The organism is Pseudoalteromonas luteoviolacea, assembly GCF_000814765.1.
In the GTDB taxonomy this organism is placed as follows: Bacteria; Pseudomonadota; Gammaproteobacteria; order Enterobacterales; family Alteromonadaceae; genus Pseudoalteromonas; species Pseudoalteromonas luteoviolacea_H.
In genome coordinates, this window is record NZ_JWIC01000010.1 from 529,044 (window position 1) to 981,705 (window position 452,662).

At 43.1% G+C, this 452,662-nt stretch carries 389 protein-coding genes, 4 tRNA genes, 5 rRNA genes and 1 other RNA gene; 177 read left to right on the forward strand and 222 right to left on the reverse strand.

All coding sequences use genetic code 11. From position 1 onward, the window contains the following. Positions 1-222 precede the first annotated feature (222 nt). The 5 genes from rrf (JF50_RS23890) to JF50_RS23910 form a co-directional block, all read right to left on the reverse strand. Positions 223-337, reverse strand: a 5S ribosomal RNA gene (rrf, locus tag JF50_RS23890). A gap of 181 nt (positions 338-518) precedes the next feature. Then, positions 519-3,401, reverse strand: a 23S ribosomal RNA gene (locus JF50_RS23895). A gap of 256 nt (positions 3,402-3,657) precedes the next feature. Beyond that, a 16S ribosomal RNA gene (locus tag JF50_RS23900) occupies positions 3,658-5,190 on the reverse strand. A gap of 532 nt (positions 5,191-5,722) precedes the next feature. Beyond that, positions 5,723-6,661, reverse strand: coding sequence for a porin (locus tag JF50_RS23905; protein ID WP_039611787.1), 939 nt, complete (start codon positions 6,659-6,661; stop codon positions 5,723-5,725). Between the two features lie 166 nt (positions 6,662-6,827). Then, positions 6,828-7,676, reverse strand: coding sequence for a LysR family transcriptional regulator (locus JF50_RS23910; RefSeq protein ID WP_039611788.1), 849 nt, complete (start codon positions 7,674-7,676; stop codon positions 6,828-6,830). Positions 7,677-7,760: 84 nt separating this feature from the next. Here JF50_RS23910 and JF50_RS23915 point away from each other — a divergent pair, with 84 nt between their 5' ends. After that, entirely contained in the window at positions 7,761-8,135 is a 375-nt protein-coding gene (locus tag JF50_RS23915; RefSeq protein WP_039611789.1) for a DUF413 domain-containing protein, read from the forward strand. 151 nt (positions 8,136-8,286) lie between these two features. Beyond that, on the forward strand, positions 8,287-9,522 hold the full coding sequence (locus tag JF50_RS23920; RefSeq protein ID WP_039611790.1) for a response regulator: 1,236 nt from the start codon (positions 8,287-8,289) through the stop codon (positions 9,520-9,522). Positions 9,523-9,558: 36 nt separating this feature from the next. On the opposite strand, the gene rarD is transcribed toward JF50_RS23920, so the two are convergent. After that, positions 9,559-10,458, reverse strand: a complete 900-nt coding sequence (rarD, locus tag JF50_RS23925; protein ID WP_039612177.1) for an EamA family transporter RarD — start codon at positions 10,456-10,458, stop codon at positions 9,559-9,561. Positions 10,459-10,716: 258 nt separating this feature from the next. Here rarD and recQ point away from each other — a divergent pair, with 258 nt between their 5' ends. The 3 genes from recQ (at position 10,717) to JF50_RS23940 (ending at position 14,617) form a co-directional block, all read left to right on the forward strand. Beyond that, a complete protein-coding gene (gene recQ / locus JF50_RS23930) occupies positions 10,717-12,540 on the forward strand; it encodes a DNA helicase RecQ (protein WP_080760340.1) in 1,824 nt (607 codons plus the stop codon). 12 nt (positions 12,541-12,552) lie between these two features. Beyond that, a complete protein-coding gene (locus JF50_RS23935) occupies positions 12,553-12,852 on the forward strand; it encodes a DUF3630 family protein (RefSeq protein WP_039611791.1) in 300 nt (99 codons plus the stop codon). A gap of 70 nt (positions 12,853-12,922) precedes the next feature. Continuing rightward, positions 12,923-14,617 carry a BamA/TamA family outer membrane protein gene (locus JF50_RS23940; protein WP_039611792.1) on the forward strand — a complete coding sequence of 565 codons (1,695 nt, stop codon included), beginning with the start codon at positions 12,923-12,925 and terminating at the stop codon, positions 14,615-14,617. Between the two features lie 30 nt (positions 14,618-14,647). Here JF50_RS23940 and JF50_RS23945 read toward each other — a convergent pair. Beyond that, positions 14,648-14,722, reverse strand: a tRNA-Arg gene (locus JF50_RS23945). A 209-nt stretch (positions 14,723-14,931) separates the two neighbouring features. Here JF50_RS23945 and JF50_RS23950 point away from each other — a divergent pair. Next, a complete protein-coding gene (locus JF50_RS23950; RefSeq protein ID WP_039611793.1) occupies positions 14,932-15,114 on the forward strand; it encodes a helix-turn-helix domain-containing protein in 183 nt (60 codons plus the stop codon). A 21-nt stretch (positions 15,115-15,135) separates the two neighbouring features. On the opposite strand, the gene JF50_RS23955 is transcribed toward JF50_RS23950, so the two are convergent. The 16 genes from JF50_RS23955 to trmJ all read right to left on the reverse strand — a co-directional run bounded on the left by JF50_RS23955 (position 15,136) and on the right by trmJ (position 29,089). Continuing rightward, positions 15,136-15,990 (reverse strand): phosphotransferase, encoded by an 855-nt coding sequence (locus JF50_RS23955; protein ID WP_080760341.1) that lies wholly within the window; start codon positions 15,988-15,990, stop codon positions 15,136-15,138. Further along, a complete protein-coding gene (gene pnuC / locus JF50_RS23960; protein ID WP_039611795.1) occupies positions 15,944-16,564 on the reverse strand; it encodes a nicotinamide riboside transporter PnuC in 621 nt (206 codons plus the stop codon). Before pnuC ends, JF50_RS23955 begins: the two co-directional genes overlap by 47 nt. Beyond that, positions 16,564-16,818 (reverse strand): YkoF family thiamine/hydroxymethylpyrimidine-binding protein, encoded by a 255-nt coding sequence (locus JF50_RS23965; protein ID WP_039611796.1) that lies wholly within the window; start codon positions 16,816-16,818, stop codon positions 16,564-16,566. Before JF50_RS23965 ends, pnuC begins: the two co-directional genes overlap by 1 nt. Before the next feature lie 73 nt (positions 16,819-16,891). Next, the gene (locus JF50_RS23970; protein WP_039612179.1) at positions 16,892-17,392 is read right to left on the reverse strand and encodes a nuclear transport factor 2 family protein; all 501 of its coding nucleotides are present in this window, start codon (positions 17,390-17,392) and stop codon (positions 16,892-16,894) included. A 70-nt stretch (positions 17,393-17,462) separates the two neighbouring features. After that, positions 17,463-18,833: a Gfo/Idh/MocA family protein gene (locus JF50_RS23975; protein ID WP_039611797.1), complete on the reverse strand. Its 1,371-nt coding sequence runs from the start codon at positions 18,831-18,833 to the stop codon at positions 17,463-17,465. Between the two features lie 346 nt (positions 18,834-19,179). After that, positions 19,180-20,247, reverse strand: coding sequence for a phosphotransferase enzyme family protein (locus JF50_RS23980; RefSeq protein WP_039612180.1), 1,068 nt, complete (start codon positions 20,245-20,247; stop codon positions 19,180-19,182). A gap of 43 nt (positions 20,248-20,290) precedes the next feature. Then, on the reverse strand, positions 20,291-21,178 hold the full coding sequence (locus tag JF50_RS23985) for a sugar phosphate nucleotidyltransferase (RefSeq protein ID WP_039611798.1): 888 nt from the start codon (positions 21,176-21,178) through the stop codon (positions 20,291-20,293). 137 nt (positions 21,179-21,315) lie between these two features. After that, entirely contained in the window at positions 21,316-22,755 is a 1,440-nt protein-coding gene (locus JF50_RS23990) for an NAD-dependent succinate-semialdehyde dehydrogenase (RefSeq protein ID WP_080760342.1), read from the reverse strand. A 63-nt stretch (positions 22,756-22,818) separates the two neighbouring features. After that, positions 22,819-23,157, reverse strand: a complete 339-nt coding sequence (gene fdx / locus JF50_RS23995) for an ISC system 2Fe-2S type ferredoxin (RefSeq protein WP_039611799.1) — start codon at positions 23,155-23,157, stop codon at positions 22,819-22,821. Between the two features lies 1 nt (position 23,158). Next, complete coding sequence (gene hscA / locus JF50_RS24000; RefSeq protein WP_039611800.1) at positions 23,159-25,021, reverse strand: Fe-S protein assembly chaperone HscA; 1,863 nt, start codon at positions 25,019-25,021, stop codon at positions 23,159-23,161. A 31-nt stretch (positions 25,022-25,052) separates the two neighbouring features. Beyond that, on the reverse strand, positions 25,053-25,577 hold the full coding sequence (gene hscB / locus JF50_RS24005; RefSeq protein ID WP_039611801.1) for a co-chaperone HscB: 525 nt from the start codon (positions 25,575-25,577) through the stop codon (positions 25,053-25,055). Positions 25,578-25,640: 63 nt separating this feature from the next. Further along, positions 25,641-25,964 (reverse strand): iron-sulfur cluster assembly protein IscA, encoded by a 324-nt coding sequence (gene iscA, locus JF50_RS24010; protein ID WP_039611802.1) that lies wholly within the window; start codon positions 25,962-25,964, stop codon positions 25,641-25,643. A gap of 10 nt (positions 25,965-25,974) precedes the next feature. Further along, positions 25,975-26,358 carry a Fe-S cluster assembly scaffold IscU gene (gene iscU, locus JF50_RS24015; RefSeq protein ID WP_039611803.1) on the reverse strand — a complete coding sequence of 128 codons (384 nt, stop codon included), beginning with the start codon at positions 26,356-26,358 and terminating at the stop codon, positions 25,975-25,977. Between the two features lie 57 nt (positions 26,359-26,415). Continuing rightward, on the reverse strand, positions 26,416-27,630 hold the full coding sequence (locus tag JF50_RS24020; RefSeq protein WP_039611804.1) for an IscS subfamily cysteine desulfurase: 1,215 nt from the start codon (positions 27,628-27,630) through the stop codon (positions 26,416-26,418). Positions 27,631-27,652: 22 nt separating this feature from the next. Continuing rightward, the gene (iscR, locus tag JF50_RS24025; RefSeq protein ID WP_039611805.1) at positions 27,653-28,144 is read right to left on the reverse strand and encodes a Fe-S cluster assembly transcriptional regulator IscR; all 492 of its coding nucleotides are present in this window, start codon (positions 28,142-28,144) and stop codon (positions 27,653-27,655) included. A 222-nt stretch (positions 28,145-28,366) separates the two neighbouring features. Then, on the reverse strand, positions 28,367-29,089 hold the full coding sequence (gene trmJ, locus JF50_RS24030; RefSeq protein ID WP_039611806.1) for a tRNA (cytosine(32)/uridine(32)-2'-O)-methyltransferase TrmJ: 723 nt from the start codon (positions 29,087-29,089) through the stop codon (positions 28,367-28,369). Positions 29,090-29,271: 182 nt separating this feature from the next. Here trmJ and suhB point away from each other — a divergent pair, with 182 nt between their 5' ends. Next, positions 29,272-30,075: an inositol-1-monophosphatase gene (gene suhB, locus JF50_RS24035; protein ID WP_039611807.1), complete on the forward strand. Its 804-nt coding sequence runs from the start codon at positions 29,272-29,274 to the stop codon at positions 30,073-30,075. Between the two features lie 69 nt (positions 30,076-30,144). Here the strand turns inward: suhB and JF50_RS24040 are convergent, their stop codons facing one another. The 4 genes from JF50_RS24040 to JF50_RS24055 form a co-directional block, all read right to left on the reverse strand. Then, positions 30,145-31,320, reverse strand: coding sequence for a mandelate racemase/muconate lactonizing enzyme family protein (locus tag JF50_RS24040; RefSeq protein WP_039611808.1), 1,176 nt, complete (start codon positions 31,318-31,320; stop codon positions 30,145-30,147). Between the two features lie 8 nt (positions 31,321-31,328). Continuing rightward, a complete protein-coding gene (locus JF50_RS24045) occupies positions 31,329-32,096 on the reverse strand; it encodes a class II aldolase/adducin family protein (RefSeq protein ID WP_039611809.1) in 768 nt (255 codons plus the stop codon). Positions 32,097-32,253: 157 nt separating this feature from the next. Beyond that, positions 32,254-32,529, reverse strand: a complete 276-nt coding sequence (locus tag JF50_RS24050) for a c-type cytochrome (protein ID WP_235423523.1) — start codon at positions 32,527-32,529, stop codon at positions 32,254-32,256. 168 nt (positions 32,530-32,697) lie between these two features. Continuing rightward, positions 32,698-33,240 (reverse strand): DUF2058 domain-containing protein, encoded by a 543-nt coding sequence (locus JF50_RS24055; protein ID WP_039611811.1) that lies wholly within the window; start codon positions 33,238-33,240, stop codon positions 32,698-32,700. A gap of 255 nt (positions 33,241-33,495) precedes the next feature. Between JF50_RS24055 and JF50_RS24060 the strand changes: the two genes are divergently transcribed. After that, positions 33,496-34,647, forward strand: coding sequence for an MFS transporter (locus tag JF50_RS24060; RefSeq protein WP_039611812.1), 1,152 nt, complete (start codon positions 33,496-33,498; stop codon positions 34,645-34,647). Here JF50_RS24060 and JF50_RS24065 read toward each other — a convergent pair. Both JF50_RS24065 and JF50_RS24070 read right to left on the reverse strand, forming a co-directional pair. After that, positions 34,611-35,111 (reverse strand): prolyl-tRNA synthetase associated domain-containing protein, encoded by a 501-nt coding sequence (locus JF50_RS24065; protein WP_039612182.1) that lies wholly within the window; start codon positions 35,109-35,111, stop codon positions 34,611-34,613. The two genes, JF50_RS24060 and JF50_RS24065, sit on opposite strands and share 37 nt — an antisense overlap. Next, the gene (locus JF50_RS24070; protein ID WP_039611813.1) at positions 35,111-35,512 is read right to left on the reverse strand and encodes a hypothetical protein; all 402 of its coding nucleotides are present in this window, start codon (positions 35,510-35,512) and stop codon (positions 35,111-35,113) included. Before JF50_RS24070 ends, JF50_RS24065 begins: the two co-directional genes overlap by 1 nt. Positions 35,513-35,621: 109 nt before the next feature. Between JF50_RS24070 and JF50_RS24075 the strand changes: the two genes are divergently transcribed. Beyond that, positions 35,622-35,697 (forward strand) — tRNA-Ala (locus tag JF50_RS24075). Positions 35,698-35,726: 29 nt separating this feature from the next. Then, positions 35,727-35,802 (forward strand) — tRNA-Ala (locus JF50_RS24080). 5 nt (positions 35,803-35,807) lie between these two features. On the opposite strand, the gene JF50_RS24085 is transcribed toward JF50_RS24080, so the two are convergent. Then, positions 35,808-37,055 carry a glutamate-5-semialdehyde dehydrogenase gene (locus JF50_RS24085; RefSeq protein ID WP_039611814.1) on the reverse strand — a complete coding sequence of 416 codons (1,248 nt, stop codon included), beginning with the start codon at positions 37,053-37,055 and terminating at the stop codon, positions 35,808-35,810. A 269-nt stretch (positions 37,056-37,324) separates the two neighbouring features. Here JF50_RS24085 and JF50_RS24090 point away from each other — a divergent pair, with 269 nt between their 5' ends. Next, the gene (locus tag JF50_RS24090) at positions 37,325-39,181 is read left to right on the forward strand and encodes a cation:proton antiporter (RefSeq protein ID WP_039611815.1); all 1,857 of its coding nucleotides are present in this window, start codon (positions 37,325-37,327) and stop codon (positions 39,179-39,181) included. A 9-nt stretch (positions 39,182-39,190) separates the two neighbouring features. Here the strand turns inward: JF50_RS24090 and JF50_RS24095 are convergent, their stop codons facing one another. From JF50_RS24095 to JF50_RS24145, 11 genes are all read right to left on the reverse strand, one after another. After that, positions 39,191-39,814, reverse strand: a complete 624-nt coding sequence (locus tag JF50_RS24095) for a tetratricopeptide repeat protein (RefSeq protein WP_039611816.1) — start codon at positions 39,812-39,814, stop codon at positions 39,191-39,193. 118 nt (positions 39,815-39,932) lie between these two features. Continuing rightward, positions 39,933-41,249 carry an adenylosuccinate synthase gene (locus JF50_RS24100; RefSeq protein WP_039611817.1) on the reverse strand — a complete coding sequence of 439 codons (1,317 nt, stop codon included), beginning with the start codon at positions 41,247-41,249 and terminating at the stop codon, positions 39,933-39,935. A 185-nt stretch (positions 41,250-41,434) separates the two neighbouring features. Then, complete coding sequence (gene hflC / locus JF50_RS24105) at positions 41,435-42,313, reverse strand: protease modulator HflC (protein ID WP_039611818.1); 879 nt, start codon at positions 42,311-42,313, stop codon at positions 41,435-41,437. Positions 42,314-42,316: 3 nt separating this feature from the next. Then, positions 42,317-43,480: an FtsH protease activity modulator HflK gene (hflK, locus tag JF50_RS24110; RefSeq protein ID WP_039611819.1), complete on the reverse strand. Its 1,164-nt coding sequence runs from the start codon at positions 43,478-43,480 to the stop codon at positions 42,317-42,319. A 91-nt stretch (positions 43,481-43,571) separates the two neighbouring features. Then, positions 43,572-44,861, reverse strand: coding sequence for a ribosome rescue GTPase HflX (gene hflX / locus JF50_RS24115; protein ID WP_039611820.1), 1,290 nt, complete (start codon positions 44,859-44,861; stop codon positions 43,572-43,574). Positions 44,862-44,882: 21 nt separating this feature from the next. Then, positions 44,883-45,146, reverse strand: coding sequence for an RNA chaperone Hfq (gene hfq / locus JF50_RS24120; protein ID WP_039611821.1), 264 nt, complete (start codon positions 45,144-45,146; stop codon positions 44,883-44,885). Between the two features lie 77 nt (positions 45,147-45,223). Continuing rightward, positions 45,224-46,114 carry a tRNA (adenosine(37)-N6)-dimethylallyltransferase MiaA gene (gene miaA / locus JF50_RS24125; RefSeq protein WP_039611822.1) on the reverse strand — a complete coding sequence of 297 codons (891 nt, stop codon included), beginning with the start codon at positions 46,112-46,114 and terminating at the stop codon, positions 45,224-45,226. A gap of 28 nt (positions 46,115-46,142) precedes the next feature. Then, complete coding sequence (gene mutL, locus JF50_RS24130; protein WP_039611823.1) at positions 46,143-48,050, reverse strand: DNA mismatch repair endonuclease MutL; 1,908 nt, start codon at positions 48,048-48,050, stop codon at positions 46,143-46,145. A 2-nt stretch (positions 48,051-48,052) separates the two neighbouring features. Then, the gene (locus JF50_RS24135) at positions 48,053-49,393 is read right to left on the reverse strand and encodes an N-acetylmuramoyl-L-alanine amidase (RefSeq protein WP_039611824.1); all 1,341 of its coding nucleotides are present in this window, start codon (positions 49,391-49,393) and stop codon (positions 48,053-48,055) included. Then, positions 49,386-49,862, reverse strand: coding sequence for a tRNA (adenosine(37)-N6)-threonylcarbamoyltransferase complex ATPase subunit type 1 TsaE (tsaE, locus tag JF50_RS24140; protein ID WP_039611825.1), 477 nt, complete (start codon positions 49,860-49,862; stop codon positions 49,386-49,388). Before tsaE ends, JF50_RS24135 begins: the two co-directional genes overlap by 8 nt. Continuing rightward, positions 49,859-51,346 (reverse strand): bifunctional ADP-dependent NAD(P)H-hydrate dehydratase/NAD(P)H-hydrate epimerase, encoded by a 1,488-nt coding sequence (locus JF50_RS24145; protein ID WP_039611826.1) that lies wholly within the window; start codon positions 51,344-51,346, stop codon positions 49,859-49,861. Before JF50_RS24145 ends, tsaE begins: the two co-directional genes overlap by 4 nt. On the opposite strand from JF50_RS24145, the gene queG reads away from it, so the two are divergent. Further along, on the forward strand, positions 51,332-52,486 hold the full coding sequence (queG, locus tag JF50_RS24150; protein ID WP_419177526.1) for a tRNA epoxyqueuosine(34) reductase QueG: 1,155 nt from the start codon (positions 51,332-51,334) through the stop codon (positions 52,484-52,486). The genes JF50_RS24145 and queG overlap by 15 nt on opposite strands. 17 nt (positions 52,487-52,503) lie before the next feature. Here the strand turns inward: queG and JF50_RS24155 are convergent, their stop codons facing one another. After that, positions 52,504-53,637, reverse strand: a complete 1,134-nt coding sequence (locus JF50_RS24155; RefSeq protein WP_039611827.1) for a response regulator — start codon at positions 53,635-53,637, stop codon at positions 52,504-52,506. A 56-nt stretch (positions 53,638-53,693) separates the two neighbouring features. After that, positions 53,694-55,646, reverse strand: a complete 1,953-nt coding sequence (locus tag JF50_RS24160) for an ATP-binding protein (protein ID WP_039611828.1) — start codon at positions 55,644-55,646, stop codon at positions 53,694-53,696. Between the two features lie 305 nt (positions 55,647-55,951). On the opposite strand from JF50_RS24160, the gene JF50_RS24165 reads away from it, so the two are divergent. The 4 genes from JF50_RS24165 (at position 55,952) to JF50_RS24180 (ending at position 57,927) form a co-directional block, all read left to right on the forward strand. After that, positions 55,952-56,485, forward strand: a complete 534-nt coding sequence (locus tag JF50_RS24165) for a glutathione peroxidase (RefSeq protein ID WP_039611829.1) — start codon at positions 55,952-55,954, stop codon at positions 56,483-56,485. A 71-nt stretch (positions 56,486-56,556) separates the two neighbouring features. Beyond that, complete coding sequence (locus tag JF50_RS24170; protein ID WP_039611830.1) at positions 56,557-56,838, forward strand: peptidylprolyl isomerase; 282 nt, start codon at positions 56,557-56,559, stop codon at positions 56,836-56,838. Between the two features lie 140 nt (positions 56,839-56,978). After that, positions 56,979-57,557 (forward strand): glutathione S-transferase family protein, encoded by a 579-nt coding sequence (locus tag JF50_RS24175; protein WP_039611831.1) that lies wholly within the window; start codon positions 56,979-56,981, stop codon positions 57,555-57,557. Between the two features lie 19 nt (positions 57,558-57,576). Continuing rightward, on the forward strand, positions 57,577-57,927 hold the full coding sequence (locus tag JF50_RS24180; protein WP_039611832.1) for a DUF2750 domain-containing protein: 351 nt from the start codon (positions 57,577-57,579) through the stop codon (positions 57,925-57,927). On the opposite strand, the gene JF50_RS24185 is transcribed toward JF50_RS24180, so the two are convergent. The 10 genes from JF50_RS24185 to ndk all read right to left on the reverse strand — a co-directional run bounded on the left by JF50_RS24185 (position 57,904) and on the right by ndk (position 68,893). Further along, complete coding sequence (locus JF50_RS24185) at positions 57,904-58,293, reverse strand: VOC family protein (RefSeq protein WP_039611833.1); 390 nt, start codon at positions 58,291-58,293, stop codon at positions 57,904-57,906. The two genes, JF50_RS24180 and JF50_RS24185, sit on opposite strands and share 24 nt — an antisense overlap. 194 nt (positions 58,294-58,487) lie before the next feature. Then, a complete protein-coding gene (gene der / locus JF50_RS24195; protein WP_039611835.1) occupies positions 58,488-59,960 on the reverse strand; it encodes a ribosome biogenesis GTPase Der in 1,473 nt (490 codons plus the stop codon). A 73-nt stretch (positions 59,961-60,033) separates the two neighbouring features. Further along, entirely contained in the window at positions 60,034-61,209 is a 1,176-nt protein-coding gene (bamB, locus tag JF50_RS24200; RefSeq protein WP_039611836.1) for an outer membrane protein assembly factor BamB, read from the reverse strand. Between the two features lie 9 nt (positions 61,210-61,218). After that, a complete protein-coding gene (locus JF50_RS24205; RefSeq protein WP_039611837.1) occupies positions 61,219-61,833 on the reverse strand; it encodes a YfgM family protein in 615 nt (204 codons plus the stop codon). 9 nt (positions 61,834-61,842) lie between these two features. Further along, a complete protein-coding gene (hisS, locus tag JF50_RS24210; protein ID WP_080760345.1) occupies positions 61,843-63,120 on the reverse strand; it encodes a histidine--tRNA ligase in 1,278 nt (425 codons plus the stop codon). A 142-nt stretch (positions 63,121-63,262) separates the two neighbouring features. Next, the gene (gene ispG, locus JF50_RS24215; RefSeq protein ID WP_039611838.1) at positions 63,263-64,384 is read right to left on the reverse strand and encodes a flavodoxin-dependent (E)-4-hydroxy-3-methylbut-2-enyl-diphosphate synthase; all 1,122 of its coding nucleotides are present in this window, start codon (positions 64,382-64,384) and stop codon (positions 63,263-63,265) included. 5 nt (positions 64,385-64,389) lie between these two features. Then, complete coding sequence (locus tag JF50_RS24220) at positions 64,390-65,385, reverse strand: RodZ domain-containing protein (protein WP_039611839.1); 996 nt, start codon at positions 65,383-65,385, stop codon at positions 64,390-64,392. Next, entirely contained in the window at positions 65,382-67,073 is a 1,692-nt protein-coding gene (gene pilW, locus JF50_RS24225; protein WP_235423510.1) for a type IV pilus biogenesis/stability protein PilW, read from the reverse strand. The genes JF50_RS24220 and pilW overlap by 4 nt, the downstream gene beginning before the upstream one ends. A gap of 67 nt (positions 67,074-67,140) precedes the next feature. Further along, positions 67,141-68,271 (reverse strand): bifunctional tRNA (adenosine(37)-C2)-methyltransferase TrmG/ribosomal RNA large subunit methyltransferase RlmN, encoded by a 1,131-nt coding sequence (locus JF50_RS24230; RefSeq protein ID WP_039611840.1) that lies wholly within the window; start codon positions 68,269-68,271, stop codon positions 67,141-67,143. Between the two features lie 190 nt (positions 68,272-68,461). Continuing rightward, positions 68,462-68,893 (reverse strand): nucleoside-diphosphate kinase, encoded by a 432-nt coding sequence (gene ndk, locus JF50_RS24235; protein WP_023399882.1) that lies wholly within the window; start codon positions 68,891-68,893, stop codon positions 68,462-68,464. A 216-nt stretch (positions 68,894-69,109) separates the two neighbouring features. Between ndk and yegQ the strand changes: the two genes are divergently transcribed. The 4 genes from yegQ to JF50_RS24255 all read left to right on the forward strand — a co-directional run bounded on the left by yegQ (position 69,110) and on the right by JF50_RS24255 (position 73,025). Further along, complete coding sequence (gene yegQ, locus JF50_RS24240) at positions 69,110-70,468, forward strand: tRNA 5-hydroxyuridine modification protein YegQ (RefSeq protein ID WP_039611841.1); 1,359 nt, start codon at positions 69,110-69,112, stop codon at positions 70,466-70,468. 2 nt (positions 70,469-70,470) lie between these two features. Then, entirely contained in the window at positions 70,471-70,728 is a 258-nt protein-coding gene (locus JF50_RS24245) for a YfhL family 4Fe-4S dicluster ferredoxin (RefSeq protein WP_039611842.1), read from the forward strand. 202 nt (positions 70,729-70,930) lie between these two features. Next, complete coding sequence (locus JF50_RS24250) at positions 70,931-72,082, forward strand: M23 family metallopeptidase (protein WP_080760346.1); 1,152 nt, start codon at positions 70,931-70,933, stop codon at positions 72,080-72,082. A 226-nt stretch (positions 72,083-72,308) separates the two neighbouring features. Continuing rightward, positions 72,309-73,025, forward strand: a complete 717-nt coding sequence (locus JF50_RS24255; RefSeq protein WP_039611843.1) for a helix-turn-helix transcriptional regulator — start codon at positions 72,309-72,311, stop codon at positions 73,023-73,025. A gap of 2 nt (positions 73,026-73,027) precedes the next feature. Here the strand turns inward: JF50_RS24255 and JF50_RS24260 are convergent, their stop codons facing one another. From JF50_RS24260 to JF50_RS24275, 4 genes are read right to left on the reverse strand one after another with little or no spacing between them, the layout of a single operon-like run. Further along, on the reverse strand, positions 73,028-73,822 hold the full coding sequence (locus tag JF50_RS24260; protein WP_039611844.1) for a CsgG/HfaB family protein: 795 nt from the start codon (positions 73,820-73,822) through the stop codon (positions 73,028-73,030). Continuing rightward, positions 73,822-74,244 carry a curli assembly protein CsgF gene (locus JF50_RS24265; RefSeq protein ID WP_039611845.1) on the reverse strand — a complete coding sequence of 141 codons (423 nt, stop codon included), beginning with the start codon at positions 74,242-74,244 and terminating at the stop codon, positions 73,822-73,824. Before JF50_RS24265 ends, JF50_RS24260 begins: the two co-directional genes overlap by 1 nt. Then, positions 74,238-74,615 (reverse strand): CsgE family curli-type amyloid fiber assembly protein, encoded by a 378-nt coding sequence (locus JF50_RS24270; RefSeq protein WP_052262815.1) that lies wholly within the window; start codon positions 74,613-74,615, stop codon positions 74,238-74,240. Before JF50_RS24270 ends, JF50_RS24265 begins: the two co-directional genes overlap by 7 nt. A 49-nt stretch (positions 74,616-74,664) precedes the next feature. Continuing rightward, positions 74,665-76,197, reverse strand: a complete 1,533-nt coding sequence (locus JF50_RS24275) for a curlin (RefSeq protein ID WP_039611847.1) — start codon at positions 76,195-76,197, stop codon at positions 74,665-74,667. A gap of 719 nt (positions 76,198-76,916) precedes the next feature. On the opposite strand from JF50_RS24275, the gene JF50_RS24280 reads away from it, so the two are divergent. Beyond that, entirely contained in the window at positions 76,917-79,415 is a 2,499-nt protein-coding gene (locus JF50_RS24280; RefSeq protein WP_039611848.1) for a S8 family serine peptidase, read from the forward strand. A gap of 44 nt (positions 79,416-79,459) precedes the next feature. Here JF50_RS24280 and JF50_RS24285 read toward each other — a convergent pair whose 3' ends face one another. The 5 genes from JF50_RS24285 to JF50_RS24305 all read right to left on the reverse strand — a co-directional run bounded on the left by JF50_RS24285 (position 79,460) and on the right by JF50_RS24305 (position 85,900). Beyond that, positions 79,460-80,074, reverse strand: a complete 615-nt coding sequence (locus JF50_RS24285; RefSeq protein WP_039611849.1) for a flavin reductase family protein — start codon at positions 80,072-80,074, stop codon at positions 79,460-79,462. A gap of 241 nt (positions 80,075-80,315) precedes the next feature. Beyond that, positions 80,316-81,503: an RNA polymerase sigma factor gene (locus JF50_RS24290; protein ID WP_052262736.1), complete on the reverse strand. Its 1,188-nt coding sequence runs from the start codon at positions 81,501-81,503 to the stop codon at positions 80,316-80,318. A gap of 108 nt (positions 81,504-81,611) precedes the next feature. Then, entirely contained in the window at positions 81,612-84,029 is a 2,418-nt protein-coding gene (locus JF50_RS24295; protein WP_160290508.1) for an ATP-binding protein, read from the reverse strand. A gap of 298 nt (positions 84,030-84,327) precedes the next feature. Then, the gene (locus tag JF50_RS24300) at positions 84,328-84,882 is read right to left on the reverse strand and encodes a hypothetical protein (protein ID WP_039611851.1); all 555 of its coding nucleotides are present in this window, start codon (positions 84,880-84,882) and stop codon (positions 84,328-84,330) included. 109 nt (positions 84,883-84,991) lie between these two features. After that, complete coding sequence (locus tag JF50_RS24305; protein WP_039611852.1) at positions 84,992-85,900, reverse strand: LysR family transcriptional regulator; 909 nt, start codon at positions 85,898-85,900, stop codon at positions 84,992-84,994. 122 nt (positions 85,901-86,022) lie between these two features. Here JF50_RS24305 and JF50_RS24310 point away from each other — a divergent pair, with 122 nt between their 5' ends. After that, positions 86,023-86,868, forward strand: a complete 846-nt coding sequence (locus tag JF50_RS24310) for a type 1 glutamine amidotransferase domain-containing protein (protein WP_039611853.1) — start codon at positions 86,023-86,025, stop codon at positions 86,866-86,868. A 280-nt stretch (positions 86,869-87,148) separates the two neighbouring features. Then, entirely contained in the window at positions 87,149-88,024 is an 876-nt protein-coding gene (locus JF50_RS24315) for an SDR family oxidoreductase (RefSeq protein WP_039611854.1), read from the forward strand. Between the two features lie 43 nt (positions 88,025-88,067). Here JF50_RS24315 and JF50_RS24320 read toward each other — a convergent pair whose 3' ends face one another. Both JF50_RS24320 and JF50_RS24325 read right to left on the reverse strand, forming a co-directional pair. Beyond that, on the reverse strand, positions 88,068-90,440 hold the full coding sequence (locus JF50_RS24320; protein ID WP_152614629.1) for a hybrid sensor histidine kinase/response regulator: 2,373 nt from the start codon (positions 90,438-90,440) through the stop codon (positions 88,068-88,070). Continuing rightward, positions 90,437-91,468, reverse strand: coding sequence for a cytochrome-c peroxidase (locus JF50_RS24325; protein ID WP_039611855.1), 1,032 nt, complete (start codon positions 91,466-91,468; stop codon positions 90,437-90,439). Before JF50_RS24325 ends, JF50_RS24320 begins: the two co-directional genes overlap by 4 nt. Before the next feature lie 454 nt (positions 91,469-91,922). On the opposite strand from JF50_RS24325, the gene JF50_RS24330 reads away from it, so the two are divergent. From JF50_RS24330 to JF50_RS24375, 9 genes are all read left to right on the forward strand, one after another. After that, a complete protein-coding gene (locus JF50_RS24330; protein ID WP_039611856.1) occupies positions 91,923-92,420 on the forward strand; it encodes a sigma-70 family RNA polymerase sigma factor in 498 nt (165 codons plus the stop codon). After that, positions 92,392-93,342, forward strand: a complete 951-nt coding sequence (locus tag JF50_RS24335) for a DUF4880 domain-containing protein (RefSeq protein WP_152614630.1) — start codon at positions 92,392-92,394, stop codon at positions 93,340-93,342. Before JF50_RS24330 ends, JF50_RS24335 begins: the two co-directional genes overlap by 29 nt. Before the next feature lie 107 nt (positions 93,343-93,449). Next, the gene (locus tag JF50_RS24340; protein WP_052262739.1) at positions 93,450-95,891 is read left to right on the forward strand and encodes a TonB-dependent siderophore receptor; all 2,442 of its coding nucleotides are present in this window, start codon (positions 93,450-93,452) and stop codon (positions 95,889-95,891) included. 30 nt (positions 95,892-95,921) lie between these two features. Further along, the gene (locus JF50_RS24345; protein ID WP_152614631.1) at positions 95,922-96,266 is read left to right on the forward strand and encodes a hypothetical protein; all 345 of its coding nucleotides are present in this window, start codon (positions 95,922-95,924) and stop codon (positions 96,264-96,266) included. Between the two features lie 251 nt (positions 96,267-96,517). Then, positions 96,518-98,047, forward strand: coding sequence for a PepSY-associated TM helix domain-containing protein (locus JF50_RS24355; RefSeq protein ID WP_039611860.1), 1,530 nt, complete (start codon positions 96,518-96,520; stop codon positions 98,045-98,047). Positions 98,048-98,162: 115 nt separating this feature from the next. Beyond that, complete coding sequence (locus JF50_RS24360) at positions 98,163-98,768, forward strand: energy transducer TonB (RefSeq protein WP_039611861.1); 606 nt, start codon at positions 98,163-98,165, stop codon at positions 98,766-98,768. Further along, positions 98,768-99,454 (forward strand): MotA/TolQ/ExbB proton channel family protein, encoded by a 687-nt coding sequence (locus JF50_RS26510; protein ID WP_052262742.1) that lies wholly within the window; start codon positions 98,768-98,770, stop codon positions 99,452-99,454. Before JF50_RS24360 ends, JF50_RS26510 begins: the two co-directional genes overlap by 1 nt. A gap of 1 nt (position 99,455) precedes the next feature. Then, on the forward strand, positions 99,456-99,863 hold the full coding sequence (locus tag JF50_RS24370; protein ID WP_052262744.1) for an ExbD/TolR family protein: 408 nt from the start codon (positions 99,456-99,458) through the stop codon (positions 99,861-99,863). A 304-nt stretch (positions 99,864-100,167) separates the two neighbouring features. After that, on the forward strand, positions 100,168-101,886 hold the full coding sequence (locus JF50_RS24375) for an alkaline phosphatase D family protein (protein ID WP_039611862.1): 1,719 nt from the start codon (positions 100,168-100,170) through the stop codon (positions 101,884-101,886). A gap of 142 nt (positions 101,887-102,028) precedes the next feature. Here the strand turns inward: JF50_RS24375 and JF50_RS24380 are convergent, their stop codons facing one another. After that, a complete protein-coding gene (locus JF50_RS24380) occupies positions 102,029-102,997 on the reverse strand; it encodes a WD40 repeat domain-containing protein (protein ID WP_052262746.1) in 969 nt (322 codons plus the stop codon). Between the two features lie 776 nt (positions 102,998-103,773). Beyond that, the gene (locus JF50_RS24385; protein ID WP_039611863.1) at positions 103,774-104,961 is read right to left on the reverse strand and encodes an NAD(P)/FAD-dependent oxidoreductase; all 1,188 of its coding nucleotides are present in this window, start codon (positions 104,959-104,961) and stop codon (positions 103,774-103,776) included. 366 nt (positions 104,962-105,327) lie between these two features. On the opposite strand from JF50_RS24385, the gene JF50_RS24390 reads away from it, so the two are divergent. Then, positions 105,328-107,460 carry a S8 family peptidase gene (locus tag JF50_RS24390; protein WP_039611864.1) on the forward strand — a complete coding sequence of 711 codons (2,133 nt, stop codon included), beginning with the start codon at positions 105,328-105,330 and terminating at the stop codon, positions 107,458-107,460. 136 nt (positions 107,461-107,596) lie between these two features. Here JF50_RS24390 and JF50_RS24395 read toward each other — a convergent pair whose 3' ends face one another. The 4 genes from JF50_RS24395 to prlC form a co-directional block, all read right to left on the reverse strand. Then, on the reverse strand, positions 107,597-109,522 hold the full coding sequence (locus JF50_RS24395; RefSeq protein ID WP_039611865.1) for a methyl-accepting chemotaxis protein: 1,926 nt from the start codon (positions 109,520-109,522) through the stop codon (positions 107,597-107,599). A 166-nt stretch (positions 109,523-109,688) separates the two neighbouring features. Beyond that, complete coding sequence (locus JF50_RS24400) at positions 109,689-110,456, reverse strand: class I SAM-dependent methyltransferase (RefSeq protein WP_039611866.1); 768 nt, start codon at positions 110,454-110,456, stop codon at positions 109,689-109,691. A gap of 86 nt (positions 110,457-110,542) precedes the next feature. Further along, the gene (locus JF50_RS24405) at positions 110,543-111,697 is read right to left on the reverse strand and encodes a response regulator (protein ID WP_039611867.1); all 1,155 of its coding nucleotides are present in this window, start codon (positions 111,695-111,697) and stop codon (positions 110,543-110,545) included. A 122-nt stretch (positions 111,698-111,819) separates the two neighbouring features. After that, positions 111,820-113,865 carry an oligopeptidase A gene (gene prlC / locus JF50_RS24410; protein ID WP_039611868.1) on the reverse strand — a complete coding sequence of 682 codons (2,046 nt, stop codon included), beginning with the start codon at positions 113,863-113,865 and terminating at the stop codon, positions 111,820-111,822. 152 nt (positions 113,866-114,017) lie between these two features. Between prlC and gorA the strand changes: the two genes are divergently transcribed. Next, positions 114,018-115,376 (forward strand): glutathione-disulfide reductase, encoded by a 1,359-nt coding sequence (gene gorA / locus JF50_RS24415; RefSeq protein WP_039611869.1) that lies wholly within the window; start codon positions 114,018-114,020, stop codon positions 115,374-115,376. 25 nt (positions 115,377-115,401) lie between these two features. On the opposite strand, the gene JF50_RS24420 is transcribed toward gorA, so the two are convergent. After that, complete coding sequence (locus JF50_RS24420) at positions 115,402-116,292, reverse strand: LysR family transcriptional regulator (RefSeq protein ID WP_039611870.1); 891 nt, start codon at positions 116,290-116,292, stop codon at positions 115,402-115,404. A gap of 157 nt (positions 116,293-116,449) precedes the next feature. Here JF50_RS24420 and JF50_RS24425 point away from each other — a divergent pair, with 157 nt between their 5' ends. From JF50_RS24425 to JF50_RS24450, 6 genes are all read left to right on the forward strand, one after another. After that, positions 116,450-116,863, forward strand: a complete 414-nt coding sequence (locus tag JF50_RS24425) for a rhodanese-like domain-containing protein (RefSeq protein ID WP_039611871.1) — start codon at positions 116,450-116,452, stop codon at positions 116,861-116,863. Positions 116,864-116,910: 47 nt separating this feature from the next. Beyond that, positions 116,911-117,357 (forward strand): GNAT family N-acetyltransferase, encoded by a 447-nt coding sequence (locus JF50_RS24430; protein WP_052262747.1) that lies wholly within the window; start codon positions 116,911-116,913, stop codon positions 117,355-117,357. 157 nt (positions 117,358-117,514) lie between these two features. Beyond that, positions 117,515-118,657, forward strand: coding sequence for a fibrinogen-like YCDxxxxGGGW domain-containing protein (locus tag JF50_RS24435; RefSeq protein WP_039611872.1), 1,143 nt, complete (start codon positions 117,515-117,517; stop codon positions 118,655-118,657). A gap of 365 nt (positions 118,658-119,022) precedes the next feature. Next, positions 119,023-119,871, forward strand: coding sequence for a transporter substrate-binding domain-containing protein (locus JF50_RS24440; protein ID WP_039611873.1), 849 nt, complete (start codon positions 119,023-119,025; stop codon positions 119,869-119,871). Between the two features lie 282 nt (positions 119,872-120,153). Beyond that, entirely contained in the window at positions 120,154-120,984 is an 831-nt protein-coding gene (locus JF50_RS24445; protein ID WP_039611874.1) for a GNAT family N-acetyltransferase, read from the forward strand. 82 nt (positions 120,985-121,066) lie between these two features. Continuing rightward, entirely contained in the window at positions 121,067-123,019 is a 1,953-nt protein-coding gene (locus JF50_RS24450; RefSeq protein ID WP_039611875.1) for a BCCT family transporter, read from the forward strand. 5 nt (positions 123,020-123,024) lie between these two features. On the opposite strand, the gene JF50_RS24455 is transcribed toward JF50_RS24450, so the two are convergent. Together JF50_RS24455 and JF50_RS24460 are read right to left on the reverse strand one after the other, a co-directional pair. After that, positions 123,025-123,510 carry a MarR family winged helix-turn-helix transcriptional regulator gene (locus JF50_RS24455; RefSeq protein ID WP_039611876.1) on the reverse strand — a complete coding sequence of 162 codons (486 nt, stop codon included), beginning with the start codon at positions 123,508-123,510 and terminating at the stop codon, positions 123,025-123,027. A 162-nt stretch (positions 123,511-123,672) separates the two neighbouring features. Beyond that, positions 123,673-124,314: an NAD(P)-dependent oxidoreductase gene (locus JF50_RS24460; RefSeq protein ID WP_039611877.1), complete on the reverse strand. Its 642-nt coding sequence runs from the start codon at positions 124,312-124,314 to the stop codon at positions 123,673-123,675. Positions 124,315-124,499: 185 nt separating this feature from the next. Between JF50_RS24460 and JF50_RS24465 the strand changes: the two genes are divergently transcribed. The 4 genes from JF50_RS24465 (at position 124,500) to purU (ending at position 127,817) form a co-directional block, all read left to right on the forward strand. Continuing rightward, positions 124,500-125,309: an arylamine N-acetyltransferase family protein gene (locus JF50_RS24465; RefSeq protein ID WP_039611878.1), complete on the forward strand. Its 810-nt coding sequence runs from the start codon at positions 124,500-124,502 to the stop codon at positions 125,307-125,309. Positions 125,310-125,340: 31 nt separating this feature from the next. Next, positions 125,341-126,207 (forward strand): DMT family transporter, encoded by an 867-nt coding sequence (locus tag JF50_RS24470; RefSeq protein ID WP_039611879.1) that lies wholly within the window; start codon positions 125,341-125,343, stop codon positions 126,205-126,207. A 37-nt stretch (positions 126,208-126,244) separates the two neighbouring features. Next, positions 126,245-126,838 (forward strand): Crp/Fnr family transcriptional regulator, encoded by a 594-nt coding sequence (locus JF50_RS24475; RefSeq protein WP_235423511.1) that lies wholly within the window; start codon positions 126,245-126,247, stop codon positions 126,836-126,838. A 148-nt stretch (positions 126,839-126,986) separates the two neighbouring features. After that, the gene (gene purU / locus JF50_RS24480; protein ID WP_039611880.1) at positions 126,987-127,817 is read left to right on the forward strand and encodes a formyltetrahydrofolate deformylase; all 831 of its coding nucleotides are present in this window, start codon (positions 126,987-126,989) and stop codon (positions 127,815-127,817) included. Positions 127,818-127,853: 36 nt separating this feature from the next. Here the strand turns inward: purU and JF50_RS24485 are convergent, their stop codons facing one another. Together JF50_RS24485 and acs are read right to left on the reverse strand one after the other, a co-directional pair. After that, positions 127,854-128,507 carry a response regulator transcription factor gene (locus JF50_RS24485; protein ID WP_039611881.1) on the reverse strand — a complete coding sequence of 218 codons (654 nt, stop codon included), beginning with the start codon at positions 128,505-128,507 and terminating at the stop codon, positions 127,854-127,856. 92 nt (positions 128,508-128,599) lie between these two features. Further along, a complete protein-coding gene (acs, locus tag JF50_RS24490) occupies positions 128,600-130,540 on the reverse strand; it encodes an acetate--CoA ligase (protein ID WP_039611882.1) in 1,941 nt (646 codons plus the stop codon). A 368-nt stretch (positions 130,541-130,908) separates the two neighbouring features. Here acs and JF50_RS24495 point away from each other — a divergent pair, with 368 nt between their 5' ends. Then, entirely contained in the window at positions 130,909-132,072 is a 1,164-nt protein-coding gene (locus tag JF50_RS24495; RefSeq protein WP_039611883.1) for a DcaP family trimeric outer membrane transporter, read from the forward strand. A gap of 54 nt (positions 132,073-132,126) precedes the next feature. Here JF50_RS24495 and gpsA read toward each other — a convergent pair whose 3' ends face one another. From gpsA to JF50_RS24515, 4 genes are all read right to left on the reverse strand, one after another. Continuing rightward, positions 132,127-133,134, reverse strand: a complete 1,008-nt coding sequence (gpsA, locus tag JF50_RS24500; RefSeq protein ID WP_039611884.1) for an NAD(P)H-dependent glycerol-3-phosphate dehydrogenase — start codon at positions 133,132-133,134, stop codon at positions 132,127-132,129. Positions 133,135-133,137: 3 nt separating this feature from the next. Continuing rightward, a complete protein-coding gene (secB, locus tag JF50_RS24505; protein WP_039611885.1) occupies positions 133,138-133,620 on the reverse strand; it encodes a protein-export chaperone SecB in 483 nt (160 codons plus the stop codon). A gap of 77 nt (positions 133,621-133,697) precedes the next feature. After that, on the reverse strand, positions 133,698-133,955 hold the full coding sequence (grxC, locus tag JF50_RS24510) for a glutaredoxin 3 (protein ID WP_039611886.1): 258 nt from the start codon (positions 133,953-133,955) through the stop codon (positions 133,698-133,700). A 12-nt stretch (positions 133,956-133,967) separates the two neighbouring features. Then, a complete protein-coding gene (locus JF50_RS24515; protein WP_039611887.1) occupies positions 133,968-134,399 on the reverse strand; it encodes a rhodanese-like domain-containing protein in 432 nt (143 codons plus the stop codon). A 290-nt stretch (positions 134,400-134,689) separates the two neighbouring features. Here JF50_RS24515 and gpmM point away from each other — a divergent pair, with 290 nt between their 5' ends. From gpmM to JF50_RS24540, 5 genes are all read left to right on the forward strand, one after another. Beyond that, a complete protein-coding gene (gene gpmM / locus JF50_RS24520) occupies positions 134,690-136,234 on the forward strand; it encodes a 2,3-bisphosphoglycerate-independent phosphoglycerate mutase (protein ID WP_039611888.1) in 1,545 nt (514 codons plus the stop codon). Positions 136,235-136,236: 2 nt separating this feature from the next. Beyond that, positions 136,237-137,382: a murein hydrolase activator EnvC family protein gene (locus JF50_RS24525; protein ID WP_052262749.1), complete on the forward strand. Its 1,146-nt coding sequence runs from the start codon at positions 136,237-136,239 to the stop codon at positions 137,380-137,382. 38 nt (positions 137,383-137,420) lie between these two features. Further along, positions 137,421-138,644, forward strand: a complete 1,224-nt coding sequence (locus JF50_RS24530; RefSeq protein WP_052262750.1) for a S41 family peptidase — start codon at positions 137,421-137,423, stop codon at positions 138,642-138,644. 146 nt (positions 138,645-138,790) lie between these two features. Then, positions 138,791-139,516, forward strand: a complete 726-nt coding sequence (locus tag JF50_RS24535; protein ID WP_039612197.1) for a divergent polysaccharide deacetylase family protein — start codon at positions 138,791-138,793, stop codon at positions 139,514-139,516. A 97-nt stretch (positions 139,517-139,613) separates the two neighbouring features. Next, on the forward strand, positions 139,614-140,033 hold the full coding sequence (locus JF50_RS24540; protein WP_039611889.1) for an HPP family protein: 420 nt from the start codon (positions 139,614-139,616) through the stop codon (positions 140,031-140,033). 50 nt (positions 140,034-140,083) lie between these two features. On the opposite strand, the gene pepB is transcribed toward JF50_RS24540, so the two are convergent. Then, on the reverse strand, positions 140,084-141,379 hold the full coding sequence (gene pepB / locus JF50_RS24545; RefSeq protein ID WP_039611890.1) for an aminopeptidase PepB: 1,296 nt from the start codon (positions 141,377-141,379) through the stop codon (positions 140,084-140,086). An 82-nt stretch (positions 141,380-141,461) separates the two neighbouring features. Between pepB and sfsA the strand changes: the two genes are divergently transcribed. From sfsA to JF50_RS24585, 8 genes are all read left to right on the forward strand, one after another. Beyond that, positions 141,462-142,169, forward strand: coding sequence for a DNA/RNA nuclease SfsA (sfsA, locus tag JF50_RS24550; RefSeq protein WP_039611891.1), 708 nt, complete (start codon positions 141,462-141,464; stop codon positions 142,167-142,169). 164 nt (positions 142,170-142,333) lie between these two features. Continuing rightward, on the forward strand, positions 142,334-142,777 hold the full coding sequence (gene dksA, locus JF50_RS24555; protein WP_039611892.1) for an RNA polymerase-binding protein DksA: 444 nt from the start codon (positions 142,334-142,336) through the stop codon (positions 142,775-142,777). A 45-nt stretch (positions 142,778-142,822) separates the two neighbouring features. Beyond that, positions 142,823-143,788, forward strand: a complete 966-nt coding sequence (gene gluQRS, locus JF50_RS24560; RefSeq protein WP_052262753.1) for a tRNA glutamyl-Q(34) synthetase GluQRS — start codon at positions 142,823-142,825, stop codon at positions 143,786-143,788. Positions 143,789-144,142: 354 nt separating this feature from the next. After that, positions 144,143-145,492, forward strand: a complete 1,350-nt coding sequence (gene pcnB / locus JF50_RS24565) for a polynucleotide adenylyltransferase PcnB (protein ID WP_080760363.1) — start codon at positions 144,143-144,145, stop codon at positions 145,490-145,492. Beyond that, positions 145,489-145,995 carry a 2-amino-4-hydroxy-6-hydroxymethyldihydropteridine diphosphokinase gene (gene folK, locus JF50_RS24570; protein WP_039611893.1) on the forward strand — a complete coding sequence of 169 codons (507 nt, stop codon included), beginning with the start codon at positions 145,489-145,491 and terminating at the stop codon, positions 145,993-145,995. The genes pcnB and folK overlap by 4 nt, the downstream gene beginning before the upstream one ends. Further along, positions 145,996-146,790 (forward strand): 3-methyl-2-oxobutanoate hydroxymethyltransferase, encoded by a 795-nt coding sequence (gene panB / locus JF50_RS24575; RefSeq protein ID WP_039611894.1) that lies wholly within the window; start codon positions 145,996-145,998, stop codon positions 146,788-146,790. Continuing rightward, positions 146,790-147,638 (forward strand): pantoate--beta-alanine ligase, encoded by an 849-nt coding sequence (gene panC / locus JF50_RS24580; protein ID WP_039611895.1) that lies wholly within the window; start codon positions 146,790-146,792, stop codon positions 147,636-147,638. The genes panB and panC overlap by 1 nt, the downstream gene beginning before the upstream one ends. Before the next feature lie 185 nt (positions 147,639-147,823). Next, the gene (locus tag JF50_RS24585; protein ID WP_039611896.1) at positions 147,824-148,060 is read left to right on the forward strand and encodes a hypothetical protein; all 237 of its coding nucleotides are present in this window, start codon (positions 147,824-147,826) and stop codon (positions 148,058-148,060) included. A gap of 81 nt (positions 148,061-148,141) precedes the next feature. Here JF50_RS24585 and JF50_RS24590 read toward each other — a convergent pair whose 3' ends face one another. The 10 genes from JF50_RS24590 to JF50_RS24635 form a co-directional block, all read right to left on the reverse strand. Beyond that, entirely contained in the window at positions 148,142-149,110 is a 969-nt protein-coding gene (locus JF50_RS24590) for a PstS family phosphate ABC transporter substrate-binding protein (protein WP_039611897.1), read from the reverse strand. A gap of 78 nt (positions 149,111-149,188) precedes the next feature. Continuing rightward, complete coding sequence (gene phoR / locus JF50_RS24595; RefSeq protein WP_039611898.1) at positions 149,189-150,517, reverse strand: phosphate regulon sensor histidine kinase PhoR; 1,329 nt, start codon at positions 150,515-150,517, stop codon at positions 149,189-149,191. Positions 150,518-150,578: 61 nt separating this feature from the next. Beyond that, positions 150,579-151,268 carry a phosphate regulon transcriptional regulator PhoB gene (gene phoB, locus JF50_RS24600; protein WP_023399796.1) on the reverse strand — a complete coding sequence of 230 codons (690 nt, stop codon included), beginning with the start codon at positions 151,266-151,268 and terminating at the stop codon, positions 150,579-150,581. Between the two features lie 616 nt (positions 151,269-151,884). Further along, the gene (gene fba / locus JF50_RS24605; protein ID WP_039611899.1) at positions 151,885-152,949 is read right to left on the reverse strand and encodes a class II fructose-bisphosphate aldolase; all 1,065 of its coding nucleotides are present in this window, start codon (positions 152,947-152,949) and stop codon (positions 151,885-151,887) included. A gap of 150 nt (positions 152,950-153,099) precedes the next feature. Then, positions 153,100-154,278, reverse strand: coding sequence for a phosphoglycerate kinase (locus JF50_RS24610; protein ID WP_039611900.1), 1,179 nt, complete (start codon positions 154,276-154,278; stop codon positions 153,100-153,102). Between the two features lie 30 nt (positions 154,279-154,308). Continuing rightward, on the reverse strand, positions 154,309-155,322 hold the full coding sequence (epd, locus tag JF50_RS24615; RefSeq protein WP_039611901.1) for an erythrose-4-phosphate dehydrogenase: 1,014 nt from the start codon (positions 155,320-155,322) through the stop codon (positions 154,309-154,311). Between the two features lie 162 nt (positions 155,323-155,484). Beyond that, the gene (locus JF50_RS24620) at positions 155,485-156,102 is read right to left on the reverse strand and encodes a 3'-5' exonuclease (RefSeq protein WP_039611902.1); all 618 of its coding nucleotides are present in this window, start codon (positions 156,100-156,102) and stop codon (positions 155,485-155,487) included. Positions 156,103-156,106: 4 nt separating this feature from the next. Then, on the reverse strand, positions 156,107-157,954 hold the full coding sequence (locus tag JF50_RS24625; RefSeq protein ID WP_039611903.1) for a DUF294 nucleotidyltransferase-like domain-containing protein: 1,848 nt from the start codon (positions 157,952-157,954) through the stop codon (positions 156,107-156,109). Between the two features lie 62 nt (positions 157,955-158,016). Next, a complete protein-coding gene (locus JF50_RS24630; RefSeq protein WP_039611904.1) occupies positions 158,017-159,741 on the reverse strand; it encodes a sodium:solute symporter family protein in 1,725 nt (574 codons plus the stop codon). An 11-nt stretch (positions 159,742-159,752) separates the two neighbouring features. After that, positions 159,753-160,016, reverse strand: coding sequence for a DUF4212 domain-containing protein (locus tag JF50_RS24635; protein ID WP_039611905.1), 264 nt, complete (start codon positions 160,014-160,016; stop codon positions 159,753-159,755). A 400-nt stretch (positions 160,017-160,416) separates the two neighbouring features. Between JF50_RS24635 and JF50_RS24640 the strand changes: the two genes are divergently transcribed. Then, positions 160,417-163,845, forward strand: a complete 3,429-nt coding sequence (locus JF50_RS24640; RefSeq protein ID WP_039611906.1) for a PAS-domain containing protein — start codon at positions 160,417-160,419, stop codon at positions 163,843-163,845. Here JF50_RS24640 and JF50_RS24645 read toward each other — a convergent pair. Together JF50_RS24645 and panP are read right to left on the reverse strand one after the other, a co-directional pair. Beyond that, complete coding sequence (locus JF50_RS24645; RefSeq protein ID WP_235423512.1) at positions 163,842-164,927, reverse strand: sensor domain-containing diguanylate cyclase; 1,086 nt, start codon at positions 164,925-164,927, stop codon at positions 163,842-163,844. The genes JF50_RS24640 and JF50_RS24645 overlap by 4 nt on opposite strands. Before the next feature lie 357 nt (positions 164,928-165,284). After that, positions 165,285-166,916 (reverse strand): pyridoxal-dependent aspartate 1-decarboxylase PanP, encoded by a 1,632-nt coding sequence (panP, locus tag JF50_RS24650; RefSeq protein WP_039611907.1) that lies wholly within the window; start codon positions 166,914-166,916, stop codon positions 165,285-165,287. A 297-nt stretch (positions 166,917-167,213) separates the two neighbouring features. Here panP and JF50_RS24655 point away from each other — a divergent pair, with 297 nt between their 5' ends. Continuing rightward, the gene (locus tag JF50_RS24655; RefSeq protein ID WP_039611908.1) at positions 167,214-169,115 is read left to right on the forward strand and encodes a GGDEF domain-containing protein; all 1,902 of its coding nucleotides are present in this window, start codon (positions 167,214-167,216) and stop codon (positions 169,113-169,115) included. Here the strand turns inward: JF50_RS24655 and trmB (JF50_RS24660) are convergent. The 8 genes from trmB (JF50_RS24660) to rph form a co-directional block, all read right to left on the reverse strand. Further along, on the reverse strand, positions 169,112-169,786 hold the full coding sequence (trmB, locus tag JF50_RS24660; RefSeq protein WP_039611909.1) for a tRNA (guanine(46)-N(7))-methyltransferase TrmB: 675 nt from the start codon (positions 169,784-169,786) through the stop codon (positions 169,112-169,114). The genes JF50_RS24655 and trmB (JF50_RS24660) overlap by 4 nt on opposite strands. A 688-nt stretch (positions 169,787-170,474) precedes the next feature. Continuing rightward, the gene (locus tag JF50_RS27825) at positions 170,475-170,600 is read right to left on the reverse strand and encodes a hypothetical protein (RefSeq protein ID WP_268747842.1); all 126 of its coding nucleotides are present in this window, start codon (positions 170,598-170,600) and stop codon (positions 170,475-170,477) included. A gap of 138 nt (positions 170,601-170,738) precedes the next feature. Then, complete coding sequence (locus JF50_RS24665; RefSeq protein ID WP_039612201.1) at positions 170,739-171,506, reverse strand: ABC transporter permease; 768 nt, start codon at positions 171,504-171,506, stop codon at positions 170,739-170,741. 2 nt (positions 171,507-171,508) lie between these two features. After that, positions 171,509-172,429: an ABC transporter ATP-binding protein gene (locus JF50_RS24670; RefSeq protein WP_039611910.1), complete on the reverse strand. Its 921-nt coding sequence runs from the start codon at positions 172,427-172,429 to the stop codon at positions 171,509-171,511. A 42-nt stretch (positions 172,430-172,471) separates the two neighbouring features. Beyond that, positions 172,472-173,089, reverse strand: coding sequence for a flavin prenyltransferase UbiX (locus tag JF50_RS24675; RefSeq protein ID WP_039611911.1), 618 nt, complete (start codon positions 173,087-173,089; stop codon positions 172,472-172,474). Between the two features lie 4 nt (positions 173,090-173,093). Beyond that, positions 173,094-174,443, reverse strand: a complete 1,350-nt coding sequence (gene mpl / locus JF50_RS24680; protein ID WP_039611912.1) for a UDP-N-acetylmuramate:L-alanyl-gamma-D-glutamyl-meso-diaminopimelate ligase — start codon at positions 174,441-174,443, stop codon at positions 173,094-173,096. Between the two features lie 146 nt (positions 174,444-174,589). Next, entirely contained in the window at positions 174,590-175,234 is a 645-nt protein-coding gene (gene pyrE / locus JF50_RS24685; RefSeq protein WP_039611913.1) for an orotate phosphoribosyltransferase, read from the reverse strand. Between the two features lie 14 nt (positions 175,235-175,248). After that, on the reverse strand, positions 175,249-175,962 hold the full coding sequence (gene rph / locus JF50_RS24690; protein WP_023399777.1) for a ribonuclease PH: 714 nt from the start codon (positions 175,960-175,962) through the stop codon (positions 175,249-175,251). Positions 175,963-176,115: 153 nt separating this feature from the next. Here rph and JF50_RS24695 point away from each other — a divergent pair, with 153 nt between their 5' ends. The 9 genes from JF50_RS24695 to JF50_RS24730 all read left to right on the forward strand — a co-directional run bounded on the left by JF50_RS24695 (position 176,116) and on the right by JF50_RS24730 (position 186,251). After that, positions 176,116-176,976, forward strand: a complete 861-nt coding sequence (locus JF50_RS24695; protein WP_039611914.1) for a YicC/YloC family endoribonuclease — start codon at positions 176,116-176,118, stop codon at positions 176,974-176,976. 75 nt (positions 176,977-177,051) lie between these two features. Then, positions 177,052-177,186 carry a hypothetical protein gene (locus JF50_RS27830; protein ID WP_268747843.1) on the forward strand — a complete coding sequence of 45 codons (135 nt, stop codon included), beginning with the start codon at positions 177,052-177,054 and terminating at the stop codon, positions 177,184-177,186. 437 nt (positions 177,187-177,623) lie between these two features. Then, positions 177,624-177,869 carry a hypothetical protein gene (locus JF50_RS24700; protein WP_039611915.1) on the forward strand — a complete coding sequence of 82 codons (246 nt, stop codon included), beginning with the start codon at positions 177,624-177,626 and terminating at the stop codon, positions 177,867-177,869. A 589-nt stretch (positions 177,870-178,458) separates the two neighbouring features. Further along, positions 178,459-180,471: a methyl-accepting chemotaxis protein gene (locus JF50_RS24705; RefSeq protein WP_039611916.1), complete on the forward strand. Its 2,013-nt coding sequence runs from the start codon at positions 178,459-178,461 to the stop codon at positions 180,469-180,471. A 96-nt stretch (positions 180,472-180,567) separates the two neighbouring features. Next, on the forward strand, positions 180,568-181,191 hold the full coding sequence (gene gmk, locus JF50_RS24710) for a guanylate kinase (protein WP_039611917.1): 624 nt from the start codon (positions 180,568-180,570) through the stop codon (positions 181,189-181,191). Between the two features lie 120 nt (positions 181,192-181,311). Then, positions 181,312-181,587 (forward strand): DNA-directed RNA polymerase subunit omega, encoded by a 276-nt coding sequence (gene rpoZ, locus JF50_RS24715; RefSeq protein ID WP_039611918.1) that lies wholly within the window; start codon positions 181,312-181,314, stop codon positions 181,585-181,587. A 183-nt stretch (positions 181,588-181,770) separates the two neighbouring features. After that, on the forward strand, positions 181,771-183,873 hold the full coding sequence (gene spoT / locus JF50_RS24720; protein WP_039611919.1) for a bifunctional GTP diphosphokinase/guanosine-3',5'-bis pyrophosphate 3'-pyrophosphohydrolase: 2,103 nt from the start codon (positions 181,771-181,773) through the stop codon (positions 183,871-183,873). 11 nt (positions 183,874-183,884) lie between these two features. Further along, on the forward strand, positions 183,885-184,277 hold the full coding sequence (locus tag JF50_RS24725) for a RidA family protein (protein WP_039611920.1): 393 nt from the start codon (positions 183,885-183,887) through the stop codon (positions 184,275-184,277). A 363-nt stretch (positions 184,278-184,640) separates the two neighbouring features. Then, positions 184,641-186,251, forward strand: a complete 1,611-nt coding sequence (locus tag JF50_RS24730; protein ID WP_039611921.1) for a DUF342 domain-containing protein — start codon at positions 184,641-184,643, stop codon at positions 186,249-186,251. A 31-nt stretch (positions 186,252-186,282) separates the two neighbouring features. On the opposite strand, the gene asnA is transcribed toward JF50_RS24730, so the two are convergent. Further along, on the reverse strand, positions 186,283-187,278 hold the full coding sequence (asnA, locus tag JF50_RS24735) for an aspartate--ammonia ligase (protein ID WP_039611922.1): 996 nt from the start codon (positions 187,276-187,278) through the stop codon (positions 186,283-186,285). A 178-nt stretch (positions 187,279-187,456) separates the two neighbouring features. Between asnA and asnC the strand changes: the two genes are divergently transcribed. From asnC to recG, 3 genes are all read left to right on the forward strand, one after another. Beyond that, positions 187,457-187,915 (forward strand): transcriptional regulator AsnC, encoded by a 459-nt coding sequence (gene asnC / locus JF50_RS24740; RefSeq protein ID WP_039611923.1) that lies wholly within the window; start codon positions 187,457-187,459, stop codon positions 187,913-187,915. Positions 187,916-188,009: 94 nt separating this feature from the next. Then, positions 188,010-188,705, forward strand: coding sequence for a tRNA (guanosine(18)-2'-O)-methyltransferase TrmH (gene trmH / locus JF50_RS24745; RefSeq protein ID WP_039611924.1), 696 nt, complete (start codon positions 188,010-188,012; stop codon positions 188,703-188,705). 8 nt (positions 188,706-188,713) lie between these two features. Then, the gene (gene recG, locus JF50_RS24750) at positions 188,714-190,798 is read left to right on the forward strand and encodes an ATP-dependent DNA helicase RecG (protein ID WP_039611925.1); all 2,085 of its coding nucleotides are present in this window, start codon (positions 188,714-188,716) and stop codon (positions 190,796-190,798) included. Here recG and JF50_RS24755 read toward each other — a convergent pair. Continuing rightward, positions 190,795-191,181: a VOC family protein gene (locus JF50_RS24755; RefSeq protein ID WP_235423524.1), complete on the reverse strand. Its 387-nt coding sequence runs from the start codon at positions 191,179-191,181 to the stop codon at positions 190,795-190,797. The genes recG and JF50_RS24755 overlap by 4 nt on opposite strands. Before the next feature lie 22 nt (positions 191,182-191,203). Here JF50_RS24755 and JF50_RS24760 point away from each other — a divergent pair, with 22 nt between their 5' ends. Then, positions 191,204-191,470 (forward strand): ribbon-helix-helix domain-containing protein, encoded by a 267-nt coding sequence (locus tag JF50_RS24760; protein WP_039611926.1) that lies wholly within the window; start codon positions 191,204-191,206, stop codon positions 191,468-191,470. A gap of 127 nt (positions 191,471-191,597) precedes the next feature. Further along, positions 191,598-192,275, forward strand: a complete 678-nt coding sequence (locus tag JF50_RS24765; protein ID WP_200890438.1) for a hypothetical protein — start codon at positions 191,598-191,600, stop codon at positions 192,273-192,275. Between the two features lie 55 nt (positions 192,276-192,330). On the opposite strand, the gene galU is transcribed toward JF50_RS24765, so the two are convergent. From galU to rplU, 7 genes are all read right to left on the reverse strand, one after another. Further along, positions 192,331-193,206, reverse strand: a complete 876-nt coding sequence (galU, locus tag JF50_RS24770) for a UTP--glucose-1-phosphate uridylyltransferase GalU (protein ID WP_039611928.1) — start codon at positions 193,204-193,206, stop codon at positions 192,331-192,333. A gap of 141 nt (positions 193,207-193,347) precedes the next feature. Beyond that, positions 193,348-193,704 carry a ribosome hibernation-promoting factor, HPF/YfiA family gene (gene hpf / locus JF50_RS24775; protein WP_039611929.1) on the reverse strand — a complete coding sequence of 119 codons (357 nt, stop codon included), beginning with the start codon at positions 193,702-193,704 and terminating at the stop codon, positions 193,348-193,350. 324 nt (positions 193,705-194,028) lie between these two features. Continuing rightward, a complete protein-coding gene (locus JF50_RS24780; protein ID WP_039611930.1) occupies positions 194,029-194,403 on the reverse strand; it encodes a DUF3718 domain-containing protein in 375 nt (124 codons plus the stop codon). Positions 194,404-194,481: 78 nt separating this feature from the next. Further along, complete coding sequence (gene folA / locus JF50_RS24785; protein ID WP_200890439.1) at positions 194,482-194,973, reverse strand: type 3 dihydrofolate reductase; 492 nt, start codon at positions 194,971-194,973, stop codon at positions 194,482-194,484. Positions 194,974-195,024: 51 nt separating this feature from the next. Next, positions 195,025-196,170, reverse strand: coding sequence for an Obg family GTPase CgtA (cgtA, locus tag JF50_RS24790; protein ID WP_039611931.1), 1,146 nt, complete (start codon positions 196,168-196,170; stop codon positions 195,025-195,027). Positions 196,171-196,299: 129 nt separating this feature from the next. Further along, positions 196,300-196,557 carry a 50S ribosomal protein L27 gene (gene rpmA / locus JF50_RS24795; RefSeq protein WP_023399740.1) on the reverse strand — a complete coding sequence of 86 codons (258 nt, stop codon included), beginning with the start codon at positions 196,555-196,557 and terminating at the stop codon, positions 196,300-196,302. A 19-nt stretch (positions 196,558-196,576) separates the two neighbouring features. Continuing rightward, entirely contained in the window at positions 196,577-196,888 is a 312-nt protein-coding gene (rplU, locus tag JF50_RS24800; protein ID WP_023399739.1) for a 50S ribosomal protein L21, read from the reverse strand. 379 nt (positions 196,889-197,267) lie between these two features. Here rplU and ispB point away from each other — a divergent pair, with 379 nt between their 5' ends. Further along, positions 197,268-198,242 carry an octaprenyl diphosphate synthase gene (gene ispB / locus JF50_RS24805; RefSeq protein ID WP_039611932.1) on the forward strand — a complete coding sequence of 325 codons (975 nt, stop codon included), beginning with the start codon at positions 197,268-197,270 and terminating at the stop codon, positions 198,240-198,242. 31 nt (positions 198,243-198,273) lie between these two features. On the opposite strand, the gene JF50_RS24810 is transcribed toward ispB, so the two are convergent. Both JF50_RS24810 and mutY read right to left on the reverse strand, forming a co-directional pair. Further along, positions 198,274-198,546 (reverse strand): oxidative damage protection protein, encoded by a 273-nt coding sequence (locus tag JF50_RS24810; RefSeq protein WP_039611933.1) that lies wholly within the window; start codon positions 198,544-198,546, stop codon positions 198,274-198,276. Between the two features lie 37 nt (positions 198,547-198,583). Beyond that, the gene (mutY, locus tag JF50_RS24815) at positions 198,584-199,642 is read right to left on the reverse strand and encodes an A/G-specific adenine glycosylase (protein WP_039611934.1); all 1,059 of its coding nucleotides are present in this window, start codon (positions 199,640-199,642) and stop codon (positions 198,584-198,586) included. A 125-nt stretch (positions 199,643-199,767) separates the two neighbouring features. On the opposite strand from mutY, the gene trmB (JF50_RS24820) reads away from it, so the two are divergent. From trmB (JF50_RS24820) to arcA, 5 genes are all read left to right on the forward strand, one after another. Further along, the gene (gene trmB / locus JF50_RS24820; RefSeq protein ID WP_039612204.1) at positions 199,768-200,493 is read left to right on the forward strand and encodes a tRNA (guanosine(46)-N7)-methyltransferase TrmB; all 726 of its coding nucleotides are present in this window, start codon (positions 199,768-199,770) and stop codon (positions 200,491-200,493) included. Positions 200,494-200,562: 69 nt separating this feature from the next. Then, positions 200,563-201,600 (forward strand): methyltransferase, encoded by a 1,038-nt coding sequence (locus JF50_RS24825; RefSeq protein WP_039612205.1) that lies wholly within the window; start codon positions 200,563-200,565, stop codon positions 201,598-201,600. A gap of 146 nt (positions 201,601-201,746) precedes the next feature. After that, positions 201,747-203,366: a sensor histidine kinase gene (locus JF50_RS24830; protein WP_039611935.1), complete on the forward strand. Its 1,620-nt coding sequence runs from the start codon at positions 201,747-201,749 to the stop codon at positions 203,364-203,366. Further along, entirely contained in the window at positions 203,366-203,893 is a 528-nt protein-coding gene (locus JF50_RS24835; protein ID WP_039611936.1) for a YfiR family protein, read from the forward strand. The genes JF50_RS24830 and JF50_RS24835 overlap by 1 nt, the downstream gene beginning before the upstream one ends. Positions 203,894-204,000: 107 nt before the next feature. Beyond that, complete coding sequence (gene arcA / locus JF50_RS24840; RefSeq protein ID WP_039611937.1) at positions 204,001-204,726, forward strand: two-component system response regulator ArcA; 726 nt, start codon at positions 204,001-204,003, stop codon at positions 204,724-204,726. 4 nt (positions 204,727-204,730) lie between these two features. On the opposite strand, the gene arcB is transcribed toward arcA, so the two are convergent. Next, positions 204,731-207,058, reverse strand: coding sequence for an aerobic respiration two-component sensor histidine kinase ArcB (arcB, locus tag JF50_RS24845; RefSeq protein ID WP_039611938.1), 2,328 nt, complete (start codon positions 207,056-207,058; stop codon positions 204,731-204,733). A 262-nt stretch (positions 207,059-207,320) separates the two neighbouring features. Between arcB and folE2 the strand changes: the two genes are divergently transcribed. From folE2 to JF50_RS24865, 4 genes are all read left to right on the forward strand, one after another. Continuing rightward, positions 207,321-208,241: a GTP cyclohydrolase FolE2 gene (folE2, locus tag JF50_RS24850; RefSeq protein ID WP_039611939.1), complete on the forward strand. Its 921-nt coding sequence runs from the start codon at positions 207,321-207,323 to the stop codon at positions 208,239-208,241. 105 nt (positions 208,242-208,346) lie between these two features. After that, positions 208,347-208,925 (forward strand): DUF2726 domain-containing protein, encoded by a 579-nt coding sequence (locus tag JF50_RS24855; RefSeq protein WP_039611940.1) that lies wholly within the window; start codon positions 208,347-208,349, stop codon positions 208,923-208,925. 120 nt (positions 208,926-209,045) lie between these two features. Continuing rightward, complete coding sequence (gene mtnN, locus JF50_RS24860) at positions 209,046-209,753, forward strand: 5'-methylthioadenosine/S-adenosylhomocysteine nucleosidase (protein WP_039611941.1); 708 nt, start codon at positions 209,046-209,048, stop codon at positions 209,751-209,753. Next, complete coding sequence (locus JF50_RS24865) at positions 209,754-210,698, forward strand: cobalamin biosynthesis protein CobD/CbiB (RefSeq protein WP_039611942.1); 945 nt, start codon at positions 209,754-209,756, stop codon at positions 210,696-210,698. A 38-nt stretch (positions 210,699-210,736) separates the two neighbouring features. Here the strand turns inward: JF50_RS24865 and tyrS are convergent, their stop codons facing one another. After that, a complete protein-coding gene (gene tyrS, locus JF50_RS24870; protein ID WP_039612206.1) occupies positions 210,737-211,936 on the reverse strand; it encodes a tyrosine--tRNA ligase in 1,200 nt (399 codons plus the stop codon). A 151-nt stretch (positions 211,937-212,087) separates the two neighbouring features. On the opposite strand from tyrS, the gene JF50_RS24875 reads away from it, so the two are divergent. After that, a complete protein-coding gene (locus tag JF50_RS24875; RefSeq protein WP_039611943.1) occupies positions 212,088-213,425 on the forward strand; it encodes a peptidoglycan DD-metalloendopeptidase family protein in 1,338 nt (445 codons plus the stop codon). A gap of 52 nt (positions 213,426-213,477) precedes the next feature. Here JF50_RS24875 and JF50_RS24880 read toward each other — a convergent pair whose 3' ends face one another. Then, positions 213,478-214,401 carry a hypothetical protein gene (locus tag JF50_RS24880; protein ID WP_039611944.1) on the reverse strand — a complete coding sequence of 308 codons (924 nt, stop codon included), beginning with the start codon at positions 214,399-214,401 and terminating at the stop codon, positions 213,478-213,480. Between the two features lie 9 nt (positions 214,402-214,410). After that, positions 214,411-215,781 (reverse strand): DNA repair protein RadA, encoded by a 1,371-nt coding sequence (radA, locus tag JF50_RS24885; protein ID WP_039611945.1) that lies wholly within the window; start codon positions 215,779-215,781, stop codon positions 214,411-214,413. Between the two features lie 139 nt (positions 215,782-215,920). Here radA and JF50_RS24890 point away from each other — a divergent pair, with 139 nt between their 5' ends. Continuing rightward, positions 215,921-218,419: a PilZ domain-containing protein gene (locus tag JF50_RS24890; protein ID WP_039611946.1), complete on the forward strand. Its 2,499-nt coding sequence runs from the start codon at positions 215,921-215,923 to the stop codon at positions 218,417-218,419. Positions 218,420-218,437: 18 nt separating this feature from the next. Here JF50_RS24890 and ampE read toward each other — a convergent pair whose 3' ends face one another. Both ampE and ampD read right to left on the reverse strand, forming a co-directional pair. Further along, positions 218,438-219,322, reverse strand: a complete 885-nt coding sequence (gene ampE / locus JF50_RS24895) for a beta-lactamase regulator AmpE (protein ID WP_039611947.1) — start codon at positions 219,320-219,322, stop codon at positions 218,438-218,440. Between the two features lie 5 nt (positions 219,323-219,327). After that, positions 219,328-219,891, reverse strand: a complete 564-nt coding sequence (gene ampD / locus JF50_RS24900) for a 1,6-anhydro-N-acetylmuramyl-L-alanine amidase AmpD (RefSeq protein ID WP_039611948.1) — start codon at positions 219,889-219,891, stop codon at positions 219,328-219,330. Positions 219,892-220,058: 167 nt separating this feature from the next. Here ampD and nadC point away from each other — a divergent pair, with 167 nt between their 5' ends. From nadC to yacG, 7 genes are all read left to right on the forward strand, one after another. Beyond that, on the forward strand, positions 220,059-220,898 hold the full coding sequence (gene nadC, locus JF50_RS24905) for a carboxylating nicotinate-nucleotide diphosphorylase (RefSeq protein ID WP_039611949.1): 840 nt from the start codon (positions 220,059-220,061) through the stop codon (positions 220,896-220,898). A 253-nt stretch (positions 220,899-221,151) separates the two neighbouring features. Continuing rightward, a complete protein-coding gene (locus JF50_RS24910; RefSeq protein WP_039611950.1) occupies positions 221,152-221,619 on the forward strand; it encodes a pilin in 468 nt (155 codons plus the stop codon). Between the two features lie 59 nt (positions 221,620-221,678). Continuing rightward, a complete protein-coding gene (locus JF50_RS24915; RefSeq protein ID WP_039611951.1) occupies positions 221,679-222,914 on the forward strand; it encodes a type II secretion system F family protein in 1,236 nt (411 codons plus the stop codon). A 36-nt stretch (positions 222,915-222,950) separates the two neighbouring features. Continuing rightward, positions 222,951-223,841: a prepilin peptidase gene (locus tag JF50_RS24920; protein ID WP_039611952.1), complete on the forward strand. Its 891-nt coding sequence runs from the start codon at positions 222,951-222,953 to the stop codon at positions 223,839-223,841. A gap of 1 nt (position 223,842) precedes the next feature. Beyond that, positions 223,843-224,448: a dephospho-CoA kinase gene (coaE, locus tag JF50_RS24925; protein ID WP_039611953.1), complete on the forward strand. Its 606-nt coding sequence runs from the start codon at positions 223,843-223,845 to the stop codon at positions 224,446-224,448. Positions 224,449-224,580: 132 nt separating this feature from the next. Continuing rightward, on the forward strand, positions 224,581-226,257 hold the full coding sequence (gene pilB, locus JF50_RS24930; protein ID WP_039611954.1) for a type IV-A pilus assembly ATPase PilB: 1,677 nt from the start codon (positions 224,581-224,583) through the stop codon (positions 226,255-226,257). A gap of 76 nt (positions 226,258-226,333) precedes the next feature. Continuing rightward, on the forward strand, positions 226,334-226,573 hold the full coding sequence (gene yacG / locus JF50_RS24935) for a DNA gyrase inhibitor YacG (RefSeq protein ID WP_039611955.1): 240 nt from the start codon (positions 226,334-226,336) through the stop codon (positions 226,571-226,573). On the opposite strand, the gene JF50_RS24940 is transcribed toward yacG, so the two are convergent. After that, entirely contained in the window at positions 226,566-227,450 is an 885-nt protein-coding gene (locus JF50_RS24940; protein WP_039611956.1) for a LysR family transcriptional regulator, read from the reverse strand. The genes yacG and JF50_RS24940 overlap by 8 nt on opposite strands. 103 nt (positions 227,451-227,553) lie before the next feature. Between JF50_RS24940 and JF50_RS26515 the strand changes: the two genes are divergently transcribed. From JF50_RS26515 to JF50_RS24970, 6 genes are all read left to right on the forward strand, one after another. Further along, positions 227,554-228,606, forward strand: coding sequence for an alpha/beta hydrolase (locus JF50_RS26515; protein WP_052262755.1), 1,053 nt, complete (start codon positions 227,554-227,556; stop codon positions 228,604-228,606). A 146-nt stretch (positions 228,607-228,752) separates the two neighbouring features. Beyond that, on the forward strand, positions 228,753-229,628 hold the full coding sequence (locus JF50_RS24950; RefSeq protein ID WP_039611957.1) for an AraC family transcriptional regulator: 876 nt from the start codon (positions 228,753-228,755) through the stop codon (positions 229,626-229,628). Positions 229,629-229,851: 223 nt separating this feature from the next. After that, positions 229,852-234,381 carry an alpha-2-macroglobulin family protein gene (locus tag JF50_RS24955; protein WP_039611958.1) on the forward strand — a complete coding sequence of 1,510 codons (4,530 nt, stop codon included), beginning with the start codon at positions 229,852-229,854 and terminating at the stop codon, positions 234,379-234,381. A gap of 45 nt (positions 234,382-234,426) precedes the next feature. Next, entirely contained in the window at positions 234,427-236,607 is a 2,181-nt protein-coding gene (gene pbpC, locus JF50_RS24960; RefSeq protein ID WP_235423513.1) for a penicillin-binding protein 1C, read from the forward strand. 159 nt (positions 236,608-236,766) lie between these two features. Further along, complete coding sequence (locus JF50_RS24965) at positions 236,767-237,396, forward strand: hypothetical protein (RefSeq protein ID WP_039611959.1); 630 nt, start codon at positions 236,767-236,769, stop codon at positions 237,394-237,396. A gap of 253 nt (positions 237,397-237,649) precedes the next feature. Continuing rightward, positions 237,650-238,006 carry a RidA family protein gene (locus tag JF50_RS24970; RefSeq protein ID WP_039611960.1) on the forward strand — a complete coding sequence of 119 codons (357 nt, stop codon included), beginning with the start codon at positions 237,650-237,652 and terminating at the stop codon, positions 238,004-238,006. 39 nt (positions 238,007-238,045) lie between these two features. On the opposite strand, the gene JF50_RS24975 is transcribed toward JF50_RS24970, so the two are convergent. Continuing rightward, complete coding sequence (locus JF50_RS24975) at positions 238,046-239,431, reverse strand: PLP-dependent aminotransferase family protein (protein WP_039611961.1); 1,386 nt, start codon at positions 239,429-239,431, stop codon at positions 238,046-238,048. 95 nt (positions 239,432-239,526) lie between these two features. On the opposite strand from JF50_RS24975, the gene JF50_RS24980 reads away from it, so the two are divergent. Both JF50_RS24980 and JF50_RS24985 read left to right on the forward strand, forming a co-directional pair. Beyond that, positions 239,527-240,147 (forward strand): LysE family translocator, encoded by a 621-nt coding sequence (locus JF50_RS24980; RefSeq protein WP_039611962.1) that lies wholly within the window; start codon positions 239,527-239,529, stop codon positions 240,145-240,147. Between the two features lie 11 nt (positions 240,148-240,158). Then, entirely contained in the window at positions 240,159-240,581 is a 423-nt protein-coding gene (locus tag JF50_RS24985; protein WP_039611963.1) for a GNAT family N-acetyltransferase, read from the forward strand. Between the two features lie 88 nt (positions 240,582-240,669). Here JF50_RS24985 and JF50_RS27290 read toward each other — a convergent pair whose 3' ends face one another. Continuing rightward, positions 240,670-240,816: a hypothetical protein gene (locus JF50_RS27290; protein WP_160290510.1), complete on the reverse strand. Its 147-nt coding sequence runs from the start codon at positions 240,814-240,816 to the stop codon at positions 240,670-240,672. A 391-nt stretch (positions 240,817-241,207) separates the two neighbouring features. Between JF50_RS27290 and JF50_RS24990 the strand changes: the two genes are divergently transcribed. Beyond that, on the forward strand, positions 241,208-243,247 hold the full coding sequence (locus tag JF50_RS24990) for a S9 family peptidase (protein WP_052262757.1): 2,040 nt from the start codon (positions 241,208-241,210) through the stop codon (positions 243,245-243,247). A 135-nt stretch (positions 243,248-243,382) separates the two neighbouring features. After that, entirely contained in the window at positions 243,383-243,952 is a 570-nt protein-coding gene (locus tag JF50_RS24995; protein ID WP_052262759.1) for a hypothetical protein, read from the forward strand. Positions 243,953-244,013: 61 nt separating this feature from the next. Here the strand turns inward: JF50_RS24995 and JF50_RS25000 are convergent, their stop codons facing one another. After that, positions 244,014-245,120, reverse strand: a complete 1,107-nt coding sequence (locus tag JF50_RS25000; protein WP_039611964.1) for a LamG-like jellyroll fold domain-containing protein — start codon at positions 245,118-245,120, stop codon at positions 244,014-244,016. A 177-nt stretch (positions 245,121-245,297) separates the two neighbouring features. Between JF50_RS25000 and JF50_RS25005 the strand changes: the two genes are divergently transcribed. Next, positions 245,298-246,521 (forward strand): right-handed parallel beta-helix repeat-containing protein, encoded by a 1,224-nt coding sequence (locus JF50_RS25005; protein ID WP_039611965.1) that lies wholly within the window; start codon positions 245,298-245,300, stop codon positions 246,519-246,521. Positions 246,522-247,009: 488 nt separating this feature from the next. Here the strand turns inward: JF50_RS25005 and JF50_RS26520 are convergent, their stop codons facing one another. Further along, on the reverse strand, positions 247,010-252,544 hold the full coding sequence (locus tag JF50_RS26520; protein ID WP_052262760.1) for a response regulator: 5,535 nt from the start codon (positions 252,542-252,544) through the stop codon (positions 247,010-247,012). Between the two features lie 243 nt (positions 252,545-252,787). Between JF50_RS26520 and JF50_RS26525 the strand changes: the two genes are divergently transcribed. Beyond that, positions 252,788-254,308 carry a response regulator gene (locus JF50_RS26525; RefSeq protein ID WP_052262762.1) on the forward strand — a complete coding sequence of 507 codons (1,521 nt, stop codon included), beginning with the start codon at positions 252,788-252,790 and terminating at the stop codon, positions 254,306-254,308. Between the two features lie 4 nt (positions 254,309-254,312). On the opposite strand, the gene JF50_RS25020 is transcribed toward JF50_RS26525, so the two are convergent. After that, entirely contained in the window at positions 254,313-256,034 is a 1,722-nt protein-coding gene (locus tag JF50_RS25020; protein WP_039611966.1) for a CocE/NonD family hydrolase, read from the reverse strand. 219 nt (positions 256,035-256,253) lie between these two features. On the opposite strand from JF50_RS25020, the gene JF50_RS25025 reads away from it, so the two are divergent. Continuing rightward, positions 256,254-258,368, forward strand: coding sequence for an alpha-amylase family glycosyl hydrolase (locus JF50_RS25025; protein WP_052262764.1), 2,115 nt, complete (start codon positions 256,254-256,256; stop codon positions 258,366-258,368). A gap of 7 nt (positions 258,369-258,375) precedes the next feature. Here JF50_RS25025 and JF50_RS25030 read toward each other — a convergent pair whose 3' ends face one another. Then, complete coding sequence (locus tag JF50_RS25030; RefSeq protein WP_039612214.1) at positions 258,376-259,245, reverse strand: LysR family transcriptional regulator; 870 nt, start codon at positions 259,243-259,245, stop codon at positions 258,376-258,378. 101 nt (positions 259,246-259,346) lie between these two features. Here JF50_RS25030 and JF50_RS25035 point away from each other — a divergent pair, with 101 nt between their 5' ends. Next, positions 259,347-259,724: a YybH family protein gene (locus JF50_RS25035; RefSeq protein ID WP_039611967.1), complete on the forward strand. Its 378-nt coding sequence runs from the start codon at positions 259,347-259,349 to the stop codon at positions 259,722-259,724. A gap of 41 nt (positions 259,725-259,765) precedes the next feature. On the opposite strand, the gene JF50_RS25040 is transcribed toward JF50_RS25035, so the two are convergent. Next, positions 259,766-260,230, reverse strand: a complete 465-nt coding sequence (locus JF50_RS25040) for a CreA family protein (RefSeq protein ID WP_039611968.1) — start codon at positions 260,228-260,230, stop codon at positions 259,766-259,768. 193 nt (positions 260,231-260,423) lie between these two features. Here JF50_RS25040 and JF50_RS25045 point away from each other — a divergent pair, with 193 nt between their 5' ends. Together JF50_RS25045 and JF50_RS25050 are read left to right on the forward strand one after the other, a co-directional pair. Then, positions 260,424-261,182 carry a hypothetical protein gene (locus JF50_RS25045; RefSeq protein WP_039611969.1) on the forward strand — a complete coding sequence of 253 codons (759 nt, stop codon included), beginning with the start codon at positions 260,424-260,426 and terminating at the stop codon, positions 261,180-261,182. A 229-nt stretch (positions 261,183-261,411) separates the two neighbouring features. Next, positions 261,412-262,176 carry a hypothetical protein gene (locus tag JF50_RS25050; RefSeq protein ID WP_039611970.1) on the forward strand — a complete coding sequence of 255 codons (765 nt, stop codon included), beginning with the start codon at positions 261,412-261,414 and terminating at the stop codon, positions 262,174-262,176. Here the strand turns inward: JF50_RS25050 and JF50_RS25055 are convergent. Beyond that, on the reverse strand, positions 262,173-263,966 hold the full coding sequence (locus JF50_RS25055; RefSeq protein ID WP_039611971.1) for an ABC transporter transmembrane domain-containing protein: 1,794 nt from the start codon (positions 263,964-263,966) through the stop codon (positions 262,173-262,175). The two genes, JF50_RS25050 and JF50_RS25055, sit on opposite strands and share 4 nt — an antisense overlap. A 261-nt stretch (positions 263,967-264,227) precedes the next feature. Between JF50_RS25055 and JF50_RS25060 the strand changes: the two genes are divergently transcribed. Further along, on the forward strand, positions 264,228-265,274 hold the full coding sequence (locus tag JF50_RS25060) for a PLP-dependent cysteine synthase family protein (RefSeq protein WP_039611972.1): 1,047 nt from the start codon (positions 264,228-264,230) through the stop codon (positions 265,272-265,274). 56 nt (positions 265,275-265,330) lie between these two features. Here JF50_RS25060 and JF50_RS25065 read toward each other — a convergent pair whose 3' ends face one another. Beyond that, positions 265,331-266,737: an alanine/glycine:cation symporter family protein gene (locus tag JF50_RS25065; RefSeq protein WP_039612215.1), complete on the reverse strand. Its 1,407-nt coding sequence runs from the start codon at positions 266,735-266,737 to the stop codon at positions 265,331-265,333. Between the two features lie 195 nt (positions 266,738-266,932). On the opposite strand from JF50_RS25065, the gene JF50_RS25070 reads away from it, so the two are divergent. Then, positions 266,933-267,883 carry a bile acid:sodium symporter family protein gene (locus tag JF50_RS25070; protein WP_039611973.1) on the forward strand — a complete coding sequence of 317 codons (951 nt, stop codon included), beginning with the start codon at positions 266,933-266,935 and terminating at the stop codon, positions 267,881-267,883. Here the strand turns inward: JF50_RS25070 and JF50_RS25075 are convergent. Continuing rightward, positions 267,876-268,310, reverse strand: a complete 435-nt coding sequence (locus JF50_RS25075) for a hypothetical protein (RefSeq protein ID WP_152614633.1) — start codon at positions 268,308-268,310, stop codon at positions 267,876-267,878. The two genes, JF50_RS25070 and JF50_RS25075, sit on opposite strands and share 8 nt — an antisense overlap. A 67-nt stretch (positions 268,311-268,377) precedes the next feature. Further along, positions 268,378-268,560, reverse strand: a complete 183-nt coding sequence (locus JF50_RS25080; protein ID WP_039611975.1) for an alternative ribosome-rescue factor A — start codon at positions 268,558-268,560, stop codon at positions 268,378-268,380. Between the two features lie 187 nt (positions 268,561-268,747). On the opposite strand from JF50_RS25080, the gene JF50_RS25085 reads away from it, so the two are divergent. The 6 genes from JF50_RS25085 to JF50_RS25110 all read left to right on the forward strand — a co-directional run bounded on the left by JF50_RS25085 (position 268,748) and on the right by JF50_RS25110 (position 274,221). Then, positions 268,748-269,704 (forward strand): alpha/beta fold hydrolase, encoded by a 957-nt coding sequence (locus JF50_RS25085; RefSeq protein WP_039611976.1) that lies wholly within the window; start codon positions 268,748-268,750, stop codon positions 269,702-269,704. 221 nt (positions 269,705-269,925) lie between these two features. Beyond that, complete coding sequence (locus tag JF50_RS25090) at positions 269,926-270,834, forward strand: LysR family transcriptional regulator (RefSeq protein ID WP_039611977.1); 909 nt, start codon at positions 269,926-269,928, stop codon at positions 270,832-270,834. A 66-nt stretch (positions 270,835-270,900) separates the two neighbouring features. Further along, on the forward strand, positions 270,901-271,671 hold the full coding sequence (locus JF50_RS25095) for a lipoate--protein ligase family protein (protein WP_052262766.1): 771 nt from the start codon (positions 270,901-270,903) through the stop codon (positions 271,669-271,671). A gap of 82 nt (positions 271,672-271,753) precedes the next feature. Further along, the gene (locus tag JF50_RS25100) at positions 271,754-272,461 is read left to right on the forward strand and encodes a hypothetical protein (RefSeq protein ID WP_039611978.1); all 708 of its coding nucleotides are present in this window, start codon (positions 271,754-271,756) and stop codon (positions 272,459-272,461) included. Positions 272,462-272,673: 212 nt separating this feature from the next. Continuing rightward, positions 272,674-273,306, forward strand: a complete 633-nt coding sequence (locus JF50_RS25105; RefSeq protein ID WP_052262767.1) for a protocatechuate 3,4-dioxygenase — start codon at positions 272,674-272,676, stop codon at positions 273,304-273,306. 129 nt (positions 273,307-273,435) lie between these two features. After that, entirely contained in the window at positions 273,436-274,221 is a 786-nt protein-coding gene (locus JF50_RS25110; protein ID WP_039611979.1) for an ABC transporter permease, read from the forward strand. Between the two features lie 33 nt (positions 274,222-274,254). On the opposite strand, the gene JF50_RS25115 is transcribed toward JF50_RS25110, so the two are convergent. Beyond that, a complete protein-coding gene (locus JF50_RS25115; RefSeq protein ID WP_052262769.1) occupies positions 274,255-276,312 on the reverse strand; it encodes a S9 family peptidase in 2,058 nt (685 codons plus the stop codon). Between the two features lie 323 nt (positions 276,313-276,635). Here JF50_RS25115 and JF50_RS25120 point away from each other — a divergent pair, with 323 nt between their 5' ends. Beyond that, the gene (locus JF50_RS25120; RefSeq protein ID WP_152614634.1) at positions 276,636-276,842 is read left to right on the forward strand and encodes a hypothetical protein; all 207 of its coding nucleotides are present in this window, start codon (positions 276,636-276,638) and stop codon (positions 276,840-276,842) included. A gap of 87 nt (positions 276,843-276,929) precedes the next feature. On the opposite strand, the gene JF50_RS25125 is transcribed toward JF50_RS25120, so the two are convergent. From JF50_RS25125 to JF50_RS25140, 4 genes are all read right to left on the reverse strand, one after another. Continuing rightward, a complete protein-coding gene (locus JF50_RS25125; RefSeq protein WP_235423514.1) occupies positions 276,930-277,931 on the reverse strand; it encodes a tetratricopeptide repeat protein in 1,002 nt (333 codons plus the stop codon). 93 nt (positions 277,932-278,024) lie between these two features. Next, positions 278,025-278,402: a DoxX-like family protein gene (locus JF50_RS25130; protein WP_039611983.1), complete on the reverse strand. Its 378-nt coding sequence runs from the start codon at positions 278,400-278,402 to the stop codon at positions 278,025-278,027. A gap of 2 nt (positions 278,403-278,404) precedes the next feature. Next, a complete protein-coding gene (locus JF50_RS25135) occupies positions 278,405-278,878 on the reverse strand; it encodes a DUF2269 family protein (protein WP_039611984.1) in 474 nt (157 codons plus the stop codon). Beyond that, entirely contained in the window at positions 278,878-279,999 is a 1,122-nt protein-coding gene (locus tag JF50_RS25140) for a saccharopine dehydrogenase family protein (protein ID WP_052262771.1), read from the reverse strand. Before JF50_RS25140 ends, JF50_RS25135 begins: the two co-directional genes overlap by 1 nt. Positions 280,000-280,242: 243 nt before the next feature. Here JF50_RS25140 and JF50_RS25145 point away from each other — a divergent pair, with 243 nt between their 5' ends. From JF50_RS25145 to JF50_RS25155, 3 genes are all read left to right on the forward strand, one after another. After that, positions 280,243-280,938 carry a LipL32 family surface lipoprotein gene (locus JF50_RS25145; protein WP_039611986.1) on the forward strand — a complete coding sequence of 232 codons (696 nt, stop codon included), beginning with the start codon at positions 280,243-280,245 and terminating at the stop codon, positions 280,936-280,938. 391 nt (positions 280,939-281,329) lie between these two features. Continuing rightward, positions 281,330-283,363, forward strand: a complete 2,034-nt coding sequence (locus JF50_RS25150) for a bifunctional 2',3'-cyclic-nucleotide 2'-phosphodiesterase/3'-nucleotidase (RefSeq protein ID WP_039611987.1) — start codon at positions 281,330-281,332, stop codon at positions 283,361-283,363. A gap of 111 nt (positions 283,364-283,474) precedes the next feature. Continuing rightward, positions 283,475-285,658, forward strand: a complete 2,184-nt coding sequence (locus JF50_RS25155; protein ID WP_039611988.1) for a DUF6359 domain-containing protein — start codon at positions 283,475-283,477, stop codon at positions 285,656-285,658. Positions 285,659-285,733: 75 nt separating this feature from the next. Here the strand turns inward: JF50_RS25155 and JF50_RS25160 are convergent, their stop codons facing one another. Beyond that, on the reverse strand, positions 285,734-287,098 hold the full coding sequence (locus tag JF50_RS25160) for a serine hydrolase domain-containing protein (RefSeq protein WP_039611989.1): 1,365 nt from the start codon (positions 287,096-287,098) through the stop codon (positions 285,734-285,736). Positions 287,099-287,268: 170 nt separating this feature from the next. Here JF50_RS25160 and JF50_RS25165 point away from each other — a divergent pair, with 170 nt between their 5' ends. Next, positions 287,269-287,703 carry a hypothetical protein gene (locus JF50_RS25165; protein ID WP_039611990.1) on the forward strand — a complete coding sequence of 145 codons (435 nt, stop codon included), beginning with the start codon at positions 287,269-287,271 and terminating at the stop codon, positions 287,701-287,703. A 105-nt stretch (positions 287,704-287,808) separates the two neighbouring features. Beyond that, positions 287,809-288,207 carry an ExbD/TolR family protein gene (locus tag JF50_RS25170; protein WP_039611991.1) on the forward strand — a complete coding sequence of 133 codons (399 nt, stop codon included), beginning with the start codon at positions 287,809-287,811 and terminating at the stop codon, positions 288,205-288,207. Positions 288,208-288,267: 60 nt separating this feature from the next. Here the strand turns inward: JF50_RS25170 and JF50_RS25175 are convergent, their stop codons facing one another. Continuing rightward, positions 288,268-288,837: a hypothetical protein gene (locus tag JF50_RS25175; protein ID WP_039611992.1), complete on the reverse strand. Its 570-nt coding sequence runs from the start codon at positions 288,835-288,837 to the stop codon at positions 288,268-288,270. A 257-nt stretch (positions 288,838-289,094) separates the two neighbouring features. On the opposite strand from JF50_RS25175, the gene JF50_RS25180 reads away from it, so the two are divergent. Together JF50_RS25180 and JF50_RS25185 are read left to right on the forward strand one after the other, a co-directional pair. Next, a complete protein-coding gene (locus JF50_RS25180; protein WP_039611993.1) occupies positions 289,095-289,325 on the forward strand; it encodes a helix-turn-helix domain-containing protein in 231 nt (76 codons plus the stop codon). Between the two features lie 90 nt (positions 289,326-289,415). Beyond that, entirely contained in the window at positions 289,416-290,108 is a 693-nt protein-coding gene (locus tag JF50_RS25185) for a tellurite resistance TerB family protein (RefSeq protein WP_039611994.1), read from the forward strand. A 74-nt stretch (positions 290,109-290,182) separates the two neighbouring features. Here JF50_RS25185 and nth read toward each other — a convergent pair whose 3' ends face one another. The 3 genes from nth to JF50_RS27065 all read right to left on the reverse strand — a co-directional run bounded on the left by nth (position 290,183) and on the right by JF50_RS27065 (position 292,112). Next, positions 290,183-290,851 carry an endonuclease III gene (gene nth, locus JF50_RS25190; protein ID WP_039611995.1) on the reverse strand — a complete coding sequence of 223 codons (669 nt, stop codon included), beginning with the start codon at positions 290,849-290,851 and terminating at the stop codon, positions 290,183-290,185. Positions 290,852-290,966: 115 nt separating this feature from the next. Further along, positions 290,967-291,896 carry a sodium-dependent bicarbonate transport family permease gene (locus JF50_RS25195; protein ID WP_039611996.1) on the reverse strand — a complete coding sequence of 310 codons (930 nt, stop codon included), beginning with the start codon at positions 291,894-291,896 and terminating at the stop codon, positions 290,967-290,969. A 3-nt stretch (positions 291,897-291,899) separates the two neighbouring features. Beyond that, positions 291,900-292,112 carry a hypothetical protein gene (locus tag JF50_RS27065; protein WP_152614635.1) on the reverse strand — a complete coding sequence of 71 codons (213 nt, stop codon included), beginning with the start codon at positions 292,110-292,112 and terminating at the stop codon, positions 291,900-291,902. A 112-nt stretch (positions 292,113-292,224) separates the two neighbouring features. Between JF50_RS27065 and JF50_RS25200 the strand changes: the two genes are divergently transcribed. Together JF50_RS25200 and JF50_RS25205 are read left to right on the forward strand one after the other, a co-directional pair. Beyond that, on the forward strand, positions 292,225-293,157 hold the full coding sequence (locus JF50_RS25200; RefSeq protein WP_039611997.1) for a LysR family transcriptional regulator: 933 nt from the start codon (positions 292,225-292,227) through the stop codon (positions 293,155-293,157). A 93-nt stretch (positions 293,158-293,250) separates the two neighbouring features. Further along, complete coding sequence (locus JF50_RS25205; protein ID WP_039611998.1) at positions 293,251-294,057, forward strand: spondin domain-containing protein; 807 nt, start codon at positions 293,251-293,253, stop codon at positions 294,055-294,057. 29 nt (positions 294,058-294,086) lie between these two features. On the opposite strand, the gene JF50_RS25210 is transcribed toward JF50_RS25205, so the two are convergent. Beyond that, entirely contained in the window at positions 294,087-295,010 is a 924-nt protein-coding gene (locus JF50_RS25210; protein ID WP_039611999.1) for a LysR family transcriptional regulator, read from the reverse strand. Between the two features lie 110 nt (positions 295,011-295,120). Here JF50_RS25210 and chrA point away from each other — a divergent pair, with 110 nt between their 5' ends. Beyond that, positions 295,121-296,266 carry a chromate efflux transporter gene (chrA, locus tag JF50_RS25215; protein WP_039612000.1) on the forward strand — a complete coding sequence of 382 codons (1,146 nt, stop codon included), beginning with the start codon at positions 295,121-295,123 and terminating at the stop codon, positions 296,264-296,266. 228 nt (positions 296,267-296,494) lie between these two features. Continuing rightward, complete coding sequence (locus tag JF50_RS25220; RefSeq protein ID WP_039612001.1) at positions 296,495-296,791, forward strand: hypothetical protein; 297 nt, start codon at positions 296,495-296,497, stop codon at positions 296,789-296,791. A gap of 9 nt (positions 296,792-296,800) precedes the next feature. On the opposite strand, the gene sdhD is transcribed toward JF50_RS25220, so the two are convergent. From sdhD to JF50_RS25240, 4 genes are all read right to left on the reverse strand, one after another. Next, positions 296,801-297,139 (reverse strand): succinate dehydrogenase, hydrophobic membrane anchor protein, encoded by a 339-nt coding sequence (gene sdhD, locus JF50_RS25225; RefSeq protein ID WP_039612002.1) that lies wholly within the window; start codon positions 297,137-297,139, stop codon positions 296,801-296,803. Beyond that, entirely contained in the window at positions 297,130-297,510 is a 381-nt protein-coding gene (gene sdhC / locus JF50_RS25230; protein WP_039612003.1) for a succinate dehydrogenase, cytochrome b556 subunit, read from the reverse strand. Before sdhC ends, sdhD begins: the two co-directional genes overlap by 10 nt. A gap of 168 nt (positions 297,511-297,678) precedes the next feature. Beyond that, on the reverse strand, positions 297,679-299,235 hold the full coding sequence (locus tag JF50_RS25235; protein ID WP_235423515.1) for an AbgT family transporter: 1,557 nt from the start codon (positions 299,233-299,235) through the stop codon (positions 297,679-297,681). Positions 299,236-299,843: 608 nt separating this feature from the next. Continuing rightward, on the reverse strand, positions 299,844-300,092 hold the full coding sequence (locus JF50_RS25240; protein ID WP_039612004.1) for a hypothetical protein: 249 nt from the start codon (positions 300,090-300,092) through the stop codon (positions 299,844-299,846). A gap of 230 nt (positions 300,093-300,322) precedes the next feature. Between JF50_RS25240 and JF50_RS25245 the strand changes: the two genes are divergently transcribed. Further along, on the forward strand, positions 300,323-301,018 hold the full coding sequence (locus JF50_RS25245; protein ID WP_039612219.1) for a VC0807 family protein: 696 nt from the start codon (positions 300,323-300,325) through the stop codon (positions 301,016-301,018). 48 nt (positions 301,019-301,066) lie between these two features. Here the strand turns inward: JF50_RS25245 and argA are convergent, their stop codons facing one another. After that, positions 301,067-302,413 (reverse strand): amino-acid N-acetyltransferase, encoded by a 1,347-nt coding sequence (gene argA, locus JF50_RS25250; RefSeq protein ID WP_039612005.1) that lies wholly within the window; start codon positions 302,411-302,413, stop codon positions 301,067-301,069. A 612-nt stretch (positions 302,414-303,025) separates the two neighbouring features. Between argA and JF50_RS25255 the strand changes: the two genes are divergently transcribed. Together JF50_RS25255 and JF50_RS25260 are read left to right on the forward strand one after the other, a co-directional pair. Further along, positions 303,026-303,253: a hypothetical protein gene (locus JF50_RS25255; protein WP_039612006.1), complete on the forward strand. Its 228-nt coding sequence runs from the start codon at positions 303,026-303,028 to the stop codon at positions 303,251-303,253. 60 nt (positions 303,254-303,313) lie between these two features. Next, positions 303,314-303,703: a glutaredoxin family protein gene (locus tag JF50_RS25260; RefSeq protein WP_052262773.1), complete on the forward strand. Its 390-nt coding sequence runs from the start codon at positions 303,314-303,316 to the stop codon at positions 303,701-303,703. Positions 303,704-303,863: 160 nt separating this feature from the next. On the opposite strand, the gene JF50_RS25265 is transcribed toward JF50_RS25260, so the two are convergent. Then, complete coding sequence (locus tag JF50_RS25265; RefSeq protein ID WP_052262775.1) at positions 303,864-305,381, reverse strand: LytR/AlgR family response regulator transcription factor; 1,518 nt, start codon at positions 305,379-305,381, stop codon at positions 303,864-303,866. Between the two features lie 146 nt (positions 305,382-305,527). Here JF50_RS25265 and JF50_RS25270 point away from each other — a divergent pair, with 146 nt between their 5' ends. After that, positions 305,528-307,000 carry an alpha/beta hydrolase gene (locus JF50_RS25270; protein ID WP_039612007.1) on the forward strand — a complete coding sequence of 491 codons (1,473 nt, stop codon included), beginning with the start codon at positions 305,528-305,530 and terminating at the stop codon, positions 306,998-307,000. Positions 307,001-307,084: 84 nt separating this feature from the next. Here JF50_RS25270 and JF50_RS25275 read toward each other — a convergent pair whose 3' ends face one another. Both JF50_RS25275 and JF50_RS25280 read right to left on the reverse strand, forming a co-directional pair. After that, positions 307,085-307,702, reverse strand: a complete 618-nt coding sequence (locus JF50_RS25275) for a response regulator (RefSeq protein ID WP_039612008.1) — start codon at positions 307,700-307,702, stop codon at positions 307,085-307,087. 11 nt (positions 307,703-307,713) lie between these two features. Beyond that, the gene (locus JF50_RS25280; RefSeq protein WP_039612009.1) at positions 307,714-308,823 is read right to left on the reverse strand and encodes a sensor histidine kinase; all 1,110 of its coding nucleotides are present in this window, start codon (positions 308,821-308,823) and stop codon (positions 307,714-307,716) included. Positions 308,824-308,977: 154 nt separating this feature from the next. On the opposite strand from JF50_RS25280, the gene JF50_RS25285 reads away from it, so the two are divergent. Further along, complete coding sequence (locus JF50_RS25285) at positions 308,978-310,138, forward strand: acyltransferase family protein (protein WP_039612010.1); 1,161 nt, start codon at positions 308,978-308,980, stop codon at positions 310,136-310,138. A gap of 40 nt (positions 310,139-310,178) precedes the next feature. Here the strand turns inward: JF50_RS25285 and JF50_RS25290 are convergent, their stop codons facing one another. Further along, a complete protein-coding gene (locus JF50_RS25290) occupies positions 310,179-311,561 on the reverse strand; it encodes an L-cystine transporter (RefSeq protein ID WP_039612011.1) in 1,383 nt (460 codons plus the stop codon). A 231-nt stretch (positions 311,562-311,792) separates the two neighbouring features. Then, complete coding sequence (locus JF50_RS25295) at positions 311,793-312,131, reverse strand: winged helix-turn-helix transcriptional regulator (protein ID WP_039612012.1); 339 nt, start codon at positions 312,129-312,131, stop codon at positions 311,793-311,795. Between the two features lie 104 nt (positions 312,132-312,235). On the opposite strand from JF50_RS25295, the gene JF50_RS25300 reads away from it, so the two are divergent. The 5 genes from JF50_RS25300 (at position 312,236) to JF50_RS25320 (ending at position 315,985) form a co-directional block, all read left to right on the forward strand. Beyond that, positions 312,236-313,003, forward strand: a complete 768-nt coding sequence (locus tag JF50_RS25300) for an SDR family NAD(P)-dependent oxidoreductase (protein ID WP_039612013.1) — start codon at positions 312,236-312,238, stop codon at positions 313,001-313,003. Between the two features lie 38 nt (positions 313,004-313,041). Continuing rightward, the gene (locus tag JF50_RS25305; RefSeq protein ID WP_039612014.1) at positions 313,042-313,695 is read left to right on the forward strand and encodes a cupin domain-containing protein; all 654 of its coding nucleotides are present in this window, start codon (positions 313,042-313,044) and stop codon (positions 313,693-313,695) included. Positions 313,696-313,784: 89 nt separating this feature from the next. Continuing rightward, positions 313,785-314,093 (forward strand): hypothetical protein, encoded by a 309-nt coding sequence (locus JF50_RS25310; protein ID WP_039612015.1) that lies wholly within the window; start codon positions 313,785-313,787, stop codon positions 314,091-314,093. Positions 314,094-314,225: 132 nt separating this feature from the next. Next, on the forward strand, positions 314,226-315,056 hold the full coding sequence (locus JF50_RS25315) for a hypothetical protein (protein ID WP_039612016.1): 831 nt from the start codon (positions 314,226-314,228) through the stop codon (positions 315,054-315,056). A 380-nt stretch (positions 315,057-315,436) separates the two neighbouring features. Further along, positions 315,437-315,985: a superoxide dismutase family protein gene (locus tag JF50_RS25320; RefSeq protein ID WP_052262778.1), complete on the forward strand. Its 549-nt coding sequence runs from the start codon at positions 315,437-315,439 to the stop codon at positions 315,983-315,985. Between the two features lie 71 nt (positions 315,986-316,056). Here JF50_RS25320 and JF50_RS25325 read toward each other — a convergent pair whose 3' ends face one another. After that, the gene (locus tag JF50_RS25325) at positions 316,057-318,351 is read right to left on the reverse strand and encodes a winged helix-turn-helix domain-containing protein (protein ID WP_039612017.1); all 2,295 of its coding nucleotides are present in this window, start codon (positions 318,349-318,351) and stop codon (positions 316,057-316,059) included. A gap of 281 nt (positions 318,352-318,632) precedes the next feature. Here JF50_RS25325 and JF50_RS25330 point away from each other — a divergent pair, with 281 nt between their 5' ends. Then, the gene (locus tag JF50_RS25330) at positions 318,633-319,493 is read left to right on the forward strand and encodes a hypothetical protein (protein ID WP_039612018.1); all 861 of its coding nucleotides are present in this window, start codon (positions 318,633-318,635) and stop codon (positions 319,491-319,493) included. Between the two features lie 109 nt (positions 319,494-319,602). On the opposite strand, the gene JF50_RS25335 is transcribed toward JF50_RS25330, so the two are convergent. From JF50_RS25335 to JF50_RS25345, 3 genes are all read right to left on the reverse strand, one after another. Beyond that, entirely contained in the window at positions 319,603-321,240 is a 1,638-nt protein-coding gene (locus JF50_RS25335; protein ID WP_039612019.1) for a methyl-accepting chemotaxis protein, read from the reverse strand. Positions 321,241-321,252: 12 nt separating this feature from the next. Beyond that, the gene (locus JF50_RS25340; protein WP_039612020.1) at positions 321,253-321,498 is read right to left on the reverse strand and encodes a hypothetical protein; all 246 of its coding nucleotides are present in this window, start codon (positions 321,496-321,498) and stop codon (positions 321,253-321,255) included. 76 nt (positions 321,499-321,574) lie between these two features. Further along, positions 321,575-323,632, reverse strand: a complete 2,058-nt coding sequence (locus JF50_RS25345; protein ID WP_039612021.1) for an NHL repeat-containing protein — start codon at positions 323,630-323,632, stop codon at positions 321,575-321,577. A gap of 619 nt (positions 323,633-324,251) precedes the next feature. Between JF50_RS25345 and JF50_RS25350 the strand changes: the two genes are divergently transcribed. Continuing rightward, positions 324,252-325,037 carry a hypothetical protein gene (locus JF50_RS25350; protein WP_039612022.1) on the forward strand — a complete coding sequence of 262 codons (786 nt, stop codon included), beginning with the start codon at positions 324,252-324,254 and terminating at the stop codon, positions 325,035-325,037. Between the two features lie 72 nt (positions 325,038-325,109). Here JF50_RS25350 and JF50_RS25355 read toward each other — a convergent pair whose 3' ends face one another. The 9 genes from JF50_RS25355 to JF50_RS25395 all read right to left on the reverse strand — a co-directional run bounded on the left by JF50_RS25355 (position 325,110) and on the right by JF50_RS25395 (position 334,564). Beyond that, positions 325,110-326,138 (reverse strand): fibrinogen-like YCDxxxxGGGW domain-containing protein, encoded by a 1,029-nt coding sequence (locus tag JF50_RS25355; RefSeq protein ID WP_039612023.1) that lies wholly within the window; start codon positions 326,136-326,138, stop codon positions 325,110-325,112. Positions 326,139-326,522: 384 nt separating this feature from the next. Next, complete coding sequence (locus JF50_RS25360; protein ID WP_039612024.1) at positions 326,523-328,394, reverse strand: S8 family serine peptidase; 1,872 nt, start codon at positions 328,392-328,394, stop codon at positions 326,523-326,525. 358 nt (positions 328,395-328,752) lie between these two features. Further along, a complete protein-coding gene (locus JF50_RS25365; RefSeq protein WP_039612025.1) occupies positions 328,753-329,061 on the reverse strand; it encodes a DUF6172 family protein in 309 nt (102 codons plus the stop codon). Between the two features lie 395 nt (positions 329,062-329,456). Next, positions 329,457-329,846 carry a hypothetical protein gene (locus JF50_RS25370; protein ID WP_039612026.1) on the reverse strand — a complete coding sequence of 130 codons (390 nt, stop codon included), beginning with the start codon at positions 329,844-329,846 and terminating at the stop codon, positions 329,457-329,459. A 493-nt stretch (positions 329,847-330,339) separates the two neighbouring features. Then, positions 330,340-331,608, reverse strand: a complete 1,269-nt coding sequence (locus JF50_RS25375) for an AAA family ATPase (protein ID WP_039612027.1) — start codon at positions 331,606-331,608, stop codon at positions 330,340-330,342. Then, a complete protein-coding gene (locus JF50_RS25380) occupies positions 331,601-332,236 on the reverse strand; it encodes an RNA ligase family protein (protein WP_039612028.1) in 636 nt (211 codons plus the stop codon). Before JF50_RS25380 ends, JF50_RS25375 begins: the two co-directional genes overlap by 8 nt. Before the next feature lie 166 nt (positions 332,237-332,402). Beyond that, positions 332,403-332,738, reverse strand: coding sequence for a low molecular weight protein tyrosine phosphatase family protein (locus JF50_RS25385; RefSeq protein ID WP_039612223.1), 336 nt, complete (start codon positions 332,736-332,738; stop codon positions 332,403-332,405). A 21-nt stretch (positions 332,739-332,759) separates the two neighbouring features. Continuing rightward, positions 332,760-333,386 (reverse strand): peptide chain release factor H, encoded by a 627-nt coding sequence (gene prfH / locus JF50_RS25390; RefSeq protein WP_039612029.1) that lies wholly within the window; start codon positions 333,384-333,386, stop codon positions 332,760-332,762. Beyond that, on the reverse strand, positions 333,383-334,564 hold the full coding sequence (locus JF50_RS25395; protein ID WP_039612030.1) for an RNA ligase RtcB family protein: 1,182 nt from the start codon (positions 334,562-334,564) through the stop codon (positions 333,383-333,385). The genes prfH and JF50_RS25395 overlap by 4 nt, the downstream gene beginning before the upstream one ends. 506 nt (positions 334,565-335,070) lie before the next feature. On the opposite strand from JF50_RS25395, the gene JF50_RS25400 reads away from it, so the two are divergent. The 5 genes from JF50_RS25400 (at position 335,071) to JF50_RS25420 (ending at position 341,248) form a co-directional block, all read left to right on the forward strand. Beyond that, on the forward strand, positions 335,071-336,405 hold the full coding sequence (locus JF50_RS25400; protein ID WP_039612031.1) for a WD40/YVTN/BNR-like repeat-containing protein: 1,335 nt from the start codon (positions 335,071-335,073) through the stop codon (positions 336,403-336,405). A gap of 424 nt (positions 336,406-336,829) precedes the next feature. Continuing rightward, on the forward strand, positions 336,830-337,267 hold the full coding sequence (gene speD / locus JF50_RS25405; protein ID WP_039612032.1) for an adenosylmethionine decarboxylase: 438 nt from the start codon (positions 336,830-336,832) through the stop codon (positions 337,265-337,267). 20 nt (positions 337,268-337,287) lie between these two features. After that, positions 337,288-338,250, forward strand: coding sequence for a polyamine aminopropyltransferase (gene speE / locus JF50_RS25410; protein ID WP_052262780.1), 963 nt, complete (start codon positions 337,288-337,290; stop codon positions 338,248-338,250). Between the two features lie 147 nt (positions 338,251-338,397). Further along, positions 338,398-340,206 carry an ABC transporter ATP-binding protein gene (locus tag JF50_RS25415; protein ID WP_039612033.1) on the forward strand — a complete coding sequence of 603 codons (1,809 nt, stop codon included), beginning with the start codon at positions 338,398-338,400 and terminating at the stop codon, positions 340,204-340,206. Positions 340,207-340,459: 253 nt separating this feature from the next. Beyond that, the gene (locus tag JF50_RS25420) at positions 340,460-341,248 is read left to right on the forward strand and encodes a hypothetical protein (RefSeq protein WP_039612034.1); all 789 of its coding nucleotides are present in this window, start codon (positions 340,460-340,462) and stop codon (positions 341,246-341,248) included. A gap of 162 nt (positions 341,249-341,410) precedes the next feature. On the opposite strand, the gene ppiC is transcribed toward JF50_RS25420, so the two are convergent. The 4 genes from ppiC to JF50_RS25435 all read right to left on the reverse strand — a co-directional run bounded on the left by ppiC (position 341,411) and on the right by JF50_RS25435 (position 346,095). Continuing rightward, the gene (gene ppiC / locus JF50_RS25425; protein WP_039612035.1) at positions 341,411-341,689 is read right to left on the reverse strand and encodes a peptidylprolyl isomerase PpiC; all 279 of its coding nucleotides are present in this window, start codon (positions 341,687-341,689) and stop codon (positions 341,411-341,413) included. A gap of 355 nt (positions 341,690-342,044) precedes the next feature. Continuing rightward, on the reverse strand, positions 342,045-342,194 hold the full coding sequence (locus JF50_RS27295; RefSeq protein ID WP_155735638.1) for a hypothetical protein: 150 nt from the start codon (positions 342,192-342,194) through the stop codon (positions 342,045-342,047). A gap of 870 nt (positions 342,195-343,064) precedes the next feature. Beyond that, positions 343,065-344,594, reverse strand: a complete 1,530-nt coding sequence (locus JF50_RS25430; RefSeq protein ID WP_039612036.1) for a DUF3369 domain-containing protein — start codon at positions 344,592-344,594, stop codon at positions 343,065-343,067. Next, positions 344,581-346,095, reverse strand: a complete 1,515-nt coding sequence (locus JF50_RS25435) for an ATP-binding protein (RefSeq protein ID WP_160290511.1) — start codon at positions 346,093-346,095, stop codon at positions 344,581-344,583. Before JF50_RS25435 ends, JF50_RS25430 begins: the two co-directional genes overlap by 14 nt. Positions 346,096-346,406: 311 nt before the next feature. On the opposite strand from JF50_RS25435, the gene JF50_RS25440 reads away from it, so the two are divergent. From JF50_RS25440 to JF50_RS25450, 3 genes are all read left to right on the forward strand, one after another. Next, positions 346,407-347,267: a hypothetical protein gene (locus tag JF50_RS25440; protein WP_039612038.1), complete on the forward strand. Its 861-nt coding sequence runs from the start codon at positions 346,407-346,409 to the stop codon at positions 347,265-347,267. A gap of 499 nt (positions 347,268-347,766) precedes the next feature. Then, positions 347,767-348,315 (forward strand): hypothetical protein, encoded by a 549-nt coding sequence (locus tag JF50_RS25445; RefSeq protein ID WP_039612039.1) that lies wholly within the window; start codon positions 347,767-347,769, stop codon positions 348,313-348,315. A gap of 250 nt (positions 348,316-348,565) precedes the next feature. Next, positions 348,566-348,880, forward strand: coding sequence for a hypothetical protein (locus JF50_RS25450; RefSeq protein WP_039612040.1), 315 nt, complete (start codon positions 348,566-348,568; stop codon positions 348,878-348,880). Between the two features lie 387 nt (positions 348,881-349,267). Here JF50_RS25450 and JF50_RS25460 read toward each other — a convergent pair whose 3' ends face one another. The 5 genes from JF50_RS25460 to JF50_RS26530 form a co-directional block, all read right to left on the reverse strand. Next, positions 349,268-349,711 (reverse strand): acyl-CoA thioesterase, encoded by a 444-nt coding sequence (locus tag JF50_RS25460; RefSeq protein ID WP_039612042.1) that lies wholly within the window; start codon positions 349,709-349,711, stop codon positions 349,268-349,270. A 308-nt stretch (positions 349,712-350,019) separates the two neighbouring features. After that, positions 350,020-351,015, reverse strand: a complete 996-nt coding sequence (locus JF50_RS25465; protein ID WP_039612225.1) for a fatty acid desaturase — start codon at positions 351,013-351,015, stop codon at positions 350,020-350,022. A 1,158-nt stretch (positions 351,016-352,173) separates the two neighbouring features. Further along, positions 352,174-352,320 (reverse strand): hypothetical protein, encoded by a 147-nt coding sequence (locus JF50_RS27300; RefSeq protein WP_160290512.1) that lies wholly within the window; start codon positions 352,318-352,320, stop codon positions 352,174-352,176. After that, positions 352,304-352,843 carry a hypothetical protein gene (locus tag JF50_RS25475; protein ID WP_039612044.1) on the reverse strand — a complete coding sequence of 180 codons (540 nt, stop codon included), beginning with the start codon at positions 352,841-352,843 and terminating at the stop codon, positions 352,304-352,306. The genes JF50_RS27300 and JF50_RS25475 overlap by 17 nt, the downstream gene beginning before the upstream one ends. Continuing rightward, positions 352,836-353,132: a helix-turn-helix transcriptional regulator gene (locus JF50_RS26530; protein ID WP_052262782.1), complete on the reverse strand. Its 297-nt coding sequence runs from the start codon at positions 353,130-353,132 to the stop codon at positions 352,836-352,838. The genes JF50_RS25475 and JF50_RS26530 overlap by 8 nt, the downstream gene beginning before the upstream one ends. 583 nt (positions 353,133-353,715) lie before the next feature. Here JF50_RS26530 and mobC point away from each other — a divergent pair. Then, positions 353,716-353,862, forward strand: coding sequence for a plasmid mobilization relaxosome protein MobC (mobC, locus tag JF50_RS27950; protein WP_419177528.1), 147 nt, complete (start codon positions 353,716-353,718; stop codon positions 353,860-353,862). After that, the gene (locus JF50_RS25490; protein ID WP_039612046.1) at positions 353,859-354,383 is read left to right on the forward strand and encodes a hypothetical protein; all 525 of its coding nucleotides are present in this window, start codon (positions 353,859-353,861) and stop codon (positions 354,381-354,383) included. The genes mobC and JF50_RS25490 overlap by 4 nt, the downstream gene beginning before the upstream one ends. A gap of 1,180 nt (positions 354,384-355,563) precedes the next feature. Here the strand turns inward: JF50_RS25490 and gcvP are convergent. The 4 genes from gcvP to JF50_RS25515 form a co-directional block, all read right to left on the reverse strand. Then, entirely contained in the window at positions 355,564-358,461 is a 2,898-nt protein-coding gene (gene gcvP / locus JF50_RS25500) for an aminomethyl-transferring glycine dehydrogenase (RefSeq protein WP_039612048.1), read from the reverse strand. A gap of 179 nt (positions 358,462-358,640) precedes the next feature. After that, positions 358,641-359,030, reverse strand: coding sequence for a glycine cleavage system protein GcvH (gcvH, locus tag JF50_RS25505; RefSeq protein ID WP_039612049.1), 390 nt, complete (start codon positions 359,028-359,030; stop codon positions 358,641-358,643). A gap of 62 nt (positions 359,031-359,092) precedes the next feature. Beyond that, positions 359,093-360,175 carry a glycine cleavage system aminomethyltransferase GcvT gene (gcvT, locus tag JF50_RS25510; RefSeq protein ID WP_039612050.1) on the reverse strand — a complete coding sequence of 361 codons (1,083 nt, stop codon included), beginning with the start codon at positions 360,173-360,175 and terminating at the stop codon, positions 359,093-359,095. A gap of 115 nt (positions 360,176-360,290) precedes the next feature. Beyond that, entirely contained in the window at positions 360,291-360,863 is a 573-nt protein-coding gene (locus JF50_RS25515; protein WP_039612051.1) for a hypothetical protein, read from the reverse strand. A 129-nt stretch (positions 360,864-360,992) separates the two neighbouring features. On the opposite strand from JF50_RS25515, the gene JF50_RS25520 reads away from it, so the two are divergent. Next, complete coding sequence (locus JF50_RS25520) at positions 360,993-361,838, forward strand: LysR family transcriptional regulator (RefSeq protein ID WP_039612052.1); 846 nt, start codon at positions 360,993-360,995, stop codon at positions 361,836-361,838. A 2-nt stretch (positions 361,839-361,840) separates the two neighbouring features. Here JF50_RS25520 and JF50_RS25525 read toward each other — a convergent pair whose 3' ends face one another. From JF50_RS25525 to JF50_RS25540, 4 genes are read right to left on the reverse strand one after another with little or no spacing between them, the layout of a single operon-like run. Beyond that, the gene (locus tag JF50_RS25525) at positions 361,841-363,007 is read right to left on the reverse strand and encodes an FAD-dependent monooxygenase (RefSeq protein WP_039612053.1); all 1,167 of its coding nucleotides are present in this window, start codon (positions 363,005-363,007) and stop codon (positions 361,841-361,843) included. 11 nt (positions 363,008-363,018) lie between these two features. Further along, positions 363,019-364,197, reverse strand: coding sequence for a 2-octaprenyl-6-methoxyphenyl hydroxylase (ubiH, locus tag JF50_RS25530; protein ID WP_039612054.1), 1,179 nt, complete (start codon positions 364,195-364,197; stop codon positions 363,019-363,021). Between the two features lie 24 nt (positions 364,198-364,221). Continuing rightward, positions 364,222-365,535: a Xaa-Pro aminopeptidase gene (gene pepP / locus JF50_RS25535; RefSeq protein ID WP_039612055.1), complete on the reverse strand. Its 1,314-nt coding sequence runs from the start codon at positions 365,533-365,535 to the stop codon at positions 364,222-364,224. A 2-nt stretch (positions 365,536-365,537) separates the two neighbouring features. Next, the gene (locus JF50_RS25540) at positions 365,538-366,101 is read right to left on the reverse strand and encodes a UPF0149 family protein (protein WP_039612056.1); all 564 of its coding nucleotides are present in this window, start codon (positions 366,099-366,101) and stop codon (positions 365,538-365,540) included. Between the two features lie 272 nt (positions 366,102-366,373). On the opposite strand from JF50_RS25540, the gene ssrS reads away from it, so the two are divergent. Next, positions 366,374-366,556, forward strand: a non-coding RNA gene (gene ssrS / locus JF50_RS26865) — 6S RNA. 98 nt (positions 366,557-366,654) lie between these two features. Here the strand turns inward: ssrS and JF50_RS25545 are convergent. The 3 genes from JF50_RS25545 to zntR all read right to left on the reverse strand — a co-directional run bounded on the left by JF50_RS25545 (position 366,655) and on the right by zntR (position 369,635). Continuing rightward, complete coding sequence (locus JF50_RS25545; RefSeq protein WP_039612057.1) at positions 366,655-367,752, reverse strand: 1-acyl-sn-glycerol-3-phosphate acyltransferase; 1,098 nt, start codon at positions 367,750-367,752, stop codon at positions 366,655-366,657. Positions 367,753-367,831: 79 nt separating this feature from the next. Further along, the gene (locus JF50_RS25550) at positions 367,832-369,235 is read right to left on the reverse strand and encodes an SO_0444 family Cu/Zn efflux transporter (RefSeq protein WP_039612058.1); all 1,404 of its coding nucleotides are present in this window, start codon (positions 369,233-369,235) and stop codon (positions 367,832-367,834) included. Further along, entirely contained in the window at positions 369,219-369,635 is a 417-nt protein-coding gene (gene zntR / locus JF50_RS25555) for a Zn(2+)-responsive transcriptional regulator (RefSeq protein WP_039612059.1), read from the reverse strand. Before zntR ends, JF50_RS25550 begins: the two co-directional genes overlap by 17 nt. Positions 369,636-369,925: 290 nt before the next feature. Between zntR and JF50_RS25560 the strand changes: the two genes are divergently transcribed. Next, positions 369,926-370,873 carry a D-2-hydroxyacid dehydrogenase gene (locus tag JF50_RS25560; RefSeq protein WP_039612060.1) on the forward strand — a complete coding sequence of 316 codons (948 nt, stop codon included), beginning with the start codon at positions 369,926-369,928 and terminating at the stop codon, positions 370,871-370,873. Positions 370,874-371,108: 235 nt separating this feature from the next. Next, the gene (locus JF50_RS25565) at positions 371,109-371,471 is read left to right on the forward strand and encodes a DUF3192 domain-containing protein (RefSeq protein ID WP_039612061.1); all 363 of its coding nucleotides are present in this window, start codon (positions 371,109-371,111) and stop codon (positions 371,469-371,471) included. 53 nt (positions 371,472-371,524) lie between these two features. Here JF50_RS25565 and JF50_RS25570 read toward each other — a convergent pair whose 3' ends face one another. The 3 genes from JF50_RS25570 to JF50_RS25580 all read right to left on the reverse strand — a co-directional run bounded on the left by JF50_RS25570 (position 371,525) and on the right by JF50_RS25580 (position 377,720). Beyond that, entirely contained in the window at positions 371,525-372,427 is a 903-nt protein-coding gene (locus JF50_RS25570; RefSeq protein WP_039612062.1) for a diguanylate cyclase domain-containing protein, read from the reverse strand. Beyond that, the gene (locus tag JF50_RS25575; protein ID WP_160290513.1) at positions 372,428-376,159 is read right to left on the reverse strand and encodes a hybrid sensor histidine kinase/response regulator; all 3,732 of its coding nucleotides are present in this window, start codon (positions 376,157-376,159) and stop codon (positions 372,428-372,430) included. Between the two features lie 160 nt (positions 376,160-376,319). Continuing rightward, positions 376,320-377,720 carry a PhoH family protein gene (locus JF50_RS25580; RefSeq protein ID WP_039612063.1) on the reverse strand — a complete coding sequence of 467 codons (1,401 nt, stop codon included), beginning with the start codon at positions 377,718-377,720 and terminating at the stop codon, positions 376,320-376,322. A 412-nt stretch (positions 377,721-378,132) separates the two neighbouring features. Here JF50_RS25580 and rapA point away from each other — a divergent pair, with 412 nt between their 5' ends. After that, on the forward strand, positions 378,133-381,030 hold the full coding sequence (gene rapA, locus JF50_RS25585) for an RNA polymerase-associated protein RapA (RefSeq protein ID WP_039612064.1): 2,898 nt from the start codon (positions 378,133-378,135) through the stop codon (positions 381,028-381,030). A gap of 172 nt (positions 381,031-381,202) precedes the next feature. After that, a complete protein-coding gene (locus JF50_RS25590) occupies positions 381,203-382,690 on the forward strand; it encodes a hypothetical protein (protein ID WP_039612065.1) in 1,488 nt (495 codons plus the stop codon). A 29-nt stretch (positions 382,691-382,719) separates the two neighbouring features. On the opposite strand, the gene JF50_RS25595 is transcribed toward JF50_RS25590, so the two are convergent. Both JF50_RS25595 and JF50_RS25600 read right to left on the reverse strand, forming a co-directional pair. Then, positions 382,720-383,007, reverse strand: coding sequence for a hypothetical protein (locus JF50_RS25595; protein WP_039612066.1), 288 nt, complete (start codon positions 383,005-383,007; stop codon positions 382,720-382,722). Continuing rightward, on the reverse strand, positions 383,001-383,606 hold the full coding sequence (locus JF50_RS25600; RefSeq protein WP_052262785.1) for an HAD-IA family hydrolase: 606 nt from the start codon (positions 383,604-383,606) through the stop codon (positions 383,001-383,003). The genes JF50_RS25595 and JF50_RS25600 overlap by 7 nt, the downstream gene beginning before the upstream one ends. 186 nt (positions 383,607-383,792) lie before the next feature. Here JF50_RS25600 and JF50_RS25605 point away from each other — a divergent pair, with 186 nt between their 5' ends. Further along, entirely contained in the window at positions 383,793-384,557 is a 765-nt protein-coding gene (locus JF50_RS25605; protein ID WP_039612067.1) for a DeoR/GlpR family DNA-binding transcription regulator, read from the forward strand. 69 nt (positions 384,558-384,626) lie between these two features. Next, entirely contained in the window at positions 384,627-385,280 is a 654-nt protein-coding gene (gene rluA / locus JF50_RS25610; protein ID WP_039612068.1) for a bifunctional tRNA pseudouridine(32) synthase/23S rRNA pseudouridine(746) synthase RluA, read from the forward strand. Between the two features lie 16 nt (positions 385,281-385,296). Here rluA and JF50_RS25615 read toward each other — a convergent pair whose 3' ends face one another. Then, positions 385,297-386,589 (reverse strand): amidohydrolase, encoded by a 1,293-nt coding sequence (locus tag JF50_RS25615; protein ID WP_419177529.1) that lies wholly within the window; start codon positions 386,587-386,589, stop codon positions 385,297-385,299. Positions 386,590-386,781: 192 nt separating this feature from the next. Here JF50_RS25615 and JF50_RS25620 point away from each other — a divergent pair, with 192 nt between their 5' ends. After that, positions 386,782-387,975: an HD-GYP domain-containing protein gene (locus tag JF50_RS25620; RefSeq protein WP_039612070.1), complete on the forward strand. Its 1,194-nt coding sequence runs from the start codon at positions 386,782-386,784 to the stop codon at positions 387,973-387,975. A gap of 33 nt (positions 387,976-388,008) precedes the next feature. Here JF50_RS25620 and JF50_RS25625 read toward each other — a convergent pair whose 3' ends face one another. Both JF50_RS25625 and JF50_RS25630 read right to left on the reverse strand, forming a co-directional pair. After that, the gene (locus JF50_RS25625; RefSeq protein WP_039612071.1) at positions 388,009-389,103 is read right to left on the reverse strand and encodes a general secretion pathway protein GspB; all 1,095 of its coding nucleotides are present in this window, start codon (positions 389,101-389,103) and stop codon (positions 388,009-388,011) included. Positions 389,104-389,112: 9 nt separating this feature from the next. Further along, a complete protein-coding gene (locus JF50_RS25630; RefSeq protein WP_039612072.1) occupies positions 389,113-390,027 on the reverse strand; it encodes an ExeA family protein in 915 nt (304 codons plus the stop codon). A gap of 172 nt (positions 390,028-390,199) precedes the next feature. On the opposite strand from JF50_RS25630, the gene JF50_RS25635 reads away from it, so the two are divergent. After that, positions 390,200-391,309, forward strand: a complete 1,110-nt coding sequence (locus tag JF50_RS25635) for a tRNA nucleotidyltransferase (RefSeq protein ID WP_039612073.1) — start codon at positions 390,200-390,202, stop codon at positions 391,307-391,309. A 211-nt stretch (positions 391,310-391,520) separates the two neighbouring features. Here the strand turns inward: JF50_RS25635 and JF50_RS25640 are convergent, their stop codons facing one another. Both JF50_RS25640 and JF50_RS27305 read right to left on the reverse strand, forming a co-directional pair. Next, on the reverse strand, positions 391,521-393,953 hold the full coding sequence (locus tag JF50_RS25640) for a hypothetical protein (RefSeq protein WP_039612074.1): 2,433 nt from the start codon (positions 393,951-393,953) through the stop codon (positions 391,521-391,523). Between the two features lie 1,156 nt (positions 393,954-395,109). Then, positions 395,110-395,271 carry a hypothetical protein gene (locus tag JF50_RS27305; RefSeq protein WP_160290514.1) on the reverse strand — a complete coding sequence of 54 codons (162 nt, stop codon included), beginning with the start codon at positions 395,269-395,271 and terminating at the stop codon, positions 395,110-395,112. A 58-nt stretch (positions 395,272-395,329) separates the two neighbouring features. Between JF50_RS27305 and JF50_RS25650 the strand changes: the two genes are divergently transcribed. Next, a complete protein-coding gene (locus tag JF50_RS25650; RefSeq protein ID WP_039612076.1) occupies positions 395,330-395,728 on the forward strand; it encodes a hypothetical protein in 399 nt (132 codons plus the stop codon). Between the two features lie 12 nt (positions 395,729-395,740). On the opposite strand, the gene JF50_RS26535 is transcribed toward JF50_RS25650, so the two are convergent. The 6 genes from JF50_RS26535 to serB all read right to left on the reverse strand — a co-directional run bounded on the left by JF50_RS26535 (position 395,741) and on the right by serB (position 405,300). Beyond that, entirely contained in the window at positions 395,741-396,340 is a 600-nt protein-coding gene (locus tag JF50_RS26535; protein WP_080760356.1) for a DUF4879 domain-containing protein, read from the reverse strand. Between the two features lie 326 nt (positions 396,341-396,666). Next, on the reverse strand, positions 396,667-398,091 hold the full coding sequence (lpdA, locus tag JF50_RS25660; RefSeq protein WP_023400801.1) for a dihydrolipoyl dehydrogenase: 1,425 nt from the start codon (positions 398,089-398,091) through the stop codon (positions 396,667-396,669). 218 nt (positions 398,092-398,309) lie between these two features. Further along, a complete protein-coding gene (gene aceF / locus JF50_RS25665) occupies positions 398,310-400,220 on the reverse strand; it encodes a pyruvate dehydrogenase complex dihydrolipoyllysine-residue acetyltransferase (protein ID WP_039612077.1) in 1,911 nt (636 codons plus the stop codon). Positions 400,221-400,231: 11 nt separating this feature from the next. Continuing rightward, positions 400,232-402,898: a pyruvate dehydrogenase (acetyl-transferring), homodimeric type gene (gene aceE, locus JF50_RS25670; protein WP_039612078.1), complete on the reverse strand. Its 2,667-nt coding sequence runs from the start codon at positions 402,896-402,898 to the stop codon at positions 400,232-400,234. Between the two features lie 102 nt (positions 402,899-403,000). Next, positions 403,001-403,750 carry a pyruvate dehydrogenase complex transcriptional repressor PdhR gene (gene pdhR / locus JF50_RS25675; RefSeq protein WP_039612079.1) on the reverse strand — a complete coding sequence of 250 codons (750 nt, stop codon included), beginning with the start codon at positions 403,748-403,750 and terminating at the stop codon, positions 403,001-403,003. 521 nt (positions 403,751-404,271) lie between these two features. Beyond that, a complete protein-coding gene (serB, locus tag JF50_RS25680) occupies positions 404,272-405,300 on the reverse strand; it encodes a phosphoserine phosphatase SerB (protein ID WP_039612230.1) in 1,029 nt (342 codons plus the stop codon). A 79-nt stretch (positions 405,301-405,379) separates the two neighbouring features. Between serB and JF50_RS25685 the strand changes: the two genes are divergently transcribed. Further along, on the forward strand, positions 405,380-406,012 hold the full coding sequence (locus JF50_RS25685) for an AhpA/YtjB family protein (RefSeq protein WP_039612080.1): 633 nt from the start codon (positions 405,380-405,382) through the stop codon (positions 406,010-406,012). A gap of 35 nt (positions 406,013-406,047) precedes the next feature. On the opposite strand, the gene JF50_RS25690 is transcribed toward JF50_RS25685, so the two are convergent. The 4 genes from JF50_RS25690 to prfC all read right to left on the reverse strand — a co-directional run bounded on the left by JF50_RS25690 (position 406,048) and on the right by prfC (position 410,965). Continuing rightward, positions 406,048-406,815: a TatD family hydrolase gene (locus JF50_RS25690; protein WP_039612081.1), complete on the reverse strand. Its 768-nt coding sequence runs from the start codon at positions 406,813-406,815 to the stop codon at positions 406,048-406,050. Next, complete coding sequence (pdxH, locus tag JF50_RS25695; protein WP_039612082.1) at positions 406,816-407,457, reverse strand: pyridoxamine 5'-phosphate oxidase; 642 nt, start codon at positions 407,455-407,457, stop codon at positions 406,816-406,818. 112 nt (positions 407,458-407,569) lie between these two features. After that, the gene (gene argS, locus JF50_RS25700) at positions 407,570-409,312 is read right to left on the reverse strand and encodes an arginine--tRNA ligase (RefSeq protein ID WP_039612083.1); all 1,743 of its coding nucleotides are present in this window, start codon (positions 409,310-409,312) and stop codon (positions 407,570-407,572) included. A 63-nt stretch (positions 409,313-409,375) separates the two neighbouring features. After that, a complete protein-coding gene (gene prfC / locus JF50_RS25705) occupies positions 409,376-410,965 on the reverse strand; it encodes a peptide chain release factor 3 (RefSeq protein WP_039612084.1) in 1,590 nt (529 codons plus the stop codon). Between the two features lie 367 nt (positions 410,966-411,332). On the opposite strand from prfC, the gene JF50_RS25710 reads away from it, so the two are divergent. Both JF50_RS25710 and JF50_RS25715 read left to right on the forward strand, forming a co-directional pair. After that, entirely contained in the window at positions 411,333-412,022 is a 690-nt protein-coding gene (locus JF50_RS25710; protein ID WP_268747847.1) for a thioesterase II family protein, read from the forward strand. Positions 412,023-412,276: 254 nt separating this feature from the next. Next, positions 412,277-413,605, forward strand: coding sequence for a tetratricopeptide repeat protein (locus JF50_RS25715; protein ID WP_039612086.1), 1,329 nt, complete (start codon positions 412,277-412,279; stop codon positions 413,603-413,605). Here JF50_RS25715 and JF50_RS25720 read toward each other — a convergent pair. Beyond that, positions 413,602-414,177: a DUF6151 family protein gene (locus tag JF50_RS25720; RefSeq protein WP_268747844.1), complete on the reverse strand. Its 576-nt coding sequence runs from the start codon at positions 414,175-414,177 to the stop codon at positions 413,602-413,604. The genes JF50_RS25715 and JF50_RS25720 overlap by 4 nt on opposite strands. A 159-nt stretch (positions 414,178-414,336) precedes the next feature. On the opposite strand from JF50_RS25720, the gene yeiP reads away from it, so the two are divergent. The 3 genes from yeiP (at position 414,337) to JF50_RS25735 (ending at position 420,740) form a co-directional block, all read left to right on the forward strand. After that, complete coding sequence (yeiP, locus tag JF50_RS25725; RefSeq protein WP_039612087.1) at positions 414,337-414,909, forward strand: elongation factor P-like protein YeiP; 573 nt, start codon at positions 414,337-414,339, stop codon at positions 414,907-414,909. A 181-nt stretch (positions 414,910-415,090) separates the two neighbouring features. Further along, complete coding sequence (locus JF50_RS26540; RefSeq protein ID WP_052262791.1) at positions 415,091-417,808, forward strand: basic secretory protein-like protein; 2,718 nt, start codon at positions 415,091-415,093, stop codon at positions 417,806-417,808. Between the two features lie 202 nt (positions 417,809-418,010). After that, positions 418,011-420,740, forward strand: coding sequence for an ATP-binding protein (locus JF50_RS25735; RefSeq protein ID WP_039612088.1), 2,730 nt, complete (start codon positions 418,011-418,013; stop codon positions 420,738-420,740). Positions 420,741-420,757: 17 nt separating this feature from the next. Here JF50_RS25735 and rimI read toward each other — a convergent pair whose 3' ends face one another. The 5 genes from rimI to guaB form a co-directional block, all read right to left on the reverse strand. After that, entirely contained in the window at positions 420,758-421,210 is a 453-nt protein-coding gene (rimI, locus tag JF50_RS25740; RefSeq protein WP_080760357.1) for a ribosomal protein S18-alanine N-acetyltransferase, read from the reverse strand. Further along, entirely contained in the window at positions 421,194-421,481 is a 288-nt protein-coding gene (locus JF50_RS25745; RefSeq protein ID WP_039612089.1) for a hypothetical protein, read from the reverse strand. The genes rimI and JF50_RS25745 overlap by 17 nt, the downstream gene beginning before the upstream one ends. Before the next feature lie 71 nt (positions 421,482-421,552). After that, a tRNA-Trp gene (locus tag JF50_RS25750) sits at positions 421,553-421,629 on the reverse strand. Positions 421,630-421,775: 146 nt separating this feature from the next. Continuing rightward, a complete protein-coding gene (guaA, locus tag JF50_RS25755) occupies positions 421,776-423,350 on the reverse strand; it encodes a glutamine-hydrolyzing GMP synthase (RefSeq protein ID WP_039612090.1) in 1,575 nt (524 codons plus the stop codon). A gap of 126 nt (positions 423,351-423,476) precedes the next feature. After that, the gene (gene guaB / locus JF50_RS25760) at positions 423,477-424,946 is read right to left on the reverse strand and encodes an IMP dehydrogenase (protein ID WP_039612234.1); all 1,470 of its coding nucleotides are present in this window, start codon (positions 424,944-424,946) and stop codon (positions 423,477-423,479) included. 133 nt (positions 424,947-425,079) lie between these two features. On the opposite strand from guaB, the gene xseA reads away from it, so the two are divergent. Then, a complete protein-coding gene (gene xseA / locus JF50_RS25765) occupies positions 425,080-426,426 on the forward strand; it encodes an exodeoxyribonuclease VII large subunit (RefSeq protein ID WP_039612091.1) in 1,347 nt (448 codons plus the stop codon). Positions 426,427-426,430: 4 nt separating this feature from the next. Here the strand turns inward: xseA and JF50_RS25770 are convergent, their stop codons facing one another. The 3 genes from JF50_RS25770 to JF50_RS25780 all read right to left on the reverse strand — a co-directional run bounded on the left by JF50_RS25770 (position 426,431) and on the right by JF50_RS25780 (position 430,963). Next, positions 426,431-427,102 (reverse strand): hypothetical protein, encoded by a 672-nt coding sequence (locus JF50_RS25770; protein WP_039612092.1) that lies wholly within the window; start codon positions 427,100-427,102, stop codon positions 426,431-426,433. 15 nt (positions 427,103-427,117) lie between these two features. Beyond that, entirely contained in the window at positions 427,118-427,939 is an 822-nt protein-coding gene (gene cysE, locus JF50_RS25775) for a serine O-acetyltransferase (RefSeq protein WP_039612093.1), read from the reverse strand. Between the two features lie 207 nt (positions 427,940-428,146). Continuing rightward, positions 428,147-430,963, reverse strand: a complete 2,817-nt coding sequence (locus tag JF50_RS25780) for a M16 family metallopeptidase (RefSeq protein ID WP_419177530.1) — start codon at positions 430,961-430,963, stop codon at positions 428,147-428,149. 356 nt (positions 430,964-431,319) lie between these two features. Between JF50_RS25780 and JF50_RS25785 the strand changes: the two genes are divergently transcribed. Next, complete coding sequence (locus JF50_RS25785; protein ID WP_039612095.1) at positions 431,320-432,276, forward strand: methylenetetrahydrofolate reductase; 957 nt, start codon at positions 431,320-431,322, stop codon at positions 432,274-432,276. Between the two features lie 69 nt (positions 432,277-432,345). Here the strand turns inward: JF50_RS25785 and JF50_RS25790 are convergent, their stop codons facing one another. After that, on the reverse strand, positions 432,346-434,772 hold the full coding sequence (locus JF50_RS25790; RefSeq protein ID WP_039612235.1) for a zinc-dependent metalloprotease: 2,427 nt from the start codon (positions 434,770-434,772) through the stop codon (positions 432,346-432,348). A gap of 161 nt (positions 434,773-434,933) precedes the next feature. On the opposite strand from JF50_RS25790, the gene JF50_RS25795 reads away from it, so the two are divergent. Then, positions 434,934-435,902 carry a class 1 fructose-bisphosphatase gene (locus JF50_RS25795; RefSeq protein WP_039612096.1) on the forward strand — a complete coding sequence of 323 codons (969 nt, stop codon included), beginning with the start codon at positions 434,934-434,936 and terminating at the stop codon, positions 435,900-435,902. Positions 435,903-435,916: 14 nt separating this feature from the next. Here the strand turns inward: JF50_RS25795 and JF50_RS25800 are convergent, their stop codons facing one another. The 4 genes from JF50_RS25800 to JF50_RS25815 are packed head-to-tail and all read right to left on the reverse strand — an operon-like array spanning position 435,917 to position 439,068. Next, positions 435,917-436,234: a hypothetical protein gene (locus JF50_RS25800; protein ID WP_039612236.1), complete on the reverse strand. Its 318-nt coding sequence runs from the start codon at positions 436,232-436,234 to the stop codon at positions 435,917-435,919. A gap of 20 nt (positions 436,235-436,254) precedes the next feature. Next, on the reverse strand, positions 436,255-437,040 hold the full coding sequence (locus JF50_RS25805) for an ATP-binding cassette domain-containing protein (RefSeq protein ID WP_039612097.1): 786 nt from the start codon (positions 437,038-437,040) through the stop codon (positions 436,255-436,257). Continuing rightward, positions 437,040-437,972: an ABC transporter permease gene (locus JF50_RS25810; protein ID WP_052262794.1), complete on the reverse strand. Its 933-nt coding sequence runs from the start codon at positions 437,970-437,972 to the stop codon at positions 437,040-437,042. The genes JF50_RS25805 and JF50_RS25810 overlap by 1 nt, the downstream gene beginning before the upstream one ends. Next, on the reverse strand, positions 437,959-439,068 hold the full coding sequence (locus JF50_RS25815; protein WP_235423518.1) for a substrate-binding domain-containing protein: 1,110 nt from the start codon (positions 439,066-439,068) through the stop codon (positions 437,959-437,961). Before JF50_RS25815 ends, JF50_RS25810 begins: the two co-directional genes overlap by 14 nt. Positions 439,069-439,262: 194 nt before the next feature. On the opposite strand from JF50_RS25815, the gene JF50_RS25820 reads away from it, so the two are divergent. Beyond that, entirely contained in the window at positions 439,263-440,456 is a 1,194-nt protein-coding gene (locus JF50_RS25820) for an ROK family transcriptional regulator (protein WP_039612099.1), read from the forward strand. 15 nt (positions 440,457-440,471) lie between these two features. On the opposite strand, the gene JF50_RS25825 is transcribed toward JF50_RS25820, so the two are convergent. Then, the gene (locus JF50_RS25825) at positions 440,472-441,308 is read right to left on the reverse strand and encodes a sulfurtransferase (protein ID WP_039612100.1); all 837 of its coding nucleotides are present in this window, start codon (positions 441,306-441,308) and stop codon (positions 440,472-440,474) included. A 90-nt stretch (positions 441,309-441,398) separates the two neighbouring features. On the opposite strand from JF50_RS25825, the gene JF50_RS25830 reads away from it, so the two are divergent. Next, a complete protein-coding gene (locus tag JF50_RS25830; protein ID WP_039612101.1) occupies positions 441,399-442,403 on the forward strand; it encodes a glycosyltransferase family 9 protein in 1,005 nt (334 codons plus the stop codon). A gap of 12 nt (positions 442,404-442,415) precedes the next feature. On the opposite strand, the gene JF50_RS25835 is transcribed toward JF50_RS25830, so the two are convergent. Together JF50_RS25835 and JF50_RS25840 are read right to left on the reverse strand one after the other, a co-directional pair. Then, the gene (locus JF50_RS25835; protein ID WP_039612102.1) at positions 442,416-444,728 is read right to left on the reverse strand and encodes an EAL domain-containing protein; all 2,313 of its coding nucleotides are present in this window, start codon (positions 444,726-444,728) and stop codon (positions 442,416-442,418) included. Positions 444,729-445,115: 387 nt separating this feature from the next. Continuing rightward, positions 445,116-446,216, reverse strand: a complete 1,101-nt coding sequence (locus tag JF50_RS25840; protein WP_039612103.1) for a phosphoribosylaminoimidazolesuccinocarboxamide synthase — start codon at positions 446,214-446,216, stop codon at positions 445,116-445,118. Positions 446,217-446,412: 196 nt separating this feature from the next. On the opposite strand from JF50_RS25840, the gene JF50_RS25845 reads away from it, so the two are divergent. From JF50_RS25845 to JF50_RS25865, 4 genes are all read left to right on the forward strand, one after another. Continuing rightward, complete coding sequence (locus JF50_RS25845) at positions 446,413-447,099, forward strand: ABC transporter ATP-binding protein (protein WP_039612104.1); 687 nt, start codon at positions 446,413-446,415, stop codon at positions 447,097-447,099. Continuing rightward, positions 447,096-448,415, forward strand: coding sequence for an ABC transporter permease (locus tag JF50_RS25850; RefSeq protein ID WP_039612105.1), 1,320 nt, complete (start codon positions 447,096-447,098; stop codon positions 448,413-448,415). The genes JF50_RS25845 and JF50_RS25850 overlap by 4 nt, the downstream gene beginning before the upstream one ends. A 60-nt stretch (positions 448,416-448,475) precedes the next feature. After that, on the forward strand, positions 448,476-448,922 hold the full coding sequence (locus JF50_RS25855) for a DUF3299 domain-containing protein (protein WP_231099606.1): 447 nt from the start codon (positions 448,476-448,478) through the stop codon (positions 448,920-448,922). A 705-nt stretch (positions 448,923-449,627) separates the two neighbouring features. Beyond that, positions 449,628-450,641: an IS110 family transposase gene (locus JF50_RS25865; RefSeq protein WP_039608907.1), complete on the forward strand. Its 1,014-nt coding sequence runs from the start codon at positions 449,628-449,630 to the stop codon at positions 450,639-450,641. 474 nt (positions 450,642-451,115) lie between these two features. Here the strand turns inward: JF50_RS25865 and rrf (JF50_RS25870) are convergent. Together rrf (JF50_RS25870) and JF50_RS25875 are read right to left on the reverse strand one after the other, a co-directional pair. Next, positions 451,116-451,230: ribosomal RNA gene (rrf, locus tag JF50_RS25870) — 5S ribosomal RNA — on the reverse strand. Between the two features lie 181 nt (positions 451,231-451,411). After that, positions 451,412-452,662: ribosomal RNA gene (locus tag JF50_RS25875) — 23S ribosomal RNA — on the reverse strand; the annotation flags it as partial.

A 452,662-nucleotide genomic window follows, 5' to 3' on the forward strand; every position in this document is an offset into this window, starting at 1 on the left:
AAATAAGCCGTTTTAGCTGTTGCTGAGGAAATCTTGAGTTTGCCTTGTCGGCGGTGAAGGATGCTCCCTTCACCTTGCGCTTATCGTGCAAAAGGCTAGCGACAACGAACGCAGTGAGTACGCTCTTTTTGCGCAAGGTGAAATAAGCTAGTTTAGCTGTTGCTGAGGGACTTAAAAGCAAAAAAGCCCGACTCTTTCGAATCGGGCTTTCTTTTATTTTGCGCTTGGCAATGTCCTACTTTCACATGGGAAACCCCACACTATCATCGGCGCTATTTCGTTTCACTACTGAGTTCGGCATGGGATCAGGTGGTTCCAAAATGCTATGGTTACCAAGCAAATTCTTGTCGTGCAAATGGCTAATGACGTCTTTTTTGTCATTTCATTTGCGCAAGGTGAATTGATTTCTCATAAGAGCTTATCTAGTCACAATGCTTAAATTCGGAGAGCGTAATTAAATTCTTATCGTCTACTTATATTCTTAACTTCTAACAAGCTTAAAACCACTTTGGCGTTGTATGGTTAAGCCTCACGGGTAATTAGTACGAGTTAGCTCAATGCCTCACAGCACTTCCACATCTCGCCTATCAACGTTGTAGTCTTCAACGGCCCTTCAGTTAACTCTAAGTTAAAGTGAGAACTCATCTCGAGGCTCGCTTCCCGCTTAGATGCTTTCAGCGGTTATCGATTCCGAACGTAGCTACCGGGCAATGCTATTGGCATAACAACCCGAACACCAGCGGTTCGTCCACTCCGGTCCTCTCGTACTAGGAGCAGCCCCTCTCAATTCTCAAACGCCCACGGCAGATAGGGACCGAACTGTCTCACGACGTTCTAAACCCAGCTCGCGTACCACTTTAAATGGCGAACAGCCATACCCTTGGGACCGACTTCAGCCCCAGGATGTGATGAGCCGACATCGAGGTGCCAAACACCGCCGTCGATATGAACTCTTGGGCGGTATCAGCCTGTTATCCCCGGAGTACCTTTTATCCGTTGAGCGATGGCCCTTCCATTCAGAACCACCGGATCACTATGACCTACTTTCGTACCTGCTCGACGTGTCTGTCTCGCAGTTAAGCTGGCTTCTACCATTACACTAACCGTACGATGTCCGACCGTACTTAGCCAACCTTCGTGCTCCTCCGTTACTCTTTGGGAGGAGACCGCCCCAGTCAAACTACCCACCAGGCACTGTCCTCAATCCCGATTAGGGACCTAAGTTAGAACATCAACACTACAAGGGTGGTATTTCAAGGACGGCTCCACACAATCTAGCGACTGTGCTTCAAAGCCTCCCACCTATCCTACACATGTAGGGTCAATGTTCAGTGCCAAGCTGTAGTAAAGGTTCACGGGGTCTTTCCGTCTAGCCGCGGGTACACAGCATCTTCACTGCGATTTCAATTTCACTGAGTCTCGGGTGGAGACAGCGTGGCCATGGTTACACCATTCGTGCAGGTCGGAACTTACCCGACAAGGAATTTCGCTACCTTAGGACCGTTATAGTTACGGCCGCCGTTTACCGGGGCTTCGATCAAGAGCTTCGACAAATGTCTAACCCCATCAATTAACCTTCCGGCACCGGGCAGGTGTCACACCGTATACGTCATCTTACGATTTTGCACAGTGCTGTGTTTTTAATAAACAGTCCCAGCCACCTGGTCACTGCGGCTCTCGTTTGCTTACGGAGTAAATCCTTCACAAACAAGAGCGTACCTTCTCCCGAAGTTACGGTACAATTTTGCCTAGTTCCTTCACCCGAGTTCTCTCAAGCGCCTTAGTATTCTCTACCTGACCACCTGTGTCGGTTTAGGGTACGATTCGATATAAACTGAAGCTTAGAGGCTTTTCCTGGAAGTAGGGCATCAACAACTTCACTACCGTAGTAGCTCGTCTCGACTCTCAGCCTTAGCGACCCGGATTTTCCTAAGTCACCAGCCTACAGCCTTTCACATGGACAACCAACGCCATGCTTGCCTAGCCTGCTCCGTCCCCCCATCGCATTTATACCAAGTACGGGAATATTAACCCGTTTCCCATCGACTACGCTCTTCAGCCTCGCCTTAGGGGTCGACTCACCCTACCCTGATTAACATGGGATAGGAACCCTTGGTCTTCCGGCGTGCGGGTTTTTCACCCGCATTATCGTTACTCATGTCAGCATTCGCACTTCTGATATGTCCAGCATGCCTCCCGGCACACCTTCAGCCACTTACAGAACGCTCCCCTACCCCGCGAACATAAGTTCGCAGCCGTAGCTTCGGTGGTATGTTTAGCCCCGTTACATCTTCCGCGCAGGCCGACTCGACTAGTGAGCTATTACGCTTTCTTTAAAGGATGGCTGCTTCTAAGCCAACCTCCTAGCTGTTTTAGCCTTCCCACATCGTTTCCCACTTAACATACACTTTGGGACCTTAGCTGACGGTCTGGGTTGTTTCCCTCTCCACGATGGACGTTAGCACCCACCGTGTGTCTCCCGGATAGTACTTTACGGTATTCGGAGTTTGCAAAGGGTTGGTAAGTCGGGATGACCCCCTAGCCTTAACAGTGCTCTACCCCCGTAAGTATTCGTCCGAGGCTCTACCTAAATAGATTTCGGGGAGAACCAGCTATCTCCCGGTTTGATTAGCCTTTCACTCCTAGCCACAGGTCATCCCCTAACTTTTCAACGTTAGTGGGTTCGGTCCTCCAGTCAGTGTTACCTGACCTTCAACCTGCCCATGGCTAGATCACCGGGTTTCGGGTCTATACCCTGCAACTTAAGCGCCCAGTTAAGACTCGCTTTCGCTACGGCTCCCCTAAATGGTTAACCTTGCTACAGAATATAAGTCGCTGACCCATTATACAAAAGGTACGCAGTCACCCTCGAAGGGCTCCTACTGCTTGTACGTACACGGTTTCAGGTTCTATTTCACTCCCCTCACAGGGGTTCTTTTCGCCTTTCCCTCACGGTACTGGTTCACTATCGGTCAGTTGGGAGTATTTAGCCTTGGAGGATGGTCCCCCCATATTCAGTCAAAGTTTCACGTGCTCCGACCTACTCGATTTCACTTCAGATAAATTTTCGTGTACGGGACTGTCACCCTGTGTCGTCCAACTTTCCAGAAGGTTCCACTAATTACACTGAAGCTTAAGGGCTAATCCGATTTCGCTCGCCGCTACTTTCGGAATCTCGGTTGATTTCTTTTCCTCGGGGTACTTAGATGTTTCAGTTCTCCCGGTTTGCCTCTTACAGCTATGTATTCACTGTAAGATACCGCTAAGCGGTGGGTTTCCCCATTCGGAAATCTAAGTCTCAAGTGCCTCTTACTGGCTTGACTTAGCTTATCGCAAGTTAGTACGTCCTTCATCGCCTCCAACTGCCAAGGCATCCACCGTGTACGCTTAGTCACTTAACCATACAACCCAAAATGGTTTGTATCGTCAAAGACAGTTTTAACTTCGCCAGAAGTTAAGTAATACTAAAGTAGACGCTAATTAATCAATTAAATGATTAATCGGCATTTTCTTTCGAAAACTCTGAATAACAATTGCTTGTTATTCGAGAATTTAATTATCAGCTTTCCAAATTTTTAAAGAGCAATATTAATTAGCTATTAAAGCTAACTAACAATCATCTGTGTGGACACTTCGAACAAATCTGTTCTAAATCGTTAAGGAGGTGATCCAGCCCCAGGTTCCCCTAGGGCTACCTTGTTACGACTTCACCCCAGTCATGAATCACTCCGTGGTAAGCGCCCCCCCGAAGGTTAAGCTACCTACTTCTGGAGCAACCCACTCCCATGGTGTGACGGGCGGTGTGTACAAGGCCCGGGAACGTATTCACCGCGGCATTCTGATCCGCGATTACTAGCGATTCCGACTTCATGGAGTCGAGTTGCAGACTCCAATCCGGACTACGACAGACTTTAAGTGATTCGCTTACTCTCGCAAGTTCGCAGCACTCTGTATCTGCCATTGTAGCACGTGTGTAGCCCTACACGTAAGGGCCATGATGACTTGACGTCGTCCCCACCTTCCTCCGGTTTATCACCGGCAGTCTCCTTAGAGTTCCCGACCGAATCGCTGGCAACTAAGGATAGGGGTTGCGCTCGTTGCGGGACTTAACCCAACATCTCACAACACGAGCTGACGACAGCCATGCAGCACCTGTATCAGAGTTCCCGAAGGCACCAAACCATCTCTGGTAAGTTCTCTGTATGTCAAGTGTAGGTAAGGTTCTTCGCGTTGCATCGAATTAAACCACATGCTCCACCGCTTGTGCGGGCCCCCGTCAATTCATTTGAGTTTTAACCTTGCGGCCGTACTCCCCAGGCGGTCTACTTAATGCGTTAGCTTTGGAAAAGTTGCCCGAAGACCCCAGCTCCTAGTAGACATCGTTTACGGCGTGGACTACCAGGGTATCTAATCCTGTTTGCTCCCCACGCTTTCGTACATGAGCGTCAGTGTTGACCCAGGTGGCTGCCTTCGCCATCGGTATTCCTTCAGATCTCTACGCATTTCACCGCTACACCTGAAATTCTACCACCCTCTATCACACTCTAGTTTGCCAGTTCGAAATGCAGTTCCCAGGTTGAGCCCGGGGCTTTCACATCTCGCTTAACAAACCGCCTGCGTACGCTTTACGCCCAGTAATTCCGATTAACGCTCGCACCCTCCGTATTACCGCGGCTGCTGGCACGGAGTTAGCCGGTGCTTCTTCTGTAAGTAACGTCACAGCTAGCAGGTATTAACTACTAACCTTTCCTCCTTACTGAAAGTGCTTTACAACCCGAAGGCCTTCTTCACACACGCGGCATGGCTGCATCAGGCTTGCGCCCATTGTGCAATATTCCCCACTGCTGCCTCCCGTAGGAGTCTGGACCGTGTCTCAGTTCCAGTGTGGCTGATCATCCTCTCAAACCAGCTAGGGATCGTCGCCTTGGTAAGCCATTACCTTACCAACTAGCTAATCCCACTTGGGCCGATCATAAGGCGAGAGCCGAAGCCCCCTTTGGTCCGTAGACATTATGCGGTATTAGCCATCGTTTCCAATGGTTGTCCCCCACCTTACGGCACGTTCCCAAGCATTACTCACCCGTCCGCCGCTCGTCATCTTCTAGCAAGCTAGAAATGTTACCGCTCGACTTGCATGTGTTAGGCCTGCCGCCAGCGTTCAATCTGAGCCATGATCAAACTCTTCAATTAAAAGTTTTTTGTTTGAAGTAAACTTCAAACCATGCTCAATGAATTCTGATTTTGTTTGTTTCTACTTTTGAAAAAGTAAAATCAAAACGAATTGACTGTTATAGTCACTCAGTTACATTTGAGACTCTAAATATTTTGTTAGAACTCAATCTGTACGAGTGCCCACACAGATGATTGCTTCATATTTTTAAAGAACAGTGTAACTAACTCTTGGTTAGTTACCGCAGCGTTGCTGCGAAGTGGAGCGCCATATTAACCGCTTCACTTTTAAAGTCAACTAGAAAATTTAATTTTTTAATTAATCTTTCAATTTAACTTTAACTTTCATTTTGGTTTGCGTTTTCTCTCGCAGCCCGCCGTGTCAGTGGGTGCGCATTATAGGGAGATTTAAGATTGGCGCAAGCGTTTTTTTAACAAAAAACGGAAAAGGCGTTCATTTGAGCAAATAGAGAACAAAGAGGTGGTTTTTTCGACTAAAATCAGCCGTACTCGTTAAAGAGTACGGCTCACATACTATTAATTTTGTACTTACTTAAAACTTGTACTCAATACCCAAACCTAAGTAATCTTCTTCTGTTCCGGCATCTTCATCAACAGATGAATAAAACGCGTATAGTTTTGCAGCTTTTGCAAGCTTATGGTCGATACCAATACTGATACCATCCACATCTTTTGAAGCAGCCGCATCAAAGTCAATCATTTGGTATTGGATCTTAACCGTATTTGCACCAAAGCTATAAGCCGCGTTTACTAAGAAACCATCCGCGGTGCCAGTACCATCTACTTTTTCTTGCTTCTGATACATAGCACCAAGCTTTAAATCATCCGTTGCTTTATATTGACCTGACAAACGTAAAGCATCATAACCTTTTACTTCACTGTCACCCGCAAGCGCTACATAAAACTTAGACTTTTTAAGTTTTGCATCACCGTATGTAACTGCACCAGAGTAGCCGTTTTCACCATCAGTCGCGTCTTCAGCAATAAATGTACCCAGTACTTTAAAACCATTATAACTTGCAGACTTAAATGATAGTGAATCGCCTAAGCGGTTTTCACCTTTCCAAATATTTTTAATATCTGCTTCTAAATCATTAAATAGATCAAGCTTACCTTGAGAAAGTTTAAATGCTGTATCATTACGACCAATAACAACTTCACCATACTTGCCTTTTAAACCAACATATTGGTTACGAGCAGTAATATTGTCATCATCGCCTTTTGAATCAGCATCTGATACATCAACTTGAAATTCTAGCTTGTAAATTACTTCCAGGCCTGAATCTAGCTTTTCAGAACCCTTAAAACCAAAACGTGAGGCATTGCTCTTCACTTCAGTAAATGAGCCGTCTCCTTCATCAGAAGATTGAACAGACAGATTTGCTTTACCGTATACATCAACATCGGCATGAGCATTCAAAGATAGACCACTAAGAATAGAGAGTAGTAATGCTGATTTGGTTAGTTTCATGTGTATTTCCTCAATATCGCAACACGTAATTTATTAGACAGGCGCAGTCTGCCAGCACTAAGTGACAGAAATATTACACGTAAAATAAAAATGACATTTTATTGAAACTGAAAATTCAGCGTTGTGTCATAAATAGGTAATGATAAGAAAATCAGACATGCTGAAATTACTCTGCAATAGAAGCTAATAGATTTACGACTGTTTCTATATGCTCTACCTGATCATTCCCTTTATGATAAGCGACATACACCTCCCGAAAACTACACTCTACAGAATCTACAAAAAACAACTGTTGTTTACGTATTAGTTCTGCTGCGAGCATTTCTGGTAAATAAGCCGAGCCACCACATTGCAAAATAAGCTCTAGGGCTATACGCCCCGTACTAGTACGAAAATAAGGTGGAATATCACTATTACACTGTTTTGCATGCCAAAGTGAAAACGCCGTCCCCCAATCTACATACACATACTGTTTGCCAAAAAAGTCATCTCTATTTGTATAATTAAATGTACTGACAGGAATTATAGACAAGTTTTTAACTTGTCTAACGATTAATTCATCAACTTTAGGGGGATCAAATAACACAGCAATGTCCAATGTGCGCTCCAACAATAGCCTTACACTCTCCTGATGCGCCTTTACTTCTGCCACCAAAGAGACACCCGGCATAGACGACACTATTTGATTGATACCAAAATGCAGATAAGCATCCCATATGTTTGGTGTGCCAGCCAACGACAATTGCTGCTGCCTATTACTCGCTAATGCGACATCAAGCCTTGCCCTTTGTATCGCTGTTAATAGCATTTTCGCATGAGGCAACAAGCGCTCTCCTGGCGCCGTCAGCTGAATATTGTTACGCTGGCGCGTAAATAAACTCACACCTAAATTTTGTTCTAGCTGCCTAATTCTGAAGCTGACAGCTGATTGAGTAATATACAAGTTTTCAGCAGCACGGCCAAAATGACGAGTTTTTGAAACTTCGACAAAAGTTTTTAATAGTTCCTTGTCCATTCCCCTACCTTTCAATAAAAAACTTTCGTTTAAAAAAGCATCACCATTGGGCCATACTCTTGCAAACAAATTGAGGAAAACATCATGGATAAGACTATAGCTGAATTAAAAGAAGCTTTTGCTGCACCTAAGCCCTTTTACGATGATAAGCATTTCCCTAGGGGGTTTTCGAGAAGTGGACATTTTACATTGCTCGAGTCTGAACTTCTGCAACAACATGGACACCTTCTTCGTCGTTTGCATAAACAAGAGACTAAACCAAGTAACCCACTGCAACAGCAGTTTTTTGATACCTTTACACAACACACACCACCTAAGAATCGCATTGAAAAAATTTGGGCTAAATACCTAGACCTAACAACACGGAAACATAAGGTTCATACATTAAGTGTTCAAAACCATATCCACCGAACTCAAAATCATATTGAACAACAGGAAGTAGAACCCAGTTTAGATTAAGATGTTTTCACATTTACCGTATTGCTCTGTCAGATTTAATGTCTACATTGCTAGTTGACGGAGTTTTAGTCTATGAATCTCATATTCTTCATTGCTTTTTTTACGCTTTCAGTTAAAACTGAAGTAAAGAAAAGCTGTTAAGGTTGTGCATGTGTTGAGAAAAGTGCTCATAATTGAAGACACACCAACTATCGCGAAAGTTCAAAAACACATTGCAAGTTCTGTAGGGTACGACGTTGATGTCGCTACAACTTTGGAAAGTGCAAAAAGGTTAATTAACGATCACAACTACTTTTGTGCCGTAGTCGACTTTGTATTGCCCGATGCAACAAATGGAGAGGCTATCCCGTACACCGTAAAAGCAAATATACCGACTATCGTAATGACTGGTAACCTTGAGTCCAGTACCCGAGATACAGTAGATAAATACCCTGTCATTGACTATATAACGAAAGAAAATAAACAAGCATATCAATATTTAAAACGCCAGTTGCAACGTTTACCTCGCAATGAACAAGTCAAAGTATTGGTTGTAGATGACTCAGCGGCGACACGACGACATATAAGCTCTTTATTGCAAAGACATAAATATCAAGTTTATGTTGCTGAAGACGGTATAAAAGCGCTTGCCACGCTTAATGACCACCCAGATATTGATGTGATTATCACCGACAACGAAATGCCTAATATGAGAGGTGAAGAGCTGTGCGCAGAGATCAGACGATTGTACAGTAATGATGACAAAGCCATCATTGGTATTTCCGGCACTGACAATGCTTATTTATCTGCTCGTTTTCTCAAAAGCGGCGCAAATGATTATTTGCGTAAACCGTTTAACCCCGAAGAGTTTTATTGTCGATTAAGTCAAAACGTTGATATGTTAGAAAACATTGCAACCATTAGACGACAAGCAAATACTGACTATTTAACCCAATTACCGAATAGACGCTACTTCTTTGAACACGCCAGCAAACAACTCACAATGAATAGTCGTCAAAGCCATAGTTGCATGCTGGCTATGATTGATATCGACTTTTTCAAAAAGATTAACGACCAACATGGACATGATGCTGGTGATAAAGTTCTACAATCAATCGGTGAATGTTTTGCGAAGTTTTTTGAACACGATCTTTATGCTAGGTTAGGTGGCGAAGAATTTGCTGTGTTATTCCGCTCATTAGATAGTAAGGAAAATGCTCAAAAATTAGAGCAATTTAGATTATTCCTAGAGAAAAGCAGTAGCTCTTTGACTCCGTACCATATTCCATTCACAGTTTCCATTGGCGTGGCAGATAAGATCATTGAGAGTATTGATCCGCTCATAAAAATAGCTGATGAGAAGCTTTACACAGCGAAAGAATCTGGACGAAATCAAATTGCCTTCTAAAGCGTTTATCGTCTAAAGAAGGCAATAGCACATGTATTAACTTTTTACCGTTTTAGACTTGCTCGCTCTCCATGAGTCCAAGCTAAACAAAATCAGCGCCCCCCAAATAAACGCAAATGTTACGGCCCTTTCTACATCAAATACTTCACCATAAAAGATGACCGCTAACATCAACATTAAACTTGGTCCAATATATTGAAAAAAGCCCAGAGTCGAGTACGGTAATCGTTTGGCTGCGGCTGTAAAACTTAATAATGGCAATGTGGTGACAACACCTGCGGCAATCAGTAACACGTTAAGCTCAATGCTGTTTGCAAACATGTCGCTTGTTGCACTTGGCGACATGACAAACCAATAAACCGCCGCGATAGGCAACAAAATAGCTGACTCAATGATTAATCCTGGCAGAGACTCCACCGCCATTTTCTTTCTTAATAAACCGTAAATAGCAAAAGAACCAGCAAGTGAAAACGCGATATAGGGAAAAGAACCAAAGCTGATTAATTGAATTACAACTCCTGTTGATGCAAGCAAAACAGCGATCTTCTGGCCTGTTCTCAGTCTTTCAGATAAAAACAGCATTCCTAGCAAGACATTCAATAAAGGATTTATATAATAACCAAGGCTCGCATCTAACATATATCCATTGTTGACCGCCCATATAAACAGGCCCCAGTTAAATCCTAATAGCAAGGCTGTAACAGCCAGCATCACCATTAATTTTGGATTTACTAAGATACTGTGCACTTTATGCCAATTATTGCGTATACCGATCACAACCATCACAAACACAACAGACCATACAACTCGATGTACTAAAATTTCGAGTGCTTCTACCTGTTCAATTGACTTAAAGTAAATGGGTGCCAACCCCCACATAATAAAAGCGAGCGTCGCATATATATAGCCCTGCGTTGTCTTTGAATCGACCTTCATTTCACACCTTTTTATCACCCATACGCGAAGAAGGCGTGCATTATACAGATATAAAGAGGCATCACCATCTTGCAACTCCAATTCTATTCCCGTACTCAGCATTGTGTTCTTTACAAGAGTGTATTGAACAGCTGCCAACATAAAGTCGTGTCCGCTGTTAACTTGCCTAGAACCTAGTTAGTTCACTTGATTAAAAGTCCTGCAACTCGACTTAAGAATAATCATTAAAGGAAGACAATTACACTAAAACACTCTAAAATGCGCGCAATGGAAACACTTGCTGCACAAAAATCATTGACCCCCCAGTCTGTACTAAAAGAATATTTTGGCTACACAACATTCCGCGCGGGGCAACAAGACGCCATAGAAGCATGCCTAACTGGGCGTGATAGCTTGGTTTTACTCCCAACAGGAGGAGGGAAATCGTTATGCTATCAGGTACCCGCATTGATGCTGCAAGGCGTAACCATTGTTATTTCTCCCCTTATCTCATTGATGCAAGATCAGGTTGCTCAATTACAAGCACAAGGTATCGCCGCAGAGTTTGTTAACAATAGCGTTGAGTGGCAACAGCAACAACAGATCTATCAACGACTTCACAATGGCGAAATTAGAATGCTCTATGTGGCACCTGAGAAAGTGTTACAAAGAGACTTTTTGGAGCGTTTATCAAATATACCTTTGGCACTATTTGCCATTGACGAAGCGCATTGTGTATCTCATTGGGGGCATGATTTTAGACCTCATTACTGCCGACTAAACGAATTAAAACAAGCGTTTCCACTTGTTCCTATAATGGCGCTTACCGCGACAGCAGATATAGCAACAAGAAATGATATCGTTTCACAGCTTAATTTGGCTGATCCTTTTGTTTATACCGGTAGCTTTGATAGACCAAATATCCGCTATACCATCGAAGAGAAATTCAAACCTCTCTCACAACTCATGCGATACCTAAAAACGCAAAAAGGTCAAAGTGGAATTATTTACTGCTCTAGCCGCAGACGCGTCGATGAGATAGCTGAAAAGTTGTCAGAAGGTGGATTTAACGCCGCAGCCTACCACGCTGGTATGGAGAATGAGCAACGCCAATTTGTGCAAAATGCATTTGCCCGTGATGATATACAAATTGTAGTAGCAACTGTCGCATTTGGAATGGGAATCAATAAACCCAATGTGCGATTTGTGCTGCACTACGATATTCCAAAGAGTATCGAGTCTTACTATCAAGAAACGGGTCGAGCTGGTCGTGATGGCCTTGAAGCTGAAGCCATTATGTATTTCGACCCTGCGGATATTGGTCGAGTCAGACGCTTTTTCGAGGATATCCCTGACGAGCAGCGTCGTAAGGTGGAGCAGCAAAGATTTAACGCGATGGCTAACTTTGCGGAAGCCCAAACTTGTCGACGACAAATTTTACTGAATTATTTTAGCGAGTATCAGAGAGAACCCTGCGGTAACTGTGACATTTGCCTAAACCCACCAAAGCATTTTGACGCAACGCTCGTTGCACAAAAAGCGCTCTCTTGCGTGTATCGTGCTGAGCAACGCTTTGGCCTCGGTTACATCGTCGATCTTTTACGAGGCGCCAATACCGCGCGTATTCGCGACAATCAACACCATAATTTGAGTACCTATGGGATTGGCAAAGATCAGAGCAATGAGTATTGGTTAAGTGTATTGAGACAACTAATTCATCATGGCTTATTATTTCAAGATATTACACAAGGCGCGACTTTAAAGCTGACAGAAGCCGCGAGAGCCGTTTTAAAAGGTGACTATGCACTGCATTTAGCAGAGCCAAGGCTGCAAGCAAGCCATGTTTATCAAGACAAACTGGCACAATTTAATTACGATAGAAAGCTCTTTGCTAAGTTACGTAGTTTACGAAAAGAGCTGGCCGATCAGGATGATGTACCTCCTTATGTCGTCTTCAATGATAAAACACTTGCTGAAATGGCTCAGAAAATGCCAACCGATGATAGTGATTTTTTGAAAGTCTCAGGGGTTGGCTTTACCAAACTCACAAAATATGGTGCACCATTTATGCAATTAATCCGCAATTATTTGGCGGCAGAATAAGCAGAGAAATACATGACAAAGATCATTAGCTTAGATGCGCAAGATACACTACAAGTTATACCTGACGAGTTTCCCGATAGTGATGAATTTCAATTATGGGGCAGCGTGTTTCTGACTGTAGACAAATTAGATACTCTAGAATTCAATGAAGGTGCAGATCGGCATCAATGGCGCTTTACTTATTTACAGCAACCATTCTCACTCAATTTTGAACACTACAGTGAAAGTATTTGGATCTGCCCTGAGGGCCAAGAAGCATCCCAACTACTCTCCAGCCTGCATGCACAAATTTGTTCGAATTTACAACAATAATATAGACTTGCAAGAGCATGTATGCCTAACATAAGCCATACTGATAGTAACAGTAGTGTTGGGCATATATATGGTGATATCTCGGGTTTGCTTCTTTTTTGTTGTTATCTACGTCTATGGCTCTCAGTTAGCGTGTGCTCAAGAGCAAAGACGTTCACTAGATAACTGCACAAATATCGCAAATACAAAGCCAACTGCAGACAACTACAGCCTAGAATTAAGCTCAGAGTACTCATTACCTAACGTTAAAAATGCCAAAATCAGTACCGTCAAGCTGCATCAACTTAATGTTTTTGATACGAGTTTACCTGAAGAAGATAATGCCTTATTTAGGTTCGCAAACAGAGCCCATGTCACAACTAAGCCTGAGGTAATAAAAAGCGTTTTGCTGTTTTCTGAACAAAGCGAATATGATCCACAGCTGCTTATAGAATCAGAAAGACTTTTACGTCAGCAATCGTATCTCTATGATGCAAGAATTTTTGCGATAGAAAACTGTGATGGAGATATTGAAGTCACCGTGGTTACTCGTGACCTATGGACTCTGTTACCCGACCTCAGTTTCAGTCGCAGTGGAGGTGAAAATTCCAGCCGAGTCGGTTTTCGAGAAAGCAATTTATTTGGTTACGGTAAGCGCTTATCTTTAACACATATAGAAGACGCTGATCGAAGTGGTTATTTATTTGTATACGATGACCCCAATATTCTCTCGTCCAGATACCAAGGGCGCATCGAGTACTCTGATAATGATGATGGTGAGCGACATCATATTGGCGTTGATTATCCGTTCTTCTCAACTCGAACGCCGCATAGTTATGGTATTTTTAACTATGCAAATAGACGTGTAGAGCCATTATATGAAAATGGGGAAACGGTTTCTGAGTTTGAACAGGATTCAAAAACAAGCCAAATCTACTACGGTATTGCCAAAACGCTAGAAGCAAACTGGACACGGCGAGTCATTATTGGCTACCGAGACCAGCAAGACTCATTCAAGAAAATCAGAGAAACCACATTACCCATAGCTAAACAGCGTCAATTGAGTTACCCCTTCATTCAAACACAATGGCTGGAAACAAAGTTTATTAAAGTTCGAAACTTTGATTCAATATATCGCACAGAGGACCTAAACCTCGGCTGGAACATCAATACGCAAATTGGTTACTCTAATGAGACTTTAAGCGACGATGATACAAGATGGGTATTTAATACGACAATTAGCAAAGCTCATTACGCTAGCGAACATGGTCTTTTTAGGTTTAACTTTACCCTCGACGGCTATTGGAATGTCGAAAGTAATGAGAGTGAAAATTTAATTACGCAATTCAACCTAGAGTACCACCTAAATACAGGCAACTATCAATCTTGGTATACTCAACTCAATATCACACATGGTAAAAACTTAACTGAAGACAAGCAATTAACTTTAGGCGGTGAAACAGGACTACGTGGCTTTCCTGCGAGATATTTACAGGGTGACAGGCGCGTGATCTTAAACATAGAGAAAAGGTACTATTGGGAATATGACCTGTTTCAATTGTTTAAAGTTGGGGGAGCTGCTTATTTTGATATTGGCCGTGTAGATGGTAAGGCCTTATTTAATCCAAATCATCAGTTCTATAAAAACCTGGGATTTGGGATCCGAATGGCGCCGAGTAGAGCGAACTCAAGGTTAGTGCTTCACTTAGATTTTGCTGCACCGATTGATAAACCACGAGGTGTCGATTCAGTACAATGGCATTTCACGGTAAAAAACCGTTTTTAATCAGAAAAGAATTCAGAGTAAGAAATTTACTGGCGCTCTCGACAGGGATCGAACCTGTAACTTAGCTTCCGGAGAGCCACGTGATATCCATTTCACCACGAGAGCACAGCATCTTAAGCTGCTCCATGATAATCACATCTCAATTGAAATACCAGTGTGGAGACGTTTGTATGTCTATTTATTAAACTAAATACGAAAAAATATTCTCAACTCCCCCAAAAGTCATATATTTAGCTATGATTAAAGTTCAAAAATAATAAATGTAATTAGATCTTAGTAGCTAAGCTACCAACATCATCTTGAGGATTTGTATTATGACCCCTATGACCACTGAGCAAGTCGCTGAATTTTTAAGTGTAAAAGTGGAGCGAGTTAGGCGACTAGCAAGAGAAAATTTATTAGTTGCTAAGGAGCATGATGAGAATGGAGAGCCCATATTTGACAAGGAAGATGTTGAGAAATATAAAGAGCTAGCAAAAAGGCTAGGTGGGATTTAACAGCTCTTGCCTCGTGATGTATCAAACCTTACGAGGCAAAGCAACATTATGGTGTTGGCACCACGCTAGAAATTGAGCTAACAAACTTTGACGTGCTTTGCACTCTCCTCGGCTTTCATACCATGCAATACTCAAAATTAAATACACCCCCACATAGAGAGTAAGCTTTTTCATAGCATAACTGGGTAACTGACTCGATTGAATTTGAAAATAATCAACCAACATGTGATATGACTGTAACGATGACAACTCAAAAGAGCAGCACAGCGCAGCTAAATCAAAAAAAAGATCATTCTTTCCTGCATACTCAAAATCGATGAAGCAAATTCCTGACGGCGTATTGAGCACATTTTCCCTGACCAAATCATTGTGACAATAGCGAATATCAGCAGTCAGGTGCTTAATTTCAGATATTAAATAATCGCCTATTTTTACAGCATGCAGCTGTTTAGCCGCTTTTCGCACTTCAGCTGCCAGATCTAGGACATGATGACATTGGCTTGGGTAATGATGGATTTTGACAAGTACTTCTAACAGCTTTTTATCTATCGCAGGGGGAACGTCAACAGTGGTTAGATATTCTAAAACCGCCAATTTTTCTGTTTTATCGATACATATGACCGCTTGAGTGATGCCTTGTACCGCTAACTTATTTTGAATAGTTAACGCTGTTTCTGGTAATTCACCATTAAACACCTTAAGCAAGTAAGGCTTGCTGCCAAGCTCAGCATAAAAATTGATATTGCTAAGCCCTGCTTCAAGCCTATTGAGTTGTTGTACACTTTGATGCGGAAACAACCTACCTAATGCTTCTAACGCATCGGTGTCATCAAAGCTGCGCAACTGTTTTTCCCTCTCGATTACTATGCTCTTCATACCACTTCATATAGCCCCAACATGCCATGAAGGTATAAAAAACATATAACGCAAGCGTTGGGTAGTAACCTTTTAAATAGTAGAGATACATAGATGCAGCATCAATAACCACCCAATATAACCAGTTCTCTAACACTTTTTTTGCAACAAGGTAAGTAGTAACAACAGCAAAGCAAGTTGTAAAACTGTCTAAATAAGGTAGATCAGCATGTGTGTAATTATCTGTGATATATCCCATTAAAATGGCGGTTATACCGGTCGCAATAATAATTTTCACATGCTTAAAGAACGACCAAGAAACAATTTTAGACTCAGTATTTTTATTGCCAGAGCGCCACATCCACCAACCGACAAATGCCATAACCAAATAATAGAAATGTAAAAAGGACTCCATCACTAAAGCCCCATTCCAATACATTATGGTGTAAATCGCGGTGCTAAAAAACGCAGCAGGCCAACACCAAATGTTCTCTTTAATGGCCAATAATAAATAGAGTATTGATAATGCGACAGCTAGGTACTCCCAACTGGACATTGCAGTAAACCCTGCAAGTGTTTCAGTGATTAACTCCATTATGCCTCAGGGGATAAATCGCCAGAAATAAACTTACAAACAAATACACTCTTACCAAATTGTTCAAAGGATGCTTTCATTTCAGCCTGAATAACTGACATCACGACATCAAACTCCCCAAAAACCTGAGTAGACATCGTATTTGTAACTACCGTTAAACCATCATGCTTATTGAGACGCTCAATAAAGGATTTTATGAAAGGAATATAGTCAGAATGAAGTGGGTACTTACTTATTTCAACGGAAAGTTGCATACAATGGTCCAAACTTTTTTGAGTTAATAAATTACCATGCAGTGTACATGCAATTGAGATATAAAAACATATCTCACCTGTCCAAGTTTAAGTTTGGTGCCTTTGTGACAAAACTTCTTGGGTAATAGTTAATCCAATCTTGCTGATAGCGGATCAACCCTTGCTCATTAAAATGTAACACCGTAGTAAAGCGCCATGGCCCCAGTTGCTTTCCATGATATAAAAAGGGGTTAAAAGTACCACGCAACACAGCTGTTCGTTCTTCGATAGACACAATTTTTTGTTCAATTGATAAGGTATGTTGAGAGTTAAGTACCAAAACGTCTTGCGACTGCCAGTTGAAAAACTCCGCTAGTTGCTGCTTACTTGTGACTTTATAGCCATATAACATGTCTTCTAAAACGACATCGTCCGCATAAAAAGATAAAAACCGTTGAAAATCAGTACGTGCTTGATACGTGCTTATGTAACGCTCAAGCGTTTGTTCAAGCTCTGTATTTTTTGTCTCAATCGGTACACTTGTACAACCAAAAAGTACTGAACTAAAGATTAAGGTAAAAATCAATTTGTACATTGTGATCATTTAATTAGTTTTTCTTAATTTGATTAAAACATAAAAAAAGCGCCTATTGGCGCTTTTTTATTTATGCTCCCACAATGCCTAACGGAGTTGCCGTTTTCCAATGGCCGCGAGTAAAGTCTGGTATAGAGACTGACTCACTTCGGTTTGCTACTGATTGCGCAGAAAGAGGCGAAATAACTGACCAAGCCGCCCCATCGTATACATCCTGATCAAGAGGTTCGCCATTTCTCAAACAGTAAATCATTCGCCAAAACATCAAGAAGTCCATACCTCCGTGACCACCGTTGCGTTCAGCCTCTTTACCCATCTTCACCCATAACGGATGATCGTACTTACCGTACCAATAATCCATGTCACCATCCCAGTCATGGAACGACCCTCTTCCCCCTTGCTCTAGTGCAATTCTATTTGGAAAACCTGCAAAAACCCCGTTTGTTCCTTGTATTAGGTTATGACGAGAATATGGACGAGGTGTTGTTGTATCATGCTGGACGACAATAGAACGACCTTTAACAGTTTTAATCATGGTGGTGTTCATGTCGCCACAAATATAATCCCATTGATTACGTTGATGCCCTTTTGGAAACTCTCTTTGAGCGTATGCTGCACGACCTAAAGCGGGAGAACTCATTGAAGTCAAGTAGTCAAATCTGTCCCCACGGTTAATATTCATGTACTGAGATACTGGCCCTAAACCATGAGTAGGGTACAAGTTGCCATCTCTTCGAGTATGCCATTCAGTGCGCCAAGAACCTGTTTTATGCTCAAGCTCTTTCATTTGCCATCGAAGCTCATGGATATAGGCTGCTTCTCCATGCAACAGCTCACCAAAAAGACCTTGGCGAACCATATTCAGAACCATCAGCTCATCACGGCCATAATTTACATTTTCCATCATCATGCAGTTTTTCTGCGTGCGTTCAGCGGTATCTACGATCTGCCACATTTCTTCCACTGTAAGTGCTAAAGGCACTTCTACAAATGCATGTTTCCCACTTTCCATGGTGTCTATGGCCATCGGCGCATGCCATTTCCAAGGCGTTGAGATAATGACAATATCAATATCGTCACGGGCTAACATATCTTTATATGCCAACTCTCCTGTACTGTATAGTGCAGGCTTTTTTAGCCCTTTATCTGTTAAAAATTTCGCAGAACGTTCCAAAACCGCTTCATGAGTATCACAAAGTGCCACAATTTCAGCGCCATCTATATGACTCATACGTTTTACATGACCATAACCACGTTGGCCGACCCCAATGAATGCAACACGCACAATATCCATTTTGGGTGTAATGAGTCCAATAACGGATTTACCTTTTGAGCCCGTTGCGACAGTTTGACCATTTGTCTGTGCGCAGCCTGCAACTACACCCGCTGCTGCTGCCACACCTGCAGCCTTTAGAAAATGTCTTCTATTTATATGCGTCATGAAGGTTCCTAGATTACAACTTGTTTTATCATTTGAGTTTTTATATTTATTTTTAGTATTACTTACAGCTAGAGCGCATGGAACATCTATTTATGTCAGTGAATGCCCTATTTATGACAACGCTATCTTATGCAGCTGAAAGAATCAAAGAGATGCGACTAATTGATGTTCAATAAACAATTATTGCACTGTGAAATAGTCACAGCAGCCCGTCAATGGCATTACGAAATAGCGCAAAGGAATTGAATATTTCTACGGTGATACTTGGATGGTTGAGCATGTGAAAGAAACCAAAAGCGCCTGCGAAGAGAGTGGACAGACGCTCAATTTAACAACCTAGATTGATTTAGTTTATTAACGCTTTCAATTGAGGTTCTTTACGTAATATATCTTGATACAACGCAAATTGATTTCGTGCTCTCTCTAAATTGTGAGCATCATGTTTTGTCGCAAAATAATGATCACCATCTAGGTAATCCGTTAAAAAGCGAATGCCTATCATCAATGGCATAACTTTTGCGCCCAGTATTAAGCTATCACGCTCTGCGTCTGTCAAGTTATCTGCAACTTCAGCAATGTAACCCTTAACAATCGCTTCAAAAATCTCAACACGTACAACTACGTTACTCAGGTTAGTTGAATCTTCCTGCTCTGGTGAGCAAAAAGTGCGCACCATATCGCCAAAGTCATATAACCAATAACCTGGCATACAAGTGTCTAAATCAATTACAGCCTTAGCTTTGTTGGTAGATGCGTCAAACAGCATATTATTGATTTTCGTGTCGTTATGACAAACTCTCAGTGGTAATAATGCCTCTGCTTTCTCAACTTCATGTGCCAATTCATATTGAGATTGGCAAAATTGAATATCTGCCAAACATCCACTTACACGACCAACAGGATCTTGTTCTATCACTTGTTTTAGCTTTTCGATTCTCATCGCCAAGTTATGAAAATCTGGTATGACTGGAAATAATTTTGTCGCATCAAAGTCGTTTAATGCTTTTGCAAAACACCCAAACGCACCAGCAGCTGTTTGCGCTTTTACGGCACAATCGACAACATCTTCACTATAACTTTTTCCAATGAACTCAAGTGCTCTCCACACTTCACCTTGATATTCGACGAGGAACCTTCCAGAGTGCGTAGGGACATGCTTGATAATACCCAACTCGTATGCACCTGCACCAGACTTACCGACTAGGTGTTGCTCTATCAAGCGTGCGTTTTCTACTAATTTTTCTGGCTCAGGAAAGACTGTTGTGTTTAATTTTTGAACTACCAACATGCGTTCGCTATCTTTTAGCAGCATAGTCGTATTAATATGACCACTGCCGATCGGTTTCATTGATATTTCTTCACCGCACAAGCCATATTGCACAGCCAAATGCTCGGCGATCGAACGATATTCCATACTTACCCTATAAACTGGCTTTTTAACTAAACTTACGGCTAATTCATCCGTGACGTAGTTCATAAATTTTTCCTGCGACACTATCTAATTCTTCTTTGTAAGTAACACCAAACCATCTATCTTTTGCTACATATACTCGGACAGAGGCTTGGTTCAAATTAATCATATGCTGAATACAATCGGGTAGATAATACTCTTTTTTGACATCGCTGTCATGAGATTCTAAGAATAGCTCAAATTGCGACTCTAATTTGTCAAAAAGTGATTGAGTAACTCCCCAACAAGTCATCGAAGCAAGGCTATTCTCTTTAATTGGTGTTTCTTGATTGTCAAAGATACCGATATAACCTTCATCGGCTTGACGTATATTTAAATACTCATGCACTTGCGTAAGGTAGTTATCAGACAAAGCACATACGCCCCTATTGACACCACCAAGTTCTGACATTGTTTGTGATAAAGGATAGGCTACTATCGCCATTTCGCTAGTATTTTGATCTATATTACAAAAATGTGCGAATAGTTGAGTGTAGGCCCCGGCACCATAATAATCGTCAGCAGTAATCACGACTGCATTGCCAGCAACAAAAGATCTTGCACATAGCAAAGCATGCCCTGTTCCCCATGGCTTCATGCGCTTATTTGCGATGTCTTCAAAGCGCGATGGCACCATACTCACCGACTGCACAGCCAAATCTACTTTCAATGGTTTTGGGAGCCGAGGTAAAATCACATTTTCTATCGCCGGTCTGACGGCTTCATTTATCACTAGAACAACATGTCGAATACCAGCTTTGTAGGCATCCTCTATGCTAAGCTCCATGATTGTCTTACCCAATATAGGTAGCTCTGCTATCTGTTTGCCACCACCAAAACGGGTACCTAATCCACCTGCCAGTACAACCAGAGTTGGTATATCTGCGCTTGTCATTAAATTTTAATTTAAAATTGAAAACTAACGCGCAGTCTACCTAGCTTTTTTACAAAGTTAAAGCAATTGCAAAAATTGCATTGTTCCAAAATGGCTTTTTTTGTCAGACTTGTGCATTTTATGATTAAAGTCATTATTTATATTCGCTGACAGAGGTACTTTGTCTCCAAATATTCATCTATGCCTTCAGCGCCACCTTCACGACCTAAACCGGACTCTTTCATACCACCAAAAGGGGCTGCTGGATTCGAAATAGCCCCCTCATTAATGCCAAGCATGGCAAAATCAAGGCCTCTCGAAACACGCGCGATTTGCTTTAGACATGACGAATAAAAATAAGCAGCCAGACCAACATTCACCTCATTAGCCATCGCCATGACTTGCAATTCTGAATCAAAGTCGATCAGTGTGATGACTGGGGCGAATATCTCATGATGATAGATATCCATGTCTGAATTAACTTTATCTAGGATCATGGGTGACATAAATGTGCCAGCTTGCTGCTTTTCACTGCTCTGAATAACCTGTGTCGCACCGTGCTCAATGGCATCCTCAACCAGCTGTTTGGCTTTAGACTTTGCGGCCTCAGTGATCAAAGGCCCTATGTCAAAGTCTGCATTTAAACCAGACCCAACTTTTAACGACGCAACACGACGTTTAAGTTGTGCAACAAATTCAGCTTTAATATCGCGATGTACGAATACACGGTTAGCTGCAATGCATGTTTGCCCTGCGTTACGAAACTTCGCAATCATTAACCCATCGACAGCAGACTCAATGTTGGCACTTTCAAAGACAATAAATGGCGCATTGCCTCCAAGCTCCAATGAAGCTCGTTTCATGGTATCCACACATTGGGTATAAAGTAACTTGCCAACTCGCGTCGACCCTGTGAACGTTAACTTTCTAATGGCTGATTTGCTATTCAGATGTTCAATTAATGTCTGTGGCTTATCGCTTACTAATACTTGAAAAGCACCTTCTTCGATACCCGCTTGTAACGCTAGTTTGGCCAGTTCAATCGCACTTATTGGCGTCAATTCTGAGGGTTTTAAAATAAAACTACACCCTGCGGCATAGGCCGGTGCCACTTTTCGCGTGATCATCGCCAAAGGAAAATTCCATGGCGTAATCCCAAGTACAATCCCGACCCCTTGCTTATGTGAAGTGACTTGGTGATTTGGCGTATGAGGCGGAATGACAGTACCATAGGATCTTTCAGCCTGCTGAGCAAACCAGCGTACATAACCTGCGGCGTAAACCACTTCGGCTTTAGACTCTTGTATCGGTTTGCCTTGCTCTAGGGTAATGATCTCTGCCAGACGAGATTGGTTATCCATAATCAGCTGATACCATCTATACAAAACGGTGCTACGCGTCTGAGCTGTGGTTGTTTTTAATTGCTCGAAGCACCCACTGGCAATCTCTACAGCAAAGTCTGCATCATCTATGTTGGCTTGTGTTACATTCGCCAACAAAGAGCCATCTGCTGGGTTATATACTGATAACAAATCACCACGGTTATGGTCTGCGCCATTGATGATTGAATGTAAAGTCTGTCCTGTGTTAAACATCATGCTACGCTCCAAACAAAAAAGGCTGTAGTGGTTAACTACAGCCTTTCAAATCGATACACTATATTAGTGTTCTTCGTTAACGATATTCAAATTATACTTTGGTATCTCAACAACTAAGTCTTCATCGCTGATCACAGCTTGACAGCCTAAACGAGATTCAGGCTCTAACCCCCATGCTTTATCCAGCATGTCATCTTCAAGCTCATCGCTTTCTTCCATTGAGTCAAAGCCTTCTCTGATCACAACGTGACATGTCGTACATGCACATGACTTTTCACATGCATGAGGAATACTGATCCCATTTTTTAACGCAACATCCAATACGGTATCGCCAGATTTCGCATCAATTGCTGCGCCCTCAGGACAAAGCTCTTCATGGGGTAAAAAGATAATTTGTGGCATATTAAACCTCGTCTACTGACTGACCTTGCAGTGCCTGTTTGATTGATACATCCATGCGGCGAGATGCAAATTCACTACTTGCTTCATCAACCACTTCAATTGCATGCTTGATTGCATCTGGATCAGACGCATTTTGGCGTTTGTCATCTAACATCGCCATCGCCTCTCTTAGGCGAATTAATTCTTGCTCATTTAATAGTGCAGACTCTGTTGCCAAAGATGCTTCTAGGGCCTCGAGTACTCTCAACGCTTCAACTTGCTGCTCTTTAAGCATACGTGCCTGCATGTCCTCTTTGGCAAAACTCATGGAATCTTTGAGCATTTGCGCAACCTGATCATCGCTTAAGCCAAAAGAAGGTTTCACTTGAATTTCAGCTTGCACACCCGTCGATTTTTCACTTGCAGATACACTTAAAAGACCATCTGCATCGACTTTAAACGTCACACGGATATGGGCAGCGCCTGCAGCCATCGCCGGAATGCCTTTGAGGCTGAATTTCGCCAGTGAGCGGCAATCATCAACCAACTCGCGCTCACCTTGCAGAACATGCAAAGACATCGCCGTTTGGCCATCCTTAAACGTCGTGAACTCCTGTGCACGCGCGACTGGAATAGTTGTATTGCGAGGAATGATCTTCTCTACCAAGCCACCCATGGTTTCCAAACCTAAAGATAGCGGTAAAACATCCAATAGCAGCATATCTGAATCAGGTTTGTTGCCCGCTAAGATATCCGCTTGAATGGCCGCGCCAATTGCAACCACACGATCAGGGTCAATTGACGTGAGTGGTTCTTTTTCAAAAAACTCACCAACCGCTTCACGAATAACTGGCATACGCGTTGAGCCGCCCACCATCACCGCTTCTAAGACTTCTTCTTTACTCACATCCGCATCTTTTAATGCTCTACGACATGCACGTAATGTCTGTTTTACAAGCGGCGCAACAAGCTCAGCAAATTGACCACGCGTAACAGACACTAAATGTTCTTCAGCGCGAAGTTCAAGCTTTACATTGACCGTTTCATACCCACTCAACGCTTCTTTACAGGCTTTGGCTTTTTGAATAAGTAAACGCAGCTCTTGTGGTGTTAATTCACTCAGTTGTAATGTTGACTTAAAATGTTCAACAAGCACTGCGTCAAAGTCATCACCGCCTAAGCTTGAATCACCACCCGTTGCCAATACTTCAAAGACACCTTGGTTTAAGCGCAGAATTGAAATATCAAAGGTACCACCGCCCAAGTCATAAACAGCAATCACACCTTCTTGACCAGAGTCCAAACCGTAAGCGACAGCGGCTGCTGTTGGTTCATTTAATAGGCGTAGCACTTTTAAACCTGCGATTTCTGCAGCATCTTTAGTGCTTTGTCTTTGCGCATCATCAAAATAAGCAGGTACCGTAATTACGCTTCCCACAATTTCTTGTCCAGCAAAGCTGTCTGTTGCTCTTTGATGTAATGATTTTAAAATTTCAGCAGATGCTTGAATTGGATTGATTGGACCAGCCACAGTGTTTACAGCCAGTGCACCTTGGTGCTCAACGAACTCATAAGGCAAGTTTTGATAACGTGAGGTTACTTCTGAAACGGATTTACCTAAAAAGCGTTTCACTGAAATAAGCGTATTTGTTGGGTCTTCTACAGCAGCTTGCTGCGCTTGTTGGCCAACAGTCACGCTGTCTGCATGATATCTAACAACAGAAGGCAACATGGCTTCGCCATTAATATCCGCTAGCGCTCTGGCTTCACCACTTTGTACTGTGGCCACCAAAGAGTTAGTAGTACCTAAGTCGATACCTATTGCCAATTTATGTTCGTGAGGTGCCGCGCTCTGCCCCGGCTCAGCAATTTGCAATAATGCCATAGTACTCTTTTACTTAAGTGGTGACGCTAGATTAATCGAAAAGGCTATCTTCTATGCGAGACAGCTCTTCACGTAGTTTATATATGAATTTTAACTTGCGAATATTATCAGCTGCAACTTCTAATACAGCAGTATCTTGGCTCACAAGCTGCTCTGCAAGTTGCGCACTATACTGTGTATCTAACTGTTTAATCTGCGCCTCGAATGCATCAATTTCATCTTCAGGGTCACTGCTATGCTGAATGTCTTCCAGCGCTTCCCTCAGCTCCATCTGCTGCATTAAAAATACAGGGTCTTGCAATGTTTGCTGCTCAGCTCGAATGTCGACACCTTGCTCACTTAGCATATACTCAGCGCGCTTAGCTGGGTGTTTTAACACAGCTAGAGCATCATTGATCTCAGATGTCTTCTGTACAGCCACTAATTTTTCACGTTCACTTTTTCCAGCAAACTTATCAGGGTGTACTGCGCGTTGTAATTCTAAATAACGCTGATTTAACAGGGTTAAATCCACGTCATAGTTCACTGGTAAATTAAATAATTCAAAATATCGCATAAGGACCTAATACAGCAAAGCCCTACCAAGGCAGGGCTTTAGCAAACTATCTATTACAGATGGTTAAACGGTGAAGCTTTCACCACAGCCACATTCGTCTTTCTGATTCGGGTTAATAAACTTAAACCCCTCGTTAAGACCTTCTTTGGTGTAATCAAGCTGAGTACCGTCAATATAAACTAAGCTTTTTGCATCAACGATGATTTTTACGCCCATTTCTTCGAACACTTCATCGCCTTCTGCAAGCTCATCAACGAATTCGAGTACATACGCAAGACCTGAGCAACCAGTCGTTTTAATACCAACTCGCAGGCCTAGACCTTTTCCTCGGTTTGCAAGGAATGTCTGCACACGATTTGCAGCTGCTTCAGTTAATGTCACTGCCATAATTTATCTCTTACTTCGCCTGCTTGGTTTTGTAATCTGCAATCGCTGCTTGAATTGCGTCTTCGGCAAGAATCGAGCAGTGAATTTTAACCGGTGGAAGTTCAAGCTCAGCAGTAATGTCTGTGTTTTTGATCTCTGCTGCTTGATCAAGTGTTTTACCTTTCACCCACTCAGTTACCAAAGAAGATGAAGCTATTGCACTACCGCAGCCATATGTTTTAAATTTTGCGTCTTCAATAACACCTTCATCAGACACTTTAATTTGTAGCTTCATCACGTCACCACAAGCTGGCGCGCCAACCATACCAGTTGCTACATTAGGGTCGTTTTTATCCAACGTACCTACGTTACGTGGGTTTTCCACGTGGTCAATTACTTTATCACTATATGCCATAACTCTTTCCTCACTAACCGCTTATATACTTGCTACAGTCCATACAAGCTGTCTTGTTTAATGGTGTGCCCATTCAACTGAATCTAAATCAATACCGTCTTTAAACATTTCCCACAGAGGAGACATTTCTCTCAAACGACCAATCGAGTCTTTGATAAGTTTGATGGTGTAATCAATTTCTTCTTCTGTAGTAAAACGGCCAATACTGAAACGAATTGAGCTGTGTGCTAACTCATCGTTACGGCCTAATGCACGAAGTACATAAGACGGTTCAAGGCTTGCAGATGTACAAGCAGAACCTGATGATACTGCAATATCTTTTACAGCCATCAGAAGTGACTCACCTTCAACATAGTTAAAGCTGATGTTTACAATACCTGGTACAGATTGGTCGACAGTGCCATTAAAGTACACTTCTTCCATATCCATGATGCCATCGATCAGACGCTGGCGAAGTGCGCTGATGTGTGCATAATCTTTTTCGAAATCTTCTTTTGCAATACGAAAAGCAGAACCCATGCCTACAATTTGGTGTGTCGCAAGAGTACCTGAACGCATACCACGCTCATGACCACCGCCGTGCATTTGTGCTTCTAAACGTGCGCGAGGCTTACGGCGAACATATAATGCGCCGATACCTTTTGGACCATACGCTTTGTGGCCTGAGAATGACATGAAATCAACTTTAAGCTGCTTCATATCAATCGCTACTTTACCTGCGCTTTGTGCACCATCAACGTGGAACATAATTTTACGTTCACGACACATCTCACCAATTGTTGCGATGTCTTGGATAACACCTAGCTCGTTGTTTACGTGCATGACACTAATAAGAATCGTATCTTCACGAATTTCATCTTCAAGCTTTTTCAGGTCTAACAGGCCGTTTTCTTCAACGTCCATATAAGTTACTTCAAAACCTTGACGCTCAAGCTCACGACACGTGTCGATAACCGCTTTGTGCTCAGTTTTTACTGTAATGATGTGCTTGCCTTTCTTCTGATAGAAGTTCGCAGCACCTTTAATTGCTAGGTTGTTTGACTCAGTCGCACCAGATGTGAATACGATTTCGCGCGGGTCAGCATTAATTAAATCAGCGATATCATTACGCGCTTGGTCAATAAGTTCTTCGGCCTGCCAACCAAAACGGTGTGAACGGGACGCAGGATTACCAAAGTTACCATCCATTGTCAGGCATTGCATCATTTCATCTGCAACACGCTGATCAACCGGCGTGGTTGCAGCATAATCTAAATATATCGGTAATTTCATTTCTTTCTCCGCTAGACGCCAATTATAATTGGCAACTCACTTGAATATTATCTAATTGCTTCATCGCATCGCTTACGTTTCTATCCTGACGTGATGCAACTGATTGCACATCAGAGTTTGAAACAAGCTCGGCAAGGGAAATACTGTTTAAAAATTCTTCTATTCGCACACTTAAATCGGACCATAGCGTGTGTGTCAGGCAACGCATACCGCTTTGGCAACCACCGCCTTCACCGTGACATCGAGTTGCATCAACAGACTCGTCCACCGCATTAATCACATCACCAACAGAAATCGTATGTGCATCGCGCCCAAGTAAATAACCACCACCTGGCCCTCTCACTGAACTCACGAGTCCATTTTTACGAAGACGTGCGAATAATTGTTCTAAATATGATAGAGATATTTCCTGACGTTCAGAAATATCTGCCAGAGGCACAGGTCCAATGTTGGCATGTAACGCAACATCTAGCATTGCAGTTACTGCATACCTGCCTTTTGAAGTCAGTTTCATACGCGCCTCTAGGTTAGCTTCATCAAATGCCGCAAATTGTAATTACCTGACTAAGATAGTCAAGTATTAACGACATCATTACTTGTAAAATAAGTTACTACTTACTCAGTATCATTGCTTTAATACCTGACTAATTTAATCAGGTATTATCGACATTGTAATTACCCGAGTAATTTAGTCAAGTATTACTGTGATGAAAGTATCTAATCTTGCTATTTTGGTTTATTTGGTCGATTTATTAATCGAGCTCAAAATACCACGTAAGATGTTCAGCTCTTGATCTTCAGGCCTTGCTCGATTGAACAAACGTTTTAGTTTTGTCATCACCATGCCTGGGTGTTGCTTTACGATAAAGCCCGTATCATTCAGTGTTGACTCTAGATGTTCATAGAACAATGCCATTTGCTCTGATGTTGGATACTTTGTATCGTCTTCTTCAGGCTTAGCATCTTGCGTATCTAAGAAGGTCATGCGCGTTTCATATGTCAGTGTTTGTACCGCCATTGCCAAATTCAATGAACTATATTCTGGGTTCGCTGGAATACAGACGTGATAATTACACAACTGTAATTCTTCATTGGTTAAGCCGCTGTTTTCTCGCCCAAACACAAGTGCAACAGGACCATCATTCGACTCTGTTACTAATTTTTGCGCACACTCTCTTGGATCAACCATTGGCCAAGATAAAGTGCGAGAACGCGCACTGGTGCCAATCACTAAGCTACAGTCTGCAATAGCATCTTCAAGCTTATCTACAGTGACAGCATCGCCAAGCACATCTGTTGCACCGGCAGCCAGTGCACTCGCGTGGCTATCCACCTCGCAAGCAGGGTCTACTAAATACAGTTTTGAAAAGCCCATGGTTTTCATTGCGCGCGCAACTGAGCCAATATTTCCCGAGTGTGAAGTGTTCACAAGTATGATTCTAATATCTTGTAATGCCATGCTATTTATCTCAGACAAAAATAATGGCGTAGTTTACCATAGGATGACAGGATCAAACCACCAAACCATTTGAACAAAAAAACACCAACATTTTTACTGCAAAGTTATTTACTTTATCGAGAAAATCGCTAGAATACGCCGGCTCAAAAAATTTAGTTCTTTTACAATTCAAAGGTAATGCTATGCATCCAATGTTAAACATTGCGGTACGCGCTGCGCGTAACGCGGGTAAAGTGATCTTACGTGCAACTGAAGATCTGTCTCAAGTCGAAGCGACTCAAAAAGGTACTAACGACTTCGTGACCAGTGTTGATACAGAAGCTGAACGTGTGATCCGTGACACTATTTTAAAATCTTACCCTGATCACGCAATCGTTGGAGAAGAACTTGGCCACACAGATGGCAAAGATAATGATTACCTTTGGGTTATCGACCCTCTTGATGGCACAACGAACTTCATCAAGGGTATCCCTCATTTCGCAATTTCAATTGCACTTAAAGTTAAAGGCCGCGTAGAGCAGGCTGTTATCTATGATCCTGTACGCAGCGAGCTATTCACAGCGTCTCGTGGTCAAGGTGCACAATTAAATAACAAGCGTATTCGTGTTACTAAAAGCAACGAATTAGCAGGTAGCGTGTTAGCAACAGGCTTCCCATTCAAGCAAAAACATCACTTAGATGCATACACAGAAGCATTCAAAGCATTATTTATCCACACAGCAGATATCCGCCGTGCAGGTTCAGCAGCACTAGATATGGCATATGTTGCAGCTGGTCGTATTGACGGCTTTTATGAAATTGGCCTTAAGCCATGGGATACAGCGGCAGGTGAGCTTTTAGTAAAAGAAGCTGGCGGCATGCTAATGGACTTTGCAGGTGGTGCAAACTACAACAACAGCGGTAACATCATCTGTGGCGCACCAAAATTGTGCCAAGCAATTGTTAAAGAGATCCGCCCTGTACTTACAGAGTCTCTGCTTAAGTAAGCAAACGCATTCTTTGAATACAAAAAACCCAGGCACAGCCTGGGTTTTTTTATTTACAAATCATACGTGTTATTTAATTTCTACACGCTGTGAGCGCATCACAACTTCATCATTCAGCTCAATACCAATACCTGGTTCTTCCGAGACTTTAAACACGCCTTTTTCTGGCTGGGGATCTTGAAGACAAAGCTCTCTATTCCACTTTTTAATCGCATAAGTATGGTGTTCATGGATTAAGAAGTTAGGAATGGCCGTTTCTAGATGCAATGAAGCTGCGGTTGCAACTGGGCCACCACATACGTGCGCTTGAATGCGGATATCAAAAATATCTGCATAGTCACATACTTTCTTCGTTTCAGTAAAACCACCACATAAACCAATATCAGGTTGTAATACATCAATACTTTGATCTTCAAAGTAAGGTCTCACATCCCAACGATTATACAAGCGCTCACCACCGGCAATCGGCACAGCCGTTTTGTTGGCAACCTTCGCATGCAATGAGTGGTTTAAGTAGTTCACCGGCTCTTCGTAGTACATGCAGTCAAACTCTTCTGCAATTTCTGCAATTTGAATTGCAGATGTTGCCCCCGGCAAGCTGTGACACTCAAAAATAATGTCCACTTCATCGCCAACCGCCTCACGAATAGCTTTCATACGTGAACGATACAGTTTCATTTCACCACGAGAAATAAGCTTAGTGCGATCATAATATGTATTACCATCCTTATCATACATGATAGGGTCAACTTTCACCGCGTCATAGCCTTCAGCCAATGCTTTATGCGCGGCTTCAGCATATTCATGTGGCTGTACAAGTGCTTTGAATTCATCATCCCAGTCAAACTGTAACTGTGATGCGTAAGTGCGCAGCTCTGGGTTTACTTTACCACCTAGCAATTGATAAACCGGTAACTTTAACGCCTTACCTTTAATATCCCAAAGCGCTGTGTCAATCGCACTCATCGCCGCATATACAACAGGTCCGCCACCCAGTCCCCAAAAACTTTCTCTCAACATACGAGACCATAAAAGCTCAGTTTGGAATGGGTCATGGCCAATCAAGAATGCTTCTGCCATCTCTTTAATCATACTAGCAGCTGCACTGTGACCTAGATCGTAAGCTAGTCCAGCTTCACCCACTCCTGAAATCCCTTCATCGGTGTGAATTCTCACAAAAACAGGTGTCCAAGCCGGTCTGTCTGGACAATGTATATCAAATACTTCGACGCGATTTACTTTCATTATGACTCCTATTGGGCAAAGCCTGGATCTAAGCGATATGCTTTTCTCAGCATTGCTGGCCAAGCGACTTGACCGCCGGTACTGCCGCTGTGCACGACTTTAGCTTGTTTGTAAATATTATCTTGAATTGGTTGTGGTACTGGTATCGCAGGGTGACCTGTCGACATAATTGCGACTTGAATTTCACACGCGCGCTGTAAATCAAAAAAGCGCATAAAAGCGTCGCCAATTGTTGGTCCCACAGTTAAACCACCATGGTTGACTAGGAGCATGTGGTTAGTGTCACCGAGATCTGATTGCAGACGAGCTCTTTCATCGTCATTCACAGCAAGTCCCTCATACCCGTGATAGGACAGAGATGGTAATGAGAACATACTGTGCTGACTGAGAGGCTGCAACCCACCTTCAAGACTCGCCACAGCTATCGTCTCTTTGGTATGCAAATGAATCACACAATGTGCATCTTCACGAACTTCATGAATCGCACTGTGAATTGTAAAGCCTGCTGGGTTAATCTCAAATGGGGTGTCATCAAGAATATTGCCTTGCAGGTCTACCTTAACAAGATTGGATGCCGTGACCTCATCAAAACTCAATCCAAATGCATTCACCAAATACTGATCTGTACCGGGTAACCTGGCTGACATATGAGTATAAATTAAATCACCCCAACGAAAATGCTCGACCAAACGATAGCAAGCTGCGAGGTCAACGCGTAACTTCCACTCTTCATCGCTTACTTTCCCTTTCAAGTTTAGTTCTGGTAGTTCGAACATTTTGGCTCCTTACACTCACCATAGTGATTTTAGATGTATAGAAGTCTAAATCACAAAAAAAAATAGTTCAATACACAGAAGAGATCCTGCGTAAATTAATTCGGTACTAAAAAGCCACCCATGGGTGGCTTTCATATTGATTCTAAATTTGAATCATTTATTTGACTGTTGATAGATACTCAGCAATTGCTTCAAGTTCTGCATCAGAGACACTTGCCACCATGGCTTTCATTGCAGCAGACATCCCATTACTGCGTTTACCAGATTTAATGTCTTTCATCTGTGCTAACGTATACTCTTTGCTTTGCCCATTGACCTTGGGATATAGCGGCATGATCGGTGCCTTTCCTTCCGCCCCATGGCAAGTTTGACACATTTTAGTGGTGTACAAAGCCTTACCATCTGCCGCAGCCACATTGCCCGATATCAACATGGTTGATGTCGTTATCGATGCGAACACAAATTGCTTTATCTTCATCATATCATTTCTCTTTTTTGACGGTTATTTGAACAGTGTAGTCGACCCAAAGCCGCTCTACACAATTACTTATTCGGATTTAGAAAGAGAACCGAGTCAATAAAGAAAAATGAGATAAACAAATTACCAGACTAAGTCGTCTGGGACTTCATAATCCGCATACGGATCATCGTCATCCTTTTTGTCATTACTATCTTCTACATGGAAAACAATATACTTTTCATCAACTTCAGCAATTTTTCTTGCTGGTTCGTCTTCTAATACATAGAACTGGCTTTCTAATACACAAATAGCCAAGCGGCCTTTAGATAAAGCTTGCTGTGTCAACTCATTAACATCCAATTCCTTCACTTTATTTTCGTATGTGAAATTGAATGTACGGTCACCTCTAATTTCTTCTTGATTATGATGCTCAAGAATTTGTTTAACACGAGCTACTTGCTCACGCTCTTTCAACTCATCTTGCTTCGCTTTATTCAGCGCTTCTGCCTTTTGCTGCTGCATAAGCTTGGTCTGCTCAATATGTTTTTGCAGATCCGTTTGGTCGCTTGTTGCGCCTTTTTTCTTTTTCTTTTTTTGCTGTTTGCGCTTTTCCGTTTTAGCAACTTTCATTTTGTGCTCAGTTGTCAAACCGGCTTTTAACAGCTGATCCTGTAAAGAACCCATCATGTCACTCCATCAATCTATACTTGCCGCCATTTTAATACCAAACTGGGTAAATCTCTAAATAATTTCTCTCAAGACGAAGCAAAACAACATGAATACATACACAAAGTAAGGCGCTACTTTTGTTCTATGCGCACTAATCTACCAAGTTAGGAAAAGAAAATTATGATATACAACAAGTTTTTACTTCTTTTTAGAGCAAAAACGTCGTCAAAGAGAGATAATGATATTGCGCCTCAACTCAGAAGTTAGAACATGTCCATATTTCATTTGTTACTGTGTTCCATTGTCATTTTTTTTGTACTTTACGCTCCTCAGCCGTTACTCGCTGTGCTTGCGGAACATTTCTCTGTCGCGCCAGCTAAAGCGGGCTTATTAATGACAGTGACCATGTTGCCACTTGCCATTGCGCCCCTATTCTACGGATTAGTTTTAGCACGCATGTGTAAGTTGACCGCCCTGAAATATACCATGCTCGCCTTGGCTGCCTGTTGTTTCGTCATTAGCCTAGTTCAACAATTTCAGTTGTTCTTAATAATGCGCTTTATTGAGGGCTTACTGCTACCGGCAGCGTTGACGTCCATGACCGGATATATTGGCCAAACTTGGCAAGGAGAAAACCTGCGAACAAAGATGACTTGGTATGTTGGCAGTACCATTGTAGGGGGGTATTTTGGGCGGGCCTTGGCTGCAAACTTCAGCACTTGGTGGGGGTTTGAGAGTTTTTACCTCTTTAATGCATTATTACTCATCATACTTGCGTTGAAAATCACTCCCTCACACAACAATATCGACTCTTACAATGAAGTAAATTCGCCCCACGCATATTTAAAACCATTAAAGTCAATCTCGCTATTGCGATTATATGGCGCGGTATTTTGTATGTTTTTCTGTTTTTCTGCCTTGCTGAATTACCTACCCTTTATATTAAGCAATGAGTATCAAATTCAAGATCCTGCGCTTATCGCATGGATATACAGTGGCTATTTAGTCGGCGCGGTGATCTCCATGAGCACCCCCTTTCTATCTCGACTTTGTCGTGATAATTGGCTCATTGTCAGTATTTTATTTATCGTATATTCATTAACATTGCTCATGATGCAATGGCACAACTTAGCCTTATTTGTTGCCATGTTTACACTTTTTTGTGCATGCATGTTTATGATACACGCCAACGCCGCCCCGTTAGCAAATGAGATAAGTACGGCTCAAAGTAGCGTGACAAATGGTGCGTACGTCTCTTTTTACTACAGTGGAGGCGCACTGGGTACATTTGTGCCCGGTTTGATTTATCAAACCTATGGTATGCACTTTTTCTTATTGAGTTTATTACTTGTATGTTCTATTGGAGGGTATTTGGCCATACTCAATCAACGTTCAGGTAAAGTGACCCAGATAGGTGTGTGACCGCTATGTGCCCAGAAGACTTTTAAGTCCTCGAGCTGTAGGACCCACGTTTTATCATTCTCAAAAGGATGGCATTGCCATTGCTTCTTATCCATCAGCTCACTATCTAACCAAAGTTGAACTTGATTACTATCATCATTAAAAGTTGCCAGCGCTGATACACAACCAGGCTTTACTTTTAGGTACTTTTCCAACCGCTCACTGGAACAAAAGCCCAACCGAGATATACCTTGTTGCTTCGAGAGCGCTTTTAAATCAAGCTGCTTTTCGGCCAACGTGATAATTAGAAAGTGTTGCTTCCCGTAATTGTCTCTTAAAAATAAGTTTTTAAGACCTGTTCCCGCTCGTTCTAACCCTATCTCTTTCGCAACAGAGCAGTTTGCTAAAGGCGCATGTTCATAGCTTAAGTAATTGATATGTAAATTAGCTAGATGGTCTGCCAGAGTTTGGACGTCAGATAAAATCACAAACAATATCCTCGTAACTGCACACTCCTCTGACGCCAATAAACGTTCTCAATGCTATAACCAGCGCGACAATATCCATCTTTTTTTAATGCTTGTTGAAGCAAGCTCACAGCTTGATCTTCAAGCGCAAGCTTTAACTCTGGAGACTCTTCCACACGCTTAAACTCGGAAAACTTTTCTAGCTCCTTTTTTGATATTGGTTTGTTCTTAGCAAGTTCCATTTGCGGTGTAGGTTTGACTGTCACGATAAACGCAAACTCTGATTTTCCTTGTGCATTCTGACGTTTGTGTAATGTTTGTTGTTCAACTTCATAGTCTGGTTTAGACGTAGTGCTACAGGCGACTAAAGTGGTTGACAGGAGCAATAAAAATAGACGACTCATAATTTTCCTATCCATAAGTTTGCCTCAGTGTATCAAAGCTGGTCTTATTTTTGAGTTTTTTAAGAAAAAAACTTGACGCGAGGCGTAAAAGTCTTTAAATTTCGCCTCGTCCAAAAGACATGTTGGGGCTATAGCTCAGCTGGGAGAGCGCCTGCCTTGCACGCAGGAGGTCAGCAGTTCGATCCTGCTTAGCTCCACCAATTTTTCTTTTGACGTTCCCAATGAAAGTGGGGCTATAGCTCAGCTGGGAGAGCGCCTGCCTTGCACGCAGGAGGTCAGCAGTTCGATCCTGCTTAGCTCCACCACTTTCTTACACTCTGATATTGCCAGAACCATTTACTAAGTACTTCTCAGTAGTTAAAGATTCAAGCCCCATCGGTCCATACGCATGTAATTTTGTTGTTGCTATGCCAATTTCTGCACCTAACCCTAACTGGCCACCGTCGCTGAACCGAGAAGACGCATTCACCATCACAACAGATGCATCAACTTGTGTCTGAAATTGCAGTGCCGCTTGCTGTGAATCAGTGCAAATCACTTCAGTGTGATGACTGCCAAACTGATCAATATGCGCCAATGCACCCGCTAAATCTTCAACGATACGAATGGCAATTTCGAGGCCTAAATATTCTTGACCAAACTCATCATCGTCTAAAACATTGGCGCAACTAAAATAAGCTGCCGAAGACTGGCAAGCATGCACCTGAACTCCTGCTTGGCTAAGTACCTCGCGTACTTTTGGTAAAAACTCCTGCGCAACAGATTGATGAACCAACAACCCTTCTAGTGCATTACATACACCTGTTCTTTGAGTCTTACCATTGAGTAAAAGCGCCACAGCCATATCAAGATCGGCGTCTTTATCAACATATAAATGACACACGCCTTTAAAGTGTTGAATCACAGGAATAGAACTATGTTCCGTTACAAACTCAATTAGTCCTTCACCACCGCGTGGTATCACCAAATCAACATACTCTTTTTGCTGCATCAATTCTAGCAACAGGGCTCTATCCGGATCTGGTACAACCGTGATCAGTTCTTTAGGTAAATGGTATTCATCAAGCACCTTATGCATTACTTGCGCAATCGCGAGAGAGCTATTTAACGCTTCTTTACCACCGCGTAAAATCACGCCATTACCCGACTTAAAACACAGAGCACCCGCATCAGCGGTCACATTTGGTCTTGCTTCATAAATCATACAAATAACGCCAAGTGGTACGCGTATTTTCTGTACTTCTATGCCGCTAGGTTGTTTACCTAGCGCTCTTCTTTCTCCCACAGGATCCGGTAAAACTGCAACCTCCTCCAATCCTGAGGCCATATCTTCAATGCGACTCTGTGTTAACGTTAGGCGGTCTATCATAGCTGCAGACAAGTTATTGTCGTTGGCCGCTTGCAAGTCTAATTCATTGGCTTGTTGAATTTCATTCTTACTCGCTCTAATGGCGGCAGCCATTGCTTTCAATATGGTATTTTTCTGTTCAGTATCCAAAATCGCGAGTTTTTTCGCAGCACTCGCAGCATTTTTTGCTAAATTTGTGATTAACGTCATTCTATCTCCCCTCATTCCTGACACTTGAGTGTAGATGTTTAAACCCCATCACACCCGTAGTGATAATACGCATGTTCAAAGCTTTGGGTAAAGTGAATATTGCTTAAATAACGGCCCACCCTGTGTTTTGGCTACTATCAAACCCATCGCAAAAAAGTGAAAAAACAACCAACTTTTAACAGCTTATTCTCTTTTTTGACTTATTTACTATGATATAACGAGGCTAACACTATACTAATATTCAATGAGCTAACTAAGCTGGAGAGTTTATGTCGGCTATCTATATTGCCGCGATTGCCATATTTTCTGTATTTGCCCAATGGCTAGCATGGGTTGCTAAAGTACCTGCAATCTTATTTTTATTATTGACAGGCTTATTACTGGGGCCGGTTTCGGGCGTATTAGACCCTGATCAGTTACTTGGAGACTTGCTCTTTCCCGTCGTCTCTTTATCTGTGGCCATCATTCTATTTGAGGGCTCCTTAACCCTGCATTTTCGTGAGCTAAAAGGGATTGGAAAGGTCGTTAGAAACCTCTGCTCAATCGGCATGCTCACCACATTTATCATCATTACAGCCAGTGCTATCTATGTATTGGAACTGGATTGGCCGGTAGCGGCTGTACTCGGTGCAGTATTAGTTGTCACAGGACCCACTGTGATTGCCCCAATGCTAAATGCTATGCGTCCAACGAAAGATATCGACAGAATTTTACGCTGGGAAGGTATCGTCATCGACCCCATTGGCGCTCTATTCGCAGTTTTGGTATTTGAAGCCGTTAGCTTAGTCGATAAAGATGGCGTATTTAGCCATACCCTAATGGCATTGCTGTCCACTCTCGGCGTAGGCCTCAGTGTCGGTATTATCGCTGGCTGGTTTACCAGTTTTATTATTCGAAAAGAGTGGCTGCCTTTTGAATTACACAAGTTTGGCATATTGGCTTTGGTACTGATGAGCTTTACACTTTCAAATCATTTAAGTCACGAATCTGGCCTACTTGCAGTCACTATTTTTGGTATATGGCTTGCCAATCAAGATGATTTAGAAATTGATGCAGTACTTGAGTTTAAAGAAGACTTATCAATGATATTGATCTCTAGCTTGTTCATTTTACTTGCGGCACGCTTACAACTTGAAGAGCTAATGATGCTCGACAGTGGCATTTTTTGGTTTTTAGCCGTGGTACTGTTTGTTGCAAGACCATTGAGTATTGCGGTATCGACATTCAATAGCGATATTCCATTTAAATCACGACTCATGTTGGCTTGGATTGCGCCTCGCGGTATCGTGGCTGCCGCAGTGGGCTCTGTCTTCGCACTCAGTATGGCACAATCAGGACATCCAGATGCAGCACAGATCGTGCCTTTAATTTTTACCGTCATCATAGTCACCGTCATTCTACAAAGTCTCACAGCAACACCACTTGCGCGTTTACTTGGCGTAAGGCAACCCAGTCCAAGTACGTTACTTATTATTGGGGCCAATCATGTAGCCAGAGCGATTGCATGTGGTTTAAAAGAGCAAAATATCGATGTCTATTTATCAGACCCAGCGTGGGAAAACTGCAAAATGGCGAGAATGGATGGCCTGCCATGCTATTACGGCAACCCGCAATCAGAGCATGCTGAGCGCTACTTGCCCCTGACTAGCCTTCACTCTGTATTGGCGTTATCACCCAACAGACACCATAACGCATTAGGCGTGCAATACTTCTCTCACCTACTTGATGAGCAGAGTGTGTACTCATTAAAATCTTCAACTAACCATGCCAAAGCCAATAAAGACAGTGCGACTTTTTTATCTCGTCAAATATTGTTCGGAGATACCGGCAACTACGCCAAACTCAGCAGTTTAATGGCAAAAGGTGGTAAAGTCAGTGCAACTCGATTGTCAGAGGAGTTTAATTGGGCGCAATATTTAGAGGTGAATAAAGAGGCTATCCCTCTTTTTATTATTTCTGAGCAGAAAAAAGAGGACGATCCACTTTCTATCAGGCCTTTTACATCAGAAGATAAAAAGCTGCCGGAACAGGGTGACAGAATTTTGGCTCTCCAACCCCCAAAAATGTCCATCTTAAAGGATACAACGAACAAAGAAACATCTATTGGAGAAAAGCTCAATAGCTAAACACATAACCTAATTCAGCATTCTTGCCCGTTTGATAACACTCTCGGGCATTTTTTGGGCCAGCTTGGCCAATGATATTTCTATTTGTTTATGTATTTCTTTATCAGCAACAACCGCATGAAATAGCCAACGATATGCATCTTCGTAATCCCTAGGACTGCCAAACCCTTGATTAAATAAACCGACTAAACGCAGCTGAGCGTTTAAGTTACCTAATGCTGCGGCTTCTCGTAAATACACAATAGCCATAGACTTATCTGCTTGCACAAGCTGACCGACATCATAATATCTGCCCAATTGCTCAAGTGCTGCGGCTAAACCTTGCTGTGCAGCTTGACGCATATAATACAAACCTAACTCAACATCACGCTCAACACATACAGCATACGCTAACATGTCACCATACAAGAATTGATAGGAAGGTAAGCCCATTATCTCCGCTCGCGCTTCAATATCTTGGACTAACTGGCAATCGTCGTCTTTTACTCGCTGTAAATGTTTATTATTGTTGATTAAAGTAATCAACTCGTCTTGCGTGTATAAAGGCACCGCTTCAATTTGCTCGTTTGCAACAAGTTGTTCAGTAAAAGAGCAGCCTAATAGCAATAAAGATAGTCGAAGAGTTTTAGTCATAATACTTGGCAATTATTTGGAATCTCATAATACGAATACAAAAAGCATACCAAATTCTCGTTCTGAGCATACGCCTGGCACAAAAAAAGCTGCCGGAGCAGCTTTTTCTTAACTTTGATTATTCGCCGAATGGGTTGCGAACAATCATCGTTTCTACGCGGTCAGGACCTGTTGAAATGATATCAATTGGTACACCGGTAATTTCTTCTAAGCGTTTAATGTAGTTGATCGCAGCTTCTGGAAGCTGTTCAACAGATGTTGCACCGAACGTATTTTCGCTCCAGCCTGGCATTTCTTCATATACAGGTGTCACTTTCTCGTAACCTTCAGCAGCCAATGGCGTCACGTTAGTCACTGTGCCATCTTCAAGCTGGTAGCCCGTACAAATCTTAATTGTCTCAACGCCATCAAGTACATCTAGCTTTGTTAAGCAGAAGCCTGTGATGCTATTGATTTGGACTGCACGACGCATAGCAACTGCATCAAACCAACCAGTACGACGCAAACGACCTGTCGTTGCACCAAACTCGTGACCTTTTTCACCTAAGTGCTTACCAACTGGATCTTGCTTATCTACACCGTCGTAAAGCTCTGTAGGGAAAGGACCTGAACCAACACGTGTTGTGTAGGCTTTTACAATACCTAGTACATAGTCTAGGTTCAGAGGACCAAAACCAGCACCTGTTGCTACACCACCTGCCGTCGTGTTCGAAGATGTAACATACGGGTAAGTACCGTGGTCGATATCAAGCAATGTACCTTGTGCGCCTTCGAATAAGATGTTGTCACCTTTTTCGCGAGTCTGGTCAAGTAGCTCAGTAACATCAACAACCATTGCCTTAAGGATCTCTGCAATTTCCATCGCATCATCATAGGTCTTCTGGAAATCAACAGGCTCAACTTTGTAATAGTGCTCTAATGAGAAGTTGTGGTATTCAATAACTTCTTTAAGCTTCGCAGCGAATTGCTCTGGATTGAATAGGTCGCCAACACGAAGGCCGCGACGTGCAACTTTATCTTCATAAGCTGGACCGATACCACGACCAGTTGTACCGATAGCTTTGTTGCCACGTGCCAGTTCACGCGCTTGGTCTAGCGCAACATGGTAAGGAAGAATTAGAGGACATGCTTCACTGATAAGTAGACGTTCACGCACAGGTACGCCACGCTCTTCAAGCATTTTCACTTCTCGCATTAACGCATCTGGTGCCAATACTACGCCGTTACCAATCACACACTTTACGTTATCACGTAAAATACCTGATGGAATTAGGTGTAATACAGTTTTCTCACCATTAATTACCAAAGTATGGCCTGCGTTGTGTCCGCCTTGATAGCGTACAACTAAAGAAGCCTTATCCGTAAGTAAGTCTACAACCTTACCTTTACCTTCGTCACCCCATTGGGTGCCTAATACAACGACGTTTTTACCCATTGCAATATCACTTAGAAAAAATTAGGCGCAGATTTTACCAGAAAAGGGAGGTGAAAATCACCCTGTTTCGAATGATTTTTCTTCAGTCATTTTGATATTAGATAAAACCGTTTGAAATAAATACAAAAAAGCCCGTCATAATGCGGGCTTTTTATTTCATTTAAATGACATGGTAAGCGAAAAGGCTACTTGCTGTCTTTTTGCTTCATGTAGTCAAAGAACTCACTGTCCGGAGAAAGTACCATCACGTCACTTTTGCTTGTGAAAGTTTTCTTATATGCTTCTAAAGAGCGCATAAAACCGAAAAACTCAGGATCTTTGTTATATGCTAGCGCATAAATATTTGCCGCTTCAGCGTCACCTTCACCTCGTACTGTACGCGCATTACGCTCAGCATCTGCAAGCATAACCGTTACACGGCGGTCAACTTCTGCACGGATTGTCTCAGCCTTCTCTTGACCTTCAGAGCGATGCTCTTTAGCCACTGCGGTACGCTCAGCACGCATACGTTGGAAAATAGAGTTACTTACTTCGTTAGGTAAGTTAATCTGCTTCACACGTACATCCAGTACTTCAATACCTAGCTCTTGTGCACTCTCAGACGCCTGAACAAGCGCTTCTGCCATCAGCTCACTACGTTCACCCGATACAATCTCTTTGATTGTGCGAGAACCAAAGTTTGTTCTTAGGCCGTTGTTTACTTTCTGCTTAAGTAGTGTTTCTGCATATTGCTTATCACCACGTGCACGCAAGTAATAGTTAGAGAAGTCACTTACGCGCCACTTTACATAAGAGTCAACGATAAGGTCTTTTTTCTCACTTGTTACAAAGCGATCCGGCGCGCCATCGAGCGTTTGAATACGCGCATCTAAGTGACGAACTTGGCTAAAGAACGGCACTTTAAGGTGTAAACCTGGTTCGTACACGACCGCATTATCTGAGCTGTCTTTTTGAACCTTACTGAATAATAATACAATCGCTCTTTGTCCTTCAGTCACGACAAAGACTGAAGAGAACCCTAACAGGGCGAGAAGTATCAAAAAGATAAAACCAAAATTTCTCATCAATTATCTCCCGCTGTTAAAACGATCTTGTGAAAATCTGTCACTGCTACTATTCACACTGCTATTTTGAGACTGACCCAGCGTTTGACGTAACTGGTTAATGTCATTTCGACTCGGCAGAGTAACAGGTGAAGACGATTGAGATTGCTGCATGATCTTATCAAGTGGCAAGTACATCATGTTATTGCCGCCTTTCACATCAACAATAACCTTAGAACTACGGCCTAAGATTTCTTCCATCGTCTCAATGTATAAACGCTCACGAGTTACTTGCTTTGCTGCTGCATATTCAGGTAATAGCTTTTCAAAACGAGCCACCTCACCTTGCGCTTCCAAGATAATACGTTCTTTATAACCTTCAGCCTCTTGAGTCATACGTGTCACTCGACCACGTGCTCTTGGTTCAATCTCTCTGGCATAAGCTTCTGCTTCACGAATAAAACGTTGCTCATCTTCTTGTGCTGCAATCGCATCATCAAACGCATCCTTAACTTCTGCAGGAGGACGAGAATCTTTAAAGTTAACGTCTGTGACGATTAAGCCAAGGTTGTACGGCTCAATGATTTCATTAAGTTCGTCCCAAGTACGTTGACGCACAAGCTCACGGCCTGTTGTCAAAACTTGGTCCATACGCGAGTGACCTACAACATAACGTAGTGCACTATCTAATGCTTGTTGCAGACTGTGATCAGCGTCAGTTACACTAAAGCGATATAAAGTCGGGTCAACGACACGGTACTGAACTTCAAACTCGACGCTAACCACGTTTTCATCTTCAGTTAGCATGAAGCCCGATGCCGATAATGAACGAACAGCTTCAATATCAATTGGGATCACACGCTCAATGAAAGTCATTTTCCAGCGTAAACCAGGCTCCGCAATACGGTCGAACTGCCCAAACTGAAGTACAATACCTCGTTCAGCTTCTTTAACCGTGTAAATACCACTGAGTGCCCACACAATTAAAGCAATGATGAAGATGAAGGTGATCCCTGCACCACCAAGCCCGTTTTTATTATTTCCTGGCTTGCCGCCAAATATCCCACCGAACTTGTTGTTAAACTTGCGGAATACTTCGTCCAGATCTGGTGGCCCTTGATCTCGTCCACCGCGATTTTTCCACGGGTCGTTATCATTGCCATTATTACCCGGTTCGTTCCAGGCCATAGCTATACTCCATTGTTATAAAATGAATTAAATTAAATCTAACAAAATTTACCGAATTCTTATAGCGAATTAGGTCGAATTAGTATTTTTTTCAATCTTGAGCAATAAACCGTTCTATTTCCGGCCCTTGTTCTTTTTTCAGGCGCTCCCAATCTGCTTGTGGTAATCGTACATCAAGCAGCCAATTACCTTGCTCATCATAACTTTCATCACACACAGCATTCAGATTGAACAATGCGCCGCGCAACTTGCCAAAAGCAGGTGGCACAACCAACTGATTGCAAAACATTTTCTTAGCAAGTAACTCAGAAATTGCCTGAGATAGCAGCTCTACACCTGTATTTGCCTGAGCAGAAAGCCATACTCTAATTGGTACGCCGTTTTCATCTCGATCGATCTTTGGCTGTATCTCTTCAACTAAATCTATCTTGTTGTAGACCAATAGTTGAGGGATCTCGTCAGCTTCAATTTCTTCTAAAACCGATTGTACCTGTTCTATGTTTTCTTTTCTTCTCTGATCTGCCACATCAACAACATGAAGCTGTAAATCGGCTTCTCGTGTTTCAGTTAATGTTGCTTTAAACGCCGCAACTAGGTCATGAGGTAAATGCCTTATAAAACCTACAGTATCAGCTAAAATAACAGGGCCAACATCGGCTATTTCGAGTTTTCGTAACGTTGGATCCAGCGTTGCGAATAGCTGATCTGCCGCATAGACGTCAGAGTTCGTAATTCGGTTGAACAGCGTGGACTTACCCGCATTGGTATAGCCAACTAACGACACTGTTGGTATTTCGTTACGGCTTCTCGCTCTGCGGCCTTGCTCTCGAACAACAGCGACTTTATCAAGCCGCTTTCGAATACTCTTAATTCTCTCTCTGAGTAATCGACGGTCTGTTTCTAGCTGTGTTTCACCGGGACCACGTAAACCAATACCACCTTTTTGCCTTTCTAAGTGTGTCCATCCTCTGATCAAACGCGTTGAAATATGCCTAAGCTGAGCTAACTCAACTTGCAACTTACCTTCATGCGTCCTCGCGCGCTGCGCGAAGATATCTAAAATCAGCGTCGTTCTATCTAGCACACGACATCGACAAATATGCTCTAAATTTCGTTCTTGAGAAGGACTTAGTTGGTGATTAAATATAATGACGTCTGCTTTATAAGTTCTGACAATCTCGGCAATTTCTTCTGCTTTACCGGTACCAACAAATAGTTTGGGGTGAGGTGCTTGACGGCTGCCTTGCACAACCGCCACGCTATTAACACCAGCAGAAGATACTAGCATTTCCAATTCTTGCAGATCTTCACGATCTCCTTCATTAGGAAACTCTATGTGCACTAAGACTGCCTGTTCGCCGGCTTCATAACGGTCAAACAAGCAATATGCTCCTAATATCTATTAAAAATTTCCATCTTCGTTTTGTTCTGCGCCTTCATTTCCTTGTGTATTTTGGAAATTTACAGCTCTAGCAGGAACAACGGTTGAGATAGCATGTTTGTAAACCATTTGGTTCACAGTATTTTCAAGTAAAATTACAAATTGGTCAAAAGACTGGATTTTGCCTTGTAATTTGATGCCGTTAACTAAAAAAATTGAAACTGGAATGCGCTCACGACGCAAGACATTCAAAAACGGGTCTTGTAACGATTGGCCTTTTGCCATTTTCTTATCCTTCGTTCTAGGTGTTATTATGTTGAGTTAGTTGAATAAATCAAAACAAATTAATGGTTCAACTACTATTAGCTTAGCGAACTTAAAATTCGTTGCAAGTTTTCTTGCTCTCCGGTCTCTAGCCAAGTTACATTTGGCCAACTACGAAGCCAGGTCAACTGTCGCTTTGCAAGTTGTCTGGTAGCGGCAATACCTCTGAATACCATTTCATCGTAATCGCATTCACCGCTCAAATGCTCCCACATTTGTCGATATCCGACACAACGGATGGACGGCAAATCAGGATGTAAATCATCTCGATTATATAAGGCCAAAACTTCGTTTTTAAACCCTTGTTCGAGCATTATTTTAAATCTTTTCTCAATTCGCTCGTGCAGTATTTTACGATCATTTGGCGCAATGGCAAATTGATGAAAGGTGTAAGGTAGCTCAGGTTGTTTTTGCTTTTGCAATAACGACATGGGCTTTCCTGTTATACGATATACTTCCAGTGCGCGATTTATCCGCTGTGAATCATTTTCCGATATTTTTGCAGCTGCATCTGGATCGATCTGAGTCAACTCAGCATGAAGGGCCTGCCACCCTTTTTCTGTCGCTTCTTTTTCAAGCTGGGCACGCACCACTTCAGAGGCTTCAGGTAAAGGAGATAACCCTTCAATGAGTCCTTTAAAGTACATCATAGTGCCACCGACCAACACAGGGACTTTCCCCTGTGCATGAAACTTATCAATGAGTTCGATGGCATCACGACGAAAATCAGCAACAGAGTAACTTTCTCGCGGGTCGATCAAATCGATTAAGTGATGTGGCGCCTGTGCAAGCTCATTAGCCTCCGGTTTAGCTGTGCCCACATCCATACCTTTGTATACTAGTGCAGAGTCCACACTGATAATTTCAGTATCTAAATGCTTACATAGCTCTATGGCCAGTGCTGTTTTTCCTGCTGCGGTTGGCCCCATTAGCGTAATGACGGGTTTATTCTGCAAACTAATACCCTTTTGGTAATAAATCTAAAATATAACTTGGCTCTATTTTAACGGCTTTTGCCATAATTGCTGCTCTGCTTTTTTGTTTTTTTAGCATTTTTTCACGTGCTTTCACGAAATGTTGTGAACCAAAGTACCCCTTTGGTGTATTTTTCAACAACCAATCAACCCAAAAATTGAGTGTATCCATATTATTGTTGTTGGTCTGACACGTCTCAACTAATCGTGAAACACATTGTCCTACATCTACACTATACAAGCTCACAGGCACCTTTTTTACCATGATATGGGTCCCTGAAAACGTTAAATCAAAGCCAAGTAAGGTCAGCCATGAGTTTACATTATTGATTGCCTCAGACTCTTGCTGAGACTGATTCACTCTCACAGGCAGCAACAGTGCTTTGCCCAACAATGTGCCATCTGTTTCGATTTGTTCTAACCATAATGTGGATAAACCGTCGCGAGTATGCCCAACCATTAAATTTTCTGCACTTTGCAATAGTACAGCCCCATCAGGCAGCGCCATCCAAGCTGCTTGTTCAACACGTTGATCCACATGCACATCAGTGTGTTCAACGCTTTGAACTTGAATCGCACCCTCAACAGGACGGTTATCAGATTCAGTTGTGAAAGCTTGATAAAGCTGATTCACATTAACTTGTTTTGTCTGACCTGTGGCTGAACCTAAACCATCATGGCGAGGCGCTGATTGGTATGAGCGACTAGCGTTGCTGCCAAAACCGTTCTCGTTTCTGGAGCTCAGTGATGTCGAGCTTGCCGAAGGCGCCGATCTTGTGGGCGCTTGTCGAAGAGGTGTTCGATAGGACTGATGCTGCTGCGCTAGCAACGGCTCAATGTCCGGTTCACTCACAGCTAGGCTCGACTCTAATTGACCCCCCTCTTCTGAATAAGGCATTACTGAATTACAGGGATCCACAACTTGTTTCACTGCTTGCACAATAAAATCATGGACCAAACGAGCTTGGTGAAATCTCACTTCATGTTTTGCAGGGTGAACATTGACATCAACTTGCCTTGGATCTAGCTCTAAATAAATCACAAACCCGGGCGTTTCTTGACTGCCTGTCGCTTCTTCAAAGGCCTGTCGAATGGCATGCAAGATCAACTTGTCACGCATCATTCGGCCATTGACATAGGTATATTGTGGTTGAGTATTACTGCCAAGCGGTAATACCCATCCGTATAGCTCTAATCCCTCATAGCCAGATTCAATAAAACTAGCTTCACGCTGAAATACTCTGCCTGCAACTTGCGCTACACGCTCAATACTGCGAGGATCTTGCTTCGCTCGATATTGACGTACAACTTTTTGATTGTGCGTCAACGTTATCGCGATATCAAAACGACTCAATGCAATGCGCTTTACCAATTCATCAATATGACTAAACTCGGTTTTCTCCGTGCGCAAAAACTTTCTGCGCGCTGGGGTATTAAAAAATAAGTCTTTAACTTCAATTGTGGTACCGTTGGGATGCGCTGTCGGCTGCACTTGCACAGCCATATCTCGCCCTTCAGCGCATGCTTGCCAAGCAGTATCTTGAGACTCCGGCTTTGAACTTAATGTCAGTCTAGACACCGAGCTAATTGAAGCCAAAGCTTCTCCCCTAAAGCCCAAAGAAGCAATGGCTTCCAAATCATCCAAGTTTTTAAGTTTACTGGTGGCATGCCGAGATAGCGCCAGCGCAAGCTCGTCCTTATAAATACCAGAACCATTATCGCGGATACGAATTAGCTTGTGTCCACCGCGCTCAATGTCGACTTGGATCCGAGTAGCGCCAGCATCAATGCTGTTTTCTACCAACTCCTTAACAACTGAAGCTGGACGCTCTACCACTTCACCTGCCGCTATTTGGTTAGCCAGCCTTGCTGGTAAAATCTCAATTGCCATCTCTATGCCTTGGGAATAGTCAACACTTGACCGACATGTAAAATATTATTTTTCAGACTGTTAGCACGTTTTAGTGCCGATACCGTAGTACCGTACCTCGCCGCGACCACACTGAGTGATTCTCCACGCTTTACTTTATGTCGTAGAGGCTTTTTCTCTTTTAAACGAGCAAATAATGAATCATCCGGCGGATTTTGTTGGTAATAGCGTTTAATTGCCACAAACACAGCATTAGCCAATCTTTGTTGATGATACCCGGACTTTAATTGCTTTTCTTCCTGAGGATTAGAAATAAACCCTGTTTCGACCAATATAGAGGGTATATCTGGCGACTTCAATACACCAAAATTTGCAGCTTGAGGACGCTTTTTGTGTAATTTTGCCACTTTTTGTAATTCATCAACCACCTTCTCAGCCACTTGAAAACCGGTTTTCATTGAATGGTCCATCGACATGTCCAGCAGTGTCTTAGCGAGGTATTTTTCATTTGCGGTGTCTTTGATCACACCCGCAGCTCCCCCCAACAATTGAGATTGCTTTTCTCTATTTTCCAACCATTTACCAATTTCTGAATTGGCGCGTCGCAATGACAGGGTCCACACAGACGCACCCCGAGGGCGAGGGCTAGAAAATGCGTCAGCATGAATTGAAACAAAAAAATCAGCCCGCTTTTTGCGTGCTTTTGCCGTACGCGTATTAAGTTTTAAAAAGTAATCACCAGAACGGGTTAATTGTGCTTTCATGCCCGGTTGTTTGTTGATTAACCTTTCCAACCGCTTCGCTATTTGCAATGTAATGTGTTTTTCATAGGTGCCGGTTGGGCCTATAGAGCCGGGATCTTGCCCCCCATGACCGGCATCAATCGCGATAATTATGTCTCTATCACGCTTCAAATTACGCTTGGTGCTGGCTTTTTTAGTTGCGGGCGGCTTTTTTTGACCATACAGATCGACCACAAGCCTATCTGAGCTTTTCCCCGTTGGCGCCAACGCAAAAATAACAGGTTTGGTAGGGCGTTCTAACTCAAATACAACCCGTGTACTGCTGCGCTTTTTCGGTGAGCTGTAACGCATCTTTTTAATAAGACGGTTTTGTTTGGGGATGGCGGGCAATTTAGGCAATCGCTTGGTATTTTCAAAATCAACCACTAATCGCAGCGGTTTTTGTAATACAAAATAGCTGAACTCTGGTTTTTTTGATAAATCAAATACCACCCGTGTACTCTCAGCTGAGGGGCTGATCCGCACATTTTTTATGGTATTTTTTGCAAATGCTTGTGCTGCAAACATCAGCAGCACGAACATTGTAACTAAATAGCTATATTTAATGATAACACTACGCATAACTACCAATAGTCAGTAATACCTGTAGCCCACGTTCATTATGCGCCTTTAAAGTCACTTTTCTTGCATCACCATCATAAGCCAGATAAATATCAATATCTGGCTCAGGAATAAAACCTTGACCCTTTTCTGGCCACTCAACGATGCATACCGCATCAGCAGCAAAGTAATCACGGATCCCCATGAACTCAAGCTCTTCAGGGTCTCCTAGGCGATATAGATCAAAATGGTAAACTGACTTTTCAGGCAATTCGTAGGGCTCTACGAGTGTATAAGTTGGACTTTTTACATTGCCCGTATGCCCAAGCCCCTGCACAATTCCTCGAGTCGTAGTCGTTTTACCAGCACCTAGATCACCGTGCATATAAAATACAGCACCACTTACGATAGAAGATGCCAGTTTTTTACCTAACTCAACGGTCGCTTCTTCATTGGCCAAAGAAAGCGTTAGAGTACTGTTTTGGCTCATCCCATAATACCTCTAATATGGACAAATAAATCACTTGCTAATGTGCCAAGCTGCCCATCACGAGCAGCCTGCTCAGCTGCAAGGCCATGAATATACACACCAAGGGTCGCCGCTTCAAATCGGCTTAAGCCCTGTGCTAATAAACCTGCGATTATACCAGATAATACATCACCCATCCCAGCGCTGGCCATGGCTGAGCACCCTGAGCGGTTAATATTTATTCTTTTTCCATCAACTATTAAACTACCAGGCCCTTTTAAAACAATACAAGCTGCATACTCTTTACTCAGCTGTTCTGCCACTTCAAACCGTTTGGACGTATTTAACGTTGAATCACCTAACAACCGCTTTGCTTCGCCAAAGTGAGGCGTCAAGATTGCGCGATGCCATGGCAAGTGCGATTGAGCAAGCAGGTTGAGGCCATCTGCGTCACAAACCACCAAACCTTTATAATTTTTGACTGCGGTATACATTTTTTTCGCCCACGCATCTTGACCGAGCCCAGGGCCTATGACCACTACATCCGCTTTATTGAGCAGAGCCTCCAGCTGTGCGGGGACCGCGACACCATGTACCATTAACTCATAGCGGCCATGCAACACAGCCGTTTGATTTTCAGGGTGCGTCGCGACACTCACCAATCCAGCTCCGGTCCGCAAACATGCCTCTGCAGCCAATCTTATGGCGCCAGCCATACCTTTTCCGCCACCAACCAACAATACGTGTCCACACTGATTTTTATAGCTGTCAGCGGCTCTCACCGGTCGCAGTGAACGTAAATACTTTCCACCGGGGTAACAACAATTGGTATGAGAAAGATCTGCAAAAGCATCTGCAATACCTAAATCAGCCAGCAACAATTCACCACATAAATTAGGCGCATTACCCGTTAACATCCCTTGTTTAAGTGCAATAAATGTCAATGTAGTGTCTGCTTGAAAAGTATCGGGAGACACTTCAGCGGTACTGCCATTGACGCCACTTGGGATGTCTACAGCCAACTTCCAAGCCTTACTGGATTTAAAGTGGTTAAATGCTTCCTTCACCTGTTCAGGCAATTCTCCTCTAAACCCAGTACCAAATACCGCATCAACGATTGCGTCATAATTACCATCAACACACGAGCGCAATGAAACGACACGACCACCGCTGCGACAAAACAGTTGATAAGCTTCTGCCGCATCCCCTTTAAGCAGAGCGGGTTCAAACAGTGCGCAAACAGTGACATGAATTTGGGCATGTAGGCAACGTTTTGCAAGCATAAAACCATCGCCTGCATTGTTCCCCTTACCAGTAAGAATCAATATATTTTTAACCGATTTATTGCGTGTTAATTCAAACAACGCATGACCTGCTCGCTGCATTAATTCGCTAAGCGTGGTGCCTGAATTTAAAGCTGCCTGCTCCTCATGCAGCTTTACTTCTTGGGCGCAATAAGCAATTTGTGGTAAATTATGGGTGTATTGACCTTGCAAAATAGACATTCCGTGAATAAAGCCATCTCTAATATTAACTATACTGAACTTGCCGAAAAAATTAAGTGTTGGGGCAAAGAATTAGGTTTTGCAGAAGTCGGGATCACTGATATCGACCTAAGCGAACACGAAAAACAACTCCAACGATGGTTAGACTTAGGCTACCACGGTGAAATGGAGTATATGGCAGCACATGGTATGAAACGAGCCCGTCCAGCAGAGTTAGTGCCTGGCACAAAAAGCATCGTGTCAGTCAAGATGAACTACCTACCACCAGACGCCAGTTTTGCCCGTGCATTAAAAAACAGCACAACGGCCTATATTAGTCGCTACGCACTTGGACGCGATTACCACAAAGTGCTGCGTAATCGACTCAAAAAGCTCGGACAGCGCATCGAGCAAGAGGTTGGGCAATACGGCTTTCGTCCATTTGTCGACTCCGCGCCTGTGCTTGAAAGGCAAATCGCAGAAAAAGCGGGTCTTGGGTGGCGTGGTAAAAATAGTCTACTGATCCATAAACAAGCTGGTTCCTGGTTTTTTCTTGGTGAGCTATTTGTCGACCTTCCCCTTCCTGCGGATGACAAAAAAGTGGAAGAAGGGTGCGGCAAATGCAACGCATGTATCAGCTTATGCCCAACGGGTGCCATCGTAGAGCCTTATGTGGTTGATGCTAGACGTTGCATTTCTTATCTTACTATTGAATTACAAGGTGCAATACCTGAAAAGTTTCGTCCATTGTTGGGTAATCGAATTTATGGATGCGACGATTGCCAACTCGTCTGCCCATGGAACCGCTTTGGTCAATTGACTGAGGAAGCGGACTTTCATCCGAGAAAAACACTAAAAGATAGGGAGTTACTTGAGTTATTTGCTTGGGATGAAGCCACTTTTTTAAAAAATACCGAAGGTAGCCCAATAAGACGCATTGGACACGAGCGCTGGCTGCGAAACCTTGCTGTCAGCCTTGGTAATGCAAATTATGATGCACAAATCGTCACGGCACTGCATGAAAAATTACCTCATGTAAGCGACTTAGTGCAAGAGCATATACACTGGGCGATAGATCAGCAACACCTCAAGCAACATGACGAACGCAAAAAAGCGCGACTTATTCGAATCGTTGAAAAAGGCTTGCCTCGAGATGCTTGATCAGCACCTCGTGTCAGCTAATTATCATCCGTGGTCAAATTACCTAGATCATGCTCTATTTCAGCAAACGCATCTTTTACCTGTGCTATCGCTTCCTCTCTCGCTACGGAGCTTTGAATTGCCTGATCAATATGCGTAAAAATAAACACTTCCTGATCTTCATCTAACCCCATAGAGGGAATACGTGCCTCAAATAACTCTTGCAACCGCTTAAAAATGGCTTCATTTTGAGAGCGATTATTGTTGAGCATTGATAATAATCCCGTAAATTTACTGTGGATGGTTTTTATCGCACTATTGAGCTCTCGTTGCTGGTTTATCAAGGTATTCTTTGTCAATATAGACAACAATTGTTGCTCTGTTACACTGACAATAAAGCAAATGTGGTCACGGATCCGTCCATGCTTATCAGGGTCATCAGACGGCATATTTAATATCAATACACTCAGTAATTCATAGTTAACTAAAATCCTGTTGGTAAACTCATGTAACCGACCCTTAGAGTGCAGGATCTCAAATAACTCAATCACTATCGGTGAACACATACCCGCTGTGGCAAAATGTAACCTTTCACTGTCAACACGCATTTCAACATTACAACTTAACCCAAAGTTTGCTAAACAGCTTATCAGCGCATTTGCCAGCTCCGGGACATCTTGAATTGTTCCGACCTGTTCTACAAAGTTTACTATTTGCCCCATTTCACTGCTGGTTGCCATTGCACTAAATGCGGTGGTCGTCGCATCTTCAATTTGCTGTTCTAAGATATCTTTTTCTAGCAGCATCTGGCCTAAATGGAGTAACTTTGCTTTAAGTTCGCTGTGACCAAAGGGTTTTACAATATAATCTTCCGCGCCCACAGAATACCCTTCCATACGCTCTTCGACTGAGCCCCTTGCGGATACAAACATCACAATAATATGGCTTAAACTAGGATTCGCTTTAATGGCTTTACAAACCTCATAACCACTCATTTGAGGCATACTCACATCGAGCAATATCACTTGAGGGTCGAAAGACTCAACAACCTCAAGGCACGCCTGACCACTGGTTGCAGTTTGAATTTCAAAATCTAAATCTTCCAAGATTTCTTCAATGATTTCGAGGTTAAACGGTTCATCATCCACTGCTAAAATACGTTGTAATGCCATAATTTAAGTTCCTTGTGCTGTTTCCATATAGTTATAGACGGGGATTTAATTTGACGCTAGTTACCCTGCGTATAAGGCAACTCAATAACAAATTCTGCACCACTACTTTCGCTGTTACGTGCATAGATACACCCTTTGTGTAACAAGACAAACTCTTTACAAATTGCTAAACCAAGGCCAGTTCCCCCTGCCCCACTATTGGTCTTACTACTTTGCGCAAATTTATCAAAAATGTGCTCCAATTCATCACTCGGGATCCCAACACCTTGATCGCAAATAGATAAGTGCAAGGCGTCTTCGTTGGCAGATAAATAAACTTGCACTTGGCTCTGTTGTGGGCTGAATTTGAGCGCATTACCAAGCAAATTTCTCACAACCTGGACCATCTGCTCTCGATCACAATAGATATCAGCGCAGGGATCTTGTGTGTGTAAATTAATCGTAATGCACTTTTCCATTGCTAAACCGGATACATCCTCAACCCCTTCCGCTAAAATCGATGCAAAGTTGTGCATGGCTGGGTTAAACGGGAAACGGCCTGCGTCTAACTTAGATAAATCGAGTAAGTTATTTAAAAGTAACAGTAACCTTTCTCCACTGGTTTCAATTCTAGATAAATACTTAGTGAGCTTTTCTATAGGTGCTTCGTGAGCAGCTAGTTTATCTAACCCAAAGCGAGCAAAACTCAGGATAGAGTGCATGGGTGTGCGTAGCTCATGGGACATGTTGGCTAAGAATTCTGACTTACTGATATTAGCTCGCTCAGCAGCGTCTTTTGCAGATTGCAGCTGTGCTGTTCGCGCTTGCACTTCCGCCTCTAAGACCTCCTTCGCTTCTTCAAGTAATTGTTGCTTACGTTTTAAATGTGCAACATTTTTAAAAATCGCTGCCAATGCAATTTCACCGTGGTGATCAATTTCAATAAACGTCCCCATAAGAGGAATAGATACGCCCTCTTGTCTTGGCAGGACTAAATCACAATCAAAGTGCCTCGCTATCAAGCTGGTTTCTATGCGACTTTTTAACGCTTCTACAGACTGGCGTTCAAATAAATTAAAAATAGAGTGAGATTCCAGTTCTTCGGCATTTAAACCAAACAAATTTAAACATGCATCATTGGCTTCAATGACAAAACCTTTAAGGTTAAAAAGCATAATAGGATCAGGGGTGTGTTTGTAGATAACACGCAACAAACTGTCTCGTTCAATTAGTGCATCTACCGTATCTTGCAAACGCTCAACTAACTCCTGGTTATGTCGCCGAAGTAGCTCGGTTTGCCAAAGTTTGTGTAACGATTGCAACAGGGCATTTTCGTCAACCGGCTTGGTCAATACATCTTCGACCCCCTGGCGAATGGCCTTTAAAGTATCCACTTGGCTTTCACGAGAGGTCATCAACAAACAACGACAGTTGATCCGATGCATGCGCACTTGTTCAAAGACATCTAGTCCGGTTTCTGCTTCCAAATTAAAGTCACAAATCAGTAGATCGAAATGGTGCTCCTTCGCTAACTTACCCGCTTCATTCGCATTAATGGCCGTTTTCACATCCAATTGAGCCCCTCTTAAACTCACGGATAATTGCTTTAGCCTGGACGGCATATGATCAACCAATAACACCTTAGGCAATAATAACTGAGCCTGCTCCCCTATCTCTAGCACTCGCTCTAACAAGCCTGTTATTTCTTTATTGCCGAAGAAGGGGTAAATTACAATGGCATTGGATAATACTCGGTTGAGTTGGCTGAAAGCACTCAGATGCTCTGAATTTTCTGGCTTTGGCGCCAGAAGAATAATTTTTTCATGCTGGCTGAGTTCGTCCAGAATCTCAAAATATTCTTGAGGAATACCATGTGCAATGGCAATAACATCGAAGTGAGAGAAACAAGTTTGACTGTCTAACGTTTCATAGTGAATGTGTTCAACGTCACTGCCCAATAATTCAAAAAGTACCTTGATACGCATGGCAAGCACGCTATTACTGTCAATGATCAATACCTTATTTGGCATAGCAATACCCTTTATCCGTGGTAACACAAAGTGTAGCCCAAATAAACAAAAGCAATGCAGATCCCACCAATCTTCACCACTTGATATAAAAAAGTACGACACACCTCAACAGATTAAAGATTTCGGCACAAATTAGAGCAATAACTCTTTACTGATTTTTATGGTAACCTCTGAAGTGAAATACGCATCAAGTCATGTGTTCAACATATTGATGAAAGCATATGGAAAACCATGTGCTTTAATTGCCAACAAAATGAACTATTTCTTTTGTCGCTCGTAAATAAAAATAAACAACGGAATTAACCATGTTAAAAAGAACGTTTATCAGCCTTGCTTTCGCCCTGAGTAGCCCATTCGCTTTTGCTAATTGTGACGACTTTACCGATGTTGATGTAAGAAAGTTGCGCTCAAAAGAAACGGTAAACTTGTGCCAATTTAAGGACAAGCCACTACTCATTGTGAACACTGCGAGTAATTGTGGATTTACTGGGCAATTTAAAGACCTGGAAGCATTACATCAAAAGTACAAAGATAAGGGACTTGTTGTTCTCGGCTTTCCATCTGATGACTTTTTCCAAGAGGAAAACGATGAAGCCGACACAGCAAAAGTATGCTTTGTAAATTACGGTGTGACCTTCACTATGCTTGCGACAAGCCCTGTACGTGGCGACGATGCAAACCCTATTTTTAAACATCTTGGCGATCAGGTTGGGTCTCCAAAGTGGAACTTTTACAAATACTTAGTGTCAGCTGACAGGAAGGAAATCCAGCGTTTTGGCAGCCGTACAAAACCCCTTTCAGAAGAGTTAACAACAGCCATCGAAAAGCAAATCAGGTAAAAGAATGCGTTTTTACCACTTATATATTAGAATAAGGTATGAATAAAAATCAGGCAAGGCATGGAGAGAAGATGACATTAGCAAGTGCAAGACATATTTTAGTAGATAGCGAAGCACAGTGCTTGGAGTTAAAGCAGCGGATCGCAGGTGGTGAAGACTTTGCAGAGTTAGCAAAAGAGTTTTCAAACTGTCCTTCTGGGCAAGATGGTGGCGCACTTGGAGAGTTTGGACCGGGTATGATGGTCCCAGAGTTCGATAAAGTGGTATTTTCAGCCCCACTTAACGAAGTTCAAGGGCCAGTACAAACGCAATTTGGATATCACCTACTTGAGGTGACTTCTCGTCAAGATTAGTTTGAGTGGGCAGCATTTTGTGCTGCCCATGCTCTTATTGGTCGCTTAATTCTACAAATTTAAGATTTCACAATTCCTCCCTCAAACTCAAACCATGTCGTGCTACACTCATAATCAAATAATAAATGAGGGAACACACCATGATTTTGTACGGCTCGAACACATCGCCTTATGTCAGAAGGTTAAGAATCTACTGTGGTATTCACAACCTTTCCATTGAATATAAAGCCATCGATATTTTTAATGAACAAGATAGAGAAATCCTCATCAAACACAACCCAGCACGAAAAATCCCCTTTTTAATCAGTGCCGAGCAAGCGATTTGTGACTCAAATGTAATCGCTAGATACCTACAAGATAAATTTTCTCTACCACATTTAAACTGGGAGCAAGAGAATTTACTTACCACCGTTAACGCATGCAATGATTCTCTGGTTGAGATGCTCTTAGGGGATCGCTCTGGCTTTGATACCCAAGCGGATGTTTTGTTTTTTAATTTACAACGCGAACGTATAACTGAAACATTGGCTTACTTAGATAAGCAATGTACAACAGATGTATTTTTGAACTGCGAGTATTTGCAGATCAGTTTATACTGCTTGTTAGATTGGATCCGATTCAGAGACCTTGCAGATATTAGCCACCTTAATGGGTTACTAAATCATCTGGAAACATGGCAACGACACACACTTGCCCAAGAAACGGATCCTCGCAGTTAATTTTTTACTGGTAAATAATATGAATGATCTTGAATTAGAATCTGAAGTGGTCAATTTTGTCACTGTGGTTAAACAAAGTGAGCAATTATGGGCATTAGGCGCAGAAGATGGCGGCTTTGTCATTGTTGAATCAAATCAATTTGAAGAGTCAGATGTTTTACTCCTGTGGGGCGATGAAGCAGCAGCGCAAGCACAGTGTAAAGATGAGTGGGATGAGTTTAAGCCCATCGCAATTGATTTAGACTCGTTTCTAGATGAGTGGGTTGAAGACTTAAGAGATGATAGCGCACTTGTCGGTATCAACTGGAATGATGACAATGTTTGCGTAGAGATCGAGCCTGTTAGCCTAGCTCGCGCACTCGCTGACTAACGCAATCAAAGTCCCTTCTATTGCGCGCACATATGCTTGTATATGGGCGCCTTTTTGACAGGGTGCTGACAAAGGCTCTGCGCCTGCTGCCACAGCCCTATCATAACAGCTCGACACATTTTCACAGCCTAACGTTAATTCAAACCCTAATGCAGGCTGCTTTGGTTGAGAGCGTATGTAGTTTTGCTTAAACTGAGATTGTGCAACTGGGTGTGTTGCAAAAGCAAGTAATACAGTGCCGGTATTTAATTCACCATAATCGCCATTTTCAGTCACTGAGTGTGCGCTCAATCCAAAAGCTTGAAAATAAAAATCTAAGACCTCTTCGACATCATCAACATAAATGACTGTTTTAAGAAAATGCATCACTACAATAAGTTAAACAAGAATATAACTAATAAAGCATAATTAATGAGCAGCGTAAAGCCCATGGCAAAATCAATCATTACAAAGCGTAACTTAGTACAGTGTACCAAATTTGACGTCAGACTAAGGTATGGAGAGGTTGGATGTGAAAAACCAATATAACTAAAATGAAAGTGGCGCATAACGCGCCACGATTAAGATTTATTTCGCTGTTCTTTGGTAAACGCTCTCAATTTGCGTTTTTGCGATAATGTCATCTTATTTGTTCTACCTGAATAAGGGTTATCACCCTCTCTGAACTCAATTTTTATCGGAGTACCCATGATGTTAAGTGCTTTACGATAATAGTTCATTAGGTAACGTTTATAGCTATCTGGTAAGTCATGCACCTGGTTACCGTGGATAACAATCCTTGGCGGGTTATATCCACCGGCATGCGCATATTTAAGCTTCACTCGACGTCCACGTACGAGCGGCGGTTGGTGATCCGCTTGCGCCATATCCATAATACGTCTCAGCATTGCTGTACTCACACGCTTGGTTGCAGACTCATATGCCTCATCAACTGACTCAAATAAATGACCAACCCCAGTCCCGTGTAATGCAGAAATAAAGTGTAGGCGAGCAAAGTCGATAAAGCCTAAACGGCGATCTAGTTCAGATTTGATACGTTCTTTGACGTAATTATCTAAGCCATCCCACTTGTTAACGGCAATTACCAATGAGCGCCCCGAATTTAAAGCAAAACCAAGAAGGCTTAAGTCTTGATCAGAAATCCCCTCTCGCGCATCTACCACCAATAGAATGACATTCGCATCTTCAATGGCTTTCAATGTTTTTATCACTGAAAACTTTTCAACTACATCACTGACTTTCTTGCGCTTACGAACACCCGCGGTATCAATTAAGACATATTCACGGTCGTTACGCGTCATTGGGATATAAATAGAGTCGCGAGTAGTACCTGGCATATCATAGACAATAACACGCTCCTCTCCCAATATACGGTTTGTAAGTGTTGACTTACCTACGTTCGGGCGACCAATTATAGCGAGCTTTACTGGTTTATCTTCAAAGCCAGTTTTTCCTTCTTCCGGTGCTTCTTCACCTTCTAGGTAAAGCTCTGCAATGCTATCATCGTCCTGTGTTATCTCATCTTCTTGCTGAGCGAGCTCTGCAATCGTAGGACCCAGCGTCGCGTCCAACAATTGTGTTACACCACGGCCATGAGCGGCTGCGATTTGATGAATATCACCTAATGCAAGTTGATAAAATTCAGCACAGCTCGAATCAGCGTCTATGCCGTCTGTTTTATTGGCAACAATGAAACTTTTCTTTTCTTGCTTCCTTAAGTGTTGTGCAATGGCTTGATCAGCCGCAGTCATACCTGCGCGAGCGTCTACCAAAAATAGCACAACATCAGCTTCTTCAATCGCCAAAAGCGACTGCTCAGCCATCTCCGTTTCAATGCCTTCTTCACTGCCATCAATACCGCCGGTATCAACAACAATAAACTCATAACCATCATAGTCAGCCTGACCATATTTGCGGTCGCGAGTTAGACCAGGAAAGTCGGCGACAAGTGCGTCACGAGTACGCGTTAAACGATTAAATAATGTGGATTTGCCCACATTTGGTCGCCCTACCAGAGCGATCACAGGAAGCATAGACTACCTCTTCATTAAACAACAAAAGGCTTCGCAGTGCGAAGCCTTACAAAAACCTTTTCGTCAGGGATGATTAAGGGATTTTTATCGCGCTGATCTCACCATCTCGGGTATACACAATCAACTTATCATCAACCACGATGGGTTCTACAAAAAAGCCTGAATCATCAAATTCTTGACGAGACACCAAGTCACCGGTTTTCTTATCGAGCCAATGCAGGTTACCTTCCTGATCACCAACGACAACGTAATTACCAGCAACAGCAGGCGCTGTTAAATACCAACCTCTCAGGCCAGCTTGACTCCAGCGCTCAGTACCTGAGTCTTTATCTAGAGCATAGAGCACACCGTCACTATCTACCAAGTAAATAGTATTGAGTTCAATCGCTAAATCACGATAACTGCTGTACTCACGATCCCAAACGACACTCCCATTGCGCACATCAATAGCGGCAAGCTTGCCATTATACGCTATCGTGTAAACATACGCACCGGATACTATTGGTTTTGTATCAACATCGACCAAACGCTCAAACTCAGATGCGCCTTCGGCGAGGGCAACATCCGTGCTCCAAGCGGTAAATCCGCTCTCAGCAATAAGTACACTTAGCTTACCACTCTCTTCACCAACCAAAACACCACCATTGGCAGAAGTAGGGGAGCTCAGACCACGTAATGTCAGTGCTGGTACTTCCTGCTCATAACTCCATCGCTCTTCACCTGTATCTGGGTGTAAAGCCAGCAATTTACCTGAGCCTAAGTTGACATATACTAGACCATCGCCAGCACTCGGAGACGACAACGCTTCACCTGGTACAGACTTGCGCCAAACCACCTCACCAGTTTCACGATCCAATGCAATCACTTCACCGTGCTCTGAACCGATGTATACCTTACCGTAAGCTTGTAAGATACCGCCAGATAGCTTAGCAGAATCATCGTCAGCCCAAGGCCAAATCGAAGTGTCTTTACGAGTATCAATTTCCCATATCTGCTCGCCACTTTCAGCATTGTAAGCAGCCACTAGGCCCTTGCGCTCCGCAGCAAAAACACGGTCTTCATGCGCTGCGGGTATCAAACGTGAGAAATAGTGTTCAACACCGTCACCAAGAGACTCTTGCCAAACTGTTTGAGGTTCAAATTGATTAACGATTTCAGGCAGTACTAACTCCTCTTCGTCATCACTCGATGAACACCCCATTAACGATGCCATACACAATGCCAGTGAGGCCATTGTCAACTTCTTCATGGCTACTCCTTAGTTTGATGCAATTGCCAAGTCATCCAGCTTTATTTGCAGTAACGCGTTGTTTTGTGCGCCTTCTGCATCGATTGCAGCTTGATATTGTTCACGCGCCTTATCTTTTTCACCTTGAGACAAATAAATATCGCCTTTTACTTCAGCAACTTGAGCAATAAAACCCGCAGGAACAGACTGAGATAGCGTACTTAATGCTGTGTCTGAGTCGCCCTGTTCAGCTTGAATGCGTGCTAAGCGGATTAAAGCCGTTGCTTTCAATTCAGGACTTTTAACAGTATCCACTACAAACTGAAGTTTTGTTGCAGCTTGCGCTAGCTCACCACCATCAACGGCTTCTTTTGCAGCCACAAATGCAGCAAGTACCGCATAGTTAGAATCTGAATTGTCCGCTAAAAACGCATCGCTTTTTGACAATACTTCACCGCTTTCAATTAAAGTATTGTAAGCTTCCGAGCTGGCTTCAGCTGATGTAATTTGATTTTGGTTATATGCCTTCCAACCGTATAAACCACCTAGAGCTAAAACAGCACCTAAAACTAATGAAGTCCCGTTTTCTCTAAAAAAATTCTTTATCGCTTCAGCTTGTTGTTCTTCTGTTGAATAAATTTCCATTCTAACCTCTTACCCTACCAATTGTGCTAAAACGGCATGCGCTTCAGCCATAGGTAAAGTCAATTGTTCTTTTTGTTCGCGTAAATACTTAATTGTCACTGCATTGTTTGCTATCTCATCTTCACCAAAGATAAGCGCTACAACCGCTCCACTATTATCTGCACGCTTTAATTGTTTCTTAAAATTACCACCGCCGGCATGTACTTGAACTCTCAATCCAGGCACACTGTCGCGAAGTTCTTCTGCAATTGCTGGCGCTTTGATACTCGCAACATCACCCATCGCTGCAACATAGACATCTACATTACGACGAATCTCACCAACACTGTTCAATTCTTCTAGTAATAAAATTAAACGCTCCATACCCATTGCAAAACCAACAGCAGGCGTACCTTTACCACCAAGTTGCTCAACCAAACCATCATAGCGACCACCTGCACATACCGTGCCCTGAGCACCAAGACTGTCAGTAACCCACTCAAAAACAGTGCGATTGTAGTAATCTAAACCGCGTACCAAGTTATCATTAACCTGGTATTCGACGCCAGCCGCGTCTAAACGTTCACATAAATTTGCAAAATGTTGAACAGATTCTTCATCCAAATGCTCTGACAGCTTAGGCGCATCTGCAACCACAGCTTGCACTTCTGGGTTCTTACTATCAAGAACACGAAGCGGGTTAGTATACATACGACGCAGTGAGTCTTCATCTAACCTGTCTTTATGCTGTTCTAGATAAGCAACTAAAATGTCTTTATATGCCGCACGCGCTTCGTTAGAACCCAATGAGTTAAGTTCCAGCCTGACATGATCTGAAATACCAAATGATTTCCAAAGTCGTGCGGTCATAATAATGAGTTCAGCGTCAATGTCAGCAGTTGCAATACCAAAAGTCTCCACACCAAATTGGTGGAATTGACGATAGCGACCTTTTTGCGGGCGCTCACGGCGGAACATTGGGCCCATATACCACAGTCTTTGTTCTTGGTTATACAGTAGTCCACCTTCCACACCCGCTCTCACACATACAGCAGTCCCCTCTGGACGCAAAGTGAGTGAATCGCCGTTGCGGTCTTCAAAGGTATACATTTCTTTCTCAACGATATCGGTTACTTCACCGATAGAGCGCTTAAACAAATCTGTTGATTCAACGGTAGGAAAACGAATTTCCTGATAACCAAATGCGCCCATTGTATCTCTTAATGTCGCTTCAACTTTTTGCCAGATCTGAGTCGTGCCCGGCAGGCAATCTTTCATGCCACGAATTGCCTTTATTTGCTTTGCCACTGAAATTCCTAATTTATATCTATTCTTTTCTTAAAAATACAAGCGCAGGATACAACAAAACCCTGAATACGGTACGATAAAATACGTCTATTATACCCAGCTCGCTTAAAACGTAAACGAATTAAATCGGCCTCAAAGAGACCTATTCTTCGATAATTTTGACATCTATGCTCGGTTGAGCTTCTTTTTTAGCAACGTAATCTCGTACTTGCTCTTCTAATTGTTCAACGATGTTGTCGTTGTCAATTCGCGTTTTTTGGCGCTCACCATTGATATATAAGCCTGAGCGACGATTCGCCCCCGCTAAACCAAGGTCACTTACCAGTGCTTCACCAGGTCCGTTGACAACACAACCAATAACAGAAACGGTAATCGGTGAAATGATGTCTTCTAACCTTTCTTCCAGCTGGTTCATGGTGTTAACTACATCAAATTCTTGTCTTGAACAGCTGGGGCAAGCGATGAAGTTAATACCGCGAGAGCGGATACGCAATGACTTTAAAATGTCAAAGCCAACTTTAATCTCTTGTACTGGATCTGCTGCCAGTGATACACGCAATGTATCACCAATCCCCTCGGCAAGTAACATCCCTAATCCCACTGCTGACTTTACAGACCCTGCTCTAAAGCCACCGGCTTCAGTGATGCCCAAGTGCAATGGTTGATCAATTTCTTTGGCCAATAGGCGATAGGCACCAACAGCCAAAAAGACATCTGATGCTTTGACTGAGACTTTGAATTGGTCGAAGTTCAATCGCTGTAGAATTTCCACATGACGCATTGCTGACTCTAGTAATGCTTCAGGTGTCGGCTCGCCATATTTCTCTTGTAAATCGCGTTCAAGTGAACCGCCATTTACCCCTATGCGAATTGGAATGTTACGTTCCTGTGCAGCGTCAACAACGGCTCTTATTCGGTCTTCACTACCGATGTTTCCCGGGTTGATTCGCAAGCAATCTACGCCATATTGCGCCACTTTTAAAGCAATACGATAATCAAAATGAATATCCGCGACAAGTGGAATATCAACTTGCTCTTTAATACTTTTAAAGGCTTCTGCAGCATCCATCGTCGGCACAGATACACGCACAATATCCGCACCGGCATCTTGAATAGCACGGATTTGCGCAACCGTTGCATCTACATCCAAAGTATCCGTATTGGTCATAGATTGCACTGCAATTGGAGCGCCATCTCCAATAGGGACATTACCAACGTTAATACGCGTGGATTTTCTTCGTTTTATGGGAGATTCTGAAAACATGACGACTACTCTGCTAACGGTAATTTAAATTTTGCTAAACGGTTTCGTGGTAACCCTGAAATATCAATTGGTTGACCATCCAATTCAATATTCACCACTTGGTGTTTTCCTAGCACAACAGAAAACGGCGCTTGCCCTGTTACGGTCATGGTATAACCTGCTTTTTTAACACCAAACGCAACACGCTCTTGGGTTGCATCAAAGATCTCTACCCAACTATCTTGTTCAAAATACATCACCACTTTACTTAAAGCCGGTGCCACGGATGCATTTTGAGGCTCAGGTTGTACAGCGACCTCCGAGTTTTGTTCTGGTACATTAACGACGTCATTTGTCAGCGTATTAACCGCGCTGCTGCTCGGCTCAGCAATCTGTTGCACATCGCTAGCTGCTGATGCTGACGTTGGGGTCTTATCAGCAGGCGAAGTCGATGTCATCGCTTCAGCTGGCTGGCTGGCTATGGTCTCTATCGCCTGCTCTGTATTTGCTTGCTCTGACACGTGTTCAGCCGAGATCTCAGAAGTCAGTGCCGCTGTCGAGTTTTGCGTTGCTATGGCTTCATTCAACCCGCTTATCTCTTCACTTGTGTCAGGTTTGCTTGCCGTTTGCCACCACCAAAATAGTGACAAACCTACGAACACGATAAGCACTAAGTAACTGACAACCATCAATCGGTTATCGTTCGCTTCTTTCTCTGTACGCCGAGAAAAGCTTTTCATATTTCGCTTTTGCTCAGGCACATCTGGAGTCTGGTACAGAGCAAGGATTTGCTCACTATCAAGCCCTAACAGAGCACTATAGCTTTTGATGTAACCCCTTACGAACGTCTCAGGCCCTAAAGTTTGATATTCATCATTCTCTAGTTTCGTTATTTGGCTATGATTTAATTTTAAACGGGTAGCGATATCCTCAAAGCTTAGACTCTGCTCTGCTCTCGCTTTCGCTAAGGTCTGACCAAGCGATAATAGCTCGGTCGTCGTTTCATTCTCTTCTAGGTTCATAAAATATAGTTATTGGGGTCTACTATTAAAATGCGTCGCCCAGGTGTTAGGGCAACATCAGGTGTTAATCTGTTCCAGCGCATCAAATCATCAATTAATAACTTGTGCTTTATGGCAATATCAAACAATGATTCACCTTTTACGATAGCATGTGTCGTATTGGGATCATTTAAAAAAACAACTTGCCCAATTGAAAGTCGATCCGATTTCTCTAGCGCATTCCATTTTAGCAACTTTTCGAGCTTAATATTATATTTTACTGACACACTGAATAGGTTTTCTCCCATTTCAAGACGATGTGTCGGCACCGTCGGAAGCAATATTTCTTCATTCAGCATGCGCCCAGAGTTATCTAACTCAAGGCGACTCACTGGTGGCGCTTCAGAAAACCTTATCTCACTCGGGTCAACTTGATGGAATACCACCTGTTCAGTAACAACTTTCTTAGGCGTCGTTGAAAAACGTACTTTGGGTTCTACTGATTGCTCAGTAAGGACGACCTTATCTTCTTTTCGATTTTCACGTAGTGGTACTGTACGTACTGCGAGTGAACCATCGGTGAACGCTACGTCCTCATTAACAGCGTGGCGTTTCACATCATCCTGCCCACTATTCTCACTCAACTCGGACGTCTTAGGTGCACTGCGTTTTGTCTTTGACAGCAAAGAACGAGAAGTGGTCTTCTCTTGGTTTTCAGCCTCTGAGAGTATTTTACGTGCGATACTGTGCTTTACTTCAGGCACTTTACGCTTAATCTTAATTTGCGGATCCGCCACCATTCTGTTGTCATCAATTTTGGTGATTTTATTAAGCTGCGCAGTGCGATATTGCTCTTTCAATTGCTCAAATTCACTCAGCTGTAGCGTGTTATTGAGTACCAAACGCGCTTCAACAGAACTTGGATAAGTTTGTAACAGTAACGTCTCTAGCTCTTGGGCATATTGCAAACGACCCATTCTGGCCGACAATAAATGCTCAAGCAGCATCCCTCTTGCTGATACAAACCCTTTATTGGCATAGACTTTTAATACATCTTCAGCACGGTGTAATTCACTTTTTGCATAAAACACGCTGGCCATCAAAATCAGCACAGATTGGCGCTGCGAGTTATAGTCTAAAGCGCGTTTCAAATAATCTAGCGCTAGGTCAAAGTTGTCTTGACGCAATGCGCACAAGGCGAGATTTTCGTAGCTCTCTGCCACACGCAAATAACTGGGAATATCGATGGCCTTAAAAAACTGTTCCGTCGCCGCATCATAATCGCCTATGCGACATAAAAAAGCGCCATAGTTGTTACGCGTATTGGGATCATTCGGGCCATATTTTAAGGCGCTCATGTACGCGCTTTGCGCTTTTTCATTTTCGCCAACTTGTTCAAAATAGTAAGCAAGCGCATAGTGGCTTTCAGGCAGTTTGGGCGCTAAATTCAAAGCCCTATCAAGGTTGTATTTCGCTTGAGTGTTATTACCCGCATTGAGGTATTGTAAGGCAAGGGCAATACGAGTTTTAGCCGCATCTTGGTTGTTGGTCTTTTTTTGCACCACTGGCTTGTTGTTATTTGCATAACGCGTTTCCGTAACACAGCCAGTTAAACTCGCTAATAATGCGACTCCACACATACCGCTCAGCAAACGCCGAGGTGTACAAAACGCTAACTGAGAGAGTAAACCATCCTTTAAAGCAGGCATTGACCACCTTTTTGCTAAGACACAGTGGCTCTATCTTACCTGAAAGCCACTGTGTTTCATCTATTTTTTAGCCTACTTTTACTGCTATCGAATTATCTTGGTTTTGCTGCTTTCTGACCACACGTTTGGTTCTATCAACAACATCACCGACTAATTGGCCGCAAGCAGCATCAATATCGTCACCGCGTGTACGTCGAACAATACAAGTTAGACCCGCAGCCTGTAACACTTTAGAGAAGCGATCGATTCTGCTATTACTCGAGCGACCGTATTCATTCCCCGGGAACGGGTTGAATGGGATCAAGTTGATTTTCGACGGTGTGCCCTTCAATACTTGTACCAACTCGTGTGCATGGTCTGTGCTGTCATTCACACCTTGTAGCATGACGTACTCAATGGTGACATCTTTGTTTGCTTTTGAACCATCGATATAACGGCGACATGCCGCTAAAAACTCTTCTATCGGATATTTCTTGTTGATCGGTACCAACTCATCACGCAGAGGGTTATTTGGCGCATGAAGGGAAATCGCCAAGGCAACATCAATCTTCTCTTTCAAGATATCTAATGCTGGTACTACCCCAGATGTACTTAGGGTGACTCGACGCTTAGATAAACCAAATGCCCAGTCATCCATCATTAATTCCATCGCAGGCACAACATTATTGATGTTTAGCAGTGGCTCACCCATGCCCATCATTACAACGTTAGTAATGGGTCGCTTAGTGCTGTCACCATCATGCAAGCCAATATCCGTTGCGACACGCCATACCTGACCGATGATTTCAGATACCTTTAAATTACGGTTAAAACCTTGCTGCGCTGTTGAGCAGAAAGTACATTCAAGCGCGCAGCCAACCTGAGATGAGACACATAAAGTGGCACGGTCTTTTTCTGGGATCCAAACGGTTTCAACCTCTTGGCCACCTTCTAGGATCATTGCATACTTAATCGTGCCATCACTTGCGACCTGCTTGACAGAAATCTCAGGTGCTTTGATTTCACATTGGCTCTGTAGTTTAGCTCGTAACTTTTTATTGATATTGCTCATATCATCAAAGTTATCGACCCCAAAGTGATACATCCACTTCATCACCTGATCGGCGCGGAATGGCTTTTCGCCAAATGAAGCAAATAACTCGCGCATCCCCTCGCGGTTTAAATCTAATAGGTTAATTTTTTTCTCAGTCGTGGCCATGAAACAACCTCAGTTCAGGTGACGGATTGAACAACATAAATAAAAGCGCGCAATTGTACAAAAATCAATCAAACATCGCAATGATGTAATCGCTTTCAAAAACACCCCAATTGCTTTTCAAAACGATCAATACGTATTAAAGGGATTAAAAAAGGGCCCGAGAGCCCTTTTTCATCTGCTCAACTCGAAATTAACGAGTGCGTGGGCAGATTTCTTCGTCGCTGAAGAAGTAAGCGATTTCGCGAGCAGCTGATTCAGTCGCGTCTGAACCGTGTACCGCGTTTTCGTCGATGCTATCAGCGTAGTCAGCACGTAAAGTACCAGCTAGTGCTTCTGCAGGGTTAGTAGCACCCATGATTTCACGGTTCTTACGAACTGCGTCTTCACCTTCAAGAACCTGAACCATTACTGGACCAGAAGTCATGAACTCAACTAGTGCACCGAAGAAAGGACGCTCTTTGTGCTCTGCGTAGAAACCTTCCGCTTTCTCTTGAGAAAGGTGAACCATTTTAGAAGCAACGATCTTAAGACCAGCAGACTCGAAACGGTTGTAGATTGCACCGATGTGGTTTTTAGCTACCGCATCAGGCTTAACGATTGAAAAAGTACGCTCTAAAGCCATCTTTTTAGCTCCAATAATAATTGTTGATATTTACGGGCGCGAATTATACGCGCTTTAGACGTAAAAGCCCACACCCTTGTTAAAATACACTGTGAGTTGCCCTGAGATAACTCTGATCTACATCAAAATCCCGCTTTACGATCTCACTTATACTGCGCCGCTTTTTAACTCCCCCAACAGCTGGCTTGTACCCAGTTCAATGTATGAGGTCTAGAAATGTTTGTACCAGAGCTATTATCACCGGCAGGCAGTTTAAAGAATATGCGTTACGCTTTTGCGTATGGCGCTGATGCGGTTTATGCCGGTCAGCCTAGATACAGTTTGCGTGTGCGCAACAATGAATTTGATTTAACGAATCTCGAAATCGGCATAAACGAAGCCCACCAGCAAAATAAAAAGCTCTATGTGGTTTCAAATATTGCGCCGCACAACAGCAAGGTAAAAACCTATTTAAGGGATATCGAACCGGTCATTGCCATGAAACCTGACGCGTTAATCATGTCAGATCCTGGCCTGATTATGCTTGTGCGTGAAAAGTGGCCAGAGATGCCTATTCACCTTTCTGTTCAAGCCAATGCTGTCAATTATGCTTCGGTTCAATTCTGGGCAAATCAAGGGATCGAGCGTGTTATCTTGTCTCGCGAACTCTCTCTCGAAGAAATCGCAGAAATTCGCTCTTTGTGCCCGCAAACGGAATTAGAGGTCTTTGTGCATGGCGCGTTATGTATGGCTTATTCTGGCCGCTGTTTACTATCCGGCTATATAAATAAACGCGACCCAAACCAAGGAACCTGCACAAATGCTTGCCGCTGGGGCTATGATGTCAAACAAGGACAAGAAACCGAATTAGGTGATGTCGTACATAAAGTTGACCCAAAAGCGGTGATCCCAACGCTAGGCGAGGGACAACCAACCGATCACGTGTTTATGCTAGAAGAGCAAGGTCGCCCGGGGGAGTATATGCCTGCATTTGAAGATGAACACGGCACATATATCATGAACTCTAAAGATCTACGCGCTGTGCAATACGTTGAACAACTCACCAAAATGGGTGTACATAGCTTAAAGATTGAAGGCAGAACAAAATCATTCTATTACGTTGCTCGAACCGCCCAAGTATATCGCAAAGCCATTGATGATGCCGTCGCAGGTAAACCATTTGATCCGAACCTGATGCGTACATTAGAAAATCTTGCTCACCGTGGCTATACCGAAGGCTTCTTGAAGCGTCATGCACATCAAGATTATCAAAACTATGAATATGGCCATTCTATTTCTGACAAACAGCAATTTGTTGGTGAAGTTTTAGGCAGAAATAATAATGGCTTAGTCGACATTGATGTGAAAAATAAGTTCTGTACTGGCCACAGCTTAGAGCTCATGACGCCACAAGGTAATATTGCCTTTAACTTAGAACATATGGAAAACCAAAAAGGTGAAGCCATTGCTGATGCCAAAGGCTCGGGACACATTGTGCAAATCCCTTTGCCAGAGAACATTAACCTAGACCACGCGATTTTAATGCGCAACTTAGGTAACAATGAAGACACCAGAAATCCATTTAAAAAGGCATAAACATGGCATTGCTCATCACCAGTAAATGCATCAACTGTGATATGTGTGACCCTGAATGCCCAAATCAAGCGATTTATATGGGCAGTAGAGTGTATGAAATTGACCCAGAAAAATGCACTGAATGCGTGGGTCATTATGACCAACCTACCTGTGTCAGCGTGTGCCCCATAGATTGTATTAAGCCAGACCCCAATCACTTAGAAAGCCTAGATACTTTGGCAGACAAGTACTTGCGCTTAACTGGGCAATTAGATCAATAACCTCTCTGAAAGCAAGCATCTTCCTATTAAGCTGCTTGCTTCTATCATCAAACGATTATTGCGACATTTTTCATGATGTCTTCTTTTTGTACTTTTTCTTGTACAAACCCTGCCCTTTAGTGCAAAAGCACTTATTTTACATTTTTATTACTTCTAGATATACAGGCAAAGGCAGTACAAAAAACAATCAAGAGGATACAACATGAAACCATACTTAACGATAATGACTACAGCGCTCCCCGCGCTATTATTTTTATCCAAAACAGCGCAAGCTGAAGGCCAGCACCTTGATATCGAACCATTTCATTTCAACCAACAACATTTGCAGCACCTGGCGCTTAACCCATTGATCCAAGTGGACGAGTCTCAGTTTATTTTAAATAACGCACTCGTAAACGAAGATTGGCAAACAGTTTTATACAACACCGCCCCTCACTTAGTTGAATTTGAAGAAGTGATTTTACACTGGGCTGGGCACACCAGTATCAACCCTCGGCTGCTACTCTCTATCATGGAACTGTCGAGTCAACTCATAAGCACCCCAAGCAAAGCGGCTCTCATTGCACCTTTTGCAGGTTTAACAGATAAAGTCGGGTTTACTGAGCAACTAAAAGATGTGGCACTGAAACTCAACCAGCGCTTTTACGCCTTTGAATATCACACAACCAATGAAAAATCGAAACAGAGCAATGCGGCAACGGCGGCTTTATCAAGCCTGCTAGGTAGCTCTACCAAGCTTGCCGAGTTGGCAAATCAATATCAGCTCTTATTCTCAATCAACTTATTCGCTCCACATGGTGTCAGCTTTAAACCATCAAATGCCGCACCACAAGTGAACTTTTCAATGAACTTACCGTGGCCTTCAGGATATGCTTGGTTTAGTGGTGGCGCGCACTCGCATACAGGTTCAGGCTACCCCTATTCGTCGTTAGATTTTAATAATGGTTCGGGTGGTTGGGGCTCAAATACACCTTGGGTACAAGCCTCCCATGGTGGCAGAGTGACACGTTACTCAGCATGTAATATACGCGTTACTCACGCTAGTGGTTACGCTACTCAGTACTATCATATGGATAACCTACAATATAGTACTGGGGATTATATCTCTGCTGGAGATTGGTTAGGGCGCTACGCCAATAATCGCAATATGGCTTTATGCCAAGGCGGTCAATCAAGCGGACCGCATGTACACTTTTCGCTTCTATATAACGGTAGGTTTGTATCATTACATAACGCCTATATTAGCGGCTATCGGATCGATGTGGGCAATTCAAATTATGACGATAACTGCTACCGTTTTTATTTTGAGAAAAATGGGTATAGAACGTGCGCATGGTCAAGGCTATATCATTAAACTCATGCATTAATTAAACTTTTTCGGGCCGCATATATATGCGGCTTTGTCATGCGTTTAACACCAAAAAACCATGCCCAGATCCTTGCCCTGACCTGTCACAATTGAATAATACTTTATAACTAACTAATGATACTATTAAAATAAATTGAAAATTAAAACTAAACTTATTGTGAAAAATATGTATATTTAAGGTAATGGGAACAATAAGAGGTCGTCGCATAATATGAAAGCGATTCAAGCTAGCAACAAGGAAGTTAGTCTATTTGTTTTAACTCACAATCAAACCGACACACAAAATATTGAATTTGTGAGATTTGTTAAAATTCTCGAGGCAACCTGCAGCCAAATCAAAATAGATACACGCTTGCCCGACATCACAACGCGTGATCAATTCAACTTATATTTGGTTGATATAAGTCACCGCGAATGCAAAGACTTACTCAGTGCAGAAGTCAGCGCATTAGCCGCTCAACAAAACGTATTACTTTTTAATGCGCAACCTAATTTAGTCAATGAACAAACAGCACTGTTAGCCCGAATAAAAGGCGTCATATATCAAAACACTTCTGCTGAAAATATTTTTAAAGGGATCCAGCGTGTACTTAATGGCGAGTTATGGTTCTGTCGTACTTCAATATCACAGGCGTTTGATGAATTAATCCAACAACTCCCCAATATTTCACGTCCTCAATCTCTGGATGTGCAAGATACAGAACTTGCATCACTCACAGCCAGAGAGAAATCAGTCATTAAACTTCTTGCCAGTGGTGCAAAAAATGACGACATTGCAGATTCTTTGAACATCAGCAGCCACACAGTTAAGACACATATTTATAGCGCCTTTAAAAAAACCAACTCAAGAAATCGTATTGAGCTGGCAAATTGGGCACAAAAACATATTCCACTTAACTCCGTGCCTGTATCTCTGCAACGACATTAAATTTAGCTTTGCTGGGCTGCTACTTGCTCTTTGGCTGCCCATACGCCCCTCTCAATACCCTGAGTAACTAACATCGTCAGTGCTTTTTCAATCGCCTGCGTGACACAAATATGCATTGGCTCATTTTCACTAAAACCAGCTTCAGCTTCAGCAAGACGCTTATAACTCACATAACGGAAAAAACCCGCTCTCATTTCCATTGACAGGACTGTTTTGGTCGTAGCCACGGACAGTAATACTTGCCCTGTACGAACATCAACCGCGCGCATATAAATTGAAATCACATCTTCTCGGTATAACTCTGATGCGCCAATGCCAAAATACTCCATGCCTAGGCCCCCTGTTTTGACATTAGAGTCATAACTGATGATCCCCCCTTCGAAGATAATTTTTGCCATGGTCAAAGGCGGCAATTTCGACGATTTCTTTTGTTCATCGCTCATTGCAGCTCGCGTAATTTTGCGCTCTGTTAATAAGTTTTGTAATCCCTCTCGCTCTACGGGAATAAACCAATCAGTCTCATGCAAAGCTTGAATTAATATAGAGTTTGCTCCCTGTGTGACCGCTGTTGAAAAAGAGCTGACATTGTCTTTTGGCTTGTATTGACCAGTTTGATCTCGAAATGAATACACGGCAACGGGGATCTTGCCAATTGGCTCTGGCAGCGCTTTTAAAGAGGAGAATTCGTGACTTTGTTCAAGTGGCTCAGGCAAACTTTGTTCTGGAGGCAGCACTGCACCAATGCGACTACACCCACTTAATAATACAAAAAACCATAATACGACGATTTTATACATTAACCAAACCTCGGTACTTCTATGATGGTAGTATCTCCATTATCAATATGTTTAATCTGTACTGTGATGGAGTCTGGTGTGCTGGTGATCACCTGAATTTCGTAGTCACCACTGGTAAATGTCGAGTCTTCATTAAAAATACTGTCCTCCACATCATCACCAAATGCCATATCGGATATTTCTCTGACCATACGGTTTAGGTAAGTGCGCTCTAATGACTCCTGAAAACGCTCTCCATATGATTTTTCAATAATTGGCGCTCGATGCTTGTTTTGTGCATTGGCTTTATTGAGCAGCATACTGGCGTTTAATGGATTACCACCAAATGAGGGATTAATGGGCTTATATACAATTTCAGTTGCTGATACGCTCAACGTGAAAAAAGATAAATAGGTTAATATTATTGTTTTCATGACTACCATCCACTTTCAGCTAAATCTGGAGATCGTTGCTGGTAACGATCGCTAGCCATGGCATCCATTACTGCAAATAATGCCGCCTCGACGCGCTCATCCATCGGACCTCCTCGACGCCCCATTGCGGTACTGTAAACCAAACGGCGGTTCATTCGCACATCCAGCCTTGTACCAGCACGAGGTAATACTGTTTCTTTGATTGTGATGTTCACACCTGAAGTATTGGGTACCTCTCGCCAAAGTTGCGAGAAATCATAATAAAATTGGTATCCAAAGCGGCTAATGCTTTGGTCCATAACAAGACCGCCTAATTCAACTTCGCCATGGTCTGGAGGGGTTTTTGCAACAGCGTGGTTGTGCAGTACCAGTAATATCATCAAACAAAATATATACTTCATTGTGATAAGGGGGCAAAGCCCCCTCCTGCTATTGCTGCGTGATAGTCGCAACGTTATTGTCACCAATCTGTGTAATATGCAAAGTTTGAGCGTTGCCAGACACACCGCCTTCAACCAAGTTGCCATTACCCGTTTGGCTGATAGAGACAACATTATCATTGCCCGCAACGATGAAGCCGCCAGACTCAATACCTGCTACAAAGTTATTATTGCCATCTTGCGCCAAGTCAATCGAGTTATTGCTGCCTTCTAGCAATAAATCAATCACGTTGAGCTCTCCAGCTTGTGCGATATCAATTTGATTATCAGAACTCGCAACCACATATCCCATTGTGACAGCCGCGCTGTTACCGATATCATTTTGAACAACTGAAATGTCATTGTTGTTTGACTCGATACTCGGATCTGGTTCAGATGTTTGTAGTAAGAATTCATTTTGAATGCCATTTTGAACCAAATCTACGTCGTTATCATCGCCGTTAAAAAATGCCACATGTGCATCATTTTCTTCACCAAGTTGCATCAAGGTAACTTCATTATTGTCACCGGCTAGACCAACATACACTGAGTTGAATCCAGAGTCTTGATTGACCGCTTGCTGTGCAATTGTGACTGCGTTATTGTCGCCTTCAAGGTCAACAGCGACTGATGAGTCATCGCCTTTTTGAGTGACGGTCACATCATTGTCATCGCCTTGAAAAAGACCGCTTTCAAACTCACTTCGGCTGCCTTCTTGGTCAACCCGCAGATCGTTATCACTGCCTACGATGCCTGCAATTTTAATGGCACTTTCACTGCCTTCGCTCATCTCTAAATCGATGTCATTATCGTCGCCAGTGACCTGTAAAACTTCGATACGGTGGTCATCACCAATTTGAGATACTTCAATATCGTTGTCATTGCCAGCAACCGTTTCCAGCGTGACCGTACTGTAGATGCCGTTTTGATCTATTGAGAATGTATTCTGATCACCAGAAACATTGTTTAGATGTACTTCATGCCACTGTCCAGATTGCGTTGCTGTCACTGTATTTTGGTTACCTTGCATATTTTTATTGTACAACCAGTGACCGCCAGTACTTTGAGAAACACGTACGTCATTTTCATCACCATTGATAGTATTTACAACTTCGTTATTGATGCCGAAGTAGCCTTCACCACTTTGTGCAATAGCGACTTGGTTACTATTACCCGCAAGCACGGTCTCTGCACCATGTGAGTCACCCTCTTGTACATAGCTTTGAATATTGTTATCACCCGTTGTAGTCACTACAATTGCGTGGCTCGTACCGGTTTGGTTGGTTGTTGTTTCGTTAAAGCTGCCTGTCGTTGTGACGTCGGCTTGGTTGCTGGTACCTTCTTGAAAACTGACTAGCGTATTGCCGCCCACTGCAGAGTTTTGAGTTACGGTTAACGAATTACCTGTCGTTAAACCTCTTTCTATTTGACTTAGGTTAGAAGTAGATTGAACTTTATTGGTCTGCTCAACCGTTTGCGCAGCAACTGATTGAGTGAAAGCTAAAGCAAGCGCACAGCTAATTAATGATTTAGAAAACTTCACACTTTTCTCCTTAGTGTTTAAGCATTTTAATTTTTGAATTAGTACCTATATATAGCTGTCACTTTATTCAAATTAACACTGAGTAAACCCATCGTTGCCAAGACAAATAAACTCAAATTTAAATAAAGAACACACAAGAAAAAAGGTACATAAAAACCGAGTTTTTATTCACAATAAAAATAAATTGAGAATAATTAATGATGCGTCCTGTTCTTATTTAGAAGTTCTTTAATTATTGTTTAGTCACTTTTTGATCTAGTGCAGTACTTACTTTTACTACACTGCGTAGACTTTGAAGCGAGTCACGTATTAACTCTAATTTGCAATTTAATGAAGATAAATGAGAAATTTTATTGAATAATTAAATTTATATTTATCATAACCTTACCACCCCACTGCTCCGTAAATTCTATTTACTTTCCATCGTATACAAAAAAAGTATGAGTAAAAAAAGCGCATAAAAAGTCAGCTCACCTCATAGATAAATACAAAAAAAGCATGAGGAAAACCAATTAAACACATCAAAAGGTCACAAAAAGATATGAAATTCATGTTATGAACTCATTTCAATTTGATGTCCCGTCTCTGTCTATACTAAGTTGATATTCGTTGCCAAAACGATGCCGTCATCAGTTCTAAAATAGAAGCTCTAATAAATTAGCAGTTGTGCGTATACGCCCAACTTCTGAAGACTTAGAACAACTAATATTGGAAGAATGATGAAAACTAAACTTACAGCTTTAACTCTGGCGCTAACGCCTTTGCTCGCCTTTTCTTCTCAAGCGGCTGTGCAAATTCAATCTACGACAAAGACTGTTGATAACAGTGTACTCGTTGTATTCAAAGACAACGCAAGCATTGCGCAACGTGCACAAGCTCGTCAGCTTGTAAAAGCACGTATCTCAGACAGCAATGCTGATGAGAAAGATGATAACTACAATAATGTTTTAAAAGGCCGCTTAGCAAAATTTGATCTCAGTGCAGTATCGCCTAAAGAAGCCATTAAGTTACTTGAAGACCACCCAGCAGTTGCTTATGTTGAACCAAACTACATGGTCAAAGCGATGGCTATCCCTGATGACAGCCTATTTGATCAACTTTGGGGTCTGAATAATACAGGTCAAACAGGTGGTACAAACGATGCGGACATCAATGCTCCTGAAGCGTGGGATATCAGTGTCGGTTCTCGTGATGTCATCGTTGGCGTTATCGATACTGGTGTTGACTATACACACCCAGATCTCACGGCAAATATGTGGATAAACCCTGGCGAAATCGCAGGTGATGGCATCGACAATGATGGAAACGGATACGTTGATGACGTTTATGGTATCAATGCCATTACTGATAGCGGCGACCCAATGGATGACCAAGGTCACGGTACACACGTATCGGGCACGATTGGTGCAACGGGCAACAATACCACTGGGGTTGTCGGTGTTAACCACGAAGTCTCTATTGTTGGTTGTAAATTCTTGAACTCTTCAGGCAGTGGCTCAACGGCTGATGCAATCAAATGTATCGACTACATGGTGGGTTTAAAAAATGCAGGCCACAATGTGAGTGTTTTAAATAACAGCTGGGGCGGCGGCAGCTTTAGCCAGGCTTTATATGACTCAATCACAGCGAGTGAACAAGCTGGTATATTGTTTGTCGCAGCAGCAGGTAACAGCGCTAGAGACAATGACGTATCACCGGGCTACCCATCAAGCTATGATCATGACAGTGTTCTTGCGGTTGCTTCGACAACTCACACCGATAACATGTCTTCGTTCTCTCAGTGGGGTCTTCAATCTGTCGATTTAGGTGCGCCGGGCAGTGATGTGCTCTCCACGGTACCTGGTGGCGGGTATTCTTCGTTTTCTGGTACGTCTATGGCAACACCGCATGTCGCAGGTGCCGCAGCCTTAGCATTAGCAGTGAACCCAAGTCTCACAACTTTAGAGCTTAAAAACCTCTTGATGCAATCTGGTAAACCGATTGCAGATTTAGAAGGCAAAACTGTATCTGGCAAACGCCTAGACGTACATCAAGCGCTTATTGACGCAGATCCGGAGCCTGGGTTCCGAGTCATTGCAACGCCTGTTTCACAACAAGTTACCGCAGGCGAAACCGCGACCTACGCGTTAACATTTAACTCTATCGCAAACTGGCAGGGTGAAATTGCACTCACGGCAACAGGTGACCTAAACGGCGTCACACTTTCAAAAACGACAGTGACACCTGGTGAAACTGCGGTACTGAGCGTGCCAACCACAGCAGAAACGCAGTGGGGCGCTTACAACTTCACAGTAAACGCTACATCAGGTCAGCTTAGCCAGCAAAAGCAAGTATCGCTATCAGTACTACCACAAGGGCTACGCGACTTTACCTATGAGAATACAACAAGCGTTGATATTCCTGACAATGCGCCAGAAGGGGCGATATCAAAAATCAATATTGTCGACCCCATCACTATCTTTGGTTCAAACACGGCATTGAATATCAACCACACCTATATCGGTGACTTATTAGTCACACTCACATCGCCAAGTGGCACGGTTGCAACACTTCACAACCTCAGCGGTGGTGGTGCAGACGATATCATCGGCAATTTCGCCTCTGATGCATTCAATGGTGAAGTCGCTACCGGTGAGTGGACTTTAAAAGTCGTGGATAATGCAGCGGTTGATACAGGTACGTTAAATAACTGGTCTGTTACTCTAACTGGTATTGGTGAAGTCTCAGAACAACCTCCTGTAGCAGGGTTTGAGTTCATTCGCGATGGACTAAATGTCACCTTCACAGACACGAGCTCAGATGTAAATGATGATATTGTGAGCACATCATGGGATTTTGGTGACGGTAGCACCAGTGACCAACAAAACCCATTACATACTTTTGCCGCCTCTGGTGATTATGATGTGACTTTAACTGTCACTGATAGCCAAGGTCACACACATAGCAGTACACAAACGGTGTCTGTGAGTTCTGATAGTCCACAGCTTGAAATCATCAGAGCGAATAAAACACGTTTAGGCTCAATTCGTGTGGAATTACGTTGGAGTGGTTCATCAGCTGAGCAAGTCTCTATTTATCGTAATGGTGAATTAATCGATACTGTGAATAACACAGGCAAGTACCGTGATTATTCTCGCGATGCAGCTGCGACAAGTTATACCTATAAGTTATGCCAAACCGGTGACCTGTGTTCTCCGGAAGTAACCGTTAACTTTTAATAGCCCCAAATTAAGGGCGACGTAGCGCCCTTCATACTGCACGGCTATTTTGGCCGTGCAGATTTAAACACTTCACCCAAACTTGCAAACTCAGCACCACCTAACCGCGCCAATGGATCTAACTTCAACGCATCGATTTTACTGCGACCTTTTTCGCCAACCTGTACAATCTTATCATCGATGAAAGCATGCTTCACTTCCACAAAGACTAACTTCATGGGCAATTCCCCCATTTCGACCACTTTATGCAGCTTACAAGCGAATGCCACTTTGGCTTTTTCTAATCTTGGCAACGCCGACCCCGGAAATTCAACTAAAGACAAATCAAGTAGATCCAGTTCAGACTCATCGTTGGGTAATGACGCCGCAGATTGTGTTACTTCGTGTGCTAATGTGCTGTCAGCAATGTGGATCACCAGTTCTTGTGTCGCCTCCACATTGACCACAGAATCCTTATATTCACCTGTGGGCTTTTGACCAACAGCATACATGAGTATGGCCGGATCTGAGCTGATCGCAGTAAAATAAGAGAAAGGCGCCAAATTGAATGTGCCCTTTGTTGTTTTCGATAATACCCATGCGATTGGTCTAGGCACCACTGTTTGAGTCAGTGTATGGTAAACATGATTTGGAGATAATTCCTTAAAATCTAAAATCATTATGATTGCCTTAATGTAAGTAGCAGATGTGCGTGAATACGAATTGTACATGAAAATAAATTGAGCTCATTGAAAAGCATAAACATATTACACAACATCGATTTTAAGCTGCCCCCTGAATCATTAAGCACTCACATTAAGTTTAAGGCCAAGCAGTGATTGGGTTTGCTAAAAAACCAAAAGCCGTATTATCGATAAAACGGCTTTTATATGCAGTGTTCAAGCTGGTCGACTCAAAATATTATATCCACTGTGCAAAACGACCACTCAATTCAAACCCCCAGAGTAACCCGGCCGTGCCCCCAAGTACGCCAAAACTCCAACCTAAAAATCCATATTTATTTTGCTTTGAGAGTTGCTTATACGCAAGGTCGTCACCTTGCGCCTGCTCGATGATACGCTGCTTATTTGCGACCGCCATGATCACTGTAAACCGAGTCACACCTATTAATAAAAATAAATAACTTAAGGTAGGAAATAGCCAGCCTGCGCTATATTGATAAGCCAGTACCATCAGCAGCGCACTGACAATGATCCATGCATTGGTTACCCTTCGGGCACGATGTAACCTTTTAACCACATCTGGGTCATCAAAGTGCTTAAGCGCTCTTTTGGCACTGATATCATTTGCAAGTAGGGCCATCGCCCCACCAGCCGCAGCCCCACCGAGCATACTTATTAACTTCCCTAACCATGATGCTTGGGATTGTGTCGCAGCACTGAGCGTCGCCGCAGCCACCGGTGAGGAGGCCACGGCAAGGGATAAGACCAGCGATGACAGCCCAACGGGAGCAGTCGCTAAAATCAGCTTGCCATAGTTTGCCATCATTTGGCTCTTCAGTTGGGAGCGGACACGCTCTAAACGCTTTCTCAGCGCGCTTTCACTTACCCCCAACAAGGCACTCACGTGCGCTGTACTTTGGCCTTCGCGATAGTAAAGTAAAACAGCCTCTTTACTCTCATCAGGTAACTTCTCTAAGAAATGGTACAACAGTGCTGATTGCTGCTTCCTAATCAGCATATCATCTAACTGACTTGCCCCATCCACCAACTGTTGTAAAACCTGTTCGGCCTGAGCTGAGCTCACCTGTTTATGTGATACTGCTCCTTGATCACGAAGGTGGTTGATGGCTGTGTAGCGCGTTAACTGCCTGATCCAAGGTAAAATACTGGCGTTACTTTTTAGCTCCTCTAGCTTATGCCATGCCTTAATGAACACCTTTTGACTCACATCCTCACTGTGTGCAACATCTTTGGTGATTGCCAATGCGATACTACTGACCACACCCGAAAGCTGCTCAACCAAATCAGAAAATGCTTGTTTGTCGCCAGCTTTTGCATTCTCCACCAATTGAATAAGCTGATTTTCAATATCCATCGTATTTTCTCCTTGAATCAAAACAGGCGCACATGCCTTTGACTTTATCATAACTTTTCCTTCCAACTGTCGTTATATATAAAGCCACTTTCAAGAAGCAGACTGTGACAAAAATCTGGGTATTTATTTTTGAATAATCAAATATTGCAGGTCAGCAGCTCATTTGACAGGACAATGGATAACAAAATGTGCGCCTGATCGTGCGTTTGTTTTCAATTCAATTTTGCCAGCAAACTCATTTTTGATGATGTTATATACTCGAGACAAGCCAAGTCCACTACTGCCTGTGCCAAGCGCTTGAGCTGCAAACGGGATAAAAATATGGCTCGCCACCGCAGGTTCAATACCACAACCATTGTCGCTGTAAGTCAGTTGCATCCGCTGTTCTTCACTTTCATGAAACTGGGCCGATATCTCAATGCAACCACCACGAGGGGCAACAAAGCCATATTTGATAGAGTTATCGATTAACTTGCTCAGTACTTCATCCATGGCTTCAGCAGGACCATATAAAGTAATTTCAGGATCTACACTCAAGCGGTATTCAATGTTGTTTGATGCAAATTGCTGAGTATATTTCTCCATAATTTGACCGCAGAGTTCAGACAATGAAAATGCAGCACGATCGGTATCCACTTCATGTCGATAACCTAAGCTCTGAAACTTTTCGCTTAATCCAAGTAATTTCTCCAAACTGGTGTGGTTTGAGTGCAAACTTTGCTCGACCACATCCAGCGTATTTATCAGCTCAGATTTTTTAAGCTGACCTGTATTTATAGCCTGCTGTAGGCCTTCTAACTTTGAGCAGATCACAGACTCTGCGGTTGCAATATTACCAAGTGGTGTATTAATTTCGTGTGCCATGCCGACAACCATGCTTGTCATTGAAGCCATTTTTTCTGCTTCCACCAGCTCATTCTGTGTCTGTTGCAATGCCTGCAATGAAGTTTGTAACTTGTCAGTTTTTTCTGTGAGCTCTAGGTTGGCTACCTGCAACTCCGCGGTTTTCAAAGCCACTTTTTCATCGAGCGTCATATTGGATATCTTTAATTTTTGCTCCGCTTCTTTCAACTCACTAATGTCGGTGATCACGCCTTCAATACTCTCTTTGTCTTCACTGTAGCCGCCTCGTTCAATCATCCAACGGATCCCATCAACACGATGGATGATTCGATAAATCACTTTAAACCGTCCCGTTGACTCGAGCTCATCTTGGATAACCTGCCATACCATCCCCTGATCATCGGGATAGATAATGTCAGCAAATGCCAGCGCTTTATTCTGAATGAAGTCCTCAGCCAAATACCCTGTCGCCGCCTCAATGGCTCCATTTAAATACATCATGGTCCAGTATTTATCGTTCTTACAGCGGTATACGATTGAGGGAATGCGATCAACCAAGGTTTCATAGCGCACCTTTTCCTGCGCTAAGCTATCTGAGATGTCTTTGAGATGTTTGACGTAAGCTTTATTTTTGCGATGAAAGTAGGCAAACAATAACGTTAAGATAATCACTTCGGCAGCAATGCTGATAAAAGCCATGGTTTGCAGTGCAGTAAACGCTTGTTCAATTTTTTGTATGGCCGGCTGCAATGGCATGGACGTCATTAAAACCCACCCCTGAGACTCTATAACTGAAATAGTAAAAAGCCGCGACTGATAGGCCATATATGATTCATCATGTGACCAAAGTTTTTGATATGCCTCATACCAAATACCTTGCTCTATAGATTTTAAATGAACTTGCTCATCAACATTATGCAAACTCGTGATGTCAGTGGCAACAATGTCACTTGTTTCATTCAGTAAAATAAACGCACTTTGAGGCGCCCCTTTTAACAGCTTGGTATTGTCCAATAAGCTTTGCAAGGTGATGTCATGACCCACGTTGCCTTGCCATTCACCGTTAAGGTACACAGGTGTAACCGCAGACAGCATCAATAACTGAGAGATCGGATCTTCAATTAAGGGCGTCCAATAAGTACCTGGTGCTGTATCAGGAACCAGCCATGGGGTATTTTTATAACTAATTCCCCCCTGTGCTTTAAATACAAAATCAGGCTCTTCAGGCCAATAAATCACAATGCCTCCGGATGGTTCCATGAACCAAGTATCCGAAAACTGATTAGATAAAGCACCTTGACCAAATGTTTCTACCGTTTGCTTAGCCGCCAACAAGTGCTCTGCTTGCGACCTTGAAAACTCTGAATCTGGTGGCAAGTAAATACCCGCCTGATATCGACCGTCAAAACCACTAGGTCGTGTTCGTAAAGATCCATCAGGGTGAGGTTGAATAAGTTCAGATAGCTGTGTTTTTGTTTTAAACTCACCTTGTTCAAGGCGAGCTTGCAGCGCTTTACCCAGCCGACCCGATGAGTCTGACGCATACTGCAGCCTTTGTTCTATTTGCTCAGCAATCACCTCAGCCTGCCACGCACGCTGCTCTTTTATTTCAAACAGTTCATTTTCTATCAATTTGGACTGCTCTAACATGCTAAAGTAGAGCAAAATGCCTAAAACCAATACTGCTGAAATGGCAGGGACAAACCAAGGAGTCGTGCGATACTTTACGCGCATGGGAACTCTTTGATACCAATGATAAACATAGCGACCCCACTCAACTGGCAACGACTCATAACCCATCAAACCACTTATGCATTTATTTAATCATTGACAAAAATGCTAAATTTTCAAATTAATCATGTCGTGCAGTGATGGGCATACCCGGTGAAAAAGGCATTTTTGCGAGGTGCTTTAGGGGCCTAATCAAATATAAAAATATGCAAACTTAGCAAAGTGAACGCCATATCTAGCCTTTCTAAACCATGGCGTCATGCAATGGAAAAAATATAAGACAACTTTTATATTTATCGCCTTATCTCAATGCAAGGTGATGAATGGTGATGGTCGCGTTGCCCCCTTCTTTATCTGTTAAGTCTGGGACAAAATACAGCGCAGATATGGAAGCACTCACAATCCCTTGGTCTTTCGACCAATTTGGGGTCCAATCGGGTCGAGCAAAATCAGATAAAGTCACTTCTCGTGTACTTGGCTGCGTCGCTTGCGGTAAGGTTACTTGGTAATGTGCATAACTCTTATCACCAGCACCGCCATACTCTTTTTGCGACAACTTGATCACCAACGGCTTATCACTTTGATAAGTCACTTCAATGTGTGATACACCGTTTAAGCTGCCTTGGGGAATATCATAAATCAGCTCTACCCATGAATTATTTTGCTTATCGACTCTAGGGACACGGTCAAACCCTATTTTGACACGTTTTTCTTGTACAAGAGGTTCATTTAAAATGACCTGACTGCCATGTGGATCAGTGGCATAACGCCAGTTTTTTGCATCGAATGAAGGGAGCGTTTGCACACTGCTACACCCCGCAAGTAATAAACCACTGAAAAAAGAAATAGCGCGCATTATGCTCTCCTTATGAATTGACGCGCTGATGATAATTCAAACAGCTTTTTTTAACAGAAAATTGCGGCTATTCCCAATGTCACGCCGTTCAATGACCAGCCTAAGTCCCTCAGTCGTCGCGCGCCACTGCAACTAATTGCTCTCGGAACCATTTAATTGCCTGTTCATCTTTATTTTTGATATGCCAATAGAGCTTCATCACATAACTGTCCATAGGGATCGGCGTTTCAAACTGTGAAATTGCAAATTGCGAGCTTATCGCATTAATGAATCTGCGTGGAGCAGTAAATATGGCATCGCTCTTTTCAACGATATAAGGGGCACTTAAAAAATTCGCAACCTTGTATTGCACCGTACGCGAAAGACCGAGTTCATTGAGCGCGTCATCCACCATACCTCGGGTATCTTTGCCAGTGCCAGCAAGCAGATGAGGGAAGCGGCAAAACTTTTGCACATCCTGGGGCGTTAACAAAATTGGGTGGTCATTTTTAACAACGGAGACAAAATCATCGCGATATAGGGTTGTCACCATCAAACTAGGATGACTCGACTCCACAACACTAATTGAAAAGTCCACCTCACCACTTTCAATTTGACTTGCCAAACCACGTTTATCTAATTTAGTAAACACCACCCGAACTTGGGGGGCCACTTGCGCTAAATGTGTGATTAAGGCTGCAGATAAAGCCTGCTCCACAAGATCACTGGTGGCGATATAAAAGGTGCGGGTTGACGTTGTGGGATCAAACTGCTCTTGAAAAAGAATATTCTTTTCAAAATCATTGAGCCAGCGATTGAGTTGTGGTTTTAAGGTCTCCGCACGGGGGGTCATAACCAGCTGATTGCCCTGGCGGATCACCAATGAATCATTAAAACTATGCCTTAGCTTTTTTAGCGTGTGACTCACCGCTGATTGCGTCAATCCTGCTCTCTCACCCGCTCGCGTTAGGTTTTTTGTTTCAAATATAATTTGCAACAATCGCAATTGGTTTAATTCGATATCTGAAATATTAGCCACGTACCCACCAAACTATTAATCATATTCATAACTATATTAAGGCAATTAATTTCATTAATGAAGCTTAACTTCTTAAGCTGTATCACAGCAAACGAATACACAGTTTAAGAATAGGATATACAATGAAATTAAATACATTACTCGCACTTGGTACATTAACTTTAAGCCCTATTGCACTGGCTGATGACATTTTGGTTGTGATGTCAGATACCGCGCAAATGACATTAAAAAATGGCACTGAATACAAAACTGGTGTGTACCTTAACGAATTAATGGAACCTGTGAAGTTGTTCTTGGAAGCCGGACATACTCTGACCTTTGCCTCCCCTACAGGCATGGCACCCAGACTAGACCCGGTGTCTGACACCCCCGACCACTTTTTAGATACCAGCAAAGCCAATTACACTGCCCACAAAGCGTTATTCAATCAGTTGATGATTGACGATAAGACACAGAGTCCCGTGATCAGTTTCGCCCGAGTAGAGCAAATGGGCATTGAGCAGTTTGATGCCGTATTTGTACCAGGAGGCCACGCGCCACTTGGCGACCTTGTCGCTAACCCACAATTAGGTGAGTTTTTAAAACACTTTAACGCCACACAGAAACCGACCGGACTGGTGTGTCATGGCCCCGTAGCACTGCTCTCTGCCCTGCCAAATGCCGCAGAATTTGAAGCACAAATGAAGCAAGGGGAAAAAGCCCAACCAGCTAAGGGCTGGATCTATGCAGATTATCAAATGACAACGTTTAGTAACTCCGAAGAGGCAGTGGCGACCCAGTACTACCTAGGTGGAGATGAGCTGCATTACTGGCCGCAAGATGCCTTAACAAAAGCAGGCGGTAATTACTCTCGCAGTGAGCAAGATTGGCACCCGCATATTGTTGTCGATCGCGAACTCATTACAGGTCAAAACAATAAGTCTTCTGTCGGTGTCGCAAAAGCGCTACTCAAACAGCTTGACCAATAAACCTGCTCTATTCTAATAAGCGTGCCTCGGCACGCTTTTTCTATTTCTGCTCCGCGATTTTCCCTCACCTTTGTCGTTACATTTTTATATCAATGACCTTTTCCGTCTATCACGTATCTCTTTTACATTTGACTCATACAGCCTGGTCACTGCATCGCTTAAAACCCAGCTTATAAATTAATTTCATTCATACCTAAATAAATGTAATTAATTTCATTAATAACCCTTAACTCGATAATCTAATCGCAATTCAATAGAGACCTAATTTTGGAGTAAAGATATGACACAATCTGTTTTAGTTACTGGTTCTAACAGTGGTTTTGGTTACCTGATCGCAAACACCCTTGTACGCCAAGGTTTTAAAGTTGTTGGCACCATGCGTGACCCACAAGGTCGCAATGCTTCGATTGCCAACGAACTCAAGTCAAATGGCGTTATTGTTATCGATATCGATGTCACCGATGATAACAGTGTCAATGAAGGCGTTGCGCTGGCTATCGAAAAAGCAGGGCACATCGACGTTGTTATCAATAACGCTGGTGTCGGCACCTTAGGCTGGCAAGAAAGCTTCGATATCGATGATTTCAAAAAGGTCTTTGACATCAATGTATTTGGCGTTCAGCGTATGACACGCGCTATTTTAGGGCATATGAAACAACGCGGCAGTGGCACCTTGATCCAAGTCTCGAGTATTTTAGGCCAATTTGTCCTCCCTTTTTTGGGCTCTTACAATGCCACCAAGCATGCCGTTGAAGGGTTAGCTGAAAACTATCGCGTTGAACTGTCGCAATTTGGTATTCAATCACTGATTGTACAGCCAGGCGGATTTGGTACTGACTTCGGCGCAAACCTGCTGCGCTCAAGTGACCAAGCAGTGACAGCAAGTTACGGCGAATTTGCAGATGCCCCCGAACAAATGTGGGCAGGTACGGAAGCAGGGCACGATGCAGACAATGCACCAAGTCCGCAAATGGTCGCAGATGCCGTGTTGAATTTACTACAAACGCCAGCATCGCAGCGCCCGTTTAGAACCACTGTTGACGGTTCTGGACTTAATCCTGTGATTGAAGCCACGAACCAAGCACGAGAAGCCGCAATGCAACATATTTACAAGCTGTATGATATGGCGCATTTGCTGAACTTAAAACAAGATTAATTGCTTTGGCCAAGTAACCTAGTGTTTAGGTTACTTGGTACCGTCATAAATTTAACTCTGTCATATGTTGCTTAAACACCGCTTCCAGCTCATCCATTTTAAATGGTTTACCAAGGTGGCCATTCATGCCAATCTCCAGATACTTGTCCACCTCAGACTGCATGACATTGGCTGTCAGCGCGACAATTTTCAACTGCTCAGCAGAGTACACTGCTCGAATTCGTTTTGTCGCTTCAACGCCATCCATAACTGGCATTTGAATATCCATAAACACAATATCAAAATCCGCGTTTTGATGCGTAATTATGTCAACCGCTGCTTTACCATCTTCCGCTACTTCCACCGACACACCTGAAATGCGGCTGAGTAATTTTAGCGCGACAATGCGATTAATTTCGTTGTCCTCCACTAATAAAACTCGCATACAGCCGCCCTGTAATATATCCGAATTGGGTGTATCCGGTTTCGTACTGCCACCTGACTGACCTGCAGCTTGAGTAGTGGCCTCTACGGACCTATGAGTCGCTATTTCAGATTGGCTGATTTGTTTAGCATCACTCAGTGCGTCGATTAAATCTCTTTTAAGTAATGGCTTGTATAGAATAGGAAAGTCAGACTCTGTTTGAATACTCTCCCGTGTATGCGCGGTGTATACCACAACACGATCAGGTAAGCTGCCACTGTCGCTCAGCTTTGCAAGTAACTCGTTGGCATGGCAGTCAGGTAAAATCCAGTCCACCAACAGTATATCAAACGCCTGACCACGTAATGCCGCTTGTGCATCCTCACCACTGCTCACTCCGCTTACTTGTAACCCTATTGAGCGTGCGATATTTTGGCTGATCTCCAAATAAATAGGATCATCTTCAACAATTAATATCGAGCCAGACAATTGAATTTGTTCAGGCTCTTCAACCTCTTCAGTTATCACACACAGCGGTAATTTAACAGTAAACTTTGATCCCTTGCCAAGCTCACTCTCTACCTCTAACACTCCACCCATAAGTTCTGTTAGCAGTTTACAAATTGTCAGTCCCAACCCCGTCCCGCCGTATTTACGGGTTGTGGAGGACTCAGCTTGAGTAAACCGCTCGAACAACATGTCGACTTTATCGGGCGCAATACCAATGCCAGTATCTGTGATAGAAATGGCTACCCAACACGTGTCTCCTTGCTGTTTTTCTTGCTGAACACTCAAAGTAATCGAACCATCTTCAGTAAACTTAACCGCATTTGATGCAAAGTTCAGCATGATTTGATTAATTCTAACTGGATCTCCGACGTACTGTTTACTCAATGTGGGGGCTAAATCGAAAACCAATTTAACCCCTTTGGTATTTGCAAGTGGTGTGATTAAAGAACGTAAATTGTCTAATAAGTCTTCAAATTGAAAAGGGACGCGCTCAATGTGCAATTTTTTCGACTCAATCTTTGAAAAGTCTAAAATATCATTGATGATGGTCGTCAGTGCATTAGCTGAAAAGCGCACTTTTTCTAAGTAATTTCGCTGTACTCCGGTCAATTCGGTGGTCAAAAGAATATCTGTCAGTCCCAAAATACCATTCATTGGAGTGCGTATTTCATGAGACATGTTTGATACAAACAGAGATTTCGTTTCGGCAGCTTGATTAGCCATCATATTGGCTTGTTTAAGGTCAATTAATAGCCTTGCTAGTGCAAGAATAATCAATAAGAAACTTACACAAAGCAGCATCAACACAGCCCGCATCATGTGCCACCTTGTTTCATTCATTGAATGCACTAAGGTATTAATATCTCGCAAGATCACCGTTGATATATTACTTTGCTGAATAGGCACCAGTAGATTGGAGGCTTTGAGTGCATTATCTAACACAAATTCGATATGTAAACGGAGTACTCTGAGGCGCGGTACATTAGATTCTAAGTTTTGAATTTGAGGCACTAATATTGACAGCTCATTGTGAACTCGATCGATTACTGGTAGTGAGTTGGTCACATGTAGGTTGGATATTAATGCGGTGCAGCGGCTTAATAAAACTTGTACATCCGCATCAAACTCAGATTTATCCAATGCCAACTTGGCGATATAACGATAGGACGTTTTCAACATCGAAGCCAATTGCATATACGTGTCGATGGTACTTTTGAACGACCCCAATGCACTCGAGAGCTCTGTATTTAACCGCTCATTGCGCTCTAGTTCATTAATCAAACGTTCAAATTCAAGTTGCTTTTGTGCATGCCTGTCAAAATGATAAACGTTACGGTCCATTGCCGAAAAGGTCTCCAACGATAATTCAGTGGCAACCCCTTGCATCTGCCGCTTAATGTGTAACTCCTGCTGCTGATGCTGCGCCATGAAATACCCTTCAATGGCTTGCGAACCAAAAAACCAAATCAACAACAGTAAACACCCTTCTATTAAATATTTCACTCCGCTAAAGACCTCGGCAAGTCACCAGAGAATGATTGCAGTAATGCCTCTATGTCTGCAACGTCCTCATCGCTTAAATCTAAACCCAGCTGACCTCTGGCCATGATCCGGATCGCATCAGACAAGTTGTCCACTGAACCATTGTGAAAATAGGGCGCAGTCAAAGCAACATTTCGTAAACTCGGTACTTTAAATACAAATTTATCCTGTGGGTTTTGTGTCACTTCAAAACGACCTACATCATCTAACAATTGCTCAGGCACTTGATCTAAGCGGCCCACTTTTTGGTATAAATTGCCACCAATATTACGGCCTTGGTGACACGTCACACAGCCATAAGACACAAACTTTTCATACCCGCGCTGCTGTTGTGAGGTGAGTGCGTCGGCTTTCCCCAATAAGAAATCATCAATTGGCGTATTTTGAGAAATAAGCGACGCTTCAAAAGCCACAATCGCTTTTATGATATTTTCTACGGTAATGCCATCATTTGAAACCGCACTGAAACTTTTTACAAAGCCTGGCTGCGCATTTAATTTTTCGATTACCGCTTGCCAATTGGTGCCCATTTCCATTGGGTTATGGATAGGCTCCGGAGTTTGAGACTCTAAATTAGGGCTGCGACCATCCCAAAATTGACGAAAATTAAGGACAGAATTGATCACCGTTGGAGAGTTGCGCTCTCCCAACTGCTGTTTAATACCGACAGACACAGAAAACCCATCATCCCCACCGTTATACAAGTCGTGGCATGATGCGCAGGAAACCGTATTATCAGAAGACAACAATGGACTTTTAAATAAGGCTTTACCTAATTGTGCCCATGCAACATCGTATTGCTTCACTATAGGTAAAGGCTGGATAGGCGCATCTACTTTGCGCTCTTGATAGACGACCTCAGTAGAATGCACTTCGACGACATCTTGTTGCCAATGATGGCGTTGCTGAGCCGATTTAAACTGAAGTGCCAGTACCAGTAATATCGCAGCGAGCATGATGGTAACAAGCACGATATATTTACTACTCATTTCAGCATCCTTGAAACACCTTAGACTGGTTGACTATTCATCCAAGTATAGACAGTCAACCATAAAGTCACTGAAAATTTTCATCCACCAAGCATTGGCTTTCTAGATACGAATAGCACCTTTTCAAATGACATAAAATACCTTCCATGACCGTCATGAAAGAAGTCGATTGTTAAAACAATCGGGTACAGACGTCATACTTTTAGATAGAGATGCTATTGCAAGCCATGCGGGGGAGTGATTGAATAATGTCTCACTGAGCATCCAATATAGCGTGCACTCACGCAACAAATTAACCCCCTATTAAATACACTTAAACCAAAAAACATAAAAAAACAGTCGGATATATAGCATTTACTGTAACCCACTGCCTCTATCACTTGCTTAAATAGCAACAAACCTTATAATTGCGAACAATTTTTATTACGAATAAAAACGAAGAAAAGGAAATACTTTGCAAATCAACTCTTTGTACCAAGATCATCACTCCTGGTTACGTCAATTTTTGTATGGCAAGCTCAACTGTCAAGCCCAAGCAGCAGATATTGCACAAGACACTTTTCTTAGGTTGCTGAATAAACAAGCTGCAAATAAATTGGAGCCTATCCACTCCCCAAGGGCTTACTTGACGACATTGGCAACAGGCCTAGTGAATAATCATTGGCGCAGACAATCTATTGAGCAAGCTTACCTCGAAACGCTAGCTCAACAGCCCGAGCATATGGCCCCGAGTCCCGAGGCACAACAGATGATTATCCACACCTTAGAGCAGCTCTCCTTGGTGTTGGAAAAATTACCACAGCGTGTCAGGCAAGTATTTATCATGGCCAGAATTGATGGTTTAGCCTATAAAGACATTGCTACGCAATTAGGTATCAGCGTCAATATGGTTCAAAAGGCCATGTGCAAGGCAATATTGGCATGTGTTGAAGTACAAAGTGAGTCAATGTAACGCCATGCCGTTAACGCAGTCAGCAATAGAACAAGCCGTTGACTGGTATGTGCAACAAGAAGCACAGTCACTGTCACTGGCTCAAAAACAAGCTTTCGTTCAATGGCTGGAAGCGGATCCTGCGCATCAGAAAGCATGGCAACAAGTCAGTCACTCACAGCAAATGTTTTCAAACCTTCCACTGTCAGGTCAACAGTCACTCGGTACACTATCTAAAGCAGATCAGAGCCGCCGTCATATCTTAAAGTCAATTGCAGCCCTTTCAATATCAAGTTGGTTCACCTGGCGTTATCAAAAAGAGTTGGGGATCAGTGCCAAATTAGCCGATCACCATGCGCAAGTTGGCGAGCAACTTCAATTAACGCATTTAGCACAAGCCAGCATTACCCTCAATACACATAGCGCCATAAACTTAGACGCAAACACACTATGGCTCAAATATGGTGAAGCGCATATTGTGTGCCAAATAGCCATGGTCATCTCTAGTCCTCATTGTCACTTCAATGCTGAGTCCGGCGATGAATTCATTCTCTTTGATGACGCTAAGCAAGTGCGTTTTAGCGCCCTAAGCAAACGTTTTGATATTGTTGCAAATGGACAAAAGTACACCGTAGACAAAAACCATACACTCATTGCCGAGCGCAGTGGTACTCATATTGTTGAAACACCAAGACATATGACAAGCTGGACCAAAGGCATGCTCAGTGTGTCTCAAATGCCGCTTAACCAATTTATTGCAGAACTGTCTCGCTATTTAAATGGCAGCATCAGAGTGGCCCCCGCTGCTGCGCAATTACATATTAGTGGCACTTTTTCGCTGGCCGATCCCAAACAAATCCTATCGCAAATACTCAGCACCTTCCCAGAACTGACACTCAATGGGGTCCCAAATGTTTGGCAAGTAATTAATAAAAAACCATAAATTTCAATACATTAAAATTATTTTTAAAAATATATTAAAAAACTTGGCAGATTTTGGCTGCTCGCGGGGCATAGAGAGTGACACATTATTTTAAACTAAGGAAAATCATGGTTGCTCAGCCCACTAAATCATTCAAACTTAGCCTACTGGCAGCAAGTCTCTCGGGAGTACTCCTTGCTTCTCCCATGGATACCCAGGCTGAGGACCAAGTGCACAGGTTGAATTTACCGGTGAACACGCTTGACCAAGCAATTTCAGATCTTGGAGAACAAACAGGTACTTCTATTTCTGTCAACAGTACACTAAGTAAAGATCTTAGAAGCAATCAGGTTTTAGGTAATTTAAACGTTCACCAAGCCATCACCAAGCTATTGGCAGGCACTGGGCTCAGTTTTGCAAAAACAGATACTGGCTACGTCATCTATGACGCCAATATTAATACGCCTGTTGCACAGCTGCCCGATATGCATGTCAAAGCAGTGGAAACCATAGAAGTACTGGGTCAACCAATTGAGCGTAGCTCCTCTCCGACAGGGCTTGATTTATCAGTTAAAGAAACCCCTCAGTCAATCTCAGTCTTAGATGCTAATTTTATTGAGTATTATGGGCTAGATGATGTTGAAGATGTACTAAACAATAGCGCAGGTGTCTATCGCTATAAATATGGCGCTTCAGACGATACGCTTTTCTCTTCTCGCGGCTTTTACGTCAATGAATATGTTAAAGATGGCATGCCAGCTGGTTTTTCTCGAGGCCAAGAATTTCGCTTAGACAGTGCCGTTTATGACTCAGTCGAAGTACTTCGCGGTGCAGCTGGTTTAATGGCGGGGGCAGGTGAGCCCTCAGCAACCGTCAACCTGATCTCTAAAAAACCCACACGCGAACGTTTACTCAACGTCTCTGCGGAGCTTGGTAGCTTCAACCACAAACGCGCCGAGCTCGATGCCAGCAGTGCATTGACCGAAGATGGTAAATATGCAGCACGCGTCGTCTTAGTGTTTGAAGATGCTAACACCTATATTGACCGAGAAGACACCCAAAAGCAGGTGCTCTATACCCAGTTTCATGGCTATTTTGGCGCACAAGAACAAACGGAAGCGACTCTGACACTCCACCACCAACAGCTAGATCACAACGGTGTACATTGGGGAGTCCCTATTTTCAATAATGATGGTAGCCGCACAGATTTGCCTGCATCGACTAACCTCGCCTCACCAAATGCGTTTCAAAATAGAGAGCATACTGGTTATACCTTTAAGATCTCTCATCAGTTAAACCTTGATTGGCAACTCAATGGTGCAATCTACTATGGAACCAATGATTTAGAGTCTATTTTCACTTACTTCTCATCATCAGCAGATCCTAAAACAGGCCTAGGCGTATTCGGTATTGATTCACTTTTTGCCGATGAAGGTGAAGTAACCACCATGACAGCCAGTGCAATCGGCCGAGTTGAGCTGTTTGACCGTGAACATCAAATCAATATCACCTACCTAAAAAACGACACTGAGTACACAAACCGTACATACGAAGAAGAGACCCCTGAAGGACGTCGTGCTTTTTACCCTATGGCGAGCCTGTTCGATACCAATCCAGCTCAAGGTATAAAAGCACCAAACATTAATCAAAAAATCATAGACAGACATGAAGTTGTCGATGAAGAAACGTTAGCACTGAGCACCAATATCGATGTCCATGACCAAATCAATGTCATCGCCGGAATCAAGTTTTATAAGTTCAAACAAAACAATCAAAATTATACATCTTGGCAAGGTCACTCAGCTTCTGCATCATCTGATGACGGTGATAGTAAGTACTTGGGCCTGGTATACAGCCCACTTGATAGTTTGAACATCTATGCAAGTTACACGGATACATACAAGCCACAACCGGGCTTGGTTGATATTAACTTAGGCCCCATTGAAGCCATTACTGGCCAAAATATTGAACTTGGATTTAAGTTCGCACTGTTTGACGATAAGTTTAATATCAACGTTGCCGCATTTGATACTTTACTGAAAAACGTTGCAGAAGCCATTCCGGAATATGCCCATGCAACTCCCATTCGATACCGCCAAGTAGACGGTGCAAACTCGACCGGTTTTGAACTCGAGATAGCAGGCAACCTCACTGAAACCTGGCAACTTAACGCCAGTTACAGCGAGTTTTCCCTCGAGGATCAACAAGGTGAGGACGTCAACAGAGAAGCACCTCGCAAGTTATTGAAATTAAACACAAGCTACCAGTACCATGATTGGCGAGTAGGCCTAGGCTTACAGTGGAACAATGACACCACAGTGAACGTGTTAGCGCCTCGTGGCGTTGATCTTGGGCTACCAGCAGGGACTCGACGCGGTTCATTGGCCGATACAAAGCAAGGTGAAACGCTGATTTCAGCTCACCTTGGCTACCAAGTCACCGAACAACTTGATGTGAAGGTACATGTGCGCAACCTACTGGATGAACCCTACTACGATACATACGGATTTGTACCTAAGAAGGCTGGTTCTCCACGTACTTGGGTTATCAGTGCCAACTACAAATTCTAATAAAAATAAGGCGGCGTAAGCCGCCAATACGTGACTATCATAATGTATTATTTACTGCCCAGTTTATGGCTATGCGGTGTGCTGTACTATGCAACCAGCACACGACAGAAGTGGCTATCACGCCCCTTATCTGGACGCCTATTGTTACACCTATTTGCATTGAGCATTTGCCTACTTGCTGTATGGGGCTTTGTGCAAATAGGTATGACAATCGGTGCCGCACTTACTTATACCCTACTATTAAGTATGTTTGCCCTCGCGGCACCGATTTTTTTAATTCACCATTTTAATCACGCTGCTTGGCCAAGCTTGGCTGTTACTGCACTGATTGCCACTGCATTGCACTTTGTTTATGGAGGCTTTTATGTGGCATAAAACGTTTGCGGGCTTCAGTTGCGGTTTAATAACTATCACTTTACTTCCCAGTAGTTTAATCCACTTTTATTATGATTTGCGCGCCCTTTCTGCCGCGCTTTTCATGACTGTAGGTTTAACTGGTTGGGCATGCATTATGACATATTGCTATGGCGCCGGCAGCCCCAAAGCAGCTTGGCTTCGCGGCCTCTATTGCGCGGCGCCCTCAGTGTTAATTTATCTGATAGCCTTTTTCACCTAATGGTTTCTCCATGTTTTCCAAAGATACTTTAAAAAACCTCACGCATGCGCACACTTGGCTCGGCTTAATCATTTCAGGCGCACTCATGATTATATTTGTCTGTGGTAGCCTCTCTTTTTATCGCGCTGAAATTCATCAATGGGACCGATTTCATAACTTTCATAAAACCTTGCCCACAGAGCAAATCCCTGTCAGCCACATCATTGATAAGTTACAAGGGCTTGGTTATGACATTCGCTTCAATGACCGAGTCAGTATTGATTTGCCCAGTGAGAATAAACCGTTTTACACCGTGTTTTTTCTCGCTACACAAGACGGTAAACGACAATATTTAAATTATAGCTTTGCCGCAGATGATGGACGTTTACTCGACCTCGATCGCAATCAATTTTTTCTCGCTGACATGCTGTATCGCATGCACTACCACTTATATATTCCAAGCATTGGATTTGAACTGGTCGGGATAATAACTTTAATCTTTTTTGTGGTGCTATTAACAGGGCTACTCATCCACCTAAAAAAAATCATTAGTCACTACTATCAATACCGGATCCACAAAGCCAAAGATAAATACCTCGATGGTCATATCTTGATAGGGGTGACCGCATTTCCCTATACCTTTATGTATGCACTGACCGGCGTCTATTTCAATCTGGCTTTGCTATTTCAAGCCAGCTTTGGGTTTGCAGCATTCAATGGCGACTTTACTGAACTGGATAAAGCACTTGGCAAACCTGGTGCAATACCGCAAACAGCCACAGGCCTGACGCTACCAACGCAACAATATGACGCCTTGTTGTCACACATCAAAACGCGTTACCCAACACATCAGCTCACCTATCTATTTTCGTATGGTATGACAGACAAAGCCGCTCATGTTGAAGTGATTTTGCGCCAAGGCGGTTCATTACATGAATATCATCGACTGCGTTTTGCATTAGATGACTTTACGCAATTGAGCGGCGACATCATCAAACATAATCCTGCGCAGGCAAGCGCGGCGACTTTTGAGGCGCTACATTACGGGACATTTGGTGGTGATCTGATGCGTTTTTTAATGTTTTTAATGGGTCTCGCGTGCTGTTATTTGATTTTAACCGGCAACCTGCTCTGGTTAGAAAAGCGAGCAAAAAATCGTCAACAAAGCAAACTGGGGTTGCGCTTTGTCAGCGCAATGACACTGGCTCTGTCTAGTGGCGTGCTCATCTCAGTCGCCATGTGCTTTGTCATAACACGCTTTTTGCCTGAGTATTTTACGATGCAAACTATTCTTGTGCCTGTGTTTCACCTCAGTTGGTTTTTTGCCATGCTTCATGCATTGGTAAAAAATGCGCCAAGAAAAGTGATGGTCCAGCAGTTAATGATGGCCGCTTTACTATTTATATTGGCCCCCGCTTATGACTTATTCAATGGCATGTTGACCATACAACCACTATTACTGGCAGATAAAGCGATATGGTGGGTCAATGGTATGCTCACTATCATGGCAATCCTATGCCTAGTCATTGCGAAACAGTACAGAAAAAGCACCACCAAATAACACCTTAATACGAGCCCGTAGTGCATACTGTTACATTGCTTTACGGGCTGATTATTGATTACCTCTAAACAATTCAATACCATAAGCACGATTTTAACTTGATAATAATTATTACATGATACGCTTTGTTGTATTACTGATGTTGGTTGTCGCCTTACATATCTTGGTATTGGGCTTAATGACTGACAGCAAAGAAGACACCACGTCTGTCAAACCGACTCCTCTGGCTATGACATTGACACAGCTCACTCCTACGCAGCTAGGCACACACCAGCAAAATAATTCAGAACACGCCAATGCTCAATCAAGTACAACCAATCAATATATTAAAGATAAAAAAGAAGAAGTAAGCACTCACATAAGCTACACTAAAAAACAAAATAATGCTGGTTCAAAACAAACACCATCACAACACAAGCAGCTTGCTAGGCCCATCAATATATCTGAGCCTACGTATCCCGCAGAAGCAAAAGACGCTGGACAGCAAGGGATTGTTACCATCAAATTTTTAGTCAATACAGAGGGGCGAGTCGAGTCTCCAAGCATTGTTAAAAGTAGTGGTTTTGATGCCCTAGATATGGCCGCGAAAAACGCCATTTTAGACTGGTCATTTTATCCCACATTACTCAATGAAAAAGCGATATCACACTGGTATCAACAACGTATAATTTTTGAAATTGAAAAAGCCCATACACATAAAAACATCGAGCTCACCCCATAATGACAAACCTATTTATCTATCTCAGCCAGTTTGACCCGATCATTCTTGCCATTTTTTTGCTGCTTTTAGCCCTGTCATGTTTAACTTGGAGCCGAGCACTTCACTTGTGCTGGTCTTTGCTATGTATCAAACGCCAGCAAAGGCATGCAAAACAACTGTGGCATAAGCAAGAAGCTTTAGTCGCTTTTCAACAAGCCCATAAATCGCCAAGCGCTCAGCTTTTTAAACGCTTCGGTCTGTATTACCACATTGCAAAAGTAGGTAACTTAGCAAAGCAGCAATATCTAAACGCCCCCAGTGAACAATTCTCATTGTCTGACTTTCTCGCCAGCCAATTGACCTTATACAGTAAACGCGCCTTACCTAAACGTGGCTTGAACTTACTTGCGACCACCGCCGCCTGCGCGCCCTTTATCGGCTTACTAGGCACAGTCTGGGGCATTCACTTATCCCTGAATGTCATTGGCGCGCAAAAGACGGCAACGCTGACCGCCCTCGCGCCAGCCATTGCTGAAGCACTGATTATCACTGGGGTGGGTATCGCAGTTGCCATCCCAGCGGTGTTGTTTTATAACTTTTTTGCCAAACAATATGAGCAGTTACAAACCGATCTCAATTATTTTGCCCAGCAGTGGCATAATTACCTATTAACTGGCCACCCGCCAGCACATTTATCAGGGGCTTGATATGGACTTTAATCAGCAGGATGTACAGACTCCCAGTATTAAAGAGCCCAATATGCTGCCTTTAATTGATGTCATGTTGGTGTTACTGGTGATTGTTCTGATCACCTCGCCTTTGCTCACCAAAGCCCTTAATGTCGATGTCAGCAATGGGCAAGCTCAAGCCGTGCAACCAGCACAGCTCACCCTATCAATTAACGACAAGGGCACATGGCGAGTAAACGGCCAAGCGCTTAACCAAGCACAAGTGAGATATTATTTAATTGAACAAGCCGAGCAGACCGATTTAAGTGTGCATTTAAATGTGGGCAGTAAAACTCAATATCAGGATGTGCATAGTTTGATGTCATTGTTGAATGAGTTAAGTATCGATAAAGTCAGCTTTGCAAAGCAAGAAGAACAAAAAAAATAGGCAGGCAGCAACCGTACTGCTTGCCTATTGGCTTCTCAAGAAAACTGTAAACCAGGTCTAAGTCACATCTCGATGTCACACATCGGTATGCACCCACTCTACCCCAGAGCCAAACCAAAAAGATATTACGGCCGATTACTACCAACACATTTTCGATAAATACGTTATGCCAAGCACAGCTAATCGACATCGTTTTCACTCCAGAAATCTCAATACCTGTTTAAAAGCGCACTATAATTTTAACTATCACAGACGTTAAACCCTACCGTCCGCTTTGATAAACCTGTCGTCCTAAGGAGTAGACATGACAAGATTACCCGACCCCAATCACTATGAGTCTGCTCTACCCAAACTCAACTCCATGTGTATTGTTGGACATACCACAGACTCCACGGCCAAAATTTGGCTACGCACCTTCACGCCCGGACAATGGTGTATCGTCCTCGTTGAAGCAGCCCACATAGACACGCTCAAAAACCACCTCAACGAATTTAGCTCTCATCCTGATGATGTCTGCTTCAATGGTGCAGGTATCATAAAGTGCCCAGTTGATACAGCAGAAAAATATGATAATTGTGCCTGTGTCACGCTAGAAAACTTAAGTCCAGATACTTGTTATCATTACTTTTTATTTGCCTATGGCGATACCCATCAGACACTGTCGAGAAAAATTGAAAAAGGCTACCTTATTGAGCACTCCTTCTGCACAGATCAGCCAGGGTCCAATTGGCGTGACTTTAGTTTTGGGTTTTACAGCTGTCACGACCCCTTTGGACAGAAATCAATTACCGATGGTTTATGGCCAGATCTATGCGAAACACTCATAAAAAGAAACACCCGCTTTGTGATAGGCGGCGGCGATCAAGTCTACTGTGATACCCATGGCAAACGGACCAAATCAAAGCGCAAACAATCTCAACCTGACATTGAAGATTTATGGGATTGGCTCAGTCGTCACAAAAACGCATTGTATGACGCTTACACAGAGCAAGGCGTACTCAACAAGGAAGGTGTCATAAATTACTTAGCCAAGCTTTATCGCATCTATTACCGTATTTATTGGAACTTCGGCTCGCAGCAGTCGGTATATCGCGCTTACCCTCAATACATGATGTGGGACGACCACGAAATCATGGACGGCTGGGGATCGCTCACCAAAGCGCAGCGAATAGACAAACTCAGTCACTTCTGGCAAGACGATGACGACCATATCAACGCGACCATTGCACGATTGGCCTACCGAGCCGCTAAGAGAGCTTATTTGGATTATCAGCATTTGCATAACCCGGATACAAATGTGTCGACCAGACACTATGATCTCGAAGATAGCCAGCAGCAATGGGACTACGGCTTTATAAAAGGCCCTATCGGTGTTTATGTACTTGATACTCGCTCGCACCATGATGTGGAAAACCAAGCAGACGGCGCGCGTTTATTAGGCCCAGAGCAAATGATGCGCTTTGCACAGTGGCTTAGCGACACGGCAACCAGCGGTGTGAAAGCCATCTTTATTGTCACCGCCGTCCCCGTCGTGCATTGGAATGACGCCGTAATGAATAACATGGATCTACTGTTAAAGATTTTTGGTGCCATGGACGATGCCATTGATGAATGGGGCAATGACACCAACATCAAAGAGCGCAATATCATGTTAGATCATGTGTTTGAGCTATCCCATGCTAATCAAGTCCCCATCACCTTTTTAAGCGGTGATGTACACTGCGCATCGGCCTTCAAGATCTCCTCCCCGAACTTCCCCAATGCCAAGGTGATGAACATCACCTCCAGTGCTATTTCTCGCAAACCGCCCCCCAAAATGGCTGCCGTTGCCATCGATAGCAGCAAAAAGATGTATCGCTCAACCCATATCGAGATAGAAAACATATTTGAAATGGCAGGTAAAAATAACTTTTTAGTGGTCGATATCTCTGAGCAAAACAATGCCTTGTCGATTATCGCCAACGTCTATTATGGCAAACCCAATGATGATGAGTTGCAGAAAGAAGAGATAAGGATTATGTAATGGTGGCTATTTTGAAATTAAAAGCTTTAGGAACGCAAAGGCAGTTTTAACGCGTTGCTTTGTATGACAATAACTCGACTAGCGAGCGATATTAAAAATGGGCAATTACAGCATTGTGTCGTTGTAACTGCCCCATTAGGAATTAAAGCAGCGTATTTATTGGCCAAGTTTCCACTACGCCGTCATTGGTTTCACTGATGACAACTTGCTTAGACTCATTTGCCGCGATGCTTAATACTGAAGCTCGATTTCGACCATCAACTTTATTCGCCATAAACTTTGCAATTAAGCCCCCATCTGCAACACGCCAGATCTGCACTTTTTGGTTTGGAGAAGCGGTGAGTAACCACTGATCATTGTTAATAAATGCCGACTGATTAAACTCTATGAAGTTACTAAATGTAGATAAGGACGAGCTTAATTCTTGTGCTTTTAAATCAATAAACTGACGTGCATCCACAGAGTCCAGCACAAACGCCTTAGTTGCGTCTGCGTTTAGAGAAACATGGTTGACTCTGGTAGAGAATTTATAAGACTGTAATTCTTTGCCTGTTTGTACATCCCACAGTTTAGCAAATTTATCACTGGAGCCTGTCATCGCGGTACGTCCATCAGCGGACAGCGCCACGGTATTTACATCTAAGTCGTGTAATTTGTATAGCGCTCGGCTATGAGTTCTGACATTGATTACTTCCGTTTTGCCGCTTCTATACCCTAACAGTAAAGTTTCACCGTCATTAGATATCGCAATATCTCTTATAATATTTTCACCACTTGACCATACACCTAACGGCTTACCAGACTTTGCAGAAAATAGGCTGACAGACAGCCTGTTAGATATATAAAACACGCTGGCGTTTTCAGCTATTCCTGATAACTCAATATTACCCTCAGCGATACAGGGAAATACTTTTTTGTCTGAGAGGTTACTCCATAGGCAAACTTCATTTTGCCTTGCAATAATAGACAAAGCACCGTCATGAGAAAGATCAGATGATTGCACTAACCCTGAGCCATGTTGCTTTTGAGAGCTTGCTGGCGCTTCAAAGTGAGAGCCCCAAAAACAGCCCGTTAATAGTAACGAGAAGGCCATAGCGGATATTTTTTTCATTTTTATATTCCTTTCAATATTAGGCGCTAAGGCCAATAATCTTGTTTCCGAATAAACGTTCACAACAGCAGATATTACTCTTGGCATAATCCAACAAATTATTTGGTTGGACAATTTGCTTTGAATCACCGTCGCAATCCACGCCCATAAAGTCGTCAAATCGAGACTCCAAATTAGAAACACATAGAGTCAGGTCCCGCATTTTGCATGGTGATATTACATTTTTCAACGGCAGATATTTTCTCATTTCTGTTGTTCAGTAATCAAAAGGGCCAGAGTCATTGTTCACACTGACAGCTCTGTAACATGGTTTCTGACTTTCGTCAGAATGACGAGGGTCAGATTATGGCTGAATTTAAAACACCAAGTAACAGAAGTCAGATTCTTTGATATGAAAGCTTCAGACAGCGCTGCAAAATGGTTTCTGACTTTCGTCAGAATGATGAGGTGCAGAGTGCACATAAACCTAGCGCCTCAACCGAATGGGTCCTGTGACCTTAGTCAGAATGACGAGTGATATGAAGGCTTTGCAGGCAACGCCACTTCCCTGATATGACGTCTGAAAATGAGTCATGTGCTGGCATTGATGCGGGCCAAAGCATGCAGGCACATGAATGCGCTCATCCGTACTTTTTAATATGTGTGTAAGTTGCTTATTTCACCTTGCACAAAAGTAACCTTGCTTCGCAACGTATATTTTGCACCTATGTGCAGATACAACAAAGGGGCGAAACGATCACCCCTTTGTGACAAACTTTATTGTCTCTACACAAAAACTAGCACACCTGCCCGCACGCCCAGCCGCTTGACCATGCGTATTGGAAATTATAGCCACCTAGCCAGCCGGTGACTTCGGTGACTTCACCGATAAAGTACAGACCTTTGGCTTTTTTCGCTTCAAAAGTTTTAGAGCTCAGCTCGTCACTATCAACACCCCCTAAGGTCACCTCTGCGGTGCGGTAACCTTCTGTACCATTCGGTTTTATTTGCCAAGCAGTTAATGTGGCAGCGATGGTATCAATCTCGCCATGGGTTAGTTGATTAGCGGGTTTATCAGGTACGCTGTTGTCGTTAATTAATGCATCAACAAAGCGCTTTGGTAGCAGTTGACCAAGCAGGTTTTTAACTGACTTTTGGCCTTGATTTTGACGCCAGTCGTGCAGCAGCTCAGCAACGTTTGTATCAGGTAATAAGTTAATACTGACCGCCTGACCCGCTCGCCAAAAAGAAGATATTTGTAAAATGGCCGGGCCCGATAAGCCGCGGTGAGTAAAGAGAATATTTTCTCTGAATTGGGTGCCATCATCACTGGTCACTAGGCTATCGACACTGATCCCAGACAAGCCTTCAAAACGTGCTTTATCGTGGTCGTGCAAGGTAAAAGGTACTAGCGCAGCAGTTGTTGGCAATAACTTTAAACCAAACTGCTCTGCAATTTTGTAACCGATTGGTGTTGCCCCCAGCTTTGGCATGGTTAGACCGCCAGACGCGACAACCAAAGAAGTACAACTAAATGTCTGCTCTGATGTGGTGACTATATATAAGCCTTGTTCGTCACGTTCCACATTGAGTACTTCATTGCGTAAAAAGATTTCAACACCGGCCCACTCGCATTCCGTCATCAAAATATCAACAATGTCTTGCGCACTATTATCACAGAATAGTTGCCCAAGTGTTTTGTGGTGATAATTTAAGCCATGACGGTCCACCAGCTCTATGAAATCATGCTGGCTATAACGGCTTAAACTGGATTTTACAAAGTGAGGATTAGCACACAGATAGTTTTCTGGACTGGCATTTTCATTGGTAAAATTGCAACGGCCACCACCACTAATGAGAATTTTTCTTCCCACTTTTTTACCCATATCAACAATAGCGACCTTTCTGCCTCTGTAACCAGATTGTGCCGCACACATTAATCCGGCAGCACCTGCGCCGATAATCACCACGTCAAATTGCAACATTGTATACTCTGAAACGAAAAACTTATGCCGTAATTATAACTTTTTTTAAGCTTAAGTGGGAGTTTATAGTTCAAAACACAACCAAAAAAGCATATTTCTATCACTTTTTAGAATATGAGATAAATCATTTACAATCTTTTACAAAGTCAAATAGTTTATTCTTTGAGCAAGAATATTTTGATAAACTTTAATAAAAACATAATGATAATGAAATAATAAAGACTTTTATCCATCCCCTTATAACCAAATGAATAGTGTAAATAACAAAACAATACTTTCACACCAATCACAACAAGTTTACGTTTGTTAACCACTTGGCTCAGAGAGGTTGCCAAGAAAAACAACAAGTAAAACAAGGGTAAAAAAATGACAACAGGAAATTTTAAATTAGCAGCAATATCAATGGCTGTTACAGGATTACTTTCAGCTAACGCAGCAATGGCAATGCCACAAAATGTTAACGTACAAGCTGAAGCATTTGCTCAAGCAGTACCAAGCCAAGCACAACTTGCTCAAAAACTAGAATCACAAAGCGGTTTTGGTACTCAGTTCATCATCAAATATAAAAATAACAACAATGACATCATGTCACTTGCAAGTGCAGATATGTCTCCAACGATGATGAATACACGTGCTCGCAGTTTCGTAAAAGGCTTCAACAGCAAACGTGCAGCAGCCAAAGCGCAGTACGTTCGTCCGATGGCGCTTTCAAACCACCACGTAATGCGTGCTGATAAAAAGCTTAGCGCTGCTGAAACACAAAGATTCATGCAGGACATGCTGGCATCAGGCAACGTTGAGCACATTGAAGTTGACCAAATGCTACAACCATTTGCGACACCAAATGATCCTAGCTACAGCTCACAGTGGCACTACTTTGAAGCTGCGGGCGGTATTAACGCACCTGCAGCATGGGATAAAGCAACAGGTAGTGGTGTAGTAGTCGCTGTACTAGATACAGGTTACCGTCCGCACGCTGACTTAAACCCAAATATCCTGCAAGGTTATGACATGATCTCTAACCTTTCGGTCGCGAACGATGGCGGTGGCCGCGATAGCGATGCACGTGACCCGGGTGATGCAGTCACAGCAAACGAATGTGGTTACACTCACAGCGCACGTAGCTCAAGCTGGCACGGTACTCACGTAGCAGGTACTGTTGCTGCAGTAACGAATAACGGTGAAGGTGTTGCCGGTGTTGCTTATGACTCTAAAGTTGTACCTGTACGTGTACTTGGTAAATGTGGTGGTTTAACGTCTGATATCGCAGATGGCATCATCTGGGCATCAGGTGGTTCAGTATCAGGTGTACCAGCAAACGCAAACCCAGCAGATGTTATCAACATGAGTTTAGGTGGCAGCGGTGCATGTAGCTCAACAACACAAAATGCGATTAACCAAGCACGTGCGAACGGCACTGTGGTTGTTATCGCGGCAGGTAACGACAACGACAACGCAAACAACTACAACCCAGGTAACTGTTCTGGCGTAGTTAACGTTGCATCTGTTGGTCGTAACGGTGGTCGTGCATACTACTCGAACTACGGTACTTCAATTGATGTTGCCGCACCGGGTGGCGCACAGAGCTTTGCTAATGACCCTGAAGGTATCCTTTCTACTTACAACTCAGGTAGCAACACACCTGTGAGCGATAGCTATAGCTACTCTCAAGGTACATCAATGGCAGCACCGCATGTTGCAGGTATCGCGGCACTTATCAAACAAGCAAAACCAACAGCGACACCAGACGAAATCGAATCCATCCTAAAAAATACGACGCGTAGCTTCCCAGCAACATGTACTAATTGTGGTACTGGTATTGTTGATGCGAGCGCGGCAGTTGATATGGCACTTGGCAACGACAACACAAACCCTGGTGACAACGTATTAGTTGATGGTGAAGCGAAAACGGGCCTAAGTGGTGCAAAAGATGCTGAAGCTTTCTTTACTTTCGAAACACCAGCTGGCGCAAGCAAAGTGACTTTCACAATGAGCGGTGGTACAGGTGATGCTGACCTTTATGTCAGAGCGGGTGCAAAGCCAACAACAGCAACTTATGACTGCCGTCCGTATGAAGGTGGTAACAACGAAGTGTGTACTATCGATAACGCATCTGGCACATATCACGTGATGATGCGCGGTTATTCGGCTTATAGCGGTGTCAGCCTTGTTGCGAATGCAGAGAGCACAGGTACACAACCAGGTGGTATCACTGAAACAAACCTATCTGCATCAACAGGTAACTGGAGTCGTCACCAAGTCACTGTTCCAGCTGGCATGTCGAGCCTAACGGTTAAAATCTCTGGTGGTTCAGGTGATGCTGACCTTTATGTAAACCCAGGTAGTGCACCTTCGACGTCTACTTACCAGTGTCGTCCATATGAAGGTGGTAACGCTGAGACCTGTACCATCACCAACCCAGCTGCTGGCGTTTGGCATATTGGTCTGCGTGCATACCGTACTTTCTCTGGTGTAACACTAGACGCACAGTACAAATAATCCCTAGTTCTTAATGTAACAACACAAAGCCGGAGTGATTCCGGCTTTTTTAAATCCCGCGTCAACGACATTAAGACAATAAAAAAGCCAAACATACGTTTGGCTTTTTGCTTACTCTCACGTTAATCAAGACACATTACGACAGCCCTAAGCTGGCTCTGATCTGTGCCATCTGCTGCTCCAAACGATGTTGGATCTCGCTGATCTGTTGGTTTGATCCATTCACCTGCGCTTTCATTGTGGCCATAGAACTACTAAAACTGTCTACCAATTCAGTTTGTTGATTACTCAGTGCCATCGCATCAGCGGCGACTTGGCTGGCACCTTGTGCACGCTCCGCAACGCCTTCTGAGTTACGCTTTAACTCTTGCGCATGTTCAGTTTGCTGCTGCGCCTCTTGCGCCAGTGCACTGATTTGATTCGACACCTTGCTAGAATTATCACTTAAAATATTAAGCTGCGCATTGATGTCTGTGAGCGAGTCCTGCGTTTGACGGGCCAGCTTTCTCACTTCATCAGCCACCACCGCAAACCCTCGGCCGTGCTCACCGGCACGCGCAGACTCAATGGCCGCATTCAGTGCCAATAAGTTAGTTTGCTCAGCAATAGTGTGGATCATCTCTATCACCTTGCCGACATCTTCAACCCCAACGAGCAATTCATTGAGACTCACCAGTCCTTGATCCACACGGCTTTGAGTACTTGAGCTGGCCTTGAGCATAGACTCTGCAAAGCCGACACTTTGCGTCATCGCATTAAATGTATCGCTGGCGTTATCAGCCACTTGCTGATTGATATTACTGGCTTCAAAGCCGATTGATTTGATCTCATCCAACTGATGCTGGTTATGCGCTACCTGCTCAGAGGTGTGCTCTGACTGCTGACTAATACTGGCGAGGTTTTGATTCATATCCTGCATAAAGTCGTTGATCACTTGCAGCATTTGCTCACGTTCTTGGGCTTCAATGCGCTGCCTTTCAATCAGTTGATTAAAGTACTGCGCGATTTCACCGACTTCAGTATTGGCACGCTTACATTTAATCTGTTTCAGTTCATTGCTTTCAATTAAAAAAGCAAAGCCATCTCGTAAGTTGCGCAGCGGCGTCAGCACTTGACTAAATTGCACCCAGTACACGCCGACAGCCAACAATACAAGTAAGCCAATGGCAGCACCAAAAATAGTAAATACCTGAGATTTAAGTTCTGTTTGACGGCGCTTTAATTGCTCGCCTGCATCTAACATCAGTGCCGATAGTTGCTTAATATCATCACGTAATGCCGTGATCCCCTGCTGTCGCTGCTGTGCCTGACGTAATGTATTTTCTAAGTCACGGCTAAAACGATTTGGCCAGCTGTTTAATTCAGATTTAATTTCTTGCGCTAAGTCTTCAGGCTCTTCACCTAAAAAGAGTTCATCCTCATCTACCTCTGTCATCACACCCAAATCATCTAGTCGACCGATTTGCGACGCTAAAGTTTGTAGTCGGCTCAGCGATGTGTGTAGGCTTTGCTGTGTTGCTTGGTCGTAGTGCAGGACTAACTGGTAGGTATATATACTTAAATTCGTGGTTTCAAAATAATAATCAGAAGCTAAGGAGTAATACTCCTCACTCAGTGCATGACCTTGCGCCTGCGCAACATAGTTCATCAATGACGACGCAGAACCCGCCATTTGACGCAATGCATTGTCGAGCAGCGCTAATTCATTCCCTGATAATTTACCAAGCGCTCGATACTTACCCTGAATATCACTATTAATGACATCAAGCTGCTTTTCCATATCCGTCATAACATCACTGGACATGGTTGCTAAGTGCTGGTTTTTAATGGTATTGATCTGCTCACTGGCCTGATTTAAGTACTGACTATCACCTGAGCTCAAGTAATCTTCCACAGTGCCAGCCAAATCAATCAAAACCGTATTTTTAAGCTGTGTATATGCGCTATCTTGCTGATCTAATTTACTAAAGACCTGGCTTGCCCACAATAAAGTCGCTGCAAGAATAAGACTGGCAATGGCTAACAACACCGCCAGCAGCCGGGTAAAAGATGAAACACGCATATGTACTACAATCCCAAAAAGTGAATTTCGGGCTCAGAGTATTAACCTTTTATGACATTTTGATGTAAGTTGTTCACCAAACAACCAATCTCACAGAAAAGCATACTTTTTTAGTATTCTTTTTGTGTACAAATCCTCAACAACATATAGGCTAACGTGCTGGTGCTTATTTCATCGCCGCATTCACATAGACATCAAAACGATTCTTTTTGGTGGTAATTTGCATGCTCGGTGTCTGAGTGTCTAAAAACGGTGCGTAGTCCGGACGTTTAACCACAACCCGTTTGGTAGCCAGTTGAGTCGCAAAAGGCAGTAAGGCATCAGCGTCGTTATCCGCGCCGACTAAGGATTGAAATACACGCATTTCTTTTTTGACCTGCGCGGACTTTTCTCGGTGTGGAAACATAGGGTCGAGATACACGACATCTGGACGACTCGACTCATCTTGCATTGCTTGCTCCAGCAGCGCATGGCTTGAGCCAAAAGCGATTTGCATATTCTCTTGCATCCAGCTACCGATTTCTGCGTCTTGATATGCGCGCTGTAAACCATCATATAAAAGCGCTGCGACCACAGGGTGTCTTTCATGCATCAAAACTTTGCACCCCAATGATGCCAATACAAATGCATCGCGACCAAGACCAGCGGTTGCATCCAACACCACAGGTGTGACCCCTTTATTCAGCCCAACCGCTTTAGCAATAGCTTGACCTTTGCCGCCACCAAACTTGCGCCGATGGGCGCTGGCCCCAGTGACAAAATCGACGCGAATAGCCCCAAGCTTTGGCTCATCTTTTTTGAATAGCGCCAACCCCGCTTCGTCATAAACCAAACGAAACTCCTCATCAAGTGCTTGGTGTTTATCTAGCTCAAAGCGTTTTGTTAACTCATCTAAATAAGAACGGTTTTCTTCAAATGGCGTGTGAATATACAACTGCAGGCTCCTGTCGGTTAAGCCTGCAGATTATATCGTTTAATTGATAAAAAAAGAATGCAATAAAAAGGCTGCGGTATCATCTGTTAAAACAATTCTATGTCGGTTTGCGCTGGTACCTCATCTTCACCCCAAGGCTTGGCCATTTGATTGAGACTTTGAATAAGCTCTTGGCGTACTTGTGTGATCTCGCCCAGCTTATATCGAATGATAGAAAACTCATCATTCACAAATAAAAAATGCTCACTCAATCTCGCCAGTGACGCTCTGTGCTCTTCTGCCAAGGTGGATGTGACAGTTTCATCTTTTACAAACTGCTCAAACTCTGTCACCTTAGTGCCATACACTTCACCAATGCCGCCAAGTTGCTCACTCAACTGCGCAAATGCTAAACCAATTTCCTCAACTTTGTTTAAGGCCACTTCGCTCACTTCCATGTCTTTTATTTTGGCATTGGTGGCTTCTAAAATATGCGGTAGCAAATCTTTAAAACGACCATAAAGCGCAGGGTCATCCGTTGGCATATTTTTAATAAGGAGGGATACTTTGGGATAATTAATGATGGTGCGTCGCCCAAAATCGACAAATCGACTACCTTCTTTATTGGTTTCCAGTAATTCTTGCTCTATCGGCTGTATTGCCCCCTCTTGAGAGAAAAACACCGCTTGATTGTGATACCAAAATGCCAATGCGACTTCTAAATTAAGTGGGGTAAAAAATTCTAAAAAGTACTCAGATAATGTCGTCAGATCATGAGCATGATAAGACTGACCGACATAACGCATGATACGACCCATATCGCCCGAGTCTGTCATGGCAATTTCAGCCGTGATTTGTGCTCGTTGCATGTCTTGCTTAAGTGCCACTGACTGACGGCGGTAATCATCTAATACTTTGATCCGCGCCAATAATTCAGACCCTTCAAACGGTTTTACAATGTAGTCAGCCGCCCCTGCATTATACCCGCGCATACGCTCGCTGATATCCGATTTAGAAGATAAGAACATCACGGGAATATCAGCGGTATGCTCACCGGTTTTTAAGCGCTCGCAGACTTCAAACCCAGACATGCCTGGCATCTCAACATCCAATAAAATAATATCTGGCTGATATTTTATTGCCAATCTTAAGCCTTGCTCGCCATTTTTAGCGTGGATCAATTTGCAATGTTGAGACAGTGACTGCTCTATAACATGGTGAATGAGCTTGTCATCGTCAATGGCAAGCACTAAATTTGTCATATGGCTTTCCCTACAAGATCAGGTCTTTACCATAGCATAGACGGAACTGTTTATTTTGCGAGTGCAAAAACAACAAAGCGCCCTTTCGGACGCTTTGATCATGTGCAAATGACAATATGCGCTTATGCAGCTTTGCCTATACCACTGTGACGCAACAATGCATCCACTTGTGGCGTACGACCTCTAAAGCGTTGGAATAACACCATAGGCTCTTCTGAACCGCCCATTTCTAGGATGTTTTCCATAAAGTCTTTACCGGTTTGCGCATTAAAGATGCCTTCTTCTTCGAAGCGAGAATAGGCATCTGCTGACAGTACCTCAGCCCACTTATACGAGTAGTAGCCTGCGCTATACCCCCCGGCAAAAATATGGCTAAAGCTATGCTGGAAGCGGTTAAACTCTGGCGCCTTAATAATGGCAACTTGCTCTCTGACTTGGTTCAGTCTCGCTTGAATTTGGCACGCTTCACCTTGCTGATAATCAGCATGAATATGGAAATCAAACAATGAAAACTCAATTTGTCTGAGCATTTGCATGGCTGATTGATAATTTTTAGCTGCCAACAACTTGTCTAATAGCTCTTTTGGTAATGGCTCGCCACTTTCGTAGTGTCCTGATATAAAGCTCAGCGCCTCTTCTTCATAACACCAGTTTTCCAAAAATTGGCTCGGTAGTTCAACTGCATCCCATGCGACACCATTAATGCCCGCAACAGCAGGTGCATCAATTTGCGTTAGCATGTGATGAATACCGTGACCAAACTCATGGAATAACGTCGTGACTTCGTTGTGTGTAAATAACGCAGGCTTATCGCCAACCGCTTTGTTAAAATTACATACCAAGTATGCGACCGGTGTTTGCAAGGTGCCATCTGACAATGTACGGCGACCCATACAGTCATCCATCCAAGCGCCGCCACGTTTGTGTTCACGCGCATATAGATCTAAATAAAAGTGACCACGCAGCACATCATTGTTGTCGTGAATAGCAAAAAAGCGCACATCTTCGTGGTAACTATCAAACTCAGTTACTTCAGTAACTTTAATGCCAAACAGGCGATTAACGGTTTCAAATAACCCATTCAACACGCGATCTGCTGGGAAGTAAGGACGTAATAATTCATCTGAGATGGCATATTTAGCTTGCTTTAGTTTTTCACCGTAATAGCCATAATCCCACGCTTCTAACTGCTCAACTTGATGCTCATCTTTGGCGAATGCTCTCAATTCATCAACCTCTTGCTGCGCTTGAGGCTTAGACTTTTTCGCCAAATCATTCAAAAAGTCAAAAACTTGTGCTGGTGTTTCAGCCATTTTAGTTGCTAGCGACTTATCTGCAAAGCTATCAAAACCTAATAACACAGCTAATTCGTGACGCAATGCTAACTCTTCAGTCATGATCGTTGAGTTATCAAACTCGCCACCATTTGGGCCCTGATCTGATGCGCGCGTCACAAATGCGCGGTACATTTGCTCACGCAAGTCGCGATTGTCTGCGTACGTCATAATCGGTAGGTAAGAAGGAATATCTAGCGTAAATACCCAGCCTTCAAGCTCTTTTGCTTGTGCCGTATGCGCAGCTAAGGCCAGCGCTGATTCTGGCAATCCGCCTAAATCAGCCTCATCAGTGACATGTAAATGCCATGCTTGAGTTGCATCCATCACATTGTTGCCAAATTTTGCACCGAGCTCAGAAAGCTTTGCACTTATCTCACCATAGCGTTTCTGTCCGGCTTCATCCAAAGCAATACCCGATAATTTAAAATCTCTTAGCGCATTTTTAATGGTTTTTTGTTGTGCTGTGCTTAAGCTTTCAAATTCGTCGCTTTGCTCAATTGACAAGTACGCTTGGTATAAACCTTGGTGCTGGCCAACATACGTTGAGTATTCCGAAATCAGTGGTAGGCACTCATCGTATGCTTTTCTTAATTCTTCGTTATTAACAACTGAGTGCATGTGAGACACTGGGGACCACATTTTAGATAACTTATCATCTGCTTCTTCAAGAGGTTGAACAAAGTTTTGCCAATTAAATTGCGTCTGCTCAAGCACTGTATCAATGGTTTTACGACAGTGTTCAATGGCTGATTTGAGTGCAGGTACAACATGCTCAGGCTTTATTTTTGAAAATGGCGGTAATCCTTCTAGGCCAATTAATGGGTTGCTCATAGTGTCTCTCTTAATTTTTTATTTCCTGAATAAACTTGAAATAAGGGCTAATAGCGCAAATACAAGTAAAACTTACTAATCTAGTTGAAAGTTATGGCGTATAAAAGCTGTCATACTAAGACTAGTTCAGCGAATTCAGAAGAGGAAACATTATGGCTCAACATTTTGACTACATTGCTATTGGTGGTGGTAGCGGTGGTATCGCATCAGCAAACCGAGCGGCAATGCGTGGCGCAAAGGTCGCCCTTGTCGAAGCAAAACACATGGGGGGCACCTGTGTGAATGTCGGGTGCGTACCTAAAAAAGTAATGTGGCACGGCGCACAAGTTGCTGAAGCCATTAAACTGTATGCTCCAGATTACGGCTTTGACGTTGAGCTAAAAAACTTTAATTGGGCCAAGCTAGTTGAAAGCCGTGAGGCTTACATTGGTCGTATTCACCAAGGTTACAACAAATATCTTGCCAGCAATGGCGTTACGGTGATCAATGGCTTTGCCAAGTTTATCGATAATAAAACCATCGAAGTAAATGGCGAACAATACACCGCAGATCATATCTGTATTGCTGTGGGCGGTCGTCCTAGCATTCCAAACATTCCAGGTGCCGAGCACGGCATAGACTCAAATGGCTTTTTTGAGTTAAACGAACAACCTCGCCGTGTTGCCGTCATTGGCGCGGGTTACATTGCGGTGGAGCTTGCTGGCGTGCTACACAGCCTAGGCACAGAAACCCACTTATTTGTCCGTAAACATGCCCCACTGCGTAACTTTGACCCGATGGTTGTTGAGACACTCACTGAAGTCATGGAAAAAGAAGGCCCAACATTACACACTAATTCAACGCCAAAAGAGCTCGTGAAAGAAGCCGACGGCTCTGTGACGCTACACCTTGAAAATGGTGAGTCACACACGGTTGACCAAGTGATTTGGGCCATTGGTCGCGAGCCAGTGACTGATAAAATCAACCTTGCTGCGACTGATGTCGACATCACGGAAAAAGGTTTTGTGAAGGTCGATGAGTGGCAAAATACCTCAGTACCTGGTATTTACGCACTTGGCGATATCATGGAAGGCGGCATCGAGCTGACACCTGTTGCAGTGAAAGCGGGCCGTATGCTGGCTGAACGCTTGTTCAACCCAGAACTGCCTAACGCAAAAATGGATTACAACCTAGTCCCAACAGTGGTGTTCAGTCACCCACCGATCGGCACCATAGGTTTAACAGAACCAGAAGCGAAAGCGCAATATGGTGAAGACAACATCAAGGTCTATAACTCTACCTTTGCAGCCATGTACACAGCGGTGACACAACACCGTCAACCATGTCGCATGAAGTTAGTATGTGCAGGCCCTGAAGAGAAAATTGTTGGCTTACACGGCATTGGCTTTGCCGTAGATGAGATGATCCAAGGCTTTGGTGTAGCAATGAAGATGGGCGCAACCAAAGCAGACTTTGATTCTGTTGTCGCTATTCACCCAACGGGCTCAGAAGAGTTTGTTACTATGCGATAACGATATTAAAAGCCAACTGACCTGCTCAGTTGGCTTCTTTATGCTTCGATATCGTTACCTGCCACACAGCACCTAACTCTTTTAATACGGCTTTTACCACTGGGTTATTTAGCGCTGACGATTTCGCCACTAAATTTAAAGGTAACTCAAAATCCAACAAAGTGAGCCGCTGTGCTTGTTTGGCTGCAACCATAACTTGCGCCACATCCAACTCTATAAAACTGACACCAACACCATGTGCAACCAAGCTTGCACGGGAAGCGTTATCTGTGCTTTGCACCTGTGATTTCACGGGCTGATTTACCTTCTTTTTCAGTGCAGCATCAAACGGACAATGCTCACCGACGCTTATCCAAGGTAACTCTGCAAGATCGTATACGCTATGAACCGTCGAGACATCAAATGAGGTAGGCACTATCGTGGTAATCGCCTGTTGCGCTAACTCGATATGACACAATGCTGGGACACCATCACCATAAACAAATCCACCATCCAACTCACCACTAACTACTTTTTCAAGGATTTGTCCTGTGTTCAGGGCATGCAATTCCAGTTCAATGCCTGGGCAGCGGTCAACCAGGGCATTGACCAGTTCAGCAACTCGTAATGTACTCGCTTCTCGGTTTAAGCCCAGTTTAAAGGTGCCGATTATTTGTTCTGCGTTTGCTACCGCAAGATTCACCATGTCTCTCGCGCTATCTAAGGTTTTTTGCGCTTGCAGACGAAGCTGCTCGCCTTTTGGCGTTAAACGCATGCCTTTGCTGGTGCGCTCAAACAAGTTCGTTTTAAGTTCATCTTCTAATGCACGAATATGTGCACTGACTGCGGGCGGTGTAGTAAATAACTGTTTTGCGGCTTTGGTTAAGTTGCCCGTTTCAGCGACCACCACAAATGACCTTAAATGATAAAACTCCATGCGCTCAACCTAATTTGATGCTGTACCACAAATATACAACATGCAGCCATCTAGGCCTATTCACAAAATACGAAGACGGCGTTCAGAAATGATGAATTTACCCACTCAAGACCGCCTTGTAGGCTTTAAATACACCAACGAAGAAGGAGAAAAGTAGATGGCCAATGTACATGTCAACAATACTGCAAAGCCAAGTGCGGCACTGGCGCACTTTAGCGCAAAATTACACTGTGAAACGGATTGTAACGATGTTTATGCCGACATCAAGCAAGGCATACAGAACTTTGTACTCGTAGATACTCGATCTGCACACGCTTATGCCAAGAGTCATGCGATCACCGCTATAAATATACCCAATAATGAAATCACCGCCGAACGTATGGCACCCTTTGCACCCGACACCCTGTTTGTCGTGTATTGCTGGGGACCAGGCTGTAACGGCGCCACAAAGGCGGGATATAAACTGGCGCAGCTAGGCTATAAAGTCAAAGAAATGATAGGCGGGATCCACTATTGGGAAGACTTTGAGCGGTATCCTGTCAATCGACATTTAGGTGATCCACAACAATAACCACTTGGGGCTTGTGATGATCACAAGCCCTACCAATAGGAAGTATAATGTCAGTCACTATCATACCAGCAACCAAAACACATCACCCGCAATTACTCAGCATGTTCGTTGCACATGCACACCATGAACAGCATACACTTCATATTGATGACCAACTACAAACCATGGGCGCGCTAGATACGCTCCCAGTCGAGCTATTTATCATTGAACTTAAACACACCACCATCGGTTATTTCAGTGTCATCCCGCAATTTTCAACCTGGGATATGAAAGAGTACCTATATCTAGATTGTTTATTTTTTCAGGACACCTATCGCGGTATGGGGATTGGGCAATCTGTGATGGGCTATATTTTCGATTTAGCAAAAAGGCGAGGATATCAACAAGTCCAGTGGCAAACGCCACACACAAATCAAAGTGCGATAAAATTTTATATCGCGCAAGGGGCAAAACCCAAGGCAAAACAGCGCTTTTTTTACGCCATAAATGAGTGAATCAGCATACCGATGCGCCGAGCATTAACTTTTTCATAAATTACGCAATGAACCCAAACACACAACCAACTTCCGATATTTTATGGCACACTAAACTTGTATTCTCAAGTTTTAAAATAAAGAAAAATCAATACCCTATAATCTCAAAGGAACTCTCATGACCATAAAACCACTCGCAGCGGCGTTGGCCTGTACTTTTATCTCAATGGGCAGTGTTGCAGCAACCAATATCGCGCAGTTTATTGACAGCCAAGGTAATGCAAACATCAATACACCTGCTCCGACACCTTATGTGTTTAACCAAGTTGATATTGATTCTGTGAAAATCACTCAGCAAGGCAGCAAGTTTTTTGTTGAAGATGCTGGTATTTATCGAGTGAACTACTCACTGAGCTGGCGTACATCAGGCGTTGGCGCATCCGCGAGACGCCAAATCAAAACGTATATTTTAACCAATGGCACTGATATTTCTGCAACCTCCTATGAATATGCACGAATAGAGAATTACGCTGAAAATGCCACCAACCAAGGTAACTTTTTACTTGAACTCAACGCAGGTGACTACATTGAGCTTATCCACTCAGCTTCATCAGAAAACCTCAATGAGGCACTCTCTAATCCAGGTGAAAGCTGGATTGCATTAGAATTTGTAAGCACCCGTGAGGACAATGGTAAATATCCAAAGTCTTGTTTAGAAATAAAGCAAAATGCACCTGCCAGCAAAAATGGCACGTATACAATAGATCCAGATGGGACAAGCGGTGAAGCGCACTTTGATGTGTACTGTGACATGGCTACGGAAGGTGGCGGCTGGACCTTGATCTCTAAATATTCTGGTATTGGTGGTCAATGTCACTATCCAGACTTTAATGCCTGCAACCTAGAAGGGATGTCACATGCAGGGTTAAGCCAAAGCGCAAAGTTAACTCACAATGCCATTATCGCACTGGTTGATGGACGCAGTGATGCACTCTTCAGAGCAAAAAGCACCTTTGATGACACAGTGATAAAAAGAGTCGACGGCGGTGACCCATTTGCCACTGTCGCGGTTGGTGACAAGTTTGCCTGTCGCGACATTGCTAAATCCAACTGGCACAACTATTCAATTGATGGCTTGGTACAATATCCAACGCGTTTAACAACTTGGACGACAAACCTAACTTATGTGGGTAAGAGTGACCAAGTGACACAGTGTGGTAATGGGATCACTTTTGAAAGTGAGCGTTTCCCTGCACTTCATGCTATTGATGCAGGTGCCACAAGTGCACCGACAGTACAAGGGGCATTTTATATCAAATAAATATCTATGAGGTCAGGCTAAACGCCTGACCAACCCACGGCATTACAAACTAGGTTCGGTTAACAACACAGTAAGATACGATTTGATACAACCACCAGCAGTATCGCTTACCCCACTATTTCCCTTGCATCAGATTCAGTTTATATCCTGTTCATTCACGGGGTATTTTCTGCCCGAGTATCAGAATAAAAACACATCAACATGGGCAAATCACAAGCAAGTTTTGCTCGGCACGCTCGGTTTTACGGTATGCGTGACCCTTATGTCACTGAGCGAAGAAATCCGCACTGAACAATTGGGGTTAAATAGACAAATAGAGGACTGACCGCAATACTTAAGGTGTTATCAAAGTGATATAAGCGACTATGAAGCAAGCTCGGTCATTATTTTTTTTACTCTCTGTCATCGCCAGCCACGCCCTGTATGGTGCCACAGTGGAACACAAGTTGATTGTATCAATGCACCCTCTTGAGCCTTTTGTCTATATTAAACATGGCAACGTCACCTCAGGATTTATCGTTGATATTTACAACCAAATTGCAAGCCGCCTCTCTCATTACCAGCCTGTACAAGTCAGTTCTTTTGCGCGTGGATTAAACATATTAAAACAGCCCCCAAAAAGGGTCATGTCACCTTCAGGTAACGTAACTTTATACCACAGAGCACACCTTATCGTCGCTAAAACCCCTGAACGGCTCCCCGCCTTTAAATGGGTGGGCCCTTTATTATTTGATGGCGCTGTTTTATACAAACGCTCAAACGATAAAAGAGCGTTTAACCAGTTTAGCGATATTCGACGCCATCAAGCAACTTGTGTATCACAGCGTAAAGTTGCGGACACTGAAATATACAAAAAATATCAGATCCCATTTCATGAAACGGACAGCCAACTTGAAGCCATCCAGTTACTACTTCAGCCCAAAAGCCGCTTTGATTGCACCATTATTTCATTGATGAATACCCGAGAAATACTCGCTTCAGCTGGCTATGCTCTCGACGCCTTGACCCCCATGTCTATTCAGTTATCTCCACATGCCGTATATATGGCCTTTTCCGCTGAGACACCGGATGCAATCGTCACAAAATGGCAATCCGCACTTGATGCATTGGACTCACAAGGTCTTCGACTCACCTATATTCAACAATACGTCCCTTTTTACACAGAAGAGCTCGAATTGATGTTACGTGATGCAGTGGATAATCACAGCCAGTAACATGTATTACTCAGTGCTTCGATTGTTTCAAACTGACCTGAAATTAATTACAACTAAAACTATTTAGCTTTCTAAATATATAAAAGTCATGACTATCTCAATACATACCTAACCAAACTAGGAAAAGATATTTACCATACAGCTCAAAAAAGCTGCCTTTTTGCTTGATTTCATAGCAATTTATAACGCAACTTTAATTATCCCCCCCAAAAAGTTACAATACAAAACATTAGAACTCTAACTAAATTGATTCCTGTATATAAAACAGGCATAGAGGGTTATATGCAAACTTATGAGGCAACACCATTATTGCCGAATGACAAGCAACATAAATTGCTTGCAATGGAAATCCAGACTCAACATCTTTGTGATAACTCGATACATCATATAGAGACCACAGCAACTCAAAACCGTAACACCAAAGTGCTGCTGCAAGTTAAAGAGTCTAACTCACTTGCGTTAATGTCGAATGGATATCAAATTGAGGCAACGATCCCCAAATTGTATAGTAATGAGGATGCAATTTTTGCTGCTAAGTATTTAGATAATCAGAGAAAAATAGAGAAAAATAGCGATTTATACGATGAAATCCTTGATCACGTAATCAGTAACACCGATAACTTTGAAACCACAAAGCACAATACCTCAATGGCACGACTAGCAAATCGCTCTGATGCAAGAGGCATTGCCAAGCTCTTCGCAAATGATGATACGCTGTATTCGCACTGGCAAGAAGATGAGCCGAAAATTAAAGCGAGTATGCAAGGCGAACATGAATACGTTGTCATTGACTACTTGGATAACATAGTTGCTGCAGTTAGCATCAAGCATGACGCCAATACAAAAAGCTGCTTTTTGCAAGATTTGTCCGTTGCCTCTTTTGTTCAAAATCAAGGTATGGCGACCACTTTAATTGACTTCGTACTTCACCGGCTACTTCGTAATGAAGTAGAAACAATACACTGCCAATGCATCGCAGATGATTATGCAATGAATAAAGTGTTAGCGCGCCATGAATTTAATTTTGGTGGACGCCTTGCTAACCAAGTTATTGTTCAAGACCAGCTACACTCAGTAAACATGTGGTCTAAGAAGTTATCAAAGGAACGTTGATTCGGTTATCTCAATGACAGATAATTTATTTTTAAACTTAGCCAAGCAAAGTAATTTGTAGTCTAATTAATAGAGTTTCACTATGAAAAAAGACAACACCTCGCTTAATCTCCCCGTTTTTTACAGCGCTTCTGCGATTGTATTGGCGTTGGTGATTTTTGCCGTGATCAGTCCTTCAACCGCCTCATCACTCTTTTCTGTCACTCAATCAGCCATCACTCAAAATGGCAGTTGGTTTTATGTCTTAACCGTCGCCATCATTTTGGGCCTAGTCGTATATTTAAGCATGTCGCGTTTTGGCGAAATTAAATTAGGACCCGATCATTCAGATCCCGATTATAGCTTTTCAACTTGGCTAGCTATGTTATTTGCCGCTGGCATGGGGATAGGTTTGATGTTTTTTGGTGTCGCGGAGCCCGTGATGCATTTTGTCTCACCGCCTTCCGCGGATACAGGCTCAGTTGAAGCCATCAAAGAAGCCATGCGGATCACTTTTTTCCACTGGGGGTTTCACGCATGGGCTATCTACGCCATTGTGGCGATGATTTTGGCTTATTTTAGTTATCGGCATAAACTGCCTCTGACATTGCGCTCAGCGCTTTACCCGATTATTGGCGACAGAATCCATGGCTGGATGGGCCACGCTGTGGATGTTTTTGCCGTTGTCGGTACAGTATTTGGTGTGGCGACCTCGTTAGGACTAGGTGCAGCACAAGTCAACTCAGGGCTAGCGTACTTGTTCTCTTTTGATGTCTCGGTGCAAAATCAAGTCGTCATTATGATCACCATTACAGCACTGGCATCCATCTCTGTTGCCACAGGATTGGACAAAGGCATTAAAATTTTATCGCAGACCAATATGATCCTTGCCGTGGTGCTATTAGCCCTGATTTTCTTTATCGGCCCAAGCGTGTTTTTACTACAAGCGTATGTACAGAATATCGGTGATTATTTATCGGATATTGTGTCTACCACGTTCAACTTATTCGCGTATGAGAAAAAAGATTGGATTGGCGGCTGGACTATTTTTTATTGGGGTTGGTGGCTTGCATGGGCACCTTTTGTTGGCCTGTTCATTGCCCGTATATCAAAAGGCCGTACCATTCGAGAGTTTGTTATTGGCGTTACCTGTATACCGACCGCATTTACTCTACTGTGGATGACTATTTTTGGTAATTCAGCCCTAGCAATGATTTTTGAGCAAGGCATGACAGGGATCTCAGACATGGTCAGCAACAACTCTGCGGTTGCCCTGTTTGTATTTCTAGAAAACTTCCCTCTGTCTGAGTTTTTAATCGGCCTATCTATCATCATGATTGTGGTGTTTTTTGTCACCTCTTGTGATTCAGGTGCCATGGTTATCGACATGCTGTGCTCAAACGGCAGCAATCACACCCCACTTTGGCAGCGCTTGTTTTGGTCTATCGGTGTAGGGGTAGTCGCCGCAGCACTGAGCTTAGCAGGCGGCCTGGATGCGCTACAAACTCTCACCATCGTCAGTGCGCTGCCCTTCTCTGTAGTCCTGCTTGTCGCCTGTTATGGGCTCATTCGTGCACTGCGTATTGACGATGCCAAGCGCAGCACACACACCATGCCGATGACGTTTGACAACCAAGTCAATGATGAGCAAACCTGGCAAGAAAGCCTCGCGCTGCTTATCGCGACGCCAGCTAAAGGCAAGGTCGACAAATTTATCTTAAAAGAGGTTAAGCCTGCACTGAAAAAAATCAGGGATGAGTTTGAAAGCAACCAAGTTGAAGCGGAAGTTAAGGTAAATAACGTCGCTGTTATCCTCACTGTCCATCATGGTGACGAGCACGACTTCATTTATGGTGTGTATAAAAGTGAAGCACTGCAGCCAGATTTTACACAAAGTGATGTCACAGACAGTGATTCATATTTTCGCGCCGAAGTGTACCTCAGTGAAGGCGGCCAGAACTATGACATCATGGGCTGGTCTGAAAGCGCCATCATCAGCGATGTCTTAGCGCAATATCAAAAGCACCTTCACTTTTTAAATGTGCTGCGCGAGTAGCACAGCTACTTTCCCGATTCGGTTTGGTTCATCGGTGCTATCTCCAGCACCGGTGCCGCATCGAGTTCATTTGCATCCATCATGGTGGCGATCCGCTGCATAGACGAGAGCAACAAAGATTGTTCCCATTCCTCTAACTCACAAAAGTTTTGTATAAAATGCTCTTGCAACGGCTGAGGTGCATCTATCAGCAAATGCTTACCTTCAGGAGACAAAAACAAACTCACGCGACGCTTATCTTGCGCACTGCGCACCCGCTCTACTAAACCTCGACTCTCCAAACGATCAAGTATGTTAGTCACTGTCGCGGCACTTAAATTAACATGCTTAGCGATTTGGCTCGCCGTGACGCCTTTTACGCGCGCAATTTCTTGCATGATCAACAGTTGAGGTCCAGTCAGCCCCGATGACTTATTAAGTTGCTTTGAGTGCAAGTCAATCGCGCGGATCACCTTTCGAATTGAGACTAATAGTTCTTCGTACTTTTCCATTTATTAGCGCTACCGAATAATACCAAGGTGGTCAGTATAATCCGATAAAAGACAGTGAACCACCAGAAATCATAGCCTGTATTCACGGTATTAGAAGCACTATGTCAGCAAAGCCTTGTTTCGCAGCAATCGAGAGCGCGTTTGCATCGTGCCAGCACTGAGTTAATAACCGGCCGTAAAGACCTTACCCACATACGATGCTGATTCAGCTTCATCTACAAGCGCAATTGCAAAGTCTTGCCACGAAATATGTGACTTACCTGTATTATCTACCAACAATTCGCCTTCACTCACTCTAAACTGCCCAGTTCGCTCTCCATCACCTATCAGTGCTGACGGGCTTGCATAGCTCCAATTTTGATTACTATGCGCTTTACAATGTTGGTATTGTTCAAAACACGCTTGAGCAATGGCTTTCCAAGCCAGAGGCACCAGCGAAGTATCATCTAACACCAAACCACCGTTCGAGCTAGGCACCGTTAAACAAGCCGCACCACCAACGAGCAATAAACGTGTGTGTGTTTCATGTAGGCCAGTTAGCAATGATTCAGCAATATCGACAAGTTGCTTTTCCTGCCCGGCTGTTGGTCTCGTTGCACTGATCACCAAATCTTGCGCTTTGCTCAAGCGGATCACATCTTGTACATTATTCACATCGCCCACTTGTGCGTGCGCTTGGGCCGGTAGCTGGGACACTTTGCGCAGGTCTCGTGTCACTGCCGTCACTTGATGTCCGCGTGAAATTGCCTCATTTACGACGGCCTGACCGATATTACCTGTTGCGCCAAATACGGTGATACGCATGTACTTCTCCTTTCAATCTATGTGCTTAAGAAACACCTCCACTTTAAAAGTATTTTCAATCGCTGGAATTAACCTAGGTTTATTTCTGTAAAAAATAAAAATGAGAAAGGAATAAACCTAGGTTCATTACAACCTGTCCGTTCACGATTAAGCTGGGCACTCAATGAAAACGAGGAGTAAACACCATGACTGACATGCAAATCGTAGACGACTATTTGGCTGACTTAGCGCTTACTGAGCATCCACTTGACGCAGATTTTTTAGCGCAGCTGCAAAGCCGCCATGTTGCTAAGCATACATTCAACAGTGTATCTGCTGTATTAAAACATCCCATGCCTTTAGAGGTCGACCACCTGTTCACTAAAATCATCCAAAAGCAATTTGGTGGGTATTGTTTCGAACATAACAAGCTGGTTTTTAACGTACTGAACAGTTTGGGCTTTGAAGTGAAGCGACTGCTCGCCAAAGTTGTCTATAACCGAGATATAGAAGTCCCCAGAACCCACAGAGCAACGCTAGTCACGTATAAAGGTACACGGTATTTACTCGATGTTGGCTTTGGGCCGCAAGGTGCCATATACCCTCTTAAACTCGAGTTAAATAAGCCACAGCAACAGGGACACATGACCTATCGTATCAGTCAAAATCAAGCACAAGAGTACTGCTTTGATGTTTTAAAAAATGGGGAATATTTCACACTCTACACTTTTGATCTTAACCACTACAGCGAAGCAGACTGTGAACTCAGTCACTTTTACTCTCACAAGCACCCCAATGCTGCTTTTGTAAATAACTTGGTTGTCAGTAAAAAAACGCTTGATGAAACACATTCTCTGAGAAATGGTGAGTATCACCATATTAAAGCCAACCACACTGACATCACCGAAATTGAGAACATCGAGCAGCTCCATCAGCTACTTACTGGCTTGTTTTCGCTCAATATTGATGAGGCAATCTCCGCCTATTTGTTTAGCAAGTTTGTAAAACCCGCATAATTAAGTTGATCCCTTAATCGAGGTGAAAATTATGAATCACGCGATAGCTCAGCCCATACTCCTGCTTGTATGGGTCGGCTTACTCTCCTCATCGTTTGTGGTGTCTGGCAAAATACTGCCTTACGCAAGTCCAATTGCAGCGACTTGCCTACGCTTTATCCTGACAAGCCTTTGCCTTGCGCCACTTGTTTGGCGCTCCTGCAATATCAAACTAACCGCAAAGCAAATCGGACAATATGCTCTGATCAGTGGGTTTTTAGTGCTGTTTTTTGTCGGCTTATTTGAATCTTTAAAAACTATTACCGCAGAAAAAACGGCGGTCATCTATACCTTACTGCCACTCATTAGTGTGTTTTTGAGTTTTATGTTTATGGGCATTAAAACCCGTGCCAGCCAATTATTCGGTTTTTTGGTTGGTACAGCCAGCGCGGTTTGGATGCTCATACAGGGACAGAGTAACTTACTGATACTAGACGATTGGCAATATGGAGACAGTGTATTTTTAATTGCCTGCTTTTGCCTTGCTATGCATGTCGTGTTGATAAAAAAGTGGGCAACCACACAGTCAGCCCTGATCAGCACATTTTATATTGCACTCCTTGGTAGCCTGCTGCTTTTACCCATTATGCTGTTTTATGATGACCTTGCACGCTTCGCTTGGCAGAATCAGACATTTTGGATATGGATCATCTACTTAACCCTGTTTACCACATTGGGTACCTTCTTCTTACAGCAACACTTATTAAAAAAAGTGAGCCCAAATGCTTTTTTAGCCATGACTTATTTGGTACCCGCATTTGTACTCTTTTTTCAAGGTGATTTATCCCAGATTTTACTTAATATGCCCGCTTTATTAATTGCATTTTTTGCACTTTACTTGATAACGCGAGCACCCTAACATGTTCCGATAAAGTCGTATCATCAAGGAATGTCGTTTGAACATACAACACAAGCTCGCGGATTTTGTCTCTTTTTTCAGTGCCGACGGAAAACCCCTTTGCGCTGAAGATTTTCAAAAATTTGGTCTACAGGGCAAGCTCAAACACTATCCAAAAAACGCTTTACTGATGAGCCAAGGCAGCCCTGCACCTAACTTATTTTTTATCACCCAAGGGGATGTACGCTACTTTAATGTCTCTGCTGAAGGAAAAGAGTTTACCCAAGCCTTTGCCAGCGCGCCTTGTATCGCCGGTTCTACCCGTGCCATGACACAAAATACGCCCGCATTATTTAGCATTGAAGTCTTAGATGATGTGATCTGTTTAGAATTTGAATGGCATACCTTCTTTAATACCATGAAACAACACCCCGGCTTTTTAGAAGCTTACACCCAATTACTGGAAAGTTTATTTATCAAAAAAGAAGAGCGAGAATATGCCTTTGTTCATCATAGTGCAGAGCAAAGATATCTGAATTTTATAGACCGCAACCCGGAGCTCAGTGAACGCGTGCCGCTGAAGATGGTGGCATCGCATATTGGTATTACACCCATTGCGCTGAGTCGTATCCGTAGGAAGTTGGCATTGTAAAAGCCGACATAAAATAGTCACGAAGACTCAAATCATGATTCTCAGTATGAAACTTATTCATTTTTGAATAAATAATTCCCCCCTGATCATTACAATTTGTTTTCACTAAGGTACTCTGAACAACCGCTAAACAAATGGAATGAGGACCATGAGTTATATCTTAACAACACAATGTAGTGATGAAATTGGATTGATCGCCAAAGTAACCAGCTTATGTCACGAACATCAATTAAATATCGTCCGTAACAATGAGTTTGTAGATAGAGAAGGTAAGCGCTTTTTTATGCGAACCGAATTAACCGGTACACCAACCGAGCAATTTATTGCTCAGTTACGGGCTAATTTACCAGGTGATGCGCAGGTAAAATTACACAACCCTAAAAAGGTAAAAGTCGTATTACTCGCCACAAAAGAAGCACATTGTCTGGGCGGTGTGTTACTAAAGCAATTTGAAAATGCGCTTAATATTGAGGTACTGGCCGTGATTGCAAATTATCGCAATTTAGAACCTTTAGCAAACGCGTTTGATGTACCTTTTCATCATATATCTCATGAAGGCTTGAGCCGTGCAGAGCACGATGTACAAGTTGGAGACTTAATTGCCAGTTACAATCCAGACTTAGTTGGCCTCGCAAAATATATGCGTATTTTAAGTCCAGAGTTTGTTGCCCGATTTGAAGGTAAGATCATCAATATTCATCATTCATTTTTGCCCGCATTCATCGGCGCAAAGCCTTACCACCAAGCATTTGAGCGCGGCGTGAAAATCATTGGTGCAACTGCCCACTTCGTCAATAACGAATTAGATGAAGGGCCCATCATTGTGCAAGATGTCACGCAAATTACACATGCAGATAATGCTGAGGCAATGGCCAAAATAGGCAGGGATATTGAAAAAACCGTTTTTTGCAAAGCGCTGCAACTGGCTTCAGAACACAAACTGTTTATTAATGGTAATAAAACCGTGGTATTTAAATAATGCGCGCAAATAAATAAGGTGCAAAAGTAGCTTAAGCTACTTTGCTGCCTCAATGGGTTCTAATTGTAGTTTAGAGGCGATCAATACGGCCTGAGTTCGGTTGTATACACCAAGTTTACGAAATATGGCCGTAATATGGGCTTTTACCGTCGCTTCTGAAATATTCAGTTCGTAGGCAATTTGTTTATTCAATAGCCCTTCGTGTAAATACTGCAACACTTTGTACTGTTGTGGTGTTAGCGAGGCGATTTGCTGTGCAAGTTGGCGATCTTCACCATCAAGGTCTTGTATTTTTTCCTTAATATCAGCAGGAAGCCAATTCTCTCCCTCTAATACTTGCTGCAGCGCACTTACAATGTCTTGTGAGGAAGATGCCTTAGGAATGAACCCCATCGCGCCATAACCCATCACCTTAGAAATCACATTCAAATCTTCGCTACCAGATACCACCACAATGGGCAGTGCGGGGTAATCTTCACGGATCCGAATAAGACCATATAAATCACCATTACCCGGCATGTGCAGATCGAGTAGCAATAAGTCTAAGTCATCATGCTGAGACAACCGCTCTAGTGTTTGCTCAAAGTTTTCTGATTCAATAACTTCAAGACCTTCAAACTGATTTTGCAAAGCCCCTTTCAACGCTTCTCTGAATAAGGGGTGATCATCCGCAATTAAAAACTGATTCATGCATAGCTCCTAAAAAATCGGCTGTCTTTAGTATAAAGACAGCCGATATAGTACGTTTAGAATTCGCTAAATTTCAAGTTTTTAACGCTCAATTAACGGTTTAAACGATTTTCAATTAATTCATCAACCACACTTGGGTCTGCAAGTGTCGACGTATCGCCAAGTTGTTGATACTCGTTGGCCGCTATTTTACGTAAAATACGACGCATAATTTTCCCAGAACGCGTTTTTGGCAGATCTGGTGACCACTGGATCATATCCGGTGAAGCAATTGGGCTCAGCTCTTTACGTACCCAGCTTCTCACTTCTTTGGTCAAATCATCCGTTACAACCACACCTTCATTTGGGGTGACATATACATAAATACCCTGACCTTTAATGTCGTGCGGATAACCAACCACAGCAGCCTCAGCGACAGCTTCATGAGCGACCAGTGCACTTTCAATTTCAGCGGTGCCTAGTCTATGGCCTGATACATTCAACACATCATCTACACGACCTGTGATCCAGTAGTAGCCATCTTCATCACGGCGACAACCGTCTCCAGTGAAATATACATTAGGGTATGCAGAGAAATAAGTTTGCTCGAAACGTTCATGATCGCCATACACAGTGCGCGCTTGAGAAGGCCAACTATCAAGAATAACTAGGTTGCCTTCGGTTGCACCTTCTAGTGTATTGCCTTCTGCGTCAAATAATGCAGGCGCAATACCAAAGAATGGACGTGTCGCCGATCCCGGCTTCATATCTGTCGCACCAGGTAGTGGCGTGATCATGATGCCACCCGTTTCTGTTTGCCACCAAGTATCCACTATAGGGCACGCACTGTTACCAATTTGCTCGTAATACCAAGCCCATGCTTCAGGGTTGATTGGCTCACCTACAGAGCCCATCACTCTTAAACTCGAGCGCTCAGAACTTGCTGTCGGCTCATCGCCTTTTGCCATAAGTGCACGAATGGCTGTCGGTGCAGTATAAAGAATAGTCACCTGATGCTTATCAACAATTTCACCAATACGACCAGAACTTGGGTATGTCGGTACGCCTTCAAAAATCACTTGTGTACAGCCATTCACTAGCGGTCCATATGCCATGTAGCTGTGACCTGTGATCCAACCCACATCAGCAGTACACCAAAAAACATCATCTTCTTTTAAGTCAAACACATACTCATGTGTCATAGATGCATAAACAAGATAACCACCTGTGGTATGAACCACGCCTTTTGGCTGCCCTGTAGAGCCTGACGTATACAAAATGAAGAGTGGATCTTCGGCATTCATTGGCTCAGGCTCACACTGCGCAGGCACATCCGCTACTAGCTCATGCCACCATACATCATGTGCATTCCACTCAACTTCGCCACCAGTTAATTGATGTACAATAACGTGTTCTATCGTCGTCACTGAATCTTGTGAAACCGCTTCATCAACATTGGCTTTCAACGGCACAGCGTTACCACCACGACGCCCTTCATCAGAAGTGATCACGACTTTAGCACCGGAGTTTTGAATACGATCGGCAATTGCAGAAGGCGAGAAACCACCAAATACCACAGAATGAACAGCACCAATACGTGCACATGCTTGCATCGCATAAATGGCTTGCGGTGTCATAGGCATATAAATCGCCACTCTGTCACCCTTTTGAACACCAAGCTTTTTCAAGCCATTTGCTAATTTTGCTACTTCATCATGTAGGGTTTGAAAAGTGATGTGCTCGCTTTGTTCTGGGTTGTCACCTTCCCAAATCATCGCCACTTTATTCGCATTTTTCTCTAAGTGACGGTCAATACAGTTATAAGAGGCATTCAACACACCATCTTCAAACCATTTAATGCTGATATGGCCTTTTTCAAAAGACGTATTTTTTACTTTATTATAAGGTGTGAACCAGTCTAGGCGTTTACCATGCTCTGCCCAAAACCCCTCAGGGTCGTCAATAGACTGCTGATACAGTGCTTGATATTGTTCATTATCTACAAGTGCAGCCTGCTTGATCGTTTCAGGTACCGGATAAATGCTCTGTGACATACTCATCTCCATATTAATTACTTGCCTATTACGGCTTCACTCAAGGATCACTTACAACCAAACGTTTAAGTATTAGACCTTAGTTGTAATTGTTGCTTTAAGTTTATCCAAACCAAGGAAAATTAACTATACATTAACGAGCATTAGCATACTGACTCTCTTCACTTAAAACCAGAGAGCAAATAACAACAGTTACAATCGAAGTGTAATTAATTATTGCCAAAGGAGTTTTCTGGGAAATATACAGTCATTAAACCTTAGTCTCATAGACCAATGGGTAATTGAGTAAATAACATCCTTCATAAACAGTGGATGACGAAATAATTCTCTGCATCGCAACGAATCGGCAGTATTATAGGAACAACCTTATGACAACTAAAACTAATATGAAGAAGAAACTTGCTGCGGTTGCAGTGTCTAGCTTACTTTCTGGCCAAGCTATGGCCGCAACCCTAAGTAATACCGACGTCAATTATGGCGGATATATCAAACTGGATGCTATTTGGAGTGATTTCTCTGATGGCACACTGGGATCTCAGCATATTGGACGAGATTTTTATGTACCAAGTACAACGCCAGTCACACCGAGTACTGGTGAAGACGCCGTTTTTGATATGCATGCGAGGCAATCTCGATTTAACTTCGGCACTGCGACAAAATTAGATGACGGTAGCACCATAAAAACCAAGATTGAATTGGACTTTATCGCGTCAGTAGGTGGTAATGAACGTGTCAGCAATTCATATTCTCCGCGTATTCGACAAGCTTTTGTGACTTATAAAGGCTGGCTATTCGGCCAAGCTTGGTCAAACTTCCAAAACGTCAGCGCATTGCCTGAGACGCTCGATTTTGTCGGCCCCGCAGAAGGCACCGTATTCGTCCGTCAAGCCATGGCCAAGTATACCGTTGGTAACTGGTCATTTTCAGCGGAAAACCCTGAAAGCACCGTTACAACCGCAGGTGGTGTGCGAGAGGTGACGGACGATGCGCAAATGCCAGACTTGACCGCGCGCTATAATTATAAAGCAGACTGGGGACATTTTACCGTTGCAGCACTTGCCAGGCAGCTTACTTATAAAACAGGCGCAGCTGATGAGACTGAAAGCTCCTTTGGTGTTAGCGCCTCAGGTCGTGTGAACTTTGGCAAAAATAACCTCAAGTTTATGCTGACCCATGGCCAAGGTTTAGGTCGTTATGTTGGTTTAAATGTCGCGCATGGTGCGGTTTATGACGGCACTGACTTACACGCAATTGACTCCACATCTGGGTTTATTGCTTATCAGCACTACTGGAATTCACAGTGGCGTTCTACTTTCTTATATTCTTATTTTAGCGCCGATAATGATACCAGCTTACTTAATGTGACTGGCGACCCTACGGATATGACAAGCAGCTACAGTGCCAATATTCTTTACTCACCAGTGAAAAAACTAACTTTTGGTGCTGAATATAAAATAGCAAATAGAGAAGTACAAAGCGGAGCTGAAGGGGATTTAGACAGACTACAGTTTTCAGTTAAATACGTTTTCTAATTTCTCCCTAGAAGACAAAACAAAAAAACCACCATTGGGTGGTTTTTTTATATCTTACTCTGATTTTTGCTCTCGGCCTAACAGCGCCATTGCAGCTTCTTTCACATCTTTGTTCTCATACAGAACTTGATAGATCTGCTCTGTGATCGGCATTTCAATGCCACTGCGTTTTGCCAGTAAAAAAACCTCTTTGGTATTGCGATAGCCCTCAACTACTTGGCCAATACTACTCATCGCATCATCGACATTCTTACCCTGCCCCAATGCCAAGCCAAAGCGTCTATTTCTAGACTGGTTATCGGTGCATGTTAAGATCAAGTCTCCGAGTCCTGCCATACCCATAAAAGTTTCAGTTTTCGCCCCGAGCGCACAGCCTAACCGACATAATTCGGCTAATCCTCGAGTAATTAACATGGTACGCGTATTAGCACCAAAGCCAAATCCATCAGACATACCTGCACCGATGGCAATCACATTTTTGACAGCACCACCGAGTTGGATACCGATAAAATCATCATTACTGTACACTCTAAATGAGCGGCTACAATGCAGTAATCTTGCAAGCTCTTCTCGAAGTGCCTCATCTCTTGCAGAAACAGAAATAGCAGTTGGTAAACCTGCCGCCATTTCTTTTGCAAAAGTGGGTCCTGACAACACCGCCAAAGGTACTGTCTCACCAAGTACTTCCTTGGCTACTTCTTCCAATAACCTGCCGGTATCAGGCTCTAGCCCTTTTGTTGCCCAAGCAATTTGAGCACCACTTTGTAAATGCGGCTGAATTTGCTTTAAGGTGTGTGCAAAAGCATGGCTTGGTACCACAACCAAAATAATTTGGCTTGCTTGCACTGCGTGAGCAAGGTCGGTTTCTAACGTCAAAGACGCGGGGAATTCAATATCAGGAAGATAGCGTTGGTTTTGACGATCAGCAGCTAACTGTTCAATATCAGCTTTCGTACGTCCCCATAAAGTAACTCGGTGACCGTTTCGAGCAAAACAAATAGCAAGGGCGGTGCCATAAGACCCCGCCCCCAATACGGTCACAGCTGACTGTGATGTATTCATAGATTATGCGTCTGCTGTTTGCTCTTGTGCTGCACGTTGCTGCATGTACTGCGCAAATAGAGCATCAAAGTTTACAGGTGCTAAGTTAAGTTGTGGGAAAGTACCACGGTTAACTAGGCTTGCAACTGCTTCACGAGCATATGGGAAAAGAATGTTAGGGCAGAAAGCACCTAGCATGTGTGCAAGTTGTAGCTCTTCTAATTCACCTACTGAGAAAATACCCGCTTGCTGAATTTCACAAAGGAACGCAGTTTCTTCACCGATAGTCGCAGTTACTGTTAATGCAAGAACAACCTCAAACACACCCTCGTCTAGCTTAGCTGAACGCGTGTCCATATCTAGCTTAACTTCAGGCGCCCATTCTTTTTGGAAAATTGCAGGAGAGTTTGGCGTCTCAAAAGATACATCTTTAGTGTAGATACGCTGGATGTTGAATTGTGGGCCTTCTTGTTGTTCTGCTGCCACGTTTTGATTTTGTTCAGTCATTATTATTCCTATAAATTTTTGTTAAACAGTACTTAAGTTAATGTACTAAAGTACTGGAAATCTTTAATTTCGCTCGACTAACCCAATAGTTGAGTTAGTTTGCCTTGAGCTTCAAGCGCCATCATATCATCACAGCCACCAATGTGCTGCCCATTGATAAAAATTTGTGGCACTGTATGTCCGCCATTTGCTTTTTCGATCATCTCATCGCGAAGTTCAGGCTGTACAGCAATATCATATTCTGTATATGTGACGCCTTTGCTATCAAGCAGTGCTTTCGCACGATGACAAAAAGGACAATAATCTTTGGTATAGATGATTACGTCGTTACTCATTTATTGCTCCAATTATTTACCCGTTGTCGTTGGTAGGCCTGCACTTTGCCATGAGCTCATGCCGCCAGAGAGTACGTGAATTTTCTCGTAACCTTGTTGGTGCATTCTTTCAGCAATGTTATTCGCAGTCATACCTGTATTACACACAAGTATAATGGGCTTTGTTTTGTACTTTTCAAGTCCACCAAAGTCATTTTGTTTTGCTTTGTCGACATTCATCATCTCAGCACCGGCAATTCGACTCGCTGTGAAGTCTTTTTTACCGCGCATATCTAAAACTTGAGCGTCTTCACGATTAATCAACAGCGTTAATTGTTGTGGATTAACCTGACGAATTGCTGAAAAACGGCTTTTGTACCAGCTATGCACTAGCATGATTGCTAGGACGACCCAGACAATACTTAATACAGGGTGATTGGTGAAAAAAGTTATATATTGTTCCATGAACCTTGCCACTTAAATTAGCAGATAAAACTTACAGTGCAGCGAGTATACGTTTTTACGTCTCTTGGTACAAACCTATTGTCTTCGCTCAACAGCATCATAAGTGGACTGCGCTTGTTTTAAGCAAGTAACCTGCTGAAGTTTGCACTCTATTGAGCTGAGCGCTTTATATCAAAGGTGTTACCATTAGATTAATCAATCTTGAACATAAATCACCAGCATAGGGCTGAATTTTCGTGCTAAACAGGGTATTCTATGCGCCATCTATCGTGCATTTTTCAGGAGCCCAAATGACTACGAAGAAAAAACCACTGGTACTTATCATTTTAGATGGCTGGGGATACAGAGAAGAAACACAAAGCAACGCTATCCTAGCAGCTAACACACCTGTACTTGATGAGCTTTGGCAATCACAACCAACGACGCTAATTTCAGGGTCAGGTCTAGATGTCGGTTTGCCTGACGGCCAAATGGGTAACTCTGAAGTAGGTCATGTAAATTTGGGAGCCGGTCGCATTGTATACCAAGATTTCACTCGCATTACTAAAGCGATTGATGACGGTGAATTTGCCCATAATCCGACTCTGGTAACAAGTATTGATAACGCCGTCGAACAAGGCAAAGCAGTCCACTTGATGGGCTTACTTAGCCCAGGTGGCGTGCATAGTCATGAAGATCACATTGTGGCCAGCATAGAACTTGCCGCACAGCGCGGTGCAAAAGACATTTACTTCCATGCTTTTCTAGACGGACGTGATACACCACCTCGCAGTGCTCAAGCCTCAATTGAGCGTGTTCAATCACTATTTAAAACACTGGGTACAGGCCGATTAGCCAGCATTGTTGGTCGCTATTATGCAATGGACCGTGATAATCGCTGGGAACGTGTTGAGCAAGCTTACAACCTCATGGTTTGCGGTGAAGCCAAGTTTGATTTTACCGATGGTGTAGCAGCGCTAGAAGCGGCATATCAGCGCGATGAAAATGATGAGTTTGTCCAAGCGACGACCATCACACCTGAAGGTCAACACGCTGCACAAATCAACGATGGTGATGCTGTGCTATTTTTAAACTTCAGAGCAGACCGCGCCAGACAAATGACCCGTGCATTTGTGGATACAGACTTTACTGGTTTTGAGAAGAAAAAAGCCCCCGTACTTAGCAGTTTTGTAATGATGACGGAATACGCAGCAGACATCGATACACCTGTCGCGTTTGCCCCTGAAAAGTTAAATAATGTGCTGGGCGAATGGCTTGCCAAACATAACAAAACACAGCTTCGTATTTCAGAAACAGAAAAGTACGCGCACGTTACGTTCTTTTTCAGTGGCGGCCGCGAAGACTTATTTGAAGGTGAAAAGCGCGAGCTCATTCCGTCACCTCAAGTCGCCACATATGACTTACAGCCTGAAATGAACTCTGAAATGCTGACCGATAAACTTATCGAAGCAATTAAAGGCGGTGAGTATGATGCCATTATCTGTAACTATCCAAATGGTGACATGGTAGGCCACTCTGGCGTATTTGACGCCGCAGTTAAAGCTTGTGAAGCCGTTGACAATTGCATCGGTCGTGTCGTCGCGGCATTGAAAGAACATGGTGGTGAAGCCCTGATCACAGCTGACCATGGTAATGCTGAACAAATGCAAGATCCCAGCACTGGTCAAGCACATACCGCGCATACGAGCGAGCCTGTACCATTTATTTACGTAGGTCGTGATGCAGAGCCACAAACCAATAAAACGCTTAGCGATGTCGCGCCAACTATGCTGCATTTGATGGGCTTAGAGCAACCAGCTGAAATGACTGGTTCGCCAATTATGCGTTTAAAATAAATATGGTAAGGGGCATACTTACCCGCTTAGTGTGTGTGATTTCATTGTTCTCGGCTTTTGCCGAGGCCAATGAATCGCAAACCAAAGCAGATCTCGTCGCCGTTCAGGCCGAATTAAAAAAAAGCCAAGCTGCATATCAAAAACAAAAAGCATCATTTAGTGCATTGAAGCAGCGCTTGCAGTCTTTTGAGCTCGAAATTGCCCGCAGTGCTAAGGCTTTGACACTCACTCAGCAGGGAATAAGTGAAAATAAACAGCAGCAGTATGCATTGGAGCAAGAAAGAACTCAGCTCAATCGCCGTAAGCAAAGGTTGCAAAAATTATTGGCTGCACAACTAAAAAGTGCTTATGTCACAGGTAGCCATGACTACTCTAAGATGCTGCTAAATCAACAAAAAACCGCTGCGCTAGAACGTACAATTAGTTACTATGACTATTTCAACAAAGCGCGGATCGCACAACTCGAAGAGCTTAAGTTAGTCTTTGTTGAACTTGAGAAAAACCAGCAAGCGCTGACTAAAACTCAGCAACAGTTAATTGCACTACTTGAGCAACAGCAGATCCGACAAAACGACTTACAACTTGCTCAAAAGCAGCGCCAAGCGCATTTGAATAAGCTCAACGATAAACTATCTGAAACTCAATCTGCCATCGCCTATTTAGAAGAAAATGAGACCACGTTAAAGACCACATTAGAGTCTTTGGCTGAAGTACAGGCTTCCTCTGAAAAAGTGTTTATTGCTCAGCTTGACGGTTTACAGCGGCTTAAAGGCAAGTTGGCATGGCCGCTCAAAGGAAAAATAAGCAAACGTTTTGGCCAACGTAAACATGCTGGAATGAGCTGGAAAGGCGTCATCATAAAAGGCCAAACAGGCACTGAAGTAAGCAGTGTTGCCCCCGGTCATGTTGTATATGCTGACTGGCTCAACGGCTTTGGCTGGGTCATCGTACTGGATCATGGAAAGGGATTTATGAGCTTATATGGACACGCACAAACCTTACTTAAAGACGTGGGGGACCATGTCAACCCCGGTGATGCAATCGCATTAGTGGGACAAAGCGGCGGACAACAAAATCCTGGGCTATACTTCGAAATACGGCATAAAGGAAGCGCTGTGAATCCAGTTAAATGGTGCAGATCAAGTTAAATGAATAACCTATGCTGCCCCGTCACTAGGAGCAGCATATGAAATATTGTGTCTCTATTTCCCCGCCCGACAACCTAAAACGCGCGCTGACCTTTCTATGCGTGTTAATAATTGCGTTATTGTTTTCCAGCGTTCAGGCTAAGCAAATTAGCCACGCACATATGGAAGAAATTCTTTACCATATTCAAACCTATTATGTCGAAGAAGTACCAACTTCACACATTAGACAACATAACTTCAATGAACTCTTTGAACAGTTAGACCCGTACTCAAAATATTTAAATGAGCATGAGTTAGAAACTTTATTCAGCGCGACAAATGGCCGATATACTGGTATTGGCATTGAAGTTGAGGAAATCGAAAACCGCATCGTCATTGTAGATACACTCCCAGGCTCCCCAGCTGAGCAAGCTGGCATTGAAGGAGGTGACAAACTTGTCGCCGTCAACACCCACGATGTCACCAATAAAAGCATCTCCGAAGTGTCTAAATTACTGCGCGAGGCAAAATTATCTATAATTCATATTACTGTGGAGCGTGAAGAGACCAATGTAACGCTGGCACTCAGACGTCAAGAAATTACCCTTGAAAGCGTCACAAGTAAATTACTCAAAGGGGACATCGGGTATATTTCTATCTCATCCTTTAATAACCACAGTTATCATGACGTCGCCAGACATATTAATATGCTGTTTGCGCACACAGGACTGTCTCTCAACGGTTTAGTGATCGATCTGAGAGATAATCCAGGCGGCACGCTTAATAGCGCAGTGGCCATTTCAGATTTATTTTTACAAAGTGGAGTCATCGTGACCACAAAAGGGCGATTTTTTGATGCCAACCAAAAGTTTTACGCGGTGCAAGGTGATATATTAAATGGCGCGCCAATATTAGTCTTGATCAATAAGCAATCGGCATCTGCCGCCGAAATTCTAGCTGGTGCATTACAAGACAATAAACGCGCCCTGATCTTAGGACAAGGATCATTTGGAAAGGGCTCAGTACAGTCTTTGATCCCAATAGGAAATGGGACCAGCGCGCTAAAATTGACGACGGCACGTTACTATACTCCATCAGGACAATCCATCGAGGGGACAGGCATACAGCCAGACATTGAATATAGTAAAAACACGCTCACAAGCCTCAATAAGACAGCTATAATGAGCAATGATAAAGTCAATAAAGACTTATATACTCGGCTTGAAAAACACTGGCACGCGGCACGTCAATTAGTTGTAAAACAACAACCTACAGTAAATTAAAAAATATTAAAGACGCTTTTAACCGTATAAAAAACATGCTAACTTAGTTGGTAAAAGCGTCGACCATAACTGTGTCGTCCCAAATATAATACTAAACTGTGATTTAACTTGTGCGCTTAAAACAATTTGCTTTGTCACTCATATTGATGATGACTTTTGCTTGTGATGCCAAGCAAATTGCCATTGTCATTGACGATATTGGAAACCACCAAAGAGACCTGGAGTTACTTAACTTACCGGGCGAAATTACGTATGCGCTACTCCCCCACACTCCCTTTTCGCAGCATTTCGCATATCAAGCCGCTTTAAAAAATAAAGAGCTTATATTACATATCCCTATGCAGTCATTGGATAACAAAGCTTTAGGGCCTGGCGGCTTAACGCTCGACATGAAAAAATGGCAGCTACAGAAGACGCTTGGCCATGCCCTGTCTAGCCTCCCCCATGTAAAAGGGGTCAATAATCATATGGGCTCCGCACTCACGCAATACGATGAACCGATGAAGTGGACAATGGAAGTACTTAAAAAGCGCTCGCTATACTTTTTAGACAGCCGTACCACGCCTTATAGCCAAGCACAGACAATCGCCAACCTCTATGGTGTAAACAATATTGCAAGGCATGTTTTTTTAGATAATGAACTTGAAAATGCGAAATTAGAAATACAGTTAGAGCAGCTCAAAACCATTGCTACTGAGCAAGGCTATGCCATAGGTATTGCTCATCCATATCCACAAACCCAGCAATTCTTAACGCATGCCTTGCGTGAGTTACAAGACCAAGGGTTTGAACTCGTGCCACTCTCAACACTCGTTGAGAGTAAGTATATTCGCCTAGCCGCATTGCAAAAACCGACACTGCACACTCGCTAGCCACAGTAATTGACAGCGACTTTATTGATCTGGACGCAGGAAAACTGCGCCATTATCAGTTATACATACTAATAAGCTTCACTGATAGGACAAAACCATGCTGCATACTGTTGAACAGCTCATGACCCCAGATCCACTGGCTGTTAAATCATCACACACTTTGCACGATGCCCACAACTTGATGCGAGAAAAAAACATTCGACATATTCCCGTCATTGACGACGATGGCCATTTAGTTGGCATGTTAACGCAGAAAATTATGATTGCTAAAGTCATGAATATTTTATCAACTTATGGCAACTTGGCATTAGAGCGAAAGGAAAAACAGGAAAAGGTCAGTGAGGTCATGGCGGAGGATTTCGCCAGTGTCACCCCACAACAAAATCTCCATGAAGTGGTGAGTTATTTTGTTGAAAATCGCCATGGCTGCATGCCCGTAGTCGACGATCATAATAAGCTGTTAGGTATTTTAACATCATCAGATTTTGTGCGTCTCGCAGCTGCACTGCTTTCATAGCGCTCAATCTAACAAAAAAGCCTCTGTATTAGAGGCTTTTTGAACTGCAATTATGCTTTGGCAATCAACGTGCGAGCCACTGTTCGCATACCCATCGTTGTTGCGCCAGACGCCCACTGAGCACCAGCATTGTTTTGGAAGCTTGCCGCAAGGTCAATATGCACCCAACCTTGCCCTTCGTTAGGTACAAAGCGAGATAAGAAACCAGCCGCATTAGAAGCACCGCCATAGCCACCGCCTTTTTGCGCACGGCTATTGGCTGTATCCGCATATGCCGAAGGACAGTTATTTTGGTGCCACTTTTCAAGTGGGAGTGGCCATGCGGCTTCGAACTCTTCACTGGCAAATTGCTGTACTTCACTTACCAGCTCTTTGTCTAGGCCAAACAGCGCATTGTACTCTTGACCAACAGCCATCAACGCAGCACCGGTGAGTGTTGCCGCATCAATGATCAATGGCGCACCCGTTTCGCCTGCTGCCATTAAACCGTCAGCAAGTACTAAACGACCTTCTGCATCTGTGTTAACAATCTCAACCGTAGTGCCATTTTTATAAGTTAAGATATCACCTAGCTTATACGCATGACCTGAGATTAAGTTTTCTGCACAACATAAGAACAACTTGATACGCTTATCGATACCACGCTCTATTGCCAACGCAAGACCTGCTGTCACCGTTGCAGCGCCGCCCATGTCACACTTCATCGTCAACATGCCTTCGCTCGGCTTGATTGAGTAACCGCCTGAGTCAAAAGTAATACCTTTACCGACAAGCGCCGCGCTCACAGGGGCATCTTCATCACCCGTTGGGTTGAAGTCTAATTCAAGTAGCACTGGCGCGCGCTCGCTACCACGACCAACTTCATGAATACCAATCCACTGATGCTCTAACAATGCATCGCCTTTGATAATTTGATAGCTGACATGCTCTGGTGCCAAAGACTGGATAAATTCAGCGGCTTTACCAGCAAGGCTCTCTGGGTAAATATCTTCTGCAGTGCCATTGATCATTTGGCGCATCCAAGTCGCCGCTTGCTTTAGTGCTTGTAATTCTTTTAAATCTGACTGTGCATTTTCAGCAAATGTAACCGGGTCAAGCTGCTTTGGGCTCACAAAGCCCTGATAAAATGCCCACTGAGACTCAGTGCACCATGCCTCACCACTTAACGCTACCGCAGGGATCCCTTGTTGTGCTAGGCTACGAGCCGCTTTTTGAATATGCTTTAGTGTTTCTTGCTCAGCTAAATGAATAATTGCACCCTGCTCGTCAAATGACAGCGATGCATTATTGCCCCAATGTGTTGCAGGCGCTTGTTCACTTAAGCGAACAATAAATTTATCAGACATATAGATTTTCACTCTTACGCTTGTTGTTGCTTGTCAGTGTACACTAGCAGCCCCATAGCCCCAAAACGAATGCGACTAAACAATGAAATTTTCATCCCAACTTCAAAATGCCACCTTGCTAAAGCGTTATAAACGATTTTTAGTCGACCTACGTAATAATGATGGTGAAGAGTTCACAGTGCACTGTGCTAATACAGGTAAAATGACTGGGTGTGCAGAGCGCGGGTTTAAGGCGTATTACTCAACCAGTGACAATGTAAAGCGAAAATACCCACACTCATTGGAGCTTACGCAAGACAACCAAGGTCACCTTATTTGTGTCAATACGGCAATGGCTAACAAGGTGGCCTATGAAGCAATTGAACAAAATTGTATTGAACAGCTGACTGAATACCAAGACATCAGCAGTGAAGTAAAGTACGGCAATGAGAACAGTCGTATTGATATTTTACTCTCTAGTGATGACAAACCTGAGTGCTATGTCGAAGTGAAGTCAGTCACACTACTCGAAGAAGGGAAAGGGTACTTCCCTGATGCTGAAACTGTACGAGGTCAAAAGCATCTAAGAGAATTGATCCATATAAAACATCAGGGTAAGCGTGCCGTGCTATTATTTATAGTTATGCATAACGGCATTGACTCAGTCCGAGCTGCTGCCCATATTGATAAAAAATATGCTCAATTGTTGACCCAAGCGAGAAGCGAAGGGGTTGAAATATATGCATATAAAGCTCAAGTGACACCCGAAGAGGTGAAAGTAATTGAACAAGTATCCGTGTTAGATACTTGAAAAAAAAAACTTCACCCTCATATCACTGCCGTTAAAAACCTCATCCCAACGGCTTGTTTTATAACAGGGACAATGCAAAAAGTGTTTGCTAAGGGTTGAAGATTTTGCTATTTATAGCCGCCGGCGTTAGCTGGGGTTGTTTATTAAGGATTTAGGAGAATGCTATGCCAGACCAGAAAAAACTAGGGTTATTGGCTCAGGCCGGTTTAGAACCTTACCAAGAAAAGCCGGGCGAAGAATACATGGGCGAGGCACAGCTAGCTCATTTTAAAAAAATATTAGAAGCGTGGCGCAACGACCTTCGTAACGAAGTCGATCGCACCATGACCCACATGCAAGATGAAGCGGCAAATTTCCCTGATCCCGTCGACCGTGCAGCGCAAGAAGAAGAGTTTTCACTTGAATTGCGTACACGTGACCGCGAGCGTAAGCTGATCAAGAAAATTGAAAAGACGCTACAATTAATTGAAGAAGACGACTTCGGTTTTTGTAATTCATGTGGTATCGAGATTGGTATCCGCCGCTTAGAAGCACGTCCAACAGCAGACTTGTGTGTGGACTGTAAGACACTGGCTGAGATCAAAGAAAAGCAACAAGGTCGAGGTTAGTCCGAGTATTTAACCTGTACAATCGATAGGTTAAACTCGTCAGTTATGCAGACCCCAAAGACACTATACCCAGAGCAAACCAAATTGTCTGCTCTGGGTACATCTTCCGTTTATCGTGGACGTTTTGCTCCTTCCCCCTCTGGTTCACTTCATTTTGGCTCTTTGATAGCGGCACTTGCCAGTTATATTGATGCAAAGGCGCACCATGGCCAATGGTTAGTCAGGATGGAAGATATTGATACACCTCGCGTTGTTAGAGGTGCCGCTGATGATATTCTTGCCACGCTTGAAGCGTATGGGTTGTATTGGGATGAAGAAGTCGTTTATCAAAGCCAAAGACACGTGCTCTATCAAGAAGTCTTAACTGGCTTAATGTCCAACTCGGATGTGTATGCATGTACCTGTACACGTAAACAAATTAAACAACGGGGCGGATTTTATGATAACCACTGCCGTGCTTCACAAAACCGATTTGATAGCAATGCGCTGCGGTTAAAGCAAAACTTTCCGGTATACCAATTTGAAGATGCGCTGCAAGGTCATGTTTCTATCCCTGAGCTCATCGCTCAAGAAGACTATATCGTGAAACGCCGTGATGGCCTTTATGCATATCAATTGGTTGTTGTGGTCGATGATATGGAACAAAAAATTAGCCATATAGTACGCGGTGCTGACTTACTCGAGCCAACCGCACGGCAGTTAAGCTTATTTCAACAATTACGACATACGCCCCCTCATTATTTACACGTGCCACTGGCCGTCGCTGAACCCGGATTTAAACTATCCAAACAAAATCATGCCCCCGCAATTGACAATAAAGCGCCCTTGCCAGCATTGAAAGCTGCATTAGCATTTTTAGGTTTTAACAGCACCGAGCTTAATCACATAGACGAGGTCGCAGATGCACTCAACTGGGCAACCCATGTTTACCAGCGAGCGAGCCTCCCTCAGCACAGAGAAATTCAAGTGAATCAACTCAGTGAGTTCGAATACCAATTCCAGCCTCTGTAACGCCTCACGCATTCTACTCTATGATCTAAATGGTGAATCTCACCGCAATTCAAGTAACTTCTCTTATTATGAGCGCTGCGATTGTTATTGCTATCAAGAAAACAAACAGCTATGGCTCATTGGCAATTCATATCATTCAATTTGGTTGAAAATTTAATCGCTATTTCACCTCTGAAACTTCAATTTTAAGGCGTTTGAGTATATGATAGCGAGCCTTATGACTTCGCCTACACTTTAGAAAAAATAAAGCAGTATGCGAGATGAAAATATCAGTATAAATGATGCTACGGGTGGGGACTCAAAGTAGTTAGGAGAGTGGTTATTATTTCTAAAATATTCAAATTGTGTAGGCAAATTGTCGGTGCCAAGCAAGCGACGGGAACAGTTGAGGCCAAGTCAACGCCTCAAATTATTCCGCGCAGTGAGCACAACATCTCACGTAAACAATTTAGCCCCAATGCAATCAAAGTATTATATCGATTAAAAGACGGCGGTTATGACGCATACCTTGTCGGTGGTTGTATTCGGGATATTTTGTTAGGGATAGAACCAAAAGATTTTGATGTTGTAACAAACGCAACACCAGAGGAAGTCAAGCGCCTGTTTAGAAATTGCCGCCTAATTGGACGGCGATTCAGGCTAGCACATATTGTGTTTGGCCGTGAAGTCATCGAAGTTGCAACTATGCGTGGCCATCATCAATCCAGCAAAGGCGATGACCCAACCAGCAAAGCCAGTGAACAGGGCCAATTACTGCGCGACAATGTTTATGGCACAATTGAAGAAGATGCGCAGCGTCGCGATTTCTCAATTAATGCTTTGTATTACTCAGTCAATGATTTTGGCGTACGTGACTTTGCCGGTGGTATCGAAGCCATTAAAGCCAGACGCATTGAGTTGATTGGCGACCCTGAAACACGTTATCGTGAAGACCCTGTCAGAATGCTGCGTGCAGTGCGCTTTGCAACTAAGCTTGATATGGAGATCGCACCGGCAACACTCAACCCCATTTCTGAGCTAGCGCCGTTACTTGGTAATATTCCGCCGGCAAGACTATTTGAGGAAACCCTTAAGTTATTTTTAGGTGGTAAAGCCGAAGCAAACTTTCTCATGCTCCGAGAGCTGGGGCTATTCAAGCAACTTTTCCCAACCCTTGAAGAGATCCTTGAGCAAGACGAAAGCGAATTTGAAAGACGCTTTGTGCAACAAATGTTCGCCAATACTGATGCACGCATTAATAACAACAAAAAAGTCACTCCCGCGTTCATCTATGCAGCGCTGCTTTGGTTCCCATTACGTAAGCGTGCTGCGCTGCTAGAGCAACAAGGTGTTACTGAATATGATGCATTTATGCAGGCAATTAGTCAGGTGCTCAGCGAAAATGCGCAAAGAGTTGCGGTACCAAAGCGCTTTACTTTAGGTGCGAGAGATATTTGGCATATTCAGCAGCGCTTAGATAGACGCAGCGGACAACGCGCATATCGATTAAGCCTGCAGCCTAAGTTTAAAGCGTCATATGATTTCTTATTATTGCGTGTTGAAAGTGGTGAGTCTGATCAACAACCATTAGCTGATTGGTGGACTGAATATCTCAAGCAAGATGTCAGCGGACAAAAAGACATGGTGAAAAACCTCGGCCAGAAAGATCGCCCAAAACGCAGATATCGTAATAAACCACGTAGAAAGCCAAAACAAGATTCATGAATATAGTGTACATCGGGCTTGGGGCAAACTTAGTTGATCCTCAAGCACAACTCGTTAAGGCGGTGAATGCCTTAAGCACACATCCAGCGATTAATACACTGGAAGTGTCTAGTTTTTACGGCTCAAAACCTATGGGCCCGCAAGATCAACCTGATTATGTAAATGCAGTTGCGAGATTTGAAACTGCATTAGAGCCAGAAGCATTGTTAGATCAATTACAGGATATTGAACTACGTCAAGGTAGAGTGCGTAAAGATGAGCGCTGGGGTCCAAGAACCCTGGATCTAGATATTTTATTGTATAACAATGAAGTTATCTCTACCCCTCGTCTAACCGTGCCACATTATGGCCTGTGCGATAGAGAGTTTGTTGTATTCCCACTATTAGAGTTAGCCCCTCAACTGGTACTCCCTAATGGTCAAATACTCAAGCAAGTTGCTGAGAGTTTACCAAAAAATGGCCTAACCACCCTACCTAAAAAAGAAACAAAGGAGACACTTTAAATGGCTAAAGTTTCGGTTTCAACCTTGGCTAAGAAAAAGCAACAAGGTGAAAAAATCACAGCGTTAACGGCTTACGATGCCAGCTTTGCGAAGCTTTTTTACGATAATGGCGTTGATGTTGTTTTAGTTGGTGACTCACTTGGCATGGTATTACAAGGCGGTGATGACACACTCGCAGTGACAACTGCTGATATTGCCTATCACACTCGTAGTGTCAGAGCAGGCGCCAAAGAACTATTTGTGATTGCTGATATGCCATTTATGAGTTATTCCAACCCTGCACAAGCTTGCGAAAATGCAGCGACTTTAATGCGCAGCGGCGCAAATATGGTCAAGCTAGAAGGCGGTACATGGCTTGTCGACTCGATTAAGCTCCTTACTCAACAGGGTATTCCTGTTTGCGGTCATCTAGGTCTCACACCGCAATCTGTACACGTATTTGGTGGATTTAAAATACAAGGCCGCGAGGAAGCGCAAGCGCAACAAATGATTGCAGATGCCCAGGCATTAGAAGCCGCAGGTGCGCAAATGCTTGTGATTGAATGCATTCCGTCCAGCCTAGCGAAACGCATTACTGACGCTGTAAATATTCCTGTTATTGGCATTGGCGCAGGGAAAGAAGTCGATGGTCAAATCTTAGTCATGCACGATTTAGTTGGCATTTCAGCAGGCTATATTCCTAAATTTTCTAAAAACTTCTTAGCCGAAACGGGTAACATGCCAGACGCGGTTAAAAAATTCTGCGACGACGTCAAAACAGGCGCGTTCCCGGGTAAAGATCACGAGTTTAACTGATGCAATCTATCACTGAAATAAAGTCATTACGTAGCCAGATAAAAGCGTGGCGTCAGCAGGACCTCAGTATTGCATTTGTGCCAACCATGGGCAATTTGCATCAGGGGCACTTTTCGCTGGTTGAAAAAGCAAAAACCCTTGCAGACAAAGTGGTCGTGAGTATCTTCGTCAACCCAATGCAATTTGGTAAAAATGAAGACTTAGACAGCTACCCCCGTACACTTGTTCAGGACAAGCAAGGGCTCGCAGAACTGGGTACCGATATTGTGTTTACGCCCAGTGTTGAAACCATTTATCCAAATGGCCTAGCCGCACAGAGCTTTGTGGATGTGCCCGGTGTTTCAGAGGGCTACTGCGGAGGCAGTCGCAGTGGCCACTTCCGCGGTGTTGCTACGGTTGTTACCAAACTGTTCAACTTAGTACAGCCTGATTTTGCTTGTTTTGGAGAGAAAGACTACCAACAACTCCAAGTCATTAAAACCATGGTTCATGACTTATCTATGCCGATTGAAATTATTGGTGTGCCCACGCAAAGAGAAGTCTCTGGACTGGCGATGAGCTCACGTAATGGATACTTATCGGAGCAAGAAAAAGGCGTTGCAAAAGTCCTGTATCAAGTATTGTCCAAAACTGCTCAAGCGCTTGAAGCGGGTGAACGAGATTTTGTAACTCTTGAAGCACACGCCAAAGCAGAACTTGAAAAAGCGGGCCTGAAGCCGGATTATTTCTCCGTCGCACACAGGTTCACACTTCAACCACCAACACCAAGTGACAGTGACTTTGTTATTTTAGCAGCTGCATTTTTAGGTAGTGTTAGGCTCATAGACAATATGCAAGTCGGTCAATAACATTACTGTGCGAAAGCGCTCATTGTGGGCGCTTTTAACAGCTCTCTCTCCAACCTGCACGCATCACCAAGCTCAATGATGAATACTTAACACAGAGCATTTTGTAAAAATATGCTAAATTTAATCTGTATAAAAGATTAAAATAAGACATCTTACTCTCTATCTGCTGACTAATAGGAACGACTATGAGATTTGCGCTGCCCCTTTTATTGCTTGGTTTAGTTGCTTGTAGTAATCAACAAAATTCACCTGAACTCACGCAATGTGCTCAACAGAATTTTCAATGTGAACAAAACTGCTCAATGAGCTCGACTGAGCAAACGATGACAAGGCAGATATGTAATGGCGAATGTGTTGAAAAATACAATGCCTGCAAAGCACAAGCGGAAGAACTGACAAAAATAAGTAATGCGCAGTATTAAATAAATGGATTCAAATCAGATGTGTCATTATCAATAAAAAAAGCCGCTCAAGGAGCGGCTTTTTACGTATATTTTTCAAACTTAAAGTAGGCCTAGCTTCTTAAGCTCACGATTTGCCATTTTGCTTGTTAATGGTACATACCCATCTTTTTCTACAATCTTTTGACCTTCTTTAGAAAGTACCATTTTCAAGAATTCAGCTTCGATTGGAGAAAGCGGTTTATTTGGGTGTTTGTTCACATAAACATATAGGAAACGTGATAGTGGGTATTTACCAGTTGCCACATTTTCTAACGTTGCGTCTACGAAGTTATCGCCTTTTTTCGCCAGTGGAACAGTACGAACACCAGACGTTTTGTAACCGATACCTGAGTAACCAATTGCGTTTACAGATGAAGAAATTGACTGTACAACAGAAGCAGAACCAGGTTGCTCGTTTACATTATTTCTGAAGTCACCTTTACACAAGGCTTTTTTCTTAAAGTAGCCATATGTACCAGATACTGAGTTACGACCATATAATTGAATATCTTTTGCAGCCCACGGACCATTTAGACCTACGTCGCTCCAACGATCAACTTGCTTATCTCCACCACACTTACGTGTTGAAGAGAAAATTGAATCTACTTGGTCAATACGCAGACCTTTAATCGGGTTATCTTTATGGACAAAAACAGCTAGCGCATCAATCGCTACACGAACCTCTGTCGGCTTGTAACCATAGCGCTTTTCGAACGCTTCAACTTCTTTTGATTTCATCTTACGACTCATTGGGCCGAAGTTTGCAGTTGCTTCTGTTAAAGCTGGCGGCGCAGTAGAAGAGCCAGCCGCTTGAATTTGAATATTCACGTTAGGGTAAATACGCTTATATTCTTCTGCCCAAAACGTCATCATGTTTGCTAACGTATCTGAACCCACAGATGAAAAGTTACCTGAAATACCGCTGGTCTTGTTGTACTCTTGTAGGTTTTTATCAAGCGCTGATACTTGCGTTGATACCAATGTTGTTACAGCCACACCCATTGCGGCAACTAAGCTTTTAAATTTCATTGGGGTCACTCCGATTGTTCGTCCCATTTGATTACCTGATGCTCATTGTGCGCTCAGTTAATGACAATAAAATTACTCTTAAATGACACTTTTATGACTTTCCGGCGGTGTCATAAAAATGCGTTTTTCTTTCGGGAAGGAGAATGAAAAACACGACCCCTCACCCAATGTACTGTTAATTTCCAGATGAGAATCATGGCGACTAAGTACATGTTTTGTGATCGCCAAACCCAATCCTGAACCACCGGTTTTCCGGCTTCTCGCTTTATCTACACGATAGAAGCGTTCAGTTAAACGGTTAATGTGCTCTGGCGCTATGCCATCACCATTATCAGTCACAGCAAAAGCAGGGCTCTCACCTTCCAAATACCACCTAACTAAAATCTTCCCATTAGGTTTAGTATAGTGGACAGCATTAAATACTAAATTTGAAAAAGCACTGCGCAACTCATCGATACATCCTTTGATATCCAAAGTGTCGTCTATATCGAATTCAATTTCATGATGCTTATCTTGGTTGAGAGAAAGCGCTTCCGTTTGGATCAATTGCAGCATATTAGGCACATTCACGGCTTTATCGTTGCCCTGATCCCTGTCCCCTTCAATGCGAGATAAAGACAGTAGTTGATTCACCAAACTGTCCATGCGTTTACACTGTTCGATCATGGTCAAATGTGCCTTCTGCCACATAGCGGGCGGCGGCATATTGTCGCCTTCCATCATCTCAAGATAACCCGTTACCACAGTCAAAGGTGTGCGAAGTTCATGGGACACATTAGCAACAAAATCTTTGCGCATTTGCTCAAGTTTTTTAAGTCTTGAAATATCACGCACAACCATCATCAGCTGCTCTGCATATGGCATGACACGAAACTCCAATACCCGCTCATCGTTGTGCCCGCTTTCAAGTTCTAGTGGATCCGTAAAATCATGATCTTGCATATACTTCACAAACTTGGGATCACGGATCAAATTATCCAAGCGCTGGCCATGATCTGTCGGCCACTGCAGCCCTAAGATCTTAAGTGCCAACTGATTACACCAGATAATACTCAGATCCTGCTGCATCACAATCACCGCATCAGGCACCGCTTCCGCGCCTTCACGGAAACGACGGATCAACGCAGCCAGTTCATTGCGCTTTTTACGATTGCGATGCTGAAGGTGATAGATCCCCTCAAAAATTTGTTCCCACGCGCCAGATCCCTCAGGCGGATTAAAACTACGTTGATTGATCAACCAATCACTCAGCTTGTACAGTTGTTTAAAATGCCAAAATAAAAGTACTGAAGCACCCAAAAACAACAATATAAATGGCGCACCAAGCAAAATTCCGATGAGGGTTAATGGCAGAAAATACAAAAACAGGCGTTTTAATAACGCCTGTTTATCAATCACTCTATACATATAAAATGATCCTAAAGATTAAGCGCTAGGATAACGCTACCACAGCGCATAAATTAATGCTTTATACTTTACTTGAAAAACGATAACCCGCACCACGAACGGTTTGGACTAACCTATCGTGACCAAGTGGTGCAATCGCTTTTCTTAGACGACGAATATGTACATCAACCGTGCGGTCTTCAACATACACATTAGTGCCCCATACATGATCTAGCAACTGTTCACGACTATAAACACGTTCAGGGTGAGTCATAAAGAAGTGTAACAGCCTAAACTCAGTCGGACCCATTTCTAACTCGTTACCTGCAGAGGTAACACGATGTGAAATCGGATCTAACCTTAAACCATGTACCTCTATCGCTTCTTCTAGCGATGTAGGAGATACACGGCGCATTACCGCCTTAATTCTCGCCATAAGCTCCTTTGGAGAAAAAGGCTTAGTCACGTAGTCATCTGCACCTACTTCTAATCCTTTAACTTTGTCTTCCTCTTCACCACGCGCTGTTAGCATGATGATGGGGATCTGACGAGTATACTCACTTTGCTTAAATTTTTTCGCAATTTGGATACCGCTACCGCCAGGTAACATCCAATCTAGGAGCACCATATCCGGGTATGGCTCTACCATGGCTGCAATCGCTGAATCATAGTCTTCCGCTTCAATTGCTTGAAAGCCATTCTGTTCTAACACAAACACCAACATTTCTCTGATTGGTGCTTCGTCATCAACTACTAGTACTCTACGTGACATTCCCATTTATCTCTTACGTTACCGAAGTCGGTTTCATTATTATGACTAAGTATGACAGTTTTATGAAAGTTTACCTGATAATATAACGTTAATGCATTTATCAGGAACATAGTTTCAATAAGTTAGATACAATTTGTTCCTATTTTATCTGCATTTAACGTCACTTAGCATCGAATAATGGTGTTTTTTTCGCAACAAATATTTAGATTAAAAAATTATGAAGATCGTGTCATTTCGCAGGGATCATTATTTTCCTAAGTCTGCCGCTATGAGATCACTTTCTTACCTAGTAGATCCTTTGAGGATCAGATCTATACGTACTGAAACGGCAAGTTCTTATATTGGGTAATACTAAGTGATTGATCTTTTGAAAATCAGCCACACACAATGCGCAAAATAGTACTCATAATTAAGATCAAGCACTGTTCAAGTTGGTAAAAAATCGATCCCGCCAAGAGATCGTTAGTAAATTAATGATCCAGACGTGCTCGGTTAGTAAAAATACGATCCCATCCCCTGATCAATCAGTTTAATGACTTCACCATTAACATAACCCATATATCCAACGCGAAAAAAAAGCCCCTTATGGGGCTTTTCTTACGTGTGATTACACGAATTACTTCACTTTAGGTGCAAGTTCACCAGAAAGGTATTTAACATGCATATCATCTAAAGAGATTGGCTTGATGTTAGCAGCTTGACCAGCTGTACCAAACGCTTCATAGCGCGCAATACAAATCTCAGTCATTGCTTTTGTCGCTTCAGCTAGATATTTACGAGGGTCAAAGTTCGCTGGGTTATGCGCCAAGTGACGACGAATTGCCCCCGTTGCAGCTAGGCGTAAATCTGTATCGATGTTGACTTTACGCACACCGTGCTTGATACCTTCAACGATTTGCTCAACTGGCACACCATAAGTTTCAGGGATCTCACCACCAAACTCGTTGATTACGGCAAGCCACTCTTGAGGTACAGATGAAGAACCATGCATAACTAAGTGCGTATCAGGAATGCGTGCGTGGATCTCTTTAATGCGGTTAATCGCAAGAATATCACCTGTAGGTGGGCGAGTGAATTTATATGCACCGTGCGATGTACCACAGGCAATCGCTAAGGCATCAACACCGGTTTTCTTAACAAAGTCAGCAGCCTCTTCTGGATCAGTAAGTAATTGGTCTTGCGTTAACTTGCCTACCGCACCAATGCCGTCTTCTTCGCCTGCTTCACCAGTCTCTAGTGAACCTAGTACACCTAGCTCACCTTCTACCGATACACCACATGCGTGCGCCATCTCCACAGTGCGACGAGTAACATCCACATTGTATTCGTAAGTCGATGGTGTTTTACCATCATCAAGCAAAGAACCATCCATCATAACCGATGAAAAGCCTAATTGAATTGAACGCTGACACACAGCAGGAGAGGTGCCGTGGTCTTGGTGCATAACAACAGGAATATGTGGCCATTCTTCAACAGCAGCTAAAATCATATGGCGAATAAAAGGGGCACCAGCATAGTTTCTAGCACCAGCTGAGCCTTGTACAATTACTGGGCTGTTTGTTTTATCAGCCGCTTCCATAATCGCACGCATTTGCTCTTGGTTATTCACATTAAAGGCAGGAACGCCGTATCCATTCTCGGCCGCATGATCGAGAAGTTGACGCATACTGATTAAAGCCATATTGCTTTTCTCCAATTTTTGATAGCACTTAGCTATCTATTTGAACGGGGTAGATTTAGTTTGGTTGCATGACAACCGCTATTAATCTAAACAAAGAGTGAGAGAGTGTTTAGATTAATAGTTGGAGGCCAAAAAAGCCTCCTTAAATTTTTATGCTTTTGCTCTTTGCTCTAGCATATCAACTGCCGGTAGCTTTTTACCTTCTAAGAATTCAAGGAAAGCACCACCACCTGTTGAGATATACGATATTTCATCACCAACGCCATACTTATCAATCGCAGCGAGTGTGTCACCACCACCAGCAATCGAAAATGCTTTAGACTTGGCAATTGCATGTGCAATGGCTTCTGTACCATTACCAAATTGATCAAACTCAAAAACACCCACTGGTCCATTCCATACCACAGTGCCCGCTTGCTCGATGATTTTAGCTAGCTCATTTGCTGTGTTAGGGCCAATATCAAAAATCATGTCATCGCTTTCAACTTCAGAAGCATCTTTAATAACGGCAACCGCTGTTTCTGAGAACTCTTTGCCCACAACAACATCAGTAGGCACTGGAATATCACCATCATTAGCTTGTGCTGCAGCACTGAGCTTTTGTGCTTCTGGAATTAGCTCCTCTTCATACAGAGACTTACCTACTGGATTACCTGAAGCTGCAATAAATGTATTTGCAATACCACCACCGGTTACCAGCTGATCAACCACTGTTGACAGTGAATCAAGGACCGTTAATTTAGTGGATACTTTAGAGCCACCAACAATTGCGACTAATGGACGAGCAGGGTTATCTAACGCTTTACCCAGTGCATCCAGCTCCGCCGCTAACAATGGACCTGCACATGCAACATCGGCATATAAGCCCACACCATGTGTTGAAGCTTGCGCTCGGTGTGCAGTACCAAATGCATCCATTACATAGATATCACACAGTGCAGCTAGCTGCTTTGAAAGTGCTTCGTCGTTTTTCTTCTCACCTTTATTAAAGCGTACATTTTCAAAAACAACCACTTCGTTATCAGCAACTTCAACGCCATCAAGGTAATCTGTAACAAGTCTTACGTTTTGATCCAGTACATCATTTAGGTAATCAACAACTGGCTGAAGTGAATACTGAGCATCGTATTCCCCTTCCGTTGGGCGACCTAGGTGCGACATCACCATTACTTTAGCGCCTTTTTCTAGGGCTAACTTAATGGTAGGCAAAGATGCTTTAATGCGTGCATCTGACGTCACTTTTGCGTCTTTCACTGGCACGTTCAAATCTTCACGTATCAGTACGCGTTTGCCGTTTAAATCTAAATCCGCCATCTTGATGACTGACATGGACATCTCCTTAAAAGAACGATACTAAAATTAAGAGGCTTTCATCATTGCCATTGCGGTGTCGAGCATACGGTTTGCAAACCCCCACTCGTTATCACACCAAACTAACACCTTTACCAAACGTTTATGGCTCACTCGGGTCTGGGTGCCATCAATAATACTGGAATGAGGATCATGATTAAAATCCACCGATACTAAGGGTTCTTCGGTGTAATCTAATATCCCATGTAGCCTGCCAGTGGCAGCCTGCCCCAATACTTGATTAACTTGTTCTAACGTCACATCGCTTTGCAAAGATACGCTTAAGTCCATTGCGGTCACGTTAATTGTAGGTACTCTGACTGCAATTGCCTCAAAGCGACCATTAAATTTAGGTAATATGCGCTCAATACCACGCGCTAATTTTGTATCAACCGGTATAATCGATTGGCTCGCTGCGCGTGTACGCCTTAAGTCTTTATGGTATGCATCAATAACTTGTTGATCATGCATCGACGCATGAATGGTTGTAATTGCACCTGACTCAATACCAAAAGCATCATCTAATACTTTAATGACAGGAACAATACAGTTTGTTGTACATGATCCGTTAGAGACTATGGTATGTGATGCTTTTAAATTATCGTCATTGATACCATACACAATGGTTTCATCAACATCCGCGTCTGCAGGATGAGAGAAAAGCACTTTTTTTGCACCCGCTGCAATGTGTGCAGCTGCGTGTTGCCGAGAGTGATAAACACCTGTACATTCTAACACGACGTCAATATCTAAGGCATGCCATGGTAGATGGCTTGGGTCTGGTTCGTTAAAAATTTGAATTTGTTGTCCGGCGACTTCTAGATAGGGTTTATTCAGGTTGACTGGGAATGCGAAACGACCATGAGAGGTGTCGTACTTCATTAAATGCGCGATCCCTTCAGGATCTGCCAACTCGTTGATAGCGACTATTTGAAATTCGTTGTGGCGCCCAGACTCAAAGAGGGCTCGGACAATATTGCGACCTATGCGACCAAAACCATTGATTGCCAGTTTGATTGTCATTAATTAGAAGACCCATTTTCTACATGCAATAAAGAAGTAACTCAGACTCCTTTGTAAAGATGGCGCTATTGTAATCGACCTTGAACAAATGTGTAAGTGATATGCAAAAATTTTTCTTCATATGAGGCAAAGTGCCAAAAAAAGAATGTGAACTACGTAAATTTAAACGAGTTTGCTCAGCTTTATGGTCTTTTGACTATCCAATTGACCCACTTGAGCCAATAAAAGCTCTGCTGTGGCCAATGCATCACTTAATGCATTGTGATTTTGATACGCAGGCAATCCATAACGAACTCTACAAGCTGGCAGCGTTAACTGGTCCTGTCTGATTACTTCCTGAGCTCGTAATAAGCGTTTCCTTTCTAATTTTAATGTATCTACAATGGCCTTGGGTTTTACCGATAGACCATGTTGAACAAAGTATTTTTGTATAAATCCCCAATCAAGTGAAGCGTTATGACACACGAGTATTCTCCTATCTAACACCCTTGCCAAAGTCGATAATATCATTTCAATATGCTCACCGCTTTGAGCGATTTCCGGTTCTGATATGCCATGATAAATAGGGCTTTGCGCTAACTTATGCACATCTTTGTTTATCTTGTATTGTGCGCTTTGAAGCGCTATTTTTCCCTGATTTATCTCAACCCAAGCCACAGACACGATTTCATGCAAATTGACATCAAGGCCTGTTAATTCTAGATCAACGACCACCAGTTCACTCTCTACCCAAAGCGGATCCTCTCGCGTTCTCATAAAGTTTGGAATGAGCCATTTCATCGTGCTATAAACTTCCTCGTGCAAACTTAAACACGCATGCTTGTTGAGCTTGCTTGATTAAATGAAAGGCTTCTTTTAACTGATGCCGCTCTAATGAACTGAGATGTTCAGGGTTAATACAATTTGGAGGCAAATCTAAATCCTCGATTTGTATTTTAAAGCGCAATTGTGTCAAAAACCGCCAGCAATCTTGTAAATTGTAAATATCCTCTTTACTTAAAACTGAAAACGCTTTAAGTGCTTCTAATCTTGACTGTGTATTGGCTTTAGTAACACCACATTTAAGGGCATAAATACGGGCAAGATCATTTACAATCGACACACCACGCGTTTTTAAATCTAAGTAACCATGCTTTCTTTTATTACGTTGTAATTTAAATTGTTGAAATAGGCCAATCGGCACACTGTTGACACTGATATCGGTCGCCATAGCCGCAAAAAAAAGATCTTGTGTCTGCATACTATTTAACTGCTTATTGAGCATGTGATAAAGTGATTGATCCCCCATAATAAAACGGCGGTCAAAGAAAATTTTACTATTGAGCATTGCCTGTGGTGTTGGCGTTTGAGTCCAATTTTCAAATCGTGCAAGCCATTCATTAACCGTACCGCGGCACAACTCATTGCTCGCCATAATATTGCCTGGGCAGGCTTTAATTCCACAACTAATTAGGTGCCCTGTTACAAACTCCCCTAAACCAGCAAAATACGCTCTTTGATGGGGCAATATAGCATTTGAAACAATCAAACCATTATCTTGATCTGAGTGCAAAGTTTGTTCTTCTCGCGCTTGGGAACCAAAACATATCCAGCAAAAACCACACGGCGGCTCCCCTTGCTGCTTAATATATAGCTCCGTTAAACGACTCGTCATTGCATCTGTTAAACCACTTAACAATGTACCAATAAAAGAAATGTCCTCAACCGTGTTTGAAAACCCTCTTAACAAAGCAGGGATTTCCTTGGCCAAATGCACCACTTCTTGGTAACTGTGGGCTTTATATATTTGCCCGATTAGCTGTACAGGATCGTGCTTTTGTTGGCGCAATAAATCCGTACTGGTCACCATGCCTAAAGGTTCCCGCGCTTCGTTGAGTACAGGCAAATGGTGGATATTATGTTTAAGCATCAAGTGTAATGCGGCGAAAGCGCGATTATTTTCAAAAATAAATTTAGGGTCGTGCGTCATCACTTTGGTCACAGGCGCTTTAGGATCAAGCTCTGCCGCCAAGACACGATTGCGTAGATCTCTGTCAGTGACAATACCTGACAACTGGCAGTTTTCAGTGATGATGACCGATGACACCCCCGCCTTTTGCATGACTTTAGCCGCGTCAACAACACTGGCTTGCGGTTCTATCGTCACCGCTTTTTTACACATTAACGTCGCTATTTTTCGCTCAGACCACCCCCGGCCACGCTCTTTATAATGACTCGATAATAAACGCTTTTTATGCGCACGAACAAAATGCTGCTCAAACTTAGGATACTCGCGGCGCAAATAGTCAAAATCAGCGTGTGCTAGCAAAAAAATAAGCCCACTTGTTTGAACTTCAAGATGATTTTGAATATCTTCTCCGGTCAGTAAAGATGGATAACCAAAATAATCCCCTTCTCCCAGTCTCGTAACAACCTCCCCTGTATTGTCTACCAAATCAAACACCCCTGTTCGCACAAGATATAAATGCTTCTGATCTGAGTTGAGCAATTCAGACTGGTTCAAAGTCGTGATGTAAACCACCTTTGTATGATTAACGAAAAAATGCGCACATGACGCAGGTAGCTCGCTAAAAGGGAGCTGCTCAGTAACAAAATTCAAAACGTCCGTTACCGCCGAATGAGAATGTGTCATTTGGTTGCCTCAAAAAGACAATAGCCCAGCAAAAGCTGGGCTATGTATTTACCTTGAATCGATTAGTGCGCGTGCGCTTCACCAGACCCTTTAGGATTGCGGATCCCATCGACCATACGCTTGACCTCTTCTGGTGTTTCAGCAGTTAATTTCATCACCACAGCAGCAACACCAAAGTTAACCACCATACCAATAATACCAATGCCTTCAGGTGAGATACCAAATAGCCAATTTGCCGGGGCGTTCAACTCAGGACTCACAAATTTAAAGTAAATAATGTACGCCGCTGTAAAACCAATACCCGAAATCATACCCGCAATGGCGCCTTCTTTGTTCATGCGTTTAGAGAAAATACCCATAATGATCGCAGGGAAGAAACTCGCTGCCGCCAAGCCAAAGGCGAACGCCACTACCGATGCCACAAATCCCGGTGGGTTTATGCCAAAATAGGCCGAGATCCCAATGGCCACCATCGCCGCGAGCCTTGCAGCCATGAGCTCTTGCTTGTCACTGATGTCCGGTTTGAGCGTGCGCTTGAGTAAATCATGCGACACCGATGTTGAGATAACCAGTAATAACCCTGCGGTTGTCGACAGTGCAGCAGCAATACCACCTGCGGCAACCAGAGCGATGACCCAAGCAGGTAAGTCTGCAATTTCTGGATTTGCCAATACCATGATATCTCTATCAATTTTAACTTCATTTGTACTTGCAGGGTCGTCAATTTTACCTGCAGAGTAGAACATTTTGCCATCACCATTTTTATCATTGAATGTGATGAGGCCTGTTCTTTCCCAATTCTTCACCCACTGCGGCGCTTCGGCATATGCTGTGCCACTGCCATCTTTACCATTAATCGTATCTATCATGTTGACTCGTGCAAACGAAGCAACGGCAGGAGCGGTTGTATAAACAATGGCGATAAATACCAAAGTCCACGCCGCAGAAATACGCGTATCTTTTACTTTTGGCACAGTGAAGAAGCGCACGATAACATGCGGTAAACCCGCAGTACCCACCATCAATGCAGCCGTAATCGCAAACACATCAATCATACTCTTAGATCCCTCGGTGTACTGGGCAAATCCCAGCTCGGTACTGAGCCCATCGAGTTTATCGAGTAAATAGGTGTTTGAGCCATCAGCAAGCGTTGCACCAAACCCGGTTTGTGGCAGTAAATGACCTGTCATCATCATAGAAATAAAGATAGCCGGTACTAAGTAAGCAAACACTAACACACAGTACTGTGCCACTTGAGTGTAAGTGATCCCTTTCATACCACCTAACACAGCGTAGAAGAAAACAATGACCATACCGATATAAACACCGGTTTCAATATCAACTTCTAAGAAACGAGAGAAAACGACACCCACACCACGCATCTGCCCTGCAATGTAGGTGAAGCAAATAAAGATGGCACACAAAATAGCCACAACCCGTGCGACCTGTGAGTAATATCTATCCCCAATGAAGTCTGGTACGGTAAATTTACCGAACTTGCGTAAATATGGTGCCAGACAGAGTGCCAGTAATACATAACCACCAGTCCACCCCATTAGGTAAACACCGCCATCATATCCTGCAAAAGAGATAATACCCGCCATAGAAATAAACGACGCAGCACTCATCCAATCCGCTGCGGTTGCCATTCCGTTTGCCACTGGAGGCACACCGCCACCGGCGACATAGAATTCATTAGTTGACCCAGCACGCGCCCAAATGGCGATACCGATATATAACGCAAAGCTCAGCCCTACGATTAAAAATGTAAACGATTGAACATCCATTATGCCGCTCCTTACTCATCTACGCCGTATTTTTTATCGAGCGCATCCATTTTTGATACGTAGACAAAAATCAAAGCAACAAATGTATAAATTGCACCTTGTTGTGAAAACCAAAAGCCCAACTTAAACCCAAAAAAACGTACTTCGTTCAATACGTCCACAAATAAAATGCCACATCCAAATGACACCACAAACCAAATTACTAGTAGCTTAAACATCAAGGCTAGATTTTCTGACCAATATGCTTTTGCTTGTTCTTCACTTTTAAAGGCCATGATTAACTCCCCGTTTAACGCATAATGTAAATACGCGTTGGTATTAATTGACCTTTTGACTGTAGCAACGGCTTGTCTAGATTGAATTGAGACCTTAGTCGTAAACATGACATTACGTTTACGTAAACTGCTAATTGAAAAAACATGAAAATATTTAATAGATATTAAAATCAGTAAGTTAACTTGTTTTTGCTTTTTGGAAAGCGCATTTTATTAACACTTCATACGGTATAAGACATTAGTCTAATTAGCACAATAAAATATCAATTGTTCTTAATATTCAGCGTATTATATTTATCAATCGGTCCACTGGCTTATTCATGCCAAGCCGGATAAGATTAACCTTCAAACCGATCATCGACTTTGATAACAGAATCAATCACATCAACTAGGACCGACGATGACAGCTGCGCTTATTTTGGTTGCCCTTAGCTATATTGGCCTATTATTTTGGCTGGCTAACTGGGGAGATAAACACACGCCATTGGCACAAAAAATAAGCCATCACCCTTTTGTCTATGCGCTCGCGCTAGGGATTTACTGTACTTCTTGGACGTATTACGGCTCAGTTGGAACAGCGGCAGCCAGTAGCTGGCATTTTTTCCCCATTCTACTTGGTCCCGCACTCTTGTTTTTGTTCGGCCATGGTTTTTTACGTAAACTGATTTTGGTGAGTAAAAAGCAAAATATCACCACCATTTCTGACTTTATCAGTGCTCGATACGGCAAACGGCAAATGACCGCCGTCATGGTCACCTTAATTGCTTTGCTGGCCACCATTCCCTACATTGCATTGCAATTGAAAGCCCTCGCCAATAGCTTCGAGTTACTGCGTCAAAACGATAATATCTCGGGTGCTATGTTGGCACTCACAGGTACCCTAATGATGGCTTTATTTGCAATATTTTTTGGCGCAAGAAAAGTCGATGTCACCGAGTACCGATCAGGCCTGATGTTAGCCATTGCATTCGAGTCCATCATTAAATTACTCGCTTTAATTGCTGTGGCCTATATCTCAGTTCAAGCACTGTTTATGCAAAGTAATACAGTATCTATTTGGTCCCATTGGCAAAACTTTAATTTTGCTGACTTTAACTTTGTCGGTCAGACGCTCATGGCTGGCGCAGCCATTATTTGCTTACCCAGGCAGTTTCATGTCACTGTAGTGGACAATCAAAATAGCACTCACTTAAATACCGCTAGATGGGCTTTCCCGTTATATTTGATGTTGATTGCGTTGATGATTATACCCATCGCCAGTGCCGCAATTCATCCCAATATTGGCCAAGATATTGCGGCAGATAGCTTTGTTTTAGGGCTGCCATTGAGTATTGACTATCCAGTCATTTCTACGTTTGTGTTTATCGGGGGGCTGTCAGCTGCAACGGCAATGATTGTGGTCGCGACACTTACACTCAGCACCATGCTATCCAATGATATTGTCTTGCCTTTGCTGCTTAAAAGGCGATTTAAAAAGAGCTTATTGACCAGCAACTATAAATCTCAAATCCTGTTAGTTCGACGCTTCATTATCGGCGCTATTTTGCTGCTCGCTTATCTATATCAACAATGGATCGGACATGGTGCAGCGCTGGCCAGTATGGGGTTGGTCGCGTTCTCTTTAGTCACCCAATTACTACCAGCCATTGTGGGCGGTTTGTACTGGCGTAAAGGTCATGCGTATGGCGTTTATGCAGGGTTGCTTGCCGGGTTAATTTGTTGGGCGCTCTTTTTATTGCTGCCAATCGTGTCTGCGCCAGAACTACTTGATTATCAGACCCAACAATCTATTGTGACACGCGGAACCTTACTCGCATTGCTCGCCAATGTGAGCTGTTATATTAGCTTTTCATTAGGTGCATATGAACGCCTTATTGATAAATTACAAGCCACCGCGTTTGTCAGGCCCAAAGAGCAAGCAGCACTGGCAAAAAAACTAAATAAAGAAGTAAAAGCGTCTGTTTATGACTTCAAAGTCCTGTTACAAACCTTTTTAGGAATTCAACGAAGTCAGCAACTGCTTGGCCACTATGCACTCAATGAAGATATAGATGAAAACAACGCAACACCCACACCTGACTTTATTAATTTTTGTGAACGAGCACTCACTGGTGTACTCGGAGCCTCATCTGCACAGGCGCTGATCCATGCCGTTTCTTCCGGCAAGCAAATGGCCTTTGAAGAAGTGGTGACCTTTTTCGATGAAACCACACAGGCACTGCAATTCAACCAAAACCTATTATTTACCTCATTGGAAAACCTCAGTCATGGTATATCGGTTGTTGATAAAGATCTCAAACTAGTCGCATGGAATAAGCGCTACAATGAAATGTTTGAATACCCTCAAGGCTACCTTCAAGTTGGTCAGGATATTGAGGAAATCATTCGATATAACGCACAGCGCGGAGAGTGTGGTCCAGGTACACTGGACAAGTTGGTTGAGAAGCGCGTGCAACACCTACGAAACGGTACGCCTCACCACTATATTAGACACAGAGAGAATGGCCAAGTATTTGAAATGACCGGAAACCCGCTGCCAGGGGGCGGTTTTGTAACGAGCTTTTCCGATATCACCATGCACATGGCAACGCAAAATGCCCTAGAAGAAATCAATATGGACTTGGAAAACCGCATTGAAGCGAGGACTTTGGAGATCCGTGCAATTAATCAAGATTTAGAAGCGCAAATAGCCACCCGAGAAAAAATAGAACAAGATCTGGTTAGTGCTAAAAAAGAAGCAGAACGTGCAAATGACAGTAAAACTCGATTTTTAGCGCTTGCAAGCCACGATATATTGCAACCACTCAACGCGGCGAGACTCTATCTTGGCGCCATCGATGAACAGAAGCTGCCTGAAAGCGAGCAAAGCAATCTGAGCAAACTTGGAGATAGTCTGGATTCGACTGTTCACCTTATGTCCTCTTTGCTCGATATTGCAAAATTAGAACAAGGTGCGATGCAGCCAACCCCTAAGCACTTTAATTTAAATGACATTATCAAACCGTTGGTGAATGAATACGTACTGCTTTGCCAAGATAAAGGACTCACACTTAAAGTGCGTAATACGGATCACACAGTGCACAGCGACATAACATACCTTCGTCGTGTCATTCAAAACCTCGTTTCTAATGCCGTAAAATATACTGACACAGGCACGGTGCTCATAGCATGTCGCAAGCGCGCACATAGTCTGCGTATTGAAGTATGGGATACTGGCCCGGGGATCTCCCCTCGTGAGCAAGAGAAAATTTTCAATGATTTTTACCGAATAGAAGCTGGCGATAACCGCGGCGTGGGATTGGGCCTCGGCGTAGTCAAGCGTCTGTGTGATTTAATGAGTATTCCACTGAACATGCATTCACAGATCTCTGCAGGCAGTCGTTTTTTTATTGAGGTTCCCTTGGGTGAACCACAGCAAATACAAACGGATAAGAGTGTCACGCCATCAAGAAGTAAACGCGATTTATCAGTCATTGCAATAGACGATGATCCAAATAACTTAGCGGCTATGTCTAGCCTATTGAATAAATGGCAGCTTCAACATTTATTATTTTCTCAGGTCGATGAGGTAATCACACATGCTCAAAGTCATCCTGCGCCGGATATTTTATTGGTGGATTATCAGCTAGGTACGGATTGCGATGGTGTGATGTTGATACAAAAACTGAGAGCGATCTGGCGTCATGACATTCCGGCAGTTTTGATAACCGCAGTACGAGAAAACGCTTTAAAGTCACAGGTAAAAGCACAGCAAATTCATTACCTAACTAAGCCCTTAAAACCAGCGAAACTCAAAGCCTTGTTGAATCACTCTCAAGGTGTTAGCTAAAGTGCCAACTTAATTTGGTCGCGACCTGCCGCTTTAGCTTGATAAACGGCTTGATCTGCGGCCTTTAAAGATTGACTAAACGGCATATTCAGGTTGACACTCGCCACACCAATACTCACGGTAAAGTGGATAATTTCGTCTTCATACTCTACCGCTAATGCAGCTGCTTTCTCTTTCAGACGCTGCGCCACATTCATGGCTAACGACACCTCAGTCTCTGGGAGCAAAATAATAAACTCTTCCCCACCTAAACGGCACACGCAGTCCTCTGTGCGCACCAACGTGTGACAGCAAGCCGCAAATTGCTTCAATACTTCATCACCACCATCATGGCCGTATTTATCATTGATGGATTTAAACCGGTCTAAGTCAATCATCAATAAACTTAATGGTCTATCCGCTCGTTGGTGACGACTCATCTCGCTTCTTGCGTAATCCATCAAATAGCGACGATTCTTAAGTCCAGTTAGGACATCTTGAAATGCCATTTCAGTCAGCTTTTGCTGCATTTGCCACAACTCATGCACGAGCAGACGTCGACTGCAACAATCAGCAATCAGCTCTGCAGCCACAACTTCCCATTGCAGCCACTCTCTCGGTTCGAAGCGCCCTTCACAACACACAACGCCAATCGCTAACCCATTTTGAAAAATCGCTGTATCCAATAATGCGCAGATCTGCTGGGGGACTAAATATCCCTCTGTGAATTCGCTGGTTCTGGCATCTGTCATCGCATCACTGGCAGAAATAGTTTCACCGTTGACAATTGCACGGAAATAATTTGGGTAATCTTGTACTTTTAGCTCAGGTAACGGGCCAGTGATCAGGCCACTCCAATCTGTATTGGCAAAATTAATAAGCTTGCCAGGTGTAGAAGCATCGTCAAACAGCCACACTGATACACGGCTTACATTTAACAACGCCTTGGCTTCAAATAATATGTCGGATAAAAACTGCTGATGGCCAACAGAAACGTCAACCTCTTTTGATAAGACCCTTCTTAGCCTCTGTGTTACATGTGTTAGTTCATTATGCCTATTATTCGGCATATCCCCTTCATACTCTTTCACATCAACAGCCAATGTCATCACCCAAATACATCTAGTTTATACACCCATTAACCTATTTTAGGTCACTTGTCATCATATGTAGCCTGGACTCCATCGACTCCAACTTGGGTTAACCACTCACTCGCTATTCAATGCCAGTATAACCGTTGGCTACTTTCACTATTAATAATACGCCGATAAGATAAAAAAGCACTCTCTATTTATCCCAATTAGGGGACTCATTCAGAGATAAAATATTATAATTTGATCTGGCATATTTATTATGCTGCTGTTGGGCAAGCGTTAATGCCTTATACACCTTCGCCTTTCTATGTAGATTCAGACGGTTATTACCCATCTAAATAAAAAAGGAGCCAGTTGGCTCCTTGTTTATTTAGATAGATATTTACTCAAATACTTTTTCAGAACAGGGTCATGCTGGGCCATGTCTCTTTGCTCTTCCAAAATATCATTCAGCATTTGATAAGACGTCAAAGGGTTTGCCAAAACAACCCGAAACACAACGGTCGGTTGATTATCATATTGCTTTGGTGTCAAACGCGTCCTTGATACAAAAGAGCGACCTGTTTCACGCTGCCGCTTTTGCATACTGGCTGTGAGGCGGTTTAATGCAGCATAAATATCCAGTTTCTCTTGCTCATCCGCGACTTGTAAAGCTTGTTTCACTTCTCTAGGCACATAACGATACGTTAGTAGACATAACTCAGGCTGAGAGATGAGCTCAAAATCATCTTGCTCAGAAATCAAATGTGCAAAATAATGGGCTTTTTCAATACTGTGGTCAATCAGCATTTCATAGCCTTTGCGACCAATTACTTGTAAACATGCATGCACTAACATCGCCATACCTGGGCGACTGCCTTCAAGTGTATGACTGCCTAAATCTTTCGACCCTTTACGCAATATATATTCAGCATGATGCTCTATCACATCTGTCGCGGTAGGGTCTTTAAACAACACGATACCTGCACCCATTGGCACATACATTTGCTTGTGTGCATCAATGGTCACTGAGTCTGCTTTTTCAATCCCTGATAGAAGATGTCTATATGTATTAGACAGCAATGTCGCACCACCCCAAGCTGCATCAACATGAAAGTGACAACCAAGCTCTTTACACAAGTCAGCCATATCATTTAAAGGATCAATACTACCGGTCTCAGTTGTGCCTGCGACACCCACAATCGCCATCACCTTAATCCCTTTGGCCTCAAGCTCAAGTGCGGTCTCACGCATGGCATGCATATCAACCTTATTGTCTTGGTTGGTGCGAACTGCGATGAAATTATCACGCCCAATACCGAGTACATCGGCTGCTTTGCCTAGAGAGTAATGACCCCGCTCTGATACCAGTACAGCTAACCCTTTATAACCATAATGCATCATTGCCGCAAACATGCCCTGAGAAGAAATTCCCTTAAAATCACCTTCTGGTTTCAGTAAGCGATTTCGTGCTATCCATAATGCGGTAATGTTGGCAATGGTACCACCAGAACAAAACGCACCGAGCGCATTCTTAGCGCTGTGCATCCACTTTTGATAAAAGCTTTCATCTTGTCCATATGTCAAATGGTGCATCATGCCCAAAACTTGACGTTCAAGTGGTGTAAATGCTTTCGACGTTTCAATTTTTACCAAGTTTTGGTTTAGCCCAACCATAAGCTTAGATAGCGGCAACAAAAAGTGCGGCAATGCCGATGTCATATGACCAATAAAGCTTGGCGACGCGGTATGAACTGAATGTGCGACTAATTGCTCCATTATATCCTGAGCATAGTCAGACACGAACGTTGGCTCTTCAGGGATCGCTGCCGACTGAAAATCTTTCTCTATCTCATGTAGGGGTTTTTCAATCGCTGCAATATTTTCGTTCAAAAAACCCGCTAGATTATGAGAGATCTCTTGTTCAATTTTACTGAGTGTAGAGCCAGGAGCTTCCGGTACGGTAAATATTCGCATCAAGCTTTCTTCAGAAGCGACTGCACAACGCTTTGGACCCATTGTTATTCCCAATCACAAATAGAGTAGATAAGTGCTGATGCGCTGACATCTAGCCTAACAGACACATCTACCTTACTAATTTATTACGAAATCACTAACTCTACTTTAAAGTTGCCAGAAAGTCTTTAAATGCGGTGTAAAAAAATAAGCTGGTCCGCTATTTTCTCCATAAACCGCCGAAATAAAAGTTTTTCGGAACAAAAAACACGCGCAGTTTACTAAAAACTTTGTAAACTCTGCATCAAAGATATAAAATTTGTAATATTATTTAACGAATAAGCAATCGGAACTGCAATAATGAATAAATGGAATTTTGCTCACCGCACCCTGTCCTTAACATGGGTGCTCGTTGGTTTTCTCACCTTTGTGATATCCCTCGCAGGCTATGTGTACTACACATACCAAAGCAGTAAAGCGGTCATCATGGATGACATTGATAATAAGCTGCGCATCGCTGCTCACAGCGCAAATTTATTCGTCGGACCAGCTTATCACGACAGCTTAACAGATTTATCAACACAAGAATTTAAGGCTCGAAGCGAACAACTCACTAAGTTGGCGCAATCAGTGGGGGTCGAATACATATATGCAATGATTTACGACTCTCCACATGTGCGTTTTACCGCCTCAAGCTATACCATTGAAGATGTTGCCAAAGGTCATTTAACTCAATTCAAAGATATATATGAAGAAGCGACAACCAGCAACAAGGGGGCTTTTCGTTCAACTACTGAAGTATTTGAGATATCTACAGATAAATGGGGACATTTTAAAACCATTTTCGTCCCACATATTACACCTAATGGTCAAATTTACCTAACAGGCGCGGATATCACGATTTCTCACATAGAAAGCCAATTGCAGGATAACGTTACCCAAGCAGTCCTATCTGCGAGCTTTTTCTTTTGTATCGCTTTGCTGGTTGCGGGAACCTATATACTCGTTTATCGCCGCACACTGACGACCGATGCACGTACAGGATTTGCAAATCGCTTAGCCTTGGAACAAGACTTAGCCAATGCGAAAAGAGCACACTTAAGCCTTGCGATTATTTCAATTTGCGAGTTAGAAGAGATTATCAGTTTTTACGGTGCTGGCGTTGGCGATAAAGTCATTCAAAACGTGATGCGCTATTTCCAAAACTTAACAACGCCTTTTAAAGTCTATCGATTGGCCACCTCTAAATTAGTTTTATTGTGTGACACGCCCAATGGAGAACACTACCTCAACAACTTAATCTCTGAGTTCCCCTTTTCAAGACCTATTCTCAATGAACCCCTGTTGTATATTCAACTCAAAGCTGGCATTGCCCGCGGCAATAAAGGCTTATTACTTGAAAATGCCTTTATCGCCTGTCGACAGGCGCAACAACTGCATCAAACAACGTATATTTATGGACAGCAAACACAAAAAACTAAACTGCTTCAGGAGTCTAATTTAGCCATCGCAAAGACTGTGCAAAGCGCCTTTGACCAACATAGGATCATTCCTTACTTCACGCCAAGAGCCAGTATTAAAGAACAAAAGGTTGTGCAATATCACTGTGCCCCAAGGGTGCTGACTGAACAGGGCGTAATATTAAAATCACAAGCATTTGGAGAAGTAATCAAGCATTCGCGACTTAACTCGCAATTGACAAAACAAATGCTCGAACTGTGTGTGGCGCAGTTTAGAAAAACAAATGTTGCTTGGAGCCTAGCACTCACCCCGCAAGATTTGCGAGACCCGCAAATGATGGAATGTATTACCCAAGCTATCAATCGTTACCCGCAACCAAACCTCATCACGTTCGAGTTAGATGAACAAGCGCTGATAAGTCAGTTTAATGATATGACCGCAATTATCAGTATACTCCGCGCTAAAGGTGTTAACATTTTAGTTAATTCGCGTAATAGCGGTCTGCTTACCATTAGTCGCGTGCTAAAAATGTCCATTAACGCAGTTAAATTAGATGAAAAACTCATAGAGCAGTTGGCAGATAACCCTCAGGTTAAAGGGCTTATTAAGCACATTGGTGAGCAGTGTAAAAACAGTCAAATCGCATTAATTGTGTCAGGAATTAAGTGCAAAGCGCAGCTAGAGCAGTTAGCCGATACACACATCACTTTATTTGAAGGGGATTACATTGGCGCCGCAGCGCCACATATCAAGGAAAGCTCCACACGTACTATGCTTAATGAAACACCACAGGCACTTTAAGCGTACGGTAAAGTGACTACTAAGCGAGTACTGGCTTGGCCACTTGCCCAGTACTTGCGTTCAAATGGCGTGATAGCCTGTTCACTTTCATATGCTTCACAATCAGCTCTAACACCTGCTAACTGCAAAGCCCTAGAAAACTCTTCAACATACGTCGACCAATTACTTCGTACTTCTAACACACCGCCCAGTTTGACAATAAATGGAAATACTGCCGCGCCATGCCAGCGCCTTTGAATATGCTTTGCTTTTGGCCATGGATTTGGATATAGCAAATAATGATGACTTGGCTGCCAATTCGCTTGATAGGCTAATCGCCAGAAGTCATTAAGATCAGCCTGCACCAAAATATACTGACCATGCTCATCTTGCTTATATTCTACGTCATGTTTATCAAGTCTATGGGATGACTTATCGATACCAATTACTAGGGCATCAGGGTGACGCTGTGCCAAGTTTGCAGTACTTTCCCCCACGCCGCAGCAAGAGTCTAATACAATCGGGCCTGAGAAAGCCTGAACTTTCTCGTTTACCTCATTAAATGCTCGTAATGTGTGTTCAGCAATGGGCTTTTTGAACTCTGCATTGAGGTGTTTTAGCACTATGTCATCTAGCTTTTCATGCAAGCCATTCTGGTTTGTGGTGATACTCCGAGAGTTTGCGTCGGCCATATTACTCGTCAAATTACTTTTGAATGGAGCAATTTTAAAAGCTTGTAGAGCAAAGTAAATAGTAAAAGATAAAAAGCCTTAGCAGGTGAACAACCTTGAATACGACTTAGATACTGTGCAAAAGGTGCGTAGTGTTATCATTAACACAAAAAAGCCGACAAACAGCGTTTGTCGGCTCGATACAACTAGGTGGGGAAGCCATCACAAAGTCCGGTAAATCCGCTCTTTGTGCGTCAGCCTAGCTATCTCATCATTGCCAATTGGATTCTACTCAATATATGGCAATTCGTGTCTATCTGTGTACGGTCATAGATCGCCACAAATATAAGGACCAGCGTTTAAGTTTTGACAGTGAACGCCGCCTGTAAATCAACGGTACCACCAGCAACGGGAACAGTCTGTTCAAAAGCAACACTCTTAGTATTTAGAGATAAAGACGTCACGTTTTTTATTGATTTTAAGTTTCATAACTTTCCTTTTTAAAACTCAAAAATGTACACATAATAGGTAAACCGTGAAAATATCAAAAAAACACACTGACCCTAAAAAAATTTAAAAAAATTATCCAGCACGCAACTTGAGCGCTCAAAGTGCACTCATAAATACTGAATAATATACAATCCAAACTATGGGAACAATGTGAGAAATCCATCTAAAAAAGTGATAGATAATATTACTAATCAGATAGTTAAAAAGCTAACTCGGAGAATAAACTTCTGTGGTAACCAGCCGTTTTGCCAGTGACCGTGCCATCATCGACAATACTTAACTGCATAACCGTTATTCTAAAATCAATAAAACACAGTAATATCATGATATAGCCTAGCCATAAAAGCTGTTGTAGAGCACTTATTGGCACAGTAAAGCAGAGTGAAAGCCACATGCACGAGTGGCATGTGATAGATGAAAAAGTAGAGCACAGCCCTATTTTGGACTGTGCCCTAGAGATAACTTAGTGTCTCAGTCCGACACCACGCTTTATCAGTGTCAGCGCTATCGTAAATAGCACCGTAATAAAACCAATAAGCACACCAAATGCAACATAGATATTGACGTCGGATACACCTAAGAAGCCATACCTGAACGCGTTAACCATATAGATGATTGGGTTGATTTGCGAAACCCCTTGCCAAAACTCAGGGAGCAACTTAATCGAGTAGAATACCCCACCCAAATACGTCAACGGCGTTAGCACAAAGGTCGGAATAATACTGATATCATCGAAACTGTTTGCATACACGGCGTTGATCAAACCGCCAAGTGCAAACACAGCGGAGGTGAGCACCACAGTGGCCACAATCACTGCGATATTGTGAATTTGAATATCCACAAAGAACAAACTGACCAAGCTGACAATTAAGCCCACCAGCATGCCACGAGCCATGCCGCCCCCCATGTAACCGAGTACAATCACATAGTTGGGTACGGGTGCAACCAGTAACTCTTCAATACTCTTTTGAAACTTTGTTGAGTAAAAGCTAGACGCCACATTTGAATAGGAGTTGGTGATCACCGACATCATAATTAGACCCGGCACAATAAACTCCATGTAACCAAAGCCGCCCATTTCACCTATGCGCGATCCAATCAAACTACCAAAAATGATAAAGTAAAGTGTCATCGTAATGGCTGGCGGGACTAAGGTTTGCACCCAAATGCGCAAAAAGCGTATGCACTCTTTGATCCAAATACTTTTCAGTGCAACACGGTATTTTAATATACTCATTGCTTACGCCCCTGCTCTAATAACCCCACAAATAGTTCCTCTAAGCGATTCGCTTTATTACGCATACTTAACACTGTATTGCCCTGCTCGCTCAATTGCGCAAAGACACCGTTAAGTCCTTGTGACTTTTCCACTTCGACTTCAAGCGTGTGGTCATCAATCCAGGTAAACTGGTACCCTGACAGTGATACAGGTTTGATGGGAGCTTGTAGGTCTAAGATAAAGGTTTCTTTATCTAGTTTCGCTAACAAGGCTTTTATCGTTGTGTGCTCAACAATGACCCCTTTGTCAATAATGGCGATATTACGACACAATAACTCAGCCTCTTCTAAATAGTGAGTCGTTAAGATAATGGTCACACCTTGGCTGTTAATTTCACGCAAGAAATCCCACATCGAGCGTCTTAGCTCTATGTCCACACCCGCAGTCGGCTCATCCAATATCAGTAGCTTTGGCTCATGCATCAGTGCACGGGCAATCATTAAGCGGCGTTTCATACCACCAGATAAGGTACGTGCTTGCTTGTCTTTTTTATCAAACAGGCCGAGCTGCTTAAGGTATTTCTCGGCGCGCTGATGTGCAACTTGGCGAGGCACACCATAGTAGCCAGCTTGATTCACCAAAATTTGGTTCAGCGTCTCAAACTGACTAAAGTTGAACTCCTGAGGGACTAAGCCGAGCTCAGATTTCGCCTCTTCTAATGCGGTATCAATTGAGTGGCCAAAAACACTGACCTCGCCTTGGGTTTTATTCACTAAAGAGGCAATAACCCCAATTGTTGTCGACTTGCCCGCCCCATTTGGGCCTAACAATGCGAAGAAATCTCCTTCTTGTACCTCTAAATCTATCCCTTTAACGGCTTCAACACCGTTTTTATAGACTTTTTTTAAGCCTTTTATACTTAATGCAGTTGTCATGTATTTCGGATCCCCAATCCCCATAATGTGTTTTCAAACAATTTAGTCGCCATATCCCCAGCGTTTTGCCAGATTATGTTCGATGTTTAGATGGTCTAAAATCCGTGCCACCATAAAATCAACCAGATCCTCGATTGACTGTGGTTGATGATAAAAGCCCGGCGCAGCAGGCATAATCGTGACGCCCAATTGACTCAGCTTGAGCATGTTTTCCAAGTGGATCGGGCTAAATGGCGTCTCTCGTGGCACCAATATTAACTGCCCACGCTCTTTGATCACCACATCCGCTGCACGCTCAAGCAAGTTATCCGATGCACCCAGTGCAATCGCTGAGACACTGCCTGCACTGCAGGGACATACCACCATTCTCTTTGGTGCGGCCGAACCGGATGCAACGGGACTAAACCAGTTGTCTTTCCCAAAGACTTGAATTTGACCTTCTTTGGCTTTACATAACGCACTGAGTTGTTCAGTGGCTTTAGCTTCATTACCAGAGAGTTTAACGTTGGACTCAGTATCCAGTACCACGCGCGCGGCGCTGGAGATAAGCACAAAGACTTGATAATCCAGTGCAACCAAAACTTCTAACAAACGTAGGCCATATGGCGCACCCGATGCGCCGCTAAATGCTAACGTAATTGGATCTTTAAATTGTGACATAGGTTTATGACATTACCTTTTTAAGCTCGGCAGTAAGGGCATCATGAATGCCATTAAACCCACCGTTACTCATAATTAAAATATGCTGATTTGGCTTGGCCTGCGAAGTGACGTACTTAATAATATCATCTGTACTCGCAAAACATTGGCGACCCGCTTTTACTGCCGCTTCTTTTAAAGACCACGAAAGGCCTTGTGGCTCATAGACTAAAGCTTCATCAGCGGCGCCAAGCGCATTCATTAACGTATCTTGGTGCACACCCATTTTCATGGTATTTGAACGCGGCTCCAAAATAGCAATGATTTCATCACTGCCCACCTTGGCACGAAGCCCTGCAAGCGTCGTTTCAATCGCAGTTGGATGATGTGCAAAGTCATCATATACACTCACCCCACCAATTTCGGCTTTGAGTTCCATGCGACGTTTTGGCGACTTGAAAGTTTGCAGTGCTTCAATGCTTACCTCAACAGGGATCCCGACATGACGGGCAGCAGCAATGGCCATAATGGCGTTTTTCACATTGTGTTCACCAATGGCAGACCAGTTTACCTCACCAACTTCTTCACCCTGCAGCAGCACGTTAAAGCGGCTGCCATCTGGCGCGATTAATTGATACGACCAATCCCCACCGAGCGATTCTTTTTGACTCCAAAAACCACGCTCAAGCACCTCGTTTATTGCACTATCTTGTGCTGGATAAATCGCTTTCCCCTGCCCAGGCAGGGTTCTGATCAAATGGTGGAACTGGGTTTGGATGGCATTTAAATCAGCAAAAATATCGGCATGGTCAAACTCAAGGTTATTCAGGATTAATGTGCGAGGTAGATAATGGACAAACTTGCTGCGCTTATCAAAAAATGCGGTGTCATATTCATCGGCTTCGATAACAAAAAATGGCGTATCGGTCACCCGAGCAGACAAGCCAAAATTTTGCACAATTCCACCGATTAAAAAGCCAGGTTTAAGGCCTGCATATTCAAGCAACCAAGCGAGCATACTGGCTGTGGTGGTTTTGCCATGTGTGCCAGCAACAGCGAGTACCCAAGCATCTTGCAACACATGCTGTTTTAACCACTCAGGTCCAGATGTATACGGCAAGCCTTTCTCTAACACATACTCTACACAAGGGTTGCCGCGACTCATTGCATTGCCTATCACAACCACGTCTGGCCTTGGCTCTAACTGAGCAGGATCATAACCTTGCGTTAATTCAATCCCCAAAGATTCAAGTTGGGTACTCATTGGCGGGTAAACGTTTTGATCTGAGCCTGTGACTTTATGGCCCAAAGATTGTGCGATGGCTGCAATGCCCCCCATAAAGGTGCCGCAGATCCCAAGAATATGAATATGCATAAGTTCAGCTAGTTATGAAAGTTGCCCCTAGAGTAACATACTCCAATGAGCCTAGGCTGACTTTGTACGCAAAACACTTTTGCACAGACAAAAAAATACCAGCCTGTTGGCTGGTATTTTTAGTCAAGACTTAATTCAGTCACAACTTAAGCAACACCGTATTGGTCACGGTACGCTTTGACTGTCGCTAGATGTTCAGACGCGCTACCTTGTTGCTCTAGGTAAGTAATGAGATCAGCAAGCTTAACAATCGACACCACTTCTGTGCCAAAGTCACGCTCTACTTCTTGAATTGCAGAAAGCTCACCTTTGCCTTTTTCCTGACGGTCAAGGGCAATCAACACACCAGCTAAGTCTGCTTCATTCGCCTTAATAATTTCCATTGACTCACGGATTGCAGTACCAGCTGTGATCACATCATCAACCAACATAATACGGCCTTTAAGCTCAGAACCAACGAGGTTTCCGCCTTCACCGTGCTGCTTTTTCTCTTTACGATTAAAGCAGTAAGGCACGTCTTTGTCATGGTGATCAGCCAGTGCAACCGCAGTTGTTGTCGCAATTGGAATGCCTTTATAGGCAGGGCCAAATAACACGTCATAAGCAATGCCCGCATCTTCTAGTGCTGCTGCATAAAAACGACCTAAACGCGCAAGGTCACGACCCGTGTTAAATAAGCCAGCATTAAAGAAGTAAGGGCTAGTACGACCTGATTTAAGCGTAAACTCACCAAACTTTAGTACCTGCTTTTCCAGCGCAAATTCAATAAAATCTTTTTGATACTGTTTCATAACTCACCTACTGTTTACGCTAATGCTTGTTTTTGAATATCGATGATCTCACGAATTGAATGCTTGGCTAATGCCAGCAACTCGTCAAGCTCTTCGAATGAGAAAGGTTCGCCTTCAGCAGTACCTTGCACTTCAATCAGCTTACCTGTTTCTGTCATGATCACGTTCATGTCAGTTTCGGCTTCTGAATCTTCAAGGTACTCTAAGTCGCTGATCGCTTCACCGTTGTATACACCAACAGAAATGGCGGCAATCATGAACTTAAGTGGGTTTGCATTGATCATGCCTTTTGCACGCATGTGCGTCAGTGCGTCAACCAAAGCCACACATGCACCGCTGATTGATGCCGTACGTGTACCACCGTCTGCTTGCAGCACATCACAGTCAATTGTAATGGTGTTCTCACCTAACGCCGATAGGTCAACCGCAGCACGAAGCGCACGTGCGATAAGGCGTTGAATTTCCATCGTACGTCCACCTTGCTTGCCTTTTGCAGCTTCGCGGCCATTACGAGTGTGAGTAGAGCGAGGAAGCATACCATACTCTGCAGTGATCCAACCTTTACCCTGTCCTTTCATAAAGCGCGGTACGCCCGCTTCCACAGTTGCTGTACACAGCACTTTTGTATTACCAAACTCTACAAGCACTGAGCCTTCAGCGTGCATTGTATAGTTACGGGTAAATGTTACAGGTCTAATCTGATTTGCAGTTCTTTCGCTTGGACGCATCCACGTTCCCCTATCATCAAAGTTTCGCAATATTATAAAGGGATCCTTTGCGCTATGCCACGCAATACCAAAAGAAATCTTAGCTTTACCTATCGAGCAGCGTTTTTCTTAGGCTATAATGGCGTCGCAAACTTAATTAAATAGGAACTTTATATGATCCATAGTATGACCGCCTACGCTCGAAAAGAGGTAAAAGGCGATTGGGGCACTGGGGTTTGGGAGATCCGCTCAGTCAATCAACGTTATCTCGAAACATTTATCCGCGCGCCGGAGCAATTCAGGGCATTAGAGCCAGTAGTACGTGAACGCCTTCGTAAGCAACTGCAACGAGGCAAAGTAGAAGTCTATTTAAAATTTGCAGCAAATCCAGCTCACGTTGGTCAGCTGTCTATTAACGAAACCCTAGCCAAACAAATTTTAGAAAATGCTAAATGGGTGCAATCTATTAGCGGTGGCGACATCAACCCGACTGAAATCCTGCGCTGGCCTGGCGTGATGGAAGCTGAAGAAGTCGATTTAGATGAAGTAAACAGTGCATTACTTGCCGGTTTTGACGAAGTCGTACAAGACTTTAAAGCAGCAAGAGCCTCTGAAGGTGCAAACCTTGAGAGCATGATCACCACGCGTCTAGACAGTATTCTTGAACAAGTCGCTGTTGTTGAAGGCCACATGCCTGAAGTAACAAAATGGCAGCGTGACAAGCTCACACAAAAACTAGAAGAGCTGCAAACGGACATCGATGAATCACGCTTAGAGCAAGAGCTGATTTACCTTGCACAAAAGCAAGACGTTGCCGAAGAGCTAGACCGCTTAAAATCTCACGTCAAAGAGACGCATAAAATCTTGAAAAAAGGTGGCGCATGCGGCCGTCGTTTAGACTTTATGATGCAAGAGTTTAACCGTGAGTCGAATACACTTGCCTCTAAGTCTATCAATGCTGAGATCACCAATGCTGCGGTAGAACTAAAAGTTCTGATTGAGCAAATGCGCGAGCAGATCCAGAATATTGAGTAATACTTTTAAAATATATTCAAGCCCTGCAAATCACGTGGGGCTTACTACTTTATCTATAAAATCAAGGAATTGAATATGAAAATAAATGAAATGGTACAATTAGAAAAAGTCACTGGCGGGGTTACTCCAATAACCTCAAATGTACCTACCAATACTCCGCCCATAACATCAGCCATGTTATTAAATGGCAAAAGATTAGCCAAAAATTAGGTCGCATTTTAGATACCATTGCCCGAAATGCGCTTAGTGTGTCAATTAAATTGAGCCTTTAAACTTTGGCCTTTATCTGTACATTTAAATGGCTCATATCATCAAAGCAATTATCCAATTGTTCTACATACAGCTTGTACATAAGCTCTAGTTTTTAAAGAGTACGCTTAAAAATTAGTCGGCACCCTAGCTGTTCGAAACTATCCCGCCTATAAACTCATAAATAATTATCTAACCTATTAAGCAATAGTTGAAATATTGAAAGACGATCGCTGCCACATACCAAACTCGCATTCTGTTTAATTTAAGCCACACAACAAAATGATTCTCTTAAATACTGGTCTGCGCAACTAATCTCTATTTTTGGTGGCTTATTTTATCATCCTGTTGCAGGAATTGAGCTACTATTTGAATTTGAAGATGGCTCAGAACTGATCATGAAAGCAGCCACTTTAAGATCGGGCACTAAACTACGCTTATCGTACACTAAACACAGTGCGATAGACTCTGATGGCAATCGTATTCCAGATGCTGGGTCATCTATTGAAGGTACGTATCAGTTTTCATCGCAGCATAAGCTAGAGCAATATATACAAAAAGCAGCAGAGTATGGTATTCGGTTAAGAGTTATACAAACAGGAGTGAGGGGAAGAGTAATCATTACCCCAATTGACAGGACTTAAATTATGTTAGAAATGCTTAGAAATGGTGAGGTACACCTCATATCAGTGGCTTTTTTTGTGCAAGTTTTCGTTTGCCTTGCCATAAACTACTTCGTCGCACACAAATTCCGATATAGCAAAGTATTAGCGATTATCACGGCAATTATGCCACTTATTAACACCTATGCGACTTGTGTATATATCGCTTTAGCGATATTTCATTCTAGGCATCCGAAAGTAACAAATAGCGAGAGCTAGTTCACCCGTGCAACCAAGCCCTCTATTGGCTTGGTTTTTTAATTCATACCCCTATTATTCATTGCCAGACTGCCCACATGACTTAACGGTTCGATCAACCTAGCCTGACAAACATTTAGAAAAACGCCATTACCCACTTCTTCACCAAGAAAAGCCACAGTGCTTAGCGAGCAAGTTAACAAATTGCACCTTTTCCCTTTGTTACACTTTTATGAACCTTTTTATGCCGATATAACAAACAATCGGTAAATTAATTCATAAATTCGCAATTTTCTTATCCTTAATTAATAATTTGAGTAGGCAAATTTGATATTCCAAGGATTCGGAGTACACAACTTTCTTGGGTAACAATATGAACTTGAGTAAAAAGCTTTATTTATCCTTTGGTTGCCTCATTGCACTGATGGTTTTTTCCAGTACAGTGGTTTGGTTTAAAGTCTCGACTGAGACTGCAAGAGCATTTGAAGTCAAAGGTGATGACCTGCCTGGTATGATCTTGTACAACCGACTACTTCATTTAGAGTATCAGCTCAATAACATAGCACTTGAATACCTTAATGGCGATGTGAGCAAAGTTGGGCAATTTAACCAGCTGTTTGAACGATTCAAGTCCACGCAAAAAGAATTATATGGATACGAGTCAGCGAAGCAATCAGACAGGGACAAAATGGCCCGTATCATGGAACTGGCTGAAAAGTTTCACCGAGATGTCAATAACGAAATTTTTGCCAAGTATGACCCTCGCTCCTACGAACAAGTCAAAAAGCGGGTAGACAAACTCGATGCAGAGATGGGACAACCTCTGGAGGATTTACTCGACTCATTAAAGGAACAGGAATTTAATGACGCTTTGAAATCGTCCGATCTGCAAGAGTCGTTAAATGACGATTTACCCGGTGTGAGATACTACCTAGAATTGGTCGATGAAGGGGGAGACATGATTGCCGCTATCATCTCCCACACAACGGGTGCACCTGCCGCTGAAGCGGACTTTAACGATGATGCACAGAGCTTTCGACATTACCTAAATTTATTAAAGCCACTTGAACAAAAGCCTAACGAATTGCGCGATATCGCGCGTATCGAAGAGATGTTTGCCACCATTCAAAGTGAAGCAAAAGAGATTTTTCGAACCTACGACTCGACTGCGTACGTTAAGGCCCAACAAAAGCTTGCCGAGCTCACCTCTAACCAAATGATAGAATTGTCTGAAATCCTTGAAGTCTCAAGCGAAGAAGAAAAAGATGACGCCACTAAAGCGCTTGATCTCTTAGTTGAAGGGCTCAACACCACTTTGGTGATCATCATCCTTATTACACTCGTTGCGGCCATCATAGCCATCGCGGTTGCTTTTGTGATCAGTCGCTCAATTGTGACCCGCTTGAGTCAGGTACTCACCATTGCTGAAGGGATCAGTGAGGGAGATATCTCAAGACCATTGCTCACACATCAGGGGAAAGATGAAATTGACAGCTTAGCTGAGGCCACCAATAAGATGTCTAATTCACTGAACTCCTTGCTGCAAGCCATCAGTAACGTGGTTAATGACGTTAAAACGTCCAGTGATGATATCGCTGAAACAAACAACCAAATAGCCTCTCGCAGCCAAGCATCAGCCGACCAATCAACGCAAGTTGCCACTGCTATTGAGCAAATGAGCGCAACCGTTTCGGAAGTTGCTTCACAAAGTCAGGTTGCAGCAAGCCATGCTGATGGCGCGAGAAATCTCGCATCAGAAGGTGGCTCTACGGTGACAGCCACGGTAGATAAAATTAAATCGGCTTCAAATGAAGTGCAAGATACCGCTGAAAATGTGACTCACCTGGGTGAGTTAAGTAGCCAAATTGGCAATGTTATTGGCGTCATTGGTAGTATTGCTGAACAAACTAACTTGTTGGCACTCAACGCCGCGATTGAAGCCGCCCGTGCAGGAGAGCAAGGGCGCGGTTTTGCAGTAGTTGCAGATGAAGTAAGAACACTCGCTGAGCGTACATCAAAAGCAACCGAAGAAGTCGTCAGTACTGTGCAATCCATTCAATCCCAGACAGAGCATGCCGTTAAATCAATGGAAAACAGCGTAGCGCAAGTAAACCACAGTGTATCTATGGCAGAAGATGCGGGGACACAGCTGGAGGGCATCGTCACCGGAGCCAGTGAAATCGCTTCAATGATCCAATCAATTGCGACGGCAACTGAAGAGCAATCCGTGGTTGCCAGCGAAATGGCGCGAGATATTTCGCAAATAGAACAGTCAAGCCAAAGCTCACTGCAAGATACACAAGTCGCAGCGCATTCAGCGCAAGAGCTAAACAAACAAGCCGAAGAGTTAGCTGTTTTAGTAAGTCGATTCAGACTACGTGGATAGCAAACTGGTAACTCGGCGCGCAAAGATTTAAAATAGAGCTTTTTACGGGAAGTAACAGGCTCTATTACTCCCTTTTGCGTACACAAAGGTTTCACTATGACAATGACTCGCGGTAATTTGTTTATTTTATCTGCACCATCAGGTGCGGGTAAATCAAGCCTGATCAAAGCTCTATTGGACAAACAAGCCAATATCAAAGTTTCAGTCTCACACACAACACGCGCTCCTCGCCCTGGCGAAAACAACGGCGAACATTATCACTTCGTTACGGTTGATGAGTTTAAAGCGCTGATCGACAAAGGTGATTTCTTTGAGTGGGCTCAGGTATTTGAAAATTACTATGGAACATCAAAGCAGGCCATTGAAGATCAGCTGAACAAGGGTATTGATGTATTCTTGGACATAGATTGGCAAGGCGCTAGACAAGTTAGAGCACTGATGCCTGAAGTCAAAACCATATTCATCTTGCCTCCTTCTCAAAGCGAGTTAGAGCAGCGCTTGAACAACCGTGGCCAAGATTCTCAAGAAGTCATTGCCGCAAGAATGGCTGAAGCAAAATCAGAAAGCAGCCATTATGATGAGTTTGACTATGCCATTGTGAATGATGACTTTGAAACGGCACTGACTGAGCTTGAACATATTGTAATTGCAGCGAGACTTCAAACGACAGCACAGCAAGCTCGTCACAAAGCATTAATTGAAGAGTTGTTAGCGGATTAATTTCCCTGAATTAAGTGATAATTGCTTAATCACGATAAATTTTAACCATTCACTTGGCGAAGTAGTCTGTTTCAAGTAAACTAGCCCTTTGCTAAATGTATAATTTTTTGGAGTGCTTCGATGGCTCGCGTAACTGTAGAAGATGCAGTAGATAAAATTGGTAACCGTTTCGATTTAATCCTTGTTGCAGCGCGTCGCGCTCGTCAGATTTCTGTTGGTGGCAAAGATCCTATGGTTGAGGCTGAAAATGATAAGCCTACCGTTATCGCGCTACGTGAAATTGAAGAAGGTCTTGTAACTACAGACTCTCTAGACATGATCGACCGTGAAGAGCAGCAAAACCAAGAGGCCGCTGAGCTTGCAGCAGTAGCAGCCATTGTTGGTGGTAACCGCTAAAATAAACTTCTAGACGGCTTTTAAAGCTCAGTCTAAAGAAAGTTTGATATAACGCCAGCGCAAAGCTGGCGTTTTTTTTCATTATATTGCAAAAGCATCGTGCCTTTGCGTTGGCTTCCGAGCCAATTCATCGTATATTCAATAATAACTATCTATTAACTTCACTGGAACATTGGAGTGTGAATGTATCTATTTGAAGGCCTCAAGAAAAAAATCTCAGAGTACCTAGCACCTGAAGATGTTGAACTGGTACAAAAAGCCTATGTCGTCGCGCGTGAAGCACATGAAGGTCAAACGCGTTCTAGCGGTGAGCCTTATATCACTCACCCTGTCGAGGTGACACAGATACTGGCCAGCATGAAGTTAGACCATGAAACGCTCATGGCTGCATTAATGCATGATGTCATCGAGGATACTGATTTTAGTCAGGCAGATCTGGCCGAAATATTTGGTGAAACCGTTGCCGAACTCGTCGCCGGCGTCAGTAAATTAGATAAACTCGACTTTAAAGATAAAAAAGAGTTTCAAGCAGAAAACTACCGTAAGATGATCATGGCAATGACGCAAGATATTCGTGTCATTCTCATTAAACTTGCAGACAGAACTCATAACATGCGTACTCTGGGCTTTTTAAGGCCTGAAAAGCGCCGCAGAATTGCCAGAGAGACGCTCGAGATATTCGCGCCCATTGCGAATCGCTTAGGTATTCATGATATCAAAAATGAGTTAGAAGACTTAGGCTTTCAAGCGCTTTACCCTATGCGTCACCGCGCACTTAAGTCAGAAGTTGCCAAAGCGCGTGGCAATCGTAAAGAAGTGATCAGTAATATTCAGACCGAGATTGAGTCTCGTTTAGAAGAAAGCGGTATAACGGCTTCCGTTAAAGGTCGAGAAAAGCACCTATATAGTATTTATAAAAAAATGCTTAATAAAGAGCTGCTATTCAACGAAGTCATGGATATTTATGCGTTCCGCATTAATGTCGATAACATAGATACCTGTTACCGAGTCCTTGGCGTTGCGCATAACCTATACAAGCCCATTGAGACTCGCTTTAAAGACTACATCGCGGTACCAAAAACCAATGGTTATCAGTCATTGCATACGTCATTAGTCGGTCCACACGGTATCCCTGTCGAAATTCAAATTAGAACACATGATATGGACCATATGGCCGATAAAGGGGTCGCAGCGCACTGGATGTACAAAAAATCTGGTGACAGTGCCGGTCATACTGCTCAGCAGCGCGCTCGCCAATGGATGCAAAGCTTATTGGAGCTGCAACAAAGTGCAGGCTCTTCTTTCGAGTTTGTAGAAAACGTCAAAACAGAACTCTTCCCAGAAGAAATTTATGTATTTACCCCTGATGGTCGAATCGTGGAACTTCCGATGGGCGCAACCGCAGTTGACTTTGCTTATGCAGTGCATACGGATGTGGGTAATACCTGTGTTGGAGCGAGAGTGAACCGCAAACCTTACCCGTTAAGTAAAGCGCTTGATACAGGGCAAACCGTTGAAGTTATCACCAGCTCTGGCGCGCATCCTAATGCCACTTGGTTAAACTTCATTGTCACCGGTAAAGCACGATTAGGTGTACGAAACTACCTCAAAAGCCAACATCAAGAAGAATCCATCCAACTTGGCAGACGTCTTTTAGATTCCGCTCTTGGAGAGCAGAAAATTGACGATATTCCAACAGAACAGATTGAACGTGTTTTAGAAGAGCACAATCTAAATACTCTGCTAGAACTACTCGTTGAGATAGGCAATGGCAACATTATGAGTGTGCTGATTGCTAAGCGACTACTCCAAGCTGATGACGGGCTTGAAAGTCTAGCCAAGCAAGCCAAAGCTGCGATTATTGGTACTGAGGGTATGCTGGTTACCTATGCTAAGTGCTGTCGACCTGTACCAGGTGATGCTATTGCAGCTTATGTCAGCCAAGGTAAAGGCTTGATGGTTCACAGGCAAGAATGTCGCAATATTAGAGGCTGGGAAGGTGAACGCGCTAAATACTGTGTTGTAAAGTGGGAAGACAACCCTGAAAAAGAGTACATCGCAGCGCTGAGGGTTGAAATCATCAACCACCAAGGTGCACTCGCTAAGCTCACCAATGTCGTTGCCAGTGCACAAGCTAATATTGTTGAAATCGCCACTGAAGAAAAAGAAAGTAATTTATATATTATTGACTTAGGCGTGACTGTCAAAGATAGAATTCACGTTGCGAATATTATGCGCAAAATACGTGTGATGCCAGATGTGCAACGCGTATATAGAAAGCGCTAAAGGAAGTTATTATGAACAAAGCGATCATTTCAACCGATCAAGCGCCAGCCGCAATCGGGACTTACAATCAAGCAATCAAAGTAGGAACTGCTGTATATCTGTCAGGCCAGATCCCATTAGTACCGAACACCATGGAAGTTATTTCCGAAGATTTTGCTGAACAAACACATCAAGTGTTTAAAAATCTCACAGCCGTGTGTGAAGCCGCTGGCGGGCAATTGCAGGATATGGTCAAAGTGAATATTTTCATGACCGATTTAAGCAATTTTGCCACGGTAAATGAAATCATGAGCCAGTATTTCAAAACCCCGTACCCTGCGCGTGCGGCGATTGGCGTCAAAGAACTGCCAAAAAATGTACAAATTGAAATTGATGGTATTATGGAACTGCCGTCAATGAATTAATGTACACCTGTTTAAAAGGCCTAATCACTAGGCCTTTTAAACTTTCTTCACGACACATTTTACTCAACTTGATAAAAATCTCTTTAAATTAGCTCTTCAACTTTGATCTTAACAGCTTGACTACATACTATTAATTAAGCAAGCTGATATCACAACACAAAAATTGACACACACTTTGACAGCCAATTTTTAGCCACTGCAATAGGGTAGTGAGTATTGGAATTTATTTGTTTTTTGGCTGTCATACTAATAACAGGAAAGAAACCGCTGATGGCAAACCTACACTGTTGTCGAAGCGTATGAAAAGGGTAAGGTTTAATGCGAGCTCTATTACAGAGTCGCTCGGTCTATAAGGAATAGTCTGTGTTTAAAGTCACAAAAAATGGCCAAGTTTTAATGGACGTTGCATCTGCTACGCCACCCAGTCAGGCGTTTATTGTCGAGGCGCTTGAGTGCTCTCCCTATGCCGATTGCGAAGTAGATCATGACTCTATTGCCGCCTATTTTCAAAGTGAAGTTGCAGAGCAGCAGCTCTTGGTCGCAAAGCAAAAACATGCACAATTACAGATCTCAATTTCTGAAGATAAAATGCAAGCTACGGCGACATTAACCACAGCACAAGGTGGTAGCCTGATAAGCCTTGATCAAGCAAAAAAAATCATCATTAAGTCAGGGGTGTGCAGGGGTTATAAACAAGCACTACTAGAAAAGCTCCTGGCAAAGCAATTTGATGAATTACCTGGCTCCCAACATACTGGTATTATCGCTCAAGGCCGACCTCCTGAAAATGGCCTCCCCGCCAAGCTTATATCGCATGTATTAACGTTGAAAGAACGCTTGAAACAGCCAAAACTAAGAGAAGATGGTACCGTAGATATGCGCGACTTTGGTGCGTTATCAAGTGTTTCACCTGGCACATTACTTATCACTCAGCGTCCAGCCTCTCCAGGAAAAGAAGGCTTTACTGTAACCGGTGACAGTATAACACCCGTGCCCGGAGAGTCGTTTCAGCTCGTGGCTGGCGAAGGCACAGAGATCTCACCAACCAATCCACTCGAACTTATCTCGACCATTGCTGGTTGTCCTTCTGACATTCAAAACGGCATGAGAGTAGATGACATTTTTACCATCGCAGATGTGAATGTGAAATCTGGTCATATTGAATTTAGCGGCAGTGTCATTGTGACCCATAACGTAGAGCCAGGTATGAAAGTAAAAGCCAGCGGCGATATTACGATAATGGGGACTGTTGAGTCCGGAGAAATCATCAGTGAAGGTAATATTGAAGTGCGCGGAGGTGTAATTGGCCACCTAGATCACAGTGATAATGACCAAAGCTTAACCTGCAAACTCATTGCCAACGGCGATATTAACATTGTGCATGGTCAATATACTTACCTCGAAGCGCGGAATATCTATATTCAAAAACAAGCGAATCACTGTGATATTAAAGCATTAAAAACAGTTAGAGTTGGATTAGAAGATAACCCTCGCGGCAAGCTCATTGGAGGAACGGTGTTCGATGCACAATCGGTGACGGCCGGAGAAATTGGTAGCCCGTCAGGTGCAACTATGTCTGTATACCTAGCCAACTCGGGGGTAGAAATAACCCACAAAACAGACCAATGTATACGAGAGCTGGGGGAGACTGATGAACAATTGGAAAACTTACAAAAGGCGGTAGAAAAAGCAGATCAACTTAAAGATATTGAAAGAAAAAAAGTGCTGATGGCAAAGATCAGTGCCACACAAACTCACTATTGCCAACAAGCTGAAGCACTTGAAAATAAACTCAGCGAATTAGATCATACTTTGCATGACTTGCTTGGGGGCACCCAGTTGCAGGCGACTTCGGCACTGCACTCAGGTGTTGAGCTTCATATCTTTGACAAAACCTATACCACCAATCGCAGTTATCCACCCTGCACTGCGAAGTTAGTTGATGGGCAAATTGAAATTGAGTTTAAGATTTAAAAGGGGGTGGCCCACCCCCCTTTAGATCGCTTTATAGCACACCTTCTATTGACTGCTTGAGCTCTTCTGGCCATACGCCTACCTGAACTTGTGCAATGTGTTGCTTTTGCAGCAATAACATAACTAAGCGTGATTGACCAATACCGCCACCAATCGTCTGTGGTAAGTCACCAGCTAACAACGCCTTATGCCAATCAAACTCAAGTCGCGCTTGTGCATCACTAATTTGCAGTTGATGAGCCAGAGATTCAGGAGATACGCGGATCCCCATTGAAGAAATCTCAAAGGCATCTTCTAGAGCTGGGTTCCAAACTATGATATCCCCATTTAAGCCCTGATACTTATCACAAGTAGCTGTAGACCAGTCATCATAGTCTGGCGCACGTACATCGTGAATCTTGCCGTCACCTAATTCACCACCAATCCCAATTAAAAATACAGCCCCGTACTCTTGTGCAATGGCCTTTTCACGTTGCTTTGCGGTAAAGTCTGGGTACATTGCACGCAGCTCTTCAGCATGAACAAAAGTGATTTGCTCAGGTAAGAATGTCTCAATATCATATTCTTGTGAAATAACCTGCTCGGTGTGCTTAATACATTTATATAAGGTTTGTACGGTTTCTTTAAGCGTCTCAAGACTTCTCTGTGTATCTGCACAAATCACTTTTTCCCAATCCCATTGGTCTACAAATACCGAATGAATTGGTGATAAACGCTCTTCATCTGGGCGCAATGCTTTCATATGCGTGTACAACCCTTCCCCGACTTCGAAGCCAAAATCGCCTAACGTTTTACGTTTCCATTTTGCTAAAGAATGGACAACTTCAAATTCACTGTCAGCGAGTGTCTTTACTTTAACTGATACCGCTTTTTCTGTACCGCTTAAGTTATCTTGAATACCGTCGCCAACCTTCGCGAGTATAGGCGCTTGCACTTCGACCAAGCCTAACTGCTCCGTTAGCTGTGCTGAGAAAACGCTTTTAACGCGTGCGATTTGATGTTGTGTTTTTAAGTATTGTGATTTCATGTTGATCCCCATTCCAAACTGTCGATGATTTTTTGTGTATTAATTACTTGATATACCCATCGTCAACAAATTTCGATAAAAATTCAATATTCAAAAACAAAAATACACATACACAACTTTAATCAATAAAAAATTGAGGTTATATTTATGGGAACAATAATTTTAGATAAAAATAAGCATGGAAAATTATCAAATCGATAATCTCGATAAATCCATCTTGCACGCACTTATGAATGATGCAAGAACACCTTATGCTGAATTAGCCAAACGTTTCTCAGTGAGCGCTGGCACAATTCACGTCAGAGTAGAAAAGATGAAACAAGCAGGGATCATAGAAGGCACTAAGGTGTGTATTAACACTAAAAAGCTTGGCTATGACGTGTGCTGCTTTATTGGTATCAACCTCAAACATGCCAGAGATTATCAAGATACCATTGCCCAATTAGAAACTTTTGAAGAGGTCGTAGAAGCTTATTACACGACAGGTAATTACAGTATATTTATCAAAGTATTGAGCAGTTCAATGGACCATTTACATGATGTGCTCGTCAATAAGATACAATCTATTGAAGCCATTCAATCAACTGAGACGCTGATTTCTCTGCAAGCACCAATAATGAGAGAAATACAGCCATAAAACATCCGACTCTATCAACTCAAATAGGTGTGTACTTATACAGTAATAATTTTGATATAATACGCCGTAATATTGTATTTAAGAGCAGTCCTTGATGAAAGAAAATCGCTTTCAGCGCGTAAAACGAATATTGGAACAACGCCAAACGGATTTGACTGTGTGCCTCGATGAAGTGCACAAACACCATAATTTATCCGCAATCGTAAGAACAGCTGACGCAGTGGGCTGTCACTATGTTCATGCTGTTTGGCCTCAAGATCAAAGACGCTTAACTAATAACACCTCCGGCGGTAGTAAAAACTGGGTTGATACTCAAATGCATGATGATATCGACCAAGCAGTTGCAAAAATTCGTGAACAAAACCCAGGGATCCAACTGCTTGCTACGAACTTGAGTGATACTGCTGTCGACTTTAGAGAAATCGATTATACCAAGCCAACAGCGGTGATAGTTGGCCAAGAGCGCTTAGGTATTTCTGATAGAGCACTTGAACATGCCGATCAACACATCGTGATCCCTATGGCAGGCATGGTGCAATCTCTGAATGTATCGGTTGCCGCAGCACTCATTCTTTATGAGGCACAGAGACAAAGAGAAGAAGCAGGTATGTACCAGCGCAAAGATATGTTAGACCCTAAAGTAAAACACACGCTGCTATTTGAAGGATGCCACCCAATTATCGCCAACCGTTGCAATGAAAAAGGCCTCCCTTACCCTGAACTAGATGATGAAGGTGAGATCATTGCAGACGAAACGTTTTGGAACACGTTGAAATTTAGTAAAAAGTAAGGATTTCTATGTCTAGCCCTAATTTAGCTAATTACCCAATTACAGACTTAAAAGGTGTTGGCCCTAAAGCCGCTGAACGATTGGCTAAATTAGGCATAGCAAGTGTTCAAGATATGCTTTTTCACTTGCCGCTGAGGTATGAAGACCGAGCGAAGACATACTCCATCGCCACATTAATGCCACACATGCACGTCAGTGTAGAGGGAGAGATAGAGCAAGCCAATATCACATTTGGTAAACGCCGTATGCTCATGTGCCAGATCAATGATGGTACTGGTAGGCTTACCTTACGATTTTTTAATTTCTCTGCGGCCCAAAAAAACGCCATGCAACCGGGCAAAATTATGCGCTGCTTTGGCGAAGCGCGCCGTGGTCGCGTCGGTCTTGAAATGGCGCACCCTGAATACAGTATCAAAGATGCGACGCAAGAAACGAGTACAATAGAAGACACACTCACCCCTGTTTACTCAACCACTGAAGGCCTCAAGCAACTCAGTATACGTGCAATTGCTGAGCAAGCCGTTCAGTTACTGCACAAATATGATATTGAAGATCATTTACCAGCTCAATTCAGGCCGAATCAACTCAGTCTAAAAGAGGCACTTTTGCTACTGCATGCACCACCGCAGGATATCGATTTGAGCCAATTAGAGTTAGGTCAGCACCCTGCGCAACAACGCCTTGCGTTTGAAGAGCTGCTCGCACAAAACTTAAGCCTTTTAAAGCTCAGACAAAAAAGTCAGGCAGTGAAAGCTGTCGCATTGCCACCAACGAACCAAATTGAAGCTGAGTTTTTAGCACAGTTACCATTTAAGCCGACCAATGCACAAAGCAGAGTTGTTAGTGAGATAAAACAAGATTTGCAAAAGCCAGAGCCCATGTTGCGTCTTGTGCAAGGAGATGTTGGTTCTGGTAAAACTCTGGTTGCCGCTCTAAGTGCTTTAACAGCAATCTCACAGGGTTATCAAGTTGCACTCATGGCACCCACAGAGATCCTGTCAGAGCAACATGCACTCAATTTTACCAACTGGTTTACAGCGTTAAATATAGAAACCTGTTGGCTGGGCGGCAAAACCAAAGGCAAAGAACGTAAAGAAACACTCGAAAAAATAGCCTCAGGACAAGCCCAAATGGTGGTCGGCACCCATGCACTCTTTCAAGAGCAAGTTAACTTTTCTAATCTCGCACTCATTATTATCGATGAACAGCATAGATTTGGCGTACACCAACGGCTATCACTCAGAGAAAAGGGAAAATTTGATGACTGCTACCCTCATCAATTAGTCATGACGGCCACCCCTATTCCGCGAACACTTGCCATGACAGCATATGCTGATTTGGAAACTTCGGTGATCGATGAACTGCCGCCAGGAAGAACCCCAATTACCACGGTAGCTGTCCCTGATACTCGCCGAGATGAGGTGATTAAACGCGTTAAAAGTGCCTGTATTGAGCAAAATAGGCAAGTTTATTGGGTATGTACACTGATCGATGAGTCTGAAGTACTACAATGCCAAGCAGCGGAAGATACTGCACAGCAGCTCACCAAGTTGTTACCTGAGCTAAAAGTCGCTCTCGTACATGGCCGCATGAAAGCCCAAGAGAAGCAGCAGATAATGGCTGATTTTAAGTCTGGTAATTACCATGTACTCGTTGCCACCACCGTTATAGAGGTCGGCGTGGACGTTCCGAATGCCAGCTTAATTATAATTGAAAACCCTGAACGTCTTGGGCTTGCTCAATTGCACCAACTCAGGGGCCGTGTTGGACGTGGCGCAATTGCATCACATTGCTTACTCTTATATCACGCACCGCTGTCTAATACGGCACAAAAACGACTTGGCGTGCTCAGAGACAGCAATGACGGTTTTATAATCGCTGAAAAAGATTTAGAGATCAGAGGACCCGGTGAAGTACTCGGTACTAAACAAACGGGATTGGTGGATTTGAAAATTGCCGATTTAACACGCGATAAGCACATGCTGCCCAGTATACGAGGTATCGCGTTTTCATTGTTAAATCAGCACCAAGCGTCTGTGGATCCTCTGATCACGCGTTGGATGGGCAACAGAAGTGAGTTTGCTATGGCTTAATTAAATAAGTCATTGCTCTCTATCACTTCAACCTGATAGCCATCGGGATCTGTTACAAAAAAGAACCTAGCAACCAGTTTATTCAGCTGTTTTAGCGTCTTAATATCCGTCGGAGCATAACCGTTTGACTGTGCTTTCTCCCAAATCGCCTTGAGATTATCAGTGCTAAATGCCAAATGCCCATAACCATCACCTAAGTGATAACCATCTGTTTTATCAAAATTATGAGTTAACTCTAATTCAAATTCACTCTCTTGATTACTTAAATAAGTTAGGGAGAAGCTTTCGAACTCTATAGACCTTTTTACCTCTAACTCAAATAATTCATGGTAGAATTTAATAGAGTGTTTCAGGTCTTTTACTCGAACCATAGAATGTATCATTTTAGCCAATGGAGCCTCCTTCATGTGCGAACTCTACGCATCTCAAACACCGGAATTATACCAAGTCACTAAAAAGTCGATTCGCGTGCAAGGCGTCGTCACGAGCTTGGCATTGGAAAACAAAGTTTGGCAAATACTTGAAGAAATAGCAGACCGAGAACAAATCAGTGTGGCTCACTTTATTTCTACTCTTTATCAAGAGTCTATTGAAAAACATGGCCATGTTAATAACTTGGCGTCTCTTCTGAGGATCTCTTGCCTTACTTATCTACAGCATTGTACTGACTGAATCACCAAAAGAGGTAGTAACCTAATACTACAAAAGGATTTGCAAAAAATTTTTGTAACTCTTTCACATTACTAGTAAAGGCTATAGACTTGTCTACCAAATATTTGACCGTTAAAGCACTTTAGCTATGAAATCTCAGTTTGGTAGGCGCGCCTTCACCCATATGGAACTATATAGCTTGTTTAATGGCTACATTTACGGTGACGAAAAGCTAAAGCGAGAACAGCCCAAACACTGGCACTTTTGGCTGCCTATTTTGGCATATTATACCGGTGCATATAGTGATGAATTAGGTAGTTTAAACTTAAATGATCTCACTAAAGTTGGCTCAGTTCACACATTTAGTTTCCATACTCATGGCAAAATTCAACATAGAATTGTACCCATCCACAATGCTCTCTGGCATGCCGGTTTAGAGCAATACATACAATTCGTTAAAGAGTCAGGCCACAGTCGCCTACTATTTGATCTACCATCTAAGTCAAACCGTTATAGCGAAAAAGTACGTATATGGTTTTCAGGAGAAGGTGAACGATTAGGTTACTTGCAAAAGTGTGGTCTACCAAATGTTGATCAGCAAGGTCTTAAAACTGCAATTAGTAGCTTAAGGTTAAACTTTGAACAGCAAATATATATCTCTGCGATTCAATTGGGAAATCGATCGGCAATGAGTTATTTACTTGGCTTAAAAGAAGGTGGGGATAGTGTTGAAGCACCAAATATTGACTTGTTAGCTCGAGTTGTAAAGCCTGTGCGAGTGATAAATAACAATATATCCTGGCAAAGGTTCACCGAACGCCACTAACCATTCAATATCGTAGTAAGCAAACTTATTCAAGTCCACTTACTACGCTAACGCTTTATAACGACTTGATGTACTGAGTAAATTCGTTACCTAATGATTCATCTTTCATGGCATACTGAACAATCGCTTTAAGATAGCCAAGCTTATCACCACAATCATGAGCTATACCACTCATATGGAATGCCTCAACTGTATCTGTTTCCATTAACATATCTATGGCATCTGTTAGCTGGATCTCACTTCCCGCACCGACAGGTGTTCTTTTCAAAAGCGGCCAAATTTTACTAGATAGGACATAACGCCCAACAACAGCTAGGTTTGATGGTGCTTCTGCTTGATTAGGCTTCTCAACCATAGATTTGATAGCCGTGCTTTGCCCTGGCGACAACTCAATGCCATTAATATCAGCGATACCATATTTACTGACATCTTCATATGGTACTGGCTCCAGCATGATTTGGCTATTGCCATTTTCTTGGAAACGTTTAACCATGGCAGCTAAGTTTTCGCTGCGCTGATCAGCGCTATATTCATCCAAAATGACATCAGGTAGCACAACGATGAAATCATCATCTCCAACGATTGGCTTAGCACACAAGACTGCATGTCCAAGACCTTTTGCTTCACCTTGTCTTACATGCATAATTGTGACGTCTTCAGGACAAATAGAGCGGATTTCATCCAATAACTTTCTCTTCACTCGCTTTTCCAATGTAGCCTCTAGCTCAAAGCTTGTGTCAAAGTGGTTTTCAATTGCATTCTTTGAAGAGTGAGTTACCAAAACAATTTCTTTTACACCAGCAGATACGCACTCCTTTACGATGTATTGAATAAGCGGCTTATCTACAACCGGTAACATTTCCTTTGGGATTGCTTTTGTTGCTGGCAACATGCGAGTACCCAAACCCGCAACAGGGATAACTGCTTTCATATGTGTTCGCTATTGAATTATATTTTCTTAAGGTAAAGTCTAATTCTATCTTACATAGCAATTGTGTGAAATGTCTAAAGTAAAATAAAAATTCGCTCAAATTGCCATTGTAAAAAAGGGGTCTTGTGACCCCTTCAAGTACTAATTTAAATTCATTTCTTGTATTATTTCATGCGCTATTTCTGGTGTTGTACTTACCGGCTTTTCATGCTTATTTGCTTTGAGTTGCCCTTTTCGATGCTTTAATGACGCATCTAATTTTTTTGCAGCATTCGCAATAGCGGGATACATAACCTCATTGTCTCCCTTAACTGATATTCTAGATCCAGCGTAGTTTGTACTTATTTCCGTATAGAATTTTTTATGCTCTTTACTAATGATAATATCGAGCGATAGCAATGAAGGAAAGTGATTGGCAATTTTTGAAAACTTTTCTTGTACATGCTGTTTCACTGCATCTGTCATGTCTACATGATGACCAGAAAGATTAATCTTCATAGGATCTTCCTTTTTTTATTTACCCTATAAATAAGTATTGGAGCATACCTTCCAATTCTCAAGGGCAAATTTAAGAAAATTGTCATGATGTGGTTATCATTTTGATTTAAGTCATATTAATATGCGACCCAAAATAAGACTGAAACTAAATAAATGGTAATTGGGTTTTACGCGAAAATACCTCTCTTTTCACAAAGAAGGCTGACAAAGTCTTAAAAACAATAAATTTTTAATACGTTATGAAATTGACTGTCTCATTGAGTAATTTGCAGGCATTAAAAAAGCCCCCATTTCGGGAGCTTTTCATCTAAGCCGACTTATAAATTATAAACCAGCTCTTTTCTTTATCTCTGCAATAAGTGGCGAGGCACCATGTCCATTGCTTTCTGCCCAAGCAATGTCTGCCCCATCTGATAGCGCACTTTTTGGTAACCCTTTGACAATTAACTTACCAGTTTCAACGGCATTACTTGCAATAGCATGGCGAAGAATATTATTACCATTACACTGGATTGAACCAAAGATATTACGAACTTTCACACGTGAACTCTTTAGCGCTTTACGAACACGCCCTTTATCATCCACTGCGATGTACTCGCATAATGTGATAGCCAACTGATCGTTTGCTTTAGTTTCCGAACTAAAAGAAAACGCGCCCAAACCAATACAAACACTTAACAAAACAGGTACAAATTTCATTGCCAATTCACCTAGCACTTTTTTATTACATAAGGACAAACACTATTGTAGCAACACACACAACTGTTAGCAACAAAGTCATAATCCTTTATTCAAAGTTACGAACTTATAACGATATTTATTTCTGTCATCTGGCTCATGAACTTCGCTTTCAACTTCTACCCAATTACCTGAAGAGGTATGGTCTGGGAACCTCGTATCCCCTTCAACATCCAAGTCAATGTATGTTAAATACAACCTTGTACATAATGGTAGAAACTGATTGTAAATATTTCCACCTCCGATGATCATAACCTCGTCTATTTTATCTACTAAAGCGAGCGCTTCTTCAGTAGACGTTGCAACCTCAATACCTTCGGCCTGATACTCTGCATTTCTTGTAATTACAATATTTCTTCTGCCGGGTAACGGACGACCAATCGATTCAAATGTTTTTCGGCCCATGATAACTGGCTTGCCTAGCGTTACTTTTTTGAAATGTTGTAGATCGGCAGGTAAGTGCCAAGGCATTTTATTATCATCCCCTATCACTCTATCCTTCGCCATCGCTGCTATCATTGATATAACCACAATTCTCTCCAATAATAATTTTGTATTAAAAAAGGGCCAAACGGCCCTTTATTATCTTTCGTAGATAACTTCTACATCGTAGTCATCTTCATCCCAGTCATCCCAATCATCATTTTCTTGAGTTGCCTGACGATGATAAGTATCCCACTTAAACTCAACCTCTTCTTGCTGTTCCTCGTCAAATTTATCTCTTGGCAAGGTATCTAACAGGCCTTGTATATCGTAACATAATTGTTGAGTATTAAATTTATTCGCCGCAGATATGCGGTACACTTCTTTTGCATCTAATTCTTGAGCAATGCGTTCACACACATCTTCTAACTCATCTTCCGCAAGCAAATCTATTTTATTTAATACCAACCAACGTGGCTTTTCCGCAAGCTTGGGACTGTATTGATGTAATTCATTGATAATGGCAAATGCGTTATCTACAGGATCTGTACCATCAACTGGCATCACATCCACAACATGCAACAACACTCTACAACGCTCTAAATGCTTCAGGAATCGGATACCTAAGCCCGCACCATCAGATGCGCCTTCAATCAAACCAGGTATATCAGCGATAACAAATGACTTGTTGGCTTCAGGTCTCACAACACCGAGGTTCGGGACAAGTGTAGTAAACGGATAATCAGCCACTTTTGGTTTTGCCGCCGATACGCTGCGAATAAAGGTCGATTTACCAGCATTAGGTAAGCCAAGCAGCCCAACATCCGCCAAAAGCATCAACTCAAGCTTTAAGTTTCTCACTTCACCTGGTGTCCCAAGTGTTTTCTGCCTCGGTGCACGGTTAGTACTGGATTTAAAACGTGTATTACCTAAACCATGGTAGCCACCTTTAGCGACAAGCAGCTTTTGTCCATGACGAGTTAAATCCCCCAAGCTCTCTTGAGTATCAACATCTGTAACACGAGTACCTACAGGCACTTTCAAAACGAGATCAACGCCTTTTTTGCCGGTGCAATTACGACCTTGACCATTTGTACCACGCTCAGCTCGATGAAATCGTTCAAACTGATAGTCAATTAAAGTATTGAGGTTTTCATCAGCCTCTAAAAATACGCTGCCGCCGTCGCCACCATCACCGCCATCTGGACCACCATCTGGGACAAACTTCTCTCGACGGAACGAAACAACACCGCTTCCCCCATCGCCGGCTTCAGCACGGATCTCTACTTCATCGACAAACTTCATGGTTACTCTCTTACTGGATTAGAATAGCAACAGCTATTATAGCAAGGTACGCTTAGCTGCTGATAAATAATATGTAGCTATAAAAACAAAAAACCCCGCCTAAGCGGGGTTTTTATCAATCTTTACCGATTACTCAGCAACGATGCTAACGTATTTACGGTTTAAAGGACCTTTAGTTTCGAAAACTACTTTACCATCTGCTTTTGCAAAGATAGTGTGGTCTTTACCGATACCTGCGTTAGAACCAGCGTGGAACTTAGTACCACGTTGACGAACAAGGATGTTACCCGCTAGAACTGATTCGCCACCGAAACGCTTAACACCTAGGCGTTTACTTTCTGAATCGCGACCGTTACGAGTACTACCAGCTGCCTTCTTATGTGCCATCTTTCTGTACCTCTAAAAATTAAGCGCTAATGCCAGTGATTTTAACTTCAGTGAACCACTGACGGTGGCCCATCTGCTTACGAGAATGCTTACGACGTCTGAACTTAACAATCTTAATTTTCTCGCCACGACCGTGAGAAACAACCTCAGCTGTTACTTTACCGCCATTTACGAATGGTGCACCGATCTCGATCTTTTCACCATCAGCAACTAGAAGTACTGAATCAAATTCAATTGATGCACCAGTCTCAACGTCTAATTTCTCTAGACGAATTGTTTGACCTTCAGTCACACGGTGCTGTTTACCACCACTTTGGAAAACCGCGTACATAATTAACTCCGTTGTGCGCCCTCAAATCGACGCAACTTAATATTCTTCAATAGGGCGCGAAGTTTACGCTAATGTCGAACTACGCGCAATACCCTAATGACAAAATAATGAATAAAAATTGGCTTGTTTGAGAGCATTAATTCATTTTTGCCTATTCTAGCTAAAAAGTTCGCATTGCTAAACTATTTTTTACTACTAAAACTTCACACCTAAATACTTGACAGATCATAACAGTACAGATACTGAACACAAAAATGACCATTATTTAATCCAATCATTATTTTTTTAACTATCTATACGTTTAAAATTCGAGTCGGCGGAAATTTTAATGTACAATCTGCGGCGTTTATCTCTAACTGGGGCTTTAGCACGGTATACTATGGATATTAAGACTATCCAATCATTGATTGAGCAAGACATGCTCTCTGTGAATCAACTTATTTTTGAACAAATGCAATCTGATGTTGCATTGGTAAATCAATTGGGTCTGTATATTGTTAATAGTGGTGGGAAGCGGGTTAGACCAATGCTAACACTGCTTGTTGCCAAGGCACTTGAAGCTGAGCAACAAAATAAACATATCACTTTAGCTACCATCATTGAGTTTATTCATACTGCAACCTTGCTACACGATGATGTCGTCGATGAGTCAAACCTAAGACGCGGAGAGCCAACGGCTAATGCTGAATTTGGTAATGCTGCAAGTGTACTTGTTGGAGATTTTATTTACACGCGTTCCTTCCAGCTGATGGTTGGGCTTAATAACATGGAAGTCATGCAGATATTGGCAGATGCCACCAATATCATTGCTGAAGGTGAAGTGCTGCAATTAATGAACTGCAACGACCCTGACACCACTGAGCAGAGTTATATGCAAGTCATCTACAGCAAGACGGCAAAACTATTCGAAGCAGCAACTTTGTTGCCAGCCGTTGTCTCAGAGCAGCCAAAAAACATTAAAGAAGCATTAAAGCTATACGGCATGCATTTGGGTACCGCATTCCAACTGGTTGACGATGTACTTGATTACAGTGCCAATGCTGAGTTATTGGGCAAAAATATCGGAGATGATTTAGCAGAGGGTAAGCCAACACTGCCCTTAATTTACGCTATGAAGTCAGGCACAGAAACGCAAGTCGCGCAAATTAGAGAGGCCATCGAGTCAGGTAACGGCATCGATAATTTGCCTGATATATTGCAAACGCTTGAAGAAACAAATGCACTGCAAAAGACCATGTTAAAAGCTCAGCAAGAATCTGAAAAAGCTATCGCACAACTTGCATGCTTAAGCGACTCAGCATTCAAAGAGGCACTAATTGCCTTAGCGAAGCTTTCAGTAGATAGAGAATACTAAAAATGAAAAAAAGCTGCCTAGGCAGCTTTTTTTACTTCTCTGGTGGCCTATAGCCTTCAATTTCAACTTCTTTATCTTCAAACAAAAAGCCAACCATTTGCTCTTCCAATAACTGTCGATGTTCAGGATCCATCATATTTAAATGCTTTTCATTGATCAGCATCGTTTGCTTATGTTGCCACTGTTGCCAAGCTTCTTTCGAAATATTATTAAATATGCGCTCACCTACTTCACCTGGATACAATTGAAAATCCAAGCCAGCAGCCTCTTTGTTTAATTTCTGACAAAAAACTGTACGTGCCATCTTCTCACCTATACTCTGTCTTTTTGATGTGACAAGTTTACCCCATTGCCTTTAATACTTTAACTAACTTTTTAGTCGGCGCTGCAAGCCCTACTTCAGGAGGGTGATTAATATCGTACCAGAGCAGCTGATTATCATGCACACAATCAGGTATTTGCTGTAATTCAACACAGACTGGCGTAATTGTGAGCTCAAAATGAGTAAAGATATGAATAAATGGATCTAACGTACGAGTTGTGACTTCTATGCCCTGCTGAACTAGGAAAGTTTCTAACTCAGCTAAGTTTGCAAACTCAAAAAAGCCGAATAAACCGCCCCAGATACCACTGTTAGGGCGCTTTTCCATCAATACCTGAGTGCCCACCTTTACCATTAGATGATAAGCAGACTTTTTAGGTTTTTCTTTTTTAGGTTTTGAATTTGGGAATTCTTTCACTCTATTATTTTTGTAAGCTAAACACTTTTCAACAAGTGGACAAGCCTCACATTGAAACCGTGAACGAGAGCACAAGCTAGCCCCCAAATCCATCATCGCTTGGTTAAACTCTCTCACATCTCCAGATGGCGTTACCGCATTGGTCAGTTCCCATAAGTGATTTTCCACTTTTTTAACGCCATACCAACCTTCAACCATAAAAAAACGTGCCAATACACGCTTCACATTACCATCTAGAATAGAGTGGTGTTGACCTAAAGCAAGTGAAAGTACAGCACCCGCTGTTGAGCGCCCAATCCCTGGTAAGTCAACAACCTGCTCAAAAGTTTCTGGGAATTTTCCGCTATATTTGTCGCGTATAATTTTGGCTGTTTTATGAAGGTTTCTTGCCCTTGCGTAATAGCCTAACCCAGTCCAATGATGCAATACCTCATCTTCATCCGCATCAGCCAAGTCAATGACTGTCGGAAATCTTGACATAAAGCGCTCAAAATAAGGGATCACAGTGACGACTTGCGTTTGCTGCAACATCACTTCAGACACCCATACTTTGTATGGAGTCTTATCTATTTGCCATGGCAGTGTTTTTCTGCCATGAAGGTGGTACCAATCCACAACTTGTGTTGCGAACCAATCTGCTGTTTGACGGTCAACGGGCATCTTTATTCTCAATCTACTAGCTACAGCCGCCAGTGTAAGAAGGTTTTTAAAAACGTCAAGCTCTTGTACTTATCGACGCGAACAGGGATAATATGCGCCCAATTTTTACACCGCAGATGATGACAATGAACGAATCGAGTAAACAAGCACTAGAGCAGGCTGAGCAAGAAGGTAAATACATCCGAAAAGTGCGCAGCTTTGTAAAACGTGAAGGTCGCCTAACTAAAGGTCAAGCAGCAGCGCTAGAAAAGTGTTGGCCAACTCTTGGACTTGAGCATAGCCAAGGCTTACTCAACTTCAATGAAATATTTGGCAACGACAACGACGTAGTTGTAGAAATTGGCTTTGGTATGGGGAAATCACTGGTTGAAATGGCCAAGAATAATCCAAACCAAAACTTTATCGGTATCGAAGTTCACCGCCCAGGTGTTGGCGCATGCCTTATGGAAGCAGATGAACATGGCCTAACAAATCTACGTGTTTTTGAACACGACGCAGTAGAAGTGTTGGCCGATTGCATCCCTGATAGCAGCTTAAGTAAATTGCAGCTATTCTTCCCAGATCCATGGCATAAAAAGCGTCATCACAAGCGCCGTATTGTGCAGCCTGAGTTTGCACAAAAGATCCGTGCCAAATTGAAGGTTGGTGGTGTTTTCCATATGGCAACTGATTGGGAAAACTATGCGGAGCATATGCTAGAAGTCATGCAACAAGCAGAAGGCTATAGCAATCAGTCTGAAAATAATGACTACGTACCTAGACCTGACTTTAGACCACTTACCAAATTTGAGCAGCGTGGGCACCGACTAGGTCACGGCGTGTGGGACCTCATGTTTGAGCGTACAGCTTAATTATCAGTAAGGGGCGCTTTCAGCCCCTTTAATTTCATGTCGACACCAGCTAACTACCTGAGATCAATAATGCAAAAACTATCAAACCCTAGCTTACTTTTACTTCGCAATGAAGAGGAACTCCACGGCGAAAAAGTACTTGTCATTAATCATAGTGATGATGGTTTCTTGCCTGAATTAACAAAAATTAATTCCACATCTCAGGTTTATGCTTTCAGTTATAATTTTGCCGACCACCTTGCAGCTTCCAAGCACCAGCACGTGACTAGCTTTGTCGGTCATAGCTTACCAAGTATCGATGATTTGGACTTAGTCATTTATTACTATCCCAAATCTAAGCCGGAAGCGAACATGATGTTATCTAACATTCGAGCGAACCTTGGTAAAGCAACTCGTTTACTGGTTGTTGGGGCAAACAAAGGCGGTGTTAAATCAGTTGAAAAACAACTCAAGCCCTATGCCCAGGCAAGCTATAAATTAGATAGTGCCAAACATTGCATACTCTATGAGTTCAATGAACTCACTGAAGAACAACACTTTGACATTACCGATTATCATCAAACATTTAGCGTCAAAGTCGCAGAACAAAACTTCACAGCGGTCAGTGTCCCAGGGGTATTTAACCATGGCAAACTCGACATCGGGACAGAGCTGCTGCTCAACAACCTCTCTATGCCTCAAAAAGGCAATGTATTAGATTTTGGTTGCGGTGCCGGTTTAATAGCAACTTACATGCTCAACGCGCAACCTAACCTATCACTATACTGCTTAGATGTCAGTGCACTTGCTCTTTACGCCAGTGAACAAACGCTGAAAATGAATGGCCATACAGGACATTTCATATTAAGTGACGGTTTAGGACAAGTGACAGAAAAATTTGACGCAATTGTGAGTAATCCACCATTTCATACCGGTTTAGATACCGATTACAGCATCGCTGAAACATTTTTAGCTAATGCCAAGCATATGATGAAAAAAGGTGCAAACTTGCAAATAGTCGCAAATAGCTTTTTAAAGTATCCACCTATTATGGAACAACATTTTAAACACTTTAAAACCGAGACAAAAAACACCAAGTTTGCTGTATACCACGCACAAAATAGTTAAATCAGTGAGCTTTACCATCAACAAAAAGTAATACTAAATGCTTGGCTGACGATAAGATAAAGGGAATTGTCCGCTTTTTTGTTAACTTACTTAACTAAGCTGCTAAACTAAGGTTAGCTGTTAAGAGGTCCACCTATGAGCGCGCAATGGGAAAACACGCAACAAAAACAAGTATAAGAAAAGTTTTGATAAGTGCTGTTATGCTAGTAACAGCTTTGTCGCTCTCTCTATCCATTTCAATTTCTACTTATCTTGACGTTAAAGAGCAGAAAAAGTTAATCGTCAACAAACTGCAAATGATTGCTGAGATCATCGCATTTAACGCACAAATCACACTCATTTTTGACGATAGAAAAACCGAAGAAAAGCGACTCAAATCGTTTAATAAAGTTGAATTGGTTAAAAATATTCATATCTATGCCATTGATGATGTCACCAATAAGCCCGTGTTTTTCACCAGCTACAACGCAAGTAAAACGCCCCCAGTCCCTCTGAAAGTCAATGATATTGAGACACTCAAAGAGCCAAAAGTATCCGCTGATTACGTCGAGCTGATCATCCCTGTTGAATACGAAGGTAAAGTTGAGGGGTATGTCTATGTGAGAGGTGGTTTAGAACGACTATCGCAGTACATTAATCAAAAAATACTGGTCGATATTGCGCTCACGTTGATCGTATTAATTTTAGTACTGTTTGTTGCGCGCGCCATTCAAAAACGAATAGCGAATCCAATCGACTCCTTATCACTCATGCTGCAAGATGTGTCCAAAAATCATAATTATTCTGCGAGAGCGACAAAAAGCGACATTGAAGAAGTCAACATGCTGGCCAATAACCTCAATATCATGCTCGCTCGCACGCAAAATCAATTGGCTCGCCATCAGGCTGATAAACTCGAAATCAAGCAGCTAAACCAAAACCTAGAGGAAAAGGTGAACCAGCGTACCATCGCATTACGTGAAGCTAACCAAGAGCTACTCAACACCTTAGAGCGAATGCACCAGTACCAGAATCAAATTGTAGAAAATGAAAAAATGGCCTCGCTGGGGCAAATGGTAGCCGGTGTTGCTCATGAGGTAAATACCCCTATTGGATTAGGTGTTACTGGTTCTACGCTGCTAAGGGATAAGTTAGCCGACATCAATGCAGCATTTGAGCAGAAAACCCTGACATCCAAGCAGTTAGAACGCTTTATCCATGATGGAATTGAAAACCTAGACCTAATATACCGAAATTTAAATCGCGCAGCAGAACTGATCTCCAGCTTTAAAAAAGTCGCAGTTAGCCAAGATGTTGAAGTTAGTTCAGAAGTCAATATCAACAAATTATTCAATGCAATTGTCAGCAGTATGCGCGCTGAAATTGACATTAAAAACGTGGTGTGGGATCTCTCGTGTCCAGAGCAATTGACGGTGAGAACCAAAGCTGGCTTATTACAACAAGTATTTGAACAGCTTTTATCTAATTCCCTCATCCATGGCTTTTTAGACCTCAAAGATAATCAAATCCATATTCATGTAGAGCAACGCAATCAAAGTCTTGAGATTATCTATCAAGACAATGGGATTGGTGTATCAAATGCCGTCAAAAAACGTATTTTTGATCCGTTCGTCACAACTAAACGTGGAGAGGGTGGCAGCGGTCTCGGCATGCACCTTGTTTACAATTTAATCACCCAAGCTTTGGGCGGCACTATAACCCTGTCTGATGATAATAAAAAAGGTACGGAATTTATTATAACTTTGCCTCTAAAAGGGGTAATTTAATGAAAATAATGTACCTAATAGCTGCATTTATTTTTATTTTTTGTAGTTTAAACGTTGACGCAAAAACACCTCATGAAATTCGTTCCGCTTTTTTATACCAAATGGCGAAGTTAATCGATTTTCCGGAGCAAAAAAATAAACAAGTAACCAGATTTTGTTTTTATGATTTAAATCATGGACCCGGTGCTATTTTAAATAAAAATAATAACTTAAAAATACGAGGTAAACCGATAGATATAATAAAGGTAAACCTTTCTGACCCTTTTAGGGAACTTTCCAAGCGCTGTGATATCACATACATTGATGAAACAATGGAAGATGATATACTATCCTCTTGGACCGATACAATTACCTTAAATATGGTGACTGTAGGCGAAAGTATCGAATTTCTGGAAGGGGGTGGGATTGCTTCCTTGGTCCAAGAAGGGAGTAAAATTCGGTTATATATTAACAGACAAGAAGTTGCACAACATAACTTTAAAGTGCTCTCCAGGCTACTCGCAGTTTCTAAGTTCTATCCTGACTGATTTTACTTGTTAACAATTGAATATACTCCTATAATCGTTAACATTCGGTTTTATTATATAACACCGAAGTTTTTGTAAATAAAACATTCCGAAAAGGTTAATTAATAATGCAAACGCCAGTCATTCTAATTGTTGAGGATGAAGACGTAACTCGACTGAACCTCGTTAGTTTATTTGAAGCCGAAGGTCATAAGGTAATTGAAGCCATTGATGGCGATGATATGCATGAAAAATTGACAGCAAACGACGATGTCAACTGTGTAATCATGGATATAAACCTTCCTGGTAGAAACGGCCTAATTTTGGCTCGTGAGTTACGCCAGAAAAAAAATGTAGGCTTAATTTTCTTAACAGGTCGTGATAACGATGTCGATAGAATCTTAGGTTTAGAGATCGGTGCAGACGACTACGTTACAAAACCGTTCAACCCTCGTGAACTAACTATCCGAGTACGTAACCTTATTTCACGTACAGGGTCAACACCTGAAGAGTCAACTATTGACAGCAACGGTGTTATCACGTTTAACGGATGGGAACTAGACGAAAATAGTCGCTGTCTAACGTCACCAACAGGTGAATCTAAGCGTCTACCAAAGGGTGAGTACAGAGCGCTACGCTTAATGCTTGACTCTCCAGGTCGTATTTTCAGCCGTGAACAACTTATTAAGCACATGACAGGCCGTGAGCTTCGCGCTAACGACCGTACTGTTGATGTGACGATCCGTCGTATTCGTAAGCACTTCGAAACCGACAACAACACACCTGAGCTTATCAGCACGATTCATGGTGAAGGTTATCGCTTCATTGGTAAGATCGATAACACTCAACCATAGTTCGCTAAGAGTTTTCAGCGAGTTTTGCAATTAATGAGTGAAGGGCTAACTGCCCTTCTCTTATTAATTCTTCCAACTCTTCTACCCACACCTTTCGCTTCTGTGCATCGACCTCAGCACACTCCGTCTCCATCACTTTCGCATGTTGCTGAACAGATTTAAGTCCCACAGAGCCAGCCGCACCTTTAAGTTTGTGTGCCACTGAGCCATATTCAGCCACATCATCCGCTAGGTTTGCTGTTTTTAATTCATCGCAATATGTTGGGTTTAGCTTAGCAAATAGCTCACAACTACGCTTGAAAGTATCCACTCCCATGGATGCTACGAAATCCGTAATCGTCTCTATATCGAGTAGCTCACGTTCAATTTCTAGTACTTCAATGTTGCTTTGTTGCTGGGCATTCACTTCTTCTTTTACACTATCAATACCAAATAACTCGGCAAGCATTTTGTCTAGCTTGGTGGTATTGATTGGCTTAGCAAGCGCACCTTGGATACTGATCCCCTGCAGCTCTTGTTCAGCACTACGTACATTTGCGGTCAGTGCGACTATAGGTAAACCGTCAAAATGGCTATCATCTCTGATCTGCCTAGCAACTTCATCACCATTTAAATCAGGTAACTGCATATCTAATAAGATCAGATCTAAATCGTCTTCTGTTTGTACAAGAGATAGCGCATCTTCGCCAGTCTCAGCCCATATTACTTCGTGACCACGTTGTTCAAGTAAGTTAGTTGCAATCTCAGCATTAAGCGGTACATCTTCTACAAGCAGAATATACAGCCCCCTACCCGCATAACTTTGCTGACTTGGCGCAGTACACAACTCCAGTGGTATTTCTACATCAAAGCGACTGCCTTGGCCAGGCATACTGCTGACCGCTATTCTGCCTTTCATCGCCAGCACAAGTGCTTTTGTCACCGCAAGACCAATGCCAGAGCCGATAGCATTGTTACCCTCAGCATCAGGCGCCTTATAATACATGTCAAAAATCTTATCTTGCTGCTCTGATGAGATCCCAACACCTGTATCTATGATACTCATTGAAAGCCAAGGGCCGTTTTCACGATTTTCTCTGCGACACTCTAACGTAACACTGCCTCTATGTGTAAACTTCACTGCGTTATTGATCAGATTCCAAAGTACCTGACGCAAACGAGTCGGATCGAGCAATGCGTATATATCTAGCACCCCAGAACGTTGAATTTTGAATTCAAGCCCTTTTTGACCCGCGATTAAATCTGAAAAATTAACCACATCATTGATAAAGTCAGAGACATTTATACTGTCCGTCGCAATATCAAGTTGCTCACGATCAATCTTATCTAGATCAATAATATCATTGAAAATATTACCCAATGTCTCAGCGCTGGAAAATACCGTATTACACCAACTTTTCTGTTGCTGTGTTAGCTCAGTATCAAGTAGCATCCGAGTTAAACCCACAATGCCATTGAGCGGCGTTCTGAGTTCATGGCTTAGTGTGGCAATAAATTTCCCTTTATCTTTATAGGCTGTCTCAAGTGCCTGTTCAGCTTCTTTTCGACTCGTGATATCACGACCAAAAGCAAGTAACCCGATATACTCGCCTTCGTTATTAATAAAGGGAAGCTTGCGCATTTCAAACCAACGGTTTTCGTCTTTTACCGAATACTCTACATCGAGAGATAAAGTTTGCTGAGTTGCACTCACTTGCGTATCAGTCTCCAATACTTTGGGTACGACTTGGTCGATGAAAATCTCATCTGCGGTTTTACCAATCAACCCTTCGCTGTCGATACCAATAACCTGCTCGAATTTTTTATTGCAACCCGCAAACACACCATGTTCGTCTCGGTAATAAAATAAATCGGGGGATGAATCGACTATCGAGCGTAACAACATGCTCTGTTGAGCGAGCTCTTGCTCAGCTTTGCGGCGCTCTGTTATTTCGTTCCGTAACTCAGCTATTGCACGATGCTTAGCATGCAATGCCATTTTACGCTCATCTATTTCATTATTAAGGCGGTTAATATTGTCTTTAAGTGTTTGGTTGAGCAGCTTTTCCTGCTGTGTTGCTGACTCTAAATACTCTTTTGAGCTTTCCAGCTGCCGGATCGCAAATACGGCCACCGATATGAGCAATGGCGAAGTCAAAGCGGCAAAAACCACTACCGAAAGTACATTGACTAATGTAACGGAGCCCAGCGCCACATAATAAAACATACAAGACAAAACCAGCGACGCAACCAATACCAACGTATAAGCAATCGCTCCGGCCTTGCGTTCACCGTATTTTCGAACCAAGTTGGAAAGAATTCGAGCCCAAGACCCAAATGAAGAATCAAGCATAATAATAGTCACCTTGTTAACGCCGCTATTATACCTCAGCTGAGCACATATGCGAGCGGCCAAGCGCTGGAACTTTGTTGAAAAATCTCAAACTTTTAAATTTATCACAATCCAAAGTAACCACATAAAAAATGTGATAATGTATCAAATATTGCACACTATATGACTTTTTCTTTATTCAATATGAGAATAACCACAGAAAAAAAACTCGATTTAGTGTAATATAAGAGCATTTCTGAGGTCGTGATTAAAGAGAGTTTAAATGCCAACTTCAATGCCAGACATTGCGCACAGTGCTGCTGCGCTGAAAACCGGAACTTTAGACTGGGTTGGAATGGGAGATATTGAATTACCATTTCAATTTGCCAGTAAAGGACTAAATGATATTCCTGTCACTGCTAAAGCTGATGCTTTCGTCAGTCTAGATAAACCGGATGCTAAAGGCATACATATGTCTAGGCTATACTTAGCATTAGACAAACTATCATGTGAACAGTCTTTATCACCAGAAACACTTACGGCATTGCTAGACCAATTCATAACCACTCACGAAGGTTTGAGTGGCTCAGCCAGAGTCATTATTAAATTTGACCTGCCTCTGCGTCGCGCATCGCTACTCAGTGGCAAGCAAGGTTGGAAAAGCTACCCAGTTACTATCACTGCCACTTTAAAAGAGCAGAAACTCAGTATCGAGCTTGCTGTTGATGTCACTTATTCATCAACCTGCCCTTGCTCTGCTGCACTGGCAAGGCAACTGATTCAAAATGCCTTTGAGGAAAAATTTGCAGGTCAACCTTTGGACCATGCAAGTGTGCACGCATGGCTTGGCACAACTGAAGGTATAGTGGCCACCCCTCACTCCCAGCGTTCTGTTGCTAATATCAAGGTGCAGCTACCACAGGGTGCCCCAGACTTTGATATTAAAGGGTTAATCGACATTGCAGAGCAAGAATTACAAACACCAGTTCAAGCAGCTGTAAAACGTGAAGACGAGCAAGAGTTTGCCAGACTGAATGGACAGAACCTGATGTTTTGTGAAGATGCGGCAAGAAAATTAAAAGCACTGTTAAACCAGCAAAACTTTGCCGACTTTTTCATCAAAATTAACCACTACGAATCTCTTCACGCTCATGATGCCGTTGCCTATGCGGTTAAAGGGATCGCTGGCGGCTATAAGGCCTAGGGGCCTGTCGGCGCTAAATAACATTTAGCGCCTACCCTAAGATCACTTTCGGCACACTCTTTGCTTATAAATTATCAAAGTCAATTTGTTGTCGTGGAGTGATTTATGGAGTTAACACTTTTAGCTATTTTAGCGCTCGTAGTTATTGCCTCTATCGTAATTTCTAAATATACCGACGTGGGTGGCAACCCTTATCCGTTTAACCGTAAAGAGTCTGTTTTTACGACTGTAGAAGCGTCCTTTTTGCAACTTCTCGAGCGAGCTGTAGGTGATAGATATAAAATTGTAAGCCGCGTAAAGTTAGTCGACGTCATTGAGTGCAAGCCAGGCTTATCAAAAAAAGCTAGACGCTCAGCCATTACCAAGGCGCAAAATAAGCAGCTCGACTATGTATTAGTAGATAAGAGTACACTCAATATTGTCGCCGCGGTAGATTTGGTTAATAACGCCAACAAGAATGGTCACAAAGCCCAAAAAGATTGGTTTGTTAGTGGTGCACTAGAGTCTGCGGGGATCCCTCATATTAGAATGAAGATAAAATCGGGTTACAAGAGTCCAGAAGTCCGTGCCGCAATCTTATTCAAGTTGGGTCAAAAACCTGACAAAACTAAGCCGATTCGCAATCGCAACAATAAACCTGCGGTGCTTTCACCATCACAAGCAAAGGCGCTTGCTGAAATCTAACATCATCCCCCTTGCTGCTTAAATTTTTAAGCAGCAAGTCCTACAGTTTTAACGACGAATTAATGCTTTCAAAATAAGAATGTATATAATGAACAATAATTAAATACAAAGAGATAAATTATGAAAATTGGCATTATCGGTGCGATGGAGCAGGAAGTTACGATTTTACGTGACACAATGCAGTCACCTAAAACCCTGACAAAAGGTGGATTCACATTCTACACAGGCGAACTTGGCGGTCATGAAGTGACGCTGGTTCAATCAGGTATAGGTAAAGTTGCAGCAACGGTTGCAACCACACTACTCATCGATAACTTTGCACCAGACTGCGTTATCAATACAGGGTCTGCTGGCGGGTTTGAGCCATCTCTCAATGTCGGTGACGTGGTTATTTCTAGTGAAGTACGTCATCATGATGTAGATGTTACTGCATTTGGATATGAAATGGGCCAAGTGCCACAAATGCCTGCGGGCTTTGAAGCACACCCAGCGCTCATTAAAGCTTCTGAAGCAAGCATTCACGCTGTCGGTGATATTCAAACTATGGTAGGACAGATTTGTACTGGTGATTCTTTCATGTGTGATCCTGTGCGCATTGAAAAGACACGTCAGGATTTTCCAAATATGTTAGCCGTTGAAATGGAAGGTGCTGCAATTGCACAAGCATGTCACGTACTAGACACCCCGTTTGTCGTGATCCGCTCACTATCAGATATCGCAGGTAAAGAATCTCCACAGTCTTTTGATGAATATTTAGAAGTTGCTTCTGTCAACTCATCAAAACTAGTGGTCGCATTGCTTGAAAACCTGCAACAGGTAACGCTGTAAGTGACACTCAATTTGTTGCAAGCCCAAGAGGGCTTGCTTATCTTTTGTTTGGCCCTGATATGTGCATTTGGCTTGAAGCTGTCAAAGCTCTATCATCCCAATACGGTCTTTGCGCTACTCACTCGCAATTTAGCCAAGCGCGTCGTAAAAAAGCATAACTCTGATGCTCAACATACCCTTTCAGGCACGCTGGCTTGCTTTTTACCAATACTGACTGTGGTTGTGTTGCTCTACACCTTATCTTATATCTCTTTCTATCCTCAGTGGTTTGGCGGTTTAATCTTATTTCTATGCTTAGATACCCATTTTGAGACACGCGCTCGACGCATTACAAAACTGATATCCCATGGTCAAAAAGGATCGGCAAAGCAGCTATTAACCAGTATTGTAAGTAGAGATACCGATAAGCTATCTGAAGTTGGGATCATCAAAGCGTGTTTAGACTCACTCGCCCTCAACACAGTTCGCCATTTTTATCTTGTTATCATTTTTTATATTATCGCAGGGCCCTACATCGCACTTACCTATAAGCTGTTATTACTTTGCGACCAAAGCTGGAGACAGCAGTTAAGCGTCAGGCACCCATTTATGCGCCCAGTTCAACGCTCGATATATTTACTTGAGTGGCTTCCACTACGAGGGTTTGCTTTTATTATGGCCCTCACACAAAACTTCTCTAAGACAAGACACTACTTTAAACATTATGCACAGCATTACGTAAATAAAAATTCAGGCTGGGTCATGGCACTGTTTTCTGCCAATTTAAATGTGCAACTTGCAGGGCCACGATTTTACAACAACGAACGTTTTGACAACATTAGGATTGGTAGCGATAGGCAGCCAGTGGTTGAAGACATTCAGCATATGCTAAAGCTGTTGAGCAGTATGAGGTTATTTTGGCTGGGGTTGACCGTTTTAATTTGGTTTGCCATTAATTTAATATAGCCAAGCAGTAATGACCACTTGGCTATCAAATCAGGCAATTAGTTTACTGTTACTTTAGCAAACTTACGCTTACCAACTTGGTAAATCTCTGTACTGCCTTTTGCTACTTCTAATTTAGTATCAGTGATTTTCTCTTCACCATTAAGTTTGACCGCACCTTGTTTAATCATGCGCATGGCTTCTGACGTACTCGCCACAAGACCCGCTTCTTTTAATAAATTTGCAATAAACGTGGTGTCGCCTTCGATGCTGATTGATACCTCAGGGATATCGTCTGGCAATGCATTCTTCTGGAAACGCTTAATGAAGTCCTGATGTGCAGCTTGTGCATCTTCTTCACTGTGGAAGCGAGCAATCATTTCTTTTGCGAAATCGATTTTGATATCACGTGGGTTACGACCAGCTGTCACTTCTTCTTTTAAGGCTTCAATATCTGACAGTGACTTAGCACTTAGTAGCTCATAGTAACGCCACATGAGATCATCAGAAATTGACATGACTTTACCAAACATTTCCGTTGGTGCATCTGTGATACCAATATAGTTACCTAAAGACTTTGACATCTTTTGCACACCGTCAGTGCCTTCAAGCAGTGGCATCATTAGCACTGTTTGCGGCTTTTGGCCTTCTTCTTTTTGTAACTCTCGGCCCATCAATAGGTTAAAGCGTTGATCCGTACCACCAAGCTCAACATCCGCTTCCAATGCAACAGAGTCCCAGCCCTGAACTAGTGGATATAAGAACTCATGGATAGCAATTGCTTGGCCGCCAGCATAACGCTTTTTAAAATCATCACGCTCTAGCATACGAGCCACAGTTTGACGTGATGCAAGCTTGATCATGTCCGCACTGCTTAATTTTTCCATCCACTGTGAATTAAACGCAACCGTAGTTTTTGCAGGGTCAAGGATTTTAAATACTTGCTCTTTATAGGTTTCTGCGTTGGCAAGTACATCTTCACGAGTAAGTGGCTTACGAGTGACATTTTTACCAGTTGGGTCACCAATCATACCGGTGAAATCACCAATTAAGAAAATGACCTCATGACCTAAATCTTGGAAAGTTTTTAATTTATTAATTAGTACTGTGTGGCCTAAATGTAAATCAGGCGCTGTTGGATCAAATCCAGCTTTAATACGCAGCTTTTTACCTGACTTTAATTTTTCTTTCAGTTCATCTTCTATCAATATGTCTTCTGCACCACGCTTAATCTCAGCAAATGCAGTTTCAATGTCCACCATTATCACTCCAACACAATATTCAGTTTATCGCTCGATTCTAGCCTATATTGCGCGGAGTTTAAATGCACAAAATACTGGTATTAACGCTTTATTACGTATATGCTGCACTATTATTCATAAAATTTCTTGACAGCGAAAAAGGCACGTTATGGTACCTGCAGTAAATAAGCTTCCCAAAAAACACAAAATGCTTATTGTCGGCTTGTTGGCTGCAATGGTTGGGATAGCCTTGCTGCCCTCTGAAAAAGCCACTGCATCTAAAGATCATAAAGATGATGCATTAGAAATTGGCAAGCGATATGAGCTTCCAATTAAAGTTGAAGAGCAAAAACCTGAGCAGCTAACAACTTTAAGCGCTGAGGTTGAAAAACAACAAGAACAAGAAAATACAGTTACTTACGATTATGCAGATCATAAAGTACGCTCAGGTGACAGTCTTGCTGTATTGTTTAAACGTGCTGGCTACTCAGCTCAAACGTTGCATAATTTAGTTAACACCAACGAAGAAACGCGCAAGCTGACAAAAATTCACCCTGGTGAAACCCTCAGTTTTGCAAGCGACGCACAAGGTAATCTCGCACAACTTAAATATGTGCTTTCCAAAACAGATACACTGTACGTCACACGTACTGAAAATGGTAACTACGCCACACAGATAACCAGTAAAGAAATCGAAACGCGTGAAAAAACCGCTGGCGGAAAGATCCGTTCAAGCTTTTGGACTGCGGGTATCTCTGCCGGTTTGACGCAACGACAGATCATGAACTTTGCCAATATTTTTGGTTGGGATGTAGACTTTGCTAACGACATTCGTGAAGGCGATACGTTCACACTAGTCTATGAATCACATTATGTTGATGGTGAAGAAATTGGTAATGGAAAAATCATTGCCGCAGAGTTTATGAACCAAGGTGACCGCTACACGGCTATCAGGCATACCAATGGCGAGTTTTATACGCCAGAGGGTCGCAGCATGAAAAAAGCCTTCCTACGCGCACCGGTAAACTTCAAATATATCAGTTCTAACTTTAACCCGCGCAGATTACACCCGGTTACGAAGCAAGTACGCCCACATAGAGGCATTGACTACGCTGCTAAAGTAGGCACACCTGTAGTGGCAGCGGGCAATGGCCGAGTAACCAAAGCAGGCTTTAACCGTCTCAATGGTAATTACGTATTCATTGAGCATGGCAGCCAGTACACGACCAAATACCTTCACTTGCATAAGCTGCATGTAAAAACAGGACAAAAAGTGAAACAGGGCCAGAAAATAGGCACTGTTGGCGCAACTGGCCGTGTTACTGGACCACACTTACACTATGAGTTTTTAGTCGACGGTACACACCGTAACCCAAGAACAGTTAAATTACCGAAGTCTCTACCTTTGCCAAAACAAGAACTTGCGAAGTTCAAACCGCTGGCAGATCAAATGTTAGTAAGGTTAGAGCGCAAACGAGAATTAATGCTTGCTTTAAACGACAAGTAGACAAAGTTCAAACACAAAAAAGGCGAGGTTTTCCTCGCCTTTTTTGTTGCTGTTAACGGCCCACTATTTTAAGTTTTAAAAACTCTTCTAATGCCTGCGGGTTCCCAGCCAAAGGCTGAATCTGTAAGCCTAGCTGCATGAAGCTCGTATTTTCAGGGAACTGCATACTGACCTCAAGTGAAGACAATCCAGCGATAAATGATTGAATAGCCTGTTTTGCCTCATCACTTGCTGGCACATTTTCCATTTGCCTCGCGATCATTGCCTTCAACTGCTCATGATCTAGCCCGTTTTTTTGTAGCTCATCTTCAACAAGGGATTTGAGCTCACCCTCATTTTTCAAAGAAAATGACATCTTAACTGGCTGTAAAGACTGCATCGTGGTGATCATTTTGCTCTGCATTTGCAACTCAGCTTCTAAAGTCATTTCGCCTTGATCGTGCATTTGCTGAATATCATGCTGCAACTCCATAAAGTCTCGGCTGTTACTCAACGCGATATCCATACCAAAACTCACTACTTTTTCAGCCGACATATCAAATTCTAATTGACTGTCACCACTAGACTCATCATAACGCATGGTAGAGTTGAGGTTATATTTAGCGTCAGATAACGCGCTTGGTATCGCTTCTACAGCGGTGCCTTTAAACTCATTCGACAATGATAAGCCTTGAACCTGAAGTACCGTTAACGGGCTTATCTTCCCTTTCTCGTACCCTTTCAAAGAAAAGCGGTCAATCTCTACTAACCCCTGTTCTGTATCTTGCTCCTTAAATGAGATATTTTCCAACACTACCGTATTACTTAATAAGCTGTAATCTACACTTTGATAGCTCACCGCTAGACCAGTTTGCTCAGAAAACTGCTGTATTTGCTGTGCTACAACTTCGCTTGCCGTTTTATTCGCATACCAGTTTGTACCTGCCACGCCACCTGCAACAGCAAGTGCTACACCTGTGAGAGCCGCTTTATTCATAATGATTCCTTAAAATAGCGCTTGTAATGCATCGTTTAAGCTGGAAACACCAATGACTTCCATCCCTTCGATATCTTCTTTCGGTTTATTAGCGACTGGTACAATAGCACGTTTAAAGCCGTGTTTGGCAGCTTCTCTGAGTCTTTCTTGACCGCTAGGTACTGGGCGGATCTCCCCTCCTAAACCTACTTCACCAAATACAACCAGCTGTTTATCCAACGCGTAGTTTTTAAAACTGGATACTAAAGCGGTGATCAACGCCAAGTCGGCACTGGTTTCATTCACTTTAACCCCACCAACCACGTTAACAAAGACATCTTGATCTGCAACCTGCAAACCGCCATGACGATGTAAGACAGCCAATAACATTGCAAGACGATTCTGCTCCAAACCAACAGTCACACGTCGCGGGTTGGCTAACTGGGAATAATCAACAAGCGCTTGAACTTCGACCAGTAGAGGCCTAGTACCTTCCCAAATCACCATAACCAGAGAACCTGGCGTTTGCTCTTCCCCTCTGTTTAAGAAAATAGCGGAGGGGTTATTTACTTCCTTAAGCCCCTGACCCGTCATGGCAAATACGCCAAGTTCATTGACGGCACCAAAGCGGTTTTTATTACCACGAAGCGTTCGAAATCGACTATCACTACTCCCTTCAAGTAAAATAGAACAATCAATACAGTGCTCTAATACCTTAGGCCCAGCAAGCGTACCATCTTTAGTCACATGGCCTACCATGATGATTGCAACTTGATTCTGTTTTGCAAAACGCGTCAGGTAAGCAGCACTTTCTCGCACTTGTGAAACACTTCCCGGCGCTGACTGGACATCCGTCATATGCATAACTTGAATAGAGTCAATCACCATAATTGCTGGTTTCTCCCTCAACGCCAGCTGACAAATCGTTTCAACATTGGTCTCTGCCAGCGTTTTTAGTTTATCTGTCGGCAACCCCAAACGCTTAGCACGCATAGCGACTTGCTGTAGTGATTCCTCACCCGTAACATATAGCGTTGGCATTGATTGCGCGAGCAAACACATCGTCTGCAACAGCAAAGTACTTTTACCCGCGCCAGGTTCACCGCCGATTAAAATGGCACTGCCAGGGACAACCCCTCCACCTAAAACGCGATCAAACTCTTTGAATCCCGTTGAAAATCTTGGCAAAGACTCTAGATTTACTTCATCTAGCGTCTGAATTTTTGCTTCGACAACACCTGCATAGCCAGTTGTGCCTGCACTGCGTGGAGCCGCTTTCACAGAAGGTACACGAAACTCTGTTACGGTGTTCCAGGCTTTACATTCAGAACATTGCCCTTGCCAACGAGCAAATTCCGCTCCACAATCACTACATACAAATGCGGTTTTCTTTTTTCCCATATATATCAAGGCATAGTTATTGCTTAAATGGAAAACCCAGTTAAGCTACAAGTTAAGAATGTAGCTATACTGACATAAAATTGGCGAAGGCTGAAATAATAACAAAGAGACATTGTCTGCGGACAAACTGCGAAAAGCTATGAGTGAAGATAAATTAGAATTACATCAAGACCTTATTAATGACCTAAAAGGAGATTTAGGCGATCCAAATTTTGATTTTATCTTCAAACAAAAGACCGCACATCTCACAAAACCTGATCAATTCTTATTAAAGATGGAAATGACGCGCCTATCTCAACCTGTTGCACGCTTTATTGATCTAAGAGGGCAGGTCTCTGGTGATGTAAAACCATACGAGCATGATGGGAAGCAACACTTTATGGATGATCTCGCCATCAGTGTTTTCGAGCGAGAAGTTGCGCAACATGGCGGTTACACCATGGCTGTTTATGAGGCCGTTATGCACACCGACAATAATTACAAGGTGATGCAAAAGCAAGCTCAAGATCAAGATGACACCGAACCTTTGGTCGTTTTTGAGCATGAAGCACAATTGATTCGATTCGCTTCATATGAGAGCCGCATAGAAGAACGGATGAACTACTCAATCAAAATTACGGTTGAGTTAAAAAGTGGAACTACTATCCCAGCGAGTACCTCAGATATCTCATTGAGTGGAGCAAAAATCAAACTTGGAAAGAGCTATCATGTCCACCCCAAGAATGTGATCACACTTCGATTAGTCGGATTAGAACAAGATTTCGAACTCGGCTTAAAAGAAGGGATTCAATACGAAGTGGTCGCTGTGGAAGAGTCAAACTCAGATTATAACTATGTCCGCTTAAAGCGTACCTTTGTAGAAAATAACTCAGGCTTTGATGAGTTTTTAGAAAGCTTCATCCACGGTAATAAAAGACGCTATAAAATTAATTTAGACAACACCATGGATGCCGTTGTTTGCAAAGGATACGAGCAATATTACCTTCCTAGAGTCAGCTCTCTTTTTGTGTTTTTCAGTCGGGTTAATAACCTGCTTCTCCCCAGTATGGTACTCACTAACGAGAACAACGCATTCATCAATTACTATTTTGAAGATGAGCGAAAAACCTCCTGTTTATATAGCGTGTTTAATAATAAACGACTGCAAAAATTACTGTTACAATCAGCGCCAGTAAAAGAAGCCTATTGCTATACATTTACGCACTCTAACGGTGGTAAAATCTATTTTTACTCTGCATTTGACTGGGAACTGGAGCAGCAGCCAGAGCTGAAGAGCTTATTTTTAGGGTTTGGTAGCGAAAAAGATAGCTGGCGAGTCTTCAAAGTGCAGCTTATGCCTAGCCATCATGAAGATGCGTTTATCCCGCTGTCATTACCAAAAAGTGCAGGAAAAAATGTTGAAAAGCTCAATAAGCGCCCTCCTCCTCGTGCACAAGGTCTTATTGAACCAGTCCATCACTTAATGCTGCTGACAGAGATCACTACCCCTGAGCTTAAGTCGCACTGTAATCAAATGTCTTATGCTCAAGAGAGTATCAATCGTCTCAAAGAATTTGGGCATGGTAAGTCGAAAAACCCGCCCCCACTGGAAAAAGTCGCTTTAGAGTATGTCAATTTAAGATCGCATAAGCGGTTTTTATACCGTACCGCAGTCACCTTAAATATTTCTGATAATCAATCAATAAATGGTAATACGCGAGATTTTTCTGTGATGGGTCTACAGATCGAAGTTGAAAACGCCATAGATGTCACCAAAGGCGATTTAGTGACGATTGATTTACCCGATCTACAAAAGATAACTAAACAGCATGCTTTATCAGGCTTAAGATATGAAATCATGGCGGTGAGTAAATCAAAGACCATTATTAATTTAAAAGTCAAACAAGTTGCAGGTGTCACACACACTGCAATGGAGTTTTTTACCGCACTCATAGAAAATAATAAAGACAAACTTCAGCCGAGCGAAGAAGCCCCTAAAATACCAGGCCTATCTACTGCGCTGAGAAATATGGTTACAAAGAGCATTTGTCAACTGCCGCTCTATCTTCACAAAAAGGCATCGCATATGGAAATTGGTGCAGTTGGTCATGGCCTATATCCCTCTCCACTGCATAATGTCCTGTTGCCGCATCTCACGACTCACAATGGCCAAGAGCTACTGTTCCCAGATAAACTCTTCCCTGTTAATTATGTTGCTGAGCCTTTAACCGACTTGATGAGAGAAAAGTCCCGACAAGATAAGCCACTTAGGTTTACGCTTTTTGTTCATTTTGACGAAAAACAAATGAACGAACAAAACCATGGCGTGAAATCTCAGTGTATACCTTTTGGAGAGCCCATTGAGCCACTCTTTTTATTTGCTAAAAAAGCACTCAAAAATGGCATCCTATTTATCTGCCACCTTTATGTATCCAAAACAGGCCGCCCAGATATGGACCACTTAGCCAACGAGCTGCGCTATGTCAGTCACTATGCTTTACATAAAGCCAAAGGCTTAGAAGAGGCGCTATGGTCAGTCAACGGGGTATGTGACGTTGTAGACGTGACAGATGTAATGATGCCTGTATTGGGACTAGAACCCCATTTAATTGAAAGAATGCAGCAGCGTAAAAAAGAGTGGCTTACTAAACATTTTTAATAAGCCTCCAAAGTTAATTTAGTTTAGGCCTGCAAACAGCGTCAGTGCAGCCACTAAAAACAGATAGAATAGTACATTGCGCTTAACTAGGCGCATCATGCAAGCTGCTTCATAAGTACAGCCGAAGTACTGCTGTTCAATTTGCTCAGCGGACAACGCGGTCTCCGTGACCACTTTGCGGTTGCAAGTTTTAAAATCCAGCAAATACTTAAGCCAGCTGCCCGTTCCTTTTGAGAAGTTACCAATGATGAGATAGCCAAAGCCAGCAAGGCGAGCAGGCAACCAGTTTAGACAGTGAAATAATACGTCGAAACGGGCACGATGAGGTGCCATTAGCTCAGCGCATTTTTGTTCTGCGTGTGACGGCTCCCCGTTAACTTCGTCTTTAAGGACTTCAACAACCGCGCGTGTTGCCGCATACATAATGGCACCGGGAGCGCCAAGCACAACAAACCAAAACATCACAGCACAGTAATGAGTGAAGTTGATCCATGCCAATGTTTGACCGAACGTTTCACCGTTTGGCTCATCCTCTGTTTTAGTTTGGCCCATTTGCATTGCATATAAGGTTGCCGCCTCATTATCATCTCTGGCCAAAGCATTGAGGTAACCTTTATACGATTTACGATATTTAGCACAGCCAAAACACACCAATAAAACAACAACATTTAATACCAGCTGCCACAGAACAAAATCAGAAAAACTATACAGAAACGCAATTAGTAGCGCGGGCAACATAAGCCACAACATAGCGCCAATACTGGTCTTAAACAGCCAGTTTACTGCGCTTTTTTGATAGCTCAGGGCTTGGTATTGCGCCAAGTAATAATCAATTTGCCAGCGAGAAGATTTGGCACCTAAGCGCTCAATTATCAATGCCACTAATATCGAAATTAATATCATGTTTTTTACTCTATTACTCTTAATTCACGTTGTAATAAACTTAAATAGTGCTGCCAATCAAATGCATCACCGGGGTCAGTCTTACGCGTTGGCGCAATATCACAATGACCCACAATGCGCTGAGGCGTTATTTTTGGAAACCGTTTAATAATGGATTTACTCACTGTCACTAAGGAGTCGTACTGCGCTTGTGTATAAGGGATTTGATCCGTTCCTTCAAGCTCAATGCCAATGCTAAAATCATTACACTTTTGTCGACCATTAAAACTGGAAACCCCAGCATGCCATGCCCGCTTTAAAAATGGTACATACTGCAATACTTCACCATCTCTGCGAATAAAACAGTGAGCAGACACACGCACACCTTCTAAAGACGCGAAACTTTCATGGGCGTGACAATCAATCTGCCCCATAAAGAGGTCATCAACAAAAGAAGTACCAAACTGACCTGCTGGCAACGAAATATTATGAATGACCAATAAATCGACCTCATGGTTATCAGGTCGCTCATCACAGTGAGGTGAATGCCTATGTTTGGCAAAACTTAGCCATTGCTGTTGATTTTCCATATAAAAAATTAGCTTTAAATTGTATCTCGCCTACCATATCAAGAATTAACTCGAAGCACTATTGCAATTTTATTTTGAGAAAGAACGCATACTTTTGTTAAAGAAAATTGTTTCATTGCGTTAATCACAGTAGAATTTAAGATAGTAAAAACAATGATGATCTACCTATGCAATCAGAACTTATTTCGCAACTTGTTAAAAATGCACTCGATGAAGACCTTAACCATCAATCCGCCGCACAAGGTGATATTACCGCAGCATTGATCCCAGAAGACCAGCAAGCCAACGCTTATGTGATTACCAGAGAAGACTGCGTATTTTGTGGTAAAGACCTTATTCTAGAAGTATTCAAGCAAGTAGATCCTAGTGTTGAAGTCACCGTTTTAGCCAATGACGGAGACAAACTGACTGCAAACTCACGTATTTTTACCGCGACAGGCTCAGCAAGAGCAATTTTAACTGCCGAGCGCACAGCCCTTAACTTTGTGCAAACTCTCTCAGGCACGGCCACCACAACAGCACATTACGTAAAAGCCCTAGCTGGCAGCCAAACACAATTACTCGATACCCGAAAAACCATTCCAGGGTTGAGAGCGTTGCAAAAGTACGCCGTCACGTGTGGTGGGGGTAAAAACCATCGCATTGGCTTATTTGATGCCTTTTTAATCAAAGAAAACCACATTGCCGCTTGCGGTGGCATTGCAAATGCGGTTGCACAGGCAAAAAGCACGCATCCAGATAAGCCTGTAGAGGTGGAAGTGGAGAATCTTGATGAGCTAGAACAAGCATTAAATGCGGGCAGCGACATCATTATGCTAGATAATTTTACCGTTGAAGACATTCAAAACGCCGTTAGACTAACCTCAGGTAGAGCAAAGCTAGAGGTCTCGGGTAATATGACATTAGATATTTTGGCACAGTATGCACAAGCTGGTGTCGATTATATATCAAGTGGTGCTTTAACCAAGCACGTACAGAGCATCGATTTATCGATGCGCTTTGAATAATATAATCGCGCTTGTAATTCAAATGTAACTAAATGTGCATTTTTTATGTTGACATTTATTTACAAAGCATTTTTAATAAAAAAGAATTAAATTAATGATTTAGGTTAATTCTTTTTAGTTACAAAAGCGCATACTAAAGTTGATCTACCGAGTCAGTAAATACACGGTGATCAGTGCCATAAGCACTAATTTAAAAAAATCCTGGTGTAAGTGAATACGGCCACCGGGTCTAACATCCCTTAGGAGACACATCATGACGCAACAACGACAGGGTGGTTTTACCCTTATCGAATTAATGATTGTGATTGCAATCATCGGTATTTTGGCAGCAGTAGCCCTTCCAGCTTACACAGATTATGTTAACCGAGCTAAAGCTTCAGAATTGCTAGCAGCTTCGGCCATGCCAAAAGCATGTATTGAAGAAAGAGCACAACTAGGCACAGCACCAACGACTTGTGCTGAAGGCTTTGCCGCTAGCCAGTATGTTAGTGCGCTAAGTGTAAGCGCTGCTGGCGCTATCACCATGACAAGTACTGGCGATATTGCAGGTATCTCAATGGTATTAACACCATCAGCAGCTGACAACGCAGCAGCTGAAGCTGGAGACTTCACAGGCGGTGCGTTCTCAATTACCGCTTGGGTTTGTACAGCCACTATATCAGGTAACGCAAAAGCGAACTGGTTACCTGGTACATGTACAGCATCAGCTGCTACACCATAATATACTATTTAAAAAAGGAACAGAGCATTGCTCTGTTCCTTTTGACGTGAATAAACTCTATGGCTCTCTCCTCTAAAGAAAGTACAACAAAAATAGATACATTTGTCTGGGTTGGCGTGAGCGCTCGAGGTAAAAAACTCGAAGGTGAAATGACCGGCACCAGTGTTGCTTTAGTCAAAGCGCAACTGCGCAAGCAAGGTATCACTCCTTCAAAGGTTAAACGCAAACCTAAACCGCTTTTTGGCTTTAAAAGCGTTCAAAAAATTACGCCCAAAGATATTTCCATCGTTACCCGACAAATCGCGACTATGTTGACTGCCGGGGTATCTCTAGTTCAGTCTCTCGACATGATTGCCTCAGGTGCAAAAAATAAAAGTGTAAGTAAGCTGATAGGTTCAATCGCTGATGAAGTGAAGGCCGGCCAACCCTTGGCAAAAAGTCTACGCTCACACCCACGATACTTCGACGATTTATATTGCGATCTGATTGAATCGGGTGAGCAATCAGGTGCATTAGACAGAATTTTTGATCGTGTTGCTTTGTACAAAGAAAAAGCCGAAGCACTCAAGTCAAAAATTAAAAAAGCCATGTTTTACCCTATCGCAGTGATCACCGTGGCACTTATTGTCACCTCTATCCTATTGATTTTTGTTGTCCCCCAGTTTGAAGATATCTTTGCAGGGTTTGGTGCAGAGCTTCCCGCTTTCACTCGACTCGTCATTTCCATATCAGAATTTATGCAAGAATACTGGTGGATAATGTTATTGATCATCGGTGGGGGCGGTTATGTCTATAAAGAGTTATTGATCCGCAATGCCAATGTGAAGCATGCCAATGATCGCTTTATTTTAAGGCTACCAGTCGTTGGCGAAATTTTAAAAAAAGCCGCTGTTGCTCGGTATGCGCGAACACTTTCCACGACCTTTGCTGCCGGCGTCCCTTTGGTTGATGCACTAGATTCTGCAGCGGGTGCATCAGGTAATATAATCTATAAAAATGCCATTTTAGACATTAAAGGGGAAGTAAGCTCAGGTAACCAGATGAACTGGGCTATGCGTAACTCTAAAATTTTTCCCGATATGGTTGTCCAAATGGTCGCCATTGGAGAAGAATCTGGTGCGCTAGATAGCATGTTAGCGAAAGTTGCCAGTATATATGAACAAGAAGTTGATGATGCTGTCGACGGTCTATCTACCCTACTTGAGCCACTCATCATGGCGATACTTGGCGTATTAGTTGGTGGATTAATTGTCGCTATGTACTTACCTATCTTTCAACTTGGTAACGTTATTTAACCTACCTCATTTTTTAACAATAATAAGAGTAGTGCAATGCAAGACGTCTGGCATTTAATGCAGCAACAACCCTGGTTTTTCTTATTGTCAGTGGGATTAACGAGCGCCTGTATCGGTAGCTTTTTAAATGTTGTGATATATCGTTTACCTAAAATGATGGAAAATGAATGGAAGTCAGAGTGTAAGGTCATACTCGGACAACACGATCAAAGCTCTGAACAGTCTGCCTCACATTCAAGCTCATTTAATTTAATCACACCGAGATCAACGTGCCCCAGCTGTGATACACAAATTAAAGCGCATCATAATATACCGATATTAAGTTGGCTTTTGCTCAAAGGTCGCTGCGCATACTGTAGTACCTCGATTTCGGTGAGATACCCTTGTATTGAAATGCTGACTGCCGCTGCTTCTTTATGGGTAGCATGGCATTTTGGCGCAACGTTTACCGCGCTGTTATACATTGTGATGACATGGGGCTTAATTGCACTCATTTTTATTGATATAGACAAGATGCTGCTCCCTGATCAGCTCACACAACCAATGCTGTGGCTAGCAATAATTAGTGCAGTACTTGGACTGACCATCACTGTAGAAGCTGCCATTTGGGGAGCTGTTGCAGGCTACCTCAGCTTATGGAGTGTTTATTGGCTATTTAAATTGCTCACAGGCAAAGAAGGCATGGGGTATGGTGATTTCAAACTGTTGGCTATTTTTGGTGCGTTACTAGGCTGGCAAGCGCTCATCACAATTATTTTACTTTCCAGTGTGGTTGGCGCTGTCATTGGCAGTATTCAACTTGCAATGCAAGGGAAAGACAAGGCCACGCCTATTCCCTTCGGCCCTTATTTGGCGATTGCTGGTTGGTTATGTCTATTTTATGGTGATGCGTTAAAGATTTGGTATTTAAATTTATTAGGGGTATAGCATGTCATCCTGGATTTTAGGCCTGACAGGAGGCATAGGCGCAGGAAAAACCGCAGCAACGCGCTATTTTGAAAGCATGGGCATTGACGTGGTCGATGCCGATATTGTTGCACGTGAAGTCGTCATGCCGGGCTCAGTGGGATTAAATAGCATCATAGCACACTTTGGCGATGAGGTTTTGACCACAGAAGGTACGCTCAATAGAGCCAAATTACGCAGCATTATTTTTGACAATGAAGCGCAAAAAGATTGGTTAAATGCATTGCTACATCCGTTGATCAGAGAGCAACTTATCACGCAACTCGAGCAGGCAACGAGTCCTTACGCTATATTGTGCGCGCCATTGCTCTTTGAAAACGGCTTACAGCGTTTCTGTCATAAAACCTTGTTAATTGATGTGCCTGTAGAGGTGCAGATTGCGCGCACCAGTGAGCGCGACAAAGTACCTCAAGAGCAGGTGAAAAATATTATTGCAGCGCAAATGAGCCGCGAAGATAAGTGCCAAAAAGCCGACCACATTATCAATAACGACAGACCATTGATTGAAGTCCAATCAGACTTAGATAAATTACATCAAAACTTTTTAAACGCAGCGAAGGCCACTTAAACACTTTATTTCTTGAATTTTATATAAATCTCTAGAATGATTATAGATGGGCTCCATCACAATGATCACAATGAGCACAATTACTGTTTATTTGCTACATTAATGTAAGCTGTTGAAGTATTAAAGGACATCATGGAACATCACTCTCCATTACTGAGAAAATTCATCACCTTAGGTCGGGTTACGCCAGATCAAATAAAGGCGAAGCAAACCGAAGCAACGACCACGGCAGAACTGATATGCCTGTGCAGTGGCATGTCTGGTCAGGAACTTGCGGAGCAATGCCTTGATTTATTTCGTGTTCCCTATTTTGATCTGAATGGCTTTGATGTTGAAAATGTGCCCAAAGACTTGATCAAAGAAAAACTGATCCGACAGCACTATTTGCTACCTCTGGTTAAAAAAGATCGCAAACTATTTATAGCGACTTCAGATCCCACGGATTACGGCGCTTTTGAAAACTTCGAGTTTAGTACCGGTCTACAATGTGAGATCGTGGTGGTTGATCACAAACTGCTCGAACAAAAAATAGATCAGCTGTTTGACTCAAGCTCCGGCTTATCCCTGAGTGAAGATGAATTCAAAGAATTTGCCAGTCTTGATGTTGAAGATGAACCTCAAACGCAACAGCAAGATGAAGAAAAAGACGATGCGCCTATCATTGTCTACATCAATAAAATCTTGATGGATGCCATTAAAAAGGGAGCGTCAGATTTACACTTTGAACCCTATGAAAAAAAATACCGTGTCCGCTTTCGTATTGATGGCATTCTACATGAGATGGCCAGCCCACCGAACACGCTAGCTAGCCGACTATCTGCGCGAATTAAAGTCATGTCTCACCTAGACATCGCTGAAAAACGTAAACCGCAAGATGGGCGTATCAAGCTCAAAATCTCTGAGCGAAAAAGCATTGATTTTCGTGTCAGTACACTCCCGACCATGTGGGGTGAAAAAATTGTAATGCGGATACTCGACTCGTCTGCAGCCAAGTTAGGCATTGATGTACTGGGCTATGAGCCAGAGCAAAAAGCACTATATTTAAGTGCGCTAGAGCAGCCACAAGGCATGATTTTAGTGACCGGCCCAACGGGTTCTGGTAAAACGGTTTCACTCTATACAGGCCTTAATATTTTGAATAAGCCTGAGCGAAATATCAGTACAGCAGAAGATCCGGTTGAAATTAACCTAGAGGGGATCAACCAAGTTCAGATCAATGCCAAGGCAGATATGACATTTGCTAATGCACTTAAGGCATTTTTACGTCAGGATCCTGATGTCGTAATGGTCGGTGAGATCAGGGACCTCGAAACCGCTGAGATCTCTATCAAAGCAGCTCAAACTGGTCACTTAGTCATGAGTACTTTGCATACTAATTCTGCGCCAGAAACACTGACACGTCTCCTGAATATGGGGGTACCCGCATACAATGTTGCAAGCTCGGTGAGTTTAATTATTGCCCAGCGCCTCGCGCGAAGGTTGTGTCCAAAATGCAAAGAACCAGAAGAGCTACCAAAAGAGGAGCTGCTCAAACAAGGATTCACTGAAGAACAAGTGAAAGACATGACCCTGTATTCACCTAAAGGGTGTGATCACTGTACAGATGGCTATAAAGGCCGCGTCGGTGTTTACGAGGTCGTTAAAATTACTCCTGAAATGTCGCATAAAATAATGGCGGGTGCGAACTCTCTAGAGATCGCCGAACTTGCCGACAAACTTGGTTTTGACAACTTACGTAAATCAGGCTTAAAAAAGGCGGCCGCTGGGGTAACTTCACTGGCCGAAATTAACCGCGTAACCAACTACTAGTCTCCCTGAAGCTCACTGGTATAGTTTGCTGCAAAGCAGTAAACTATACCACTCTATAATACAGTGAGTATCTACTATGCCAACAACGGTCCAATGCCCAACATGCCAAAAAGAGGTTATCTGGTCGGCCCAAAGCCCACACCGTCCATTTTGCTCTAAACGTTGTCAACTGATAGATTTAGGTGAGTGGTCGGAAGAAAACAACAAAATCTCAAGCCCCGTGCAAAGTACTGACTTAGCCCAACCAGACCCACAAGCATTGATTGAAGATATCGAGGCAATGCTCGCTAAAAACGAAGATGACTTTTTTAAGTAAACTCTGGCGATTTAAACACCTCATATAGGGTGTTCATTCGCTCATGCACTTGCCAGTCTTGGCAGTAAAGATAATAATCAACGCTTGGTAAGTGCTCTGTGATTTCAATAAAGTCTACTTCAGATGCATATTTGTTCATCATCGATTGCGGCACAATCGCAAAGCCCATGCCCGCAGCGACTAAAGACAGCGTCGTCGATTTTGTCTTCACCTCTTGGATCACATTCATTTGTGCTTTTGCTTGCGAGAATACCGCTTCTATTTTTTCATGCAGTTTAGGCTGTAATGCCTTAGGGTAATGAATAAATGGTTTGCCACAGAACGTTTTTATCGATGTACTTTTATCCTCTATCAGCCATTGCTTTGGACAAGCAAAAACATAATGTTCACTGGACAGGTAATGAATATCTTTAGTGGGTAACTCAGGGTCAAACAAACGAATTATCGCACCATGTAACTGTCCCGACTGACAACGTGCCACCAACTCGGCACTCGTTCCCTCTTCTAATACCACATTTAATTTAGGTGAGTGGCCAGATAATATTGCCATTTTTTTTGCCACTAACGCTTCAAACGCAAGACCAATGCAACCCAACTTTATAGGCTGCTGTATGCCAGTTTGAAAGCTCTGAACACATTCCCCTAACTCTGTGTGGGCCGCAATTACTCGCTGCGCCTTGGCAACAAATAAAACACCAAACGGAGTTAAACTCACGGATCGCGTTGAGCGCTCAAAAAGCGCCATTCCCAAATGGTTTTCAATCTGCCGGATCTGTTGACTTAATGGGGGTTGCGACATGTGTAATTTCAAGGCTGCACGGCTGAAGCTCAGCTCTTGTGCAACCGTTACCACATAGTGCAATTTTTTTATATCCATCCAATTTATATTCATTACATATAAATCAATCAGTTTTTATATTTGTTATTAATTTAGGCACATTGTAACTTAACTGCAAGCTTTATCAGCAGGAGTCATAACAATGAAAACATTACTATTTTTACTGCTTATCTTTATAAGCAGCACACTCAAAGCCGAAATCGTCAAAATACCTTTTCACTCAAAAGCGCTAGAGAACAGTTTAATCGGCACGAAAAGTACCCGAGACATACACATATATTTACCTGATGGCTACCATGATAGCGACAAACGTTATCCTGTATTGTATATGCTCGGAGCCTACAGCTGGCCTATCAAATACAGCGAACGTATTGAGCCCATGCTAGAAAACCACAAAAAAAACGGTCAAAGTATGGAAATGATCATTGTCATGCTGGAAGGTAACACACCACTGCGAGGCAGCTTTTATGTGAATTCTCAGGTCCATGGCAACTTTAGTGATTATGTGATTAAAGAAGTTTTGCCCTGGATAGACCGTACTTATCGCACCAAAGCACAGCCTGAACACCGCGGAATTACTGGGTTTTCGATGGGAGGCACTGGCGCACTTAGATTTGCAGCAAAGCATCCAAATCTATTCGGCCATGTTTATGCGCTCAGTCCGGGTATGTTTGACGAAAAGGGCATGGCAAAGTCATATTTAACTTCAAAAGACGCCATCAAACGCTTTCAAACCTTCAAACAAAAATTAGCGACGGCGAAGAACCCCAAAGCTGTCATGGACGCTGAATTTGCTTCATTCCAAGGGCGTGAAATTTGGAACAATGGCCAAGTAAATAGCTATAGTGCATACCTCATGGCCTATGCAGGTGCATTTGCCGGACAACCAGGTAAGCCCTTTGGCGTTCATTACAATGTTGACCCATCACAAAAACCACTGTGGTTCAGAGGCTTTGGGGAACTTGTTGAGCTGTATTCAACCCCCTCTGTGGTTGCACAATTGAGCTCTGTTCGAATTGATGTCGGCGATAAAGACGACTACATCTGGATCACAGAAGGGGTGCTTGCACTGAAACAGAAAGCTGAAGCAAATAAAGTCCCGATTTCTTTCGAAGTGTTCCAAGGTGGACATAGTGACAAAGCCCTTGAGCGCCTCGAACACCATATGCTGCCGTTTTTTAACGAACGATTGTAGTCCTTCCCTAGGGGCATCCATATAGGGCCCCTATTTTACTTCTCATAAATCAGCAAACATTATCAATCCACCTTGCGCTACTTTAACCTTGTCGCCACAATCAACAAGACGTGTACCAACACTGAACAGCATTGAGTAGCACAATAATGAAACATAAGTTAAGCACACAACATTACTATGAAGCCAGAATGCTGCGCGTGATAGATTATCTTTACGAGCATGCCGGCGCTGAACTTGATGTCAATACATTGGCTGATATTGCGTGTATGTCAGCGTATCACTTTCATCGTATCTATCGAGAATATGCCGGTGAAACAATCAATGTCACAGTGAGAAGAATGCGTATGTTGAAGGCGGCAACTTACTTAGTTCGCAGCGACTTAAGCCAACAACAAATTGCAAAGCAAGTTTGTTATGGCAGCGTTGAAGCATTTAACCGTGCCTTTACTAAACACTATGGCGAAACACCCAACCAATACCGCCAACAACGTGCTTATTCAGCGTCTCATGTCACTGCGTTGTACCCAACATCTTCCAAGGAGTATCACTCTATGTATCCTGTTGAACAACAAAACATTGAAACTATTGAGTTAATTGGCCTAAATCACATCGGTGATTATATGCAAATTGGCCAAGCATTCGAAAAGCTCTCATTGATGGCCGCAAAAGCAGACCTTATCGACCAAAACACACGCTTTTTTGGCATTTACTTTGACGATCCAGAGTCTGTGCCACAAGCACAACTAAAATCAATGGCCTGCATAACGGTGGATAAAAATAAACTACCTGCGAAGCATGCGTTTAAACAACTCACCATTCCCGCAGGGAACACTGTCAGTATTTTATTCAAAGGCGATTATACCGAACTTGAAAAGCCCTATAACTGGCTTTATGGTCAATGGCTACCACAAAGCCAATTTGAATTGGCCGACTTTCCGCCCTTTGAAGAGTATTTAAATGACCTCAAAGATACCGCGCCACAAGATTTACTAACACGTATTAATTTTTTAGTCGCCAGTTAGTCCCCTATGCCTATACCCAGAGCCTATATGCTCAATTAGGCCTGATTTATACCCTCGGGCACCAGTATTTTTGCTATACAGCTTGAATTTAGAGCAAATAATCAATTAACTATTTATTATTCGCTCTAATCCTTTACTCTTAATAATGATTAATAAGATAATCACGCTAAATTCATGTAAGTTGCGTAAACTTATTTAATATCAGTATCATTAGGGGAATATCATGATCGCAAGGAGTGTGCAAACCAGCTGGTTACTCATCTCTGTTTTATGGCTTTTAATTGGCTGGCATCACAGTGCGCTCGCACAATCTACAAAGCGCCAAACACCGCAAGTTGCCATCGTAGGCACTGGTCCATTAGTACCAAAAAGTGCGCATCAAGCGATCCCCATTAGTTATAAAAATACCACCGAAGTTGATATTGAAATTTTACGCTTAACAAGCCCACATGACTTTTTGCAAAAACATTATTTAAACGACAAAATTTATCCCAGCTCGCTGGACAGATTAAGTTACAGCTATGAAAGCGTCTTTGCAGACCGCTATACGCTACCCAGCAATACGAAAGATACAATTCATTCTGCTAAGTTACCCATACCAAAAAATTTGCCATCAGGGTGGTACATTGTCACACTCAAAGCCGCTGGACAGTTTGACGAACTCCAGGCAAAACATATGCTGCTTACAGAGCTTGGGATCCAAGCAAGAGTACAAAAAAACACAGCTCACTTTAGTGTTAATGACTTACAAAGTGGTCTGAGTATCGTTGATGCCAAAGTAAGTATTTATCGCGAACATGAACTCATTCGCCAAGGTAAAACAAACCCACAAGGCAATATCGACTTTGCTGTGACGTTGGAGCAAAATGATATTGTCGTTGCTGAGTTAGAAAATAATGACAAAGCGCCTCAGCTCGCCATTTTACCCCTAAAAGAAGTGCCCCTCGATCTCTCCGCTTATCAACTAGGCGGCCGCTTATTTCAAGAAACAGAAGCCTTCATCTACAGTAATAGAGACCTCGTTAGACCTGGGGATAGCTTACCAATAAACATATTATTACGAGACTTTGATGGCCATAAGACCAACATAGATAACCTCACCTTGTCGGTAAAAAACTCTCGACAAGAAGAGATAATAAAAGAAACGATACAAACACAAGAGGCAGGTTTTTTTAGTAAGTCTCTCAAAACGGCTAATGACTGGCCAACCGGTCGCTACACCGTGGCTGTAAAACTAGACCCAAGTGCCAAAAGACCCATCGCAGAAATGACATTTCAGTTAGAAGAGTTTGTTCCGGAGCGCATGGATCTCAAAATAGATACGGCGCAACCATTTGTCATTGCTGGCAATAAGAATAACCTTACCTTACATGGCAAATATTTATTTGGTAGCCCAGCCGCTGGTAATACCTTTAAAACAGATGTCAGTCACCAGCCTATCAGGCACTACCCAGGTCCCTATCAGGCATTTGTGGTGGGTCAGGATTTCTATTTATCCGGTCGTTATAAATCTCTCGGCAACCTGCAACTCTCAGAACAAGGTAGCGCACAGATTAAGATAGCCACTCCCAGTGCAACGCCACTTAAAAGCCCAGTAAAAACACAAGTATTTATTGCGCTTCAAGAGGCGGGCGGCGCTGCCGTGCAACGCACCAGTACTTTTACCAGCTGGAAAAACGAGACTATCCCGGGGATTAAACCGCTTGCAAAAGACGTCCAGTACCGTTCAGATGCGGGCTTTGAAATTGCCTTATTATCAGCCGATGGGCAAACACTCTCCAATGGCAGTATCAAGTTAGAGTTATTTTACGATCAAGGTAATTACTACTGGATGTATGAAGAGGGCATTGGTTGGCAGCGTCAAAAGCAAGACAGGTGGCGTAAGGAGCAACAAAGTGTCGTCGATGTTAAGGCGGATATCGCGCGTGTTGAATTACCTGTCAGCTGGGGAAATTACCGCCTTGAAGCCACTGATTTAAAAACGGGAAACAAAACCCGTTACGAATTCTATGCAGGCTGGTATCGTGGATATGGCCAATACGCGGTAAAACCTGAGCATTTACAAATTACGCTAGATAAAGCGGCTTACCAAGCAGGTCAGCAAGCCAAGCTCACATTAACGGCCCCGATTGATGGTGAGCTGATGGTCACTCTGGAGTCTGATCGTGTGCTTTGGTCTAACAAAGTTGCTGTGAAAAAAGGACAAAATCACGTCGAGATCCCACTCGATCACACATTAGCTCGCCATGACCTCTATGTCACTGCCACCGTATTTGGTCAACAACACAATGCCCCAAAACGCTATTTAGGCGTGATACCATTACCACTTGACAGAAGTGATCGTCAGGTCAAACTGGCTGTTAACCTGCCCAGTCACGTCGAGCCATTACAAACATTAGAGATCCCCATCACAGCAACAGAGCTTAATGGTGACAGTACCACTTGGGTCACGGTTTCGATGGTGGACAAAGGGATAATCAACCTCAGCCGCTATAAGCCTAACAATCCTTTTAACTACTTTTTCGCTCAGCGTCGTTATAGTGGAGATATTGTAGATTTATACTCTCGTCAATACGACCCGCGTCCAAATCCATTTGCCCAGTCACGTTTTGGTAGTGATAGTATTGAGAACAACACCAACCGCAATGACGACTTAGTTGAAAGTAAAACCATTCAATTAATGTCAATGCCAGTCCAAATACATGATGGTAAAGCCATCGTAAAGCTAACATTACCGGACTATAACGGGGAAGCGCAGCTCATTGTCACGGCGTTCAATGACAGTCAAGTTGGACAGCTGATACACGACCAAGTTATTCGTATGCCGCTGGTTACAGAGCTGGCTGTACCTCGATTTTTAATCCCGGGGGACAACTCTGCTGTGACTCTCGATGTACATAATCTAAGCGGCGGAGCACAAACACTGGATATTCGCCTCAGTGCGGATAACCATATCTCACTCACAGGACAAACTGAGCACTCGGTGACCCTAGATCACGCGGCACACTGGAGCTACACAATCCCGCTTCAAACTACCGAGCAAACCCGTGAAGGAACCACGGTATTAACTTTGCACGCAAAGGGAGAAAATGTCGACGTAGAGCGCAGTTGGCGAGTACCGGTCAAACATATTGAGCCGTGGGTTACTCAAGCCAAAAACAGCCAATTAAGTCCACAGCAATCTATCCAATTTGATGAAAGCAACTGGGATGGCCTAAAACGTGTAAAGGGCAAAGAAGGTAAACTACTCATTAGCCACACGCCTATTCTTAATATTGACCAATTTGCAACAGGACTACACGCTTACCCGTATGGATGCGCCGAGCAAACAACCAGTAAAGCCTGGCCCTTCATCTTACAAAACCCGAATCTCGCTCGGTTTCAGCAGCGCGCTTTGAACAATGAAGCCAAGCTCACTTCGAACAAAGCGTATATCAGTACCGCTATCAGTCGCTTGAAGACCATGCAAAAGACATCTGGCGGTTTTGGCACATGGGGCAGTTACAGCAAAGAATCACCTTGGCTCACGGTATACATTACCGACTTTCTTACCCAAGCCAATACTCAGTATCCAGGGCTGGTGCCAACAGATATGCTGCAAGAGGCACAATATCGCGTATTGCGTTATGCCAAAGGGGACTTTGTCGCTACATTAACATATAGCTCTGAGTCAGCCATTGCGGCGACAACGTATGCCGCATATGTATCGAGTCAGTTAGGCAGGATCAGCTACAGTGATCTCGAGGCGCTTCAAATCACCGCATATCCGTCACAATTGAGCTTAGTACAATTTGCAGCAGCACTTGCCAATACAGGCGCAATTGCACAGGCTTCAGCCTTACTTAATCAATTTGATACACAATCTCGAGTAGGTGCCTATATTTATGATTACGGCAGCCAAGTGCGCGACAGTGCCATGGCTGTTATCGCTTTAAATGAAATGGCTAAATTGCAAGGTTTAAAAAGCAAAGCACAACGACTCGCCAATGCACTCGCCGAAGATCTTCCTACCCTTGCCATTAACAAGCAATGGTTAAGTACACAAGAACAAGCTGCGCTGCTACGCTCAGCAGTTGCACTGGATAAGCAAAACCAAAAACCTCTCAAGGTGTTGATTGATGGTAAAGAAATCACATCTCAAGGGCGCTTAGAGCAGCCGTTGTTCCCAAGTTTAATGCTTAAAAATACCACGGAAACACCTTTGTATGTGCAACAGCTTCACACCGGTTACCTGAAAGTAAATCCGATTATAAGTAACCAAATTAATCCATTTAATACCATCAAAATGAAGCACTTTTTGAGACGTTGGTACACTCTCTCAGGCCAACCACTTGATGAACAAATCTCTCTCAAAGTTGGAGATCGTGTGTTGGTGGTACTCAATGTCGAAACAAAAGAGCGCATTCATGATGCAATGATTGTTGATAAGATCCCGGCTGGCTTTGTACTTGAAAACCCAGAGTTACTCCAAGATTTAGATATCCAGCAGTTGCTTCCAGAGGGAGTTGTATTAAGCCATGTCGAACACCAAGAGTATCGTAACGATAGATATGTGGCAGTGACCGACCTAAAGCCGCGTCGATATAGTCATCGTTATAACAGTGATAATTCAAGACAACAATTTGCATACTTACTGCGTGCCGAAGTGCCCGGCACCTATGCCAACCCACCCAGTTTTATAGAATCTATGTACAGACCACAAAAACACGTGCTCTATACACAATTCCCCTCTAAAATCACTATCGAAAGGTAGCTGAAAGTGCCCCGACAGGGGCGCTTACCACTGTGACTTGGCCAGATGACGTTAAAAAAAACCCTACTTATCGCTTTATCAGCACTGTTATTTATGGTGATGACCGCGATCGTTTGGCACACCAGTAACCCATTGCCACCGATGTACCCAGGAGGGCCTGCAACTCTTATTACTGCAAGTAATAACAAAACATTACGTTCATTTGGTGATAAACAGGGCGTGCATCGCTATCACGTCACGCCGAAAGAAGTGAACCCTTTTTATTTACAAGCCTTGTTACATTACGAAGACCGATGGTTTTACCAACACTATGGCGTGAATCCTTTTTCTTTGCTGCGCGCAGCTGGACAATGGATAAAACATGGTCGCGTGATTTCTGGTGGTTCAACAATCACTATGCAAGTTGCACGTCTCATCGACCCACACTCCAGAACAATAGGTGGCAAGCTGCATCAAATCGCCAGAGCAATTCAGCTAGAATGGTATTTTAGCAAAGAAGAAATACTCACTTTTTACCTTAATCTCGCGCCTTTTGGCGGGAATGTTGAAGGCATAGCAGCCGCCTCACATCGATACTTCGCTAAAGCGCCACACCAACTCACTAAAAACGAAGCCGCATTGCTGGTCGTGCTACCACAAAAACCTTCCCGCTATCGCCCAGACCGCTACCCCACCAGAGCAAAAGCGATGCGCAATAAAGTTTTGTCGCGCCTCTATCAAGGCGCGTTACTCAACTCAGCGCAATATCACCTGCTCATTAAAGAGCGCGTCAACCTTCACATAGGGAAGCAACCATTGCTAGCCCCTTTGCTTGCACGTTACTTAAAGCAACGCTATCCGCACCGACATAAGCTCCAAACCACGATAGACTATTCACTACAAAAACGTCTGTCGACATTACTGCATCGAACCAGTCAACGCCTACCACATAAAGCATCGGCAGCCTTGGTTATTTTACATAACCCCAGTGCACAGATCCGCGCTTACCAAGGCTCTGTTAACTTTCGCGATGCCAGTCGCTTTGCCCACGTAGATATGGTGCGAGCAACGCGTTCTCCAGGCTCAACCTTAAAGCCTTTTATTTACGCTCAAGCACTGGATTTAGGGCTCATCCATAGCAAAAGTTTGCTCAGTGATATCCCCGCAGATTTTGATGGCTATAAACCACAAAACTTAAACGGTACCTTCAGCGGGCCTGTCAGTGCACAGCATGCGCTGCAAAAATCTCTTAATGTGCCAGCGATTCAGCTACTCAATCGCATTACGCCAATGCGGTTTGAGCACAACTTAGCTCAAGCCGGTATTCATCTTACACACAAACAAGCGAATTTATCTGTTGGACTAGGTGGAACAGGCACCCAATTACTCACCCTAGCGAAACTCTATCGTTCGTTAGCAAGTAACGGGCATGTCGCGCCATTAAACGTGCTCAAAGACACTGTGAATAGTTCAGCGTCAGTACGGATATTAAGCCCACAAAGTAGCTGGATCACCTTTAAAATGCTCAGCGCACAAAGTGCCCCAGATCGCGTCGTGCCTTCGGTGCGACGTCAAATTGCATGGAAAACAGGCACAAGCTATGGCTATCGAGATTTTTGGGCAGTGGGTGTCAGCCGTGACTATACCGTCGCAGCCTGGGTTGGCCGCCCTGATGCCAGCCCAATGCTGGGTTACCTCGGCGCGACCCAAGCCGCCCCTTTGATGTTCGATGCCTTTGATTTACTACCACCAGACCAACAACTGTTAAAGAAGCCTGCCTCGGTAACCAATACGCTCATTTGCTGGCCAAGTGGATTAGCACTTGAGCACATTCCAAACAATCAATGTGAATCTCAACATCACGCACTCACAATCAACCATATGACACCACCGAGTATGGATATTCACGGCGACTTTACGACAAACATGAGTTGGCCAGAAAAGCTCGCTCACTGGCTAAACAGAAAGCAAATCAGTTATGGTTCTATCACATCACACAATACAGCTCTGTCGGTACCTGATTATTCTATTGCCATCACTTCTTTAAGAAGTGGTCAGCACTACTATCGCTCTCAGCTTAGTACCCTTGCTTTAACCTCTTCGCACCCTACGCAAGTGAGTTGGTTTATTAATCATGAACCCATTACCAAGCCGCAGATTGAACTGAGTCAATATTTAGGTGAAACCACCATCTCCGCCTGTATAAACGCACACTGCGATCAGCAAACCATCTACATACACCCATGAGCGGATTGAAGCTGTTGCTTTTTACCTAAAATAAACACACATCCATCTCCTTAGTTTAGAAAAGTAAGGTGAGTCTGCTACACTCAGCTCATGACTGTCGTCTTTATGTCATAAAATGTGACAGCCTAAACTAACAGATTGAGAAAGGTGAACTAAACCGTGTCAACAGATCCTTGGAATGTATTAGCACTGGCGCCCACTTCAGATAAACAAGTAATTGAAGCAGCGTATCAGCAAAAACTCGAAGACTTAAAAACTGAATCAGAAGAAACTCGCGCTGAGCAAGAACAAGCAATTCATGCCGCATATCAAGCCATTTTAACCGGCCTCGCTGAACCATTTTCTCCAGCCGCTGATAGCTTGGCAGATCCACTATTTAATGAGTTTGACGATGAGCTGAGTGATCTTTTAAACAATGCACACCGACATACTCAGCTTTCTGCATGGCAGCTACTTGTTGATCATCCTGCTTGCGAAAACGTCTCACTAAGAAATGATTTAGCCGCGTTGGTGTTTGATAAAGTGTTAACGCATCAAAAAACGTGTCAAGTTGACAAAGAAATGATATCCAGCGAGGTCCTTATTTTTCTGACCGAGCAACTTGAGTGGGCTTCCCGTGATGATTTAAAAGCACGATATGGAGAAGGCTTTTATTATCGAATGACACAACAAGAGATCCCTCAACAAGAAATCGTGCCTGAACCTATTGCTGATACTGGCAATCTCGCCAATATTTTCATTGGTCTCACCATTATTTGTGCCATTGGCTTACTGATGATATCAGTGTAAATACAAATTTGGCCGGTTATGTTTGACTGGCCAAATTAAACATATCGACTGTTCTTCCGATGATGCTGTTACAGCAAATTCTCGCCTCTGCGCTTTAGCAAATCATTCAGGCTTAATTAAGTGACCAACTTCCCATATAATATTGGGCATGTATACTGCTAGGCGTCCAAATTTGGTTCCAAATTGGCGATATAACCTAGTACAAACCAATAAATCAGCGCCAAATACACAGGCCTACTAACGAGGAAAAAACATGAGCATCACTCGTAAACATACTAACCAGCGTATGAGCCGCATTGTAGTACATAATGATACTATTTATCTGTGCGGGCAAGTGTGTAAAGACGCTACACAAGGCATCAAAGAGCAAACACAAACCATGCTCGACAAAGTAGATGCGTTACTTGAAGAAGCAAATAGTGATAGAAATCATATCTTAAGCGCAACAGTGTACATCAGTGATATGCAGTACTTTGCACAAATGAATGAAGTATGGGACGCATGGGTGCCTGAAGGGCATGCGCCAGCGAGAGCCTGTGTGCAAGCGGCTATGGCAAGACCAGAGTTGCTGGTTGAAGTCTCTGTTATTGCAGCTGTAAAAAAAGACTAATGACAGATTAATTAGCCGATTTTCATCGGCTAATTAAAGTTATATCACCACATCCGAGTTGACCAAAATACCCTGTAGAACCGAGTCAATGCGTGTGATGGCGAAATCGAAGGCTTCGCGGGTAGTTGGTCCACCAAGCGTAAAGCGGATCCCGTTTATATCACAAGCTTCATGGGGAGAGGCAAAGACATCAAGTGTACGTACCTCAACTAACTGCGCTTTAAATTGCCCAGCCACGTAATGCATATTTAGATTTTCAGGCAAATACCAACACACATTCAAGCCAAAAAATATGGCTTCAAACCCATATTGCCGAAGCACCCTATCTAAAGCGGCTTGTCGATAACGGATTTCCTCAGCCAACTTACTCTGAACATGCTGATATTCTTTGCTTTGTAATGTACGCATCAATAATTCAAAGTTCATCATTGATACCGACCAGCACTGTGCGTGTACTGTATTAATCACAGCCTGTTGCCAGAGCAAAGGGGTCAACATGTAACCCGCCCGCAACCCACCGCTAAAATATTTTGAAAAACTGGCCAAATAAAAAACCCGATCGGGTGCTTGCTGCCACAGTGGCAGTCGCCACTTTTCTGGCAAGCAATAATTCACATCGTCTTCGATGATAAAAAAGTGATACTTACGGCTCAATGCCAATAACGCGTGCAATGTGTCCTCACTGTAGTGCACATTAGTCGGGTTTTGACAGTTTGGTGTAATATAAATTGCTTTAACTGAGTGCTGCTGGCAAATAGACTCTAACCTTGCTAAGTCAATCCCTTGTTCATTAACAGGCACACCTTTTGAGTGCAGTTTTAAACTTTTACATGCTTTGAAAAAGCCAGGGTATGTGAGTGCCTCATGTAATACCAAATCTCCTGGGTCGCACAAAGTCGATAAACAACTGTAGATCCCCTGTTGTGCGCCTTGAGTAAAAATAACGTCATGCTGTTCACAGGCAAATCCACGTTGCAATAACCAATCTCGAAAAAACCGCTGGTGTCTTGGCAAACCATTCAGCTTGTAAGTCATTAGCTCACTTAGCACCGAATGACTTTGTGACAGCGCTTGCATCGCTTTTGCAATAATACTGTCTTGACCCATTAGAGGTTGCACACTGGCTGCTAAATCACTGATTTGCAACTCATGATGAGCGCCATTATTTTTTGACACATAAGTCCCCGCCCCTAACCTTGCACGCACATAGCCTCGCTGTTCAAGTAAAACATAAGCTCTAGTCACCGTACCATGCGTGATCTTCAATGCATCTGCCAATGACCTTTGCGCCGGTAAACGCTGATCAAATACCAGCTGTTTGTTATCTATCGACTGCTCAATCAATTCTGCCAACGCCATATATTTTGGCTTGGTTGCTGCCAGTCGCAAAAACAATGCCTCATCGGGCTGCCAAATTGTACTCATAACAATAAATAAATTGATGCCTATTTGTACTTATGACAATAATTAAATACGAAACAAATAGCAACAATTGTATTGATACAATTTAGGAGTTAACTTTGCCATTGGTTGAACTATTTACCCTTTTTCCTGCATTGGTGTTATTCAGCTTTGCCGCATCTATCACGCCTGGGCCAAATAATATTTTACTAACCTACTCAGGATCGCAATTTGGTATAAAAAAAACGCTGCCACATATTGTTGGGATCCGTGCTGGCATGACCCTCATTCATGTCGCTATGTTAATGGGGCTAGGGCATCTTGTATTGGCAAACCCACAATTGCATTTAACTTTTAAACTCTTAGCGACTGGCTATATTGTCTATCTGGCTTATAAAATTGCATTTAGCCGGACGAACTCACATAAGTTGCAACAGCAAAACCAACCACTTTCATTTATGCAAGGGGCCTTATTTCAGCTGATCAATCCCAAAACCATGGCCACCCTGCTGTCTTTAACTACCGCCTTAACACTGCCTGGCGACTATTATTGGCACTCCGCCCTACTTGGAATACTGGTATTTAATGTGGTGGCTTTGGGCAGCGGTCTAAGCTGGACTTATTTTGGAAAGGTGCTCAGTAAAAAGCTACAAAATCAAAAACACATGCGCAGATTTAACTATGTTATGGCTTGCCTACTACTCGCTTGTTTACCGCTTATCCACATCAATACTTTATAGGAGTTCATGTTATGCAGCTTGTTAATCGACTCACAAAATCTCAGTTTAACGATGCCTATCAATTTTTATCTAAAAGAAGTTATTGGAGCAAAGGGATATCACAAGAGAAGTTACACATCGCATTTGAAAACTCGCTCTGTTTTGCCCTAGTACAAAATACACAACTCATTGCATTTGCACGGGTCGTCACAGACTATGCGACCTTTGCCAATCTACTCGATGTGTTTGTTTTAGAGCCGTATAGAGGTGTCGGGCATGGTAAGCAACTCATCGATGCGGTTGTCACACACCCTCAATTGCAAGGGCTAAGGCGGTTTACACTTGCAACTCATGATGCACATACTTTGTATCGACAATTTGGCTTTAACGACGTTGAAGCCCCCCAATTTCTCATGGAACGCTACATACGGTCGGGCTACTCATCACAGCCATAACCTCTGTTATAAGCAAAGCGTATAAGCTTGCATGATTAAAAGGTGCGAAGCTTCGCACCTAACTCAACGTCTTTTGATCACAAATGGGTTATTTACCAGTCTGTGTTACTGGCTTACATGGAAAATAGCAACCCGTGATAACGGCACCACCAGCCACTTTGTCAGTCTGGTGGTGACTCACCACTTTATGAGATAAATTTGCCAACTTTTTTGTTTTAAGATCAAGTTTCATCATTATTTCCTTATTAAATTAAATATTTATACCACCAAAGTGGTGCGCATAAGATATCCATTTTAAATCGAAACTCAAGGAATAAATTACCTTTAAAATTTAAATTCAGAGAATAAAAGAATATTAATTAAACAGAAAAGTGCAATATGAGAAACAGTCTGACGAGCGGATTTATATCACCAATCTAATTGCTACCTACCCCGCAGCGTTCATTGTTCAATTCCGATATAAAGACACTACTTTAGTCTTATCAACAATGGCAGTTCAACTCAACTTGATTTCGATCAAACGAGTACCATTCGACTACATGCTTAGTCAGCCTATCTCATAACACTTGTGCATCACAGGATTCACTTTTATGTTAGAAGCAATCAAAAAATAATAGATTTTACTTATGAAACCAATCACAACTCTTGCTCTAAGCGGCGTGTTGCTCTCACTTGCCTCAACAGACAGTTTAGCGAGTGCAGCAACATTTAAATCTGACGATATCTTTGCACTAGAATACGCTGCGAGCACGCAGATAAGCCCTGACGGTAAAAAAATCGTGTATGAACGCAGTAGCTATGACATTATGCATGATGTGCCTAAGCGCACACTATGGTTATATGACATCGCGAAAAAAAGTCACTATCCTCTATTTGCCGATCACCATAGTTATGGCCAGCCCCGCTGGTCTCCTGACAGCAGTAAAATTGCCTTCACTAGTAACAGCAGTGGCTCGCGCCAGTTACATGTCTATTGGGTAGCACAAGACAAACAAGCTGTATTAACACAGCTTCCAAAAGCCATTGGAGATATCACGTGGTCGCCAGATGGGGAACATCTCGCGTTTACGATGAATGTGCCTCAAGGTAAGTCTAAATTTGCAAAATCAGTCAAATTACCAAGCAAACCAAAAGGCGCAGAGTGGTCAGAGCCCGTTAAGATCTTTGAGAAAGCAAGATATCAAGCAGATGGACGCGGCTACTTAGAGCCTGCGTTTAAACATGTTTTTGTCTTGCCAGCAAATGGAGGCACACCAAGACAATTAACCAAAGGTGACTTCCAGCATAGAGGCCCACTTGCGTGGAGCCCTAATAACCAACACATTGTTTTCTCATCTGATCAACACCCTGAGTGGGAATATCGTACAACAGAAACAGACTTATATCAGGTCAATGTCACTAACCAAACGCTCACGCAACTGACTGATCTGCCTGGTGCAGAATACAGCCCAACCTTCTCTACCAAAGGGGATAAGCTGGCATTTATTAGTCGCGGTAATGCACCCGTACCTTACATCAATAACCAGTTAACTTTAATGTCGATTAAAGACAGTAAACTTAAAACCTTAACGGATGAGCTAGATCGCTCTGTTGCCGATTATCAATGGGCTGGTAAAGGTGACTTTGTAATTCAATATGATGACCAAGGTAAACGCGTCTTAGCAACTGTTTCCTCTCGTGGCAAAGTTAAACCCATCGTTAATGATGTTTCAGGAACGACCCTTGGACGTCCTTATGTGAGTGGCAATTTTACTATGGCAAATAATGGTGCATTAGCCTATACCCAAGGTAACAGTAAAGCACCAGCCGATGTGGCATATTGGCGTAAAGGTAAAACGACCACGCTAACACAATTAAACCAAGATCTATTGGCGCATAGAACACTGGGTGAAGTACACGAGCTTAACTATAAATCGTCGTTTGATGGCGAGCAGATCCAAGGCTGGTATATCACGCCTCCGAACTTTGATAAATCCAAAAAATATCCTCTGTTAGTGGAGATCCATGGCGGACCACATTTAGCATACGGCCCACACTTTAGTGCTGAATTGCAACGTTATGCCGCTGAGGGATATGTCGTGGTTTACGTCAACTACCGCGGTTCGACCAGCTATGGCGAACGTTTTGCACTGCTTTTAGATGGAAAATATAGCTCCAAAGAAGACTTTGCTGATCACAACTCTGCTGTTGATGCCCTCATTGCAAAAGGCTTTATCGATGAGAACAACCTCTTTATCGCCGGCGGTTCAGCGGGCGGTATCGCGACAGCTTATGCGGTCGGTTTAACAGATAGATTCAATGCTGCCGCTATCACTAAGCCTGTTATTAACTGGATCAGTAAAGTGCTGACAGCCGATAGCTACCTTGGACAAATCCGAAATCAATTCCCTGGACTACCTTGGGAAAATTTGGCGCATTATTGGCAACGTTCACCATTATCACTGGTTGGTAATGTTACGACACCATCATTGATCATGACAGGTGAGCTAGACAGACGTACACCTATGTCTGAGTCTGAACAATTTTACCAAGCATTGAAACTGCGTAAAGTTGATACAGTTTTGATACGCGTTCCAGGTGCACCGCATGGTATCGCAGGACGCCCCTCCCGTATGATTTCAAAAATTGAACATACACTGGCTTGGTTCGAGCTGTATAAAAAGTAGCGCCTCAGCATAGCGTTAAATTGCCGGGTTATCCCGGCAATTTAACTATGGCAGGTATATCCCTATTAGATTCAACAAAAAGGCGGAATTGCCGATATAGAGGATCAGGCATGCAAACACTGATAAGGAATCATCATGTTATCGAAAATCCTCCAACATACACATATCACGTCACAGCAAAATCAGAGTGAAACACAAGTCGCCCCATATGGCGCTCGCCACAAAATAACAACGCCGTTACCTGATAACCTCCTCAAACCAACGCCTAAAACGCCCTCAATATATAGAGAAAATAACGACGAAAAAGAAGTAAAGCCACCCATTATTACCAAAGAGCTAGACCAAGAAGCCACTGGGTACAAAAGACGAAACCCAGTCTTCAAAGAACAGTATGAAAACTTGGAAAAAGTCGTTGAATTGTTACAAGAAAAAATACGTAACTTACAAGAAGACATTAATGAGCTCAAAAAGCCGCCACTTCAACGTACTTTAACATTCCATCAGGCTCCTACCGAAGCAGCCGAGCAGCTCACTGACAACGAACAGTTATCTGAACATGTTGGTAGTCAAGCCTATAAAAATACAAAAGAAGAAGAGCAAATAGAAATACTTGAACAGCAGTTGCAAAAGCTAAAAGGGCAAGAAGCTGAGATCCGCACAGAGATGATCAACCTCATTTTAGAGGAGCGTAAAAAATCTAAATAACCAATGCTACCTCATTGAATTGCGTGGACAGGGATGCGCAACTCTGTCCACAAGCCTTCGTTTAAATGCCGCCTTTACTTCCAGAGCCGCTACAGCCACGACTATTTCCCATGGCATACTGTTGACGAATTTCGGATGGAGTCAGTACCCGATGATATAATGCGATTTCACCAATCGCCCCTTTAAATAGCCCCGTTTTAAAAGAAGAGCGACTGCCAATCCTCAGCGGCATTTCGTTACTGAGCGAGCCTTGTCGTCCAGTTGGGTCAAACGCACTATTAAGTTGCCCATTAAGGTAAAAACGGATCCCTTTAGCGCGATCTCTATCGATACTGACAGCAACATGATGCCACTGCCCATCAGCGACAAAGGCTTCAGAATCGTAAAACGTGCACGAGGAGTCCGGCTCTTGGCAATACCAACTGCCATCTCCATCAGCAAGCTGCAATGCCAAGAATCCATCATCAACATAAAACGCGTAACCTTGTACATCAGATACTTGGTCCTCGTAGCGCTTATCTACAATAATGTGTTGGCCAATCGATGAGGTCTTTACCCACGTTGTCAATGAGAAGTCTCCTGTACTGACATCCAATTCAGAGTCAAACGCCTCAACATAATCATCAAAACCGTCAAGGCAAAATGCTAAATCCGATTTTTTATTGGCCAACGTTATGCTGTCTCCAGCATACACAGATAGTTGATATTGCTCACTTTTCAAAACTTTTGGTGTGGACAAATACAACCAGCTCAGCCACACCGCTGAAACCACTATCAATAACAAGCCACTAATAACAAATGGCCAAACATTCAATGTATTTTCGGTAGAGTCTAGCTTAACAGGTTGGGCGAGTAAGTACCCTTTACCCCGGATATTCTTAATGTGTTCTTGTTCATCCAAAGCTAAAAAGGCTTTTCTGAGAATGCTGATCCGTTGCTTAACATTTTCATTGCCTGTCACTACGCCTTGCCACACTTTATTTTGCAGCTGATCTGCAGCCAAAGGACTAGGCTGATACTCCACTAAAGTTAAAAGCAACGAAAAAGACAGTTCCGACAACGGCTGACTCAAATCATCCTTGTGTAAAGTTTTAGTGTTTAAATCTGCATAAACAGTACCAATCCATAAACCTTTACATTTTTCTAAACTTAATTTTTTTTCATCCATAAAAAATTTATCCATATATATCAAAGGGTAATACTTACCGAATTTCGGTAAAAGTAATTTTACTCTTTATTTACCCTATTTTTCTAGTGTTTTTTGTTTGTTGTTACCAATATAAACGCAAATTCTTATTCACTTTGAATCAACAATAAATTCAAACATTTGATAATGGAGTGTCCAATGACGAATACAAAAAAAACCACTAAGACAGCTGTATTGCTGATTAATATACTCATAGCTGCACCTAGTTTTGCAACCGTCACTACACAGAAAAACAAAATTGATGAGACCTCTAACTTACAATGTGATCATTACATTAGCAGTCAACAGCATTTAATAGATGGCAATACTATGTCGCTTAATCCTGGTGATACACTGTGCCTCGAATCAGGAATGCGAGGCCCGCTCAGAGTGAAAAATGTGCTTGGTTCCGCATCAGCCCCCATCATCATTCGTAATCAGAACGGTGTTGTCACATTCACACCTTACGAATACAGTATTGCAATTGAAAACAGTCAATGGCTCAGGCTCACATCCAATGCCGTTGAAGGGGAATCTGAATATGGTCTAAGGCTAGGTGGCACATTAGGTGTTGGCACGTTAAGTGAACACATCGAAATTGATCACTTAGAGATTTATCGTGCCCGATTTGCGGGTATGTTGATAAAAACAGACCCAACGTGCGATCCGCATACGTGGGCTGAAAACTTTACTATGACTGGCCTTCGTATTCACAATAACTATATTCACGACACCGAAAGTGGTGAGGGCATGTATATTGGTTATACCGGTAAATCACGCACTCTAATGTGTGACAATACCCTAACGACTGTCTACCCCCACAAAATCCAAGATGTGCATATTTTTGATAATAAACTAGAGAATATCGCGGCAGATGGCATACAGCTTAATTCTGTACAAGGTAATGCATACATTACCAACAACACAATTTATCGTACAGGTGTTAGTCCCTTCGATCCACACTGGCAAAATACCGGCATTCAAGTTGGTGGCAATAATGTCGAGGTAAGAAGTAATTTGATCTACCGCAGTGGCGGCAACGGTATGATGATTGATGGAGATGGGATTAAAGTACTGAACAACCATATTATGTACGCGGGTGAAAACGGCATCTTTGCTCGTAATGCGGCTCAGCAAGACAACAGTATAAGCAACGGTTTGGCACATGCGTACAAAGGGAATTTAATTGTCCACCCGGGCAGCTACGCACTGAAGCTATATGCGATCAACACCCAATCTGCACACCTTATCATTGAAAACAGCATAGAAAATGACGGCGCACTGGATAGCGCTGGTCGACCTAAGACTTTTTCTTACTTAAATGATGCGGTACTTCGCCACGAACTCAATAACCATCATTACGTGACCCAGTCAGCATACTAAAGGGCTCATACAAAGTAGGTTTAATGTAATCGTCTCGCTGAGCGTACCACCTTGTCAGATACTCTTTGGCAGGTACGCTCAGCATTTTTAAGAAGCTGATAGGACTTCAATAGTTTTGCTGAGCGTGCCGCTTGTCATCCTTGCCAACATACCTGACTGGCACGCTCGGCACCTCTATAACAGACATGAATATGTCTACAAAATTTGCTGGACGTGCCGCTTGTCACCTTTGCCCAACAAACCTGACTGGCACGTTCGGCATATCTATAACAGACATGAATATGTCTACAAAATTTGCTGGACGTGCCGCTTGTCACCTTTGCCCAACAAACCTGACTGGCACGTTCGGCATCTTTTACAAAAGATATAAACATATCTATAAAATTTGCTGAGCGTGCCGCTAATCATCCTTGCCAACATACCTGACTGGCGGCGCGCTTGGCACCTTTACTCAATGCCCACACCCGCTTATCCACAATAACTTAAACTTAGAACGACTCTGAAGCCTCGAGCTCTGGTTTAATTTGCGCGAGTAACTCCTTGGCAGTGTCAAAGTCATAATCATCAATTAATGTCGCCAATCGTTTAAATTTATCAACAAATTGTGTGCCGTCATACATAGGTAGCAACTCACTCACCAAATCTATTGCGTCTGTATCATAGTCCTCAAGTAATGCTGTTAATTGAATTAACTTTTCCGCGATTTGCTGATCGGATAGATGCGCATTTTTTGCCGCGCCAGAGCCGCTTGCAGTTCCCTCACTACTTAACACTTGTTGTATTGCAAAAATTAATGGCTCTAACTTTTCATGGACCTGATTTAAGGCAGCTGCATACTCGCCTTTATCAGCACATATTTGCTCTAGTTCACCAGCGGCTGACTGCACATACGTAGCACCGATGTTGCCCGCTGTACCTTTAAGTGTGTGCGCACAGCGCATCGGCGCATCTGGATCGGTATGTTGCTGTTCAAGCGCTTCTTCAAAGTGTGCATGGAAATGCTGTTGGCGATCAACAAACCGGATTAATAAACGCTTAAAGAGTGCGACATCCCCTTGAGATATCGATTTTGCGATCCCCGAATCAATACCCGCTATGTCTGGATAACCCGTTTCTGATTGCACATTTGGCTGCGCAATATCTATTTTGGCTGCTTCAGACACAACGATCCACTTGCTTAGCGTCGCAAACATTTTATCTATATTGAGTGGTTTACTAATAATGTCATTCATCCCACACGCAAGCGCAGCCTCTTGATTATCCATCATAACGCTGGCTGTCATCGCAATGACAGGCAAAGACTCAAATTGACTTTGCTCCCTGATTTTTCGTGTCGCGGTGTATCCATCCATTACTGGCATTTGGCAATCCATCAATACACCATCAAAACGGCTGTTTGCCAACATCTCAAGGGCTTGCTGACCATGTTCGGCCACCTCCACTGTAATCCCCTTGCTGGTCAACAAGGTAACCGCAAGCTCTTGGTTTAGATCGTTATCTTCAACCAAAAGCAATCGCGCGCCAGCCAATTGTTGCAACTTGTGCTCGTCTTGCTCATTACGGTGCTCAAGCTGCTGACTATTCAGGCCCAATGCGCGCTGTAGACCCAGGTACACATCTTCAGCCAAAAATGGTTTCACGACATAGCTACTGCGTTCAAACTCACGCAAGTAGGTATCTACGTTTTGCATTTCATACAACGGCATTAATATACAAGGCACATCGGGCTCTATGTGGCGTATCTGCTGTAAATAACGCCCTGTTTGCTCCAGCCGCATATCGATGAAAATGACATCTTTATCTACCAACACACTAGATAAATCAACAATATCAGCAGAAGCAAAAGCGTGCGCTTCAATATCAAAACGCGATAGACAGGAAGATAAATAACGGCTAGCACTGAAGTTGTCATCAATGATCAGCGCGTGCTTTAACTCAAGTTTGTCAATGGCTTCGGGCTCATGCAAAGCATCATCAAGCACCAGCGTGAAACTAAATGTGCTTCCTACCCCTTGTGCACTTTGGCAATGGATCTCACCATGCATCAATTCAACCAGCTTTTTACATATGGCCAGTCCGAGGCCTGTGCCACCATATTTACGTGTAGTCGAAGTATCCGCTTGCGAGAAAGAATTAAATAGCTTTGCTTGCTGCTCTTCTGACATACCGATGCCAGAGTCAACCACGGCAAACTTTAATGTCAATTCTCCCGCCAATTGCTGCTCCACACGCACATCTACCAATACCTCACCGCCTTGCTCAGTAAATTTAACGGCATTACTCCCAAGGTTAAGTAAAATTTGTGATAAACGTAACGGATCCCCTATTAGCTTGCTGGGCACGGCAGGATCAATATGAGCACAGAGCTCTAACTCTTTCTCCTTTGCTTTAACCGCAATCAAATCCAAAGCACTGCGCAATGTGTCTTCAATACAAAATTCAACTTGTTCAATATCAAGCTTACCCGCTTCAATTTTAGAAAAATCTAGTATGTCGTTAATGATGCCTAACAACGACTCTGCACTGCGATGAATCTTTTCGACATAATTGCGCTGCTTAAAATTCAAATCAGTTTCTAACGCAAGGTAACTCATACCAATAATGGCATTCATTGGTGTGCGGATTTCATGGGACATGTTGGATAAGAAATCAGACTTGGCTTGCGTGGCGCTCTCTGCACGCTCTTTTGCTTGCTTTAAGGCCGCCTCTAACCCTTTCGAGTCGGATATATCCATATGTATACCAAACATTTCCTTGCGCCGACTGTCTTGATTCACAAACACACTTTGCCCCATGCTCAAAATCCACTTCCATTGTCCGTCCGCCGTTTTCATCCGTAACTCACAGCGATATGTCTCTGTTTGTTTTGAAAGATGGGCCTGTAGCGCATGTTCGACTAGGGCGAGATCATCAGGGTGGATCAGCTCACGCCAGCGGTTAATGGTATCGCCATAACGCAGCTCAAGTTCACCTTCTTGATACCCCAGCATGGTTGACCAAATACCATTGGTGACAAGCAGATCACTTTGGCAGTCCCACTCCCACGTGCCGGCATTTGCCCCTTGCATCGCTAAATCAAGCCGTTGCTCGGCCTCTTTTAACTCACTATAAGACAATGAATTTGCCAGCGCGACGGCCACATGATTAGCCACTGAACGTAACACGTTTAAATGGACTTCTTTGTACGCTCGTTGTTTATTTGATTGTACGGTAAACACACCTATGACTTTACCATCCACAATGAGAGGGGCACAGAATACCGACTTGGTTTGTTCACCATAGAGATTGTTACAAGCTTTAAGCCCTACCTTCTGCCAATGGTCATCCGTCGCCGCATAAAACTCTTGCCCACTCGATACGCAATAGACATCAGCACTGCTCACCACTTTGGTATGACTTTCCAAGGCTTCATATAACTCACCTTGCTGCATCGCATAAATGTAATCGATATAGTGTTTTTCAGGGTAAAACACCCCTACAGCAAAAAATTCGCAATGCAATATATCAGTGAGATGAGTATAGATAGTTTCGCTTATCACGTGCATGTCATAGGTCGCGGCAACTTCTTTACCGACTTCTCCTAACACCACAATATCGCGTGTCCGGCGAGCAATTTTGCGCTCTAACTCAATACTATTTTCACGTAATTGCCTCACTCTGAGCCAAAACCCTAATAGTAAAATAAGCACCACTAGCACCGGCATTAAGACACGAAACCACATCGTTTGATACCACGCAGGGACACTGATCACCTTCAGCTCAATCCCCACCTGATTCCAAACACCATGATTATTGCTGCCTTGGACACGGAAACGATATTCACCCGGCGGTAATTCCCGATAGTTAACGATGTGCTCTGGGGTAATTGCACTCCACTTATCGTGATAACCCACCAGCCAAGTGCGGTAGCGGTTATCGTCCGTTGCTTGATAATCAAGCGCTGCGAAATGAATGGATAAGTTTTTATCTCGATGACCTAAGCGGATCTCGCCATTCCTTATCTCTATCGGTTTACCATCAATAAACGCACGTGTAAATGCGACAGGCGGGGCACTGGTGTTGACTTTTACATCTTTGGGGTTAAACCCCGTAATGCCATCAATGCTGCCAAAAAGAATTTGCTCATCATTAAAAATAAAAGAACGTGCTAAAAAGTGGTGGTTTATTAAACCGTCATTGGTGGTAAATTGATGGAAAATACCGTAGGTGGGATCAAATTTAAATACCCCACTGGCGCTGGCAAACCACAAAAAACCATCTCGGTCTTGCGCGATGGATTTTACTGCAAAGTTCACTTGTGAGGCGGTATTCTCATACTGTTTAAACTGCTGTGTCGCAATATCGAACCGCGTGATCCCCAAGTTCGTTGCCAGCCATATGTGCGCACCTTGCTGCATCACATGTGCCACATAGTTGCCATTTGGACCAACTTGCTCTCCGTGCGCTGTATACTGCACAAAGCGTGAATTGCTTGGATCAAGTCTAAACACTCCCTCTCCATCGGTGCCTGCCCAAATCATCCCTTCACTGTCATGGAAAGTAAACTCTAAGTCTTGTTCATTCAAGAAGTGTTCTACTTGATTGGTTTCAATATCAAGGCGTGTCAACCCACTTCTCCCTGACAGTACGACCCAAATGTAACCTTGCCTATCAAAGCTTATGTGCTCTACCGAGCGACGCGCGTCCTCCAACCAAGGTAATGCTACTAAGCTCAACGATTTAGCTTCCTCATCCACCCGATACAAGCCAAAACTAGTTGCAGCAAACAACATACCTGCTTGATCTCGTGCCATGCTATGAACACGTAATCGATAATTACCTTGCAATGTTTGTGCATCGGCAAATGGGGTAAACTTTGACTTACCATCAAAATGCACCAAGCCACGACCCGTCCCCAGCCACACACCGCCGTGCTTGGCACCTTCAATGGTGAGCACTTGATTAAATAACCCTGACAGCAATTGATCGTTTAAAAAATTCTGCCAAGAAATAAAAGCGGGTGGGTTAGGAAACACTTTTTGCACACCTGAATATCGTGTAGCGGCCCAAAGTAACCCACTGTCATCTACCAAAATTTGTCGCACATCGCGATTTTGTAATAATGTAAGTTCACCGCCCTCAACAACAGGGACAAATTCATTTTCGCGAGGAGAAAAACGATATACCCCTGCAAAGGTCGCTAATAAAATGTCCTCATTAAAATGATGTAAGCGCGTCACGCTCGGTAGCGTGCCTGACGTCAAGTTATATATGCGGTACTCTGCGGTTTCGGGATTAAACAAACCAAAACTGGTACGCGTCGCCACCCATACTCTGCCGAGATCATCGACTGAAACCTGACGCACCTCAGCATGATCCAATGATTGTGGCGCTACTCCATACCCTTGAAATTGACCAGTATTTCTATCCAGTCGATACAAACCGTTAGATGTACCAACCCATATCCCCCCCTTACTGCCTTCACTGATACTCCAAACCCGATCACTGCCTAAGCTATAGGGGTTATCTGGTTGTGGCATAAAGCGTTCAAAGCTTTGTAGATCTTCTTTTAGTCGGTTCAGTCCTCCGCCATTAGTACCCACCCATAAAGTCCCATCACGGCTTTCAAACAGCGTCTGTACTTTATTGGCACCGAGTGACGTTGGATCCTGCTCATCATATTTGAAGTGAACAAAATGCTGCTTTTCTCGGACAAATAAATTTAATCCCCCTCCCCAAGTGCCCGCCCACAACCTTCCTTGGTTGTCAAAAAGGAGCGTACCTACGCTGTTCGCTGACAAAGAATTAGGATCATCCGGATTATGATTAAAACTGACAAATTGATAACCATCATAACGTTTTACCCCATCCGCACTGCCAAACCACATAAATCCATCAGGGTCTTTCGAAACCGCGTAAATTTGCGGATTGGCCAATCCATTGTAGGCCGAGATAGCCTCTACTTTTACCTCATCCGTGCCTATGGCACATTCAGCGTAAACACAAAAACTAAGTAAAACTACATACAGCCGCCAAAGGCGCATATCTGACTCCTTGCATCATCTCAATGACAAACCGAAACATGTGCTTTCCTCATGCTCAGTTAGCATAGTGCGTACTTTTTAAATTGGGTAAGTGTATGCATAATTATTAGACACTTTTCGATAACATGTGCAAAATAAGAAGAGTTAATTTTTGTCTACCAATCACTCAGTTATGAAGTCGCGTGTCAAGGACAGTCAATTAGCCTGTAATTTTCATTTAGCAAATTTGGCGCGGAGAACTCTATGTCTTGGAGTGACAACCATCAATCAATTACGGTTTTAATTGTTGAACCCCACGAAACCATTCGATCTATGATAGCCAGCACAGCTAAAAAGCTTGCGCCAGAGGTTACCGTGGTTCAAAGCTCGAATGGAGTAGATGCAAGGGAGAAACTCAACTACAACGACATCCAGCTGATCATCTCTGAATGGAAGTTGCCCAAATTAGACGGGATTTCACTGCTACAATATGTTCGCAGCAACCCTCGTACAGCACAGATCCCCTTTGTAATGACTTCTGCCACCATAGATCAAGGGAATGTCATGCAAGCCATTCAAAGTGGCGTATCCGAGTACATCGTCAAACCTTTCTCTAGCCAAATCTTATTATCCCGCTTACAACGGGCATTGAGTAAGCCTGTACGGCCGATGAAAGCAGCACCTACTGAGCAATCAGAACAAAAAGAACATGTCACGCAAGTATTAGTGGTCGATGATGTTGCCGACAACATAAAAGTGATCAGCGATATATTACGTAAAGACTATAAAGTTAAAGCAGCACTCAATGGCAAAAAAGCCCTGCAAATTTGCGCTATGGAACCACAACCTGATTTGGTCCTACTGGATATTATGATGCCAGACATGGATGGTATTGAAGTCTGCAAGCGCCTTAAAGCCGATCCCACTACGCAGCATATTACGGTGATATTTTTATCCGCATTAGAGCAAACAGAACATATCGTAAAAGGCCTTGAGCTGGGTGCTGTGGACTACATCACCAAACCGGCTAATCCGTCCATAGTACGATCACGGGTAAAAGCACACTGCCGTGCCATTGACTCTAATCGCCTGATGCGTGCGCAAATAGATACCATGATGGAAAATGCCAAACTCAGGGAGCAATTTGATACCGTAAACCAACAAGAGGTGGTCACGCCCATAAAAGAAATACAAACCGCCAGCAACTCACTGTCAAACCACTTAAACGACCCCCAAAAAGCACAACAATATCTAGATTTTATCCAGCAAAATTGTCAGCAATTACAACTGCACCTAGATAATATGCAAGCGCTACAAAAAATTGAGCGCAATGAATATGACTTGAAGCCCACTGCACAGGCCATACACACCGTATTAGATAAGGTGTTGCTAGGATTAAGTCATATCATTTCTCATCAGCAAATCAACATCACCAACTCTGTGCCAGCGAACTTAAAGGTCAGTGGAGAGCAGCAACTCTTATTCGCGTTATTCACCCATTTAATACAGAACGCTTTGGAGGCCACTACAAAAAATAAAGCCGTCACTATCAACGCCCAAACTGAGAGCCAATTTCACATTATTGAAGTGCACAACTCAGACCCCATTCCGCAACAAATACGGCATCAATTTTTAGAAAAATTTGTCTCCCATGGCAAAGAAAACCGCTCAGGTCTGGGTACTTATACGGCCAAGGTACTCACAGAGCAGCAAAAAGGCTTCATTGAATATCGCAGTGATGAGCAATCTGGCACATCCGTTTATGTCAGTTTGCCCATCGCCTAATGCGCTATTGAACCAAAGGTAATGACACCGTATGCGTCACATCAACGCTAGGTTTTAACCAAGGGATGTGAACATAGCTGGGGTAATTTTCATCGTGCAACACGCTAATAGTCGCGACAGTGGCTTGCGCCATGGTTTGAAATGACACGGGTAACCCACTGTTAAAATGCTTTTGATGATGCCATTTTGCTGAGCGAAAAATAAACCTCAATTTACAGCCCTTTTCGATGTCCCTTGCCACCCAATCAAAATCGTCCAACTTAAGCTCGAAAGGCGTTTGGATGGGGGTTGAAATGGGCATAGATAAACTATCTCGATATTTAACACGCCGATATGCTTGGCTTAATAGGCGCACTGCATCATCTTTGCATACTTCAAACGCATCTAAGTAGATATCTGTATCCACAACATCCATTTTCAACCAGATTGAGGCGTTAAATTGGCCGAACAACCTGCTTGTTTTGGTCAATGAAGGGGTCTCAAAAACCACATAATCGCCCCCCTTTTGAGGCAAGTTGACTGTGCCTGTCATATCCAATTTTATTGGTAATGTCACCGCAGCTTTAGGATCATACACATAGCGACTTTTAGCCTGCTGATTGGTATCTGTGTTCACCAGCAAGTTACGCAACAAGACCCGTTCTCCTTTTGAGCCAGATTGCAGTGCTTCTTGTCCAAACCAATGCCCTGACTTTTGCACATATTGGATCACGGGTGAGTGTAAATACGCTGGTTTGCGCTCACCTTTTAGAGTCCAATCAAACCAGTCTAAATACAGCTTGGGCATATCAATCAAAGAATGGGACGAAAATTGCGCTTCATGAACCCGACTTTTTGGTTTTCTCGTCCCACTGTGATCCCAAGGTCCCATCACTAAATAATGATGTGCAAATACGCTAGGATCTCCCCATTGTTGATGAAGTTTGTAATACTTTAATGTGCCGCGTTGATCACCATCATAATGACCCGTGATGGACAATATCGGTGTAGATATGGCCGCATAATCATTGCGATTAGGCACCATATTTTGCCAATATATATCGTAATTTGGATGTGCTAGCCAAGTTTGATAAACCTCAGATAGATGATTTTTTTGCTCATCTAAATCCTTAAATGCCGTGCCGCTATTCTTTTGCCTTACATATGCATTATCCCACCCATCTCCCGAGCCATAACGCTTACTGTCCGCTTTAGATAAAACAAAGTCCAGCCAAGAGATCGTATAATCTGAGAAGATATTATTTCGCATGGGAAAATCATACCCTGGGTATACAGAAGCAATGGCAATCATTGAGTGTAATGAGGGCGGTCGATATTTCTGTATCGCCCACTGAGTAAACCCTCGATATGATCCACCTAAAGTACCCACTTTACCATTACTCAAAGGGTGTTTAGCCAAATATTCAATGACATCATAACCATCTCTTCCCTCATCTAAAAAAGGCGTGAACTGCCCCTGCGAATCGCCTAAACCGCGACTGTCTACAGCAACAAAGATATAGCCATGCGCACTAAAATACCCCCCTCTTTGCGTCGCTTCCGCACGTCCATACGGTGTAAATTGCACAATAACAGGATATTTTTCAGTATGACTTTGAGCCTGATCAGGCACATACACAGTAGCCGCCAACTTGGTAGTATCTCGAAGTGGTATGGTTACCTCTTGCACAGCAAATCCTTTAGCGGGAAACCACATGAGAAAAATCAGTAATATTGCAATATGCATAGTCCGTCCCTAAATAAACACCAATTTAATACGGTATAACATAACCAAAAAACCTCAGCAAATATAAACGATTTATCCGCCAGATAACGCATACCTCAAGCAAACATCAGTGCAATGCATAATGCATACGTATTCATGAGATAATCCGACAAAGCATGCTAGGTTTATCCTGATAGGATAAAAAACACGCTAATTTCGCTTGTGCAAGGATCTGCTTAAATGAACACACTCGATAAGTTACTGAAAGAAAAACCATATACGCTCGTACGATATGCCCTCTGTAGTGTACTACTTAGTTCAACTTCACCAGTATGCATTGCCACCAATGACGTGATGCTACAAGGCTTTTATTGGGATGTGCCTGTGGATGAAGAGAATAAAAACGGGATTTGGTGGGACCACTTAAAGCAACAAGCGCCAAGTTTATCTCAAGCAGGGTTCGCCAGTATTTGGATACCGCCTCCTTCGAAAGGGAATTGGGGGATTATCGATATGGGCTATGGCGTATACGACCACTATGACCTTGGTAGCTATTTACAAAAAGGCAGTATCGAAACGCGCTTTGGCAGCCAAAGTGAACTGACAAGCATGGTCCACTCACTCCAAAGCCATAATATCGAAGTCTATGCCGATGTTGTCCTCAATCATATATACAGCAATGAACACGACAGTGAAATCAACCCCGCAGTCAAAGCGTATGCAATGGGCAAAGCGCATCAACACCTACATGTTGCCTATCCCAGCAATGAAATTAGCTGGCAACTTAAAGATGTACAAGGGCGTGTTTTCATTAAGATCCAAGGCTATGGCGCAACCATGCCTTGGAGCCAACACATCAGTACTAGAGGATATACGCTGAGCATCACAGACGCTAACCACACTATTACGCCAGATACCATCTATGTAGAGCAAGAGCCCAATGACGGTCATTACGCAACAATACGCCCCGGTAGTAATGCTTTTTCTGGAATAAATACCTCGCTGAGAGGGCAAATTATTGATCAAGCGGATATAGACGAATATTGGTTGGATGTGCCTGAGAAGACAACGATCTATATTAAGCTCGTGGCAAAACAAGGCGACCCGAATAGTTCGACAGCTTGGGTTAATGCACCGCAAAATAATGGCTTTTTGCCAATTGAAGTATGGCAACAGCGCGTACCAAACCAAGCGAGTACCAATATTACCACCTCACATTTATTTGCCTACACCAATACACGGATCGCACCACCTCAGCGAGTACCAGATGGTAACTACCCGAGCAGCGACGATGGCTGGCGATATAATGACTTTCATCCTGTCGATGGCAACGACTGGCTGGGAGATTTGGGTAATGATGATGTGATCACCAATACCAAATTTTTTGGTAATGATACCAACACCTTTTCACCTAGAGTCCAAGAGAAATTAATTGATTGGGGGAAGTGGCTTAAAACAGAACACCACTTTGATGGCTTTAGACTCGACTTTGTACGCGGGTTTCAGCCGGAGTTCGCAGCCCAATGGGTTAACAGCCTGCCTAAGAGTAATGGTAAACAACCATTTGTCGTCGCTGAGTATTGGGGGGGAGACAGCAGTATCAAATCATGGGTGGACACGGTTCAAAGTGCTGGAGCTGACATTGATGCGTTTGATTTTCCATTAAAATCTGTGCTTACACAAATGAGCAATCAAGATCAAAACTTTGATATGCGCACACTCAATAACGCAGGGCTAGTAAGAAATGGCCGCGGTCATCAGCTGCCTGGCACGTCGGTAGTCACCTTTGTTGAAAACCATGATACCGGTAAAGAACATGATAAATGGGTGAACAAAGACCATAAACTGTCCTACGCCTATATTTTAAGTCATGAAGGTAAGCCGACCGTCTTCTACTCCCACTATTTTGGGATCAAGCAGCACGACTACCATAAGCCAAACATCACGACAGAGGCACCTACCAGTTTGCATCAAGATATCAAGCAATTGATATTTGCCAGAAATACTTATATGGATGGCGGATTAGTTGTACTTTCTCAACAAGGTGCGCCCTATGGAGACGTGCAACATGTCTATGTGGCCAGACGATTTGGTAAACACCACAAACAGGGTGCCGTTATCGTATTGAACAACCACGACACTGAGCGAAAAGGCGTATGGGTCAGTACCCACGCTACTGGGTTTAGTGATTTGGCGGGACAAACACTCGTGAATGCCTTTGACACCAGTGACAAAGTCACCATCTATGAGGATGGCAGGGGATATTTCACCGCCCCTAGCCGAGGTTACACCGTATACGTACCACAACGGGATTTTCAACCCTATACACTTGTCTCATCAGTCACTATGCATTAAATCACCACTAGCCCATACTTTGGGCTAGTTTATTTTCAATGGCTTGCAAGCACACTCGAAGGCTCAAAGGTACCTGCCTGTCAAATGTATGTAACGCAAAAACCGGATTTGGCGCCAAGCTATATCCAGGAAAAACCTCACATATTTGAGTCGTATATTCTGATACCTTAAATTCTGGTACAAGCCCTATTCCCGCACCCTGAGCTATCATGGCGAAGCACGTTTCAAAAGTATTTACTTTACAACTGGCAATGGTAGAAAACACTTTTTCGTGTCCTTTTTCAGACGTAAGAATGTGCTCTATATGTCGCGGTTGCCACCCATTAGCAATGTACCTCAAATTCTCAGGAGGTTTTCCTGTAAGCAGTATTGGTGCGGCACACAACACATCTTTAAACTCCCCTATCCAGCGCTGTTTCGCATCGCTGTTCTCTGAACGACCCACGCGGATTGCCAAATCAATACTGTGTGCCTGCAAGTCTAATTGCCGATCGTCAGCCACCAGCTCTAATTCAAGTTCAGGGTACTCTGCAATAACAGCGGCCAGTGCTGGGGCTATTAACGTCGTCATTAAAACATTCGGTGCCGTGATCTTGACTTTACCTTTAGGTATCTCATTGAATTGCGTCGCTTCCAACCAAGCTCGCTGAGCTGTTTGATTGATTAACTTGCACTGCGCATAAAAAGCTTGCCCTGCCACCGTCAAGCTTTGCTTTCTTGTCGTACGCCGCAACAGCATCACCCCAAGGTCTTGTTCAAGTGCTTTTAAATGTTGACTCAACACCGACTTAGACAATCCCAACGTATCTGCGGCAGCGGTGATAGAACCACTTTCTACAATTTGTGCAAATAAAGACATATGGCGCAATTTACTCATCAATTGTTTACCCCAATTAAACAATGCGTTCTTTTTAGCTTGTTTTTCTAATTTAATTAGCACGCTAAGCTAACACAAGTTTAATTTCACGGAGCATTCAAATGAGCATAAACACAACACAACTAGCACTATGTAAAGCCGGTATTGCTGCATGGCAAGACGCATTCAACCGTCAAGATGCGCAAGCCTGTGCACAGCAATATACTGAACACGCAACGATGAAAGCCTTGCCATTTGGCGAGTTTACAGGTCGCGCGCAAATTGCCCAATTTTGGCAAGACATCATGAACCAAGGTTTTAACCGTGTTGAATACAGTGAGGTTGATTGGCAAGTAAGCTCTGATGGCGGCTACATTTTGACGTCAAAGTGGACCATGAATAAAGCCTATGGCGTTGTGCATAAAGAGCACTGGATCGTCGAAAAAGATGGACAGGCACGCCTCATTTATGACGAGTTTGAAGTGTTAGGTGAGAAGTAACGCTTCGTCATGGCCGAACACGATTCGGCCATGAAAGCCATTTATTGCTCGCCTTCTCTTGCGACGTAAGCCTGAGTACCCCACAAAGGCACCGTTGATAAACTATGCTTAAAGCTGCCTGATGTTTCTTTAGTACTATAAGATAAATACATCAGTGTTTGGCTTTTGGCATCATAAATACGACGCACTTTCATACTTTTTAAAAAAATACTCTTGGACTTTTTAAATACCACTTCACCAGATTTAGATTTATCGATAGTGGCAATCATAGCCGATGTGATCTCACCCGTTTGACGGCATGAAATAGCGCTATCACTGGGATCAGATAAGCTCAAGTCTGCTTCAACGCTGGCAACATGACATGTCACTCCTGTCACCACAGGATCAATCATGGAGTCTAATTTAATATCTTTTAGTGTAAACAAGCCCAATGAAACATCGCCGACCTCACTGTCAGAGCAGCCTGTGAGCAATAACCCCATTGCTAATACCATGTATTTTTTCATTGCCTTTCCTTTTTTGATAAGTCACCAACAAGTTGACTCTCTGATCCCATCTTACCTCAACCTGAACTAAACGAGATGACGTTTTTTATTAAATCGCCTATTTTCATTTCTTTCTGTTGCTAATACAGGAAAAGTCGATACTATCCACAGCCGCAATAATTTCATTTAAAATCTCAATAGGGATCAGAAGTATATGAAAAAATGTACTGCAGCTTTAGGCTTCATTATCGTCCTAAGCGGTTGCCAATCGACACCACCAGAGGCCGATCCTGGTTCAGTTCGCTTAGATAGTCCGGAAGTACACAGTCAACCTTTCAATGTAAAATTGGCAGTGGGCACAGATAAAGGCCGCTCAATACCAATCGATGGTACTCCACTTGGTTCAGATGAACTGGGGTATTACGCCAGTATAGAGATGTCTCTAGGAAGCGGCTTTTCTGCTAAGTACCAAGAAGGTAAAGCGGTTAAAGGCGCAATAAAATACCAGTTTGCTGGACAGCATGCAGAAACCGCACAAGCAGGTAATATCTCTCATGCCATTACACTTGGATACTTAACTGATCATGAGTCTGGTAGAGAAAAAGGTAAGAACGACAGTTCCCACTCTACAAAGTGGGAACTTGACCATGACCTTATTGATATTGCTTGGATAACAGGTTATCGCCTATCAGAAGAGGTACTTATATACGGCAGCGCATTTTATCAATTTGGTGACATCGATGGCGCTTACTATCGTACCAACCTTAAGGGCTGCATCGAATCTCGAGTGCCAGAATGTGTCCTAAGTCACTTTTCAGATGATGGCTCTGCATATGGCCTTAGCGTAAGTGTTGAATATGCAATTACACAAAGTTTGCTCTATTCAATAGAAGTCTCACACAGTCGCACTAATTGGTTCAATCGCAACGAAAATGACACGCTCGTTAATGGAAATATTACCTACCAATTTTAAGTAACCATGTTCTCAACACTCTGTGCTTTATCAAACCTGTGATAAAGCACGGCGCTGTCAAGCCCCCTCAGTGCGTCCCCATATCAAGAATATGACCTTTATCCATACAGATGGCGTTTTTCATAAAATCGTCTATTTTCAATTAACTTTGTTGCTATTATGGGAAAATCCGATACCATCCACAACCGCAATAATTCTCATTTTTAAATTTCCCAGGGATAAGAATAATATGAAAAAATGTGCCGCAGCCTTAGCCTCTTTAGTCGTACTATCAGGCTGTACTTCAACCCCTGAAGCTGACACAGGGTCAGTTCGATTGGATAGCCCAGAAGTACACAGTCAACCTTTCCATGTAAAACTGGCAATCGGTCTAGATAAAGGTCAGCCAATTCCAATTGGAGATGCGCCGCTTAAGTCAAACGATACCGGTCTTTTCGCTAGCGGTGAAATGTCTCTTGGTGCTGGCTTGTCAGCTAAATACCAAATAGGTAAAGCTGTCAAAGCAACTTTAAAATATCAGTTTTCAGGACAGCATGCAGAAGCATCGCAGGCCGGTAACGTTTCTCATGCTATGACACTTGGTTATTTATCTGATCACGAGTCTGGTATAGAAAGTAAAGAGGAGAGCAATCTCTCTCCTGCGGCCAACAGAGCTTGGGATTTAGATCATGATCTTATTGATATTGCGTGGATAACTGGCTACCGCTTATCAGAAGATACGCTTTTATATGGCAGTGTATTTTACCAAACTGGTGAGATTGATGGCACTTATTATCGAACAACATCCGATGGCTGTGGTGAGCGGTACGCAGCAGAATGCGCACTAAACCATTTTTCAGATGATGGCTCTGCATTTGGCGTTAGTCTGAGCCTTGAATATGCGTTCACAAAAAGCTTTCTAGGTTCATTAGAGATCGTTCATAGTCGCTCAAATTGGTTCAACCGCAACGAAGATGACACACTTATTAATGGTAATTTTATCTACCAATTTTAAGTTGTCACCCCGTCAATACTCTGTGCTTTATCAAACTGTAATTCACACAGTCTTTGATACAGTACAGAGCTTTCAAGTAAGTCCTGATGTGTACCCATATCAACAATTTGACCTTTATCCATCACCACTATCACATCCGCATGGGTCACGGTTGCCAAGCGATGTGCAATAATCAGAGTCGTCCTGTTTTGCATTAATTCATTGAGTGCCGCTTGCACGTGAAATTCACTCTGCGCATCCAATGCACTGGTTGCTTCGTCCAACAACAAAACCTCAGGATCTTTTAAAATAGCGCGCGCAATGGCGATACGCTGTTTTTGACCGCCGGACAATCTCACCCCCTGCTCCCCCAAAAAGCTGCCATAACCATCGGGAAGTTGCGCTATAAAGTCATGAGCATGAGCACGCTTTGCCGCCTCTATCACTTGCTCATCTGAAGCATCAGGATTGCCATAACGAATATTATGCCAAACGTCAGAGCTAAATAAGACAGGATGCTGTGGCACCATCCCCATCGAGTGGCGCAGTGCATGAAGTGACACCTGAGTGAGTACTTCATTATTGAATTTTATATCCCCTTGTTGAGGATCATAAAAGCGTTGGAGTAGTTCAAATAAAGTCGTTTTCCCTGCGCCTGACGGCCCAACCAAAGCGACAATTTTTCCTTTCGCAATAGATAAATTAATATCTTTGAGCGCAGGGGTCTCCGGTCTTGATGGGTAGTAGAAGTCCACATTGTTAAAGGCAATACTCACTTCGCCGGTATGCTGCATTGCAACGGGCTCATCAACATCTTTGATGGCACTGTCAATTTTTAACAATTCAAGTAAACGACTGGCTGCACCTGCTGCGCGTTGTAACTCTCCATATACTTCAGCAATGGTCGCCACCGACATCGCGACCATAATGGCATAAAAGATGAAGGCACCTAACTCACCGCCCGTCATGCGCCCCTCTAACACATCCATCCCCCCCACCCACAGCATCACGCTGATGGCGCCAAAGGTCAGGAATATGACCGCCGCGATTAAAAAAGAACGCTGCTTAATGCTTTGACGAGCCACGTTAAACGCTTTTTCAACCTCACCGCCGAAAGCGTGTTTTTCTTTTTCTTCATGGGTGTAACTTTGCACTACTTTAATATGCTGAATGATCTCACCTGCATACGTGCTGATATCAGCGATAGCACTTTGGTTATTTTCAGACAACCTACGCACCCGTTTGCCAAAAATCATAATGGGGACTAAGGTGAGTGGCACACAGGCTACCACCAGCAAAGTCAGCTTAAAATTGGTCACAAGCAGCATGATTAAACCACCTAACAGCACTAATGCACTGCGCAGTGCCATCGAAAAAGAAGACCCGACGATAGATTGCAGCAAAGTCGTATCCGTGGTCAAACGAGACATCATCTCACCACTGCGATTCTCTTCAAAGTAACTCGGATGAAGGTGTACTATTTGATTAAATACCGCTTTACGAATATCCGCGCTAACGCGCTCTCCAAGCCAACTCATCAAATAAAATCGACAAAACGTCCCAACAGCCACTAAAGAGATCAAAACCACTAGTCCAGAAATAGCTTGTGTCAATTGCGCTTTGGACCCAGCAATAAAACCGCTATCAATGACAAATTTCACACCTTGACCAATGGACAAGTTGAGCCCTGCGGTAATTAATAAAACCAACAAAGCCAACATAGCAACCCATTTATAGGGTTTAATAAATGCCACAATGGGTAACAAACTGGCAATGGCTTTTTGCTGCTTTTCTGGGGTTGTATTGCTCAAACTGCTTCCTTTTCTGACCCTAGAATAGGGTTGATATCTCTATATGTGTTCAGTGTGCCATATTCACATCATGATTAAAAAGAACACCACGTCTTTGTGGCTAAGCAAATTGCTACAAAAAGTAACAAAGCAAAATACAGACAACGGAGAGTGGCTAAAAATAAAGCTTAAATTCTATCCCAATTACATATAGAATAAGTTATAACCAAAAAGAATATTAAGTTCACGATTTTAAATCACACACAATAGGAGTAGGTAAATATGAAAAGCTGGGTAAAGCAAAGTATTGCAAAAATAGAAGCCGATCAGAATCGCTCTGCTGATACGCATTTATTTAAATTTCAGTTACCTCAGTTTAATGATATTTATTTATACCTCAAAGACGAAAGTACTCATCCAACGGGTAGTTTAAAACATCGCCTTGCCCGTTCACTGTTTTTGTATGCTCTATGCAATGGCAAAATCAAAGAAAACACCACCGTCATCGAAGCCTCTTCTGGCAGTACAGCTGTGTCTGAAGCGTATTTTGCGCAAATGATAGGTGTCCCATTTATTGCGGTTATGCCTGCTTCAACGGCGCAAAGTAAGATAGATCAAATTCAATTTTATGGCGGACAATGTCACTTTGTGGAGTGTGCAACACAAATGCATGACACCGCAGTGGCGCTTGCACAACAGAGCAACGGCTACTTTATGGATCAATTTATGTATGCAGAGCGTGCAACGGACTGGCGTGGTAATAATAACATCGCCGAAAGTATTTTTAACCAAATGAAGTGTGAGCCCTATCCAGTCCCTAGCCTTGTCGTCATGGGCGCGGGAACCGGCGGGACTTCTGCCACACTCGGCCGCTACATACTTTACAAAGGCTATGAAACTGAACTCATGGTTGTAGACCCTGAATTTTCCGCTTTTTATGAAGGCTATCAAACACGCAACGAGTCACTTTGCACTGGCCGTTCTAGTCGAATCGAAGGGATAGGTCGACCCAAAGTAGAGAAGTCTTTTCAGCCCGATGTCATTGACCATATGATGCGGGTGCCGGATGCGGCCAGTATCGCAGCGATGTTATGGCTCGAACAATTCACAGGCCGTAAAGCGGGGCCATCGACAGGCACTAACCTGTGGGGGGCTTTAACGAGTGCAGAGAAAATGAAGAATCAAAATAAAGGCGGGGCCATCGTCACTTTAATTTGCGACAGTGGCGAGCGTTACTTAGACACTTATTACAATCCACAGTGGGTGAAAAATAACATCGGTGATATTACGCCCTATCAGCAACAACTCGCAGCTTGGTTTGACACTTAACAGGTGTTTGGCAGTGGCATCGCCACTGTCCAACGACTGCTAAGTGACATAATGCATCAATCCCAAATATCAGGTGCTGTTTCGCCTTGTATCACAACATCACCAGTGCGAAATGAGAGATTCTCGCCCTGTTGCTTTTTATTCAGATAGTCATGAGTCAGGCTGATTATCGTTGGGGTAAGTAACACGATCGCATAGACATTAACCAACGTCATCAAACCCAAAGACATGTCCGCCAGATTCCATACCTGTTGTAAGCTGGCATTTGCGCCCCACATCACCATTGCCAAATACATGCAGGTATAACTCAATCTGCCCACTTTATTGTCAAGTTTAAAAAAGTGCAAATTACTCTCAGCGTACGCATAATTGGCAACCACAGAGGTAAATGCAAATAGCGTAATGGCTACAGCAATAAAATCATCTCCAAACTCGCCAAAATGTACTGCCATTGCTTGCTGTGTAACACTGATCCCTGCCATTTCACCACTGCCCCCCACACCTGCAAGCAATACAATGACCGCTGTGCAGCTACACAGTACAATGGTATCTACAAATACACCCAGCATCTGAATATACCCTTGTACAACAGGGTGGTTAGGGTTGGGCGCAGCCCCTGCGGCTGCATGTGGCACACTACCCGCACCAGCTTCATTAGAATACATACCTCGTTGTATTCCGCTTTTTATTGCCGCACCTAACGCCCCCGCAGACGCCTCAGTTAATCCAAAAGCGGACAACACAATATCGCTGATAAGTCCGGGTAATTGCGTAATGTTAACAGCACTAATGATAAGCGCAGTCAGAATAAAAGTGGCTCCCATCCAAGGCACTATTAATTCAGCAAAACGGGCTATTCGCTTTAGGCCACCAAGCACAATCATACCGGCAATCACAGCGATAACGGCTCCACTCAAATAAGTGGGCACCGCAAACGTGTTGTTCAACGCTTCTGCTATGGTATTTGCCTGCATTGCACTAAAGCTTGCACCATAGCCTAAAAATAAGCACAGCGAAAACAATACCGCGAGCCAAGTTTTACCCAGCCCCGCTCGAATATAATATGCAGGACCTCCTCGAAATTCTTTGCGGTTATCTTTTACTTTGTACAACTGACCAAGCACACTTTCTGCGAAACCGGTTGCCATTCCCAGTAACGCGATGACCCACATCCAAAATACAGCCCCACTGCCACCCAAAGAAATGGCCATGGCAACGCCTGCCAAATTCCCCGTCCCCACGCGTGCACTTAAACCTGTGCACAAGGCCTGAAATGAACTGATCCCGTTAGAGTCGGCACTGGTGCTGTGCCTTGCAAGCGAAAACATGTGCTTAAAGCCTGACAATTGGATAGCGCGCAGCTTAAATGTGAACCAAGCGCCGGCAAACAGTAAAATATAGATAAGGAGCTGACCGTCACCCCATAGTAATTGATTAATAAACGCGATGATCTGCTCGAACATAGACTTCCCGATGAGTAGTGACACACCGTGCGCACCCATTAAGCTATCAAGGTGAACACAATTGACTAAAGTTTACTGATTGTTAACATAACAGTGGGGTGAAAAATATACAAACGCATAAACTTGTGTGGCAACATATTCATTCCACAATTTAGCGATTCAATTATCATACTAATCCATACTATTGAGACCATCATGTTAAATAGAGTGATCCAATTATTTCCCCTATGGGCTCTGTTATTGAGTACCGTTGCTTATTACAGCCCTGAACTTTTTACGCCGTACAAATCTGCCATCATTCCTGTCTTAACCGTGATCATGCTGAGTATGGGGTTAACACTCACTTTATCTGACTTTAATAAAGTCATGCAAACGCCGAAAGCCATTGCCTTAGGCGTACTACTGCAATACTTGGTGATGCCTTTAGTTGCCCTGACCATTGTGTATACATTTAATTTAGATGATGATCTGAGCCTTGGAGTAATCTTGGTAGGCTGTGTCGCTGGCGGGACTGCCAGTAATGTGATGTGCTTTTTAGCTAAGGGCGATGTTGCTTTGTCTATCACTATGACCGCCATCAGTACATTATTAGGCGTGTTAGTCACACCGTTTTTAATCTCATTGTATGCTCAACAACTGGTGGATATTCCGACTCAAGCCATGATCTTAAATCTGCTAAAAATCGTGCTGGCACCTGTCTTAATTGGCTTATTACTTAACACCTTTTTACAAAAGCAAGTTGCTAAAATACAGGCCATTTTGCCCCTGGTGTCTATGACAGCCATCGTTTTTATCATCGCAGTCATTGTGGCACTCAATCACGCCCATATTGCATCTGTCGGCCCAGTCATATTATGTGCAGTTATTTTACACAATGGGATTGGCTTATTAAGTGGATATTGGGCTGCGAGGTGGTGTGGGTTTCAAGAAGTGGTCTGTCGGACTATTGCCTTTGAAGTTGGACTACAAAACTCAGGCCTTGCAGTGGCTTTAGCAATGAAGTTTTTCTCACCGGCTGCGGCAATTGCGGGCACTGTATTTTCGATATGGCATAACATCAGTGGCTCTATACTGGCGAGTATCTGGAGTAAACACGCTTTACCAGCTAAGCCTTCATCAACACCTGCACAGGATCAGGTTAATTAGTCGTTTTTTCAAGCTTCAGTGCAACATGAGTCGAGACCGCAAACCCCAACGTGTGGCGGTCTTGTTTCAGCTCACAATACAATCGGTAATTGCTGGCGGATGCAAAGTTAAAAATCCCTTCCACACTGCCTTGGTGCTGCTTGTTGGCACACTTAGCTTGAATGCGATAAACACCTGGTGATATGTTCAAGCGATCAAATGTAGCACTGACATAAGGCAAACGACCACTCAGCTCCTCACCTTGCTCATTCCAAATGTATTCAATCACTGCAACATAATCATGGGCAAACTGTCGTGGGCCTTGCTCTACGGCAACTTTTGCTAGGCGGGTGTGCTCGGCACCTTCGGGGTTATAGGTAAATGGTGCTGATTGACAACCTGCTATACCGATACACAAAAATGTAAGTAAGCACTTCCTTCTCATCATATAATTCCAATCTGTTGATACAAAAATAGCCGCTTCAAAAGACTTATTTTATGGCTCACCGCTCGCTTTACGCTGCCATAAAATAAGGCTCTTGGCCTTGATGTTTTGCTTTTCGGCGAAAGCTGCCTTTTCCTTTTTTGGCTTTTTCAACCTTGCTTTTAAATACTGGACTGGTTACCAATGCCTTTAAGGCATTGTCTTTGATATCGCCTCGATGATGCTCGTGGCTGTGAGGTATTTTTTTACTCATCATTGATCCTTTTTAAGGTTAATACATACAGTAGATACTTAAGATAATACGTGTCATCTATCAACGTCATTTCCTTCAAGTCACTGTAATCAACAACGAGTATACACGTTTATAAAACAAATTAGTTCATAGGCAATTGGTCTTTTTATGCCTAAACTGCACACAGGGCTTCATTCACTAAATCACTATGAAATCAATCTCAATTAGCAATCATATTTCTATCAGTTACCAGGATGAAGGGGATAAAAATCACCCTGCCATTGTATTAATTATGGGACTGGGTGCACAGATGACACTTTGGCCCGATGCGCTATTTTATGGCTTGGTTGAGCAAGGGTTTAGAGTCGTTCGATTTGATAATCGCGATGCAGGCCTGTCAACCCAATTAGAGCAATATGGCACACCTAGCCTCTTTAAAGCTTGGTTAAGTGCACGTTTGCCTATGCGTACCAAAGCCCCCTATACGCTAGATGAAATGGCTGAAGATACATTAGCCTTAATGAAAGGGTTAAAAATAAAAAAAGCGCACCTTGTTGGCGCCTCCATGGGGGGAATGATAGCTCAGCTGATTGCCGCTAAACAAAAAAAGAAAGTGTTAAGCCTCACGTCCATTATGTCATCACCATCGGCTTTAAAGTTGACACACTCCAACCTAAAAGTGTTTTTACAACTTGCAAAAATTCGCCCAGATAAACCCAATAGAGAGGCTGCAATTCGCTACAATATCCGCCTCAATCAATTGATAGGTAGCCCTGCCTACCCACAAGATGAATGCATACTCAAAAATCAGGCGGTAGATACGGTTGAGCGAGCGCACAACCCACATGGATTTCATCGGCAATTCGCCGCGATGGCCGCAAGCGGAGATCGCCAAGATCTCATGACCAAAGTTAAAGCCCCTACCTTAGTGATCCACGGTGAATCCGACCCCATTATTCCAAGTCAAGAAGGCGTTAAAACCGCCCAACAGATCCGTAAATCAAAACTCAAAATTGTCCCCGGCATGGGCCACAATATCCCGCCAGAATTGGCGCCAAAAATGATCAAATGGATAACGAAGCACGTCCGTAAAAGTGAGCTTAAACGCGCTAAAAAGCAGGCGCAGAAAAAACAAAAAGCGCACTGGGGCTCAGCCCCTCTGTAGAAAAAAAGCCCATTCATGAAAGAATGAGCCTCACTGCTTGGGAACATATAAGTTACGCTAGGAAAAATTTACTGTCACTGAACACTGAGTCTTTATGTGTCAGCTAAGGTGGTGTAAACAAACATAAAAGCGAGGCAACCTCAGATCCTTTTTAGGCTATTTAGTGTAATATCCATAACACACAAATACATTCACAACTCATTCTACAGACAGGTGGTTCCATGCTTAAAGTAACGCTCGAACAGTGGCGTATGTTTAAAGCCGTCGTCGAGCATGGCGGATTTAATCAAGCTTCGGCTCAAATTCATAAGAGTCAATCTAGCATTCATAATGCGGTCAATAAAATTGAAACCTCTCTTGGCGTAAAGCTGTTTCGCGTTGAAGGCCGCAAAACGCGCCTAACGCCTGCGGGGGAATTAATGCTACGCCGAGTTGATTACCTGCTGGAGGAGGCCTCAAAAGTCGAAACCATCGCTGAGAACCTAGCTGAAGGCATTGAAACCAAGCTACGTATCGCAATCGATGAAATTTTCCCCGCACATTTGCTCTATAAAGTCCTCGATGAGGTTTCACAAGCGTTTCCTTTTTTACGCATAGAACTGGTCGAATCCGTTCTTAATGGCGCCAATGAGCAATTGCAAAGTGGGTTAGTTGATATTGCGGTGTCCGCTTTTACGCTTGAAGGTCTGTTTAGTGAAGAGTTATGTCAAATTGAGTTCATTGCCGTCGCCAGCCCCAAACATGCCCTGAATCAAACTGAAAACAGACTGACTTTAGAAAATTTAAAATCTCACCGTCAAATTGTGGTTAGGGATTCAGCCGTATCAAAAAGTCATGATTCAGGTTGGCTTCAAGCCTCACAGCGCTGGACGGTCAGCCACATGCGCACCTCTATTGATATGATAAAAAATGGCTTTGGTTTTGCGTGGCTACCAGTGCCTTTAATTGAACAAGAGCTGCAATGTGGTGAACTTGTGCCACTCAACCTGCAATCGGGGCAGACACGAAAAGTACAACTTCACCTTACCTTTGTCGATGGTGATAGCCTAGGCCCTGCTGCTAGAGCATTTTTAGGCGAATTGCGATATCAAAGTATGATGATGCCAACGGCAGAAACATCACACTCATAGTAAATCACCATGCCATATCGGCGTCTATACTAGAGAAGGTGTCATGATAATTAGGGACAAGTACATATGAATGAAAAAGAATTAGCAACCCAGCTGTATCGCGCCTATTCATGGACTGTCCTTAATGAGCCCATTGAAACATCTACTGAGCGCGCATTAGAGCAAGACTCAATACTACTCATGCAAGTTGCTAAAGGCATACAGCCTGCCACAATTAGGTTATGGGAGTGCCCTCAATCACTGATCGTCAGCCGCAAAGAAGCCAAGTTGCCGATGTTTAACGATGCCTGCGATACGCTTGCTCAATTAGACTGGCCGGTTTCAGTAAGGCAAAGTGGAGGGACAGCCGTGCCACACGGGCCGGGCATTTTAAATTTCTCGATTATTTTTGCACAAACTAAATCACAGCCTTTGGACCTCGATACCATTTATATCGCGTTATGTGAGCCCATTCGCAGTGCGCTGCGTAGCCTTGGCTTGCAGAGCGAATATGGTGAAACTCCTGGGGCCTATTGTGATGGTCGCTTTAATCTCAATATTGATTCACTCAAAGTGACCGGTACTGCGCAGCGAGTCGCACTGTCCCCCAACAATGAACACGGCCTTTACCGTGCCGTGTTAGCACAGGCCATGATCATGATTGAAGCTGACCCCCACGACACCACCGCTGTCGTGAATCAGTTTTATCAACTTGCAGGTGCTGACAACCGTTACGATCCACACGCCTCAACCAGCGTTGATAGACACCTTGCTGGCCACTACCCCACAGGGCACCTTACTCAAATACTCAGAAAAGAAATCCTCATCGCATTAGAGGAGTATACCGCCCCTGTATAAATAACTTAGGCATACTCGCCTCTAAACTTCACGCCTATTTCACACCTCGGCCTGCACAGTAAAACAAAAAGGAGGCCGCTTTATGTTTCACCACATCCAATACACTATCATTCTTTGCGCATATTTTTTGCTTTCAACAGCAGCTTTGGCTGCATCCAACGAACATGTCAATATGGTTGAATCCGCACTGGAGCACTTTTCTCAAACCAATAAGCAACATTGGTCTTATACCATCCACAGTGTCGAAGTCGAAGAAGGTAACAAAACCGAACTACATGCCAAACACCACCCCCATGAAGATACCAATCAACGCTGGCATCTGCTTAGGCTCAACGGTCAAACGCCATCACTAAAACAAGCCAAAGAATTCACACAAAAACGCGGCAATGAAGGATTTTCAATCAGCATTAAAGAGCTGGTCAAAACGCAATCACTGACCGTCGATAAAGAAACACCACATAGCATCACTTTTAGTTACCCTGTCGAATTGGCTGATCTTGGGAAAGATGCATTGGGGAAATTAACAGGTCGTATCCAAATAAATAAAACTAGCCATAATATTGAGTCTATTTCTGTCCACAATACGGCGTCGTTTAGCCCCGTCGCGTTAGCAGACATTCATGATTTTAAGCTCTCTATGAAATTTATAACGGTGAACGATACCATCCTTGTACAACAAACTAAAATGGACATGCGGGGTACCTTTTCTTTTTTCATCGATATAGAAGAAACCTCCACCGTCACCTTTAGTGACTACCAATACCGGCCATTCGCTAAACACAAAAAATAAGCTTAATTTTCATGACCATAATCATCTATTGAAACTCTATCATCTAAAATAATAGGTAAATGTTAAGACGCGAATCCTCTCAGCGACGCATACTCTAATTACGCCGTGCACCCGAGTGACATGTATATGCAACGATTGAAATCATGAGTCAATTGTGTGCAGATAAAAAAACGCTTTTAGGGTGCATTAACCATCTTGCATGAGGATTAATAATGACAACACGCAATCGCCGTCACTTTATTCGTAATTTAACGCTGGGCTCACTGGCTGGCTTACTTGGCACACAAGTACAAGCCCGCACGGTCACCCCAAGGGAAATGGAGGGGCCTTATTACCCAATAACACCACAAAAAGACAAAGACGCTGATTTAACTCAAGTGGCAGGTAAAATAGGCAAAGCCAAAGGCACCGTCATCGAGATATTTGGCCAAGTGTTTGACAACGATGGTAATGCACTTGAAGACGTCACTGTCGATCTGTGGCAAGCCAATAGCTTTGGTAGATACCATCACCCCCATGACCGCAGTGATGCTCCCATTGACGAACACTTTCAAGCCTGGGCAATTATACAAACAAAAGCACAGGGACACTTTCGCTTCAAAACGGTTTTTCCTGGAGCTTACCCGCTCAATGCATCACAACAAAGAACCCCGCATATTCACCTTAAAATTTCAAAAAAAGGCTATCATTCACTGCTGACACAAATGTACTTCCCAGACCATCCACTCAATCAGTCTGATGGTTTATTTAACAGCAAAACCGCTGTAGAACAAACCTTAATGACCGCTAAAAAAACCACCGCTGCCAACCAGTATCGCTACGATATTGTGTTGCAAAAAGTATAACTTCAACGCTTACCTGTACAACTAATGTGACCTTAAAGCGCTGTCAATAAAAGTGTCATAAGGTCATGTTAGCGTTAACTTATTGCCAAAAAGCATCCCGTTTTAGGCTTAGTATAAGTAGTTTGAAGTATGCAAAACGTCATAGATATTCACTGGTGGCAACTGGTGCTGTTTAGTCTCACTCTGATCATTCCCTATTATATTAATCAGCACTATCAGCTTGGTTTATTAAAAGAAACCATTATTAGCCTAACAAGAATGACATTACAGCTGATCCTAATCGGGATTTATCTCGAGCTGCTATTTGAACTCAACAGTGTTTGGATTAATTTAGCATGGATGTTTGCCATGGTATTGGTGGGAGGCAGTGCCATCATCAATAAAGTACAATTTCCAAAACGCATTGTCTTGTTGCCAATTATCCTCAGCTTGGTTGCTGGGCTCATTCCATTAATGGCCATCTTAATTTTTGGCATCATACAACCTGACCCTTTTTATCATGCCCGCTATGTGATCCCACTAGCGGGCATGCTGCTTGGCAATAGCATATCCAGTAATATCATTTGTTTACAAAGCTACTACAGTGCACTGCAAGAACGCTGGCCAGAATATCAAGCAGCTTTAGCACTGGGCGCCTCACCAAGCGATGCGACAAAGCCATTCGTACAAGATGCTCTAAACAAAGCGCTTTCACCAATACTTGCCACCATGGCCACGACAGGCTTGGTCACAATCCCAGGTATGATGACAGGACAAATACTCGGGGGTGCATCCCCTATCGTGGCAATTAAATATCAGCTTATGATTATGCTGGCCATCTTTGTCATGATGAGCATAACGATTACGGTCAGTTTATGGTTGGTTGCCAAACGCAGCATTTCTGTAGAAGGTAAGCCACAAGTGAGCCTAGCTTAAGACAGGGCAGCAAAGCGCTGCCCTAGTGTGGTGTTATTTATCCGCTTCTCGATATTTTTCAAACCAAGCAATGATGTTACCCACTTTTTGGATTAAATTACTCGGTCTTGCAGCGATACCATGCCCCGCTTTAGGAATACGTACCATGGCAGTTTCTACGTTGCGCAGCTGAAGAGCTTGATAATATTGTTCCGTTTCGCTCATCGGTGTACGGTAATCATTTTCGCCTGTCAGTAGCATGGTCGGTGTTTTTACATTACCCACTAGTGACAATGGCGAATGCTTCCATAAATGCTCGGTGGCCTCCCACGGCATGCCCGGCATCCAGTACTTCGTATAATAATTATATGCATCTGCTGTCAGTGCAAAGCTTATCCAGTTAATCACCGGCTTTGCAACCACAGCGGCCTTGAAACGATCTGTATTGCCCACGATCCAAGCGGTCAAGACGCCACCACCAGAGCCACCTGTGACAAATAAGTTATCGTCATCAACAAACTTTTTCGCCACCATACCATCTACAACATCCATCAAATCATTATAATCTTGCGATGGGTAATTATGATGAATTAGATTTGCAAACTCCTGACCATAAGATGTGCTGCCTCGTGGGTTCGCCCAAACCACAACATAACCTTTAGATGCCATAAGCTGTACTTCTGTGCTGTAATTTGGCCCATAGGCAGTGTGGGGCCCACCATGAATTTCCAAAATCATTGGGTATTTTTTAGAGGCATCAAAATTTGGCGGAAGCGCATACCAAGCTTGAATATCGCGACCATCCACGGATGATTTCACGGTGATTGGTTCAACCTGAGCGATATTTTTATGCCCCAATAAATCTGCATTTAAATCCGTTAACGACGTTACTTTCTGACGCTTATCAACCAGCGCCAGATCTGCAGGTCGCTCAGTGCTTGCCGTTGTCACAACCAAGCGGCCACTTCCGGCAACAGCAAATTGTCCTGATGTGTATGGGCGCCCGAGTGATTGACCACCTAATTGAGCCAACTTTTCGGTAACTTTGCCTTTTAAGGTCACGTGACCCACATATTTTTGACCATGATCATCATAGCTAAAATACAGCCCTCGCCCTTTTTTATCCCACTGATGTGAGCTGATTGGACGATCTAAGGATGCAGTTAAGTTGACGGCATTTTTACCATCGAGATCCATCATATAAATATCAAAATTTTGACTTGATAAGCGTTTATTCTCATAGGCTAAATAAGCGATCTTATCCCTTTGATGGTTTATTTTTGGCGCGTATTCTGGACCATCCACATCGGTGATTTGGGTGATCTGCCGATCAGCAATATCAACGCGATAAATATCAGACTGACGGGGTTTAGTTTGCCAGTCATCATGACGATTAGCATTAAAATACAAAGACTTGCCATCTTCACTCCAAGTGATAGATGATCTATGATGAAACGCACCTTGGGTTAATTGGCGTGGTGTGCCCCCTTCAGAAGGGACCACATAGACATGGTGATAACCTGGCTTGACAAAACCTCCGCCATCGCGCTTATAAACCATCTCATCGATATAAGTCGCATTACCCGCCCACTGAGCACCTTTTGGCATTTTTGGCATTTCTTTAAAAATCCCACTTTTACTCTGTGGTTTAAACATCGTAAATGCAATCCACTTGCCATCTGGTGACCAACTAATGTTCGCCACACTCTGATGCACATTGGTCACACGAGCTGTTTGCCCTGACTCTAACCAACGCACATATAACTGGTTATCGCCTTCTACATTTGTAATGTACGCTAACCGCTTTCCATCTGGTGAATATTTTGCACTGCGAAACTGATTTATGCCAGACAGAACAGGTTGGTGTGTTTTCGTTTTTAAGTCTACTTCCCACAAGTTTATCCGCGTACTGTCAGCCATGATATCCATAGCTCTGCGCTCATAAATAACCTTATAGCCATCTGGGTGAACTTCTGGCGCTGCGGCGTATTCTATATTAAATACATCTTCATACTGCCATATATCATCGGCATCAATGTCATTCGCTAACGCAGGCAAAGCAAGCATTTGAGCGCCTAGCATTGTCATTATTAGCATGTTTTTATTTTTCATGTTCAGACTCTTAATGTTGAACTCATCACGGTAACACCATGTAGGCCATATACGTTCAAACGCGATAAGTTTTGTTATGTTATATCAATTTCATCACCAACTCTAAGATGCCTTAAACCAGCGGGTGATTCAAAGCAACTGCGACTAATTACCATCACACTCGATGACTTGGCCTATTAACACCATGATGAGACTGTGATGAACGTTGCAATCCGTGTACCAAATAAGCTTAAAGTGTGACTATCAAAAAATTGCAATTGACTGCTTATGGTGAAATTGTGACTCTAATCAAGCAGTACAAAAAACAAACAAAAGGATATAACATGAAATTAAAACTCAACAAGAAAGGCATAAAGCAGCTTAGCGAAAAGCGCATTGATTCAGATGTCACTAAACAAGTGGGCGGTGGCGCAATTGCATCTAAAGATTATTGGTGTCAATCTGGACAAATGCCATGCTGGACAAATGGCCCATGTATCACGACCCCTTATAAGGGCTGTAACAGCAACAGTTGGTGTCAAAGCCACTAACCTCTGACAGATTCCCCTTTTAACAAATGCCGATATGCGTTGTACGGCATTGATATTTACTGTCGCGTTTTATACTGCAACAGCTGCTTACCAATCACAGCGCGCCACTTTTTCAAACCAAGGTCGATTAAATCTTTTCGCTTTTGGCTTACTCAAGGCTGGTATTGAGATATCCATGCCCGCTGTTAAATGCGTCGACACCAAGGCCCGAATTCTGTCATCATCTAGTTGCTCGAAAGCCGCCATTAACTGCGCTTTTTCACCTCGCGTTAAAGGCTCTCCATGCATGTGTTTAAAGCGTGTATTGAGCCACAAAAGGAGTGCTTGTTTAGCTGTATTTGGAAAAGCGAGCGCCAATGTTTCGGTCGGGCTATACAACCTTTGAAAATTAACCCACTGTTGCTGGATCACAAAAACAAACAACAAATTCACACCCGCTGATATTTGCCCGGAACGTTTATCAATATTTTGATAACCAGCCAGCGCCGCTCTAAAATGCCGCTCAGCTTGCCCAATATTGCCTTCTTCCAACGCTATCATACCTTGATTATTTTCTATGATGGCCAACAAGTTTTTTCTATCTGCGATACGCGCAAGCTGCTTAGCTTTTGCATACAGGGCTTTGGCTTTTTCTAACTCATCAAGTTGCCTTGCAAGCAAGGCAAGGCTATTGGTTATCGTCAATTTTTGCCTATCATTGATGGCATGTTTATATGAGCATTCAAGACTAATTTGTGCATCGTGAATGTAATGATTTTTACGCAACCAGATCCCCGTTGCACTGGTGATTGAGACTAATTTATCTATAAAATAAGGGTGTTTTTGATGATGAAAAATCACTTCAAGAGAATCAATCAGTTGCTTCATATCCCCAGTAGGGACTGACGCCCGCATCGCGGCAATATGCCACCTTAATTGCTGAACATCGCTCAGAGAGTGCAGTTTGGGTATTGCATTAAGTAGTTTTAATGACCGTGATGGGTCAACACGCAAGTAATCTTCTGCCTCCTTGAGCGTGTCATCGAGCGGTGTTGCGACTACTGATGCTGACAGCAATCCAAGCAAAATAAGTTGCATAGCTGTTCGCACATCACCTCTCCACTATTTTCATATTTTTAAAATATAGATAGCTGACGCACAATATTCAAAACCATCCAAGCACTACCAACCAGCAACAGCCCATTAATGCGATTCATGTTGAACGTCATATACCCATAAGATCAGCACCACAATTGGCACATTTTTAGTCACTGGGCCAAATGGATGTAACCAAAAAGACGCGTCTATCCAAGTGAGTAACAGGCTGTATATCACAATCACACCACACTGTAGCATGCAGCATAATTTAGTGTATCGCTGTGTTAACAACCACACACCCAAACATACATCTAAGATACCACCACCATATACCGCAACGTCCGCAAGTGTGCCCTCTATGTTCGCGCTAGCTAAAATATCAAAACCAATCTCTGGTGCAAAAAATACCGATGTAAGGCCTGTAAATATCCAGATAAATGCCAAGCTATAACAGGCATAACAGTAAAGTTTATGCGTTTTCATTGCTATACCACCGATAAAGGCTTAAACACCATAAGAACAAGCAAAATCAAAATCGCAGCAAACGCAGGGATACCCAGTAAAGTCCACCGTCGCATCAAATGTTTAAACTCAACCGAGACTTCACCTTGCTGTTGATCTATAGCGGCTAACGCACGCAAGCGATATTGTATTTTCAAAACAGGAAGCCAGCACAGCCCGATAAATGTAAATAACCCAGCAACCGTTAAAAACCATGGCGATTGAAATGAATAACCGAGTAAATGCATCAAATATAAGCCACTGACAATTTGTATAATCACCGCAGGGGTTGTAAAAAACCAATCACCCAATACCACATGCCGAGTGGTAATATAAATCGCTTGGGGGTTATTAGAGCGGTTCGCCATAAACATAAAAAAAGCAATGCCTGCCCCAGTTCCCATGACGACAATCGCCGCCAAAATATGAATAAACTTAGCAATAAAATAAGGCTCCATTATCTGCCCACCTGCGTTTTTTGGTATATCTCAAATGATTCAAAAAACGGTTCAAATTCAGTCAATTGCAACAAGCCAGAGCATGGTAATGCACCACTTTGCGTCAGCGTGCCAGCAAGTAATTTTTCCGCGAGGATAATAGTTGAGAGCGTGGGGATATAAGGCCCTTGTCCGTTGGGCGCGTACAGGCGCCAAATCACTTTGTGTGGCTGTGCATCAGTATCTATGCCAGCCATCGCGACCTCCATTGCGCCAATATCACTGCCAAAACGCAAAAAGCAATTACTGAGCGCATCTAGTTGCTTCGCAAGTGGTGACCAATTTTTCACTACCCGCCACTTTACCAGTGCCGCCATGCCGACCATACCCCAGTGCAGTAAAGGCAGTTCCAAACCGGCTTTAAAGCTCACTCGTTCGGTCACATTGTATTGGTTGGGAAACAACGCTAAATCTGGCACATCGACATTGGCCAATAAGCGACGTTTGGCAATATCACCAAAGTCGTGATTGTGCGCATCCATCCAGCCATAGACTGGCTGCCACTTTCCTGCTTTAAACACCTCAAAAGGATGACCCGTATAAGTCAGGATAGCCTCAATCGTTGCCACCCCTCTCTGCGCTTGGTTGCCTGGTGCAATCGCAATATCAATGGTCTCAATGCGCTCAAAATCCCCGCAGTAGTGATCAATCACTGCAGAAGATAACCCAGGTACTGAGCTGGCACCGCTGATAATCAGCACCCCCTTTTTGCTCGCAGCACAATCTAGTGTGCTGATGTCACACACAAATCGCCTATCATCCGCTAAGTCAATATAATGCGCACCAGCCTCAATACATGCGTTTGGTACCGTGTAACCCTGACCTTGATAAGGACCACTGGTGTGGATCACCATAAATGGGGCTTGATCTGCAAGCTGTTTGGCAAAGTCATTAGCATGGATATCTACCTGCCAAGGCTCTATAACAGCCCGAGCGTTAGGCACTATGCGTTCAATACACTGCTGAGCTTTTACTTTGCTTCTCCCTGCAATGACTAAAGTAATGTCGTGATGTTTCAAAGACTCAGCGATGCGCCTGCCGAAATTCCCATAGCCACCGAGTATAATAACCTTGTTTGACACTCGCACTCCTCAAAAATCCAATTTTAAATATCAGCAGTTTATCTTTTTATAATTCACAAACAGTCGGTATTTTTACCCTCTAATACATACTCAATGTACCTAAAATATCAATCCTGATAAAGGCTTAAATGGGTCAATGCCGCGCTTTTCTCACAGTCAGAAAAAAACCTCTCAATTCACATTGCAATGCCTTAAAACACGACTACACTTGCTTTGATTTTAATCAGGACAAGGAGTTATTTAATGACGCTTAAAACAACAGGAAAGGTTTTCGCAGTTCTTTCTCTCACGACTTTGACCGCATGTATGAGTACATCATCGTCTCCCTATTTAAAAAGCTCTATTTCTGAAGGAGTAGGACCGCTTGAAGTACGTGCACCGTATGCAAATTACGTCAATTATTTCGGCTATGTAGATGCCACAGTAAAACCTGAGGGTGTATATAAAGGCAAAGATACCTACTATCTTTATGCTTGGGTACCAGCGGCAGTAGATGAAATTGGTATTTCCATGCAATCTCCCGTTGAGTCAAAGCCAACTGAGCAGGACTTTGTTCATACCAACTTTGCACCTGGCATGGAAAAAGACAAAGCTAAGTTTTTTGACACCTATATCGTGTTTGATCGCCTCAATATCATAGATAATAAAAAAATTGCACAGGGCGGCAAGGTATTACAACCTCTTGGTTACAATGACGATACTCGAGAGTTACCTGCAAACCCAAGCGGGGCACACTACAACTCATTGTTAAGACAAACCACGAACCTAAATAACCCGACAGAATCTCTTGTACGTGGGGTCTATCGTATATCTTTCACCTCATTCCGCTCCCAAGTTGAGGGCTCATTTGAGGCAACCATCGGCACCAATGTACCGGGGGTAAAAATTGCGGCATCACTTGAAGAACTGCATAAGCTAGTGAATGACGGTAATTTATAATACGCATAAAGGTGCTCATTAAAGAGCGCCTTTGCAGTATCTCGTAAACAGGTTCCACACCTAAGCACAGTCGCCACACCTCTATACTTTGCTTGTCATATCCACTTCACAAAGCCGCCTCACTGTTTAAATAAAAAATTTACTCTGCCTAATGTATGTTGAATCAGATAAGCGTAACGCCACGAGTATTAAGTTGATTTTTGATAATTAAAAATATGAAAAAAGTCATAAAAATTAATAAAATAACAAACATCACCTGCACCTAACCGAATATAAGTGCCTCTCATTATTTTGTCATAATTTTGGAACCAACTTGCCATTTTTTCTTAGCTTATTTGTCTTTTTCGCTCTCTATAGTAGCGGCACTAAAATCGATAAATGAGAAAGGAATATGAAAACAAAATTACTGCCGCTGGCAATTTTATGTGGCACAAGCTCGCTACTCACCGGGTGCTTTGACTCAAGTGACAATGAAGTGAAGGCAAAAGTACCAAACCAAGAAGTCGTTGCAGGCACAACCATCGAACTTCGTTTGCTTGAAACCACAGATTTACACGCCAACGTTTTGAACTTTAACTACTTCTCAGACAGTCAAGATGACAAAGTCGGCTTAGTGAAAACCGCAGCGCTAATCCACAAAGCCAGAAATGAAGTACAAAACTCCGTCTTGGTTGACAATGGAGATTTGATCCAAGGTAGTCCACTTGGTGACTACATGGCAAAAATTAAAAACCTTCAGGATGGTGACGTCCACCCTGTTTACAAAGCCATGAATACCTTGGACTATGACGTTGCTAATATTGGTAATCACGAATTCAATTTTGGTTTAGAGTTTTTACAAGAAGCCATCGATGATGCCAACTTCCCTTACATCTCAGCCAATGTCTTCAAAGACGATGGCGATGAGGATGAAAGTAACGACGAACCGCTATTTTCTCCCTACCTGATCCAAGATAAAGCGTTCGTAGACACGGATGGCAACACCCACACGATTAAAGTGGGCTACATTGGATTTGTGCCGCCACAGATCATGCAATGGGATAAAGCGAACCTTGAAGGCAAAGTCATCGCCAAAGACATCATTGCCATGGCCAATAAATATGTCCCAGAAATGAAAGAAAAAGGCGCGGACATTATTATTGCTATTCCGCACTCAGGGTTGGATACCTCCGCACACTCGGATAAAAAAGAGAATGCCAGTTATCACCTATCAAAAGTGGAAGGCATAGATGCAATCATGTTCGGTCACGCCCATGCAAACTTCCCAGGTTCGCGCTACGAAGGTATGGAAGACAAAGGCATCGATCTTGAAAAAGGCACCATTAATGGTGTGGCAGCAGTGATGCCCGGATTTTGGGGCAACCACTTAGGTGTGATTGATGTCACCTTGACCTATCAGGCGGGTGACTGGCAGGTCAGCAACTCACAGTCTTCATTGATGCCCATCTATGAACAAGATGCCGATAGAAACATCACGGCTTTGGTTGATAATGACGCTGATGTAGAAGCCGCTGTGCACCATGAGCACGAAGAAACCCGTACTTGGGTTAACAAGCCTTTTGCAAAAGTGACCAACCAAGTAAATAGCTTCTTTGCGCTAGTCAATGATGACCCATCAATCCAAATCGTCACCGATGCACAAGCTTGGTACACGCAAAAAATAGTTCAAGGTACAGAGCTGGATGGTCTACCAATCCTCTCAGCGGGCGCGCCATTTAGAGCGGGTCGTGGGGGCGCGGACGACTATACTTATATCGCAACTGGCGACATTGCATATCGTAACGTGGCAGACCTTTATATCTATCCAAATATCTTAAAAGTACTCAAGCTTAACGGTGAGCAAGTTAAAGAGTGGCTTGAAATGTCCGCAGGTCAATTTAACCAAATCAACCCAGACTCTGCCGATATGCAATCTTTGATTAATCCTGATTTCCCGTCTTACAACTTTGATGTTATCGATGGGGTGACTTATCAAATCGATCTCACTCAGCCTGCAAGATACTCCAGCAAAGGTGAAAAGATCTCCGATGGGGAGCGTATTGTGGCACTGTCTTATCAAGATAAGCCGGTGACTGATGAGCAAGTATTCCTTGTTGTTACCAACAACTATCGCGCATCCGGCGGAGGCAACTTCCCAGAGATTGGCGCAGATAAAATCGTCGTCGACTCTCCGGATGAAAATCGTCAAGTCGTGGCAAACTATATTACTTATCAAAGTGACGCAAATGAGGGGAAAGGGCTTGATCCATCAGCAGATATGAACTGGTCATTCACAGCGATTGAAAACGTTCAAATCCAATTCACAACCTCTAACAGTGATAATGCAAAAACATACAGTGAGCAGTTTGATCATATCCAACCATTGGACAAAACCAATGAAGATGGCTTTGCACTGTATCAATTGAACTTATCTCAAAACCAATAATAAAAACTCAGAAAAAACCCAATTGAGGTATGCCCTACAGCATACCTCTCCTCCTCTACAGCTATTTGGAAGTTGGCTGTAACAACAAACCAAACCAACGGGAATTGAAAAATGACTGTAAATAAACTGACCTTATCGGTATTGCTCAGTGCAGGTCTGCTTGCGCATTCAAGTTTTGCCATGGCAGCCGCCTATGACTGGAATAATACAGCGCCAGTCAAAGTACCGAGTGCCGCAAACAATAACGGCAAAACGGTATACTTTGACGTATCTCATGGCGGTGTTGAAGGCAATGCTGACTGGGTTATCGATGGTGCGTTTTCAGATTTCGCAGATGCACTCGTTCAACAAGGTTACACGGTAAAAGAGTATCGCGGCGTAGATTTGAATAATGATGGCCGCATTCGCTTTTTTGACGATCGCTCAGGTAATCAAAACAACGAAGCCGTCATTACGTATGATGCCATTAAGGATTCTGATGTCTTCGTACTGGCTGAAACCAATCGACCTTTTACACTGGCAGAGCAGGCTGCGCTTGAGCAGTACGTTGCCAGTGGCAAAGGGATCTTTTTCGTCGCTGACCATTATGATGCTGACCGCAACCTCAATACATGGGATGCCACTGAAGTCTTCAACGGTTATAACCGTTCAGACTTGAGTAAATACAATTTGGGTGGCGCTTATGGTGATTGGCGTAACCCTAAATCAGCCGATGCAGGGTGGTTAGTAGAAAACTTCGGGATCCGTTTTCGTTTCAATGGCGTGGACTACAAACAAGGCGTAAGTGGTGTAGAGCCGAGCTCGCAAACTGAAGGGATCACCCAAGGTGTTGAGCCAATTCTTATGGCCGCAGGCGCAACACTCGCGATTGTTGACCCACAAAAAGCCAAAGGCTTAGTTTACTTTTCAGAGAATGATACCCCCGTAAAGTGGCGACATGCCAAAGATGACGGCTTATATTTTGGTGGCAAAGCCGAAGGGCCTTATGTTGCAATTGCAAAATCAGGTGCAGGTAAAGCAGCATTTATCGGCGATTCATCACCAATCGAAGATGCCACGCCTAAGTATCGCCGTCAAGACAGTGGCAGTACCAAAAAAACCTACCCTGGATGGACAGATCCTGGTCACGCCTCAGTGCTTGCAGTCAACATCATAAACTGGCTTGCCACACCAGAGAGCTACCAGTACTTTGATGGGCAAAATGGCCATGCGAGTGGTTTTGCAACACCGACTCCCATGGACACACAAGAAATGTCCGATCCAAATAACGGGCAACCTTGGGGCACCCCAGCAAATGGCTTTAATCCTTGGGATACGGATACTTACAAAAACAATTCATTTAATGCCCCTTACGGCGATGGCCAAACCAATCCAGATCCAGACCCAGATCCAACACCAACACCAGGTGATACAGTCTCTGTCAGCGATGCTCTGGCTGCCGCACAAAACACGCCACTGGTTGTCATTGGTAAGGTCAGTAATGCTATCAACGGCATTTATGGCCTAGAGTTGAGCGACCTAAACAACCCATCAACGCACATTTATGTGAAGTTGGAAAGCAGTCAAAGAGCTGACTTTAACCCACAGCTAAACCCTGCCATTTTAAATCAAAACATCATAGTGACAGGTAAACGCAATAGTTACATGGGTGCGCCGGGTATTCGCTATGTCACTGATTTACAGATTGCACCGTCTTTCATGTCCGTTGAGCAAGCTTTGGCAACGGCACAAGGTGAGTCGCTTGAACTGACAGGGCGCGTAAAGTCTGGATTAAACAACATCTATGCATTGATTTTAGAAGATCTGAACGACCCAAGTTTTACCATTAATATTAAGCTTGAAAGCAGTCAACGTGCAGAGTTTAGTCCAGTGCTCAACCCAGATATCCTCAATGCAACGCTTGTGATCAAAGGTGTGCGCGATAGTTACATGAGCCAACCGGGTGTCCGTCAGGTATCCAGTATTACTCAAGCATCAAGCGACAATGGCGGTAACCCAGATCAAGGTAATGACCTGTCAGTATCAGAGGTGCTTGCAATGAATAATGGTCAGCCAGTTGTGGTATCAGGCACCATCACGGCCGCGATTAATAATAAGTATGCACTTGAGCTGAGCGATCCGAGTAATGCAGGTAATAAGCTATACATCAAGTTGGAATCATCTCAGCGTGATGCATTTAGTCCGTTATTAAACCCACAACTTATTGGTAAAAGCTTAAGAGTTGAGGGCATTAAAAATGACTATATGAGCCATCCCGGCGTGCGCAGTGTCAGTAAGCTAACACTGTTAAATTAATCATCTGATGAATATGCAAAAGGCGATTTCAGCCTTTTGCATTGCATATACAAAGAAGCCAATCAGTTACGTTGACTAGTGTTTAACACCTGCATGCGGTGTTGAAGAAAAGTTGATGTACTCATTGAGCACCAACTGGCCGGCTTTGTCAGTAAATTTTATATACACGTTATTATCTTCAAAAAAGAAGCTGTCTGAGGACATCGCCATCAATTCTTGATAATTTTCATCACCTCGATGGAAATACAAGTCGCCTTGATAATATACGACGCTATACATTGCGCCACTTTGCATTGCGTACTGCCCTTCAAATGCTTTTAATTGTGCATCATCTAACGTCACTTCTTTAAAACTAGGCATCTCGATATCTAGTGCTTTTGCAGCTAAGCGCTGACTCAGTAACTGTGGATTAATATCGGTATTATTAGTGAGCACCGCCACATAGACTGATTGCTCAGGAACATAAAGCGCATCAGATACAAAGCCATTAATGCCCCCACTGTGTGTGATCACTTGGTAATCACCTAATGTTGATACCGCTATCCCATATCCATAAGTCGAAATTCGACCATCATTTAATGTCACAGGCGCCAACATTTGCTGATAACTTTCTTTAGAGATCAGTTGTTCATTAGCTAGCGCATGATACCAAGTATTCAAATCAAACACATTGGATGACAACGCACCTGCTGCATGCGGCCAAGCAGTATCAATATGGATGGTATTCACATAGCCATCCGCTGACAGATCATAACCGGAAACATGATGCTTGATGATCTGTCTTCCTGCATAGTGGCTGTTTTTCATCCCTAGCTTTTGAAAAATATGTTCGCCAATAAACTCGGCATATGACTGGCCACTCGCCACCTCAATTATTTTGCCCAACAGCACATAGCCCGTATTTGAATACGCCATGTTATCTCCTGGTTGAAACTTCATTGGGTGCTGTGCAAGCCGAGCAAGGACTTCATCCAAGGTCGCAGGTGCCGTGGCTTCTTTGAGCATTAATTCATGATCTTCAGTGTAGTTCGCTATCCCTGAGGTGTGGGTTAACAAGTGCTCTATGGTCACAACATGCCCTTCCGTTGGGAAATCTGGCACATATTTGTGAATGTCATCATGCACAGATAACTTGCCGCGTTCGTGTAAAATCATAATGGCCGCAGCAGTGAACTGCTTGGTGATAGAACCAATTTTAAATACACTTTTTGCTTTTAAAGGCACATTTAACTCTAAATTAGCGCGCCCTATTGCCTTTTTAAACAGCACTTCACCCTCTTGGCTAACAAGCGCTGCAGCGCCGGGGTCGTTTTTACTTAACTCACTACGCATGACTTTAAGGTATTCTTTTTTGGGGGTGTCTACATCACTCGCAATCACATCTGCAGCAGTTAAAGAAAAAGTAGCGGCGAGTACAGTAACAATCATCGAAAGTTTCATCTTGCTATCCTTGTTGGTTGGTAAGTCACAGCTATTGAAACACCGGACGCATGACAAAACTGTCTAATAAGCGTTCATTCTTGTGATAAAGTTTATAAAACTGTCAGTAAACACATGGCATCAACCCTGCTTAATTTTTACACTCCACGAAAGCAAAGGATAAGCACGCTATGAATGTAAACAGTACCCACCATACTATATATGCGCCACATACCCCATCGAGCAAGCCCTTAGACGTTGCGGTGCCAAAAAGCACCATGCAATCAGCATCAACACAAGTGCAGATCAGCGATAACGCAAAACATGCTCAAGAAAAGTGGCAATCTATTGCCAATCAATACGATGTGCACAATATTTCAGACGCCGAGTCTGCCAGCATGTCTCGTGAATTATTTGATGCGGGCTTTATCAATACCACACAAATGATGATAATGATGGCGCCTTCTTCAATGGACGGCTCGCAGCTGAAAAAGCATGACCTGCTCAATGATATGAAGCACACTTTTAAGCTATCAAATGCACTGGGCGGCCATAGCCATACATCAAAAAATGCTTACTTGAGTGCCATTAACATTCTTGAGCGTCTCAATACATCAAGAACATAAATCCAGACATATCACACATCATTATTTTGTAATTTCACCCCTTTTTGAGCGCGGTGACGTTTTACATATAACGAATAAGATATTTAATGATGTAAGGTGATAATAATGAAGAAAAAATATCAACCCACAGCTCCTGCTAATTCGGATGTAGACATGAACCCAATGCTCGATATTGTGTTTATTTTACTTATCTTTTTTATCGTGACTGCCAGTTTTCAAAAAGCCCATGTACTTGATATTAATAAGCCCACGAAATCAAATCAGGCTTTAAACCAATCCGTTGTACCACAGTTTTTTATTGATCAACAAAACCGCATTTTTTTAAATCAAAGACCAATTGAAGTTGATGCCATCGCAGTCAATATTGCTCGACTTGCAGCACAAGGAGAGATCACCTCTATCAGTTTAAAGGCGCATGAGCAAAGTGAGCACAACACCTTGGTGAGTGTATTAAATGCGATCAAATCGCAAACCTCAACGCCTGTGTCTCTGGCCAGCTCATAGAATAGGTGGAGAAGATAAAGGCCAAAGTGTCGCATCACCTAACACCTTGGCCGTGCAAAATTAAGGGTTGATATGATGCAGCTCGGTATCAACCAGTTTGCCTTCAAAATTACGGTGCGCATCAATGCGGGCGAAGAACGCCTGCGCATTCGGCGTCACAGGAATAACGACTGAGTAAAACGCAAAGTTTAATCCTGCCACCACTTGCTGCTGTGCGGCTAAAATCATGTAGTTCACGCCAACTAAAGACTCAATTTGCTCAGCAGCGCTTTTCTCAGCGTCAGTGAAGTTTTCACGCAGTGCAACTGAGTCAAAAGAACCAATCGGCGGCACTAATACTGGCTCGCTGAATGTGCGATCTGATAGTTGAGTAAAATGCTCACCTTGTTGATTAACAACAATCAGCTCTAAGCGATTTACTTTAGGCACATTTGGCGCAACCACAGGTGAAACAAAACAGTAAAACGCAAAGTTTTTACCATTAACCACTTGAGATTGTGCTGCCAACGGTTTTATTTCTACGCCATCTCGCTTGTTGATGTGCTCAAATGCATTGATGTACTCTTTATCAAAATCTTGTGCTAAAACGATTGGACCAAAACCACCTAAAATACGATTTGCTTCAGACATTGTTTTATCCTTTTATGTCATAGATGAATAGATGCTCCAGTCTGTGGAGCGACTTTAGATGCGACCTAGTCTAGGCGTAATGAGTTGGTTTTTTGGCATCAGTTTAGTATCACTTTGGTATCAGATAAAAAGCGTAAATTTCACGTAACTTTTGCGCCTTATGTGTACACCAAAACGCACACTGATTAAGAGTAGATCAAGTGGCGAAAGTCATTGGTCATTGCTAGGCTTTAGGGCCTTACTCAAGGAGTCAAATAATGGATGGCAGAGTGAAGCTGGATTGTAAAACCCTTAAGCAACTGAGACGAAATATGGGGCTGAGCCAAGAGAAACTGGCTTGCGCCTGCCAAGAGCAAGCCCTATGCGTCTCCATCGCAACACTAAAACGCGCTGAATGCGGCTGTAAAGTTTACCACCGCACCGCCAGAGAGCTTGCCCGTTTTTATCAAATCCCTGTAAAAGATCTGCTGTGTGAGCAAACCAGCTAATTCAATTTGAATCGATTTGTAACAAATTGAGTGTTCTCAAACTGATCACTTTGCCCTACTCTAGAAACATAAGAGCAAATGGAGAACGCGATGAAAGATTTACAAAAGTTGGTCAGTGGTTTAAACAAATCAGGCGCATTGAGTGGCTTACTGGGCGGCGTTGCTGGCGGTGGCGTAAGCAGCTTATTAAGCAGTAAAAAGGGCAAAAAAACGGGTAAAAAAGCCGTCAAATATGGCGCGCTTGCTGCTGTGGGCGGACTCGCTTGGAAAGCTTACAAGCAATATAGCGAACAAAATGAAGCAGCTGCACAAAAGCGAGATAGCGCCGCCTTTGATAAAGCCATGGCAACACGCTCACAACCAGCGCGTCACTTCGATTTTAAACCTGCCACCATACAAGAGCACAGCTTCGAACAGGTTGTCGAAGATGAAAGTGGCTCTGGGCAACTCTTACTTATGCGGGCTATGATAGCAGCCGCTTATGCAGATGGGCACATAGATGACAATGAGCGCCAGAAAATATTTGCCCAAGTTGAAACCATGACGCTTAGCGTGCAAGAAAAAGCCATGTTATTTGATGAATTAAGACAACCTATGAGCCTTTCTGAGCTGGTGCAAGCAGTGCCTAATGCACAAACAGGCATTGAAGTTTATGCAGCCAGTGCCAGTGCCATCGATCTACAGCAAACGATTTCACAGCAATATTTGCAAACTCTGGCGAATCAGCTTTGCATCCCAAAAGAGTTGGTGCACTCTATCCATCAACAGCTTGATGAGCTCTAAGTTGCCAGTGTGACGTTTAGTTTTGTTGCTATGCGTGCTTCGAGGTAAGCACGCCAACCGCCAAAACTAAATAATTAAGGCTTTTTAACCACTTTAGGTCGCTTGCGATTAGGATAGCAAGTCGTGCACATTGGACAAACCGTACCGTCACAGCCTCTGGCTGTACAAAACTCTCGGCCATAGTAAATAAACTGCAAATGCAGATCATTCCAGCATTCTTTAGGAAACAATCGTTTCAAATCTTTTTCTGTTTGCGCGACGTTTTTACCGTTGGTCAATCCCCAGCGCTGGGCTAAGCGATGAATATGGGTATCCACAGGGAAAGCGGGGACACCAAATGCCTGCGCCATCACCACCCCTGCCGTTTTATGCCCCACCCCAGGTAGCGTTTCCAATGCATCCATATCTTCGGGCACAATGCCGTCATAGTCTGCCACTAAGATTTCAGACAGCTTTTTGATGGCTTTCGACTTTTGCGGCGATAAACCACACGGACGGATGATCTGCTTAATATCTTCAACCGATTGCTTGGCCATATCAAAGGGATTGTCTGCCAATTGCCATAGCGATGGCGTCACCTGATTCACGCGCTCATCAGTACATTGCGCAGAGAGTAAAACGGCCACGAGCAAGGTATAAGGGTCTTTATGATCCAGAGGAATAGGCGGTTTTGGATAACGTGCTTGTAAATCTGCCAAGATATACGCTACGCGCTCCGCTTTAAGTAAGTTTTTTTCCGGCACAAGTATTAACCTAATGTACTTTCTTCATTGCTGTGTGCCTAATTTACACTGACGCCCAACAGACGTCAGCATAAAACCGTTAATTAATCCCTTTTGGCATCAAAATGCTAAACGCTTAAGTGCCAAGGTATTGCCCCAAAGCGATGAAAAATGGTACGCCCAACAACACATTGAATGGAAAAGTGATACCCAGTGACGCTGTGATAGACATGCCTGCGTTGGCTTCAGGCAAGCTCTCTTTCATTGCCGCAGGTACCGCAATATACGAAGCACTCGCCCCCAATACGGCCATCAGCGCAATCCCTCCGGCGCTTAATTCCAATAACACACCCAAACCAGTCCCAGCTAAACCACCTAACATCGGCATCAATATCGCAAAGCTGATTAAAAACAAACTGTTCTTCTTTAAAGTGCCTAATTGCTCACCTGCCACCAATCCCATTTTTAATAAGAATAGCGCTAATACGCCTGAGAATAGCTCCACAAAAAATGGCGTGAGTTTTTGCACACTATCGCCGCCAACAAAGCCAATCACCAAGCTGCCCACCATGAGTAAAATACTCTGATTAGCCACCAGCTCTTTTTTGATAAAGGCACGGTTTATGACCTTCAAGTTACCTTTGGCGAGTACTAAACCAACCAAGATCGCAGGCATCTCTAACAACACCACAAACAAGGGGAAATAAGCTTCATAGGCGATATTGCCCGCTTCAAGTAAAGCAACAGCAACAGCATAAGTGGCCACACTGACCGAGCCATAATGCGCAGCAATGGCGCCTGCATTAATTTTATCTAACTGACCAAAATAGCGTAATAATGGGTAGGCAACGAGCGGTAACAATAAACCAAAGGCCACCACGGCGATAGACATGGTTAAAAGTGCAGGATCGACATGCTGCTGTAATGCGATACCGCCTTTTAGACCAATCGCGACCATCAAAAAAAGACTGAGTGTTTTATATAACCCATCTGGGAAAGGAATTTTTGCACCTAATAATTGCGCAATGATCCCAAGTAAAAAAAAAGCGACGACCGCATCTATCATGACCTACTTTGCCTCTTTTAACTGGCGAGACGAAGCGCGCATTGGTGCGTGGCTATCACGTGAAGATTGTATCAAACTGACGATTGAAAAACTGAAAATAGATAAAGCCAGCAGAGTAAAACCCGTACTACCATGACCAAGTAAACTGCTCAAATACGAAAATGCCAACAGACTTAAGCACGTTATTAAAGGTAATGCCAAACTTTTAAATGTCATAACTCTCTCCTCTGTATTTTTGAAGATTTTACAAAAGTCTAAATATAGATAAAAATAGATAGTAACTAAGGCAACCATAGATAAAACTCTAATTTAAGGATTTAGTTGCAATATGGCTTCAAGATTACATGCCCATATCGGGACTTTCAGACAACTTGAAATTCTCTTAGCCTTACATCAAGGCGGTAGCGTTAAAGCCGCGTCAGAAAAGCTGTTTTTAACTCAGCCAACAGTGTCAATGCAGCTAAAAAAACTGGCTGAAGCAATTGGCCTACCGCTTTATGAGCAAGTCGGTAAGCAGTTAAAATTTACCGATGCAGGCCTTGCTACCGTTGCGACAGCAAAGCAAATATTGCAAAGTTGCGAAGAGTTGGACATGCACCTCTCGAACCTACGAGGGCTCAAGTCAGGTACCTTGAGGCTATCCAGCGTCACCACGGCTAAATACTTTATCCCGCATTTACTGGGGCCCTTTTGCGAACGATATCCAGGCATAGATATTCAATTTACGGTGGCCAATAGACAGCAAGTCATTGAGCGCCTTGAGCAAGGACTAGATGACTTTTATGTATTCAGCCACTTGCCTGAAGGGCTAGATTTAGAAGTCATTGAATTTATGTCCAATGACTTAGTCGCCATCGCGCCCGCTTCTCATCCATTTAGCCAAAAAGACACCGTGTCATTAGAGGAGTTTTGCCAAGAGGACTTCCTCATTCGAGAATCAGGTTCGGGAACCCGTTACGCCACAGAAGCATTTTTCAAAAACCAAACTGTGACGCCAAACATAAAAATGACCATTGCCAGTAATGAAGCCATTATTCACTCCGTATTATCACGTCTTGGGGTTTCTATTTTATCGTCTCATACGCTAGCCTTTGGTGAGATCCATGATGTTAATGTTATCAATGTCGAGTCTTTACCCATTCGATCTAAATGGTCATTTTCATGGACCAAACGCAAAACGCTGTCACCTATCGCCAGTGTGTTTTTAACGTATGTAGAAACTGAAGGACGAGAAATCATGCAAAATGCGATTAGAATCTAAAATGCTCAAAAAAAACACACTTGGGTGAAAGTTAATATCAGTAGCTCAGGTCTTTTGAAAGAATGGTAATTTTAACCGCTTGAGGATTCGACTATGACATACTCGCTTAAATTAGCCCCCCTGTTTATGGTTTTAGGATTAACGGCATGTGGAGGCAGCAGCAGCTCGTCACCAAGCAATACCGCATCAGAGAGCACATCGGCGACCACAACAACCTCGTCATCCTCTACAACAACCTCGTCATCCTCTACAACAACCTCATCAACGGATACCTCAACGTCTCAACCCGCAGCCTCTTCGGTGACCTATGAACTCACGTTTACCCAAACATGGGCGCGCAGTAATTTTCCAACCAATTACCCCAATGGCACACACTTCTCTCCCATGATCGGATTAACACACAATGATCAAGGGCGCATTTTTCAGCCTGATAGTACAGCCAGCGCAGGTATCATCAGCATGGCTGAAACAGGGGCAAAAACGCTACTTAGAAACGAGATAAGTGATATACAAAACCTTGGTAACTCGAGCTACTTAATTGATGAAGCCGGGATCCCCAATGGCAGTGACAGCGTCACTTTAACTTTTGAGGCAAGCCAAACCTTTGCGCACTTGAGTATTGTGTCTATGGTTGCGCCAAGCCCTGACTGGTTTATTGGCATAGACAGCCTACTCCTGTTTGAAGATAACCAGTGGGTAGATGAGCAAACCATTCAACTTAAAGTATATGATGCTGGCAGTGATAGCGGTGTGACCTTTAGCGCCGCAAATTCAACCACAGATCCACAGGGCTCCATATCATTACTTAACAGCGCGCGCAGCGATACCGATTTCAGTGATGGCGTGCATTTTAATAGTGGTGAAAGCATTGGCTTTATCACAATTAAACGTATGCAGTAGTCCCTCAGGCCGTCACAATGATGTGACGGTCAACCACTTTTAGCCATCAAAGACCTCAATAAGTTTCTGAGCCAAACATTTTTATCATCACTTGTTTTGCGTTGAAACCATAATATCGATATATCAAAGTCAGGTACAACTATCGGTGGCTCAAAATAGCCTAACTGACTATTTGCACATGCGACCTCAGCCATTCTTTTCGGCACAATGGCGACCAATTGACGGCCTATAAGTAGACTTTGAATGGTCATAAAATTACGTGTTGCCACTGTCACCTTACGGTTTAACCCCTCAGCTTGCAATGTATCATCCACACCCGTAGCTAAACGACCGTCGGGACTCACTAACGCATGCTCAATGTTGGCAAAATCAAGCTTTGACAAACCGTGCTCAAACGCAATGTAGTCTGGATCGGCAATACAAACATGCCTTTCTGTGTATAGATGATGAGATTGAAAAGCGGGTTCTGGCGCAGCAATGCTGCCTATCACAATGTCGAGTTTTTCCTGTTCGGCTAGCGCAACATAGTTACTGCGATTGACATTAACAAAGCTTACCTGGGCTTTTGGCGCCTGCTGACGTATCGCATCAAAAATCGAGGGGGCAAAAATAAACTCGGCATAATCCGTCAGTCCAATGCGACAAATCCCCTCATACTCCGTCGGATCAAAAGGCGCACTCGTGAGAATATCATTGCTCACGCAATCGAGTAGTCTCGTAATGGCGGGCGCTAATTGGTGAGCACGTTCCGTGGCAACCATTTTATGCCCCTTGCGCTCAAATAGACCATCGTCAAACAGTGCGCGTAATCGCGATAAACTATGGCTCATTGCAGATTGGCTAACATAACTTTTTTCAGCGGCAACACTCACACTTTGATAACGATATAAATAAGCAAAAGCCACGAGTAGATTTAAATCTATGTTGCGCCATGGCACATCCGTAAAACTCATTATAATCCCATATTATTCATATTTATAATCAATACTATTAATTTGATTAATTATAATGCATTTTCTAACCTAGTGGCATTATCAACACAGCATCCAACACGGTGCCAAACATGTTCACCATATTTAAACTCTTTTTTATGCTCGGTTGGGTCAGCTTTGGCGGGCCCGCTGCACATATTGGCTACTTTAGACAAACCTTTGTTGAAAAACTCAAATGGCTTGATGACCATGAGTATGGTCAAATCGTCGCTCTGAGCCAGTTCTTACCTGGACCTGGATCAAGTCAAGTTGGCTTCGCGCTTGGCTACAAACGCAGCGGTCTCAGCGGCGCAGTCGCAGCTTTTTTAGGCTTCACTTTACCGTCAATTTTAATCATGGTTGGCTTGGCCGTTATCGCCAGTCAAATAACGCAACATGATGTGTTTCAAAGTATCGTGCACAGTTTGAAATTATTGGCCGTTATTGTTGTAGCTGATGCAGCTTGGGGTATGTATAAGAACTTCTGCAAAAATACCTTAACCAACAGCTTATGCCTCATAACCGCTGTGGCACTGCTCGTCGCCCCCAGTATCTCGATGCAAATTGCCATTTTATCCATAGCAGCCCTCATAGGCGCACAATTTTTAAAAAGTACGCCTACAAAGCAAGCTGATGCTTTATTCAAACCCAGCTATATACCGTTGTGCTTATTTTTTGCGCTGCTGGTCGGCTTACCTTTTGTCGCACACATCATGCCGTCAATTGCCTTATTTAATGACTTCTACCAAGCAGGCAGCTTAGTCTTTGGTGGCGGCCATGTTGTTCTCCCACTGCTGCAAAATATTGTCGGTGATCAGCTTAGCCAAGATGCCTTTTTAACTGGGTATGCAGCAGCACAGGCTGTGCCTGGCCCAATGTTTACTTTTGCCACCTACATTGGCTACGAACTGCTCCCTAGCAATCCCATAATGGGCTCGCTCATTGCAACGCTCGCGGCCTTTCTTCCGGGCTTTTTATTGCTCTTAGCAGTGCTAAAAAACTGGCAAACACTTGCACAAAAACCACGTATTGCCGGTGCGCTTATTGGGGTTAACGCAGCCGTTGTGGGTTTATTAGTGGCCGCACTTTATCAACCCGTATTTATCAGCGCCGTCTTTACCCCCATCGATTTTGCATGGGTACTGGGTGGGTTTTTCTTATTAAAACACATCAAACTGCCTATTATTTGGCTCGTAATTACCTTTGTGCTAGCAGGTATCATCACAGGCCTAATTTAACGACATTCAGTCTTTAACACATTGCAAATAGGGAAGTTTGCAATGCAAGTCCACTCAAAACAACTCGCGTTCCGGCGCATTTCACAACGCTTAATGCAAACACCCGCCACACCCATCGCGCTATGTGCTGCGCAGACACTTAGGCAAATATATCTCCTGAAGGGGTTTCAATTAAATCGCAATACGCGTAGACTTGAATGATAACAATTATCATTCAAGTCTACGCGTATGATTAAAGATTTTGCTACTCGAACTTGCCCATGTTGCAACAAGCCACTCAAGCTCAGTGATAGAATTGCGCTACTTAATCGCGAGCCATTGACGTGCAAGTTCTGCGCGAAGCCATTAAAACCCAACTTTAACATCATGCTAGTTAATGTATTTTGGCTCAGTACTTGTGTATCCGGATTGATAAAAACCCATACAGAACTTAATTATATGTGGGCATTGTGCGCAGCCTTATTGGCTGTCAGCGTGGTATTACCTGCGCTAGACTTGCTCTTCTCATTAGAAGAAGAGCAATGACCTAACTGATTAAAGCCAAAGTAACTTAATACCAGTAACAATAATAGTGAAACTCAATACAACGCAAAGCGTATTAAATAGCTTATATACACCTGCACTTTTCACATAGTCACCGGCAATTTGCCATCCCGCTAGTATGCCATTCAAAGCAAAAATAATGACACATAACGTGGTTGCAACTTTGAACCAAATGGGCTCAAAAAAAGCCAGTAAACTTTGATGATCGGTAACTGGCTGATTTACCAAAAGCCCTATCAAAATCAACGTATATAAAACAATTAAAGCATTACTTACCCGTTGCAATACCCACTGTTTAGTCCCTGAGCGCGCAATTCCAGTTATAGCCATATCCACACTCCAATTCCAACACTCAATACAATGCCAAGACCAATAGCGACACGGGAAATCATGCAGCCACTTGCCAGCTCTTCACAGTAACCAAACTCTTGAATGATATGCTTCACAGTACCTAAGCAATAGTAGCCCAGTGCCGTAAGCAGTCCCCACACAATAAACTGTACAAGAAAGTTCTCAGTGAACAAGACTGATAACGTATTGAAGTTATCTTGCGATTGAATTGCAAAAATTAACAGTGGCAATAAAACAACCAAAGCAGCCCATACAATGACACCACTGACGCGATGCAAAATAGACGCATAGGCTGTAATAGGTAGCGCCATTGTCTGTATCGCCAAATTAGTTGGCCGTTCTTTTCTCATATCAAATACCTAAACTTAAACGTGAACAAATGCTAACGCAAATCATTACCACTTACAAATTTAGATTAATTAATGTCTAACTGATTAGCCGTTTTAAAGTAAGAAAAATCAGTATTTATATTGAAAAGCAGTGCAGTAGCGGTGCCACTGCACTGGAAATAGAAAGAGTTAGAAACCTAGCGGAATATTAAACGCAAAAAATCCGACCAATAGGGATGTCCAAAACAGTAAAAATGCCACTGAATAAGGGACCATCATCATGATCACATCGCCAAAACTTAAGTCAGGCTTATATTTACGCATAAACGCTAAAATTACCCCTGCATAGGTCATCATCGGGGTAATAATATTGGTCGAAGAATCTGCAACACGGTAAGCCGCGGCCACCAAATCTGGCGTCATAGCCGGGTTAACTTGATATAACATCGGAACAAAAATGGGGCCAAGTAACATCCACTTGGACGTTAAGCCGCCGACAAATAAGTTAATCAACCCGGTGGTGATCACAAAGCCGATAATAAGAAGGATTGGAAATTCTTGTAAGCCAAGTGCAGATAAACCGCTTGCCCCTATATAAGTAATATAAGTGCCTAAACCTGAGTACCCTAAAATACCTAAAAAGTTATAACAGAAGAATGTCAGCACCAAGATATAACCCATGGTGTTCATTTGCGCGATCATCGCTTGTACGACATCCATCAAGCTCTTAAATTTACCTGTTGCTACACCAAATGCAGCACCAACAATGGTAAAAACTAAGGTGATCAATAAAATGACGTTGTTTAAATAAGGTGTGACAACTTTACCTGAAGCCGTTTCATATGGTGCCAATGGCCCTAAAGCAAGTGCAACAACAAGCCCAAGCGATAATAACAAGCCCCAAAATGCCGCTCTTAACCCTTTTTTCTCTTCTTCTGTTACAGCAAAGTTTGATAGGTCCATGCCCTCTGGTAATTCATAGGGTACATTTTTAAACCTTGGCTCAACAAACTTTTTCGTTACCCATGCACCGATGCCAACCAGCATAAAAGTAGATACAAAAATGAAATAATAGTGCATGGTTGCCGGCGTTAATGCTTCACCCGTCGACGACTCAAATGGCACGCCTTGAGACTCTGCAAAGATTTGCGCATTCAAACCGATTATCACATCAACCGGTGTCGCTGGGATCAAGTTAGCACTAAAACCTGCTGACACACCAGCAAATGCTGCCGCCATCCCGATTAATGGGTTCTTTCCAAGCCCAGCATAGAGTAAGCCTGCCAGTGGGATTAAAATTAAGTAGCCAGCGTCAGTCGCAATGGAGCTCATGATCCCCAAAAAAATCAAAGCTGGCGCTAAGTAAGTGTCTTTTAGACGAGTACCTAGTTTTTTGATAATCGCATTAAACAGCCCTGAGCTTTCTGCAACACCTACACCCAACATAACAATTAGGATAACGCCTAAAATGCCATTGCCAAAGCCTAACCAGTTTTGCAGTAATGCATTATCAAAAAACCAAACAACATGTTCAGCATCAGTCATATTTTTGATGGTATGCGTGATTGGGCTACCATCGGCACCTTGGATTTCGAATGTTAACCCGCCGATCAAAGCCGTCAGCGCAAATGCACCAACTATAAACCACATAAAGATAATAATGGGGTCTGGAATTTTTTTACCTGCTTTTTCTATGAATGAGATCACCCCACCGCCATTCATTTTTGCTGTATCAGTAGCCGACACTTAACCTCCTTAGTATTAAAAAATGTATAAGAAACTGTACTTTTGCAAGGTACAAAGGCGGTATTCTAATCAATTTTCACTCAATTGAGAAAATTTTTAGTCAAACCGCTCAATTATTCAGCTGAATTAATGTCGATATATCTGGGTTTACACACCTAACAACAATGCTAACTCTCTTTTTTAAAACACACATTTATTCTAACCATGTCCAAACAGGCATAATAAAATACTGGTAATGAATAGCAGAAAATTTAAGTCGGCTACCTTCACTGCTTGATAGCGATTGAAAACATCATTTTTTTCAGGATGTAGAACAACATAGGTTGGAAAATATCACACTTAGGCCAAGCCCCATTGACTGTGGCAGTGATTTAATGAGGAATAATGACTTATGCCAAAAGGACAATAAGGCACGTATCAAAAACAAGTCTGTAAACGCCCGCCCCCTTTGCACACGACAGCCACATTACACGCTAGCGTTTAGCGTTTCTTTAGCACTTAAACTTTCAAATGCGCATGACCTGATACATTACTTGAAACCATTTTTAATTAAATGAGGGGGAACTCGCCCCCTCATCATTCAATACTTGTCATCCTTGAGATGACGCTTAATGACGTTTTCCAGGACCCATTCTCACCAGTTCTTTGCCATTTTCAAACACTGCTTGCGTCACCCAACGTCCTAGCAACAGTTGGTGCTTATCATCAAGCACAGCGACAAATGGACGACCATTGCTGTTATGAGTTGCCAATGCAACACCTTCCACGTTTTCTAAACCCAGGCCGCCATTTTCTACCAACAATAAAAATGCCTCTAATTCGTCAAGGTTGGTTATTTCATCGTGATCGTTGATCATGCTACTCACTCTCTTAATACTGTTTACTTCAAAGTCTACTGAGCATCGCCCATGCTCGACAGGTATAGCGCAGTATATCGCGCAATTTGTACATCAGCCATAACCCACGTCCGCTGCTCTATGAAAACTTTACGCGATACAAAAACACCGCAACCCTATTTAAGGATTGCCGCACAGGTATCTATTACCGTACACTCATGGTCATTATTGCATTTATTTTTGAGGTAACAATGGCTGAGCCCGACAATAAACCCTCTGGCTTTTTTAGCCAGATGCTTTTTAACATCATTCTTCCAGTCGTGATCTTGACACGATTTTCCGGTGAAGAGCATTTGGGCCCTTCTTTAGGCGTGATCGTTGCTCTGGCATTTCCGGTAGGGTTTGGTTTATGGGAGCGTAAAAAAACAGGTAAGTTTAACTTTATCTCAGGCCTAGGGATTGTCTCTGTGTTATTAACTGGCGGTATCAGTTTGCTCGAGCTTGATGCAAAATATATTGCCATCAAAGAAGCGCTGATCCCTGGTGTGATTGGTGTTGCTATCGTTGTTAGTCAATACACCAAGTACCCTTTATTGAAAACCATGCTGTTTAATGAAAATGTCATGGATATCCCAAAAATTGACTCTGCGTTAAAAGAAAAGGGAAATTTAGATAAACTACCTAAAGTACAAATCATTGCATCAAATATATTGGCAGGCTCATTCTTCTTATCTTCTGTACTGAACTATGTACTGGCCAAAATGATTGTTGTCAGTCCTGCGGGCACAGAAGCCTATAATAATGAGCTGGGCCGAATGACAGCATTGAGCTACCCCGTGATTGTACTACCTACGATGGTCATTTTCTTTGTCGCGCTCTACTACTTAATTAATTCATTGAAAAAGCTCACTGGGCTAAAAATGGAAGAGATGTTTATTGAACAGTAAACATTTTTATATAAAACCATAAGAAATGGGGCCTATGTGGCCCCATTTTTATATTCTTTCTCTATTTTTTGGCAAGCGCGTTAAATCAAGCTTCAAAATCTTTGAACGTCTTTGATAATTATAAAGTGACTTTTTCTTCGCGGGTAAATCTTCGATACTCGCACAGTCAAACCCCTGCTCAAAGAACCAGTGAATACTGCGTGTAGTCAATGCAAACAAGGCTTTATACCCTTTACGGCGCGCTTTATTGATTACTGTGCGCAGTAAAAAGCTGCCTCGATCCGCATCTCTATATTGTGGGTGGACAGCCAAACTCGCAAACTCCCCCACCTGCTCTTCTGCAAAAGGGTATAGAGCAGCACATGCGATGATCAACCCATCTCGCTCTATCACCGTAAATTGCTCAATTTCCATTTCCAACTGCTCACGAGATCGCCTCACCAAGTAGCCTTGCTCCTCTAATGGACGAATTAAATTCAGTACGCCATTAATATCAGAAATAGACGCGCTGCGCAGTTGTTCGGAGCTTTGAGGAGCAATTTGAGTGCCTATACCATCGAGCGAAAATAGCTCCTGAAGCAAAGCCCCATCCTCTCGATAGCTAACAAGGTGACAGCGATGCACACCACCTCGACATGCTTCTATCGCCGCATGCAAAAACACTGCGGCACTTTTACATGGTAAATTGCCATGTTCTTTGGCCAATAGCTGCTCACCCTCATTGGGCATTAACTCAGCGATGGCCTCGCCGTGTTCGTCCAAAATACCGGCTTCATGACAAAACCCTAGCATTTTATCGGCGTCTAAGCGCAAAGCGACCTGCGTTGCGATCTCTTCAGCAGTAAGATTAAAGCTCTCCCCCGTCACCGATGCCGATATGGGACCTAACAATACGATACTATTATTATCCAACTGATGACGGATCCCCTCGACATCAATGCGACGCACGCGACCGGAGTGATGATAATCAACCCCCTCATCGATCCCTATGGGCTGGGCAATCACAAAGTTACCGCTGACAACATTAAGAGACGTGCCTGACATTGGGGTGCTGCTGAGCGACATCGACAGCATGGCCGTTATATCTAACTGCATAGCGCCGCTCACTTGTTTAATAATTTGCAAAGAATCGCTGTCGGTTACTCGGATCTGATTGTGAAACTCACTGTGTATACCTGCGTTTGCCAGTGCGCTATCAAACTGAGGTCTTGCCCCAAATACCAATACTATTTTAATGCCCAGACTGGTCAATAGAGCAACATCATTGATGATGCTGCGGTAGCCTGGTTGATCAACCGCCTCTCCGCCAAGCATAACAACGAATGTTTTACCACGGTGAGCATTCACATAAGGAGTAGACTGACGAAAACCATCGACAAGTTCTGTAGTACGCACGAGCAATTTACCTTTTTCACAGATAAGTGAGTCTATTAATGAACCTCTATCATATGGAATTAAAATTCAAAATAAAAGAATTTTTATTCTTTTATTTTGAATTTTAATTCTTTTGAACGTTACGAAAAAACAGTCAAACATATCATTTAAAAATCACTCACCCAATGTAATAGCCATTCGTTTCTTGATGTAGATGTACCGTACGCAAAATCTTCGGATTCATACACTATGAATAGATCGTGGGACATCTAAATGATAGTCACAGCTGAACTGCCATAGGTACACTGACTCTGCGCTTAAGTCATGGTTAGATAAATATGCATGAACGATGTTCTACCATCCATAAACCGATAAAGGAAACAGAATGAATAAAGCATTACCAACCAGCACTGACCTGACCTGACAACCCAAAATAAATTAATTTATTCATTAAACCTCGATTAAATTAAGTATTTTTCAATTCTTACCAACGGATCTACCCAAAAAACAGTTTGACTGAAAAATAATCAACCATGGATGCAAAGTTATGATTGACTCAAATTATATTGCGCCATTAAATTTTTAATGGTGAACAAATTTCGTTCACTTAATAATGATAAAGGAAATACAAAAATGAATAAAAAAATAGCAATGGCTGTTATCGGTGCAGCAATGGGCTTAGGTACTTCACTTGCAGTATCCGCGAGTAACTTTGCTAACTATACCAATGGTTGTAACTGGAAAGGCTTTGGTACATTAGAAAATTACTGTGGTTATCAATATTATGTATGTCTAATGGGCGGTACTCCAGGCTACAACTGCCGTACAATTAAAGCCCAGTGTATGCGTGATTGTGCATAATACGCATAGCCTTGAGCGGTAACCAAGTTATCGCTCATCTATTTGTGAATAGGTAATCTAATGAATACAATAAAATACCTCGCGCTGTTTTTTCTAACTTTGGGTATAGGCTGGGCTGCGGGAACATATGGAGTTCAGGCCATCCAAGGCATTTTTGCAAGCCAACAAGTAGAAAAAGGGGATTATGCCTCATATGGCGTGACTGCGCAGACACCGATCAAACTTTACACAACCCAATGGTGTCCTTTTTGTAAAAAAGCCACACAATACTTATCACAACGAAGTATCGAATTTATCAACGTCGACATTGAACAGGATCCTGAGGCACTCAAAGAATTCGAGGCGCTTGGGGGGGAAGTCTTGCCCATTATTTTAGTCTCAGATGGCTTGATCAGAGGGTTTAACGAAGCCGCACTAGAAGCACAATTAAAAAGCAATAACTTACTCTAACCCTGCTTACTACCATTGGCTATCCGCTGCGCTGTGATTAAACGTGTAGGCGAGCAATTTTACTTGCCTACGCATTACTGCATAACGCCGTATAAACACAAGGCTTTATATGCACTAAAGAGAAGGGGTTTCGCAAATTTAACAAAGCAAACTATATAACCTAACTCACCGATTCTTTTAACGTCGCTCGCACACTTGGTACTAATCGACGGCTCACCGGCACCGTCTCACCGACGGTAAGCAACAAACCGTGCTGGTTATTTGCACAGTGCAAGGTAAGTACTTCATCCAGATTTACTAGATAAGATCGGTGTGTTTTAACAAACACAGAAGGTAAGGTCGCTTCTAGCTGTTTTAGCGGCCCTGAATAGAGTTTGTCAGTGCCATCTTTCATATACAACTCAACATAATCACCGGCCGCTTTACAGTAAGCAATATCCATCATCGTGACATAGTCCGTCTTACCTGCAACCGACAATTCAAGCCTCGTTGGCGAGTGTGATTGTTGGTTTTGCGCAAGTTTGAATTCAAGTTTGGCAATATGTGACTGGTCGCACAGATGCTGTATTTGCTGCAAATTATACTCTCTCGCTTGTCGCACAAATAAATAAGCTAACAGCAGCGCAATGATCACAAAGTATATAATCTCATGGAAACGCGCAGTCGCAATGCAAATAGTGATCACCACCATACACTGAACCACAAACCAATTTAACAATGACTTTTCTCGGCTTTGCCACCAAATTAGCGCTATTTGCAGCAGGCTAATTAACAGTGGAATAAAAATTCCGGCTGTCGCTTTAACATCAAATCCTGGTGCAAATATGACCGCACTCAGTGATAGGAAGCCACCAATATATATCCAATGCCAAGCGCGACTTCCCACCACTTTAAAAGAGCTATAAATCAGTAATACCATGCCAAACAAAAATGATAGCCCCGCGACCAGTATCAACCGCATATCATGCCAAGGATAATCGTAATTAAATAAGCCTCGAGACATCTCTGTGCCAAGTTGCAAGGCCGCCAACAGACAAAGTGCCGAGAACAACTTAAAGTTTCGTCTACCCTGCTGTCTAAAGCTGATACTTAAAAAATATAAAGCACCGAGTAAAAACGCCCCAATCAAACTCAGGCCAAGACTGCTAAATGATTGAATATATTGCTTAGGATCGCCATATTGACCCATGCCTAAGTAATGAATAGGGTAATCAAGTGTGATTAAACTATGCTGAGCTGACAAGGCTAATACCAGCTTATTTTGCGACGCTAATAATTCCTCAGGGATATACAATACCTTATCCATTTTTCCCATTTGCTCTGATTTATCAGCAGCAGGCAGACCATTTTGTCCGATAAAAACCCCATTGAGATAAACCCGAGACGCCGCCTTTGCAAACAAAAATAGTCCGTAAGGTGGCGAGAGTTCTGCAAGCCTTTGCGTGCGCTCAAACTCCAACTTAACCCAGATAGCTTGGTTTTGCGGGTCAAGTTTTGACAACTGAGTCATTTTACATTGTGGACTTAAAAAATCCGGTGGTTCAGGCGTGGTAAATGGGCAAACCGTCACTTCTGCGCTACGAGCAAAAGGCACTAATTGTTGGTTACCATACGCAACACTCATGAAACAGCCGAAGAACAACGTCGCCACAAAATAAAATACAGAATGACTATTCACAATCTCTCACTTTCCTTTTACCACTCACCGGAATTTAACTACCGTTTACCCTGTAGCCCTTTAAAATCAGGTCATTCAAAGAAGTTTGCTATTCATCAAAGCCCACATTGCGTTTAATAAATGCAGACCAATACAGGAGCAATCTTATGCGATTTACAATTCATTTAGTAGCCACTTTAACCTTGGCTTGCAGCTTTTATAATTTCGCCGGTGAGCAAGCGCCTACTCTGAAGCTATATGAAAACGAAAAACAAATTTTATTCAAAGCAAATAGTGGGGAAACCACTGACGCAGTTGAAGGTCATTTGTGGGTACCTGAAAATAGAGCTAACCCGTATAGCCGGAAAATCAGAGTCAACTATGTGCGCTTCCCTGCAACGGGCAGCAAGTCAGGCTCACCCATTGTTTATCTGTCTGGGGGTCCCGGCGGCTCTGGGATCAGCACAGCCAAGTGGCGACGTTACCCTTTATTCCAAGCGCTCAGAGAGTTTGGTGACGTCATAGCGTTAGATCAAAGAGGCACAGGGCAATCCGAACAAGCGGCACCCTGTGTATCAACCCAAAAAATCCCGTTAAACAAAGCCATCAGTGCCGAACGAGTAACCCAACACTACCGTGCAGCAGCTCGCGAGTGCTTTGCCTCATGGCAATCGCAAGGTTATGATATTTATGGATATAACTCTAATCAAAATGCCTTAGACATTAACGACCTGCGCACCCACTTAAACGCAGACAAGGTCACTTTATGGGGGATTTCGTATGGCAGCCACTTAGCCCTAGCAGCGATGAAACTGTTTCCACAGCACATTAATAAGGTGATCATTGCCAGTGCTGAAGGCCTCAATCAAACCGTTAAACTCCCAGCGCAAACCGATCTCTATTTTAAAAAATTACAAGGAGTCATCGATCAACAAGCATTGAAAACAGACATACCAAATTTGTCTGCGCTGATGAAACGAGTGCATGCAAAATTAGATGAAGCGCCCCAGCAGATAGCAATACCAAATAGAGATGGCTCCATTACACAGCTACTTTTCCAAACTCATCACCTGCAAACGCTAGCCAGTAAAATGATAGCAGACCCAAATCACTACCTTGCAATACTGCTGCATATTTATCTCGGGTTAGATAATAACAATACTGAACTATTAAGCGCAGTGCTTCAGCGCGGTATGTTTAAGGATGAGCCCATCACGCTTGAACTAATGCCATTAGCAATGGACATTGCGTCCGGTATATCTAATGAACGTTTAGCACAAGTTAAGCACCAAGCCCGTTCTGCCTTGCTGGCTGAGCAACTCAATTTTCCGATGCCACACTTAAACAAGTTAGACAGCAAATTAGACTTAGGAGAAGCGTTTAGAGCTGACGCCAAATCATCCATTCCTACATTGCTGTTCTCAGGGAGTCTAGACGGTCGTACTTATCCCAAGGCGCAAATAAAAGCAGTTCAGGGGCTGTCCAACCTCACCCATGTCATGGTCAATAATGCGGGACATAACTTGTACACCAGCTCACCAGAAGTGCGAATTCGAATCAAAGCGTTTTTGGCTGGCAATACAGTTAATCAAGATCCAATCAACTTGCCACTGCCACGGTTAAGTATGCCAGAACGCTAAAGCAGCAAGCAGGATTGAAAAGTGCTTAGGGTGTGATGAGCATCCTAGCCTTTAATTGCCTCACGGTATCAAAACCCTGTGCTCTTAAACTAAACCTAACTCGATTGCTTTAAGCACCGCCTGAGTGCGATCTTGTACTTCAAGTTTAGCGAGTATATGTGAGACGTGATTGCGAATTGTGCCTTCTGAGTTGTGCAAGTTACGGGCAATGGTTTTATTCGCCATCCCTAAAGATAAACATGTTAAAACTTGCCGCTCTTTTTCGGTCAACTCTATCTGAGGCGCTATTTGTTTTTGCAGCAAATAGTCAGTGAGTGCTGGTTGCAGTACTTTTCTTCCAGCAACTATTTGCTTGATTGACTCAATCAACTCTTCTAACTCAATGTTTTTTAATACATATCCTTTTGCCCCTAAAGCCATGGCGCTAACCAGCACCTCGCAATCTTCAAAGGTGGTAATAATCAGTATTGGTGGTGCACATTTTGTGCTGTTTTGCAGCGCACGTAATACACCTAATCCATCTAGCACAGGCATACGCATGTCTAACAACACCACATCAAAATCTCGCTGTTCGAGCTGATTTAGCGCGTCCTCGCCATTTTCAGCTTGACCCTCGACACAAATAACATCACTTAGATTAAGCAAATTAGCCAACCCCAATCTCACTAGGGTCTGATCTTCAACCAATAAACAAGAAATCAATGTTTATCTCCTTATTCAAGGGGGAGTGATATCATGTTGATTAGACAATGGCCTTCTAGCCATTGTTTAAAATCGCCATGGTATTGCTCCATGCGCTCTTTAAGCCCAGAGAGTCCATTGCCCGCCTTCGGTACACATGACTCAGGATGGTTGTGCCATGCCTTTGCCAACACATACTGCCGACCTGATTGATGTACTATCTGAACTTTAAAATAGAACTGCTGAGCCTGAGTATGCTTCAGTGTATTACTGACCATTTCTTGACAAAAACGTACGATACAGAGCGCATGTTGCTGTGAGATCATCGCCGCTTTCACCTCCATGTCCAAGGTGCAGGCGAGTGTTGGCGTCAACGCGAAAATCCCCTCCAATGCCTGTTTTAGCAGAGCTTTATCACTGCGCTCGCAAGAGACAATATCTCGAACTTCAGTCAGTGCCTGTTGGCTCAACTGATGGCAAGTATGCACGGTTTCAGCAATTTCATCAGGCGCTATGCGCTTTACAAAATCAAGATGAATACTCAACGCTGTCAGTTTATGCCCCAGTGAGTCATGCAACTCACGAGAAATATGCTGCCGTGCATGCAGCGCAGACATCGCCCCCATCATATGCTGCGTCGCCTTGAGTTCTTTGTAGTTTTGTCGCGATTGATAATGCATATTTAAACTCTCAACAATGCGGCGGCTCACAAACCAATTCATGCTGCAAAAAAACAACCAAACGACAAAGGTTACCCAAGGAATATCCCCCTGCCACCGGTCAAAATGTTCAATACCGTATATCCCCATTGCTAAAGTGATAGCCGCCATTATCTTGGCAAATGAAAAATGTGGACTAAACACCGCAGCAAACATCACTAGGTGAATAAAGATTAAAGAGGTTGAGGTGAGCGGAATAAGTCCGAGAATTAACGCAAAGTAGCCTAGAGCAACATAAAAGACATGTTTATTGGGATGTTTGAGCACATAAAATAGCAGTAACAGTATCAATAAACTGACAGGCAACTGCAACATCAAAGCTATTGGTGAATTGGCAAAATATGCACAGGCGCACGTCACGCCTAGCCATGAGGCAATGGTTGAAAACCGCCAATCCGTTGTATGTCTTATTTGAGTATCCATTGCGAGCGCGCTTTTATTTTTTAAGCCATTATTGCAAAAATCTCGGGCCAAAAACAGTGACAGATGTCATAGCGAAAATAGACCAAATGTGACTGTTTAGGAAAAGACTGTGTGCGCTAGCATATCGGTATTCTCAGCATTTTGGAGGTCATCGATGCCGCTCACACCACGATTTAATTTTATTGATAATTTACGGTGCTTTGCACTACTGCTCGGCGTCGTATTTCATGCCGCTTTGGCTTATAGCCCTTACTTTCATAACATTTGGCTCAGCGCTGACCCAAGCCAGGCTGGGATTTTTGATGTGCTAACACATTGGTTGCACTTATTTAGGATGCCAGTCTTTTTTGTCATCGCTGGATTTTGTAGCGCATTAATCATCACTAAAAAGGACGCGACGACATTTATTAAGCAACGGCTAAAACGACTCTTACTACCATTTCTCATATTTTTACCTCTGGTCATTGCCTCGTTTATCCATGTACTGAGTTGGGGAGCTGACATAGTCAACCCTTTACCACCTATTTATGCCGCTTTTAATGTCATTACTGAACCTCAAATAAGCACTGCACATTTGTGGTTTTTATGGGTTTTAACGCAGCTTTGCCTAATACACTGGGGCGTTTATCGAATCTTAGGCTCACTACAGAAGAGGCTACACTGTACAGTTAATACGGCTATGTATCCGCTCATTTTGATGACGTGCAGCTTTGTGACATTGCTCGCCCAGCCTACCCCATTTCCTGCGCCCGATAAGCTTTTACCGCAACTTTGGGCACTGATTTTTTATGGTACTTTTTATCTATTTGGCATCATCCTTTACCACAAACCAACCCTGCTCAAGCGCGCTTATGGCAGCATTATACCCTTGTCGCTCACCGCGATTCTCTCATTCATTGCTTACTCGGTTTACCTACCAGAAGCCCCCACTCTTCAACAAGTCATCGCAGCGGCCAAGCGTGGGGCATTTACCCCAAGCGGTATACAACATATACGAGCCGTAGCGGTTCAAGCGGTGGCCATTGTCAGCTGGACCGCCCTCATATTGTTACTCAGCCACCGTTTTTTTAACCAAGAAAGTCGCATGAGCCGCTACCTATCCAACGCTTCATATTGGGTATATTTAATCCATGTACCCGTGCTGCTTTACATACAAATGCCCCTGATAAATACCGCATTACCAGCAATTGTTAAATTCATGATCAGTGTGGTGGGGAGCATGATTATCTCACTGCTCACCTACCATTTTGCAGTCAGGCACACAGTGATAGGTCGATTATTAAATGGCGACGTCCATGCGAAAAAGGTGAAGTGACAAGGTAAAATAGGGGTCATATAGACCCCCATTTTTTTCATTATGAAGACTGAGCCGCAGACTCAGTAGGCGCTTGCGCCTCAGCTTTTTCTCCTAAAATGCGGTGCGTAATAGTGCCCGCAGTCATCGAGCCAGACACATTTAATGCCGTTCGGGCCATATCAATCAAAGGCTCAATTGAAATAAGCAATGCCGCAATAGTCACAGGTAAGCCCATCGCAGGTAGTACAATCAATGCCGCAAATGTTGCACCACCGCCCACACCTGCAATACCAAATGAACTGATAGCAACAATGGCAACGAGCGATAAAATAAATGAAATATCCATCGGATTGATACCAACACTTGGCGCTACCATTACAGCCAGCATCGCTGGATAGATACCCGCACAGCCATTTTGACCAATTGTCGCGCCAAATGATGCAGACAAGTTCGCAATCGCTGGCGGTACGTTAAGCTTATTAATTTGCGTATCCACGTTCAGTGGAATGGTTGCCGCACTGCTGCGAGACGTAAATGCAAATGTCAGTACCGGCCAGATTTTTTGGAAAAACTGCTTAGGGCTCACTCCAAATAAGCCGACCAATAAGCCATGTACGACAAACATTAAGAAAATAGCCACATACGATGCGACGATAAAGCCCAGTAAATTAGTGATATCGGCTAGGCTTGATGTTGCCACCACCTTGGCCATCAAGGCCGCAACACCATATGGTGTCAATGAAATCACCATCTTCACCAGTCGCATCACAACCGCTTGTAAGGTTTCGACAAATGTACGAATTGGCGCTTCTAACTCTTCACGTTCACTCATTACTTTACGGGCGGCAATGCCTATCAAAATACCGAAAATCACCACCGCGATAATAGAGGTTGAACGCTCCCACGCTAAGTCTTGGAAGATATTGGTCGGGATAAAGCTCAGTAACATTTGTGGAATAGACAAGTCACTGACTGTTTCACTGCGAGATTCTAACACGGCAATTCGAGATGTTTCACGTGCGCCTTCTGTTAACCCTTCAGCACTGAGCCCAAACAATTGAGTAATAAAAATACCGATCAGCGCGGCAATCATGGTCGTCATCACCAGCACTGAAATCGTAATGCCACTGATTTTGCCAAGTGCCCCCGATTTATCTAATCGCACAACCGCAGCGACCATAGACACCAATACCAGGGGCATAATGATCATTTTCAACAGGGCCACATAACCACTGCCAACTACATTGGTCCAATTTAAGGTTTCTGTGATGGCGTGATGCCCCTCACCCAGGAAAAACTGTAAGGCAAAGCCAAATACACTACCTAATGACAGGCCGATTAAAACGAGGCGCGAAAGTGTTGCCCCTTTTTTCTGGGTTTGAAATAAAACAATGAGTATTGCGGCAAAAACAGCAAGGCTCACCATGGCGATGAAGGACATATAGTTACCTTTGAATGATTCGTACGAGAGAAATTCTAAAAAGAAGATAAATCGGAATTTTTATCTAGGGTGCACAGTAATAAATTATTGCGATACTGCAAAGAATGATTAGGAATGATATATATTTTCAAGTTATGGATATGCCGATTTATTGACTGACACGGCTATCCTTTGCGCAAAACTGCGCGCACAAATTGCGCAACTCGCTTATGGTCATCACAAGACACTTATTTACTCACCATCAATTTCCATTTGTAGTGCCTCCAGCTGTTCTAAAATGGCTAAAAACTTTTCTCCAAATGGCGTCACTTGATACTCCACGCGCGGGGGTAATTCATTAAAAACCTGTTTATCTAAAATACCAAACTCCACATTACGCTTTAAACACTGGTTAAGCACCTTTGTCGATAACCCCTCAACTTGGCGCACCATTTCTCCGGGTCGGTTTATCCCTGCATTCAAAAGTTGATATACCGTTAAAGACCATTTACAGCCATAAATGGTTTCTACCATGCGTGCGCTGGATTGCGGCGCTAACTTTCTTGAAAATTTTTTTTCTTGTGATGTCATAAAGATGTACCAAAAAGTACCTAGCTAACCAAATTGTACTTACTATTCAGCGGCTTTTATTAAATTTAATCTTATCACGACTTTTTAAAACAAGAGATGTGATTATGACTTTTTCAAATTCAGGCATCGCCCTTATCATTGGTGGCTCAAGCGGTATGGGATACGCTACGGCTAAGCAACTTTTACAAGCAGGCGTCTCAGTCGAGATTGTCGCTAATAATCAACACAAGTTAGATTCTGCGATCAGTGCATTAAGTGAGTTAGGCACCGTCACCGGAAGACAAATCAATCTATATGACACTCGATCAGTGATGGCTTTCGCAGAAGAAGTCGCGAGCTCTTCAACACACTATCGATACCTTGTTAACGCAGCTGGTTACTTCTCGCCAACACCTTTTATTGAGCATTCACTTGCAGACTATGACAAATACCATGATTTAAATAAAGCCACCTTTTTACTCACGCAAGGCGTGGTTAAGAATATGCAACGTTTCGATGGGGGTAACATGGTCAATATTGGCTCGATGTGGGCCAAGCAAGCCATCAAAGCCACCCCTTCTAGTGCATATTCTATGGCTAAAGCTGGGCTGCATGCGTTTACGCAGCATCTCGCAATGGAATTGGCGGATAACAACATTCGCGTCAATGCTGTCGCCCCTGCGGTTGTGCAAACCCCCATTTACGGTGCATTCATACCGCCCACAGAGATTAAACAAGCGCTTGCCTCGTTTAATGACTTTCATCCCATTGGCCGAATTGGTGAACCCGTTGATGTCGCAAACAGTATTTTATTTTTACTATCCGATGAGGCAAGTTGGGTAACTGGCACCATTATGGACGTCGATGGTGGTGTCATGGCTGGTAGAAACTAAAATAAAACAACAGGGCTTTGGCTCAAAAGGGTAACTCTATGCTAAACATGAATTTTACGCAGCCGCTTGTGATTAACACCGCCAAGCAGCCTTGGCTTGCCAGTCCCGCCAAAGGCGTTTGGCGAAAGCCTTTGGAACGCGAAGACAAAGAGTCAGGGCATACCACCAGCATTGTTAAATACGAAGCAGGCTCTGCGTTTAAACCTCACCCACATCCGCTTGGTGAAGAAATATTTGTACTTGAAGGCGTTTTTTCTGATGAACATGGTGACTATCCAGCAGGCACATACTTACGTAATCCGCCAAATAGTGTACATGCGCCATTTAGCAAACATGGCTGTGTAATTTTTGTCAAACTCAACCAATTTGACGCCCAAGATTCAAAAACCGTCAGAGTAAACACGCATGAAACACCATGGCAGCCAGGACAAGGTAATTTGCAAGTGATACCACTGCACAGCTTCGAGCAGCAACATACCGCATTGGTAAAATGGCCTGCCAATGAACAATTTATCCCACACACGCACTTTGGTGGAGAGGAGATCTTGGTCCTTGAGGGTGAATTTATCGATGAGCGAGGTCAGTACCCTCAAGGCACTTGGCTACGGAGCCCGCACTTGAGCCAACATACCCCCTATGTCGTGCAACCTACTTTAATCTTGGTCAAAGTAGGACATCTTGCTATTGAATAAAGCGTGGTGCTTTGACGTTGTTGTCTCTAGCCTTACTTGGGTATAATCCACGGCATCGCACCCTATGTAGAAGCAAAACCGGAGCCCAGATGAAAAAACTCTCTAAAGTGCAAGAAAAACAACAAGCACTCGTACTTGATGTGGCAGATAGACTCGAAGCCCAAGCACGAGAGGAAATCCCCGGCATGCTGCAATGCTGGTTTGATATGGAGTTTCATTTATTTCCGAGCTCGTTATTACTGTGCTTTCAATTCGAGAGTGAGCAAGCCTTAGAAGCAGCAAAACCCGATTTGCTCAAATGGCAAAAACGCCTCAGCGCCGCTATGGTAAAAAAAGGGGTGATCTTAAAAGATATGCGTAAACACTTGGTCTTTACGATGAATGGACCTGAGGATTAGGCTTGGATTGAAGCAAGCCCTAGTTCTCACTCAGTGTTAAACAACACAGCATCATAAAACGATTAAAGTGAATGGGGTGAACGCTCACCCGATTTATATAGTTGAAAACAAACCTAACAAGTAATTAATACCATGAAATATCTCATTGTTATCGTATCACTGCTCTTATTATCCGGTTGTAACACCACAACTCGCTATCAGCCCAAAAACAACTATGAAATATTCGTCAATACTTGGTGCTTACAACGCCATAATGCAGACATGAAATATTGTAGCTGTTTTACAAAAGCGATGGCTGAAGCAACCCCTGATACCACTAAAATGAAAGTGGAACGTGCTGAACCAGGCGCAGTCAATGAACTATCAAGTGTGTTACGTAATAATAATCAACTCTTTGCGACATGCGAAAAACAGCGTACGCTCAGTGCCTCACTTGAGCAAATAGTCATCCCCAAAAAAGCCCGAGCACTGGTTAAGCGCTATGATCAAGATATCTTAACCCCAACTAACAAACTTAATGCTGTTGTCACTAAAAAAATCGGCTATAAGTTTTCTATGCATGATAATAGCAACCCTGTAAATCCAAATAACTATACGCAGCTATCAAAATATGAACATGGCGTGCCATATTTTTCAACCTACTATAATGGAGCGCTCGAAAAGCCTGATCTATATAAAATTGAGCAAGGTGTTAAACATATGCGCTTTTTAGATTATGCGCCAGACACCAAGTCCGGCTGCTCTTTGACTCTAGGAGAGTGTACTTATCAAACATCAAGCGGTAACACCAAGAAGATGAAAACAATATTTAAAGAAGGTGTTTGGATCAGTGATGAGCCGAGTTTTTTAGGCAAAAGAGTCATCGTATTGAGGATATATACCTCGGACGGTCTGCCACTTTATGAGCAGTTAATATTTCACAATGGTAATAAAATAGTCAGAACAAGACACGAACACAATTGATCAGTTTGCGAGAAAGTAGCGCCAAAACCAGCGCTACCCTGTTCTTTGATGTAGTAATGCACACAAAAAACGAGGTTAAGATCGCCAATAACCACATTAAGTAGCCAATTGATTTTGGCTACTTAATATTAATAAACCCCTCAGCCATAAAACATACCCACAATCCCAGCTTATCTCTTTCGCACTTCGCCTAAAACTCATCCAAAAAGTAAATAACCCTTCAAATACTTGGTTTTATAACGCTTAGCATGATCATATATTAGGGACGTTTCGTATTTAGCCTACTTATAACTCATACCAAAATGGCTCACCACATATAGCAAAGGAGTATGTTTATTGAGCGCTTGGTATCTAGAAATAAGTGTATTAAGGAATAGAAAATGAAAAAAACATTCTCGGCAGCAGGCATAACTGCCCTCTTCTGCGCTGCCATCTCGACACATGCTCAGGCCACACATCAAATTGGCGAAGTTGCGCATAGTAAAATCATTAATAACCAAGGCGAACAAATTGGTACCGCCCACTATACCCAAGGTAATGAAGGGGTTTTGATAGAAATCATTGCCCAAAAGCTACCTGCTGGTAAACATGGCATGCACTTCCATGAAGTGGGCACTTGCGTTGACCAGCACCACTTTAAAAAAGCAAAAGGGCACATCATGCCATCGGGAAAGCCGCATGGATATTACCACCCTAAAGGCCCCCACGAAGGCAACTTACCTAACTTAATTGTTCGTAAAGATGGTACGGTTCATGTGGAGCTATATACCGAGCTGGTCTCAATTAGCGGTCGCGGAAACAAGCCCGCCTTGCTAGATGACAACGGCTCGGTGCTGATGATCCATGCCAATGAGGATGATCACCTCACTCAGCCTATCGGTGGTTCTGGTAGTCGAATTGGGTGTGGGATTGTGATCGCTGGTAAATAAGTTATCAAGGACGAAGTCGTCGACTCAGCGACTTCGGCATTTATAGCAGTGGGTATAGTCACCACGTGCAATTATCCCACGCCATGATTCAGCCGCACACGTAACGCTTCGCGCGCTTGCTCGTGTTGTTTTAACAACGCTTTAAATTGCGCTTCACTGTGCAAAGGCGCAAGTAAGAGATCTTGTGCCAGTGTCCACCATTGCTGGTGAAATGATTCTACCCACCCCATTTCGAGAGCTTGACGCAAAAACACCAGCGCCTGCGGCGTGTTACCCAGCTGTGCATGCACTTGAGCCAGTACAAATCGCACTTGGGTTTGATCAAATACGGGTTGCTGCTGCAGAAACTTATCTATCTCTTGAAATAAATACGCTGCATATTCCAAGCTACCTAATTGCTTTATCACAGCAGCATACAAGGCAACCGCTTGATAGTTATCTGCCGTTAAGTCAAAAGACCCCCTATCACTTTGGTTCTGCCACTGGGGATAAAGTTGCAATAAAGTCTGTTTTGCCGCCTCGAGTTTACCACCTTGAAATTGCGCATACGCCAACTCTAACCGAGCTTGTGCACTGTAAGGTAATTGAAATACTCGGTTTTGTATCAATGCCAAGATCTGCTTGTTTTGATTTTGCTCACTCAAAGCCAGTACCTGCAAAGTGTGTCTGAAATGACCATGTAGCGGTTGCATTTTATCTAATAAAGATGCTGCGGCCTGTTTCGCACCGACACTCAAGTACGCCAATACTTGCTGTTCACACACTTCAATACTGGAACAGGTATCGAAAAGTGCTGGCGTCTGTTGATGCCAAGCAAACATCTGGGCAATAGAGGAGATCGTATGCCGGCTCACTTTTGCAGCATTGAACAGTTGAGCATCTGAGTTGGCTTCTAAGCGGATTGCTTGCTGATACACACGCTGCGCAGAGTCATGCTTAGCCATCGACGTTAATAAAAAGCTCAGCGCACGTTTTAAAGAGGCGGATAATGGATTTAAAACGATTGCTTGTTCTAAATGCGTAACTGCGTCCGATTGCTTCCCTAAACGAGTGAGCAGTGTGCTATACCACAAGTGCGTAATGGCACTGCTTTGCACCTCAAGAGACTGCTCAAACGCTGTTTGCGATTGGCGGTATAGCGCAAAATCTCCCGTGGCTTTGGCTTGATCCGATAACAGCATGCCATAAGTTGCCAATGCCATGGCCGAGTCAGGCTTAATTTTCAAGGCAGCTGAAATATGTGGCATCGCTGCATTGATCGCATCCAGCTCGGGCAAGTTGCCATACGTATGTAAAAAGGCGTAACTAATGGCCAAACCGATATGGGCGTCAGCATAATCAGGCTCGAGTTCTAGGCTGTGTTGAAAATAGTTAACTGCTTTTTGTAACGAGCCAGGAGTACGTTGACGCCAATGATATTGCCCCATTAAATACCACTCATACGCCTGGGCATTAACACGTAATGGCTCTGCTCCCTCCTTTTTAAAATGAGGCGAGATCACCCCTTTTAAGTAAGTACTTACATCATCTTGAAGCTCAAAAATCTGAGGTGTTTTACCATCAAAGATTTTTGACCACAATAACTGACCCGATTTAGCGTTCACAATCCGAATTTGAACACGTATTTGCTCCCCCAATTTTTGAATACTACCGTGCAATACGCTCTCGACTTGCAGTGCACGCCCAACTTCTGTGACATGGTCGCTGTTTTGATAGATAAACGAAGAGTCTCTTGAAATCACTTTGAGGGATTTAATTTGAGAGAGTTGAGATATGATCCCATCAGATAACCCTGCCGCAAAATACTGGCTGTCTTGTTGGGGGCTCAAATCCGCAAAAGGCAAAACGGCAATCGAGCCAATGCGTACCTGTTCAATATCGCCACTTTCAAGGCTTACTACCCATTGCCATATAATGACACTGAGCACAATTAAGCCCAGCAATACCCTATTTTTAATAGGCACGCACAATTTATCCGTCCTGATTTCACCCTCAATCTCTTGAGCGTGTGTCACCAAGACATACCCTTCATTCGGTATTGTTTTGATAAATTTAGGGCTACGGGCATCATCATCGAGAGCTTTGCGAATTTTGCTCATCGTCACTGACAAGATATCCGCAGTGACCACCTTTCCCGCCCAAACCTGTTCAAATATGAGTTCTTTGCTGACCGTATTACCCGCTTGTTGGATCAAAAGCATTAATAGCTGCATGCTTTTATTATCCAGCGTACGAGTCTGCTCGCCATTATTAATGCTGTTGCGCTTAGGACATACGCGCCAAGGGCCAAGCTGAAACTGTTGGCTATATTTCACTGCTTCTTCCCCAGTATTTACCAACCCGTTTGTTGAGCCACGCTTATTCACTTTTAAACCCTATTTTTATTATTATTTACTCGATAACCCACATGTAAAAATGACAAAAGCCAATCAGGCACTTAGCTAGAGACCTTGCTTTATCATACAGCAGCGCCACAAAACTGCTAAACCACCTTATTTAGCCCATAAACACACTATATCTAACAAACTGAAATTTATAGATATATTTTTTAACCTTTATACTTTGGAAAATTTAAGGTGTTTTAAGTTGTTCACTTCAACTTGTCATATAGCCTGTGATGGCATTGCATTAAACTTAAGAGGCTCTTATGACCACAAAATTAAAATTACAACGCGTTATTGCATTCACTCTCTTGATCAGCAGTAGTGTAACAGCCCAAGTCAGCAACTTAACCAAAACCAGTCCAAAAGTGACAGGACCATACCTTGGGCAAACACCGCCTCACCTAATACCGAAACCATTCGCCCCCGGCATTGTTGATACGGATAAATACCTTGAAAGTGAAGTACTGTTTTTACCTGACATGAGCGCTTTGTCTTTCACCCGCTATGGTGAGCAAGCCGACTCCACTTTTTATCTCATGCAATACCAAAACAACCAGTGGTATCACAAGCAAATTCCTGCCGAAGAAGTCAAAACATATAGTGAGCAATTCAGCCCAAGTGTTGAAAAGCTTAAAAGTATTCCTGTGTTTAAAAACATTCCTGTGGTCGGCTACACAACATCATCTGACGGTACTCACTATTTTTATGTGTTAGATTTAAAAGATGGTAGCGGTCATATGAGCTATTCGCGACGTATTAATGGCCACTATGAACCCCCGATTAAAATGAGTTCAGCCATTAATCAAGGCAAATATATTGCTCACCCTTTTATCGCCCCAGATGAATCTTATTTAATGTGGGACGCCGAAGTTGAAGGGGCAAATACGCCTGATATCTTCATTAGCTTTAAGCAAAAAGACGGCTCTTGGGGCGAGGCCATCAATATGGGTGATACCATTAATACCCCGCTGTATGAGCAAAGGCCTAAAGTCACGCCAGATGGCAAATACTTGTTTTATTGGAAAGGCGATGTAAAAACAAGCGCTGATGGCAGCCGCTATGTTATTGGAGGTCCGCATTGGGTGGATGCCAAAATCATTGACACACTCAGACCAAAAACATAACGATACGACCTCCATACACTCTAAAAAAACAAAAACCAGATTCAACTCTGGTTTTTGTTAATCATAGACAGACATCCTATGCGTTTCTGCCGACGAACTTCTCCAATAATCACGCCAATTTAAAGCGGTTAATCATTCTCATCATGTCTTCAGAAACCTGACTGAGCTCTTCACTGGCGGTGGCCATCAAAGTGGACTCACTGGCCAGCGACGTTGAGCCATCATTTAAATTGGCCACATTTTGATTGATGCCATTCACCGTCATGGTTTGCTGCTCAGTGGCGGCGGATATCTGCTGGTTCATACCTTGAATGGCATGAACCTCTTGGGCAATCTCATTGAGTGCATCGCCCGCTGATGAGGAAATCTCTGAGGTGTTTGACGCTTTTTCTGCACCTTTACTCATTACCTCTACGGCTTGCTCAGCCCCAGCTTGTAGCTTTTCAATGATGGTTTGAATTTCAATCGTGGACTCTTGTGTGCGCAATGACAAGGTGCGTACTTCATCGGCCACCACCGCAAAACCTCGCCCTGCTTCGCCAGCACGAGCCGCTTCAATCGCCGCATTAAGGGCCAATAAGTTAGTTTGCTCAGCGATACCTCGGATCACCTCTAATACGGTATCTACATTGCGACTATCCGCAGCAAGCTGCGCTATCACTTGGCTGGCCTCGCCAATGTCTTGTGCCAGTAATTGCGACTTTTGAATATTGCATTCGATGATCTCTAAACTTTGCTCTGTCTGCTTGGCCGCTTTAACACTAAACTCCGAGGCATCGACCGTTCTACCTGACACTTCGGTCACGGCTGTGAGCATCTCACTCATGGCGCCGGCTAGCTGTTCAGTGTCACTTCGTTGTTGATTCAAGTTCATATCAACCGATGATACCGAAGACGACAAACGATTAGCAGAGTCAGACAACTGCGTGCCTGCTGCACTGACACTGAGCATAATATCTTGAATAGAGCCAACAAAGCGGTTGAAATACTGTGCCAAATCAATCAGCTCTTTGCTGCCTTCCTCTTTTAATCGTTGGGTTAAATCCCCTTCGCCACTGGCCAAATCTCGCATCGCAGACACCGTACTCTTAATCGGTTTTGTGATGCTACGAATGAAGTAAATCACCAAGGTCGATAACACTGCCAATACCATGACGACATTCATCAATGAAATCATCTGCGACTGCGCAATGTCTTCTTCTAAGGCAGTAATATTGATACCAGTGCCTATCATCCAATCCCACTCGTGGAAATAATCCGCATAACTGGTTTTGGGGGTCAGCTCTGTGGCATCTGGTGAGGTTTTCCAAAGATACTCAACAAACCCACCACCGCTTTTGCCAGTTGCGTACAGCTCTTCAACAAATAGCTTTCCGTTACCATCTTTGAGCGGCAAGATATTGGTCCCAAGTAAATGCTTAAGTCCCGATGCGAGCTGTATACCGTCTTTATCGGCAACAAAGATGTAATTACCATTATCGAAACGCATCGCGGAAATCGACACCAGCGCTAAACGCTTTGCTTCCTCTTCACTGAGTGCGCCGCTTCTACTTTGCTCATAATAGTGATTGATCACACCCAGCGCACTTTCGATGATCAGCTGCACGCCATACTCGTAATTCGCACGCATATGCTTGTTGGTGTTGTGTGCATCCAACAAAGAGTTAGCAAACAAACCAATGGCAAATAACACCACTATCATCCACGCCCGCGTGCTGATGGGCGCATTATGAATTGAAAAGTTCATGACACCTCCTTGTTACTCGTGCGGACCAGTCACTTTCTTGGCAGAAAAACTGGTTTCATGACTGGTATACAGGCGTCGCAATGCATCTTTGCACGACCCCTCATCTTCAGCATTGGTTTCAACATGCTTAATTACATCCTGAAACTGTTGCATTAATTGTTTAGAGTCTGCCTCTGATTTTTGGCAAACGCCGTTCGGCTCTTGTGACTTTCGGTGTGACAGCTTTTTACCCTGTGCACGCTTAAATACGCTTTCCATAACTCCCCCTGGCATTACCTGTACACATGGCTACGTTTACATACCACGTCCAGTCATAGCGGATGTACAGTCCTTGTTAAATATTAAATTGATATACGTTGACTCGGTTTAAAGCGCAATCAGGTAAATAGACCTTGTTGTTTTTCACATGCAACAAGTACGGCAGCCACAACTGGCCTTTATCTCTGTCTGCGCCAAACCCACTAAATGACTCTAAAAATTCACCAGAGCAATTGAACACCTTAATGGCTCTATTCACTAAATCCGAGACAAACAAATAGCCATTCTCATGATCAATACTGGTCGGTAATAAAAAGCTTTCACTGGCTGTGCCATATCCCTCTTTACCAAACGAGCGCAACCATTTTCCGTGACTGTCAAACACTTCAATGCGATTGTTATTTTGATCTGTGACAAAGCACTGACCTTGTTCATCGACGGTGATATCGGATGGCGTGTGAAACTCTCCATGCTCAGAGCCCAAACGACCAAAGGTGTGCACCAAAAATGGCCCGCCGGTATCTGAAAGTCGCCAGCGACAAATGCGGTTATTCCCTGAATCTGCAATTAAAATATCGTTGTTGGTTGGGTCGATGGCGATCCCCTGCGGTTGATTGAGTTGCTCATCCCCTGTGCCAAGGCCACCAAATACAGTATAAGGCACAAGCTCACCCAAGGTATCGTTGTATTGCAAGATGGTCACTATGCCACTGAGGTAGTTGCTCACCACCAGCAACGGCACGCTGTAATCGAGCTGCCCTGGCAGCGGTTTATTTGGCGTCAGTGCCGCTATGCCCAAAGAGCCCGGTAACATGGGCAAACTGATTGGCCTTGCAGAGTCACTTTTACCGTCTTCAGTGGCTTGCAGCTGATAATTACCTGAGTCCATCATCCAAAGTAAGTCTTCTGGGTCATCAAATTTATCATTCAGAAAAACCCGCACCATGGTTTGTTGCCATCGTTGCACCCACTCTGTTTGCGCTGACAGAGCAATGCTCAACCACGATGGTAAACCCGGTGGCTGCATCACTTTAAGTAACTGATCTTGCAGTGCCAATTGATGCTCAATCCAATGCTCAAGCAAAGGCGCATTGCTTGAATAGCCAGATTGCGTTTGCGTGACGTCTCCCACCACAGACGTCACAAAATGCAACTGACCCGGGTTATCTCGCTCATCACCAATCGCTTTTAGTACCTTGGTTGAACGTGACTTCCCGCCCTTTAATGTCGCTAGATTAACCGTATGTTTTTGTAAAGACGCTAAAAATGGCTCGGTGATCAACATGGTCTGAGGATCATTAAACTCGGTAATTTGTACTGGCGCAAAAAAGCCATCTAAGCTCCCCATGAATTGACCATTCAAGTCATACACAGAAATCGCATTGGCTTTGCCACCAGGGATCAATACACGGTTTTGGATCACAGACACACCGCGAGATAGCGCCAAACCATCAATATAACATTTGCCAGTGGCGCTAAAAGTGACCCCTTTGCCTTGCCAATCACAACGCACCACGGTGGCAAAGCCGGTATTCGAAATGTAGATATTGCCATCTTTATCTAGACTCAACCCTTGAGGCCACAATAGGTGAACAGCCTCACCTCCATTGTCTGGTATAATTTGCTCAATGGTACGTTCATACTGACCATCTTCACTGAAAATCACCAATCGAGATTCGCTGTGTTGACCTTCATAGAACTCATCGGCCACACAGAGTTTACCGTTGTGAACCACAATGCCATTAGGCCCCCTCAGCGCAACCTCGGGTTCATTGCCAAAAATCTTCACCGTTTCAATCTCTAAGGACTCTGTGTAGGCGAGAATATGTACTCTGAAATTGCCAATGTCAGTGACGTATATCCAGTTTTTATCGGGGTGTGTGACCAATCTAAAGGGCATATTAAACTGCTCACTCCCGGACCCTACGGTGCCAAAGCTTGCCAAAATTTGATCCATATTGGCGTCAAATACCAACACCCGATTGTGTGCGGTATCCGCTAACCAAACTCGGCCAAATTTATCAACACAACTACCCACGGGCGTGCTTAGAGAGAGGTGCCCGCTTGCCGAACACGGGAGTGGAGGCAACTGATCAACCGTCGCCCCAATGTAACTGTGGTATGAAATCCCCATAGTACCTAGCCTGTAAAAAAAGAGTCCATTTAGTCAAGCTTCTACCCAAACCCCTGGTAGATCCTTGGCGGTGCAATCAATTATCATTACGATTTTTTGACTGGTTTATAAAAAAAAATAGCAGGAAGAATATGACTCGCCAGTCAGTCATATTGGAAAAATTACATTTATTAAAAAATTCACATTTGTATCGTAGAGGCTCTCTGCAACGAAATTTTCAAATACCCAATAGTTACATTAAGTTATCGACGCAAGGTGGGGGTAAACAAATAAAAAAGTATGGTTCTATTGTTCGGTACGTCGCAAGATAGAGTTATTAATATAATTCATATTGAGAAGTTTTATTCCCATCAGGTACGCGGCCAATCACCAAGCTTAAATGACTTACCTTCATATAGCGTCTGTACTTTGGTATCGCGATACAGCTACTCAACGTACAGTCAAACCACATAGCCCATGCACCTAATATCAATTCATACTGGCAGTAATCACACGGCTCTGCGCCATTCAGCTTAATTTTCGTTCACCATATCTCAGCGTATTGATTTGTCGATTCCATCCGACTTCGTTTTCAAGTAAGCTGCCCTACTCCATAAAAAGCTCAGAAGAGGAAAGTGCGTTGGATAAAAGAATTGAACCTGAATTACCCAGTATTACGCCCGACTTAGATCAGGTTGAAACCTTTAAACAGTCCCTCAACCCAACTAGCAAAGTACCTTTACCGGATCAAGCACCTGAGCCAGAGCATACATCAACTAAAAAATCAGGTCTTATGACATGGGTTGGCAGCGCCGCGATTATTGCATTGGCATTTAGCGCTTATGGTCTATATAAACAAAACCAAGCCACACAAGCACAACTAATTGAATCAACAAAACGTATCGCTGAACTGGAACGCACACTCTCTGCAACCGGAGAAGAAATGGGTCTATCAGCAGGTGCGATGCAAGCAAACCTGACTGCGTTAAGCGAACGAACTGATGAACTTTGGTCACAAATGGATAAATTATGGGCGTCAGCTTGGCGACGTAATCAATCTGAAATTAAAAAATTAAAAGAACAGACCAATGCCATTGCAAGCAGTCAAACTAAGCAGGTGAATGCGCAATCAGGTGTCGCTGCACGCGTAGACACCCTCGCCCAAAGCCAAACAGATTTGGTCTTTAAGTTATCTCTTTTAGAAGAGCAATTACAAGCCGCTGAAACACTTAAAAATCAACTCACCTCCATCAACACAGATCTAGATAAATTAAAATCTCAATCTCGTGGTAATGATGCAAAACAGCTTGAAATTGGCAGTAGCATTGCACAGCTAGAAATGACGCAAAATGCCCTCGCTGAGCAATTAGAGCGATTGGAGAGCAGGCTCACCTCAGCAAAAGCCACCGCACAAGCAGCCAATTAACGCCAAGGTAAAGTACCTGATTGGGGTCTATACATTAGACCCCTGTGACACAAAAGCAAAACGGGTTCTTCGTTACCTCATCCACAACAGTGCGAAACGAGTGCCATTCGGTTCAACATTACTGGCACATAGCCCTGAACCTACAGCCGTTGCCGCGTAAGTACCTCTGGCAACCCAACAATGTGTCGGACCGTGAGGGTCAACTTGCCAGCCTACTTGATGAGAATTGTTAGACCAACTCAAATAAGTGGGTAATACACAGCTTGCAACTTGTGATGCCACATCATCGTAACGGGTTCTACAACTTGGAATATCAGCCACTTTTGGCATCGATTCAAGACGATCAGCATACCCCCAAGCACTTCGGATCAAACCTAATTCATACGACGATAAGTTATCGGCATAAACCGATTTCCCATTCAAACACTGTGCGCCTGCACACGCCACTTGTTCCCTGACATCGCGAAATTTGCCAAGATCATCTTGATATAAAAATAATGTGCTTGGGTGAGTCGGATTCGTTTCCGGTGTTTTTCCATAATCAGAGACATGTGCGATACCACCTGGTTGGTTTTGTGGATAGCTGCCCACTAGAGTCCAACCACCGCCATCAGTGGTCATATCACAATAAAATGCATGAGACTCACCCATTTCATTCACCAGTGTATAAACACCATCCCCCACACTCTGTCCTGCATCAAGTACCTGCTTACATGTTTCGAAGCTCGCAACTGCACTGTGATTAAATTGCCAATCACCACTTTGCCCATTATTGCTATGCCAGCTACCTCGGTACACACCCGAGCTGCCTAATGCTCCAGCAAAATAACGAATTTCACCTGACATGAGATCACTGGTTTCAAATCTGATGTTTTGCTCATTAGTACTGGTTGAACCTGACAGGATCAAAGTCTGCTCACTCGCCACAAAATGCTGACTAGTGCCCTTAAGTGTTAAGTCGGTTTTTGTTTCATTAGCAAGCTGCCCATCATGGATTAAATCTACATGTAGCTGATAATCACCAGAGAAAGGAGTGGTGCTCGCAAACGCGATTGAAGGTAGAGCGCACACCAGTAGTGTGAATGTACTTTTTATATTCATTTTTATCTCGATTTAAGTTACCGTTTCCATTGTCGGTCGTCGTTCCTGCGCTTATTAAAGGCCATTAAAAAGCGATTAAACAACACGTTACGAGTATGTAGTACTTAAAATAAAAACACAATGCACTCACGCATGCTAGTACATCACGTCTTCCTTATTAACTTATTAAAGTCAATAACTTAAAATCATATCATAATGATAATTACGACATACCCTGGCCACTCACCAAAACCTAACCAAGCTGTACTAGACGATAAAAAATACGCCGTGATAAAAACGCTACTTCACATCATGAGCGCACACAAAAAAATGGGGCCCAATAGTGCCCCATCAAATCAGTTTTGTATTTTGCTAAACCCTTTATTTGTTTAGCTTAGGAAAAATTCACAACGCTTTTTTCTTGGTGACTTTATTTTTGTGGCCAAGAATACGGATTGACCAGCTATCAAGTAACCCTGGCTGTGTATCATTAGCAACCGACACGACTTCACTTTCATTATTGACATGCAAGGTATAATTTAGTGGCTCGCTATTCATATCTGTGATGTGAATCTTCCATTCACCATTACCCGCATTGGCTTTTTCATCCCAGAACTTATAGCTCAGCATAAGGTGATCATTATAACCATCAGTGCTGCCAGGAGCCTGCTCTGGCAATACTAAGCTCTGACCGACCAGATTATTGAAAGGTGACATCACAATACTGCGAGTCCCATTTGGCGATTCAAGCTCAACTTTTAAATCAGAAATACGTGCGTGGGTTGCATTGAGACGAATTTGCACCCCTTCAATAAACAGATCATCTTCTACCTTAATGCTCGCCGTTGTTGTTCGTGTTGCATCGTCATAGATTGGCGCATCAACAGCATTATTGAGTCCATACCAGGGTGTCTTTACCAGTTCAGAAGGTAAATCTTCGATGGCATAACGTCGCACCAGTTCAGTCGCTTTATCGACATTCAAAAGACCAAACCCGTAATAAGGAGAAAACGCATGCCCGGCAGCATTCGTTGACCATCCCTCAAGACCTGTGATGCCATTGACCTCAATGTCGCCACGTGTTGGATCGACCTTAGTCGCCGTTCGTGCGAGTAGATGGCGAATGTCACGTGGTGTCAGGTCGTGATTTTGCTGCTCTGCGGCAGATAAAAGCAATGCAATCGCACCTGATGTATTAGGGGCAGCAGACGAGGTGCCATTCATTCTGACGGTGAAGTCGTCATAATCACTGCAATCAAAATTTGTATCTAAGTTTTCAACAATAAAGGCACAAGAGATCCGTGGCGTCGCATGTCCTGGTGTTGCTCGGTCACCTCCACCCGGTGCGGTCAGGAATACACTACTCCCCACCGTAGAATAACTAGATAAAACCCCATCGGCACTCAAGGCACTGACCGATAAATTCCAGAAGTTAGCCGTTGTGTAAAATGAATTACTATTTGTCCATGGCAAACCATGATTGTCTTTTTCAGGAACGGTATAACCTAAATAAGCAATGCTATTTTCAGTAAAATAGTGAATACGAGCACGTTGGTATGCATTACCAGCGGCTTGCACGTAAACGGCTGTGCGGGGGTCTAAATGCGTTGATAAAGATACCGTTTCGTAGATTTTTTCTTGCTCTGGTTGGCTAAAAAATAACACGTCATTGCCTTGCGTATCTTTCACCGTTTTTGAGAACGTGTAAGGCATACTCACAACAGGGCTCATGCCATAACTTTTGTTAAAAATTCGGATCCTATCAGCTGTTGAGTTATCTAAGTTATTCCCGTCAAAACCGTGGCTCACCTTCCACTGCTCATGACTCTCGAACGTTCCACCAAAATTTGCAAAAGAAGCCATGGTCGCTTCAGGTGCAACGCCCCTCACTCCAACATTATTTTGAGCCGCAGCAACAATGCCCGCAACCATGGTGCCATGACTTGAGCGAGACGTGGGAACCGCATCAATTAATGGATCGTCAGCCATATTGGAATTTAAGTCTCCATGGCTCACATCAACACCAGTATCGATCACAGCGACGAGTACATCTTGACCTTTATGGCCCCAAATATGGGTTTGCCAAAGGTTTAAGTCGACTCCCGATTGTGAGTTTTGAAGTGCGCCTGAGTTCAGCAAGTTCCACTGCAATGCCAGCATAGGGTCACCATTCGGATCCAGCCAACGATGCTCATAGTCACGATCTGTTGTTGCCAATGCATTCATTGATAAAAGCGCTGAAACCAAGCCTGCTAGGTATTGTTTTTTCATTCTCATAGTAAGTTCCTTTTTTGGGTTCATTTTATTTTCTAGCATCTGCACTTTTAACCTGTCAAGAAAAATGCAACTTATCCATTTCTTTCCTGTAACAAATTGTACAACTATGTATTTCTGTCTATCTGGTATTTTGGCTATCTATGAGTTTAATCGTCGTTGAATAGAGGACGGCTACATTGGTGGGTTTTAACTTTGATGAGATATAACTTTATGTTTTTAAAAAAATAAAATAAGGGTTGCCATTGTGCGTTATTTTAACATGCAATACAGCACACTAATCTATCGACTGGCTAATAAAAATGTAAGATAAAAGAGGGACGATGTGATCACCGCCCACTTCACTCACAGATGTCGCGCGTTATAAGTCCGCATCATCTTCTGAAATACGTGCTTGCCTAAAACCCTCTTTCGCCAAAATTTCAACGTAAAAGGACGTCAAGTTCTCTTGTTGCGTTTTATCGATGAGTTTATTGAGCTGTGATACGTGCACAGGTTGTGCTTCAGCTTCAGTATTACCGAATTTACAATCAAAATCCCAAAAATCCGCGCCAGCAGGTAACGTTTTATTTCGCTCTCGCTTGAGGTATTTTTTAATCTCATGTTTAACAGCGTCTACACGCCTAGCTAACTTAATCTTTGGGTGAGTTAATTCAAATGTTTTTTTCATAATTGCCTTCAAACAGCGATGTTGATATGTGCCACCTGTCTACTAGGTACAGTTGGACTTACAAAGTGCAAATTTCGTACTGAAACAAATGCGAAAGTGCGATCTAGTCACTTTACTTGAATTTGCAGGACACCGCACCCTCTTTCGTAAAGCAAATCACCATGACACTACTTAAATCAAGTTTATGAAGATGAGCACTCACTCACTTTTACATGCAAATCATACGCTTTGTAAGTGATACCAAGGCGGTTAAGACAACATCCTATTTATGTGAGTGACAGTACTAATCTTATAAAAATAAACGCGGCATTTATTGTGTAGGATAGGATCAGCGCATGCTGATCCCACAAAATGACATTGAGCACTGCGTGTGCAGGTTCAACACTCAAATTAATTTAGAAGTTAAGCAGCTTTTTAACGTGACATGTTTGCGGTAATACGCCTTTTTGAGTTTCAATTTGCACTCTGTCACCCGCAGAAAAAGCAGATGCAATATTAGTCACTTTTTCAAGTAAATTAGGCTTATCATACGTCACTATGCCATTCATGCGGCAGCTGAATCTGCGACCGTTACTGTCTGTCGCGCTCACAGTGAAGTGGTTTTCACTCACCGTCATCGAAAATGAACCAGCCTGACTATCATCAAGTACTGCATCCAACGTTTCTACGATAATGCCACCACCGTAATTATGCTCACTAATCGTTACTTGTGCTGCTGATGCTAGATTTGCAGACATGCCAAGCACGAGTACTGTTGCACCTAAAGCTTTGTTTAGTAATTTCATTGTATATTATTCCTTTATACATTTATGGTTGTTAAAGCACCCTATAATTCAAAGTGCTGATTTTATAGTCCAAAAATCATTTGAGTAATAAATGTACCAATATTAAATATTTAATACAATAATTAAGTAAAAAACACTATAAAACCAATAAAAGCAAAGACAAAAGCATTTGTTTATCTGCAACATTTATAGTGACCTGCCTATCATTACTCGACCTTTATTATTTCCATTCTCAGATTAATATTCATTGAGGCAGTATCACAATCTAGTTTAATCAACTTACAAATATCAGCTCAACGCCATACTCTCAGAGTACTTGAATAAAGAAACCTGTGATGAGCTATTTCCTTTTATTATTTAATATAAACGGTTAAAAACCCACCAAAAATAAGCATAAAAAAAGAATATGAGTCCATAGCTCATATCCTTTTTCTCAATAAAATAAATAACAATTTGCTCGTTTATTTAAGCATAGCTCTTCCCATGAATGAGTTTAAAATGTGCCATACCTCGACAACGCTTGACCATGCTCTCCAATAAATAGCATACGGTGCCCCTCTATACGCCATGGCCATTGCAGCTTCTTTATTTGCTCAGATAACACCTCATCACTTACGACATGGTGGCGCGCTCGGTTATTTTGATAGATCACATTGGGAGGCAGGTGAAAAACCACGAGGGTGACAAGTGCACCATAGCGCTCACCTAACTGACATAAAACACGCCTGAAATCTTGCCGAATATTGGTCGCATCCCATACCACATCCCGCTTATGTGCAAGCGCTGTTTTTAACCGGGATTTTGCGAGCTGCAATACCTGACCACGATTTTTTTGACAACCTCGCCTGCCATTGAGCTCAGCTCTGATCTCATCGAGAGAGATCACTTCAACCCCCGGTAAATTCTGTGTGATCCATGTAGACTTACCACTGCCGCTTACGCCACACATCACGTAAAAATGACTGTAATGCTGACAAGCTTGGTAGTTTTTTGCGATAGCTTCCTCAGGCAGCACAATGGCGCCTTGTGATAATTGTTGTATCGCATACCCATCAACAAATCGCTGCTGAGCCTCAGAGGTTTTCACTTGGATATTTTGCAAATACATCTGTTCAGGGTGACTGATTCCCCACAGGCAATATTCTTCGGCAAACATTCTAAATTGCGCTAACAAGTCGAGTTGTGAATCTAAATCCTCACAAATACGGCCATTCATGTCTGCCATTTCCAACCAGAATAAGAGCTCTAAGTCTGCACTGAGAGAAAGTTGAAGATAGTCATTGAATGCACCATCCCTTACCACCAATAATTTGGGCATGTGATGAAAACCAACTAACCCCAAAATCATCATCACGACGCGATGACACAAAGGCAACGCCATCAACCTCAGGGCCAAATAGCCCGCACCAATGTCTTCATGTTTTGGCGCGACAACCCGTTCTTCACCGGCAATATCTTTACGCCGTGTCGTTATCGGCTTGGCAATATCATGTAATAGAGCAGATAAAATCAACGCTTGACGCTTTTCACCCTTAATATGTCCCGCCTCAGTTCTAAGCAAATCATACAGCTCGTTCAAAACCATGTTGGTATGAATAGCGACATTCCCCTCGGCATGCCAACGTGCATCTTGCTCGGTGTTAATAAACGCATTAAGGAGTGGAAAATAACACGCTAAATATGACTGACATTCGTTAAAATCTGGTGAATGCTGGTGCGCTAAGCTATCTAGCCAACTTTTTAACGGGTTCGATTTAGCCATTTTGTTTCTCCATTAACCCATTGGGTATCACTTCGCCGTGCATCCAATGCGTGTCGGTCATAACATGATTTGGCCTCACCCACTTTGCAACCGCATACGCAAATTCATCATAGTGAAATTCATCCGCTAGCCTCACCACATAACCTTCTTGAATACGCGTATCCACGGCGATATTTTTAATGGTATGTTCACACCAAATGCCGTTATATAACGCCTTTGGCGTACACAGTCCAAGCTGCTCAAAAATGCGTATACTATGTTGCCAACTCAAACATTTATTCTTGTCATTCCAGACAGAAAAAGCCAAAAAGTAACTCGGCAACGCGTGATATGCGATTGAATGTTTTGCATAGAGGTTTTCACCACAAATACGCCACCCAAGTGGGATTTGATAGCCAATTTGGGCTTGCAGTGCCTTCACCCAAGCCCGAGATGGGTGAAAACGCCCATCAATCGATCGAGCGTGCATATAATCTGTATAAAGCGTGGTGTTTTCACCATCCATTTTCTCTGTGACAATAACCTGCTTGCCAATAAAATGGCTTAGTTCACCTTGTCGAACGTCGTCTCGCGTGACACCCGATGACCAAGGTAAATGAGGGGTACGAGGGTATTTTACTCTCATCATATTTCTCCAAAATTATTAACTAAATGACTAGCTTTACACTAGCTTTCGGTGAAATAGGCACAGCCACACAATCTCATTTTTTCCAAATAAGAATATTAAGTTGCTGTGCCATGATGAAATTACATCGCTCTATCCTCTCTTTCTCTTGTCGTTTTTTTGCTTGCTATCAACGTGATGACAGACTTAAATAATCGTCAACGGACAAGGTTATCAATTCAACCAATTCTGCATCCATATACTGATATTCATCAGGAATATCGAGCACTTGGATGTCTTTATAATTTAACAGACGTGTAAACCGAGTTTGCAATCGTTGTTTGTGTTTGTGCTCCATCACAAAAATCACATCAGCCCACTGAATATCATTTACTGACACCGTCTTTTTTGCATTAGGACTGGTCCCTGCCGATCGTGCGACAACCTCAGGGTGATGTTTAAAAATGTGCTCACCAGTCGGGCTACGCCATTGATTTCTACTGCATATAAAAAGTAACTTTGCCATATTCCAAATAAGCGTTTGCACTTAGCAGGCTAAGACAAACTTATCTCCTTTAAATGTCTTCACAGGGTTACCTCGTTCAAGGTCCATGTGCTGCTGCCAACGGGCTTGCTCTTGCAATGTCATCTGCTTCTGTTTATGCAATTCCAACTTTTGAAACAGTAACACCTTCGCCAACCGCTTATTCGCATGCTGACTGCGTTCACTTTCTACTCGCACAGCCATCCCCGTTTCATTATGTATTGCACGGACTGCCGAATTTGTCTTATTCACATGCTGGCCGCCAGCCCCTGATGCACGACACGTTTGAAATGTCACATTGCGATTAAATTGTGCTTCATTGAGCTCAAACATTTGCCCGCTGAAAAACCAATTTTTACGCTTGTGTTTAGGCCGATATTGGCTTTGACACACCCATAACATGGCGCCTTGCCAAGCGCGCGCCAACTGCTTTGCACACGCTTGTTTGGGTGACTCTAGCTGGACCAAAGCCGACTTAAAACAGCCTTTTTGCTGTGCAGGTACGGTATCGACGATGGTCAGAGCGACCCCATTTAACTGACATTCTTTTTCTATTGCGCGCAACGCTAGACCAATGGCTTTACAGCATTCTATTGGGCCTTGTCCTGATGATAATTGCAGTAATATCATGATGAACAACTCCCATTGGTCTTTAAGGTTAAAACGGGCCTTAATCTAGCCACAACCTCGATTAACCCTGCATCCTCCATGTCGCTGATCACAGTTTCACATTTTTTATATGCCTGTGGAGCCTCGTCATACAACAGCTCTTTATTACCGCATATAACTCGACTGCCCAGTGAAGTACGATACAGATCTGCACGTTTATACTTGTGACTCAAGCGGCCATGACACTCACCGCGTTTCCATTTTCGACCTGCACCATGTGCCAATGAATAGAGACTCGTGATCTGTTTTTCCTCTGATCCCTCAAGCGGTTTTACGAGATAGCTATAATCACCACGAGAGCCCGGTATGACCACATAACCTTGATCACTGGGTGTGGCACCTTTTCGGTGCAACCAACCTTGCACGCCCGCTATATTTTTCGGCGATACAAGATTGTGATTTACATCCAGTGCGCAGTGCCCAGTAGCGCGGATCGCCTGTAAAAATCGTTTTGCGATTAACTCGCGATTTAATTCAGCCCAGCGAACGGCTTCGTCGTGCTTTTGAATGTAATCTTCAAAGTCGCTATGTTGGTCACCTGCATGGGTCACCGTGAGCCCATCATGATTGTGAGTCGCAACGTGATTGACCAATATCGACTGACCCAGTCCCCGTGAACCTGAGTGCACGAGTAGCTGTAAGTGCTGCTTATTGAGCCCAAGCTCATCCAGCACCGGTTGATTATAAATTTCATCTATGGCTTGAAACTCAGCAAAGTGGTTGCCACCACCAATGGTGCCCAGCGCATGGTCAAACGCATTATTGATGATCCCTTTGTCATACTTTCGAGTCGCCACACAGTCTACCCAACTATCATCTAATGGGCATTCTACGTGTTCGAATTTCTTTGCCATTTTATCCAGATTGACTTTAGATACTTTCGCCGAGGTTTGCCACAAAGACATACCACAGCCAATATCATTGCCCACCAATGCTGGGTAGAGTGTGCTGGCTGTAAAAAATGCTGCACCTATCGGATAGCCTCTGCCAGGGTGCAAATCTGGCATACCCGCAACGCGCTGCATGCCTGTTAATTCTGATGTTTTAATCAGTTGCTGTACGGCTAGCCCCTCGATCCAAGTTTCTTTGGATGCAATAAGACTAACGTTTTCAGTGATCTTTTGGACGGATTTGCCCATAGTACCAATACCTTTAAATAGGATTTAAAACGAATAACGTATTGGCAGGTCAGTTGACCGGGGCGTAGCTTTACAAAAAAGCCATGACCTTGAAAAAGGATTATGAGATAGCTTTTTGCTACTTAACGGACAAGACCTGCAAAGGATAATGATGTCAATGTCATGATTTTTACTCCTCTACAGTTAGTTGATGGTTAATTAAACGAGCGCATAATAATCAAACCTAAGAGGTAAAGCAACCTATAAATCTATCAATTCCCCAATTTTTAGGGGAGCCGACCGGATTAAGAATATAATTTGCTATTAATTAAAGAGTAAGCTCCAATAAATGGAAAGATATAGCCATTTTAAAAATATAAAAACAAACTACTCCCCCCTTACAAAGCACTATCTAATAACTGAATTAAAAATAAAAAACAATTATAAATATTAAAATAAAGCTGTTAATAATTTAGCAACCAATCTATATTAACTTTGAAAATTGTACCTAATCAAAGGAAGATAAAATGGCAAGCGCTCTCAAGCAAAATTGTGCACTACTTACATTGTCTGCACTATTATTAACCGGTTGTGGAGGCGGAGGGAATGATAGTTCTAACAGTGCAATTCAAACACCTAAAAAACAAATCAACAGTGCACCAAACATCGTGTTTGAATCACCAAATAAAGTTATGGGGGAACAATCTGTCATAATCTCTGCAACTATTACTGATGATCAACAAATTAGCTCTGTAAATTGGAAGCAAGTCGCTGGAAAAGAGATAAAATGGACAGTACAAGAAAATAACAGCATTACATTCCAGGCTCCTCATTTACCTGACATTGAAGTACTAGAGCTTGAGCTAACTGCAAAAGATAATCAGGGCTTAACAACGACAAAAAGTATAAAATTAGAAGTTGAACCACTTCCAACACCAATAAAAAAGCTTAAGTTTGATAATATGATACGCGATGTAGATCCTAGCATCCTTTATTCATTCTCTCGCCCTCAGTTTATAGGTGAAAAAACACAGCTCATGCGCTCAAATGATGCAGGCGATACTTGGGAGCAGATATATCAAGATGAGTTATTCGATGATAGTGATTATATGCACCAGATCATTACGTCAAGTATACCTGGACACCTAATTATCAGAACATTAAATGTTAAGCAAAGAAAATATACATTCATCCACTCATTTGATTATGGAAAATCTTTTGATCAAAGTTCGCAGGTAGAACTCGATAGTCTCAGCATAAAATACTTCTTTGACCGAAAAACCATGTGGTCCATTAATTATAATGATCACACCTTAAATAAAAGTGATGATTTCGGAAAAACTTGGCAAACAGTCAATCAGTCCGATTACATACCTTATAGTCGAATTGTATTTCCAAAAAGCAATGACAATATCTTATTTTTGACTAAATCAGACCAATCAAATGAAGCCTTCTTGATCTCTTATGATAATGGAAAAAGTTTCGAAAACAGAAGTACAGGCCTGCCTGTGACTGGGGTATCCACGGCTTATATAAACCCTGACGATTATAAGAATATCATTGTAGGCAGTGCTTATGGCTTTTTTGAAACGCAAGATGCTGGCATAACCTGGGACGCTTTAAACTGGGATAACACAAATCGATTAGTTCAAAGCCACAGTGGTGACTTATATCGCCATATAGAATCGAGATTTGAAATGTCTACCGATTTTGGAAAAACTTGGCAATACCGTTATGCAAACCCTGAAGGGGGATTAGATCTATACATTATGAGCATACATGATAATTTCTTCTATTTTCGGTTGGATGGCCCCAGCGATCATGGAACCTATCGAGGTTTCAAAGGCACACCTCAAGAATAGATAATCGATTCAAACACTCATCAGGTGAAGTCGCTCATATTGATGGGCGATTTTCTAATTGACCAAACACCACAAATCGACCTGCTTTCAGCCTAAAATAATCAGTCATCAGGACACAATGTTGTGCTGTGAAAAACTTAAACTTACTACATTGTTAACTCCGAAAGTATGCCAATCAACTACTAAAGCGAGTGACTCTCTCGCGCATAACACCACCCCTTTTTAATTATCTATATTGTGTTGTCATGCAGTATTCTCCCTCATCGTCTAAAGGTACATTGCATTTTCCACAATCGTTGCACATTTCAATGCTGGAATGTCTGTATTCGGAAAAGCACGATGCAGATTGCTTTTCCTATGCCAGTGCCTTTGGATATGAAACCTATACCCAGAGCCACATTAATACAGGACACTGAGTAAAAGAATGAATATCTCCTCATCAAAACCAGAGTTAGTGAACCCGTTAGGTCAGCACATTACTATCGATATTTTCGAAGCCTCTAATCTCATTGGTGAGAAGCGTATTGAGCAAATGATGATTGACTGTGCCAACGCTGCGAATGCAACGATTTTGAAAACCCATTTACACCCTTTCGAAACCAATGGCGGTGTATCGGGCATGATCATTTTGGCAGAAAGTCATATTTCTATTCATACCTGGCCTGAATATAACTTTGCTGCGATGGACATTTTTATGTGTGGCGATGCTAAGCCAGCACTGTGCCTCCCCGTCATAGAGCGCTACTTTCAGCCAGAAAAGATGGTCGTCAATACCCTCACAAGGGGCGGCTCTGTCAGCGACACCGGAGAATTTCAGCCACTTTTACACACCCAATTACAGCCAACCTTGCAAACCGCATAACAAACGGAGTATTCAAGCAAATGACTAAGATTAAATGGCACTACGAGCAAATGACAAGTGGCGTTCACGTTGCACTTCGTTCAGAAAATGATTTGGTCGACGTAGAAACTGAGTTTCAAGATGTCAGTATTTTTGAAACTCGCCATCTAGGTAAAGTAATGCGCATCGATGATGGCATTCAAGTGACCACGAAAGGCGAACACATTTACCATGAAATGATGGCGCACGTGCCAATCCTGTTTCACAACAAGGTTAAAAATGTACTCATTGTTGGCGGCGGTGACGGCGGAAGTGCCCGAGAGGTATTAAAGCACCACAGCGTGGAAAACGTGGTCATGGTGGATATCGATGAGCAAATAATTCAACTTAGCCGACAATATTTGCCAGAGATTAACAATGGCGCGTTTGATGACCCGAGATTTGTACTGCGTATTGGCGATGGTGCCGAAATCATCTCCCAATACAGTGATTGCTTTGACTTGATCATTCTAGATGCCGCAGATCCAGATGGCGGTGCTTCAGAAACCCTATTCACCCAATCATTCTTTGCTAATTGCTTAACCGCGTTAAAAGCCGATGGGATCTTGGTCGCACAAGGTGGCACACCTTACTTTGAACCTTATATGATGCAATCTATGGTGTCGCGTTTAACTCAAGCGTTTAACAACCCAGCCGGTATTTATCTGGGCGGCTGTTATGACTACTTTGGCGGTTCACACGCATTTATCTGGGCAACGCGTAGCGGCGCTATCAATACCCTCTCACTTGACGAAATTGAAGTTCGCTATAACAAAGCGGATATTCAAACAAAATATTACTCGCCAGAGGCCCATTTTGGCGCTTTCTTCTTATCTAAAGACATGCGTGAGTACGTCAATCAGGCAATCAAATGTGAAAACGTCGATGCGTTATCCATGCCTGAAGCTGGTGACTGGGATGACTATACGCCTGAAACATCCAATGGCGATGATGACGAAGAATAATACTGAGCCTTGCCTGCCATAGAGGCAGATAAGTCTACATGACAAGCCACTGCAACGAAGTATGATTCGTGTCAGTGGCTTATTCATTTTTAGTTCAAGCCAGACAGCTCGAGCTTCACTTGATATATCTAGGTGCCACGCAAAGCAATGAAATCACTATTTAAGTTATTTGAAAAAATGGGTCACAAAGACACCTTTGACAGCCAATTGGATGAAGCACCTCGCAACTTGCCTTTTATCCGCCAGTGCACAAAGGAGTATTCTGGTTGGATAGTTGTTGCCTTTGTTATTTCGTTGCTCGGTGGTATTTTACAGATTGTCACTTTCGACTTTTTAGGTGAGTTAGTTGATTGGTTAGATACTGCCAGTGAAAACACCAAGATCAATGAAAAAGGGGCTGAACTGGCACTCATCGCGATTGCAATTGCGGTGGTCATCCCGACCATCACACTCTTTAAAAACCTCGTTTTCCAGCAATTACTGGGCCCAAACTTACAAAAAAACACCCTCATTAAACTCTACCGTACACTCATCGCCTCTCCAGCGAGTTACCACGAAGAAGATGATCCAGGTTCTACTGCGATTGTGATTGTAGATACCTCCGAAGCCATCATTGATGTGGTATTGCAATTTTGCGGGTTTGCCGGTTTTTTACTGGCGTTTTTAGGTGCGCTGCTGTTTTACGTGGGCAATATTAGTGGTTGGTTAACACTGCCATTTATAATTTGGACCGGATTGTTTTTAGCTATGCTGATTGGCCAATGGATCCCAAAAGCCAAAACGACTAACCGACTTGAAGCACAAAGCTGCGCTGAAATTACTGGTAAATTCACCGAGCGTTTCGCACGCATTCGCACCGTAAAAATGCTATCAAGTAATGAGTATGAGCAACAATTTGCTGAAAAATGGGCAACGCGTCACCGTAGAGTCGTGGCTAAAGAATATCGGGTTTTTTCTAATTTTGCCTCTGTCGTAGGGCTACTTAACGGTATTTTAATTGTGGGCACCGGTGCGTTGTGTCTACAACTATGGATCAATCATAGTTTGTCCATCGGTGAGTTTTCTATGGTTTTAGCCCTCGTCTATCGTGTGATCTCACTGTCAGAGTGGTGCCAAGATGAGTTTGATGCCTTTTTTGTATCTTGGGGGCAGGTCACTGTAGGCAGAGAAGTCGTCAACGAGTTTTTAGAGGATATTGAGCCGCTTGAAGATGAAGGGAACTTTCATGTTTCAAGAGGAAAAATCACCTTCAAAAATGTCGAATTCGCCTATGAAAATAAAGCACCGCTTTTTACTGACTTTTGCTTAAAAATAAAGCCCGGTGAGAAAGTCGGGATCATCGGCCCTTCTGGCGCTGGCAAGTCTTCATTGCTGAATATGCTCTGTGGTATTGATGAGATAGAAAGTGGTGCCATATATATTGATGGTAAAAATATAGAAGACTACCCAACGGACAAAGTCTGCAATGAGATTAGCTTTTTGAATCAGGATATCGGGCTGTTTAACCAAAGTATTTATGAAAACGTCGCATTTGGATTAAATGACGTCAGCAAAGAGTCGGTCAGACAAGCCCTCAAAAAAGCCAATGCGTTAGAGTTTGTAGAAAACTATTGTGATGCGCGCGGCCGAAAAGGGCTAGCTGCTTTTATAGGTGAAAATGGTGGGCAATTATCTGGCGGACAGCGTCAACGACTGGCACTGGCCAGAGCAATTTTAAGGGATAAACACATACTGCTTTTAGATGAAGCTACCAGCGCCTTAGACCCGGCGTTAAAGGCTGAGTTTATTCGCTCTTTGAAAACACTGATGAAAGGTAAAACCGTCATCTCTATCGCACACTCTTATGATGTCATTGCGATGATGGATCGCATCATTGAGATTCAAGATGGAAAAATTGTCAAAGACATGAAACCAGAAGAGTTTGCTGATTTAGCCGCCATCAGCACTCTTAAATAAAGCTGTGCAGTGAAAGGATTCACCGCCACCATCACAACAGCCAAACGACATAACAACAGCTATCCGATGTATTTAAAAGCACATCCGGAGATTAAGGCTAAAACTCAATATCTTAAAAACCCCGCCATTCTACCAAAAATTGCATTATTACATTTTTTTACATAAACGCATTGAATGCGTGATATTTGTCGAGACCAAAGTTCCTAAATTGAGTAAAATACGCGCTATTTTTTAATGTTAAATAAGCAAGCAAATGAGCAAAATAAAGTCGTTATTCATCATTGCAATCACGCTATTCATCAGCGCCTGTAATACTATTTATGTTCCCCCAGTTAATGATTATCAACCGAAAAATCAACCCAAAGTTGCTTTGGTTATCGACGTGAGTGATAAGCTCACGCATACACATATCGGTACGACCATTTTCAACAACTTCACGAAGCAATACGAAGTTGACGTAAAAATGAAACAGCATATTTTTGAGACTTTAAAACATAAACTTAAAGAAGGGGCAAATGCTGACGTTGTTCTACTGGACAAGACGTTAAGCAACAAACGTGCTTCTAGCGGGTTTGTATTTATCAAAGATAAACAATGGCAATTTAACCCAAGCCTTGAGGCCGAAAGAAAAGAATTAACGGCCAAAGGGATAGATGTGGTGATTTCTATTACCGAAGCACAAACGTTAGTCGATATGTATTGCACGCAATATGGGTGTACAAACTTTTATGCTGAGGGACATGGCCTATATACACGTAGCTTTTTTGGTTTAGATAACTACCACGCCGCTGCAAGTTACGAGGTGTCGGCTGAATTCATCTCACAGCCAATTGATATGGGCGTTATGGAAAGTATGCGTGACCTGAACTCAATGTATGGCAGACTTACTAAGCTAGATTTAGAAGATCCAGCTGATCATAAAGCACTGGATAAAGCGTTTTTTAAACCAGTTCAAACTGGTCTAACAGGATATTTTGAAAACTTAGGTAGCATCATTAATAAGTACCTTAATGGCGAATTTGAGACGTCTAAAAAGAAGTAAAGTATGCCAAAAGGCAGCGCGAGCAATTTCACGCTGCCTTTTGAAAAACCTCACGTGCGGTCTTATTGAACGCGTCTAGATAAAATCAAAACAACGCACAATAGAAATTCATTTAGCCTTTCAATACCTGATAAAGTCTCACTAAATTCAACCCCCTACATTTTATGTGCGGTACAACACCTTAATGATATGCCAACCAAACTTGGTTTTAACCAGCTGCGGGGTCAGTACCTCACAAGAGAAGCAGACTTTGTCAAATTGAGGCACCATGGTACCACGCCTAAACTCTCCCAAATCTCCGCCCTTTTTCCCTGACGGACAAGTTGAATGTTTCTTGGCTAGGGTTTGAAACTTAGCCCCTTTTTTTAATTGTTTAAGAATATCTTCCGCTTGCTCTTTGTGCTTTACCAATATATGTAAAGCATGCGCTGTACTGGCCATATGACTCTCTGCTTACTATCTACAGTATTCAATTACACTCACCGCAATAATACACCAAAATGCCATGAATAAAGAGGTTGTCACCATCAAGTACAACGATGCTCGCATGCACTTAAGGCTTATTTGGGTTGCACCTTAAACATGAGTCGGCAACTTGCATGGCCGGAGTATTCACGTATGTATGCACACGTCCACCTCATTAGTGCGGCAATTCAGTCACGCATCGAGTCTTTTTGAGTCATGAAACGACAGGGGGGTCAGATTTTACATCGTATTGTGTCATGAAAAGTGAGCCTATAGTTAAGCTCACGGTGCTGTCTGAGTACATTTAAGGTCTAAGTACTGAGTTGTTTGATTAACACAGACGCGAAGTGCAATTTTGATATGAGCACCACACATTACGAGACACAACGCCACCAGCAATCTCTTTTGTCGCTGCTGATGGAATACGAGCCGAGTCCTCAGATAGTGCCTTTAACTTCTTCTTATTTAAATTGAGTTTCATGATTTTATTTCCTTATTATTCTATTTTCGCTCAAGTGAGCAAATTCACATTACTATTCGCACAATAATTAATCAACTCAAAGCGTTCATTATAGGAATAAATTAATATCAAAAAGTGACAATTTATTTTAATTCAGACGACCTGATAAGCTTTAATGTGAAGCAGCAGGTTCAGCAGCAATACGCAAAGACAAATACAGCGCAACTAGACCAACTTTTCAACGCGTAACGGGAAAACGCTCTCTGACTTTCTCCTCATTTACTTTATAAAACAGGCTTGATTTATAGTGATATCTGCCATGTAATATCGTGTATATTTTGCTTATATTGATCGAATTACAATCTGTTACGTACTATTAGTACCGACTAAATTACGTACACTTTGGTTCATCCATTTTTATTGATTGTACTCTGATGAGATTGGAGTGACTGGAGAGTAGAACATCCAGAGCGCGTAATTTAGCGGTACTTTTTCCACAAAGTGATCAAATACCAATATCATGCGAATACGCCATAAACTTTGTACACATTGCCAACAAAGTAAAGAGGTCATGTACCGATGCCGATATGACAACCATATTCAATGGCATTTTATTTGCGGGCCTTGCTTATTGATCATCAAAAAGCGATTTGCTCAAACGTATCAATACGGTGGCACGTGGAAAGCTCGGAAAAAATAGCCAACTACCTGATGTACAAAAATTTAAAGGGGAAATTGCTAACGTCAGGCGCAAAGTGTTGTATGGAGCATTACACTAGACGACGTTTCATACTCGCTACGCATTGACCCTTAAATGATGAGTCTTTGCCGATTCATAGACCCTGACATGCGCCAGGACGACAAGAGCAGATCCTGACTTTATGCCCCGATTTAATCGGGGTACTTATCCATAATGCTCTGTACGTCATCAATATGCTCAATAAACACATCCACTAACTGAGGATCAAAGTGCCGCCCTTTCTCTTTGACCAACAGGGCCAAGACTTCATCCATGCTCCATGCATCTTTGTAACATCGTTTATGCGATAAAGCGTCGAACACATCCACCAAGGCCACTATCCGGCCGTATATATGTATGTCTTCACCAGACAAACCATTGGGATAACCAGACCCATCAAATTTCTCATGATGCTCACCCGCCACAATGGCAGCTGCCTTTAACGTTGGGCGTTTTGAGCGAGAAAAAATCTCCTGACCGACAGACACATGGGTTTTCATAATGTGCCACTGCTCATCATCTAGTTTGCCGGGTTTTAGTAAAACTGAGTCGGGGATCGCCACTTTACCGACATCATGCATTGGGGCCGCCATAAATAGCTCTTGAGCTTGCGCATTGGGCAAGCCAATCCATAAGGCCAGTGCTCTGGATAAATGAGCCACCCGTTTAACATGGTTGGCCGCTTCTTTTGAGCGACTTTCGACGACTTCCCCAAGGGTTTCAATGATTTCAGATTGGGTATCATATATTTCCTTATCTAACTCCAAATTATCAAAAGCGACAGTGATATTGTTAGAGAACAGCTCAAGGAGTTTGGTATCTAGCTCATCGATGGCGGTGATCCCTTGTAAGTAAATAAGATTTTCTTCTGCGTTATACGTCTTAAAATACCCCACAAAGCAGTCATGTTCGATGAGCGATTTTTGTTGCTCGCAGGCTTTTTCCAGTAGAGCCAATATATGCTCAGGTAAATCAAGATAATCTGATGTGTTAAAACCGTACTCTCCATTGCCCGCAAGATATTCAAAGCGCCCTTGCGACTTTCGCACAGCAAAGTTATTACTCTGTGCTGATGGTTTGTTTGCGTGTAATAGCGTCGATATTTGTACCAATAGGCCGCTGGCAAACTCACGCAAGCTCCGAATACGAAATAAACTGGTAGTCGAGTCGATTACCTGCTCCAACCCTTGACGGTGAGTTTCGAGCTTCTTTCTTGCAGTTTCAATATCTTGAATATCTCTATACCCTCTCAACCCGGTATAGACCACCGTAAAAAGCTTGTCGCTACTGAGGTGAGTTTTATCTTTGTAATCATTAATATCATAATTCACAATGACGGTTCTTTCCGGTGCCTGACCGGGCTGTCCCGTTCTTAAAATAATGCGTGTAAGGTGATTATTTAGCGCCTTCCTAATAAACTCTGCCACCTGTAACCCTGCATCATCCGTCTCCATGACCACATCGAGTAATACCAGCGCAATATCACCGTGCTCCGCCATAATTTTTTTCGCCTCCTCACCAGAATAGGCGCTGACAAAATCAATGGACTTACCGTCAAACTCAAAATCACTCAGGGTAATTTTAGTGACTGTATGAACATCCGGCTCATCATCAACAATCAGGACTTTCCATGCACCTTGCTTTTCCACTTTAGGTTTATTGGACTTTTTAAACAGTGCCATTTGATTCACCTATGCATGCAGGTTGTACGTTTATCGGAACTTTGATCGTAAATGTAGTGCCGCAATTAGGGGTTGAATCGACAGAGATAACGCCCTGCATTTTTTGCGTCACAATATTAAAAATAATATTCATACCTAATCCAGACCCGCCGTTTCCTCGGTTGGTGGTATAAAATGGGTCAAAGACCTTTTTCTTGGCCGTTTCTGTCATGCCTTTGCCGTCATCGGAAAACACAACCACCAAATCTTGTCCGTCTTGCGCAAATTTAATCACCACTTCTCCATGTACTTGTGGCTCATAGGCATGGATCAACGTATTTTGAATTAAATTAGTAAAGATCTGCGCCCATGACCCGGGGAAGTTTTTAATCAAAAAAACGGCCCGCTCCGTTTCGATACGAAACGCGATGTTGGATTGCTTCAACTGACTATTTAAGCTGGTCATGGTGTCTTTTAAATACTGTACAATATCAAACTCTCTGACCTCTTCGGCGGATTGATCCACCGCAACAAGCTTAAAGCTCCTTACTAGGTTTGCTGCCCGCTCTAAGCTGCCTTCAATGGTATTGGTCAGCGCGGTAGAGTCTTTAATAAACTTTAAAAAGTCATCTTCTTCTAACTCGCCCTGTTCGTACTTTTTGTGCAAATTTTCTATGGTACTCTTGAAGTGAGACACCCCTGTTAAACTGGTTCCAACCGGGGTATTGATTTCGTGTGCTACGCCTGCAACTAGGCCACCCAAGGACGCCATCTTCTCAGATTCAATCAATTGATTTTGCGTCTTTTTAAGCTCATCTAATGACGTCTTTAATGCCGCCTCTGATTGATGGCGAACCTCAATCTCATTTTTCAACTGTGCTTGCTGTGTGTGTAATTGATCAACCGATTGCTGCAGCTCTAAGGTGCGTTCATCGACGATTTTTTCGAGGTTTTTATTGAGGCTATCAAGTTGTTCAAACGAGCTGGCTGTTTTGTGCATCATATCGTTCAATGCACTTTGCAGCATGCCCAACTCATCGTTTGGGTTCTGAGCAATATTGATATGGGAGCTTTTCATGTCATCAGCATTAATTTTGCTGGCTTGAAACGCGAGTTTGCCCAAAGGTGCAGTCAACAACTTCCGAAAGACAATGGTCACTAACACAAAGATGGCTGCGGTTTTTATCAAGGCATTAATTATCAATAAGAATATGCCTGATTGCATGCTGTCGTAGATATAGCCTTCATCCGCATATAATTTGACCGTGCCGATTTTATTTTCCATCCCACCTGATTTCATCATTAGCGGAAACTGATAAAAAGTCTGAGGATCGGTATCGATGGCCGTATCAGGGATATCACCTCTGCTCAGAATAAACTTTTTATCGTCTTGCAGTACGATCCCTGCAATATGAGGCAGGTTGATAATGCTTTGCGCTGTGATATCTAATTGTGTGTAGTCTAAATTCCACAGATCAGAGGCCAAAATATTGCCAAAGGTACTCTCAGACGCTTTTAACACAGCCTGTGATTCTTTTTTTGTATTTATGAAATCAATGTACAAATGCACGCAAGTAACAACTGCGGTGAGTAGTAGATAAATTGATAAAACAATACTAAGAAGTCTGATTGATATAGAGTTTTTTACCATGCACTCGCGCTCTACGCGCCAAAAAAGTAACTCGACATAGTTAAAATTAGTTGTAATTTTTAAAAATCACAAGACAAGACAAGACACCAGCTTGTGCTCAAAAGCAAATAATCAGATGAACACCCCGTAATTTCAAAAGATGCACTACGCTAATAGTATTGGGCAACAACGATGAGAGACCAATGTACAAGCTCATACTTATTTGGTTATTGCTGGTAAGCTATACGTCCATTGCCACCGAGACGATACGCGTTCGGGGCAGTCAGTCCGAGCATGACAGTACCCACAATTACTATGTTGGGCTCATTGAGTTGGCTTTCGATAAACTCAACAAACCAATTAGAATTCAATTTTCGCCTTATATGGTGCAGGACAGAGCGCTCTTTGAATTACAGTCTAATCGGTTAATAGACTTATACTGGGCAGGCACCAATCAGCAAAGAGAATCTGAGTTGGGCGTGGTGCCTATCCCCCTGATTAAAGGGTTACTCGGATATCGCGTGTTTACCATTCATCAAGATAATGAACAGTTATTTTCTCAAATCAAATCTATCAAATCGCTAAAAAATATGACTTTGTGTCAGGGGCAACACTGGCCTGATACAGACATCATGCTCGCCGCTGGCCTGAGCGTGATCACCAATGTTGTATATGAGAACATGTTTAAGCAAGTCTATGCCGATAGATGTAAAGCCTTTCCCAGAGGGATCAATGAGGCCTTCTCGGAAGTAGAAAGCCGACAACAGATCATGCCGAAGTTAATGGTCTTTGATGAGGTTATTTTGCACTATCGGTTCCCTATGTATTTTTTTACCCACAAAGATAACACGCGACTTATTAATGACTTACAGTCTGGTTTAATGCTGGCAATCAAAGATGGCAGCTTTGATAAATATATGCAAACTCACCCTACGACTCAGCATCTATTTCCTTTGAGTAAATGGAAGAAGAAAACGATATTAACCATAGATAATCCGTTTTTATCTCAGTCAACACCGGTTGAAGACAAAGAGCTATGGATAACGCTCGGCAATAACAAGTAGCGCAAGCGATATAAGTCTTGGCGATTGGAACAAGGGTGAATACCTATGAGTTAAAGCAAAGTGGAGACTGTTCTGAAGCGGTATGTTTAACTAAAATACTGAGCAACAGTGTCATGCGGTCACCCCATAAACATTTATAACCGATATTTATCAAAAATAGCATGTTCAAACATTCAATATGACAGTAATTGCAACGCCCTAAGGAACTAACCATGGTTTTGTAACAGTATACCTTTAGTTCACACCATGAATAGACGCGCAATGGCCAAGCTTACGAAAAGCTACGATATTATTGAAGGTTGCTCTTACGTGAACTTACCGCCAGCTGCCATTGATTATTACCACCATTTATTCATTAAAATCACTAATAATTAGCATCAAAATGCCCTTATCTTAATTTGAAAATAAATAAACCATTGAAAATGAGTGCTTTTATTTTTTGGTCTGCTTATTGCTGAATAAGGTCATACTCAGACTCTACAAGCTAAGGAACTGTATTTTGGATATCAAAAAAATAAGAAACTACTTAATGATCGCTGTTGTTGCATGTCAAATCGCCCTACTCACTTGGGAAAGCTTAAATGGCGGTGTTGTTACACATCACTTTTTAGCGCAAGAAGACATGCCTGGTTTATCCAATTGGTGGGGACTGTTGATATTACCTATGTTAGTGTGGCTTACCGCTTATGGTATTGAGCACAGAAGTAAACAGATAGAAGATGAGCAGAGCCGCTTAGCTTTTCACACCGTAGCCGCGCGCAGCTTTGTCGGTATGTTACTGATAAGCTTGATTCAATCGACCATATTTAGTCTCGGCTATTCATCAATCGCAGCCTCGTTATTACTTGTCATTGCTTTTATCGCACTGTTTTTACCCCTGTATCGAATTGAAGCCATCGTTGGCTATGTTTTGGGTGGTGCCTATTTTACAGGCCCTATGCTCCCATTTGTTGGCGTGGTGCTCTTCGTGATTGTATCTGTTGTCGCACATTTTGGTATCAAACCACTGATAGTGAGATTAAAAGCTCCCAAAGTAATCAGTGAATAGTCAATTGCAAAGGCACAGAGCTACTGTTCATAAGGCAAACTTTAGCCTTGATGCTCAATAGCTCTGTGCCTCTACAAAAAAACATCTAGCAAAAAATTGACACCTTAGGCTTCATTCAACTCAAAAAAGAATATTTTCCCCCTACTTTCAAGGGCTAGCAAAGCAATTTTGTGTAACTTAATAAGTTTGGTTTGAAAAATGCATTAAAAATTTACTAAGTACAAACTTGCTATTGAGTGATGTCACCACCATGAATGAAAGCACAAATACCGTGTATGTTTTGAGCGGCTACGCAAAATACTCGACCACAGATCAAAGTAAATACAAACTCGGCAATAAACACTCTATCGGTCTACTCACCACCGATAAAAACTACGAAGAGAATATCCATACCCTTAAAAACTTTATTAAAAATTTAGGGTGGGACTCCATCACATTTTGTATGGTTGAGGAAGTTGACGACATCAATACCTTGTCCAATGATGTTTTAATATCGAGCTTTCAGCGCGCTCAAAAGAACGGTCAATCTTTAGTCGTCAATGACCATCCGATTACTGTGCATTAGTGCAAAATACATCTTGCGAAGCAAGATTACTTTTGCGCAAGGTGAAATGAGCTATTTTAACCACCTTCACTACTTTAAATGGTCTTATTGAACAGGAGTTATGACTACGAGCGCAGTGAGGACATGCTCTTTGCGCAGGGTGAATAAGTGCAAAATACATCTTGCGAAGCAAGGTTACTTTTGCGCAAGGTGAATACGTGCAAAGGGTTTATGACTACGAGTGCAGCGAGGACATTCTCTTTGCGCAAGGTGAAGTGAGCCATTTTAACCACTCTCAATTCATACCAAAAAACCAAAGCAAACGCTTTTTCATATTCATTGCTCTGGTCTCACAAATAGCCCCTTACTCCTTAAAAGGGCTTGCTGATTACAAAAAACGAGATCACATTATTCTGCTACCTTAGATTCCATCTCGTATTGCTTCAAAATCGCAAGCATATCTTCTGGAATGGCCGCTTTTTTCCCTGTTTTCATATTAAACATCACCACAGTGGCATATCCCGTTGTGCAGACTGCTTGCTGCGACTCACTAAATGCCTCGTAGCGCATAGTGAAACGATCTTCTTTGATGTCAGTGATGTATGAGCCAATATACAGAGTATCAGGGAAGGTAACGGGTCGTTTATATTGCGCGTAGGTATCACGCAGAACAGGACTATGACTGGGCTCAGATAAAATAGAGAGCAACCCGGTTTGCTTTAAAAAATCAATTCGCGCGGTTTCAAAATAACGAAAGTACGACACGTTATTCACATGTCCCAACGCATCCATTTCACCCCAAACCACATTAATTTTCGTGTTAACCGCAAACTTTTCGAAAAACTCCTGCATGATCTTGCCTCAAATTATGATTATTTAATTCGAGAGTAGCAACTCATCGTACCAGCTGCAAGGTGATGACTGCGAGCGAAGCGAGGGCATTCTCTTTGCGCAAGGTGAATTAGTGCAAAGGGTTTATGACTACGAGCGAAGCGAGAACATTCTCTTTGCGCAAGGTGAAATGAGCCATTTTAACCACACTCACTACTTTAAACGGTCTTGTTGAAAAAAGGTTATTACTGCGAACGGAGCAAGATTACTTTTGCGCAAGGTGAAGTGAGCCATTTTAACCACAGCCCACCTAACCTCCCCAGCCCCAATCACTCTCCCTTCTCCAAATACCTATTTGCATGCTTTAAACTATGTAAATCATCAAAGCGAACACCATGTTTTGCCATCACTGGGCGTATTTTTTGACTGATCACTTGTCGAATATAAAAGGGCTGATTTGGCACAAAATGATGAATGGTATGTGTGCGACCAAAATCAAAGCAAAATAATTGAAACGGTAAAAACCAGCGGCTAGTGATCACATGGGTTTGCTCTAATACATTCGTCACACCACCATAATAATGCATGGAAGAAGTGAGCAGGTTCAGCGACGCTGATCGAATCATATTGGGTAAAATCAGTACCACCATTAAAAACTCAGCCACCGCCAGTAGCTCTGACCCCCATGCAGGTAATGTGAATGGCATCACAAATTGCAGCACATAATAAGCTATCACCCCATACAAAACCCCAAAGTAAGCCGTCGCCAGCGGCGCACCTGCATTAAAGACCCGAAAAAACTTAAAGCCACGAATTTCTTTACTAAAGCGCTGTGAATTTATAAGCAGCCCTAAAAGGCCATCAAGGATCACCACAGACCGTAAAAAAGGCGATTGAATGCCATTGCCCACCAAACGTTCTTCTAAATCCTGCGAAGTCCCCGACACTTTATGATGGTGCAGATGTGTCTTCCTGCGATACCAAGGGTTCACCGTATTTGGCCGCATCAACCACACGCATAACATCATAAAATTATGTACAAACGGGCGCTGACTAAAATACTGCTTATGGAGCAAATCATGTTCAAGCTCATGGGCAATGGAGGTGATCAAAGCCACTAAAATAATGCACACCCACGCCGGTATCGCCGCCACATAATACAGCGCCGCAACGCCAATGAATGCACACAATGACAACAGCAAAATGACCATGGCAATACCGTTTTGCCATTTAAGAATAGGGTAACGCGCCCTAAGTGATGCCTCTTCGGCTTTTATCGCCGTCACGATTACATTGATGTTCTGCTTCGCAGTTAATTTTGACATGGATAGCTGTGCTAAATGGTTGATATCAGGATGATACATTAAATGGGGGGGGGTGGGATCAAATGACTCTGACCCCTTTGATTTGTGTGTATTAAACTGAGAGTTGCAAACATGCCTTTGAGCTTGCGATTTTCATCTTCAAGCTCTTTCAAACGCTTCACATCGAGGCTTCCACCCCACCATATTTAGAACACCACTTGTAAAATGTACTTTTACCAACGCCATGGTACAGGTACACCCGATTCAGCTTCTTTAATCATGCCGACTAGCCGTGTTTCGGTGAACTAACTTTTTCACATCGTAAAATTTCATTCTTATATTGATAGAAATTGTACTTATGGACTGTTTCAGTTTATGGGGGAGTTATACTGCTATTCACGCGGGAATCTCACAGTACAATGCAGCATTTCAGACAGGTCAAAGCGCTCCAGAGATTATTTAGAGCTTTGAGAGAGTGGTGTTTTTACCACGTTTTGCACTTTCAGTATTGGGGTTCTCAGGTTGTAATGCAGTATTGTCTGTGAAGTATATGGAAACCAGACTTGGTCTGAGTTAGCTTAATATCAATGATGCTCTAACTACTCCAATATTACCAGTAGATTATTTACTAACTCTCTTAGTGCTAGCGGAAAACGTTTAGTGCTGTCGTAATGCCTTTGTTGTATTTCAATAAGACAAAGGTTTTTTGAATCACTTTGCTTAAGCCGCCTGAGGTGCTGGACTATTTCTTCCTCTAACTTTACGTTGCAGCGATAAGACACATTGAGGAAAGCTCTAATTTTCTCTTCACTTTTATCTGGCTCAAGAATATGTGCGTAGGTATTTCTTAAACTATTTAACTGCCTACACGAGTGATAGACCCAAGATTCAATGTCATCGTTATATAAAGCCTCTAATAGACAAAGTTTGTGGTTGAATGTGAACTTGGCCTTTTTGTATGGAGCTTGATTTCTAATGATTTTCTCGTTAAGAAGATCGATCAATTCTTCTATTATTAGATGTGAATTGAGAACCAAATCACGAATTTCCGTACCACTGAGAAGGTGTGTGAAGATTTTTTCTCTGATTTCTTAAAGGTGATCGTTGTGCATTTCTACTACTTAAGTGATGGTTGGAACTAAAGCTACTAACATGAAAATATACATAATAAAAAGCGCCTTAAATGGCGCTTGTAAGTGACTCTTTAATTTTTTTCAGTGACTTTTCATCAACTGGTTGTGCAGAGTTTTGTTTCTCAGGTAGATCTGGAGAAATAATCCCCATACCTACCACTCGTGAAAGCTCACATTTATTCAGTTGTCTCATTTTGTAAAAATTCCTGTTCGCGTTCTTGTGCTTTTAGAGCATAAGTTAGTATTGCACCACACATTATGATGTGAAGTAGCAAAATGATATTGTCCCTAAAATACAGTTTAAATGGGGCATTGACGATAAAGTCGTACTTATAGGATAACACTTCAATCCATGTGACGAAGTTTACAATACATGTCAAAACCATTACGAGTATTATTCCGCACTCCTGAGCTGACAAACTCTGACGTTCATAAACTATGCGAAAATATCCATTACCTGTTTTTGAGTGCAAAAACAAAGCTACTTCTCTACGGTAAACAATAGGCAAAATAAATACAAGTGCCATGAAGATATCAAAAGCATAATAGTGGGTGTTCCACTGAATCGAAATTGGTAAAATCATAAGGTCAATAATTTCGACAATAGCATAACTAATTAAAAACCATCGAGCTGTAGGTACATGCCAACTAAGTAATAAACCAAAAAGAATTACGCTGATTGGTGCAAATTCAAAGATAGAATATAATTCATTCATGCTCATTTGTTCCTATGTTAGGCTTTTCATCTTTGGTTGAGGCTGTGGAAGATTTGAAATCAAACTGGACTGATAGGTCCTTACCAAAAATTAAAAAAAGCTCAAAAAGTTGGGTGCAAGACATTTCTGTTTTGCCCGATTCATAATTACTAATACTTGCTTGATCAACGCCTAGCTTTTTCGCTAATTGTTCTTGCGTCCACTTTCTTTCCTGTCTCATTTTTCTAACCGAACGTTGAACGTACAGCTTAAAGTTATTCGTTTTGATCCTTCTTGTACTGTTAGTCACGCATTTGTACCTTCTCCTTATCCCATAATCAGAAGTTATCAGCACAATATTTTTGTTACAACCCTTTGTTAACGAAATTAATGGTTATTTATCATTTTATGAAAGTATTTATTAGGGACGTGTTTTATAGAAATATATAACTGTATGAAACTATGTATTTCCCTAGTAATTAATGAGTGATGCTTAAGCTAAGAGCGAATATATTACACATGTCGAGTTGTTAATTTTATGTTTTAAAGTTGATGAGATAGTTTATTAAAGAGTTTATGCTGAGAGGAGTAGCAAGATTGCAAGTTGGTAACCAATACTTGCTCTCTTGCTTAGGGGATTTTCCCCTAAAAACCCAACATATTTGGATTGGAATGAAAGCTTATGGATCAAAAGCGGCGAGAGTATTTCAAAAACTACGTAGATCAAAGGAAGCGAATTAGCATCAGCCTTTGCCTGCTGATTTTCGAAAAGTAGAATATTTAGCTGAAAAAATGGAAATGAAACCAACCTCATTTGTAGGTCATCTTGTCCAACAAAAGCTTGGAAAAAACCCTGCATTAGCGCCGGAATACATAAAGAGCTTACCTATCTCATTCGTAATATAGCTAATAATGTAAATCAAATCGCACATCGCTCAAATACGCTCAAAGTAATGGTTGATGAGAATGCTTTACTCATGGAGCTTAAACGCCTTGAAGATGTTATTAAAGGCTACGTTGCTCAGAAAGTCGACTCATGATTATCAAATCGATGAGCCGTAAAAGTAGAAGCTTTTCACAGCTGTACCACTACATGAAGAAAGGTTCTTCACAAAGTAGCCAATATGATTTTTTCTCACAGAATATTTATGCGCGTAAAGACAAAGATATTATCGCGGAGTGTTCTGCAAATGCTCAAAGACTAAAGGCCCGAAGAAATGGAAATTACTTGTTTCATGAAATAATTTCGATTACTAAATCATCACAGTTAACTCTTGAGCAGGAAAAGCAGAGGCTCTTTGATATTGTTCAGCGGTATGCCCAAATGCGGTGTAAGCACAATTTGGTCACTGGCTATATGCATGATGAAAAAAGCAACAACGTGCATTTTCACTTGATGATAAGCAGTAATGAAATTGACTCGCCCACGAATCAACGGCTCACCAAATATGAATTTGATCGAGTTAAAAAGGCGACCGAGCAATATGTGATAGAAACATATCCAGAGCTTGAACAAGACATTCTCATTAACGCTACTCGTGAGCAAAAGAGACAAAAGTAGTCAAACAAAGCCGGTGAAGTAAAGCGCAAAGGAGGGCGGCTTGAGAAGAAAGAGAAGATCATGCCGACGATCTGTGTTTCAGTGAATTTACTTTTTCGCATCGTAAAATTTCCTTCTTATATTGATAGAAACTCTACTTATGGACTGTTTCAGTTTATGGGGGAGTTACACAAGCAAACAAACACACAGACAACTCCTCTTCCCCTTCTATCACGCCTGAAAATAAGCAATTGATGAGTAATGCGCTCGCATGGATGCGAGCCAAGCCATGACTTCGCCAAGGATGGCGAATACATGGCGGTTACGTTCACATCAATCGCGTTTTGAAGATTAAGCGTGATAGGGGGCGCTGGGAGAGTCCAGAGAGGGTCCAGCGTCAGCCCCTCTTTGGTTGTCGTCGCCAACGCGACAAAATGTTTAATTGGAGGCTGCTATTACCGACAAATGCAGATTAAAACTACTTGTTCAGAAAAATGGATCCTGACGTTCGTCAGGATGACGAAAGCGAGATTACAGTTGAACCTAACACCTCTGCAAAATGGTTCCTGACCTTCGTCAGGGTGACGAGGGCGAGATTGCAGCTGAACCCAGCACCTCTGCAAAATGGCTCCTGACCTTCGTCAGGGTGACGAAAGCAAGATTACAGCTGAACCCAGCATCTCTACAAAATGGTTTTGACGTTCGTCCGGATGACGAGGGTAGGATTGCAGCTGAACCAGCACCTCTGCAAATTACAGCTGAACCCAGCATCTCTACAAAATGGTTTTGACGTTCGTCCGGATGACGAGGGTAGGATTGCAGCTGAACCAGCACCTCTGCAAATTACAGCTGAACCCAGCATCTCTACAAAATGGTTTTGACGTTCGTCCGGATGACGAGGGTAGGATTGCAGCTGAACCAGCACCTCTGCAAAATGGCTCCTGACGTTCGTCAGGATGACGAGGGCAAGATTGCAACTGAACCCAAAACCCCTGCAAAATAAGCCCTGACATTCGTCAGGATGACGAAGGTGAAATAACAACTGGACCCAGCACCTCTGCAAAATGGCTCCTGACCTCCGTCAGGATGACGAGAGTCGGATTGCAACTGAACCCAAAACCCACTCACAAAAAAACCGCCTAAAAAGGCGGTTTTCAAATCAAAATCCATGTCAGGGTTTCTCCCGACAATCAGATATCAATTACTCTGCATATGTCTCAACAGCTGGACATGAACAGATCAGGTTACGGTCACCGTATACGTCATCGATACGCGTTACCGTTGGCCAGAACTTGTCTTTTGCAACAGCAGGTACAGGGAATGCCGCGTAAAAACGGTCATATGCACGCTCCCACTCGTTTCCTAATACGTCAGCTTGTGTGTGCGGTGCAAATACAAGCGGGTTGTTCTCTACTGACCACTCACCAGACTCAACCTTTGCAATCTCTTTACGAATTGAGATCATCGCTTCGATAAAGCGGTCGATTTCAACCTTAGACTCAGATTCAGTCGGCTCAATCATCAGTGTGCCTGCAACTGGGAATGACATTGTTGGTGCGTGGAAGCCATAGTCCATAAGACGCTTCGCTACATCCATTTCAGTGATACCAGATGCTTCTTTAAGTGGACGTAAGTCAACGATACACTCGTGCGCAACACGGTCGTTACGGCCGCGATATAGCACAGGGTAGTGCTCCGCTAGTTTCGCCGTTAGGTAGTTCGCGTTAACAATCGCAATTTCAGTCGCTTGCTTAAGACCTTCGCTGCCCATCATCGCAATGTATGCCCATGAGATAGGTAAAATCGCCGCTGAGCCATAAGGTGCAGCAGATACCGCGCCGTTGCCTTCTGTTGTGCCCGCAACATTGATGATGCTGTGGTTAGGCATAAATGGCGCAAGGTGCGATTTAACACCGATAGGACCAACACCAGGACCGCCACCACCGTGTGGGATACAGAATGTTTTGTGTAGGTTTAAGTGCGATACGTCAGAGCCGATGAAGCCTGGGCTTGTTACACCTACTTGCGCGTTCATGTTCGCGCCGTCCATGTATACTTGACCGCCGTGCTGGTGAACAATGTCACATACTTCACGGATAGTCTCTTCGTATACACCGTGTGTAGACGGGTAAGTAACCATGATACAAGATAGGTTCTCAGACACTTCTTCCGCTTTAGTGCGTAAGTCGTCAAGGTCGATGTTACCTTTATCATCACAACCAACAACCACAACTTTCATGCTTGCCATTTGCGCTGACGCAGGGTTAGTACCGTGCGCAGAGCTTGGGATCAAACAGACATTACGGTGCGCGTCGCCACGTGATTCATGGTATTTACGAATCGCGATAAGACCCGCGTATTCGCCTTGTGCACCTGAGTTTGGCTGTAGTGATACGGCATCGTAGCCTGTGATATCTACAAGCCAGTCGTGCAGCTCAGTCATCATAGTTTGATAACCTTGTGCTTGCTCAAGTGGACAGAATGGGTGAAGCTCAGCGAATTCAGGCCAGGTTACTGGGATCATCTCCGCTGTCGCGTTTAGCTTCATAGTACAAGAGCCCAAAGAGATCATTGAGTGGTTCAATGCTAAATCTTTGTTCTCTAAACGCTTGATGTAACGCAGCATTTCAGTTTCGCTGTGATACTCATTAAAGTTTGGATGGGTTAGGATCTCGTCATCACGTACCAAGCTTGCTGGGATACCTGTGATGTCGTTTGCCGCAACCTCTGCGTCAAGCGCAGCCACATCAAGACCGTGGCCTTCGCCAAGGATGATGTCGAATAATTCTGTGATGTCAGCGCGTGTCGTTGTCTCATTTAGTGCGATTGAGTACTCACCTGCGTGGTTAATTGCAAAGTTCACTTCGTTTGCAACGGCACGTGCAACGACCGCGTTTTTATCTGCGTCTTCAGCCACAACCGTGATGGTATCAAACCAAGTGTCGTGCTTCAGTGCAACGCCTTTTGACTTAAGGCCAGTCGCCAAGATGCTTGCAAAGCGGTTGATGCGCTGTGCAATAGTTTTAAGACCTTGAGGACCGTGGTACACCGCGTAGAATGCAGCCATGTTAGCTAGCAATACTTGCGCTGTACAAATGTTTGAGTTCGCTTTTTCACGACGGATATGCTGCTCACGCGTCTGCATCGCCATACGCAGTGCATCGTTACCTAAACGGTCTTTAGAAACACCAATGATACGACCAGGTAGTGAACGCTTGTACTTGTCGCGTGTTGCGAAGAAGGCTGCGTGTGGACCACCGTAACCCATAGGTACACCAAAGCGCTGTGCCGAACCAAGTACCACGTCTGCACCTAGTTTACCCGGTGCTTTCAATAGCATTAAGCTCATGATGTCTGCAGCAACACAGGCAATCGCTTTTTTGTCTTGTACTTGTGCGATTAGGTCGGTGACGTCAACCACTTCACCTGATGTTGACGGGTACTGGAATAGTGCACCGAAGATCTCGTGGTTTACCACGTCGCTTGCAGGTGCGACAACTACGTCAAAACCAAACTGTTCAGCACGAGTGCTTACTACGTCAATTGTTTGAGTGTGTACGTCATCTGCGATGAAGAATGTATTTGCTTTTTTCGCTTTTGCTACACGCTTAGCTAGGGCCATTGCCTCTGCCGCTGCGGTAGACTCATCAAGCAAAGATGCACTAGCCAAGTCTAGGCCTGTAACATCCATAGTTAGAGTTTGGAAGTTAAGAAGAGACTCCAAACGCCCCTGTGCGATCTCTGGCTGATAAGGCGTATACGCTGTGTACCAACCTGGGTTTTCTAACACATTACGTAAAATGACATTAGGTACGTGTGTTGGGTGATAACCTTGGCCAATGTATGATTTAAATACTTTGTTTTGACCAGCTACTGACTTTAGGTAGCTCAGCGTTTCAACTTCTGTACGGCTTTCACCAATCTTAAGACCTGTTTCTAAACGAATAGAGTCAGGTACCGTTTGACCGATCAGCTCTTCAACACTTGATACTCCAAGCTCAGCAAGCATTTCGCTTACTTGTGCGGCATTCGGGCCGATATGGCGACGAATAAAGTCTTGCTTTTGCTCTAACTGTTCAAGAGATTTGGCGTTTGACATTAGTCCAGATTCCTATGATCCAAATAAAATGGGTGTTCCTGCATTGATGCCTAGCAATGTTGCCAGACAAAGGCCTTGGTAACGCAGTCACAAATAATGCTTTGAGAGTAAACCAAACCAAAGCGGTTTGATTTAACAACAAAAGCCCCAAAAAATGGGGCTTTTAGTCATTCAACGAATTAGTCTTCGTCGATTGAATTTTGGTAACCTTCAGCGTCAAGTAGGTTTTCAAGCTCAGACTCGTCAGATGCCTTCACTTTGAATAACCAACCGTCACCGTATGGGTCGTTGTTCACTGACTCAGGAGAGTCTTCTAGCTCTTCGTTGATTTCAACGATAGTACCAGTGATTGGTGCGTAGATATCAGAAGCCGCTTTTACAGACTCAGCAACTGCACAGTCTTCGCCAGCATCTACTTCGTCATCCACGTCAGGTAGGTCAACAAATACCATGTCGCCTAGAAGTTCTTGTGCATGCTCAGTAATACCTACAGTGAATACACCGTCGCCTTCAGCGCGAACCCATTCGTGTGAAGATGCGTATTTTAACTCGCTAGGAATGTTGCTCATTTTTTGTTCCTTTGGTCGTTTTAATTGGGCAACCGCCCATAATTCTACTCGTTACAATGATTTTAGATCACTGACTTACCGTTGCGTACGAAGCAAGGCTTCACTACTTTAACGTCTACCAGCTTTTTGCGCATTTCAACTTGTGCCGTTTCCCCAGTTGAACGAGGTACACGTGCCAATGCTACGCTAAAACCTAAAGTCGGAGAGAATGTACCAGAAGTGATAACACCTTCGCCACCTTCTACGATAACTTTAGAACCACCGCGTAAAACACCTTTGCTCTCAAGCACCAAGCCAACTAGCTTATCAGTGCTCTTGTCAGCACGTTGTTGCTCGACAACTTTACGGCCGATGAAGTCACGATCTTCTGGTTCCCAAGCAATGGTCCAAGCCATGTTAGCAGCCAGTGGAGATACTGTTTCATCCATATCAGAGCCGTACAAGTTCATGCCCGCTTCTAAACGTAGCGTATCACGTGCACCTAAGCCAGCCGGACGCACACCTGCGTCTAGTAATTGCTGCCAAAGCTCAGCGGCATCGTCGTTATGCACAACAATCTCATAGCCAGCTTCACCAGTATAACCTGTTGTTGCAATAAACAGTTTTCCAGCTTGCGCACCAAAGAATGGCTTCATACCTTCAACCGCAGCACGCTGTTCGTCATTTAAGATTGTCGCTGTTTTTTCTTTTGCATTTGGACCTTGAACGGCAATCATCGCGTACTCTGGACGCTCAGTCACTGTCACGTCAAAATCAGCTGCAACTGCGCCAATGTGCGCAAGATCTTTTTCACGCGTTGCTGAGTTAACAACTAAACGATAATCTGTTTCTGTGAAGAAGTAGATGATAAGGTCGTCAATTACGCCGCCTTGCTCATTCAACATGCCTGTGTAAAGTGCTTTACCTGCAACTGTTAGCTTAGCAACATCGTTTGCCACTAGCTTGCGTAAAAACGCCTGTGCGTCAGCACCTTTTACATCAACAATGGTCATGTGAGATACGTCGAACATACCAGCATCTTGACGCACTGCGTGGTGCTCTTCGATTTGTGAGCCATAGTTGATTGGCATTTCCCAACCGTGGAAATCAACCATTTTAGCGCCAGCTTCTAGGTGCTTAGCATGTAGTACAGTTTTAGAAGTCATACTTGTCCTTCACTTTTTTTGGTTTATGTAAGCAATTTAAGTTGCTCACATATAATCGAGCACATAGTCTCGATGGGGTTAATCATGAGCTGATAATCAGCTCAAATGCACGGAATTAGTTAATGCAAAAACCTGCATCGCCCAGTTTCTTTTGCCATAGTGATAGTGGCTCTGGCTGTGCGATGAGTTGATGCTGCTGCACACCATCTTGCAATAGTGTGGTGATGAACACATCACCACTTTGCTTGCCATAGCAAGCTTGCAGATCAGAAATACCTAAGCCCGGTGTGAGCGAAAAATGGGTTAACAATGACTCAAATGCCGCCGTGCCACTGAGTTGAGAAATAGCCAAATCATCACGGCGCATCAATTCGATGTCATAGTCTTGCTCATGTTGGTCAACCAGCGCTTGCAACGTCTGTGCTGCGTCTTGGTCCAAAATGAAGCGATAAGCGGTTTCACTAAAGTAATAAACTGCATAACGATGGCCATTTGCAAACGACCCTTGAATGCCTAAACCCGGTGCAATTAACTTGTTTAAATTAATACCAAGCTCTTGATTTAGAAAAGGTGTTGTCTCAAAACCACTAAAATCTAATACCACCTGACCGACCAATGCACAGTAAGCATTTTCAGCAGGTATCGTCCCTTGACGATGCTTGGCAAAAATTATTGGAGAAAACGTCATACAACCACCTAAGTGAAATGAAGATGGACAAAAGTATAGGGGGGGTGAATGGCAACAACAAATTGTAATTATTTATCAATTGATAAATAATATTAATGTATTCGAGTTTTATAAATAGCTTTTTTAAATATGAAGAACTTATCAATTGATGGCCTACGCACACTCGTCACGGTTGTAGAGGTCGGAGGTTTTGCAAAAGCAGGCGAACTACTGGGCTTATCGCAACCCGCGGTGAGTTTACAGATCCGTCGCTTAGAAGATTTGCTTGGCTGTAAACTGTTTAAAAAGCAAGGTCAGCGCCAAGTACTTAATCAGTATGGCGAGTTGCTACTGCCCCAAGCAAAGCAAATGCTGCAATACAATGATGCCATTTTGCAGCAATTTACGTCAGAAAGTGTCACAGGACGTGTACGCCTTGGGATCCCCAGTGAATTTGCCGCACGCATTTTACCCGCTATTATTGGCGACTTTGTTTCTCTTTACCCTGATGTTGCGCTTGAAGTTAAATCCAGACTCAGTAAGCATTTACTGTCAGTGTCGAGACAAGATCAATTTGACTTGGTATTAGCACTAAACGAAGAACTCGAGTCTGTTAGTCACCCTATCTTTATGCGTGACCAATTGGTCTGGGTTGGAGACTTAAGCCTGGCGAAAAAAGAAATGATTACATTAGTGACTGCACCAGAGGGCTGTATTTACCGTCGTCGAGCCATCGAAGCGCTACAGCAAAGCGGACGTCCTTTTCGCATCGTCTACAGCAATGCCGATTTAACCGGGTTAACTGCCGCGCTCAAAGAAGGGCTGGGGATCACTGTGCTGGCAAAAAATACCGTGCCCAGTGAGCTGACCTATCAAGAACATACACCGGATCTGCCAAAGCTAGGGGAAATTGGGATCAGCTTAATCAAAAATACTCAGGAGTCTGCCCATGCAGTCAACAAACTCGCTGAGTTTATCGCGCTACGATTAGCGTAGCGCTATTGTCCAACAGCCTGCTTTACAAACAAGCTTTTGATTGGGCCTAAGTTATCCACTAGGCTCAATCCTAACCCACGGATCAGCTTTTTAGCCGGATGTGCCCCCTCAAATAAATCTTTTAAGCCCTGCATCATGGCAATATGCTTTTGCGCATCAAGCTTGCGTGCTCGCTCATACTCTCTCAGCACTTTATGCGCGGCGAATTCTTGGCTTTGCTCACCCAGCGCGGTGATCAGATGCGCCGCATCCTTTAGGCCTAAATTCATGCCAAGCCCTGCCAGTGGGTGAATGGTGTGCGCCGCATCGCCCATTAACACCACACGGCCTTTGAGCCACTGCTGGGCATAACGCATGGTCAATGGAAATACCGCTCGCTCACTTTGCACTTCACACAACCCACACTGCATATCAATGGCAGCGGACAATGATTTATTAAACTCACAGGGGCTTTGCGCCATCAATTGCTCAGCATGCTCAGGGGAGGTAGACCACACGATAGAGTGCATATTTTCTTCAGCCAGTGGTAAAAATGCCAATGGCCCAGTGGGTAAAAACACCTGACGGGCGGTATGCTGATGTGCGCAATCAGTGCTCACCGTCGCCACAATGGCATGGTGGTCATAATCCCAAAAGCTCAGTGGCATATCAAACAACCTGCGAACACCCGAATTAGCACCATCTGCTGCCACCAGCAACTTACTCATCACGGGCATACCTGAGTCCATCGTTATCAACACATCTGTCTCTGTTTGGTGGATGGTCTGATAACGGCTTTCAAATGCCAAAGTGACATTGTCAAAGGTCTGCAATTTATTGTAGAGCGCGAAGCGGATCCCATCGTTTTCGATAATGTGGCCAAGTTGTGGTAACTGTAAAGACTGCGCGTCAAAGGCGATTTTACCAAAGCTATCTGCATCTCTGACATCCATCGCGGTATAAGGCGTAGCGCGGCTGGCAAAGATATCTTGCCACACATCAAGTGACTCAAATAACTGCTGACTAGCCAAACTAATTGCGCTAACGCGCATGCTATAATCCTCTGACAAAGGCTTCGGCGCATTACCCGCATCTAATACCATGACAGACACGTCTTGCTGTGCCAGCCCAAGTGCCAACGTTAAACCAACACAGCCACCGCCAACAATACATACTTGCACTTGCTGCATGAGAGCTCCTTTTATTGCACTCGACCCATTAGCTGTCTGGCTAATGGGGCTTTTAAGTTAAGGAACAGGCTTATCATCATCAGGCCGCAGCTGCGTCCAAACGCCACACTGCGGGACTCATTCGAAAACAACCGGACCAATCCGTCAGTGAGCGTCATCACTCGACCGATGTCATGATCTCTGGCGACCTTATACGCCTGCGTAAATGCATGATCGCCCCAGGTGGCGATATCCGAGGCTTGTAGCTGCGACACTAAACATTGAATATCGCGCATGCCCAAGTTAAAGCCTTGCCCAGCAATGGGGTGAATCGCATGTGCCGCATTACCAATGACCACCACGCGGTGGTGTATAACACTGGAGATCCGCCCATGTACTAAGGGATAGCGGCTACGCTTACCAACGGCTTCAAACACACCACCACGGTAACCAAACTCTTGCTGTAATCGCGCTAAAAAGGCGCTGTCATCAAGCCCGAGTACCGCTTCCAACGCATCTTTGTTCATGCACCATGCGACAGAAAAACGGTCTTCACTCATTGGCAACAGCGCAATCGGCCCCTGTGATGTAAAGCGCTCAAACGCTTGTCCTTGATGGCCTGGTGACACTTTCACATTGGCAATTAATGCCCCTTGCTCATAAGGGAAACTATCAAACTCTAGGTTTAATAGATTCCGTGTTGGCGAGTGCGCACCATCGGCTATCACCAATAATTTTGTTTGCACCACCGGTGATTGCTCAGTATCTAGTTCAACTTCAACATGCTCAGTGTGCTGCGTTAAAGACTTTACCTTTGCAGGACAAAACAAGGTGATATCTTGGCTTTGTAATTGCTGATGTAAAAACTGGCCGTACGGGTTTACCTCAACCACATAGCCAAGCGCTTCGACCTGATACTCCTCAGGTGTGATAGATGCTTTGCCAAAATGTCCTCTGTCAGACACATTGACCTGTGAGATCCGCTCAGCGAATGGCCATGTTTTATTAAATAGATTCAGTTTGCTCAGGTAATCAACTGATTGCTCAGCTAAAGCAATACTGCGATCGTCAAAGCTTGGGTGGCTATTGGCTTTCGGAGCGAACGCTTCTACCACCGCAATACGGCAATCGGGAATTTGTTTTTTTATACTGACGGCAGCAGTGGCACCCGCCATGCCGCCGCCAACGATAAGAACATCGAATTGTTGCAAGCCTGATACTCCCAAATCTTGCAGTTAGGCTTTTTGCATCAGTGCTTCAATCTCAGTGATAGATTTTGGCACATCAACCGTTAAGTTTTCATGGCCATCTTGAGTGATCAGTAAATCATCCTCAATGCGCACACCAATACCTTTGTATTTTTCTGGTACTTCAGCATCTTCGTCAAAATATAAACCCGGCTCTATGGTCAACACCATGCCCGCTTCAAACGGTCTATCTGCCTCGTCCAGTTTATATTCACCGACATCATGTACGTCTAAACCAAGCCAATGGCCCACTCCGTGCATATAAAACGCTTTGCACGCTTGTGTTTCTATCAACTCTTCTAAGGTACCTGAGAGAATACCAAGCTCAATCAAGCCTTCTGTTAATACACGCACAACCTGCTTGTTAGCTTTAACTAATGTACCGCCAGGCTTCACTTCTTCAAACGCAGCCAGCTGGGATTTTAATACCAGGTTATAAATCTCTGTTTGTGCTTCACTAAACTGTCCGCTGACAGGGAAAGTACGTGTGATGTCCGCAGCATACCCTTCCAATTCACAGCCTGAATCGATCAAGATCAAATCGCCCTGTGTTAATACGTCGCTATTTTCGGTGTAGTGTAAAATATTGGCGTTATTGCCTGAACCAACAATGGTGCCATACGCCGGGTATCTCGCCCCATTCATCGCGTAGTGGTGATGAATTTCTGCTTCCAATTGATACTCAGTGGCATCAGCCTTAGCAAATTGCATCGCGCGAATATGCGCTTGCGCACTGATCTTTGCTGCTTTGCGCATCACAGCGATTTCGTCTGCGGATTTAAACAAGCGCATTTCATGTACGAGCGGACGAATGTCTTTGATGGTTTCAGGGGCTTTATAGCCTTTTTTAGGTGCGCCGCGTAGCGTACTCAGTAAGCCCCACACTTTATCATCAAAGTTAGGATATGTGCCTTGGCCAAAATACAGTGTTGCAGTGCCATTGACTAAACTTAATAGTTCATCATCAAGCTCTGTCAGTGCATGGGTTTCATCCATGGCAAACCGGGTTTTAGCTTGCTCAAAGCCAACACGTCTACCGTGCCAAATTTCAGCCAGCTTATCTTTATTACGACAAAACAAGGTACTCAGCCCCTTACCAGCTTTGTCTTTACTCAGCACAAGCACAGCATCTGGCTCTTTAAAACCAGTTAAGTAAAAGAAATCACTGTCTTGGCGAAATGGAAACTCGGTATCGCGGCTACGGGTAATTTCAGCCGCCGCAGGGAGGATAGCGACCGAGTTGTTATCTAGGCTGTTTAGCAGTCGCGCACGACGTGCTACAAACTCTTCATTTTTTATCATAATTAATGCACTGTGTTTGATGTCGCGCCATTGCCTTGCTCTCGGCCCATCTCCGCAAAACATAATAACGCAGAGACTCGAATGTATTCGACCACTTCATGGAACGCCTGCTTATCTTCTTCAGTCTCATCGAAATGCGTATCAAGACGTGTGATTTCACTGAAGTCGCTGATCACTTCTTTGACGTCAGCTGACAGCTTGCCATAATCTTTTTGCTTTAAACCAAACCCTAATAAAAACCCTGACACCCAAGATACTAAGGCATTGGCTTGATCGATAAGCGCTTCGTCATCGTTTGGTAAGTACACTTCAAAGGTGTGTTCAGGATCATTAAAACGCTCTACCACAAACTTGTACAACTCAGCTAAAAACCCTTTGAGTTCAACGCCAAATGCTTGGCCATCATTAAATACATCGCTGAGTAAACCTAAGTATTCTTTGTCATCAATACTCAATCCACAGGCTAAAATACCGCTGATGGTGCCATGCACTTCTGCTGGTGCGACGAAGATGCCGTGTTTTTCGAGTAATAACTGGGCTTGTTGGTAATCTTTTAATTCGATCATAAGGCTTGATTCTCATTCACTTGATAAGGTTAATGCTACCACTCGAAGTATAGCAACTACAATGCATTGTCTTATTCTGCTGGAAAAAACCCGTCTTTAATGAGGCTAACATGTCACATTGATTTACTCAGTTTATAAAGTCGTTATTTGCTGTGTATGGAAAAAAAGCAAAACCTGCACAGACAATGCTCAGCAGGTGAATTTGCCAGCAAATAAGCAAGATTTTTTCATTTTAAGGTTTAAGCATTCGGTGTTGTCTTATATACTGAAGGTGTTCCCTAGCTCGCTGGACCGTGGATTATGTCCCTGAGCCGATAAACTTTTTTTAGGAATGCAGTTTATCCACTTTTGCGCAAGCTTGGCATGTACCGAGAAGCCTACGGTGGGTTGTTGCCTTCCGCCTTGAACCTTAGGGTTCAAGGACTTATATCCGCATCCACGCAGCCGGGGACACCTTTCATACTTATCGAACCGCCCACTTATTTCTTTGCGAAAAATAAAAAACCCACAGAATACAGTCCCATGGGCTTATTATCTTTTGTTCTATTCGCGCTTATATTGTCGATTTTCGCTTCACAGGCTGCGCATACATAGACAAGACAAACTCTTTTAGCTCATTTGGCAGCATCTCAATACTTTGATTAAAACGCGCTGTTTCTTCACTGCTGCTGTTTGTTTTATCACCCGCCGCTAAATAATTGCTTGAATGCAGATAATAATTATCAATAATTTGCTTATCGATGATCTGCGCCAGCTCTTCAGGGGTGTCAAAGTCATCCTCAATCGGCGTACCAAATGCAACGTGCACGTTTCCTTTGTCTGCACTAAAGCCATCAATGATACTCTTGATGTCTTCACCCTCTTCTTTTTGATATTCACCAAATTGCTGCTTATGGTAAAGCTCTTTGGCTTTCGCTAACGCACATGGCTCATATTGATAAGAGATAGAAACAGGCACCACTTTGAGTTTGCGCACATAATCAGCAAATGGCGCTTTCAAACGTCGACCTTGCAACTGCAACATTTTCAGCAAGGCAGGATCTGTATAATCAATACCATCTTTTGCCCGACCTTCTTTTTGTGCAATCCAAATGGAATTACCTGACTGCAGTGAATCATAGATGTAACCGGACAACTGAGATAGCGCCTTGAGCATTTCTTTTGGCGCTTTTGCTGAGCGTTTAACGATAAAGCTCTTATTTAAACGCATCAGCTCCGTGATATAGGGTACTTGCAACAAGTTATCGCCAATCGCGATACGCACCGTTGGCAAGTTATTCTGGTGCAGTCCCCAGTTTACTAATGCAGGATCGAGTACAATATCTCGATGATTTGAGATAAATAAATACGCAGCGTCTTTATCTAAACGGTCGAGTCCCGAGTAGGTGACTTTTGACGTGGTACGCTCAACCAACATAGATAGGTATTGCGCCACTTCATTTTGTACAGCCTCAACATTATTAACCGTCTTCCATTTAGACTTTAATTTTGCCTTTACCAAAGGCCTGCTAATCGCAGAAAAGGCTGCAAGCCACTTTGGTAAGTTATGCTCGGCAATCACATCTAAAAATTGCTCATCGGCCAATAACCTTTCTAGGGCTGCGGGCACTTCATCATCATTATATGGTCTGATATCTGCGTATTTATCCACTAAATTACTCTTACTGATCTAGGCGTATGACAAAAAAACGGCTCATTCTATCTCGCTCTTTATTCGGATGCTAAGAATATCAAGTCTGACCACACTGGGCGGCTCGGCGTTTCATAATATCCATTGCAAACAAGCGTAACATAAGTATCACCAACACAAGCGCCATAAGCTGGCTCATCCAGCTTGGGAGCAGTTGATGTTCATGTCCTGCCATGGCTGACACTTCAAAGCCAAAATGAGAGACGAGGTAATCTGTTAAAAAACCAAACACAATCGCAACGCCAATGACAGCCGTGATATAGGCGACAACAGCGCGGCGTCCAAGCTCTTTTGCGACGACACCAATGGTAGCCACATTGGTTGCCGGACCCGCCAGCATAAACACCAAAACGGCGCCAGGAGACACGCCAGCTAGCAACAGACCTGCGGCAATGGGCGTCGATGCCGTGGCACAAATGTACATGGGAATACTGATCAAGATAACCACTATCATGGCTAAAATGCCATCTCCCCATTGTGCTAAAAATGCGGTTGGCACAAATGTTTGGACTAATGCCGCGAAGAATATACCAATTAAAAGCCAAACCATAGTATCAGATAACAGCTTGTTACAACTAAATTTAACGGCTTGCCAAAGCTTACTCAGCAAACTGTTTTCACGCTTAGGCTTGGAAGAACAGCAAGTGCTTACTTCTGGCTCGAATTTTTTATTCTCAGATGCACAGCAATTTGCTTGTTCACGTTCAAGCTTTGGTGCAGCGACGGGCTCTTTACTACAGCAAGCAGTATTATTTACATCCTCATCCATATCTTCAGACTGGGTCGCACATGAGGAAGCGGCTACGTGAGGGGCTTTAGCACAGCAAGAAGCCGTATTGTCATCCTCATCTAAACTCTTAGATTGTGTCGTACATGAAGAAGCGGCTACTTGAGGCGCTTTAGCGCAGCAAGAAGCCTTATTATCATCCTCATCCAAATTCTTAGACTGAGTCGCGCATGAAGAAGCGGCTGCTTGAGGCGCTTTAGCACAGCAACTAGATTGATTGGCAGCAGGGTTTTCTGAGGCCTTTTTATCTACTTCATCTTGATTGTCTCGACCGACTAGCAACCCTGCTGTGATGGCACTGGTCACCGCAGCAATGGGTCTGATAATCGCCATAAATGGCCCAAGCAGCGCATAAGACACAGAAATTGAGTCCACACCTGTTTCAGGTGTCGACACTAAAAACGCGGTCGTGGCACTTTTAGATCCCCCCGCGCGTCTCAACCCGATTGCTGCCGGAATAACACCACAAGAACACAACGGCATAGGCGCGCCAATCAACGCTGCTTTAATCGTGGTCCAAAGCCCTTCTTTGCCTAAATGACGCTGTAAAAAGCCCTTTGGAATAAATACATTCAGTAGCCCAGCTAACAATAATCCCAACATTAACCAAGGTGCCGAAATGACAAATAACTCCCAAAAATTATTGATGAGTGCCATCTAAATCCTCCAATGCTGTCAAAATTGAGCACGCATTCGCCGGTTCATCACCACCACAACATTGGCTGGCCAATAACGTTAATGAACGCTCAAACATACTCAACTCCGCTATTTTTTCTCTTACCCAATCTCGTTTTTGCAATGTGAGTGTTTTTACCTCTTCACAGCTGTGCATTTGCTTTTCAATTTTGATACTTAATAATTCTTGAATATCTTTGAGATTGAACCCAACTTCCTTTGCGCGCACAATAAAGCGCATTCTTTCTACTGCATGTTCGTCATATAGACGATATCCCGCAGCACTTCTTTCACTGGCCGCTAATAATCCCTGCTGCTCATAGTATCTTAACGTGTCGGTCGACACGTTAAGCAGCTTGGCAAGCTGCCCAATTCGAAACATTATCATTGCTTTCCACCCGATAAGTACAACCCCGTCAGCACACTGACATATCGTCATGTTTGCACACAGCCATATTAGATAAAATTTAAACGCTAAAAGTGATACACTGGCCCACGAAATTTGCTGAACGTACACAAATGAACTCTGCAAATGGTGTTGTGAAAAAGATACTTTTAATCTGCCGTGCTAAAAAAGAACCTAAAATCCACCATCACCGTTTCGTCAAATTCATCACTAATACAGAGTATAAACCTTGGTGTTTACTCTAAAGTCAATAACGAGATAAAAATATGAATATTGTTGTTTTAGATGCCGCAACTTTGGCTGGCGTCGACCTCTCTCCGCTTCATGCATTTGGGACCGTCACCACCTATGATCACACCGCCCCCAACGAAGTCGACACCCGTATTCAACAGGCCAATATTATTATCTCAAATAAAGTACAGCTATCGGCTGCACACTTTGCTGTTGCAACAGAGTTGAAGTTAATTTGCGTCGCCGCAACAGGTACTAATAATATCGACTTAGTTGCAGCAAAAGATGCTGGGATCGCGGTCACCAATGTCGCTGGTTACTCTACCCCTTCAGTCGTGCAGCATACATTTACACTGCTTGGTAATTTGATGAGTAATATCCATCGGTACGCAGCAGATACCCAGCAAGGCGCTTGGCAAAAAAGTCCGATGTTTTGCCGTCTAGACTACAGTATCAATGACATTGCAGATAAAAAGTTTGTGATTGTCGGGTATGGTAATCTTGGCCAAGCAACTGCGAAAGTGGCAGAGGCATTTGGTGCGAAAGTCATTATCGCGGAGCGCCCAAACAGTAAAGCGACACGCAGCGGTCGAATGGCTTTTGAAGACGCAATGCAAATAGCGGATATTGTTTCCATACATTGCCCCTTAACGCCACAAACTGAAAACCTGTTTAACGCCACTACACTGGCACTATTACCCAAACACGCCATTTTAATTAATACCGCACGTGGTGGTATAGTAAATGAACAAGCCTTGGCAGATGCACTTGCCACTAAGCAGATCGCTGCAGCGGGTGTTGATGTGCTCTCTGTTGAGCCTGCCACCGCAGATAATCCGCTCATCACTTATAAAGGCAACAATTTAATGCTTACACCTCACACTGCATGGGCGAGCTATGAGTCTATTACTCGCTTAATTCAGGGTATCGCAGACAACATCACCAGTTACCTTAATGGAGGACAACACAACCGCGTTGTGTAACATCCCAGTGCCCGCTTCGATAAAGCCACCTAACTAGCGTGTGGCTTTATCCACCACATTTTATTCATTATTATTACTTTTTAGTGATAAAACGTATTCCCATAAAACCCTTAAAAAATAAACTATTGATTTTTATAACAAAAAAACTTGGCAAAGCAATTGCTATTGTTAGACTAAGTTAAAAATAAAATTAAACTTGATGGTTCCTAATACATCGGGTCATGAGGATAACAGAATGAAAAAATTACTCGTTGCTACTGCGCTTTTAAGCACTACATTATTGTCTGGTTGTATTGTTGCGGTTTCTGATGGAGAAATGCGCCACCACAGCGGATGGCAAAGCACACACCAAGAAAATAGAGAGAAGATCAGTAAACTTGAGCTGGGTTCAAGCTACCAAGCCGTGACCAGCAAGTTTGGCACACCAGATTTTAATGAAGCAGTCTCTAAAAATGGTCATACCTTCCAAGTACTTTACTTTGCAACAAACAGAAAGCACTCAGACGGTCAAATTACCAAAGATGAGTGCACACCACTGGTGTTTAAAGATGATCAGCTTATCGGTTTTGGTCAAGCCGCTGTAGACAACTATTTATAAACAGATTTGACATACTTCCCTGCTAAAGCCGCACTACGCGGCTTTTTTCTTACTCAGCGACTCACTAAAACAACACGCTCTTGCTGCTGATGTGCTTGTAACAGCGCTTCGTCGGCCAACTCCAAACTGTCATTTTGATCACCAGAAAAGTCCTCATGTACATGCACAACCCCCATACTGATGGTCACATGTGCACAAATCGGGGAGCTCGGGTGTGGAATAGACAGTGCATCTACAGCCTGATGCATTGCCGATGCAAGCGACATGGCTTGATCTGCATCGCACTTATTTATCAATGCCACAAATCGCACACCATCGTATCTTGCGACAAACCCTTCTACTTTTTGCGTCATGCTTTCCAGCACTTTTGCAACTTTTACTAGGCACTCATCTCCTGCACTAAACCCACAGCTATCGTTGTATTCTTTAAAATAATCGATATCTACGAGCAAAACGGACAGTGGAACTTGCTGGTCACGACTTTGATACCAAAGCTGAGCCAATGTCTCATCAAGTGCTCTGCGGTTCGGCACTTCGGTCAAGCCATCAATGTTTGCCAAGCGTTCTAGTAAGTCATTTTTTTGCTTGATTGCTAAATGTATTTTTACTCGCGCTTTGACAATATTAGGGCTAAAGGGCTTAACAATATAATCGACTGCGCCAAGCAACAAACCGCGTGCTTCGTCTTGATAACTATTGCTCGCAGAAATAACGATAACAGGAATTTGGTAGCTATTGGGGTCTGCTTTAAGTTGTAATAAAAAATCAAGGCCTTCATCGTCAGGCATGAGGATATCCACAATAATTAAATCAATCTGGGTGTGTAATAGCCGCTCAAACGCATTATCACTGTTTGCGCAACTGATCACCAAGTGCTCATCTGATAATGTGTTTTCTAAAACCACACGATTTAAGGGATCACCATCTAAGACTAAAATGTTGGCCGACTTTTGCATTTAACTTCCTTTTGCTTCCAATAAAATAAACTGCTTAGCTTGCTCAGTGAGTAAAATCAACTCATCTCTTAATGCGGTGTTTAAAGGGACATCTCCTTGAGGCTCTACAGATGCATTGGCCACTTTGTCAATGCGGGAGTTTGCTTCAACTAACTTGGCATAGTCTGCTAATCGCGCGAGTCCTATTCCACCCGACGCCCCTTTGATACTGTGTGCAATTTCAGCCAACTGCAGATTACTCTGTACAACGCTGAGATCGCGCACATATTCATCACATAGTTTAGCAAACTTATCCAACATTGTTTTTACTAGGGCTGGATTGTTCATCAATTGTGCCAAGGCAAAGTCTTTATCAAAAACACTCATTTGCTGACTCACATAAGGGTGCAATGCGCTGCACAGGTTGTCAGGAGAAATCGGCTTAACAAGAAATTCGTTGACACCATGTGCAAATGCTTTTTCCTTTTCATGTTCATGGGCATTTGCAGTTAACGCTATGATAGGTAACACCTCTTTACTTAACTCAGCGCGCAGTAACTTGGTTGCTTGATAGCCATCAATATGGGGCATATAAATATCCATCAGCACCATATCCGGTTTTAATGTTTGGCATATCTGCACAATATTTTGCGCACTTGGCAATGCCACAACCACAGCGCCATGTTGCTCCAATACCGTTTTTGAAATATCCAAATTCAATGCATTGTCATCCACAACAAGGCAAAGTGTATTAGCCAGCCGTTCATTGTTCTGAATTTCAGTCACTTGACGCTCAAGAGGAGACAAACACAATGACTGATAAAAGACATACTGTGGAATGTTTATAATACTCAGTGATGTTGACTCTGTTAGCCCTGTCGATAACGGGCTCGGTACCACAAGTCCCGAGCAAAGTGACGTCTCTGCGTGGCTAAAATGATGGCATAAGTAGCTCAACTCTTCGGTGTCATCACAAGCAATATAAGTAAATTTGTCCAGCTGTTCTAAGGCCTCACCAAAATTGGCAAAGTGTGTAATGTGATAATCGCTCAAATACTCTGGCGGTGTGGCAGTAGACACCAAACAGATATGGTTTTTAACAGTCATTTGAGGCCTATTTTGTGTTTGTAGCATCAACTCAAATTCAAAGGTACTACCGCCACCTTCTATACTGTGGATCTCAATTTTTCCACCCAGCAATGTTACCTGCTGTTTTACTATCGCAAGGCCTAAACCAATGCCTTCGTATTCCCGAGAGCTGGATTCATTTCCTTGCGTAAATGCATCAAACAAGCGTGCTTGGTCATCTTCTTTGATCCCAGGGCCCGTATCAAACACACAAAAAGAAAGCCATTGCTCCCCGTCTTTACTCCACTTAGAAACAACGCGTAATCCCACTTCGCCACGGTGAGTAAATTTGACGGCATTCCCTAATAAATTCACCAAAATCTGTTTAATTCGTGCCTCATCACCAATAAACTCAGGCCATACATCAGGTGCCACTTGCAGATTTAAATTTAACTTTTTAGCATCGCTTAACGGTTGAATAAGTGCACTCAAGCTATTCATTAAATTCAATATCGTAAATGGTTTATTGCGTAACTTGGCTCGCCCACTTTCCAGACGGGCAAAACTCAAGATATCACTCAACATCGTCAACAACTGCTTCGCGGCGGTCTCAATATGTATCAACTTTTCGCTATCTTGAGTGCGAGTCAGAGCCGGCTTTAAAATGCGGACCAGACCCAATATGGCATTTAATGGTGTACGGATCTCGTGACTAATATTGGCAATGAAGCGGCTTTTTGCACGATTTGCACGCTCAGCTTCTATTTTTGCTTTAGTTAACGCGGTGACATTTTGCACATGAATAACAAAATACTTCGGTAGTTTTTGCTTATCCCACACCAGTGAAACACTCAATTGCAACCAAAGCGAAGACTCACTCTGTGATAGGCTTAATACTTTGACCCCTTTGCGCTCTTCGAGCAGCTGATTTAATACGGTATTGAGCGTGTCTAACTCATCTTGTGCAAATAAAGAGCTTAAATGCAGCCCCGCTTCAACACCGTTCAACAGCTTTCGAACCGCGCGATTAAATTCTAAAATAATGCACTCGGTCGATACCAATAAAATACCATTGGGTGCATGCTTAATCGCCGCTTTGAAGTTTTGTTCCGAGGCTCGCAGCGCTATCATGGCCTGTTGTTGCTCACTGATATCACGGGCTATGCCCAAACTACCAATCCGGCTGCCCTGATCATCAAATAGTGGCGATACGCTCACTAAATAGGCCTTACCATCAAAATTCAGGGTTTCAGTTAAAGGAATACTATGGCTTTCCATCGCTTGTTCAAGCTCAAGTAGCTCAAGGTATTTTTGACTGACTTCTTGATGCTCCTTAGCGACTAATTCACTTTGTGACACGCCAATAAATCGCTCAAACGCATGATTACAGCCAATGAACGAACCATCAATATTTTTAAAATAAATAAGGTCAGGCACAGAGTTGAGTACCGTATTAAGCAATGCTGCTTGACGTTCTTTTGCTTCAAAGCTCCGTGATAAGGCTTTTCTTTGACGTTGAACCTGCTCGTCTAAGCGCGCATTATGTGTTTCCATTTGCTCAAACAACGCTTGCCTTTGCACCACCACTTGTTTGATTTCTTTAAACCAAGGCTGCCAGTCTTTGGGCACAGGGTATTGAAGCGTATTAGACTCCGCTAAATCTTGTTTTGTCAGATAATGTACAAAGTGTTTCAGCGGGCGAATAAAAATTTGCCCGTTTAACCATAAAAACGAGAAAAAAGTAAACACAATAAAGAGCGCTAAAAAGCCAAGCTCTACCAATACTTCGTTGAGGACCGTGGCAATAAACGCATCTTCTGATTGCTGGAATCTAAGTCGATAAGGGGCGTTTTGAATTGTGCCTGTCAGTTCTACGCCACCTCGCCACGGGCGAGCGCGTTCAGGTGTAAATGACTTGGTTAAAATCACAGACTGACTGCTTTGTACAAGGACCTGCTCATTGATATCAACCAGCGCAAGTGCGCCTTCATTGAAGGTGAACTTATCTAATAAAGCGGTGACCTTATCCGCATTATAAATCAATATGATATGAGACTTTCCCCCACTATTGATCGGCTGAGCAATACTGAAATAAGTATTGCCAAATAATCTTGTCTGCTTGCTATCCGGGTTCGCTAACACGCCTTTTCTTGGGCTGAAACGACCTTCAACAATGGCGGTTAAAAGGTGACTTTGCGTCTCATCGCGACGTTTGACAAACGCAAACCCATGTTCATTAAAATAGGCCACAGCCTCTAACTCATTGATCAATGCCAATGCCGTATCAAAGCTTGGCCCCAAAGCCATCACATGCAACCAATGCTCTAGCACACGAGGAGATGCTTTATATGTGCCTAACCCGACTAATTCACCACCTTGCTCGGGTAAGCGGTGATAATAATAGCCTAACTGCTGTTGTACTTGACGTTGTACATCGCGAGATAATTGATACTTTATCGGTGTATCTAACCCCCGCTTAATACTGCCAATGACAGTACTTGCTGCACTGGCAGCTTGATCGACTTGTGCTAACACGGCCGTAAATTGCACTTTATAAACGGCATATTGTCGCTCAAGCTTAATGTTGAATAAATGAAAACACAGTACGATGGCGAGAATTAACGGAATTAATAACGCAACACAGATAGATTTTCGATAAGTTTTGAGTGGCTGAAACTCTGACATAATGTCCATTCAATGGCCTGTAGTGGTTCTTTCCATCTTTTTTTGAAAGGTTAGCGAGCAGTGTTCAGATAAGCAAGTGATTCACTTCGTAACCACCCAATTTATAAATGAAAAAACCAGTGTATCTCCGATACACTGGTTCACTTTTTTCAGCGCCGTATTACAAGTTTTCTTCAGCAAATGAAGCCAAACGACTCCTCACAACACCATTGAGGTTGATTGTTGCACTGCCCTCAAAGTCTTTAAATCGCTCCACGATATAAGTGAGCCCAGAGGTCACTGGCGTTAAATAGTTGCTGTCTATTTGCGCCAAGTTTCCAGTACAGATAAGCTTAGTCCCTTCACCGCAACGCGTAATGATGGTTTTAAGCTGAGAAGCCGTTAAGTTTTGGCTTTCATCTAAAATCACCACAGCATTTTGAATGCTACGACCGCGCATAAAGTTCACTGATTTAAACTGGATATTGGCCTTTTCCATGATGTAATTTCGACTAGAGATCGGGCTTTCGTCATGTTTGTGCAGTACTTCAAGCGTATCTGTAATAGCCGCTAACCACGGTGCCATTTTCTCTTCTTCAGTGCCAGGTAAAAAGCCGATGCTCTCTGCGATTTCCGGGGTATTACGGGTCACGATCACCTTGTCATACACCCCCTTTTCTATGATCATTTCAAGTGCACTGGCTAAGGCCAATAACGTTTTACCGCATCCTGCAGGTCCAGTGAGTACCACCAGCTCAATATTGGGATCTAATAATGCATCCAGCGCCATCCCTTGATAGACGTTTTTAGGTTTTACGCCCCATGCCTGCTGGTGCAGTAACCGCTCAACACTGATGTCTTTTAATGTCACATGCGCTTCATCATACCCCACTACGCGCGCAGCAAAATGCTCGCTGCCATCGAGCAAGTATTCGTTATAAAACACTTCTGGCATCCTAGATTTAGGCACTTTATGTAAGCTATAACGCCCCTGCTGCTCACTTTGACATTCACCTACACTTTCCCAAAAGTCGCCCTCAAATTTATTGTATCCTGAGGTCAGCAAATTAATATCATCAATCAATTGGTCAGTCCGATAGTCTTCAACAAATTTTAATCCGACCCCTTTTGCTTTCAGGCGCATATTGATGTCTTTGGTGACTAGCACGACTTTTTTCTCTGTATATTGCTTTTGTAACTGCAAAGCACAGTTAATGATACTGTGATCATTCTCGTTGCCAGGCAGTCCAGAAATACTGTCGGGGTACAAATGGTCGTTTACAATAATGAGCTTGCCACTACTGCCAGGTTTATTAGGATCACGCTGTACTTTTGGTAAATCAACGCCTTCTAACATTTGTTCCGGTGTCGCATCGGTCAGAACATCATCTAAGCTGCGGATCGCCACACGCGCATCTCGGCTCACATCACGCTTTCTATCTTTGATGTGGTCAAGTTCTTCTAACACTGTCATGGGGATCACAACATCATGTTCTTGGAAGGAAAGGTAAGCGAGGGGCTCGTGAAGTAAAACGTTGGTGTCTAGTACATAAATTTTCCGGTCGAGGTCATCTTTTCCCATAGTGCATTCCTATTCGTCTGCAATTTCTATGATTGAACTGTGTATTGCTCGCCACACAATACATCGCTCTAACTTAATTTTAGTCTATTTGTCACAAAAGTCGTTTTCATGACAAAAAACCTTTTGTACAAGTGTCCCCATTTATTGCCAAAGTGGCCCCTCTGTCACTTTTTTTAATTATTCAATTCGTATATTTTATCTCCAACAACAGTGATGTTTGACTATGCTTAATAGCCACTATTGCACAATAAAAAACAATCGACAGTGAGCAAACAACGAATATGAATCAGTTATCTTGTAAAACCCACGCAATACCACGCTGTAAGGCACATTTATTGTGTTTTTACAATCTTGAACAAGGCTTTGCTTCTCGGTAACATAGCCGCCTTTTTTCTGCGAAGATGAGAAAACCATGAATTTTTCCTTAGGTCAGCGCTGGATAAGCGATACCGAATCAGATTTGGGTTTAGGGGCCATTGTCGCCTTAGAAGGTAGACAAGTAACCATTCTGTTTCCCGCCAGTGGAGAAAACCGCGTTTATTCTGTACAAGAAGCGCCGGTGACTCGAGTAGCATTTAATCCTGGGGATGTGATCCGCAGTGTTGAAGAATGGGAAATGCGTGTAGAGAGCATCGAAGAGCAAGGGGATCTACTTTGCTATCATGGTGTGCGTCTAGACACAGAAGAAACTGTCAGCCTAAAAGAAACCTTTTTAGATCATTTCATTAAGTTTAATAAACCACAGGATAGGCTTTTTGCAGGTCAGGTGGATAGATTTGATCGTTACACGCTGCGTTACCAAACGTGGCAGCACCAATTTAATCGCCAACAATCTCATCTGAAAGGCCTGATCGGTCAACGTGCCAGCTTAATTCCTCACCAGCTTTATATTGCAGATGAAGTCGGACAACGTTTTGCGCCGCGCGTTTTGCTCTCTGATGAAGTGGGATTGGGTAAAACCATTGAAGCGGGCATGATCTTGCACCAGCAGATCCTCACAGGCCGTGCTAACCGCGTATTAATCGTGGTGCCAGAAAGCTTACAGCACCAGTGGTTAGTTGAAATGTTGCGTCGTTTTAATTTACGTTTTTCTATCTTTGATGAAGAGCGTTGCGACGAAGCTTTTGCAGACTCGCCTAATGTATTTGAAACCGAGCAATTGGTTTTGGTTAGTCTTGAATTTATCACTAAAAAACGTCGCTGGTTCGAACAAGCAACGCTGGCAGATTGGGATCTGCTCGTCGTTGATGAAGCGCACCACCTTACCGTAGAAAAAGACAAGCCAAGTACTGAATATCAGCGTATTGCTGAACTCAGCCAAGATATCCCTGGTCTCATCTTATTAACCGCGACACCAGATCAATTGGGCCATCGCAGTCATTTTGCACGCTTACAATTACTCGATCCTGATCGATTCTATGACTACGATGCGTTTGTTGTGGAAGAAAGTAACTATAAAGAAATTGCAGACGCTGCAAATCAACTGCTGCAAGATACACTGTTAGATGACAAAGCCACCGCGACCATCACTGAGTTACTAAAAGAAACGGATATCTCAGATTTACTGAAGCGTGTAGCCGAACAAGAGCAAGAAGCAAAGCAAGAGCTGTTAGGTATGTTGCTTGACCGCCACGGTACAGGTCGTATCTTATTCCGTAATAGCCGCAGCGGTATCGATGGCTACCCAGGTCGTAAAGTCCACGCGCATCCAGTTGACATGCCAAAGCAATATAAAACGGCGATGTCAGTTCTTGGCAGTATGGGCGGCATCCAAACTGCTGAAAAAAGCGCATTACGTGCCTTATTCCCGGAAAAAATCTTCCAAGAATTCGAAGGGGAAAGTGCTAGCTGGACCCAATTTGATCCGCGCGTAAATTGGCTGATCGAAAAACTCAAAGAACTCAAGCACGAAAAGGTACTGCTGATCTGTGCTGAAGCACAAACAGCCATTAGCCTTGAACAAACCTTGCGCGAGCGCGAAGGCATTCGTTCAGCCGTGTTCCACGAAGGCATGTCCATTATTGAACGTGACCGTGCCGCCGCTTACTTTGCTGACGAATATGACAGTGCACAAGTGCTGTTATGTTCTGAAATAGGCTCAGAAGGTCGTAACTTCCAGTTCTCACACCACCTAGTGTTGTTCGATCTGCCGCTAAATCCAGATTTGTTAGAACAGCGTATCGGTCGTCTTGACCGTATTGGCCAGCAACATGACGTCAATATTCATGTGCCTTACTTTGCCAATACTGCACAAGAAGTGTTATTGCGTTGGTACAACGAAGCGTTAGATGCATTCGAAACCACCAGCACGACCGGCCAGCTACTATACAAAGAGTTCTCTGAAGATCTGCTTGAATTTATTGCAGCACATAACTGTGATGAAGAAGAGCTTGACCCGTTACTTGAGCAAGTTGCCAAGCAAAACAAAGTGCTACGTGCAAAAATGGAGCAAGGTCGAGACAGACTACTTGAACTGCACTCAAGCGGCCAAGGTCGTGCAGAGCAAATCGTCCAGCAAATTGAAAAGCTCGATGATGACGTTATCTTGCCAGCTTATATGATTAATGTGTTTGATATTTTTGGGGTAAACCAAGAAGACAAAGGCGAAAACACCATTATTCTTAAGCCCACAGAACACATGCTTAACCCGTCATTCCCATGTTTGAAAGACGATGGCATGACTGTCACATTTGATAGATCAACCTCATTATCGCAAGAAGATGCACAATTTATCAGCTGGGACCACCCAATGGTAGAAGGCGTCATGGATATGATCTGTGATGATGACTTCGGCTGTGCATCCGTGGCGTTACTGAAGAACAACAAACTACCTGTCGGTACATTTTTTGTTGAACTGATTTACGTGGCAGAAACCTCGGCACCTAAATCACTGCAAGTGGGTCGCTTTTTGCCACCTACGCCTATCCGTGTATTGATGGACAAAACAGGTAATAACTTGGCTGAGAATGTCGCATTTGACGCATTTAACCAACAGCTTTCAGCTGTAGGCCGTCAAACGGCTAGCAAATTAGCCAACGCGTTACAATCGGGGATCCATCCGCTTATTGCCAAAGCAACAGACATCGCGAATCAACATCTGGACACTTTGCAAAGCCAAGCACAAGCAGATATGCAGACGCGCTTAGACGAAGAACAAAACCGTCTAAATGCACTCAAAGCGATTAACCCTAATATCCGTGATGAGGAAATTAAAGTGTTTGATAAGCAAAAAACACAGCTTAGTGAACACATTTCTAAGGCACAGGTTAAGCTCGATGCGATCCGCTTAATTGTGGTTTCTAATCAGTAATCCCTACTTTAGAAACAGGCAATAAAAGAGACGTTTTATTGCCTGTTTCTATTCTCATGCAGCGTCGTCGTCGTATTTCATCATTATTAATTTCATATTATTTTCTGAGTTATTGTACATACACCTCACCCTTGATAGATTGATTAAGATTTAACCAATCAAGGAAAAGATAATGAAAATTAAAATGATAAATCCCCTCTCGATAGTGACGTTCTTTTTATTAGCCATCGCCTGTACAAAATTATACGCTTCTAGCACCTCCCCCTCGCAAGGCAGCTATTTTTTAATTGATACCGGGGCTAGCCAAGTCTATAAATTGAATTTCAAACCCGATAATCAAGTGATTGTATCGAGTGATTTTAACGTGCCAGCTCAGTGGCAATGGCAATCCCAGCAGCAGATCTTGGCTGAACTTTCTCAGCCGCAAGATCAATATGAAGTACAGATGTCCGAGCATGAAACATATATTCATCAGTTGACAGGGTTAAGCTTTAATTACAACACACAGGAACAACATCAGTACACCCAACATATGCAAGTTTGGCATAAAGAAGCACAAATGGTTGTGGATACCTATACAGTCCCAAGTGAAGCGATATTCCTCAAACAGCGCCAGCTGAAAAAATGGCGAGCACATCTGGTCAATAAAACGTGGGAAATCGCGAATATTGATGAAGTCACACATGCCGATACACCTTGGTTTAAAAGTCGTAGCTCAGCGTCTGTTACTTTTCATGAAAACGGTAAAGGTACAGTCAATCATTGGGATAACACACACAGTGATTTAACATGGAAACTGAAAGGAAAAAAACTTGTTCTTCACTACCACCACAACGAACAAAGTGTGAAATTGGTTATTCGTATTGTAGAGAATATTGATGATATTGGGCTGCGTTTTGTTGCAAAAAAGGTAAATAAAAAATCCAAGCAAGCAAAGTGGATCACCGGCTACATGATTGAAAAGCAGGATATTGCACTTACTTACGAACAAATTGTTGGCCAATGGCGCAAATCTAATGGACGCTTTCATGACTACTACCCAGACCAAATTGCAGTTGCTAGCGTTGCCAACACGGCCTCAAAATGGAAGCTCAACCACCTAAATCAACTTGTTAGAGAAAAGCTGGATCATCCAGAGCAAGGGACTGTACTTAATTGTCCTGACAATCGCTGTTATGTTAGCTGTGAATTCTTTTATGAACTGCTCGCTAAAAAAGGCAATACACTCTACATTGCTTACCATTATAATTCAGAGTTTTACCCGCAAGGTCCGTTAAAATTTCAAGGTAAATGGATACTAAAAGTTGAGTATGACGAAGCTTTTGGCATTAAAGATTTTTCTAGAAATATCTTTTCAATCACGACTATGAACTTAGAGTACCAAGGTCAAAGCCACCCATATCTATTTAGTCGTTTACCAGACGAAAACGGTGATCTCGTTAATCAAGTCACAACACCTGAAGGTACAGGCAATTTTTCCATGATAGAAGGTAAATTACACACACTCATTAACCAACAGGAAAGCATTTTTGAGATAACTCAATTTACGCGAGATGGACTGTCAGTCTGTCAATATCAACCCGGGTCGCAGTGCTCATTGGGTAAACAAGCAATATTTAAATTTACTCATGAGGCAGGGCCATATCCAGTCGCTCACTAGCAAAATTGGGGCATGATCTGCCCCCTTTTTTAACTTAAGACCACCAGTGCTATCATCGATTGCAATACTAAACACACTGAATTAGTCCAAATAATTGCAGGGCGTTTAAACCTCAAGCCATAAAGCAGCCAAAACATAAATACGACCACATAACCAAATAAAAAGCTCATCGATAAAGTGCTTTCAGCGTCGCGATTTACCTCGCTCAGTAATTGACCAAGTAATGCAAAGGCGCCTATACCACCAAATAAAACACCGGCGATATCCCAGTAGCGTTCATCACTCATCAAAAAGTGCGTCCAAGTGGCTCTCAACATACTTGCCTCCCATGCAACAGCTTCGCATTCCAGTTTGTATAGTCATTTATCCTGGCAACAATGTTAGGATGTGATAACTGACAAAACCGTCCGACCACTACCACGTCACATCCAGCAGACAAAGCGCCTTGCACACCAGCATCAGAGTCTTCAAACACAACACATTCACGACAAGATAGACCGAGCTTATTGGCAGCCGCAACGAATGGCTCAGGTTCTGGTTTACCTTGCCGGACATCTTCTGCACCGATTAAATGAATGGGGGGCGGCAATTGACAGGTTTGCATCCGCTTTTGTGCATTATCACGATCTGCTGAAGTTGCTAATGCCCATGGCAGGTTCAACTGCTGTAAATGGGTCAAAAAGCGCTTTGCGCCCGCAATTTCTTTAACATATCTTGCAAATGCGGCCTCAGCACCTTCTAAATGCTTTACTTCCTGATGCAGATCCAAATGTGGCAAATATTGCTTTACATAGTCTTCGAAGCGAACACCTCGGCCATCTCTTAATACTTGCTCAATGTCGAGCTGATGCATTTGGCACCATGGTGCAATGGCTTTGGCAATGGCGGTATCAGAATCAACAAGTGTGCCATCCATATCAAAAATCGCCCTTTATACTTGGGCAAATGACAGTAAGACTCCATATTTCTCTCCTTCAAAACAGGCATTAACACGCAAATAAGAAATTAAAAACGCAAAAAGATGCAAGTTAATGCAAATAATACGCTTGCGATCCCCCTAAGATCAAGTAAAATTCGGCAAAAAAGCGCAGGAACATGCAAAATGCTATTGGCGGAACGACATCAATTAATCTTAGAACAACTCAATCTGCATGGCCGGATCACGTCTGTGGAGTTGGCAAAATCGTTGGCGGTAAGTGAAGACACAATCAGACGAGATCTCAACAAACTAGGCGAATTAAAACTGCTACACCGTGTTCATGGCGGTGCGTTGGTGATGCAAGAAGACAGTCCTGATTATTTTGACCGATTAAATACCCCTGATCCCTCAAAAAAGCGCTTTTTAGAACCGGCACTCACTATGCTAGAAGCAGGACAAACCATCGTCATTGACTCTGGCGAAACGTGTCGCTACCTCGCACAAAATTTGCCAGCCAATTTACCTTTAACGGTTGTCACAGGATGTCCGCTGATTGTGCAAGATCTCATGCAACACCCTCAGATACAGGTCATCCAAATTGGCGGTAAAATGTTTAAACCTGCCATGCGTACAGTCGGCCACAGTGCCATCGAAATGCTCAAACAGATCCGCTTTGATATTGTTTTTATGGGGATCTGTGCATTTCATGCCAAACATGGCTTTTGCGTTAATTACCTCGAAGAGGCGGAAGTATTGCGTGCAACCATTGAGCAAGCCGATCGCACCGTGTTGATGGGACCCCACGATAAGCTGGATAAAACCAAAACTTACCAAATTGTGCCCGCACATAAGATCAACCATGTGATCACCGATGAAGGCATACGTCAAGATGTGCAAACGAGCATCCAAAAACTGGGAATTGAGTTAACAATCGTGCCGAACAACTAGGGTTTACTTGGCCTTTTGATCTTAGCCAGTTAGAATACGCCCGTTTTCGATCAAATTTGGAATTTTGCAGTGCTCTTAAATTACAACCCACCAACTGATCCCTATCTTGGCCTCTTATATCAGGACGATCACATGTTGGTGATCAACAAACCCAGCGGTTTGTTGACAGTACCGGGCAAAGATCCAAAACATGCAGACAGTGTCATTAACCGCATCAACCGGGTGTTTCCAACCGCAAAAATCGTGCATCGTCTAGATATGGCCACATCAGGTATTTTATGTTTAGCAATGCACAAAGAAGCGCACCGATTTTTAAGTATTCAATTTCAAGACCGACTGACTAAGAAGCGCTATGTCGCGCGTGTGCATGGCAAGCTAGAGAGTAAGGAAGGTTCTGTTGATCTGCCCCTTATTTGTGACTGGCCCAATCGTCCTAAGCAAAAAGTTTGTCATGAATCTGGCAAGCCATCACTGACACATTATGAAGTGCTTGAATATGAGCCATACGCAACCCGCGTGTCACTTACGCCCATAACAGGCCGCTCACATCAATTAAGGGTACATATGCAGTCTCTGGGTCATGTTATTCTAGGTGATAGACTCTATGCGACAGGTGATGCCCTCAAAGCCGCTGAGCGCTTGCAACTACATGCACAAATGTTAGAGATATGCCACCCAGTCAGTGGCGAGATGATGCAATTTAATGCGCCAGATCCTTTTTAGGCTCTGGCACATCGCTCTACTTTTGATTAAACAGATCTAACGCACTGGCCGTCATGGCACGTACTCCTGTTTTTAAAGCCAATGGATAATCTGGCGCAAATTTGCTTGAATGCAATGAAGGCAAACTGGTGCCATGTGTTTGCGCATCAGTATAAGCCTGTGGCGCTACACCCCCAAGCCAAAAAATGGTGATCGGAATATGGTCATCAGTGCGCCCGTACAGACCAAAATCTTCTCCCGCCATCACAGGTTCTGCTTTTACCACGTTCTCTGCGCCTAACTCACGTTTAATACTTGCGGTCACCGCAGTCGCAAGAACAGGATCATTGTAAGTTGATGGAATACTCTCTGATTCATGCACGTGCACAACGGGTGCGAATTCAGGCGACAACCCTGCGCTCAAAGCCACCCCTTTTGAAAGTCGCTTTAGTGCGGCTATTTGCTGATCTCTCACAGCGCTATCGTAAGACCGTAAAGTCAGCTGTAATTTTACTTCGTTAGAAATAATATTGTGCTTAGATCCACCATGAATCGATCCCACCGTGATCACTGAAGGTTTAAGCGGTGAGATCTCTCGACTAGTAATGGTCTGGATCCCAAGTACAATGCGCGATGCCAACACAATAGGATCAATGGTTGTATGCGGATAAGCCCCATGACCACCTTGACCCTTTACCGTAATATCTACAGAGTCGACATTGGCTAAGGCATACCCTGGAGAGATGGCGACCTGCCCTGCTGGCAACGATGCACTGACATGTAAGCCAAGCACATGATCAGGCTTGGCAAATTTGCTAAACAGGCCTTCTTTGAGTATGGCTTTTGCCCCAGCGCCCACTTCTTCAGCAGGCTGCGCCACCATCATTAAGGTGCCTTGCCACTGGTGCTTATTTTTTACCAGCTGCTCAGCTGCGCCAATGAAGCTGGTCATGTGAATATCATGCCCACAACCATGCATCACGCCGACCATATTATTATTGGCATCTTTTACTCTGACTTTTGATGCATAAGGCTTTCCGGTCTGCTCAATAATTGGCAAGCCATCCGTATCTGCGCGGATCATCACCGTGGGCCCATCTCCATTTTTCATCAGCCCCACGACGCCATAGCCGCCCACCCGTTCTGTGACGTCAAAGCCCAATGCAGCCAGCTCTTTTGCCAAACGTGCGCCCGTTTGCTTTTCTTGCATAGACAGCTCAGGGTTTTGATGTAGATGTAAATATAACGCTTCTAATTTAGGAAGCGACTGGTTTACCGCAGACTCTAGATTACGAGCAGCAGCGTGATGTACGCAGCACAATAGCGCCATTGATGTGAGCAATGTTTTCATAACGTTATTATTGAATTGAAAAAGTCACTCCAGCTTGCAAACAATTGGTGATAAATGCAACCGTTTATGCCTGTCACTCTGGCCAAAAATGATCATTATCTGTGCACTTTTACGCTTTCATTTTGATATGCCTTTGCTAAGCTTAAACTCTACACAAGGGGTTTTTATACTGTGAAAACAATAAATATCAAAGAGTTGCAGCCTGGTATGTTTGTTGTTGGTGTGATCAAGCAAGCCGGACACGTACGCGTCAAAAATCAAGGCTGGGTGAGAGATGAAAAAGGGATCAGTAACCTGATCCATTCAGGTGTATTAGAAGTTGAGATCGATCCCGATAAAACCTTAGATCAGTCCAAAGTCGAACCTGAGATCACCGAAGAAGTGACCACTTCAGCTAAACCAGATCCCTGGCATAAATCCGTCTCCGTCGAAGCTGAACTTGGCCAAGCTGTTAAAATGTATGAGCAAGCAAAGCAGCTACAGGAAAAGGCTTTCTCCGATATAAAAGAAGGTCGAAAAATAGATATCGCGGAGTTTAAAGAAACCGCTTCAGGCTTTATCGATTCGGTGTTTCGAAATCAAGATGCCCTTGCCTGCATCGCACGGATCCGTGAAAAAGATGGCTACCTGCTGGAGCACTCTCTAAATGTATCCATTTTAATGAGTATCTTTGCCAAGCACCTTGGATTTGATCGCGATCTCATAGAAGAGCTGGCAACAGGTGCGCTTTTGCATGACATTGGCAAAATCAAAATTCCTGACGATATACTACAAAAGCCCGATAAACTCAGCGAAAATGAATTCGCTATCATGCGAGAGCACGCCAAATATAGTCACGATATTGTTAAAGACAGTGGCTTAGGAGAAATCGCCGCAGAAATCGCGGGCTTTCATCACGAAAGGCTGGATGGTACGGGTTACCCATACGCAAAACAAGGTGACGAGCTGTCACAGTATGTACGCATGGTCTCCATTATTGATGTTTATGATGCGCTCACTGCGGACAGAGTCTATAAAGTCGGTATGACACCAATACAAGCGTTTAAAAAACTGCGTGCTGGATGTCCACATGAATTTGATGGTGATTTACTTAACCAGTTTATTCACTGTATCGGCATGTATCCGGTCGGCACGTTAGTCAAATTGAAAAGTCATCGAGTAGGCATTGTCGCAGCCAGCAACCCAACCTCTCCTCTGCAACCGATAGTAAAAGTGTTTTACAACGCAAAAAACATGTTTCATGTCGAAGTGAGAGACGTCGATTTAAGTGACAAACGCATCGACGATGAATTAGAGGCCGCCGTTAAGCCTGAAGAGTTTGGTTTAGACTTAATCAAATTTTTTCGTCACTCCATGTTACCTTAGCGCATCAAAGCGCTAAGGTCATGATGAGGTGCGTTATGGGATCCAATCCTGCATCGCATTCAAGGTAAACTCAATCCCATCAAAATCAAACAACGCTTGTTCAGGTGTGATTTCAACAATGGTCAATGCCCCCAAATTATCCCCTTCATACAATTCGCGATTATTGACTTTTATCCAGCGTTTATCTGGCTCTGTGGCATAAATATGTGCTTGATACCGCAAAGATGGAATACTGTTTTGCAATTTAGGTGGCAATAGCTCCACAGGCGTTGCTCGTGCACTTTCTTTACTACTAGACACCACATCACTTTCTTCGTTTGAGTTTACGGTAAAGGTCGGACGCGTCTCTTCAACCGCTGCTGCGAACGCTTTCTTCAGCTCTTCTGATACGCCTGCAAGCTCATTGTCTTGACGACTTTGCGTACCATGAAATTGATTTGCTTGCTGAGTACCTGTGTACTGCTGAGGCATCGTTGTATTATACAGTTGTCCAGAGTTTGGCGCAGCGAATGATTGCTGTGGATAGGTCATATTCGGCTGAGCAAATTGCCCTGTCGTCGCGAACTGCTGTGTTTGTGGCATCTGAGTTTGTACTGGTACATTGACAATTTGTCCCTGACTATTTACCGGTACTAGCTGCTGAGAATACACTGCACGGCCGCTGGCATCAAAGCCCACTTGCACTGGCATCCATTGGTAATGAATTTGGTTTTGCACCACAGGCTGCTGCATTAATACCGGCTGTTGTACTGGGTTGTTCATCACTGGCGCATGCGCAACAGTCGTCGCAGGTACACTGCTTGAAACCTCTGGCTGCGTTGTGTCTGGCTCAGCTTGAGTACTACCAGAAGCGGCTACAGCCATGTCTGCCTCTGCGTTCTCTGTATTTGTCTCAACCTTAGGTGCAGCTTCAGCAGCCACGTGTGTTTGTTCGATATCAGTTGATTGCACTGATTGACCAAGGAAATACCCTGCGCTCAGTGCACAGACACTAATTAGCCCACCGCCTAAACCAAGACTTAAACGTCTATAAAATGCAACCTGTGCAGATTGACGTGCTTGTACATACTCTTGCTCAGATTTTGATTGTTGTTGTGATTGTTTTAATGCATTAACAAGATAAGACATGACACACCATTAAAAAATATATGAAAGACCAAAACCGCAGGCAAACATTGCGGCCACCCAACCCGATACTAACATCGGCATATTGAGCTTTTTGGTTTGTTGTTCAGGGATTAAGTTCAGTGGCAACGCCTCTTTTGCGGCTTGCTGAGCTACCTGCTTAGTCACCTCTTGCTGCTGAGCAGAATACGCACCCAATAAACATCTATCTGCCAATAGATTAATCAGCCTAGGGATCCCTGCGGTCACTTGATGAATATAGGCAATCGACTCATTGCTAAAAAGGTGATTTTGACAGCCAGCTTTATTGAGACGATGTTTGATATAAGAGAATACTTGAGACTCTGTCAACGGCAGCAAGTGATATCTCGCCGTGATCCTCTGTGCTAACTGACGCAACTCATTACGTTGTAATAGCTGCTGCAGTTCAGGCTGACCCACTAACACAATCTGTAATAACTTTTTGTGATCCGTCTCTAAATTGGTCAATAAGCGAAGCTGCTCTAACACATCAGCCGCCAAATGTTGCGCCTCATCAATAATCAGCATGGTGTGGCCACCTTGCTCATGATTATCTAACAAACGTTTTTTGATCACATCGGTTAATGACTTGAGCGTTGCACCTTTCGCATCATATTCAATCTCTAATTCATCACAAATGCTGGCTAACAATTCCATTTCTGACAACGCTGGGTTTAACACAAACGCGACCTGCGTCGACTCAGGTAACTGCGCTAACATGCTGCGCGTCACGGTGGTTTTTCCTGTGCCTACTTCCCCTGTCAATAATACAAAGCCGCCGGCATCACCAAGTCCATAGGTTAAGTGTGCCAACGCTTCTTTGTGGCGATCACTTAAAAATAGAAACTCAGGATTTGGCGCAATTGAAAACGGTTTTTCCGTTAACCCAAAATAGCGTAAATACACGATCTGTCTCTTTATTGTTAGAATGCTGCCTATAATGGCAAAAAATCACTTTAAGTTAAAACATTGTTTGCTTAATCAACACTGAATTTTTCACAATTTTGGGAACAAACATTTTAAACTCAAGATGATAATGCCATAGTAAAACATGAAATAATGACGTATTAGGATAACTATGAAGGTGTATTTGGTCGGTGGTGCCGTCAGAGATGAATTACTCGGCAGACCTATTTTAGAGCGAGACTATGTCGTCGTTGGCGCGACAATCAGGGATATGCTAAAACTAGGCTATCAGCAAGTTGGCAAAGACTTTCCAGTGTTTCTACACCCAGAAAGTAAAGATGAACACGCTTTAGCGCGCACTGAGCGCAAACAAGGGCAAGGCTATACCGGCTTTATTTGTGATTTTGCACCAACCATTACCTTAGAAGATGATCTGATCCGCCGAGATCTCACCGTCAACGCCATTGCACAAGATGATCAAGGCAATTTGATCGACCCCTACCATGGCCAAACCGATCTAAAGAATAAGATCTTACGCCACGTCAGTGATGCCTTCAGCGAAGATCCTCTTAGGATCTTGCGTGTTGCAAGATTCGCCGCGCGCTATCACTACCTAGGATTTACCATAGCCGATGAAACCATGCAATTAATGACGAGTATGGTTCAAGCTGGTGAGCTTAATACCCTCACCAAGGAGCGAGTATGGATGGAAATTGAAAAATCACTCAAAGATGGCGCTATTCATATATTTTCCAGAGTGATTGCGGATCTGGATGCCCTACCATTTGTCACACCTTGGCAAACCAAGTGGGATCAACACAATGCTAATACATTGGCGGATCGGCTCAAACGCCTAGATCCACATAATGACACTTATTTGAGATCAGCGTTCAGTCTTTGGCAATATCAAGCGGATCTGAGCGAGTATAACCTCGAACAAGATCATAAGATCCCAAAAGCTTACGCTGACAGCTTACGTGATTTACAAGCAAATTTGCCTTTATTACAATCAGACGATTGGCAAGCAGACACCCTCATGACCATTCTAAATCAACTCGATGCATGGCGTCGTCCAGAACGATTAAGTGTCTTCATCAGCACAGTACGCGTCATTGATGACATCTGCGCCGCCAAAGCCCTTGTACTCAACAAGGCATATCAAGTAGCGAGTAATGTCAAAGCGAAAGAGGTCATTGAGTTAGGAGCAAAGGGGCCTGAAATCAAAGTAGAAATGGATAAGCTTAAACTAAAACGCATTGCATGTTTATTCAGTAAGCAATAGATTTCATCATTTTTGAATGACTCTCACACGAACTCATATATAAGCTCCCATGTACCTTATATTCTCCCTAGCCAAGGTATATGGGTGCCATGACATCCATTTAATATCAAGGCTGTCATTTGGTGAGTGCTTGTAGAATCATCAATTTAACAGACAAAAAAAGCAGCCACATAAAATGTGGCTGCGATAAAATAAGTTTTATAGCTGGCCACTACCGAGCGGCATGTTGTACTCTAAGTTGATTAGAATTCATTTCCCACATTACTGAAAATAAAGCGTCACGATTCCAACTACTCCCCACATAAAGAGGGGTTGAATATACTTTTATATTTTCATAATGCTGTAACTCCTCCTCTCTTACAAGCAGATCGCTATAATTGCGTCCTATAAGATAGCCATAGCCTTGATCAACAAAGAGCTCGATGTCGAAACCACTCCGAATTTGCATCGTATTATTGAACTCGGTATTAAATACATAGTCTTCACTCATATGCGTAATCAGTGTCAGGTCAGAGTTTAATAACTCGAAGTAATGCACATTCATGTTAGTTTTATCAATACCAGTGACAACAATGCCATTAGACAATGACACGGCTCCTTCAAGCGTATCGATTGAAATAACATCAGGGCTGATCCACTCATCTTTGAACTGTAAATCATTATTATAAAGTCTCACAACTAACTTGGATCCCACATGTGTTGCTACCGCAATGCCACCCGCTTGTTCTTCAGCGAGGTATTGAACATTAAATGGACTTCCCTCATGAGGTTCAATCAATACAACATTACTTATTTTTTGATCCTTTATTTCAGCGAGAAATTGATTATTGCTGTCTGCAAACTGACCCAATACAAATACGCGCTTGACCGTTTTAATTCCACCCAATCCAAATACGGGCTCATACGTTTCAATAACATCTATAAAACGATAGTTGAGTGTACCGTCCACCAATACTGAAGAGGTATTTTCAGAAATAACATCACCATTGCTATCCAGTTCAACCATCAATCCTGAAAAATGACCATTGACAGCATTTATAGTGTGACCAACCGCAAATAAATCCTTGCCATAACGCGTTATTAGTTTAACCAATTGTTGATTATCAGAAAGTTCAAGAGATTTATTAACAACTTCTTCGCCTACCACATTGACTTTAATGAACTGATTAGAGTTTTGCTTGGTATTGTCAGTAAAAATAACAAACTCATTTTTATTTAACTGAAAAACACTGGGTATAGGAGAGTTGGCATCTCTGATCTCCGGTATATCGATCGCAATATCAAATTTCCCAACCGAAAAGTCATAGGGAGCTGACCAGCCAGATGTATCGCCAGCAGTATCTACTTGCTGAATTACTATCGTATACTCGCCTGCAGGCATTTTCTTTGAAAGAGAAGTACCGGACTGTGTATCATAACTAAAATATCTATATTTCTTATTGAAAATCCACGCAGTGTAGCTCGTTGCATTATCTTCAGAAGTCCACTCGAAATGAACAAGAAACGTTCCATCCAATGGTTCCGCTTTTACCGAACTCATAGAAGGAGGCAAAGGTTTAGGTAAATGCAGTGGTTTTTCAGAAGACCACAATGACTGATGACCATATTGATTTGTAATTGAAGCACGCCAGCTAAAATTACCCGGTTTTAATCCATCAAAGATGATTTTGTGATTTTCCTTTGTCGATGGACTGATACTCTCTGATAGTTCATTAACTAATGAAATATTCAATACCGTATCATCACCTAACTCTGTGTGTTCGAAAACAAGCTGATAGCCGTCTTTAGATTTAGTAAATACGGGATCTGAGAAAGCGGGTAAGCTTGGTGGCAATATTGAGATTTCAGTAGCATCTGACCATGGACCAGCCCTGTTCTCTGAGTTAAAGGCTCTAAATCTGACTGAATAATTTCCTATAGCTAAATCAGGTAAGGTGGCTAATACGCCCGTGGTATTTACTTGTTTAGATTGACCATCCGTGTCCGTATATTCAATTTCGTAAGAAACAGCACCGTTGACAGCTACAACTTGTATAATGGCTTCATTTGTATCTTGTAAGGCTGAACCACCTACACTATTAAACTTTAGCAACTTAGCTATTTTTTCACTCATATTTACTGTAATGGCATCATCTAAAGTGTACGATTTACCATCCTTTGTCATTGCTTTGACAGTAAGGGTCAATGAAGGAGAGTTTGCCCAAAAATAATTTTCCCAATCAAAAATCCAGGGAGCTTGCGTAAGCTTTTGCACCTCTTCACCATCGACTAGTAGAATTAACTCTTGAACAAGTGAGCTTGGATCTGTGACATCAATCGAGATCTCTGTGTCGAGCTTTTCAATGTCTGCATTTTGCAACAGAGACAGCACTTTTAATTCAACTTGCTCAGAGCTAGATGACTGCCCAGCATTATTGTCCGTCTCAGTTGATGAGTCAGTTGATTTATCAGTTGATGTGTCAGTTGATTTATCAGTTGATGTGTCAGTTGATGTGTCAGTCGATGTGTCAGTCGATACTTCTGATACAACAGCCTGATTATCACTGTTTTGCATCGTTTCTTTATTATCGTCAGAGCTACCACACCCCACTAATGTCATTCCAATCAACGTATATAAAAATAAGTTTTTCTTGAACGGGATCATAATTTCTTCCATTTAATATCATGTTCAACACCGTACCTATTATAACAACACAAAAGCGATGTAAAAAAACAAATTATTTTAATTTTATAAAACGCCAAAAATAAAATAAAAAATGGCCTTGAAAAAGGTGAAAGTACTTTGCTTTTATTGTGTTATTTACAATTGCAGCATCAAGTGCATCATTCGAAAAAATCAGCCGTATAACGTAGATTATGAACCATGGCTATCGGCAACTTAAAATCGAAACACTTTTGCTTCTTTTCATGATAGCACTTTATATTTGATTTATATCGTTATCCTTTACAGTCCTTGAGTCTGTTTCTACACAAGAGTACTGAGGTAATAGTCCTATTAAGCATTCATTTAGTCCTTGCGTCTATGAAGCATAAAGGGTGATAAAAAACCTATCATTTATTTGCCACCTACTCATTTTTCACAACGAAATAAAAAACAAGTCGTTGAAATTTATAATCTTTTATATATCGCACTTAAAGCCTGAATTCAGATCAAGTATCTAGATCTGATTTCCATGTGGCCAACACAAACTTTTTTAGCCAGATATTTGATTAACTTAGTTAGAAATAAATCAGACCAGAATGACTAAACGAAAACATAAAGAACAGCCATCTTTATTCATTAAAAAATAATAAAAAAATAAGTAAATATTTAACCAACACAATCGCTTCCGGCAATAAAACCAGCAAATAAGATTTAATTACCCCGTTAGTTATTAACACACGAAATCAATGATTAACTTCCACACCCACCGTCATAAAAAAATCGATTCTAATAAAAGAATTATAAACCTAAAACCCATCCATTCTTTTAGGTTTAGAAGGCATTGTTTCATAAACAATTGAACAACCACCTCCTTGTATGTTTAGGGAAAAGAAAATAATGCAACACAATATAACCAAGACAATTAACAACTGTTCTGCCTTAGATCAGACATTAATACAACGTGCAAATATTATTATTTAGCTCGACAACGAGGCTCTTCAACAATAACAAACTGCTGAAAAACACGGCGTACGTGGCAGTTTAAATTAGACATTATCGAATCATTATCCTTGATTTCTCTGTACTAAATACCCAGATAGCCGGGTTGTTTTTGCCCAGAATGCGACTTCAAAGCAGCTCTTATCCAAGTTAATAACTATTCTTGCGTATATAGTGCACACGAGATCGAGCTTGGTGTCGCGCTGCCACCACTGCCTTGACTAAATACTGGCACAACATCAAAGTTTCTATAGTGAATATACTGAATTTCCGTGATACGCGCTTGCTCAAGGGCTTTCAGCCTTCGGAAAAGTGTCAATTGAGCACACTTCTTGCTTAATTTATATACACCCCACATAACTGTAAGGATATAGGCTATGAAAATTGTTGGTTCACACACAGTATACTCTCCCTCAATAAACCAACCCGATACGTCGAACACGAAAGGTGGCAATTCTCTGCCGCCTAGTGAGACAGAACAAGCAAGCAGGGCAAATACAGTAGATATGAATAACTTAGGATTAAATGAGCTCAATGCACTCATACAGTCAACGGGAGATGGCAGATTACTTTTTAGAATACCGCATAACACTTTTAAGTTGGTCAATGGTGAACTTCAAGGCTCACAATCCTCCAACTTTTTATCTCAAATTGAACAAGAAATCGCATTCGAGCAAAGTCAGGGTAAAGATACCAGCGAATTGGAGCAGTTTATGGAAATATTAAAAGGCTATCAAGGATACCCTCTCCAGCCTAGTATAGATGTTAAAGCTTAACTAGATACAAACTTAGTTAATGTAAATTGAATCGCTCCAGTAACCAAATGGTGACGCAATGGAGCTTGATGATACAGACAGCTGCCCATTTTGCGGACCAAAGAAATCATAATAATACAAAAAGCCAGTTACTGTTTGACCAACGCTACAATTGCTCAAATTACTCATCGAGCCACATAGGTTAACTGTTGAAGACGGGGCTTTACTCTGCCCTGCAAATGTTGCATTACCGGGATTACCATATCCATACTGAATAACCGCTACTCTGATTTGGTTCCCACCATGATCTCGGCTGGTGGATGACTGGTTACTAGAAACGGTTTCAAAGCCAATATTACTCGAGCCAACAGCATAGATCTCAAAATATTCTATACCGGAAGCTGGGCCCATGATATGAATATCCGAGGTCGAAAATTGTGCACTATCATTGTCGCCTGACAAGTCAATGTGTGACAAATCTAACGGGTTTTGCTTTTGAAAAGTATCAAACTCAAGTTGACTCGGCTGTTTAACTATCCCACCCTCAACATCAGCAGCAAATGAAAAAGCTGAAAGTAATACAGAGCTGGCAGCCAATACGGTTGTAAACACATTTTTTTTATTAAACATCATAATTTCCTTATTGTTAATTAACCAATAAAAACCTTACAGACTGTTCATTATTTGTTCAAACCCATAAAAGGAAATCATTATTCAATATTTTATAAAAAGTGCAATGCCCTTAACAACATCACAGCTTTCTTGCCTGATTAATTCCTAAAAAAGGGAAATCCACAGGTATTTACTGTTATTTTTATCGATTTAGAAGAAAATCAAAGAAGTGTATTACGAGGCCCTAAGAGTCTTCAAAAAAAGCCAGAAAAAGATAAAGTGCTGCGTCATTTTGCTACAAAAAACCCGGCAATCGCCGGGTTTTTAAATTCAGTAAGAAGTATTAATTACTTCTTTTTAACTGCTTTTTTGTTTGGAAGGTCAGTGATTGAACCTTCGAAGATTTCAGCAGCTAGACCGATTGACTCGTTCAGTGTTGGGTGAGCGTGGATAGTCAGTGCCACGTCTTCTGCGTCTGCACCCATCTCTACCGCTAGGCCGATCTCACCAAGCATTTCACCTGCGTTGATACCAACCATTGCACCACCGATAACGCGGCCTGACTCTTTATCAAAGATAAGCTTAGTTTGACCTTCAGTACGTGCTGAAGCAATTGCACGGCCAGATGCTGCCCACGGGAATACCGCAGTTTCAATCTTAAGACCTTGCTCTTTCGCTTCTTTCTCAGTTACACCAACCCATGCAATTTCTGGATCTGTGTAAGCGATTGAAGGGATACACTTAGGATCGAAGTAGTGCTTCTTACCAGAGATAACTTCTGCAGCAACGTGTGCTTCGTGTACCGCTTTGTGCGCAAGCATAGGCTGACCAACGATGTCACCAATCGCGAAGATATGGTCAACGTTTGTCTTCATTTGCTTGTCTGTGTTGATGAAGCCACGCTCATCAACTGCAACGCCCGCTTTGTCAGCGTCAAGTAGCTTACCGTTTGGTGTACGACCAACAGCAACCAATACTTTGTCGTAACGTACTTGTCCTTCAGGTGCTTGCTTACCTTCGAAAGAAACGTAAATACCGTCTTCTTTCGCTTCAACCGCAACTACTTTCGTAGAAAGCATTACGTTGAACTTGTTCTTAACGTACTTCTGGTAAACCTTGATGATGTCTTTGTCAGCAGCAGGTACTAGCTGATCAGCAAATTCAACAACGTCGATGTCTGAACCTAGCGCACGGTAAACAGTACCCATCTCAAGACCGATGATACCACCACCTAGTACAAGTAGTTTGCCAGGCACGTCTTTAAGCTCAAGTGCACCAGTTGAATCAATGATACGCTCATCTTGTGGGATGAACGGAAGGCTGACTGGTTGTGAACCTGCTGCAATGATCGCGTTATCAAACGTCACTGTCTTAGTGCCGTCAGCGCCTTCAACTGCGATAGTGTTAGACCCTGTGAATTTACCGTAACCGTTAACTACGTTAACTTTACGCATTTTAGACATACCAGCTAGGCCGCCAGTAAGTTGACCGATTACAGACTCTTTCCAAGTACGGATTTTATCTAAATCGATTTGTGGAGCACCGAAAGTTACACCGTGAGAAGCCATTTCAGCTGCATCGTCGATAACCTTAGCGACGTGAAGAAGTGCTTTTGAAGGAATACAACCTACGTTCAAGCAAACACCACCTAGGGTATCGCGAGATTCAATCAATGTAACATCTAAACCTAGGTCTGCTGCACGGAATGCTGCAGAGTAACCACCAGGACCACCGCCTAGTACAACAACTTGAGTTTTGATTTCGTTGCTCATGTTATTACCTTAACTATTATTCGAACGGGACTCTACTCAACTGAGTATCCGCACCCAATTTGCCTGCCGGTCGCCAAATTAGGGCAAATCCAACAGAGAGAGTTTTTTGTGCGCGAAAGTGTATCATTCGCACTCACTAATGTCCCGTCCAATTATCAGACAGGACACTAAAAATACAACAAAACCGCACAACTTAGGTTGGGCGGTTTTGATTCATCTTACATCACTAGCTGACGAATATCGCTCAGGTAGTTTGCAAGTGTCACAGTAAAGCGTGCTGCAAGCGCCCCGTCAATTACACGGTGGTCGTATGAACAGCTTAGCGGCACCATTAAGCGCGGCTCAAACTCTTTACCATTCCATTTCGGCTTCATCTCAGACTTAGATACACCTAAGATAGCCACTTCTGGCGCATTCACGATTGGCGTGAATGACGTCCCACCGATACCACCAAGGCTTGAGATTGTGAAACAACCGCCTTGCATGTCAGCAGCAGTCAGCTTACCGTCACGTGCTTTCTTAGACACTTCCATCAGTTCACGAGAAAGTTCGATGATGCCTTTTTTGTTCACGTCTTTGAATACCGGAACAACCAAGCCATTTGGCGTATCAACCGCGACACCGATGTTCACGTATTTCTTCAGAATTAGACTCTCACCGTCTTCTGATAGTGAAGAGTTAAACGTTGGGAACTCTTCAAGTGCTTTTGCAGCTGCTTTCATTACGAAGACCAATGGTGTGATTTTCACACCCATTTTCTTCTTCTCAGCCAGCACATTTTGCTCTTTACGGAACGCTTCTAGTGTCGTGATATCTGCTTCGTCAAACTGTGTAACATGCGGGATTTGTACCCAGTTACGGTGTAGGTTTGCACCAGAGATCTTTTGAATACGAGATAGCTTCTTCTCTTCAACTTCACCAAACTTGCTGAAGTCTACTTTTGGCCAAGGAATTAGACCCAGCTCGCCACCACCGGTGTTGCCACCTTTAGATAGCTGACCTGATTCAACTTGCTTCACTAGCTCTTTCACATAGTTCTGAACGTCTTCTTTAACAACACGGTTCTTACGACCGGTTGCTTTAACGCGCGCAAGGTTTACACCAAACTCACGTGCTAGACGGCGCACAACTGGTGATGCGTGTGCGTACTGATCGTTCGCAACAAATTCATCTTTTTGTGCAGATGCAGGGGCCGCTGCTGGAGCAGGTTTTGCCGCAGGAGCCGCTGCTGGCGCTGCGGTTGGTGCTGGCGCAGCCACAGGTGCTGCTGCCGCTGGTGCACTGCCTGCTGTTTCAAATACGAATATCAAAGAGCCTGTCGATACTTTATCGCCAGCATTTACTTTGATCTCTTTCACAGTACCTGCAAATGGTGCTGGTACTTCCATAGAAGCCTTATCGCCTTCTACTGTGATAAGCGACTGCTCTTCTTCGATTGAATCACCGACAGATACCATGATTTCAGTCACTTCAACTTCGTCACCGCCAATATCTGGTACGTGTACTTCTTTCGCTTCTGCTACCGCTGCTGCTGGTGCCGCCGCTGGCGCAGGTGCTGCTTCAACAGGTGCCGCTGCTGGCGCACTGCCTGCAACTTCAAATACGAATACCAAAGAACCTGTTGACACTTTACCGCCAACTTCCACTTTGATTTCTTTCACAGTACCTGCAAATGGCGCAGGTACTTCCATAGAAGCCTTATCGCCTTCTACGTTTAAGATTGACTGGTCAGCTTCAACGGCCTCGCCCACAGCAACCATGATCTCAGTGACTTCAACTTCGTCACCACCGATATCTGGTACGTGTACTTCTTTAAACTCTGCCGCAGCGAGTGCCGCAGGTGCTGGCGCTGCAGCAGGAGCCGCTGGCGCTTCTGCCGCAGCAGGTGCTTCTGCACCGGCTGCGTCAAAAATCATAATCAAAGACCCTGTTGAAACTTTATCACCTTCAACAACTTTGATTTCTTTAACCGTACCCGCAGCGGCTGCTGGCACTTCCATTGAAGCCTTATCGCCTTCAACTGTGATCAATGACTGATCCACTTCAACCGTGTCACCTACGCTAACTAGGAGCTCGGTTACTTCAACCTCATCGGCACCAATATCTGGAACATGAATTTCAATTGACATGTTTTTGCCTCTTATGCGTAAAGTGGGTTAGCTTTTGTTGTGTCGATATCAAATTTCTTGATAGCGTCAGCAACAACTGATTTTTCAACTTTGCCCTGTTGAGCAAGTTCGTTAAGTGCAGCAACAACCACATAACCTGCGTTCACTTCGAAGTGACGACGTAAGTTTTCACGGCTGTCTGAACGACCGTAACCGTCAGTACCTAGTACCTTGTAAGAGCTGCTTGGCATGAATGCACGTACTTGATCTGCATAGTTCTTCATGTAGTCAGTCGCGGCAATCGCTGGAGACTCACCAAGTACAGTTGCAATGTAAGGGACTTTTGCATCCGCTTCTGGGTTAAGCATATTGAAACGTTCAGCGTCTTGACCGTCACGTGCTAGCTCGTTGAATGACGTTACAGAGAATACATCTGAACCAATGCCGTATTCTTCGCTTAGGATTGCACCCGCTTTACGTACTTCGTTCAAGATTGTGCCTGAACCCATAAGTTGTACGTGTGCTTTCTCACCTGCGTTTGACTCAAGCTTATAGATACCTTTACGGATACCTTCTTCAGCGCCTTCAGGCATTGCTGGCTGGTGATAGTTTTCGTTCATCAGCGTTAGGTAGTAGAACACGTTTTCTTGCTCTGGACCGTACATACGACGGATACCATCTTGCAAGATAACCGCCACTTCAAATACGAACGTTGGGTCGTAAGAAATACAGTTAGGAATCGTGCCTGCTTGAATGTGCGAGTGACCATCTTCGTGCTGTAGACCTTCACCGTTTAGCGTTGTACGACCTGCTGTAGCACCTAATAGGAAACCACGTGCTTGTTGGTCGCCCGCCATCCACGCCATGTCGCCAACACGTTGGAAACCGAACATAGAGTAGTAGATGTAGAATGGGATCATCGGTAGGTCATTTGTGCTGTATGACGTTGCAGCAGCAACCCATGAAGACATTGCACCTAGCTCGTTGATACCTTCTTGAAGTACCTGACCTGATGTTGCTTCTTTGTAGTAAGAAACGATGTCGCGGTCTTGAGGTGTGTAGTTCTGACCGTGTGGGTTATAGATACCGATTTGACGGAATAGACCTTCCATACCGAAAGTACGCGCTTCATCCGCAATGATTGGTACGATGTTTTTGCCAACACCCTTGTCTTTTAACAAGATGTTGAGTGCACGTACGTAACCCATTGTGGTTGAGATATCACGCTTTTGCTCTTCAAGTAGCGGCTTGAACTGCTCCAATTTTGGTAGCTCAAGTGCTTGTGTGAAGTTAGGTAGACGCTGTGGCGTGTAACCGTGTAGCGCTTTACGGCGTGCGTGTAAGTATTCGTACTCTGCAGAGCCTTCTTTAAGCGTTAGGTAAGGTAAGTTTACAATTTCTTCGTCAGAAACCAGATCTTCTAGACCTAGACGTGAACGCAAGTGCTCAACGCTAGACATGTCCATTTTCTTAACTTGGTGTGCAATGTTTTTACCTTCCGCAGCTTCACCCATGCCGTAACCTTTTACAGTCTTAGCTAGGATAACTGTTGGACGACCTTTTTCATCTTGCGCCGCTTTATAAGCTGCGTATAGTTTAGATGTATCATGGCCACCACGCTTAAGTGCGAAGATTTCATCATCCGTCATATCAGCAACAAGTGCTGCTGTCTCTGGGTAACGACCAAAGAAGTGCTCACGTACATACGCGCCATCTTTCGCTTTGTATGTCTGGTAATCACCGTCGATTGTTTCGTTCATGAGCTGAAGAAGCTTACCAGTTGTGTCTTTCGCTAGTAGCGTATCCCAACCTGAACCCCAAACCACTTTGATCACGTTCCAACCAGCACCTTTAAATAGGCCTTCAAGTTCTTGAATGATCTTACCGTTACCCATTACTGGGCCGTCAAGACGCTGTAGGTTACAGTTGATCAGATAGCATAGGTTATCTAGCTTCTCACGCGCTGCAAATGAGATTGCACCACGTGATTCTGGCTCATCCATCTCACCATCACCTAGGAACGCGTATACGCGCTGTTCGTTAGTCTCTTTCAGACCACGACCTTCTAGGTACTTAAGGAAACGTGCTTGATAAATTGATGCGATTGGACCAAGACCCATAGATACTGTTGGGAATTGCCAGAACTCAGGCATCAATTTAGGGTGAGGGTATGAAGAGATACCTTTACCGTCTACTTCTTGGCGGAAGTTATCTAACTGCTCTTCAGTTAAACGACCTTCAAGGAATGCACGTGCGTAGATACCCGGTGAAATATGACCTTGGTAATAAACTAAATCACCACCGTCCTTCTCGTTTGGCGCACGGAAGAAGTGGTTGAAACACATTTCATAAAATGCTGCTGAAGACTGGTAAGACGCCATGTGGCCGCCTAACTCTAGGTCTTTTTTAGACGCACGAAGTACGATCATGATCGCATTCCAACGTACGATAGAGCGGATACGGCGTTCAATCGTGGTATCACCAGGGTATGCTGGTTCTTGGCCTGCCGGAATGGTATTTACATAGTTTGTAGTAATACCTGTAGGCATGTCCACGCCATCTAGGCGGGCTTGCTCTAGCACTTGCTCAAGTAAGAATTGCGCACGTTCTACGCCTTCTTCTTTAACAACTGACTCAAGCGCTTGTAACCACTCTTGGGTTTCTAACGCGTCAACGTCAAACTTATTGACTTCAGACATATGGAGTGTTCCTTATGTTTTAAATGCAAATTTATTCAATGCGTCAATGACGCAATCAAGCATAATTGCTCGATTTTGCTTAAAAGACCGAATTTACCTAACTTATTGCTGCTTAGTGCGACGCAAACTCCGCTCAATGCGAGAGCGTTCTCTACCCGCTTCAAGTAATGCTTCTTCGATGAAGGCTAGGTGTGCGTTACTCGCAAGCCTTGCCTTTTCCGGATCCCCTTGGATCACGGCATCCATCAATACCGCTCGGTGCTGTGCAAGCTGTTCGCTCACATCTGACTTTTGCACCAACACGGTTAAGTTCTGCAATACATTTTGCTCAAGTAACGTTTGCATTCCTCTCACAAGATGCAGTAACACCACATTATGTGACGCTTCTGCTACAGTGAAATGAAACGCATTGATTGCTTTGGCTTTTAGGGCTAAATCATCCCCCACCTCGGCGATATTGTCGTAGCTTTGCTTAACTTTATCCATGTCATTGTCTGTGCCTCGAAGCGCAGCATAATATGCTGCGATACCTTCTAGGGCATGACGGAATTCAAGTAAGTCAAACTGAGACTCAGGGTGTTTACTGATCAAGTCAAAAAGTGGATCAGTTAATCCTTCTTCTAGCTGATTTTTAACGTATGTACCGCCACCTTGGCGACGCGTCACTAACCCTTTGGCTTCGAGTTTTTGAATCGCCTCTCTTAACGACGGGCGGGATACTTCAAACTGCTTAGCAAGCTCTCGTTCAGGAGGAAGCTTTTCACCAGGAAGCAATGATCCTTCTAAAATCATGTTTTCCAATTGCTCTAAAATCACATCCGAGAGTTTCGCAGCTTTAATCTTCAAAGACATTGATAACACGCCAGTTTGGGTTATATCCACCAGCTAAGCCAGAAGTCCCTACGTTACATCGTAAGTCTTTAAAACTTAGCAATATTTACTTAATCATTTAGTATATTGTGACCAGTCAGGTAAATTGGTCATACCAAATTTGGACAATAAGTTATCAAAATCAAGCTCGGCTGTCAAAATTACACCTTTTCATCGCTTTTAATATCCTTTTTTTGACATCCATTCAGATTAAACTTTATACAATTAAAAATGATTGCAAAGAAAAATAAAAATGGTCAGACCAGAACAGAAAGATAACAGCGCAATTAAAATAAAATGACAATGAGGAAAAAGGGGAGATAACAAAATAGGCAGAGGGTTAAGCTATGCATAACAAGGGGAGGAAGCTGTCCTAATCAACGTCAAGGTGAACAACTTCTCGTCAGATTTACACTCTTTACATAAATAAGTCCCTCTTCTTCGCTTGTTATATTTTTAGCTATCGCCTTAGAACCTTTTTTAGATACAAACTTCCAGCCTGATTATGCACGAAGAGAGTTAAGGGGCGGTACTGTCAGAAAATACAGGAGCTGTAATAAAGATCCCTCACATATGGCAGCATCTGCTTGCTCTACTACTTTTGGTTTTCCATGAATGGCCACCCCTAAGTCAGCTGCCGCCATCATCACCAGATCATTGGCACCATCACCGATAGCAAGCGTTTGCCCCGAACTGACCTTGTAGCGCTCACGTAGGGTATTTAATACTTCCGCTTTTCTCTCAGCATCTACAATGTCCCCAATCACTCGACCAGTGAGCTGTTGACCATCGATTTCTAATGTATTGGCATATACATGATCCAATAACAACTTATCCTGTAATGCTTCGGCAAACCAAGTGAACCCACCTGATGCAATCGCCAAACGCCAATGGTGTGCCTTTAACAACTCACACAGCGGCTTAATCCCCATCATTAATGGTAAATCATCTTTAAGCGGTGAGATCAAACCCAATTCTATCCCTTGTAATTTGGCTACCCGTTTATGCAGACTCTCACTGAAAGCTAACTTGCCAGCCATCGCTTCAGCGGTGACTGAAGCCACTTCATCATACACATCAGCTAAGCGGGCAATTTCATCAATACACTCAATTTCGATTGCTGTAGAGTCCATATCCATTACCAATAACCCAGGCATGTCTAGTTGAGGCAAGTTTGATAGTATGGCACCTTGGCAACCTAGCTTTTTTGCCGCCTGACGAATATCTGATTTAGGTAACTCGCCAGCAGGTAGCCCAGCTTTGATGGCTACGCCAATGGGTAAGTCAGGATGAGCTCGATAGACACAAACTGCATGCGTTTCGATATCAAGTGATGTCAACGCGTCTAAAAATATCTTAAGCGTCTCGCCTGTGACGTTGGCACCAAATAAAACGATATGATGTGCGGCTTTCTCTGCGAACACCTCCCCTTTCTCAGCTTGGGCATTTTCAAATTCATACCACTTTGATAAGGTAAGTTGATTTTCAACAGGGCGGACATCAAGTTGGTCGACATCTATCATATTTTGCATTGGCATTGAGCACTCCTCATATCGGTATACGCTCTTTTTAACATCTAATGAAAATAATGTCAGCCAACAAGCTGTAACTATGAAAAATACACAAGCAAACACTTTTTTAAAGTCATCAAAAAGTAAACGATTGCTGAGGCTAATTATTGCTGCGGGCTGTTTACTTGCATTATTGTGGATTGCGACCAATACCAGCTTCCGTTCCCACCAGTTACTGCACACCAACGCCAATCACACAGGTCAAAGTCTAATAAAACAGTTTGCACTCAATGTAGTAGAACCACTGACTCGTATGGATACGCCTAGACTCCGAATGTTAAGCAATCATTTAGCCAGTGATGAATACGTACTATCAGTCGCAATCTACAATCAAAAAGGACAATTTATTATTGGTAATGATGGTATAACACAAGCACCCGAATTCAATGGGCTACCAGATGGCCTTGCAGGGATAAATCCAAGTAAAGATGCCATTGTGAGTAAAATTGAAGATAATGAACGCACTATCGGCTTTGTTAGTATCGAGTACTTGACAGACGCAGCGATGAGTGAAAGTCACAAGCACTTTCATCAGCTAGGACGCATTGTGTTGTTAATGCTCATTATCGTTGGCGTTTTTACTTGGCAAATTGGCCGAGCGCTGACACGTCGCGATGTTAAAAAACACATTATCCAAGACGAACAAAAGCAGGATATAAACGATCGGGAGTAAGCCGATATCGGCTAGTATGCTCACGAACAACCCAATCAAGTTAAATTAAAAACACCACATGTCGCCACATATAATGTTTGGGCAACTTCTTCTTCGGGCTCACTTCTCAGCTGGCAAACCTGAGTAAAAATATCTATCAAACGGGCAGGCACATTGACTTGGCCTTGGAAGCCCAAAATCGGCATCGATGGAGCATCCGTTTCTAAAACAAAACTTGATAACGGTAAACGACTCACAACGTCTCGAGTCTTGTTAGCCCGCGGATAGGTAATTGTGCCACCTAGCCCCAACTTGAAGCCTAACTTGACGTAGTACTCTGCTTGTTGAAGTGAGCCTGAAAATGCATGGATCACGCCACCGAATTGGGGAGGAACTTGCTTAAAAGCCTGAGCAATTAAATGGTGGCTTTGACGGTGATGAACAATGAGCGGCAAGCCTAATTGATTAGCCAGCTTAATATGTTCTTTAAATAATACTTGTTGCAGCGCTAAATCATCACAATGACTATCGATGCCACACTCACCAATGGCGACCAGCTTAGCTTTATGTTGCTCTGCCAGCGCAATCAGCTGTGGCATGTCTTCTACACTGCGTGCAGTCAAAAAGTACGGATGTAAGCCAAATGCAATATGACAACTTGGGTGTTGCTGTTGAAACGCCAGTAAGCTTTCACTTTGTACAAGTGATATACCTGGCACCACAAACCGCTCAATGCCAGACGCTGAAGCATCTGACATATATTCAGTTAAGTTACCGGCTAGCTCGTCAAAATCTAGGTGACAATGACTGTCTATAAAGCGCATTTACGGATTTAAACGTTCAATCGACCAACTATCATCAGCTTGTTTGACGTACATAAAACGATCATGTAAGCGATGCTCTCCCCCTTGCCAAAACTCGATCTTATGAGGTTCGACACAGTATCCGCCCCAAAAATCAGGTAGAGGAATGTCTCCCTTGGCAAATTTACTTTTCATGCCTTCAAAAGTTTGCATTAATGCCTGTCTAGATGACACGGGACGAGATTGCTGAGATGCCCATGCCGCCAATTGGCTTTCTTTTGGACGTGACAAAAAGTACTTAGCAACTGCCGCTGTACTCAAAGGCTTGGCTTCACCATAAACAATCACCTGACGCTCAATCGCATGCCATGGAAAGTGCAATGAGATTTTGTTGTTTGCAGACAAGTCCTGTGCTTTTTTTGAACCTGTATTAGTAAAAAATACAAACCCATTTTGATCAAGGTTTTTAAGTAATACGATGCGCTGTGAAGGCTGACCCTCATTATCAACCGTGGCGACCACCATCGCGGTCGGATCTGCACTGAATTTTGCTTCAACCGCTTGCTTCAACCAAATCTCAAATTGCTCAATGGGGTTATCTTGCAATGTTTCTCGGCGCAGTCCACCTTGTACATATTCTCTGCGTATGTCATCTAATTTCATCTTGGCGATTCCTTAGCATTTTTAAACAACTTCACTCTGTCACCAAAAGGAGTGATATGTAAATAAAAAGCCGCCTTAAATGGCGGCTTTTTAGCATTAAAAGTATTCGAACTTACATTTGTTCCATTACTTCAATGCCCAATAAATCTAAGCCAGTATGCAGTGTTTTAGCCACTAGGTTACAAAGAACCAAACGACTTTCACGCGCTTGCTCGGTCACGTCGTCTTTCAGGATAGGACATGCCTCATAGAAAGACATATATAAACTCGCTAGCTCATATAAGTAACCACATAATACGTGTGGTGTCGCTTCATTGATCATCAGGTCAAGTACTTCTTCTAATTGTAACAGCTTCAGTGCCAGTGCTTTTTCTTGTGGCTCTGTGATAGCGATATTACCAGCCAAGGTTGCACTATCCACATTTGCTTTACGGAAGATGCTTTTAACACGTGTATATGCATATTGAAGATACGGTGCTGTTGCGCCTTCAAAGCTCAACATCGTATCCCAGTTAAAGATGTAATCACTGGTGCGATGCTTTGATAAATCGGCATATTTAACCGCGCCAATGCCCACTTTACGTGCGATCTCTGCACGGGCTTCCTCTGACAGTTCAGACGCTCGCTCAGCCAGTTTATCAGACGCGCGGCCAACCGCTTCATCCAACAAATCTGCAAGTTTAATCGTACCACCAGTACGGGTTTTAAATGGCTTGCCATCATCTCCCATCATGGTACCGAACAAGCTTGGCTCATAGCTGGTTTTGTCCTGCAATAAACCGGCTTTACGCGCAGTGATCTCTACTTGATTAAAGTGCAGGCCCTGACGTGCATCCACAAAAATCAAGATACGGTCAACATCAAGCTCGTTTGAGCGATAATCACACGCCGCTAAATCTGTTGTAGAGTATAAAAAACCACCACCGGATTTTTGCACGATAAATACCGATGGTTCGCCATCTTTATTTGCCAGTTCATCAAGGAATACCACTTGTGCTCCTTGATCCTCTACCGCAATGCCTTTTTCTTTGAGTAGTTCGATCACACCATTAAGACGCGCGTTATATGCACTCTCTGCTTTGATGTCTTCACGGCCAAGGGTTACATTCAGCTTTTGGTAGACTTCTTCAGAGTGTTTTACTGAGGTATCGATGAATAGCTGCCACAATTTTTCACAGTGCGTATCACCACCTTGTAATTTCACAACATAGTCACGGGCTTTATCAGCAAAACCGGCTTCATCATCAAAGCGTTTTTTCGCATCACGGTAAAAACTTTCTAAATCAGCCAGTGCCACCGCTTCCAGATCAATACCTTGCTCAAGTAAATCTTCAAGGTGCGCGATCAACATACCAAACTGCGTGCCCCAGTCACCCATATGGTTTTGACGGATCACGTTATCACCTCTGAATTCAAGGGCACGCACAACGGCATCACCAATGATGGTCGAACGCAAATGACCAACGTGCATTTCTTTTGCCAGGTTTGGCGATGAATAATCCACAATGACTTTATGCGGTGTGGTGTGCTCAGCAACACCTAATTTAGCGTCTTGATTAGCCGCTTCTAAGCTGGATGATAAAAACTCAGGCTTAAGGTGAATATTGATAAAACCTGGGCCTGCAATTTCAGTTTTTGCAGCAACATCGTCGATATCTAAGTTATCAATGATCTTCTGTGCAACTTCACGCGGATTCGTTTTAAGTGCTTTCGCGGCGCCCATGGCACCATTAATTTGGTAATCACCAAATTGCGGGCGAGTAGATTGTGTGACCGCAGGGTTTGTGCCTTCTGGAATGCCCGCAGCTTGCATCGCTGCATTGGCTTTTTCAATTAATAGAGTTTTGATATTCATTTTTTATCCTGTGATCCTTGCCAGCCGTTAAACCAGCAAGGTTAAATTCAATTTAAGCGCTTATTAGTGTTCACGTGTATGGTGGAACTTAACGTCAGGATAGCGTTCCATTGACAAGTTTAAGTTTACACGGCTAGGTGCAATGTAAGTTAAGTTATCACCCCCATCAAGGGCCAAGTTTGCTTCGCACTTGCGTTTAAACTCAGCCATCTTCTTATCGTCGTCACACGTCACCCAACGGGCTGTTTGTACCGCTACGCTTTCGTAAATTGCATCTACGTTGTATTCAGCTTTTAAGCGTGCTACTACCACATCAAACTGAAGCACACCGACCGCACCTACGATTAAGCTGTTATTTTGTAGTGGTCTAAATACCTGTACCGCACCTTCTTCTGACAACTGCACAAGGCCTTTTAACAACTGCTTTTGTTTCAGCGGATCTTTTAAACGAATGCTACGGAATAATTCTGGCGCGAAATTTGGAATACCGCTGAATTTCAGCTTCTCACCTTGCGTGAAGGTGTCACCAATTTGGATTGTACCGTGGTTGTGCAAACCAATGATGTCACCAGCGTATGCCTCTTGAGCGCGCTCACGGTCGCCCGCCATAAAGGTTACCGCGTCGGAGATACTGACTTTTTTGCCAATACGTACATGGTCCATCTTCATGCCTTGCGTATATTTACCCGATACAATACGCATAAAGGCAATACGGTCACGGTGTTTGGGGTCCATATTCGCTTGAATTTTGAATACAAAGCCTGAGAACTTTTCTTCTTCAGCTTTTACTTCACGCTCATCAGTTTGACGTGGCATAGGCGTTGGCGCCCACTCTGTTAAACCGTCAAGCATATGGTCAACACCAAAGTTACCTAATGCTGTACCAAAATAAACGGGGGTTAGCTCACCCGATAAAAATAACTCATGATCAAACTCATTGGATGCGCCGATCACCAACTCTAGCTCTTCACGAAGCTGCTCGGCTAACTCTTCACCGATTTCGGCATCTAGTTCTGGATTGTCTAAGCCCTTAATGATGCGTTTTTCTTGAATAGTATGGCCTTGGCCCGTTGCGTATAAAATCGTCTCATCACGATGAATGTGGTACACACCTTTAAACTCTTTACCACAACCAATTGGCCAAGTGATAGGTGCACACATGATATTCAGTTCTGTTTCGACTTCGTCCATTACTTCCATTGGATCACGGATGTCACGGTCCAGCTTATTCATGAAAGTCACGATAGGCGTGTCACGTAAGCGAGTAACTTCCATTAATTTACGTGTTCTATCCTCAACACCTTTTGCCGCATCAATGACCATTAGACATGAGTCAACAGCAGTCAGTGTACGATAAGTATCTTCAGAAAAGTCTTCGTGTCCCGGAGTATCTAGTAGGTTTACCAATGAATCATTATACGGGAACTGCATCACCGAGGTTGTTACCGAGATACCACGCTCTTTTTCCATTTCCATCCAGTCAGATTTTGCGTGCTGATTTGAACCGCGACCTTTTACCGTACCGGCTTTTTGTAACGCCTTTCCGAATAAAAGTACTTTCTCTGTAATGGTGGTTTTACCCGCATCCGGGTGAGAAATAATGGCAAAAGTACGGCGAAGCGATACTTCTTGCTGGATACTGTTGTTTGACATTGAAAACTCTACTTTTGGCTTATCTGAGTGTGACTATTCACTGATAACACTCGGCTGTGAACACATATCCGCGTATTGTCTCTGATCCTGACTATTTAAACAACTTATCGGCGTATAATTTGCCGATAAACTACCACATTCTTTACATTCAGTGTGCGACGCTCACGGTTTCCCCCCCATATCGTGCGTTTTAACCCCCATACATGTCATATCGCCATGTTCTGTCACAATACCTCTATACACTCCATACCAAAAGTCACTATACAATTTTGCTTAAATTGTTAGGATAAACGCTATTAATCAATAATAAAAAAGCCACATGACGCCAAAGTTATTTTTAATCCCAAAACCTAACCCTCAGGCCACCATGCGCCTGTTTTGCTTCCCATACGCAGGGGGATCACCGAGCATTTTCATGTCATGGTTAAGTCAACTCCCTACTCACATCGAGGTGGTGCTGATCCAACTCCCCGGACGAGGTGCGCGTTTAATGGAAACGCCTTACAATAAAATGAATCAAACAATTGCCGAGCTCATGCAGCACAGTGATTTCATTACACAAAAACCTTGTGTGTTTTTCGGTCATAGCTTGGGGAGTCGAGTCGCCTATGAATTAGCACTCACATTACACAAGCATCACGACACATTGCCACTTCAATTAATTGCCTCAGGGAGTCGAGCGCCGCATCTCAAAGGTCACAAGGCACCGATTTATCATTTACCTGACGCCGAATTTATCGCGGAACTGCGAGACCTAAATGGCACACCGAAAGAAGTACTGGATAATGCAGAACTCATGGAACTATTTTTACCTTTACTAAGGGCCGATTTTGAAATCGCGGATTGCTTCCAAGCAGAACAATCCCCCTTGCCCATGCCTATCAATGTTTTATATGGTCATGATGATATCGATGTCACATCTGAAATGGTTGATGCTTGGCAAGACTTATCTGCTTTACCTATCACTCAACATGCATTCAATGGGGGGCATTTCTTTATCAATACACACAGTGAACAAGTGATAGCCACGGTTTCAAAACTGATTAATACGAATTAATACCTACTTCTTCCAAAGGCCCTCTTGGGCCTTTATGCCCTCTGCGCAAATTTGTGCACAAGTCCTCATCATGTAAACTAACTTTAATCCTAAGCCATGGACATGGGTACGGGTTAACATTTACTATAGCGTAAATGATTAACATTCCCCCCAACAAATGTAATCACACAAAAGAGCAAAATTAGGATCAGTTGCTAAGTCGCATTAAGGGCAACATCTGTACTATCTCATTGAGAAAAAAGGAAGGCAATAAAGTGAGAAACGTATTTGTTTTATCTGTGCTGACATTAGCACTCAGTGGCTGCAAAAGTTTAGTCGAAAAAGGAAACAACTTATTCGAAGCAGGTATGTATAGCCAATCAGCTGAATATTATGAGCAAGCACTCACCGAAGATCCTCACGATATTGAAGCACAAAAAGGCTTGATGCAAGCACGAAATAAAATTTTAGATAAAGGATTAATTGACGTACGAATGCTGCGTTTAGGAGGCAACCCAACCGGCGCCGCCATCAAATTAGAAGCGCTATTACGAAATCAAATCGAATGGCAAATAGAGCCATTTGGCCCTATTGCAAATACACAAAATGAAGAAATCGACTATGCAACTCACTGGTTGAAAACACGAGCGGAGCAATTAGGCCAGTCGCGTTTTCCAGATCAATTTCGCTTTTTTGAACACCGCTATGCTTTTCTGATTAGTAACGCGCAACTACATAACCAGTTTTCGACTTACAAAGCCGCTTTACAAAACAAAGCACACGCCAAGTGCACACGTCTGTCGACCAATGCAAACGACGAGCGATTTTTCTTACGCCAATTTACAGAGAAATACTGTATGGCTTGGGATCTGCCACAGAATTTCGAGCCGCTTTCTCACGACCCAAGTCGCTACTCACGCATCACGCTTACCCCTAGATTTAAAGTAAATTTACATAGCACGAGCCGACAGGCTAATTCACTACATACTTCCTCGACCCAATTAAAACAAATTTTTAGAGAGAGCCTTTGGTATAGCCCAGTAGGTAAACAAACCTTTGAGCTCAATTTTGACGCTAGCTTAGAGCACATTCGAGATGCAAAGCTGGTAAATAGACAAACACATTTTACATTGGTTGAAGAAAAGCAAAGTAAAGTTGACCCTTCAAATACACTCGATGTAGAAGTGAAAAAAGCGTATAGCTATCCGGTGACTGAGTTCACTGAACAATTTAGCATTGATGCAAAATACGTCGGGACAGTCGCGCAACAACAAATAGAATTCCGTGTTGATGACAGCCTGACGCACTATACGCAAAGTCATCAAGCAGACTTTCCACAACTTAATATCAAACCAATCAAAGCCACCTTTTTAGATGTTGATACTAAACTGGATAAGCAACTCGATATCTTACAGCAAAATTTTAAAACACAATTAGAGCGTATTTGGACAGACACACATTGCAATGGTTTAATCGGTGCTCAATATGGTGAATATATTTTACGCTGTGGCAAAATAGCGCCAGACAATGAATTTGTAAACAGTTGGTTTAAAAAGCAATTTGGTTTAAATTACCTAGAAATGGCTGCACTGTACGCGCTTTAGCTGCCTTTATCTGCAAGGCAATAAGGCTTAATAATGGGCTTGCCTTGCAGATAAAATGGCGATGGTCGACCTTTTCGCAGCACTTGCCATAATGCGATTTTCAGTATTAGATGAGCCGCAACCTGTTTATGCGACCAAGGTCCTTTCACTTCCTTCGGTATCTCTCCTGTTGCAAACTTACAAAATACACTGCCAACAGGCCGGCCTACCATCTTGTCTAAATCTTCTTCAATACAGTGATGTAATAGGCCAACCAATGGCCAACGCGCATTTAATGTATTCCCCAAAGGCGTATTGCAACATTTGGCAAACCAGCGATGCACACCGCCTCGAGTGACAGTTAAGCACCCGATTTCACTGTGTCCTTGGGTGATCGTTAGTTGCGAAGCGCTGACTTGGAAAACATCAGAGCCGCCATAAGCATTCAAAATGTGAGGCTGTTTTAAGTGCTTAACAAACGCCTGACAATCATCGCAATAACACACCACTCGATTGTGAAACAATTTGCTACCTATAGAGACATTCCCACGCACTTTTCCACATTGACATTTCATGTGTAAACACCGTTCCATCACGACTCCCCATTGATGATTGCATTGCGTAAGCCAGCTATGACTTTTTACCCTCTTATCCTAGCATTGTAAAATCAGACAATAAAATGCATATCACCCTTGGACTCACTGCGGCTTCATGCTAGTTTGCTGCAAAACAAAATCAATTTAGGAATTACTATGCCAAAGGCCAGTGAAATAAAAAAACATGCTGCGATTGAATACAATGGTCGCGTTATGATCGTACGTGATATTGAACGTTCAGTACCTCAAGGTCGTGCTGGGGGTAGTCTTTACCGTATGCGTATGTACGATGTCGTCAATAATGGTAAAGTAGATGAAACATTTAAAGCGGAAGAAATGCTTAAACTAGCCGACCTAACGCGTCGCCCGGCAATGTTTTCCTATATTGATGGTGAAGAATACGTCTTTATGGATGAAGAGGACTACACACCTTACCACCTAAATAAAGAAGCCATTTCAGAACAAGTTTTATTTATCAACGAAGATACTAAAGGCCTATCTGTTGTCGTTGTAGAGGGTAGCCCTGTATCTGTCGATTTACCTTCAAGTGTTGAGCTTGTTATTGAAGAGACCGCACCGTCTATTAAAGGGGCCTCTGCCAGTGCGCGTACAAAACCAGCAACGCTGACAACCGGTCTAATCGTCCAAGTCCCTGAACATATCTCAACCGGTGATAAAATTAAAATCAACACCACAGAAGTTAAATTTATGAGTCGTGCAGACAGCTAATCTTGTTTGTGAAAATAAGCCGGGTATCCCGGCTTTTTTATTGCTTCCGCCACACATACCCAATCTTTTTTTCTTATTTATGTAATATCAGCTGTAATTAATACTTTGAATTGATGTTATTTTGTGCCAATAATAAATGGAACGTTCCAAATAAAAACAATCAAGATAATGGGAGTTAATTATGAAACGGTTTGCACTTTGTGCTTTAGCACTGGCTATCCAATCAACATCAGTACACGCACATTCAGGACATACACACCAAAATATACAGACAACAGTACTGAGCGAATGGCAGGACAAAACGAGCTATAAAAAGGGTCACCGAGTAACACACCAAGGGGCAATTTATCAAGCAAACTGGTGGACAGAAGGTGATACACCAGCCATCAATAAATCTGGTGCTTGGCAGTTTGTACAATTCATCAACAGTGAACTCAGCACACCAAACCCTTGGCTACATGCACAGGTTTATACAAAAGGGCAAATCGTTGCGTTTAAAGGAGAGTTGTATAAAGCAAAATGGTGGACATTGAATGAAGATCCTGATGTTAGCCAAGTGTGGGCCAAAATTGCGCACGACAAAAAGAACGATCCAATTTCACAAATGAGCCTGATAGGCAACAATATTACACTGAGTGAGCAAAAAGCAGAGTCTCCCGCAGGTGAAGCACTCAGTAATGCATTTGATGGCGACCCCCGCACAAAATATGTCACTCTTAAACCTCAGAGTTGGATACAAGTATCGTTAGAACAGCCACAAAGTCTGGCTAAATACCAATTGACCTCTGCCAATGATGCCCCAGGCAGAGATCCACATACTTGGACATTACAAGGTTCTAATGATGGTGAAAACTGGCAAATCATTGATACGCAAAATGACCAAGCTTTTGACAAGCGCTTTGAACAAAAGACTTACATCGTCGACAATGCAAAACCTTATCAACACTATCGCTTCGATCTCACTCATAAAGGCACCGATGACTGGGGATATGATTTACTTCAAATCGCCGAGATAGACTTATTTACCAACACACAACTTCCGATTGCTGGCATTAACAGTGAGACCAGTACCGTTTTTGTTGGAGAGGTATTAGAGCTAAAAGATGCTAGCCTCAATCAACCAAATAGCTTTGAATGGCAATTCGAACAAGGAACGCCGGCATCTAGTTTGGCACAAAACCCAGTGGTTACTTTTAACACCCCGGGTGTCAAAAATATCGAGCTTGTTTCTTACAACTGGCATGGCCGAAGCGAAGTCGTAAATCAAACAGTGAAGGTTGTCGATCCTGCCAACCCATGGCATGGGTTCGCCTATCCTGAAATTAAATTTGCTCATGAAGATACCGAAAGCGTAGGCTATAAACGCATTCACCGCCTATTCCCTGATTTAGAAAAAACCATCAATGATGTGACGTTAAAAGTAAATCAGTACCTTTATAAGCATTATGGCGAATCTCCTGAATTTGACTCAGTGACATTTAGCCTAAAGTGGATGGACACCCTTGCTTATCGCGCTGGCTCTGGCCGCAACATGGAAATCGCATTTAGCACAAAATACATCACCGAATCTTTGGCAAATGCAACTGACGAAGAAGTGATTTATGAATTATTGGGTGTCTTCTGGCATGAGCTTGTGCATGGCTATCAACATTTTCCAACGGGACATATGGCGGATGGCAATGAAACACACGCGATTGTTGAGGGAATAGCCGATCTTGTAAGGATCCGCGCAGGCTTTCATGCGACAAGAAGCCCTTCCCCATCCAAAAACTGGTTAGGTGGTTACACCAATACAGGGTTTTTCCTATCTTGGATCCAAGATAACTATGACGATGACTTTACATATAAAATCAACCAAATGGTGCTCACTAGCCAGCGTGAAGGTTGGGAGTGGACATTGGAAGAAGCGCTCAAACGTATCTTAAATCAAGATATCAATACACTATGGCAAAAGTATCAAGCAACTTTAGGGGCCGCACCTGAAGCGCCAGCGATTCCAGCTGACCAAATTAGTTTGGTTGAGTTAGGCACAGATATTACCGCCTCAGCACAGCCTGCGGATCCCATCTACGATGTAACAAAAGCAATCGATGGAGACCGTTACACAAAATATCTAACGATAAACGATCAATCAGAAATCACTTTTTCTACACATGGAACTGGTCAGTTAGTGGCTTATCGCTTAACCGTGGGTGATAACCAGCCGAGCCGAGATCCGAGTAGTTGGACACTATTCGGTTCCCAAGATGGGATCGCTTGGCAAGAGGTGGATGCACAGTCTAACCAAGTATTTAACCAAAGACTTGAAACGCGCGAATTTACCCTTGCGCCAACACAGCACTATCAGCATTTTCGCTTTAATTTTTTAAATAGTGGCCAGCAAAGTAATGGCGAGTCTTTATTTCAACTTGCTGAGATAGACTTGTTGGCTGATAAAGCCACGGTTGCGCTTCCCGTGACACTTGAGAATTTTGTATTGCTCGGCGGGCAAACCAGTGCTGAGCATGAGGGCTTTAGCCAATGGGGAGAGGGCTATCAAAGCGCATTTGATGGTAATTTCGACAATAAATACGTCGCATTGACAGACACTGGTTGGTTACAATTTATCGCCAAACAACCTCATACGTTAAGTGCCTATAGCATAACCAGTGGTAACGATGCGCCCGAACGAGATCCAACAAATTGGTCGCTACAGGGCTCAAATGATGGTGTGCAATGGTATGCCATTGACACTCGCCAGTCAGAGCAATTTACCGAACGTAATCAAACGCGTACTTTTCGAGTAGATAACACGACGGCGTACTCACACTACCGTATCGATCTGACACACACAGCCACGGATGCCAACGGTAATAACCTGCTACAGCTTTCCGAAATAGCGTTGTATCACGCGAAGTAAACTAGATATTGGGCAAAGTAGCGATACTTTGCCCTCTTTACGATATATCAAAATAGGTAATCTCCCCTTCCTTTTTAAACTCAAACATCTGCTGACACAGCGCAAAAACTTGAGAAATTAGTCAAGCCATCATATGATCCAATATTGCACAATGAATGGATAATTTGACGGACGTTTAAAGCACATATGGATATCGGGAAAGATGAAAACCAGTAAGCTCAGTATCAGGTTACTTTGGTATATAACACCGCTGGTGATTTTGCCTTTGCTGTTTTTAGGCGGCTTTACACTCACCAATGTAACCAGCTCCACGCAAAAGCAAGCAAAGCTCATTGTGGGGCGCTTTGTTGAACAACAGCAACAAAAAATGTTCAACTACATGGAAATATATCAATCAACCACAAAACTGCTTTCCACATCTCCTGTGCTTAGTGACTACTTACTTTCACCCCTAGATAAAGAACCACTGCAAAAAAAACACTTAGGTGCACTTCTTACATCATCTGATGAACATAAACTTAAAACAAAACGTTTGGGTGCACTGATGGATGTATTTGCAAGTTACAGTGAAGCCTATCCAGATATACTCAGTATTAACCTTGTCGATGCAGAGGGTAAAAGCCATGCCTTCTATTCGAGTAATTTAAGTTTTGCGCCAGATGACTACCCATTTTTTGACCAAGTACTTAAAAGCAATTTGCGCCAGCAACAGTACATGCTACCGGCCAAAGAAGGTGGTACACAACTTTACTTCGTGCAACAGATTTATAGCGTTAACTTTCACCTAAAAAGACCACAAAGACAGGGCTATATCATAGTGCGTGTTGCGCCATCGATTATTAGTAGTAGCATACTTGAAGCGCCTTACGACAACACATTAAATTTATTGGTGTCCGCGCAGGGAGAAGTGTTATTCTCCTCTGATGGACAATTCTCTTCCAGTTACCTCAGCGCTGAAGAAATGGCGCAAGTTAGCTCCTTGGCAGATAGAGGTAAATTAGATTCTATCATTTTGCCCTCTGTTGATGGGCTCAAACGCATGACTTACAGTGCACAGCTAAGTGGTGGTTATTACTATATTTCGACCATACCCAAAAGTATTCTTTATCAATCTGGTAAAGCCATCAGCTTAATCACAGCTTTAATCGTTATTCTTTCCGTGGTTACCTTACCCGTACTCATCTTTATTGTGGTACGTAACCTACTACTTACGCCCATAGAATTGCTTGGAGAAGCCAGCCACCGAGTCGGTGATGGTGACTTATCAGTCTCTTTACCTGCCCATGACGACGACGAAGTTGGCACCTTGTTCGATGATTTCAACCACATGGTGAAACAGATCCGAGACTTCCAAGGTGAATTGGAAGACTACAAGCTCCACCTAGAAGAAAAGGTCGAAAGTCGAACACGAGCACTAGAAGAAATGAACAGCCAGCTCGAAGTCGCGATTACTGAAGCAGAGCAAGCAAACCAGCTTAAAAGTCGATTTTTAGCGAATATGAGCCATGAGATCCGTACACCATTAACGGCAATTATGGGGTTTACTGAGCAACTATTGCACAACCCAGGTGCGAAGAACGCAGACTTACACTTAGACACGATTTTACGCAACTCAAAGCACTTATTAGAACTGATCAATAACATTCTCGACCTCTCAAAAATTGAAGCAGAAAAACTCGCAGTAGAACAAAATGCGATTGAGTTTTTACCATTATTAAAAGACATTGAATCGATTATTCAGCCACTTGCCGAAGAAAAACAGCTTGAATTAACGCTCGACTACGCATTTCCATTGCCCAAAGCGCTCAATAGTGATGAAACACGTCTAAAGCAAATCTTGCTTAATATTGCCAGTAACGCCGTTAAATTTACTGAACAAGGGGTTATTTCCATCGGCATTGATTTTAACGCCCAGCGAGATCAATTTATCTTTGTGATTAAAGATACGGGCATTGGCATGTCAAAAAGTGAAATGGAAAGGGTGTTCAAACCGTTTGAACAAGCCGATACCACCACAACACGACGATTTGGTGGCACCGGGCTTGGTCTATGTATATCTAAAAATTTAGCACAGCTGCTTGGTGGCGATGTACAAGTGAGCAGTGAGCAAGGTAATGGCAGTACCTTTACCATTACTATCTTGGCCAATCACCGCAACCAAGACATCGAATGGATAGATTGTGACTCTTATATTCACAATCAAACAAGCAGTGCTCAAAAACTGACTGAAACGCAACTAGAAGCCACGATACTGCTCGCTGAAGATAATAAAGATAACCAAGAGTTGATTTCTTTACTATTAAGTTCTTGGGGCCTAAAGCCCGATATTGCAAATAATGGCGCAGAAGCCGTCGAAATGTCACTTATCAATGATTACGATTTAATCTTAATGGACATGCAAATGCCTGTGATGGGTGGCTTAGAAGCGACTGAAATGCTCAGACATGCCGCCTATGACGGGCCGATTGTCGCACTGACTGCCAATATCATGAAAAATGACATTGATACCTACTTGGCCGCAGGATGCAACGCCACGCTCGGTAAACCCATCGACAGAGAAAAACTCGGCACGGTACTACTTGAGTTTTTAGAGCTGGCCAGTGACAATGCCTCGAAGTGGAACAACCTCCTAAAAAGTGAAAAATTCTTACAAATTAGTCAAAATTATTTGGAGAAGCTACCGGAACAACTCGATCTCGTCGAATCACTGTACGAGAATCAAGAATGGGAGTCTTTACGTGCTCTAGCGCATAGTTTAAAAGGCAGTGCTGGCTGCTTTGGCTTTAGCAATATTCACAGTGCTGCAGGTGAGTTGGAAATGAGCTTACAAGGAAACAACAAAGCTCAATGGCAATATACCACCTTACAACTTACCCAAGCGATCCAATACACATTAGATAATGAAGATGTACAGCTTCAAGCTGCAAGGTAGTTACACCTGTTGCTTTCTTAATTTGTAAACTGTATGCCCATGAGAATGGCATCTTCTTTGCCAGTTTCGGTTGGGTAGTAATTTTTTCTCCTACCCATCACATTCAAGCCAACCTTATTATAGAGCGCGATCGCAGACTGGTTAGATGCCCTGACTTCCAAAAACAGGTTTTCAGCCTGTTCATCCACACATTGTTCTATCAATGCATGCATCAATTCGGTCGCAATGCCTTTACCTTGATGATCTGGGTGCACACAAATATTCATTAGGGTGTAGTCTGGTCCAGCTCGTTCAGCAATAAAATATCCGATCAGTCCTGCTTCACTATCACGACATACATTAAAATAACGACCGCCAATGCATGAAGTGAGTGTTTTTTCGCTCCATGGATGGCTGTGGCACGCGTTCTCAATTTCCATGACCTGTTCGATCGGAAATTGAGCTAAGGCCTCACTACGCAGATACAGCATGATATATCGCCCGCCATAGTTGTTGCTTTTGTTCTGTGTCTAGTACTGTGCCAGGTAAGGTCAGCGTATTCCCTTGCAATGAAATAGATTCCCCCGACACGACAACTAAATTATCTAAATTAATAGCCAAGGCAATATCTTCAGCGAGACGTGTTGGTAAAACCAAAGGGACAGAGGTACCTTGCACGCCTTCTGGATCAGCATGTGTATTATATTGTGCTTTAAGCTTAAGTGGTGTTAAACCAAGTAATTGAGCATGTATAGGATGCATAATAAAAATACTTTTTTACTGAGTCTAAATGGTCGTAGTAAAAGATTCAATTACGTGGGAAAAGTAAGAAGTGGCAGGGGCGGCAGGACTCGAACCCGCAACCATCGGTTTTGGAGACCGCTGTTCTACCAATTGGAACTACGCCCCTGCAATGTCGACGCATTATAAAGAGCTTTTAGAAAAGGTAAAGAGGAAAAATGCATTTTTTTGTTTGTTTGCTTTTTTTATAAACAAAAAGGCGAATATTTATGATATTCGCCTTTTTTTCATTCAATTAGCTTGTGCTAATTATCATTATTCCCACTCGATTGTCGCAGGTGGTTTGCCTGAGATATCGTAAACAACGCGAGAAATTCCATCAATTTCATTGATGATGCGGTTTGAAACAAGACCTAAGAAATCATAAGGTAAGTGTGACCAACGCGCCGTCATAAAGTCGATTGTTTCTACACAACGTAATGATACAACCCAGTCGTACTTACGTGCATCACCCATTACACCTACCGATTTAACCGGCAGGAATACAGTGAATGCTTGAGACACTTTGTGGTAAATGCCTGCTTTATGAAGCTCTTCAATGAAGATAGCATCTGCACGACGCAGCAAATCACAGTATTCTTTCTTGATTTCACCAAGTACGCGTACACCTAGACCAGGACCTGGGAATGGGTGACGGTAAAGCATGTCGTACGGTAAACCTAACTCAAGACCAATCTTACGTACTTCATCTTTAAACAACTCACGAAGGGGTTCTACTAGACCCATTTCCATATCGTCAGGAAGACCGCCTACGTTATGGTGAGACTTGATCACGTGTGCCTTGCCTGTTTTTGATGCCGCTGACTCGATGACGTCTGGGTAAATTGTACCTTGCGCTAACCATTTAGCATTTTTCAACTTTTTAGATTCAGCATCGAATACGTCAATGAACGTATGGCCAATTGCTTTACGCTTATCTTCAGGATCAGAAAGACCTGCTAGGTCATTCAGGAACTGCTCTTCAGCATCCACTTTGATGATATTCAGGCCGAATTTATCCCCAAACATCTCCATTACTTGCTGACCTTCGTTTAAACGAAGTAAACCATTATCAACAAATACACACGTTAATTTCTTACCAATCGCACGGTGAATCAGCATAGCCACAACAGACGAATCAACACCACCTGAAAGGCCTAGGATAACTTCGTCATCGCCAACTTTCTCTTTGATCCGCTCAACGGCATCTTCAATGATCTGCGAAGGTGTCCAAAGCTTCTCACAGCCACAGATATCAATGGCAAAACGCTCTAACAAACGAGTACCTTGCTGCGTATGTGTCACTTCTGGGTGGAATTGCACACCATAAAAACGTTTTTCTTCCCAAGACATTGCCGCGTGTGGACACGTATCCGTTTTCGCACTTGTTACAAACGTGTCTGGGATTTCAACCACTTTATCGCCGTGGCTCATCCATACGTCAAGTTGACCAATACCATCTTCAATGTGATCTTCAATCGCTTCGAAAAGTGCACAGTTACCAACTTTTTCAACTTTTGCGTAACCAAACTCTTTCTTATCAGAGCTATGTACTTTACCACCAAGCTGCATCGCCATTGTTTGCATGCCGTAACATACACCAAGTACAGGTACACCTGCCTCAAACACATACTCTGGTGCTCTTGGGCTATTTTCTTCTGTGGTTGACTCTGGACCACCAGACAGGATGATACCCTGAGGGTTGAATTCACGGATCTGCTCTTCCGTTACATCCCACGCCCAAAGTTCACAGTAAACGCCAATCTCACGTACACGACGTGCAATTAACTGCGTGTATTGAGAACCGAAGTCTAAGATCAAAATACGGGAATCATGGATGTCTTTGCTCATTGATAATCTCGTTAGTTAGGAAACGATAAAATTAGTAAAGCACAGCTAACCTGCTTTACCAGAATTAAAAAGGGCTAGCTGCTGCTAGCCCTGACAATTTTGCGGGCTCAACGCACGTTGGCCGGCTTAACCTAAGCGATAGTTAGGCGCTTCTTTGGTGATTTGTACATCGTGTACGTGAGACTCACCCATACCTGCTGAAGTGACACGTACAAACTCAGGTTTGATGTTCAGTTCAGCGATTGTTGCACAGCCAGTTAGACCCATTGCACTGCGAATACCACCAATTTGCTGGTGAATGATCGCAGCAATTGGGCCCTTGTATGCAACGCGGCCTTCAATGCCTTCTGGCACAAGCTTGTCTGCTTGGTTGCTCTTCTGGAAGTAACGATCTGAAGAACCTTCTTTTTGGTTCATCGCACCTAGAGAACCCATACCACGGTAAGACTTGTAGTAACGGCCTTGATACAGTTCAACTTCACCCGGTGATTCTTCAGTACCAGCAAGCATTGAACCAACCATGACGCACGCTGCACCAGCAACAAGCGCTTTGACAATGTCACCAGAATAGCGAATACCACCATCGGCAATCACTGGAATGTCACGATCTTTTAGTGCTTCAACAGCATCTGAAATCGCTGTGATTTGTGGTACACCACACCCTGTAACAATACGCGTTGTACAAATTGAACCAGGGCCAATACCCACTTTAACAGCATCTGCACCAGCATCAGCAAGGGCAAGGGCTCCTGCGCCTGTTGCAACGTTACCCGCAACAATTTGTAGCTCAGGGTAAGCTGCACGCGTTGCTTTAACGCGGTCAATTACACCTTGAGAGTGACCATGAGATGTGTCAATCAATAAGATGTCCACACCAGCCTCAACCAATGCAGCGATACGCTCATCAGTACCGGCGCCAACACCCACAGCAGCACCAACACGTAAACGACCTTGTGCGTCTTTACATGCGTTCGGCTTTTCTTGTGCTTTTTGATAATCTTTAACGGTGATCATGCCTTTAAGTGCAAACGCATCGTCAACCACTAAGATTTTCTCAATGCGGTGCTCGTGCATTAGACCGAGGATCTCTTCACGACCTGCGCCTTCTTTCACAGTCACTAAATCTGCTTTTTTCGTCATCACTGACGAAACAGGCTTGTCTAACTGAGTTTCAAAACGCATATCACGGCTTGTCACGATACCTTCAAGTTGGTTATCAGCACCCACTACAGGGAAACCTGAAAACCCTTTTTCATCTGCAAGGGCAATCGTTTCAGCAATGGTTTTGTCTGCTGTGACAGTGACAGGGAAAGTAACGATACCAGCTTCGTAAGTTTTTACTTTACGAACATTGTCCGCTTGCTCTTCGATGGTCATGTTTTTGTGAATAAAGCCAATGCCGCCTTCTTGCGCTAGGGCAATCGCTAAGCGTGCTTCAGTCACTGTGTCCATTGACGCAGAAACAAGTGGCAGGTTAAGCTCGATATCGCGTGTCAGACGAGTTTTAAGACTCGCTGTGTGCGGTAGAACAGTTGAATGAGCGGGTACTAGTAGTACGTCGTCAAAAGTAAGGGCTTCTTTTGCAATTCTTAGCATGTGTGCGGCTTCTCTCAAGTGAATTCTGAGTATAAGGAATTGCGTGCGCATTTTATCAGCGTTCCTTATGCGAGTAAACAAAATTTAGCAAAAAATGTGCTAAAGTGTCTGTGAATTTTTTATGGAGTTAGGTATGTCATTGCCACAGAACAACAAAGTTTATACAGTTTCACGCTTAAATCGCGAAATTCGCAGCTTACTAGAACAAGGTTTTGCTTCTCTTGAATTAACTGGCGAAATTTCAAACTTTGTCGCCCCGGCTTCTGGGCATTGGTACTTTTCTTTAAAAGACGAAAAAGCCCAAATTAAGGCGGCAATGTGGCGAGGTAACAATCGATATTGTAAATACCGCCCAGAAAATGGTGCCCAAGTACAGGTTAAAGCACGCGTATCCGTCTATGAACCGCGTGGAGATTACCAACTCATAGTCGAGCAAATGGCCCCCGCAGGTGAAGGTTTACTTAAACAGCAATTTGAAGCATTACAAATGCAACTGGCTGCTGAAGGACTATTTAACAGCTTTCATAAAAAACCGCTGCCACAACAAATTAATCGTATTGGTGTCGTTACCTCAGCAACAGGCGCGGCCATTAAAGATATTCTGTCCGTGTTAAAACGCCGTGCACCACAATTAGAAATCACCATCTACCCTTCTCTGGTGCAAGGAAACGAGGCTGCAGCACAGATCGCAGAAAAAATTGCATTGGCAGATAAACGTAATGAAGTCGATGTACTCATCGTTGGACGTGGTGGAGGCTCTTTGGAAGATCTATGGTGTTTTAACGAAGAAGTAGTCGCACGCGCCATTTTCGCCTGTACACTTCCTGTTATCAGCGCTGTCGGTCACGAGATTGATACCACCATAAGCGACTATGTTGCTGATTTGCGTGCCCCAACGCCCTCAGCTGCCGCTGAGCTAGTCAGTCCAGATAGCAGTGAACTCATCAGTTATGTCAAAGATAGAAAGCAGCGACTGGCAATGGCTTTAAAACGCACACTGTATGACGAGCAGCAACATGTTGTACGCTTACAGCAACGTTTAAGCTTACAGCATCCACAAAATCAATTAATGCAACAAGTACAGCGCGTCGATGAATTACAGCAACGTTTGCTTCGAGCGTTACAATACCAACAGCAGAAGCAACATCATAAAGTGAACGTGCTAGAACATGCCTTACTCAAGTTTCACCCTGAAAAGCGCCTAAGCAATGCCAAAGCAAAACTGGACAGACTTACATCAACACTCCACAACACGATGGCTCAGCACAGTGCCCGCCAGCAAAATCAGTTGGCCCTATTGGCAGCGAGACTTGATAGTGTGAGCCCGTTAGCTGTCTTATCTCGGGGCTACAGCATCACGCAAAAAAATAACCATGTCGTAACTTCAATTACTGATGTACAGGTAGGCGACACACTGGTGACCCAATTAGCCGATGGACAACTACACACCCAAATTAAGGACATCGATAAGCTTAGGTAATCAGTTAGTACTCGCTTCTGAGTTCATCACTGGTTTTTAAACTCAGGTGAATTTGCAGTGTACCCTTGTTTTGAACTGCCGTTACCGTTTTAAATTGCTTCATCCAAGGCATACGTAGTAACGCGGTGTGTAACTGCTGCCAATTTGCAGCACCGGCGTGTGATTCAGAGGTAAAATTTAATTGGCAAACGTGCTGCTTGCACTGAGAGGCAAGCAGCGTGATGTCATCGTGTAATTGAACTTCATATAAAAAGTCTTCAGCAAATAATTCCACTTCAGACGCCCAGACCTCGTCTCGTCTTTGCTGAGCAAATATTGCCGCTAGACGGCTAGCAACGTTAAAGGTTGGTGTACTGCCACTAGGATCAGATTGCAGCGCAGATAACTGCGCTTGTAATTTTGCGTTGTCTTCTTTTAAACGTTGATTGAGTGCCAGTAGAGTCTCGTCTGGTGCCGAGCCGTGAGTAGATACATGCTCGCCTTGTAGAAAACCCTGCTCAATCACCCTCTCCGTCTGAGATAACTCGATATTGTCTTGCTGTGTTGGGTTTGCTGGCAAAGTAGTGATATCGTCCGCTCGGGGTGATACCACGGGCGAACTGTGCAGTTCGTATAGACCACAAGTCAATAAGACCCCTGTAGAAAATGCACAAAGCAAAGACGCCTTATCACGCATCTGCTGGCTAACAACTTATAACATAGCGCTAGTATGAGAGTCGTTGATACGACTGATGGCATCATCTAGGAAGTTTTGATCCATGCTCTCAGCAGGACATGGGCAATTTGGTTTGCCAACTACTTTGGCTGGTACACCTACCACTGTGGTGTGCGGTGCAACGGCTTTCAATACTACCGAGCCTGCCCCTATGCGTGCGCCTTCACCAACCTCAATATTACCAAGCACTTTTACACCAGCGCCAATCAAAACACCGGCACGGATCTTGGGATGTCGGTCACCTTGCTCGTTACCTGTACCGCCAAGCGTAACTGACTGTAAAATTGAAACATTATCTTCGATAACGGCTGTTTCACCGATAACTATACCAGTCGCATGGTCAAGCATAATACCATGGCCGACTTTACAAGCAGGATGGATGTCAACGCCAAAAACTTCAGAGGTGCGGCTTTGAATAAAACGGGCGAGCTCTTTGCGCTGTTGTCGCCACAGGCAGTATGCGAGACGGTGTGCTTGTAATGCATGGAAACCCTTCAAGTTTAATATCACGTTAAGATAACTATCGGCAGCGGGGTCTCGATCTTTAACAGCTTTTATATCATGAGCCACATGTGTCAGCATCCGGTCACAATCGACAAAGGCTTGGTCAAACAATTCACGGATAGTAAATGCAGACACAACGGCGTCTGAGAGCTTATTGGCAACTATGAAGCTCAAGGCTGCACCTAAACAATCGTGATTGAGCACACTTGAATATACATGACTGGCGAGCAAAGGCTCTCTTTGCACAAGTTCTTGTGCTTCTTCTCTCAATTGTTGCCAAATTTCGTGTCTCATATTTTCCACATATCTGTCATTTACTGTCGTTTCTTATCTTAGCGTGCATCACCCTTTGATAGCACTAGTAAGCCTCGAATTTCTAGTTATTAATTATAACCTAAGGTTCCTATAATGGTGTTTTTTTAACGCACGTGCAACTTAATGACTATAAATAAAAACGCCCCGCTAAAGCGGGGCGTTTACACTGACATACAGTTTAAAGATTTATTTAAATAAATCCTGAGCTTGTATCACTTCTATATTTTTCGCAGGTACTGATAGCTGATAACTTTCAACGATCTTATCCTCATCAAGTAACGCCTGAGGCTTGCTCACGTTATATTTAAGCGGAGAAACTTGCTCGCTTGCAAGGCGCTGCTTCATGTCTTCGCCGTCACCTGTCACAAACACATAGTGCATATTCTCAGTTTGTAGATTTTCACGGATCACGCGGTTGACGTCGTCTAAGCTCAAACTTGCAAGCTGTGCGCGCACTAGGCTTACAAATTCATCGGTGTTATAAAATTGGCTATCTAGTGCATAACCAAGTTGCCTATCTTGGCTCGCCACCAGCTGCGGCACATAATTATTTAAGAAATTACGCGTCGCTTCAAAGTCTTTTTCACTCATCCCTTGCTTGATCATCTTATCAAGCTCATAAACCGCAACACGTGTCGCAAAATGCGCGTCATTATTCGAACGCAGTGGACGTAACCAAACTTGGAAAATCTGCTCAGAGCGACCTAAGTTCGCATCAGGCATAGTTTGGTACATGCCGCGCGGGAAGTACTCAATATAGGCATAGTCACCATAGTTCATACCACGAGTTTGACGAATTCGGTCAAATAGGAAGGCCCCTGAGTTACGGTGCTCACCAAAATATGAACGCACTAACCACAGCGCGGTCCAATCTTTGCTGCTGCGCACCGTCTCAATTGGGAAACCAAATGATACTGCTGTTGATTTAGCGCTTTTCTCAACAATTGTCGCATGAATGCCCTCTAGTGCAGGTGCATCAGCGACATTCAAACGTTTTTCTTCGCCCTTTGGTAAACGCGTTAAGTCTTGTATTAGTTGCGCCTTCAAATCATCATTCAGCGCACCTGTTAAACCTAGATTTAACTTCGCCTGGGTGAACTGGCTATAATAGAAGTCCTTCACATCTTGCAATGTTAACGCGTCTAAATCTGACAAATCACCTAGGTTTAAACTTTCATAAGCATGACCTTGATACAGCTTATGATAGAGCACCTCTTTACCTAGCTCTTCGTCATTTGACGCTTTTAAGTCTGAATTAATGTTATCAATTAGCTCTTTTTTCAAACGATTAAAATCATCTTCTCTAAAGCCTGGGTTTAACAACTGCTCACCGACCAATGCATACCATTGCTGTACGTTGTCTTTGTGCACGCGGCCGCGTAGTGCAATCATCTCTTTGTCCACTTGGTGAGAGAAGCTACCAGCGAGTGGATACATGGCTTTTTGGATTTCTTTATACGACTTAGTTGCGCTGCCTCCTTTGGCGAGCATTGCAGCTGTCAACGCAGCAACCCCTTTTTTCCCTTCAGGATCAGCGGCTGCACCCGTATAGAATAACCAATTCACATCAACTAGGGGGGATTTAGACGTTTTATCTAAGACCGTGAAGTGCTGCGTTGTTGGTTGACTCAACTCAGCAGTGAGGGCATCCAGATCCACTTCTTTTTCAAAGCCTGTGATTTTGGCTTTTGCTGACATAGTTACAGTATTGCGCCCAGAGTCAACAAAGTATTTGTTAGCGATGCGACGAATATCTTCAGGGGTGACGGTGTCTGCCGTGGCATACATTTGATTGATGGCTTCAGGATCACGCTCAAAGTGTACATAGCTTGCCAGCATCGATGCGATGGCCTTTGATGAATCTAAATCATTGGCAAAACTATATCGTTTATTAGACTTCAGGGCCGCCAGTTTGCCTTCATCTACTAGCTCAGCGCGTGCCGTTGCATAAGTACGGGTAATGGCGTCACGCACAGTAACGAGGTCTTTTTCGTCTTCGACTTTAACAAAAACATGAAGCAGGCCGGGATCTTTGGTTTCAGCATTATATGTGAAAAGCTGTGTCGCAATTTGTTTATCCACGACCAACTCTTGGTATAGCTTTGAGTTCTCTGAGAAATAAAGCTCTGAAACTAAATCTACAGCTGCGCGATCTTTTTGCGTCGGCTCCCAAGCTGGTCCTTTGTACGACACAAGTAACCAGTGACCTGGTTGGCCTTCATTCACAACATGCTGGTACCTTGCTGCTTGCTGTTTTGGCTCCACTGGGATCTCTGCCTGATACTCACCACGTTGCCACTCACCCCAATGCTTTTTAACCAGATCAACGGTGGCTTTTGGCTCCACATCACCAACGATCACGATGGTCGCATACTCAGGCTTATAAAAGCGTTCAAAAAATAAATCCGCATAAGCCATTTGGTCTGGCATCGCTTCTATATCTTCAAAAAAGCCCATTGTGGTGTGTTTATAGGTATGTGTATCAAAAGCGTTGTTACGAACAGCACCCAACAACTTACGGATCGGGCTGGCATTATTTTTCAGGTATTCGCCTTTTACAGTCAGCGCTTCTGTACGGAATTGCTCTTCACTAAAGTGGAGGTTTTGGAAAATGTCAGACTGAATTTCAAGCACTTTGCCTAAGTGCTCTTTTGAAAAGCTAAGATAATAATTGGTGTAGTCGTTGGTTGTATAAGCGCGGTTATCCACCCCTGAGTTTTTAATAATGTCTTTATAAATGGCTTCTGGATATTTTTTTGAACCTTTGAACATCATGTGTTCAAAAAAATGTGCAAACCCCGTTTTGCCGTCTTCTATCTCATTGCGCGATCCCACTGAAACGGGGATCTGTAAAGACACCACATCAGGGTAATCTGTTTTAACCACCACAACACGCAAGCCGTTATCAAGCTCTTCGAGTACGTAATCATGTGAAAAGACTTTGTTATTCACGGTGTCTACCGCAGCCACAGCGCCATTTGGTTGGCCATGGGTCGTATTCATATTATTTGCAGCACACCCTGTCAGTGCTAAGGTGACAGCAAGGCTGGTTGCCAGAAGCTTAAATTTCATATGCATCCCTAATATTTATCGTTTTTTGTCTCTGTATGCCTGTGCTCAGCACAGGTTTATTTCCTGATTATGCCTTAAAGCCAGTAAAAATCTTGTATATATCGACAAATCGCGCAAAAAAACTTCCCGTGCTGAGCGTTAAAAATTTGCACGATAATTTACTTAAATTTCAGTCCTTATGAAAAAAAATCATATTTAATGAAGTAAATTCAATAAAAAAATCTATCTAGACGTCTAAATGGCTGCTATATTTACCCCCATAACGATGAATGCGCGGGAATGAGGACATGGCTTTAACGCTACAAGAGAAAATAGTAGACCCTAACCAAGGGGTATATTTAATTGGTACAACCCCACCAAAGCTGGGTACAGACAGTGAGCAACTTAAAACCATTGCCACTAAACTTTTGAATCGATTACACGAAATCGAATATGATGGCGTCATCATTTACGACATTCAAGATGAAAGTAGCCGCACTCAAGTGCCGAGGCCTTTTCCGTTTAAGCAAACTGTCGATCCTTGTGAGTACAGCCAATTAGTTCGCGACTTATCTAAACTTGACGTGATCACTTATAAAAGTGTTGCACAACGTGACCGAGAGGAATTCACGCAATGGCTACATAAAACCAAACAAGACTTCGGTTTAAACAACCTTGTATTAGTGGGTAGCCCATCGTCAAAAGGCGACATAAAGTTAGGTTTGCCTGAGGCTTATCAAACGTTGCAGACACATACGCAGGACTTTTTCTTAGGCGGTGTCACGATTGCTGAACGCCATGCCAACAAGCGTAACGAACACGAAAGGCTCATCGATAAAACCATCAAAGGCTGTGAGTACTTCATTTCTCAAGCGGTTTATGATGCACAAGCAAGCATTGACTTATTAACCAGCTATGCACGTACTTGTCGTCAGCAAGGCATTGAGCCAAAACGTATTATTTTGACTTTCACTCCCTGTGGTGGGCAAAAAACATTAGAGTTTATGGAGTGGTTAGGTATTTCTGTACCAGAAGCAACGAGATGGCGCATGCTGGATGCGGACAATACACTCAATGAGTCAATTAAAATTTGTCGTGAAAATTTAGATCTCATTTTACGCAGCTGTGCACATTTGGACATTCCACTGGGGCTAAACATTGAAAGTTTAACCAACCGTAAAGAAGAAATTGATGCTTCTATCAATTTGTATCGCCTACTCAAAGCGACCATGGAATTAAAGTTAGCTGAAAAACAAATCGCGTAACCTTTAAAAAGTATCATTCATCAAATAAAAAAGCCCCACTATGGGGCTTTTTTACTATTTAATTTAGCATTAAATAGGTGACCCCGGTGGCATAGCAAGCGGCGCATAGTTTGCAGGCCATTTCCCTTCTTTTAAAAAGTACTGAATGTGCTCGCCTAAATAAATCCCAAATGCATCGGCTTTACTTGGACTCGAAAATAGCGACTGCTCAGTTGAGTCTTGTGCAACTTGTCGCAAATAATAGCGTAGCTGTGCTTGCACTTCTGGCGCAACTTTATCATTCAAGCTCAAATCAGCCATTCTATATGCTGTCAAATACTGCACACGCTGATTTAACTTCTTAGCCATGGTTGATTTTGGATTTGCCTCAAATACATGCGTATGCACCTGCGCCAACACTTCATCACTACCCAAGTAACTGTTATTACGGGCATACTGTTGTGCAACACGGTTTAATCGCTCTGCATTAAGGAGTAACTTTAAGGTGTGCTGCGTCGCCATTTCAGGTAATGCCATGGCATCTAACGTCAAGCCAGTTCGACCATGCACACTTTCGCGATTTCTCGACTCACCATAAGCTTTAGGTGGGATCACTGCCAGTATTGATTCAGGAATAGTCAAAAACTCAGGAGACAAGGTATCCAGTAACGTCTGTAGTGCATCAATTTGCTGCGCTTTCGCAACAACCTGAGCACCTTTTACTTTGCCTTCACCACGCACCTCATAATCATAATCCACACCGCCGACCAATTTTACAACAGACTCCACTTGATACCGATGGAATAAATACAGAGGTACCAGTTTTTCTTCTAACTGCGATAAAGCAACCCCAGCCTTGATGTTGTTCAGCCCGAATTGACCGAGTGCTTGCTTACGGATCCCCGTGACACGGCGCAGCTCAGTGATTGGGTCTTCGCCGTTATCCCATAAATGGGCGGTAGGGTGAGCGCCGCCTTGCGGTCTTGCATCTGCATCAGAGATATAATCTAGACCCATTTCATTGGTCTGATTAATCACTTGCGCTAATGCTTGTGCTTCATCAGTAGCACGATAATCGCCATAACCATATTTTACTGCTTGAATATCCCATGCGCCCATACCTGACGCGTAGCCTTTGCTCACATCGAGCTGCCCATCATTGGTAAATTGCACAAGCGGGTGTGGATAATCCATCACCGATGCACGTCCATCCGCAGAGGCGGCAAAATTATGGGCAATACCCAACGTATGGCCGATTTCATGCGCACTGAGCTGGCGAATACGATCCAACGCCATCTCATGTAGCTTTTGTGTTACCTCATCACCCTGTGCAAAAGGTGCTGCTAGCGCCTCTGCAATAAGGATATCTTGACGCACCCTCAACGACCCTAATGTGACATGCCCTTTGATGATTTCACCGGTTAACGGGTTAATGATGGAAGCGCCATAAGACCAACCTCGAGTCGCTCTGTGGACCCATTGGATCACGTTATAGCGCACATCCATCGGATCTGCATGCTCGGGTAGCATTTTCACTTCAAATGCCCCCTTATAGCCTGCGGCTTCAAATGCATCATCCCACCAACGAGCGCCATCAAGCAATGCGGTTTTTACAGGCTCCGGCACACCGGGATCTAAATAATATACAATGGGTTTTACCGGTTCAGATACTTGCGCAGTCGGGTCTTTTTTCTCTAAACGATGACGTGGAATATAACGGACATACATCGAACTCCCCAAAGGGGCCGAGTAATCTTTATGCTCTATACTCCAAAAGCCGGACTGGGGATGAAACTTACGCGGTTGATAATTATCATCGGGTAACGCAATCAGTGAATGACGCTGGTGCACCGTAATTGCGTATGGATCCGCCACAGCTTGACGCACGTACTTGCCAGGATTTGCGCCCTTAAACGTCAATACGGCTTCTAGTTCGGTATTTTGTACAAAAGCTTTTGAGCGCTCAGGGTAAACCGCACTGCGACTCGCATCTAAACTGTAACTCCCTTGCTCAGTGGCTTTTAACCGACGCGACACACCATGTACATCAGACAAGAGGTAAGGCGTATAATCTATTAAAACGCTATCGCTGTCTTCTGCCACTACCTTAAAACCATGCAAAATACTTGATGCAAATGCCTCTTTCACACTTTGCTTCTCGGCATGGTTATCTGCACTGGCTCGATAATACGTATTGTTTGCGCGCAACATCACTTTGTTGCCAAAGCGTTCAAACTGTACCAAGTGCGTGCCGCCTAGTTGGCCTCTATCCAACCCAATATCATTTGACCCAACACCATAAGGCAAACTGTGCTGTAGTAAAAAAGGCTGTGCAAATTTATCTACATCTAGGTAAATTTTACCGCTGCTTTGATCTGCATAAAATGAGTAAAACCCAGGGAAATGGTTAAACTTATCAGTAAATTCGTCAATAGACTTAATTGCTGCCTGCGCATGCGTTATCATAGGCAGCAACAAAGCCGAAACGAGATAAGGGGTAAAACGTCTCTTAATCATAATTTTGTCTTTGTTATTTTCATGTTTTGTGATTGTTTTTTGGCTAGTATATAAAATTGTATACAAAAAACAGTGATTCAAGACGAAATTCAGCGCAGTTCGCAGTGCCTCTCTCACATTAAAACCACTGCGACCCGACAAACGTTATCAGGATTTTAAATATGCGTAGATTACCGCCGGTGTTATTTGAAGATGGATGCTCTAGAGAATTAGTGTCTCTGATCCGTACTCTTTTGGCAGCCTGTAAAGAGATTTCATTCCGCGTAGGGCAAGGTGCACTGTCAGGTGTGTTAGGTTCAACCTTAGATGAAAACATCCAAGGTGAGACCCAGAAAAAATTAGACGTCTTATCGAATCAGTTAATCAAAGACATCTTGTTAGAATCTGGTTACGTCAAAGCAATTGCTTCTGAAGAAGAAGATTACACCGTCGCGGGCGATCCAAACGCAAAGTATATCGTGTCATTTGATCCACTAGATGGCTCTTCAAATACGGATATCAACTCTTTAGTTGGTACCATATTCTCAATCATGGAAGCCCCTGAAGGCTCAGATGCAGCCGATCCAGCTATTTTTATGCAACCCGGTAAAAACCAAGTTGCAGCAGGCTATGTACTTTATGGCCCTTCAACAACGTTAGCCCTTACCACAGGCAAAGGAACGCGTATCTTTACGTTGGACAAAACACATGGCAGCTTCTTACTGACTGAAGACTTCGCCAAAATCCCTGAAGATACACAAGAATTTGCCATTAATGCATCCAATCAGCGCCATTGGCAACCTGCTATGAAAGACTACATTGCAGACGTATTGGCAGGTACTGACGGCCCTAGAGGCAAAAACTTCAATATGCGCTGGATTGCAGCCATGGTGGGAGACGTGCATCGTGTGCTGTGTCGCGGTGGTCTATTTACCTACCCAGCTGATACTAAGAATCCAGAAAAGCCGTACAAGCTAAGGTTACTTTACGAAGCAAACCCTATGGCCATGCTTGTCGAGCAAGCGGGTGGCTTGGCACACACTGGTGAGCAGCGCATTCTAGACATTGAACCGAATGCAATCCACCAGCGTGTGGCGGTGATCCTAGGTTCAAAAAATGAAGTCGAAACTTGCTTGAATTACCACAAGTAAGTTAAATCTAAAGGTCAATCTAGCAGCGCTAATAAGCGGGTTAGTTTGACCTTATCTAGTCCTCCCATGACATCTGGGTCAGACAATGCGTAAAGACTCCCCTCTAACTCTCCAACAAGGTATTCTTCACGCTGCAGCAATACACTTGCCCATAGCTCCAGATCTGATATGCCTATCTCATCATCTATGACACGTTGCAGAACCAGCTTAAAAGTCATTGGCGATAAACTATAAATACCGACCCGTTGCTCACCGCTTAACATGATTGAAATCGCCTCATCTCGATGTGTGCCAAACTCGGCAAAGCAGGCAACGGCTTCTAAATAATTCACTATACCCTCTCTCACTTTATCTAACTCGCTTTGGTAATATCGCTTTGAGCGCCAATCATATACGCCAGCAGTTGTGCTTGATTGACTTCATCTATCGCAACATCTGCTATGGTTTGCCCCTCGAATAATATCACTGCACGATCGCACAATGCATCTACTTGACGTAAGTTATGACTAATTAACACAATGGCAATCCCTTGCGAGCTCAATAGCCGGATCAATGACACTAAACGTGCACATTGCTCTGCCCCCAATGCGGCTGTAGGTTCATCCATGATAATAATATCAGCTCCAGCATACACAGCTCGAATGATGGCGATAGCCTGCTTTTGCCCCCCAGATAACGCGTTGACTGGCGAGTGAATATCAGCCACTGTCATCCCTAGTCGCAATAATAGCTTTTGTGCTTTTCTTGACATCGCTTTTTTATCCAACCATCCCAGGGCACGTAAAAATCGATTTCGATGCGCTATTTCACGATTCAAAAATAAATTTTCGACAACACTGAGTTCTTGCACCAAAGCTAAATCTTGATGAACGACAGCCATGCCCGCTTTTTGAGAAGCGCTGGGTGAGCTTAACCTCTGCGGCTTTTTCCCGATGTTTATCTGTCCACTATCTGGTTGAGTTAGCCCAGCGAGTATTTGCACGAGTGTAGACTTGCCAGCCCCATTATCCCCCAGCAACGCAACGACCTCTCCTCGGTTAATCGTAAAATTAACCCCTCTGAGCACATCAAAACCATCATAACTTTTACATAGCCCACTGACACTTAGCGCGATTTGGTCCAAAGCAGATCGTTGCATCACTTTTTCACCTGTGTCGTCATAGCAACGGCCATAATTAAAATGGCTCCTTTGACCATCATTTGCTCATTACTTGAAAAGCCACTGAGGATCAGTGCATTATTTATGGCACCGATTAACCATACACCGAGTACAACACCGAAAATATTCACACGCCCTCCCAGCAGGTTACCTCCTCCTATGGCTACCGCTGCTATCACCACCATTAAGTCAGACTCACCAATTGAGTACCGAGCACTTTGCATTCTAGCGCCATACAGCACCCCAGCGAAGGCACAAAATACCCCACATAAAGTCATTGCCATAATCCGTATTGACGATACATTGAGGCCCATATGATATGCAGCAGATTGATCTGTGCCTACCGCGATTAAGTGGCATCCAAAACGTAATTTAGTCAGCACTATGTGTGCAACCAACGCGCCGCCTCCTACCCACAATATAAGATTAGGCACCCCCAATAAGGCACCATGACCAAACAACTCGATAAATTGAATATTTACAATCGGGAGAGATTGCAGCCCAGAAAACTGTCTTGCGATCCCTGTCAGTAGCCCAAGCACACCTAAGGTGACAATGAGAGAATGCACCGCCAAATGCTCACACAAATAGCCATTAAATACACCAATGGCAGCCCCTAGTAATACCGCCACAAAAACTGCGATGATGACGCCATATTGTGGCAATAACCAAGCCGTCACCAAACCGCATAAAGCGACCATGGCGCCAATTGATAGATCAATGCGCCCAACAGATAAAGCAAAGCTCAGCCCAATCGCCATCACGACAATAGGTGCTGTTTGCACAAAAATATTCAGAAAATTTGTGATCGTAAAAAAGGCCGTATCTGACAATGTAATAGCAAAAACGAATAGGGAAAAAGCGCACGCATAATACACCAATGAATGCCTATTGAGCTTACTGAGCATCATCACCTCTGTCAGATAAAGGGCTGGCTAATATTGACTGTTTGAGCGCGGTTTGCAAAATAGCCGGAAGCGGGGTTTGAAATGCGAGCTGCCATGAAGCTTCAATATTTTGGTGAGTCACTAAATTATAACTGACTTGAGTATATTTCGGCGTAGTATCTCCAATCGCAGCGCCGGCGCCAATTCTGGCCATAAGGGTCCCTATTTCAAAAGGGCGGTCTGATACCGTACCGTACATATTGCCATGTAATGCCATATCAATGAGGTTATTCGTACCAAGGTCATGGGTGATCACTTTAATATCTTTCCGATTTGCAATCCTTAATGCCTCAATCACGCCTTCTGCAGCCGCGTCCCAAGATACGTAAATCGCTTTAATACTGGGATTTTGAATAATCATGGCCGCCGTCAGCTGCGCTGTTTGGCTTTTTTTGACAAAGCCCTTTTTTACACTCAGCTGTATTTCACTATATTGTTTAAGCGCCTGTACAAAAGCATCATCACGTTGATTAGTAATGTAGTAATCTGCGTCATGAAAAATCATCCCGACTTCCCCTCGGGCGGCGACGGCTTGGGCAACTAATTTTGCAGCGGCTTGCCCCATTCCCTTAATGTTGACGCCCACTAAGCCAGCATAATCTTCACCATGACTAAAACCAATAATTGGGTTACTCAGCAACACCAACTGCGTACCTGCTTTACTTAAACGCAAATAACTTGGCTTTGAACTTAAGCCATCAATGCTCAGGGATAACACGATATCAGGCTGTAATACTGCTAAAGTCTCCAAATCACTTATCTGCTTAGCAGGATCATAATGTGCCTCGGTGACTGCCAATAACTCTATACCCAAACGTTGAAACTCTTTTTTAGCGCCCGAGGTAACCGCATTTATCCAAGGGCTAGAGCCATGCCATGCCATAACCGCGGTGAGTTTTGCCTTATATATTTGTGCTTCTTGCTGTTGAGATAAGAGGTATTCGGCACTATCTTTCGCCAACGCCACGAAACTCATGGCAAAAGAGCACATCCAAATGGCTATTAACTGCCAATGAAAATACTGGCCCCAGTCATTCGAAATTGAGTAGCGGCGCTTCACTGAATAGTTCCTTTAATGAAAACCTGAATACGTACATTTGATCAGCACTCTGATGTTTGTCAAATGATTTTACTTACCTTCTCACGATGAGACCTCGCATATACCTTTTAAACTATTCGAAAATAACGCCATGTGTAATAAGATAGACACTCAAAAACATGGTATCTATATACATAAATTAAAAAGGGTTCACAGTGAAAGGGTCAAACGCTAAACAGAATAAAGCCATTAACTTACGTTTAGTTTTGACGCAGATTGTCACACTTGGCCCTATTTCGCGCGCAGATATTGCGCGAAATACGTTACTGACCAAACAAACAATTACAAACATGGTCGAAGAGCTGATCGCGATTAACCTCGTTGAAGAAATGGGCATAAAACGTTCTGAGGGCGCTGGCAAACCTTCTAAAATGCTGTGTCTAAATAAACATGCTGCATTTACTTGCGCTATCCGTATTACCCCAGAACGATTAGAGTTGGGACTGTATTACCTGAATGGTGAATGCCATAGTACTATCACTAAACAACTCACTTCCCCACTGAGAGCGACAGATATTAGGCATGTGTTAGAACAGTTTATTGCGACAAATAATATCAGCATGCAAACGATCTTAGCTGGCGGCCTGTCAATTAATACCAGGCAAGGAGATGTGATATCTCAACATCAACTCAACCAGACATTACAAGCTCAGCTCAGTGAGCTACTACACCTTCCTATCGCTTTAGAAAGTACCGCATCAGCATGTGCTGCATATCAAATGTTATTCGGTGAAGCAAAAACACTTCATAATTTTGTCTATATTCATATTGGTAACAAAGTGGAAGCTGCGGTTGTATACGATAGGCAAATCATGCTTGGTCAAAATGGCTTAACAGGCGCCATAGGTGATATGTTTGTCACGCCAGAGCACAATGAAAAAACGGGAGAGCTTGGCAAACTCAATGAATTCTCCTCTCTTGACTCCCTCGCTACTTTTGTTGCAAATAGCCCTGAAGCCGCTATTCCCCTCAATACGCTGGACCCAACAAAACATGTAAAATGTGCAGCCTGGATAGCCCAAGCCACGGAGCCACTTAGAATTGCTATTCACACTCTGGAGTCTTTACTCAATACTCAAACCATCATTTTAGGCAGTGATCTCGGTGAAACATGTCTAGATAAGCTGATACGCACACTCAGACCTTTTATTCCCTCTATTGCTCAACTAGGAAAGAGAGATATCGTCAGGCTCATTAAAGTGCCAAATATCAATAGTGTCGCCTTATCTGGCGTAGCCACACTACCTTTGCATGCTGCGTTGAGTAATAAAAATATGCAAACACTCTATATGCCCAAACTGTTTCAAGGTACTCCATTACAAGAACGTGTTTTTCTTCGCCAAAATTAATACTGTTCATCGCATTTAACGGCTGGTAGTGATTGGAAGATCTTCTAACCCACCCCACTCGCTCCAGGAACCATCATATACCTGCAGCTTTTTGTAACCGCATTCAGTTGCAACCAAAGCTAAAATACATGCGGTGATCCCGGATCCACAGCTAAACTGTAAGGTGGCATCGTATGACATAGCACCTAATGTTTTCAATTGCTGTGCAATCTCCACGATAGGTCGCAATAAGCCTTGCTCCGTCAGCAAGCTGCTATAAGGTAAATTCACGCTATTTGGGATATGACCCTGACGCATTCCCAAACGCGGTTCGACACCTTGCCCTGCGAAGCGTGCCGCACCTCTGGCATCAAACAGCAAGGTATCTGGGCAATCGATGCCAGACAAAACCGAATGCTTGTCTATAAAATAGTGCGGTTGTGGGTCTGCTGTAAAATCACCTAATGCCTGAGCACACGCATACTCAGTCACAGTCTCAAAGTCACATGATTGCCAATACTTTAGTCCACCGTCTAAAACAAAGACTTGATCAAACCCCATTGACTTAAACATCCACCAAGCTCTTGCTGCGCTAAATAAACCTTTATCATCATAAACCACGATTGTATCGCTATGATTAATACCGAGTTGACGTACTTCTGCTTGGAACACATTCGATGAACACATCATGTTAGGGAAAGCACTTTCATGATCGCTAAAGGTATGGCTGATATCAAAGCGCAGCGCACCAGGAATAATTGCTTTAGGTTGGTAAGTTCCCTGCTGACCGGGCTTTATTATCCCCGCATCAAGAATGATCAATTCTTGCAGGTTTTCATATACCCACTGACTGCTTTTTAAGTTTTTTGCCATTTTCGAACACTTATTTAATTACTTCCGGTTAAATTCCAATAAAGCAAACGCTATACTAGGGCGCTTTAATGTATATCGCAAATATAATGTATGGGTAGTAAAGTCATTGTTTCAGGTCAAGTAAACGGCGCTATTTTAGCTGTTTTACCAAAATTTATCGGGGATGCCATTAACACCCTGCCAGCCTTGGAACTACTAAAAACCCTGTACCCTAAAAAACGTATATACGTTTTAGGTAGGCCATTTATGGCCAGCTTATTTTCTCGTGCTGAGCAATATGGCGTAGAGTTCATGGCAGACAAACGTCATTGTCATGATGAGCCACACACCATTCTAAAAATGGCTGGTCTACTCAAGAAACACAATATCTCTGTTGCAGTATTGTTTAGAGGCTCTTTACGTGACGCACTGCTGCTAAAACTTGCCAGTATCAAAACAGTCATCGGCTACGCACAGAATGCTCGAAGCCCATTATTAAGTCATGCATTAAAACTCAACCCATGTGAACATTATATTTATCGTTATTGCCAGCTGGTCAACGAGCCCCATGGCAAGCCCTTTGAAACCTTTAGTAAACCCGCTCTCACGCCCAAAGCATTACAGCAGCCGCTTAAAGGTAAGCTAAAAATAGCACTTTACCTTGGTGGGGCAATAAAAGGACACCGGTGTTACCCTCATGATTTATCACTCGCGTTACTCAAGCGATTAAGTGCACATCAAGATATACATCTTTACCTATTAGGTGATGACGCCGAACGAGATGAGATGGAAGTGCTCACACAAGAAACCGGTCAGCAAAGCAACTCAGTGACGAATTTAGCAGGTCGCATGACATTAGACATATTAGTCGACACGATTGGTGATATGGATGCGATGATCTCGATTGATTCGGGGCCAATGCATATTGCAGCTGCTTGTAACACCCCCTGTGTTGCCATCATTGGTCAAGGTACATCTCCTTGGTCTATCGTCGCACCAAAACAACAAAACCTAATCGCACTTCATCACCAATCAATGTCGTTATTTGAGTCACAAATGATAAGAGACATTTCGCCAGAAGCCATCAATAAAGCGCTCTTTGAACTTATCAAATAACGCTTTAGCACCTTACACTGCTTTGTGATATTGGCCTAACCATTGTGTGAAATCATCTGCCTTTAAAGGCCGACTTAAATAATAACCTTGTGCATAATCGCATTTCATCTCTTCCAATAGTGTCAATGACTCTGCATCTTCTACGCCCTCGGCGACCACAGAAAACCCGAGTTGGTGACCCAAGCTGATCGTTGAACGGACAATACATTGATCTTGATGTGACCCTGCCAATTTTAAGATAAATACCTTATCGAGTTTCAATTCATCAATTGGTAGCATTTTAAGTCGTCCCAAAGAAGTTTGCCCAACACCATAATCATCCAGCGAAATATGCACGCCGATTTCTTTAAGTGCAATTAACGCGGCTATCCCTTTTTCCTCATTTTCTATCATATCCCGCTCTGTCAGTTCAATCGTGATCAAGTTTGCTGGTACAGAGTAAGTATTTAACATGGCCTGCAAATGAGGTATGAAATCGATATCTGCAATATCTTGAGCGGATACATTAATGGCCGCTTTCATCGTTAAACCTTGTGCTGTCCAAACCGATATTTGCGATATAACCGTTTTCAACACCCACTGCGTCAAATCAACGATTAAACCTGATTGCTCAGCTAGATCGATAAATAACTCTGGAGACACCCAATCCCCATTGGTCCGTTTCCAACGGATCAAGGACTCAACCTTATCTACCGCGCCCGTACGCATATTTAGTTTCGGTTGATATGTCATAAAAAGCTGACCGTCATCTGCAACCAATGCTTGCTTTAGTTCATCAACGATTTCAAGCCGTTCCAGATATGCTTCATCTTCTCCAGTTTGATAAAAATAAACATCTTCTACACCGTGAGAAGCATTATCAGCTGCAATCAAAGCACGTCGTATACTGTCGTCAGCATTATCAGCTTGTTCAGGGATGTGGATCACACCCACACTAAAGCGCAAATTGATATCAAAATTATGAACGGTATAACTGGGAGTCAATTTATTTAAGAAGTTATCTACGCACTGCGCCATAGTCGAGTCTGGTTTTGCTAAGAGAACGGTTAAGAACTCATCTCCACCAAGTCTGACATTCAGCCCTTCAAAATCGGCGGTGACCTGCTCGATACGCGCTGCAACCGCTTGTATACAGCTATCACCTATGCGAGGTCCTAACTTGTCATTGATGTGCCTAAGTCCTTTAATATCTAACACCAATAAATAATAAACTTGCTCTGTCGAAAACAAAGCATCCAAGATAGGTAACGCTGAAGTGCGATTGTAAAAACCAGTCAGTACGTCGTGACTTGCTTGATAGCGAATTTTCTTCTCACGAGCTTGAATGTCATCTCCCATCTCATGAAAGGCATCCACCAGTTGGCAAATTTCTTTGGTTGGACGGGTTTCATGGATTTGCGCATTATAATCGCCTTTTGCGAATCGCCTTGCCATAACCGTCAGCTGCTGCAGAGGCGTTGCTAAATTGCGCGCCAAAAAGCCACTGGTGACAAAACCGAATAGCATGGTAATACATGAGAGAAAAACAATGGTCAGTACGAGTTGGTCAAACTCCTCATACTCAGCTCGTAGATCGGCACTGAGTACCAAACTAACAGGTACTTTCGTTAATGATGGGAGCGCGACTTCCGCGTTCACATACAAAGGGTATTCACCTAACCAGCGACTAATTTTCTGCTCGTGAAGATAGGCAAACAAATCACGGTCTTCAGGCAGTTGAATGGAACTGGCTTTCATGCGCTCACCCTGACTGATAAAGCTCATCTCCATCCCTGTTAGGCCTTTTAATTGCTGTGCAATTGGCTCATCAACCACAAAACCCACAATCGTAAATGCGATGGTTCTTGGCGCTTTGACTGGTAAAATAATGGCTTGATATAGCTTTTTATCCAAAACCACAAAAGCAGAACGCTCCTGATGAGCCAATAACTCTTTAACCAAAGGCCTCATATCCTGAGGCAACTCAAGTTGATTTTGGTTAGTGGAAATCAGCTTTCCTCGCATATCCAATAGCAGCATCAGTTCAGCATTGATTCTTTGACTATGATTAAATAAAACACTGCTGATTGTAGATGCATCTCTCGTTGCAACAGCTTGCTTGAAACCAAAATCTTGAGTTAACACTGAAGCGGCTGTGACCAGTAGTCGCTCACGCGCCACCAAATACTGCTGATAGACGCTTTGCGCTTTTTGAATATCTTGCTGAACTTGACGCTCTTTAAACTCACTCGTAGACCACCAAAAGCCCGCAAGACTGGCCACTGCGGTGATCAGTACGAGACCGACACACAGTACAATAATTCGGTTTTTAAAACTTGTGCCCATAATGTTCCTTTACTATACCAATGAGTTGATAATTCAGACAAAATAAACCCGCCCCAAATAGCTGAATTATCTAAAGCGCTCATCGATACACTGTTATGGCTAATCCAATTTACAGACCGTTGTTCTTGGTAATATCTTTCAATTGTTTCATCACTTGCTACCGCTCTGTATGCGTTGACCGTTAATAAAACGATTTTTGTTCTTAGAATATAGCTGAACGCCACAAAATCGTATGTACCAAGTGTGCAGAAAAAATAGGACTGAGCCACATAAGATTACTTTGTATTCTTAAGTAAAAGTGACTTGGAAAGGAAAAGCAAGGAATTGTACGACGAATGCCTAACAATAACTTAAGCAGCTGATTGTTAGGCACCTTTGGGAGGCTAATTAGTCTATAAGACCATATTGCTCATCAAGAATAGAAATGACTTCTGCACGAGGGTCTTGAGGGATAACAAGCTCGTTACCCACAATTTTACTCGCGATGCCAACATAAGTGTTAGACACAGACATCATAACGTCTTGCGGTAACTTGTAGGATTGCGCTAAAGACTCTCTTTCAGGCATGCGATCTTTATTCAGTAACACATCACTGTCAGGCACATTGTTGATGAGTAATTGGCGGAAACCTTCTTTCGAGTTTTCAACAATCTTACCATCTCGATAGGCTGGTCCATCCCAAATACGAGAAGAGTCAGGGGTACCAACTTCATCAATATAAATCAGTCGAGTTTCACCATCTGAATCTTCAACATAGCCAAACTCAAACTTAGTATCGACGAAGATCTGATCCAACTTATGCAACTCTTTGGAAATAAGATTAAAGCCATCACTTAATAACTGCTCATAACGTGTGACATCTTCAGCGGATTTAAAGTTAAATGCTTCAAGGTTATCGGTGATGTTTTTACGCGTAATGTTTACGTCATCTACTTCTGGCACATCTTCCACACCAGAGATGATACCTTTGGTTGAAGGCGTGATCAGAACTTCTTCCAATTTCTGATGAGCCTGCAAGCCTTCAGGTAGCTGAATACCACAGAAATCTCGAATACCTTTGCTGTAATCACGCCACATGCTACCAGTAATATATTGTCTCGCAATTGCCTCAACTCGAACTGTGCTCGCTTTGCGAACGATCCACACGTATGGGTGAGGGATATCGACAATATGATTTCCGGCAAGACCTGCTTCATCAAACAACTTGAACCAATGGGCTGCAACACTGTTCAATGCAATACCTTTGCCAGGCACACCATTTAAACCGTTTTCACCCTGCCAGATACAGTCAAACGCAGAAATTCGATCAGAAATAACCATGATCGCAAGCTCAGTTCCTTTTGGAACATCATAGCCCTTTTCTTCGATTAATCTGGCGCTGTCTTGGTCGGTTAACCAATAAACCGAACGTACTTTACCACTATGCACCGCACCTTTAGTGCGAATTGGTAGATCGTCATTGACGTCTAGAACTTTGTAGCTACTCATTGTATCTCCATAGAGAACGGCTGCATCTTGCTAAAGGACGCATAATACAGAGGGGGGTTAGAGGTGGGTATGATAGTCGAGCACAACAAAAATCACAATTGTTTAACGCATTACACGACCAACCTAGCGAAACTTAGTTTAGTCTAAACACGTTCTAAGATAATATGACTGAAACTCGGTACTCAGAGATGGTTACATGATCCAAATATCAGATCTCACGTTTAGCTGGCCGGGCCAATCTACCCCGACGCTAAAAATCAATAACCTACATATAAAAAAAGGCGAACAGCTATTTTTGCACGGCCCCAGTGGCAGCGGTAAATCAACCCTGCTCGGCCTGCTCGCAGGTATTCATACTGCGCAACATGGCACAATTGAAATTTTGAATGAAAACCTAGCTGCACTGAATGATGCCAAAAGAGATAAGTTTAGAGCTGACCATATTGGTACTATTTTTCAAAACTTTAATTTACTCCCTTACTTAAGTCCTATTGATAATGTGTTGCTGGGATGCAACTTTTCAAAGCGAAGACAAGCTAATTTAAAAGCTATCAATATCACCGCTGAAGCGCAGGCATTAAAACTGCTCAATGAATTAGGTATTGATGAAGACACTCAACATCGCTCTGTGAATGAGCTAAGTATAGGTCAGCAACAGCGAGTTGCAGCAGCACGCGCCTTCATCGGTCAACCTGAGCTTATCATTGCCGATGAGCCCACCTCTGCTTTAGATGCAGATAATAGAGATATCTTCATTAAACAACTTTTTGAACAAGCCGAACAATATCAAGCGACCATCTTATTTGTGAGTCATGATGCTGGCCTTGCATCTTTATTTGATAGAAAAGTCAGTTTGAAAGACATAAATGGAGCGAGCCTATGACATTAATTAACCTCGCCTTTAAAAGTATCATCAATCGAAAAGCCAGCGTACTACTGACATTATTTACCATTGCAATTAGTGTCATGCTACTGCTGTCAATAGAGCGAGTCAGGCAAGAAGCGAAGCAAAGTTTCAGTAGTACGATCTCAGGCACAGATTTAATTGTTGGGGCACGTACCGGAGATATTCAGCTGCTGCTATCCAGTGTGTTCAGAATCGGCCATGCAAATAACGGTTTATCTTGGCATAGCTATGAATATATCAAAGCACAAAAAGGCGTTGCATGGACTATCCCAATTAGTTTGGGCGACAGCCATAAAGGCTTTTCTGTACTGGGTAGTGACGAAAACTATTTCGAGCATTATCGCTATGGCAATAAACACCCCCTCAGCTTCGCGCATGGTCGGCCTTATCACAATGCGCAGGAAGTTGTCATAGGCAGCGAAGTGGCCAAACAACTCCACTATTACCTAGGTCAAAAAATTGTGGTCTCACATGGCATGGGTAACACCAGCTTTCATCACCATGATGACAACCCATTAGTGATTGTCGGTATTTTAGAGCCGACGGGGACCCCAGTCGATAAAACATTACATGTCCCGCTTAAAGCAATTGAGCAGATGCACGGTCCAAAGCACACTGGTACACACCTCATCGGACGAAAAAGCCACGATGATGCACATGACCACGACCACGACCACGACCATCATCGTCATAATAATGAAGCTCTCAATAGTCAACCAGGAGACTTAGTCGGTAAACCAAAGCAAATAACCGCGTTTTTAATGGGTTTTGAGTCGCCTTTGTACACATTGCAAGTCCGTCGCAATATCAATACTTATGAACCTGAGGCACTTTCAGCCATTATGCCGGGTGTGACTCTACGAGAACTGTGGGGCATGCTTGATATTGTCGAGAAAATCTTAATGCTATTTTCAGGGGTTGTTGTGTTGATAAGCTTACTTGGTATGTTAACAACTTTATTGTCCTCACTTAATCAGCGACGCAGGGAACTTGCCATCCTAAGATCAGTCGGGGCACGGCCACACCACATATTTACTTTAATGACCAGTGAAGCCATTCTTATTACTGCACTCGGATGTATAGTAGGCCTTACTCTGTTTTACTCACTCATTTTTATAGGTAAAGGTGTATTGCAAGCTCAGTTTGGTATTTCTATCACATTATCCATGCTCAATAGCTATGAACTGCTCTTGCTAGGGGTTATTATGGTCTCAGGTACAGTTATCGGCGCGATCCCTGCTATACGTGCGTATTTTTACTCACTCAATGATGGCATGAGTATCAAAGTTTAAGAGGTTTTTATGTTTTCAACTCGATTAGCACCTTGGTTCATAATAATAGCTACGGTGCTTATGTCTTTATCCGTTATTGCGGCGCCACCAAAAGAGATTTTTTGGGACGATTTAATTCCTGAGGGCCATGAACAGATCAGCAATCAAGAGGCTGCTAATCATGACGGCGATGATAAAAACTGGGTACAACCCGATTTAGACGCCCCCGTTGTCAAAGCACTAGATGGTAAAAGTGTTAGCTTGCCAGGTTTTGTTGTGCCGCTAGAAGGAAATAGCGAAGTCATCACTGAGTTTTTACTCGTACCTTACTTTGGCGCATGTATCCATGTTCCACCACCACCGCCAAATCAAATCGTACACGTAAAGATCAAAAATGGTGTACCAATTGACAGCTTGTATGATGCCATCACCGTAACCGGCACTATCAAAGTAGAAAGCCATAAAAGTGAGCTGGCCCAAACGGGATATACCATGAAAGCGGTAGGAGTTGCCCCCTTCGAGCTTTAACTTTTCAAAGAGGAAGTCAATATACTTCCTCTTTTCCCACAAAACACTCCCACATTGACCTTCCGATCCCGACCACTTACTTCCGATAATACTGCTCACTTTGAAACTAACGTTCAATTTGTGCAAGATGATTAACGTGCAAAATGTAACGACAACGAGCGAAGTGAGTACGCTCTTTTTGCGCAAGGTGATTAACGTGCAAAATGTAACGATAGCGAGCGAAGCGAGTACGTTCAATTTGCGCAAGGTGAAATAAGCTAGTTTAGCTGTTGCTGAGGAAATGTATTTAGCAGGATGAAAGCGGTGAAGGTTGCTCCCCTCACCTTGCGCTTATCGTGCAAAAGGATAGAGACAACGAACGCAGTGAGTACGTTCTTTTTGCGCAAGGTGATTAACGTGCAAAATGTAACGATAATGAGCGAAGCGAGTACGTTCAATTTGCGCAAGGTGAGTATCGTGCGAAAGGTTTATGACACAGCGCGGAGCGCTGCCATTCTTTTCGCGCAAGGTGAAATAAGCCGTTTTAACTAAACAAAGTCAATACACTGCCATCAATCTCTATCATGTTCTCTCTATGTCATTCCGGGCTTGTTCCGGAAACCAAATATTATGCAAAAAAGAAATGGATCCTGAAGCGATATATGGACTCCACCACACTTCACATACAGTGTAATGTGGTGTCGACCAAAACAAAGGAGTCCATATATGAATAATCGTAACGTGATTGCGCTCGATCTTGCAAAAAATATTATCCAAGTCGCAAAAGTCTCTAAACATGGCGAAATTATTTTTAATAAAGCACAGTCTCCATCTAAAGTTCGCCAGATACTCGCTAACTCTCCTCCTAGCATTGTGGCAATGGAGGGATGTGGCAGTTTTCATTATTGGGGGCGGGTTGCTCAATCCTATGGTCATGAAGTGAGAGGGATGTCTCCGAAACATGTTAAGCCTTATATAAGCAAACAAAAAACAGATGCCAATGATGCTATCGGGATTGCGATTGCTGCTATTCAACCAAATATGCCCTTTTCTCCAGTAAAAAACATAGAACAGCAAATTCTCCAAACGCTCACTGTGAGTCGTAAGTTTCTGGATAAACAACTTACACAACTCAGTAATCATATTAGGGCCTTATTTTATGAATATGGCATCACTATTCCTCGCTCCAAGAAAGCATTGAAAGAGGTTTTAACAGAGTGCAATAGTTTACCAGAGGTATTATTGCCATTACTCAGTGTCTTAAAAGCTCAATACCATCAAATAGAGCAATCTCTGAATAAAGTCACTAAAAACCTAGAACTGCTTGTTTCTCAAAATGAACAATGCCAACGTGTTATTGCGCTTGAAGGTGTGGGAGTTTTAGGCGCAGCGGGGCTAATTGCCAGCTTGAGTCAAACGGAGCATTTTAAAAATGGGCGATGTGCTTCAGTATATTTAGGCGTTACCCCAAAACAATTTAGCAGTGGCGGAAAAACCGTGATGCTGGGAATTGATAAATGTGCTGGAGATAAACAGCTAAAGTCCTGTTTATTTTTGGGGGCATTGTCATACATTTCTAATCTGCCGGAGAAACCCAAGACATTGAAGCAGCAATGGCTCTTAAGGTTAGTTGCTCGTTCAGGAGTGAAGCGAGCTTGTATTGCGCTGGTGAATAAAAATATCAGAACTGCTTGGGCAATGTTAAAACAAGGTACGAATTACCAGCCAGTTATGATTTAAAAAACATTTTAAAAAGAGTTCGACAACAATGTAATTAAAAGGTAAGACCAACCTTCTGAAAACCTGTCTGAACTTGAAGTGATAATACACTAACGAAGCGTTTAGGACAGAAGGTGCGAATAAATCAAAGGTTAGAGAGTAGCGCTCTCAAAAGAAACCGCATATACGCAAGCATCTTTAATTTTAAAAAACATGTTGTCAAACAAGTGGAGTCCATATACGAGTTCAGGATCACGTGGTGTAAAAGGCTAGCGACAGCGAACGCAGTGCGTGCGCTCTTTTTGCGCAAGGTGAAATGAGCCGTTTTAGCTGTTGCTGAGGAAATCTTGAGTTTGCCTTGTCGGCGGTGAAGGATGCTCCCTTCACCTTGCGCTAATTCGTCTCTTTATCAATGTGCATGACCTCTGCAACATTCGAGACGATTTAGCACGAAAAAAGCCCGACTCTTTCGAATCGGGCTTTCTTTAATTTGGCGCTTGGCAATGTCCTACTTTCACATGGGAAACCCCACACTATCATCGGCGCTATTTCGTTTCACTACTGAGTTCGGCATGGGATCAGGTGGTTCCAAAATGCTATGGTTACCAAGCAAATTCTTTTCGTGCAAATGGCTAATGACGTCTTTTTTGTCATTTCATTTGCGCAAGGTGAATTGATTTCTCATAAGAGCTTATCTAGTCACAATGCTTAAATTCGGAGAGCGTAATTAAATTCTTATCGTCTACTTATATTCTTAACTTCTAACAAGCTTAAAACCACTTTGGCGTTGTATGGTTAAGCCTCACGGGTAATTAGTACGAGTTAGCTCAATGCCTCACAGCACTTCCACATCTCGCCTATCAACGTTGTAGTCTTCAACGGCCCTTCAGTTAACTCTAAGTTAAAGTGAGAACTCATCTCGAGGCTCGCTTCCCGCTTAGATGCTTTCAGCGGTTATCGATTCCGAACGTAGCTACCGGGCAATGCTATTGGCATAACAACCCGAACACCAGCGGTTCGTCCACTCCGGTCCTCTCGTACTAGGAGCAGCCCCTCTCAATTCTCAAACGCCCACGGCAGATAGGGACCGAACTGTCTCACGACGTTCTAAACCCAGCTCGCGTACCACTTTAAATGGCGAACAGCCATACCCTTGGGACCGACTTCAGCCCCAGGATGTGATGAGCCGACATCGAGGTGCCAAACACCGCCGTCGATATGAACTCTTGGGCGGTATCAGCCTGTTATCCCCGGAGTACCTTTTATCCGTTGAGCGATGGCCCTTCCATTCAGAACCACCGGATCACTATGACCTACTTTCGTACCTGCTCGACGTGTCTGTCTCGCAGTTAAGCTGGCTTCTACCATTACACTAACCGTACGATGTCCGACCGTACTTAGCCAACCTTCGTGCTCCTCCGTTACTCTTTGGGAGGAGACCGCCCCAGTCAAACTACCCACCAGGCACTGTCCTCAATCCCGATTAGGGACCTAAGTTAGAACATCAACACTACAAGGGTGGTATTTCAAGGACGGCTCCACACAATCTAGCGACTGTGCTTCAAAGCCTCCCACCTATCCTACACATGTAGGGTCAATGTTCAGTGCCAAGCTGTAGTAAAGGTTCACGGGGTCTTTCCGTCTAGCCGCGGGTACACAGCATCTTCACTGCGATTTCAATTTCACTGAGTCTCGGGTGGAGACAGCGTGGCCATGGTTACACCATTCGTGCAGGTCGGAACTTACCCGACAAGGAATTTCGCTACCTTAGGACCGTTATAGTTACGGCCGCCGTTTACCGGGGCTTCGATCAAGAGCTTCGACAAATGTCTAACCCCATCAATTAACCTTCCGGCACCGGGCAGGTGTCACACCGTATACGTCATCTTACGATTTTGCACAGTGCTGTGTTTTTAATAAACAGTCCCAGCCACCTGGTCACTGCGGCTCTCGTTTGCTTACGGAGCAAGTCCTTCACAAACAAGAGCGTACCTTCTCCCGAAGTTACGGTACAATTTTGCCTAGTTCCTTCACCCGAGTTC

What these genes read in the sequence shown, in the direction of transcription:
- JF50_RS25165 (WP_039611990.1), top strand. Translation starts at nt 287,269, where the DNA reads ATGAATGTAAACAGTACCCACCATACTATATATGCGCCACATACCCCA.
- JF50_RS24395 (WP_039611865.1), bottom strand. Translation starts at nt 109,522, where the DNA reads ATGCGTGTTTCATCTTTTACCCGGCTGCTGGCGGTGTTGTTAGCCATT.
- panB (WP_039611894.1), top strand. Translation starts at nt 145,996, where the DNA reads ATGGCTAAAGTTTCGGTTTCAACCTTGGCTAAGAAAAAGCAACAAGGT.
- JF50_RS25830 (WP_039612101.1), top strand. Translation starts at nt 441,399, where the DNA reads ATGGGTAGTAAAGTCATTGTTTCAGGTCAAGTAAACGGCGCTATTTTA.
- JF50_RS24375 (WP_039611862.1), top strand. Translation starts at nt 100,168, where the DNA reads ATGACAAGATTACCCGACCCCAATCACTATGAGTCTGCTCTACCCAAA.
- folE2 (WP_039611939.1), top strand. Translation starts at nt 207,321, where the DNA reads ATGCCAACTTCAATGCCAGACATTGCGCACAGTGCTGCTGCGCTGAAA.
- JF50_RS25020 (WP_039611966.1), bottom strand. Translation starts at nt 256,034, where the DNA reads ATGCATATTGCAATATTACTGATTTTTCTCATGTGGTTTCCCGCTAAA.
- JF50_RS24185 (WP_039611833.1), bottom strand. Translation starts at nt 58,293, where the DNA reads ATGCATTTTCTTAAAACAGTCATTTATGTTGATGATGTCGAAGAGGTC.
- JF50_RS24950 (WP_039611957.1), top strand. Translation starts at nt 228,753, where the DNA reads ATGAAACATAAGTTAAGCACACAACATTACTATGAAGCCAGAATGCTG.
- JF50_RS25245 (WP_039612219.1), top strand. Translation starts at nt 300,323, where the DNA reads ATGGCTGAGCCCGACAATAAACCCTCTGGCTTTTTTAGCCAGATGCTT.
- JF50_RS26535 (WP_080760356.1), bottom strand. Translation starts at nt 396,340, where the DNA reads ATGATGTTTAATAAAAAAAATGTGTTTACAACCGTATTGGCTGCCAGC.
- JF50_RS24180 (WP_039611832.1), top strand. Translation starts at nt 57,577, where the DNA reads ATGAATGATCTTGAATTAGAATCTGAAGTGGTCAATTTTGTCACTGTG.
- JF50_RS25395 (WP_039612030.1), bottom strand. Translation starts at nt 334,564, where the DNA reads ATGGGCAAATCCGTCCAAAAGATCACTGAAAACGTTAGTCTTATTGCA.
- aceF (WP_039612077.1), bottom strand. Translation starts at nt 400,220, where the DNA reads ATGTCAATTGAAATTCATGTTCCAGATATTGGTGCCGATGAGGTTGAA.
- JF50_RS24880 (WP_039611944.1), bottom strand. Translation starts at nt 214,401, where the DNA reads ATGAATAAAGCGGCTCTCACAGGTGTAGCACTTGCTGTTGCAGGTGGC.
- radA (WP_039611945.1), bottom strand. Translation starts at nt 215,781, where the DNA reads ATGGGAAAAAAGAAAACCGCATTTGTATGTAGTGATTGTGGAGCGGAA.
- JF50_RS25430 (WP_039612036.1), bottom strand. Translation starts at nt 344,594, where the DNA reads ATGGCACTGTTTAAAAAGTCCAATAAACCTAAAGTGGAAAAGCAAGGT.
- JF50_RS24920 (WP_039611952.1), top strand. Translation starts at nt 222,951, where the DNA reads ATGCAAGACGTCTGGCATTTAATGCAGCAACAACCCTGGTTTTTCTTA.
- JF50_RS23965 (WP_039611796.1), bottom strand. Translation starts at nt 16,818, where the DNA reads ATGCAACTTTCCGTTGAAATAAGTAAGTACCCACTTCATTCTGACTAT.
- JF50_RS25145 (WP_039611986.1), top strand. Translation starts at nt 280,243, where the DNA reads ATGACGCTTAAAACAACAGGAAAGGTTTTCGCAGTTCTTTCTCTCACG.
- ispB (WP_039611932.1), top strand. Translation starts at nt 197,268, where the DNA reads ATGGATATTAAGACTATCCAATCATTGATTGAGCAAGACATGCTCTCT.
- mutL (WP_039611823.1), bottom strand. Translation starts at nt 48,050, where the DNA reads ATGGCAATTGAGATTTTACCAGCAAGGCTGGCTAACCAAATAGCGGCA.
- JF50_RS24230 (WP_039611840.1), bottom strand. Translation starts at nt 68,271, where the DNA reads ATGGCCACGACTGAGAAAAAAATTAACCTATTAGATTTAAACCGCGAG.
- rapA (WP_039612064.1), top strand. Translation starts at nt 378,133, where the DNA reads ATGAATTTTTCCTTAGGTCAGCGCTGGATAAGCGATACCGAATCAGAT.
- JF50_RS24985 (WP_039611963.1), top strand. Translation starts at nt 240,159, where the DNA reads ATGCAGCTTGTTAATCGACTCACAAAATCTCAGTTTAACGATGCCTAT.
- JF50_RS25650 (WP_039612076.1), top strand. Translation starts at nt 395,330, where the DNA reads ATGAAAATTGTTGGTTCACACACAGTATACTCTCCCTCAATAAACCAA.
- JF50_RS24970 (WP_039611960.1), top strand. Translation starts at nt 237,650, where the DNA reads ATGAGCATCACTCGTAAACATACTAACCAGCGTATGAGCCGCATTGTA.
- JF50_RS25475 (WP_039612044.1), bottom strand. Translation starts at nt 352,843, where the DNA reads ATGAATGAATTATATTCTATCTTTGAATTTGCACCAATCAGCGTAATT.
- rpoZ (WP_039611918.1), top strand. Translation starts at nt 181,312, where the DNA reads ATGGCTCGCGTAACTGTAGAAGATGCAGTAGATAAAATTGGTAACCGT.
- JF50_RS24890 (WP_039611946.1), top strand. Translation starts at nt 215,921, where the DNA reads ATGAGTGAAGATAAATTAGAATTACATCAAGACCTTATTAATGACCTA.
- JF50_RS23910 (WP_039611788.1), bottom strand. Translation starts at nt 7,676, where the DNA reads ATGGACAAGGAACTATTAAAAACTTTTGTCGAAGTTTCAAAAACTCGT.
- pyrE (WP_039611913.1), bottom strand. Translation starts at nt 175,234, where the DNA reads ATGAAACAGTATCAAAAAGATTTTATTGAATTTGCGCTGGAAAAGCAG.
- prfH (WP_039612029.1), bottom strand. Translation starts at nt 333,386, where the DNA reads ATGATATTACTGCAATTATCATCAGGACAAGGCCCAATAGAATGCTGT.
- pepB (WP_039611890.1), bottom strand. Translation starts at nt 141,379, where the DNA reads ATGTCTGATAAATTTATTGTTCGCTTAAGTGAACAAGCGCCTGCAACA.
- mpl (WP_039611912.1), bottom strand. Translation starts at nt 174,443, where the DNA reads ATGCATATTCATATTCTTGGGATCTGCGGCACCTTTATGGGGGGCATT.
- panC (WP_039611895.1), top strand. Translation starts at nt 146,790, where the DNA reads ATGCAATCTATCACTGAAATAAAGTCATTACGTAGCCAGATAAAAGCG.
- JF50_RS24975 (WP_039611961.1), bottom strand. Translation starts at nt 239,431, where the DNA reads ATGAGTACAATTTGGCAGCCCGATGAGGCATTGTTTTTGCGACTGGCA.
- JF50_RS25295 (WP_039612012.1), bottom strand. Translation starts at nt 312,131, where the DNA reads ATGACATCACAAGAAAAAAAATTTTCAAGAAAGTTAGCGCCGCAATCC.
- JF50_RS26525 (WP_052262762.1), top strand. Translation starts at nt 252,788, where the DNA reads ATGTCTTGGAGTGACAACCATCAATCAATTACGGTTTTAATTGTTGAA.
- rplU (WP_023399739.1), bottom strand. Translation starts at nt 196,888, where the DNA reads ATGTACGCGGTTTTCCAAAGTGGTGGTAAACAGCACCGTGTGACTGAA.
- JF50_RS25810 (WP_052262794.1), bottom strand. Translation starts at nt 437,972, where the DNA reads ATGATGCTCAGTAAGCTCAATAGGCATTCATTGGTGTATTATGCGTGC.
- fba (WP_039611899.1), bottom strand. Translation starts at nt 152,949, where the DNA reads ATGGCTTTAATCAGTATGCGTCAACTTCTCGATCATGCGGCCGAGAAT.
- JF50_RS25095 (WP_052262766.1), top strand. Translation starts at nt 270,901, where the DNA reads ATGAATGAAAAAGAATTAGCAACCCAGCTGTATCGCGCCTATTCATGG.
- JF50_RS25365 (WP_039612025.1), bottom strand. Translation starts at nt 329,061, where the DNA reads ATGAAAAAAACATTTGAATTAACTCACCCAAAGATTAAGTTAGCTAGG.
- JF50_RS25075 (WP_152614633.1), bottom strand. Translation starts at nt 268,310, where the DNA reads ATGATGAGAAGGAAGTGCTTACTTACATTTTTGTGTATCGGTATAGCA.
- suhB (WP_039611807.1), top strand. Translation starts at nt 29,272, where the DNA reads ATGCATCCAATGTTAAACATTGCGGTACGCGCTGCGCGTAACGCGGGT.
- nadC (WP_039611949.1), top strand. Translation starts at nt 220,059, where the DNA reads ATGCAATCAGAACTTATTTCGCAACTTGTTAAAAATGCACTCGATGAA.
- JF50_RS23990 (WP_080760342.1), bottom strand. Translation starts at nt 22,755, where the DNA reads ATGATGTTTAACACAGGACAGACTTTACATTCAATCATCAATGGCGCA.
- yacG (WP_039611955.1), top strand. Translation starts at nt 226,334, where the DNA reads ATGCCAACAACGGTCCAATGCCCAACATGCCAAAAAGAGGTTATCTGG.
- JF50_RS25025 (WP_052262764.1), top strand. Translation starts at nt 256,254, where the DNA reads ATGAACACACTCGATAAGTTACTGAAAGAAAAACCATATACGCTCGTA.
- fdx (WP_039611799.1), bottom strand. Translation starts at nt 23,157, where the DNA reads ATGCCACAAATTATCTTTTTACCCCATGAAGAGCTTTGTCCTGAGGGC.
- cysE (WP_039612093.1), bottom strand. Translation starts at nt 427,939, where the DNA reads ATGAGACACGAAATTTGGCAACAATTGAGAGAAGAAGCACAAGAACTT.
- xseA (WP_039612091.1), top strand. Translation starts at nt 425,080, where the DNA reads ATGTCATTGCCACAGAACAACAAAGTTTATACAGTTTCACGCTTAAAT.
- JF50_RS24420 (WP_039611870.1), bottom strand. Translation starts at nt 116,292, where the DNA reads ATGGAGTTTTATCATTTAAGGTCATTTGTGGTGGTCGCTGAAACGGGC.
- JF50_RS25070 (WP_039611973.1), top strand. Translation starts at nt 266,933, where the DNA reads ATGTTAAATAGAGTGATCCAATTATTTCCCCTATGGGCTCTGTTATTG.
- der (WP_039611835.1), bottom strand. Translation starts at nt 59,960, where the DNA reads ATGCTTCCTGTGATCGCTCTGGTAGGGCGACCAAATGTGGGCAAATCC.
- JF50_RS24655 (WP_039611908.1), top strand. Translation starts at nt 167,214, where the DNA reads ATGAATAAATGGAATTTTGCTCACCGCACCCTGTCCTTAACATGGGTG.
- JF50_RS24640 (WP_039611906.1), top strand. Translation starts at nt 160,417, where the DNA reads ATGACAGCTGCGCTTATTTTGGTTGCCCTTAGCTATATTGGCCTATTA.
- JF50_RS25575 (WP_160290513.1), bottom strand. Translation starts at nt 376,159, where the DNA reads ATGTCAGAGTTTCAGCCACTCAAAACTTATCGAAAATCTATCTGTGTT.
- JF50_RS24700 (WP_039611915.1), top strand. Translation starts at nt 177,624, where the DNA reads ATGAAAGCAGCCACTTTAAGATCGGGCACTAAACTACGCTTATCGTAC.
- rpmA (WP_023399740.1), bottom strand. Translation starts at nt 196,557, where the DNA reads ATGGCACATAAGAAGGCAGCTGGTAGTACTCGTAACGGTCGCGATTCA.
- ampD (WP_039611948.1), bottom strand. Translation starts at nt 219,891, where the DNA reads ATGGAAAATCAACAGCAATGGCTAAGTTTTGCCAAACATAGGCATTCA.
- argS (WP_039612083.1), bottom strand. Translation starts at nt 409,312, where the DNA reads ATGAATATCAAAACTCTATTAATTGAAAAAGCCAATGCAGCGATGCAA.
- JF50_RS25360 (WP_039612024.1), bottom strand. Translation starts at nt 328,394, where the DNA reads ATGAGAATGAAAAAACAATACCTAGCAGGCTTGGTTTCAGCGCTTTTA.
- JF50_RS24675 (WP_039611911.1), bottom strand. Translation starts at nt 173,089, where the DNA reads ATGTCACAATTTAAAGATCCAATTACGTTAGCATTTAGCGGCGCATCG.
- gpsA (WP_039611884.1), bottom strand. Translation starts at nt 133,134, where the DNA reads ATGAATACATCACAGTCAGCTGTGACCGTATTGGGGGCGGGGTCTTAT.
- JF50_RS24300 (WP_039611851.1), bottom strand. Translation starts at nt 84,882, where the DNA reads ATGCGCGCTATTTCTTTTTTCAGTGGTTTATTACTTGCGGGGTGTAGC.
- JF50_RS24360 (WP_039611861.1), top strand. Translation starts at nt 98,163, where the DNA reads ATGATACGCTTTGTTGTATTACTGATGTTGGTTGTCGCCTTACATATC.
- bamB (WP_039611836.1), bottom strand. Translation starts at nt 61,209, where the DNA reads ATGAAGAAGTTGACAATGGCCTCACTGGCATTGTGTATGGCATCGTTA.
- JF50_RS24835 (WP_039611936.1), top strand. Translation starts at nt 203,366, where the DNA reads ATGAAAATAATGTACCTAATAGCTGCATTTATTTTTATTTTTTGTAGT.
- JF50_RS25790 (WP_039612235.1), bottom strand. Translation starts at nt 434,772, where the DNA reads ATGATTAAGAGACGTTTTACCCCTTATCTCGTTTCGGCTTTGTTGCTG.
- trmB (WP_039612204.1), top strand. Translation starts at nt 199,768, where the DNA reads ATGAACGAATCGAGTAAACAAGCACTAGAGCAGGCTGAGCAAGAAGGT.
- JF50_RS25785 (WP_039612095.1), top strand. Translation starts at nt 431,320, where the DNA reads ATGGCTTTAACGCTACAAGAGAAAATAGTAGACCCTAACCAAGGGGTA.
- pbpC (WP_235423513.1), top strand. Translation starts at nt 234,427, where the DNA reads ATGACGTTAAAAAAAACCCTACTTATCGCTTTATCAGCACTGTTATTT.
- JF50_RS25280 (WP_039612009.1), bottom strand. Translation starts at nt 308,823, where the DNA reads ATGGATACTCAAATAAGACATACAACGGATTGGCGGTTTTCAACCATT.
- JF50_RS23940 (WP_039611792.1), top strand. Translation starts at nt 12,923, where the DNA reads ATGGTGATATCTCGGGTTTGCTTCTTTTTTGTTGTTATCTACGTCTAT.
- JF50_RS24465 (WP_039611878.1), top strand. Translation starts at nt 124,500, where the DNA reads ATGACTGACATGCAAATCGTAGACGACTATTTGGCTGACTTAGCGCTT.
- JF50_RS24630 (WP_039611904.1), bottom strand. Translation starts at nt 159,741, where the DNA reads ATGGATGTTCAATCGTTTACATTTTTAATCGTAGGGCTGAGCTTTGCG.
- JF50_RS25465 (WP_039612225.1), bottom strand. Translation starts at nt 351,015, where the DNA reads ATGTCAAAATTAACTGCGAAGCAGAACATCAATGTAATCGTGACGGCG.
- JF50_RS24045 (WP_039611809.1), bottom strand. Translation starts at nt 32,096, where the DNA reads ATGTTCGAACTACCAGAACTAAACTTGAAAGGGAAAGTAAGCGATGAA.
- JF50_RS25260 (WP_052262773.1), top strand. Translation starts at nt 303,314, where the DNA reads ATGAATACAATAAAATACCTCGCGCTGTTTTTTCTAACTTTGGGTATA.
- JF50_RS25370 (WP_039612026.1), bottom strand. Translation starts at nt 329,846, where the DNA reads ATGAAATTACTAAACAAAGCTTTAGGTGCAACAGTACTCGTGCTTGGC.
- sdhD (WP_039612002.1), bottom strand. Translation starts at nt 297,139, where the DNA reads ATGGCTATAACTGGAATTGCGCGCTCAGGGACTAAACAGTGGGTATTG.
- JF50_RS24385 (WP_039611863.1), bottom strand. Translation starts at nt 104,961, where the DNA reads ATGTTGCAATTTGACGTGGTGATTATCGGCGCAGGTGCTGCCGGATTA.
- JF50_RS25035 (WP_039611967.1), top strand. Translation starts at nt 259,347, where the DNA reads ATGAGCATAAACACAACACAACTAGCACTATGTAAAGCCGGTATTGCT.
- JF50_RS25565 (WP_039612061.1), top strand. Translation starts at nt 371,109, where the DNA reads ATGAAAAAATTACTCGTTGCTACTGCGCTTTTAAGCACTACATTATTG.
- iscR (WP_039611805.1), bottom strand. Translation starts at nt 28,144, where the DNA reads ATGAAACTGACTTCAAAAGGCAGGTATGCAGTAACTGCAATGCTAGAT.
- gcvT (WP_039612050.1), bottom strand. Translation starts at nt 360,175, where the DNA reads ATGACTTCTAAAACTGTACTACATGCTAAGCACCTAGAAGCTGGCGCT.
- JF50_RS25845 (WP_039612104.1), top strand. Translation starts at nt 446,413, where the DNA reads ATGATCCAAATATCAGATCTCACGTTTAGCTGGCCGGGCCAATCTACC.
- phoR (WP_039611898.1), bottom strand. Translation starts at nt 150,517, where the DNA reads ATGTATAGAGTGATTGATAAACAGGCGTTATTAAAACGCCTGTTTTTG.
- JF50_RS24825 (WP_039612205.1), top strand. Translation starts at nt 200,563, where the DNA reads ATGCAAAAACTATCAAACCCTAGCTTACTTTTACTTCGCAATGAAGAG.
- serB (WP_039612230.1), bottom strand. Translation starts at nt 405,300, where the DNA reads ATGCAAAATATGATAGATGTCGACCAACTTGATGTCCGCCCTGTTGAA.
- JF50_RS25400 (WP_039612031.1), top strand. Translation starts at nt 335,071, where the DNA reads ATGGCAAGCGCTCTCAAGCAAAATTGTGCACTACTTACATTGTCTGCA.
- JF50_RS24810 (WP_039611933.1), bottom strand. Translation starts at nt 198,546, where the DNA reads ATGGCACGTACAGTTTTTTGTCAGAAATTAAACAAAGAGGCTGCTGGC.
- JF50_RS25085 (WP_039611976.1), top strand. Translation starts at nt 268,748, where the DNA reads ATGAAATCAATCTCAATTAGCAATCATATTTCTATCAGTTACCAGGAT.
- JF50_RS23915 (WP_039611789.1), top strand. Translation starts at nt 7,761, where the DNA reads ATGGATAAGACTATAGCTGAATTAAAAGAAGCTTTTGCTGCACCTAAG.
- JF50_RS25195 (WP_039611996.1), bottom strand. Translation starts at nt 291,896, where the DNA reads ATGATAGATGCGGTCGTCGCTTTTTTTTTACTTGGGATCATTGCGCAA.
- JF50_RS24085 (WP_039611814.1), bottom strand. Translation starts at nt 37,055, where the DNA reads ATGACGTTAATCACAAATTTAGCAAAAAATGCTGCGAGTGCTGCGAAA.
- JF50_RS25340 (WP_039612020.1), bottom strand. Translation starts at nt 321,498, where the DNA reads ATGGAAAGCGTATTTAAGCGTGCACAGGGTAAAAAGCTGTCACACCGA.
- JF50_RS25290 (WP_039612011.1), bottom strand. Translation starts at nt 311,561, where the DNA reads ATGTCCTTCATCGCCATGGTGAGCCTTGCTGTTTTTGCCGCAATACTC.
- JF50_RS25635 (WP_039612073.1), top strand. Translation starts at nt 390,200, where the DNA reads ATGAAGGTGTATTTGGTCGGTGGTGCCGTCAGAGATGAATTACTCGGC.
- JF50_RS25040 (WP_039611968.1), bottom strand. Translation starts at nt 260,230, where the DNA reads ATGAAAAAATACATGGTATTAGCAATGGGGTTATTGCTCACAGGCTGC.
- gluQRS (WP_052262753.1), top strand. Translation starts at nt 142,823, where the DNA reads ATGCAGACCCCAAAGACACTATACCCAGAGCAAACCAAATTGTCTGCT.
- JF50_RS25150 (WP_039611987.1), top strand. Translation starts at nt 281,330, where the DNA reads ATGAAAACAAAATTACTGCCGCTGGCAATTTTATGTGGCACAAGCTCG.
- iscA (WP_039611802.1), bottom strand. Translation starts at nt 25,964, where the DNA reads ATGGCAGTGACATTAACTGAAGCAGCTGCAAATCGTGTGCAGACATTC.
- JF50_RS25840 (WP_039612103.1), bottom strand. Translation starts at nt 446,216, where the DNA reads ATGAGTAGCTACAAAGTTCTAGACGTCAATGACGATCTACCAATTCGC.
- JF50_RS27065 (WP_152614635.1), bottom strand. Translation starts at nt 292,112, where the DNA reads ATGACATTTAAAAGTTTGGCATTACCTTTAATAACGTGCTTAAGTCTG.
- JF50_RS24430 (WP_052262747.1), top strand. Translation starts at nt 116,911, where the DNA reads ATGTCAGTCACTATCATACCAGCAACCAAAACACATCACCCGCAATTA.
- JF50_RS24095 (WP_039611816.1), bottom strand. Translation starts at nt 39,814, where the DNA reads ATGACTAAAACTCTTCGACTATCTTTATTGCTATTAGGCTGCTCTTTT.
- JF50_RS25210 (WP_039611999.1), bottom strand. Translation starts at nt 295,010, where the DNA reads ATGAGTTTTACGGATGTGCCATGGCGCAACATAGATTTAAATCTACTC.
- JF50_RS25605 (WP_039612067.1), top strand. Translation starts at nt 383,793, where the DNA reads ATGCTATTGGCGGAACGACATCAATTAATCTTAGAACAACTCAATCTG.
- JF50_RS25460 (WP_039612042.1), bottom strand. Translation starts at nt 349,711, where the DNA reads ATGCAGGAGTTTTTCGAAAAGTTTGCGGTTAACACGAAAATTAATGTG.
- JF50_RS25580 (WP_039612063.1), bottom strand. Translation starts at nt 377,720, where the DNA reads ATGGGAAAAGATGACCTCGACCGGAAAATTTATGTACTAGACACCAAC.
- arcA (WP_039611937.1), top strand. Translation starts at nt 204,001, where the DNA reads ATGCAAACGCCAGTCATTCTAATTGTTGAGGATGAAGACGTAACTCGA.
- JF50_RS26510 (WP_052262742.1), top strand. Translation starts at nt 98,768, where the DNA reads ATGACAAACCTATTTATCTATCTCAGCCAGTTTGACCCGATCATTCTT.
- JF50_RS24450 (WP_039611875.1), top strand. Translation starts at nt 121,067, where the DNA reads ATGAAAAAAGACAACACCTCGCTTAATCTCCCCGTTTTTTACAGCGCT.
- JF50_RS25720 (WP_268747844.1), bottom strand. Translation starts at nt 414,177, where the DNA reads ATGGAACGGTGTTTACACATGAAATGTCAATGTGGAAAAGTGCGTGGG.
- JF50_RS25115 (WP_052262769.1), bottom strand. Translation starts at nt 276,312, where the DNA reads ATGAAAAATAAAAACATGCTAATAATGACAATGCTAGGCGCTCAAATG.
- trmH (WP_039611924.1), top strand. Translation starts at nt 188,010, where the DNA reads ATGAAAGAAAATCGCTTTCAGCGCGTAAAACGAATATTGGAACAACGC.
- gmk (WP_039611917.1), top strand. Translation starts at nt 180,568, where the DNA reads ATGACAATGACTCGCGGTAATTTGTTTATTTTATCTGCACCATCAGGT.
- JF50_RS24310 (WP_039611853.1), top strand. Translation starts at nt 86,023, where the DNA reads ATGAAATTAAATACATTACTCGCACTTGGTACATTAACTTTAAGCCCT.
- JF50_RS25525 (WP_039612053.1), bottom strand. Translation starts at nt 363,007, where the DNA reads ATGCAGCAAGTGCAAGTATGTATTGTTGGCGGTGGCTGTGTTGGTTTA.
- JF50_RS24670 (WP_039611910.1), bottom strand. Translation starts at nt 172,429, where the DNA reads ATGACAACTGCATTAAGTATAAAAGGCTTAAAAAAAGTCTATAAAAAC.
- JF50_RS24590 (WP_039611897.1), bottom strand. Translation starts at nt 149,110, where the DNA reads ATGAAATTTAAAAGCTTAGTTGCCGCAATGGGTGTGGCTGTAACAACA.
- tsaE (WP_039611825.1), bottom strand. Translation starts at nt 49,862, where the DNA reads ATGAGCCAAAACAGTACTCTAACGCTTTCTTTGGCCAATGAAGAAGCG.
- JF50_RS24995 (WP_052262759.1), top strand. Translation starts at nt 243,383, where the DNA reads ATGTTATCGAAAATCCTCCAACATACACATATCACGTCACAGCAAAAT.
- JF50_RS24090 (WP_039611815.1), top strand. Translation starts at nt 37,325, where the DNA reads ATGTCGGCTATCTATATTGCCGCGATTGCCATATTTTCTGTATTTGCC.
- JF50_RS24695 (WP_039611914.1), top strand. Translation starts at nt 176,116, where the DNA reads ATGATCCATAGTATGACCGCCTACGCTCGAAAAGAGGTAAAAGGCGAT.
- JF50_RS26520 (WP_052262760.1), bottom strand. Translation starts at nt 252,544, where the DNA reads ATGCGCCTTTGGCGGCTGTATGTAGTTTTACTTAGTTTTTGTGTTTAC.
- JF50_RS25335 (WP_039612019.1), bottom strand. Translation starts at nt 321,240, where the DNA reads ATGAACTTTTCAATTCATAATGCGCCCATCAGCACGCGGGCGTGGATG.
- JF50_RS24425 (WP_039611871.1), top strand. Translation starts at nt 116,450, where the DNA reads ATGGCCAATGTACATGTCAACAATACTGCAAAGCCAAGTGCGGCACTG.
- speE (WP_052262780.1), top strand. Translation starts at nt 337,288, where the DNA reads ATGACTAAGATTAAATGGCACTACGAGCAAATGACAAGTGGCGTTCAC.
- JF50_RS25850 (WP_039612105.1), top strand. Translation starts at nt 447,096, where the DNA reads ATGACATTAATTAACCTCGCCTTTAAAAGTATCATCAATCGAAAAGCC.
- JF50_RS24990 (WP_052262757.1), top strand. Translation starts at nt 241,208, where the DNA reads ATGAAACCAATCACAACTCTTGCTCTAAGCGGCGTGTTGCTCTCACTT.
- ispG (WP_039611838.1), bottom strand. Translation starts at nt 64,384, where the DNA reads ATGTTTTCAGAATCTCCCATAAAACGAAGAAAATCCACGCGTATTAAC.
- JF50_RS25515 (WP_039612051.1), bottom strand. Translation starts at nt 360,863, where the DNA reads ATGACGTTTTCTCCAATAATTTTTGCCAAGCATCGTCAAGGGACGATA.
- JF50_RS24340 (WP_052262739.1), top strand. Translation starts at nt 93,450, where the DNA reads ATGGTTGCTCAGCCCACTAAATCATTCAAACTTAGCCTACTGGCAGCA.
- JF50_RS25090 (WP_039611977.1), top strand. Translation starts at nt 269,926, where the DNA reads ATGCTTAAAGTAACGCTCGAACAGTGGCGTATGTTTAAAGCCGTCGTC.
- JF50_RS25570 (WP_039612062.1), bottom strand. Translation starts at nt 372,427, where the DNA reads ATGCAAAAGTCGGCCAACATTTTAGTCTTAGATGGTGATCCCTTAAAT.
- guaA (WP_039612090.1), bottom strand. Translation starts at nt 423,350, where the DNA reads ATGAGCAAAGACATCCATGATTCCCGTATTTTGATCTTAGACTTCGGT.
- JF50_RS26515 (WP_052262755.1), top strand. Translation starts at nt 227,554, where the DNA reads ATGAAAACATTACTATTTTTACTGCTTATCTTTATAAGCAGCACACTC.
- JF50_RS24250 (WP_080760346.1), top strand. Translation starts at nt 70,931, where the DNA reads ATGAAACCATACTTAACGATAATGACTACAGCGCTCCCCGCGCTATTA.
- trmB (WP_039611909.1), bottom strand. Translation starts at nt 169,786, where the DNA reads ATGGCCGACGCAAACTCTCGGAGTATCACCACAAACCAGAATGGCTTG.
- hflC (WP_039611818.1), bottom strand. Translation starts at nt 42,313, where the DNA reads ATGAGAAATTTTGGTTTTATCTTTTTGATACTTCTCGCCCTGTTAGGG.
- JF50_RS24525 (WP_052262749.1), top strand. Translation starts at nt 136,237, where the DNA reads ATGGTAAGGGGCATACTTACCCGCTTAGTGTGTGTGATTTCATTGTTC.
- JF50_RS24380 (WP_052262746.1), bottom strand. Translation starts at nt 102,997, where the DNA reads ATGAAAAAAATATCCGCTATGGCCTTCTCGTTACTATTAACGGGCTGT.
- asnC (WP_039611923.1), top strand. Translation starts at nt 187,457, where the DNA reads ATGGAAAATTATCAAATCGATAATCTCGATAAATCCATCTTGCACGCA.
- JF50_RS25625 (WP_039612071.1), bottom strand. Translation starts at nt 389,103, where the DNA reads ATGTCTTATCTTGTTAATGCATTAAAACAATCACAACAACAATCAAAA.
- JF50_RS24635 (WP_039611905.1), bottom strand. Translation starts at nt 160,016, where the DNA reads ATGGCCTTTAAAAGTGAAGAACAAGCAAAAGCATATTGGTCAGAAAAT.
- JF50_RS24135 (WP_039611824.1), bottom strand. Translation starts at nt 49,393, where the DNA reads ATGCGTAGTGTTATCATTAAATATAGCTATTTAGTTACAATGTTCGTG.
- JF50_RS24620 (WP_039611902.1), bottom strand. Translation starts at nt 156,102, where the DNA reads ATGAAATGGCTCATTCCAAACTTTATGAGAACGCGAGAGGATCCGCTT.
- JF50_RS25160 (WP_039611989.1), bottom strand. Translation starts at nt 287,098, where the DNA reads ATGAAACTTTCGATGATTGTTACTGTACTCGCCGCTACTTTTTCTTTA.
- JF50_RS24160 (WP_039611828.1), bottom strand. Translation starts at nt 55,646, where the DNA reads ATGCCAAATAAGGTATTGATCATTGACAGTAATAGCGTGCTTGCCATG.
- chrA (WP_039612000.1), top strand. Translation starts at nt 295,121, where the DNA reads ATGTTCACCATATTTAAACTCTTTTTTATGCTCGGTTGGGTCAGCTTT.
- JF50_RS25180 (WP_039611993.1), top strand. Translation starts at nt 289,095, where the DNA reads ATGGATGGCAGAGTGAAGCTGGATTGTAAAACCCTTAAGCAACTGAGA.
- JF50_RS24100 (WP_039611817.1), bottom strand. Translation starts at nt 41,249, where the DNA reads ATGGGTAAAAACGTCGTTGTATTAGGCACCCAATGGGGTGACGAAGGT.
- JF50_RS24155 (WP_039611827.1), bottom strand. Translation starts at nt 53,637, where the DNA reads ATGGCATTACAACGTATTTTAGCAGTGGATGATGAACCGTTTAACCTC.
- JF50_RS25170 (WP_039611991.1), top strand. Translation starts at nt 287,809, where the DNA reads ATGAAGAAAAAATATCAACCCACAGCTCCTGCTAATTCGGATGTAGAC.
- JF50_RS25200 (WP_039611997.1), top strand. Translation starts at nt 292,225, where the DNA reads ATGGCTTCAAGATTACATGCCCATATCGGGACTTTCAGACAACTTGAA.
- JF50_RS25305 (WP_039612014.1), top strand. Translation starts at nt 313,042, where the DNA reads ATGCTAAACATGAATTTTACGCAGCCGCTTGTGATTAACACCGCCAAG.
- JF50_RS27295 (WP_155735638.1), bottom strand. Translation starts at nt 342,194, where the DNA reads ATGAAACTCAATTTAAATAAGAAGAAGTTAAAGGCACTATCTGAGGAC.
- JF50_RS27300 (WP_160290512.1), bottom strand. Translation starts at nt 352,320, where the DNA reads ATGAGACAACTGAATAAATGTGAGCTTTCACGAGTGGTAGGTATGGGG.
- iscU (WP_039611803.1), bottom strand. Translation starts at nt 26,358, where the DNA reads ATGGCATATAGTGATAAAGTAATTGACCACGTGGAAAACCCACGTAAC.
- JF50_RS25345 (WP_039612021.1), bottom strand. Translation starts at nt 323,632, where the DNA reads ATGGGGATTTCATACCACAGTTACATTGGGGCGACGGTTGATCAGTTG.
- JF50_RS25590 (WP_039612065.1), top strand. Translation starts at nt 381,203, where the DNA reads ATGAAAATTAAAATGATAAATCCCCTCTCGATAGTGACGTTCTTTTTA.
- zntR (WP_039612059.1), bottom strand. Translation starts at nt 369,635, where the DNA reads ATGTTTCGAATTGGGCAGCTTGCCAAGCTGCTTAACGTGTCGACCGAC.
- JF50_RS25375 (WP_039612027.1), bottom strand. Translation starts at nt 331,608, where the DNA reads ATGGCTAAATCGAACCCGTTAAAAAGTTGGCTAGATAGCTTAGCGCAC.
- JF50_RS25710 (WP_268747847.1), top strand. Translation starts at nt 411,333, where the DNA reads ATGCGCCTGTTTTGCTTCCCATACGCAGGGGGATCACCGAGCATTTTC.
- JF50_RS25355 (WP_039612023.1), bottom strand. Translation starts at nt 326,138, where the DNA reads ATGAATATAAAAAGTACATTCACACTACTGGTGTGCGCTCTACCTTCA.
- JF50_RS25385 (WP_039612223.1), bottom strand. Translation starts at nt 332,738, where the DNA reads ATGGCAAAGTTACTTTTTATATGCAGTAGAAATCAATGGCGTAGCCCG.
- JF50_RS23975 (WP_039611797.1), bottom strand. Translation starts at nt 18,833, where the DNA reads ATGACGCATATAAATAGAAGACATTTTCTAAAGGCTGCAGGTGTGGCA.
- mtnN (WP_039611941.1), top strand. Translation starts at nt 209,046, where the DNA reads ATGAAAATTGGCATTATCGGTGCGATGGAGCAGGAAGTTACGATTTTA.
- JF50_RS25240 (WP_039612004.1), bottom strand. Translation starts at nt 300,092, where the DNA reads ATGATCAACGATCACGATGAAATAACCAACCTTGACGAATTAGAGGCA.
- JF50_RS25805 (WP_039612097.1), bottom strand. Translation starts at nt 437,040, where the DNA reads ATGCAACGATCTGCTTTGGACCAAATCGCGCTAAGTGTCAGTGGGCTA.
- JF50_RS24260 (WP_039611844.1), bottom strand. Translation starts at nt 73,822, where the DNA reads ATGTATAAAATCGTCGTATTATGGTTTTTTGTATTATTAAGTGGGTGT.
- JF50_RS27830 (WP_268747843.1), top strand. Translation starts at nt 177,052, where the DNA reads ATGAAAATAAATGAAATGGTACAATTAGAAAAAGTCACTGGCGGGGTT.
- JF50_RS24445 (WP_039611874.1), top strand. Translation starts at nt 120,154, where the DNA reads ATGCAAACTTATGAGGCAACACCATTATTGCCGAATGACAAGCAACAT.
- JF50_RS25745 (WP_039612089.1), bottom strand. Translation starts at nt 421,481, where the DNA reads ATGCATCCTATACATGCTCAATTACTTGGTTTAACACCACTTAAGCTT.
- JF50_RS25000 (WP_039611964.1), bottom strand. Translation starts at nt 245,120, where the DNA reads ATGGATGAAAAAAAATTAAGTTTAGAAAAATGTAAAGGTTTATGGATT.
- JF50_RS25440 (WP_039612038.1), top strand. Translation starts at nt 346,407, where the DNA reads ATGTACAAGCTCATACTTATTTGGTTATTGCTGGTAAGCTATACGTCC.
- JF50_RS25865 (WP_039608907.1), top strand. Translation starts at nt 449,628, where the DNA reads ATGAATAATCGTAACGTGATTGCGCTCGATCTTGCAAAAAATATTATC.
- JF50_RS25490 (WP_039612046.1), top strand. Translation starts at nt 353,859, where the DNA reads ATGATTATCAAATCGATGAGCCGTAAAAGTAGAAGCTTTTCACAGCTG.
- JF50_RS25120 (WP_152614634.1), top strand. Translation starts at nt 276,636, where the DNA reads ATGAAATTAAAACTCAACAAGAAAGGCATAAAGCAGCTTAGCGAAAAG.
- hfq (WP_039611821.1), bottom strand. Translation starts at nt 45,146, where the DNA reads ATGGCAAAAGGCCAATCGTTACAAGACCCGTTTTTGAATGTCTTGCGT.
- JF50_RS24020 (WP_039611804.1), bottom strand. Translation starts at nt 27,630, where the DNA reads ATGAAATTACCGATATATTTAGATTATGCTGCAACCACGCCGGTTGAT.
- JF50_RS25540 (WP_039612056.1), bottom strand. Translation starts at nt 366,101, where the DNA reads ATGATCGAATTAAAAGATTACCAACAAGCCCAGTTATTACTCGAAAAA.
- JF50_RS24265 (WP_039611845.1), bottom strand. Translation starts at nt 74,244, where the DNA reads ATGGTAGTCATGAAAACAATAATATTAACCTATTTATCTTTTTTCACG.
- JF50_RS25550 (WP_039612058.1), bottom strand. Translation starts at nt 369,235, where the DNA reads ATGGCACTCATCAATAATTTTTGGGAGTTATTTGTCATTTCGGCACCT.
- gcvH (WP_039612049.1), bottom strand. Translation starts at nt 359,030, where the DNA reads ATGAGCAACATTCCTAGCGAGTTAAAATACGCATCTTCACACGAATGG.
- JF50_RS24755 (WP_235423524.1), bottom strand. Translation starts at nt 191,181, where the DNA reads ATGATACATTCTATGGTTCGAGTAAAAGACCTGAAACACTCTATTAAA.
- JF50_RS24290 (WP_052262736.1), bottom strand. Translation starts at nt 81,503, where the DNA reads ATGATAAAGTCAAAGGCATGTGCGCCTGTTTTGATTCAAGGAGAAAAT.
- JF50_RS24170 (WP_039611830.1), top strand. Translation starts at nt 56,557, where the DNA reads ATGACATTAGCAAGTGCAAGACATATTTTAGTAGATAGCGAAGCACAG.
- recQ (WP_080760340.1), top strand. Translation starts at nt 10,717, where the DNA reads ATGCGCGCAATGGAAACACTTGCTGCACAAAAATCATTGACCCCCCAG.
- JF50_RS27825 (WP_268747842.1), bottom strand. Translation starts at nt 170,600, where the DNA reads ATGATATTACTGTGTTTTATTGATTTTAGAATAACGGTTATGCAGTTA.
- galU (WP_039611928.1), bottom strand. Translation starts at nt 193,206, where the DNA reads ATGAAAGCAGTTATCCCTGTTGCGGGTTTGGGTACTCGCATGTTGCCA.
- JF50_RS24040 (WP_039611808.1), bottom strand. Translation starts at nt 31,320, where the DNA reads ATGAAAGTAAATCGCGTCGAAGTATTTGATATACATTGTCCAGACAGA.
- JF50_RS23955 (WP_080760341.1), bottom strand. Translation starts at nt 15,990, where the DNA reads ATGAAGAGCATAGTAATCGAGAGGGAAAAACAGTTGCGCAGCTTTGAT.
- JF50_RS24610 (WP_039611900.1), bottom strand. Translation starts at nt 154,278, where the DNA reads ATGTCAGTCATCAAGATGGCGGATTTAGATTTAAACGGCAAACGCGTA.
- JF50_RS25735 (WP_039612088.1), top strand. Translation starts at nt 418,011, where the DNA reads ATGAAAACCAGTAAGCTCAGTATCAGGTTACTTTGGTATATAACACCG.
- JF50_RS24765 (WP_200890438.1), top strand. Translation starts at nt 191,598, where the DNA reads ATGAAATCTCAGTTTGGTAGGCGCGCCTTCACCCATATGGAACTATAT.
- phoB (WP_023399796.1), bottom strand. Translation starts at nt 151,268, where the DNA reads ATGTCACGTAGAGTACTAGTAGTTGATGACGAAGCACCAATCAGAGAA.
- panP (WP_039611907.1), bottom strand. Translation starts at nt 166,916, where the DNA reads ATGGGTCCAAAGCGTTGTGCAGTCGCTTCTGAAGAAAGCTTGATGCGA.
- JF50_RS24530 (WP_052262750.1), top strand. Translation starts at nt 137,421, where the DNA reads ATGAAATATTGTGTCTCTATTTCCCCGCCCGACAACCTAAAACGCGCG.
- JF50_RS25795 (WP_039612096.1), top strand. Translation starts at nt 434,934, where the DNA reads ATGCGTAGATTACCGCCGGTGTTATTTGAAGATGGATGCTCTAGAGAA.
- JF50_RS24830 (WP_039611935.1), top strand. Translation starts at nt 201,747, where the DNA reads ATGGGAAAACACGCAACAAAAACAAGTATAAGAAAAGTTTTGATAAGT.
- JF50_RS25520 (WP_039612052.1), top strand. Translation starts at nt 360,993, where the DNA reads ATGAAGAACTTATCAATTGATGGCCTACGCACACTCGTCACGGTTGTA.
- JF50_RS25030 (WP_039612214.1), bottom strand. Translation starts at nt 259,245, where the DNA reads ATGAGTAAATTGCGCCATATGTCTTTATTTGCACAAATTGTAGAAAGT.
- JF50_RS24940 (WP_039611956.1), bottom strand. Translation starts at nt 227,450, where the DNA reads ATGGATATAAAAAAATTGCACTATGTGGTAACGGTTGCACAAGAGCTG.
- JF50_RS24070 (WP_039611813.1), bottom strand. Translation starts at nt 35,512, where the DNA reads ATGGATAGGAAAATTATGAGTCGTCTATTTTTATTGCTCCTGTCAACC.
- JF50_RS24175 (WP_039611831.1), top strand. Translation starts at nt 56,979, where the DNA reads ATGATTTTGTACGGCTCGAACACATCGCCTTATGTCAGAAGGTTAAGA.
- JF50_RS23935 (WP_039611791.1), top strand. Translation starts at nt 12,553, where the DNA reads ATGACAAAGATCATTAGCTTAGATGCGCAAGATACACTACAAGTTATA.
- JF50_RS24055 (WP_039611811.1), bottom strand. Translation starts at nt 33,240, where the DNA reads ATGGGTTCTTTACAGGATCAGCTGTTAAAAGCCGGTTTGACAACTGAG.
- rph (WP_023399777.1), bottom strand. Translation starts at nt 175,962, where the DNA reads ATGCGTCCAAGCGAAAGAACTGCAAATCAGATTAGACCTGTAACATTT.
- JF50_RS24315 (WP_039611854.1), top strand. Translation starts at nt 87,149, where the DNA reads ATGACACAATCTGTTTTAGTTACTGGTTCTAACAGTGGTTTTGGTTAC.
- ampE (WP_039611947.1), bottom strand. Translation starts at nt 219,322, where the DNA reads ATGATATTAATTTCGATATTAGTGGCATTGATAATTGAGCGCTTAGGT.
- mutY (WP_039611934.1), bottom strand. Translation starts at nt 199,642, where the DNA reads ATGCCCGTTGACCGTCAAACAGCAGATTGGTTCGCAACACAAGTTGTG.
- JF50_RS24145 (WP_039611826.1), bottom strand. Translation starts at nt 51,346, where the DNA reads ATGTCTATTTTGCAAGGTCAATACACCCATAATTTACCACAAATTGCT.
- pnuC (WP_039611795.1), bottom strand. Translation starts at nt 16,564, where the DNA reads ATGGAGTTAATCACTGAAACACTTGCAGGGTTTACTGCAATGTCCAGT.
- JF50_RS24285 (WP_039611849.1), bottom strand. Translation starts at nt 80,074, where the DNA reads ATGATTTTAGATTTTAAGGAATTATCTCCAAATCATGTTTACCATACA.
- JF50_RS25855 (WP_231099606.1), top strand. Translation starts at nt 448,476, where the DNA reads ATGTCTTTATCCGTTATTGCGGCGCCACCAAAAGAGATTTTTTGGGAC.
- JF50_RS25285 (WP_039612010.1), top strand. Translation starts at nt 308,978, where the DNA reads ATGCCGCTCACACCACGATTTAATTTTATTGATAATTTACGGTGCTTT.
- lpdA (WP_023400801.1), bottom strand. Translation starts at nt 398,091, where the DNA reads ATGAGCAACGAAATCAAAACTCAAGTTGTTGTACTAGGCGGTGGTCCT.
- JF50_RS24875 (WP_039611943.1), top strand. Translation starts at nt 212,088, where the DNA reads ATGGTACCTGCAGTAAATAAGCTTCCCAAAAAACACAAAATGCTTATT.
- JF50_RS24405 (WP_039611867.1), bottom strand. Translation starts at nt 111,697, where the DNA reads ATGACAAATTTAGTGCTTGCCATTGACGATGACAAGCTCATTCACCAT.
- gorA (WP_039611869.1), top strand. Translation starts at nt 114,018, where the DNA reads ATGGCTCAACATTTTGACTACATTGCTATTGGTGGTGGTAGCGGTGGT.
- JF50_RS25640 (WP_039612074.1), bottom strand. Translation starts at nt 393,953, where the DNA reads ATGATCCCGTTCAAGAAAAACTTATTTTTATATACGTTGATTGGAATG.
- JF50_RS23980 (WP_039612180.1), bottom strand. Translation starts at nt 20,247, where the DNA reads ATGGAATATCGTTCGATCGCCGAGCATTTGGCTGTGCAATATGGCTTG.
- guaB (WP_039612234.1), bottom strand. Translation starts at nt 424,946, where the DNA reads ATGCTAAGAATTGCAAAAGAAGCCCTTACTTTTGACGACGTACTACTA.
- pepP (WP_039612055.1), bottom strand. Translation starts at nt 365,535, where the DNA reads ATGATAAAAAATGAAGAGTTTGTAGCACGTCGTGCGCGACTGCTAAAC.
- JF50_RS25315 (WP_039612016.1), top strand. Translation starts at nt 314,226, where the DNA reads ATGAAATATCTCATTGTTATCGTATCACTGCTCTTATTATCCGGTTGT.
- cgtA (WP_039611931.1), bottom strand. Translation starts at nt 196,170, where the DNA reads ATGAAGTTTGTCGATGAAGTAGAGATCCGTGCTGAAGCCGGCGATGGG.
- JF50_RS25415 (WP_039612033.1), top strand. Translation starts at nt 338,398, where the DNA reads ATGAAATCACTATTTAAGTTATTTGAAAAAATGGGTCACAAAGACACC.
- JF50_RS24855 (WP_039611940.1), top strand. Translation starts at nt 208,347, where the DNA reads ATGGAGTTAACACTTTTAGCTATTTTAGCGCTCGTAGTTATTGCCTCT.
- folK (WP_039611893.1), top strand. Translation starts at nt 145,489, where the DNA reads ATGAATATAGTGTACATCGGGCTTGGGGCAAACTTAGTTGATCCTCAA.
- dksA (WP_039611892.1), top strand. Translation starts at nt 142,334, where the DNA reads ATGCCAGACCAGAAAAAACTAGGGTTATTGGCTCAGGCCGGTTTAGAA.
- JF50_RS25615 (WP_419177529.1), bottom strand. Translation starts at nt 386,589, where the DNA reads ATGGCGCTATTGTGCTGCGTACATCACGCTGCTGCTCGTAATCTAGAG.
- pdxH (WP_039612082.1), bottom strand. Translation starts at nt 407,457, where the DNA reads ATGAAATTAGATGACATACGCAGAGAATATGTACAAGGTGGACTGCGC.
- JF50_RS24455 (WP_039611876.1), bottom strand. Translation starts at nt 123,510, where the DNA reads ATGGAAAAGTACGAAGAACTATTAGTCTCAATTCGAAAGGTGATCCGC.
- yeiP (WP_039612087.1), top strand. Translation starts at nt 414,337, where the DNA reads ATGCCAAAGGCCAGTGAAATAAAAAAACATGCTGCGATTGAATACAAT.
- grxC (WP_039611886.1), bottom strand. Translation starts at nt 133,955, where the DNA reads ATGAGTAACGACGTAATCATCTATACCAAAGATTATTGTCCTTTTTGT.
- JF50_RS24910 (WP_039611950.1), top strand. Translation starts at nt 221,152, where the DNA reads ATGACGCAACAACGACAGGGTGGTTTTACCCTTATCGAATTAATGATT.
- JF50_RS23905 (WP_039611787.1), bottom strand. Translation starts at nt 6,661, where the DNA reads ATGAAACTAACCAAATCAGCATTACTACTCTCTATTCTTAGTGGTCTA.
- purU (WP_039611880.1), top strand. Translation starts at nt 126,987, where the DNA reads ATGAGTTATATCTTAACAACACAATGTAGTGATGAAATTGGATTGATC.
- JF50_RS24955 (WP_039611958.1), top strand. Translation starts at nt 229,852, where the DNA reads ATGATCGCAAGGAGTGTGCAAACCAGCTGGTTACTCATCTCTGTTTTA.
- acs (WP_039611882.1), bottom strand. Translation starts at nt 130,540, where the DNA reads ATGTCACAGAGCATTTATCCGGTACCTGAAACGATCAAGCAGGCTGCA.
- JF50_RS24245 (WP_039611842.1), top strand. Translation starts at nt 70,471, where the DNA reads ATGGCATTGCTCATCACCAGTAAATGCATCAACTGTGATATGTGTGAC.
- JF50_RS25005 (WP_039611965.1), top strand. Translation starts at nt 245,298, where the DNA reads ATGACGAATACAAAAAAAACCACTAAGACAGCTGTATTGCTGATTAAT.
- JF50_RS25685 (WP_039612080.1), top strand. Translation starts at nt 405,380, where the DNA reads ATGAAAAATACACAAGCAAACACTTTTTTAAAGTCATCAAAAAGTAAA.
- JF50_RS24760 (WP_039611926.1), top strand. Translation starts at nt 191,204, where the DNA reads ATGTGCGAACTCTACGCATCTCAAACACCGGAATTATACCAAGTCACT.
- JF50_RS23970 (WP_039612179.1), bottom strand. Translation starts at nt 17,392, where the DNA reads ATGTACAAATTGATTTTTACCTTAATCTTTAGTTCAGTACTTTTTGGT.
- hflK (WP_039611819.1), bottom strand. Translation starts at nt 43,480, where the DNA reads ATGGCCTGGAACGAACCGGGTAATAATGGCAATGATAACGACCCGTGG.
- JF50_RS25105 (WP_052262767.1), top strand. Translation starts at nt 272,674, where the DNA reads ATGACAACACGCAATCGCCGTCACTTTATTCGTAATTTAACGCTGGGC.
- sdhC (WP_039612003.1), bottom strand. Translation starts at nt 297,510, where the DNA reads ATGAGAAAAGAACGGCCAACTAATTTGGCGATACAGACAATGGCGCTA.
- JF50_RS25045 (WP_039611969.1), top strand. Translation starts at nt 260,424, where the DNA reads ATGAAAAAATGTACTGCAGCTTTAGGCTTCATTATCGTCCTAAGCGGT.
- JF50_RS25060 (WP_039611972.1), top strand. Translation starts at nt 264,228, where the DNA reads ATGAAAAGCTGGGTAAAGCAAAGTATTGCAAAAATAGAAGCCGATCAG.
- JF50_RS25310 (WP_039612015.1), top strand. Translation starts at nt 313,785, where the DNA reads ATGAAAAAACTCTCTAAAGTGCAAGAAAAACAACAAGCACTCGTACTT.
- JF50_RS25175 (WP_039611992.1), bottom strand. Translation starts at nt 288,837, where the DNA reads ATGTCTGAAGCAAATCGTATTTTAGGTGGTTTTGGTCCAATCGTTTTA.
- prfC (WP_039612084.1), bottom strand. Translation starts at nt 410,965, where the DNA reads ATGTCAAACAACAGTATCCAGCAAGAAGTATCGCTTCGCCGTACTTTT.
- prlC (WP_039611868.1), bottom strand. Translation starts at nt 113,865, where the DNA reads ATGAGCAACCCATTAATTGGCCTAGAAGGATTACCGCCATTTTCAAAA.
- JF50_RS24725 (WP_039611920.1), top strand. Translation starts at nt 183,885, where the DNA reads ATGAACAAAGCGATCATTTCAACCGATCAAGCGCCAGCCGCAATCGGG.
- JF50_RS25560 (WP_039612060.1), top strand. Translation starts at nt 369,926, where the DNA reads ATGAATATTGTTGTTTTAGATGCCGCAACTTTGGCTGGCGTCGACCTC.
- trmJ (WP_039611806.1), bottom strand. Translation starts at nt 29,089, where the DNA reads ATGGCATTACAAGATATTAGAATCATACTTGTGAACACTTCACACTCG.
- JF50_RS24435 (WP_039611872.1), top strand. Translation starts at nt 117,515, where the DNA reads ATGACCATAAAACCACTCGCAGCGGCGTTGGCCTGTACTTTTATCTCA.
- JF50_RS25690 (WP_039612081.1), bottom strand. Translation starts at nt 406,815, where the DNA reads ATGCGCTTTATAGACAGTCATTGTCACCTAGATTTTGACGAGCTAGCC.
- JF50_RS25220 (WP_039612001.1), top strand. Translation starts at nt 296,495, where the DNA reads ATGATTAAAGATTTTGCTACTCGAACTTGCCCATGTTGCAACAAGCCA.
- JF50_RS25255 (WP_039612006.1), top strand. Translation starts at nt 303,026, where the DNA reads ATGAATAAAAAAATAGCAATGGCTGTTATCGGTGCAGCAATGGGCTTA.
- JF50_RS27290 (WP_160290510.1), bottom strand. Translation starts at nt 240,816, where the DNA reads ATGATGAAACTTGATCTTAAAACAAAAAAGTTGGCAAATTTATCTCAT.
- JF50_RS25050 (WP_039611970.1), top strand. Translation starts at nt 261,412, where the DNA reads ATGAAAAAATGTGCCGCAGCCTTAGCCTCTTTAGTCGTACTATCAGGC.
- JF50_RS25300 (WP_039612013.1), top strand. Translation starts at nt 312,236, where the DNA reads ATGACTTTTTCAAATTCAGGCATCGCCCTTATCATTGGTGGCTCAAGC.
- JF50_RS24585 (WP_039611896.1), top strand. Translation starts at nt 147,824, where the DNA reads ATGAGATTTGCGCTGCCCCTTTTATTGCTTGGTTTAGTTGCTTGTAGT.
- JF50_RS24625 (WP_039611903.1), bottom strand. Translation starts at nt 157,954, where the DNA reads ATGACACATTCTCATTCGGCGGTAACGGACGTTTTGAATTTTGTTACT.
- JF50_RS24220 (WP_039611839.1), bottom strand. Translation starts at nt 65,385, where the DNA reads ATGAACCTAGAAGAGAATGAAACGACGACCGAGCTATTATCGCTTGGT.
- hscA (WP_039611800.1), bottom strand. Translation starts at nt 25,021, where the DNA reads ATGGCATTATTGCAAATTGCTGAGCCGGGGCAGAGCGCGGCACCTCAC.
- JF50_RS25110 (WP_039611979.1), top strand. Translation starts at nt 273,436, where the DNA reads ATGCAAAACGTCATAGATATTCACTGGTGGCAACTGGTGCTGTTTAGT.
- JF50_RS23950 (WP_039611793.1), top strand. Translation starts at nt 14,932, where the DNA reads ATGACCCCTATGACCACTGAGCAAGTCGCTGAATTTTTAAGTGTAAAA.
- sfsA (WP_039611891.1), top strand. Translation starts at nt 141,462, where the DNA reads ATGAAATTTTCATCCCAACTTCAAAATGCCACCTTGCTAAAGCGTTAT.
- JF50_RS25100 (WP_039611978.1), top strand. Translation starts at nt 271,754, where the DNA reads ATGTTTCACCACATCCAATACACTATCATTCTTTGCGCATATTTTTTG.
- JF50_RS24355 (WP_039611860.1), top strand. Translation starts at nt 96,518, where the DNA reads ATGTTTTCCAAAGATACTTTAAAAAACCTCACGCATGCGCACACTTGG.
- JF50_RS24535 (WP_039612197.1), top strand. Translation starts at nt 138,791, where the DNA reads ATGATGACTTTTGCTTGTGATGCCAAGCAAATTGCCATTGTCATTGAC.
- JF50_RS24780 (WP_039611930.1), bottom strand. Translation starts at nt 194,403, where the DNA reads ATGAAATTTGTACCTGTTTTGTTAAGTGTTTGTATTGGTTTGGGCGCG.
- epd (WP_039611901.1), bottom strand. Translation starts at nt 155,322, where the DNA reads ATGACAATCAAACTGGCAATCAATGGTTTTGGTCGCATAGGTCGCAAT.
- JF50_RS25330 (WP_039612018.1), top strand. Translation starts at nt 318,633, where the DNA reads ATGACCACAAAATTAAAATTACAACGCGTTATTGCATTCACTCTCTTG.
- JF50_RS24485 (WP_039611881.1), bottom strand. Translation starts at nt 128,507, where the DNA reads ATGAATCAGTTTTTAATTGCGGATGATCACCCCTTATTCAGAGAAGCG.
- JF50_RS25380 (WP_039612028.1), bottom strand. Translation starts at nt 332,236, where the DNA reads ATGATGAGAGTAAAATACCCTCGTACCCCTCATTTACCTTGGTCATCG.
- JF50_RS25450 (WP_039612040.1), top strand. Translation starts at nt 348,566, where the DNA reads ATGAATGAAAGCACAAATACCGTGTATGTTTTGAGCGGCTACGCAAAA.
- JF50_RS25770 (WP_039612092.1), bottom strand. Translation starts at nt 427,102, where the DNA reads ATGCGTGATAAGGCGTCTTTGCTTTGTGCATTTTCTACAGGGGTCTTA.
- JF50_RS24205 (WP_039611837.1), bottom strand. Translation starts at nt 61,833, where the DNA reads ATGGAAATTTATTCAACAGAAGAACAACAAGCTGAAGCGATAAAGAAT.
- pdhR (WP_039612079.1), bottom strand. Translation starts at nt 403,750, where the DNA reads ATGTCTTTGAAGATTAAAGCTGCGAAACTCTCGGATGTGATTTTAGAG.
- pilW (WP_235423510.1), bottom strand. Translation starts at nt 67,073, where the DNA reads ATGCCTGCTTTAAAGGATGGTTTACTCTCTCAGTTAGCGTTTTGTACA.
- coaE (WP_039611953.1), top strand. Translation starts at nt 223,843, where the DNA reads ATGTCATCCTGGATTTTAGGCCTGACAGGAGGCATAGGCGCAGGAAAA.
- JF50_RS26540 (WP_052262791.1), top strand. Translation starts at nt 415,091, where the DNA reads ATGAAACGGTTTGCACTTTGTGCTTTAGCACTGGCTATCCAATCAACA.
- JF50_RS25065 (WP_039612215.1), bottom strand. Translation starts at nt 266,737, where the DNA reads ATGTTCGAGCAGATCATCGCGTTTATTAATCAATTACTATGGGGTGAC.
- JF50_RS25155 (WP_039611988.1), top strand. Translation starts at nt 283,475, where the DNA reads ATGACTGTAAATAAACTGACCTTATCGGTATTGCTCAGTGCAGGTCTG.
- spoT (WP_039611919.1), top strand. Translation starts at nt 181,771, where the DNA reads ATGTATCTATTTGAAGGCCTCAAGAAAAAAATCTCAGAGTACCTAGCA.
- miaA (WP_039611822.1), bottom strand. Translation starts at nt 46,114, where the DNA reads ATGGGGCCAACCGCAGCAGGAAAAACAGCACTGGCCATAGAGCTATGT.
- JF50_RS25420 (WP_039612034.1), top strand. Translation starts at nt 340,460, where the DNA reads ATGAGCAAAATAAAGTCGTTATTCATCATTGCAATCACGCTATTCATC.
- pilB (WP_039611954.1), top strand. Translation starts at nt 224,581, where the DNA reads ATGGAACATCACTCTCCATTACTGAGAAAATTCATCACCTTAGGTCGG.
- JF50_RS24050 (WP_235423523.1), bottom strand. Translation starts at nt 32,529, where the DNA reads ATGTTGATATCGGGCAATGTGGCTGCGGCAGATGGTAAGGCTTTGTAC.
- JF50_RS25205 (WP_039611998.1), top strand. Translation starts at nt 293,251, where the DNA reads ATGACATACTCGCTTAAATTAGCCCCCCTGTTTATGGTTTTAGGATTA.
- JF50_RS24255 (WP_039611843.1), top strand. Translation starts at nt 72,309, where the DNA reads ATGAAAGCGATTCAAGCTAGCAACAAGGAAGTTAGTCTATTTGTTTTA.
- JF50_RS24295 (WP_160290508.1), bottom strand. Translation starts at nt 84,029, where the DNA reads ATGCGCGTAAAGTATCGCACGACTCCTTGGTTTGTCCCTGCCATTTCA.
- hscB (WP_039611801.1), bottom strand. Translation starts at nt 25,577, where the DNA reads ATGCGATATTTTGAATTATTTAATTTACCAGTGAACTATGACGTGGAT.
- JF50_RS24370 (WP_052262744.1), top strand. Translation starts at nt 99,456, where the DNA reads ATGGACTTTAATCAGCAGGATGTACAGACTCCCAGTATTAAAGAGCCC.
- ppiC (WP_039612035.1), bottom strand. Translation starts at nt 341,689, where the DNA reads ATGGCCAGTACAGCGCATGCTTTACATATATTGGTAAAGCACAAAGAG.
- aceE (WP_039612078.1), bottom strand. Translation starts at nt 402,898, where the DNA reads ATGTCTGAAGTCAATAAGTTTGACGTTGACGCGTTAGAAACCCAAGAG.
- JF50_RS24060 (WP_039611812.1), top strand. Translation starts at nt 33,496, where the DNA reads ATGTCCATATTTCATTTGTTACTGTGTTCCATTGTCATTTTTTTTGTA.
- JF50_RS25600 (WP_052262785.1), bottom strand. Translation starts at nt 383,606, where the DNA reads ATGGATGGCACACTTGTTGATTCTGATACCGCCATTGCCAAAGCCATT.
- JF50_RS25595 (WP_039612066.1), bottom strand. Translation starts at nt 383,007, where the DNA reads ATGTTGAGAGCCACTTGGACGCACTTTTTGATGAGTGATGAACGCTAC.
- JF50_RS24515 (WP_039611887.1), bottom strand. Translation starts at nt 134,399, where the DNA reads ATGGAACAATATATAACTTTTTTCACCAATCACCCTGTATTAAGTATT.
- JF50_RS25080 (WP_039611975.1), bottom strand. Translation starts at nt 268,560, where the DNA reads ATGAGTAAAAAAATACCTCACAGCCACGAGCATCATCGAGGCGATATC.
- recG (WP_039611925.1), top strand. Translation starts at nt 188,714, where the DNA reads ATGTCTAGCCCTAATTTAGCTAATTACCCAATTACAGACTTAAAAGGT.
- JF50_RS25835 (WP_039612102.1), bottom strand. Translation starts at nt 444,728, where the DNA reads ATGGGCACAAGTTTTAAAAACCGAATTATTGTACTGTGTGTCGGTCTC.
- JF50_RS25825 (WP_039612100.1), bottom strand. Translation starts at nt 441,308, where the DNA reads ATGGCAAAAAACTTAAAAAGCAGTCAGTGGGTATATGAAAACCTGCAA.
- JF50_RS24390 (WP_039611864.1), top strand. Translation starts at nt 105,328, where the DNA reads ATGACAACAGGAAATTTTAAATTAGCAGCAATATCAATGGCTGTTACA.
- JF50_RS24915 (WP_039611951.1), top strand. Translation starts at nt 221,679, where the DNA reads ATGGCTCTCTCCTCTAAAGAAAGTACAACAAAAATAGATACATTTGTC.
- rimI (WP_080760357.1), bottom strand. Translation starts at nt 421,210, where the DNA reads ATGCTGTATCTGCGTAGTGAGGCCTTAGCTCAATTTCCGATCGAACAG.
- rarD (WP_039612177.1), bottom strand. Translation starts at nt 10,458, where the DNA reads ATGAAGGTCGATTCAAAGACAACGCAGGGCTATATATATGCGACGCTC.
- gpmM (WP_039611888.1), top strand. Translation starts at nt 134,690, where the DNA reads ATGACTACGAAGAAAAAACCACTGGTACTTATCATTTTAGATGGCTGG.
- JF50_RS25780 (WP_419177530.1), bottom strand. Translation starts at nt 430,963, where the DNA reads ATGAATACGACCCATGGCCAACCAAATGGCGCTGTGGCTGCGGTAGAC.
- JF50_RS24280 (WP_039611848.1), top strand. Translation starts at nt 76,917, where the DNA reads ATGAAAACTAAACTTACAGCTTTAACTCTGGCGCTAACGCCTTTGCTC.
- ndk (WP_023399882.1), bottom strand. Translation starts at nt 68,893, where the DNA reads ATGGCTTTAGAGCGTACTTTTTCAATCGTTAAGCCTGATGCGGTAGCT.
- arcB (WP_039611938.1), bottom strand. Translation starts at nt 207,058, where the DNA reads ATGCTTGATTCTTCATTTGGGTCTTGGGCTCGAATTCTTTCCAACTTG.
- hpf (WP_039611929.1), bottom strand. Translation starts at nt 193,704, where the DNA reads ATGAAGATTAATCTTTCTGGTCATCATGTAGACATGACAGATGCAGTG.
- JF50_RS24470 (WP_039611879.1), top strand. Translation starts at nt 125,341, where the DNA reads ATGAATCACGCGATAGCTCAGCCCATACTCCTGCTTGTATGGGTCGGC.
- JF50_RS25320 (WP_052262778.1), top strand. Translation starts at nt 315,437, where the DNA reads ATGAAAAAAACATTCTCGGCAGCAGGCATAACTGCCCTCTTCTGCGCT.
- gcvP (WP_039612048.1), bottom strand. Translation starts at nt 358,461, where the DNA reads ATGTCAAACGCCAAATCTCTTGAACAGTTAGAGCAAAAGCAAGACTTT.
- JF50_RS24540 (WP_039611889.1), top strand. Translation starts at nt 139,614, where the DNA reads ATGCTGCATACTGTTGAACAGCTCATGACCCCAGATCCACTGGCTGTT.
- JF50_RS23985 (WP_039611798.1), bottom strand. Translation starts at nt 21,178, where the DNA reads ATGACAAGCGCAGATATACCAACTCTGGTTGTACTGGCAGGTGGATTA.
- JF50_RS24165 (WP_039611829.1), top strand. Translation starts at nt 55,952, where the DNA reads ATGTTAAAAAGAACGTTTATCAGCCTTGCTTTCGCCCTGAGTAGCCCA.
- yegQ (WP_039611841.1), top strand. Translation starts at nt 69,110, where the DNA reads ATGTTTGTACCAGAGCTATTATCACCGGCAGGCAGTTTAAAGAATATG.
- JF50_RS24705 (WP_039611916.1), top strand. Translation starts at nt 178,459, where the DNA reads ATGAACTTGAGTAAAAAGCTTTATTTATCCTTTGGTTGCCTCATTGCA.
- JF50_RS24440 (WP_039611873.1), top strand. Translation starts at nt 119,023, where the DNA reads ATGAAGCAAGCTCGGTCATTATTTTTTTTACTCTCTGTCATCGCCAGC.
- JF50_RS24325 (WP_039611855.1), bottom strand. Translation starts at nt 91,468, where the DNA reads ATGAGTAGTAAATATATCGTGCTTGTTACCATCATGCTCGCTGCGATA.
- JF50_RS25135 (WP_039611984.1), bottom strand. Translation starts at nt 278,878, where the DNA reads ATGGAGCCTTATTTTATTGCTAAGTTTATTCATATTTTGGCGGCGATT.
- JF50_RS25185 (WP_039611994.1), top strand. Translation starts at nt 289,416, where the DNA reads ATGAAAGATTTACAAAAGTTGGTCAGTGGTTTAAACAAATCAGGCGCA.
- JF50_RS24270 (WP_052262815.1), bottom strand. Translation starts at nt 74,615, where the DNA reads ATGATATTACTGGTACTGCACAACCACGCTGTTGCAAAAACCCCTCCA.
- JF50_RS24495 (WP_039611883.1), top strand. Translation starts at nt 130,909, where the DNA reads ATGACAACTAAAACTAATATGAAGAAGAAACTTGCTGCGGTTGCAGTG.
- speD (WP_039612032.1), top strand. Translation starts at nt 336,830, where the DNA reads ATGAATATCTCCTCATCAAAACCAGAGTTAGTGAACCCGTTAGGTCAG.
- asnA (WP_039611922.1), bottom strand. Translation starts at nt 187,278, where the DNA reads ATGAAATCACAATACTTAAAAACACAACATCAAATCGCACGCGTTAAA.
- secB (WP_039611885.1), bottom strand. Translation starts at nt 133,620, where the DNA reads ATGACTGAACAAAATCAAAACGTGGCAGCAGAACAACAAGAAGGCCCA.
- JF50_RS24460 (WP_039611877.1), bottom strand. Translation starts at nt 124,314, where the DNA reads ATGCGTATCACCGTATTTGGCGCAACAGGTAATATCGGTCAGGCCGTC.
- JF50_RS25270 (WP_039612007.1), top strand. Translation starts at nt 305,528, where the DNA reads ATGCGATTTACAATTCATTTAGTAGCCACTTTAACCTTGGCTTGCAGC.
- JF50_RS25130 (WP_039611983.1), bottom strand. Translation starts at nt 278,402, where the DNA reads ATGAAAACGCATAAACTTTACTGTTATGCCTGTTATAGCTTGGCATTT.